We start from the raw sequence: 379,534 nt of genomic DNA on the forward strand, positions 1-379,534 counted from the left end.
AGTCCTCGAAGGCCACGGTATGCCCAACCCGGCCAACCGCTTTCACAGTTGGGTTTACCGTGGCCGGCCGGATGTGAACTGCATCATCCACACCCACCCGACCCACATCGCCGCGCTATCGATGCTGGAAGTGCCGCTGCAGGTTTCCCACATGGACCTCTGCCCGCTGTACGAAGATTGCGCGTTTCTTGAAGCCTGGCCCGGCGTGCCGGTGGGCAACGAAGAAGGCGAAATCATCACCACGGCGCTGAGGGACAAGCGCGCCATCCTGCTGTCCCATCACGGCCAATTGTCCACCGGTACAACCATCGAAGAGGCCTGCGTCATTGCGCAGTTGATCGAACGGGCGGCCAAGTTGCAGTTGCTGGCCATGGCCGCCGGCATCGTCAAGCCGATCCTGCCGGAACTGGGACGCGAAGCCCATGACTGGATCTCCAAGCCAAAGCGCCACGGTGCTGCGTTCAACTACTACGCTCGACAGAATCTGCGTCAACACGCCGACTGCCTGAACTGAAGCCCTTTTCGACCGGAAATTTTCCATGTCCAGCCCAACTATTCACGGCATCATCGGCTACACCATCACCCCGTTCAGCGCAGGCGGCGAGCGCATTGACCTCGACGCCCTGGGCCGCTCCATCGACCACTTAATTGACAGCGGCGTGCATGCCATCGCGCCGTTGGGCAGCACTGGCGAAGGCGCCTACTTGAGCGATGCAGAGTGGGATGAAGTCAGCGCCTACAGCATTCAAAAAGTCGCCAAACGGGTACCGACCATCGTCAGCGTCTCCGACCTGACCACCGCCAAGGCTGTGCGTCGTGTGCGCTTTGCCGAAAGTCATGGCGCCGATGTGGTGATGGTATTACCCGCCTCTCACTGGAAGCTCAGCGAAGCGGAAATCCTCGCCCACTACCAAGCCATCGGCGACAGCATCGGCGTGCCGATCATGCTCTACAACAACCCGGCCACCAGCGGCACCGATATGTCGGTGGAGTTGATCCTGCGCATCGTCAAGGCTGTCGACAATGTGACCATGGTCAAGGAAAGCACCGGTGATATTCAGCGCATGCACCAGTTGCAACGCCTCGGCAACGGCCAGGTGCCGTTCTACAACGGCTGCAATCCGCTGGCCCTGGAAGCCTTTGCGGCGGGTGCCAAAGGTTGGTGCACCGCCGCACCGAACCTGATCCCACAACTCAATCTCGATTTGTACCAAGCGGTACTGGCCAATGACCTGAGCAAGGCGCGGGAGCTGTTTTATCGGCAGTTGCCATTGCTGGACTTCATCCTCAAAGGTGGATTGCCGGCAACGATCAAGGCCGGGCTGCGGCTGACCGGGTTAGAAGCGGGTGACCCAAGGTTACCGGTATTTGCGTTGGGTGAAGCAGGTGTCGATCAGTTGCAGGGGTTGTTGGCAACGCTCAAGTAAACGAACGATCGTTCCTACGCTCTGCATGGGAGCGATCTTCTCAGGTGAGGCTATGTATTTTCCTGGAGACAAATAACAATAATTCTCGATATCATTCGCGACCTTGCTGCACTGCGCTTCGTCAAGAAGGATATCCATGCCTCGTCTCAAGCCCGACCCGTTGTCGGCCGATGCCTTTCGCGGGTTCTATGCAGACATCCTGCATTACCTGCGCAAACGCACGGACAACGCCAGCGACGCGGCAGACATGACCCAGGATGTCTTTACCCAATGGCTGGATTACCGCGACCGGGCCAAGGTCGAGCAGCCACGGGCATTTCTGTTTCAGATGGCACGCAATCTGCTGCGTGATCATTGGCGTAAACAGAAGGTGCGGCACATCGTTCACAACGAACAGACCGAACGGGACGCCGAGCCGGTCACTGACGAGCAAAACGACCCCATGGCCGCCGCCCAACGCACCCAACGCCTGGAACAGTTGAAAGAAGTCCTCGCCGAACTCTCGCCCCGCAGGCGAGAAGCCCTTATGCTGCACCGCTTCGAAGGCTTGAGCCAGGCGCAGATCGCCGAGCGCATGGGCGTTTCCGTCAGCATGGTGGAAAAGCACATCGCCTTTGCCCTGCTGCACTGCAAGCAACGACTTCAACGAGAATACGGCAAGGAGCAGCCAGAATGACCCGCTTGAGCGACATCGATAGCCGTGAAATTGACGAGCACGACTCCATCGATGCCCAGGCCGCCGGCTGGTTTGCGCGCAACCGCAACGGCGGCAGCCACGCCGACCGCAAGGCATTTGCCAGTTGGCAGGCGGTACCAGCCCATGCCCGTGCCTACACCGAGTTCGAACAGTTGTGGGCCGACCTTGCAGAGTTGCAACAGCTGAATAAACCCGTTGCCCTGCCCACCCCTAAACTCGCACCCTGGCGCCCGGCACTGGCCGTGGCGGCCGCGTTGGTCTGTGCCCTGCTGGCGAGCAATATCGGTGCACCGCGCGGGGTCTATCAGACAGCGGTCGCCGCCCAGGACAAAGGCATGCGTACGCTGAACTTGCCAGACGGCAGCACCTTGTACGTCAACGCCAGCACCCGGTTGCGGGTTGATTTCAACGCGCACCAGCGCATCGTCTACCTCGACCAGGGCCAGTTGTACCTGGAGGTAGCCGCCGATAAAGAGCGACCACTGTTCGTGCGCGCCGGTGATGCCAATGTACGGGTGGTGGGCACCGGGTTCGATGTACGGCGCAGTCAGCAACAATTGGTGGTCAGCGTCGCCCACGGTCAAGTCGCCTTTGAACCTGACAGCAAGGCGACCGCCACGTTGCTGGGTGCACAGCAGCGCGCCATCTACAGCTATGCCAAGGGCACCCTGCAACAACAAATCCTGGCCGCCGGTGAGGTTGCCGACTGGCGCAGCGGGCACTTGTCCTTTCGCAACCGCGAACTGGCCAGCCTGATTGACGAGTTGGGGCTCTATCGACCAAAAGCCGTGTTGCTGGCCGATGGCGCAGTGGCGCAATTGAAAGTCTCGGGCAATCTCGATGTGAATGACCCAGACGCACTGATCAACGCGCTACCGGCGCTGTTGCCAGTAAAAACCGTGGCCCTGACCGACGGAAAAATCAGGATCGAAGCGCGCAAGTAAGACAGCCTGCCACCATTTGAGAATATTTTGCATTCGCATGTGTGGATTTTTTTTCCTGCCGCGTCTTCCTCCGGTCTGCGTTTGATACGCATGCCTTTTGGCTACTTAGCCGCTCTGGGGGATTTCATGTTTCGCGCGCCTTGCCATGCTCAACACCTGTTTCTTCGACCGACACTGATCGCCACCTGCCTGGCCTTCAGCCTCACGGCCCAGGCCGAGTCGTTCAAACTGCAATTGCCGGCCCAATCCCTGGCCACGTCCCTGAGCCAAGTGGCGCAACAGGCGAAAATCCAGCTGCTGTTTGATGAAGACCGGTTGAAAAACATCCAGGCGCCAGCCATCAACGGCGATTTCACCCCAGAAGTGGCGATCCGCACCCTGCTGAAAAATGGCGAATTTACCCTGATCAAAGTGGGCAGCACCTATGTCGTGCGCCCCGAAGAAAGTAAGACCTCCAGCAGCAGCATCGTGCAACTGGACGCCTTGAGCGTGATCGGCACCGGCAATCAAGTCGACTCCAGCACAGTAGGCCGTTCCACCCTGACCCAGGCCGATATCGACCGTTACCAGCCCAACAACATTCCCAGCCTGTTGCAGACGCTGCCGGGTGTAAGCATGGGCGGCTCGATGAAGCCGGGCGGCCAGACCATCAACATTCGCGGCATGGGCGAAGCCGAAGACGTACCGATGACCGTCGATGGCGCGACCAAAAGTGGTTTCGAGCGCTATCAACAGGGCACGGTGTTTATCGAGCCTGAGCTGATCAAAAACATCGAGGTGGAAAAAGGCCCGCACTCGGCCTTCACCGGTAACGGCGGGTTTGGCGGTACAGTCAACATGATCACCAAGGATGCCCCCGACCTGCTCAAGGACGGTCGCAACAGCGGCGCCATGCTCAAGTACGGTTACTCCAGCAACGACCACGAACAGGTCTACAGCGGCGCCGTTTATGGCCGCACCGACGACGGCCGCTTCGATGCCCTGGCCTACCTGACCAAGCGCGACGGCGACGATATGAAGCTGGCAGATACCCGTCCCGATCCCAGCAATCGGTTTCCGATCAACCCCAAGCGCCTGCCGAACAGCGCCCAGGATGTCGACGGCAAACTGTTCAAGCTAAACATGCACCTCACTGACGAGCACAGCGTCGGCATGTCCTATTCCCGTGCCAACAGTCAGCGCTGGACGCCGTTCTCAGCCAAGAGTTACCCGGACCCGCCGAGCCAGGTCAACATCGACCGCTATGGCTACAAGGGCGCGCTGAAACGCTTTTTGGCCAGCCGCGATACCGTCGACACCACGTGGTCCGGCAAGTACGAATACCAGCCCCTGGACAACCCGCTGGTGGACATGAAGCTCAGCTACTCGGAGTCCAATACCGACCAGACCGACGAACGCGACGCCACGGCCTTCTTCGGCCTCTCCACCGGTGGGCGCAAGATGGATACCTCCTACAAGGACAAGATCCTCGAACTGCGCAACATCAGCCTGTTTGCCACCGGGCCGCTGGAGCATGCGCTGACCACCGGCGTACAGATCCGCAAGCACATCCGCGAAACCGAAAGCTGGATGCCAGGCGCAAACTACGACACCCCCAAATACAACTACGGGCATTTCCAGCCGGCCTTCATGCCCCATGGCAAGGTCGACACCAATGCGTTCTATATCCAGGACGCGGTAACTCTGGGCGACGTGACCATCACCCCGTCGCTGCGCTATGACCATGTGCGCAACCGCGGCGAAGAAAACGATGCGCCGTATTACAGCAGCACCGATCCGTCCTTCGGCCACGACTACAGCGACCGCACCTACACCGGCTGGTCGCCGCGCTTGGCGGCGTTCTGGAAAGTCACGCCGGATGTGGCGTTGTTCGCTAACTGGAGCCGCACCTGGCGCGCGCCAGTGATCGACGAACAGTACGAAGTTCAGGGCCTGGGCAGCCGCACCGCCACCAGCGTCGATCTCGACCCGGAACGCATTACTGCCATCACCGTGGGCAACATCACCGACTTCGCCAACGTCATCGCCAAAGGCGACAACCTGCAACTGCGCACCACGCTGTTCCATAACAAGATCGAAGACGAGATTTTCAAGGCCACCGGCGTGGGCTGTGAGAATCAGACAATTGTCGGTGGGACGATTTCCGAGTCGTGCAAGGGCATGCCGGCCATGTCCAACTACCGCAACGTCGGCAGCATGACCATCAAGGGCTTCGAGGTCGAAAGCTACTACGACTCAACCTTCCTGTTCGGCTCTCTGACCTACTCGTGGACCACCGGCAAACGGGAAAACCCTTACACCAACCCATGGGGCACCCACGTCTGGGCCCGTGATATTCCACCGGCCAAATGGGTCGCTGTGGTGGGCACCAAAATCCCGAGCTGGGACGCGAAAGTGGGCTGGCAAGGGCAGTTCGTGCGCAAGACCGACCGCCTGCCGAGTGACAAATACTCAGAAGGTATCGGTAGCTCCCTCGGTGACAGGTTCTATGACCAATACGCCAACGACAGCTACGATACCCAGGGCCTGTTCGCCAACTGGAAACCGCAACAGGCGTATCTCAAAGGCACCGAGGTCAACTTCACCGTCGACAACCTGTTCAACCGCAGCTACCTGCCGGCGTTGAGCGGTGACAGTGCCTACAGCGTAGGACGCAATGCCAAGATCAGCGTGACGCGGTTTTTCTGAAATACAGGACCGCGTCAACAGCCGTATCAGTTGACGAGTGGAACGAGGCTACGTAGCTGGATTTTACGAGGACTGCGTCCTCGAACGCGGCCTCGTTTCACTCGACCGCTGCTACGAGGGAATATCTGCACAAAAATCGCAGTTGTCGAGCCCCAGCGAGGCTACGTCGACCACACCACCGCCATCAGATCAGCCCCCAGCACCGAGGGACAGAGTATCTACGGGCCAGTGTGAAGACCGGCCCGTTGCCCAACTAAATCTTCAGTGCTTCGGATTTGGTGCTCACCAGGCTCAATCCCGGTATCTGGGCGCGCTGCTTGCTCAAATAGCGGGTACAACTCACCCGCAAAAACGAAGCAAAATTCACCACCTCCCCCCGGTAATCCATCACTTCTTCATACAGCTTGGTAATCAACTGATTGGTGGTCATGCCATCCACCGCGGCGATTTCGCCGAGGATGTCCCAGAACTGGTTTTCCAGGCGCAGGGTGGTCACTACCCCGCAGATGCGCAGGGAGCGCGAGCGGGATTCGTAGAGAATCGGGTCGGCCTTGACGTACAGCTCGCACATGGCGATGACCTCCGGTTTACAAGGTAATTTTCGTGCCCAGCAGGCCGAGGAAACCCGCCAGCCAGCTCGGATGCGCTGGCCAGGCCGGGGCCGTAACCAGATTGCCCTGGACATGACTGTCGGTCACCGGGATATCGATGAACGTAGCGCCCGCCAGTCGCACTTCCGGCGCGCACGCCGGGTAGGCGCTGCATTCGCGGCCTTCAAGAATACCCGCCGCCGCCAGCAACTGCGCACCGTGGCACACGGCCGCAATGGGCTTGCCAGCCTGGTCGAAAGCCTTCACCAGTTGCAGGACTTTTTCATTCAGGCGCAGGTATTCAGGAGCGCGACCGCCGGGCACCAGCAGCGCGTCGTAGTCGGCGGCGTCAACGTTGGCAAAGTCGGCATTCAAGGCAAACAGGTGGCCGGGTTTTTCGCTGTAGGTCTGGTCGCCTTCAAAATCATGGATCGCCGTGCGCACCGTCTGGCCGGCGCGCTTGTCCGGGCAGACGGCGTGGACGGTGTGACCGACCATCAGCAGCGCCTGGAACGGCACCATCACTTCATAGTCTTCGACGTAATCGCCGACCAGCATCAGGATTTTTTGCGCGGCCATGGGGGCATTCCTCCGGTTGAACGGTTGGGCAGACAGAAGTAGCCAAGATAGACCCCGGCGTTTGAGCCAGGTAATGACCCGCTACTACATCGCCCTTTGCATGAGCCAGCCCGCGCCTACAAAGGGGCGTGTTCAGTTCAAGTAACCATCCGCCCGCAGCAGGGTTTCCAGGCAGTGCTCAGTGATGTGGTAGAACGCCTTCAGCTCCTGGATTTTCACCAGCAACTGGGCATTGTCCACCGGCTCCGAGCGTTTGACGGCAAGGATCATCTTGTTCTTGTTGGTGTGTTCCAGGGAGATAAACTCGAAGACCTTGGTCTCGTAGCCGCAGGCTTCCAGGAACAGCGCCCGCAGGCTGTCGGTGACCATTTCCGCCTGCTGGCCCAGGTGCAGGCCGTATTGCAGCATCGGCTTGAGCAACACCGGGCTCTGGATTTGCAAGCGGATCTGTTTATGGCAGCACGGCGAGCACATGATGATCGACGCGCCGGAACGGATGCCGGTATGGATCGCGTAGTCGGTGGCGATGTCGCAGGCATGCAGGGCGATCATCACATCCAATTCGCTGGGCGCCACAGTGCGTACGTCACCGCACTTGAACACCAGCCCCGTGTGTTCCAGACGGGCAGCGGCGTTATTGCACAGCGTCACCATGTCTTCGCGCAACTCGACGCCGGTCACCTGGCCGTCGGCCTTGAGGGTGTTACGCAGATAGTCGTGAATGGCGAAGGTCAGGTAGCCCTTGCCCGAACCGAAATCTGCGACCCGCACTGGCTGATCCAGCTGCAACGGTGAGGTGGTCAGCGCATGGCTGAACACCTCGATGAACTTGTTGATCTGCTTCCACTTGCGCGACATCGCCGGGATCAGCTCGTGCTTGGCGTTGGTCACGCCCAGGTCGGCGAGGAACGGCCGGTTCAGGTCGAGGAAGCGGTTTTTCTCGCGGTTGTGCTCGGCGGACGGTGCTTCGCGCAGCTGTTGCGGTTTACTTTTGAACAGCGAGCTTTTGTTCTTCTTGCTGTATTCCAACTGGGCTTCGTCGGTGACCGACAGCAGGTGCGCGTTCTTGAACAAAGCCGGCAACAGCTCGGCAATCGTCGCTACGCCCTCTTCAAGGGAGAAGTTCTTGGTGATGTCGCGGGTCTTGTAGCGGTAGACGAAGGACAGGCAAGGCTGATCCTTGACCGTCAGTTGCTTGATGATCAGCCGTTGCAGCTCGGCTTCTTCACCAACGTACTTGGCCAGCACCAGCTTGATAAAGGCGTTTTGCTCAAGGCTCTCGGTCAGCAGTTCCAGGAACTGCGCATGATGATCCGGCGCGGGGCTGGCAGGTTTAGCGGTGACAGACATGAACAAAAACGCCTCGGGCTGGGAATACCGGGCATTTTAGGGGGGATAGCCCGCCAGGGCACGGAGTTATTTCCCCAACGGTAGGAGGCTGATCGCTATTCGAGCACCACCAACCGATTGGGCAACTCATTACGCGCCTGCGTCACTGGCACATGCACCTTGAGCAATTCCCCGCAGGCTTCAATACAGGCGATAAACCCGGCCAAGGTCTGGCCTTGTTTCACCTGTTGGGTAAAAGCGCTGACGATGGCGTCCCAACTGCTGTTATCCAGGCGTTTGGAAATGCCGTCATCCACCAGAATCTCTACATAACGCTCGGCCTCGCTGACAAAGATCAGCACGCCAGTGCGGCCCAGGGTGTGGTGCAGGTTCTGCTCCAGGAACTGCCGTCGCGCCAGGTTCGACGCTCGCCAATGACGCACCGAGCGTGGGATCAGCCGGGTGGTGATCTTCGGCAAGCGGAAGATCAGGCACAGCACGATGAACGTCGCCCATTGCGCCAGCAGCAAGGTGTGCATGGTCAGCCAGCCGGACAGGTAATGCACGATACCCGGCACCACCAACGCCACCAGGCTGGCCCACAACAGCGGGATATAGGCATAGTCGTCGGCGCGGGCCGCCAGTACGGTCACCAGCTCCGCGTCGGTCTGTTGCTCGACCTTGGCAATCGCTTCGGCGACCTGGCGTTGCTCATGTTCACTCAGTAATGCCATGGTTGTAGATGCTCTTTAGTTATTGTCATTACCAGCCGCCCGAGGCCCCGCCACCGCCGAAACCACCACCGCCGCCTCGGAACCCGCCGCCTCCGCCACCGCCGCCACGTCCACTGCTGCTGAGGATCGCCAGCAGGATCGCGCCTACCGGCAGCCCCATGCGATTGCACAGCCACAACACCACCAGCAGCATAATGAACAAGCCGATGGAGAACACCGGATTGTCCTTGGCAAAGTTGGCGTCCGCCACATGGGCCGGCACAGCCAGCGGGTCGCCGCCCACCACCTGCAGCATTGCCGCGACACCGTCACTGATGCCCTTGCTGAAGTTGCCGGTCTTGAACGCCGGAGCAATCACCTGATTAATGATTACCCAGGACTGCGCATCGGTGAGCACGCCTTCCAGGCCGTAGCCGACTTCAATGCGCAACTGGCGCTCATCCCGGGCAACGATCAACAGCGCGCCGTTGTCCTTGCCCTTCTGGCCGATACCCCAGTGGCGGCCCAATTGATAACCGTAGTCTTCAATAGGCACACCTTGCAGGTCGGGCACCGTGACGACCACGATCTGGTCGCCGCTGGTTTGCTCCAGCGCCTGCAATTGCTGGGTCAGTTGCTCGCGCACCGCCAGGTCGATCATCTGGGCGCTGTCCACCACCCGCCCGGTCAGCGCCGGAAACGTCAGCGCCGCCTGGGCGGTGGTCACACATGCCAGGAGCCACAGCGCCAGGCCTATCCTTAGTACACGCATCTACACCTCATTGAAGCCTGATCAGAACTTCACTTGCGGCGCTTTATCGGCATCGGCACTGGTAGCTTCGAAGTTCGCGCGAATCGGCAAGTCGCTGTACATCACGCTGTGCCACAGGCGACCGGGGAAGGTACGGATCTCGGTGTTGTAGGCCTGCACAGCAGCAATAAAGTCGCGACGGGCCACGCTGATGCGGTTTTCCGTGCCTTCAAGCTGCGATTGCAGGGCCAGGAAGTTCTGGTTGGCCTTCAGGTCCGGATAACGCTCGGACACCACCATCAAACGGCTGAGGGCGCCGCTCAAACCATCCTGGGCTTGCTGGAACTGCTTGAGTTTTTCCGGGTTGTCGAGGGTGCTGGCATCGACCTGGATCGAGGTGGCCTTGGCCCGCGCTTCAATCACGGCGGTGAGGGTGTCCTGCTCATGGGCGGCGTAGCCCTTGACCACTGCCACCAGGTTGGGGATCAGGTCAGCACGCCGTTGATACTGGTTCTGCACCTGGGCCCAGGCAGCCTTGGCCTGTTCGTCCAGAGTGGGAATCTTGTTGATGCCGCAACCGCTCAGCACCGTGCTGATCAGTAGCAATGCCGCGGCTTTCCAGCCCCATCGAAAACCTTGTGCTGCTTGCATGGTGTTTCTCCTGCCGACCCTATGGAATTTGACGACTAACCCTTTCATCACGCGCTTGGGGCATAATCCGCCACCACTGGATTGCATCGAGGCAATCAGCTAAAAGATGCCCAGCGCGAATAAGAGTTCAGAAGTGTGCTGCATTTATCTGAACAACACCCGAACAACAATAGACGCTCCCCACATTTTGGCCGAGCAGCGCTCCCAGTCAGTGCTGCATGCCCTTAATAAGAATGTGAGCCGGCAAAGGATATCCATGAAGAAGCTGTGTTTGCTCGGCCTTGTTGCCACTCTAGCCAGTCACCCCGTATTTGCCGAGACAAAGCCTGCTGCGCTCAAGGACAAGGACGCCTTCGTCAGCGACCTGATGAAACAGATGACCCTCGATGAAAAGATCGGCCAGTTGCGCCTGATCAGCATCGGCCCGGAAATGCCTCGGGAAATGATTCGCAAGGAAATCGCCGCGGGTAACATCGGTGGCACTTTCAATTCGATCACCCGTCCGGAAAACCGTCCGATGCAGGACGCGGCCATGCGCAGCCGCTTGAAGATCCCGATGTTCTTCGCCTATGACGTGATCCACGGCCACCGGACCATTTTCCCCATCAGCCTGGCCCTCGCTTCCAGCTGGGACATGGACGCTATTGGCCGCTCCGGGCGCGTTGCTGCCCAGGAAGCCGCTGCCGACAGCCTCGACATCACCTTCGCGCCGATGGTCGATATTTCCCGCGACCCGCGCTGGGGCCGAACTTCCGAAGGTTTTGGCGAAGACACCTACCTGGTGTCGCGCATTGCCGAGGTGATGGTCAAGGCCTTCCAGGGCACCAGCGCCGCCAAGGCCGACAGCATCATGGCCAGCGTCAAGCACTTCGCCCTGTACGGCGCGGTGGAAGGCGGTCGCGACTACAACGTGGTCGACATGAGCCCGGTGAAGATGTACCAGGATTACCTGCCGCCCTACCACGCAGCGATCAAGGCCGGTGCCGGCAGCGTGATGGTGGCCCTGAACTCCATCAACGGCGTGCCCGCCACCGCCAACACCTGGTTGATGAACGACCTGCTGCGCAAAGAGTGGGGCTTCAAGGGCCTGGCCGTGAGCGATCACGGCGCCATCTTCGAACTGATCAAGCACGGCGTGGCGAAAGACGGTCGCGAAGCGGCCAAACTGGCGATCAAGGCTGGTATCCACATGAGCATGAACGACCAGCTCTACGGCAAGGAATTGCCCGTTTTGCTGAAGTCCGGCGAGATCGAACAAAGCGACATCGACAACGCTGTGCGCGAAGTGCTCGGCGCCAAGTACGACATGGGCCTGTTCGCCGACCCGTACCTGCGTATCGGCAAGGCCGAGGATGACCCGGTCGACACCTACGCCGAAAGCCGCCTGCACCGCGCCGAAGCCCGTGACGTAGCGCGCCGCAGCCTGGTGTTGCTGAAAAATCAGAACGACACCCTGCCGCTGAAAAAATCCGCCACCATCGCCCTGGTGGGCCCGCTGGCCAAGGCGCCGATCGACATGATGGGCAGTTGGGCCGCTGCCGGTAAACCTGCGCAATCGGTGACCTTGCTGGACGGCATGAACGCCGTCATCGGCGAAAAAGGCAAGGTGATCTATGCCCGAGGCGCCAACATCACTGCTGAAAAAGCGGTGGTCGACTACCTGAACTTCCTCAACTTCGACGCCCCGGAAGTAGTAGACGACCCGCGTTCGGCGCAGGTGATGATCGACGAAGCGGTCAAGGCCGCCAAGCAGGCTGACGTTGTCGTTGCGGCCGTGGGCGAGTCCCGTGGCATGTCCCACGAATCGTCCAGTCGCACCGACCTGAACATCCCGCAAAGCCAGCGGGACCTGATCAAGGCCTTGAAAGCCACCGGCAAACCGCTGGTATTGGTGCTGATGAATGGCCGTCCTCTGTCGATTCTCGAAGAGAACCAACAGGCTGACGCGATCCTGGAAACCTGGTTCGCCGGTACCGAAGGCGGTAACGCCATTGCCGACGTGCTGTTCGGCGACTACAACCCGTCGGGCAAGCTGCCAATCACCTTCCCACGCTCGGTAGGGCAGATCCCTACCTACTACAACCACCTGAGCATTGGCCGGCCGTTTACGCCGGGCAAACCGGGCAACTACACCTCGCAGTACTTCGATGACACCACCGGGCCGCTGTTCCCGTTCGGTTATGGCCTGAGCTACACCAGCTTCAGCCTGTCGGACATGGCGCTGTCGTCCACCACCCTGAACAAGACCGGCAAGCTCGACGCCAGCGTGACGGTGCAAAACACCGGCAAGGTGGATGGCGAAACCGTGGTGCAGTTGTATATCCGGGACGTGGCCGGTTCGATGATTCGCCCGATCAAGGAGCTGAAAAGCTTCCAGAAGATCATGCTCAAGGCTGGGGAAGAGCGCGTTGTGCACTTCACCATCACCGAGGAAGACTTGAAGTTCTACAACACCCAGCTGAAATTCGCCGCAGAACCGGGCGAGTTCAATGTACAGATCGGGCTGGACTCCCAGGATGTGAAGCAGCAGAGCTTTGAATTGCTCTAACAGAGAAGAAGTGATGTGTTCCCTTATGGCGAGCGGGCTTGCCCGCTCGCCACAATAAGCCTTCTCGCTACAACAGCTTCTTAGCCTCTTCGGTCCAGCAAATTGACCACCAACCGGTCAATCCAACCCCACACCCGCTGTTTGACCCGTCGCCATAACGGCCGCGCCTTCCATACCTCCAGGCTCACCGCCTGGCTCTGGGCAAAGTCGCGCTCGAAACTGCCCGCCACCGCCAGCGTCAACGCAGGGTCCAGCGCTTCCAGGTTGGCTTCCAGGTTGAAGCGCAGGTTCCAGTGATCAAAGTTACACGAGCCGATACTCACCCAGTCATCCACCAGCACCATCTTCAGGTGCAGGAAGCACGGCTGATATTCGAAGATCTTCACCCCAGACCTGAGCAGACGCGGGTAGTAACGGTGCCCGGCGTAGCGCACCGACGGGTGATCGGTACGCGGCCCGGTGAGCAGCAAACGCACATCGACACCACGCCCCGCCGCCCGGCGCAGGGAACGACGCACGCTCCAGGTGGGCAGGAAGTACGGCGTGGCCAGCCAGATACGCTGCTGGCCGCTGTTCAGCGCGCGGATTAACGATTGCAGGATATCGCGATGTTGACGGGCGTCAGCGTAAGCCACCCGGCCCAGACCATCCCCGGTGGCCGGCACCTTGGGCAAACGCGGCAGGCCAAAGTTGGTCGCAGGCTTCCAGGCGGTGCGGTCATCGTTGGCCAGCCATTGCCGGTCGAACAACGCCTGCCAGTCCAGCACCAGGGGGCCGGTGATTTTCACCATCACCTCGTGCCAGTCACAGGTATCTTGCCCCGGCGTCCAAAATTCGTCGGTCACACCCGTACCGCCAACGACGGCGACGGTCTGGTCGATCAACAGCAGTTTGCGGTGATCGCGGTAGAAGTTGCGCACCCAACGGCGCCAGCTCAGGCGATTGTAGAAACGCAGCTCTACACCGGCATCGATCAAGCGCCGACGCAGGCTAAGGGTAAACGCCAGGCTGCCGTAATCATCGAACAGGCAACGCACTCGTACGCCGCGTTCTGCTGCCTGAACCAGTGCCTGGACCATGGCCTCGGCACAAGCGCCCGCCTCCACCAGGTACAGCTCCAGCTCCACCTGTTGTTCGGCGCGGGCAATACCCACCAGCATCTGCGGGAAAAAATTGGGGCCGTCGATCAACAACTCGAAACGGTTGGCGCTGCGCCACGGGAACACCGCGCCGCTCATGTCAGCGCGCCGTGAAAATCAGCACCGCACCCACCGGCACCGATAGGCTGATCGCTTCCAGGCCCGCCGCTTTACGCAAGGCGGCCACCCCTGGCAGCAGGTCGAAATCTTCGGCGTGGAGCACCAGCGGTTCCAGGGTCACCACCTGGAAACGCCGGTCATCGAGGCGGGTCGCCAGCAGTTCGCTGTCGTAGGTCTGGGTCTTGCCGTGCAACGTCACCGACAGTGGCAGGCGCAGCTCCAGTTGCGCGCCAGCGGCCAGGTCGTTGATCGGTTGCAGATTGATCTGGGCGCTGACCAACGCGTCGGGAAAGGTCTTGATCTCGAACAGCTCATTGCGCATGCGCTCGTCACGCAGGGGAATGCCGCTGTTAACCGACTCCAACTCAACCTCAAGCTGCGCCGCGCCTTTGCTGTCGACCTTGCCGTGCAACACCAGAAAGCGGTGGACTTCAGCGATGTTGGTGTTCTTGGTGGTGACAAACGACAGGCGTGAGGATTCGTTGTCCAGATACCAGTCAGCGTGGGCAGGCACGACGGCACCGGCCAGCAGCAAGAAAGCGAAGGGTTTGAACAGGACCGTGTTGAACATAAGGACTCATGGGGCGAAAAACCTGAGCGAACAGTAGCAAAGACCCCGTGTAGGCGCGAGGGGGACGCCTACAGGCAGAGCGCCTGCTGCACATCCCGAACCGTCGATGCCAGGCTGGCCAGGTGCAAACTCAACACCCGCTCCACCGGCGCCTGGTGCATCGGCCAGTGCAGCGCCATGCTGCCCACCAGCCGGCCATTGGCGCGCACCGGCAAGGCCACGGCGCGAATCAGGAACGGCAGGCGCACCGGGTATTCCCAATGACCTTCGGTGCGCTGGCCAAAGCCCTGATGCTGGGATTGCTCGCAAGCGCGGTACTGCTCATCCGCCGCCACCTGATCACGGCCAGCCAGGCGCTGCACTTCATCGTGTGACAGTTGCGCCAGGCACGCCTTGCCCATCGCCGAGTGAAACAGGCTGGCATGCTGGCCGACGATCTGGCAGTTGTTCGGATAGAGCTTGCGCAACACCGTGGGGATCGCGCTTTCCATCACCTCCAGGCGCTCGCCGTCAAAGCTAGACAAGTCCACCACCAGCCCGGTGCGCTCGCTGAGATCCAGCAGCCAGGGCGCCGCGCTTTCCACCAGGTGGCGCTTGAAGCGTTGCTGGGTATCACCAAATAGTCGCTGGGCGCTCAAGCGATAACGCCGGTCGCTCAAGCCACGGAAAATCCAGCCCTGTTCCTGCAAGGTCAGCAACATCCGCGACACCGTGGCCTTGGGTAAGTGAGTCAGGTAATGCAACTCTTCCAGCCCCAGCGCCTGATGCTCGCCGAGCAACTCGATGATTGCCAGCGCCCGCTCCACTGAACGCACGGTGCCCGTGTCGGCGTTGCTGCCCATAGGTCGATCTCCTTTAGCCTGCGGATGATCTTTTTTCACAGCAAGATACAGGCCCACTACGACTCAGCCGGTCGAGACCAGGCACGCTGGAGGACGCCGTTGCACCCAATGCGTCAGCTGTTCATGGGCATAAGCCAGCTGCAATACCGCCCGATCCGCCTGGGCGGGGCCGATGATTTGCAGGCCCATGGGCAGGCCCTGAGGGTTGAAGCCCACCGGGATGCTCATGCTCGGCAGACCGGCCAGGGTCGGGCCGATCACCACCTCCATCCAGCGGTGATAGGTATCCATTTCACGCCCGCCAACGATGCGCGGCCAAGGTTGTTGTGCATCGAAAGGGAACACTTGGGCGGTGGGCAACAGCAGGAAATCGTAACGTTCGAACAATTTGCCGAGGGCGCGGTACCAGTCGCTGCGATTGACCGACGCCTGGTACACCTGCGCCGCACTCAGGAGCAAGCCGCCCTCCACTTCCCATTGCGCTTCGGGCTTGAGTAAACGACGCTTTTGTGGATCAGCATAAGCGGCGCCCAGGCTGCCCTGCACCAGCCAGTGGCGATGCACCAGCCAGGTCTGCCACAGCCGTTGCATGGCAAAATCCGGCTGGCAGTTTTCGACAGCACAACCAAGCGCAGTGAAATCGCCAAGGGCCGACTCGCACAAATCCAGCACGCCATCTTCCATCGGCAAATAGCCGTTGTAGTCCCCCAGCCAGCCCAGGCGCGCGCCCTTGAAGTCGCGCTGCAAGGGTTGACCAAATATTGCCGGAGCATCCTTGAGGGACAGCGGCACCCGAGGGTCGTAGCCCGCCTGGGTGCTCAACAGCTGCGCCACGTCCGCCACGCTGCGGCCCATCGGGCCTTCAGTGGCCAGTTGTTGGACAAACAACTCTGGCGCCGGCCCATGGGGTACGCGGCCCTGGGATGGGCGCAAACCAAACACGTTATTGAACGCCGCTGGGTTGCGCAGCGATCCCATCATGTCGCTGCCATCGGCCACCGGCAGCATGCGCAGCGCCAGGGCGACTGCTGCCCCGCCGCTGCTGCCACCCGCCACAAGCGTCGGGTCGTAGGCGTTGCCGGTGGTGCCGAACAGCGTGTTGTAGGTCTGCGAACCCAGGCCGAACTCCGGGACATTGGTCTTGCCGATAATGATCGCGCCGCTGGCCCGCACCCGCGCCACGCTGATCGCATCTTCAGAGGGTACTTGGTCGGCAAACAGCGGCGAACCAAGGGTGGTGCGCAAGCCCTTGGTGGCCGCCAGGTCCTTGATCGCCTGGGGCATACCGTGCATCCAGCCACGGGATTGGCCCTTGTCCAGCTCCCGGTCGCAGGCCTGCGCTTCGGCCAGCACATCCTCGTGGGAACGCAATGAAACCAGCGCATTGACCGCCGGATTGAAGCGCTCGATCTGCGCCAGGTACGCTTGCATCACTTCATGGCAGGACACTTGCCGGGCATGGATCGCCCGTGACAGTTGCACGGCATCCAGTTCAACAATCTCAGGACTCAAGGTTTGACCTCACTGGATAATGGCACCGGTCTCGAAGCCCGTGGCGCCTCATGCATGCAGTAAGTACCCAGCAGTGTCAGGACGCAAGCGAACAGCACATAAAACGCCGGTGCCACCGGAGTGCCCAGGACCTTGCTTAGCCAAGTCACGATCAGCGGCGCAAAGCCACCAAACACCATCACGGCCACGTTGTAGGCCACCGACACGCCGGTGGAGCGCACTTCAATGGGAAACTGCTCGGCCAGGGCCGTCGGCGCCGGGCCGAAAAAGCCGCCAATGGCCGTGCACAGCATCACCTGCATCACCAGCAACCGTTCGATGGACGGCGCCGCCGCGACCCAGACATACAGCGGATAGACCATCACAAAAAACGCCAGGGTGAAGGCCATCAATACCGGTCGACGTCCGAGCCGATCCGAGAGCAGGCCGGACAACGGAATGACCACGGTCATCAGCGCCACCGCGAACATCTGCACCATCAGCACCTGATCCAGCGGCAGGCCAAGGTTCTTGTGGGCAAACGTCGGCATGTTCACCAGCACCACGTAGAACGACACCGTCGCCCCGCACGCCAGGCCCATGGACACCAGGATGCTGCGCCGGTGATCGCGGATGACTTGCATCAGCGTCGGCGCCGGGCCTCGGGCCTGTTTGCGCGCCTCGATAAATTCTTCGGGGTCTTCCATGTGCCGGCGAATCCACAAGCCCACCGGGCCAATCAGCAGACCAAAGATAAATGGCAGGCGCCAGCCCCACAGTTCGAGGGCTTCGGGAGAAAAGAAGTGGGTGACCAGCGCCACCATCGCCGCGCCGCCAAACACCGCCATGCACTGCCCCACCAACTGCCAGGAGCCATACAACCCCTTGCGATGGGCCGGTGCGCTTTCCACCAGGAACGCCGTGGCACTGGCGTATTCGCCGCCCGTGGCAAAACCCTGGAGCATGCGCGCCACGACGATCAGCAGCGGCGCCCCCATGCCGATAGCGGCGTAGTTGGGCGCAAAGGCAATCAACGCGATGGACACCGTCATCAGGCGGATGATCAGTTGCATCGCCGCCTTGCGACCTTTGCGGTCCGAATACATGCCCAGCAGAACCCCACCCACCGGGCGCATGAAGAAGCCGACGCCGAAGGTCGCCAGGGCCATCAATAACGACGCGTATTCATCGTCAGAGGGGAAAAACTGCCGAGCGATGATGCTGGCCAGAAAGCCGTAGACGATGAAGTCGTACCATTCCAGAGCGTTGCCGATCACCGCCGCGACCACTTGCCGGGTACGGGACACACTTTTTATTGAAGTCTGCATGAAAACACTCCATTCAACCTGTTGGGGAAAGGTCCAGCGGCAGAAAAAAATGTTTCGTCAGGCAGGCTTAAGCCAGCTCTCGGCCAGCGCGCCCCAGTAGGCGGCGCCGGTCAGCAGGATGTCGTCGTTGAAGTCATAGGCTGGGTTGTGAACCATCGGCCGCGACACGCCGTTGCCGATAAACAGGTAACTGCCGGGGCAGCGTTGCAGCATCCAGGCAAAGTCTTCGCTGCCCATCAGTTTGGGGGTGTTGGCGTCGACGGCGGCTTCGCCGAGCAAGGCGACGCCGACCTGGCGGGCGAATTCAGTTTCCTCGGGGTGGTTGACCAGCACCGGGTAGGCCGGGCGGTGTTCGATCTGTGCAGTACAGCCAAAACTGGCGGCCTGGGTCAGGATGATCGCCTTGACCCGTTCCAGCATCTGCTCGCGCACCGGCGCGTTAAGGGCCCGCAAGCTCAGGCGCAGCACCGCTTGCTGGGGAATCACGTTGGCTGCCTGGCCCGCTTGCAAGGCGCCAACCGTTACCACTGCAGCTTCCTGGGCATTGATATTGCGCGACACCACCGTCTGCAGGGCCATGACCATACTGGCCGCCGCCACCAGCGGGTCCACCGTCAGATGCGGCATGGAGCCATGGCCGCCGACGCCTTCGAGGGTCACGGTCAGCAGGTCCTGGGACGCCATCATCGGCCCGGCCCGCAGGCCCAGGTGGCCGGCGGGCAGGCCCGGCATGTTGTGCATGCCGAACAGCGCATCGCAGGGAAAACGCTCCAGCAAACCGTCGCCGAGCATCGCTTCGGCGCCGCCTTGGCCTTCTTCGGCGGGCTGGAAAATCAGGTTCAGGGTGCCGTCGAACTGACGGGTCGCGGCCAGGTAACGAGCGGCGCCCAGCAGCATGGTGGTGTGGCCGTCGTGACCGCAGGCGTGCATGCAACCGCTGTGTTGGCTGCTGTAGGCGACGCCGGTGTTTTCGATGATCGGCAGCGCATCCATGTCGGCGCGAATCCCCAGTTTTCGCGAGCTGCTACCGTTGCGCAGCACACCGACCACGCCGGTCTGGCCGATACCGGTGTGGACATCAAAGCCCCAGTCTCTAAGGGATTGCGCTACGAGGGCCGAGGTGCGGTTTTCTTCAAAGCCCAATTCGGGGTGCGCGTGGATGTCCTGGCGCACGGCGTGCAGGTCGCTGGCGACATCGCTCAGCCAATCCAGAATGTGCTGGTGTGGGCTCATGGTGATTCTCCTCGCAGGCGGGTGTTCCCGTTCTTTTTCGCGGCGCGCAGCAGCGCGTTCGTGGCACACCGTCAGATAACCGCGATGGGCACGCGAGGACAATCAAAGGTGGTTCCACCCTGTGGAACATCAGGGTGTCAGTCGGCAACCCTGGCGTTCGTCCAGCCATTGGGCGCTGTGGGTGCGGCCCAGTCCGCTGACGATGACCAAGCGCTTTTCGGTGTTATCGACGAAGGCGCTGGTGGGCACGTATTGCTTTACATAACCCTGGCAATACTCGGCCGGGTTGCCTTGCACATAACGGCAGGAGCAGTACTCCTTGGCGGTGTAGGCCGCAATGATGTCCGGGAAAGCTTGCAGGTTGGCCCGTTCGTGCCAAACCCAGCCCAACAGGGCCAGCATGAGCACGATCATCAGGCTACTGAACGGACGACGGCGGATCATGGTTGCACCTGTTGGGCCACGGCGGCGAGCACACGCTTGAGCAATTCGTTATGGCGATAGCTGCCGTCGCGGTCGTCGCCGTAGCGCACGATCACCAGGTGTTCGTCGGGCATCACGTACAGCGCCTGCCCCAAGTGACCCAGGGCCGCGAAGGTATCGGCGGGAGCATCTGGCCAAGGCCTCGCGGCGCCCTGGACTTCGCGATTGAGCCACCAATGACCACCAGGGACGGCTTCGTCCTGGCCGGGCGTGTACTTGTCAAAGGGCTGGCGGTTGAAGGCTACCCATTCCTGGGGCAGCAACTGGCGTTCACGCCAACGGCCGCCGCGCGCCATCAACAGGCCGATCCGCGCCAGGTCCCGTGCGGTGAGGTAGGCGTAGGACGAGGCGACAAAGGTTTCGTCAGCGTCGCTTTCCCAAGTGGCGTTGCGGATGCCCAAGGGATCGAACAGCGCGGTCCACGGGTAATCGACATAGGCTTTGTGGCCGAGCATGCCTTTTAATGCGGCGGACAGCAGGTTGCTGTCACCGCTGGAGTAACGGAAGGCCTGACCCGGCGCGCTGAAGGTACCGGTGTCGGCGGTGAACATCGCCATGTCGGCGCGGCCACGGGTGTAGAGCATCGCAACCACCGAGGATTTCAGCGGTGCGTACTCATAGTCTTCCTGCCAATTCAGGCCCGAGGCCCAGTGCAGCAGGTCGGCCATGGTCACAGCCGGATGCTGTTTCATCGGCGGGTAAAAACGCGCGGCCGGGTCGGTCAATTTGAAGCGGTTCTCGCCATAGGCCACGCCCAGCACTGTGGCCATCAGGCTTTTGCTGATGGACCAGGTCAGGTGCGGGGTCGTTGTCGTGGTGGGCGCTGCGTAACGTTCGTAGATCACTTCACCGTCACGAATGACCAGCAGCGCGTCGGTGCGGATGCCCTTGCGGGTGGTGTCGTCACGGGGAGGGAAGGCGTAGTCGTCGAGGGCCCGGGTGGCCGGGCCGGCAAGTTGTGGGCCTTGGGACCAGTCTTTGATAGGCCAGGTTTGGGCGTGAGCCGTGACGGCGAACAACAGGGCGGCGCACAACAGGCCTTTGAACATGGACGGGGACTCAGGGGGCATTCGAACCCGCGAGCCTAGCTGAGGTAAATGACGGTTTTGCGTCAGGCCGGGTGAGGGGTCCGTGTGTATATCCGTTGCTGCGGTAATGGCTGCCTAAGGTTGCGCTCTTACAGCGGCTCACTTTTAAAGAGCGCAAAAGTAAGCAAAAACGCTCTTGCCCCACCACTTGGTGCCTCGCTGTGGCTCGGCATGCCTTCACTCCGGCATTGCCATCGTGGTTAACGGGGCGCCTTAGATCAAGATCAAGATCAAAAGCAAAAGCACGGCGGCCTGGTAGCCGACCTGAGTGGCGAAAAGCAAAAACGGATCTACTGCCCCTTGTTAACAATGACACGGGCATTTTGAATCACCTCGGAGCCCTCAGGTTCTTTGCGAGCAAGCTCGCTCATAGAAAAGCAGAAAGGACGTAACCCCAAGTCGCCGTTGCTGCAGCAACGGATATGTACTCATTCACATAGATACCAATGCTCCCTGCAGCCCCCCATCAGAATCGTGGCCAGAGCCCTGTCATCTAAGCGTCACCGTAACTTCATGGAGATGACACCGGGGGTACATAGCCTGACTTTGCACAACAAAGTCGACTGGCCGCAACCCTGGCCGGCACCTGGAGACTCGCCATGACTCAGATCGCCCGCATCAGCGACACCGGCAATGAACGCCGTCTGCAAGCCGAACGCCTGATCGGCGCCCAGGCGTTGCAGGAAGCCCAGGCCTTGCGTTTCAACGTGTTCAGCGGCGAGTTCAATGCCAAGCTCAAAGGCGCTGAACTGGGTCTGGACATGGATGACTATGATGTTCACTGCAGCCACATCGGCGTGCGGGATTTGAACAGCGGTCGACTGGTGGCCACTACTCGCCTGCTGGATCACCAGGCCGCCAGCACCTTGGGCCGGTTCTACAGTGAAGAAGAGTTCAGCCTCCACGGCCTGCGCCACTTGCAGGGGCCGATCCTGGAAATCGGGCGCACGTGTGTCGACCCGGCCTACCGCAACGGCGGCACCATCGCCGTGCTCTGGGGCGAGTTGGCCGAAGTCCTCAACCAGGGCGGCTACAGCTACCTGATGGGCTGCGCGAGCATTGCGATGCAAGACGGCGGCATCCAGGCTCACGCGATCATGCAGCGCCTGCGCGAGCGCTATCTGTGCAACGAGCACCTGCGGGCCGAGCCGAAAAAACCGCTGCCAACCCTGGACTTACCGTCCAACGTCATCGCTGAAATGCCGCCATTGCTCAAGGCCTATATGCGCCTGGGAGCGAAGATTTGCGGCGAACCGTGCTGGGACGAGGACTTTCAGGTGGCCGACGTATTTATCCTGCTCAAGCGCGACGAGTTGTGCCCGCGTTATGCCCGCCACTTCAAGGCCGCCATGTGATGGGCCGGCTGCGGGTGTACGGGCGGATTGCCCGCGTGCTGCTGGTGGTGGCGCTGGGCTTGACGATGGCCAGCGTGTTTGGCCTGTTCGAGCGACTGGGGGTGGCCAACTCCATGGTTCGGCGTCAGCGCTGGTCGCGGTTTTTCATGGCGCGGCTGGGTAATGCCCTACCCTTTCGTGTCACCGTTCAGGGTGAGTTGCCGCAACAGCCGATGCTGTGGGTCAGCAACCATGTGTCCTGGACCGACATCCCGCTGCTGGGCATGGTGGCACCGCTGTCGTTCCTGTCCAAGGCCGAAGTGCGCACCTGGCCGGTGGCTGGTTGGCTGGCGGCAAAAGCGGGCAGCCTGTTTATCCGCCGTGGTTCAGGCGACAGCCAGTTGGTTCGTAAACAGATGACCCGGCATCTGGAGCAAAAGCACCCGCTGCTGATGTTCCCGGAAGGCACCACCACCGACGGCCGCGCCCTGCGCACCTTTCATGGGCGGCTGCTGGCCAGTGCCATTGATGCCGACGTGGCACTGCAGCCAGTGGCGATTCGTTATCTGCGCGATGGGCATATCGATCCACTCGCCCCCTTTATTGGCGACGATGATTTGCTGTCGCACCTGATGCGCCTGTTCGGCAATGACCAGGGCGATGTGGAAATTCATCTGCTCAAGCCGATTGCCTGTGCCGGCCAGGAACGGGCAGCGCTGGCGTTCCAGGCGCAGCAGGCGGTGCAGAAGGCGTTGTTTGGCGAGGTGGTACAACCGGCCAAACCACGGCGAGCGGGGGAGTTGGTCGCTGCCTAAACAATGTGCTCTGCGGCAAACACCTGCAACTGGGGATAAAACACCCGGAAGTCCTCACTCAACGGCTCATACAACAGCCGTAACTCCTGCATGGCATGGCCCAGTTCCTCGGGCCGTGTCAGGCGCCGGGAAATCCCCCGAAGCACCGGCTCCATCACCGCAAATTCGCGGTAGGAGCCCAACCAGTCATCCGCCGCCATATACGGTGCAATTTGCGCCAGCCGCCCCGGCAATTGTGGTTCGGCGGCCAGTACCCGGTAAACCTCGGTGGTAAAGCGTTCCAGGGGTTGATCGGCGTACAACGCCCAATCCCGCGCCAGGCAGTGATCAAAAAACACGTCAAGGACGATGCCGGCGTAGCGCCGCCGGGTCAGGCTGAAGCGCGACAGCGCCGCCCCTATCTGCGGATGACTGTCGGTAAACCGGTCAATGCTGCGATGCAGTGCAATGGCCGACTCGACTTGCGGGCTGAACTGACCTTGCAGGCGCCCTTTGACGAAGTCGCCATAGAGGCTGCCCAGCAGTTGCGCAGGAAGTTGGCCGCCAAGGTGCAGATGTGCGAGATAATTCATACTGCGCAGTTTAGCACTGTCATCAACATATCGTTATAACCCGATATATCGATTTGGTCGTCTGTAAGACCAAAATCATATTGGTATATCGCAATATAACGATTTAAAGTTCGCCTAATCGCGATATAACGTTTTACAAAACCCGAGCACTGCCATGTCCATTGACCTCGACGAAATAATAAAAGCCCTGGCGCACCCAGTACGGCGAGACATTCTCAACTGGCTGAAAGACCCGAAAGTGCAGTTCCCCGAACAACTGCACAACCACGAGTACGGCATTTGCGCCGGGCAAATCGACCAGCGTTGCGGCCTCTCTCAGTCCACCGTCTCGGCGCACCTGGCCACCCTGCAACGGGCAGGACTGATCTCCAGCCAGAAAGCCGGCCAGTGGCACTTTTTCCGACGTAATGAAGACGTGATTCAAGCCGTCATCCAAGCCATCACCGAAGAACTCAGCCCACCGCTGTAACAGGACCCGACAATGCCTCTCTCGCTACTCATACTGGCCTTAAGCGCCTTCGCCATTGGCACCACCGAGTTCGTCATCATGGGCCTGCTGCCTGATGTAGCGGCCGACTTGGGTGTGTCGATTCCCGGCGCCGGCTGGCTAGTGACCGGTTACGCCCTGGGCGTGGCCATCGGCGCACCTTTCATGGCACTGGCTACCGCCAAGTTGCCACGCAAAGCCGCGCTGGTAGCGTTGATGGGCATTTTCATCATCGGCAACCTGCTCTGCGCCCTGGCCAGTGATTACAACGTGCTGATGTTTGCCCGTGTCGTGACCGCACTGTGCCACGGCGCCTTCTTTGGTATCGGTTCTGTAGTAGCGGCCAACCTGGTGCCAGCCAACAAACGTGCCTCGGCCGTGGCCCTGATGTTCACCGGCCTGACCCTGGCCAACGTCCTCGGCGTGCCGCTGGGTACCGCACTGGGCCAGGAAGCTGGCTGGCGTTCGACCTTCTTCGCCGTAACGGTAATTGGTGTGATCGCGCTGATCGGCCTGATCCGCTTTCTGCCAGCCAAGCGTGACGAGGAAAAACTCGACATGCGTGCTGAACTCAAGGCCCTCAAGGGCGCTGGCATCTGGTTGTCCCTGGCCATGACCGCGCTGTTTTCGGCGTCGATGTTCACCCTCTTTACCTACGTCGCACCGCTGCTGGGTGATGTCACCGGGGTGTCACCCAAAGGCGTGACCTGGACCCTGCTGCTGATTGGCCTGGGGCTGACCGTGGGCAACATCATCGGCGGCAAGCTGGCGGACAAGCGCCTGGCAGCCACCCTGATCGGCGTGTTTATCAGCATGGCGGTGATCTCCACCGTACTGACCTGGACCAGCGTCGCGTTGATCCCGACTGAAATCACCCTGTTCCTCTGGGCCACCGCTTCGTTTGCCGCCGTGCCGGCGCTGCAGATCAACGTGGTGACCTTCGGCAAGGCCGCGCCAAACCTGGTATCGACCCTGAACATCGGCGCTTTCAACATCGGCAACGCCCTCGGCGCCTGGGTCGGCGGCAGCGTCATCGCCCATGGCTTTGGCCTGACCAGCGTGCCCTTGGCCGCAGCCGCCCTCGCGGTGCTGGCGCTGCTGGTAACGCTGATTACTTTCCGTCAGGGCGGCGATGCCGACCTGGCCCCTGCTACCAACTGATCACTAAAGAGAAGGGTGTATCCCATGACGACTATTTTCGATCCAATCAAACTGGGCGACCTGGAACTGTCCAACCGCATCATCATGGCGCCACTGACCCGCTGTCGTGCCGATGAAGGCCGCGTTCCCAATGCGCTGATGGCTGAATACTACGTACAACGGGCCTCCGCCGGGCTGATCCTCAGCGAAGCCACCTCGGTGACGCCGATGGGCGTGGGTTACCCGGACACGCCGGGTATCTGGTCCAACGACCAGGTTCGCGGCTGGTCCAATATCACCAAGGCCGTTCACGGCGCAGGCGGCAAGATATTCCTGCAACTGTGGCACGTCGGCCGGATCTCCCACGAGTCGTACCTGAACGGTGAAACACCGGTCGCGCCAAGTGCGATCAAGCCAGAAGGTCACGTCAGCCTGGTGCGTCCGCTGGCCGATTACCCGACGCCACGCGCCCTGGAAACCGCTGAAATTGCCGATATCGTCGACGCCTATCGCGTCGGTGCCGAAAACGCCAAGGCCGCTGGCTTTGATGGCGTGGAAGTCCACGGCGCCAACGGTTACCTGCTCGACCAGTTCCTGCAAAGCAGCACCAACCAGCGCACCGACAACTACGGCGGCTCCCTGGAAAACCGTGCACGGCTGATGCTGGAAGTGACTGACGCCGTGATTGAAGTCTGGGGCGCCGGCCGTGTGGGGGTGCATTTGGCACCGCGTGCCGATTCCCATGATATGGGCGACGAGAACCTGTCACAGACCTTCACCTACGTGGCGAAGGAACTGGGCAAACGCGGCATCGCATTTATCTGCTCCCGTGAAAAAGAAGCCGGCGACAGCCTGGGCCCACAACTGAAAGCAGCGTTCGGCGGCCCGTACATCGCCAACGAACGCTTCACCAAAGACAGCGCCAACGCTTGGCTGGCTTCGGGCAAGGCAGACGCGGTGGCTTTCGGCGTACCGTTTATCGCCAACCCGGACCTGCCGGCTCGCCTGAAGGCCGATGCACCGCTAAACGAAGCGCATCCGGAAACCTTCTACGCCAAGGGCCCGGTCGGCTACATCGACTACCCGACTTTGGCGCTCTGATCCGCTAAAGCGCAAAAGCCCCGGCTTGTGAGAACCGGGGCTTTTCTGCACGTCCGTTATCGTTAACGACCTTCGCGAGCAAGCTCGCTCACAGAGCGGCGGGAAACATTCCTTCACAGCCTTGCAACAATATCGCTACAAAATACTTAGTCGACTTCCTATCAACCCTGCGCCAGCCCATATATAAAGTCATTCCACAAAATCAGGCAAAGAGACGATTGACCCACCCTGATCTTTACTGTTGACACAACTGGACGCAATTACGCATTTTGTCTTAATCGCGCAGGCTAGGGCTCAAACGCAGCATGTCCAACGCGATGTCGACCCAACGCTCTGCCTCCTGGTGCAACTGAAAGCTGTCAGGCACCAGCAGCCACTGGCCAAGGATTCCGTCGATATAGGCATGCATGCACACCGCGGCGCGTACGGTGTCGAGATTCTCCGGAAGTTGCCCGCGATGGACCGCGTTACGCAGGGCCAGGCCGATGCACAGGTTGCACTCCAGGCTGGCCGTCTGACGCTGACGGCGCAGATCACACATTTCATCGGTGAATTCGCACTTATGAAACAAAATCTCATTAATGCGCCGGGTCTTCGGGTCCAGGGCTACTTGATGGAACAGATGAATCAACAACTTGCGCATACAGCCCAGCGGGTCGACTTCATCCTCGCTCTCGCTGGCCCTGGCCATTTCATCCAGCGGCTCATGCAGGGTATCGAGCATCGCCTGCACCAGGTCGGCCTTGTTGCTAAAGTGCCAGTAGATGGCACCACGCGTCACGCCTGCCAGCGCCGCGATATCCGCCAGCGTGGTTCGCGCAACCCCGCGCTCGTAAAAAGCCTGCTCGGCGGCCTCAAGTATCTGGCTGCGCGTTTCCTGAGCTTCCTCTTTGGTACGACGAACCATGGCAGTAAAACCTCAATCAGGACACTTGGGGTGGTCGACAACGACCATCTGAATAATTATGGGACAACACCGTCATGGGTGCCGAACGTACTAGAATCTAGGCTTTCAACGGAGAGTTGTGACGAATCCGGGAAACCTGTCAAGAGTTTACAAACAACCATGAACGTAAGTATATTGCGTAGCAAGCTACTTATCCACTCAGTGCCTGTTTTTTACCCTTCCACACTTCTTGTGCGCATCCTGCGTACCTGACCCGAGGATCTTCATGCAACTTAAGCCAGCTGTTACCGCCCTGGTCACTGCCGTCGCCCTGGCATCACTGCTCAGCGGATGTAAAAAGGAAGAGGCGGCTCCACCCGCTCAAACCCCTCAGGTCGGCGTGGTCACTATTCAACCGCAAGCCTTCACCCTGACGTCCGAACTACCGGGCCGCACCACGGCTTACCGCATCGCGGAAGTTCGGCCTCAGGTCAACGGCATCATTCTCAAGCGTCTGTTCAAGGAAGGCGGCGACGTCAAGGAAGGCCAGCAGCTCTATCAGATCGATCCGTCGGTCTATGAGGCCACCCTCAAAAGCGCCCAGGCCAGCCTGTCGCAGACCAAATCGATTGCCGACCGCTACAAGCTATTGGTCAACGAGCAGGCGGTCAGCCGCCAGGAGTACGACACTGCCGTTTCCAACCGCATGCAATCGGAAGCCAGCCTGCAAACGGCCCAGATCAACGTGCGCTACACCAAGGTATTTGCCCCGATCTCCGGGCGTATCGGTCGTTCTTCGGTCACCGAAGGCGCACTGGTCAGCAACGGCCAGACCGACGCCATGGCAGTGATCCAGCAACTGGACCCGATCTACGTCGACGTCACGCAATCCTCCACCGAACTGCTGAAACTGCGTCGCGACATGGAAAGCGGTCAGTTGGAGAAAGCCGGTGACAACGCTGCCAAGGTCAAGTTGACCCTGGAAGACGGCAGCAACTACGGCCTGGAAGGCAGACTGGAGTTCTCCGAAGTCTCGGTGGACGAAAGCACCGGTTCCGTGACCCTGCGCGCCGTGTTCCCCAACCCTGACCACACCCTGCTGCCGGGCATGTTTGTCCACGCACAACTGCAGGCCGGTGTGAACAGCAAGGCCATCCTGGCACCGCAGCAAGGCGTGACCCGTGACCTGCGGGGCATCCCGACCGCGCTGGTGGTCAACCAGGACAACAAGGTTGAACAGCGTGTACTGGTCGCCAACCGCACCACCGGCGCCTATTGGCTGGTGGAAAAAGGCTTGAATGCCGGTGACCGCGTGATCACCGAAGGCTTGCAGTTCATCAAGCCGGGCATCGAGGTCAAGGTCACGGACGCCAAAAACGCCACGGCCGCCGGTACTGCTGCTCCTGCTGCCGCTGCTGGCAAAGGGGAGTAATTCATGTCGAAATTTTTTATCGACCGCCCCATTTTCGCCTGGGTAATTGCCTTGGTGATCATGTTGGTCGGCGCTCTATCGATCCTCAAGCTGCCCATCAACCAGTACCCGGCCATCGCTCCAACAGCGATCGACATCCAGGTCACCTACCCAGGCGCTTCTGCACAAACCGTGCAGGACACCGTGGTGCAGGTCATCGAGCAACAGCTCAACGGTATCGACAACCTGCGCTATATCTCCTCGGACAGTAACTCCGACGGCAGCATGACCATCACCGCGACGTTCAACCAGGGTACCAACCCGGACATCGCCCAGGTTCAGGTGCAGAACAAGCTGAACCTGGCGACCCCATTGCTGCCACAAGAAGTGCAGCAACAGGGTATCCGCGTGACCAAGGCGGTGAAGAACTTCCTGATGATGATCGGTCTGGTGTCGGAAGACGGCAGCATGACCAAGGACGACCTCTCCAACTACATCGTTTCCAACATCCAGGACCCGATTTCCCGGACCTCTGGCGTGGGTGACTTCCAGGTCTTCGGCTCCCAGTACGCCATGCGTATCTGGCTGGACCCAGCCAAGCTGAACAACTTCAAGATGACTCCAGTGGATGTCAGCAACGCCGTCCAGGCGCAGAACGTACAGGTGGCCAGCGGTCAACTGGGCGGCCTGCCTGCCCTGCCAGGCACGCAACTGAACGCCACCATCATCGGCAAGACCCGTCTGCAAAGCGCCGAGCAGTTCGAAAAGATCCTGCTGCGCGTTAACTCCGACGGCTCCCAGGTTCGCCTGGGCGATGTTGCTCGTGTTGAACTGGGCGGCCAGAACTACAGCATCAGTGCGCAGTTCAACGGCAAGCCAGCTTCCGGCATAGCGATCAAACTGGCGTCCGGCGCTAACGCCCTGGACACCGCCAAGGCCATCCGCACCACGGTTGCATCCCTGGAACCGTTCTTCCCGCCAGGCATGAAAGCCGTGATCCCGTATGACACCACCCCAGTGGTGACCGAATCGATTTCCGGGGTAGTCAGTACCCTGGTCGAAGCGATCGTCCTGGTGTTCCTGGTGATGTTCCTGTTTCTGCAAAACTTCCGCGCCACCATCATCACCACGATGACGGTGCCGGTGGTATTGCTGGGTACCTTCGGGATCCTCGCGGCCTTCGGTTTCACCATCAACACCCTGACCATGTTCGGCATGATCCTGGCCATCGGTCTATTGGTGGACGATGCGATCGTGGTGGTGGAGAACGTTGAGCGGGTAATGGCCGAGGAGCACTTGTCGCCCAAGGAGGCGACGGTCAAGTCCATGGACCAGATCCAGGGCGCCCTGGTGGGTATTGCCCTGGTGCTGTCGGCGGTACTGCTGCCCATGGCCTTCTTTGGCGGCTCCACCGGTGTGATCTACAAACAGTTCTCCATCACCATTGTTTCGGCGATGGCGCTGTCGGTACTGGTTGCCCTGATCTTCACCCCGGCCCTGTGCGCCACCATGCTCAAGCCGATCGATCCGGAAAAACACGGTGAGCCCAAGAGCGGCTTCTTTGGCTGGTTCAACCGTACCTTCGACCGTGGCGTACTGAGCTACGAGCGCGGCGTCGGCAACATGATCAAGCACAAGTTTCCATCGTTTCTGGTCTACATTCTCATCCTCGCCGGCATGATCTGGCTGTTCACCCGTATTCCGAGCGCGTTCCTGCCCGAGGAAGACCAGGGTGTGATCTTTGCCCAGGTGCAGACGCCAGTCGGTTCTTCGGCCGAGCGTACCCAGACCGTCATCGACGACATGCGTGCCTACCTGTTGCTCGACAAGGAAGGCGAACCTGGCGAAGGCAAGGCCGTGAAGTCGGTGTTCACCGTAAACGGCTTCAACTTTGCCGGTCGTGGCCAAAGCTCGGGCCTGGCGTTCGTCATGCTCAAGCCATGGGATGAGCGCGACTCATCGATGTCGGTGTTCGAAGTGGCCAAGCGTGCCCAAGGCTACTTCTCCCAAACCTTCAAGGACGCCATGGTGTTTGCCATCGTGCCACCGTCGGTACTGGAGTTGGGTAACGCCACCGGTTTCGACGTATTCCTTCAGGATCAGGGCGGCGTCGGCCACGACAAGTTGATGGCGGCACGCAACCAGTTCCTCGGCCTGGCCTCGCAAAGCAAGATTCTTGCAGGCGTACGTCCCAACGGTGTAAACGATGAGCCGCAGTATGAGCTGACCGTTGACGACGAGAAGGCCAGCGCCCAGGGCATCAGCCTGGCGAGCATCAACCAGACCCTGTCGATTGCCCTGGGTGGCAGCTACATCAACGACTTCATCGACCGTGGTCGGGTGAAGAAGGTCTATATCCAGGGTGAGGCCGCTGGCCGTATGTCCCCTGAAGACCTGAACAAATGGTACGTGCGCAGCGACTCCGGGAAGATGGTGCCGTTGTCGGCCATTGCCTCGGGCCAATGGATTTTCGGCTCACCGAAACTCTCGCGCTATAACGGTGTAGCGGCGATGGAAATCCTCGGTACACCGGCACCGGGCTACAGTACCGGTGACGCGATGGCGGAAGTCGAACGTATCGCCAAGCAACTGCCGGCGGGTGTCGGCTATGCCTGGACCGGCCTGTCTTATGAAGAACGTCTATCCGGTTCCCAGGCGCCTGCGCTGTACGCCCTGTCGTTGCTGGTGGTGTTCCTCTGTCTGGCAGCACTGTACGAAAGTTGGTCGATCCCCATCGCAGTGGTGCTGGTAGTACCGCTGGGGGTTATCGGTGCACTGATGGCAACCAGCATGCGGGGGCTGTCCAACGACGTGTTCTTCCAGGTCGGACTATTGGTGACGGTGGGCCTGGCGGCGAAAAACGCCATCTTGATTGTCGAGTTTGCCAAAGAGCTCCACGAACAAGGCAAAGGCATCGTCGAGGCGGCTATCGAAGCCTCCCGGATGCGCCTGCGACCGATCATCATGACCTCCATGGCGTTCGTCCTCGGCGTACTGCCGCTGGCGATCTCCACGGGTGCCGGTTCAGGCAGCCAACACGCCATCGGTACCGGGGTAATTGGCGGTATGATCACCGCCACTGTCCTGGCGATCTTCTGGGTGCCACTGTTCTTCGTAACCGTGTCAGCCATCGGCAGTCGGAAAAAGACTGACACTACGCAAATTTCTAAAGAGGCTGGCCAATGAGCAAGTCGCTACTTTCCCTGGCAGTTACGGCATTCGTGCTCAGTGGCTGCTCGCTGATACCTGACTACCAGCGCCCCGAAGCGCCGGTGGCCGCACAGTTCCCGCAAGGGCCGGCGTATTCGTCGGCCCAGGCGCCGAGCCAGGCCGCTGCCGAACAGGGCTGGAAGCAGTTTTTCCATGATCCTGCCCTGCAACAGCTGATCCAGACCGCGCTGGTGAACAACCGTGACCTGCGTGTCGCGGCCCTGAACATCGACGCCTATGCCGCGCAGTACCGCATCCAACGCGCCGACCTGTTCCCGGCGGTTTCGGCCAATGGCAGCGGCAGCCGCCAGCGGGTTCCAGCACGGGCCTCGCAAACTGGCGAAGCGGGCATCACCAGTTCGTATTCGGCAACCCTGGGCATCAGTTCCTACGAGCTGGACCTGTTCGGTCGAGTTCGCAGCCTGAGCGAAGAAGCGCTGCAGAAGTACTTCGCCACCGAAGAAGCCCGTCGTACAACCCAGATCAGCCTGGTGGCCAGCGTGGCCAATGCCTACCTGACCTGGCAGGCCGACAAGGAACTGCTGAAACTGACCCAGGACACCCTGGGCGCGTTCGAGGAGAGCTACAAGCTCACCTCCCGCAGCAACGAAGTCGGTGTGGCTTCGGCCCTGGACCTGAGCCAGTCGCGCACCTCGGTGGAAAATGCCCGGGTACAACTGGCGCGCTACACCCGCCAGGTGGCTCAGGACGAAAATAGCCTGACCCTGCTGCTGGGCACCGGTCTGCCGGCGAACCTCGCCAGCAAGCCATTGGCTGACGACCTGTTGAGCGAAGTACCGGCAGGTCTGCCTTCTGACCTGCTGCAACGTCGTCCCGACATCCTGCAGGCCGAGTACAACCTCAAGGCCGCCAACGCCAACATCGGTGCGGCACGGGCTGCGTTCTTCCCGAGCATCAGCCTGACCGCTAATGCCGGCACCCTGAGCCCGGATCTCGGTGGCCTGTTCAAGGGCGGCTCGGGGACCTGGTCGTTCGCACCGCAGATCAACATTCCGATCTTCAACGCCGGCAGCCTGCGCGCCAGCCTGGACTACTCGAAAATCCAGAAAGAGATCAACGTCGCGAACTACGAGAAGTCGATCCAGACCGCGTTCCAGGAAGTCTCTGATGGCCTGGCGGCACGTGAAACCTACAACCAACAGTTGCAGGCCCAGCGTGACTTCGTCACCGCCAACCAGGACTACTACCGTCTGGCCGAGCGTCGCTACCGCATTGGTGTCGACAGCAACCTGACCTTCCTCGATGCCCAGCGCCAGCTGTTCAGTGCCCAGCAATCGCTGATCACCGACCGCCTGGCGCAGCTGACCAGCGAAGTGACGTTGTATAAGGCTCTCGGTGGCGGCTGGAGTGAACAAACGGCGAAGAGTGAGCCGTTGAAAGAAGAAGCGCCGAAGTTGAAGTTGTTCTGATAGCACCTAGCTAAAACGAAGCCCACCTTTTGGTGGGCTTTTTGCTTTGCGGTATGAAGCCATTGTGGACAAGCCACCCTAAAAACCATTCCAACGACTTCCGGTCGATCACCGCCCAAAACCCGCCCCTCCCGATTGAATCCCCCCACCGCTCCCCCGCACCATTGCCGGCACCTGCAAAACCAATAACAACAGATAGGCCACCATGACTGTCCGCTCCGGCTGATATCGCTCCACCGACTTTTCCCAGCGCGTTTTTTGTCTGCGACCCCAGGTTGCGGCGATGCCTTGCTTCATCCCTAACAATTAGAGAGACCCGACTTCATGAGCACCCTCCACGCCCGCAAACTACTGTTGGCCACCGCCGTCGCCAGCCTCGCCCTCCCGGCCCTGGCCGAAGAACACGGCTTTCTGGAAGACGCCAGCGCCAACCTCAACCTGCGTAATTTCTTCTTCAACCGTAACTTCACCAACCCGACCAAGGCCCAGGGCGGTGCGCAGGAGTGGACCCAGAGTTTCATCCTCGACGCCAAGTCCGGCTTCACCCAAGGCACCGTGGGTTTGGGCGTGGACGTGCTCGGTTTGTACTCGGTGAAGCTCGATGGCGGACGCGGCACCGGGGGCACGCAACTGTTGCCACTGGATCACGATGGGCGGCCCGCCGATGACTTCGGGCGCCTGGGCGTAGCATTCAAGGCGCGCATCTCGAAGACTGAGGTGAAGCTAGGCGAATGGATGCCGGTGCTGCCGATCCTGCGCTCGGATGACGGCCGCTCACTGCCGCAAACCTTGCGCGGAGGGCAGATCACCTCCAAAGAAATCGACGGTCTGGCCCTCTACGGCGGCCAGTTCCGCGCCAATAGCCCGCGTGACGACAGCAGCATGACCGACATGTCGATGTTCGGAAAAACCGCCTTCACCTCCCACCGGTTCAACTTCCAGGGAGGCGAATATGCCTTCAATGACAAACGCACGCAGGTCGGCGTGTGGAATGCCCAACTCAAGGATATCTACAGCCAGCAGTACCTCAATCTGATCCACAGCCAACCTCTGGGCGACTGGACCCTGGGGGCCAACCTCGGATTCTTCTACGGCAAGGAAGACGGCAGCGCCCGTGCCGGCAACCTCGACAACAAGACCTGGTCCGGGATGTTCTCGGCCAAGTACGGCGGCAACACCTTCTACGTCGGCCTGCAAAAACTCACCGGCGACAGCGCCTGGATGCGGGTCAATGGCACCAGCGGCGGCACCCTGGCCAACGACAGCTTCAACGCCAGCTACGACAACGCCCAGGAAAAATCCTGGCAGGTGCGCCACGACTACAACTTCGTCGCCCTTGGCGTGCCAGGCCTGACCGTGATGAACCGCTACATCAGCGGCAGCAATGTGCACACCGCCACCGTGACCGACGGCAAGGAATGGGGACGGGAAAGCGAACTGGCCTACACGGTGCAGAGCGGCACGTTGAAAAACCTCAATGTGCGCTGGCGCAATTCCAGCATGCGCCGGGACTACAGCAACAATAAGTTTGATGAAAACCGGTTGATCGTCAGCTATCCGCTAAGTCTGCTGTAAACACGCGACAACCTTGCTGTATGGTGCGCGCCTGCCGCGGCTGATCCAAATCAGCGGCGGCCTTCATTCGAGCGCGGTCCACACCATGAAATCCCTTGCCATCGCCTCAGCCGTACTTGCCCTGGCATTGAGCCTGGGCGGCTGCATCGGCCCTCCCATTGCCCTGACGCCGCAGACTGAACACAACCTGCGTGCCCAGGCGCCGATCCGCTTTTTGCTGACCTTCGATGACGGCCCCAGCGCCTCGGGCTTCGACAACCCGAGCCGTTCGGTGATCGCGGACCTGGCCAGCAACCCGGTACAACCGGGTATCAAGGCGATCTTCTTTTTGCAGACCGAGGCGTCTCGGTCCGGTGGCAGCCCGCGAGGTCGCAAGACCATGGAGCGTGAGCACGCGGGCGGGCATATCCTGGGCTTCCACACCGCCACTGCCTGGCACACCAATCACCGCCTCCTTGACTGCGAAGAACTAGAACAGACCCTCAGCCTGGGCGCGGCAACCATTGCGTCGATCACTGGGGCGCCGCCAACCCTGGTACGTCCGCCCTTCTGGAACTACGACAGCCGCACCTTCGCGGCTTATCAGAAACAGGGTTTGCACATCCTGCTGACGGACCTGAGCGCCAATGACGGCAAGATCTGGGGTTTCAATGGCAGCCCGCAGCGGCGGGCCAACCTGCTACGGCAACTGTCGCAAGTGCGCGAGCAGATCGCCCTGGGGCAGCTGCCGACAGTGGACGGTGTGATACCGGTGGTGGTGACCTTTCACGACATCAACCGCTACACCGCACGGCATCTGCAGGAATACCTGCAGATCCTGATGGACAGCGCCCGAGTCACAGGCCTTAGGACAGCTGCCGAGCCGTTCTACACGGATCGCCCGACACTGCAACGCGCCGCCATGGCTCGCACAGTGGGTGATGTCAACGACGCGGTGCATTTTCCAGGCGTGTGGAATTGGCTGTGGAACGCTGATTCCTTCTGATTTAAGCAATGGTGGCTAGCACAAGCCAGCGTAGGAGCTGTCGAGCTTTAGCGAGGCTGCGATGGCGTCAGCACAGCCAACATTGAGGGTGCCTGACCCACCGCTATCGCAGCCTCGCTAAAGCTCGACAGCTCCTACAGTTGCCGCGACTCAACGCCCAACTCATCCCACACCGACTCCGCCAGGTGAAAGGTCGCATTGGCCGCCGGAATCCCACAGTAGATCGCGCTCTGCATCAGCACCTCTTTGATCTCGGCACGGGTCACACCATTGCTGGCTGCCGCACGCAGGTGTAGTTTCAGTTCCTCACTGCGGTTCATGCCGATCAGCATGGCGATGGTGATCAGGCTGCGGGTGTGCCGAGGCAAGCCCGGACGGGTCCAGATATCACCCCAGGCGTGGCGGGTAATCATTTCCTGGAACTCCGAGTTGAACTCGGTCAGGGCATTCAGGCTGCGGTCGACGTGGGCGTCGCCGAGCACTTCGCGACGCACTTGCAGGCCGTCGGCATAGCGTTGTTTCTCGTCCACAAAAGACTCCTCAGTGGGCTAACAGAAATTCCAGCACCCGGTCGCTGAACGCGGCGCCAGCCTGCACATTGGACAGGTGCGCAGCATAGAACTCGGCGTATTCAGCGCCCTGTACATGAGCCTGGATAAAATGCCCACCGGCCGGCGGCGTAACGGCATCTTCAGTGCCGGCAATCACCAGGGTCGGCACCTTGATCGATGACAACTGCTCCCGAAAATCAGCATCACGCACCGCAGCACAGTTGGCCGCATAACCTTGCGGGGAGGTCGCCGCCAGCATGTCGGTAATCTGCTTGGCTTGATAAGGGTTGGCTTGGGCAAAATCGGCAGTGAACCAGCGGGAAATCGACGCATCACGCAAGGCAACCATCGCTGCCGCACCGTCGCGTAGGACCATTTCAATCCGTGGGTTCCACACTGCTGGCTCGCCGATCTTCGCCGCCGTATTGCACACCACCAGCCTGCGTAGGCGCTCGCCGGCGTTGATACCCAGCCACTGGCCGATCAGGCCGCCCATGGACAGCCCGCAGAAATGCGCGCGGTCAATGTGCAGTGAATCCAGCAGCGCCAACACGTCTCGCCCCAGTTGCTCGATGCTGTAAGGCCCTTCGGTGACCAGGGACTTGCCGTGCCCACGAGTATCGAAACGCAGCACTCGAAAATACTGGGTAAAGGCCGGCATCTGCGCATCCCACATATGCAGGTCAGTGCCCAGGGAGTTGGACAGCACCAGCACCGGTGCATCGTCGGGGCCATCGAGTTGGTAGTTCAGTTCGCCATCGGCGAGTTGTACAAATCCCACAGCAGCCTCCTCAGGCAGTCAATGCAACATGTTCGGCCACCGCGCGGTCGACCCAGGTGTGTGCCTGGCCCAGGTAGTGCGCCGGGTCCAGCAGGTGATCGAGTTCAGCGGCCGATAATTCGGTGGTAACTTGCGGCTCGTCAGCCAATACGGCCCGTAGATGGCGCTGTTCGGCGACGGCGCGTTTGCAGCATTGTTCCAACAAATGGTGGGCTGTTTCGCGGCCCAGGCGCTGGGCAAGGACGATGCTCACCGCTTCGGCCAGCACCAGCCCCTGGGTCAGGTCTAGGTTACGAGACATGCGCTCGGCGTCCACTTCAAGGCCTTCGCTGACCAGCAAGGCCTGATGCAAGGCGCCGGAGACCAACCGGCAAATCTCAGGCAAGGTTTCCCATTCGGCGTGCCACAGGCCCAAGCTGCGCTCGTGCTCCTGGGGCATGGCGCTGAACATCGTCGCCACCAGGCCGGGAACGCGGGTCGAGGCGCTGATCAGCACGGCCGCACCCACCGGATTGCGTTTGTGGGGCATGGTCGAGGAGCCGCCCTTGCCCTGCGCCGACGGTTCGAATACTTCCGCCGCTTCGGTCTGCATCAGCAGGCTGATATCACGGCCCAGTTTGCCGAGGCTACCGGCGATCAAGCCGAGCACGGCGGCAAATTCCACCAGGCGATCACGCTGGGTGTGCCAGGGCTGTTCCGGCAAGGTCAGCTGCAACTCGGCGGCCAGTGCCAACGCTACAGGCATGGCCTGGTCACCCAACGCCGCAAGGGTTCCGCAGGCGCCGCCAAATTGCAGCACCAGCAAACGCGGCTTGAGTTGCGTCAGTCGTTGTCGACTGCGGGTCACCGCGCCAAGCCAGCCGGCGATTTTCATGCCTAGGGTGACGGGCGTCGCGTGTTGCAACCAGGTGCGGCCCGCTAACGGTGTGGCGGCATATCGCTGGGCCTGCACGGCGAGGGTTTCCCCCAACCGTGCCAAATCGTTTTCGATCAGCTCCACGGCGCGGCGCAGTTGCAGCACCAGGCCGGTGTCCATCACATCCTGACTGGTGGCGCCCAAGTGCACATAACGCTCGGCACCAGCGTCGTCTTGAGCAATCTGCTTGCCCAAGGCCTTGACCAGTGGAATCGCCGAGTTACCCGCCGTGGCAATCGCCTCGCCCAGCGCCACCGTGTCGTAGAGAGATGCCAGGCAGGCCTGGGCAATAGGTGCGACCGCCGCTTGAGGGATCAACCCCACCAGGGCCTCGGCCCGGGCCAGCGCAGCTTCAAAGTCGAGCATGCCCTGCAGCCGGCCCTGATCACAGAACACCTCGGCCATGCTGCCTGCTGTGAAATAAGCGTCGAACAATTGATTGCTCGGGCGCGTCGTCATAAACCATCCCTAGGTCGCGCACGCCCGCAACGGGCGCGCGCCAACCGGTTACAGATCGTGGTGCAAATACGCCGCCTGTTTGGGCAGACGCAAGCTGAACAGGAACGCCACCGCCATCATGCCGGTAACGTACCAATAGAAGGTGTTTTCCAGGCCAATGGATTTCAGGCCCAAGGCGACGTATTCCGCCGAGCCGCCGAAGATCGCATTGGCCACCGCGTAAGCCAGGCCGACACCCAAGGCGCGCACTTGTGGCGGGAACATTTCCGCTTTCACCAGGCCGCTGATAGAGGTGTAGAAACTGACGATCGCCAGGGCGAGGGTGATCAGCACAAAAGCCAGGAACGGATTGGTAACGGTTTTCAGGGTCATCAGGATCGGCACCGTGCACAGCGTACCGAGGGCGCCGAACCACAGCATGGAATTACGCCGACCAATCTTGTCCGAGAGCATGCCGAACAAGGGCTGCATGCACATATAGAGGAACAATGCGCCGGTCATGATGTAGCTGGCGGTCTTGGCGTGCATGCCAGCGGTGTTCACCAGGTACTTCTGCATGTACGTGGTGAAGGTGTAGAAAATCAGCGAGCCGCCGGCGGTGTAGCCGAGCACGGTGATAAACGCCGCCTTGTGGTCACGGAACAGCGCGGCAATGCTGCCGGCGTCCTTGTTTTCCCGCATTTCCTTGCTGCTGGTTTCTTTCAGGGAGCGGCGCAGCAACAGCGAGATCACCGCCGCGATGGCACCGATCACGAACGGAATCCGCCAGCCCCAGGCCCGCAGTTCATCTTCGGTGAGCAGTTGTTGCAGGATCACCACCACCGACACTGCCAGCAGCTGCCCGCCGATCAGGGTCACGTACTGGAACGAGGCGAAGAAACCGCGCTGGCCCTTGAGGGCGACTTCGCTCATGTAGGTCGCGGTGGTGCCGTATTCGCCGCCCACCGACAGGCCCTGAAACAATCGCGCCGCCAACAGCAAGGCCGGTGCCCAGGCGCCGATGTCCTTGTAGGTTGGCAAAAAGGCGATGACCAGGGAGCCGGCGCACATCATCAGCACCGAGATCATCATCGAGTTCTTGCGCCCGTGCTTGTCGGCCACCCGGCCGAACAGCCAGCCACCGATCGGGCGCATCAGGAAGCCGGCGGCAAATACACCGGCGGTGTTGAGCAGTTGCACAGTGGGGTCGTCCGACGGGAAAAACGCCGGGGCGAAGTAGATGGCGCAGAAGGCATAGACGTAGAAGTCGAACCATTCGACCAGGTTGCCGGAGGAAGCCCCGACAATTGCAAAAATCCGTTTGCGGCGTTCTTCTCCGGTGTAGTGACTTGTCGTTGTTGTCATGTTTTTTTCACTCGTTGGGAACGGTTTGAAGTCTAGACATACTTTGCAACAAACTCGTTCCGCAAGTAAACGTTGGGGTATGGGTTGCCTGGATGGGTCTCATCGCGGGCTTGCCTGCGATAAATTTCAAACCCACTCAATAATCGAAGAACACCGTCTCTTCGTCTGTGCCCTGCAAAATCACATTCCACTGATACACACCCGAAGCATCAGCCTTGGCAATCAAGGTGCCCCGCCGCTCTTCTGGCACACAGGCCAGCAACGGATCGTCGCCATTAGCCGTCTCACCATCAAAGTAAATCCGCGTCAGCAAGTGCTTGACCAAGCCACGGGCAAACACCAACACCACCAGATGCGGCGCCTGTGTCGTACCCTTCAAACCCGGCACGCTGCCCGGCTTGATGGTGCTGAACCGAAAACGCCCTTGCGCATCCACCGGCACCCGGCCAAACCCTTCGAAATTGGCGTCCAGGGGCTTGTCCTGTTCATCTTCAGGGTGGTCATATTTTCCGGCGGCGTTGGCTTGCCATACTTCCAGCATGGCGTCGTTGACGACATCTCCGTTGCCATCCACCACACGCCCGGTGATCGCCACGCGCTCGCCCAGGGTTTGGGCATTGGCCAGGTCTTCGCGGTTCAGCCAGGTCAGGCCGATGTGGTAATAGGGCCCAACGGTGTGGGACGTGGTCGCATTGAGGGTCATCTCATTTCTCCATCGGCGTGGCGTCGCGGCCGCGCAGGACGATGTCCCAGCGGTAACCGAGGGCATAGGAAGGAATGGTTTTTTCCAGGTCAAAGCTGGCGATCAGGCGTTCCTTGGCAGACGTATCCGGGACGCAGTTGTAGATCGGGTCGTAGGCCAGCAATGGGTCGCCGGGGAAATACATCTGGGTCACCAGCCGCGTCAGCACACTGGGGCCGAACAACGAGAAGTGAATGTGCGCTGGGCGCCAGGCGTTGTGGTGGTTGCCCCACGGGTAGGCACCAGGCTTGATGGTCTGGAACTGGTACCAGCCATCGGCGTCGGTGACGGTGCGACCGGTGCCGGTGAAGTTCGGATCCAGGGGTGCGTCGTGTACGTCGCGCGTGTGGTTGTAGCGTCCGGCGGCATTGGCCTGCCAGATTTCCACGAGGATACCTGGCACCGGCAGGCCGTTTTCATCGAGCACTCGCCCGTGAATGATGATGCGCTCGCCCTGGGGTTCGCCAGCGTGCTGGGCGGTCAGGTCGTTGTCTTTCTCGTTAACGTGCTCGGCGCCGATGGTCGGGCCAGTAATTTCCGACAGGGAGTGGGGCAGAAACACCAACGGTTTGGACGGCGAACGCAGGTTCGTCGACTGGTAGGCCGGGTGCAGGTAATCAGGCTGAGTACCCGCTTGCGGGCGCCGGTAACCGGGCTTGTCACTCATGGAGCAATCCTCTTTATTGTTATTCAACGCGTTCGATGGCCAGGGCCAGGCCTTGGCCGACGCCGACACACATGGTCGCCAGGCCTTTGTAGCCGCCGGTTTTTTCCAGGTGATGGAGCGCCGTCAGTACCAGGCGCGCACCGCTCATGCCCAGCGGATGGCCGAGGGCGATGGCGCCGCCGTTGGGGTTGACCTGAGGCGCATCGTCCGCCAGGCCCAGCTCACGCAACACCGCCAGGCCTTGGCTGGCGAAGGCCTCGTTGAGTTCAATCACATCAAAGTCGCTGACAGCCAAACCCAGGCGTTCCACCAGTTTGCGGACCGCTGGCACCGGGCCGATGCCCATCACACGAGGAGCAACACCGGCGCTGGCCATGCCCAGCACGCGGGCGCGGGCGGTCAGGCCGTGTTTTTTCACCGCTTCGGCAGAAGCCAGGATCAGCGCGGCGGCGCCATCGTTGACACCCGACGCGTTGCCGGCAGTAACCGTTTTGTCCGGGCCATTGACCGGTTTTAGTTTGGTCAAGGCTTCCAGGGTGATATCGGCCCGTGGATGCTCGTCCTGCTCGACCACGGTTTCACCTTTTTTATGGGCGACGCGTACCGGGACAATTTCTTCAGCAAAGAACCCGGCGGCTTGAGCCGCTGCGGTACGTTGCTGGCTGCGCAGGGCGAAGGCGTCCTGGTCGGCACGAGAAACCTTATAGTCGTCGGCGACATTATCGGCGGTCTGCGGCATCGCATCGACGCCGTACTGAGCCTTCATCAACGGGTTGATAAAGCGCCAGCCAATGGTGGTGTCTTCCAGTTTCATGTTGCGCGAGAAGGCCGCATCAGCCTTGCCCATCACAAACGGTGCGCGGGACATCGACTCGACGCCGCCGGCAATCGCCAGCTCCATCTCGCCACTGGCAATGGCGCGAAACGCTGTGCCGATGGCGTCCATACCCGAAGCGCACAGGCGATTGAGGGTCACGCCGGGAATGCTCTCCGGCAGGCCGGCCAGCAACAAGGCCATGCGCGCCACGTTGCGGTTGTCTTCACCGGCCTGGTTCGCACAGCCGAAAAATACTTCGTCGACGGCGTTCCAATCCACGGACGGGTTGCGTTCCATCAGCGCCTTGATCGGCACCGCCGCTAGGTCATCGGCACGCACGGTGGACAGGCCGCCGCCAAAACGGCCGATGGGGGTACGAATGGCGTCACAGATAAATACGTCGCGCATCAGGCTTCTCCTGGGGTTTGGCCATGGGCGACGGCGGTGCGGGCTTCAAGATCACGCAGGGCGGTCAGTTCGATGTCGGTGGGCTCAGCGCTGGTACTGAGCTGCTCCGCAAAGCGAATCGCCCAACCCGTGGCCGCGACCACTTGCTCGCGGGTCACGCCGGGGTGCAGCGCGGTGACCACAAACTCGTGAGTGCCCTCCTCCGGCTCCATGATGCACAGGTCGGTAATAATCCCGACCGGACCCGCGCCTGGTAGACCGAGGCGTTTACGGGAATCGCCGCCCTCGCCGTGGCCCACCGAAGTGATGAAGTCCAGTTTGTCGACAAACGAACGCGCCGACTGCTTGAGGATGATCAGCACGCTCTTGGCGGAACCGGCAATCTCCGGCGCGCCGCCGGCACCCGGAAGGCGAACCTTGGGCTGGTGATAATCACCAACCACAGTGGTGTTGATGTTGCCGAAACGATCGACTTGGGCCGCACCGAGAAAGCCGACGTCGATGCGCCCGCCCTGCAGCCAGTAGCGAAAAATCTCACCAGTAGGCACGACGGTGTCGGCAGTTTCCGCCAGTTCACCGTCACCGATGGACAGTGGCAGCACCGACGGCTTGGCGCCAATCGGGCCAGATTCGTAGATCAGCACCACATCTGGCGAAGAGGTCAGGCGCGCCAGGTTGGCAGCCTTGGAGGGCAGGCCGATGCCGACGAAGCACACCGAACCGTTCTTCAGGCGGCGCGCGGCGGCAACGGTCATCATTTCGTTGGTCGAGTAAGCCATCACTTGGCCTCCTGCACGGTGGCCAGCTTGGCCTGGAATTCGCTGAAATCGGCAGTGCCGTGGATGTATTCGTCAATCCAGGCGGTAAAGGTCCCACGGTCCCGGGCGATTGGGTCCCAGGCTTGATAGAAACGGTTGTCGCGTTCGGTGTAACCGAGGGCGTAGGACGGATGCGCGCCGCCGGGCACGTGACAAACGGCAGTCAGGGCCCAGGTTGGCAGCACACAGGCGTTCATCGGCGCATTGAGGTCATCGACGATTTCTTCTACGGTGACAATGCAACGCTTGGCCGCCAGGGCCGCTTCTTTCTGCACCCCGAGAATGCCCCACAACAGCACGTTGCCCTTGCGATCAGCCTTTTGTGCGTGGATCACGGTGATGTCCGGGCGCACCGCCGGCACCGCCGCCAGCACTTCACCAGTAAACGGGCAGGTCACGGTCTTGATCAGCGGGTTGACCTTGGGCAGGTCAGAGCCTGCGTAGGCTCGCAGTACTGCGAACGGCAGGCCAGATGCTCCGGCGACGTAGGCATTGGCCAGGTCGGCGTGACTGTGTTCTTCGATCTCCAACGGCTGCGGCCACTGTTTTTCCACCGCGTCCCGCAGGCGATGCAGGGAACCCACGCCGGGATTGCCGCCCCAGGAGAAAATCAGCCTGCGCGCACAGCCGGCACCAATCAGTTGGTCGTAGATCAAGTCGGGCGTCATTCGCACCAGCGTCAGGTCTTTCTTGCCCTGACGAATGATTTCATGGCCTGCCGCTGTAGGGATCAGGTGGGTAAAGCCTTCGAGCGCGACAGTATCGCCGTCGTTGACGAACTGCTTCACCGCATCGTGCAGGGTGAGGATTTCAGCCATGGGGTTGGGCTCCCGGTGTTGATCGAAAAAGGCGCCGAGGGCGGCGCCGAAGTGCTTGAAGGTTAAGCCGGGGAAATGTGCCAAACAATCCGATAATCGACTGAGTGTTCGATTATCGAACAGATTGTTGTCTAGCTATCGGTTGCGTTCAGGTCGCATCCGCATGGCTGACCATGCCCTTGATCACCACCGCACTCGCGGCCAGCGCAGCCGGAATCACCAGTGCTGTCAGCACTTGTTCGAAGTTCCAGCCCAGGCCAAGCAATGTCGCGCCCATCCATGCACCGAGAATCGCGCCGAAGCGACCAATGCCCAGCATCCACGACACACCGGTGGCGCGCCCTTGGGTCGGGTAGAAGCGGGCGGCCAGGGATGGCATGGCAGACTGGGCACCGTTGACACACATCCCGGCGATCAACACCAGCGTCGCCAACACTGTGATATTGCCCAGGCTCTGCCCGACTGCGTAGGCAAATACCCCGGCCAACAGGTAGAAGATACCGATGACCTTGTGGGGATTGAACCGATCCATCGCCCAACCCACGCCCACAGCGCTGAGCACACCACCAAACTGGAACAAGGCACCGATAAACGCGGCCTGCTCCATGCTGGCGCCGCTGTCACGCATCAGAGTGGGCAACCAGCTGGTCAGCAGGTACACAATCACCAGGCCCATGAAGTACGTGAGCCACAGCAGCAAGGTGCCAGTGCTGTAAGTGCCTGAGAAAATCACTGCAAACACGTTGCGTGCCTTGACGGTTTTCTGCTCGGGGACGCTGAAGCTTGAGGCCTGGGCGACAATGGTCGGTTCGATGGGCGCCAGGGTCTTGCGCACCTTGTCGGTGCCACGATTGCGCACCACCAGATAACGCGCCGACTCCGGCAGCCACACCAGCAACACCACCACCAGAATCAACGGCAAGATGCCACCGATCAGCAACAGACTGTGCCAGCCGAACGCAGGGATCAGCTTGGCCGAGATAAACCCGCCACCGGCCATCCCCAGGTTGAAACCGCAGAACATGCTGGTCACCAGCAGCGACTTGTGGCGCTCCGGGGTGTATTCGGACAGCAAGGTCGTGGCATTCGGCATGCCGGCGCCCAGGCCAAGGCCGGTAAGGAATCGCAGCACCAGCAATTGATCGACGTTGGAGCTATAGGCCGACGCCAGGCTAAAGGCGCCAAACACCAACACTGCGCCGACCAGCACCACTTTGCGGCCAAAGCGGTCGGCCAAGGGTCCCGAACCCAGGGCGCCAAACACCATGCCGATCAACGCGGCACTCATCACCGGGCCGAGGCTGGCGCGGTCGATGCCCCAATCCTGGGACAACGCGGGGGCGATAAAACCCATGGCCGCGGTGTCGAGGCCGTCGAGAAACACAATCAGGAAACAAAGGATCACTACACGCCACTGATAGCGCGACAGCGGCTGGGAATTGATGAAGGACTGCACATCCAGGCAAGTCCCAACAGAAGACGAAGGCTGATTCATTATTTTTATTCCACACCTATGGGCGGGGGAACGAGGATTATCTCGTCATTATTATTGGGCGGCACAGGGACTTGGACGGCAGGCACCGTTGCGGTCAATTGCGCTGCCGCGACATTAATGAGCCAGGGGAAACACCGTCAATTCATCAAACCGGGACCTGTGCGGTCACCGAACAGCTTAAGCAAACAGCTGGGCACTCAACTCCTGGCTAGCGCTAAGCATGCTGGGCAGAAAACGTTGCTCCAGCTCACTGCGGCTGACCCGTGCGGCATGGGTGCTGACGTTGAGTGCAGCCAGCACCTGGCCTGAGGCGTCATACACCGGCACGGCGATGGAGCGCAGGCCCTGTTCCAGCTCCTGGTCGACGATGCACCAGCCCTGTTGCCGCACTTGTTGCAGGCATTCGAGCAACGCTTGGGGCGTGGCCAGGGTGCGACTGGTCTTGATTTGCAGGTCGGCATGATCCAGATAGTCCTGCAACGAGGCATCGTCGAGGGCCGCCAGCAGTATCCGGCCCATGGACGTGCAATAGGCCGGCAGACGCCCACCCACCGAAAGGTCCACGGAGATCAGGCGCTGGGTGGTGGCCGAACGGGCGATATAAAGGATGTCATCACCTTCCAGGGTGGCCATGTTGCAGGCTTCGTGGAGTTGCTCGCTCATACGGTCCAGGTACGGCTGGGCAGAAACCGCCAAGGGTGTGGACGACAAATAGGCATGGCCCAGGGTCAGGACCTTGGGCAGCAGTGAATAGGTACGCCCGTCGGTGGTGGCGTAGCCGAGCTTGATCAGGGTATGCAGGCAACGGCGCACGGCGGCGCGGGGAATTTCCGTGCGATGGCTAATCTGCGCGATGGTCAGGTGGCGCTTGCGCTCCTGGAATGCCTGCACCACCGCCAAGCCGCGAGCCAGGGAGGTCATGAAATCCGGATCACCGGTAAACGCCTGGATACGCTTGGCCGGTGACGCAACGATCGGCGGCGCCACTGATGCGAAGGAGTTGCGCAATTGATCGTTCATTTCTGGGCCCTTATCTTATTTTCAACCGCTATTACAAGCCGTCTGGCAACGGATACACAAGGCGAGGCCGGCAACATTGGGCGATTATCGGACAGGCATGCGATTATCGCAATTTCCCGGCCTGTTTGTGATGCTCCCTGTCCACCCGTTTGAATGAAGGGCACTGCATCGACTCATGGAATCCGCTATACGCCGAACAACATTTTGATCTCAACTCGCACTTGTAGAATATTTAGCAAGTGTGACGCCAAAAGTTCGGCACTACTCTCGAAAAAAAACCTACAGGCCAAGTTGACGATTTTTAACTTGTTGGCGATAGTGTTATTCAAATGCATCGCTATAATGAGCTATGTGAGGAGGTCGGCCAGCGTCAAGAACGATTTCAGATCTCACCGAGCCTCCCCTATGCTTTGCCTGTGCCTTGTCGCAAGTACCTGTCATCCATTTCAAATGCCTGCCAATTGCTTGTGACTTGAAAGAAAACTATTGCTACGGCAGCTGTTCTTCTCCGGTGCCGTGGCCGCATGCAATAAAGAAGTGGTTTATTGTGTATACCTTCAAAAACCGAGCAGTTTTATCGGTACCACTTGAAGGTAATGCGATGAACGTCTTCCACGCATCGCGCTTCACCGGAATTAAACTCAACTCAATTAGGTAACAATGTGACGAAAGACGAACTGCGCGCGGAACTTGAGCGCCAGGAGCAACGTTACAAGGATGTTTACGGCGGGGAAGTCACCACCTACGCCGCCCAGCCAGAACCTGAGCGCAAACCATGGCGCAAACGAGCAAGTCTGCTCGATCAGGCTTTTGCCCAGGAAATTCAAAAGATTGAAAAGGACCTCAAAGCCGAAGAGCCTTAAGCCGCTCGGGTTGAGTCGCCAAGGGTTGCCTGTGCCCTGCCAACGCACTGTTGGCAGGAGGCTCCCCGGTCCATGCCAGTGTATTTGACACCAATCACATACCTGCGCAAAGCCATCCTGGCGCCCCTTCTGCCTGCCTTACCGAAATTTCATACGATTGTTTCAGCCCCCCCGCCATCGTTGTCGCACCCCACCTCATCAGCCCTACGCTTTATAAATCAGTGACTTGCCATATCCCCGGAATGACTGGGATGCGCGCCCTTCCCACAAACTTTTTCGTTGAAGAATGTTACCGATGAGCAGCTAGTGCATCGATTACCAAGGTTTTCTGGCATAATCGCGCCCCCTTACGACCGGGTCAGAAAACCTTCATGATCGATTTATTCAGCGGACTGGATGCTTGGGTTCTTGTGAGCCTATTGCTCGCCCTGGCCTTTGTCCTCGCCTTCGAGTTCATCAATGGCTTTCATGACACCGCTAACGCGGTTGCCACAGTCATCTATACCAAAGCCATGCCGCCGCACCTGGCTGTGTTCTTTTCCGGGTTGTTCAACTTCCTCGGCGTGTTGCTCGGCGGGGTAGGCGTCGCCTATGCCATCGTGCACTTGCTGCCGGTGGAACTGCTGATCAATGTGAACACCGGCCATGGCCTGGCCATGGTGTTCTCCTTGTTGGCAGCGGCGATCACCTGGAACCTGGGTACCTGGTATTTCGGGATCCCTGCGTCCAGCTCCCACACTCTGATCGGTTCGATCCTCGGTGTCGGCCTGGCCAACGCCCTGATCAACGACATCCCACTGGCTGACGGGGTCAACTGGCAGAAGGCGATCGATATCGGCGCATCGCTGGTGGCCTCGCCCATAGCCGGCTTCCTGGTCGCAGCCCTTGTACTGATCATCCTGAAATGGTGGCGCCCGCTGTCCAAGATGCACAAGACGCCAGACCAGCGCCGCAAGATCGACGACAAGAAGCACCCGCCTTTCTGGAACCGCCTGGTGCTGGTAATTTCCGCCATGGCCGTGAGTTTCGTGCACGGCTCCAATGACGGTCAGAAGGGTATCGGCCTGATCATGCTGGTGCTGATTGGTATCGTGCCCGCGCAGTTCGTACTCGACCTGGGCAGCACCACCTACCAGATCGAGCGTACCCGCGACGCCACCCTGCACCTCAATCAGTTCTACCAGCGTAACCAGGAAACCCTCGGTGACTTCCTCGCCCTGGGCAAGAGCGTCAAAGACGACCTGCCTGGCAAGTTCCGTTGCAACCCACAGCAGACCGAACCAACCATCACCGCCCTTCTCGGCACATTGAAGGGTGTCTCTGACTACCATTCGCTGACCGCAGAGCACCGCATTGAGGTGCGTCGCTACCTGCTGTGCCTGGACGACACGGCGAAGAAAGTCGGCAAGCTGCCTGGCCTCAATCCCCGCGAGAAGTCCGATCTGGACAAACTGCGCAAAGACCTGACAGCCACCACCGAATACGCACCGTTCTGGGTGATCCTGGCAGTAGCCCTGGCCCTGGGCCTGGGCACCATGGTCGGCTGGAAACGTGTGGTGCTGACCATCGGTGAGAAGATCGGCAAGCAGGGCATGACCTATGCCCAAGGCATGTCGGCACAGATCACCACCGCGAGCATGATTGGCCTGGCCAACATCTTCAGCCTGCCGGTGTCCACCACTCACGTCCTGTCCTCGGGCGTAGCGGGCACCATGGTTGCCAACAAGAGCGGCCTGCAAAGCGGGACAGTGAAAACCATCCTGATGGCGTGGATACTGACCCTGCCTGCAACGGTGGGCTTGTCGGCCGGCCTGTTCTGGCTGGCGTCCAAGGCCCTCGGCAGCTGATAGTCGGCCGGTAATAAAAAAGGTGCGATCCGCAAGGTTCGCACCTTTTTTATGCCCGTGATCGACGCGACGCGGGGCCTGGGAATGATTATTTCAGGCGAAAAAAAAGGGCGACCGAAGTCGCCCAAAATGCCTTGCGTGCTCATGTAATCCAGAAAAACCTATGGTCTTTTACGCTTATTGGCGTCTTTCCAGATAAAAAATCCAAATCCTACGAAGAACAACACCATGAGGCCGACAGTCAGCACTCCGGCAAACACCACATTATCGAAAAACATGACTGGCCTCCTGCTCTTGCCCTGTTGCGATAGGGCTAAGTTAACCAAGAAGACGGGGGGATAAATTGACGAGGATCAATGTCGCCCGCAACGGGGCGTAAAGAAGGGAAATAACTGACCTACATCAATAGATGTAGGGCGCTTCAACGCTTTTTCGGTTTGTTTTTCTGCTTTTTCTTTGGTTTTGCCTTGCCCAGGAGCATCGGCATGGCCTGCTCGAAGGCCTGGCGCACTTCATTCAGGCGCTTGTCATTGAGGTCGTGGACACGTTTGGCCCGTTCGGCATTCAGGTCGATCAGCTTGTCGTCATCACTCATGGCTTGGCTTACGTGGTGGCTGGAAGGGTTCAATAATGCGTCCTGGCCCGCCTTGCGGCAAATACCGGCAAACAAAATATGTGTAGCTACGCGTTTAAACCTCGACATCCACCCACAACCCTTGCCGAGGCGCATCGTCGATCAGCGGCGCCACGGGCACGGTGTTATCGGCATTGAGTTCATCGCCAGGAATGGCCAAGTGCTGTTCGGGATTATCATCGGCCTCACGCCGGCGCTTTTGCTGTTCCTGCTGACGCCGCTGCTCTTCGCGCAGCAGCAGGGTCGACTGCTCCGCATCGCGTTTTTTCAGGTCGATAGTACTTTCGTTAGAGCCCGGCTGCACGGGTACTACCGGCGGAATATCGGGCTTTGGACGCACCGGATCGAGTTGCGATGTAACCGGCACAACACTCAAGGGCAAGATGGGTGGCAGCATAATTTTTGGTCTCCTGTCAGCAGACTGTCGGCTGCCGGGACGACGACTTGAATCTGGAGTCACCAGTGTGTGAACCAATCGTCATCTATCTGATAAACGCACCGCCCTTTTTCTTGCCGCTTGTAGCTTAAAGCGTGAAGCTGCTCCTATTCCTTTTGGTCTGGGAGCCTTGTTCCGTTAGAATAGTCGGCTTTTTCACGGTGGGAGTCAGGCAGCATGGCGCAGCAGTATCAACCGGGGCAACGCTGGATTAGTGACAGCGAAGCAGAGCTAGGGTTAGGCACCGTTCTGGCACAGGACGGTCGCTTGTTGACCGTGCTCTATCCGGCCACTGGCGAGACTCGCCAGTATGCGCTACGGAGTGCGCCCCTCACTCGCGTGAGGTTTTCGCCGGGTGACACCATCACCCATTTCGAAGACTGGAAAATGACCGTGCGCGAAGTCGACGACGTCGACGGCCTGCTGGTCTATCACGGCCTCAATGGGCAGAACGAAGTCGTTACCCTGCCAGAAACCCAACTGTCGAACTTTATCCAGTTTCGCCTGGCCAGCGACCGTCTGTTCGCCGGGCAGATCGACCCACTGGCCTGGTTCTCTCTGCGCTACAACACCCTGGAGCACACCAGTCGCCAGTTGCAATCCTCGCTCTGGGGCCTGGGCGGCGTGCGTGCGCAGCCGATTGCGCACCAACTGCACATTGCCCGCGAAGTGGCCGACCGTATCGCGCCGCGGGTTTTGCTGGCAGACGAAGTAGGTCTGGGCAAGACCATCGAAGCCGGCCTGGTGATCCATCGCCAGTTGCTGTCCGGTCGTGCCAATCGCGTGCTGATCCTGGTGCCGGAAAACCTGCAGCACCAGTGGCTGGTAGAAATGCGCCGCCGCTTCAACCTGCAAGTGGCGCTGTTCGACGAAGAACGCTTTATCGAAAGCGATGCCGCCAACCCGTTCGAAGACACCCAGCTCGCGCTGGTAGCCTTGGAATGGCTGGTAGATGACGAGAAAGCCCAGGACGCACTGTTCGCCGCCGGCTGGGACTTGCTGGTAGTCGACGAAGCCCACCACCTGGTCTGGCACGAAGAAAATGCCAGCCCTGAATACGTGCTGGTCGAACAACTCGCCGAAGTCATTCCTGGCGTACTGCTGCTCACCGCCACCCCGGAACAACTGGGTCAGGACAGTCACTTCGCCCGTCTGCGCCTGCTGGACCCAAACCGTTTCCACGACCTGCACGCTTTTCGCGCAGAGAGCGAAAATTATCGCCCTGTAGCCGAAGCCGTCCAGGAGCTGCTGGACAAGGGCCGTCTCTCGCCAACCGCGCACAAGACCATCCAGAACTTCCTCGGCAACGAAGGCGAAGCCCTGCTGACCGCCGTCAACGATGGCGATACCGAAGCCAGTGCCCGCCTGGTCCGCGAACTGCTGGACCGCCACGGCACCGGCCGCGTGCTGTTTCGCAACACTCGCGCTGCCGTGCAGGGTTTCCCGGAGCGCAAGCTGCATGCCTACCCGCTGCCATGCCCGGACGAATACCTCGAGCTGCCATTGAGCGAACATGCCGAGCTGTACCCGGAAGTCAGCTTCCAGGCCCTGCCGGACGTAGAGGAAGAACAACGCTGGTGGCGCTTCGACCCTCGGGTCGAGTGGCTGATCGACCAGTTGAAAATGCTCAAGCGCACCAAGGTCCTGGTGATCTGCGCCCACGCCGAAACCGCCATGGACCTGGAAGACGCCCTGCGCGTGCGCTCCGGCATCCCGGCCACGGTGTTCCACGAGGGCATGAACATCCTCGAGCGGGATCGTGCTGCTGCCTACTTTGCTGATGAAGAGTTCGGTGCCCAGGTGCTGATCTGTTCGGAAATCGGCAGTGAGGGCCGCAACTTCCAGTTCTCCCACCACCTGGTGCTCTTCGACCTGCCGTCCCACCCCGACCTGCTGGAACAGCGGATCGGCCGTCTGGACCGGATCGGCCAGAAGCATGTAATCGAGCTGCATGTCCCGTACCTGGAAACCAGCCCCCAACAGCGGCTGTTCCAGTGGTATCACGAAGCGCTAAACGCCTTCCTCAACACCTGCCCGACCGGCAACGCCTTGCAGCATCAGTTTGGCCCGCGCCTGCTGCCGCTGCTGGAAAACGCCGATGACGACGAGTGGCAAGGGCTGATCGACGAAGCCCGCACCGAGCGCGTGCGCCTGGAAGCTGAGCTGCACACCGGTCGCGACCGTTTGCTGGAGCTGAACTCCGGTGGCGCCGGCGAAGGTGATGCGCTGGTGGAAGACATCCTGGAACAGGACGACCAGTTCGCCCTGCCGATCTACATGGAAACCCTGTTCGACGCTTTCGGTATCGACAGCGAAGACCATTCGGAAAACGCGCTGATCCTCAAGCCCAGCGAAAAAATGCTCGACGCCAGCTTCCCCCTGGGCGACGACGAAGGCGTGACCATCACCTACGACCGCAACCAGGCGCTGTCGCGCGAAGACATGCAGTTCATCACCTGGGAACACCCGATGGTCCAGGGCGGCATGGACTTGGTACTGTCCGGTTCCATGGGCAATACCGCCGTGGCGATGATCAAGAACAAGGCCCTCAAGCCGGGCACCGTGCTGCTGGAACTGCTCTACGTCAGCGAAGTGGTTGCCCCGCGTTCGCTGCAACTGGGCCGCTACCTGCCACCGGCGGCGCTGCGCTGCCTGCTGGATGCCAACGGCAATGACCTGTCAGGCCGGGTGTCATTCGAGACCTTAAACGATCAGCTGGAAAGCGTGCCACGGGCCAGCGCCAACAAGTTCGTACAGGCCCAGCGCGATCAACTGACGCCACGGATCAATGCCGGTGAAGAGAAGATCGCCCCGCGTCACGCCGAGCGCGTAGCCGAGGCCCAGCGCCGTCTGGCCGCCGACACCGACGAAGAGCTGGCACGCCTGAGCGCCCTGCAAGCGGTCAACCCGACCGTACGCGACAGCGAACTGATTGCCCTGCGTCAGCAACGTGAGCAAGGCCTGGCCATGCTCGACAAGGCGGCGCTGCGACTGGAAGCGATTCGGGTGTTGGTAGCGGGTTGATTACCACCCTGCCCTGCTGAACAAAAAGGCCCGCGCAATGCGGGCCTTCTTTTAATCTGAGCTCATCAAGCCGTGACCGCCGGGCTCGCAACCTCCACCACTCCCAACCCATCCCTCATTCGCTGGGCATCCTTCACAAAACACCGCGATGCCTGAAAAAGAAACACCATAGTCAAAAATAGCGCGACCGGAATCAGGTACATGGCGTCGTGCAGGCCCACAGCTTTAAAGGCTTCGCTCATTTGCTCAGCACCCGCCGCGTACATCGCCGTATGGGCAAAGTGATCGGACAGACCACCCACCACCACCGGCCCCATGCCACCACCCAACAAATACAACCCGGCAAAAAACAGCGCCATGGCCGTGGCCCGCAGGCGCGGTTCCACCACGTCCTGAATCGCGGTGTAGACGCATGTGTAGAAGTTATAGGCAAACAGCCAGCCAACGCTGAACACAGCAACGAACACGCCAATCTCGATACGCCCCGCGTGCAGAGCCCACGCCGTACACACCGTCGAAATAATCAGGCTGAAGGCGGCGAACAACAGCCGCCCATTGGGGATACGTTGGTGAATCTTGTCGGCCACCCAACCACCCAGTGTCAGACCAAACAACCCGGTCACGCCGACAATCACCCCAGTGGCGACAGCCGCTTCCTGCAATGGCATCAGAAAGTAGCGCTGCAACATCGGCACCAGGAACGAGTTGCACGCGTAGGTGGCGAAGTTGAAGCACAGCCCGGCCAGTACCAGCCAGAGAAAGGTCGGTATCGCCAGCACCCGACGGATCGGCCGATCGACCTTTTCCTGGGAGACTTGCACGGCTTCCGCAGCGCCTCGCTTGGGTTCCTTGATGTAGAACATGAACACCGCGAGGATCAGCCCCGGCACGGCGGCAATAAAGAACGGCGCGCGCCAGCTGTCGAAAGCCTTGACCATCGCGCCGATGGTAAAGAACGCCAGCAACAGGCCCAACGGCAGGCCCAGCATGAAAATGCCCATGGCCCTCGCCCGGCGGTGCGGCGGAAACAAGTCGCCAATCAGCGAGTTGGCAGCCGGAGCGTAGCTGGCTTCACCAATGCCGATACCCATGCGCACCAGCAGGAAGGTCCAGAAACTGCCAACCATGCCATTGACCGCCGTTAGCCCGCTCCAGGCCGCCAGGCCCCAGCCCATCAGCTTGCTGCGCGAACCGGTGTCGGCCATGCGTCCCAGCGGCAGGCCCGCAATGGCGTAGACGATGGTGAACGCAGTACCGATGATGCCGAGTTGGAAGTCACTGAGGTGCCATTCCATGCGAATCGGTTCGATGATAATCGCCGGGATGGTGCGATCGAAGAAATTGAACAGGTTCGCCAGGAACAGCAGGAACAGAATGCGCCAGGCATTCGCCGCTTGGGTCGAGTTCTGCATGGGTCCGTCTCTTTATTGTTATATGAGCTGCGATGCCAGACGCATCCTGAGCCCGGAACCTGCAATCTAGTCAGCCTCGCCGGGATTGTCTGTAATGATTCGTAAGTCTGATATCACTCCATGGGGCTACCGTCCCGAGCGCCTCACGTCATCCCATTCATTTGGTTCTAGTTGCTTATAAACTCATCGCAAAAAGATCAGTATCATTTTGCCATTACGCCTTGCAACCCTCCCACTCTCTCTATACTCAAGTTCATTGTCAGGCAACGACTCTGTGACGGGACATGCTATGGAATGGCTTGGTTTGCATTTTTTTACCGACCTTCCAGAGAACGGGCGTTTATTACTCAATTGCAGTCATAACCCCTTTCTGGTGCTACTGGCTTACCTGGTCGCCTGCGCGGCGAGCTTCGGCACCCTGGACATGGCCGAACGCGTCGGCCACGTCGACAATCCCCTGTCCCAGCGACGCTGGCGTTGGGTTGGTGCCAGCTGCCTGGCGGGGGGAATCTGGTCGACCCACTTCATCAGCATGCTGGCCTTCCAGGCACCGATCACCATTCATTACGAATTGATCATGACCTTTGCCTCGTTGCTGATCGCAATGATCGCCTCGTTGTTCGCCATGCAAACCCTCAGTCATGCGCAACTGCATTTTCGCCAGTACCTGCGGGCGTCCGTGTGGATGGGGCTGGGCATTGCCTTGATGCATTACGTCGGCATATCGGCGATGCGCTCTGACGCACAGGTGTACTTTCAGTCTGGACTGTTTGTGTTATCAGTGATGGTCGCCATCAGCACCAGCCTCGCAGCATTGTTGTTGTCCCATTACCTGCGTAACAGCAGCGGGAGGTTTCACCAACTGCTTAAATATGGCGCCAGCCTGGTGCTCGGGGTGGGCATTATCAGCATGCATTTCACGGCCATGGCCGCCATGCAGTTGCTGGTACCCACGGGCGTTACACCGTCGCTGCCCATCGACAATAACCCGATGCAGTTGGGCCTGTCGGTCGCCGTCATCACACTGCTGGTGGTGGGCAGCAGCATCAGCGCCGCTCTGGCGGACAAGAAACTGGAACAGAAGGAACGCGACCTGCGCCGAGTCAATGCATTGCTCAGCGAACTGGACCAGGCACGGGTGTCCCTGCAGAAAGTAGCCCATTACGACGCCTTGACCAGCCTGCTCAACCGCCGTGGTTTCAACCAGATTTTCGCAGAGAAACTGGCGGAAAAAACCATGGACGAAGGCATGTTGGCGGTGATTTTCCTGGATATAGATCACTTCAAGCGCATCAACGACAGCCTCGGCCATGACGCCGGCGATCAATTGCTTACCGTGCTGGCCAGCCATATCAAAAGCTCGGTGCGCAGCCACAACGATGTGGTCGCCCGTTTCGGCGGTGACGAATTCTGCATCCTCATCAGCATTCACCATCGCGACGAAGCACGGCATATGGCCCAGCGCATCATGCAGAAAATGAAAGAGCCCATCGAGCTGGCCGGGCGGCGCATGGTCATGACCACCAGTATTGGCATCAGCATCTTCCCCGACGACGGCGCAACCAGCGAGGAGCTGCTGAAAACCGCCGACCTGGCGCTTTACCAATCCAAGGACGCAGGCCGTAACAGCCTGAACTTCTTCAGTTCCAACCTGAAAACCCGGGCCTTTCTTGAACTGCAACTGGAAGAAGAGTTGCGCAACGCCCTGCGTAACAGCAACGAACTGGCGCTGTATTACCAGCCCATTCTTGACCTGAAAAAAGGCCAGGTCACTCGGCTCGAAGCCCTGGTGCGCTGGCAACATCCGCAACATGGCCTGCTGCCTCCCGAGCGGTTTATCAGCATTGCCGAAAACAACGGGCTGATTGCCGAACTGGACAACTGGGTGTTGCGCCAGGCCTGTGCCGACTTGAGCTTGCTGTCTGAAAAGGGCTACCCCTACTTGACGATGGCGGTGAACTGTTCAGCACTGAACGTGGCCCGTGAAGAGCTGGCGGATGAAATCGAAAGTGCCCTGCGCAGCAGCGGCATTGCCGCCAATCGCCTTGAGCTGGAAGTGACCGAGAATGCGCTGATGGGCAACATCAGCAGCACCCTGGTGCTCCTGCGGCAAATCCGCGCGCTGGGGGTCTCGCTGTCCATCGACGACTTCGGCACCGGCTATTCATCCCTCGCCTACCTGAAACGCTTGCCCCTCAATACCTTGAAAATCGATCGTTCGTTTATTCAGGACATCCCAAAATCCAATGCGGACGTGGAAATCGTCCAGGCGATCATAGGCATGGCCCACACTCTGCATCTGCAAGTGATCACCGAAGGGGTCGAAACCCTGCAACAGTTGGAAGTATTGACCCAGCACGGCTGTGATTTCGTTCAGGGCTACCTGCTCAGCGCGGCAGTGCCGGCCAGTGAAATAGCCGCAGTGATCGCCGGTCTTGATCAACGCAACCTGCTCAACTCACTGAGTCTGATGGGCGGAAAAGAAGCCTCGGTACCGAAGGCTCCTGCTTCGGGATGTGCAGGGCCGCCCTCGGTTGTGAGGCCGATCCGCTGATATCCGCCATTTGGCAAATCGCCATCATTTGATTAAAGAAGTCCGACCAACGGCCGATCCATGAGAGTCCGGCGCGAGTTCCCCCTAGAGAATCTAAGGTTAAACCCTATCGCTCCGGCCCGTGACGCGCGGTAAAGTCGCGAACTCTCACTCAGTGATGGCTCTTTGATATTTGTCAGCCATCCGTCCAGGCATAATGGCGCACAATGACTTCTAAAAATAATCCTGCCACCGCGGTATCCGACGTGTCGCTGACAGCTCCTGCGGAAAAAACCTCAGGTCCAAAGTCATTGAGCAGTTCACGTGCGCTGGCCACTCAGCAATACCTGTATTTCACCGAAACCAACACCGACCGTATCCTCGACAACCTCGATGGACTGCGGGACATGGTGTTCCCGCGCCCTCCCCATCTGGAAGGTGACAGTGAGCTGCGCGGTGAGCAGGAGTTTCCTTCGGTCTGCCTGATCGGCCTGGGTCGTTGCGGTTCGAACATTGCACTGGACGTCGCGGAACTGGTGTACAACGCCCGCAAGTTTTACTTGAACGAGTTCAGCACTGAAGACAAGTCAGTGAATAAGGGCTATAGCCCGGCCCAGTGGCTTCGCAACAACTTGCGCCTGGGTTCCGGCAAAGCCAGTAAACCGGTATTCCTGGTAGAGCCGTTGGTGATGCTCGGCGACCTGGACAAAGATATCGCCGGGCGTATTCGCTTCTCACGCAAGGGTGAGAAAAGCGGCTTTTTGCGCGACTACAGTAAGATGAAAATCATGGACCTTTCGGAAGTCCATGCCGGTGGCGCCGGCAACGCGCCGATCCTCGGCCAGTACCTGGCCAAGATCATCCTCAATAAGGATACCCAGCGTTTTTCCAGCCCCGACTGGAAAATGATCCACTCGTACCTGATCGACTCCTGCGGCATCAAGGCCAACCAGTCGCGCCTGTACTTTTCGATCTTCAGCGCCGGCGGCGGTACCGGTTCGGGCATGGCCTCGGAATTCGGCCTGGCCCAGCAACACTCGTACATGAACAAGACGTTCGACACCAAGCCTGCCGACGAGCATGACAGCAAGAGCGGCCACGCTTTCGTCTTCGAACCGATCTTCACCAGCGGCATTTGCGTACTGCCGAACATCTCCGATCACCGCAGTGAGATGTCCGAGGCACTGCACATCAACGCCGGTCGGCTGCTGTGTAAATACCTGTCTGAAGAATGGGACTTTTCCTACAACTTCGACAACGAAGACAGCAGCGAAGCCAGCGTCAAGGGGCGCATTCGGCCGTGGAACGCGATGATGCTGATCTCCAACGACATCATGCGTTACGCCGAAGAAAGCGACGATGGCAACATCCAGAACATTGATGTCAATGCCATGGAAAAACACGCCAACCAGTACATATCACAGCAGATTTTCAATATCCTGACCGCCCAGGCGGTGACCACCGACTACGACCAGAACTACTTCCGTCGGGCCGGTATCGACATCGGCGAAACCATTCGCCTGGATGCCAACGACCTGTTTATGAGCCTGGCCGGCCCCGTGGCCATTGCGTACGCCGAATCAGTGGTACCGGAAACCCCGACGCCTTCGAGCGACAAGTTCAAGGTGTTCGAAAAAGAGCCTCAGCGCCTGAACATCGACGACCTGTTCTTCCGCTCCATCGACCTGCCGCACTTCAACAAGGTCACCCAGGCCATCGAAGGCATCAGCCTGCTGCCCATCGAGTCCAAGCGCTATAAGGCGTCCCTTGAGCAGTACAAGAACTCCGGCTATGACGCGGCGGCCCTGCACGACCTGCACTTCTTCAAGAACTGCTCGTCGGTGGTCTCGATCGTCTCGTTGCCCAAGGACTACAAGCTGTCCTATATGGACCTGAATCGGCTCAAGACCCATCTCAACAGCCTGTTTCCCAACACCACCCTCAAGCGCTATGCGCTGGTGATCGGCGCGTCGGCCAACCTCTCGCTGACCACCCTGATCGCCAAGAGCCCGTGCCTGTCGGACGACTTCCTGACGCTGATCGTGGCCTTTATCAAACGCTGCTTTGCGCGTAATCCGTATCGCTTCGACGACACGCTCGACAACTCGATCCTCGACTTCATCATCCACGAGGACTTCGACGAGGACCGTATCGACGAATTGCTCAACGAATTCGAAAACCCGGCGAAAATCCTCGATACCAACTGGTACGCGATCAAGCCGATGTATGAGAAGAAGTACCGCGAGCTGATCAACGACAAGGACAAGTTTGTCTCGATCAACGACATTCGTCTGTCGCGGGACTGCGTGAAGAAGGCCATCAAGTACTTGCGTGAGATTTACCGTCACCGGATTGGTAAGACCAAGGTTATTTCCTTGAATAACCATACGGGGAAGACGGCCTAAACCACGCCGCACTCATCGCAGGCAAGCCAGCCCCCATATTTGACCGTGTTGTAATGACGAACTCCGATCAAATATGGGGGCTGGCTTGCCTGCTATAGCGGTCTTTCAATTTTCAAATATCTACCGCCCTTGCCACACCCAGAAACAATTCCCCCGGCATTCCGCCACCGATAAAACTGTTCCCATGACGCGCACGTCACCCTCGGCTGTGACCTTTCTCTACGGCCAGATGCCATCACCGCGCCTGCGGTTACTCCGCTACACACTTCTTATCGAATAAAACACGCACTATTTTGGAGCGTCAGTTTTTGACGATGCTCTTTCCTGGATCAAAATCCACGGCGAAACCACCACCGCCCATACACCTGGATCACGCGCCACGAGGTCCAATGCCCGCGTCGCAGACACTTCGCCAAGACTCCCCGAGGCCAGCCAGGCAGCGACTTTCTCGTGATTATCTTCGGCCATCCCTTCGGCGGCCTCGATCAAATCCAGGCTGGCGTCGACCCACAATAGGGCACCCTTGGCAAAGAACGGCTCAAGCTCCTTCCAGAAAATTTCGGCGGTTTCGCCGAGCAGCTTGGCATAGAGGGTGCTAGGTTCTTGCGTCATGGGAGTTCACCTGAGGAAAAAATCGGCGCAATCATACCGTCGTGCCTTGGTCAGAAAAACCCAGTTGCAAATGAGTCATCGATTGAAAGTGTCAGCAAAGCCAAGGATTGCCCGAAACTCTGGCATTACCCCGCCGCTATTCTGTCTTTTTCTTTCATTTAAGCGACATACCCGGCATTTGTCCCCAGCAGCCAGCTTTTCAAGCGATCAACCGGCGCTCTACACTGTACCGGTACAGTTGCCAGGGTGCTGCCGGGGGGATATCCGAGATATCTGATCCGGTTCTGCAGCTCGCAAGGCCGCTAGAACTATAAAAAATACAACAGTAAGAGTGGAGCACTATGAATAAGGCTACTAAGCAGATTTCCAAACTGTTTGCCGCTATGGTCCTGGCCGGGGTTGCCAGCCATTCGTTCGCAGCTGACACCATCAAGATTGGCATCGCCGGCCCTAAAACCGGCCCGGTAGCCCAGTACGGCGACATGCAGTTCAGCGGCGCAAAAATGGCCATTGAACAAATCAACGCCAAGGGCGGCGTCAACGGCAAGCAGCTTCAAGCCGTTGAATACGATGATGCCTGCGATCCGAAACAAGCCGTGGCTGTGGCCAACAAAGTCGTCAACGACGGCATCAAGTTCGTGGTTGGTCACCTGTGCTCCAGCTCCACTCAACCGGCTTCGGACATCTACGAAGACGAAGGCGTGATCATGATCACCCCTGCCGCCACCAGCCCGGACATCACCTCCCGTGGCTACAAGATGATCTTCCGCACCATCGGCCTGGACAGCGCCCAGGGTCCTGCGGCCGGCAACTACATCGCCGACCACGTGAAGCCGAAAATCGTCGCGGTACTGCACGACAAGCAGCAGTACGGTGAAGGCATCGCCACCGCGGTGAAGAAAACCCTGGAAAGCAAAGGCGTGAAAGTTGCCGTGTTCGAAGGCATCAATGCCGGCGACAAGGACTTCTCCTCGATGATCGCCAAGCTCAAGCAAGCCAACGTCGACTTCGTCTACTACGGCGGCTATCACCCGGAGCTGGGTCTGATCCTGCGTCAATCCCAGGAAAAAGGCCTGAAAGCCAAGTTCATGGGGCCGGAAGGCGTGGGTAACGACTCCATTTCGCAGATCGCCAAGGACGCTTCCGAAGGCCTGCTGGTGACCCTGCCGAAATCCTTCGACCAGGACCCTGCCAACGTCGCCCTGAAGGCTGCGTTCGAAGCCAAGAAGGAAGATCCGAGCGGTCCGTTCGTGTTCCCGTCCTACTCCGCAGTTAAAGTGATCGCCGATGCAATCACCGAAGCCAAGAGCGAAGACTCGGCCAAAGTGGCTGAAGCCATCCACGCTGGTACCTTCAAGACCCCGACTGGCGACCTGAGCTTCGACGCCAAGGGCGACCTGAAAGACTTCAAGTTTGTGGTTTACGAGTGGCACTTCGGCAAACCTAAAACCGAAGCTTCCCCTCAGTAAGGTTCTTCATTACTGACTGCCAACAAAGCCCACGGTGCGCCGTGGGCTTTGTTTTACGAATGTAATGGGCCGCGCTTGCGTGATCCGCAAGTCTCCCCACCTGAAAATCTCAAAACCGTCATCAGCGGTTCGCTGGCAAACCTCATGTTCGAAGTGGATGCAGATCTACGGGGCTTGAGCGGGAAAATGACTCCACCAGTGAAATGCGTATCAGGTTTTTAGGAGCGCTGTAATGCCTGACATCTATCACTTCTTCCAGCAGTTGGTTAACGGCCTGACCGTTGGCAGCACGTATGCCCTGATCGCCATCGGCTATACGATGGTTTACGGCATCATTGGAATGATCAACTTCGCCCACGGCGAGGTGTACATGATTGGCTCTTACGTGGCGTTCATCGCCATCGCCGGGCTGACCATGATGGGACTCGACAGTGTCCCGCTCTTAATGACCGTGGGCTTTCTCGCGAGCATCGTCGTCTGCAGTGCCTACGGCTACAGTATCGAACGGATCGCTTATCGCCCCTTGCGTGGCAGTAACCGTCTTATCCCGCTGATCTCCGCCATCGGCATGTCGATTTTCCTGCAGAACACCGTTCTGCTGGCGCAAGACTCCAAGGACAAATCCATCCCCAACCTGATCCCCGGCAACATCTCCTTCGGGCCAGGTGGCGCACATGAAGTGCTGATTTCCTACATGCAGATCGTGGTGTTCGTGGTGACTCTGATCGCCATGCTCGGCCTGACCCTGTTCATCTCCCGTTCACGCCTGGGTCGCGCCTGCCGCGCCTGCGCCGAAGACATCAAGATGGCCAACCTGCTGGGTATCAACACCAACAACATCATTGCCCTGACCTTCGTCATCGGTGCCGCGCTGGCCGCCGTCGCGGCAGTGCTGCTGAGCATGCAATACGGCGTAATCAACCCCAACGCCGGCTTCCTGGTCGGACTCAAGGCCTTCACCGCTGCCGTTCTCGGTGGCATCGGCAGTATCCCCGGCGCGATGCTCGGCGGGCTGGTGCTGGGTGTGGCCGAAGCGTTCGGTGCCGACGTGTTCGGCGACCAATACAAGGACGTCGTCGCATTCGGCTTGCTGGTACTGGTGCTGCTGTTCCGGCCAACCGGCATCCTCGGCCGTCCGGAGGTTGAAAAGGTATGACACGCAATCTTAAATCGGCGCTGTTCAGCGCCTTGCTGGTGTGGGCCGTGGCCTATCCGGTTCTGGGTTTGAAACTGACCATCGTCGGTATCAACCTGGAAGTTCATAACACCAGCACTGCCACGCTGCTGACCATTGCCGTGTGCTCGCTGCTGATGTTCGTGCGGGTATTTTTCCATGCGCAAATCAGCGCAGCCTGGAAATCCTCGCCCAACATGCCGCTGATCCCGGCCAAGGCCAGCAACTTCCTGACCCTGCCAAGCACTCAGCGCTGGATCATCCTCGGCCTGGTGATGGTGGCATTGGTCTGGCCGTTCTTCGGCTCTCGCGGCGCGGTGGATATCGCCACGCTGATCCTGATCTACGTGATGCTCGGCCTTGGCCTGAACATCGTGGTAGGCCTGGCGGGCCTGCTGGACCTAGGTTATGTCGGCTTCTATGCCGTCGGCGCCTACAGCTACGCGTTGATGTCCCACTATTTCGGCTGGGGCTTCTGGATCTGCCTGCCACTCGCCGGGATGATGGCCGCCACCTTCGGCTTCCTGCTGGGCTTCCCGGTGTTGCGCTTGCGGGGCGACTATCTGGCCATCGTGACCCTGGGCTTCGGTGAAATCATCCGTCTGTTGCTGCGCAACATGACCGACCTCACTGGCGGCCCCAACGGCATCAGCAACATCGACAAGCCGACTTTCTTCGGCCTAACGTTTGAGCGCAAGGCTGCCGAGGGCATGCAGACCTTCCACGAATACTTCGGCCTGGAATACAACTCCATCAACAAGGTGATCTTCCTTTACCTGGTTGCGTTGTTGCTGGCCCTGCTGGCGCTGTTTGTGATCAACCGCCTGCTGCGCATGCCCATCGGGCGCGCCTGGGAAGCGCTGCGTGAAGATGAAATCGCCTGCCGTGCCCTGGGTCTGAATCCTACCGTGATCAAGCTCTCGGCCTTCACCCTAGGCGCCGCGTTCGCCGGTTTTGCCGGCAGCTTCTTTGCTGCTCGTCAGGGCCTGGTGACTCCGGAGTCGTTCACCTTCATCGAGTCGGCGATCATCCTCGCCATCGTCGTACTGGGTGGCATGGGCTCGCAGTTGGGCGTGATCCTGGCGGCCGTCGTGATGATCCTGCTGCCGGAAATGATGCGTGAGTTCAGTGAATACCGCATGTTGATGTTCGGCGCCATGATGGTGCTGATGATGATCTGGCGTCCTCAAGGCCTGCTGCCCATGCAACGTCCACACATGGAGTTGCGCAAATGAGCCGCGAGATCCTGAAAGTCGAAAACTTGAGCATGCGCTTCGGCGGCTTGCTGGCGGTCAACCGCGTGGCCCTGACCGTAAAGGAAAAACAGGTCGTGGCGTTGATCGGCCCTAACGGTGCCGGCAAGACCACGGTATTCAACTGCCTGACCGGCTTCTACAAGCCCAGCGGTGGCAGCATCCTGCTGGACGGCCAGCCCATTCAGGGCCTGGCCGGCCACGAGATCGCCCGCAAGGGCGTGGTGCGCACCTTCCAGAACGTGCGCTTGTTCAAGGACATGACGGCGGTCGAGAACCTGTTGATCGCCCAGCATCGTCACCTGAACACCAACTTTCTGGCGGGCCTGTTCCAGACCCCCGCGTTCCGCAAAAGCGAACGCGAGGCCATGGAATACGCCGCTTACTGGCTGGACAAGGTCAACCTCACCGAGTTTGCCAACCGTCCTGCCGGGACTCTTGCCTACGGTCAGCAACGTCGCCTGGAAATTGCCCGCTGCATGATGACCCGCCCGCGGATCCTCATGCTCGACGAACCCGCCGCCGGCCTGAACCCCAGGGAAACCGAAGACCTCAAGGCGCTGATCGGTGTGCTGCGTGAAGAAAACAACGCGACCGTGCTGCTGATCGAACACGATATGAAACTGGTCATGAGCATTTCCGACCACATCGTCGTGATCAACCAGGGCACGCCACTGGCCGACGGAACGCCGGAACAGATCCGCGACAATCCGGAAGTGATCAAAGCCTATTTGGGGGAAGCGTAAATGCTGCAATTCGAAAACGTTTCCACTTTCTACGGCAAAATCCAGGCCCTGCATGACGTCAACGTCGAAGTGCGCCAGGGTGAGATCGTCACCCTGATCGGCGCCAACGGTGCCGGCAAATCCACCCTGCTGATGACCTTGTGCGGTTCGCCCCAGGCTCACAGCGGTAGCATCCGCTACATGGGTGAAGAACTGGTGGGCCAGCATTCCTCGAACATCATGCGCAAGAGCATTGCCGTGGTGCCGGAAGGTCGTCGGGTGTTTGCCCGCCTGACAGTGGAAGAAAACCTGGCCATGGGCGGGTTCTTTACCGACAAGGGCGATTACCAGGAGCAGATGGACAAGGTGTTGCACCTCTTTCCACGGCTCAAGGAACGCTTCAGCCAGCGTGGCGGCACCATGTCCGGCGGCGAGCAGCAAATGCTCGCCATCGGTCGGGCACTGATGAGCAAGCCCAAGCTGTTGCTCCTGGACGAGCCGTCCCTGGGGCTCGCGCCGATCATCATCCAGCAGATCTTCGACATCATCGAACAACTGCGCAAGGACGGTGTAACGGTGTTCCTGGTGGAACAGAACGCCAACCAGGCGCTGAAAATCGCCGACCGCGCCTATGTGCTGGAAAACGGCCGGGTGGTGATGCAGGGCAGCGGTGAACAACTGCTGACCGATCCGAAGGTGCGTGAGGCGTATCTGGGCGGTTAACCAAGCACGGCATTACAAAAACGGCCTTCGGGTCGTTTTTTTGTTCCTGTCGCGGATCGTCCCCATCATTCTGGGTGGCCGGGTTTGAGTTATTTTCAAACGAGTTTGTAACGATCCCTACCCCCCTTTCTCTAGTGGTGTAAGCAAGCACAAACGCTTCCTTACTCAACCCACTGCTGGAGAAACACCATGACCACCACCACTCGCTCACTGTCCGCCGCCACCCTCGTCCTGGCCCTGGGTTCAGCCCTGAGCCTGAGCGCCCTGACCACCACCGCCCACGCAGCCGATGACATGGAAAAATGCTTCGGCGTCGCCTTAAAAGGCAAGAACGACTGCGCTGCGGGCAAAGGTACTTCCTGTGCCGGCACCTCGAAAATCGACTTCCAGGCCGATGCCTGGAATCTGGTTCCCACAGGCACCTGCACTACTTTGGAAAGCAAAACTTCGCCCACAGGTTTTGGCCAGATGGAAGCCTTCAAAGCCAAGTCCTGAAACCACGCAAGCCTGAGTACTGACGATGACGCTTTCATCTTTGCCCAGCATCTCCCAGGCTCAGGCGCCCGGCCTCCCTCTCCGGGCGGGCCTGGGGCTCAAGAGCGAGCACTTCACGCAAGTGCTCAAGACCTTGCCCGACATCGGTTTTTTTGAAGTCCACGCCGAAAACTACATGGTGGCCGGCGGGCCTTTTCATCACTACCTGAGGTTGATCCGCGAACAGTATCCGCTGTCACTGCACGGCGTCGGCCTGTCCATCGGCGGCGAAGGTGCGCTGAACCGCGAGCACCTCGCACGCCTGGCCACACTGATCGAACGCTATCAACCCCAATCCTTTTCCGAACACCTGGCCTGGTCCAGCCATGGCCCGGTGTTTCTCAATGACTTGTTGCCGTTGGCCTATGACAACGCCGCACTCGACCGAGTGTGTGAACACATTGATCAGGTACAAACCACCCTCAAGCGGCAAATGCTGCTGGAGAACCCGTCGACGTACCTGCAGTTTCGGCGCTCCACGCTGGACGAAACGGACTTCATCAGCGAAGTCGTTCGTCGCACCGGCTGCGGCCTCTTACTGGACGTCAACAATGTGTACGTTTCATGCATCAACCACCAGCGCGATCCCCTTGCCTACATCGATGCCTTGCCGCTGTATGCCGTAGGTGAGATTCATCTGGCAGGTTTTGCCGAAAACACCGACAGCCTCGGTGATCGCCTGCTTATCGATGATCACGGCGCGCCTATTGATAACGCCGTATGGCGCCTCTATCAGCACGTCCTTGAACGCATCGGGCCAGTTGCCACCCTGATCGAGCGAGACAACCAGGTGCCCGCATTTGCCGTGTTGCACGCCGAAGTGCACAAGGCCGACCAGTACCTGCAGGCCATCGAGGTGCGTTCATGAGCTGGCAGGACTCGTTTGCCAAGGCGCTGCTGGCGTCGGACCCGGTATGCCCTGAAGGCATTTTCAGCAGCAACGGCGCCGATCCGGCCAGTCGCTTTGCGGTCTATCGCAACAACGTCCACAGCTCCTTGATCAACGCGCTGGCAGATGGTTATCCGGTTATCCGGCAACTGGTGGGGGATGAGTTTTTTCAGGCCATGGCCGGAGTTTATGTCCAGGCATTCCCTCCCACTAGCCCGGTGCTCAACGAATACGGCAGTGATTTCGCAAGCTTCATCCAGGGTTTTGCACCCGCTTCCAGCCTGCCTTACCTGGCCGATATGGCGCGGCTGGAGTGCTTGCGGGTGAGGGCCTATCACGCGGCCGACACACCGGCACTGGATCAGCAAACCGTGATTGCGAATCTGCAGCATCAATCGTCTTTGGGAAATCTGTGCCTGCAATTACACCCGTCCCTCGCCACCTTGAACTCGGCCTACGCCGTAGTGGCGTTATGGGCTGCGCACCAGACGGAGTCATCCCTGTCCACCCTCAACCCCTTGCATGCACAAAGAGCCCTGGTCCTGCGCAACGGCCTGGAGGTCGAGGTCTTCAGCGTCGACATCGGTTCGGTGGCGTTTATCAACAGCCTGAACAACGGTTGGCCGCTGGAGATGGCCGTGGCTTGCGCCCTCGACGCAGCCGCCGAATTCGACCTGCACAAATGTCTGGCGCTGCTGATTGGCCACGGAGCCATTACTCACTTGCACACCGAAAAGAAGGTACAACCATGAACACCCATACACCGAGCCGGATCGCACGGGTCATCCAGTGCTTCGAGAAAATCCCCTACAGCTTGATCGCCTTTGTCGCACGTTTTTCCATTGCGGCAGTGTTCTGGAAATCCGGCCAGACCAAAGTCGAAGGCTTTGCCGTGGACCTGATCGACGGCGCGTTCAACCTGGGCGTCCCACGCTTGGCGAATTCCACCCTGCCGCTGTTTCGCAGTGAATATCAGGTGCCCCTGCTGTCGCCGGAAGTGGCGGCGCACATGGCGGCTTTCGCCGAGCACTTTTTCCCGATCATGATCCTGATAGGGTTCGCCACGCGCTTTTCGGCATTGGCACTGTTAGGCATGGCCCTGACTATTCAGTTGTTCGTCTACCCGGATGCCTACCCGACCCACGGCACCTGGATTGCCCTGCTGCTGCTATTGATGTCCAAGGGGCCAGGGCGCTTGTCCATTGATCAGTTGATTGCCCGGCGCTACCGCTAAAGTTGATCCAGGGCCTCGCCACTGCGTTTGAACCAGCCCACCAGGTAGTCCGCGAGCACCTGGGTGCGTCTCGGCAAGCCACCCTGATAGGGATGGACCAGATACATCGGCATGCTGCGAGTCTGATAGTCGCGCAAGAGCCAGCGCAGTCGGCCGTCAGCCAATTCCGCCTGCAATACGTATGACGGCAGACGCGCGATGCCGGCGCCCACCAGTGCCGCTTTTTTCAGCAGGTTGTAATGGTTGGAAGCGAAGGTCCCGGACACCCGAACACGCAACAGTTCATGTTGCTGGTGATACAACCACTCTTCGCGGCCACTGTAGTGGCTGTTGAGCAGACAGCTATGCCCGACCAGGTCCGCTGGGGTCGCCGGCTCGCCATGCTGTTCCAGATAGGCCGGGCTGGCGCAGGTCATCTCGTGCCAGGCCAGCAATGGCTTGGCCACCAGCCGCTCATCGTTGGCAACTTCTGAACGCACTGCCAGATCAAAGCCATCCCGCGCCAGGTCGCGATAACTGTTGTTGAGCTCCAACTCAATCTGCACCTGCGGGTACTGCCGGGAGAACTCCAGCAACAGGCCGTCGAAGAAGGTTTCGCCCAAAGAGACCGGAACCGTCATACGCACGGGACCGGCCAAATCGTCCTTAAGCCGGGCCAACGCCTGACGCGCCCGCTCGACCTGGACCACCAGTGCTTGGGCTTGAGGCAATAACGCCGCACCCGCCGCCGTCAGGCTAAGCCTGCGGGTGGTGCGATGCAGCAACACCACGCAAAACTGCGCCTCCAATTGGCTGATGCGCTTGGACAGCTGGCCTTTGCTGCAGCCCAATTGCTGGGCCGCCAAGGTAAAGCTGCCAGCTTCGATCAACACCGCAAACGCCGCCAGGTCATCCATTTCGCTCACTGGATTGTTTCCAATTGAAAACCAAAGGTTGCCCATTAGTGCGCTTATCAGCAGAAAAAACCACTCTAGACTGAAGGCTCACCTGAACAACTGGAGGAACGACACGATGAAAATCCTACTGATTGGCGCCAGCGGCACTATCGGCTCGGCGGTCAAGGCAGAACTGTCCCAGCGCCACGACGTGATCACCATCGGTCGCAAAAGCGGCGATTTCCAGGTCGATATCAGCGACAGCGCCTCGATCCGCACGTTGTTCCAGCAGACCGGCACGTTCGATGCTCTGGTCTGCGCTGCCGGCAACGTCAACTTCGTGCCCTTGGCGGACATGAGCGAAACCGACTTCGACCTGGGTTTGCAAGACAAGCTGATGGGCCAGGTCAACCTGCTGCTGATCGGCCGTGAGTTCGCCAACGACGGCGCATCGTTCACCTTTACCAGCGGCATTCTCAACCGCGACCCGATTCGCATGGGCGCCTCGGCAGCCCTGGTTAACGGCGCCCTTGATGCATTCGTAAAGGCCGCAGCAATTGAGTTGCCACGGGGACTGCGCATCAACTCGGTGAGCCCAAACGTGCTGCTGGAAGCCATGGACAGCTATGCCCCGTACTTTCGTGGCTTCAAGCCGGTGCCGGCGGCGGATGTGGCATTGGCCTACGCGAAAAGTGTGGAAGGCATGCAAACGGGGCAGACATACATCATTGGTTGAACTCAACGTGTGTCCCAGGCTTGTGATGCACCCTCAGCCTGCGTAACGTGGCGGCACTTATCAGGAGACCCGATAATGCGTGCCGCCCGTACCCTCATTCTTTTTGCCCTGCTACCGCTGTTCACCGCCTGCCAGATGTTCGACAGCGAGCCGGCCAAGCCCTCTCTCACGGGCCTGACCCGCATGCAGGGTGAGCTAACGGCCATCGGTGATAAACTGCTGTTCCAGCCCTGCCACGACCAACGTAACTACGTGGTCAATGACACTGGCGGCACCAGCATCCTCCAGGAAGCGGCCTCCCTGGCCGGCCAGCAAGGCGCGCTGTTCGCCGACCTACGGGGCAAGTTCTCCGGCGTCGCCACCGGTACCCAAGGCCAGGTCGACCTGCAACAACTCTATCGCGTCGAGCGTTCGACCTCGGCCTGTGACGACCCCGACTTCAAGCGCATGATCCTGCGCGCCAATGGCCACAAGCCAGCCTGGTCGCTGAGCGTCACCGCCAAGGGCATGGTGCTGATACGTGAAGGCCAGCCGCCGTTGCCGGTGCCTTATGTGGAAGAGCAGTTGGGTGATGGCCGTTTCAACCTTATGACCGAAGCCAACAACCAGCACATCGAACTGTGGGTCGCCCCACAGCGTTGTGTCGACAGCGTCAGCGGCAGCCTGCAACACATGAGCGCCGAGTTGCGGGTAAACGGCCAGGTGCAGCGTGGCTGCGCAGCGTTTGGTGGCTCACGGGACGACTGATTCGGCCCGGCGCTGTTTTAACATGACGGGAAACCGCCGTTGGGGCTTATAATCGCCGGTTTGCAAAACTGCCGGCCTCATCAAACGCCGCACACCGGATCCTGTCATGCTACGAATCACCGAACTCAAGCTCTCCATCGACCATCCCGAAGAAGACCTGCGGCCCGCCATCGTGCAGCGCCTGGGCATCGCCAGTGATGACCTGCTCGATTTCACCCTGTTCAAACGCAGCTACGACGCCCGCAAAAAAACGTCGGAGCTGTGCTTCATCTACACCGTCGATCTGGACGTCAAGGGCGAAGCCGCCCTGCTGCTCAAATTCGCCGATGACCGCAACATCAATCTGGCACCCGACGTCAGCTACAAAGTCGTGGGCCAGGCACCGCAAGGTCTGACCGAGCGGCCAATCGTCGTCGGCTTCGGCCCCTGCGGGATTTTTGCCGGGCTGTTGCTGGCGCAGATGGGCTTCAAGCCGATCATCCTCGAACGTGGCCGTGAAGTGCGCCAGCGCACCAAGGACACCTGGGGCCTGTGGCGAAAAGGCGTGCTCAACCCCGAATCCAACGTGCAATTCGGTGAAGGCGGCGCCGGGACCTTTTCCGACGGCAAGCTCTACAGCCAGATCAAGGACCCGAAATTCCACGGGCGCAAAGTCCTGCACGAGTTCGTCAAGGCCGGCGCTTCGGAAGAAATCCTCTACGTCAGCAAACCGCACATCGGTACGTTCCGGCTCACTGGCGTAGTGGAAAACATGCGCCATCAGATCATCGCCATGGGCGGTGAAGTGCGCTTTGAACAGCGCGTGACCGACGTGTTGATCGAAGACGGCCAGTTGAACGGCGTCGTCATCGATGGCGGCGAGCAGATTCTTTCGAAACACGTGATCCTCGCCCTGGGCCATAGCGCCCGCGACACCTTCCGCATGCTCCACGGTCGTGGCGTGCACATGGAAGCCAAGCCGTTCTCGGTGGGCTTTCGTATCGAGCACCCGCAGTCGCTGATCGACGCCGCACGCTTGGGCAAGTATGCCGGGCACCCGAAACTGGGCGCTGCCGACTACAAGTTGGTACACCACGCCAAGAACGGTCGTTCGGTCTACAGCTTCTGCATGTGCCCTGGCGGCACGGTAGTAGCAGCGACCTCCGAACCAAACCGTGTCGTGACCAACGGCATGAGCCAGTATTCGCGTAACGAACGCAATGCCAACTCCGGAATCGTGGTGGGTATAACCCCCGAAGTGGATTATCCGGGCGGCCCCCTGGCGGGCATCGAGTTGCAGGAGCGCCTGGAGTCCCACGCATTCATCCTCGGTGGCAGCAATTACGACGCCCCGGCGCAACTGGTGGGTGACTTCATCGCTGGCAAACCGTCCACGGTTATCGGCAGTGTCGAACCGTCCTACAAGCCAGGCGTGGCCCTAGGTGACTTGGCCCTGGCCTTGCCGGACTTCGCCATCGAGGCCATCCGCGAAGCCTTGCCCGCATTCGAGAAGCAGATCAAAGGCTACTCGTTACACGATGCGGTCCTGACCGGGATCGAGACCCGCACTTCATCGCCGCTGCGGATTACTCGCGACGAGTCGATGCAGAGTGTGAACGTGAAAGGCCTGTTTCCCGCCGGTGAAGGCGCGGGTTATGCCGGTGGGATTTTGTCGGCGGGTGTCGATGGGATTCGGATTGCCGAGGCGCTGGCCCAGGATATATTGGCCAGCCAGGGCTGAAGCTGCAAGCTGCAAGTTAGAAGCAGGTGCTGACCTGCTTTTTCTTGTAGCTTAAAGCCTGCCGCTGCCCCTCAAATATTGGCGCGCAACACGCTGTCCGGCAGCGCCTCTCCTCGCTCGACACTGGCCGCAACGGTTGCGATCAACCCCTCCAGTTCATACCCCTGCCCCGCCAGCCATGCCTGGTCGTAATAGGTGGTGCCATAACGCTCCCCGCCATCACACAAGATGGCCACGATCGACCCCGACTCCCCCGCCGCCTTCATCTGCTGCGCAGCAATCAACGCCCCAATCAAGTTGGTGCCGCTGGAACCACCTACCCGCCGCCCCAAACGCTGCGCCAAGTAGTGCATAGCTGCCAAGGACAAGGCGTCCGGCACCTTGACCATCGCGTCGATCACTTTTGGCAGGAACGACGCTTCCACCCGAGGCCGACCAATACCTTCGATCCGCGAACCGCAGTCCAAACGCAAGCTCGCATCCCCGGTCAGGTAATAGTCAAAGAACACCGAACGCTCGGCATCGGCGCACAACACACGGGTGCAATGCTGGCGATAACGCACATAACGCCCCAGCGTCGCCGTGGTGCCTCCGGTGCCAGGGCTGGAAATCAGCCAGCTCGGCTCTGGATGGCGCTCGAAACGCAGCTGCTGGAAGATCGACTCGGCAATGTTGTTGTTCGCTCGCCAGTCGGTGGCACGCTCGGCGTAGGTGAACTGGTCCATAAAGTGACCGCCACTTTCCTGGGCCAGACGCTCAGACTCGGCGTAGATTTGCGTGGGGTCCTGCACCAGATGGCTCTTGCCACCATAGAAGGCGATCTGAGCAATTTTTTCCTGGGAGGTGGTGGCCGGCATCACCGCGATAAACGGCAAGCCCAGCAAACGGGCAAAGTACGCTTCGGAAATGGCCGTGGAGCCACTGGACGCCTCGATCACCGGCGCGCCAGCCTTGAGCCAGCCATTACACAGGGCGTAGAGGAACAATGAACGAGCCAGCCGGTGTTTCAGGCTGCCGGTGGGGTGGCTGGACTCATCCTTGAAGTACAACTCGATACCCGGCAAGCCCGGCAGCGGCAGGGGAATCAGGTGAGTGTCGGCACTGCGCTGGAAGTCCGCCTCAATGATGCGAATGGCTTCGCGGGCCCACGGTCGGTTGTCGCTCATGATCGGTTTCTCTAAGGGTTTCAGCTTCGATCTTAGGATGTTTCCTACATTTCACACAGATACAGTCCAGACTCAACTGGACACATAACTGCTAGGCTTTGGCGCAATGTCGACCAAGCACCCGCCTTATAACAAAAAAGAATATAACTTTTGTTTTAACAACTAACGGTACGAGTTAGGGTACTCCCCTACTGAACCTTGATTGGAGAGCATCCCTTGCCTCTGCGTAGCACTTTCACCCGTTTCTTCCAGCTGGAAGCCGCCAGCGGTCTGCTTCTGATCGCTGCTGCCGCTTTGGCACTGATCATCAACAATTCGCCGTTGTCGCACTTTTACGCGAGCTTTCTCGACGTCCCGGTGGTCGCACAAATCGGCGCGCTGAACATCGCCAAGCCGGCGCTGTTGTGGATCAACGATGGCCTGATGGCCCTGTTCTTCCTGCTGATCGGCCTTGAGGTCAAACGCGAAGTGCTCGACGGCCAATTGTCCAAGCCCTCGCAAGTGGTACTGCCCGGTGCGGCAGCCATCGGCGGCATGGTCGTACCGGCACTGATCTACTGGGCGCTGAACAAGGACAACCCGGCAGCCCTAGGCGGCTGGGCGATTCCCATGGCCACCGACATTGCCTTCGCCCTGGGCGTATTGGCCCTGCTGGGCAAGCGCGTGCCGGTGTCGCTGAAGTTGTTCCTGATGACCCTGGCCATCATCGACGACCTTGGCGCGATCATCGTTATCGCGATATTCTACTCCACCGACCTGTCCGGGGCTTCATTGGCCGGTGCGGCGGCGTGCCTGATCGCCTTGATTGCGATGAACCGGCTCGGTGTCGTCAAGCTGGGGCCTTACATGATCGTCGGGCTGATCCTGTGGGTCTGCGTGCTCAAGAGTGGCGTGCACGCCACCCTGGCCGGTGTGACCTTGGCGTTCTGCATCCCGCTGCGCACCAAAAATGCCGAACCTTCGCCACTACTGACCCTGGAACACGCACTGCATCCCTGGGTGGCCTACGCGATCCTTCCGCTGTTCGCCTTTGCCAACGCCGGCGTCTCGCTGACCGGCGTCAACCTGGAAAGCTTCACCCACCACGTGCCAATGGGCATCGCCGCAGGCCTGCTGTTGGGCAAAACCGTCGGCGTGCTGGGCTTCACCTGGGTTGCGATAAAAACCGGCCTTGCCGTGCTGCCCAATGGCGCCAATTGGGGCCAGGTGTTGGGCGTGGCGATACTGTGCGGCATCGGCTTCACCATGAGCCTGTTTGTCGGCTCGCTGGCATTTGTGCCGGGCAGCAGTGAATACGCCGGTATGGACCGGATGGGCATCCTGACCGGTTCGATATTGGCGGCGTTGATTGGCTATGCGGTGACGGCGATGGCCAGTCGCAAGCAGGCACTCGTTCAAGCGTAATCTCTTCTGGAGCCGGCTTGCCGGCTCCAACCTGCTCTCGGCCCATTCGGCGCTATCTCACAGAACCGTCCTACATCCACCCTCCGCTGCTTGCAATAACGTCGTGCTCCCGGCTCCAACGCCGGACGTCGTTATGAGGCAAGCCTGGAGGGCTCGATGGCAAACAACAAGGATGTACCCCAGGTATGGCGGTCCTATGGGACCGGTACCGGTGGTTACCGACGCCTCGAACACATGAACGAGCGCGAACTGGCTGATCGTGAGGCCAGCCAACTTTCATACGAAGCGATGCTTGCCCGCCAGGAGGCCTACGAGGCTAGGCGCAAAGTGGAGCCGCCGCCAACGCCATTGCCCATGGTCGGTTGTGTATTCGCCAAGTCCTGCAACCTGCCGGACGCCCTCATCGACTACAACAATCCGTCCGGTTACATACCGCTTGATCGCATAGGGGACTATGGCGAACACGTGCTGCTCGGTGGCTGTGAGACAGACAGCGAGGGGCTGCTGCCGCTCAAGAAGATTAGCGGTAGCGCACTCCCGGCAGGACTAGGGACTCTGGCACTGAGAGGGTCCGCGGTTGGCGGGGCGTCCAGCGTTGCAGCCGGTGCAGGAGCAGTCGGCGCAGGCCTGATGCTTGGGATTGCAGCACTTATCTGGCCTTCCAGCCTAGGCGACAGCGCGCTCTACAACGACCGTCAACTGCGGTCAATGCCACGGGCACGCTCAAGGGATACGCCTTCTACACGGGGAAAAATCGTGAATGGGAGATGGTCGATGTTGTGAAGTTTGGCTTGCGCGGCACGCAGCAGGTCGCGGACTTGGGCGACGGGATTGAGCTGATCTGGACGCCTGCCATCGATCCCGCTGACACCCTTGGCATTCCTGCACTGGAAGCTGCGCCGCAGGCGCCGCAAATCTGGGTGTACCCGCCGACCGAGAAGGCCTCCAACATCATCGTTGACCCGATCTACCCGCCGAAATACAAGGATTTCATCCTGGTGTTTCCGGCGGATTCGGGGATTAGGCCGCTATATATCGTCGTAAACCTGAGGTATGTGGATGCTTCTTACCACGGAAAAAAAGATAACTCTATCAAAAGCAAAAAACCGACTAACGGCTTAGATGCTCTTAGTAACTCGGTAGAGCTGAATCCGCCAAATTCGCGTAGACGGATAGGGATTGACCCACATACAAATGAATTCGTCGTTATTGATCGAACCTCAGAAGGCGAATATCACGGTCATGTAAGGTTGTGGAGTGAGCTACGCCAGGAGATGAAAAACGCTTTAATAAAAGCGAACAAAACAAATCGGAAAGGAAAAATTCTGGGAGCTGAAAAATGAGTATGCGCTATCACGACCCGTCGTTGAGCCGCAATGAGGCTATTAGCTTTCTCGCAACCAAAGACCTGAACAAGGTAACGGAAGCACTAATATCCATCGGGCTTAACGAGACAGACGCTACTTGGGCACAAGAAACCTGTCTCCAGTATGTGAGCAATCCTGATGAGGATATCGCGTCAGCTGCCATCATTGCGATAGGCCACATTGCGCGCCGTTTCGGTGAGCTGAACATGGCGAAAGTTGCGCCAGCACTGCAACAAGCAAAAAGAAAATCACCTTTTCTGAGTGGTGCCGTACAAGACACGCTTGACGATATCCAGATGTTCACCTGATCCCCCAAGACTTACACCCAACAAAAAACCCCAACCAGCCACCCGGTTGGGGTTTTCTTTTACTGCTGCCTTACTCTTAACGAGTAACGCGGCTGGTGCCGTCAACCGTCATGATGCGCACACGATCGCCGATGCGGAAGATTTCATTTTCCTGAACGGCCTGGACATAGGCGCGCATGCTGCCGTCGTCTTCGCGAACGGTGATTTCAACGCCTTGGGTGCGGGTCAGGCCTTCTTCGGTGGCCGAACCCAGCAGGCCGCCAGCAACGGCGCCGATGACTGCGGTCACAATGCTGCCACGACCGCCGCCGATGGCGCTGCCGCCGACGCCGCCGATGACTGCACCAGCAGCACCGCCGATTGGAGTCTTGGTGCCTTCGATCTTCACTGGGCGCAGGGATTCGATGGTGCCCATGCGAACAGTCTGTACACGACGCGCTTCGTCACGGGAGTAGGAGTCGCCGGTCAGACTGGAGGCGCAGCCACCCAGCAGCAACGACATGGTGGTAAAGCAGGCAACCAGCAAAACAGACTTACGCATAGCATCAACTCCAAAGGACAGGTATTCATTAAACTCCGCAGCTTGACGCCTGTCACGGCATGGCCCGCAGAAAATTGCTTTCATTCAGCCCCAGTACAGACAGGCTGTATCGCAAACCTCGACGAACGGTAGCACCTTCGCCATCACAAGGATTTTCATGGACTACTTCATCATTGTAGCCACCACCGTTGCCGGCCTGTACTTCCACTGGTGGTTGTACGTCAGGATCAAGCGCTGGATGGACCGAGACCTGGCGTTGTCCCTGGCCGGAGATGATCCGCACAAGCGCACCTTCATGCTGCAACAGTTGGACCGCGCCAGAAACGAGAAGGTCAAACGCAAGAATTTGCCGCAATGGCTGCAAGACGCTGCGCAGCAGTACCCATCCAAAGCCTCTGAATAGAGGCTTGGGCCTTCTGCGCAACATTTAGATGGGGTAACGAAAGCTACTTTCAGGGTGCCAGCCGCTCACGGGTCCAGTCGGCACCCTGTAAGCGGAAGTTCAAGCGATCATGCAGGCGACTCGGGCGGCCCTGCCAGAATTCGATGCGCTCCGGCAACAGGCGATAGCCGCCCCAATGTTCAGGACAGTCAGGCTGCGTATCGCTGAAGCGTTGCTCGGTAGCCTTGAGCAAGTCCTGCAACTCTTCGCGATCACGAATGACTCGGCTTTGCGGTGATGCCCACGCCCCCAGGCGGCTGCCCAGCGGGCGAACCTGGTAGTAAGCATCCGACTCCTCGGGCGTCACCTTGAGCACCCGGCCCTCAATCCGAACCTGACGTTCCAGGGTTGGCCAGAAGAATGTCATGGCGGCAAAGGGACGAGCCGCCAGTTGCTCACCCTTGGCACTCTGATAATTGCTGAAAAAGGTAAAGCCCTGTGCATCCAGCCCTTTGAGCAGCAGGACCCGGCAATGAGGCCGACCGTCCTGGTCGACCGTCGCCAGGGTCATGGCGTTGGCTTCTACTGGTGGCTGCTCGGTCTTGACCGCCTCGCTGAACCACTGGTGGAACAAGGCAAACGGTTCATCCGGGGCCTGGGCCTCGGTCAAACCGTCCCGTGTGTAGTCACGGCGCATATCAGCCAAGGCTTGGGTCATGCGGCTTTCCTTCTCACTCAATCAGTTTTTTGCCTGGTCGCTGGAAGCAGCTTTCTTCGCTGGCGCTGCCGCCTTGGCCGGCGCTGCTTTTTTCGCAGCAGCTTTGACTGGCGCTTTTTTGGCGGCCGGCTTGGCAGCGGCTTTCTTGGCGGCTGGAGCTTTTTTCGCGGCAACGGCCTTTTTAGGGGCTGCAGCGGCAGGTGCCGGAACGTCCTGCACCGCGATCAGTTCAGGTTTCGGCGGGTTACCCGAGTTGTACTTGCTGAGCAAGGCCAACATGGTGGTGCGCTGGGTAAACATGATTTCCATGCGACGGTTCAGGGCACGGCCTTGGGTACTGTCGTTGGCTGCACGGGGCATCATGTCGCCCATGCCACGCAGCATCAGGCGGTCTTGCCTCAAGCCGCTGAGGCTGAAAATAGAAGCGATGGACTGTGCACGTTCCTTGGTCAGCGCCTGGCTCTGTGGCGCGGCACCAGTGGCATCGATATGGCCCAGGACCAGCACGGCGGTCTTTGGATCACCTTCAACAGCCTTGGCAACCCGAGTGAACGGGCCCAGGGTCACCGGCAGCAACATCGCCGGGCGCTTGGGGTTGTAGGAGCCGTCGACCGGGGCGATCACCACCAGGACGTTGTCGCGACGCTCAAGTTGCAGGTTGCTGTCCTTGATGGCAGCGCGCAGGCGCGGCTCATAGTCATCCAGCCAGGCTTGGGTGATTTTCGGGTCTGGCATCGGGACGTTGGTTACGTCGACCTTACTCAGGGGTTTTGGCTTGCTTTCAAACGGCCACCACCACTTGGTGCCGGTATCGGTCTTGGCGACGACGGGTGCACCAGTCGGTGCAGGCGTTGCAGCCTTGAGGTCGGCTTTGAGGTCAGCCTTGGCATCGGCAGCCTTGGCATCAGCGCTTTTCGAGGAGAAAGGCCACCAGCTGGAACCGGTGTCCGCCTTGGCAACTGGCGCAGGTGCCGCAGCTGGGGTTACAGGCGCATCAGCCTTGGCAGTCGCGGCAGGCTTGGCAGCCGGTTTGGCATCAGCCTGGGGAGCGGCGTCCTTGGTCGCGGCCTTGTCGGAACCCAGTGACCACCAATGCCCGCCTTCGGCATCATTTTGTGGAGTTTGTGCACAGCCAGTAATAGTGAGGCAGAGCGCCAGTGCCAAAGACTTGTTCGATAACATGAGATATCCACAAAATGAGAAAAAATCAGGGGCCTGAATGGCCCGTTAAACAGACGCGTCTAGAACAATAAAGTTACAACATTTCGCCCAGCGTCTTTTGGCCTAGCGTTTTATGTCAGCGTCTTTGTAACAAAAAAACGCCAAACAGCAAGCTATTTACAGACAACCGGCCAATATTCTTACCAACTTTTGCGCCCGTGGGTCCATAAGTACATAAGGCCCCAGTGTATTGGTCACAAAACCAAACGCTACATCATATTCCGGATCGGCAAACCCCACAGAACCACCGGCTCCAGGATGCCCAAAGGCACGTGGGCCAAGGCCAAACGTCGCATTAGGCACGTGTGGTTGATCCAACATGCAGCCCAGGCCAAACCGGGTTTTCGTCAATAAGGTTTTATCTTCACCGATACTGTGCTCGCGGGTGAGTTGCTCAAGCATGTCGGCTTCCAACAAACTACCGTCCAGCAGACCACTATAAAAACCCGCCAGGCTGCGGGCATTACCGTGACCATTTGCCGCCGGCTGCTGCATGCGCCGCCATTCAGGTTTGTTAGTGCTGGTCAGAATAGACGGTGGATTGGTAAATGCACGGGTCGTCATGGCCGTAGGTTCACGCATTGTTACTTGCAGTAAACGCTGGGCCGCTTCATCACCAACATTGCCTTTACCGCGGGCAATATGGGCAACCCGATAAAATTCTTCGTCCGCCAATCCGACGTGAAAGTCCAGGCCCAATGGGCGTGCAACCCTCGCCACGATGGACTCTCCCGGGCCACGGCCGTCAGCACGACGCAGCAACTCCCCCACCAGCCAGCCATAGGTGATGGCGGCGTAGCCATGGCCTTCTCCGGGCTTCCACCAGGGTGCTTCGGCGGCCAAGGCATCAGTCATCATTTGCCAGTCATACAGCGCTTCGGCCGGCAGCGTCTCGCGCAGCGCGGGCAAGCCGGCCTGATGGCAAAGTAATTGGCGCAAGGTGATGGATTCTTTGCCAGCAGCGGCAAATTGTGGCCAGTAGTTGGCAACGGGAGCATCCAGTTGCAATTTGCCTTCGGCAACCAGCTGCAGAGCCGTGACGGCGGTGAAGGTCTTGGTGCAAGAAAACAGGTTGGCGATCGTGTCGCTGTGCCAGGCCTCTGCACCGTCCTTGTCGGCAGTACCGGCCCACAGGTCCAGGACAGTTTCCCCGCCAACCTGGATGCACAGCGCCGCGCCGCGTTCCTGAGGGTCGTCGAACAGCGCGGCAAAGGCTTCACGCACTGCTTCGAACTGAAGTTCGTAATGACCCTGAATCTGCACCTAAATCCCCCTCGGAAAAGTCCTGCATAAAGTGGCGGACATTGTTCCAGCCATTAAGGAATTTGGGAACCCGTCGCCGTCATGATTGATGGGCTGGAGCGATCAGTGACCGTTCCCCGAATGCCCACCGGCATGACCGCTGCCCTGCCCGGCGGCCTTATCTTCATGTCCAGGTTTCCCACCCTCACCCACATGGGCTGCAGCCTTGGCTTTTTCCGCGTCCTTGCCCAATTGATCAATCGCCGCAAGGTTGCTTTTACGCACGCTGTCGACAAAACCCTGGAACGGCACGTCAGTGATCCCCACCAAACCGAAGTGGCCGTTTTCACCGTCCAGCAGGCGACCGGTGACCGGCTGGTCCAGATACTGGAACCAGTGCACGCCGACAATCGAGGGTTCAGCCATGGCCTGCTTGAGGAAGTTGGCGTAAGCCGGGCCACGGTCTTCTTCTTTTGCCAATTGCGTCACTCCGCCCCAGAGCGGGCCACGATCTGCGGAGCCAAAGTTGAACTCGGTGATCAACACCGGCTTGTCCAGTGTTCGCAAGGCCGCGAAGTCGTAACCGTCCTGGGGTTTGAGGGTGTACATGTTGAAGCTCAGCACATCGCAATACTGCGCGCAGGAGGCCACCGCTTCCGGAGTGCTGACGGCGTATCGGCCACCCAGCAGCAACTGGTTGGGCGCGTGCCATTTCAGCGCGTCGGAGATGGTCTTGAAGTAAGCATCGGCGAAGGTCTTTTGAAAGTATCTGAAGTCCGCTTCGATTTCCGGGTGTTCAGGATCGGGCATCGGCGGCACGAAGCCGGGGTCTTCCATCAGCTCCCAGGCCGGCAGGTCAATGCCCCAGGCTTTCGACAGGCCTGCCTGGTTACGGTACTTGTCTCGCAACTGCTTGAGAAACGCACGCTTGGCCGGCACGTCGGTGGTCATGCGCAGGGTGCCGTATGCCAGGGCATACCGAGATTTTGCGTCGTTACCGGGGCCGGCCCAGGCCAGTTCGTTGTCGGCAAAGAAGCCGATCAACCACGGATCGTCACGATGGTCGCGGGCGGCAATGGCCACGGCGCGTTCGGTGGCCATGGCAAAGCGCGGGTCGAACGGGTCGGGCATACCGCCCCACCAGTCGGTGCCGGTGCTGATGCTGGCGTAGTCGCCGACAATCGACAGCGCCAAGGTGTAGGGCACGCGGTCAGCCGTCCCCAGGTCGGAATCGCTCCAATTGCCCACCGTGTTGAAACCCCAGGCTTGCAAGCGATCCAGCGTGTGGCTAAGCCAGCGCTTTTGATCAAAACCTTCCGGCGTGCAAGGGGCAACAACAGGCCCGGTTTGCGCAGTATCGGCCTTGGCCGCCTGAGCTACACCAGCCTTGTCACTGGACGGCACGCAAGGTTGCCCGTAGGTGCGTTGCAGGTTCGCGCCATAGAAGTCATACCAGCGCCCGACATTGAAGCTGCGCCCTTGATCAGCGCCGTTGCCGCTGCGGTTATCGCCGCTGCCGTAGTATTTGTCGAAAGGCTCACCGGACTTGGGCAGTGCACCAAACATCCACTCGCGGCCGGCGACGTAGGTCTGACTGTTGTCCGGAGTCACGGTGTTGACGCCCAGAGAATAGAACGGATGGCCCAGCGGGGTCACCAGATACCAGCGCCCGTCGCGCTTTTCAGTGTGGAAAAAGCCGCTAGCCTCGAAGGCCGGGCCTTTGGTCCAGCCGCCGAATTTGTCCAGCGAGGAACGGTCGCGCTCAGCGAGCCAACCTTTGAGTTGTTGCTGCTCCTTGGCCGCGGCGGCCTTGAGTTGCTCGTCGCTGCTGACTTTCTCCGGCCAGCGGGCCCGGTTGGACTGCCCATAGGTGTCCACTAAATCACCGTAGGCGGCCTTGAACACCGGCTCGCTGTCCTGCACGCCAAAACGCTCCAGCAGAATACTTTGGGCAACATTGGGCTTGATCATCGACAACGTGACCGACACCACCTGGCTACGGTCGATCTCACCGTTGCTGCTGGCCAACAACACCCGCTGGCCGTCGACAGTGATCGGCATCGGCGGCCCGGCCTTCATGCCCTGGCTCAAGGGCGAGTTGGCTTGCAGGGGAATCAGTAGGGTTTGCGCAGGGCCAGCCAGCAAGTCGATGCGGCTGACCAGAGTCTTGCCGTCATTGCTCTGGACCTTGACGTAGAGGGTCAACGCCCAGTCCATCGCACTCTGGATACGCAAGCTCATGGCGCTGGACTGCGACCAGTCCCAGGCACCACTTTGCGGGCTGAGTACCAGGCTCGGCTCGGCCGCCGGATTGAAGGTAATACGGCGCAGCACTTCGCCTTCAGGGGTTTGCTCGGCATTGTATTGCGGCAGGCTGGCGTCCTGGGTCGCCACTTTGACCACGTCGGCAGGACGGACAAAGTTGAACAGCGTTTGTTGTCCGGCAGGTGCCGCCAGTAACGGCGCGGCGAACAGCAAGGCAAAAATGGCGGGCAGCGAGCGAATCATACGAACAAGGTTCTCCCAAACGGCCGGTAAATGGCCTGATGACGTGAGTCAGTGACAGTGAGATAGACCACGAAGTGGGCGATTCCGCCCACTGTGGTTCAAGATATTTCGCGCCTGAACGGCGGCAAGGCATTGAGGATTGCTTTGCCGTAGCGCTGGGTGACCAGGCGGCGGTCGAGCAAGGTGATGGTGCCCCGGTCTTCTTCGGTCCGCAGCAAGCGGCCGCAGGCCTGGACCAGCTTCAAGGAAGCGTCCGGCACCGAGATTTCCATGAACGGGTTGCCGCCCCGGGCTTCGATCCATTCGGCGAGCGCCGCTTCGACGGGATCATCCGGCACCGAGAACGGGATCTTGGCGATCACTACGTGCTCACAATACGCGCCGGGCAAATCCACGCCCTCGGCAAAACTGGCCAGGCCGAACAGCACGCTGGAATCCCCGCCATCGACCCGTGCCTTGTGCTTGTTCAGGGTTTCCTGTTTCGACAGGTTGCCCTGGATAAACACTTGCTTGCGCCAATCACGGTCCAGGCCATCGAACACGTCTTGCATCTGTTTACGCGACGAGAACAACACCAGGGTGCCACGGGAACCCTCCACCAGCGACGGCAGGTCACGGATGATCGCTGCCGTGTGGGCCGGCGCGTCCCGTGGGTCGGCCTTGAGGTCGGGCACCCGCAACACACCGGCATCGGCGTGATGGAACGGGCTCGGCACCACGGCCGTGACGGCCTTTTTCGGCAGGCCGGCGCGCATGCGGAAACGGTCGAAAGTGCCCAGGGCCGTCAGCGTCGCCGAGGTAACCAAGGCCCCATAGGCAACATTCCACAGATTGCGTCGCAGCATTTCCGCCGCGAGGATCGGGCTGGCATTGACCTCGATATCGAACAGCGCACCGCTTTCCGACAGGGTCAGCCAACGTGCCATGGGCGGGTTGTCTTCCGGGTCTTCGACGGTAAACGCGGTCCACAACTCCCAGTTGCCCTGGGAACGGGACAGCAAGCTGCCGAACAACGGATACCACTCTTCGGCCTGGTTGCTGGCGATGCCAATGTTGACCTCGCCGTCCATGCCTTCCTTGAGCAAGTCGGTGAGACGGGTAAACAGGTCAGTCAGGCGGGAAAAGCCCTTCTTCAATTCGATACCCATTTCGCGCATGTGCTCAGGAATCATCCCGCCGACGAAACGGTGACGCGGGCGCTCGCGGCCTTCGACGTCTTCGCCGGGTTTGAAGTCTGCCACCTGCTCGCAGGCGCTGAACATGAACTGTTGCTGGGTCTTGATCTCCCGCGCCAGCTCCGGAACCTGCTCGATCAACTTGCCTAGGTCACCGGGCAGAGGGTGCTGGGCCAGCAACTTGGTGAGGTTCTTCGCAGTGGTTTCCAGCCAGTCGGCGGTGGAGCGCAAGCGGGTGTAGTGGGCAAAGTGGCCGATGGCCTTGTCCGGTAGGTGATGGCCTTCGTCGAACACGTAGAGCGTGTCGCGCGGGTCCGGCAGCACGGCGCCGCCACCCAGGGCCAGGTCGGCAAGGACCATGTCGTGGTTGGTAACGATAACGTCAACCTTGCCCATGCCTTCTCGGGCCTTGTAGAAGGCGCACTGGCCGAAGTTGGGGCAATGGCGATTGGTGCATTGGCTGTGATCGGTGGTCAGGCGCGCCCAGTCGGCGTCTTCCAGGGCAGTGGGCCAGTTGTCACGGTCACCGTCCCATTTGTTGCCTGCCAGTTTCTCGATCATGCTGGTGAACAGCTTCTGGCTGGCCTCATCCACCTCGATCTTGAAGCCTTCTTCTTCGAACAGGGATGCCGTGGCGGTTTGCGCATGGCCTTCCTGCAACAGCACATCGAGCTTGGACAAGCACATATAGCGGCCACGGCCCTTGGCCAGGGCGAAGGTGAAGTTCAGGCCGCTGTTGCGCATCAGGTCCGGCAGGTCCTTGTAGACGATCTGCTCCTGCAGGGCCACGGTAGCGGTGGCAATCACCAGGCGCTTGCCGGCGGCCTTGGCGGTGGGGATCGCGGCCAGGCTATAGGCCACGGTCTTGCCGGTACCGGTGCCGGCTTCGACAGCCACCACCGCCGGGTCGCCACTGCGCCGGCCTTCATCGTCGGTGTCGATATCCCCGAGGACCTTGGCGATTTCAGCGATCATCAGGCGCTGGCCGTACCGCGGCTTCAAGCTCTTGGCTTCGAGAAAACGCGAGTAGGCGCCCTGGATCGTGGTTTTGAGTTCAGTGCTGATCATGGATAGTCGGGCGCAAAAACGCTGGATAAATTTTCAGTGGTTCGGATCGGCCGCTATCATACCCCGCTAATTAATCCCGCGCAGAACGGAGTACCTCAATGACCGTCTTTAGCCTTGCTTACACCCTGCATGTTCTGGCCGCCCTGGTCTGGGTCGGCGGCATGTTTTTCGCCTGGATGATCCTGCGCCCGGCCGCCATGGCCGCGCTTGATGGCCCTGCCCGGCTGAAATTGTGGGTGAATGTGTTTCAACGTTTTTTCGTGTGGGTCTGGGTGGCGGTGCTGCTGTTGCCGATCAGCGGTGTCGGCCTGTTGCAACTGCGCTTCAACGGTTTTGAGACCGCACCGCGCTATGTGCAGGTCATGATGGGCTTGTACGTGGTGATGACGGCACTGTTTATCCGCATCCAGGCGCTGCAATTGCCTGAACTGCGCACAGCAGTGGCCGCTGAGGATTGGCCGGCTGGAGCGGCTGCGTTGGGAAAAATCCGTAAATTGGTGGGGATCAATCTGATTGTCGGGTTGGTGCTGATGGCAGTGGCTTCGGCACGACCGATGTTTTAACAACAGTCACCCGTTTCAAGCCTCAAGCTGCAAGCCTTGTACTTTCAGCTTGAAACTTGTGGCTTGAAGCTGCCCTTCCCCTATAACCGCTGGACCGTTACGGAGCCCGCAGGCCCCTGAACACCCGGCTGCCCTTCGAGCCCCGGCCGGCCCTTATCGCCGCCATCAGCGCGGTACACCAGGCAACCCTTGGACTGCCCGCCCTTGCCAGGATTGCCAGCCAGGCCCGGCAAGCCGCCCGCGCCACCGTCAACCCACACCTTGATCTTGGTGCTTGGGAAATCCTGGGGCAGTTCGACCCTGACTACTGCACCCGCCGCGCCCGGTAGCCCGTCGCCACCGTTGTCACCATTGGCACCGCGTCCAGCCGAACCCCAGGTGCAACCGGGGTCTTCGCCATTGGCGCCGTCCAGTCCGGCATAGCCTTGGGATCCGGCGCCGCCACGGGCATCCACCGACAATTCGCCGGCATTCAGGGAATTGATACGCAAGCTCAGGTCACGCCCTGGCTTGGCAGGCTTCTCGTGAGTACCGGGCGCGCCGCGGGAGGTAATCTGGCTGCCATGCTCCAGTTGTGCATGACGCACCAGCAACTGAAGGCCAGATGCGCTGGGCACGATGGCGATCCGTGCCTCGCGGCCCAGGTGCAATTCATCGATGCTGACCTGAGAGATAGTGGCCGGAATTAACAATGTGCCGTAGTCGGCCACGTCCAGGCGCTCCAGTTGCAAAACACTAGTGCTGTTGGGCAGGCGCATCAACGAGTTGGTGTCGACGCTGACGCTCTGGGCCAGGGCGATGGGACTAACGAGCAGGGCCAGCAAAAAAACCTTACGCATGATTGGCCTCCTTGTTCACTTCATCGACAGGTGCAGGCGCTGAAAGGCTCTGCACATGGAACATACCCACCAGCAGAATCTGCAAGCGGTCACGCCAAGGATGGACACGATTTTTCACGTTGGCGCTGAATAACAGCAACTCCAGCAGATGGGTCAGCAACAACAGGCTGCCGGCCAGATTGACCAACAGGTGAAACGGATTGATCAGTGGTTTGAACAGGTTGACTACCACGACCACCCAAAACAGCAACGTCAAAAACTTCCCCAGCCCCCAAAACACCTTCATCCCGCACGCTCCCCTTGCACATTATTCTTTGGGGGCACAGTAACGACTTACGTGGGCGATTTGCCAGTGAAGGATTAAAAAACTTGATGAAGGGCCTGGTTTGGCCGCCAGTTCGACGAGGATCGCCAGCAATGCCCCTGTGGGCCTCACAGGGGCATATACGCTATCTAGCGGTTGATCTGGATTTCCACCCGACGGTTCAAGGCACGGCCGTCGACCGTTTTGTTGTCGGCCACCGGATGACTTTCACCGGAACCTGTCACCGACACGAAGTTGCTGCGCGGCACACCTGAGCTGACCAGGTAATCGGTCACCGAATGGGCGCGTTTTTCCGAGAGTCTCTGATTGTAGGCATCTTTGCCAACGCTGTCGGTATGGCCGCTGACTCGCAGTTGTGCGCTCGGGGCTTCCTGTTTCAGGCGCGTGGCGATGGTGTCGAGTTTGGTTTTGTCTGCCGCCGTGAGCTTGGCCGAGTCGAATTGGAAGTGAACGTCACGAATCACGATGGTTTCTTCCTTGACCACCACCACTTCCTCGACCACCGCTACCGGCACAGGTGGGCAACCATCGGCGTCGACCTGCACGCCTTTGGGGGTGCCTGGGCACTTGTCGCGGCTGTCCGGCACGCCGTCGCCGTCTTCGTCACCGTCGCCATGGACCCAGCAATAAGCGCCGGCCATGCCGCCGATCAACAACGCGCCACCGCCAGCCCATGAGGAGCTTTCGGTCGCGCCGAGAGCGGCACCGGTCACACCGCCGAGCGCAGCGCAGGTGGGCCAATCGGTTTTTTGCAAGCCTGCGCAACCTGTCAATACTCCGGTTAGCAGAACCAAAGGTAGAGCTGTCCGCATGATGCTCATCTGATTTCTCCTGAGGGGATCGACCGGGGGCCGATAGGTGGAGTAAAGACGGCTCCTTTAATCTGCGCCAGCATGCCATCCCCCCGTATTCATTGGCCGTAGATGCTTTCTCCTGACTAAATCCCGCCGCCCGCTCTAGGCCCGCACGCTCAGGCAGGCTAGTCTCTACGGTTCTGATTTGAGGATCTTCGATGAGCGCCGGTATTTCTTCCCGTACACCCCAGCAAGCCTTGGCCGCCTTGCTTGACCTTCATGGGCCAAAACGCCTGTTGCTGCTGGGTGCCAGCCAGTTTCCGGCGCTTGATGCGTTCAAGGAGGCGCACCCCAATACCGTCGTATCCTTTTCCGAGCCTGGACCTTTGCCGGCAGCACTCGCAGCACAGCGGTTTGACTTGGCGCTGGTGGTCGACTGCCTGGAGCACCTGTCAAAACGGGAGGGCCTGGAACTGCTGGGCGGCATCCGCAACTTGAACGCCAGCCGCATCGCCGTGCTCGCGGACTTGGGCGCCTGCGACTGGAAAGAGACCGACTTTTTCTCGCTGGCCCTGCAAGCCAGTGAGGGTTTCCAGCGCGACGACCAGATACTGACGCTGTTTACCTATGATCTGCTTGACTATAAACAGGTGCCGGACTGGCTCAATGCCCGCTTCTGGGCCAACCCGCAAAACTTCGGAAAGTATTGGTGGTAACCCGATGAGTACATCCATTTGCCCCTGCGGCAGTGGCAACCTGCTGGATGCCTGCTGCGGCCATTACCACGCCGGCCACCCCGCACCCTGTGCCACAGCGCTGATGCGCTCGCGCTACAGCGCCTATGTACTGGGCCTGGTGGACTATCTACTGGCGACCACTTTACCCGCGCAACAGAGCGGACTGGATCGCGAAGTAATCAGCGCCTGGAGCGCCCAAAGCACCTGGTTGGGGCTGGAGGTGGAAAGCTCGGAAGTGTTCGGCGGGCAGCCAGAGCACGCCTTCGTCACCTTCATCGCGCGCTGGCATGACAGCACCGGCGAACACAGCCACCGCGAAAGGTCTTCCTTCGTACAAAACGATGGGCGCTGGTACTTCATTGACCCGACGGTACAGGTCAAGGCTGGGCGCAATGACAACTGCCTGTGCGGCAGTGGGCAAAAATTCAAGAAGTGTTGCTACAATTACCTACCATAAAGATTTAGGTACGCGGCACCATGGGGAAGGTCTTCAGCTACATTCGCTTCAGCAGCAACGCCAGTCAGCAGGCGACAGTTACGCAAGGCAAGTGAAAGCTGCGAAGAAGTTTTGCGATGAGAACGACCTCGAGTTAGCCGATCCTCGTGAATATCTTTTCTTTGATGCAGGCCGTTCGGCATGCAAGGGCAAGCACCTCGACGATACTGGCGAGTTGGCCAGATTCCTGAGCTTCGTAGAAGACGGGACCATCCCACCGGGCAGCTATTTGGTAGTGGAGTCCCTAGACCGTCTTTCACGTGAAAAGGTGAGGGACGCCCTGCCCCGTTTCCTCGATCTTCTGGCGAAGTGAATCAACGTCTACACCAGCACTGACAGCCGCCTGTACACCAAGAACTACAACGAAATTGATCTAATCATCTCGATTATCTCGATGTCCCGTGCTCATGAAGAATCGGCACTCAAGGGCGGTCGGGTGTCTTCAGCGTGGCGTAATAAACAGAAGGATGCCCGCGAATATGGCAAGCCCCTTGGGAAGCTTTGAATCGCCCCGGATTCTCTAGACACCTTGCAAGCTCATTGCGTAACGCTTTTCAAACTCTACCGGTGACAGCTGATTGTTGAAACCATGGCGGCGTTTTACGTTGTAGAACATCTCGATGTAATCGAACACATCGCTACGAGCATCTTGCCGTGTTGTGTAGATTTTCCGCTTAATCCGTTTAGAAGCTGGAAAAAGCTCTCGGCTACGGCGTTGTCATCACAGTTGCCTCGGCGACTCATGCTGGCAACCAAATTGTTCGCCTTCAAAAAACTGCGCCAATCAGAACTGCTGTACTGGCTGCCTTGGTCAGATCAAGCGAGAAACGAAGGCAGCGTGACGCTGGTTGCTACACAGATACTTCTAATCAAGCTATTCGGGGCCACGTGCCCTATCTTATTTGTGGTTCCCTTTGGGCGTTTCTAGACAAGCCTACTGCTCGATGTTAAGCAGTACCCGAAAAACCATTAGGTTTATTTTGGAGCTCGAAAACTAAACGGTTATCGAGGTGCACCGGAAATTTTGGCGGGGGCCAGGAACTGGCTGGAACGATTACGGTGGAATCTCTGTCGCTCGCTCACACCTCCAGTTTTATCTCCATGCAGGATGACAGTCCTTTGGTGTGGGCGAGCTTCGTCTGTATTCTGATTGCTGGCTGTGATGTTCTCTGTCGCTACGCAACAACTCCAATAAACATATCAAGGTTGTCGGGCAGAGATTCCTCGACGACATCGGCGATCTGGCTAACCTGTTCACGGGTTAGTGGTAACTCCCCATCGGCCTCAGCGTCAAGGCTCTTCCAACCTAGAATATCCATTACTCTTTGTTCAAGCTCTGGTGCCACGTCCAGTTCGTACTTCAACGAGTTATCTTCAAAGCTGTCAGGCAAAAATCCTGTGATGCATAAGTACATAACTACCTCTCAATCTATTTAGGAGTGGTTCTTCCCGGTTTTGCGGGCTTGGTTTGCTCGCCTGTCTCTGGGTTGTACTCCCCCAAATGCTTGCCTTGTTTATCATACATTTCGACAGCCCCGTGTTGGCTGTCCCACTCGTAAATCCGCCCTTTAGAGTCTTTCCAGCGGGTACGTTTTTTACCACCACCTTGAACGCTGTTTTTTGATTTATCCCTCGCAGCATCAGGAAATGCCATCAGTCCTTTAGGCGCCGGGTGATAACTATGGTCACCTGATACGCTCAGTGAGATGTAAATCGGCTGAATGCCGGTGTTAGGAAACGTGATAATTGCGTCTTGGTAATCTGGCGGATGAACCGGATTGACCAGTATCTTATTGGCCTGTTCGGTTGGCGGATACACCCAGATAGGTGGCAACTGTGGGGCACCCTCAAGTGCAGGAATACCCATAACACTGTCTGGACTTGCCGCTGGCGTCCAAGTGAGGCCAATGCCGTTGCCAATATCAGCAACGTAGTTTTCGCCGTCTTTCTCTGCCTTGATGACCGGAACGTTTTCCCAGTCAGTTTTGCCACCAGTGTAGAAGCTGTAAGCGTTAACGGAGCCATCCGGCAAAGTCTTCACGTTGACACGAACACGAGTGCGGCCAGCATCAAGGGTGGCGTACTGATCATTCTCGTAGAAGGCGCTGTCAGGTGAAATGCTGGTGTTCGGAATCAGCAATGCAACAGTGCCCAATGCAGCGCCAGCAGCAACAATGCCTGATCCTTTCAGCAGGCCCAGTGATAGCGACCCGCCAAGACGTTGAGCAATTGCACTGCCGGTAGCAGACCCGCCCACCAGTTGCAGTGGGGTGCCTTGGGAGGTAATAGCTGCCCCGGTTCCAAGCACAGCCCACAGTCCGTAGTCGGCCAGTTTCTCAACAGGCACAAAACCGGAAGGGCTGGTGTGATTGATTACGCCGTCAGGGAGATTGCAACTCTTGGCGAAGACACATCCGGGTAGAATGACTTCCACCGGCTTCTTGATCGAATTCCTACGTGCGTCAGCTTCCCGCTCGTTCCTTGCATTCGCCGCCAGTGTTCTGTCCCAAGCTGCCTGCGCTTCCTCTGTCGCCTCGGCATGTCGCCTATTGCCATCTATCCCATTACATCCCAGAGTACTCGGGAAGATATTTTTAACCGCCATAACACTCCCTGTGCAAATTGACGATCCGTGTTCGCCGATTAAGTGCGACAGGACGCTACTTCACGGGTGTTTGGTTTTTCTGTAGGACAATTCTCAAAAATTATGAAAAGTCGTCTATCAGGTCTACAGATTGTGGGCGGAGGAGTAACCACTTTACTTTAATGCGGGTCTCCGAATGATGGCGATTGACCGCGCTACGGCAGGCGGGAACATTGCATATGCTTCTGCACCCACTAAGATAAATCCTAGAAGTTATAACCCGAGCGGAAAGCGCATCATTGGTAGGTTTTTGTAGCAATAAATGAAGAAGTGCTGTTCCAGCTATCTATAACAGCAGGCACCCCCCTCGCCCTACAGGGACAACGCATGGTTAACCACTTACGGACTTACAGCCTTCTGCTGACATTAACCCTCGGGCTGTCGGGCTGCGCGTCCTGGTTCGCCGACGATGCTCCCGCGCCGCAGGTGCACCTGGTCAAGGTCGAAGTGGTCCGGGCCAAGTTGTTGGAACAGAAATTCAAGCTGCACTTTCGCGTCGACAACCGTAACGACTCGGACCTGACAGTGCGCGGGCTGATCTACAAGATCACCCTGGACGATATTGTGCTGACCGAAGGCGAGTCCAATGAGTGGTTCACCGTGGCACCTCACAGCCGGGGGTTTTTCAAGATCTCTGTGCGCACCAACCTGTGGCCGCAAGTGCGTCAGGTGGTCGAGATGCTGAAAAACCCCGACCAACCCATCCCCTATCGGCTGGAAGGCGAACTGAAAACCGGATTATTCATCGGTAACGACGTGCACGTGCTGCGCAATGGCGAGATAATCCCCGGCGATTTTATTCCGGAGCGACATCAATGACTCAGCAACCCCATGTCCATGGTCCTGACTGCAACCACGATCATGATCACGATCACCATGATCACGACCACGGCCATGTCCACGGTCCGAACTGCGGCCACGCTCACCAGGAGCCAGTTCGCAACACCTTGAAGGACGTGGGTCGCAACGATCCTTGCCCGTGCGGCAGTGCAAAGAAATTCAAGAAGTGCCACGGCGCTTGATGCGAGTGTAGTAAGAGCGCGTTCTGTGGCGAGTGAGCTGACTCCCTCGCCACAAGGTCAGTGTTTACAACGCTAGTTAGTCAACACCTGCTTCGACGAAATAACCGTGGCGTATTCGCCATGCAGGTTACCCAAGGACATGGCATGCACCGTCTCAGCCGAGTGCATTTGCCCATAAAAGTCCGCCTTGTCGAAGGTGTAGCAGGCGTCTTCAACCACCCAAGTCTCAAACCCAAGGTTGCCGGAACTACGAGCAGTAGCTTCCACCGAGTTGTGGGTAGCTACGCCCACCAGCACCACTTGCCTGATTCCAGAGCCGCGCAATGTTGCCTCCAGCGCCGTACCGCAAAACGCATCCGGCACCTGCTTCTGGATCAATTGTTCGCCCGCCTGCGCAATAAACGCGTCCTGAAACTCCACCCCCGACTGCTCCGGCCAGAACACCGAGTCCGGCGAGTGGGACAAATGCTGAACATGGATCACCGGCCAACCGTTACTGCGCCACAGGGCCAGTAGCGCGAGCATGCGCTCCTCTGCGTCGGGATTATTGCGCCGCCCCAGTTTGGGATGATGAATGCCTTTTTGTTGATCAATCAGGATCAACGCTGCGCCGCGCCGGATTTCCATATCGATAGATCCAAATGTTTCATTGAATTTTCGCCACTTGAACATTACCTATTCCTACAGGCAAGTCATCGGGCGTAAAACAGTCCTCTCATCTGTTGGCTATCCGCTCAAGCATTACCACTCTTGGAGAGCTTCATGATCGACCTGTATTACTGGACCACCCCCAACGGTCACAAGGTGTCGTTGTTCCTGGAAGAAGCCGGTCTGCCTTACGAGGTGCATCCGATCAACATTGGCCAGGGCGACCAGTTCAAGCCTGACTTCCTGAAAATCGCTCCCAACAACCGTATACCGGCCATCGTCGATCAGCACCCGACCGACGGCGGCGCTCCCATTTCCCTCTTTGAATCCGGCGCCATCCTGCTGTACCTCGCAGAAAAAACCGGCCAGTTCATTCCCCAGGACCTGCGCGGTCGTCAGGAAGCCCTGCAGTGGCTGTTCTGGCAAATGGGTGGCTTGGGCCCGATGGCTGGGCAGAACCACCATTTCAGCCAGTTCGCCCCGGAAAAAATCCCTTACGCGATCAAACGCTATGTCGACGAAACCGCTCGACTGTATGGCGTGCTCGACCGCCGCCTGGCAGATCGCAAGTTTGTGGCGGGCGAGGAATACAGCATCGCCGACATGGCGATCTACCCGTGGATCGTTTCCCACAAATGGCAGAGCCAGAAGCTGGAAGACTTCCCCCATGTAGAGCGCTGGTTCAACCACATCAAGGAGCGTCCGGCGACGGTGCGGGCGTATGAGCTGGTGGCAAAGGTCAATCCGCCGAAGTCTTGAGTCCCCAGAGCACTCCCACGCCCTATGTGGGAGTGATCCCTTGAAAATAAGCACCTCCTCCCGCTTGCGTCGTTTCACCGCGCTCACTAACGTAGCGCCTTTACTGACGCTACCCCCCGCAGGAGCTTTGCCATGGCCTCGCCAGCCCTCTCACATTTTCTTCCCCGGTTCGGCGTTGCCGCGGCAGTGGCCAGTGTCTTGGGCCTGGCCGGTTGCCAGTCACTGAGCACCCAGGACACTTTGCCCCCCGTTTCCGGCGTGCAGCCCCTCAAGGGCCTGGCGCAAAACGTTTCCGTGCGCCGCAACAGCCAAGGCATGCCGCTGATCGAAAGCAACACCTTCCATGACGCGCTGTTTACCCTCGGCTATGTACACGCCAGCGACCGCATCAACCAGATGGTCACCCTGCGCCTGTTGGCCCAGGGCCGTCTGGCGGAAATGTCCGGGCCGGATGTGCTGGATGTCGACCGCTTCATGCGGGCAGTCAACCTGAAGAAAAGTGCCGGCGAGCTTTACAACGCTTCGTCGCCTCGGCTGAAGCGGTTCTTTGAAGTCTATGCCCGCGGGGTCAACGCCTACCTGTTCCGCTACCGTGACAAGCTGCCGGCAGACCTGGCCCAGACCGGCTACAAGCCTGAATACTGGAAGCCGGAAGACTCAGCGCTGCTGTTTTGCCTGCTGAATTTCAGCGAATCGGCCAACCTTCAGGAAGAATTGTCGGCCCTGGTGCTCGCGCAAAAAGTCGGTGCCGATAAGCTCGCCTGGCTGACACCGAGCTACCCGGATGAACCACTGCCGTCGGCTGAATCCGACAAGCTCAAGGGCGTCAACCTCAGCCAGATTCCTGGCTTGGCGGCGCTGAACAGCATCACCGAGCACCTGGGCACGCTCAATACCCTCGGGGTTTCCAGCTCCAGCAACTGGGCCATCGCCCCACAACGCAGCCGCAGTGGCAGAAGCTTGTTGGCCAATGACCTATCGACACCGCTGCAGGCGCCGTCGCTGTGGAACTACGTGCAAATCCGCGCACCAAAATACCAGGCCGCCGGTGTCTCGATTGCCGGTATCCCGACCTTGCTCTCCGGCTTCAACGGCAAGGTAGCCTGGAGCATGAGCCAGGTTTCTGGCGATACCCAGGACCTGTTCCTGGAAAAGGTCAAACGCCAGGGTAACGCGCTGTACTACGAGAACAATGGCAAATGGCTGCCAGCCATCGTGCGCAACGAAACTTTCTTCGCCAAAGGCCAGAAGCCACTTCGCGAAGCGGTGTACGAAACCCGCCACGGGCCGCTGCTCAACAGCACCCAATCCCTGAGCAGCGGTTATGGCCTGGCTTTACAAACTGCCGACTTCAAGGACGACAAGAGCCTGGACGCGTTCTTCGACCTATCCAGGGCGCAGAACGTAGAGAAAGCCTCGGACGCCAGCCGCGAGATTCGCGCCATCGCCCTGAACATGGTCTTTGCCGACGCCAGCAATATTGGTTGGCAAGTCACCGGCCGCTTCCCCAACCGCCGTGAAGGCGAAGGCCTGGTGCCATCGCCGGGTTGGGACGCACGTTTTGACTGGGACGGTTACGCCGACGCGATGCTGCACCCTTACGATCAAGACCCGCCACAAGGTTGGATCGGCACCGCCAACCAGCGCACCATCCCGCACGGTTATGGCATGCAACTGTCCAACTCCTGGGCTGCTCCGGAACGCAGCGAACGGCTTGCGCAACTGGCAGGCAGCGGCAAGCACGATAGCCGCAGCGTAATTGCCATGCAGTACGACCAAACCACCACCTTCGCCGCCAAACTGAAAACCATGTTCCTGGCGCCAGGCATGGCCCAGCCGCTAAAACAGGCCATTGACGCCCTGCCCGCCGCCGAACGAGCCAAGGCGCGGGAAGCCCTGGACCGCTTGATGGCATTCGACGGCCGCTTGGCACCGACGTCCACCGACGCGGCGATTTACGAGCTGTTCTTGCAGGAAAGCACCAAGCAGATCTTCCTCGACGAGCTGGGCCCGCAGACCAGCGCCACCTGGAAAGCCTTTGTCAGCAACGCCAACCTGTCCTACTCGGCCCAGGCCGATCACCTGTTGGGCCGCGAAGACAGCCCATTCTGGGATGATGCGCACACCCCGCAAAAAGAAGACAAACCGGCAATCCTCGCCCGCAGCCTGGCCGCCGCAATTACTGCGGGCGACAGCCTATTGGGCATCGATCACAAGGCCTGGCAGTGGGGCAAACTCCACAGCTACACCTGGAAAAACACCCGCGGCCAGACTGTTCGCGGCCCACTGGCGGCGGGCGGTGATCACAATACCCTGAACGCGGCACCCTACAGCTGGGGGCAAAATTTCGACACCACACAGGTGTCGGCGCTGCGCATGATCGTCGACTTCGGCCAGATGGAGCCGATGATGGGCCAAAGCGGCATCGGCCAATCCGGCAACCCCGCCAGCGCGAACTATGCCAACGGCATCGACGCGTGGCTCAAGGCGCAATACCTGAGCTTCCCGATGCAACCGCAGAACTTTGACAAGGTGTATGGCAAAACCAGATTGACCCTGGTGCCCGGCAAGTAATCCCCAACCTATCGTTCCCACGCCCGTGGGAACGATAACTAAACGTCAGCGCTGGACACGGCACCAAATAAGCGCGCCCACTTCCCAATGCCCGAAATCGGGCATTTCCTGCATCGCATCACCTGTAATCCCACCTTTTAAAACGACCATTCGGAACTATGGTGCAGAAATTGCTACTTGCGTTACGTCTGACACCGTTCAGTAACAGTCCTAAACGCGCCACATGCGCTTATCTTGATTCCCAGGGATTACATAATGAAAAAAGCATTGCTGACCCTTTCTGCACTGGCTCTGTGCATGGCCGCAGGTTCTGCCTTGGCCAAGGAATACAAGGAATTGCGTTTTGGTGTCGATCCCTCCTACGCACCGTTCGAATCCAAAGCGGCTGACGGCAGCCTGGTGGGCTTCGATATCGACCTGGGCAATGCCATCTGCGCGGAGCTTAAGGTCAAGTGCAAGTGGGTCGAGAGTGACTTCGACGGCATGATCCCAGGCCTGAAAGCCAACAAGTTCGACGGCGTGATTTCGTCCATGACCGTGACCCCGGCCCGCGAGAAGGTCATCGACTTCTCCAGCGAGCTGTTTTCCGGCCCGACGTCCTACGTGTTCAAGAAAGGTTCTGGCCTGAGCGAAGACATCACGTCCCTCAAGGGCAAGACCGTTGGTTACGAGCAAGGCACCATTCAGGAAGCGTACGCCAAGGCCGTGCTGGACAAGGCTGGTGTGAAAACCCAGGCCTATCAGAATCAGGATCAGGTCTACGCCGACTTGATGTCGGGCCGTCTTGACGCGTCAATCCAGGACATGCTGCAAGCCGAACTGGGCTTTTTGAAATCGCCACAAGGCGTTGACTACGAAGTCAGCAAGCCTGTGGATAGCGAATTGCTGCCGGCCAAGACCGCCGTCGGCATCTCCAAAGGTAACAAAGACCTGAAGGCACTTTTGGATAAAGGTATCAAAGCGTTACACGATGATGGCACCTACGCCACCATCCAGAAGAAACACTTTGGCGATCTGAACCTGTTCAGCGGCAAATAATGCCCGGGCGCCCATCTTCACGATGGGCGCTTTTTTACCTCGCCATAGGCCGTGATCGATGTTTGAAGACCTGTTGCAGACCCTCGGCCTGAGTGCTTTCAGTTTGAAGGGTTTCGGCCCGCTCTTGCTGCAAGGCACCTGGATGACCATCAAGTTATCGGTGCTGTCCCTGGCCGTCAGCGTATTGCTGGGCCTGCTCGGCGCCAGCGCTAAATTGTCCAGCCTGCGGCTCCTGCGCATCCCCGCCCAGCTCTACACCACGCTCATTCGTGGTGTGCCGGACCTGGTGCTGATGCTGCTGATTTTCTACAGCCTGCAAACCTGGCTGACCAGCTTCACCGACTTCATGGAATGGGAGTACATCGAGATCAACCCGTTCAGCGCCGGGGTTATCACCCTGGGCTTTATCTACGGCGCCTACTTTACCGAGACCTTTCGCGGGGCGATCCTCGCCGTGCCCCGTGGCCAGTTGGAAGCCGCCACCGCCTATGGCCTCAAGCGCGGGCAACGATTTCGCTACGTGACCTTCCCGCAGATGATGCGCTTTGCCCTGCCAGGCATCGGCAATAACTGGATGGTGATGCTCAAGGCTACGGCACTGGTGTCGATCATCGGCCTGGCCGACCTGGTAAAGGCCGCCCAGGATGCCGGCAAAAGCACCTATCAGTTGTTCTACTTCCTGGTGATCGCTGCGTTGATCTACCTGTTGATCACCAGCGCCTCCAACTTCGTCCTGCGCCGCCTGGAACGCCGCTACTCCGCAGGTTCCCGGGAGGCGCTACGATGATTGAGCTCCTGCAGGAATACTGGCGGCCCTTCCTTTACAGCGACGGCTACCACATCACTGGCCTGGCCATGACCATGTGGCTGCTCAGCGCCTCGATCTTCATCGGTTTCCTGGTGTCGATCCCGCTGTCTATCGCACGGGTTTCGCCGACGCGCTGGGTGCGCTGGCCAGTGCAGTTCTACACCTATCTGTTCCGGGGCACTCCGCTCTATATCCAACTGCTGATTTGCTACACCGGCATCTACAGCATCGCCGCGATTCGCGCGCAACCGGTGCTGGATACGTTTTTTCGCGATGCAATGAACTGCACCATCCTCGCCTTCGCCCTCAACACCTGCGCCTACACCACGGAAATTTTTGCCGGGGCGATCCGCAGCATGGCCCACGGCGAAGTCGAGGCGGCAAAAGCCTATGGCTTGAGCGGCTGGAAACTGTATGCCTACGTGATCATGCCCTCGGCACTGCGCCGTTCATTGCCGTACTACAGTAATGAGGTGATCCTTATGCTGCACTCGACGACGGTGGCCTTTACCGCGACGATCCCGGACGTGCTTAAAGTCGCCCGTGATGCCAACTCGGCAACCTTTCTCACCTTTCAATCATTTGGTATCGCTGCGCTGATCTACCTGACCGTAACCTTTGCCCTGGTCGGTCTGTTTCGTCTGGCGGAGCGTCGCTGGCTGGCCTTTCTCGGCCCCAGCCACTAGGAGACTGCATGCGTCATCTGATTCATGAACTATTGGCGCCGGTGCCAGGCACGGCGCGGCAGATTCACAGCTTCCACTTCGGGCCGCAGCAGGCTGAAGGCAAGGTCTACATTCAGTCTTCGCTGCACGCCGACGAGCTGCCCGGCATGCTGGTGGCCTGGCACCTGAAGGCCCGCCTGGCCGAACTAGCCGCCGCCGGGCGCCTACACAGTGAAATCGTGCTGGTGCCCATCGCCAACCCGGCGGGCCTGGAACAGGTGTTGATGGATATCCCCCTTGGCCGCTACGAGCTGGAGAGCGGGCAGAACTTCAATCGCCGGTTTGTCGACCTCAGTGAAGAAGTCGGCAATCAGGTCGAAGGCCTGCTGGGCAGTGATCCGCACCTCAACCGGGAGCTGATCCGCGACAGCCTGCGCCAGGCCCTTGCCCGGCAGGTGCCGGCCACCCAGCTACAATCCCAACGCCTGGTGCTGCAACGCCTGGCGTGTGATGCCGACATGGTGCTGGACCTGCATTGCGACTTCGAAGCCGTGGCCCACCTGTACACCACGCCCGATGCCTGGCCACAGGTCGAGCCGTTGGCCCGCTATATCGGCGCCGAAGCCTGCCTGCTGGCCACCGACTCCGGCGGCCAATCCTTCGATGAGTGTTTCACCCTGGCGTGGTGGCAGTTGCAGCAACGTTTTGGCGAGCGCTTCAACATTCCCATGGGCAGCTTTTCCGTGACTGTCGAGTTGCGCGGCCAAGGGGATGTGAACCACGGTTTGGCGAGCCTCGACTGCCAGGCAATCATCGATTACCTGATTCAGTTCGGCGCCATCGCCGGAGAGCCGGCAGCGTTGCCGGACTTGCCCTATCCCGCCACGCCGCTGGCCGCTGTTGAACCCGTGGCGACGCCTGTGGGTGGCTTGCTGGTATTCAGCGCGCTGCCTGGGGAATACCTCAAAGCCGGTCAGCTTATCGCCGAAATCATCGACCCCATTCACGACCGCGTAACGCCGATTCATTGCCGTAATGCCGGCCTGCTTTACGCCCGTTCGCTGCGCCGCATGGCCACCGCCGGGATGGTCATCGCCCATGTCGCAGGCACGCAAGCCTATCGCAGCGGCTATCTACTTTCGCCTTGAAGGATGCACGCCCCCATGTACAAATTGACCGTTGAAGGCCTGCACAAAAGCTATGGCGATAACGAAGTGCTCAAAGGTGTCTCGCTCAAGGCCAGGACCGGTGATGTGATCAGCCTGATCGGCGCCAGCGGTTCGGGCAAAAGCACCTTTTTACGCTGCATCAACTTTCTTGAACAACCCAATGACGGCGCCATGACCCTCGATGGCCAGCAAATTCGCATGGTCAGCGACCGCCACGGCATGCGCGTAGCCGACGATGCCGAGTTGCAGCGCTTGCGCACGCGACTGGCGATGGTGTTCCAGCACTTCAACCTGTGGAGCCACATGAGCGTCCTGGAAAACATCACCATGGCTCCGCGACGAGTGCTGGGCTGCAGCAAGAAAGATGCCGAAGACCGCGCCCGTCGCTATCTGGACAAGGTCGGCCTGTCGGCACGGGTCGCCGATCAATATCCGGCGTTTCTCTCCGGCGGCCAGCAACAACGGGTAGCAATCGCCCGCGCCCTGGCGATGGAGCCGGAGGTGATGTTGTTCGACGAGCCAACCTCGGCCCTGGACCCAGAACTGGTGGGCGAAGTGCTGAAGGTGATCCAGGGTCTGGCCGAAGAAGGCCGGACCATGATCATGGTGACCCACGAAATGAGCTTCGCCCGCAAGGTGTCGAGCCAAGTGTTGTTTCTACACAAGGGCCTGGTGGAAGAGGAAGGCACACCGGAAGAAGTGCTGGGGAGCCCCAAGAGCGAGCGCCTCCAACAGTTCCTGAGCGGCAATCTGAAATAACGGCCGCGGCCCCAAGGCTGGACGCACGCAACGCGCTCAGCGGGCCGTGAGAGACACGATGAGCACCTTCACGCAACTGGCGCGGGCGGCGGCTCGTCCGGAAGGGTAGGCTCACCAGGTTCAGTGGGCTGGGGGTAATCAGGATCGGGCTGGCCGGGGATACCGCCAGCGCTGATCGGGGGATGTGCCATCAGGGACCAGGCCAGAACGCCAATCTGATTGGGTTCAAGCCGGGCAAGTTCGGCGCTGATTCGCGGATCGATCTTCATAGGGGTACTCCTCAAGCGTGGCCCGGCGCGTTTTGCACGATCCGGGGCAGTACACCCAATAGAGTGCCTGCCCGCTGACAAATTCCCTTGGTATGTCAGACGATTCGATCAGGCTCGCGGCAGGGTGACGCCACGCTGGCCCTGGTACTTGCCACCACGGTCCTTGTAAGAGACTTCACACTCTTCGTCGGATTCGAAAAACAGCATCTGCGCCACACCTTCGTTGGCGTAGATCTTCGCCGGCAAGGTGGTGGTGTTGGAGAATTCCAGGGTTACGTGGCCTTCCCACTCTGGCTCAAGCGGGGTCACGTTGACGATGATGCCGCAGCGCGCATAGGTGCTCTTGCCCAGGCAAATGGTCAGAACGTTGCGCGGAATGCGGAAGAACTCGACGGTGCGGGCCAGGGCAAAGGAGTTTGGCGGAATGATGCACACATCGCTCTTGACGTCGACGAAGCTCTTTTCGTCGAAGTTTTTCGGATCAACGGTGGCCGAGTTGATGTTGGTGAACACCTTGAACTCATCGGCGCAGCGCACGTCGTAGCCGTAGCTGGAAACCCCGTACGAAATCACTCGGTCGGCGCCTTCGCCGCGCACCTGACGCTCTACGAAGGGCTCGATCATGCCGTGCTCTTGCGCCATGCGGCGAATCCACTTGTCCGATTTGATGCTCATGGCGGGTGTCCTGAATAGCGAGGTGGAAAAATTCTGTTGAGCATCTTACCGGGGCCAGCCTCGTGGTTCAAAGGGCCGAGGATTTTTCTTAGTAAGGCTGGCAGATTCCTGCCAGCCTTACACAGCGGGGCCGGGCCTTGAATTCAGGGGATCAACCCCTGCAGAGGGCGCCGTCAGTCACGAATTTAGAGAAACCTTCGGAAATACCATTGGCACGTTCCGGAAAAAGGGTTAAGGTGGCGCCACTGTGCTGCTTGTGTCACTGAGAATCTCTACACGATATGTTGAATTTCGATCCAACCATCTCCAAGAATTTTTCCTGCTCTTTGCACTCAGTCTCGGCCAGGGCTTTTCCTGAGTCGCAGTCAACTTTGTCCAAGGAGATACACCATGTCTAATCGCCAAACTGGTACCGTTAAGTGGTTCAACGATGAAAAAGGCTTCGGCTTCATCACTCCACAATCCGGTGACGACCTGTTCGTTCACTTCAAAGCTATCCAATCTGACGGCTTCAAAAGCCTGAAAGAAGGCCAACAGGTCTCTTTCGTCGCTACCCGCGGCCAGAAAGGCATGCAAGCTGAAGAAGTTCAAGTTATCTAACTTGTACTGATTTAGTCGAAAAGCCCCGCCCTTAAAAGCGGGGCTTTTTTGTGCCTGTCATTTGGCCCCACACCTACATTTCCATAGATGTCGAGCCCTGGCGAGACTGCGTCAGCCTCGCTAAAGCTTGACCGTGAACAAAGTATCTACGGCATACAAAGCAAAACGCCCGACGCATTCACATGCATAGGGCGTTTCATCGCTGCCAAGCATCGTCTCTATTGAAACAACGACTCACTCGACAAGCCATTCTTCTCAAGGATCTCACGCAAGCGCTTGAGGCCCTCCACCTGGATCTGCCGCACCCGCTCACGGGTCAGGCCGATCTCCAGGCCAACATCCTCCAGGGTGCTGCTTTCGTGGCCGCGCAACCCGAAGCGGCGTATCACCACCTCGCGTTGCTTGTCCGTCAGCTCCGAAAGCCACTGGTCAATGCTTTGAGAAAGATCATCATCCTGCAACAGTTCACAAGGATCCGTAGGACGATCATCGGTCAGGGTGTCCAGCAGGGTTTTATCCGAGTCAGGACCCAGCGAGACATCAACCGAAGAGACCCGCTCATTGAGACCCAGCATACGCTTGACCTCTCCTACCGGTTTTTCCAGCAGGTTGGCGATTTCTTCAGGCGAAGGTTCATGATCGAGTTTTTGTGTCAGCTCACGCGCCGCCCGCAGGTAGACGTTGAGCTCCTTGACCACATGGATCGGCAACCGGATGGTCCGGGTCTGATTCATGATCGCTCGTTCGATGGTCTGACGAATCCACCACGTGGCGTAGGTCGAAAAGCGGAAACCCCGCTCAGGGTCGAACTTCTCCACCGCCCGGATCAAGCCGAGGTTGCCCTCTTCGATCAGGTCCAACAGGGAAAGCCCACGATTGACGTAGCGTCGGGCGATTTTCACCACCAGGCGCAGGTTGCTTTCAATCATGCGTTTGCGCCCAGCCGGATCGCCCTTTTGCGACAACCGCGCAAAATGGACTTCTTCTTCGGGGGTGAGCAAGGGGGAAAAGCCGATTTCATTGAGATACAACTGGGTTGCATCGAGCGCCCGAGTGTAATCAATGTATTTATGCTGTTTTAACGCTGAGGAGTTTTTGGATTTGGCACGAACCGAAGGTACAGCAGACCTCTCGTTCGACATCGAATCCGTACCGACATCAGTCTCCATAAGGAGAACCTCATCGTCGATGTCAAACTCCGGCGCTTCTTTACTGAGAGCCATTGTTATAGTCCTTTGGTGAGTTCGACCTCAAGCTCAAGCGACGCCTTTATCCTTGGCAACGCTGGAGCCTGTTCCTTCTACGTGAGGAAACAGGCTGGCACCACATCAACGACGGGGAAGGAATTGCAGTGGATCAACAGGCTTACCTTGGCGGCGAATCTCAAAATGCAGTTTCACCCGGTCCGTTCCAGTCGACCCCATTTCGGCAATTGTCTGTCCGACTTTGACCTGCTGCCCCTCCCGAACCAACAGCCTGCGGTTATGACCGTAGGCACTCACGTAGGTATCGCTGTGTTTGATGATGACAAGTTCACCGTAGCCCCGTAAACCACTCCCGGCGTACACCACAGTCCCATCTGACGCAGCTAAAACAGGCTGTCCCAAATCCCCGGCGATATCAATGCCTTTATTCAAACTACCGTTTGAGGAAAATTTCCCAATAAGAATGCCATTTGAAGGCCATCCCCAACCAGTCGGCGCAGGCCCTGCAGGAGGCAACGGCGCGAGTACCTGCTTGCTCGCCACCGTAGGCGTGGCGGTGCCTGCAGGCCGAGTGATGACTGTCGTCCTGCTGGAAGATGACGGCGATGAGCCGGATTTTGTGACAACTGCAGTCGGTGTTGAACCGGTACGCCCGTCGAAACGAATGGTCTGACCTGGATGTATCGTATAGGGCACAGGAATATTGTTACGGGCTGCGAGAGCCTTGTAATCCCAGCCATAACGGAAGGCAATCGAGAACATCGTATCGCCCTTGCGCACGACATATTGCCCGGTGGTGACCGTCGGCTTTTGTGGCACTGCATTATTGCGATCAACGACCCGCGCCCCGCCGCCTGGCGTACTGGAGCAGGCAGCCAATAAGGAACTCAAGACAAGGCCAATCACCAGTCGCTGAAAACTTGTTTTACTCATACGCTGCGCAATGACCGTGAGACTCACCCGCCGCTCCCTTTGTGGTGGCTGAATATGAACGCCTGTATCAGGCTTGAAATATGACGCAAGTATAACTGGCTGCTGAGCTTTAACCGGCAACAAGACAGAAACGAAAAAATCATCCTGTTTAATACGCTGCATCGATTATGTTGACTCAATAGACCCCGCTGTAAGACACATACCCGGCAATAGAATTCAGTATGTACAGGTAAATGATCAGGCCAGCGGGCCATTAAGTAGCGGGACAAAACGTACCGCCCCCAGCACATGCCGGGAAAAGCCCTCTTCCTCGCGAATGATCAACATCAATTGCTGCACTTCGCCAGACCCCACGGGAATGACCAGCCGCCCGCCTGGAGCCAACTGGTCCAGCAATGCCTGGGGCACATCGGTCGCAACCGCCGTCACGATTATGCCGTTGTAAGGCGCCAGCGCCGGCCAGCCTTCCCAGCCATCGCCCCAGCGAAAGACTACGTTGCGCAGATTCAATTCCATCAGGCGTTCCTTGGCCCGATCCTGCAACACCTTGATCCGCTCGACGGAGAATACCCGCTCCACCAACTGCGACAGAACGGCGGTCTGGTAACCGGAGCCGGTACCGATCTCCAGCACCTTGTCCAGAGGACCCGCCGCCAACAGCAGTTCACTCATCCGCGCAACCATGTACGGCTGGGAGATGGTCTGGTTGTGGCCAATGGGCAGCGCGGTGTCTTCATAAGCTCGGTGTGCCAGGGCTTCATCGACGAATAAATGCCGTGGAGTACGACGGATGACTTCCAGCACCTGGGCATTGGACAAGCCCTCTTCGTAAAGCCGCTGGATCAACCGCTCGCGGGTGCGCTGGGAGGTCATGCCGATACCCCTACGCAGCAGGTCGTCTTGTTCACGAGCCATTAGCGCAACCCCTCCAGCCAGCCATCGAGACTACTGAAGGCATCACTGAAGGTGCGATCGAGTTGCAATGGAGTAATCGAAACATAACCCTGCATCACCGCATGAAAGTCAGTGCCCGGTCCGCCGTCCTCGGCATCACCCGCTGCAGCGATCCAATAGCCTTCCTTGCCACGAGGATCGGTCACCTTCAGCGGTGCTGCCGCTCGGGCACGATGGCCCAGGCGGGTCAGTTGGATACCGCGAATATGGTCCAGGGGCAGGTTGGGAATATTGACGTTAAGCACCGTGCGCGGCGGCAGATCCAGGGAGTCATGGGCCTCCACCAGCTTGCGGGCGAAATAGGCAGCCGTGGGCAGGTTGTCCAACTGGCGAGATGCCAACGAGAAGGCAAACGAGGCCCGCCCCAGGAACCGCCCTTCAAGGGCAGCCGCCACTGTGCCGGAATACAACACGTCATCGCCGAGGTTGGCACCCAGGTTGATCCCGGAAACCACGAGGTCCGGCTCACGATCCAGCAGACTATTAATTGCCAGGTGCACGCAATCGGTGGGGGTTCCGTTCAGGCTGATAAAGCCGTTGGCTAACGTTTGCGGGTGCAACGGACGGTCGAGCGTCAGCGAGCTGCTGGCACCACTTTTGTCCTGGTCCGGGGCAACCACCACGCACTCAGCGTAGTCCGCCAGCGCAGCATGAAGCGCGGCAAGGCCGGGTGCTGTGACCCCGTCGTCGTTAGATATCAGAATACGCATGGGCTGTCCGTCTGCCCCACCGGCACCAGATCAACAAGCTCGCGCACCAAGACAGTGGCGAAGCATCCGGCCGGCAGGACGAATTCCAATTGCAGAATGTCCAGCGAGGGATAATGCCACGTCAACCCGCCAATGGGCAGTCGCAGAATGCGACGTTCCTGGCTCATGCCGGCATTGACCAGCCAATCGCGCAGGTCCGCTTCGCTGGCGGCCACCGCCTGCTCCAAGTCATGAGTGGCACCGGTAGCCGGCGAATCGCCTTCACCCCATTGCGGGCCGGTGGGATGCAAATCAAGGATGGCCAGGCGCGGATCGCTACACTCCGCCTCCCCCGCCGGGAAAAAGCTGCGGCTATCGGTGAACGCCAGTAAGTCGCCGACCTGGGCGCGCTGCCAGGAGCCGTCGGCTACCCGCGCCGCCAGCACTTTATTGAACAGAAAACTACGGGCGGTGGAAAGCAGGCGTGAACGCACGTTGCGCTGTTCCGGCAAGGCCTTGCGGGCAGCCCAATCGCGGGCATCCGCCACGTTGCCACCGTTATGGCCGAAGCGCTGAGCGCCAAAATAATTGGGGATGCCTTGCTGGACGATCAGTTGCAGGCGCGCATCGATCGCGGCGGCATCGCCGACGAACTGAGTCAGCCGCAGCGTGAAGCCGTTGGCCGAATGAGCGCCGCGTTGCAGCTTGCGCTTGTGGCGGGCGATCTTCAGGATCTTCAGCGTGTCGTTTTCCGCCGCAGTCAGGTCCGGATCGGCCTTGCCCGGCAGTTGCACGCTGAACCACTGGCGGGTCAGCGCCTGGCGATCCTTGAGGCCTGCATAGCTGACGGTGCGCAACGGCACACCTGCCGCCTTGGCAATGCGCCGCGCCGCCTCTTCGGTATTCAGGCCGCGCTTCTCCACCCATAACCACAGGTGTTCGCCTTCGCCGGTCAGCGGAATATCCAGTACTTCATCCACCTGGAAGTCTTCGGCCGTGGCCTTCAGTACTGCGCTGCCCAGGGCATCGCCATAGGCTCGCGGACCCAGCAGTTGTAGATCATTCATGCGTGTTGCAACAAGGCAACGGCGTGCACGGCAATGCCCTCTTCGCGACCGGCAAACCCGAGTTTTTCGGTGGTGGTGGCTTTTACGTTCACTTGATCCAACTCAACTTGAAGATCCGCGGCAATCAGCGCGCGCATCGATTCGATATGCGGGGCCATTTTCGGCGCCTGGGCAATGATGGTGTTGTCGACATTGGCGACCTTCCAGCCCTTGGCATGGAGCAGGCCGACCACGTGGCGCAGCAGCACACGGCTGTCCGCCCCCTTGAATTGCGGGTCGGTGTCCGGGAAGTGCTTGCCAATATCCCCCAGCGCAGCGGCGCCGAGTAAGGCATCGCTCAAGGCGTGCAGGACAACGTCGCCGTCGGAATGAGCCAGCAACCCGTGGTGGTGCGCGATCCGCACGCCACCCAGGGTGATGAAGTCGCCTTCGGCGAAACGGTGCACATCATAGCCGTGGCCAATACGCATAAAAAAACGCCCCGATTTAATTCAGGGCGTGATTCTACCTACTTTTGCCCGACATTAACCGAGCAAAGCGCGTCCATGATGTCGCAAATGGTCTTCGATGAAGCTGGCGATAAAGAAGTAGCTGTGGTCATAGCCCGGTTGCAGCCGCAGCTTGAGCGGATGGTTGGCCGCCCTGGCGGCTTGCTGCAAGGCTTCGGGCTTGAGTTGCACCTCAAGAAAATCATCGCGATCGCCCTGGTCTACCAGCAACGGCAGCTTTTGCGTAGCTTCGCTGATCAACACACAGGCATCCCACTCACGCCACTTCGAACGCTCATCCCCCAAGTAGCGGGAGAAGGCCTTCTGGCCCCACGGGCAATCCATCGGATTGTTGATCGGCGAGAACGCCGACACCGATTGATAACGACCCGGATTGCGCAAGGCACAGACCAGCGCGCCGTGACCACCCATGGAGTGACCGCTGATGCCGCGCTTGCTGGAGGCAGGGAAATGCGCCTCGACCAGTTCCGGCAATTCCTGCACCACGTAGTCATGCATCCGATAGTGCTTGGCCCAAGGCTCCTGGGTGGCATTCAGATAAAACCCGGCACCCAGACCGAAATCCCAGGCACCGTCCGGATCCCCAGGCACACCGGACCCACGCGGACTGGTATCTGGCGCAACGATGATCAGCCCCAACTCGGCCGCAACACGCATCGCACCCGCCTTCTGCATGAAGTTTTCATCGGTGCAAGTCAGTCCCGACAGCCAGTACAGCACCGGCAATTTGCCGCCCTGCTCCGCTTGCGGCGGCAGGTAGACGGCGAACGTCATGTCACAGCCCAGTACGCGGGAGCTGTGTTTGTAACGTTTATGCCAACCGCCAAAACTCTTCTGGCAGGAAATATTTTCCAGGGTCATGGGAGTGCTCCCAGCTTCAAGTCACAAGCCTCAAACTGCAAGAGAGTCGCCCCCCTTGCCGCTTATAGCTTGCAACTTGCCGCTGCTCTTCAGAAATGAATGACGGTACGGATGCTTTTGCCTTCATGCATCAGGTCGAATGCCTTGTTGATATCTTCCAGGCCCATGGTGTGAGTAATGAAGGTATCCAAAGGAATTTCACCGGTCTGGGCCATTTCCACATAGCTTGGCAGCTCGCTGCGACCGCGCACGCCACCGAACGCCGAACCGCGCCAGACGCGACCAGTCACCAACTGGAACGGACGAGTGGATATCTCCTGGCCAGCACCGGCCACACCGATGATCACCGACTCGCCCCAGCCTTTGTGGCAGCATTCAAGGGCCGCACGCATCAGCTGGACATTGCCGATGCATTCGAAGGAAAAGTCCACGCCGCCGTCGGTCAAATCAACAATCACGTCCTGGATCGGGCGGTCATAGTCTTTCGGGTTGATGCAGTCGGTGGCACCCAGCTGCTTGGCAATCTCGAACTTGGCCGGGTTGATGTCGATGGCAATGATGCGTGCGGCCTTGGCCTTGACCGCACCAATGACCGCCGAAAGACCAATACCGCCCAGACCGAAGATGGCCACGGTGTCACCCGGCTTGACCTTGGCGGTGTTGATCACCGCACCGATGCCAGTGGTGACGCCGCAGCCCAGCAGGCAGACTTTTTCCAGGGGCGCATCCTTGGGGATCTTGGCCACGGAGATTTCCGGCAACACGGTGTACTCAGAGAAAGTCGAGGTGCCCATGTAGTGGAAAATCGGCTGGCCCTTGTAGGAAAAGCGCGAAGTGCCATCAGGCATCAAACCCTTGCCCTGAGTGGCACGAATCGCCTGGCACAGGTTGGTCTTGCCACTCAGGCAGAATTTGCACTTGCCACATTCCGGGGTGTACAGCGGGATCACGTGGTCGCCCACCGCCACCGATGTCACTCCTTCGCCAATGGCTTCGACTATCGCGCCGCCTTCATGGCCGAGGATCGACGGGAAGATGCCTTCCGGATCGGCGCCCGACAAAGTGAAAGCATCAGTATGGCAAACACCGGAGGCGACCACGCGCAACAGCACTTCACCCGCCTTGGGCATGGCGACATCAACTTCAACGATCTCAAGGGGTTTCTTGGCCTCGAAGGCTACGGCAGCGCGGGACTTGATCATCCGGGTTCTCCATGGAGTTATAAAGCAAGACCAACAGTGTAAAACATTGCCTACTGATTAATAATCCAGGCAAAAGCAAAACATTATTGCTGCACAGGGATAATCACCATGCTGGAAAACCGCTGGGAAGGCATCGATGAGTTCGTTGCCGTGGCCGAGTGCAGCCAATTTACGGCGGCCGCCGAACGTCTTGGGGTGTCCTCGTCCCATATCAGCCGCCAGGTGGCGCGCCTGGAAGAACGCCTGCAAACCCGCCTGCTGTACCGAAGCACCCGACGGGTAACGCTGACCGAGGCCGGCCAGACTTTTCTGCAACATTGCCAACGTCTGCAGGATGGCCGCGAGGAAGCCCTACGGGCAGTGGGTGACCTGGCCAGCGAACCCAAGGGCATGTTGCGCATGACCTGCGCCGTGGCCTATGGCGAACGCTTTATCGTGCCACTGGTGACGCGGTTCATGGGGCTTTACCCACAACTGCGGGTAGATATCGAGCTGAGCAACCGCCAACTGGACCTGGTCCACGAAGGGCTGGACCTGGCGATTCGCCTTGGACGCCTGCAAGACTCAAGGATGGTCGCAAGCCGCCTGGCGCCACGGCGCATGTACCTCTGCGCGTCTCCCTCCTACCTTGAGCGGTATGGACGGCCACACAGCTTGTCGGAATTGAGTCGGCATAACTGTCTGATCGGCAGTTCGGATATCTGGCAGTTGGCACAAGACGGGCGGGAGTTTTCCCAGCGGGTGCATGGAAACTGGCGCTGCAACAGTGGGCAGGCGGTTTTAGATGCAGCGCTGCAAGGGGTGGGCTTGTGTCAGTTGCCGGACTATTACGTGCTGAAACACTTGCACAGCGGCGCACTGGTGTCGTTGCTTGAGGGTCATCAACCGCCCAATACGGCGGTATGGGCGCTGTATCCGCAGCAACGGCATTTGTCGCCGAAGGTGCGCAAGCTGGTGGACTTTTTGAAAGAGGGGTTGGCTGGAAGGCCGGAGTACAGCGACTGAAAAGTAGCACCTGCTGGGTCATGCCACATTTATCTGCGATTCGACCATCGTAGCCGCAGCCACTCCAAGTCTTCAGGCCGGGTCACTTTGATATTGTCCGAGCGCCCTTCGATCAAGCGCGGCGCCTGGCCGGACCATTCCATGGCCGAAGCTTCATCGGTGATCACGGCATCGGCCACCAGGCTGTCAGCCAAAGCCCGATGCAAGGCGCCCAGGCGAAACATCTGCGGCGTATAGGCTTGCCAGATCAGGCTGCGATCAACGGTCTCTACCACTCGCCCGTGCTTATCGACACGTTTGAGGGTGTCGCGAGCAGGTACCGCCAGCAAACCGCCTACAGGATCATTCGCCAGTTCCGACAATAGTTTGTCCAGGTCATCGCGACTCAAATTCGGCCGTGCCGCATCGTGCACCAACACCCAATCGTCATCACCGGCACCCTGGGCATGTAGGTGCAGCAACGCGTTAAGCACCGAACCCGAACGCTCTTCGCCGCCATCCACCCGCGCAATACGCGGATCACCGGCACACGGCAGAGCCGGCCAATAAGGATCATCAACAGCGAGACTGACCACCAGCCCCTTAAGGTCAGGATGATCGAGAAAACAGCCGAGGCTGTGTTCGAGAATAGTGCGCCCGCCCAGTTGCAAGTATTGCTTGGGACGGTCCGCGGCCATACGGGCACCAACGCCCGCGGCAGGAATCACGGCCCAGAAGGCCGGTAAACAGTGGTTCATTGGGCCAACTGGTAGAGGGTTTCGCCCTCCTTGACCATGCCCAATTCATGACGAGCCCGTTCTTCTACGGTCTCCATGCCTTTTTTCAACTCAAGCACTTCGGCATCGAGCACACGGTTGCGCTCCAGCAACACCTCGTTTTCGGCGTGCTGTGCGGCAATTTGCTGGGTCAGGTCGGTTACCTGCGCCAGGCTGCCATTCCCCACCCATAGGCGGTACTGCAGGCCAGCCAGGAGCAAGAGCAAGACGAGGAACAACCAATTGGGACTGCGCATCGAATATCGGGTTTCCAGTGAAAAAAGACAGCCATGCAAAAACTTTTGAAGTAACTGATAGCACGAAGCCTGGAAAAACCAGGCTTACGCTTGATAGCCATGAGATTAGCGTCGAAATTCACGCTGTCGTGATTTTTCCGACGCAATCTGCTGACTTTTTACCATTTAACAATCAGCCGCGAAACTCGCTACGACCGTTGTACTTGGCTTTGGCGCCCAACTGCTCTTCGATACGAAGCAATTGGTTGTACTTGGAAACGCGATCGGAACGGCACAGGGAACCGGTCTTGATCTGGCCCGCCGAGGTACCCACGGCCAGGTCGGCAATGGTCGAGTCCTCAGTTTCGCCGGAGCGGTGGGAGATCACAGCAGTGTAACCAGCCGCCTTGGCCATCTGGATGGCTTCCAGGGTTTCGGTCAAGGTGCCGATCTGGTTGAACTTGATCAGGATCGAGTTCGCGATCTTTTTGTCGATGCCTTCTTTCAGTATCTTGGTGTTGGTCACGAACAAGTCGTCGCCCACCAGTTGGACTTTCTCGCCGATCTTGTCGGTGAGGATTTTCCAGCCGTCCCAATCGGACTCGTCCAGGCCATCTTCAATGGAGATGATCGGGTAGCGTTCGCTCAAGCCTTTGAGGTAGTCAGCAAAACCTTCGGAGTTGAACACCTGGCCTTCGCCGGACAGGTTGTACTTGCCGTCTTCGTAGAATTCGCTGGCAGCGCAGTCCAAGGCCAAGGTCACGTCGGTGCCCAGCTTGTAGCCGGCGTTGGCCACGGCTTCGGAGATCACTTTCAGTGCATCTTCGTTGGATGCCAGGTTCGGCGCGAAACCACCTTCGTCACCAACAGCAGTGCTCAGGCCACGAGCCTTCAGCACAGCCTTGAGGTGATGAAAAATCTCGGTACCCATGCGCAGGCCTTCGGAGAAGGTCTTGGCGCCAACCGGCTGCACCATGAATTCCTGGATGTCGACGTTGTTATCGGCGTGCTCGCCACCGTTGATGATGTTCATCATCGGTACCGGCATCGAGTAGACGCCCGGTGTACCGTTGAGGTTGGCGATGTGCGCGTACAGCGGCAGGTCCTGATCCTGTGCAGCGGCCTTGGCAGCAGCCAGGGATACGGCGAGGATCGCGTTAGCGCCCAGACTGCCTTTGTTTTCGGTACCGTCGAGCTTGATCATCGCGTGATCGAGGGCTTTCTGGTCCAGCGGGTCCTTGCCCAGCAACAGGTCACGGATCGGACCGTTGATGTTGGCTACAGCCTTGAGTACACCCTTGCCCAGGTAACGGCTCTTGTCGCCATCACGCAGTTCCAGTGCTTCACGGGAACCGGTGGAAGCACCGGACGGCGCGCAGGCGCTGCCGATGATGCCGTTATCGAGAAGCACGTCGGCTTCGACGGTGGGGTTGCCACGGGAGTCGAGAACTTCACGACCTTTGATGTCGACGATTTTTGCCATTGTTGTAAACACTCCAAAGTTGACGAAAACGACGCAGCGGAAGGAAATCTTTTGACCGACCGCAAGGGTGGAACAACGGGGCAGACTTGCAGACGACAAGACTCAGGCCCGAGGGCCTGAGCATTTAGCGTGGGATACTTTACCGGAGAAATCGGCTTTACGCGGTCTCTACCGTCGGAAAACTCTTGACCAGTTCGTCCAACTGCTTGAGCTGGGCCAGAAATGGCTCCAGTTTGTCCAGGCGCAGGGCACACGGACCATCGCACTTGGCGTTGTCCGGGTCCGGGTGGGCTTCCAGGAACAGACCAGCCAGGGACTGGCTGATGCCGGCCTTGGCCAGATCCAATACCTGGGCACGACGCCCGCCAGCGGAATCGGAGCGACCGCCGGGCATTTGCAGCGCGTGGGTCACGTCGAAGAACACTGGGTATTCGAACTGTTTCATGATGCCAAAACCGAGCATGTCCACCACGAGGTTGTTGTAGCCGAAGCTGGAACCGCGCTCGCAGAGGATCAACTGGTCATTACCCGCTTCCACGCACTTGCTCAGGATGTGTTTCATTTCTTGGGGCGCGAGGAACTGGGCTTTCTTGATATTGATCACAGCGCCAGTCTTGGCCATCGCGACCACGAGGTCGGTCTGGCGCGACAGGAAGGCCGGCAACTGGATGATGTCGCACACCTCGGCGACCACGGCGGCCTGTTCAGACTCGTGGACGTCGGTGATGATCGGCACGCCGAAAGCTTGCTTGATGTCCTGGAAGATCCGCATGCCTTCTTCAAGGCCAGGGCCGCGATAGGAGGTCACAGACGAACGGTTGGCCTTGTCGAAGCTGGCCTTGAACACGTAAGGGATACCCAGTTTCTGGGTGACCTTGACGTACTCTTCACAGACCTTCATCGCCATATCGCGGCTTTCCAGCACGTTCATGCCGCCGAACAGCACCATTGGCTTGTCGTTGGCAATCTCGATGTCGCCTACGCGAATGATCTTCTGGGCCATCAGGTTTACGCCTTCTTCTGATGTTGCGTCAGTGCAGCTTTGACGAAGCCGCTGAACAACGGGTGACCGTCACGAGGTGTCGAGGTGAACTCTGGGTGGAACTGGCAAGCGACGAACCATGGATGATCTGGCGCTTCGACCACTTCAACCAATGCGCCATCACCGGAGCGACCGGAAACTTTCAGGCCAGCGTCCAGGATCTGTGGCAGCAGCTTGTTGTTCACTTCGTAACGGTGACGGTGACGCTCGACGATCACGTCCTTGCCGTAGCAATCGTGCACCAGCGAGCCTGATTCCAGCAGGCAATCCTGCGCGCCAAGGCGCATGGTGCCGCCCATGTCGGAGGTTTCGGTACGGGTCTCAACAGCGCCGGTGGCATCTTCCCATTCGGTGATCAAACCGACGACCGGGTGGCCGCTGGCGCGATCGAACTCGGTGGAGTTGGCGTCTTTCCAGCCCATCACGTTACGGGCGAACTCAATGACCGCCACTTGCATGCCCAGGCAGATACCCAGGTAAGGCACCTTGTTTTCCCGAGCGTATTGAACGGCAGTGATCTTGCCTTCCACGCCACGCAGACCGAAGCCGCCCGGCACCAGGATAGCATCGACGCCTTCCAGCAACGCGGTGCCCTGGTTCTCGATGTCTTCGGAATCGATATAGCGCAGGTTGACCTTGGTGCGGTTGCTGATGCCTGCATGGCTCATCGCTTCGATCAGCGACTTGTAGGCATCCAGCAGTTCCATGTACTTGCCGACCATGGCAATGGTGACTTCATGCTCAGGGTTGAGCTTGGCGTCAACCACGGCTTCCCACTCGGACAGATCGGCGCCGCCACATTGCAGGCCGAAACGTTCGACGACAAAATCATCCAGGCCCTGAGCGTGCAGGATGCCCGGGATCTTGTAGATGGTGTCGGCGTCTTCCAGGGCAATCACCGCACGCTCTTCAACGTTGGTGAACTGGGCGATCTTGCGACGCGAAGCGATATCGATCGCGTGGTCGGAGCGGCACACCAGCACATCTGGCTGCAGGCCGATGGAACGCAGTTCCTTGACCGAGTGCTGGGTAGGCTTGGTTTTGGTTTCGCCGGCGGTGGCGATATACGGCACCAGGGTCAGGTGCATCAGCATCGCGCGCTTGGCGCCGACTTCGAAACGCAACTGGCGGATGGCTTCAAGGAACGGTTGGGACTCGATGTCGCCCACGGTGCCGCCGATCTCGACCATGGCCACGTCGGCATCGCCAGCGCCCTTGATGATGCGGCGCTTGATTTCGTCGGTGATGTGCGGGATCACCTGGATGGTTGCACCCAGGTAGTCACCACGGCGCTCCTTGCGCAGCACGTGCTCGTAGACACGGCCGGTGGTGAAGTTGTTGTTCTGGGTCATAGTCGTGCGGATGAACCGCTCGTAGTGACCCAGGTCCAGGTCGGTCTCGGCGCCGTCGTGGGTGACGAACACTTCACCGTGCTGGAACGGGCTCATGGTGCCCGGATCGACGTTAATGTACGGGTCCAGCTTGAGCATGGTGACCTTAAGTCCCCGCGCCTCCAGGATGGCCGCCAATGAAGCGGAGGCAATGCCTTTCCCCAATGAAGAAACAACACCGCCCGTGACGAATATGTAGCGCGTCATGAAAAACCCTAGAAGTCTGCGTTAAAGCGGTCCGAGCCGCCGGGGAAAGCGAAGGAAGGCCGAAGCCCCCGATCACCTGCATTAATCACAGTGCATCTTTCAAAAAAACCGCCGCGTTATGACAGACCGGCAATGGAACACCGGTACGTTGATCGCTACACATTTTTTGGAATCGCCCAGCAAAGACTGCTTGGTAATCGGCAACTGCTGCGATTCAGGCGAATCCACAGAAGTTGTATCAAGAAGGGAGCGTAGTCTACCGGAAAGGGGCTATCAGCTCAAACCTTGATCGCGTGTTGCAGGTATCCAATGTAATTCCCAGTCGCCACGGGCACTTGCCGCCAGTCCAGGCAGGTTCGGCAGGGCCAATAATTGCTCGTCGCGGTACAGCAGCGGCAATCTGCCACGGACAAAGCCCGGCACCCCGCTTTCGTTAAGCAAACGCTTAAGGTCGCGGTGACCTCGACCTGGCACTTCCATGACTTCGCCGCCCTGGCGGTAGCGTATGTGCAGTGGGCCTTTGGGCGCAGTGCCGCTAAAATACAGATGACCATTACCGGGTAACTGTAGTGGATTTTCAGGGTGTGACCAGCTCGCCGGAGCGTCAGAAAAATCCGACCAGCCGGCAGGCAACCACCAGATACGCCCGCCAGCCCGATGCAACTGGCCGTCTGCCAGGCGCCACAGAGGCTGGGCGTCTGCCGCAGCATCACGCAACGCACTCCAGCCAGCCCAGTGATCACTGTCGGGCAAACGGCTCAGCGGTGTCAGCCAGTGTCGCAAGGCGTTGCGCTGACGGGCCTCGGAAAGCATGGTAAGCGGTTCAAGGGCCAGGGATGGCAGTGCCAGCCAGGGGAATATCGAGGGCTGGCTGGCGGCCTGTAAGTCCATCAGTGCCAATTCATCGAGCAAACCCTGGGCCTCGCTCAGATGCTCGGCGCTGCGGGCCATAGTGCTGACAGCCTTAGGCCAGCGCTCGGTCAGCAGCGGGAGCACGTGATGGCGCAGGTAGTTGCGCGAGAAGCTCGGGTCGGCGTTGGTCGGGTCTTCGACCCAGGTTAACTGCTGCTCGTGAGCGTAGGCTTCCAATTCGATGCGCGACGTATCTAGCAGCGGCCGCAGCAGGTAGCCATCACCCAACGGACGCTGCACAGGCATAGCCGCCAGCCCGCGCACGCCCGCCCCACGCAATAATCGAAACAACAGGGTTTCGGCCTGATCGTTGCGGTGTTGGCCCGTGAGCAGCAGCTCTCCTGCCCTGGTCACTTGGCCGAGCGCCTGATACCGCGCCTCACGGGCCGCACGCTCCAGACTTGCGCCAGGCTGCACTTTTACGCGGATGACCTGCAGTGGCACGCCCAGCGTGTCGCACAAGGCCTGGCAATGAGCCGGCCAAGCATCGGCCGCAGCTTGCAGCCCATGATGGACATGGATAGCACTGAGTGGCGGGAGGTTTTCGGTCTTGGCCAGCGTAGCCAGAAGGTGCAGCAGGACGGTGGAGTCGAGGCCACCGGAGAAAGCGATGTGCCAAGCCGGGGCATTGCGCCAGGGGGCTAGTGCTTGCAGGAGCTTGGCGGGAAGATCCGGCTTGAAAGGTTTCATCGAGTACCGTCCGAGCAGAATCACCCTCGAAACTTATAGCGATCAAATGTGGGAGCCAGGCAAGTCCGGCTCCCACATTAGTTCTTCATTGTCTGTCAGATCGGTGATCGATCAGAGACCGTAGCTCATCAGTCGCTCGTAACGGCGGGCCAGCAGTGCGTCATTGTCGAACTTCTTGAGCATCGACAGCTGTGCGCTCAGTTCGGCACGGATCGAAGCGGCCACGGCCGCCGGATCGCGATGGGCGCCGCCCAATGGCTCGGTGATGACTTTATCAACGATACCCAGACCTTTCAGGCGCTCGGCGGTGATACCCATCGCTTCCGCGGCATCCGGCGCTTTCTCGGCGGTTTTCCACAGGATCGAGGCACAACCTTCCGGCGAAATCACCGCGTAGGTCGAATATTGCAGCATGTTCAGTTGATCGCACACGCCAATGGCCAGTGCACCGCCGGAACCACCTTCACCGATCACGGTGGCGATGATCGGGGTTTTCAGTCGTGCCATGACCCGAAGGTTCCAGGCAATCGCTTCGCTCTGGTTGCGCTCTTCGGCGTCGATGCCTGGGTAGGCACCTGGGGTGTCGATAAAGGTCAGGATCGGCATTTTGAAGCGTTCTGCCATTTCCATCAGGCGGCAGGCCTTGCGGTAGCCTTCCGGGCGGGGCATGCCGAAGTTGCGGCGAACCTTCTCGCGCACTTCACGGCCTTTCTGGTGACCAATCACCATCACTGGCTGGTCGTCCAGGCGAGCGATACCGCCAACAATGGCAGCGTCGTCAGAGAAGTGACGATCGCCATGCAGCTCATCGAACTCGGTGAAGATGTGGTCGATGTAGTCCAGGGTGTACGGACGGCGCGGGTGCCGGGCCAGGCGCGCGATCTGCCAACTAGTCAGCTTGCCGAAGATGTCTTCGGTGAGCGTGTTGCTCTTGTCTTGCAGGCGGGAGATTTCATCGCCTATGTTCAGCGAATTGTCATTGCCGACCAGGCGCAGTTCTTCGATCTTGGCTTGCAGGTCAGCGATCGGCTGTTCGAAATCAAGAAAATTCGGGTTCATAAGCGTCCGTCTTGGGTCGACGGCCAAGGGGTGCCTGGCCAGCCGATTGTCTATTCGCGCCCTACCTTAAGGGAGAGGCGCGTTTAGGTCGAGATTAAATATTGGGTCGAGGTCAGGGCGCTTGCTCTTCATGGCAAAGAAGCCCCATGACCGTCAACGGTATTGGAGGAAGACGTTGTCACGCCCAAACTGGTCACGCAATGCTTGAATCAAGCCGTCTGCCGGGTCAATTCGCCAGGTCTCGCCAAACTGCAGCATGGCCTTTGCATCGCTGCCGGTGTACTCCATGGTCACTGGGCATGCGCCACGATGACGCTTGAGCAAGTCCCCCAACCAGCGTAGTTGATCACCTTTAAGCGCTTCAGTCCGCACTTTCAGGCGCAGGCTTTCGGCCAGGTTGGTGCGCGCATCTTCCATGCTCATCACCCGCTTGATCCGCAGGCGCAAGCCACCGGAAAAGTCATCGTTGCTGACCTCCCCTTCCACCACCACCATGGCGTCGGTCTGCAACAGCGATTGGGCAGAGTGGAATGCGTCGGCAAACAAGGAAGCCTCGATTCGGCCAGAACGGTCGTCGAGGGTGATAAAGCCCATCTTGTCACCCTTTTTGTTCTTCATCACCCGCAGGGCGATGATCATCCCCGCGACGGTCTGGGTATCCCGCGCAGGCTTCAGGTCGATGATGCGCTGGCGAGCGAAACGGCGAATTTCCCCTTCGTACTCGTCAATCGGGTGACCGGTAAGGTACAGGCCCAGGGTGTCCTTCTCGCCCTTGAGGCGCTCCTTGAGGGTCAGGTCCTTGGCTTTGCGGTGATTGACATAGACATCGGCGTCTTCTTCGACGAACAGGCCGCCAAACAGGTCGGCATGGCCACTGTCGTGGGTGCGGGCGGTTTGTTCGGCGGCCTTGATCGCCTCTTCCATTGCGGTCAGCAAGACTGCACGGTTGCGGTCGATATTGGCCTGGTAAGCCTTCGGCTCGTCATGAAAGTAAGGACCGAGACGATCCAGCGCACCACTACGAATCAAACCGTCGAGGGTGCGCTTGTTGATCCGCTTGAGGTCGACCCGCGCGCAGAAGTCGAACAGGTCCTTGAACGGCCCATCCTGACGCGCTTCAGTAATCGCCTCCACCGGGCCTTCGCCCACACCCTTGATCGCGCCAAGGCCATAAATGATGCGGCCTTCGTCATTTACCGTGAACTTGAACTCGGAGGTGTTCACGTCCGGCGCATCGAGGCGCAGCTTCATGCTCCGCACTTCCTCGATCAAGGTCACGACCTTGTCGGTGTTGTGCATATCGGCAGACAGTACTGCCGCCATGAACGGCGCCGGATAGTGAGTTTTCAGCCAGGCGGTCTGGTACGAGACCAGACCGTAAGCCGCGGAGTGGGATTTGTTGAAGCCGTAACCGGCGAATTTCTCCACCAGGTCGAAGATGTTACCGGCCAGCTCAGCCTCAATGTTGTTGGCCGTGCAACCTTCAATGAACCCGCCGCGCTGCTTGGCCATTTCCTCGGGCTTTTTCTTACCCATGGCACGACGCAGCATGTCGGCGCCGCCGAGTGTGTAGCCGGCCATGACCTGAGCAATCTGCATCACCTGTTCCTGATACAGGATAATGCCGTAGGTTGGCGCCAATACTGGTTTGAGGCCTTCGTACTGGTAATCGGAGTGCGGGTAGGCGAGTTCGGCGCGACCGTGCTTACGGTTGATGAAGTCATCCACCATGCCTGATTGCAGCGGGCCCGGACGGAATAGGGCCACCAGTGCGATCAAGTCTTCCAGGCAGTCGGGCTTGAGCTTTTTGATCAGCTCCTTCATGCCGCGTGATTCCAGCTGGAACACCGCCGTGGTTTCGGCCTTTTGCAGCAACTGGTAGGTCGGCTTGTCGTCCAGCGGAATAAAGGCAATATCCAGCGGCGGCTCGTCGATCTTGGCGCGCTCGCGGTTGATGGTCTTCAGCGCCCAATCGATGATCGTCAAGGTCCGCAGGCCGAGGAAGTCGAACTTCACCAGGCCGGCCGCCTCCACGTCATCCTTGTCGAACTGGGTGACCAGGCCGCCGCCTTCTTCATCGCAATAGATCGGCGAAAAGTCGGTCAACTTGGTCGGCGCGATCACCACACCGCCGGCGTGTTTACCGACGTTACGCACCACACCTTCGAGCTTGCGGGCCATGTCCCAGATTTCCGCCGCTTCTTCATCGATCTTGATGAAGTCCCGCAGGATTTCCTCCTGCTCGTAGGCTTTTTCCAGGGTCATGCCGACTTCGAAAGGGATCATCTTCGACAGGCGGTCAGCCAGGCCGTAGGACTTGCCCTGCACCCGAGCCACGTCACGGATTACCGCTTTCGCCGCCATGGAACCGAAGGTGATGATCTGGCTTACGGCGTTGCGGCCATACTTCTCGGCCACGTACTCGATGACCCGGTCGCGACCGTCCATGCAGAAGTCGACGTCGAAGTCGGGCATCGATACCCGTTCCGGGTTCAGGAACCGTTCGAACAGCAGGTCATATTCCAGCGGGTCAAGGTCGGTGATCTTCTGCACATAGGCCACCAGCGACCCGGCACCCGACCCACGACCTGGGCCAACCGGGACGCCATTGCTTTTGGCCCACTGGATAAAGTCCATTACGATCAGGAAGTAACCGGGGAATCCCATCTGGATAATGATATCCAGCTCGAAATTCAGTCGATCGACATAGACCTGGCGCTTGGCCTCGTAGTCTTCGGTGGTGTCCCTGGGCATCAGAACGCTCAGACGATCTTCCAGCCCGTCGAAAGAAACCTTGCGGAAGTACTCGTCGATGGTCAGGCCATCGGGAATCGGAAAGTTGGGCAGGAAGTGCTTGCCCAGCTTCACTTCAATATTGCAGCGCTTGGCGATCTCGACGGAGTTTTCCAGCGCCTCGGGCAAGTCGCTGAACAGCTCGGCCATTTCATCGGCGCTTTTGAGGTACTGCTCTTCGCTGTAGTTTTTCGAGCGGCGCGGATCGTCCAGCGCACGGCCTTCACCGATGCAGACGCGGGTTTCGTGAGCCTCGTAGTCTTCCTTCTTGATAAAGCGCACGTCGTTGGTCGCTACCAGCGGCGCGCCGATTTTCTCGGCCAGGGCCACGGCGGCGTGCAACTGTTCCTCATCGTTGGGGCGGTTGGTGCGCTGGATTTCCAGGTAGAAGCGGTTGGGAAAAACCTCCATCCACTCACGGGCGAGGACTTCAGCCTCGTGAGGATTGCCGCCCAAGAGGGCGATGCCGATTTCACCCTCTTTGGCTGCCGAGAGCATGATTAGCCCTTCGCTGGCTTCGGCCACCCACTCGCGCTCGATGATGATCGAGCCGTTGCGCTGCCCATCGATAAAGCCACGGGAAATCAGCTCAGTAAGGTTGCGATAACCGACGCCGTTCATCGCCAACAGGCTGATGCGGCTCAGGGGGTTATCCGGATCTTTGTTGGACAGCCACAGGTCAGCACCGCAGATCGGCTTGATGCCGGCGCCCATGGCGGCCTTGTAGAACTTGACCAGGGAACACATGTTGTTCTGATCGGTAACCGCAACAGCCGGCATGTTCATGCCCACCAGGGTTTTGACCAGCGGTTTGATCCGTACCAGGCCGTCGACCAGGGAGTATTCAGTGTGCAGGCGTAGGTGAACGAATGAAGCCGGCATAGTGATCCTGTACAAAGCGTGAAAACAACAAGGCCCGGAAATCCGGCATTTAAAGCTACTGCGCTTGGTACGCTTTAAAGGCCGGATTGTACCGGGCCTTGGCAAAAACATCAGCCTGCTGCTAGATCTCGATCAGGCTTTCCCGCGCCGCATAAGCCTGGCGCACCGGGGCAAACGAGCGACGGTGAATCGGGGTCGGACCCAGACGAGCCAAAGCTTCCAGATGAACGGGCGTCGGGTAGCCTTTGTGCCCGCCAATGCCGTAGCCGGGGTAGATCAATTCGAAAGCAGCCATTTCACGGTCGCGGCTGACCTTGGCCAGGATCGATGCAGCGGCAATTGCCGGGACCTTGCTATCGCCCTTGACCACGGCCTCGGCCGGCATCGACAGTTTCGGGCAGCGGTTGCCGTCGATCTTCGCCAGCTTTGGCGCGATGTGCAGCCCTTCTACGGCGCGCTGCATGGCGAGCATCGTAGCGTGGAGGATGTTCAGTTCATCGATTTCTTCGACTTCGGCCCGGGCGATATGCCAGCTCAGGGCTTTCTCGCAAATCTCGTCGTAGAGTTTTTCACGACGGGCTTCGGTGAGCTTCTTCGAATCGTTGAGGCCGATAATCGGCCGGGTCGGGTCGAGAATCACCGCAGCCGTGACAACTGCACCACAGAGGGGGCCGCGACCGACCTCATCGACACCGGCCACCAATTCATGAGCTTCGGCGACCAGGCTGAAATCCAGGCCAATTTGCGTCTTCATAGGGCTTCCTGTGTGTGGCCGATCAAGGTCAGGACCGCATCGGCGGCCTGGTTTGACGCATCACGGCGCAAGGTCCGGTGAATCTCGTCAAAACCACGGGTTTGCTCTTCGCCGCCGTCAATCAAAGGGAGCAACGTCTGCGCCAAGGCTTCAGCCGTTGCATCGTCCTGCAACAACTCGGGCACCAGCAGACGCTGGGCCAGCAAGTTGGGCAAGGAGATATACGGGCTTTTGACCATGCGCTTGAGAATCCAATAAGTCAGCGGCGCCAGGCGATAAGCCACAACCATGGGGCGCTTGTAGAGCAAGGCCTCCAGGGTGGCGGTGCCGGAAGCGATCAACACGGCATCGCAAGCGGCCAAGGCCAGGTGCGAACCGCCGTCGAGCAGGCTCAACGGCAAGTTGCGCCCCACCAGCAATTCTTCAATTTGCGCACGACGCTCAGGGCTGGCGCACGGCAATACGAACCGCACACCCGGCTTCAAGGCTTGCAGACGTTCGGCGGCATCAAAAAACAGCGCACCAAGGCGGCCGACTTCACCACCGCGGCTACCCGGCATCAAGGCCACCAGCGGACCCTCCGGCAAGCCCAGTTCGGCGCGGGCGGCGGCACGGTCAGCCTGAAGCGGGATGGTGTCGGCCAGGGTATGACCGACGAAACGCACCGGCACGCCCTTCTCTTCGTAGAACCTGGCCTCGAACGGCAGCAGGGTCAGCATCAGGTCGCAGCCTTCGCGGATCTTCAGCACGCGCTTCTGCCGCCATGCCCACACAGACGGGCTGACGTAGTGCACAGTCTTGATCCCGGCCTGACGCAACTTGAGTTCGATATTGAGGGTGAAGTCCGGTGCATCGATGCCGATAAAGACGTCGGGGTTTTCTTCGATCAGGGTCTGGATCAGCTTTTTACGGCGAGCCAGTAGCTCACGCAAACGTCCCAGCACCTCTACCAGCCCCATCACCGAAAGGCGTTCCATGGGGAAATAGGAGGTTAGCCCTTCGGCCTGCATCAGTGGGCCGCCGACGCCCAGAAATTCAACCGCCGGATGCTGGGCCTTGAGGGCCCGCATTAGACCTGCACCGAGAATATCGCCGGAAGCTTCTCCGGCGACCAGCGCTATACGCAACTTGGCCATGATTAACGGGTGATGCCGCGAGTCGATGCCTGAATCGAATCACGGAACACCGCGACTTCAGGAAACAGCGATGCCGGTTCAACCAATTCGGCCAAGGCCTGATCAACCGTCAACCCCTGGCGGTAGACCACCTTGTAGGCGCGGCGCAGGGCATGGATAGCCTCTTCGCTGAAGCCACGACGACGCAAGCCCTCGAAGTTCATGCTGCGGGCCTCGGCAGGGTTGCCGAATACCGTGACAAAAGCCGGAACGTCCTTGCCGATGGCGGTGCCCATGCCGGAAAAGCTGTGGGCACCGATATGGCAATACTGATGAACAAGAGTGAAGCCCGACAGGATCGCCCAGTCATCAACATGCACATGGCCGGCCAACGCGGTGTTGTTGACCAGAATACAGTGGTTGCCGATGACGCTGTCATGCCCAATATGAGCGTAAGCCATCACCAGGTTGTGATCACCCAGGGTGGTCTCGGCACGATCCTGGACAGTGCCACGGTGAATGGTCACGCCTTCACGGATGATGTTGTGATCACCGATTACCAGGCGGGTCTCTTCACCCTTGTACTTCATGTCAGGCGTGTCTTCGCCTATCGATGAAAACTGGTAGATGCGATTGTGTTTGCCAATCCGGGTCGGACCTTTGAGGATCACATGTGGCCCGATGACTGTCCCCTCGCCGATTTCCACACCTGCGCCGATGATCGACCAGGGGCCGACCTCAACGTCGGCGGCCAGGACGGCCGTCGGATCGATGATTGCGCGAGGGTCAATCAAACTCATAGTTTGCGTTCCGCACAGATGATTTCAGCAGAGCACACAGGCTTGCCGTCAACCGACGCCTGGCACTGGAATTTCCAGATTTGACGCTTGCAGCTCAGGAACGTAGCCTCAAGGATCAACTGGTCGCCCGGAGTGACTGGCTGGCGAAAGCGCAGCTTGTCGGAACCCACGAAATAGTAAAGCGTGCCATCAGCAGGCTTCAGGTCGAGCATTTTGAAACCAAGGATACCAGCCGCCTGGGCCATCGCTTCAATGATCAATACACCCGGCATGATTGGATGCGCAGGGAAGTGACCGTTGAAGAAAGGCTCGTTGATGCTGACATTCTTGTAGGCACGAATGTACTTGCGCTCAACATCCAACTCCGCGACACGATCCACCAGCAGGAACGGGTAACGGTGAGGCAGGTATTCGCGAATCTCGTTGATGTCCATCATTTCGGGGGGAAGCCTGTAATAAAGATTGGAAGCGCGCGGACTAAGGCGCGCCCCTCTAGCAAATCAAGGAGGCAGTCTAGCGGCTGTGCACACTTGATATGGAAATGGTCTCAGCCATCTGATGAAGCATTACCGCCAGGGGTCACGTCCCCAACACGCTTTTCCAAATGTTTCAGGCGTCGAGCAATGTCGTCGAGTTGCCTCAGTCGGGCCGCACTCTTGCGCCATTCGGCAGCAGGTTGCATGGCCGTACCGGAAGAATAGGACCCAGGCTCAGTAATCGAATGGGTCACCATGGTCATGCCGGTGATGAATACGTTGTCGCAGATTTCGATATGACCCACCAACCCGACGCCGCCAGCCAGCATGCAATGCTTGCCGATCTTGGTGCTGCCGGAAATCCCCACGCAGGCGGCCATGGCCGTGTGATCGCCAATCTGCACGTTGTGAGCGATCTGAATCTGGTTGTCCAACTTCACGCCGTTACCAATCACGGTATCGGCCAGAGCCCCGCGATCAATAGCGGTGTTGACGCCAATTTCTACGTCGTCGCCGATCAATACGCCGCCAACCTGAGCGATCTTCTGCCAAACGCCTTTTTCATTGGCGAAGCCGAAGCCCTCGCCGCCGATCACGGCGCCCGACTGAATCACCACACGCTGGCCAATACGCACATCGTGGTACAGGGTCACGCGCGGCGCGAGCCAGCCACCGGCACCAATTTCACTGCAGGCACCGATAAAGCACTGGGCCCCTACCGTCACACCGGCACCAATGCGGGCGCCACTCTCGATCACCACAAAAGCGCCAATGCTCGCCGCAGGATCAACCTGGGCGTCATCAGCAATCACTGCCGAGGGATGAATACCGGCAGCAGCCTTGGGTTTTGGATCGAACAGGTGGGACACCCGTGCGTACGACAGGTACGGGTCGGCAACAACGAGCGCGTCCCCGGTAAACCCTTCGGCATCAGCGGCCTTCAGCAACACGGCTGCGGCCTGGGTATCGCCCAGGTATTTACGGTATTGGGGGTTTGCCAGAAAGCTCAACTGAGCTGGGCCAGCCTCCTGCAAGGTGGCTAGCCCAGTGATTTCCTTCTCCGGGGAGCCATGTAAGGTGGCCCCCAGGAACTCGGCCAACTGGCCAAGTTTTATAGTCGCGGTCATGGTTTACTTCAGCTGGTTCATGCGCTCGATCACCTGGCGGGTGATGTCGTACTGAGGTTTGACATCAATCACCGCGCCACGCTCGAAGACCAGGTCAAAGGCACCCTTCTTGATGACTTCTTCCACGGCGCTGTCGAGTTTTGGCTTGAGTTGCTTGAGCATTTCACGGTCAGCAACAGCCTTGGCTTCGTTCAGTTCCTTGGATTGGAACTGATAGTCACGGGCCTTTTGCTTGAATTCAAGCTCCAGACGCTCGCGCTCGCCTTGCTGCATTTTGTCGCCACCGGCGACCAGACGATCCTGAATACCTTTGGCGCTACTTTCCAGAGTCTTGAGCTTGGTCAGTTGCGGACCGAATTTCTTCTCGGCATCCACGGCGTATTTCTTGGCCGCATCGGATTCCAGCAGAGCCATCTGATAGTTCAGGACAGCGATTTTCATTTCGGCAAAGGCCGGGGTTGCTACCAGGACAGTCGCCAGGAGAACCAATTGAGTCAACTTACGCACGATGCACTCCTACAGAATCCGTTGTCGTTATCTTGGGTCAGACGCTTAGAACGTCTGGCCGAGGGAGAATTGGAAAATCTGGGTTTCAGCGTTATCCGGTTTCTTGATCGGCATGGCCAGAGCAAAGCTCAATGGGCCCAAGGCCGTAATCCAGGTCACGCCAACACCCACAGAGCTTGCCAGGTTGCTGAGACTGACGTCGTTGCACTGGGTATCGGACTTCAAACCACTAGGGTTCTTGATCTGCTCGCACTTGGAGTCGAACACGTTACCCACATCCCAGAAGACCGAGGTACGCAGGGAGCGTTGATCCTTGACGAATGGCAGCGGGAATAGAATCTCCGCACCACCTTGAATCAGCACGTTACCACCGAATGGCAGCGGATCGTTGTCCGAGTCAGCAACAGTCCCCACGTTACCCGTCTTGTCGAAGCCACGGCTCGGGGTACCACGAGGGCCCAGGGTGCTGTCCTTGAAGCCACGTACCGAGTTGAAACCACCCGCGTAGTAGTTCTCGTAGAACGGCAGGCCATTGGTCGAACCGTAACCGTCACCGTAGCCCAGTTCAGTGTGCAGGCGCATGGTGTAGTTGTCGCTCAGCGGCGTGAACAACTGGCCGCGGTAATCAAGCTTGAAGAACGACAGGTCGCTGCCTGGAGTAGTGCTTTCCAGTGTCAGGCTCTGGGAGTGACCGCGTGTCGCCAGCACCCCTTTGTTCAGGGTCGATTCCGACCAACCGGCCGAGGCCTTGAAGTTGAGGAACTTGTCACCCTCGGTACGCACGAAGTCGAAGATCTCATCCACGGTGTAGACACCAGTCTTGATCTCATCCTGTTGCGCGGTCAGGCCGAAGGTCAGGCGCGAGGTCTCGCTGATTGGATAGCCAACATTGACACCGGCACCCAGGCTGTCGATTGCATAGCTTGCAACGTCGACGTCGAGGTCTTTGTAGTCGGTGGTGCGATAGAAGGCGTTGTAGCCCAGGCTCACGCCGTCAGCTGTCCAGTAGGGGTCGACATAACCGAAGTTATAGCGGCTCTGGTATTCGCTTCGGGTCAGGCCGATGCTGACCTTGTTACCGGTACCCAGGAAGTTGTTCTGGGTGATGGAGCCACCAAGGATCAGGCCGGCACTTTGTGCGAAACCGACGCTGGCGGTGATCGAACCGGACGCTTGCTCTTCTACTGCATAGTTCACGTCAACCTGGTCATCCACGCCCGGCACGGCCGGGGTTTCGACGTTGACTTCCTTGAAGAAGCCCAGGCGCTCAAGACGGGTCTTGGACTGGTCGATCAGGTAGGTCGAAGCCCAACCACCTTCCATCTGGCGCATTTCACGACGCAGCACTTCGTCTTCGGACTTGGTGTTGCCACGGAAGTTGATGCGGTTTACATAGGCACGCTTGCCAGGATCGACGACAAAGGTGATGTCCACAGTGTGGTCATCATCGTGCGGGGTGGGCACGCCGTTGACGTTGGCGAAGGTGTAGCCCTCGTTACCCAGGCGGCGGGTGATCAGTTCGGACGTGGTGGTCATCAGCTTGCGCGAGAACACCTGGTCCTTCTGCACCAGCAACAGGGACTTGACCTGGTCTTCAGGCACTTTCAAGTCGCCGCTGAGCTTCACGTCACGAACGCGATACTTTTCGCCTTCGTTGACGTTGACGGTGATGTAGACATGCTTCTTGTCCGGGGTGATAGACACCTGGGTCGAAGCGATATCCATGTTGATATAGCCACGGTCCAGGTAATAGGAACGCAGACGCTCCAGGTCACCGGAAAGCTTTTCACGGGCGTACTTGTCATCGTTCTTGAAGAACGACAGCCAGTTGGTGGTCTTGAGCTCGAACAGGCCGATCAGATCTTCGTCAGCGAACTTGGTGTTACCCACCACGTTGATGTGCTGGATGGCCGCCACGGTACCTTCGTTGATGTTGACCTTGAGGCCAACACGGTTACGCGGCTGCGGCACCACCTCGGTATCCACCGAGGCGGAATAACGACCCTGGGCAACATATTGACGTTGCAGCTCGTTACGTACGCCTTCGAGGGTGGCACGCTGGAAGATCTCGCCTTCGGCAAGGCCCGATTGCTTGAGACCTTTCATCAAGTCTTCAGTGGAGATCGCCTTGTTGCCTTCGATCTCGATACTGGCGACGGACGGTCGCTCGACGACAGTGATGACAAGGACGTTGCCTTCGCGCCCCAATTGGATGTCTTGAAAGAAACCGGTTTTGAACAGCGCACGAGTGGATTCCACCAGGCGACGATCATCAGCCTGTTCCCCGACGTTCAACGGCAAGGCGCCAAAGACGCTACCCGCGGAAACCCGCTGGAGGCCGTTGACGCGAATATCGGAGATGGTGAAGGACTCGGCGTGAACTTCGGCGATCATCAATACGGTGAGAACCGCAGTTAGCAGCAGACGTTTCATGAAGTCCTTTCTTATTCCAACTGGCAATAAACAAACTGCCGCAAAATGCGGCAGATTCGCAATTCAGCGAAGCGTTACAGTCGTCCCAGATCGTTGACCAAGGCTAACAACATCACCCCGACCACCAAACTGATACCGATCTGTATCCCCCAACCCTGCACCCGATCCGACAAGGGGCGACCACGCACCCACTCGACCAGATAAAACAACAGATGCCCCCCATCCAATACTGGAATGGGCAACAAATTCAGAACCCCGAGGCTAATACTCAGATAAGCCAGGAAATTCAGGAAATCAGCCATGCCCGACTGGGCAGAAGCGCCCGCCACTTTAGCAATGGTTATCGGTCCACTCAAGTTTTTTACCGAGAGCTCGCCGAACAACATTTTCTTGAGGGAATCGAGGGTCAACACACTCATGGTCCAAGTGCGTCGCGCACCCTCGCCAATTGCGGCCAACGGCCCGAAACTTATCTCACGCACCATCGAAGGTGGCCACTCGACACCTTTCACCCCGGCGCCTAGATAACCCCCGGCTGCCTTGGCTTCCCCGCGCACCGCCAGGGTGACAGGGACGTCGATTTGAGCACCGTCGCGCTCAACTTTCAGCACAATTTTGGTATCAGGGCGTACACGCACCAGATCGACCACTTGCTGCCAGTCACCCAGTGCCTGGCCATCAAGGGCCAACAGGCGGTCGCCGGTTTTCAGCCCTGCAGCTTGCGCAGGGCCTTTGGGATCCAGCTCTGCCAGCACCGGTGGCAAGGAGGGCCGCCATGGACGAATCCCCAGAGAGTTGATCGGATCAGGCTCGTCGGCGCCCTTGAGCCAGTTGTCGAGGGCCAGCTCCCGCGGCGTTTCGGCCGTGGAATCCTGCTCGCGCACCACCAGCTTCACGGTGCCGCTTTCACCCAGGCGGCGCACCAACTGCAAATTGACCGCGCCCCAACCGGTAGTAGGCTCGCCATCAATGGCAACAATTTCCTGCCCTGCGATCAGCCCGGCCTTGGCCGCGATACTGCCCGCCTCCACCGCACCGATAACCGGACGCACCTGCTGGCTGCCCAACATCGCCAGCACCCAGAAGAACACCATGGCCAGCAAAAAGTTGGCGATAGGCCCGGCAGCAACGATGGCAATGCGCTGACGAACGGTCTTGCGATTGAAGGATTGGTCCAACTGATCAGCGGGCACTTCGCCTTCGCGCTCGTCGAGCATCTTGACGTAGCCGCCCAAGGGAATGGCAGCAATCACGAACTCGGTGCCTTGACGGTCATGCCAGCGCAGCAACGGCATCCCGAAACCGACGGAAAAACGCAGAACCTTGACGCCGCAACGACGCGCCACCCAGAAGTGGCCGAATTCGTGGAAGGTGACCAGCACACCCAGAGCAACCAGGGTGCCGACAATCATGTAGAGCGCACTCATCTAATTTCTCCGCATTCCAATCCAGTGCCTACAGGCTCAAGCGCGCCCAAAAAGGTTAACGCGCATTGCGGCTCAACCATTGCTCGGTCAGGGCCCGGGCCTTTGTATCAGCCTCGAAGACCGCGCCCAAGTCATCAACGGCGACCACAGGTTCAAGGCTCAGAACGTCCTCGATGATACTCGCGATCTCCGGGAAACGGATGCGTCGTTCGAGAAACGCCGCCACAGCCACTTCATTGGCCGCATTGAGCATCGCCGGCGCGCTGTTACCTGCCTCGGCAGCTTGACGCGCCAGACGCAGGCACGGGAAGCGCTGCTCGTCGGGGGCCTGGAAATCCAGCCGGGCGATGGCAAACAGGTCCAGAGGAGCAACACCCGAATCAATGCGCTCGGGCCAGGCCAAGGCGTTGGCGATCGGCGTACGCATGTCCGGATTACCCAACTGGGCCAACACCGAGCCGTCCACGTAGTCGACCAGGGAATGAATCACGCTTTGCGGGTGAATCACCACCTCGACCTGATCCGGCCGCGCATCGAACAACCAGCACGCCTCAATCAGTTCGAGACCTTTGTTCATCATGCTGGCCGAATCCACCGAGATCTTGCGGCCCATCGACCAGTTGGGATGGGCACAGGCTTGTTCAGGGGAGACATGCTCCAGCTCAGCCAGCGGCGTCTGTCGGAACGGGCCGCCGGACGCAGTCAGCAAAATACGGCGCACACCCACCTGGCTCAGACCACGAGCAAAATCGCCGGGCATACACTGGAAAATCGCGTTGTGCTCGCTGTCCAGCGGTAGCAGTACGGCGCCGCTCTTGCGCACCGCCTGCATAAAGAGTGCGCCGGACATCACCAGCGCCTCCTTGTTAGCCAGCAAAATCTTCTTGCCGGCGTCAACGGCGGCCAGGGTTGGACGCAGGCCAGCCGCACCGACAATAGCGGCGACAACGGTATCGACATCAGGATCGGCGGATACCTGACACAACCCCTCCTCCCCCACCAGCACTTGAGTCGACAGCCCCGCCGCCCGCAGATCATCCTGCAAACCGCGCGCAGCCACCGCCTCAGGCACTACCGCAAATTGCGGCACGTGACGAACACACAGCGCCAACAGCTCGCTCAAGCGGCTAAAGCCAGTCAGGGCGAAGACTTGATAACGCTCCGGATGACGGGCAATCACATCCAGCGTGCTCAACCCTACCGAGCCGGTGGCTCCCAGCACGGTAATCTGCTGCAGACGGCTCACGAGGCCATCATCCACAACAGTACGGCAAAGATCGGCAACGCTGCCGTCAGGCTGTCGATACGGTCCAGCACGCCGCCGTGACCCGGAAGCAGATTGCTGCTGTCCTTGACCCCAGCCTGGCGCTTGAACATGCTCTCGGTCAGATCTCCGACCACCGAGATCAGCACGACCACCGCAGCACCCACCAGGGCCAGGAGTATTTCCTTGACGGTCCAGCCACGCACAACACCAACGACAGCAGTAATCACCAGCGTCAGTAACAAACCACCGTATACACCTTCCCAGCTCTTGCCAGGACTTACCGCCGGCGCCAGCTTGCGCTTGCCGAAGGCCCGGCCGGAAAAGTAAGCGCCAATATCAGCACCCCAGACCAGCACCATCACCGCCATGATCAGCCAGTTGCCCAAGGGCATGTGCTTGATATAGACCAGGCCTTGCCAGGCCGGCAGCAGAATCAACAGGCCTATCACCAGCTTGCAGGCGACACTGGACCAATGGCCGCTGGTTTGCGGATAAGTCAGCACCAGGAAGGTCGCCAGCGTCCACCACAGCACCGCAGCGCCAAGTACCCAAGGCGCCATATCCGGCAGGATGTACATCAGGAACAACATCAGCGCCACGACGACGGCGTACACCACACGATGCCGCTGCGCGGTGAAACCGGCCAGGCGCGCCCATTCCCAAGAGCCCAAGGTCACAACCAGGCCGATGAACAGCGCAAAGCCGGCACCTTCGAGCAGGAAAAACCCGCACAAGGCAATCGGCAGCAGGATCAGTGCCGTGATGATTCGTTGTTTAAGCATTAAACCCGGGCTCCAGCTTCGATCTGCTCGCTCGTTTTACCGAAGCGACGCTGACGGGAAGCGAAATCGGCCAGCGCATTGCGCATGGCATCGTGTTTGAAGTCCGGCCAGAACAGGTCGGAGAAGTACAGCTCGGTATAGGCCAACTGCCACAACAGGAAGTTGCTGATGCGGTGTTCGCCACCGGTACGGATACACAAGTCCGGCAACGGCAGATCGCCGGTTACCAGGCAGGTTTGCAACAGTTCAGGCGTGATGTCTTCGGGTCGCAGATGACCGGCCTGCACTTCGCGCGCCAGACGCTGCGCGGCTTGGGCGATATCCCACTGGCCGCCATAGTTGGCTGCGATTTGCAGTACGAACCGATTACTGCCGACAGTAATCGCCTCGGCTTCGCGCATGGCCGCCTGCAACTCCGGACGGAAGCGCGAGCGATCCCCGATGATGCGCAGGCTGATGTTGTTGTCGTTCAGGCGCTTGGCCTCACGACGCAGCGCCTTGAAGAACAGGTCCATCAAGGCACTGACCTCCTCGGCCGGGCGCTGCCAGTTTTCACTGGAGAAGGCAAACAAGGTCAGCACCTCGACCTTGGCCTCGGCGCACACTTCGATCACAGCCCGTACCGCATCGACACCCGCTTTATGCCCGGCGACACCCGGCATAAAGCGTTTTTTCGCCCAGCGATTATTCCCGTCCATGATGATCGCGACATGGCGCGGCACCACGGCGGGCACAGTCTGCTTGGTCTTTTCCATGAAAACGTCCTGACCCTTATACAGCCATCAAGTCCGCTTCTTTTTGCTTGGTGGCCGCGTCGATATCAGACTCAGCCTTATCGGTCAGCTTCTGGATATCCGCAGCAGCACGGCGCTCTTCGTCTTCACTGATTTCCTTGTCCTTAACCAGCTTTTTCAGGTCACCCAAGGCATCGCGACGAATGTTGCGCACGGCAACACGAGCATCTTCCGCAGCACTACGCGCCTGTTTGGTAAAGCCCTTACGGGTTTCTTCGGTCAGGGCAGGCATGGAGATCAACAACAACTCGCCCAGGTTGGTCGGATTGAGGTTCAGACCAGCACTCTGGATTGCCTTGTCGACTGCCCCGAGCATATTGCGCTCAAAGGCCACGACTTGCAGGGTGCGCGAGTCTTTTACGGTGATGTTGGCCACTTGGGTGATGGAAGTGTCTGCGCCGTAGTACGGCACCATCACGCTACCCAGGATGCTCGGGTGTGCCTTGCCGGTACGAATCTGGCCAAATGCATGGGCCAGAGACTCCAGGGATTTGTGCATACGCTCTTGAGCGTCTTTCTTGATTTCGTTGATCATTGTTGAGCCTCCTCGATCAGAGTCCCTTCTGCGCCGCCGTGTACGATGTTCAGCAGGGCGCCGGGCTTGTTCATGTTAAATACGCGAAGCGGCATCTTGTGGTCGCGACACAGGCAAATAGCTGTCAGATCCATCACACCCAGCTTGCGATCCAGCACTTCATCATAAGTCAGATGATCGAACTTCTCGGCATGCGGGTCTTTAAACGGGTCAGCAGTGTAAACGCCATCAACCTTGGTTGCCTTAAGTACCACGTCCGCATTGATTTCAATGCCACGCAAGCAGGCTGCCGAGTCGGTGGTGAAGAAGGGATTGCCGGTACCAGCAGCAAAAATCACCACGTCCTTGGCATCCAGGTGACGCATGGCTTTGCGCCGGTCATAGTGATCGGTTACACCGACCATGGAAATAGCAGACATCACGATCGCCGTGATGTTGGCCCGCTCCAGAGCATCGCGCATGGCCAGGGCATTCATCACAGTGGCCAGCATGCCCATGTGGTCGCCGGTTACCCGATCCATGCCAGCAGCGCTGAGTGCCGCACCGCGGAACAGGTTGCCGCCGCCTATCACCAGGCCGACCTGGACACCGATACCGACCAGTTGGCCGACTTCCAGCGCCATGCGGTCGAGTACCTTGGGATCGATCCCGAACTCTTCCGAGCCCATCAGGGCCTCGCCGCTAAGCTTGAGTAGAATGCGTTTATAGCGAGCCTGATAACCACTGCCCTGCTGAGCCATTGCGAATCTCTCCTGCGGCGTATTTTTAAAAATTCTTGGCAAACCGTTTACGGCCTGCGTTCACTCTAGCTGGACGCTGTCACAGCGCCATCGGAACACGGCTTTGTAAGCCAGTTCCGCAGGGAAACCAAATAAAATCGGTCACCCCATTTGAAAAGAGGCTGCGCGCGTAAGCGGGCAGCCTCCTTTTGGGCGACAGTTGAAAACTGTCTTACTTCTTGCTGGCAGCCAGTTGGGCAGCAACTTCTTCAGCGAAGTTGTCGACCGGCTTCTCGATGCCGTCACCTACTTTGTAGTAGGTGAAGGAAACGATTTCAGCGCCGCCTTTCTTGGCCAGTTCACCGATCTTGATTTCAGGGTTCTTGACGAACGCCTGCTCAACCAGGCTAGCTTCGGCGAGGAACTTGCTGATACGACCAGAAACCATTTTCTCGACGATTTCAGCAGGCTTGCCTTTGATCTTGTCTTCGTTGAGGCTCATGAACACGGCTTTTTCGCGCTCGATGGCTTCAGCGGAAACTTGCGACGGCAGCAGGAACTCAGGGTTGCTGGCAGCTACGTGCATCGCAATGTCTTTGGCCAGTTCAACGTTGCCGCCGTTCAGAGCCACGACTACACCGATCTTGTTGCCGTGCAGGTAAGCACCCACAACGTCACCTTCGATACGGGCCAGACGACGGATATTGACGTTTTCGCCTACTTTAGCAATCAGTGCTTCACGCGCCGGCTCTTGAGCGGCGATCAGTGGAGCAGCGTCAGTCAGTTTGTCAGCGAAGGCTTTTTCAACGCTGGCAGCGACGAAGTTCTTGAAGTCGTCTTGCAGGGCCAGGAAGTCGGTCTGCGAGTTGACTTCAATGATAACGGCAACCTTGCCGTCTTCCTTGATAGCAATCGCGCCTTCAGCAGCAATGTTGCCTGCTTTCTTGGCAGCCTTAATGGCGCCCGAAGCACGCATGTCATCAATGGCTTTTTCGATGTCGCCGTCAGCCTTGGTCAAGGCCTTCTTGCAATCCATCATGCCTTCGCCAGTACGCTCACGCAGTTCTTTGACCAACGCTGCAGTAATCTCTGCCATTTTCAAAATCCTCTTGGATAGGTCTTCAACCATTCCACCCGATCGAACGGGCGATCAATTCTTCCCGAACAACCCTTGTAGGCCGCTGCACGTTACAAGCGCAATAGATGCGCTGCCACAAGTGGGCGCCGACAAATGGTTTTCGAGGTGGCAAAAAGGGGGCCAAGCCCCCTTTTTGCTTACTGAGTCAACGCCAAGGCGTCAGTTACTCAGCAGCAGCTACCGGAGCTTCTTCAACAAACTGCTCGGCACCGCCAGCAACGTGGTTGCGGCCACGGATAACAGCGTCAGCCATCGAACCCATGTACAGCTGGATAGCGCGGATTGCGTCATCGTTGCCTGGGATGATGTAGTCAACGCCGTCCGGGCTGCTGTTGGTATCGACTACGCCGATAACCGGGATACCCAGCTTATTGGCTTCGGTGATCGCGATACGCTCGTGATCAACGTCGATAACGAACAGTGCGTCAGGCAGACCGCCCATGTCCTTGATACCACCCAGGGAACGATCGAGCTTCTGAAGATCGCGAGTGCGCATCAGCGCCTCTTTCTTGGTCAGCTTGGTGAAAGTCCCATCTTCGGCTTGCACTTCAAGGTCACGCAGACGCTTGATGGAAGCACGGATGGTTTTGAAGTTGGTCAGCATGCCGCCCAACCAGCGGTGATCGACGTACGGCGAACCGCAACGTGCTGCTTCTTCAGCAACGATCTTGCCAGCGGAACGCTTGGTGCCGACGAACAGAATCTTGTTTTTGCCCTGGGCCAGGCGCTCTACGAAAGTCAGAGCTTCGTTGAACATTGGCAGGGTTTTTTCAAGGTTGATGATGTGAATCTTGTTACGTGCGCCGAAAATGTATTTACCCATTTTCGGGTTCCAGTAACGGGTTTGGTGACCGAAGTGGACACCGGCCTTCAGCATATCGCGCATGTTGACTTGGGACATGATAGTTCCTTAGTAAGTCGGGTTTGGCCTCCACGTATCCCAATGACCAACCAGCGGCTTTAAGCCTCCGGCACCCAGGTCATCGTGTCGACACGTGTGTGGATTTAAGCTTTGCAGGGTATCCCCGGAAAGCGGCGCATTTTATACCACACAGAGGGGAAAAACGAAACCCGCAATCACATTTGCTGCCAGTCGCTTTTGCGCAAGCCTTTGAATAGAGCCAGAATGCCCACACCTAATAGATAGAAGCGATACCCATACGCTCATGGTTTGCACCCCGCGTCTGGTAGAATCACGTTTTTTAGGCTTGTGCGAATGCTGCAACCTTTTGTCGCACACCTGTAAACCGTATTGATTTCAGCGCTATGCGCTAGAGAGAGCCTGTATGACCGTCACCCTCAAAACCGCCGAAGATATTGCTGGAATGCGCGTTGCCGGAAAACTGGCTGCCGACGTACTGGAAATGATTGCCGAACACGTCAAGCCCGGCGTCACCACCGAAACACTGGACCGCATCTGCCATGACTATATTGTCGACGTGCAGAAAGCCATCCCTGCCCCGCTGAACTACAAGGGTTTCCCCAAGTCGATCTGCACCTCGATCAACCACGTGGTCTGCCACGGGATCCCGGGCGACAAACCGTTGAAAGACGGCGATACCCTGAACATCGATGTCACCGTGATCAAGGACGGCTACCACGGCGACACCAGCCGCATGTTCCACGTCGGCACTGTTCCCGTATGGGCCGAACGCCTGTCGCAGATCACCCAGGAATGCATGTACAAAGCCATCGAGATCGTCAAGCCCGGCTGCCGCCTGGGGGATATCGGTGAAGTGATCCAGAAGCACGCGGAAAAGAACGGTTTCTCGGTGGTTCGCGAATTCTGCGGCCATGGCATCGGCAAGGTGTTCCACGAAGAGCCGCAAATCCTGCACTACGGCCGCGCGGGCACCGGCATGGAACTCAAAGCAGGCATGACCTTCACCATCGAACCGATGATCAACCAGGGCAAGGCCGACACCAAGGTGCTGGGCGACGGCTGGACCGCCATCACCAAGGACCGCAAGCTTTCGGCCCAGTGGGAGCACACCCTATTGGTCACCGAAACCGGCTACGAGATCTTCACCCTGCGCGCCGACGACACAATCCCCCGCGTTTCGGCCTGAGGCTTGCACCGGTTTTTCGCACACAGCTGTTGTGACTTATAGATAGAAAGGAAAGCCGATCAATGCCCCAGGTGGATCCCGAACTCTTCGATCGTGGCCAGTTCCAGGCAGAACTGGCCCTGAAGGCAAGCCCTATCGCCGCCTTCAAGAAGGCCATCCGCCAGGCCCGGGATGTGCTCGATGAGCGCTTTCGCAGTGGCCGGGATATCCGTCGGCTGATCGAGGACCGCGCCTGGTTCGTCGACAATATCCTGCAAAAGGCCTGGGAACAGTTCACCTGGAGTGAAGACGCCGACATCGCCCTGGTGGCGGTGGGCGGCTACGGTCGCGGCGAACTGCACCCCTACTCCGACATCGACCTGCTGATTCTACTGGACAGCGCCGACCACGAAATTTTCCGCGATTCCATCGAGCGTTTTCTGACGTTGTTGTGGGACATCGGCCTGGAAGTCGGGCAAAGCGTGCGCTCGGTGGATGAGTGCGCCCAGGAAGCCCGCGCCGACCTTACTGTGGTCACTAACCTGATGGAAAGCCGCACCATCAGCGGCCCCGAGCGCCTGCGCATACGCATGCTGGAAGTTACCAGCACCGAGCGCATGTGGCCGAGCAAGGACTTCTTCCTGGCCAAGCGTGCCGAGCAGAAAGCCCGTCATCACAAGTACAACGACACTGAATACAACCTGGAACCCAACGTCAAAGGCTCCCCTGGTGGCCTGCGGGATATCCAGACCATTTTGTGGGTGGCTCGTCGCCAGTACGGCACCCTGAACCTGCGCGCACTGGCCGGCGAAGGCTTCTTGGTGGAGAGCGAAAACGCTTTATTGGCCTCGTCCCAGGAGTTCCTGTGGAAGGTACGCTACGCCCTACACATGCTCGCGGGGCGCTCCGAAGACCGTCTGCTGTTCGATCACCAGCGCTCCATCGCCACCCTGCTGGGCTTTGAAGGCGAAGACGCCAAGACCAGCATCGAAAGCTTCATGCAGCAGTACTACCGGGTGGTCATGAGCATTGCCCAGCTCAGCGACCTGATCATTCAGCACTTCGAAGAAGTGATCCTCGCTCCGGAAGACGAAGCGCCGCCACAACCCATCAACGCCCGCTTCCAACTGCATGACGGTTACATCGAGGCCCGCAACGACAACGTGTTCAACCGCACGCCGTTCGCCATGCTGGAAATCTTCGTATTGATGGCCCAACAGCCGGAAATCAAAGGTGTACGCGCCGATACCATTCGTCTATTGCGGGAAAATCGTCACCTGATCGACGATAATTTCCGCAATGACATCCGCAACACCAGCCTGTTTATCGAACTGTTCAAGTGCAAATTCGGCATCCACCGCAACCTGCGCCGGATGAACCGCTACGGCATTCTCGGGCGCTACCTGCCGGAGTTCGGCTTTATCGTCGGGCAAATGCAGCACGACCTGTTCCATATCTATACGGTCGATGCCCACACCCTGAACCTGATCAAGCACCTGCGTAAGTTGCAGTACACCCAGGTATCAGAGAAATTCCCGCTGGCCAGCAAGCTTATGGCCAAGCTACCCAAGCCGGAACTGATCTACCTCGCCGGTCTGTATCACGACATCGGCAAGGGTCGTCACGGCGATCACTCGGAAATCGGCGCGGTGGACGCCAAGGCATTCTGCCAGCGCCACCAACTGCCGCTGTGGGATAGCAGCCTGATTGTCTGGCTGGTGCAAAACCACCTGGTGATGTCCACCACGGCCCAGCGCAAGGACTTGTCCGACCCGCAGGTGATCCATGACTTCGCCCAGGCCGTCGGTGACGAAACCCATCTCGATTACCTGTACGTGCTGACCGTCTCCGACATCAACGCCACCAACCCGACGCTGTGGAATTCCTGGCGCGCCAGCCTGTTGCGCCAGCTCTACACCGAGACCAAGCGCGCGCTACGTCGCGGCCTGGAGAACCCGGTGGACCGCGAAGAACAGATCCGGCGCACCCAAAGTGCCGCCCTGGACATCCTGGTGCGCGGCGGCAACGACCCAGACGATGTCGAGCAACTCTGGTCGCAACTGGGTGACGACTACTTCCTGCGCCACACTGCTGGCGACGTGGCCTGGCACAGCGACGCGATCCTGCAGCAACCGGCCGATGGCGGCCCACTGGTGCTGATCAAGGAAACCACCCAGCGCGAGTTCGAAGGCGGCACGCAAATCTTCATCTATGCACCGGACCAGCATGACTTCTTCGCCGTGACCGTGGCGGCGATGGACCAGCTCAACCTGAACATTCACGACGCTCGGGTCATCACCTCCAGCAGCCAGTTCACCCTCGACACCTACATCGTGCTCGACACCGAAGGTGAGTCCATCGGCGACAACCCGGTGCGGGTAAAAAAGATTCGCGAAGGCCTCACCGAAGCACTGCGCAACCCTGACGATTACCCGACCATCATCCAGCGTCGGGTGCCGCGCCAACTCAAACACTTCGCCTTTGCACCCCAGGTGACCATCCACAACGACGCCCAGCGCCCGGTGACGGTACTGGAACTCAGCGCCCCGGATCGCCCGGGCCTGCTCGCGCGGATCGGCACGATTTTCCTGGAGTTCGACCTGTCGTTGCAAAACGCCAAGATTGCGACCCTGGGCGAACGAGTGGAAGACGTGTTCTTTATTACCGATGCTGACAATCAGCCTCTTTCCGACCCTGAACTTTGCCGTCGCTTGCAGGATGCAATCGTCGAGCAGTTAAGCGTGAGCCAGGAACCTGGGGTTGAGTTGTCGCGATTGAGTATTTGACTGACGGGGGCGATCTCACTGCCTCCTCTTATCCAGCGTTCACCGCCTTGCACGAGATCCACCGATGAACAACGCCCTGAACCAGTTGCAGCCCTATCCGTTCGAGAAATTGCGCGCCCTGCTGGGGAGCGTCACGCCGAACCCGGACAAACGCCCGATTGCCCTGTCCATCGGCGAACCCAAGCACAAATCCCCGACGTTCGTCGCCGAGGCCCTGGCCAACAACCTCGATCAGATGGCGGTGTACCCGAGTACCCTGGGCATTGCGGCGTTACGCGAAGCCATTGGCACCTGGTGCGAACGCCGCTTCAGCGTACCCGAGGGCTGGCTGGACCCTGCGCGCAACATCCTGCCCGTCAACGGTACCCGTGAAGCGCTGTTCGCCTTCACCCAGACCGTGGTCAACCGGGGCGACGACGCGCTGGTGGTCAGCCCGAACCCGTTCTACCAAATCTACGAAGGTGCAGCGTTTCTCGCCGGGGCCAAGCCACATTACCTGCCGTGCCTGGTCGAAAACGGCTTCAACCCTGATTTCGATGCGGTCTCGGCCGACGTCTGGAAACGCTGCCAGATTCTGTTCCTATGCTCGCCAGGCAATCCGACCGGCGCCTTGATTCCGGTCGACACCCTGAAAAAACTGATCGCCCTGGCCGACGAGTACGACTTCGTGATCGCCGCCGACGAGTGCTACAGCGAGCTGTACTTCGACGAACAAACCCCGCCGCCGGGCCTGCTCAGTGCCTGCGTCGAACTGGGCCGCCAGGATTTCAAACGCTGCGTGGTGTTCCACAGCCTGTCCAAGCGTTCCAACCTGCCGGGCTTGCGCTCAGGCTTTGTCGCCGGTGACGCCGAAATCCTCAAAGCCTTCCTGCTGTACCGCACCTACCACGGCTGCGCGATGCCGGTACAAACCCAGTTGGCGAGCATTGCCGCCTGGCAGGATGAGGCCCATGTGCAAGCCAACCGCGACCTGTACCGGGAAAAGTTCGCCGCTGTGCTGGCTATTCTCAAGCCGGTGCTGGACGTGCAAAACCCGGATGGCGGTTTCTACCTGTGGCCAAATATCGAAGGCGATGATGCGGCCTTCTGCCGGGATTTGTTCGTGGAAGAACATGTGACCGTGGTGCCAGGTTCTTACCTGTCCCGGGAAGTCGACGGTTTCAACCCCGGCGCCGGGCGCGTGCGCATGGCGCTGGTTGCGCCACTGGCCGAGTGCGTGGAAGCGGCGGAGCGGATTCGCGACTTTATCCAGCGTCGTCGGTAAGACTCGATATCCGGGTCATTTGATATGGCCCAGATTCGCCTCACTCATATCCAGGTCCGCCAACACCTCCCGCAGTACGTCATCACCAACCTGGTGATGGCGACTCAGGCTATATAACTCCAGGCGCTGTGCCCGCAAGGCCTTGAGTCGCAACTTACGCTCCAGTTGATCCATGTGTAACGCCAGGGCCTGGGCTTCGGCCGAGTCGTTGAACACTTCCAGTTGATGGCGATACTCCGACATGATCCGCGCCTTGAGCTCAGTGGCCAGCGCAGCCTGGGCGGCGTCCTGGGGCGCAGCTTCTGCTGCTTCCTCGGTCTCCAGGGCGTGAATCGCCGCTTCGGCGGTTTTCTTCCAGGCGTCACGCACCTCACCGCGACGCTTGTCATCCGGGCTCTTTTCGATACCCCTCAGCAACAACGGCAAGGCGATGCAAGCGGCGACCAGAGAAAGCAAAATCACCCCAGCAGCGATGAATATCAACAGGTCACGCTCCGGGAAGGCCACGCCGGGTGCCAGCAGCAACGGCACCGACATCACACCTGCCAGGGTCACCGCCCCACGCACTCCGCCCACCGTCAACAGCCAGCAGGAACGGGCTTTCGGCACCAACGTCAGTTCGCTTTTACCCCGCAAGCGCCGTAGCAATCCCGACAGTCGCCAGATGCTTTGCACCCAGATAAACCGCAGCACCAGCAACACCAGAAAAATCGCGATCACGTCCAGGCAGCGATACAGTAAGGTCGGCCACAAGGTAGCTTCGTGGCTGGTTACCGCCTTGATGATGTCCGGCAGTTGCAGGCCCAGCAACAGGAAGATCAGGCCGTTAAAGGCAAACTCCAGCAGCGACCAGACGCTGCGATTGAGCAAACGCGTGCTGGTCTGACGCGGCAGCAAGTCCAGCCAGCTCTGCATCATCCCGGCCGCCACCGCCGACAAAATCCCCGAAGCGCCCAAACGCTCAGCCAATACATAGGCGGCAAATGGCAGCAGCAACATGAACACCACGTGGGTTGCCGGATCGTCCCAGCCTCGGGCAACCATCCAGGCCCGCAGGCGGCCCACCAGCCAGCTCAAGGCCACACCAATGGCCAGCCCGCCAAGCGCCACCAGCACGAATGTCAGGCTGGCATTGGCCAAGGAGAACACACCGGTCACCGCCGCCACCAGGGCAAACTTGAAGGTCACCAGGCCCGATGCATCGTTCATCAGCGCTTCGCCCTGAAGCATGTGCATCAAGGGTGTTGGCAAGCGATTCTGGGAAATAGCCGATACCGCCACGGCATCTGTCGGCGACAACACCGCCGCGAGGGCGAAGGCCACCGGCAAGGGGATGGTCGGCAGCAGCCAATGGATGAAATACCCAGCGCCCACCACCGTGAACAGCACCAACCCCACTGCAAGCGTCAGGATCGGCCCGCGCAGGCGCCACAATTCGCGCTTGGGCATACGCCAGCCATCCGAGAACAGCAGCGGCGGTAAAAACAGGAAAAGAAACAATTCCGGGTCCAATGCCACGTGCAGCCCCAGGGTCGGCCAGGCGAGCAGAGCCCCGGCGGCGATCTGCACCAGCGGCAACGGCAGCGGGATCACACGCCCGACAAGACGCGAAACACTGACCAGCATCAGCAGAATAAGGACGGTGTAAGCAGTTTGCATAACGCGAAATTCCCAGCCAATCGATTTACTACGACACACATCAGGCAACGCGTCGCCGTTGAAGTGCCATATTAGCTGCTTATGCTGCCGACGGGCCGTTGAACAAAAGTCGCACACCCTGACACGAGGTGGTGACGAGCGGCACCGAAATGCTCTGGCCGTGGCATAATCCGTGACCTTTCGTTTCCAGCAGCCCAAAGGGGGGCAATTCCTTGACCGATTCAAGTAAAACGTTGCACCTTTTCGGCATCAAAGCCTGCGACACCATGAAAAAGGCGCGCACCTGGCTCGATGAACACGCTGTCAGCTATGAGTTTCATGACTACAAAACGGCCGGTATCGACCGCGAACACTTGACCCAATGGTGCAATGAGCACGGTTGGCAGGTGGTTTTGAACCGTGCAGGCACTACCTTTCGCAAACTCGAAGACGAACGCAAAGCCGATCTCGACCAGGCGAAAGCGATTGAACTGATGCTCGCACAACCCTCGATGATCAAGCGCCCGGTGCTTGATCTGGGTGACAGAACCCTGATTGGCTTCAAGCCAGATGTTTATTCGGCGGCCCTCAAGTAGGCCAGCCCATACCAATTGTGTAGAGGTAACAGCATGTCCAATTCCCTGTTCAGCCTAGGCTTCGGCGTCGGCACTCAGAACCGCCAAGGTGCTTGGCTGGAAGTGTTTTACGCACAGCCAGTGATCAATCCATCGGCAGAGATCCTTGCTGCTATCGCGCCGATCCTCGGTTACAGCGAAGGCAACCAGGCCATCGCCCTGAGTATCGCCCAGGCCTCACAACTGGCTGACGCACTGAAAAATGTAGATGCCACCCAAGCAGCCCTGCTGACTCGCCTGGCCGAAAGCCATAACCCGCTGGTCGCCACCCTGCTGGCCGAAGACGCGGCGCTGACCTCCACGCCTGAGGCCTACCTCAAGCTGCATTTGCTGTCTCATCGCCTGGTCAAGCCTCACGGCCTGAACCTGACTGGGGTTTTCCCGCTGCTGCCAAACGTGGCCTGGACCAGCCAGGGCGCCATCGACCAGTCGGAACTGGCCGGACGCCAACTGGAAGCGCGCCTGCGTGGCGAGCTGCTGGAAGTGTTCTCGGTGGACAAGTTCCCGAAAATGACCGACTACGTGGTGCCGAGCGGCGTGCGCATCGCTGACGCCGCGCGGATTCGCCTGGGCGCCTACATCGGCGAAGGCACCACCGTGATGCACGAAGGTTTCGTCAACTTCAACGCTGGCACTGAAGGCCCGGGCATGATCGAAGGCCGCGTGTCGGCTGGCGTGTTCGTCGGCAAGGGCTCGGACCTGGGCGGCGGTTGCTCCACCATGGGCACCCTGTCGGGCGGTGGCAACATCGTGATCAAGGTTGGCGAAGGCTGCCTGATCGGCGCCAACGCCGGTATTGGTATCCCGCTGGGCGACCGCAACACCGTGGAGTCAGGCCTGTACGTGACCGCCGGCACCAAGGTGGCGCTGCTCGACGAGCAGAACCAACTGGTCAAGGTGGTCAAGGCTCGCGAACTGGCGGGTCAACCTGACCTGCTGTTTCGCCGCAATTCCGAGACCGGTGCCGTGGAATGCAAAACCCACAAATCGGCCATCGAACTGAACGCAGCGCTGCACGCTCACAACTAAGCAGCGACTCGATGCCACTGGAGCAGGTCGTACCTTCGGGTACGGCTCGCTCATACGAGTCTTGAACACCATGCTTGTGCCCTCTCCCTGGCGCGCCGACTTTCCGGCCATCGCCACCCTGCAACGGCAAGGCCAGACCTACCTGGACAACGCCGCCACCACGCAAAAGCCTCAAGCCCTGCTGGACGCGACCATCCATTACTACGCCAATGGCGCAGCCAATGTGCACCGTGCCCAGCATTTGCCGGGCGCCCATGCGACCCAAGCCTTCGAGGACAGTCGCAGCAAGGTGGCGCAGTGGCTCAATGTTGGCGAGGATGGGCAAATCATCTTCACCCACGGCGCGACATCAGCGCTGAACCTCTTGGCTTACGGCCTTGAGCATCTTTTTACTCCTGGCGATGAGATTGTCATCAGCGCCCTGGAACACCACGCCAACCTGCTGCCCTGGCAGCAACTGGCCAAACGCCGCGAGCTTGATCTGGTGGTGCTACCCCTGGGCGATGATGGCTTGATCGACCTGCAAGCCGCCGCCCAATTAATCGGCCCGCGCACTCGACTGCTGGCGGTGAGCCAACTGTCCAATGTGCTTGGCACCTGGCAACCCTTGCCAGCGTTGTTGGCGATGGCCAAGGCTCAGGACGCGTTGACCGTGGTCGATGGCGCACAAGGCATCGTCCACGGCCGTCACGACGTCCAGGCCCTGGGCTGCGACTTCTATGTATTTTCCAGCCACAAACTCTACGGCCCGGATGGCGTCGGCGTGCTCTACAGCCGCAACGAAGCCTTACACCACCTGCGCCATTGGCAGTTTGGCGGCGAGATGGTGCAGCAGGCCGACTATCACAGTGCCAGCTTTCGCCAGGCGCCCCTGGGTTTTGAGGCGGGCACACCGCCGATTGCCGGGGTGATTGGCCTGGGGGCGACTCTGGACTACCTGATTTCACTGGATCAGCAAGCGGTGATGACCCACGAAGCTGCGCTGCATGACTATCTATTGCGCGGCTTGCGGACGCGTAATGGCGTACGGCTGCTGGGCCCACCGCAAGTGGCCTTGGCCAGCTTTGTGGTGGAGGGTGTGCATAACGCCGACCTCGCCCACCTGCTGACAGAACAAGGCATTGCCGTACGCGCGGGCCATCATTGCGCGATGCCGTTGCTCAAGCACATGGGGCTGTCGGGCGCGATCCGGGTTTCCCTGGCGCTGTACAACGATTCCGATGACCTAGAGCGCTTCTTCGAGGCGCTGGATCAGGCTTTGGACATGTTGCTATGAGTTTGCCAGCGCAGGCAGTGGCTGCTCTGGAAGCGTTTCAGGCAGTTGGCAGTTGGGAGCAACGTGCCCGACTGTTGATGCAATGGGGCGAGCGGCTACCGGCACTGCCTGATGCGGACAAGGTCGATGCCAACCTGGTGCAGGGCTGCGAAAGCCTGGTGTGGTTGGTGGGGCACTTGCAGGATGGGCATTGGCAGTTTGCCGCCAGCAGCGAAGCCCGGTTAATTCGTGGGCTGGTGGCGTTGCTGCTGGCTCGGGTTAACGGCTTGTCGGCGGTTGAATTGCAAGCTGTCGATCTGCCTGGCTGGTTTGAACAGCTGGGCTTGTCGCGGCAGTTGTCGCCTTCGCGTAGTAATGGGTTGAATGCGGTGCTGCAGAGGATGCGGGCGCTGAGTTTGTACTCAGAAAACCGACCGTAATCTACGTAATCTTGACCCGATCAGAAGGCCTGCGCACCCCGGCCACAATCTTATCCACCGCCTTGGTCGCCGCCACCATGCCAAACGTCGCGGTCACCATCATCACCGCACCAAACCCACCAGCACAGTCCAGCTTCACCCCATCCCCAACAAAACTCTTCTGCAGGCAAATGCTGCCATCAGGCTTGGGATAACGCAGTTGCTCCGTAGAAAACACACACGGCACGCTGTAATGCCGGGTCACGGTGCGGGAAAAACCGTAATCGCGGCGCAAGGTCGAGCGCACTTTCGATGCCAATGGATCGTTGAACGTACGGTTCAAATCGCACACCTGAATCAACGTCGGATCAATCTGCCCGCCCGCGCCGCCGGTGGTGATGATCTGGATCTTGCGCCGCTTGCACCAGGCGATCAGCGCCGCCTTGGCGTTGACGCTGTCGATACAGTCGATCACGCAGTCGATGTTGGGGGTGATGTACTCGGCCATGGTCTCGCGGGTGACGAAATCCGCCACTGCATGCACGGTGCAATCCGGGTTGATCCCGCGCAGGCGCTCGGCCATGACCTCGACCTTGGCTTGACCCACGGTGCTGTCCAGCGCGTGCAACTGGCGGTTGCTGTTGCTGACGCAGACGTCGTCCAGGTCGAACAGCGAGATCTCGCCCACGCCGCAGCGGGCGATAGCTTCTGCCGCCCAGGAGCCGACACCGCCGACGCCGACAATGGCCACATGGGCCGCTTTCAAGCGTTCCAGGCCTTCAATGCCATACAAACGGGCGATGCCAGCAAACCGTGGATCTTCTGTACTCATGACCATTACCCCAAAAACCGGCGCGCATTATAGGGCTACGCAGCGACAAGTTTTAAGCTACAAGCTACAAGTTAAGAACTTAGATGAACTTTCGCTGCCCAATGTCCGGTTTTTCTCGGCTTGCTGTACGGTAAGTCGAAGGCCAGTGTAGGATGCGCGCCGTTCGGCGCAGGCCGACACCTCTTTTCGTTCCACACCCTTTGGAACCCGAAATAGCTATGTCATCGCGTAAATTTGGACTCAACCTGGTGGTGGTGCTGGCGATTGCCGCGCTGTTCAGCGGCTTCTGGGCGTTGATCAACCGCCCGGTCACTACCCCCAACTGGCCTGAACAGATCTCCGGTTTTTCCTACTCGCCATTCCAGCAAGGCCAGTACCCGCAGAAAGACCAGTACCCCACCGACGAACAAATGCGCCGTGATCTGGAGATCATGAGCAAACTGACGGACAACATCCGTACCTATTCGGTCGACGCCACCCTGGGGGATATTCCCAAACTGGCGGAAGAATTCGGCCTGCGGGTAACCCTGGGGATCTGGATCAGCCCGGACCTTGAGCGCAACGAGCGCGAGATCCTGCGCGCCATCGAGATCGCCAACAGCTCGCGCAGTGTCGTGCGGGTCGTGGTGGGCAACGAAGCCCTGTTCCGCAAGGAAATCACCCCCGAAGCACTGATCGTCCTGCTGGACCGGGTCCGCGCTGCCGTGAAAGTGCCGGTGACTACCTCCGAGCAGTGGCACATTTGGGAAGACAACCCGCAACTGGGCAAGCACGTCGACCTGATTGCCGCGCATATCCTGCCATACTGGGAGCATATCCCGGTGGATAAGGCCGGCCAGTTCGTACTCGACCGTGCACGGGATCTGAAGAAGACTTTCCCGAAAAAGCCGTTGTTGCTATCGGAGGTTGGCTGGCCGAGCAATGGCCGGATGCGTGGCGGTTCAGATGCGTCCCCTGCCGACCAGGCAATTTATCTGCGCACGCTGGTGAACAAACTCAACCGTCAGGGCTACAACTACTTTGTGATCGAAGCCTTCGATCAGCCGTGGAAGGCCAGTGATGAAGGTTCGGTGGGCGCCTATTGGGGTGTGTTCAACGCCGCGCGCCAGCAGAAATTCAACTTTGAAGGCCCCGTTGTGGCGATCCCGCAATGGCGCGTGCTGGCCATCGGGTCGGTGGTGTTGGCGCTGCTGTCCCTGACCCTGCTGATGATCGACGGCTCGGCCCTGCGCCAGCGCGGTCGTACCTTTCTGACCTTTATCGCGTTCCTGTGCGGGTCGGTGCTGGTGTGGATCGGCTACGACTACAGCCAGCAATACAGCACCTGGTTCAGTCTGACGGTGGGTTTCCTGCTGGCACTCGGCGCCCTGGGCGTGTTTATCGTGTTGCTGACCGAGGCCCATGAACTGGCGGAAGCGGTCTGGACCCACAAGCGTCGGCGTGAATTCCTGCCGGTGACCGGGGATTCGGACTACCGCCCGAAAGTCTCTATCCATGTGCCCTGCTACAACGAGCCACCGGAGATGGTCAAACAGACCCTCGACGCCCTGGCCGCCCTCGACTATCCGGACTACGAAGTCCTGATCATCGACAACAACACCAAGGACCCAGCTGTGTGGGAGCCGGTGCGCGACTACTGTGAAACCCTCGGCCCGCGCTTCAAGTTCTTCCATGTCTCGCCCCTGGCCGGTTTCAAGGGCGGCGCGCTGAACTACCTGATCCCGCATACCGCCAAGGACGCCGAAGTGATCGCGGTGATTGACTCGGACTACTGCGTCGACCCGAACTGGCTCAAGCACATGGTGCCGCACTTCGCCGACCCGAAAATCGCCGTGGTGCAATCGCCCCAGGATTATCGCGACCAGAACGAAAGTACCTTCAAGAAGCTCTGCTACGCCGAATATAAAGGCTTCTTCCATATCGGCATGGTGACGCGAAACGACCGTGACGCGATCATCCAGCACGGCACCATGACCATGACCCGCCGTTCGGTACTGGAGGAACTGGGCTGGGCCGACTGGTGCATCTGCGAGGATGCCGAGCTGGGCCTGCGAGTCTTTGAAAAAGGCCTGTCGGCGGCGTATTACCACGAAAGCTACGGCAAGGGCCTGATGCCCGATACCTTTATCGACTTCAAGAAACAGCGCTTTCGCTGGGCCTACGGGGCGATTCAGATCATCAAGCGGCACACCGCCAGCCTGTTGCGCGGCAAGGGCACCGAACTGACCCGTGGCCAGCGCTACCACTTCCTCGCGGGCTGGTTGCCGTGGGTGGCAGACGGCATGAACATCTTCTTCACCGTCGGCGCCCTGTTGTGGTCGGCAGCGATGATCATCGTGCCGACGCGGGTCGACCCGCCACTGCTGATCTTCGCGATCCCGCCGTTGGCGCTGTTCGTGTTCAAGGTCGGCAAGATCATCTTCCTCTACCGTCGCGCCGTTGGCGTGAACCTCAAGGATGCGTTCTGCGCAGCGCTGGCCGGGTTGGCGTTGTCCCACACCATCGCCAAGGCGGTGCTGTACGGCTTTTTCACCACCAGTATTCCGTTCTTTCGCACACCGAAAAACGCCGATAACCACGGTTTCTGGGTAGCTATTTCTGAAGCCCGGGAAGAATTGTTCATCATGCTGCTGTTGTGGGGCGCGGCGCTGGGGATCTACCTGGTGCAGGGCCTGCCGAGTAATGACATGCGCTTCTGGGTGGTGATGCTGCTGGTGCAGTCGTTACCTTACCTGGCGGCGTTGATCATGGCGTTCCTGTCTTCGCTGCCGAAACCGGCCGCGGCGCCTGAACCTGTGCCAGCTTCGTAAAATCTTGTGCAATGCACTAAACGGCGGCCTCTGGCCGCCGTTTTGCTTTAAGATATCCGCCATTTTGCGCGCCTTGCCTGCTCATCTATAAAAGCTTCCGGAGTTCCCCATGACGGCCCACGCCGACCTTTCGCCGACCCTCCAACTCGCTATCGACCTGATCCGTCGCCCGTCGGTGACGCCAATCGATGCCGATTGCCAGAAGCTGATGATGCAGCGCCTGGGCGACGCCGGTTTCCAGCTTGAGCCAATGCGCATCGAGGATGTGGATAACTTCTGGGCCACCCACGGCAAGCATGAAGGCCCGGTGCTGTGCTTTGCAGGTCACACCGACGTGGTGCCCACCGGTCCGGTGCAAGCCTGGCAGAACGATCCGTTCGACGCCTTGATCGACGAAAACGGCATGCTCTGCGGCCGTGGCGCGGCGGACATGAAAGGTAGCCTGGCAGCCATGCTGGTGGCCGCCGAGCGCTTTGTCAGCGACTACCCGGACCACAAGGGTTCGGTGGCTTTCTTGATCACCAGCGATGAAGAAGGCCCGGCGCACCACGGCACCAAGGCCGTGATCGAGCGCCTGGCGGCCCGCAAGGAGCGCCTGGACTGGTGCATCGTTGGCGAACCGTCGAGCACCACGCTGGTGGGCGATGTAGTGAAGAACGGTCGTCGCGGCTCGCTCGGCGCCACCCTGACTGTACGCGGCGTGCAAGGCCATGTGGCCTACCCGCATCTGGCGAAGAATCCAATCCACCTGGCCGCTGCGGCTCTGGCTGAACTGGCCGCAGAGCATTGGGACGATGGCAACACCTTCTTCCCGCCGACCAGCTTCCAGATTTCCAACCTCAATTCCGGCACCGGCGCGACCAACGTGATCCCCGGTGATCTAGTAGCGGTGTTCAACTTCCGCTTCTCCACCGAGTCGACGGTCGAAGGCCTGCAACAACGAGTCGCGGTGATTCTCGACAAGCATGGCCTGGACTGGCATGTGGAGTGGGCGCTGTCGGGCCTGCCGTTCCTTACCGAACCGGGCGCGCTGCTCGACGCCGTCTCGGCCAGCATCAAGGCGATTACCGGTCGCGAGACCAAGGCCTCCACCAGCGGCGGCACGTCTGACGGGCGCTTCATCGCGACCCTCGGCACCCAGGTGGTTGAGCTGGGCCCGGTCAACGCAACAATCCATCAGGTCAACGAGCGCATCCTCGCCAGCGACCTCGATGTGCTGACCGAAATCTATTACCAAACCCTGATTAAGTTGCTCGCCTGATGCTCGCTTGCCCCATTTGCAGCGCACCGCTGAACGCGGTGGACAATGGCGTGGCCTGCCCGGTCGGGCACCGCTTCGACCGGGCGCGCCAGGGTTATCTGAACCTGTTGCCGGTACAGCACAAGAACAGCCGTGACCCGGGCGACAACCTGGCCATGGTTGAAGCACGCCGCGATTTTCTCAACGCGGGCCATTACGCGCCAGTGGCCAAGCGCCTGGCCGAACTGGCCGCTGAGCAATCGCCCCAGCGCTGGCTGGACATCGGTTGTGGCGAGGGTTATTACACCGCGCAAATCGCCGATGCCCTGCCCCGCGCCGAGGGTTATGCCCTGGATATTTCCCGGGAGGCGGTCAAACGCGCCTGTAAACGCAACCCAGCGCTGACTTGGTTGATCGCCAGCATGGCCCGGGTGCCGCTGGCCGATGCCAGCTGCCAGTTTCTCGCCAGTGTATTCAGCCCGCTGGATTGGCTAGAGGCCAAGCGCCTGCTCAGCCCTGGCGGCGGCCTGATGAAAGTCGGCCCTACCAGCGGCCACCTGATGGAGCTGCGCGAACGCCTGTACGACGAAGTACGCGAGTACACCGACGACAAGCACTTGGCGCTGGTGCCGCAAGGCATGAGCTTGCAACACAGCGAAACCCTGGAGTTCAAGCTTAGCCTGGCGGACCCCAAGGACCGCGCCAACCTGCTGGCCATGACGCCCCACGGCTGGCGTGCTAGCGCCGAGCGCCGGGCCCAGGTGATTGAGCACCCTGAACCGCTGCTGGTCACCGTGTCGATGCGTTACGACTATTTCGTGCTTCAATAACCCCCTATTTGGGCTTTCGAGCCCGTCCTGAATCCGCGAATGGATTTTCGAAACCCGCAGTGAGGAACATCCATGCGCCAACCCGATATCGAGATTTACCTCAAGGACGCCGACGTCGACTACAAGGCCATTGCCTCCTGGCTCGGCGAAGCCCTGGGGCCATGCACCGACTGGGTCCAGAAAGGCCAGACCTACAAATGCAAGGCCGGCAGCGTACCTGTTACATGGCTGCCGAAGGCCGTAGGCAAGTGGAACAGCCTGCACCTGGAAAGCGATCAGACGCCGTGGGAAGACGACATCGCCTGCGCCCGTGCAGCCTTTGCCGCGCTCAACGTCGAAGTACGTTGCGCGCCGGGAAGCTGGGTTGAGGAAGAAGGCGAAGAAACCGCCGACCGCTGGATGCGGATCAGCGTGGATGGTGAAGAAGAGATCATCTGGAAAACAGCCTGATCCTGAAGGAGCGAGCTTGCTCGCGATGGCCTTAAGGGCACCGCGTTCATTCAGGATGCACGCGTTATCGTTAACGACTATCGCGAGCAAGCCCGCTCCTGCACAAGCATGGCCTTACAGGCCGACCACATCCTCCGCCTGCAAGCCCTTCTCGCCGGTCACCACGGCGTACTCCACCTGTTGGCCCTCGGCCAGGGAACGATGCCCGTCACCACGAATGGCGCGGTAGTGTACAAACACATCCTTGCCGTCTTCACGCTGGATAAAGCCGTAGCCCTTGGCGTCGTTGAACCACTTCACATTGCCTGTCTCGCGCGTTGCCATCTGTTTGCCCCCACCTGCTTTTATTGTTGAGTTTTATGGTTGAGTCAGTCGCATTGAACTGCCGAGTATATGACAGGCTCAAGAACTCTCAACTCAAGTTTACATCGGCGCTTTTTTGCCGATTTTCGATGAATACGGCACACTAGCGGCCCGAGCATCTGCTCGGTTTTTTCCACTCAAAGCAGCACACCTATGACCCGCTCCCCGTTCCGCCGTCTGGTATTTGGCACCTTGCGCCGACTGTTGTACCTCTGGGTTCGCTCGGAGACGATCAACCAGTCGTCCCTCACCCTGAACCTGGACCGCAGCCGACCGGTGTTTTACGTCCTGCAATCGCCCTCACTCACCGAATTGGCCGTGGTCGATACCGAGTGCACCAAGGCCGGCCTGCCGCGCCCGGTGCTGCCGGTGTCGGTCGGCTCTTTGCTGGAGCCAGCGGCGTTCTTCTACCTGACGCCCGACCCGGATTGGCTTGGCCGTCAGGACAAGCGCGGCGCGCCGCCCACCCTGACCCGCTTGGTCAGTACCCTTGCCGAACACGCCGAAGAAAATGCGCAGATCATTCCGGTCAGCGTGTTCTGGGGCCAGTCGCCGGCAAGCGAGTCGAGCCCCTGGAAACTGCTGTTTGCCGACAGCTGGGCCGTTACCGGCCGCCTGCGCCGACTGCTGAGCATCCTGATCCTCGGCCGCAAGACCCGAGTGCAATTCTCTGCGCCAATTAATCTGCGCGAATTGATCGAGCACAATAAAGGCCACGAACGCACCGTGCGCATGGCCCAACGTATCCTGCGGGTGCATTTTCGTAACCTGAAAACCGCGGTGATCGGCCCCGACCTGTCTCACCGACGCAACCTGGTGAAAGGTCTGGTCAACATGCCACTGGTGCGCCAGGCGATCCTCGACGAGGCCGAACGGGAAAAGATCACCCCGGAAAAGGCCAAGGCCCAGGCCCTGCGCTATGGCAACGAAATCGCCTCGGACTACACCTACACCGCCATCCGGTTCATGGAAGTGGTGCTGAGCTGGTTCTGGAACAAGATCTACGACGGTGTGAAGGTCAATAACATCGATGGTGTGCAAAAGGTCGCCCAGGGTTACGAAATCATCTACGTGCCATGTCACCGCAGCCATATCGACTATCTGCTGTTGTCGTACCTGCTGTTCAAGAACGGCCTGACCCCGCCGCACATCGCCGCGGGGATCAACCTGAACATGCCGCTGATCGGCAGCCTGTTGCGCCGCGGCGGGGCGTTTTTCATGCGCCGCACCTTCAAGGGCAACCCGCTGTACACCTCGGTGTTCAACGAATACCTGCACACCCTGTTCACCAAGGGCTTCCCGGTGGAGTACTTCGTCGAAGGCGGACGCTCCCGCACCGGGCGCATGCTGCAACCAAAAACCGGGATGCTGGCAATTACCCTGCGCAGTTTCCTGCGCTCCTCGCGCATGCCCATCGTGTTTGTGCCGGTGTACATCGGTTACGAACGGGTGCTGGAAGGCCGCACCTACCTCGGCGAACTGCGCGGCGCGACTAAAAAGAAAGAGTCGATTTTCGATATATTCAAGGTTCTCGGTGCCCTCAAGCAGCGCTTTGGCCAAGTTGCGGTCAACTTCGGCGAACCGATCAAACTGGCTGAGTTCCTTGATCAGGAACAACCCGACTGGCGCGCCCAGGAACTGGGCCCGAACTACAAGCCCGCCTGGCTTAACGAAACCACCAACCGACTCGGCGAGCGGGTGGCGCGGCACTTGAACGAAGCCGCAGCGATCAATCCGGTGAACCTGGTGGCCTTGGCGCTGCTGTCCACCACCCGCCTGGCCCTGGACGATCAGGCCATGGCGCGGATGCTGGACCTGTATCTTGCGCTGCTGCGCCGGGTGCCCTACTCGCCCCACACCACCTTGCCCGAAGGCGATGGCCAGGCGCTGATCAAGCACGTCAAGGACATGGACCTGCTCTCGGAGCAGAGCGATGCCCTGGGCAAGATTCTTTACCTGGACGAGCAAAATGCCGTCCTGATGACCTACTACCGCAACAACGTGCTGCACATCTTCGCCCTGCCTGCGCTGCTGGCCAGTTTCTTCCAGAGCAGCTCGCGGATGAGCCGCGAACAGATCCTGCGCTACACCCGCGCACTCTATCCGTACCTGCAATCGGAGCTGTTTATCCGCTGGTCCCTTGAAGAGTTGGACGCGGTGGTCGATCAGTGGCTCCAAGCGTTCGTCGAACAAGGCCTGCTGCGCTTCGAGAACGACGTCTACCTGCGCCCGGCACCGAGCTCGCGGAACTTTGTGCTGCTGACCCTGCTGTCCAAGAGCATTGCCCAGACTCTGCAACGCTTCTACATGGCCATCTCGCTGTTGCTCAACAGTGGCCAGAACAGCATCAGCGCCGAAGAACTGGAAGACCTCTGCACCGTCATGGCTCAGCGCCTGTCGATCCTCCATGGTCTCAACGCCCCGGAGTTCTTCGACAAGAGCCTTTTCCGACATTTCATCCAGACGCTTCTGAAGCAGGATGTGCTGCGCCGCGACGAAGCCGGCAAGCTGAGTTATCACCCGCTGCTGGGCGAACTGGCCGAAGGCGCGGCCAAGCGCGTGTTGCCGGCGGAGATTCGCCTGTCAATTCGCCAGGTAGCGTTGCATCGCAGTGATGAGGCGGCTGACAAGCCCGTCGAACCTGAAGAAACCCGCTAGGTTTAATGAGGCGCCAGGGTGTTTCTGGCGCCACTGACAAGGAGTTCCACCATGAAAAAAATCATCCTCCTGGGCCTGACTGCCCTTCTGGGAGCCTGCCAAACCATGCACCCCGCTCCCAAGGCCAACCTCGACGGTGAAGTGTTCTACCTACAACGCATCGCTCTGCCACCCAGCGCCACCTTGAGTGTCAGCCTGCTGGACGTGTCCCTGGCCGATGCACCATCGGTGACCCTGGCCGAGCAGAAAGGCCCGGTCAACGGCCAGGTGCCCCTGCCATTTCACTTGAGCTACGACCCGGCCCAGGTCAAGCCTGGCCACAGTTACTCGGTCAGTGCTCGCATCGAGCTGGATGGCAAGCTACTGTTTATCACCACCGAACGGCATTCGGTGCAGTTGAACGGCCAGGACCCACAGCCGTTGCGCCTGCGCGTCGATGCCGTCGCCCATTGATTGAATCGAATAGAAGGAAGTGCTCATGCTCCGTAACTCCTTGCGCCTCACCGCCCTGTGTGCCGGCCTGCTGCTCGGCGCCAACGCCATGGCCCTGTCCTTGGGCGACCTGTCCCAGGGCGACGCCACCGGCGGCCTCAAGGACGCTCTGACCCAGGGCGCGCAGATTGCCGTAAAGCAACTGGGCGCGCCCGGTGGTTTCAGCAATAACCCCGAGGTAAAAATCGGCTTGCCAGGCAAGTTGGACAAAGCCGCCGGCGCGCTGAAAATGCTCGGCATGGGCGACCAACTCACGCAACTTGAAACCAGCATGAACAAGGCGGCCGAATCAGCCGTGACCCAGGCCCAGCCTATTCTGGTGAATGCTGTGAAAAACATGAGCGTGAGCGATGCCAAGGGCATCCTCAGCGGCGGCCAGGATTCAGCCACCCAGTACCTGGACAAAAGTAGCCGCGAGCAGATCCGCGCCAAGTTCCTGCCCATCGTCAAGCAATCCACTGACAAGGTCGGCGTAGCCCAGCAGTACAACGCCCTCGCCAAAAAAGCCCCAATGGGCTTGCTCGGCGACAAGAGCGCCAGCATCGAAAACTACGTGACCGAGCAAGCCCTGGACGGGTTGTTCAAGATGATTGCCCAGCAGGAAGAAACCATTCGCCAGAATCCGGCGGCGGCGGCCACCAGCTTGGCCAAGAAGGTGTTCGGGGCGCTGTAACCAAACAGCAAAAAGAACACTTCAATCAAAAAACAGAGCATAAATACAAACGCCCCGAATATTCGGGGCGTTTGTGTAAGTGAGCAATGGTTCCTTCCTTCAGTGATCTCCTTCCTGCAAACCTGAGAGCCCGTTGTCAGTGAATAACCGAATCAGCCAGCCGTCCAATCATGATGGAGGCAAAACAACAGATGGCAACGGACGTCGCCCGGTTGATCTTCAGGGGCGTCAACCACGTTTGCTGCAGGCCTTCGAATCGCGCACCCAATAATATCCAGGCAAAACCTACCGGAATGATCACCAACACGAGGGTCGCCATAAAGGCCAGGTAGCCTTGCAGCTCGGCGAATGCATTAATCGGCGCTATAAACGAAACGATCAGCAAGCCTTTCGGATTCATGACCGTAAGCAAAAAGAAATACAGCCCACCAAAGCGGTCACCTGTCGGGGCAGTGACGCTGTTTTTGCGCTGCCACAACTTATAGGACAGATACAGCAAATAACAGGCTGCGCCCAACTGTGTGGCCCGCATGGCCCAAGGCGAATACGCCGAAATATAGAGTAACGCTGCGCCCCACAGCGAGACCTGAAGCAGATAGGCCAGGCACTCGACAAAGGCGAGCCGCCAAGAAGCACCGAAGCCAAACAACACACCTGCACGAAATAACAGGGTATTAGTTGGCCCAGGCGCCAGCAGCAACAACATTAGGGCAGAAACGGTAGCCAGCATGATTACACAACGTCCTTCCTGACTCGGAACCACGCAGCATACAGCGCAGGCAGGAACAATAGCGTCAACGCCGTCGCCACAATCAACCCACCCATGATTGCCACGGCCATCGGCCCGAAGAACACGCTACGTGACAGCGGGATCATCGCCAATACCGCCGCCAGGGCGGTCAGTACGATGGGACGGAAACGTCGCACCGTCGCCTCGATAATTGCCTGCCAGGGCGCCAACCCAGCCTTGATGTCCTGCTCGATCTGGTCCACCAGGATCACCGAGTTGCGCATGATCATCCCCGACAACGCGATGGTCCCTAGCATCGCCACGAAGCCAAAGGGCTGGCGGAACACCAGCAAGAACAGCGTCACGCCGATCAACCCCAGTGGCGCGGTCAGAAACACCATCGCCGTGCGTGAGAAGCTGCGCAGTTGCAGCATCAGTAAAGTCAGCACCACCACGATAAACAGTGGCACGCCCGCCTTGACCGAGTTTTGCCCGCGAGCGGAATCTTCCACGGTACCGCCGACTTCCAGCAGGTAACCGTCCGGCAATTCGGCGCGTACGCCTTCCAGAGTCGGCAAGATTTGCTGGACCAGGCTCGCCGGTTGTTCCTTGCCGTAGATATCGGCGCGAATGGTCACCGTTGGCAGGCGATTGCGGTGCCAGATGATGCCTTCTTCGAAGCCGTACTCCAGGGTGGCAATCTGCGACAAGGCGACACTTTTGCCGTTATCGGTCGGCACCGCCAGGCTCGGCAACAACGACAACTCGGTACGTTCATGGACAGTGCCGCGCAGGAGAATTTCGATCAACTCGTTATCTTCGCGGTACTGGCTGACACTGGAGCCGGTCAAGGAACTCTGGAGAAATTTCGACAGGTTGGCGGTGCTCACACCCAAGGCACGAGCGCGGTCCTGGTCGATATTGAGATAGACAACCTTGCTCGGCTCTTCCCAGTCCAGGTGCACGTTGACCACATGGGTATTTTCGCGAACCTTGGCCGCCACTTTGCGCGCCAGGGCCCGCACCTCTTCGATATGTTCACCCGTGACTCGGAACTGCACCGGGTAGCCAACAGGTGGCCCGTTCTCCAGGCGCGTGACCCGCGAGCGCAAGGCCGGGAATTGTTCATTGAGGGTCTCGATCAGCCAGATGCGCAAGCTTTCCCGCTCCTCGATAGTCTTGGCGAGTACGACAAACTGGGCAAAGCTGGCCGCCGGCAATTGCTGGTCCAGGGGCAGGTAGAAACGCGGCGAGCCGGTGCCAACATAGGCCACGTAGTTGTCGATACCGGCGTGTTCCTTGAGCAGCGACTCCAGACGCTTGACCTGATCGGCGGTGTTGCTCAGCGACGCGCCTTCGGCCAGCTTCAGATCAACCATCAACTCCAGCCGCCCGGAAGCCGGGAAAAACTGCTGGGGCACGAAGCGGAACAGCGCCACCGAGCCGATAAACAGCAGCAAGGTCAACACAATCACCGTCTTGCGTCGACTTACGCACCATTCCACCAAGCGTCTTACTCGCTGATAGAACGGCGTGCCGTAGGGATCAGGACCATCGGCACCATGCTTATCCGCGTGAATTTTCGCCAGGTCCGGCAGGAGTTTCTCCCCCAGGTACGGCACGAACACCACGGCGGCAACCCAGGAAGCCAGCAATGCAATGGTCACCACCTGGAAGATCGAACGGGTGTATTCGCCGGTACTCGATTGCGCGGTGGCAATCGGCAAGAAGCCCGCGGCGGTGATCAGTGTGCCGGTGAGCATCGGAAAGGCGGTGCTGGTCCAGGCGAAACTGGCGGCCCTGAGCCGGTCGTAACCCTGCTCCATTTTGATCGCCATCATTTCCACGGCAATAATCGCGTCGTCCACCAGCAAGCCGAGGGCAAGCACCAGGGCGCCGAGGGAAATCTTGTGCAGGCCAATCCCCAGGTAGTACATGGCAGCGAAAGTCATCGCCAACACCAGCGGAATCGCCAGGGCGACCACCATGCCGGTGCGCACGCCGAGGGAGAAGAAACTCACCAGCAACACGATCGCCAGCGCTTCAGCCAGGACCTGGACAAATTCGCCGACACTGGTCTTCACCGCCGCCGGTTGGTCGGAGACCTTGCGCAACTCCATGCCGGCCGGAAGGTTCTTCTGCAGGCGAGCGAACTGGCCTTCAAGGGCCTTGCCCAGCACCAGGATGTCACCGCCATCGCGCATGGCTACTGCCAGGCCGATGGCGTCGTCACCCATGTAGCGCATGCGTGGCGCCGGTGGATCGTTGAAGCCCCGGTGGATCTCAGCCACATCGCCGATGCGAAAGGTGCGATCACCGACGCGAATCGGGAAGTCACGAATTTCTTCTACCGTCTTGAAGTTGCCGGAGACCCGCAGTTGTATGCGCTCGCTGGGTGTTTCAAAGAAGCCTGCGGTGGAGACGGCGTTCTGTTCTTGCAAGGCCTGCTGAACCGCTACCAGCGGTAAACCGAGGGTGGCGAGTTTGAGGTTGGACAGTTCGATCCAGATCTTCTCGTCCTGCAAACCCAGCAGCTCGACCTTGCCCACATCCGGCACCCGCTGCAGCTGGATCTGGATGCGGTCGGCGTAGTCCTTGAGCACGGCGTAGTCGAAACCCTCACCGGTCAGGGCGTAGATGTTGCCGAAGGTAGTGCCAAATTCATCGTTGAAAAACGGGCCCTGGATGTCCGGCGGCAATGTCTGGCGAATGTCGCTGATCTTCTTGCGCACCTGGTACCAGAGGTCGGGGATCTGCTTTGAATACATCGAGTCCCGGGCGATGAAGGTGACCTGGGATTCGCCGGGGCGCGAGAAGGAAACGATGCGTTCGTAGTCACCGGTCTCCATCAATTTCTTTTCAATGCGCTCGGTAACCTGGCGCGAGACTTCCTGGGCCGTGGCCCCCGGCCAGTTGGTCTTGATGACCATGGCCTTGAAGGTAAACGGCGGGTCTTCGCTTTGCCCCAGCTTGGTGTAGGACAAAGTACCGACCACTGCCAGCAACAGCATCAGGAACAGTACGATCTGGCGATTGCGCAACGCCCATTCGGAAAGATTGAAACCCATCGGGGACTACTCCTTGTTGGCCGTCAGATTCACCGCCCGATTGGAGCGATCCACCGGGCGCACTTGCTGACCCTCATGGAGCACATGGACACCGGCGGCGATTACCCAGTCCGTGGGGTTCAGGCCTTCCAGCACCGGTACGCTTTTCTCGCCAAAGGCCCCGATTCGTACCGGCACTCGCTTGAGCGTGTTATCGGACTGCACCAGCCAGACGTAGGACGCGCCGCTCTCCGCGCTTAAGGCCGACAGCGGCACAGACAACGTAATAACACCGTCGGCTTGTATGAATACTCGCGCACTCTGGCCCAGCTCTGCCGGGACTTTACCGCTGGCGAACGCAATACGGGCAGCGAAAGTGCGCGACTTGGGGTCTGCCGCTGGCGACAGCTCGCGAATGCGCCCAGTGAAGCGTTGGTCCGGCTGGCTCCACAACTCAACGGATACAGGCTGGCCGATCTTGAAGCGGCCAAAGCTTTGTTCCGGCAGGCTGATCAGCACTTCGCGCTCGCCATCAGTGGCCAGGGTGAACACAGTCTGGCCGGCGGACACCACCTGGCCAACTTCCACAGAGCGCTTGGCGACCACCCCATCCTGGGGCGCACGCAGCACGGCGTAGCCAGCCTGGTTGTTGGCAACGTCGAATTCAGCCTTGATCTGCTTGAGGCGTGCGTCCCCGGAACGGTACATGTTTTCGGAATTGTCGTACTGGGAGCGGCTGACCATCTGACGGTCCATCAGGGTCTTGTAACGGTCACGCTCGGCGCGTACCAGGCTCAGGTTCGCCTCGGCGGCGGCAACCTGGGCGCGGGTGGCTTCCAGTTGCAAGCGCACGTCCTGGGGGTCGAGTTCGGCCAGGGGCTGGTTGGCCTTGACCCTTTCGCCCTCCTCTACCAGTCGTCGACTGACTTTGCCGCCAATGCGAAAGGCCAGGTCCGGCTCATAGCGGGCGCGAACCTCACCCGGATAGCTGTCGGACGTCGCTGCCGAAGGCTGTGGCTGCACCACCATGGCCGGGCGGAGGGTGGTTTTCACCGCATCTTCATGGCCGCAGGCAGCCAACAGAAATACCAGGCTGACAGGCAACGCAAGGGGCAGAACAAAGCGACGCATGCTGAAGGACCTTTCGCTAATGGTGCTTGGAATAATTATACTGGCCGGTATGTTATTAATACCAAACTCACCAGTCCAGTATTAAAGTGAAAATGTCCGACAATCTCGTAAACACCAATAGCCCCGGGCGCCCCAAGGACATGGCAAAACGCCAGGCGATCCTTGAAGCCGCCAAAGTCCTGTTCTTGAGCAATGGCTACGCCAATACCAGCATGGATGCGGTGGCCCTTGAGGCGGGCGTATCAAAATTGACCGTCTACAGCCATTTTACCGACAAGGAGACGCTGTTCTCCGCTGCCGTCATCGCCAAGTGCGAAGAGCAGTTGCCGGTGATGTATTTCGAATTGCCTGACGGTGTGTGCGTCGAGAAGGTGTTGCTGAATATCGCCCGTGGTTTTCATGTGCTGGTCAACAGCGACGAATCGGTGAACCTGCATCGCCTGATGATGACCTCGGGCAGCCAGGACCCGAAACTCTCTCAGATCTTTTTCGAAGCAGGCCCCATGCGCATGCTGCAAGGCATGGAGCGCTTGCTGAGCAAGATTGCTCAGAGCGGCGCCCTGAGCATCGATAAGCCGCTTACCGCCGCCGAACACTTTTTCTGCCTGCTCAAGGGCACGGCGAATTTCCGGCTGTTATATGGCTGTGGCGGGCAGTTGAGCCCTGAGGCTGCCGAGGAACATGTACAGGACGTGGTGGGCTTATTTATGCGGGCGTACAGGGTTTAGCCCGGCTCCCTCGGGCGGGGAGCCTGGTTTCAGGACTTCAGCGCCTTCTTCGGATAGATATCATAGCGGCTGGACTTGCCATCCAGCGCATGGCTTGGCTTGGGCCCCTCAATGCAAGGCGCCTTGCGCGGGCGCTTGACCACCACCCGGTGGCTGGCCAGGGCCAACGCTGCTGCCAGCAAGGCCGGTGCATCCGGATCATCCCCCACCAGCGGGCGGAACAGGCGCATTTCTTTCTTCACCAGGGCGGTTTTCTCACGATGGGGAAACATTGGGTCGAGGTAGATGACCTGGGGCGGCTCGCCTTCCCAATTGCGCATCACCTCGATGGAATTGCCCTTGAGCAAGGTCATCCGCGCGACAATCGGCGCCACCTCGAAATCATCCGCGCCCCTAGCGATGCCGTCTTCCAGCAAGGCGCCAATCAGCGGCTGACGCTCGATCAGGCTCATCTCGCAACCCAGGCTGGCCAGCACGAACGCATCCTTGCCCAGCCCAGCCGTGGCGTCCAGCACCCGCGGGCGCACACCCTGGGCGATGCCCACGGCCTTGGCGATCATCTGCCCGCTGCCACCTCCGTATAAACGACGATGGGCCGCGCCGCCTTCGACAAAATCCACCCGCACCGGCCCAGGCGCGTCCGGCCCCAGCTGTTGCAACTGCAGGCCGTGCTCACCCACCTGCAAGGCAAAATCCGCCTCCTCCAACTGCAAAGGCAGCCCAAGCTGCTCGGCCCAGTGCTTGGCACGGGCTTGAAAGCCTTCGGCCAGGGCCTCGACCCGGATGCGGCTGGCCGCTGGTTGTTCGCTCATCTGTCGCCACGCTCAAAAATATTAAGGATCGGCAAAAAACGGCCGATAAAAAAATGATCAGGCATTTTGCCAGAGCTGAGCGTCGACCGAGAGAAATGTCAGACATTCCTTCCCAATTCACCGGTGTACTGCCGACCCACAACCACTACGGCCTGCGCAATTCCCAAGCGCTGGCCGGCGTCAGTCATGTGTGGCAGGACTTCTTCGCCCGAGCGCTCGCCGAGCAGCTCGGCGAAGAGCCGAGTGCGCTCGCCGCCAAGGAAGCGGTGCCGGTGGATGCCTCGGTGGAACCCAGCGCCGGCAGCGACCTGCTGACGCAAATCGTCACCCAGCGCCACTGCAATGTGCAGGACACCAAAATCGCCCCGCCTGAGCCGCTGTTCCTGCCGATTGCCGAATTCGAAATGCAATTACTGCCACCGGCCGCCGTCCCGTTCCCCGAGGAAGAGATCGTCGCCCAGCAGCGCCAGCAAAACTTTGAAAGCGGTTGGGTGCGTCCTATCGTACTGACCGCAGGCCTGCCACTGCCCGAGCCTGGCCCGGCACCGCAACCCCGGCCGCTGTTCCTGCCGATTGCCGAGTTCGAAATGGAGCTGCTACCCCCGGCCGCCGAACCCTTCCCGGCAGAAGAACTGGTGGAACAACAGAAACAACTGGACTTCGACTGCGGCTGGGCACGCCCGCTGATCCTCCACAATCTGCGCCTGGCTGCCTAATCCTCAGCGACACACCCACCAACGCCCCATGTCCAGGTGAAAATGGTTACGGTGGGCGGCGTTGTAGTCCGGGCTCAACACCACATTGAAATCATTGCAGGCGCTGTCACGCACCTGACGCAAAAAACGCGCACTCGCGCCCTCGCCCGGCCAATCCTTAAGCACATTGATACTGCGCCCGTCCGCCAGGCGAAACCCGGCAATATCCAGGGCGTTGGCCGAGGCGTGTTGGCTCAGTCGTCCTTCGGTACGGTTATACATATTGCGACAGGCAAAACTGCCCAGGTGATCGACCCGCGTTACCGCCTGGCCAAACACCGCCTGTGCCGCCGGTTGCAGGCTGTGGCGCTCGAACAGGGCAAAGGCTACGGCCAGCGGGCAACTGGCGAGAAAGCTGCTGCTCAGGCCCACATCGCCACCTTGGACGCGCAAGGTATTGCGCAGTGGGCACGCGGCGTCGGCGGGGCTGTCCGCTTGATGAGTGACTCGCAAACCGGAGGTTTTCAGCACCTGATCGCACAACGCCGGATCATCCTGCAAACGCCCCAGCTTGAACCGGGTCAACAGGTTCGGTGATCCGCGCACGTCCAGCGGCGCCCAGGGATTCCACTCATCAGGCAGCGGCACCCAGCCGCGCCACAGCGCCACGGCCAGCCCAACGGCCAAAACCAGCAGCATGCCCAGCACTTTGAAAAAGCGCACGGCTCAACCCTTGAACAGCTGATTGGCCTGACTGAACGGCATCGAACGTTCGGTAAACGTGAACGTCCCCAGCTCATGAACCTCCCGCGCAGCCCTGAAGAACTCACCGTAGGCCGCCAGGGCCATCGCCGAACCGACGCTGATGCGCTTGACGCCCATCTCGCTCAACTGCGCCACCGTGAGCCTGAGGCCGCCGGACATCAACACATTCACCGGCTTGGGCGCCACAGCCCGGACCACCGCCAGCACTTCTTCGGCGCTGCGCAGGCCCGGTGCATACAGCACATCGGCCCCCGCTTCGGCATAAGCCTGCAGACGGCGGATGGTGTCGGGCAAATCCAGTTTGCCATGCAGGAGATTTTCCGCACGGGCCGTCAGCATGAACGGAAACGGCAGGCTGCGAGCGGCAGCAACGGCAGCTTCAACACGCTCAACGGAAAGATCAAAGGGGTAGATAGGGTCGATGGCGATACCCGTGGCGTCTTCGATGGAGCCGCCGACGATTCCCGTGGCCGCAGCCCGCAGAATAGTCTCGGCGCAACCTTCAGGACTGTCGCTGAAGCCGTTTTCTAGATCGGCAGCTACCGGCAGCATCGTTGCCTGGGCGATCATCCCGGCATTGGCCAAGGTATCTTCAAGGGACAACGCGCCTTCGGCATCCGGGCGTCCAAGGCTGAAGGCAAAGCCGGCACTGGTGGTGGCCAGCGCTTCGTAGCCCAGGCTGGCGAGCATCTTGGCGGAGCCTGGGTCCCACGGATTAGGCATTACGAATGCGCGGTCGCGCTCATGCAAAGCCTTGAAGGTTTCGGCGCGAAGGGTTTGCGGGTCCATTGCTGACTCCTGGCGGGAAGAGGAGCTTTAGAGTAACCCCAGTTGCTGCGCTGCGGGCTCTCGATGTAGCTCAGGCAAGGCCGGCAGGCCAGGCAAGCGCACCATCAGTTTTTCATGGAAGCGCTGGGCCAGTTGCGCGGCCAAGCGGTTGTCGCTGGTGTGCAGGAACATGTACGGCGTGCGGCCTTCTTCGATCCAGCCGGCGACTTTTTCAACCCATGGCACCAGGAACGGATCATTGGCTTCCAGTTCTGGGTGGCCGATAAACCGCACCTGGGGAAACTGGGTCAGCGCCGCCGGACGAGTTGGCACCTTGGGCTTTTTCGACTGGGCGTGGAGCACCGCAGCTGAGGTCGAGGTGCAACTGAACAACGCGCGGGGGTCCAGGCAGATGCGCTCCACACCACGATCACGTAGCAAACGGTTGAGCATGCGTTCGGCATCGCCCTTGGCGAAGAATTCAGGGTGGCGCACTTCCACGGCCAGCGGCGGCTCCAATCCATCGATAAAGCCGGCCAGTTCCCCCAGGCGATGAGGCGCGAAACTGGCAGGCAGTTGCAGCCACAAGGGTGAGACTCGTTGCCCCAAAGGGCTCATCAGCCCAAGAAAACTCTGCGCCGCCGGCAATTGCTCACGCAAGTCGCCGCCATGACTGATATCACCCGGAAACTTGGCGGTAAAGCGAAAATGCTTGGGCATGATCTCCGACCAGCGCTGCACGGTGGCCACCGAAGGACGGGCGTAGAAAGTGGTGTTGCCTTCAACGGCGTTGAACACTTGAGAATAGAGCTCGAGGTAGTCGCTGGCGCGAGCGTCTTGCGGATACAGGTACTCGCGCCAGGCGTTTTCGCTCCAGGACGGGCAACCGAGGTAGTAAGGCAGCAGCATCAGATGTGTATATCGAGGCCCAGCACTTCCATATCCCATTCGACAAAGCCGGCAGTGGTCAGGTAGCTGGCCAGGGCGTTGGCAACGCTTTTGCTCATGGAGCGCGGGAAAACTATGTCTTGCTGGCGGGCAGGAACGCCGCTGATACGGGCACTGGAGGCACCCTGGGAGCGGGCGGAGACAGCAGAGCCTGAGGGCGTTTCTGGCTGGATTTCAACAAAGTCGGGCGAATCCTCGACGGACTCGTCTACCGTCACGTTAGCCTTGCGCGGCTTACGCTTGAGGGGGTAGGACTGGGATGAAAAGCCGTCTATACGCATGCATGCAGACTCGATATCAATGATGGCAATTTAGCGGCACTTTTCATGGTGCGCAAATGCTCTGGTGATAACTAGAACACATTAATTCGCAAAGGTTTAAAAGCAGGGGTGATTTCTGACGATTGGTGGTGTTTTTACTGACGTTCTGCCTTGGTCTTCGCCACTTTATCGCGCAGGTAAACCGGCTGTGCCTGATCAGCGGGAATGGCCTCGCCCCGAGCCCAGGCAAAACGCGCCAGGGTCAACAAGTCTTCGGCATGGGGCAACATTGCGGCGTCCTGGCCGTTGAGCGGGACTGCGATGCGCTCGGCATACCCCCAACCGGTACCGGCACCGAACCATTCACCGCTGGCATCCTCTGGCAAGGCGGCCACTTCGGGCGGCTGCACGACTTCAACACCGACAAGGCGCATCTCGCCAGCGGTTTCTCGGTAGCAACCCCAATAGACCTCATCCATCCGCGCATCGATGGCCGCCGCGACCTGGCGTGCGCCATGTTCGCGAAACGCTCGCTGGGCCAGCACGGCGAGATTGGAAACTGGCAGCACCGGCCGTTCCAGGGCAAATGCCAGCCCCTGGACCACGCCAACGGCAATCCGCACGCCGGTGAACGCACCGGGGCCACGCCCGAAGGCGATGGCATCCACCGCCGACAAGGTGGTGCCCGCATCGATCAGCAACTGCTTGATCATCGGCAACAGCTTTTGCGCATGCAGGCGCGGGATCACCTCGTAGTGGCTCGTTACCTTGCCATCGTGCAGCAAGGCAACAGAGCAAGCTTCAGTCGCGGTGTCCAGGGCCAGCAAGGTGCTCATTGGTATTTGCGTCCACATTGAAAAAGTGCGCCAGTATAAACAACAACGGCCCGCAAGCGGGCCGTTGAACATCAAGCTAATCGACTTATCAGCTCAGTGCTTCCAACACCTTGCCGGTGATGGCTTCAACCGAACCGACACCCGCGATGTGGCTGTACTTCGGCTTGCCATGGGCATCAGCCAGTTTTTGGTAGAAATCCACCAGCGGCTTGGTCTGGGAATGGTAGACCGACAGGCGATGACGCACGGTTTCTTCGGTGTCGTCCTTGCGCTGCACCAGCTCTTCGCCGGTGATGTCGTCCTTGCCTGCCACTTTTGGCGGGTTGTAGACGGTGTGGTAGATGCGGCCCGAGGCTTCGTGAACGCGACGACCGGCAATGCGCTGGACGATTTCTTCGTCGTCAACGGCGATTTCGACCACGTTGTCCAACTCCACGCCAGCCTTCACCAGCGCTTCAGCCTGGGGGATGGTGCGCGGGAAGCCATCGAACAGGAAGCCGTTCTTGCAGTCATCCTGGCTGATGCGTTCCTTGACCAGGTTGATGATCAGGTCATCGGATACCAGGCCGCCGCTGTCCATTACGCTTTTGGCGATCAGGCCCAGCTCGGTGCCAGCCTTGACGGCCGCACGCAGCATGTCGCCGGTGGATATTTGTGGAATGCCGAATTTTTCAGTGATGAACTTTGCCTGAGTACCTTTACCGGCCCCGGGAGCTCCCAGAAGAATGACGCGCATCGATGTGCTCCTCAATTTTTTTATAGAGATAACGCTCGGATTCGCCGCATGGGGCCAATCTCGGAAATATGGGTCTAGGCCGCCCAAACGGCCAAAGGCTGATCAAGATACACAGCAGGCCCTAACCACACAAGCCGCCAAAAGTCGGAGGAACCCGCGCTGAACAAGCCTTTTAGTCGAGGTATCCCCTGGTGCAACCCCAGCATAAAAACGCCAGCACCCCCTTTCGAGGCAGCCGGCGATTTTATCTGCAAGCGCTTGAGAACACGCCAAAAATGTTAGCCGGTATTGCGCAAACCGGCGGCAATACCGGCCACAGACACCAGCAGCGCCTGTTCCAGAGGGCTGTCCTGGGCCACTTCCTGTTGGCGAGAACGGGCCAGCAGTTCGGCCTGCAACAGATGCAGCGGGTCGAGGTAGGTGTTGCGCAGGCGGATGAACTCCAGGGTGTCTGGGCTATGAGCGAGCAACTGCGACTGACCGGTCAGGCCAAGCACCACACCGCACGCCTGCGACAATAGGTCGCGTAAATGCGCACCCAATGGCAGCAGGTCAGGCTGCACCAAGCGCTCGTCATACAACCGGGCGATATCGGCATCGGCCTTTGCCAGGACCATTTCCAGCATATCGATGCGGGTACGGAAGAACGGCCACTGCTCGCGCATCTGCCCCAGCAACTCGCCTTCACCGCGTTCCAGAGCCTTGCTCAAGGCGGCTTCCCAACCGAGCCAGGCCGGCAGCATCAGGCGGGTTTGGGTCCAGCCGAAGATCCATGGGATAGCCCGCAGGCTTTCTATACCGCCGGCACGACGCTTGGCCGGGCGACTGCCCAAAGGCAAGCGACCCAGCTCCTGCTCCGGGGTGGACTGGCGAAAATACTCGACGAACTGCGGGTTTTCCCGGACCACGGCACGATAGGCGCTGACACCGTCGGCGGCCAATTCATCCATCAAGTGACGCCAGGCGGGCTCGGGCGGTGGTGGCGGCAGCAAGGTCGCTTCCAGCACGGCGGCCAAATACAAGTTGAGGTTTTGCTCAGCGATATCCGGAAGGCCGAATTTAAAGCGGATCATTTCCCCTTGCTCGGTGGTACGGAAACGCCCGGCCACCGAACCCGGTGGCTGCGACAGAATCGCCGCGTGGGCCGGGCCGCCGCCACGGCCGACGGTGCCGCCACGACCATGGAACAACAGCAGTTCCACCTGCTGCTCGCGGCAGATGTCCACCAAGCGTTCCTGGGCTCGATATTGCGCCCAGGCTGCAGCGGTGGTGCCGGCATCCTTGGCCGAATCCGAATAGCCGATCATCACTTCCTGCGGGCCCTGCAACCGTGCGCGATAACCCGGCAGCAGCAATAGGCGCTCAATCACCGGGCCGGCGTTATCCAGGTCGGCGAGGGTTTCGAACAACGGCACCACGCGCATCGGCCGCTGCACGCCGGACTCTTTCAACAACAACTGCACCGCCAAGACATCCGACGCAGCACCGGCCATGGAGATGACGTAGGAACCCAAGGACGCCGCTGGCGCAGCGGCAATTTCCTTGCAGGTATTGAGCACCTCGGCGGTGTCGGCCGAGGGTTTGAAATAGCTCGGTAACAAGGGCCGACGGTTGGTCAATTCACGCATCAGGAAGCTGATGCGCGCGTCTTCGTCCCAGTCCTCATAACGACCCAGGCCCAGGTAGTCGGTGATTTCGGTCATGGCCGCCGAGTGGCGACTTGAGTCCTGGCGCACATCCAAACGCACCAGGAACAGGCCGAACGTGACCGCCCGACGCAGGCAATCGAGCAGCGGGCCGTCGGCAATCACGCCCATGCCGCAGGCGTGCAGGGACTGATAGCACAGCTCCAGCGGCTCCAACAGGTCGCGGTTGTTTTGCAGCACATCGGCGGGTGCCGGAGTGCTGGCCGTCAACGACGCGTGGGCCCAATTGCGGGTCGCCCGCAGGCGCTCGCGCAGTTGCTTGAGCAGCGCCCGGTAAGGTTCGCCGCTGTCGCCGACCTTGGCCTGCAACTCAGGGCTGGCCTGTTGCATCGACAGCTCGGACGCCAAGTGATCGATGTCGCGCAAGTACAGGTCAGCAGCCATCCAGCGGGCCAACAATAAAACTTCGCGGGTAACCGGCGCGGTGACGTTGGGATTGCCGTCGCGGTCGCCGCCCATCCATGAAGCGAAGCGAATCGGCGCCGCCTCCAACGGCAAATGCAGGCCCGTGGCAGCATGCAACGCGTGGTCAGCCTTGCGCAGGTAATGGGGGATGGCATGCCACAGGGAATGCTCTATCACCGCAAAGCCCCACTTGGCTTCGTCCACCGGGGTCGGCCGGGTACGGCGGATTTCTTCAGTGTGCCAGGCTTCGGCAATCAGCCGTTGCAGGCGCAGGCGAATCTGTTCGCGTTCGGCAGTCGTGAGGTCGCGGTGATCCTGCAGCGCCAGTTGCGCGGCGATGGCGTCGTATTTCTGGATCAGGGTGCGCCGGGCGACTTCGGTGGGGTGGGCGGTGAGGACCAGTTCAATATCCAGGCGACCCAGTTGGCGGGCCAGAGATTCAGCGCTATGGCCTTCACTCAGCAAACGCGCCAATAACTCTGGTAATACCCGTGACTCGAAAGGTGCCGGCTGCGATTCATCGCGGCGGTGAATCAGTTGATATTGCTCGGCGATATTGGCCAGGTTGAGGAACTGGTTGAAGGCCCGCGCCACTGGCAGCAGTTCATCTTCCTTCAGTTGATTGAGACTGGCGCTCAGCTCTTCACCTGCCGCCTGTTCCGAGGCAGCACCCCGGCGATCAGCCTTGGCGCCTTTGCGAATCTGCTCGATCTTGTCGAGAAACTCATCACCGTACTGCTCTCGAATCGTATTGCCCAACAGTTCACCCAGCAGGTGAACATCCTCACGCAAGCGTGCATCGATATCGCTCATCAGCCAATCTCCAGCCAGAAATCCGGGACGCTTTGATCTTCAAGAGTGCCGCCCGCGCCGGCTTCTTACAAGAGCCAGGACAATCGACTTTAAACCTTGAGACTTGCAGCTAGTCTCAATAGTGGGTCGCCGTATTATCCATGCGCTGACTGGTCACTCATCACCGCCCTCTGACCGTGGGTTCCATTGAGGTTGCCATGAAAATCCGAGAACTGGCCCAGCATTGGGAAGAAAACGCCAAGGGTCGCCTGACCAAGACTGAATACGCGATCCATTTGGATGTAGAGACCGCCGCCAGACTGGCGGCCATTTGTGAGATGTACCCCAAACGTAATACCGAAGAATTGCTCGGCGAACTGATCGGTGCCGCCCTTGAAGAGCTGGAAACCAGCTTCCCTTACATCAAGGGTCAGCATGTGATTACCACCGATGAAGAGGGCGACCCACTGTACGAGGACGTCGGCCCTACGCCACGCTTTCTGACGCTGTCACGGCGTTACCTACACGACTTGTCAGCCCTGCCCGACAAGCAAAAACACTGATAAACATTCGTTAAAAAACTTGCCACCCCATCTATTCCGGGCCTCTCAGAGGCCAGGAATACCTCTGCGCAGTGCAAAAGTTCCAACATTTAAATGCTGACAGTCCCGCCAAATAGTTTTTTAGGCAAATCGCCATCTTCTCTGAACTATTCAAAAAAGCCTCAGGTCACAACCAGTAAGCCATCACTTGGAACAGCCGTTTGAAAGGTGTTCTGAGCTTTACCGCCAGACCACACGCGCTGCCCACCGAAGATGGATTTGATGTTTTTCAGGAGGTATCCAATGGAGTTGAAGACCATGAAGACCAGCATTGCCAAATCCTCGTTTAACCACCTGCGCGGGCTCAAGTTGGCCACGCTGGCAATCGGTACCAGCTTCGTACTGGCCGGTTGCGCCGGCAACCCGCCAACCGAGCAGTACGCCGTGACCCAATCGGCGGTGAACAGCGCAGTCAGCGCTGGCGCTACCGAGTTCGCAGCAGTGGAAATGAGGTCCGCCCAGGACAAGCTCAAGCAAGCCGAAATTGCCATGCACGACAAGAAGTATGACGAAGCTCGTCGCCTGGCCGAACAAGCCGAATGGGACGCTCGCGTAGCAGAGCGCAAAGCCCAGGCTGCCAAGGCTGACCAGGCGGTGAAGGACTCCCAGAAGGCTGTTCAGGAGCTGCGTAACGAAGGTATGCGCCCCGCTGCTACTCAGCAGCAGTAAGCCAGCACCCGTGATCGCATTGCACCCGAAATCGAATTGAAAGGACGACACCACTATGCGTAAACAATTGATGATCCCTGCCCTGCTGGCGATGAGCGTTGCTCTGGCGGCTTGCTCCACCCCGCCGAACGCGAACCTGGAAAATGCACGGACCAACTACTCGGCCCTGCAATCCAACCCGCAAGCGACCAAAATCGCCGCCCTTGAAACCAAGGACGCCAGCGAATGGCTGGACAAGGCTGACAAAGCCTACCGCGACAAGGAAGACGAAAAGAAAGTCGATCAACTGGCCTACCTGACCAACCAGCGCGTTGAAGTGGCCAAGGACACCATCGCCCTGCGCGAATCCGAAGCCAAGCTGAAAGGCGCCGGCGACGAACGTGCCCGCGCCCTGCTGGAGGCCCGTGATGCGCAGATCAAGCAGCTGCAAAACAGCTTGAACGCCAAGCAGACCGAACGTGGCACCCTGGTGACCTTCGGTGACGTGCTGTTCGCCACCAACAAGGCCGACCTGAAATCCAGCGGTCTGGTAAACATCAACAAACTGGCGCAGTTCCTCCAGGAAAACCCGGATCGCCAGGTAATCGTTGAAGGCTACACCGACAGCACCGGTGCCGATGCCTACAACCAGAGCCTGTCCGAGCGCCGTGCCACTTCGGTCCAGGTTGCACTGATCAAGATGGGCGTTGACCCGCGCCGCATCGTGACCACGGGTTACGGCAAGGAATACCCGGTTGCCGATAACGGCAGCGTTTCGGGCCGCGCCATGAACCGCCGTGTTGAAGTAACCATCTCCAACGACAACCAGCCGGTCAAACCACGTTCATCGGTTCAATAACCGATCGACTGTCGCTGGACTAAAAAGCCCCCTTCAATGCAAGGGGGCTTCCTTTTGCCTATCCGAAGCTGATATTCCGACCACTGTCATTACCTGGCATCATGGCCTGCATGCCCTGCTGGCCGTGCATCATCCGCTTCATTTTTTCCAATATGTCGGCTTGATCACCGCCTACGGCGCCGCCGCCCTGGCTACCACCGCCGCCTTGAGCGCCGCCCGCACCACCCAGCATTTTCATGAGTATTTCGAGCAACTTCTGCTGATCCATTCCCCCTGGCTGGCCAACCTGCTGTCCGCCACCCATCCCTTGCATGCCTGCGCCCGCCATGCTCCCAATGCCACCAATTCCCATACCCATATCCGCACTCCAACATTAACTATTCGTAAGTTATCTATCAGCGGCGCTGACAATCCGTTCAGTGGTTTCTTATGGGAAATGGTTCCAGGCGCTGGCTTTTTCTGAAAGTGGATGTCATGCGCGGGCAGAGAAAACTCATCTGGGTAGGCGCAGTGAATGCTCAGGCGGAGGGTTGGGGGGTGGGGGGTACAAGCGGTTAGCCGAGTGTTCGATTTCGTAGGAGCGTCCCGTGGGCAGGAGCACAACACGCTCCTGCCCACGTGCAACCGCTTTTACTGCTGCAACTGCGGCGTTTCCTGGCCAATGCAGCGCACAGCCTGCTTTTTACTGTTCACCAATACACCGCTGAGGCCTTTCTGTTCCGTATCGAACATCACCAGCACGCCGTCAACGCACTGGGCCACCTGGGCAGCCGGCGTCAGAGAGATCTTGTAATCCTCGCCTGGAACAGTCTTGAGCATGGTGAAGTCACTGAGCAGCAAGGCATCCTCGGGTTTGGCAAAGTGCAGGTAGCCGTAATACCACAGGCAGCCAACGGTACCGATGATAGTGCCGATACCGGTGAGAATCAGGGGGATTGCGTTGCGTTCTTCGCTCATTGCGGGCTCTCTGATGATTCATCTTTTGGATTCGGGGCGGGCCGGTAATTGGGGATTTCCCCCAGGCGGCGCAAGCCATCGAAATGCTGCGGGTCGTCAAGATAGCGCAGCATCACGGTTTGCCAGGTCTTGTCGGCGAAGGTCTGCACATGACCTCCACGGGTCAGTTGCAGCACCCTCGGCGGGGGGGCAGCTTGATACAGACGGATGCCGTTGGAAAGGGGCACGATCGGATCATCCATACTGTGGAACAGCAGTTTCGGCACACCGGTCAGTTGCGCCATGGCGTTGATTGCACTGTCGGCATCCGGCACCAGCCAGGACAATGGTACCTGGAACGGCCATGTTAACCAGGACGTGCTCAGGGCGAATTGCCCTACATCACGATAACTGGCCGGAACGCCATCCAACACCAGGGCCTTGAGCTGGCGCTGACGCTCAGGATGCTCCACCAGGTAATGCACCGCCAGCGCGCCGCCCAAGCTCTGGCCGAGAATGATCAGCGGTTGGCCCTGGGTTTCTGGCGCCTTGTCGATCCAGCTGAAAGCTGCGTCCAGGTCCTGGTAAATCGCCGGCAGCGAGGGTTTGCCTTCGGACAAGCCGTAGCCGCGATAGTCCAGCAGCAGCACTTGATAGCCCTGCTCCGGCAACCACCAACTGCCACCCAGGTGCCAGGCCAGGTTGCCGCCGTTTCCGTGCAGGTGCAGCACCGTGCCCTTGAGCGGCACACCGGCCTTGGCTGGCAACCACCAAGCGTGCAGCTTGACGCCGTCGGCGGTGGTGAGGGTGATGTCGCGGTATTGCAGGTGAGCTTTTTCCGGGGTGAACGGCAGGCCCGGCTCTGGGTAAAACAGCAGGGAGCTGCAGCCGTTCAGGGTCAGTAGCAGGCAAAGAATACCGAAGACTCTCATCCGTTGAAGCCTCTGTAGTGAGCGGGCATGTCGGATCGCCGCAGGCGATCAGAGGATATTGGAGTAATCCGCTTCGATCCGGTCCAGGCTCAAGTGGTTGAGGAAGTTGGAGAAGCACATCCACGCCGCCAACGCGTTCATGTCGCGAAACTGCTCCGGTAGATACTTGGGCGGCACCACCAGGCCTTCATCCACCAATTGGCGCAAGGTACGCATGTCTTCCAGGGTGGTCTTGCCGCAAAACAGCAGCGGCACTTGCTCCAGCTTGCCTTTACGCACAGCCAACTGAATGTAGTTGTAAACCATGATAAAGCCCTTGAGGTAGGACAAATCCTTGGTAAACGGCAGACCCGTAGGCGTCGATCCACGGAAAACCCGGCTGGCATTGCCGTAGCTTTCGGCCATTTCAAAGCCCTGTTCACGGAAGAACTCGTAGACCTGCAAGAAGTCAGCGCCCTCTTCCACCATATGAATGGCGCGGGTGCGGTTAGTCAGTTTGCGCAGGCGGCTGGGGTAGGAGGCAAAGGTGATGATCTCCATCAGAATCGCCAGGCCTTCCTGGGTCACGGTAGACGAGGGCGGGCCCTTGGACAGGAACGTGCAGATCGGCTGATTCTGGCCATTGAGGGTAGTGCCGACATGCACCAGCCCTTCATGGACTTCCAGGGCACGCACGTCGCGCTCGTTGAACATCGCATCGGCGCGGATCTTGATGTAGTCGGCACCTGCCGCCGCATCGGCGACGATGCCGTCGGATTCAAATACGCGGATGGTTTCTTGCGCCTCGCCAAACACCTTGTTCAGGCGGCTTTGTAGCAGGCTGACGGCGTCCTTGGCGGTCAAGGTCTTGGCTTCGTCCTTGAGATCACCACGGCCATCAATGTTATTCAGGTAATCGGAGAGCATCAGGCCGAGGTCGGCCAGGGTCGGGTCACCGGCATGGAACGCATCGGAGGCGGCGCCATACAGCTCCTGGGAAATCAGGCCGAAATCTTCGGTGCCACGGGCTTCGAGCATGCGCACCACCATGCGGTATTCCTTGCACATGCGCCGCATGATCTGCCCAACCGGATTGAACTGGCCGAGCTGGCGGGTGATGTCGCGCTCGATGTTCTGGAACTCCAGTTTCACCGCACTGGAATCGAACGACAGCGGCCGGCTCAGGTAATAGTCGCGGTCTACGGCCGGCATTTCCTTGCCTTTGCCCTTGAGGAACCCCTTGCGGATGTTGTCATCCCACTTTACGGCGTCGAGGACGCGAATCGGTGTTTGCGCCAGCACAATGCGATCAGACAAGGTGCGTATCGTCTGCTGGTAATCGTCCACCCGGTGCTTCCTCTCTAAACGTTATTTGCCTGCACGCTGATAGCGTACGGCTTCGACGAACACGTCGGCATTGGCCGGATCATCCAGGTAGGCAAACACCTGGCTCATGGGACTGTCGATCAGTACACCATCACCCTCCACGGTTTCTACCGCAGCACCGCTCAAGGCTTTCTGCCCGATAGCCTGGTTGATCTGCTCAAGGTCGAGGTTGTAGACCACCAGTTCGTGCTTTTCATCGAACTCAAACCCCGCCAGGATGAAGTGCCCGCCAAACTTGTCGGGCAATGACGCCGACAGGTACCAGCGGTTGCCATGAAGGGACACGCTGAACAGGTATTCATCACGCTCCCCTGGCTTGGCTTTAGGGTAGCTCACAGCTGTATAGCGATTTTCGCCAGCGCGGCTGATTTGCAGATTGAGCGGCTCACCCCAGGCGTTCTTGCTCGTCCACTTGCCAAGCAAGGCATCAGGCGCCGCCTCGCTGGCCGGCAGGGGGTCCTTGAAGGTCACCAGGCAACCGCTGAGCAACAGGAACGACACGGCGATCACGACCACACGCCAGGCTTTCATTGAGTACTCCTACAAGGGTTATACCGAAGCCAACACCAGATGCATGTAACGCTTGAGTATCTCAAGCATCTCGTCGCTGGTCAGAGGCTCTAATCCGCCCAGCAGGCCCTGATACTCCATCCGACCGATAATCGCCGTCAACACTTTGGCATCCTGTTGCGGCTCGCGAGAGCCCAACACCTGAAAAAACTGGCAAGTGCCCTGCAACAGGATTTGCTGGTGAGAGCGTACCAGTTCGGCCAGGCGCGGGTTCAGCAGCGCTTCCTGGCGAAATGCCTGCTCGGCCATCAAGTGCTCGCGACGGGTCAGCAACTGGCGATGGACATAATCGGCAGTCAGCCGCGCAATATCATCGGCCAACTGCGAACGGGACTGCGCACTGCCATCACCGTAGGCAACCATTTCCCGCAGCAGGCCTTCGTTGCGCACCCACAGCTTGCCCATGAACGCCGCGCTGCGCTCCACGTACTGGGCGAAGGTGTCGGTGAGCAGGTCATCGATGTCCTTGAAGTAATAGGTGGTGGCCGACAACGGCACACCCGCCTCTGCCGCCACAGCCCGGTGACGCACGGCGCGGACACCATCACGCACAACGATGCGCATGGCCGCATCGAGAATGTCTTGCCGGCGCTGCTCGCTGCCCTGTCGGCTGGCCTTGCGGCCCTGGTACTGAACACTTTCAGCCACGGCAGCGGCGATGCCGGCGGCGCCTTCTTGAGCCATTACGCGGTTCACCACACACATCCTCGATACAGGTTAAAAGCCTGGCGCTTGTGCAGGCCCCATAAAAAAGCCGCCTTATAAAAGGCGGCTTCAGATTTCGCTACAGTTATGCTTCTGGCCGCATGTGCGGGAACAGGATCACGTCGCGGATCGACGGTGAGTTGGTCAACAACATCACCAACCGGTCGATGCCGATGCCTTCACCGGCGGTCGGCGGCATGCCGTACTCCAGGGCACGCACAAAGTCGGCGTCGTAGTGCATGGCTTCGTCGTCGCCGGCGTCCTTGTCGGCCACCTGGGCCATGAAACGCTCGGCCTGGTCCTCAGCATCGTTGAGCTCGGAGTAGGCGTTGGCGATTTCGCGGCCGCCGATGAACAACTCGAAACGGTCGGTGACGTTCGGGTTGTCATCATTACGACGGGCCAGCGGCGAGACTTCGAACGGGTACTCGGTAATGAAGTGCGGCTGTTCCAGCTTGTGCTCCACCAACTCTTCGAAAATCATCACCAGCAGCTTGCCCAGGCCTTCGAAGCCCAGCACCTTGGCGCCGGCTTTCTTAGCGATGGCACGGGCCTTGTCGATGTCGGTCAGGTCGGCTTCGGTCAGCTCAGGGTTGTACTTGAGGATCGAATCAAACACCGACAGGCGCACAAACGGTTCGCCGAAGTGGAACACCTTGTCGCCGTACGGCACGTCGGTGCTGCCCAGGACCAACTGCGCCAATTCGCGGAACAGCTCTTCGGTCAGGTCCATGTTGTCTTCGTAGTCGGCGTAGGCCTGGTAGAACTCCAACATGGTGAATTCAGGGTTGTGACGAGTCGAAACGCCTTCGTTACGGAAGTTGCGGTTGATCTCAAACACTTTTTCAAACCCGCCAACAACGAGCCGCTTGAGGTACAGCTCAGGCGCGATGCGCAGGAACATTCCCATGTCCAGCGCGTTGTGGTGCGTTTCAAAAGGCTTGGCTGCGGCACCACCGGGGATGGTTTGCAGCATCGGCGTTTCCACTTCGAGGAAGTCACGCTGCATCAGAAAAGCACGTGTGTGGGCAATCACTTGCGAACGCACGCGGAACGTATGGCGCACATCTTCGTTAACGATCAGGTCAACGTAACGCTGGCGGTAGCGCTGCTCGGTGTCGGACAGACCGTGGTGCTTGTCTGGCAGTGGGCGCAGGGATTTGGTCAGCAGGCGCACGCTGGTCATTTCAACGTACAGGTCGCCCTTGCCGGAACGGGCCAGGGTGCCTTCGGCTGCGATGATGTCGCCCAGGTCCCAGGTTTTCACCGCGGCCAGGGTTTCTTCGGACAGGGTCTTACGGTTGACGTAGACCTGAATCCGCCCAGACATGTCCTGGATTACCATGAACGAGCCACGGTTGAGCATGATGCGACCTGCCACCTTGACCGGGATAGCAGCCTCTGCCAGCTCTTCCTTGGTCTTGTCCGCGTACTGTTTCTGCAAGTTTTCGCAGTAGGCGTCGCGACGGAAGTCGTTGGGGAAGGCATTGCCCTTGGCGCGCTCAGCAGCAAGCTTTTCCTTGCGCAGGGCGATCAGGGAGTTTTCTTCCTGTTGCAGGGCTTGCGGGTCGAGTTGTTGGTCGCTCATGTCTTTTGAAATTCCATCACAGGTTCGTTGTCCCCAGCCTTCGGCTGGGGATCGCCGGCAAACCGGCTCCTACAGTGCCTTACAGGCCTTGTTTCAGACTGGCTACCAGGTACTCGTCGATGTCGCCGTCGAGGACTTTATCGCAGTCACTGCGTTCGATGTTGGTGCGCAGGTCCTTGATTCGCGACGCGTCAAGCACGTAGGAGCGAATCTGATGACCCCAGCCGATGTCGGACTTGGTGTCTTCCAGGGCCTGGGAGGCGGCGTTGCGCTTCTGCACTTCCTGCTCATACAAACGGGCCCGCAACATTTTCATCGCGGTGTCTTTGTTCGCATGCTGGGAACGTTCGTTCTGGCAGCAGACCACGGTGTTACTCGGTACGTGGGTGATACGTACGGCCGAGTCAGTGGTGTTTACGTGCTGACCACCGGCACCCGAGGAACGGTAGGTATCGATGCGCAGGTCCGACGGGTTGATGTCGATTTCGATGTTGTCATCGATTTCCGGCGACACAAACACGGCCGAGAACGAGGTGTGGCGACGGTTGCCGGAGTCGAATGGACTCTTGCGTACCAGGCGGTGTACGCCGATCTCGGTACGCAACCAACCAAAGGCGTATTCACCCTTGATATGGATGGTCGCGCCCTTGATCCCGGCAACTTCACCGGCAGACAGTTCCATGATGGTCGCGTCGAAACCGCGTTTGTCAGCCCAGCGCAGGTACATGCGCAGCAGGATGTTGGCCCAGTCCTGGGCCTCGGTACCACCGGAACCGGCCTGGATATCCAGGTAGGCGTTGTTGGCATCCATCTCACCGCTGAACATCCGGCGAAATTCGAGTTTTTCCAGGGACTCGCGCAGGCGCTCGACTTCAGCGGCGACGTCATCGACGGCAGCCTGGTCTTCTTCCTCGGCGGACATCAGCAGCAGGTCCTTGGCATCGGCCAGGCCTGAGTGCATCTCGTCAAGGGTGTCTACGATCTGCGCCAGCAGGGAGCGCTCGCGCCCCAGTTCCTGGGCATAGGCAGGGTTGTTCCAGACACTAGGATCTTCAAGCTCGCGATTGACTTCAGTCAGACGCTCATGCTTTTGATCGTAGTCAAAGATACCCCCGAATAGTTTCGGAGCGCTCGGACAGGTCCTTGATACTGTTAAGGATCGGGTTGATTTCCATGGCGGGCAGCACTCGTTGGCGAACTTTTGAAAGCCGAAGAGTATAACGGCAAACGCCTGAAAACGGCAGCCCGCTTGGTCGATTCTGGCTAGGGGGCGCTGCCCCCTGGCCTATTTACTCGATGCCCACCTGATTGCGCCCGTTGTGCTTGGCCAAATACAACCCCTTGTCCGCCGCCGAGATCAACTGCCGGCAATCCGTGCCCTGCACTGGCGTCATGGTCGCCAAACCAATGCTGATGGTCAGGCTCGCGCCTTCAGCCGGGGCTATATGAGGGATTTCCAGGGCTGCTACGGCTTGCCGCAGCTTTTCGGCCACCAATCGCGCACCGCCAGGTGAGGTGCCGGGCAGCACCAGGGCAAACTCTTCACCGCCGTAACGGGCCGGCAGGTCCGAGGGGCGGCTGCTGGAGTCGCGAATGGTCGCGGCCACCTTGCGCAGGGCTTCGTCACCTTCCAGGTGGCCGAAGCTATCGTTGTAGGACTTGAAGAAGTCCACGTCGATCATCAGCAGCGACAACTGAGTCTGGTCGCGCATGGCGCGGCGCCATTCCAGCTCCAGGTACTCGTCGAAGTGCCGACGGTTCGACAGCCCGGTCAAACCGTCGGAGTTCATCAGCCGTTGCAACACCAGGTTGGTGTCCAGCAGTTGCTGCTGGCTGACCCGCAGCGCTCGATACGCCGCGTCCCGCTGCAACAGGGTCATATAGGAGCGCGAGTGGTAGCGAATGCGGGCCACCAGTTCGATATTATCCGGCAGCTTGACCAGGTAATCATTGGCCCCGGCCGCAAACGCCGCGCTCTTGATCAGCGGGTCTTCCTTGGTCGAGAGGACGATAATCGGAATATTCTGCGTGGCCGGGTGGTTACGGTATTCACGCACCAACGTCAGGCCGTCGAGGCCCGGCATCACCAAATCCTGGAGAATGACCGTCGGTTTGATGCGGATCGCCTGGGCGATGGCCTGGTGCGGATCAGCGCAAAAGTGGAAGTCGATATTGTCTTCATGGGCCAGGCCACGCCGCACGGCTTCGCCAATCATCGCCTGGTCGTCGACCAGCAACACCATGGCGGCGTTTTCGTCGGTCTTGAAGTCGTCGAGCTGTAAATTATTCATGTGCAGTCACCTGAATTACTACCTGCAGGCCAGGACAGCGAGTGATATCGGTCATTTTGCGAATACCTCCAGCAATCGTGGCGCGATTCTGTCCAATGGGCGAATTTCAACAGCCGCGTCTATCGCTGCTGCCGCTTTGGGCATGCCATAAACCGCACAGCTTTGCTGATCCTGAGCGATGGTTAGGTAGCCTTGCTGACGCATCAATTTGAGCCCCTGGGCCCCGTCGCGCCCCATGCCGGTCAGCAATACACCGACGGCATCGCCGTTCCAGTGGCTGGCAACACTCTCGAAAAACACGTCGATGGACGGCCGGTAAATTTCGTTCACCGGCTCGGCGGTGTAGGCCAACGTGCCGTTTTTCAACAGCCGAATATGATGATTGGTACCGGCCAGCAGCACCACGCCACTTTGCGGCGGCTCGCTTTCACATGCCAGGCGCACCGGCAAGCCCGAAGCGCTGCTCAGCCATTCGGCCATGCCAGCGGCAAATACCTGGTCCACATGCTGCACCAGCACGATGGCCGCCGAAAAATCCCGTGGCAAGCCCTTGAGCAATATTTCCAGGGCAGCCGGACCGCCGGCAGACGAGCCGATGGCCACCAGGCTCTGGCGTTTTCCCATGGTCCGTTGGGGCACCGACTCGGCACGCACGCGGCTGCCGCGCTGACCGATCAGCCAGCCAATATTGAGGATCTTGCGCAGCAGCGGAGCCGCCGCGTCCTTGGCGTTGCCCACACCCAGCGCCGGGGTATCCACCACGTCCAGGGCGCCATGGCCCATGGCCTCGAAGACGCGGCTGACATTGGCCTCGCGGTCCACGGTGACGATGACAATGGCGCATGGGGTCTCGGCCATGATTTGCCGGGTCGCCTCCACGCCGTCCATCACCGGCATGATCAGGTCCATCAGGATCAAGTCCGGCGTCAATTCGGCACAGCGCTGCACCGCCTCCAGGCCGTTGCTGGCCACCCACACCACCTGATGGGCCGGCTCAAAGTTCAACGCACGGCGCAATGCCTCTACCGCCATGGGCATGTCATTGACGATAGCAATCCTCATGCCCGGGCGCCTCCGATCAGCTCCACCACCGCATCCAGCAGTGCGTCGTCATGGAAGCTGGCCTTGGCTAGATAGTAGTCAGCGCCGGCGTCCAGTCCACGGCGCCGGTCCTCTTCCCGATCCTTGTAAGAAACCACCATCACCGGCAGCGATTGCAGGCGAGTATCACGGCGCAAGAGTGTGACCAATTCAATACCGTCCATGCGAGGCATATCAATGTCAGTAATCAGCAGGTCGAAGTCTTCGGAGCGCAAGGCGTTCCAGCCATCCATACCATCAACGGCGACCGCCACGTCATACCCACGGTTAAGTAATAGCTTGCGCTGCAATTCGCGCACGGTGAGCGAATCATCCACCACCAGAATACGCTTGCGCGCCACTTCGGCAGCCTGCTGAGTGCGCCGGGCGATGCGCTCCAGTCGGCCGGTATTCAATAGTTTGTCTACCGAGCGCAGCATGTCCTCGACATCGACGATCAACACCACCGAGCCATCATCGAGCAAGGCGCCGGCAGAGATATCCTGAACCTTGCCCAGGCGATCATCCAGCGGCAATACCACCAGCGTGCGTTCGCCGATAAAACGCTCCACGGCAATACCGTACACCGCATCCCGCTCGCGGATAACCACCACCTTAAGGGTTTCCTCGTTGCTCTGACCCGGCGGGCGTTGCAGCAACTGGCTGGCGGCCACCAGGCCGACATGCCGGCCCTCGTGCCAGAAATGCTGGCGGCCTTCCAGTTGCACAATCTCGTCGGGCTCCAGGTTGCACATACGTTCGATATGGGCCAGGGGAAAGGCGTAGGCCTCTTCGCCGACTTCCACCACCAGGCTGCGCACCACCGACAAGGTCAGCGGCACTTCCAGATGGAAGCGGCTGCCCTGCCCCGCCGTCTGCTCCAGCACCACCGCGCCACGCAGTTGGCGGACCATATGCTGCACCGCATCCAGGCCGACCCCGCGCCCGGAGACTTCGGTGACCTTGTCCCGCAGGCTGAAGCCCGGCAGGAACAGGAAGGTCAGCAGCTCCTCTTCACTCAGGCGCAGGGCAGTTTCCAGCGGCGACAAATGCCGGTCGACGATAGTGCCGCGCAAGCGCTCAAGGTCAACGCCGTTGCCGTCGTCACTCAGCTCCAGCACCAGCAGACCCGCCTGGTGAGAGGCTCGCAGGCGGATCAAGCCTTCAGTCGGCTTGCCCGCCAGCAGCCGCTGCTCGGGCATTTCGATGCCGTGGTCGACGGCATTGCGTAATAAATGGGTCAACGGGGCTTCGAGCTTTTCCAGAACATCGCGGTCAACCTGGGTCTTCTCGCCTTCGACTTCCAGGCGTACTTGCTTGCCCAGACTGCGGCCCAAGTCGCGGACCATCCGCACCTGCCCGGCCAGCACATCGGCAAACGGGCGCATGCGACAGGCCAGCGCCGTGTCATAGAGCACCTGGGCGCGCTGCCCGGCATGCCAGCCGAACTCATCCAGCTCGGCGGTTTTTTCCGCCAGCAGCAACTGCGCTTCACTCAACAGACGGCGAGTGTCGGCAAGTGCTTCCTGGGCTTCCAGGCTCAGCTCGACGGCCTTGAGCTGGCCGTCAAGGTTATCCAGGGCGCGAGCACTGTTGCTCTGAATACGCTTGAGACGTTGCAGGCTGGCCAGGTAAGGCTTGAGACGCTGGGTTTCCACCAGGGATTTGCTGGACAGGTCCAGCAGGCTGTTCAAGCGCTCAGCGGTGACCCGCAGCACGCGCTCACCGCCTTCGGTCATGGGCTTGCTCTGCCGTGGTAAGTCGGTGCTGACCAGTGGTGCAGGCTCAGGTTGCGCAGGCACGGGCGGCTCAGGCAGCGGCGGCGGTGCGGGCGGTACGATCTTGGCAGACAGCTGCGACGGATCGAGCAAACGCTCCATCAGCGCGACATAAGCTTCGATGTCTGCCGGGCCGACCGTGTTGCCGGGGGTGGCAATGCGCATGAGCAAGTCCGTGCCTTGCAACAACGCATCAATATGTTCGGGCTGCAGGTACAAACGCCCTTCCTGGGCGCTGACCAAACAATCTTCCATGACATGGGCCACGCTGACGCCAGCATCCACCCCGACAATCCGTGCCGCGCCCTTGAGGGAATGGGCGGCGCGCATGCAGGCTTCGAGCTGGTCGGCCTGGGTAGGGTTGCGTTCCAGGGCCAGCAGGCCGGCGCTGAGCACTTGGGTCTGTGCGTCGGCTTCCAGGCTGAACAACTCCAGCAGCGAGGCATCGCGCATCTGGTCGGGGGTCATGTGAGACTCCGGGTCACTGCGGACAACAATTGTTCTTCGTCCAGCCAACGCAGGCTGCGACCTTTGAACTGCAACACGCCTTGGGTAAAGCGGGCGCTGGCCTGGGTACCGGAGGCCGAGGCCGCTTTCAAGATGCGCTCGTCGATGGCATGGATACCGTCCACTTCATCCACCGGCACCACCACCGGCCCGTCAAGCGCTGCGATGATCAACATGCGCGGCATGATCCGCCCGCCGCTCGGGCCGTTGCTGGTGCTGTCCAGCCCCAGCAACTCCACCAGCGACAGGCAGGCCACCAGGGCGCCGCGCACGTTGGCGACGCCGAGCAACGCCCGGGAGCGCTGGTGGGGCAAGGAATGAATCGGCTGCAACGGCGCCACTTCCACCAGGCAGCGCGTGGCGATGCCCAGCCATTCCTCGCCGAGGCGAAACATCAGCAGCGAACGGGTGACGACATCGCCGTGCGCCTCCACAGCCGCAACCGGACGATGGTCGTCCTGTTGCAAGGCATAGCGGTCCAACAACCGGGTAGCGGCGGCGGAATACACTGCACAGTTGCGGCAGTGAATGTGTTCGACCAACAACGGGCAGGATCTGTCGCCATGGATGCCTATGCGATTCCAGCAGTCGTCGATGGCCTGGGTGTCGGCCAGGGTCAAATTCAGGCCCGTGTCCAGGGAGGTAGGGCTGCTCATTGTTTACCCTCACTGTCAGCGGCTCGCTCGCTGCGCGCCGCTCGGGCCTGCAAGCGGCGGGCACCCGCCGTGTCGCCCTGGGATTGGAGCAAGGCGGCCAAATGCATCAAGGCCTGCGGGTGCTGGGGTTCTAGGTACAAGGCTTTTCGATAGTACCCCTGGGCTTCCAGGGCGCTGCCGACCACGTCGCTGAGCAGCCCCAACCAATAGAACACCTGCGCCGCCGGCGGATGGCTCTGTAGATAACGCTCACAGGCGGAACGGGCGTCAAGGCTTTTGCCTTCATTGGCCAGGGTCGCGATCTGGCTGAGCAGATCGGCTGCGTCCGACTGTACGGGTGCAGCCTTGATTGGCACCACCTGCGCAGGGGCTGAAGTGAAAGGCCGGGGCTTGACCGGAATCGGCGCTGCGCTGCGTTGGGGCACGGGTGCCGCCATCGGCACAAAAAACGGCTCCGGCGCAGGCTCAACATGGCGGCTGAAGGCAAAGGACTGCGGCACACCAATCGAGCGCATGCCCAAGCGGCCCAGCAGACTGCCTTCGGCGGGGCCGATAAACAGCACGCCGTCGACATGGGTCAGGCCTTTAAGCACCTCGAACACCTGCTTCTGGGTCGGCTGATCGAAGTAGATCAGCAGGTTGCGGCAAAACACGAAGTCATAGGTCGGTTCATTGGCCAGCAACTGCGGGTCCAGCAGGTTGCCCACTTGCAGGCGCACTTGCTCGCGCACCCGGTCGGCGATGCGATAGCCGTCATGCTCGGCGCTGAAGTGGCGCTCGCGAAAATCGAGGTCCTGGCCACGAAAGGAATTCTTGCCATACACCCCGTGCCGCGCCCGCTCTACCGACAACGGGCTGACGTCCATGCCCTGGACCTTGAACTGATAGGGCGCCAGCCCGGCATCGAGCAAGGCCATCGCGATCGAATAGGGTTCTTCGCCGGTGGAACACGGCAGGCTGAGGATGCGCAGGGCACGCATCTGCTTGATCTCGGCCAGGCGCGCGACGGCGAGCCGGGCCAGGGTGGCGAAGGATTCGGGGTAACGAAAAAACCAGGTCTCGGGGACGATCACCGCTTCGATCAGTGCCTGCTGTTCCTCGCTGCACGTCTGCAGGCGCTGCCAGTATTGATCGGCCGTCAGCCCCTGCAACACCAGGCTGCGCTGGCGCACGGCGCGTTCGATGATGGCTTCGCCCACCGAGGCGACATCCAGGCCAATGCGTTCTTTAAGGAAGTCGAAAAAGCGTTGGTCACTGCTCATCACACACCCCAGGGGTCATGTCGGGGGCGAACAGCAAGGCGCGCACCTCGGCCGTCAGCAGGTCGGCGACACCAATCCACTGCATCAAGCCTCGTTCGTCTTCGCGCACCGGCCCCAGGTAGGGTGCCTGGCGATTGTCCAGGCCGTAGGGCTGGAAGTCGGCCGGGTCGCAGCGCAGGGTGTCGGTTGCCTGTTCAAGGATCAACCCCAGCCAGCATGCATCCATCCAGGGTTCGGGCCGATAGTTGACCAGCACCAGCCGCGTGCTGGTGCGGGCCTGGGCCACTGTGCCGAAGGTCAAGGCGCTGAGGTCGATAACCGGCACCATCACCCCGCGATGGACGAAGATCCCGGCCACCCACGCGGGTGCATGGGCGATGGGCTTCAACGGCAGGCGCGGCAGTACCTCGGCCACTTCCGTGGCTTTGAGGGCATAACGCTCAGTACCGATGTAGAACACCAGGAACAATGCTTTTTTCGCTGCCGACACAGCACCGCCTTTAGCCGCCAGATCGCTCATCAGACTTTGAAACGCGACACGCCACTGCGCAGGCCGACCGCGACCTGGCTCAGCTCATCAATCGCAAAGCTGGCCTGGCGCAAGGACTCCACAGTCTGGCTGCTGGCATCGCCCAATTGCACCAGCGCATGGTTGATCTGCTCGGCGCCGGTGGCCTGGGCCTGCATGCCTTCGTTGACCATCAACACCCGCGGCGCCAAGGCCTGGACCTGATGGATGATCTGCGACAACTGCTCGCCCACCTGTTGCACTTCGGACATGCCACGGCGCACTTCTTCAGAGAATTTATCCATGCCCATCACCCCGGCCGAGACCGCCGACTGGATCTCACGGACCATCTGCTCGATGTCGTAGGTGGCCACAGCCGTCTGGTCCGCCAGGCGTCGCACTTCGGTGGCGACCACGGCAAAACCGCGGCCGTATTCGCCGGCCTTCTCGGCCTCGATGGCAGCGTTGAGCGAGAGCAGGTTGGTCTGGTCGGCGACCTTGACGATGGTCACCACCACCTGATTGATGTTGCCGGCCTTCTCGTTGAGGATCGCCAGCTTGGCGTTGACCAGGTCGGCGGCGCCCATCACCGAATGCATGGTTTCTTCCATGCGCGCCAGGCCTTGCTGGCCGGAGCCGGCGGCCACCGAGGCCTGATCGGCGGCGGTGGACACTTCGGTCATGGTGCGGACCAGGTCCTTGGAGGTCGCGGCGATCTCCCGGGACGTGGCGCCGATTTCGGTGGTGGTGGCGGCCGTTTCGGTAGCCGTGGCCTGTTGTTGCTTGGAGGTGGCGGCGATCTCTGTGACCGACGTAGTGACCTGCACCGACGAGCGCTGGGCCTGGGACACCAGGGCGGTCAGCTCGGTCATCATGTCGTTGAAACCGGTCTCCACGGCACCGAATTCGTCCTTGCGCTCCAAGTTCAGGCGCTTGCTCAGGTCGCCGGTACGCATGGTTTCGAGGATGTCAACGATGCGCTTCATCGGCGCCATGATCGCGCGCATGAGCAGCAGGCCGCAGAGGCCGGCGGCGAGGATCGCCAGAATCAGCGAGATGCCCATGCTGATTTTTGCTGCCTCCACGGAATCGTAGATGGCGTTGGTGGCGCGATCGGCCACGCCTTTGTTTTGGGTGATGATGTCATTGAGCTTCATGCGACCTTCGGTCCAGGTCGGCGTCAATTGCTCGTCGAACAGCACGCGAGCGGCCTGCAGGTCATTGCTCTGGACCTGCTCCAGCACCGCCGCCAGTATCCTGTTGTAGTTGATGTGCGCCGCATTGAAGTTATCGAACTCCATGCGATCTTCTTGGCCATTGATGGTTTTTTCGTAGCTGGCCATCTGCTGTTCAATACGGGTTTCGAACGACTTGAACTCCGCCTTGTCGGTGTCGGTAAGCGCTTTTTCTTCCCGCAACCCAATGATATCGAGGGTATGCAAATAGCTATCAACCCAGGCACCGCGAATCATCGAGCTTAAATAGACCCCAGGGACTGCATCGTCACGGACCAACTTTTCGCTGACCTCGATCTTCAGCAACCGTGAATACGAGACCACCACCATCAACAACATGATCGCGATAATGACCGCAAAGCTCGCCAAAATCCTTTGGCGCAAGGTCCAGTTCTTCACAGTAATTCCTCGTGGGCCATTCAAATGGAGAGGAGTATAGCTGAGCAGGTGACATCATTATCAAAGGGTTGCGGGACAAGTCTCACGGAATACAAAAACACCCCGGAGCAGTAATGCAGCCGGGGTGTTTGGGATGTGGACTGTGGAGTCAGACCGTTGCTTGGCGCACCTGCTTTTCCAGCTCGGCCTTGAGACCTGGCTCCAGTTTCAGTTGGCGAGCCAATTCATCGAGGTAGGACTTTTCCATGAAATTCTCCTCATCCACCAGCATTAAGCTGGCGATGTACATCTCGGCCGCCATTTCCGGGGTGCTGGCGGCACGGGCGACGTCGGCGGGGTCCAGGGGCTTGTTGAGTTCGGCGTGCAGCCAGTGTTGCAACTCCTGGTCATTGTCCAGTTTGGTGAACTCGCCTTCGATCAGCGCCCGCTCGCGTTCGTCGACATGACCATCGGCCTTCGCCGCAGCGACCAACGCCTTGAGAATCGCCTGGCTGTGCTGTTCAACCTGGGCCGGCGGCAAGCGATCAATGGTTTGCGGCTCACCTTGTGGCGCGCTGGCCTGTTGCGCCTGCCAGTTGCCGTAGGCTTTGTAGGCAATCACACCCAACGCCGCGAGGCCGCCGTAGGTCAGGGCCTTGCCGCCAAAGTTGCGGGCTTTTTTGTTGCCCAGCAACAGGCCCATGGCCCCGGCCGCCAAGGCACCACCTCCCGCCCCACCCAGCAGGCTGCCGAGCCCGCCACCGCCGAGCAAACCGCCCAGGGCACCTTTGTCAGCACCTTTGTGCTGGCTGCCAGCCTTGTTTTTCAGCATGTCCTGGCCGGACTTGAGCAACTGATCGAGCAATCCACGGGTATTCATTCGTAGCCTCCAGACACTAGGGTTCATAGGACCAATAGGCCCCCAGCGTAAAACTAAGTGCCAAAAAGCCCCGATCTAGAGTGCTTCTAGATGTAACGCGCTCTTGCAGCTTAAAGCTTGCAGCTGCCCTTCTCTAAAACCGATATACACTCGAGCAAATCTATAAAAACACTCCACTGGTAATTCCAGCATGATGACCTTGCGTCAGATCCGTCACTTCATCGCCGTGGCCGAGACCGGCTCGATCTCCGCCGCCGCCCAAACCGCGTTCATTTCCCAGTCCACGCTGACCCTGGCAATCCAGCAACTGGAACAGGAAATCGGCGTCAACCTGTTCAACCGCCACGCCAAGGGCATGACCCTGACCCACCAGGGCCATCAGTTCCTGCGCCAGGCGCACTTGATCCTCGCCACCGTCGACAATGCCAAGCGCAGCCTGCAACAGAGTACCGACCAGGTGGCCGGGCAACTGATCATCGGGGTGACCAGCCTGGTGGCCGGCTATTATTTGGCCGATTTGCTGACCCGCTTCCAGCGCGCCTACCCCAACGTCGAGCTTCGGGTGATGGAAGATGAACGCCCGTATATCGAGCATTTGCTGGTCAGCGGCGAAATCGATGTCGGCGTGCTAATAGTCTCCAACCTCGAAGATCGTCATGCCTTGCAGACCGAAGTCCTCACGCACTCGCCCCACCGCCTGTGGCTACCAGCCCAACACCCGCTGCTGGAACACGACAGCATCAACCTCGCCGACGTGACCCGCGAGCCGCTGATTCAATTGAACGTCGACGAAATGGACCACAACGCCCAACGTATGTGGGCCGGTGCCGGGCTGCAACCCCGCGTCACCTTGCGCACCGCCTCCACCGAAGCGGTTCGAAGCCTGGTGGCAGCAGGCTTGGGCGTGTCGATCCAACCCGACATGACCTACCGGCCCTGGTCGCTTGAAGGCGACATCATTGAGGCACGGCCAATTGCCGACCTCAGCCAAACCCTCGACGTCGGCCTGGCCTGGCGCCGGGGCACGGCCCGCCCGGCGTTGGTGGACCCGTTCCTCACCGTAGCCCGTGAACAACCTCACCCGCGCAAGCCATCTATTTAATCGAATGCTGCTTTCAGTATTTAGTATTTGTTGACCTCGCGCCTGACCTCTAGTCTCTGCTCATCCATAAGAGAAGGTCAGGCGCCTTGCAAGAGACCGCCCATGACCACACAAGAAAAGAGATCGCGAAAAATGTCTGGCGCGCCCACACCGCTGCTCACCGCGTTGCTGATCGACGGCGAACTGGTCCCAGGCCAGGGTTTCGTCGAACCGATCGTCAACCCGGCCACCGGTGAAATCCTCACCCATATCGCCGAAGCCAGCACCGAGCAGGTCGAATCCGCCATCCTCGCCGCCCACCGCGCTTTTGCCGGCTGGTCGCGAACCACGCCACAGCAGCGTTCGAACATTCTTCTGGGCATCGCCGATGCCATCGAAAAACAAGCTGACTATCTGGCCCGCCTGGAATCGTTGAACTGCGGAAAGCCGTTGCACCTGGCGCGCCAGGACGATTTGAGCGCCACCGTCGATGTGTTCCGCTTCTTCGCTGGAGCCGTGCGTTGCCAGACCGGGCAACTGAGCGGCGAATACCTGCCGGGCTACACCAGCATGGTGCGCCGCGACCCTATCGGGGTCGTCGCTTCGATTGCGCCGTGGAACTACCCGCTGATGATGGCCGCCTGGAAAATCGCCCCGGCCCTGGCCGCCGGCAATACCCTGGTATTCAAGCCATCGGAACACACGCCGCTGTCGATCCTCGCCCTGGCGCCCGCGCTGAACCAATTGCTACCGCGTGGGGTGATCAACATTCTGTGTGGCGGCGGTGAAGGTGTTGGCAGTCATCTGGTCAGCCACCCAAAAGTGCGCATGGTGTCGCTGACCGGCGATATCGTCACCGGGCAAAAAATTCTGCAAGCCGCGTCCAAGACACTGAAACGCACCCACCTGGAACTGGGTGGCAAGGCGCCAGTGATCGTCTGCAACGACGCCGACCTGGCGGCCGTGGTCGAGGGCGTACGCGCCTACGGTTATTACAACGCCGGCCAGGACTGCACCGCTGCGTGCCGCATTTATGCCCAGGCGGGAATTCACGACAAGCTGGTGGCCGATCTCGGCGCGGCAGTCAGCAGCCTGCGCTTTGCCGGCAAGCGCGACGCCGACAACGAACTCGGCCCGCTGATCAGCACCCGCCAGCGCGACCGTGTGGCCAGCTTCGTCGAGCGCGCCCTCGGCCAACCCCATATCGAACGCGTGACCGGCGCGGCCGTGCATTCCGGCGCTGGCTTCTATTACCAGCCGACCTTACTGGCTGGCTGTAAGCAGAACGATGAAATCGTCCAGCGCGAAGTGTTCGGCCCAGTAGTCACCGTGACCCGCTTCGACGAACTGGAGCAGGCGGTGGATTGGGCCAACGACTCGGAATACGGACTGGCTTCATCGGTGTGGACGCAGAACCTGGACAAGGCCATGCAAGTGGCGGCGCGGCTGCAGTACGGCTGCACCTGGATCAACAGCCATTTCATGCTGGTCAGCGAAATGCCCCACGGCGGCTTGAAGCGCTCGGGGTATGGCAAAGACCTGTCCAGTGATTCGCTACAGGACTACAGCGTGGTGCGCCATATCATGGCGCGCCATGGCCAGCATCTTTAAAACAACAACATAAGCTCACGCATCACCTGCTGCAAAAACTGCCCCGACCATAATTAAAGAAGAGGGAATCCCCATGTCTGCGCACAAGACCGCACTGCTAAGTGCCCTGACCACCGCGCTGCTGGCCAGCGTCAGTATCCAGGCCGCCGAACCGCTCAAGGCGGTCGGGGCCGGTGAAGGCCAGTTAGATATCGTCGCTTGGCCCGGCTACATCGAGCGTGGCGAAAGTGACAAGAACTACGACTGGGTCACCGGTTTCGAGAAGGAAACCGGCTGCAAGGTCAACGTCAAGACCGCCGCCACCTCCGATGAGATGGTCAGCCTGATGGCCAAGGGTGGCTACGACCTGGTCACAGCCTCGGGCGATGCCTCGTTGCGACTGATCGGCGGCAAGCGTGTGCAGCCGATCAACACCTCGCTGATCCCCAACTGGAAGAACATCGACCCGCGCCTCAAAGATGCGCCGTGGTACGTGGTTGGCCAGCAAACCTACGGCACCCCGTACCAGTGGGGCCCGAACGTGTTGATGTACAACACCAACGTGTTCAAGACCGCACCTACCAGCTGGAACGTGCTGTTCGAGGCGCAGAACCTGCCGGACGGCAAGCCGAACAAAGGTCGCGTGCAGGCCTATGACGGCCCGATCTACATCGCCGACGCGGCGCTGTACCTCAAGAGCACCCAGCCGGAACTGGGCATCCAGAGCCCGTATGAGCTGACCGAAACCCAGTACAAGGCCGCGCTCGATCTGTTGCGTGCTCAGCAACCGTTGATCCACCGCTACTGGCACGACACCACCGTGCAAATGAGTGACTTCAAGAACGAAGGCGTGGTGGCGTCCAGCGCCTGGCCGTATCAGGTCAACGGCCTGATCAACGAGAAGCAGCCGATTGCCTCGACCATCCCTCAGGAAGGCGCAACCGGCTGGGCCGATACCACCATGTTGCACTCCGAAGCCAAACACCCGAACTGTGCCTACAAGTGGATGGACTGGTCGCTGCAGCCAAAAGTCCAGGGTGATGTCGCGGCGTGGTTCGGCTCCTTGCCAGCGGTACCGGCTGCCTGCCAGGGCAGTGAACTACTCGGCGCCGAGGGTTGCAAGACCAACGGTTTCGACCAGTTCGAGAAGATCGCCTTCTGGAAAACCCCGCAGGCTGAAGGCGGCAAGTTCGTGCCGTACAGCCGCTGGACCCAGGATTACATTGCGATCATGGGCGGTCGCTAAACGCTCGTTGTGGCAAGAAGCATTGTGTGGCGAGCGGGCTTGCCCGCGCTGGACGGCGAAGCCGTCCCAATAAGACAGCCGCGGTTTTTCTGAAAGACCGTGTTGGCTGATCTCAGGGCTGCTACGCAGCCCAACGCGGGCAAGCCCGCTCGCCACATAAGCCTGACTATCACAGATAAACATCGATTCAGTTTTTTCAGAAGTCCAGGCCGGGCCGCTGCGACGATCTACGCCTTTTTGGAGCACCGCACCATGACGCTTGCAGTCCAATTCACCCACGTTTCCCGTCAGTTCGGCGAAGTGAAAGCCGTTGACCGGGTTTCCATCGATATCCAGGACGGCGAGTTCTTTTCCATGCTCGGCCCTTCCGGCTCGGGCAAGACCACCTGCCTGCGCCTGATTGCCGGTTTCGAGCAGCCAAGCGCCGGCTCCATCCGCATTCACGGTAAAGAAGCCGCCGGGTTGCCGCCCTATCAGCGGGACGTCAACACCGTGTTTCAGGATTACGCGCTGTTCCCCCACATGAACGTGCGGGACAACGTCGCCTACGGCCTGAAAGTCAAAGGCGTGGGCAAGACCGAACGCCTCAATCGCGCCGAAGAAACGCTGGCCATGGTTGCCCTCGGCGGTTATGGCGAGCGCAAGCCGGTGCAACTGTCCGGTGGCCAACGCCAGCGGGTAGCCCTGGCTCGCGCCTTGGTCAATCGCCCTCGCGTGCTGCTGCTCGATGAGCCCTTGGGTGCCCTCGACCTGAAGCTGCGCGAGCAAATGCAAAGCGAGCTGAAAAAGCTGCAACGCCAGCTCGGCATCACCTTCATCTTCGTCACCCACGACCAGACTGAAGCGCTGTCGATGTCTGATCGGGTTGCGGTCTTCAACAAGGGCCGCATCGAACAGGTCGACACCCCGCGCAACCTGTACATGAAACCGGCCACCACCTTCGTCGCCGAATTCGTCGGCACCTCCAACGTGATTCGTGGCGACCTGGCGCAGCGCTTGAGCGGCAGCCCGCAGCCGTTCTCGATCCGCCCGGAACATGTGCGTTTCGCCGAAGGCCCGCTAGGCAATGGCGAAGTGGAAGTCAGCGGCGTGCTGCATGACATCCAGTACCAGGGCAGCGCCACCCGCTATGAATTGAAACTGGAAAACGGCCAGGCGCTGAACATCAGCCAGGCCAACAACCAGTGGCTGGACATCAGCGTCGGCCACCAGACCGGCCAGCCGATCACCGCCCGCTGGGCGCGGGAAGCCATGACCCCGCTGACCGACTTCGCAGGCGAGGTGTGACATGAGCCTGGCCCTGACTCAATCGCCGATGCGCAGGTTTTCCAACCTGCTGTACAGCAAGCCCAACCTGTACCTGTCGCTGCTGCTGATACCGCCGCTGATCTGGTTCGGTGCGATCTACCTGGGTTCGTTGCTGACTTTGCTGTGGCAAGGGTTCTACACCTTCGACGACTTCACCATGGCGGTGACGCCGGACCTGACCCTGGCCAACTTCGCCGCGCTGTTCCAGCCGTCGAACTTCGACATCATCCTGCGCACCTTGAGCATGGCGATTGTGGTGTCTATCGCCAGCGCTATCGTCGCGTTCCCCATCGCCTACTACATGGCGCGCTACACCACGGGCAAGACCAAAGCATTTTTCTACATTGCGGTGATGATGCCGATGTGGGCCAGCTACATCGTCAAGGCTTATGCCTGGACTCTGCTGCTGGCCAAGGGTGGCGTGGCACAGTGGTTCGTCCAGCACCTGGGGCTGGAGCCGGTGCTGCAGTTCATCATGGGGATTCCCGGTGTCGGCGGCAGCACCTTGTCCACCTCACATCTGGGGCGGTTCATGGTGTTTGTCTACATCTGGCTGCCGTTCATGATCCTGCCAATCCAGGCGTCCCTGGAACGCTTGCCGCCATCGTTGCTGCAAGCTTCGGCGGACCTGGGCGCCAAGCCGCGCCAGACCTTCATGCAGGTGATTCTGCCGCTGTCGGTGCCAGGAATTGCTGCCGGTTCCATCTTTACCTTTTCGCTGACCCTGGGCGACTTCATCGTGCCGCAACTGGTAGGCCCGCCGGGCTACTTCGTCGGCGGCATGGTCTACGCCCAGCAAGGCGCCATCGGCAATATGCCCATGGCGGCGGCGTTCACCCTGGTGCCCATCGTATTGATCGCGGTTTACCTGTCTATCGTCAAACGCCTGGGGGCCTTCGATGCACTCTGAAAAAGCTTCGTGGAGTCTAAAAGTTGCGGCTTGGGGCGGATTGGTCTTTCTGCACTTCCCTATCCTGATCATCTTCCTCTACGCCTTCAACACCGAAGAAGCGGCGTTCAGCTTTCCGCCCCAGGGCTTCACCCTGAAGTGGTTCAGCGTCGCCTTCTCAAGGCCCGACGTGCTGGAAGCGATCAAGTTGTCCCTGCAAATCGCCGCCATCGCCACGCTGATTGCGATGGTGCTCGGCACCCTGGCCTCGGCCGCGCTGTATCGCCGGGAGTTCTTCGGCAAGCAAGGCATCTCGCTGATGCTGATCCTGCCGATTGCCCTGCCGGGGATCATCACCGGTATTGCGTTGCTGGCGACCTTCAAGACGCTGGGGATTGAGCCGGGGATGTTCACCATCATCGTCGGCCACGCAACCTTCTGTGTGGTGATCGTCTACAACAACGTTATCGCCCGTTTGCGCCGCACCTCCCACAGCCTGATCGAAGCGTCGATGGATTTAGGCGCTGACGGCTGGCAGACCTTTCGCTACATCATCATGCCCAACCTCGGTTCGGCGTTGCTGGCCGGCGGCATGTTGGCGTTCGCCTTGTCGTTCGACGAAATCATCGTCACCACCTTCACCGCCGGCCACGAGCGCACCTTGCCGCTGTGGCTGCTCAACCAATTGAGCCGACCACGAGATGTGCCGGTGACCAACGTGGTGGCGATGCTGGTGATGATCGTGACGATGTTTCCGATTCTCGGTGCCTATTACCTGACCCGCGGCGGTGAAAGCGTGGCCGGTAGCGGCGGTAAATAATTGTTTGAAGAGGACACTCATATGCAAACCAAACTGCTGATCAACGGCCATCTGGTCGAAGGTGAAGGCCCGGCGCAGCCGGTGTTCAACCCGGCGCTGGGCCGTGTGCTGGTGGAGATCAAGGAAGCCAGTGAAGCGCAGGTCGACGCTGCGGTGCGTGCCGCCGATGCCGCCTTTGAAGGCTGGTCGCAGACGCCGCCCAAAGACCGCTCCTTGCTGTTGCTGAAACTGGCCGATGCTATCGAAGCCCATGGCGAAGAACTGGCCAAGCTTGAGTCGGACAACTGCGGCAAACCCTACAGCGCTGCGCTGAACGACGAGATCCCGGCGGTTGCCGATGTGTTCCGCTTCTTCGCTGGCGCCAGCCGCTGCATGAGCGGTTCGGCGGGCGGTGAATATCTGCCTGGTCACACCTCGATGATCCGCCGCGACCCGGTGGGCGTCATCGCCTCCATCGCGCCGTGGAACTACCCGCTGATGATGGTCGCCTGGAAAATTGCCCCGGCCCTCGCCGCCGGTAATACCGTGGTACTCAAGCCGTCGGAACAAACCCCGCTGACCGCCCTGCGCCTGGTGGAACTGGCCGCTGAAATTTTCCCGGCCGGTGTGCTCAACCTGGTGTTTGGCCGTGGGCCGAGTGTCGGTAGCCCATTGGTGAATCATCCGAAAGTGCGCATGGTTTCGCTGACCGGCTCCATCGCCACAGGTGCCAATATCATTTCCAGCACCGCCGACAGCGTTAAACGCATGCACATGGAGCTGGGCGGCAAGGCACCGGTGATCATCTTCAATGACGCCGATATCGATGCGGCTGTAGAGGGCATTCGTACCTTCGGTTTCTACAACGCCGGGCAGGATTGCACCGCCGCGTGCCGGATTTACGCGCAAGCGGATATCTACGATGCCTTCGTCGAGAAGCTGGGCGCGGCCGTCGCCAGCATCAAATATGGTTTGCAGGATGATCCGGACACCGAACTGGGTCCGCTGATCACCGCGCAACACCGTGACCGCGTGGCCGGTTTTGTCGAGCGTGCGATGGCGCAATCCCACATTCGGTTGATCACCGGCGGCAAGGCGGTTGAAGGCAATGGCTTCTTCTTTGAGCCTACGGTGCTCGCAGATGCGCAGCAGGACGATGAGATCGTGCGGCGCGAGGTGTTCGGGCCGGTGGTGTCGGTAACCAAGTTCACCGATGAGGCACAGGTTTTGGCCTGGGCCAACGATTCGGATTACGGCCTGGCATCTTCAGTGTGGACCGCCGATGTCGGTCGTGCGCATCGTTTGGCAGCACGCTTGCAGTACGGCTGCACCTGGGTAAACACCCACTTCATGCTGGTCAGCGAAATGCCTCACGGCGGTCAGAAACTGTCCGGCTATGGCAAGGACATGTCCATGTACGGGCTGGAGGACTACACCACGGTTCGCCATGTGATGTTCAAGCACTGACCTCGTTCCTACAGTAAAAGCACCTCATAACAATAAATACTTTCAGGACCCTTCATGGACATTACCCGCCGCGACTTCCTCAACGGCGTCGCCATCACCATTGCCGCCGGCATGACGCCGCTGCAAATCCTCCAGGCCGCCCCCGATGGCCGTTACTACCCGCCGGCCCTCACGGGCCTTCGGGGCAGCCACGTCGGCTCGTTCGAAATTGCCCACCAGATGGGCTGGGAGAAAAAGGTCTTCGACACCGAAAAACTGCCGATCACTGAAGACTACGACCTGGTGGTGGTCGGTGGTGGCCTGAGCGGCTTGTCAGCGGCCTGGTTCTACCGCGAAAAGCATCCGAAGGCGAAGATCCTGATCCTGGAAAACCACGATGACTTCGGCGGCCATGCCAAGCGCAACGAGTTCCAGGCCGGGGGCCGGATGATCATCGGTTATGGCGGCAGCGAGGCGTTCCAGTCGCCCAATCATCTGTACAGCCAGGAAGTGAACGGCCTGCTGAAAAAACTCGGGGTGAATATCAAGCGCTTCGAGACCGCCTTCGACCGTCAGTTCTATCCAGGGTTGGGCCTGTCACGCGGGGTGTTCTTCGATAAGGAAAACTTCGGTGAAGACAAACTGGTCACCGGCGACCCGACGCCGATGGTGGCCGACGATATCGCCCCGGATCAGTTGCATGCCCGCTCCATCAGCGACTTCATCAACGACTTCCCGCTACCCGAAGCCGACCGCCAGGCACTGATCGCCCTGCACGTCGCGCCCAAGGACTACCTGCCAGGCAAGACTACCGAGGAAAAGGCCGACTACCTGACCGTCACCAGCTATCGCAACTTCCTGCTCAAGGACGTGGGATTGTCTGAAGGTGCGGTGAAGTATTTCCAGAGTCGTACCAATGACTTCATGGCCCTGAGCATTGATGCTGTTGCATCGTCCGATGCCTACAACGTGGGTTTCCCCGGCTTCGGCGGGATGAACCTGGCGCCCATCAGCGAAGAAGCTGCGGCGGAAATGGAAGAGCCCTACATCTACCACTTCCCCGATGGCAACGCGTCCCTGGCACGCCTGATGGTGCGCAGCTTGATTCCGGCCGTGGCGCCGGGGCACACCATGGATGACGTGGTGCTGGCAGCGTTTGACTACGCCAAGCTTGATCAGCCCAAGGCACCGGTGCGGATACGCTTGAACAGCACCGCAGTCAGCGTGCGCAACGTTGGCGACGGCGTGCATATCGGCTACAGCCGTGGCGGCAAGCTCGCCCAGGTACGCGGCAAACGCTGCATCCTGGCCTGCTACAACATGATGATTCCGTACCTGCTGCGTGACCTCCCGGCGGAACAGGCCTACGCCCTGAGCCAGAATGTAAAGTTCCCGCTGGTGTACACCAAGGTGGTGATCCGCAACTGGCAGTCATTCCAGAAGCTCGGTGTGCATGAGATTTACGCGGCCACCCAGCCCTACAGCCGGATCAAGCTGGACTACCCGGTGAGCATGGGCGGCTACGATCACCCTCGCGATCCGACGCAGCCGATTGGTTTGCACATGGTCTACGTGCCCACCAGCCCCAACAGCGGCATGAACGCCCGCGACCAGGCCCGCGCCGGACGCGGTCGGTTGTATGGGCAGACCTTCGAAGTGCTTGAGGCGCAACTGCGCGATCAGTTGCAACGCATGCTCGGCCCAGGCGGGTTCAACCATGAGACGGACATCCTGGCGATCACGATCAATCGCTGGACCCATGGTTATGCGTACTTTTCCAACAGCCTGTTTGATGATGCCGACGAAAGCGAAAAGCTGATGAACCTGGCGCGCAAGCCCGTGGGGCATGTAAGCATCGCCAACTCGGATGCGGCGTGGAGCGCTTATGCCCATGCGGCGATTGATGAGGCGTGGCGGGCGGTAGGAGAAGTGGGCTAACCAGCATTTCGGAGCGAGCAAGCTCGCTCCTACATATTTTGTTTCACATCCGACGCCATTACCTCGCTATCAATCATTTTTTATCCGCCACCGAACGGCTTAAGCTATTTGGCATCTGTTTAATGTCCGTTGCGTTTGGCCGAAGGCATGTCCGAACCGTTATTTCTGATCCAGCACGTGCCAGGAACGGCGCGGGATTGTCCACGACAGGTTGTCTCTATGCACCGCAGGAATTTGCTCAAAGCGTCCATGGCCATTGCGGCTTACACCGGTCTATCGGCCAGCGGCCTCTTGGCTGCACAGGCCGGGGCGGGTAATCGCACCGCTGATGGCGAGGCCCAGGCGTTCGACTTCGACGCGCTGAAGATCCAGGCCAAGCAATTGGCCGGCAAGCGCTACCTGGACACCAAGCAGGTGCTGCCGCCGACCCTGGCGACCATGACCCCGCAGAACTTCAATGCCATCGGCTACGACGGCAAGCATTCGTTGTGGAAAGAGGTGAACGGCCAATTGGACGTGCAGTTTTTCCATGTCGGCATGGGCTTCAAGACGCCAGTGCGCATGCATAGCGTCGACCCAAAAACCCGCCAGGCTCGCGAGGTGCATTTTCGACCGGAGCTGTTCAACTACGAAAAAACCACGGTGGACACCAAACAGCTCACAGGTGACCTGGGTTTTTCCGGGTTCAAGCTGTTCAAGGCCCCAGAACTGGATCGGCACGACGTGTTGTCTTTCCTCGGCGCCAGCTATTTCCGCGCGGTGGATGCCACTGGTCAGTACGGTCTCTCTGCCCGCGGCCTGGCAATCGACACCTACGCGAAAAAACGCGAGGAATTCCCCGATTTCACCCAGTTCTGGTTCGAGACCCCGGACAAGGACAGCACCCGTTTCGTGGTCTACGCCTTGCTGGACTCGCCGAGCGCCACGGGTGCCTACCGTTTCGACATCGACTGCCAGGCCAACCAGGTCGTCATGGCCATCGATGCCCATATCAACGCCCGCACCACCATTGAACAACTGGGCATCGCACCGATGACCAGCATGTTCAGCTGTGGCACCCATGAACGGCGGATGTGCGACACCATCCACCCGCAAATCCACGACTCGGATCGCCTGGCGATGTGGCGCGGCAACGGCGAGTGGATCTGCCGCCCGCTGAACAACCCGGCGACCTTGCAGTTCAACGCCTTCGCCGACAAAGACCCGAAAGGTTTCGGCCTGGTGCAGACCGACCATGAGTTCGCCAGCTATCAGGACACGGTCGACTGGTACAGCAAGCGTCCAAGCCTGTGGGTAGAACCGACAACCGCGTGGGGCGAAGGCTCTATCGACCTGTTGGAAATTCCTACTACCGGTGAAACCATGGACAACATCGTGGCTTTCTGGACGCCGAAAAAACCAGTGGCCGCTGGCGACTCGTTGAACTACGGCTACAAGCTGTACTGGAGCGCATTACCGCCGGTCAGCACACCGCTGGCGCAGGTCGACGCCACCCGTTCGGGCATGGGTGGTTTCACTGAAGGTTGGGCACCGGGCGAGCATTACCCACCCGTCTGGGCACGACGTTTTGCCGTGGACTTCAAAGGGGGTGGCCTGGACCGCTTGCCAGAGGGCACGGGGATCGAGCCGGTAGTCACCTGCTCCCATGGCGAACTGAAGGACTTCAGCGTGCTGGTGCTGGATGCCATCAAGGGCTATCGAATCCTGTTCGACTGGTATCCGACCAGTGACAGTGTGGAGCCCGTGGAACTGCGACTGTTCATCCGCACCAATGACCGGACCCTGAGTGAAACCTGGTTGTACCAGTACTTCCCGCCAGCACTGGACAAGCGCAAATACACGTAACGCACGATCAATCCCGCAGGTCAGACTCATGAATAGGCTGATCCCGATGGGTCGCCCGCTGATACTGCGCCGGCCAGATGGCCTTGCGTCCGCCCAGGTCATCGTCGGCATGCAGCGGCCAGTACGGATCACGCAACAGCTCACGGGCTAGGAAGATGATGTCTGCCTGGCAGGTGCGCAGGATGTGCTCGGCTTGAGCAGGCTCGGTAATCATTCCCACGGTGCCGGTGGCCATACCGGATTCCTTGCGCACGCGCTCGGCGAAGCGGGTCTGGTAACCGGGGCCTATAGGGATTTCCGCATTGGCGGCGGTGCCGCCGGACGACACGTCAATCAGGTCGACGCCCAGGTCTTTCAGGCGCCGGGCCAGCTCCACAGTTTCGTCCGGGTTCCAGCCATCTTCAACCCAGTCGGTGGCCGACACCCGCACAAACAGCGGCAGTTCTTGCGGCCAGACCTCACGCACCGCCTCGGTGACTTGCAGCACCAGGCGGATGCGATTTTCGAAGGAGCCGCCGTATTGATCCTGACGCTGATTGCTCAGGGGCGAGAGAAATTGATGCAACAAATAGCCATGGGCGGCATGAATTTCCACCACGCTGAAACCAGCGCTCAAGGCGCGCTTGGCGGCGGCGACAAAATCAGCAATCACGCTCTGGATTTGCTCTTCGTCCAACTGTTTCGGTACGGTGTGCTGCGGGTCAAAGGCAATCGGTGATGGCCCGATCGGAACCCAGCCGCCGTCTTCGGGCTTGACGCTGCCGTGCTTGCCGATCCACGGCCGATGGGTGCTCGCCTTGCGCCCGGCGTGGGCCAATTGAATCCCCGCCACCGAGCCTTGGGCGCTGATGAAGCGGGTGATGCGTTGCAGCGGTTCGATCTGTTCGTCGTTCCAAAGCCCCAGGTCCTGGGCGGTGATCCGACCATCGGCCGTCACGGCGGTGGCTTCGGTAAAAATCAGCCCGGCGCCACCGACGGCACGGCTGCCGAGGTGCACCAGGTGCCAGTCATTGGCCAGGCCGTCAACGGCGCTGTACTGGCACATTGGCGACACGGCAATGCGGTTGAGCAGGGTCAATTGGCGCAAAGTGTAGGGTTCTAGCAGCAGACTCATGGGGCACCTCTTTTATGCAGTGGGCAGGCTCCAGGGTTCTGTTTGAAAGGTCGACGAAAAACCCGTCCCCGGCGGGCTGAAAAAAGACAAGGTCACAAGACCAATCACACAGTACTTAGAGATTAGTCGACAACGGGGGATTGCACAGGGTTCAGCGCGGCTCGATGTGGGCAATCATCAACTGTACGGTTTCCTGGCCACGGAATTCATTGACGTCTAGTTTGTAGGCCAACTCCACCCAGCGAATGTTCGGGTTTGGCCAAATCTCGCGGTCGACGCCAAAGGCGATGCCGTCCAGTTTCACCGAGCCACATTCACTCTTGAGTACCACTTTAAGGTGCCGCTCGCCCACCACACGCTGTTCCACCAACTGGAACACACCGTGAAACAACGGCTCGGGAAAATGCTGGCCCCACGGCCCGGCGTTGCGCAGGGCGCGGGCCAGTTCCAGATGGAATTCCTCGACCGCCAGGGTGCCATCAGACAGCAGGCGCCCGGTGAGGTCTTCTTCGCGCAGCTGCCGACGTACTTCGGTGTCGAAGGCTTCGGCGAACAGCGGGAAATTGGCTTCAGGCAAGGTCAGGCCGGCCGCCATGGCGTGGCCCCCGTACTTGGCGATCAGGTTCGGGTGCTGGCTAGCCACCACCGCCAGGGCATCGCGAATATGAAAGCCCGGCACCGAACGCCCCGACCCCTTGAGCAGTCCGTCGCCGGCATCGGCAAAGGCGATGGTCGGGCGGAAGTAACGCTCTTTCATCCGCGACGCCAGAATCCCGATGACGCCCTGGTGCCACTCCGGATCGAACAGGCACAGGCCGAACGGCATGGACTCCACCGGCAAGTCCTTGAGTTGGGCCAGGGCTTCGCGCTGCATGCCCTGCTCGATGGACTTGCGGTCCTGGTTCATGCCGTCCAGTTGCGCGGCCATTTCCCGGGCAGCGGCGAAGTCGCTGGTGAGCAGGCATTCGATGCCCAGGCTCATGTCATCCAGACGGCCGGCGGCGTTGAGCCTTGGGCCAAGGATAAAACCCAGGTCGGTGGACGTGATGCGCGCGTGGTCACGCTTGGCCACTTCGAGGATCGCCTTGATCCCCGGCCGGGCGCGACCGGCGCGAATGCGTTCCAGGCCTTGATAGACCAGGATGCGGTTGTTGGCATCCAGGGGCACCACGTCGGCCACGCTGCCCAGGGCCACCAGGTCCAACAGCTCGCCGATGTTCGGCTGGGGTTTGCTCTCGTACCAGCCAAGGCTGCGCAAACGGGCACGCAAGGCCATCAGCACGTAGAAGATCACGCCAACACCGGCCAGGGCTTTGCTGGGGAACTCGCAGCCTGGCTGGTTCGGGTTGACGATGGCATCAGCCGCCGGCAGTTCGTCGCCAGGCAAGTGGTGGTCGGTAACCAGCACCTTGAGCCCCGCCGCTTTCGCCGCTGCCACGCCTTCGACACTGGAGATGCCGTTGTCCACGGTGATCAGCAACTGCGGCTCACGCTGCAGGGCCACGGCGACGATTTCCGGGGTCAGGCCATAGCCGAACTCAAAACGGTTGGGCACCAGGTAGTCGACGTGAGCGGCACCGAGCAAGCGCAGGCCAAGCATGCCCACGGTGCTGGCGGTGGCGCCGTCGGCATCGAAGTCACCGACGATCAGGATCCGCTGGCGCTGCTCCAGGGCGATCACCAGCAAATCCACTGCGGCATCGATACCCTTGAGCTGCTGATACGGGATCAACCGTGCCAGGCTTTTATCCAGCTCGGCTTCCGACTCCACCCCGCGTGCGGCGTAGAGACGGGTCAGCAGCGGTGGCAGTTCACCGAGAAATGGCAGGACGGCGGGCAGCGGGCGAGGTTCGATACGCATGGGGTGACGGGGGCTTCTCTTAAATTGTAGGAGCGAGCTTGCTCGCGATGGTCGTTAACGATGACGCGTGTTGCCTGAATAAACGCGCTGTCCTCAGGTTCATCGCGAGCAAGCTCGCTCCTACAGGAGGCCGCATAAAACCAATGCCTAGCCGCGCTCGCCAACCAGCCATTCAAGCTGGACTTCATGCTGGCCACGGTCATCGGTCACAAAGATCGTACCTTCGCTGATCATCACGTCCCACTTGATCACCCGTGGCATGTCTTTGGCCAGGGTTTCGAGAATCTCCTGGGGCACGGCAGCGATGTGCACGTTTTTCAGGTTTTTCGCCACGGGAATCACCTTGCCTTCCCAGACCCGCAGGCTGCCGTATGCCAGTAAGCTGGTGCGTTCGGTACGACGCGAGCACCAGGTCAAGCGGTCGGCATCGGGCTGGCCGACTTCGATCCAGTGCAAAACTCGATCATCCAGGCTTTTTTCCCACAGGGCTGGCTCGTCTACATCTGACAGACCACGACCAAACGACAACTGCTCGTTGTACCAAAAGGCATAGGCCAGCAACCGCACGGTCATGCGCTCTTCGGTTTCCGACGGGTGGCGGGCGATGGTCCGCTTGATGCTCTCGTACACCGAACGATCGAGGTCGGTGAGGTTGAGTTCAAATTTGTAGGTCGTGGACGGCTGGGCCATGAACGGGCTTCTAGAGACTGGGAAAGGCGGCAAGTCTAACCGATGGAGGGGGCATTCAACGAATCCTGCGCTACATCATCCTTATCCCTGCACCGCTCGCCTATGTTAAAAGGCATCACAAACACGCCCCGCGCCTGAGAGGATCCTCATGTCGTTTACCGCCAAACCGCTTGCCGGCCTGAAAGTCATCGAACTCGGCACCCTGATCGCCGGCCCTTTCGCGTCCCGCATCTGCGCCGAGTTCGGTGCCGAGGTGATCAAGGTCGAATCCCCGGATGGCGGCGACCCTCTGCGCAAATGGCGCAAGCTGTATGAAGGCACGTCCTTGTGGTGGTTCGTCCAGGCGCGCAACAAACAGTCGCTGACCCTGAACCTCAAACATCCGGACGGCCTGGCGATCCTCAAGCAATTGCTGGCAGATGCGGACATTCTGATCGAGAACTTTCGCCCTGGGGTGCTGGAAAAGCTCGGCCTTGGCTGGGAAACCTTGCACGCGCTGAACCCTAAACTGGTGATGGTACGCCTTTCGGGCTTCGGCCAGACCGGGCCGATGAAGAATCAACCGGGGTTCGGCGCGGTGGGCGAGTCCATGGGTGGCCTGCGCTATATCACTGGTTTCGAGGACCGTGCACCGGTACGAACCGGGATTTCCATCGGCGATTCGATTGCCGCCTTGTGGGCGGTGATCGGCGCGCTGATGGCTTTGCGTCATCGCGAGGTCAACGGTGGCCTGGGCCAGGTGGTGGATGTGGCGTTGTATGAAGCCATCTTCGCCATGATGGAAAGCATGATTCCGGAGTTCGACGTGTTCGGTTTTATCCGCGAGCGCACTGGCAATATCATGCCAGGGATTACGCCCTCGTCGATCCACACCAGCGCCGACGGCAAGCATGTGCAGATCGGCGCCAATGGCGATGCGATCTTCAAGCGTTTCATGCTGGTCATTGGGCGCGAGGATTTGGCCAATGACCCGCAACTTGCCAGCAACGATGGCCGTGACAGCCGGCGCGACGAGCTGTATGGGGTGATTGATCGCTGGGTCAATTCGTTGCCACTGGAGCAAGTGGTAGAGCAGTTGAACCAGGCGGAGGTACCCGCCAGCCGGATCTACAGCGCTGAAGACATGCTCGGCGATCCGCAATTTCTCGCCCGCGAGATGTTCCTCCAGGCGAAGCTGCCAGGGGGCAAGGACTTCAAGATGCCCGGCATCGTGCCCAAACTCTCGGACACCCCCGGCAGCTGCGAGTGGGTCGGCCCGCAGTTGGGAGAGCACAACGCTGTGGTGCTCAACTCACTGGGCTACGACGACGCGGCCATTACCCGTTTGCGTAAAGATGGCGCTATCTGATGCGGTTTTCAGGAGAACACTCAAGATAATGGCCTGTCGCCTCAAGAGACGCTTCCTTCGCCTGTTTTTCATTACTTCGCTGCTCGGGGCGCTGCCGCTATCGAGCCAGGCCGAGGAAACCTTGACGTGGCTGGTGCGCGACCTGCCGCCGATGACCATTTTCGAAGGCCCGCAAAAGGGTCAGGGCACCGTCGACCAATTTCTGCCGATACTCATTGAACACTTGCCGGAATACCGGCACCAGATCCTCCACGTCAACCGTGCCCGAGGCATGCAAATGCTGCTGGCGCCCTCCTTCACCTGCGATCTGTCCTTGTTGTGGACGCCGGCACGAGCAAAGTCGATTGTATTTTCCACCCCAGCCTTCGCGGTGCTAAGCAATGGCGTAGCGATCCGCCGATCCCAACAGGACGCGCTGGCGCCTTTCGTCGTTGACGGCAAGGTCGACCTGGAAAAGCTGTTGGACGCCAGGGACGCGCGCCTTGGGGTAGTCGCCGAGCGCAGCTATGGCCCTTTCATTGATGAGCGATTGCAACACACTGACCCGCACAAACTGACGCCGCATTACGGCAACGATGCACTGGGAAGCCTGCTGCAAATGCAGCGCCTGGGGCGACTAGAGGCAGTGCTGGGCTACTGGACAGAAATTCGTTATCAGGCCCGGCAACAGGGTATTGATCCCAACGACTTGATCTTCTATCCGATCACCGGCACCGCGCTTTATCAGCGAATCCATATCGGTTGCTCCGACACCGCCCAGGGTCGACAAGCCATTGAACACATCGACCAAGTGTTGCAAAGCATCCCCCAGGAGCCACTGCTACAGTCCTACGCCTCATGGCTCGACCCGGTGCTGCGCGAACAATACCTGAAAGACAACCCGCAGTTTTTCGAAGACTCTCCAGGCCAATGACAAATCCCGGGCAAAAAGAAACCCCGAGAAGTGGGGAGACGACTCGGGGTTAAACGTGGCCTATAAAGACCAGTACAACAAGCTACAAGCACCGGAGCACAATGCTTGATCTTGCTGTTACAAAATCTGACTCGCCCTACCGTAGGAAGGTTCCAAATAAAAATAATTCTTCATGCCACCGCGCCGGTACGGGTCAGGGCCGCATTGCGCAACGCCGCGATAACCGAGGGTTCCAGGCGCCCTTCGGCGATCATCAAGTCGCGGTGCAGACAGTCCACTACGTCCACCAGTGAGCGCTTGTCGGTCAATTGCGCCCGGTCGACTTCACGCTCGACAACAATCGCACCGACTGGGTTCTTCACGGTCACCAGGCATTCGCCCTGCACACCAGAGGTGGTCAGCGTAACCTGATAAGGGCTCAGTGCTTCACCGAGCAATAGGCTGATACTTTCCATCTCGATCACCACTCAATAGTTCGAAAACAATCGTGTAAACGGGAGCTGCATCTACCCTTAGTGACTACTTGTGACGTAGGAAAGTTCGCCTTTTCGTCTTTGGGGCCTGTAGGGGAATGACTTCAAGAGCATGCGCTTGCAATATGACAACGAAAAAACGGTCGCTCATAACTGCTTATTTAATAACCTGAAATCAGACGACTCTTGGGCCATTGACGTTATTGGCCAGACCTATAAAGGAGGGAAAGCGGCATTTTTTGAGCATCGCTGCGCACCGCCTTCAGCTCACTTCCCCGCTAACAGGCTAGAATCCCCGGATTATCCCGGGAGCCCGCCTTGAGAGCGTCTGAAAAGCCATTGCGCATCGTCCTCGCCGACGACCATCCGATTTTTCTCATCGGTTTGCGGGCGGTACTGGAGCACGACGAACGGCTGAGCATCGTCGGTGAAGCCAACTCCCCCCAAGCCCTTACCGAGCTGCTGCAACACTGCCCCTGCGATGTGCTGGTCACCGACTTCATGATGCCCGCCGAGCCCCAGGCAGATGGCTTGCGCCTGATTGAACAGCTACGTCGCCATTACCCGACCCTGCCCATCGTGGTGGTGACCATGCTCAATAACGCCGGGTTGTTTCACGCCATCCTGGAACTGGGCGTCATGGGCCTGCTGAGCAAGGCCAGCCTAGCGAATGAACTGCCTGAAGCGATCAGGCAGGCACGGCACCAACGACCCTATGTGGCACACACCATTCGTCAGGCGCTGAGCCTGGCAGGCCCTGATCGACTGTATTCCCAGGATCAACTGTCACCCCGTGAACTGGAAGTGATCCGCCTGCTGGCCGCCGGATTGACGGTGGGCGAAATCGCGGCGAACCTCCATCGCAGCAAACAGACCGTCAGTGCGCAAAAAGTCGGTGCCATGCGCAAGCTCGGACTGACCAGCGATGCAGCGCTGTTCATTTACGTGCAAGAACACGGTCTAACCTAGGCTGCAAACCCTGGGCACTGCGCGATCCATCTCTTTAGCGCTTGAGCGCACATGGGAGGAGCGATAAAGCAGCCTTGCAACCAGGCAGATCCCAACTCACACACGGCGTCACGGTCGGCAGCGGTTTCAATGCCGGTGACCACCACACCCACGCCCAGATGCCCAGCCATACCCATAGCTCCGGCGACCACCGCAGCTTTGCGTTCATCGCCCGCCATCCCGCAGGCGAAGGCAGGCGGGATTTTCAGTTCAGTGAAGGGCAGCTCCAGCAGGCGCTGCAAACTGGTGCCACCCACGCCGAAGTCACCGATGGACAGCTTGCAGCCGATCATCCGCAAGCGGAGCAAACCGGTGACATGGGCGCTGTCCGTCTTTAAACGAGAGGTTTCGACCAGTTCCAGGGTCAGGCTGTTGGCAGGTACGGCGTAGCGTTGCAACAACCCTTGCAGCATCTGGGGAAAATGTGGATGTTCCAGCATCCGGCCCGCCAGGTTGACCGCCACCGGCAGTACCTTGCCTGTCTCCCGTAATACCTGAGTGGCAATGCCTAGCGCCTCTTCCAGCATATGCCAGGTAAACGCCTCTTCCATGCCTGCAAACTCCAGCGCCGGAAGAAATTCCTCGGGCAACAGCAATTCACCCTCAGGCTGCTGCCACCGGGCCAGCGCCTCAACCCCTTGCAACTCTCCCGCCTGACTGACGATAGGCTGAAACCAGGCACTGGCGCAGCGCGCGATGGCGGCCTGACCGACATCCGGCGAGGGTGGCAGCGTCTCTACTTCACTCAAGCCCAGCAACTGACGCACCAGTTCCCAAGACATGACGGGTGGCCCTGGACGCAAGCGCTGCTGGCAAGCCGTCAACAATTGCCCGATCAACTTGGCCGACGCTGGCTTGGGAAAGCAACCCAGCACATTGAGCCCGACCTGGCGCGTCATGTTCGCGACGCCCTCCAGGACGTCCGGCTCGGCACTGCTCAACAGAATCAGCACTTGAGCCAGCTGGCGCTCGGCCAACTCACGGATTAGTTCCAGACCATCGCCCTGCTCCAGGTACAGATCGCAAATAGCGATGTCCACCGGCCCCTTGCTCTCCAGTGACTGGCGGGCGGCCTCGACACTTTCGGCCGTCAGCACGTTGAACACACCGTTGGCATTGAGCATCTGGTGCAGAGCCATCAGCTGGAACGGGTTATCTTCAAGGATCAGGACGTTAAGGGAGCGCATGGGAAACTCTACCGGGGGGACGCGAGACCGCCCAGACTAGCCAAAAACCCGGTGATACCCCATAGGACGAGTCTTATTTTCCCTCATCCAGATAAGGTTCAAGGTCACTGCGCAACTCAATCAGCGCTTGGCACAGCGTCAGCCATTGCGCCTCGATCTCGTCGCCACGCTGCTCTCGGACACAGGTTTCAAGCGCCACGCAGGCCTTAGCCAGCGGCAACGCATCCACCAGGCAACAAATGCCCTTGAGGCGATGCAGCGAGGCGGTCAGTCGCGCCAGGTCTTGATCCGCCAAGGCCGCGGCCATCACTTCCTGTTCGTGCTCAAGGCTCTTCGCCAGCTCCTGCAACATCCGCTGCAGGACCGGCCCGTCGGCCTGAGTCATGGTGCGCAGGGTATGAATATCAAAGGAGCGCAAAGGCGCCACGCGGGCGAGCACCTGGTTCCAGTGCTCCAGGGTGATGGGCTTGACCAGCAGCTCGTCCATTCCCGCCTCCTGGCAACGCTGCTGCTCGTCATCCAGGGCATTGGCCGTGCAGCCCACCAGCGCGCTGCGCGGTCTTTGCTCCTGCGCCTCAATCCGGCGGATGGCCTCGCTCAAGGCATAGCCGGACATGCCCGGCATGTTGCAATCGGTCACCAGCACGTCAAACACCTCGTTGCGCCAACGCTGCAAGGCCGCCTCGGCCGAATCAAGGGCCACCACCTGATGACCGAGAAACTGCAGCTGCTGAGCCAGCACCAGACGGTTGGCCGGCAGGTCATCCACGATCAGCACCGACAGGCTGCGGCCGGCAGCCGGCAACGGTACAACAGGCGCCGCCGGCACATCGTCACTGCTGACCCGGTCCAGGTACAGGTCGATGCACACCACTGTGCCCTCCCCCACGACACTTTTCAGGGTGATAGTGCCGCCCATCAACTCCACCAGTTGCTGGCAGATGCTCAAGCCCAGGCCCGTCCCGCCGTGTTCGGCCGCCGTCAGCGAGCTGACCTGGATAAACGGCTTGAACACCCGCGCCTGTTGCTCGATACCGATACCCGGCCCGCTGTCCTCGACACACAAGTGCAGGTAGTGGGCACCCACCTCATCCAGCTTGCAGGCGACACTGACGCGAACCTCTCCGCGCTCGGTAAATTTGAGCGCATTGCCCAACAGGTTATGCATCACCTGGCGCAGGCGAAGCGGGTCGAACCAGTAATACCCTTGCGCCGCCGGATCAAAGGCCAGGGTCAAGTGCAGGCCCTTTTTCTGGGCCATGGCTTCAAACAGCCGCTGAATACCTACGAAAAAGCCTTTCAGGTCGGTGGTTTGCGGCACCAGTTGTAAATGACCCGCTTCGATCTTGGCCAGATCCAGGCTGTCGCCCATCAGCGCGATCAGCTCCCGCGCCGAGCGATGGGCCACACGCAGCCCTTCGGACACGGGCTTGCCTTCGGCCAAGGCTCGCTCCTGTTCCAGCTCAAGCAAACCGATGATGGCGGTCATCGGTGTGCGAATCTCGTGGCTCAGGGTCGAGAGGAAGGCACTTTTCGCATAGTTCGCCTCATCGGCGGCCTGGCGTGCGTCCATCAACTGGTTTTCCAGGACCTTGCGCTCGTTGATGTCGATCCAGCCACCGAGCAAGCCCTGCAATTGGCCCTGAGCGTCAAAAAACGGCACCGTCCATTGATAGACGTGAAAGGTCCCACCGTTGAACTCCAGTTGCCGATCGACAAACAGCGACTGTTGCGTCGCCAGTTGCTCCATGTGACCGGCGTGCAGGCGCGCGGCTGTCGCCTCGGGCATCAGGCCGCTTTCCATCAGCGTCAGGCCTTGAATCTGTTCACGCCGGGTGGCCAGTTGCTGCTCATAGCTGGTGTTACAAGTCACCAAGCGGCCGGCCAGATCACGCACAAACACCGGGTTGGGCATGCCATCGAGCAGAGCGCTCTTGAAGGCCAACTGATCGTTGAGCCGATGCTCAGCCTCAAGCCGCTGGCGGATCTGGCGCTTGAGCCGGCTGTTCCAGGCCAGGGACACCAGCACAAAAAGGATCGCCATGGCGACCGTCCAATAAGCCCAAGGTGGCACACGCTGCCAGGCCGGCACAGGGATCGGCACGGCGCCCAGCCAGCGCAGGCGCAAAGCGCTCAACTCGGCTACGGGCAGCGCCTCCAGCGCCTTGTTCAAAATGCTCAGCAGCTCGGGTTGGTCCTTGCGCACCGACAGGCTGTTAACCGACCACTTGCCCTCGACACTGCGACCGACGCGCAACTCATCGGCCGGGTAACTCTGCACCTCCACTTCGCTCTGTATGGTCGCCGCCGCGTTACCCCGGATCACCAGCTCACGGGCCTGGGCATAGTTATCCACCGACCGCAGCTCAATCTCGGGATGCTCACGGCGAATGTAACTTTCCAGAACATGGCGTGCCGGCAGCGAAAGCACCTTGCCGGAAAGCTCGCTCAAACCGGTCAATGGCGGTGCGTCGACGCGCTGGATAAACACCCATCCGGAGCCACCAAAACCATGACTGAAATTGAGAAATCCCTTGCGCTCCTGACTCTCGACCAAGGTGGTGTTCATATCCGCCCTGCCCGTCTCCAGCAACGCCAGGGTTTGCGTGGTGGAAAACACTTCCTCCAGGACGAACTGCACGCCGGTCATGCGAGAAATCCGGTTGAGCAGGTCGACATTCAGGCCCACCCACTGGCCCTCCTTGTCCTTGAATACATACGGCGACAGTTGCTGGGACGCCACCACCACATGAGGATGCCGAAGCACCCACGCCCGCTCCGAGGCCGACAAGGCTATGCGTTCCGCCGCAATGCCGACGCCCAGACCGGTGGTCCAGCGCGCCAGTATTTCCCGCTGCACCGACTCATCGATACTCGACAGCGCCCGGTCCATCATCGTCCCCAATAGCGGGTCGGCCTCACGCGTGGCAAAGGCAAAGCCAATGGGCGCAAGCCTGCTCTCCACCTTGATCTGCAAGCCCAGGTAGGGACGCAGCGACTTGTAGGCCCGCACGATCACTTCGTTGCCGATAAACGCATCGGCATCGCCTTGCTTGAGCGCTTCAAGGCCACTGTAGAGATTGGGCGCCAGCATGATATGACTGGTGGGATACGCCCTATGGACGTTATTGACGTTGGCGTAGCCGTCGAGCAATACCACCCTCTTGTCCTTGAGGTCGTCGTTCTGGGTGGTGTCGTCCCGGCGCACGACCACCACCGAGCGATCCGGCATGTAGTCACGGGTAAATCGCAGCCCGGGCACGTCGCGCTCGTAGCCGTTGGCGCTGGTGAGAATATCGATAGCTCCGGTACGCAAGGCCTCTACCGCCTGTGCTCGTTCGGCGAAGCCCAGTACTTGCATCGGCGCATCGAGACGCGCACCGATCAGGCTCAGGTAATCGGCACTGATGCCCTGGTAGCGATTGTGGTCGCGGGTGATATCAATCGGCTGGTAGTCATCAATGGAGATGCCCACCTTCAAGGTCCGATGGGCCGCCATCCATTGCTGCTCGGCGGGGGTCAGGGGCAAAGGCTCCAGCGGGATAAACGCCGGCACCAGCTTGAAGGGCAGACTGACGGCGGCCAGGCTTGCAGGCCCATGGCCGAGCAACAGCACACACACCAGCCATACGTACCCTCGGGTCGATAAACACACCGTGTTGGTTCCTTGATTGTTCTTGTCAGTCGCCTACGCAAGTATGACTCGCCACAATGAAAAAGCCCGTCACGAAGACGGGCTTGATCAACCACGTAAAGCCTTGGGATCAGAGCGGCTTGCCACGATTACCATGCTGGCTGACAAACGCCTGCACTGCTTTCAGGTCATTAGCCAATACCGTGCAACGCTCCTCACGCTCAAACAGGTCCGCCAGGTGTGGCGGAAGTTCCAGCGCCTTGCCGATACCAGCCTTTTCCACCGCTTCCGGAAACTTGACCGGGTGGGCGGTGCCGAGGATCACCATCGGAATGTCCAGGCTGCGACGGCATTCCCGCGCGGCCTTGACGCCGATGGCGGTGTGCGGGTCCAGCAACTCGCCGGTCTGGGCGTAGACTTCGGCGATGGTTTCGCAGGTCTGGGCGTCGTCCACGGCCAGGGAGTCGAACAGCTTGCGGGTTTCGGTCCAGCGCTCTTGCTCGACGCTGAAGCCGCCACCTTGCTTGAAGCTGTCCATCAGGCCAGCCAGGGCCGCACCATTACGACCGTGCATGTCAAACAGCAGGCGTTCGAAGTTGGACGAAACCATGATGTCCATCGACGGCGACAGTGTGGCGTGCAGGGTTTCCTTGACGTACTGGTTGCCGCTCATGAAGCGGTGCAGGATGTCGTTGCGATTGGTGGCGACGATCAGTTGGTTGATCGGCAGGCCCATGTTGCGCGCCAGGTAGCCGGCAAAGATGTCGCCGAAGTTGCCGGTCGGCACCGAGAACGACACCGAACGCGCCGGGCCGCCCAACTGCAGGGCTGCATGGAAGTAGTAGACGATCTGGGCCATGATCCGCGCCCAGTTGATCGAGTTCACCGCCACCAGGCGCGTGCCCTTGAGGAAGCTCTGGTCAGCAAAGCTGGCCTTGACCATTTCCTGGCAGTCATCGAAGTTGCCTTCGATGGCGATGTTATGGATGTTGTCGCCGAAGAGCGTGGTCATCTGCCGGCGCTGCACTTCCGATACACGGTTGTGCGGATGCAGGATGAAGATGTCGACGTTTTCGCAGTGTTTGCAACCTTCGATGGCCGCCGAGCCGGTATCACCGGAGGTAGCACCAATGATCACCACGCGCTCGCCGCGCTTTTCCAGCACGTAGTCGAGCAGGCGACCCAGCAATTGCAGGGCGAAATCCTTGAACGCCAGGGTGGGGCCGTGGAACAACTCCAGGACCCATTCGTTACCATTCAGCTGACGCAATGGGGCGATGGCGCTGTGGGAAAACACGCCATACGTCTCTTCCAGAATCTTCTTGAAATCGGCATCCGGAATACTGCCGGTGACGAACGGGCGCATGACCCGAAACGCCAGCTCGTGGTACGGCAGGCCGGCCCAGGAGGCGATTTCTTCCTGGGTGAAGCGTGGCAGGTTTTCCGGCACGTACAGGCCGCCGTCAGTAGCCAAACCGGCCAGCAGGACGTCTTCAAAATTCAGGGCCGGTGCCTGGCCGCGGGTGCTGATGTAGCGCATGACTGGCTCCTCTAAAGCGTTCTCGAACAAGGGCCGCCGAACGCGCGGGGCCCTTGGAACAAAGCGGTTAGTTCAAGTGTTCGACGCGAATCCGCACCACCGACCCAACCACGCCCTGCAGGGCTTCCAGCGCGGTAATGGCATCGTTCATGTGCTGTTCCAGCACACGGTGGGTCAGCAGAATCATGGGCACCAGGCCGTCGTGTTCTTCGACTTCCTTCTGCATGATCGATTCAATGTTGATGCCGCGTTCCGACAAGATACTGGCCACTTGGGCCAACACGCCCGGATGGTCCTTGGCCTGGATGCGCAGGTAGTAGGAGCTTTCGCAGGCTTCGATCGGCAGGATCGGGTGAGCCGACAGCGAGTCAGGCTGGAAGGCCAGGTGCGGCACGCGGTTTTCCGGGTCGCTGGTCATGGCGCGAACCACGTCCACCAGGTCGGCGATCACCGACGAAGCCGTCGGCTCCATGCCGGCGCCGGCACCGTAGAACAAGGTCGAGCCGGCAGCGTCACCGTTGACCATCACGGCGTTCATCACGCCATTGACGTTGGCGATCAGGCGATCGGCCGGAATCAGCGTCGGGTGTACACGCAACTCGATACCGGCCGCAGTGCTGCGCGCTACCCCCAGGTGCTTGATGCGGTAGCCCAGGGCTTCGGCGTAGTTCACGTCAGCGGTGGTCAGCTTGGTGATGCCTTCGGTGTAGGCCTTGTCGAACTGCAGCGGGATACCAAAGGCGATGGACGCCAGGATGGTCAATTTGTGGGCGGCGTCGATGCCTTCGACGTCGAAGGTCGGATCGGCTTCGGCATAACCCAGTGCCTGGGCTTCGGCCAGCACGTCTTCGAAGGTACGGCCCTTCTCGCGCATTTCGGTAAGGATGAAGTTACCGGTGCCGTTGATGATCCCGGCGACCCAGTTGATGCGGTTAGCCGACAGGCCTTCACGGATGGCCTTGATCACCGGGATACCGCCAGCGACTGCTGCTTCGAAGGCCACGATCACACCCTTCTCGCGGGCCTTGGCGAAGATCTCGTTGCCGTGCACGGCGATCAGCGCCTTGTTGGCGGTGACCACGTGCTTACCGTTTTCGATGGCCTTGAGCACCAGTTCACGGGCAATGGTGTAACCGCCCACCAGCTCGATGACGATATCGATTTCTGGGTTGGTGGCGACTTCAAAGACATCGTTGGTAATCGCAATACCGGTCGTTTGGAACTGGGGCTTTGGCGTACGCATGGCAATTTGCGCCACTTCAATCCCACGCCCTGCACGGCGGGAAATTTCCTCGGCGTTACGCTGAAGTACGTTCAAGGTGCCGCCACCGACGGTCCCTAACCCACAGATGCCTACTTTGACCGGTTTCACTGAAGAACTCCCCATGAAACGGCCGACTCAAGGTCGGCCGTGAAAAACAGCCGCACAACTGCGGCTCTCTATTAATGCCCCGTCGATCTGTCGGCGGGGCATGATCGTCAAAGGCTCGACGATACTGTTTATTTTGCACCCAGCGCCAGTTTGGCGATTTGTGGTGCAGGCTGGTAGCCCGGAATGACCTGGCCGTCAGCCAAAACGATGGCCGGCGTACCGTTCACGCCAATGGACTGGCCCAGGGCAAACTGTTTGGAAACCGGGTTGGCGCACTTGGCGGACTTGATTTCCTTGCCGTCGACCATTTTGTCCATGGCCGCTTTCTTGTCAGCCGCACACCAGACCGCTTGCAACTGCTCATCGCCTGGCGAGCCTAGGCCCTGGCGCGGGAACGCTACGTAACGCACTTCCACACCCAGCTTGTTCAGCTCAGACACTTCGGCGTGCAGCTTGTGGCAGTACGGGCAGGTGGTGTCGGTAAAGACGGTGATGTGAGTCTTGGTCTCGCCGATGGCCGGGTAGACCACGGTTTCCGCTACCGGGATGGCGTTGATCAACTTGGACACACCCAGGCGCTCGGCTTTCTCGGTCAGGTTGACCGGCTTGCCGTCTTTCAACTGGAACAGGTAACCCTGGACGATGTATTGGCCGTCGCCACTGGCGTACAGCACGCGGCTGCCCTTGAGCTTGACTTCATACAGGCCAGCCATGGGGCTGGCGCTAATGCTTTCCACCGGGGTTTCGAGCTGGAGGCTTTCCAGACTCTTACGGATCGCCTTCTCGGCGGCGTCATCGGCGACGGCAAAGGTTGATACCAACGCAATGGCTGCGGCGGCAAAAATCTGGGTCAAACGCATGGGAACTCCTGAAGGCAGATGCAGGGACGGGAGCAAGAATACCGATCTAAAAACACGGGTTTGGGCCGTCCCCTTTGCGAACCGGCAAAGCCTACCACAGTTGGGCCGGGGGGCAGACTGTCGCAGGTAAATTGGTCTTTTTCGCAAGCTATTTCACCCGCGAGGATGGTGCTTGGCGTGCATATCCTGCAAGCGCGCCCGGGCCACATGGGTGTAGATCTGGGTTGTGGATAAATCGCTATGCCCCAGCAGCATCTGTACCACCCGCAAATCCGCGCCGTGGTTGAGCAAATGGGTAGCGAAAGCATGGCGCAAGGTGTGGGGCGACAACGACTTACTGATGCCGGCGACCTTGGCCTGATGCTTGATGCGATACCAGAAAGTCTGGCGGGTCATCTGCTCGCCACGCTGGCTTGGGAACAGCACATCACTGGGACGCCCACCGAGCAGTTCGCTGCGGGCATCGCGCATGTAGCGCTCGATCCACACGATGGCTTCTTCGCCCATGGGCACCAACCGCTCCTTGCTACCCTTGCCCATCACCCGCAGTACGCCCTGGCGCAAATTAACCTGCTCCAGGGTCAGGCTGATCAATTCGGTAACTCGCAGACCGCAGGCATACAGCACCTCCAGCATGGCTCGATCACGCTGGCCGATGGTTTCGCTCAGGTCGGGGGCCGCCAGCAGGGCTTCGACGTCAGCTTCTGATAGGGACTTGGGCAAAGGCCTACCCAGTTGCGGCATATCAACTTGCAGGGTTGGGTCGACGGCAATCAACTTTTCCCGCAACAAATAACGATAAAAGCCACGCACACCGGAGAGGAATCGCGCGGTGGAACGCGGCTTGTAGTTCTGTTCCAAGCGCCAGGACAGATGGTCGAGGATCAGCTCACGACCGGCATTGATCAACTCCAGGTTTTTCTCCTGCAGCCAGCCGTTGAACAAGGCCAGATCGCTGCGGTAGGCCTGACGGGTGTTGTCCGACAGGCCTTTTTCCAGCCAGAGGGCATCGAGGAAACGGTCTATCAGGGGATGATCAATGGCGGGCATGAGGGCTCGGTGGGGATTCATGTGATGTGGTAGATCCTATCGCGCCCAGCGTAGCAGTTGCCCGGATTTTTCCCCAAGGCTGGGTTCAAATCGCGGGCACAAAAAAGCAGCCCGAAGGCTGCTTTTTTCTGCATCGGGAAGCTGGACTTAAGCCAGTTTTTCCTTGATGCGAGCTGCTTTACCGGACAGGTCACGCAGGTAGTACAGCTTGGCTTTACGTACGTCACCGCGACGTTTAACGGCCATGCTGTCGATTTGCGGGCTGTAGGTCTGGAAAGTACGCTCTACGCCAACACCGTTGGAGATTTTACGAACAGTGAAAGCACTGTTCACACCACGGTTACGCTTGGCAATTACCACGCCTTCGAACGCTTGCAGACGCGAACGGTCGCCTTCCTTCACTTTCACCTGAACGACAACAGTGTCGCCCGGGGCAAAGGTAGGGATCTCTTTGGTCATCTGCTCTGCTTCGAGTGCAAGGATGATTTTGTTAGTCATGCTGTGCTCCTAAGGTAGATCGTCGGATCTACCATCGATACGTTGTTAACTATCGTCCCGCCCGAGGATGTATTCCTCGAGCAGCTTCTTCTCTTCTCCAGAAAGCGAGCGGCTTTCCAGAAGATCGGCGCGTCGTTCATAGGTCCGCCCGAGGGACTGCTGTAAACGCCAACGCCGGATGTGTGCGTGATTGCCACTTAGCAATACGTCGGGAACACGCTGATCCGCATACACCTCCGGTCGGGTGTAGTGCGGGCAATCCAGCAAACCATCCGTGAAGGAATCTTCCTCCGCGGAGTCCGCATGCCCTAAAGCTCCAGGCAGCAGTCGTGTAACCGCATCTATCAGGACCATCGCCGGCAGCTCGCCACCAGACAAGACATAGTCTCCAATCGACCACTCTTCATCGACATGAGCTTCAATAAAACGCTCGTCAATGCCTTCATAGCGACCGGCAATCAGGATTAAGCTTGCCTGATTCGCCAACTCGCGTACCGCCGACTGATTCAGCTGACGGCCTTGAGGGGACAGGTAAATTACCTTCGCCTTCTCCCCGGCTGCTGCCTTGGCCTGAACCAGAGCATCTTCCAGGGGCTTGATCTTCATCACCATGCCCGGACCACCGCCAAATGGGCGATCGTCCACAGTGTGATGTCGATCCGTCGTGTAGTCTCGCGGGTTCCAACAGGTGAGCTGCAAGAGCCCCTGTTTCACCGCCCGACTGGTGATGCCGTACTCGCTGATGGCGGAAAACATCTCGGGAAACAAACTGATCACTTCTACGCGCAAATTAGCCACGCTTAGAAGTCCGCGTCCCATTCCACCTTCATCTCGCCCGCTGCTAGGTCGACGCTCAACACGCATTGCTCGGTATAGGGCAACAGGCGTTCGCGATCATCCAGGCTGCCAGCGCAAGGCTTGACCACCACTACATCATTGGCGCCGGTTTCCAGAAGATGATCAATCTTCCCGAGCAATTGCCCGAGTTGGTCGATGACCTTCAGACCTTCCAGCTGGTACCAGTAGTACTCGCCGTCGGTCAATTCAGGGAACAGGTTGCGCGGCACACAGATCTCGTAACCGGCCAGAAGACGAGCTTCTTCACGATCATCAAGATCCTTGAGCTTTGCGACCAGGAACTTGTCGTTCCCACGTCCGCTGACCAGCTCAACCTGCTTAACGCTACCTTCGCGCTTGAGCGTCCAGGTTTTGTATTGCAACAGGTTTTCAGTCGGATCAGTAAAGGAGTACACCTTTACTTCGCCGCGAACGCCGTGAACAGAGTAAATCTTGCCGATAACGATCAAATCATCAGCAACAACAGGCGTCGCGTTCATATTGCTCAGGCCGCAGCCTTAGCCGAATCCTTCAGCAACTGAGCAACACGCTCAGAAGGCTGTGCACCAACGCTCAGCCAGTAGGCTACGCGCTCTTGGTTCACGGACAGACGGACTTCTTGACCACGAGCGATCGGGTTGAAGAAACCAACCTGTTCCTTGTGCGAACCGTCGCGCGGGTTGCGGCTGTCGGTTACGGTCAAGTGGTAAAACGGGCGCTTTTTAGAGCCGCCGAGGGCAAGACGGATTGTTAGCATGTGAAGATCGTTCCTGTAGTCGGTGCTGCAAAACTAAATGCACAGCGGGCATAGGTGCCCGAAAGGCCGCATATTCTAAGGAATATCCGGACTTTTGCAAATGTCTTTTTCTGGCGCCTAGTCGGCGTGCCATTCAGATCTGCAATGGAGCCGTCGTTAAAAACGGCCAGTCAGCTCCCGCACGTGCGGGTTTGCTGGAGATCCCACATCCCTGTGGGTCGGAGCAAGAGCAAGCTCTTGCGCGAATTCTTTACATTTTTGGCATGCCGCGACCAGGCATCATTCCGCCCATGCCGCGCATCATTTTGGCCATTCCGCCCTTGGCGGAGAATTTCTTCATCATCTTCTGCATCTGCTTGTGCTGCTTGATCAAGCGACCGATGTCCTGCACCTGGGTGCCGGAACCCATGGAGATCCGACGCTTGCGCGAACCGCTGATCAGCTCAGGGTCGCGGCGCTCGGCCGGGGTCATGGAATTGATGATGGCTTCCATCTGTTTAAATTGCTTCTCTGCCGCGCCCTGGGCGTTGCCCATTTGCGCCAGATTGACTCCACCGATATTCGGCAGCTTGTCCATGAGGCCGCCGAGGCCACCCATGTTCTTCATCTGTTGCAACTGATCGCGGAAGTCTTCGAGGTCGAAGCCCTTACCCTTCTTCAGTTTCTTGGCCAGTTTGTCGGCCTTGTCCTTGTCGAGGGTCTGTTCGGCCTGCTCGATCAGGCTGAGCACGTCGCCCATGCCGAGGATACGTGAGGCAATCCGCTCAGGGTGAAATGGTTCGAGCGCTTCGCTCTTCTCGCCCATACCGATGAACTTGATCGGTTTGCCGGTGATGGCACGCACCGACAGCGCGGCACCGCCACGGGCATCGCCGTCGACCTTGGTCAGGATCACGCCGGTCAGCGGCAGTGCATCACCGAAGGCCTTGGCGGTGTTGGCCGCGTCCTGGCCGGTCATGGCGTCGACCACGAACAGGGTTTCCACCGGGTTGATCGCGGCATGCAGCGCCTTGATCTCGCCCATCATCTCTTCATCAATGTGCAGGCGACCGGCGGTATCGACGATAACCACGTCGATGAATTTCAGCCTGGCTTCGTTAATAGCCGCCTGGGCGATATCAACCGGCTTCTGGCTTAGGTCGGACGGGAAGAAGGTCACGCCTACTTCGCCGGCGAGCATTTCCAGTTGCTTGATGGCTGCCGGACGGTAAACGTCGGCCGACACCAGCATCACCGTCTTTTTCTTGCGTTCTTTAAGGAAGCGCGCGAGTTTAGCGGCGGTGGTGGTTTTACCCGCACCTTGCAAACCGGCCATCAGCACAACGGCCGGTGGCACGGCACTGAGGTTCAAATCTTCGTTGGCCACGCCCATCAAGCTTTCGAGCTCGGCCTGGACGACCTTCACAAAGGCCTGGCCCGGCGTCAGGCTGCGGGACACTTCAGTGCCGACCGCACGTTCCTTGACTGCGTTGACGAAGTCCTTGACCACAGGCAAGGCGACGTCGGCTTCCAGCAACGCCATGCGTACTTCACGCAGGGTGTCTTTAATATTGTCTTCGGTCAGCTTGGCCTTGCCGGTGACATGGCGCAGCGTCTGCGAGAGACGGTCAGTCAAGTTTTCAAACATGCGCGATCCTTTCAGGCCCTATGGTAGACCGAGGTAATGGCGGCCCAGGCTGTGATAAATCGCTATTAAAAACAGCGCTAGGCGAGCCTGCGGCGTGGGCAGGTCGCGGATTATAGCGAAGACTGTCGTCATGCACACCCGCTGTCTGGCCCAGGAGCCTTTCGTGGAACGCAGGTGTATGCCAAACTCGGCGTCTTTCGGGCTTGCCTAACAGGATTTATGCTCCCCTTGTCACCCAGTTTACTACCCAGTCTCGCCGCCGCTATCTTGTATGCCGCTGCGACCATCTATCAGGGCACTCGTCTGGCCCAAGGCTCCAAGGCAGACAAACGCCTGCTCGTAGGCCTTGGCGTCCTCGCCCTGCTGGCCCACGCTGCCAGCCTGTTCACCCACCTGCTGACGCCGGTTGGCCTGGGCCTGGATTTTTTCAGTGCCGCCAGTCTGATCGGCGCCGCAGTGATCGGCCTGACCCTGTTGGCCTGCGCGCGGATACCGGTGGAAAACCTGCTGTTGCTGCTCTTTCCCCTGGGGATGTTGACGGTGCTGCTGGCTCAGTTCGCCCCCACCGGCACGGTGCAGGTGATCGACGAGGAGCCGGGTATCCTCGCGCATATCCTGCTGTCGATCCTCGCCTACGGCATGTTCACCATTGCAGTGTTCCAGGCCTTGTTGCTGCTGTTGCAGGATCACCAACTCAAGCACAAGAACCCTTCCGGGCTGATCAAGAACTTCCCGCCGCTGCAAACCATGGAAAGCCTGCTGTTCGGCTTCCTTTGGGCCGGCTGGACCTTGCTGTCACTGTCACTGATCTCCGGCTGGCTGTTCGTCGAAAACCTGTTTGCCCAGCATCTGGTGCACAAAACCCTACTGGCGTGCCTGGCCTGGGTGGTGTTCAGCGTGCTGCTGTGGGGCCGCAACCGCCTCGGCTGGCGCGGGCACAAGGCGATCCGCTGGACCCTGGCCGGTTTCTGCCTGCTGATGCTGGCGTATTTCGGCAGCAAGCTGGTCCGCGAATTCATCCTGCATATCTGACGGGCAGCCAACATGGACAACTTGCCCCTAGGGCCGATGCTCGCGGTAGTGACCCTGCTGATTTTATGGTCGGCGCTGTTTACCGCCATCGAGGCCGCGCAACACCACTTGCTGGCCCAGCGCCCCGGCACTCGCCAGGGTGACAAGGCCGCAGCCCGGCTGAACTTCCCGCGCAACAGCCTGATTCTCTGCAATACCCTGTGCCGCACCGTGATGGTGATCCTCTGTACCCTGTTGGCGATCTATGCCTGGGCCGATAACGGCCCCTGGCTCGGCTGGCTGATCTCCAGCGCCGCGTTGCTGGTGCTGGCCGACTACTTGCCTCGCGCCCTGGCCACCCGTTATCCGCAAGCGGTGCTGGGTTTTGGCAATACGCTGTTGGGCGTGCCGCTGAAAATCCTCTATCCACTGGCCTGGCTGCTCAACGGCGTCAGCCTGTTGCTGCTCAAGCCCTTCGCTCGCAAGTCTGGCGTAGTCAAGAAAAGCGACGAGCCACAACCAGATAACGATGACGAGCAGGAACCGCAAGTACCCAATGGCCGTACGCCGGGCCTTTCGGGCATCCACGCGCTGGACAGCATCACAGTCAATGACATCCTTGTGCCCCGCAGTGAAGTGGACGGCATCAACCTGGATGACCCCATCGAAGACATCATCGAACAGCTGCGCAGCTCCCAGCGCACCCGGCTGCCGATATTCCACAGCGACATCAATCAGGTCGAGGCGGTGCTCAACACCCGCCAGATCCAGCACCTGCTGCCGGACGCCAGCCTGACCAAGGAGGCGTTGCTGGCCGCTTGTCATGAGCCCTACTTCGTCCCGGAAAGCACGCCCCTGCAACTGCAACTGCTGAATTTCCACAAACAGCAGCGCCGCCTGGGCATGGTGGTGGACGAATACGGCGAAGTGCTGGGGATTGTCACCCTGGAAGATATTCTTGAAGAAATCGTCGGCGAATTCGAAAGCGAGCACAGTGTGGATAACCCGCACATCCAGCCACAGCTGGACGGCCGCTACGTGATCGACGGCGCCGCCTCGATCCGCGAATTGAACAAAAGCCTGGGCTGGCACCTGCCCAGCGACGGGCCGAAGACCCTCAGTGGGCTGGTGACTGAAGCGCTGGAGACCATTCCTGATTGCTCGGTATGCCTGAAAATTGGCCGCTATCGCCTGGAAACCCTGGAGACCGAGGACAACCGGGTGAGCAAGGTACTGATCTGGCATACCGGCTTGGTGCCGATGGCGGCTTCACTTCCCTGAAGAAACGCGGTCGATGTGGGAGTTGGCTTGCCTGCGATAGCCATAGGTATCGACACATCTGTTGAGGTTGCTGATGGCTGGGTTCTAGGGGGGCTATTGAGTACATATCCGTTGTTGCGGTAACGGCTGCTGGCGGTTTCGCTCTTACAGCGACTCACTTTCGAAAAGCCGGAATGCCGGCCCAGACGAAAGTAAGCAAAGCGCTCCTGCCCTACCTATCGGCGCCTCGCTGTGGCTCAGGGTGCCCTCAACTCCGGCATTGCTCCGTGGGTCGCCGCGATGGGCCATCCCTGGCCCAGCGCGGCTAAACCGGCATCCTTGCCGCTTTAGCCACTGCGCAATACCTACGTTCGGCCTCTAGTTTTATGGGCAGGCAGATCAAGAGCCAGATCAAAAACAGAGCAACGCCAGTACCAATCCGCTTTTCTGTAGGAGCGAGGGGGACGCCTAGTTCTTGCTCGCGAAGAACCTGAGGGCACCGCGGTGATTCAGGATGCCAGCGTCATCGTTAACGACCATCGCGAGCAAGCTCGCTCCTACAGTGGGCAGTGGGCAGTAAATCCGCTTTTGCTTTTCACCACTCAGGTCGGCTACCAGGCCGCCGTGCTTTTGCTTTTGATCTAAGGCGCCCCATTAACCACGATGGCTGAACGCAGGTATTGATACGTGGGTAAACCGGCAGGACGCCGGTTTAGCCGCGCTGGGCCAAGGATGGCCCATCGCGGCGGCCCACGGAGCAATGCCGGAGTGAAGGCATGCCGAGCCTAAGCGAGGCACCAAGTGGTGGGGCAAGAGCGCTTTGGTTACTTTCGTCTGGGCCGGCATTCCGGCTTTTCGAAAGTGACACGCCGTAAGGGCGTAACCCTAATCCGCCCTGACCAAAATAACGGATCTGCACCCCATCCTCTGTCCACAACAATGTGTAGATACCCACACGGCAATAGCGGAGTGCCAGTCCCAAAGATGTGAGCTGACAGACCACCATCGCAGGCAAGCCAGCCCCCACATTAGATCTGCTTAACCTTCCAGACCGCACTTCAGCGCTTGTTTACGCCGCACCCCCCTTCCTATAATCGAACCGGCTTACCCAAGCCCCAGCCCGACCGCGTGCTACCCGCACTCAACGCGTCCGAGCACTGCATTATCGTGTCTGACCGATGCTTGCTCCCATCCCGAGCCGCGGCCGCGCACTGCCCTGATCCATGGGTGCAATACCAATAATAATCCGCGTCAAAACGCGCAATGACCGTCAGGGATACCTCAATGAGCACCACCTATAACGAGGCGGCGACCGCCGCCCCGACCAACTCGACCGCCCGAGTCGCTACCGCGAGTATCGTCGGCACTGCCATCGAGTTCTACGACTTCTATATCTATGCCACCGCCGCTGCGCTGGTGATCGGCCCGGTATTCTTCCCGCAGACGTCCGGCACGGCGCAGATGCTTGCGTCATTTCTGACCTTCGGCATTGCCTTTATCGCCCGGCCATTGGGTTCGGCGCTGTTCGGCCACTTTGGTGATCGCATTGGCCGCAAGTCGACGCTGGTCGCTTCCTTGCTGTTGATGGGGGTTTGCACCACGCTGATCGGCTTGTTGCCCGGCTACGACTCCATCGGCGCCTGGGCACCGATACTGCTCTGCGTGCTGCGTTTCGGTCAGGGCCTGGGGCTTGGCGGGGAATGGGGTGGGGCGGCACTGCTGGCCACCGAGAATGCACCGAAGGGCAAACGCGCCTGGTTCGGCATGTTCCCGCAACTGGGGCCCTCCATTGGTTTCCTGGCGGCCAACGGCTTGTTCCTGATCCTGGCCATGAACCTGAACGACGAGCAGTTCCGCAGCTGGGGCTGGCGTATTCCGTTCCTGCTCAGCGCGGCGCTGGTCATGGTTGGCCTGTATGCGCGCCTGAAACTGCATGAAACGCCGGTCTTCGCCAACGCCGTGGCCAAAGAGGCGCCGGTAAAAATGCCGCTGGTGGAACTGTTCAGCCAACACGGGATGCCGGTATTTCTGGGCGCTGCGTCGATGGTGGTGTGTTATGCGCTGTTCTACATCACTACGGCGTTTTCCCTGAGTTACGGTGTAACCACGCTGGGTTACAGCCGCGAAACCTTCCTCGGCCTGCTGTGCTTTGCCGTGCTGTTCATGGGCGCGGCGACCCCACTGGCCGCCTGGGCCAGTGACCGTTATGGGCGCAAGCCGGTACTGATCGTCGGCGCAGTGCTGACCATCCTGTCGGGCTTCACCATGGAACCCCTGCTGACTCACGGCTCAACCTGGGCCGTGGCGCTGTTTCTGTGCCTGGAGCTGTTTCTGATGGGTGTGACTTTCGCACCGATGGGGGCAATGTTGCCGGAACTGTTTCCGACCCGAGTGCGTTATACCGGTGCTTCGGCGGCATATAACCTGGGAGGGATTGTCGGTGCTTCGGCGGCACCGTTCTTCGCCCAGAAGCTGGTAGCAATGGGTGGCTTGAGCTATGTCGGCGGGTATGTGTCGGCAGCGGCGGTGATCAGCTTGATTGCTGTGCTGTGCCTGAAGGAGACGCGCAATAACGATTTAAATCGGGTCGGCTAATAGATCGTTATCGCGGGCAAGCCCGCTCCCACACTTTGATCGCTGCCCTACATGGCAATGCGGTCAAATGTGGGAGCCGGGCTTGCCCGCGATGGGTGCGCCGCAGTTACAGCTCTACAACAACAGCCTGTGACGCTCGGGTCGCCTTGGCCCGAGCAGCCTCGATCGACTCATCCCGCGCCAACGCCACACCCATGCGACGCTGACCATTAACCTCTGGTTTGCCGAACAGACGCAGCGCGGTATCCGGCTCACTCAGCGCAGCACCCAGGTTGGAGAATGCCGTCTGGGTCGACTGCCCTTCCACCAGAATCACCGCCGAAGCCGAAGGCCCAAACTGACGAATCAACGGGATCGGCAAGCCGAGGATTGCCCGCGCATGCAGGGCAAACTGCGACAAGTCCTGGGAAATCAACGTCACCAAGCCGGTGTCGTGCGGGCGCGGTGACACTTCGCTGAACCACACCTGATCACCCTTGATGAACAACTCAACACCAAACAGACCACGTCCACCCAAGGCGTCAGTGACGGCTTTAGCGACACGCTCGGATTCGGCCAGGGCAATCGGGCTCATGGCCTGGGGCTGCCAGGATTCCTGGTAATCGCCCTTCTCCTGGCGGTGACCAACTGGCGCACAGAAGGTGGTGCCGCCGACGTGACGCACGGTCAGCAGGGTAATTTCGTAGTCGAAGTCGATAAAGCCTTCGATGATCACCCGACCTTTGCCGGCACGGCCACCTTCCTGGGCGTAGTCCCAGGCTTTGTGCACGTCATCGGCACTGCGCAGCAGGCTCTGGCCTTTACCCGACGAACTCATCACCGGCTTCACCACGCATGGGAAGCCGAGGTCTTCGACGGCCTTGCGGTAGTCTTCTACAGTGTCAGCAAAGTGGTAAGGCGAAGTCGGCAGGTCCAGTTCTTCAGCGGCCAGGCGACGGATACCTTCACGGTTCATGGTCAGCAGCGCCGCACGTGCGGTGGGGATCACGGTGAAGCCTTCAGCTTCCAGTTCCACCAGGGTGGCGGTGGCGATGGCCTCGATTTCCGGCACGATGAAATGCGGCTTTTCCGCTTCGATCACTGCGCGCAGGGCCGCGCCGTCGAGCATATTGATGACGTGGCTGCGATGGGCAACCTGCATCGCCGGCGCATTGGCGTAGCGATCCACGGCAATCACTTCAACGCCCAGGCGTTGCAGTTCGATTACCACTTCCTTGCCCAGCTCACCGCAGCCACACAGCAAAACGCGGGTCGCGGTTGGCGACAATGGAGTTCCGATTCGGGTCATCTCAGGTCCTCAGGGGAGCGGATCATGGGGGAAAGGCCGGCATTTTACATGAACTGTAAAGATTGGCCTCAGTTGGCGATGCGCTGGCGGCGCAAGCGCCAGGCCATGGCCAGCCAGACTACGGTCACTCCGGCAAATTTCGAGGCCAGAGCGGTCCCCACCACGGCGGGCGTCAGCGCGCCGATCAGGCCGAAAAAGATAAAGGTATCGAGGGGAATGCTCAGCGCCGAACTTATCCACAGGCGATCGTGGAGCGGGCGCTTGGTGATGCTGAACACCAGCCAGTCGATGCACTCGGACACCGCGAACGCCGTGGCACTGGCCAGGGCGATGGACGGATCGGAAGTGATGTAAGACAGCACCAACGCCGCCAGCATGGCGATGATCGCGCCGTGACCGAAACGGGTTTGCACCATGTCGCGCAGGACAAACACCAACCCGCCCCAGGCGGACCAGATGACGTCCAGGTGGGGAGCGGTGGAAAAGGCGTAGTTGATCAGCACGACGCTGCTGATATAGGCGATCAGGAAGAGCATGGGGCGAGAGACCTGTGGACAAGGCGACAGGGTACTGCACAACGAAGCAATGTGGCGAGGGAGCTTGCCCGCGTTGGGCCGCGAAGCGGCCATAAAACCAATCACTGCGGTCTTTCTGATAGATCACAGCGACCGGCCAGGGAGTGCTGCGCACTCCAACGCGGGCAAGCCCGCTCGCCACAAGATCAGGCGCCAGATTTTCCAGGAATCATCCACACCAACCCACTCACCTTCGCCCGCTCGTGACACAACCCCAGCACCACCCGCCGCGCGGCATTGTCCATGCGGCTCCAGCGGGTGATTTCGTCCACGGTACGCTGGCAGCCGGTGCAGATATCATCGTTATCCAGCGCACAAATATTCACACAGGGCGAGGCCACCGGTCGTTCAGGGGCGTTCATTCTTCTTGCTCGACCAGATCACGGGCATAACGCTGAGCGTTATGCACATAGTGCGCAGCGCTGGCTTCAAGCATCTTCTTCTGCGCCTCGGTCAGTTCCCGCACTACTTTGCCGGGCGAGCCCATCACCAGCGAGCCATCGGGAATTTCCTTGCCTTCGCCGATCAGCGAATTGGCGCCGATGATGCAATTTTTGCCGATCTTCGCCCCGTTGAGAATCACCGCATTAATGCCGATCAGGCTGTAATCGCCGACGGTACAGCCGTGCAGCATGGCGTTATGGCCGATGGTCACGCCGGTGCCCAGGGTCAGCGGGTAGCCCATGTCGGTGTGCATTACCGTGCCGTCCTGGACGTTGCTGTTCTTGCCGATCAGGATCAATTCGTTATCACCGCGCAACACCGCGTTGAACCAGACGTTGGCACCCTCTTCCAGCTTGACCTTGCCCACCAGCGTGGCATTGGGGGCCACCCAGCTTTGGGGATGGGTCTCGACGTGGGCGTCGCCCAGGCGGTATTTCATGGTGTGGTCCTCAAGGCTTGCCATACGAAACGATGGCTTAGGTATTGATGAAGCTTTTCGGTGGACGATGCAGGCTGATGTCGGCATCGTCATAGATCAGGTTGATCAGCTCGACGATCATGATCGCCGTAAGGCCCCAGATCTTGTATTCGCCAAAACGATAACTGGGCACGTACCAACTGCGGCCCTGGTAATCGATGCGGTGGGTGTGTTCGCGTGGGTCCTGGCGGAAGAACTCCAGGGGCACGCTGAACACGGCAGCAATCTCGGCGTCGTTGGCCAGGTACTCGACGTAATCGGGGATGACCCCGACATAAGGCGTGACGCGGATACCGTGCAGGGAGATCAAGGGACTCAAGGGGCCGATCACTTCCACCAGTCCCGGTGGCAGGCCGATTTCTTCTTCGGCCTCACGCAGGGCGGTGAACACCAGGTCCGGGTCTTCCGGGTCGCGGCGGCCGCCGGGAAAAGCCACTTCGCCACCGTGGGTCGACAGGCCGCTGGCCCGCAGGGTCAGGATCAGTTCGGGTTCGTCACTGCGGGTAATCGGCACCAGCACCGCGGCTTCCGGGAAACGAGCGTCGGTCTCCAGCGTGCGTGGCGTATGATTGCTTACCCGGCGAAGTAGCTCGTCCAGCATGAGTCATCTCGATCTGTTGGCTACCTTGCATCATGCACCAAAGCGTGCGGGCGCCCAACCCCAAAACCTGGACCGTGTCGCTAAACGACAACTTGCAGGCAGGCACGCCGCCACGCCAAGATAGGCGCACTCTCCAGGAACCCCAGCATGAACTTCTGCAGCCAGTGCGGTAAACCGGTCACCCAGCGCATTCCCGAAGGCGACGCGCGCCTGCGTTATGTCTGTGATCACTGTCAGACCATTCACTATCAGAACCCCAATATCGTCGCCGGCACCGTGCCGGTCTGGGGCGATCAGGTGCTGCTGTGCCGTCGCGCCATCGAACCGCGCCAGGGCTATTGGACGCTGCCCGCTGGGTTTATGGAAAACGGCGAGACCGTCGAACAGGCGGCCATGCGCGAAACCATGGAAGAAGCCTGTGCCAAGGTGCGCAACCTGAGCATCTACACGCTGATCGACGTGCCGCACATCAGCCAGGTGCATATTTTCTATCGCGCCGAGCTGATCGACCTGGACTTCTGCGCAGGGCCCGAAAGCCTGGAAGTGAAGCTTTTCAATGAAGCCGACATCCCTTGGTCCGAGCTGGCTTTCCGCACGGTGGGGCGTACCTTAGAATGCTTTTTCGCCGACCGTCGGCTACAGCTGTTCCCGGTGCGCAGCGAGTCCGTGCCGCCACTGGCCCAGTTGGCAAAATAACAATCCAGGCAGCACCTGAAGGGATACCGTTTTAATGCGTTGGTTGCTTGCTCTGCTCTGCCTGTCGTTCGCCACGCTGTCGTCAGCCTCCACCCTGGAAACCCTGGGCGGCAAACCTGTCGAGAAAATCCTGGTCCTCAAGTCCGCCCATCAGTTGCAGTTGATCAACGACGGCAAGCCCCTTAAGACCTACCGCATTTCACTGGGCAAAAACCCCAAGGGCCACAAGCTCGTGGAAGGCGACCGCAAGACCCCGGAAGGCCTCTATTGGATCGACTGGCGCAAGACCAGCGACCGTTTCAACCTGTCCATGCACATCTCCTACCCGAACATCAGCGACGCCGCCCGCTCGCGCCGTGAAGGTGTGCGGGCGGGCAGCATGATCATGATCCACGGCACCCCCGACGCCGAGGATTACCCCGAGGAGTGGTTCCACACTCTGGACTGGACCGACGGCTGCATCGGTATGCGCAATGTCGACATGCGCGAAGTCTGGAACCTGGTCAAGGACGGCACGATGATCGAGATTCGTCCGTAGTTTTCAACCGTCCGTAAAATAAATCCAAATAAATTTCTGCCCTCGGCAGCGCCTGCCGGTGAATACCATTTCACCCCCGCAGGCTGCGCACTTCTGCGCCAAATAAAGACCTCTCTAATACCACTTGCTCAAGCGCACTATAAAGGCGCCCGTAAACACTTGCCCGCACCATTTAGGCAGCATTGACATGGTATTTAAGTGGTATTAATTTCCAGCCACTACCGGGCGACAACACTCCAATAACGCATCGGAAACCCTACAGATGAATCCCATCCTGGCCCTGCGCCCCGACGGTAAACAATCCACGCCGCTGTACCTGCAACTGGCCCGCAAGCTGGAAGCGGCGATTCATGCTGGCCAGTGGAAATCCGAGCAGGCGTTGCCGTCGGAACGCACCCTCAGCGAACTGTTGAGCATTTCCCGAGTAACCGCCCGCAAGGCATTGGAAGTGCTGTTCGAACAAGGCCTGATCCGTCGCAGCCAAGGCTCCGGAACCTTCATTACCCCGCGCCTGGAACAGCCGTTGTCACGCCTTTCGGGGTTCAGCGAGATGTTGCGGCTCAAGGGTTTTGTCCCAAGCTCCCAATGGCTGGAGCGGGAAATCACCCCGCCCACCCACGAAGAACTGATCCGCCTGTGCCTATCGCCCACTGACAAGGTGGTGCGGCTCAAGCGCCTGCGTAAGGCCGATGACACGGTGATGGCTATCGAAATGAGCGCACTGCCCGCCTCGATCATCCCCAACCCGCAGGCCATTGGCAGTTCCCTCTACGAATACCTGGAGGGCATCGGCAAGCCCATCGTTCGCGCGCTGCAGCACATCCAGGCAATCAACGCCTCGGACGAGTTCGCCGCACTGGTGGGCATCGCCCCCGGCACCGCCATGCTGCTGATGACCCGAGTCGGCTACATCGAAGACAACACTCCGATCGAAATCACCGATACCTACTGCCGCAACGACTACTACGACTTTGTCGCAGAGCTGCGCCGCTATGACTTTGCCGCTGAATTGCGGCCTTAGAGAACTGCCCATGTCCGAAGACAATATCCTCACGCCTCAAGGCTGGATTCGCGGCCGCCTGGTGCACCAGCACGGCAAAGTCAGCGCCGTTGAAGGCAGCCCGTGCGACCCTGGCGACAACGACCTGCCGTACCTGCTGCCGGGCTTTATCGACTTGCACGTTCACGGCGGCGGCGGCAAGGACATCATGGAAGGCGCCAGCGCCTTCGAGACCATCACCCGCACCCACGTGCGCTTTGGCACCACCTCGCTGCTGGCCACGACCATGACCGCGCCGGTGGACGAAATCTCCAGCGTGCTCGACGCCCTCGGCCGCTTCTGCGAAAACCGCCCGGCGGGCAGCGCCCGCGTGCTTGGTGTGCACCTGGAAGGCCCTTATATCAACCCCGGAAAACTCGGCGCACAACCGAACTTCGCCCACACCGCGCTGATGAGCGAAGTTGAGGAATACCTGCGCCTGGCGCCGATCCGGGTGATCACCATTGCCCCGGAAATCGCTGGCCACGACGGTCTGATCCGCGCCCTCAGCGGACGCGGCGTGCGCATGCAGATCGGCCATACCCTGGGCAGCTACGAAGAAGGCGTCGCCGCCCTCGCTGCCGGTGCCACCAGTTTTACCCACCTCTACAACGCCATGAGCCCGCTGCATCACCGCGAGCCGGGCATCGTTGGCGCTGCATTGGCCCACGCCAAATACGCCGAGCTGATCCCCGACTTGCTGCACGTTCACCCCGGTGCCATGCGCGTGGCCTTGCGGGCGATTCCGTGCCTGTACTGCGTCACCGATTCCACCGCTGCCGCTGGCATGCCCGACGGCGAATACAAGCTGGGCAGCCACACCGTGACCAAATGCCTGGGCGGCGTGCGCCTGGCCGACGGCACCTTGGCCGGCAGCACGCTGACCATGGATCAGGCGCTGCGCAACCTGGTGAAAATCGGCCTGCCCATCAGCGAAGCCTCACAACGCCTGTCGCAATTTCCCGCCGATTACCTGGGGCTTACAGAACGCGGCCGCCTGCAACCCGGCAGTTTTGCCGACTGCGTGCGCCTGGATCGCTCCCTGAACCTCACCGACGTAATGGTCGAAGGAGAAACCATTGACTTCAAAAATGCTTGAAGAGGCCCTGGCCTCCTGCGACGCCGTCGAGGCTCAACTGCAACGCCTGGAACCAATGCTGGTGGAGGTTACCGGACGCTTGCGTCGCCAGCCGCCGCAAGTGGTGTTGACCATCGCCCGTGGCAGCTCGGATCACGCCGCCAGCTACTTTGCCTACCTAACCATGCAGCACCTGGGGATTCCCGTGGCGTCGTTGCCGATGTCGGTGGTGACCATGTTGCAATCGCCGCTCAAGGTCAGTGGCCAGGTGGCCTTCGGTTTCTCCCAGTCGGGGCAAAGCCCGGACCTGGTCAACAGCCTGCGCCTGCTGCGCAAGCGTGGCGCCTTGAGCATTTCGCTGGTCAATGCCGAGGACTCACCACTGGAAGCAGCCTGCGAATTCCATGTGCCGCTGTGTGCCGGGCCCGAACGCAGCGTCGCCGCCACCAAAAGCTTTATCGCCACCTTGAGCGCCAGCGCCCAACTGATCGGTCACTGGAACCAGGAAACCGAACTGCTGCAAGCCTGCAAAGCCCTGCCCGACGGCTTGCGTGAAGCCGCCAAACAGGACTGGAGCCTGGCCATCGACGCCCTGCGCGACTGCCAGCAGTTGATGGTCATCGGCCGTGGCGCCGGTTTTGCTATCGCTCAGGAAGCCGCGCTCAAACTCAAGGAAACCTCGGCGATCCAGGCCGAAGCCTTCAGCAGCGCCGAAGTACGCCACGGGCCGATGGCCTTGATCGGTGACAACTACCCGCTGCTGGTGTTCGCCCCACGCGGTGCCGAACAGGCCGGTTTGCTGAGCCTGGCCGCCGATATGCGCCAACGCGGCGCCCGCGTGTTGCTGGCCGCACCCGATGACATCGCCGAACGTGACCTGACCTTGAGCCGCGCCGAACACCCGGCCCTTGATCCGATTCTTGCCATCCAGAGCTTCTACGTGATGGCCGCAGGCCTGGCCGAAGCCCGAGGCATGGACCCGGACCAGCCGCGTCACCTGAGCAAAGTGACCCGTACCCACTGAGTTGATTTTTGCGCATTCCTGATGAGTACCGTGCCCATGTCCCACAATAATAATGACCTCACCCTCAGCGCCCCCCTCAGCGGGCCGGTACTGACCCTGGGCAGCGTTCCCGACGAAGTGTTCGCCAGCGGCGCCATGGGCGATGGCATCGCCATCGACCCGATTAATGATTGCCTGCATGCGCCCTGCGATGGGGTCATCATTCATGTCGCCCGTACCGGGCATGCGCTGACGATTCGCGCCGATAACGGCGCCGAACTGCTGCTGCACGTGGGCATCGACACCGTGGAGTTGAACGGCGAAGGTTTTGAGCTGTTGGTCGAACAAGGCGCGCGGGTCCGTAATGGCCAGCCGCTGGTGCGCTTCGAACTGGATCGCATCGCCCGCCAGTGCAAAAGTCTTATCAGCCTGATCATTCTCACCAACAGTGATCAATTTGCGCTGCGACCGCTTGCATTGAACGCGGTGAACGTCGGGGAACCGCTGTTGCAGGTGGTCGCACACGGTTCTTCGCCAGCGCAACAGCAGGCGGTCGATGACTCAATCGCGCAAGCCAGCGCCAGCATTCGCATCACTCACCGTGGCGGTTTGCATGCCCGCCCCGCAGCCTTGATCCGCAAAACGGCGCAGGGTTTCAGCAGCCAGGCGCAGTTGCATTTCGCCGGCAAGTCGGCGTCCTGCGACAGCCTGATCGGCTTGATGGGCCTGGGTATCGGTGAACAGGACGACGTTCAGGTCACTTGCCGTGGCAAGGATTGCGACGCGGCGCTGCAAGCGCTGATCGCCGCCTTGTCGGTGGCGGTCCATGCACAAACCCATGCGCCGGTGGCCGTCGCTACTCGTCGCGCCAACAGTGAACCCGGCGTGCTGCAAGGTGTATGCGCCGCGCCTGGATTGGTGTGTGGGCCACTGTTTCGACTCAATGGCATTGAGCTGCCGAAAGACACCGGCAACCACGTCGCCGAGGAGCAACTGCGTTTGCTCGACAACGCCCTGGAACAAGTGCGCAACGATATCCGCGACACACTGGCCCAAGCCCGGCGGCACAAAGACATTGAAGAAGAGGAAATCTTCGCCGCCCACCTGGCGCTGCTGGAAGACCCGGCGCTGCTGGTGGCCGCCGGTGTCGCCATCGCTCAGGGCCGCGCCGCTACCCACGCCTGGCGCGATGCGATCCAGGCCCAGTGCGCCGTACTGCTGGCATTGGGCAAACCCTTATTGGCCGAGCGCTCCAATGACTTGCGGGATTTGCAGCAGCGCGTGCTGCGGGTGCTGCTGGGTGAAGCCTGGCACTTCGAATTGCCCGCCGGCGCCATTGTTGCGGCCCATGAATTGACACCGTCGGACCTGCTGCAACTGAGCGCACAAAACGCCGCCGGTATCTGCATGGCCGAAGGCGGCGCGACCTCCCATGTGGCGATTCTGGCACGGGGCAAAGGCTTGCCTTGCGTGGTCGCACTGGGCTCGGCCGTATTGGATGCGCCCCAAGGCCAACGGGTTGTGCTCGACGCCATCAACGGTCGCCTGGAGTTGGCCCCCGATGACGCGCGCCACGCACAAGTCCATCAGATACGCGAGGCACAAAAACTCCGCCGCCAGCAGCAACAAACCCAAGCCCAGGCGCCCGCCCGCACCCTGGATGGCGTAAGTATCGAGGTGGCCGCCAATGTCGCCTCCAGCGCTGAAGCGCAGATGGCCCATGAAAACGGCGCCGACGGCGTCGGCCTGTTGCGCACCGAATTCCTCTTTGTCGACCGCCGCACCGCGCCCGATGAACAAGAGCAGCGCCAGGCCTATCAAGCCGTACTGGATGCCATGGGCGACAAGTCGGTGATCATCCGCACCATCGACGTCGGCGGCGACAAACAACTGGACTACCTGCCGCTGCCCGCCGAAGCCAACCCGGTGTTGGGCCTGCGGGGCATACGCCTGGCCCAGGTCCGCCCGGAACTGCTGGACCAGCAACTGCGCGCCCTGCTCCAGGTCAGCCCGTTGCAGCGCTGCCGCATCCTGTTGCCGATGATCAGCGAAGTGGACGAGTTGCTGCACATCCGCCAACGCCTGGATGAGCTGTGCATTGAGCTGAAACTGACCCAACGCCCGGAGCTGGGGGTAATGATCGAAGTACCGGCCGCCGCCTTGATGGCCGAGCAACTGGCCGAGCATGCGGACTTCCTGTCCATCGGCACCAATGACCTGTCCCAGTACACCCTGGCCATGGACCGCGACCACGCCGGCCTCGCCGCCAGGGTCGACGCCCTGCACCCGGCGTTGCTACGCCTGATCGCCCAGACCTGCGCCGGGGCGGCCAAACACGGCCGTTGGGTCGGCGTATGCGGCGCCCTGGCGTCCGACCCGCTGGCCACACCGGTGCTGATCGGCCTGGGCATCAACGAGCTGTCGGTAAGCCCGCTGCAAATCGGAGAAATCAAGGACCGCGTCCGCCACCTGGACGCGGCGCAATGCCGGCAATTGAGCCAAGGCCTGCTTAACCTGAGCAGCGCCAAAGCCGTTCGCCAAGCCTGTCAACACCACTGGCCGCTGAGCTGACAACAACAAGAAAAGGGAGACACGCCATGTACCAATATTTCATCGAAGGGTTGCAACGCCTGGGCCGCGCGCTGATGCTGCCGATCGCGATCCTGCCGATCGCCGGCCTGCTGCTGCGCCTGGGCGACACCGACCTGCTGAACATCGCCGTGATGCACGACGCAGGGCAAGCGATCTTCGCCAACCTGGCGTTGATCTTCTCCATCGGTATCGCCGTGGGGTTTGCCCGAGACAACAACGGCACCGCAGGCTTGGCCGGGGCCATTGGCTACCTGGTGATGATCTCTACCCTCAAGGTGATGGACGCCAGCATCAATATGGGCATGCTCGCCGGGATCGTCAGCGGGCTGATGGCCGGCGCGCTGTATAACCGTTTCAAGGACATTAAGCTGCCCGAATACCTGGCGTTCTTCGGTGGGCGGCGGTTTGTGCCGATTGTCACCGGTTTCTCGGCGGTCGGCCTGGGCGTGGTGTTCGGCCTGATCTGGCCGCCGATCCAGCATGGCATCAACAGCTTCGGCGTATTGCTGCTGGAAAGTGGCAGCTTCGGCGCATTCATCTTCGGCGTATTCAACCGCCTGCTGATCGTCACTGGCCTGCACCATATCCTCAACAACATGGCCTGGTTTGTGTTTGGCAGCTTCACCGACCCGGTGACCGGCGCGGTGGTCACTGGCGATTTGACCCGCTATTTTGCCGGCGACCCCAAGGGCGGCCAGTTCATGACCGGTATGTTCCCGGTGATGCTGTTCGGCCTGCCCGCAGCCTGCCTGGCGATGTACCGCAATGCCTTGCCGGAGCGGCGCAAGATCATGGGCGGGATCTTCCTGTCGATGGCATTGACCTCGTTCCTCACCGGCGTCACCGAGCCCATCGAGTTCGCCTTCATGTTCCTCGCGCCGCTGCTGTATCTGCTGCATGCGCTATTAACCGGCCTGTCGATGGGCATCACTAACCTGCTGAACATCCACTTGGGCTTTACCTTTTCCGGTGGTTTTATCGACATGGTCCTCGGCTGGGGCAAGTCCACCAATGGCTGGCTGGTGGTGCCGGTGGGCCTGGCCTACGCGGTGGTCTACTACACGGTGTTTGATTTCTGCATCCGTCGCTTCAACTTGAAGACACCGGGGCGCGAAGACATACAGGTCGTGCGCACCGAAGCCATGACCGACAACCAGCGTGCCGGTGCCTACATTCGTGCGCTGGGCGGGGCTGACAATCTGCTCAGCGTGGGTGCCTGCACTACGCGTCTGCGCCTGGACATGGTGGACCGCAACAAGGTGGTGGACGCCGAGCTCAAGGCATTGGGTGCGATGGCCGTGGTTCGTCCCGGCAACGGCGGCAGCTTGCAGGTGGTGGTAGGGCCGATGGCCGACAGCATTGCTGACGAGATTCGCCTGGCCATGCCGTCGTTTGTCGGAACGGCACCAGTGATTGCTGCGCCTGTTGAAAAGAGCGCACAGGTCAATGTTCACGAGGCCGAGAAATGGCTGAATGCCCTGGGCGGTCGGGCCAATGTGCTGCAACTGAATACCGTAGCCATGACGCGGTTGCGGGTGGAATTAGGGGATGGTTCGGTGTTGTCGCAATCCCAGCTCAGGGCGCTTGGCTGCCAGGGTGTAAGCCAGCTGGAAAGCGGCATTTGGCACTTGCTGATTGGTGACAAGGCATCGGGGTTGGGTGAGGCCCTGGAGCGGTTGGTCCGTGACCGTGAAATAGGGGCCAGAGCCTAAATCTCTACTGGCCCGCGATGAGGCCCTCACAGCCAACAAAAAACCCGCTGACCATTCAGGCCCAGCGGGTTTCTTGTTTTTACAGCCAGCGAATCAAAAATCCGCCAACTGCCACACCTCATAAGCCGGCGTCTCATAGGGATGGCTAAGCTTCAACGCAGCCACAACGGCCTTGATCAACTCATCCGCCGCCACCAACTCAACCTTCCATTCCTCAACCACTTCAACCTGCCCCACCTGGCCGATAAACGGCTGGCTGCCGTCCATCGGGCGGAACTGGCCGCGGCCCAGCACTTGCCAGGCGCAGCTGTCGTAGTGGCCGATGCGCCCGCCGCCAGCTGCGAAGACGGCGGTTTTCACCGTGTCCACGTGACTGTCGGGCACAAAGAAGCTGAGCTTGTACACGGCCTTAGTTCACCCACACACGAGCGTTGCGGAACATGCGCATCCACGCGCCGTCTTCGTTCCACTCTTCCGGGCGCCAGGAGTTCTGCACGGCACGGAAGACACGCTCCGGGTGCGGCATCATGATGGTGACGCGACCGTCGCGGCTGGTCAGCCCGGTGATCCCGCGCGGCGAGCCGTTCGGGTTGGCCGGGTAGCCTTCGGTGACCTTGCCGTGGTTGTCGACGAAACGCATGGCCACACAACCGGACAAGTCAGCTTCCAGCAACGCTTCTTCGCTTTCGAACTCGGCATGGCCTTCACCGTGGGCGATGGCGATTGGCATGCGCGAACCGGCCATGCCACGCAGGAAGATCGAGTTCGATTCCTGCACCTGGACCATGGCCACACGGGCTTCGAACTGCTCGGAACGGTTGCGCACAAAGTGCGGCCAGAACTCGCTGCCTGGGATCAGTTCGCTGAGGTTGGACATCATCTGGCAACCGTTGCACACACCCAGGGTGAAGCTGTCGTTGCGCTCGAAGAAGCCCTGGAACGCATCGCGGGCGCGGCTGTTAAACAGCGCCGACTTAGCCCAGCCTTCACCGGCACCCAACACATCGCCGTAGGAGAAACCGCCGCAGGCCACCAGGCCTTTGAACTCGTTGAGATCAACGCGACCGGCGAGGATGTCGCTCATGTGCACGTCAATCGCATTGAAGCCGGCACGGTCGAACGCGGCCGCCATTTCCACCTGGCCGTTGACGCCCTGCTCACGCAGTACGGCAACCTGTGGGCGAATGCCTTTCTTGATGTACGGCGCAGCGATGTCCTGGTTGACGTCGAAGCTGAGCTTGGTGCTCAGGCCCGGGTTATCTTCTTCCAGGATCACGGCGAATTCCTGCTCGGCGCAGTCGACGTTGTCCCGCAGGCGCTGGATCTGGTAGCTGGTCTCGGCCCACTGGCGTTGCAGCAGACGGCGCTGGCCTTCAAAGACGGTTTCGCCGTTGAAGACGATGTTGATTTCGCCGTTGTTGATCGGCTGGCCAACCACTGCCACGCAGTCGCCCAGGCCGGCCGCGCTGAATTGCGCGAGCACGTCCGGGGTGGCGTCCTGGCGAACCTGGATTACGGCGCCCAGTTCTTCGTTGAACAGAATCGCGGCGATGTCCGCAGATGTTTCCGCCAGGCCGTCGAGGTTCAGGCTCAGGCCGCAGTGACCGGCGAAGGCCATTTCCACGGCGCTGGTCAGCAGACCACCGTCGGAACGGTCGTGGTAAGCCAGCAGGTGACCGTCGGCGTTCAGGCCCTGGATCACGGCGAAGAAGGCTTTCAGGTCTTCGGCGTCGTCAACGTCCGGCGCGTGCTTGCCGAGTTTGCCGTGAACCTGGGCAAGGATCGAGGCGCCCATGCGGTTCTGGCCACGGCCCAGATCGATGAGGATCAGGTCAGTGGTGCCCTTGTCCATGCGCAGTTGCGGGGTCAGGGTCTGACGAATATCGGTGACCGGCGCAAAGCCGGTAACGATCAGCGACAGCGGCGAGGTGACGCTCTTGTCCACGCCGTCATCGTTCCAGCGAGTGGCCATGGACATGGAGTCCTTGCCCACCGGGATGGTGATGCCCAGCTCAGGGCACAGCTCCATGCCGACGGCTTTAACGGTGTCGTACAGACGGGCGTCTTCACCTGGGTGACCGGCAGCGGACATCCAGTTGGCCGACAGCTTGATGTCAGAGATCTTGCCGATGCGCGAAGCGCAGATGTTGGTCAGGGTTTCACCGATGGCCATGCGGCCCGACGCTGGAGCGTCCAGCAGGGCCAGCGGCGTGCGCTCCCCCATGGCCATGGCTTCACCGGTGTAGACGTCGAAGCTGGTGGCGGTGACGGCAACGTCGGCCACAGGAACCTGCCACGGGCCGACCATCTGATCACGGGCAACTAGACCGGTGATGGTGCGGTCGCCAATGGTGATCAGGAAGCTTTTGCTGGCAACAGCCGGGTGGTGCAGGACGCGCTCCACGCAATCGGTGATGGCCAGTGTCGACGGATCGAAGTCGTCGCCCAGTTCGATTTCGCGGACCGCCGAACGGTGCATGCGCGGGGCCTTGCCCAGCAGCACTTCCAGGGGCATGTCCACCGGGCTGTTGCCGAAGTGGCTGTCGGTGACCGTCAATTGCGGCTCGGCAGTGGCTTCGCCGACCACGGCAAACGGGCAACGCTCACGTTCGCAGATCGCCTGGAAACGCTCGAAGTCCGCAGGGCCAACGGCCAATACGTAGCGTTCCTGAGATTCGTTGCTCCAGATTTCGTGCGGGGCCATGCCCGGCTCGTCGTTTGGAATGTTGCGCAGTTCGAAGCGGCCGCCACGGTCGCCATCGTTGACCAGTTCCGGGAAGGCGTTGGACAAACCGCCTGCGCCGACGTCGTGGATGAAGCTGATTGGGTTCTTGTCACCCAACTGCCAGCAACGGTCGATGACTTCCTGGCAGCGACGCTCCATCTCTGGGTTTTCGCGCTGTACGGAAGCGAAGTCCAGGTCCGCCGAGCTGGTGCCGGTGGCCATGGAGGAAGCGGCGCCACCGCCCAGGCCAATCAGCATCGCTGGGCCGCCGAGGACGATCAGCTTGGAGCCGACGATGATTTCGCCTTTCTGTACGTGTTCGGCGCGGATGTTGCCCAGGCCGCCGGCCAGCATGATCGGCTTGTGGTAACCGCGCACTTCATCACCGTGAGGGGTGGTGATGGACTGCTCGAAGGTACGGAAGTAACCCGTCAGGGCCGGACGACCGAATTCGTTGTTGAACGCGGCGCCGCCCAGCGGGCCTTCGATCATGATGTCCAGTGCGGTGACGATGCGCTCAGGCTTGCCGTACGGCACTTCCCACGGCTGTTCAAAGCCCGGGATCTGCAGGTTGGACACGGTGAAGCCGGTGAGGCCAGCCTTTGGCTTGGCGCCACGACCGGTGGCACCTTCGTCGCGAATCTCACCACCAGAACCGGTGGCTGCGCCCGGGAACGGGGCAATCGCGGTCGGATGGTTGTGGGTCTCGACTTTCATCAGGATGTGCACCGGCTCCTGCACCGCGCCGTACTGGCGGGTTTCAGGGTCCGGGAAGAAACGGCCGGCAACACTGCCGACGATGACCGAGGCGTTGTCTTTATAAGCCGACAGAACGCCTTCGCTGTGCATCACGTAGGTGTTCTTGATCATGCCGAACAGACTTTTTTCCTGGCTCTGGCCGTCAATGTCCCAACTGGCGTTGAAGATCTTGTGGCGGCAGTGCTCGGAGTTGGCCTGGGCGAACATCATCAATTCGATGTCGTGGGGGTTGCGCGCAAGACCTGTGAAGGCATCGACTAGGTAGTCGATTTCGTCTTCAGCCAGGGCCAGGCCCAGTTCGGTGTTGGCTTTTTCCAGGGCGCGGCGACCGCCGCCGAGCACGTCAATCGCGGTTAGCGGCTTGGGCTCGGCGTGGCTGAACAGGCCGGCGGCCTGTTCCAACTGGCTGACGATAATCTGGGTCATGCGGTCATGCAGGCTGCTGGCGATCAGCTCGGCCTCGGCATCGCTGAACTGGCCGGCGACATAGAAGGCGATCCCGCGTTCCAGACGCTGGATTTTTTCCAGGCCGCAGTTGCGGGCGATATCGCTGGCCTTGCTCGCCCAGGGCGAGATAGTGCCGAACCGTGGCAGGACCAGGAACAAGCGACCGGTGGGCTCTTGAACGGGAACGCTGGGGCCGTACTTCAGAAGACGCGCCAGCACTTGCTGTTCGTCGGCGGTCAAGACGCCGGTAACGTCGGCGAAGTGAGCAAATTCAGCATACAAGCCACTGACAGCCGGGACTTTCTGGCTCAGTTGCTCAAGGAGTTTGCTGTGGCGAAAGGCAGAAAGGGCAGGAGCGCCGCGCAGGATCAACATCTTCGGGACAGCCTCGGGAAGGGGTGTGCTTTGAGGCCGTGCATTCTAGCGTAAACCGCCGCCAACGGCACCCGAAACGCTACCTGTGGCCGCTGCCGGACGTCAGTTGGCCCGACTGCACGGCTGCCAGGACGCCATCCCGGTCATTTCAGGCAGTTATTTTAACCGTCACAATCGCGCGCCAAGGCCCATTTCTGCGGGCTGCAGCTTAGGTTTTCGGGCGCTAGCAGACAACAGCCACGCTGTCGATATATGGCGCCGGGGGTCCTTTGCGTATACTGCGCAGATGTTCTCCCCAACTGCTTTATGCCCGCGTTGCGCCAAATGGCTCTTCGCAATCGGACTCTTCCTGATGCTCAGCGCCTGTGTTGATAACCCCAGCGCGCTAGAGCGGATCAAGGAGGATGGCGTATTGCGGGTGATCACCCGAAACAGCCCGGCCACCTATTTCCAGGACCGCAACGGCGAAACCGGTTTCGAATACGAACTGGTCAAGCGCTTTGCCGAAGACCTGGGGGTGAAGCTGGAGATAGAAACGGCTGACAACCTCGACGACCTGTTCGGTCAGCTTGGCAAACCCAACGGCCCGGTACTGGCCGCCGCCGGCCTGGTCAGCAGCGAGCAGCGCCGCCAACTGGTGCGCTTCTCCCACCCTTACCTGGAAGTCACCCCGCAGATCATCTACCGCAACGGCCAGTCCCGCCCTACCAACGCGACGGACCTGGTGGGCAAGAAGATCATGGTGCTCAAGGGCAGCACCCACGCCGAACAACTGGCCGAGCTGAAGCAGAAAAATCCCGCCATTGAATACGAAGAATCCGACGCCGTTGAGGTGGTCGACCTTTTGCGCATGGTCGACGAAGGCCAGATCGACCTGACTCTGGTGGACTCCAACGAAGTGGCAATGAACCAGGTGTACTTCCCCAACGTACGGGTCGCCTTCGACCTGGGCGACGCCCGCAACCAAAGCTGGGCCGTGGCCGCCGGTGAAGACAACAGCCTACTCAACGAGGTCAACAGCTTTCTGGACAAGGTGGAGAAGAACGGCACCCTGCAGCGTCTAAAAGATCGCTATTACGGGCACGTCGATGTCCTTGGCTATGTCGGCGCATACACCTTCGCCCAGCATTTGCAGCAGCGCCTGCCCAAGTACGAGAAACACTTCAAGGCTTCGGCCAAGGAAGAAAAAGTCGATTGGCGGCTGTTGGCGGCCATCGGTTATCAGGAATCCCTATGGCAACCGACGGTCACCTCCAAGACCGGCGTGCGCGGTTTGATGATGCTGACCCAGAACACCGCCCAGGCGATGGGCGTGTCCAACCGCCTGGACGCCAAGCAAAGTATCAAGGGTGGCGCCAAGTACCTGGCCATGATCAAGGGTGAATTGGACGACAAGATCCAGGAACCGGACCGCACCTGGTTTGCCCTGGCAGCCTACAACGTGGGCGGCGGCCATTTGGACGACGCCCGCAAGCTGGCCGAGAAAGAAGGCCTGAACCCGAACAAGTGGCTGGACGTGAAGAAAATGCTGCCGCGCCTGGCGCAGAAGCAGTGGTACAGCAAGACCCGCTACGGCTACGCCCGGGGCGGCGAGCCAGTGCACTTTGTGGCCAACATCCGGCGCTATTACGACATCCTGACCTGGGTGACGCAGCCGCAGCTGGAGGGGAACCAGGTGGTTGAAGGCAACCTGCATGTGCCGGGTGTAGACAAGACAAAACCGGCCGAAGAAACCCCGCAACTATAAAAATGCGGCCCCTCAAACAATGTAAAAGTCTGTGGAAGCCAGGCTTTGTGGCGAGCGGGCTCGCCATTTGATTTGAACGTTAAAGTCCCGTAATCAAATGCACCACCCCACCCGCCAATACCATCACCCCTGGTACTCCCGCCGCTCGTAATGCCACCTCATCCAAGCTCTCCGAATTTAGTAACTGCACCCGCACCCGAGTCAGCGCCACCCGCTGTTGCGACTTGAGGTTGTCAGCCCCCCCCAACGCACTCAATACGCCCGGCGACAACGGCGTTTCGCCCACAGGTGCAACCACTGCCTGTGGCGTCTCTGCAATCAAATCCGGCGTCAGGGCCTTCCAGAACGCCCGCTGCATTTTCTCGAACATACTCAGTTCTCCACAACCAATGAGGTTTCGACGGTGGCCGCGTGGTATTGGCGCATGGCCTCACGTACCTGGACGGCCTCTTCCAGGCCCAGCACCTGGCGGGCGATCAACTGGCAGTCCGCCAGGTCCAGCTCGCGCACGGCGGCCTTGATGGTCGGGATCAGCGGCACGCTGACCGACAACTCATCCACTCCCAGCCCAATCAACACCGGCACCGCCAGCGCCTCCGACGCCAGCGCGCCGCAAACACCCACCCATTTGCCATGGGCATGGGCGGCCTTGACGGTGCTGGCGATCAGGCGCAGTACCGCCGGGTGAAGGCTGTCGGCCTGGCTGGCCAGGCGCGGATGATCGCGGTCCATGGCCAGGGTGTATTGGGTCAGGTCGTTGGTGCCGATGGAGAAGAAATCCACCTCGGGCGCAAACAGGTCGGCCATCAACGCCGCCGACGGCACTTCAATCATGATCCCCAGCTTAGGCAGTTGCGTAAGCCCCATGGCCAAGGCTTCCTCCTCAAGGATCTGCCGCGCCAGGCGCAGCTCCGAGAGCAGGCTGACCATCGGCAACATGATGTGCAGACGAGCAAAACCGGCACTGGCGAGGATCGCCCGGAACTGTTCGCGCAGCAGTTCCGGACGCTCCAGGCACAGTCGAATGCCCCGCAGGCCAAGGAACGGATTGGTCTCACTGTCCATCGGCACATAGGCCAGGGGCTTGTCCCCACCGACGTCGAGGGTGCGCACCACCAGGTTGCGCTCCGGCCCCAGGGCCCGGGCGATGGCGCTGTAGGTGCCGGCCTGCTCATCGGGGCTGGGCGCGCGGTTGCGATCCAGGTAGAGGAATTCCGAGCGCAGCAAGCCAACACCTTCGCCGCCCAGGGCCAGGGCTTGCTCCACCTCTTGCAGCGAGGCGACGTTGGCGGTGACTTCGACGCGATGACCGTCGCGGGTGATGGCGGCCAGTGAGGCCTGCGCCACCTCCTGCTGACGACGCAGAACCTGCTGTTGGCGGGCGACCTGCAGTTGCTCGATCTCGGCCAGGTCCGGCTCCAGGTGCAATTCACCCTTGTCGGCATCCAGCAGGACTTGCTTACCGTTGCTCAGGCTCAGCACCTGGGCCGGCACGCCGCAAATGGCGGGCAACCCCAGGGCACGGGCGAGGATTGCGACGTGGCTGGTGGCGCCGCCACCGACGGTGACAAAACCCAGCACCTTGCGGGTGTCGAGGCTGGCGGTTTGTGACGGCGTCAGTTGTTCGGCGATGAGGATTGCCTGCTCCGGCAGGTCCCAGGCGCTGTCCTTGATCCCAAGGATCAGTTTCAGGACACGTTGGCCGACGTCTGCCAGGTCGGCGGCGCGCTCGGCAAGCAACGTGTCACCCGACCCCTGGAACAGGCTGGCAGTCGCTTCAGTGGCGCCGTTCCAGGCGAAGGCGGCGCTTTTGCCTTGCGCCAACAGTGCATCGGCTTGCTCCAGCAGGGTTGGGTCTTCCAGCAACTCCTGGTGGGCACGAAAAATTTCCGCCTGGGCGCTGCCGATGGCCTTGGCCTGCAAGCCTTGCAGCGCCTCGGTCGCGTGAAGCAGGCCACGATCCAGCGCGACGCGCTCAGCCGCTTCGCCAGTACCGGCTTCAGTGATGTTCAATTCAGGCTCGGCGACTTGCACCACTTGGCCGAACGCAGAACCAGGCGATGCACACACGCCCCGCAGCAAGGTCGCCGAGCCAAGCGGTGCCACTGGTTCGGCAATCTCGACGTGGGCAATTACCGTTTCCCCGCATCCTTCAGCCAGCAACACCACCAGGGCCTTGATGGCCGCATCGGCATCCTCCCCCGCCGCACTCACCTGCAAGGTATCGCCCCGTACGGTCTGCAACGCCATGATCGCCACCAACGACTTGGCATTCGCGCTTTGGGTTTGCTTGTGCAGGTAAATGCTCGCCTTGAAGCCCTTCGCCGCCTGGGCAAAAATCGCCGCCGGACGGGCGTGCAGGCCATTGGCGTTGGGCAGTATCAGGGGTTTGGAGAACAGGACGTCGCCCTCTTCTTCCACGGTTTCATCCGTGCAGCCTTCAGAGCTCACGCGCAACAAGGGTTGCCCAAGCACCACCAGGCCGCTGCCCGGTGTCAGCAGCGTGAAGGTCTCGCCGCTGACCACCAACATCAGGGTCAGCAAACTACGGGCGTTGAGCGCAACAAAATCGGCATCGAATTCAATCAACGGCTGGCCGGCCTCAACACGCTGACCTTCCTTGACCAGTCGGGTAAAACCCTTGCCTGCCAGGTTCACTGTGTCCAGGCCAATGTGTATCAGCACCTGGACTCCGTGATCATTGGTAACGCTCACCGCATGACCACTGTCCTGGATATTACTGATCACCCCGGCAAGGGGAGCGCAGAGAGTCTGCGAGGTCGGATCGATGCACAGGCCGTCGCCAATCAGGCGACTTGAGAACACTGGATCGGGCACCTGATCCAGGGCCACAAGCACCCCGGACAAGGGCGCCAGCAGTTCCAGGAGTTGGGTTGTGGTCATGATTTCACCTGTTGTTTTGTTCTGTAAAAATCATTGATCGGAAAACTGTTACTTCCACCAATACTCAACCTGCACACCAAAGTTGGAACCATGCCGCGCCGCGCCATAGCTGCCGGTGTCGGACAGTGCCGAGCCCGCCGCCAGTTCATTGGCCGCACGCTTGGCTGCTTCGTTCCAGGTAGCGTAGGTGTAATACAAACGCACCTCCGGCCTTGCCCAGAAATCCGGGCCTTTAGGCGACCAGGTCGGGGCGAAGGTAAATTTGCTCAGCTTGCGGGTGCCGCCGGTGGCGTCCACTTGATCATGGCCCAACTCGGTGACCAGCTTGAACTGTTCAGTGATCGCATAGGCCGGGCGCACACCAAGGGAAATCCAGGTCTGGTCCTGGCTGCCGGGGCGAATGTCTTTCTGGTAGACCGCCTCGATCTGGCCGCCAAACCGTGGTGTCACCTGCCAGTCGAAAAACTCCACCGCACGGTAGCTTTTGCTGCTGTTGTCCAGGGCAGTATTACCGGTGTAGCCCAAGCCCGTGCCGGGACCTTCGCCGTACTGCAGGGCGAACTTGTTCTTGCCGCCAAGAAACGGCGTCTGCACATGCTGGGCAGTCAGCGCCCAACCGCTGTTGGCTTCGCGGCCGCCGGCTTTTTCGATGTAGCTCAAGCCCAGCTCCAGCTCGCCGCCAGGGTTGGTCTTGAAGCCTGCGACGTTGAAGTCGTGACGGGTGGCGTATTCCTTCTGGTACAGGTTGTCCTTGCGGGAAATGGCGTAGCTGTATTTCAGATCGCCGATCAGCACGTCTTCGATACCGCCGCCTGTCGCGCTCTGGTTCCAGTAGTAGAAGTCGGAAATATGGATGTCATTACGTTTGTAGTAACGCCGACCGGCCCACAGCGAACCACCGTTGAGGCTGGGCATATTCGACCACTGCGCATACATCTGCGGCATGCGCGCCGAGCCGTTGTTTTCACCCTGGAACTTCAGCTCGCGATCGTACTTGTTGTACAGCGAAGCCATGGCGTCGACGCTGAGCACCGAGCCGTCATCAAGGGTGAACAGGTCCTGGCGCAACTCCAGCTCGGCATACTGTTCGCATTCGTTGCCCAGACGGTATTTCGATTGCGCACCGGGCAGTTGGAAACACTGCTGTGGACCGCTGCCCGTTGAAGTCCCCGCGCCGCTACGCAAGTAGCCTGCAAACTCCAAAGCCTGGGCCGCCAATGGCAACGTTAGACAGGATGCAACGAGGCCCAGCTTTATTGTTGTTCTCATGAAGCACTCCATTATTTTTATTGTGTTTTTTTGAAGCATTCCCTGCGCTCCCACGCCGGGGGTAATGCGATGTCTCAATCCTTCAGGTGCAGCACGAAGGATTCATACGGGCGCAGCGATATCTGGCCCGTACGCATCGGGCAATCGTCGTAGTTGCTGATCAGCACGCGTTGCTGGCTCGCGACGTTGATCACGCCGTCCGGCAATTGGATCTGGCACGGCGTACCGTAGAAGTTGTTGAGCACCAGCAAACGCTCGCCCTGGCCTTCGCGCAGGTACGCCCAAACCTGGGTGTGCTCCAGCAGCAGTTGGCGATACACGCCTTCCTGGATCAGCGGCTCAACGCGGCGCAGGGCAATCAGCGCACGGTAGTGATGCAGCACCGATTCAGGGTCGTCGAGCTGGCTTTCAACGTTGATCTGCGCCGCATTGGCGGGGATGCCGATCCACGGTTCGCCGCTGCTGAAACCAGCGTTCGCCTGGGTATTCCACTGCATCGGCGTGCGGCCGTTATCGCGGGACTTCTGCATGATCGCCGCCATGCTGTCGGCCTCGGACTCACCGGCTTCGCGCTTGAGTCGATAGATGTTCAGGGTCTCGACGTCGCGGTACTGCTCGATTGTGTCGAAGCCCGGATTGGTCATACCCAACTCTTCGCCCTGGTAGACAAAAGGCGTGCCCTGCAAAAGGTGCAGCGCGGTGCCGAGCATCTTGGCCGAGACCACCCGGTGCTCGCCGTCATCGCCAAAGCGCGAGACCACCCGTGGCTGGTCGTGGTTACACCAGAACAGCGCGTTCCAGCCGCCGCCGGCCTGCATACCCAGTTGCCAGTCGGAAAGAATCTGCTTGAGTTGAAGGAAGTCGAAGTCAGCCCGCACCCACTTTTGCAGGTTCGGATAATCCACTTTCAGGTGATGAAAATTGAAGGTCATCGACAGCTCTTTCGACTCAGGACTCGAATAGCGAATGCAGTGCTCAAGACTGGTGGAGGACATCTCGCCGACGTTGATCAGGTCATGGCCTTCGAAGACTTCGCGGTGCATTTCCTGCAGGTACTCGTGCACGTTCGGGCCGTCGGTGTAGAAGCGCCGACCGTCGCTGTTGTCTTCAGGAAAGTCCGCTGGTTTGGAGATCAGGTTGATCACGTCCAGGCGGAAACCGCCGACGCCCTTGTCGCGCCAAAAGCGCATCAGTTTGAACACCTCGGCGCGCACGTTGGGGTTTTCCCAATTGAGATCGGCCTGGGTGTGGTCGAACAGGTGCAGGAAGTACTGGCCGGTTTGCGCCTCGTATTCCCAGGCCGAGCCGCCGAACTTGGATTCCCAGTTGTTCGGCTGGTCGCGCCAGATGTAGAAATCGCGGTACGGGTTGTCGAGGCTGCTGCGGGCCTGCTGGAACCACTCGTGCTCGATGGAGGTGTGGTTGACCACGATGTCCAGCATCAGCTTGATGCCGCGCTTGGCCGCTTCGCTGATCAGCAAATCGCAGTCGGCCATGGTTCCGTAGCTGGGGTCGATGGCGTAGTAGTCGCTGATGTCGTAGCCGTTGTCGCGCTGGGGCGAACGCAGGAACGGAGTGATCCACAGGCAATCGACGCCCAGCCACTTGAGGTAATCGAGCTTGTCCACGACGCCCAGCAGGTCACCGGTGGCATTACCCGCGTGGCTATGGAAGCTTTTTGGGTAGATCTGGTAGATCACCGAGTGTTGCCAGTCTTGCATGGTGGGTTCCTCAATTTGGATAAACGCAACCTCGCGTAGGAGCTGTCGAGTGCAACGAGGCTGCGATAGCGGTCGATCAAGCGACGCGATAACCGGGCCGAACAATTTTCATGCTCAACGCGCAGGTCAAAACAAACGGCACGACAATCGCGACAGCCATGCCAATGACAAACACCGGGATGTACTGCGGCATGATCGAAATAAATCCAGGCAAGCCGCCAACACCGATGGCCGTGGCCTGGACCTTGTTCAGCGACAGGAAAATGCTGCCCAGCGCCGACCCAAGCAAGGCGGCATAAAACGGGAATTTGAAGCGCAGGTTGACGCCAAACATCGCCGGCTCAGTGATGCCGAAATAAGCCGAAATCGCCGAGGTCGACGCCATGCTTTTGTCGCGGGCATTGCGGCTCATGTAGAACACGCCCAGCGCCGCGCTGCCCTGGGCCAGGTTGGACATGACGATCATTGGCCAGATAAAGGTGCCGCCTTGGGTGGAGATCAGTTGCAGGTCCACGGCGAGGAACATGTGGTGCATGCCGGTGACCACCAGCGGCGCATACAACAGGCCGAAAATCGCTCCGCCCACCATCGGCGCCAGGTCAAACAGGGTGACCACGCCTTCGGTGATCAGGATGCCCAGGTGACGGGTCACCGGGCCAATGATCGCCAGCGCCAGCACGCCGGTAACGACAATGGTAGTGATGGGGACGACCAACAGTTGAATCGCGTTGGGCACCCGCGCCCGTAGCCATTTCTCAATGACGCTCATGACGTAGGCAGCCATCAGGATCGGCAGGATTTGCCCCTGATAACCGACTTTCTCGATCTGGAACCAGCCGAGAATATCGAAGTACGGCAGGCTCTGGCCGTCGAGGCCGGCCACCGCCTTGCCGTAGTTCCAGGCGTTGAGCAAATCGGGATGAACCAGCATCAGGCCCAGGACGATGCCGAGGATTTCACTGCCGCCAAAGCGCTTGGCCGCCGACCAGCCCACCAGCGCGGGCAAGAATACGAACGAGGTATTGGCCATCAGGTTGATCAGGCTCCACAGGCCATCCAGGTTCGGATAGGCCTCCAGCAGCGTCTTGCCCTCGATGAACATGCCCTTGGCGCCCATCAGGTTGTTCACGCCCATCAACAGACCGGCAATGATCAGCGCGGGCAGGATCGGCATGAACACGTCGGAAAACACCCGCACCAGGCGTTGCATCGGGTTGATTTTTTCAGAGCCCTTCTGCTTCACGTCGGCGATGGTCGAGGCGCCAAGACCAGTCTGTTCCCGCAGGGCGGCGTAGACCTTTTCCACTTCACCGGGGCCGATGACGATCTGGAACAGGCCGCCAGTGAAGAACGAACCCTTGACCAGATCGATCTGGTTCAACTCGCCGCTATTGGCCAGGCTCGGGTCTTTAAGGGCCAGGCGCAGGCGGGTCACGCAGTGGGCAGCTTGCTCAAGGTTGTCGCTGCCACCGAGGCCTTGCAGAATCTCGCGGGCAATATTGGGGTAGTCGTGGCTCATGCTTGGTATCCACTTTGATTTTTTGTTATTGGGGGCAGTCATTGGCAGCACGCCCAGGAGAAAAGTACTCGTACAGACGAGTTAAAGCAATAACTCGTCTGTACGAGTTACAAATTATAAACTTCCTGTAGGAGCGAGCTTGCTCGCGAAGCAACGTTAACGATAACGCGTGCATCCTGGATAAACGCGGTGCCCTTGAGTTCTTCGCGAGCAAGCTCGCGCCTACAGAGGGCGCAAATATCCATGGGCCCGATGGACAAACCGCACCTCTGCCTCTAAGGTTCCTGCCTTAAACGCAAACGCGGCACAGAGCCCTACCCATGAGCAAATACAACCAGATCTATACCGATCTGCTTGCCAACATCACCACCGAACGCCTGCAACGCGGCACGCGCCTCCCCTCCGAAGCCGAATTAATGGACACCTACCAGGCGAGCCGTGGCACGGTGCGTCGGGCTATAGAGCAGTTGCAGGAGCGCGGCTTTGCGCAAAAAATTCACGGCAAGGGCACCTTCGTGCTGTCGCCCAACCCCATCGAATTTCAGTTGGGCGGAATTGTCAGCTTTCGCGAAACCCATGCAGACCTGGGAGATGACGTCAGCACCGAGGTCGTCGAGTTCAGCCAATTCCCCCTGGAAGGCTCGCTGCTGCAACACATCGAAGCCGCAGCCGGCAGCCTGATCACCCGAATCAAGCGGGTACGGCGCATCGACGGCAAGCGGGTGATCCTGGACATCAACCACTTCGTCGCCGACCTGATCCCTGGGCTGGACCGGGCCATTGCCGAGCAGTCGATCTACGCCTTTATCGAACAGACCCTGCAACTGCACATCAGCTACGCCCAGCGCACCATCGAAGCACTGCCGAGGGGCAAGGACGACCAACTGCACCTGGACCTCGACGGCCAGAGCCATGTGATCGTGGTGAGTAACCAGACGTTTTTGCAGGATGGGCGGCAGTTTGAGTACACCGAGTCGCGGCATACGCTGGACAAGTTTTACTTTTCGGATATTGCGCGGCGCTGATACCCAATACATTTCCCAGAAACACAAAACCCCAGCCAAGGCTGGGGTTTTGTTGTGTAGCCAGCGCCTGGCTCAGCAGGCGCTAACGCAGGATCACTCCCACTCAATGGTCGCCGGCGGCTTGCTCGACACATCATAAGTAACGCGGGAGATGCCTTCGATTTCATTGATGATACGGCCGCTGACGGTTTCCAGCAGTTCGTACGGCAGGTGTGCCCAACGGGCGGTCATGAAGTCGATGGTTTCCACCGCTCGCAGGGCCACAACCCAGGCGTAACGACGGGCGTCACCGACCACGCCGACCGATTTCACCGGCTGGAACACCACGAACGCTTGGCTGACCTTGTGGTACCAGTCGGCCTTACGCAGTTCTTCGATGAAGATATGGTCGGCGCGACGCAGCAGGTCGGCGTATTCCTTCTTCACTTCACCGAGAATCCGCACGCCCAGGCCTGGGCCTGGGAATGGGTGACGGTAGACCATGTCGTACGGCAGGCCCAGTTCCAGACCCAGACGACGGACTTCGTCCTTGAACAACTCACGCAGCGGCTCTACCAGCTTGAGGTTCATTTCATCAGGCAGGCCACCGACGTTGTGGTGGGACTTGATCACATGGGCCTTGCCGCTCTTGGCGCCCGCCGACTCGATCACGTCAGGGTAGATGGTGCCCTGGGCGAGGTACTTGATGTTGTCCAGGCTGTTGGACTGGGCATCAAACACGTCTATGAAGGTGCGCCCAATGATCTTGCGCTTCTTCTCCGGGTCCGACTCGCCGGCCAGATTGTTGAGGAACTGCTCCTCGGCGTTGGCGCGGATCACCTTGACGCCCATGTTCTCAGCGAACATGGCCATCACTTGCTCGCCTTCGTGCAGACGCAGCAGGCCGTTGTCGACGAAGACGCAGGTCAGTTGGTCGCCAATGGCCTTGTGCAGCAGCGCAGCAACTACCGAAGAGTCAACGCCGCCGGACAGGCCCAGCAGGACGTTGTCGGTGCCAACCTGGGCACGGATGTTGGCGATGGCGTCTTCAGCGATTTTCGACGGGGTCCACAGCGCTTCGCAGCCGCAGATGTCGAGGATGAAGCGCGAGAGGATGCGACCGCCCTGCTTGGTGTGGGTCACTTCCGGGTGGAACTGCACGCCGTAGTAGCCACGCTCGTCGTTGAACATGCCGGCAATCGGGCAGCTCGGGGTGCTGGCGAGGATGTGGAAATCCTCTGGCATTTTGGTGACCTTGTCACCATGGCTCATCCACACGTCGAGGCCGAACAGGCCGTCGGCGTCGATGTGGTCTTCGATGCCGTCCAGCAGGCGGCTCTTGCCGACCACATCGACACGGGCATAACCGAATTCACGCAGCTCGGAACCTGCGACCTTGCCGCCCAGTTGCTCGGCCATGGTCTGCATGCCGTAACAAATACCGAAAACCGGCACGCCCAGGTCAAACACGGCTTGCGGGCAACGCGGGCTGTTGGCTTCGTGCACGGACTCAGGACCGCCGGCGAGAATGACGCCTTTTGGAGCGAACTCGCGAATCGCTTCGTCGTCCATGTCGAACGGATGCAGTTCGCAGTACACACCGATTTCACGCACGCGGCGGGCGATCAGTTGGGTGTACTGGGAACCGAAGTCGAGGATCAGGATGCGGTGGGCGTGAATGTCGAGGGCCATGGAGTCAGTCTCGTCTATGGAATTCAGAAACAACTCGGGGCTGAATAAAACAGCCCCGGTTACTTAACGTTTTTCTGGAAGCATCAACCTACGCGGTAGTTCGGCGCTTCTTTGGTGATCTGTACGTCGTGGACGTGGGATTCGGCCATGCCAGCACCGGTGATCCGCACGAACTCTGGCTTGGTGCGCATTTCTTCGATGTCGGCACTGCCGGTGTAGCCCATCGAGGAACGCAGGCCGCCCATCAGTTGATGGATGATAGCGCCCAGGGTGCCCTTGTACGGAACACGCCCTTCAATGCCTTCCGGTACCAGCTTCTCGGCGCCCGCGGAGGAGTCCTGGAAGTAACGGTCGGAAGAACCTTGCGCCTGGGACATTGCTCCCAGGGAGCCCATGCCACGGTAAGCCTTGTAGGAACGGCCCTGGTACAGTTCGATCTCGCCGGGTGCTTCTTCAGTACCCGCAAACATCGAGCCCATCATCACGCAGGAAGCACCGGCAACGATGGCCTTGGACAGATCACCGGAGTAACGGATACCGCCGTCGGCAATCAACGGCACGCCGGTGCCTTCAAGGGCCTCGGCGACATTGGCGATGGCGCTGATTTGCGGTACGCCGACACCGGCGACGATACGGGTGGTGCAGATCGAGCCAGGGCCGATACCGACCTTGACTGCGTCAGCGCCCGCTTCAACCAATGCCTTGGCAGCAGCGCCGGTAGCAATGTTGCCGCCGATCACTTGTACTTCAGGGAAATTCTCTTTGACCCAGCGAACGCGGTCGATCACGCCTTTGGAGTGACCGTGGGCAGTGTCGACCACCACCACGTCAACACCGGCAGCCACCAAGGCCGAGACGCGCTCGCCGGTGTCTTTACCCGTGCCGACCGCAGCCCCTACACGCAGACGACCTTGATCGTCCTTGCTGGCCAGCGGGTACGCCTTGGCTTTTTCGATGTCGTTGACAGTCATCATGCCTTTGAGGGCGAATTTGTCGTCGACGATCAGCACGCGCTCGATGCGGTGCTTGTGCAGCAATTCGCGAGCGTCGTTCTTGTCGGCGCCTTCCTTGACCGTGACCAGTCGTTCTTTAGGCGTCATCACTTCGCGGACAGTGGCTTCCAGACGGTTTTCGAAACGCACGTCACGGGAAGTGACAATGCCAACGAGGTCGCCATTATGAAGCACCGGAACACCGGAGATGTTATGCAGGCTGGTCAGTTCGAACAGTTCACGAACGGTGGCGTCGGCCTCGATGGTGATCGGGTCCTTGACCACACCGGCTTCGTAACGCTTGACCTTGCGCACTTCGGCAGCTTGCTGCTCGATGGTCATGTTCTTGTGGATGATGCCGATGCCGCCTTCCTGAGCCATGGCGATGGCCAGACGGGCTTCAGTGACGGTGTCCATGGCAGCGGAAACCAGGGGGATATTCAGCTCGATGCCACGGGTTAGGCGGGTCTTGAGACTGACTTCGTTAGGAAGCACCTCGGAATAACCGGGCACTAGGAGAATGTCGTCGAATGTCAGAGCTTCTTGGCTGATACGCAGCATCGCGGGGGCTCCCGAGCGGGAAAATGGAAGCGCGCCATTATACTCAGAGACCTACCAGGGCTCAATGTAAAACTCTGACATTATTGGTAATACTGATAGAAGGAGAAAATATTGGTTTAAAGCTCGACTTTGACCCAGCTCATCTTCTGGTCGAGCCAGTCGGCAAATTCGTCGATAAAACTCTGCTTGAACCCCGCCTCCGCCCAGTTGTTGAAGATGAAGCCCAGGTTGGAAAAGCCACATTCCTGCAGGAATAGGAAACCGTTGATGTCGTCTTCATGGCCACACAACGGGCAAGTGAAGTTATCGGTGTGACCGGGCATCCAGTCTTCCAGGCTGTCGAACAGCGCTTCGCCGACTTCCTTGAGGCATTCCGGGCAGCCAGCTTCTTCGAGAAAACCCTTGGCCGGGGTGTAGATACAGCGCTTGTAGATAATCTCCAGGCCATTGACCGGTTCGTTGAACGGCAGCGCTTCGGGGTGCAGCACCACGGCGCGGGCACCGTCGGCGATGGCGTAGGCCATACGGCTGCCAGTGCGACCGCAGGTGGTGAGTTCTTCCTTGACGATGTTCTTGCGCACCAGCCAGCGCACAATCGCCCGGGCCCGTGGTTCGTGGACGGGCAATGTGGATATTTTCGGGACTAGGATGCTTTGGGAATTCATGAGGCCTGGATGTCCTGCGGTGTGGCTTCTGGCCGAAAGGACGGCAGCTTAATCCCTGACACCCACAGGTCAAGTACTCAAGTAACGGGCAATCAAGGCAATACCGCTGGCCAGCACCAGCCAGGTCACCAACCGCACGAACGCCTCACGGGACATGCGCAGGGTCAGCCGCCGACTAGCCCACAACCCCAGCGCCATTGCCGGTAACAGGCACACTGCCAACATCAACAAGGATAGCTCGGCATACACTCCCGCGATCAAAAACAGACTCAGGCGCACCACCGTGCTGCAACTGATCAACGCACTCTGGGTCGCCCGCGCCGCTTCCTTGGGTAGGCGGCTGTTGAGGTAGATCGCATATAAAAAGCCGCCACTGCCAAACAACGCGCCAAACAGCCCACCGACGGTGCCCATGGGAATCGCCCAGCCGACAGCGAGCTGCCTGGGCTTGGCCTTCACCGCCAGGCTATAGATCGCATAGGCGCTGATAAACAGCCCCATCAGCAGCAGCAATAGATCCGATTGAAGGTTGAGCAAAAAGATCACCCCGAGGGTGCAGCCAATCGCCATGCACGGCAGCAACCTCAACAGTTCCGGCTTCGCCACATCTCGCCGTGATTGTAGGAGGTTGCCAAAGGCCGCGACAAAATCCAGCAACACCAGCAACGGGATGATCTTCGACAGCGGCATGAACAGGATCAGAATCGGCCCCGCCACCAGCGCCGTGCCAAAGCCGGCAATGCCGAACACTATGTAGGCCACGACGACTCCCAAGCCAATCACCAGCCAGTCAACGCCACCAAAGGACCAACTACTCATCAGTTCGACTGGGCTCATGCCGTATTCCTTAATGAAGATGGCCATCACTTTAGCCATTGGCGAGGGTTGCGACTAATATCTTCAAAGGCCACTACCCATCTCGAAAAGGCATGACTTGTGATTTCCACCCGGCAACTGCGTTACTTCGTCGAGATCGCCGAGAGCGGCAGCTTCAGCGCCGCCGCCGAGCGGCTGTTTGTCGCGCAATCGGCCCTTAGCCGGCAGATCAAGGAGCTTGAATCTCAACTGCAAACCCCATTATTCGAACGCACCGCCCGCCAGCCACGGCTAACCGCAGCGGGCGAAGCGTTTTATCCACGAGCCCGCAACCTGCTGGGCGAGTTGCACAAGGCCAGTGAAATGGCCACGCAAGTGGGCAACGGTCAACTAGGAACTCTACGCTTGAGTCATTCCAGCACGGTGCCGATGAGCGGTCGACTGCTACAAGGGATCAGCGCCTACCTGCAACAGTGCCCTGACGTGTCGATGGACATCGTCAAACTGTCCTCCGAAGCGCAACTGGAAGAAATCGCCGAGGGGCGGCTGGAGGTTGGGCTATTGCGCTTGCCGGTATTGCGCCAGCGCGAGGGGGTGCGAATCGTGCCTTTATATAGCGAGCGATTGTTGTTGGCGGTGCCGCCCGACCACCCGCTGGCGCTCAACAAGACGGCTATCGACTTGGCCCAGCTCAAGGACGAGGCCTTTATCTCGATCCCTCACCCACAGCGCGGCGGGCTGAGTTACCTGTCGGCCGAGTTGTGCATGCGTGCCGGATTTTTCCCCAAGGCGGCGCGGGTAATGTCACGCAAGACCACGCAATTGCAGTTGATTCAGGCCGGGTTTGGCATCGCCCTGTTGCCTGAGTCGATGCAGGACATCGCCCCGGCCAATATCCACTTCCTGCCGTTGGCTGATCCTGATTGCCTAAGCACCATCGCCCTCGCCTTCCGGCAAGCGCCAACTGCGCTGGTGGAGCAATTCTGTCAAACACTGGGCGAATGCCTATAAACTGCCGCCCATGATTAAAGATCCCTTTGCCCGTCTGGGCCTGGACCGCGAAGTCCTGACTGTCAGCCAGCTCAACGGCCGCGCGCGGGTGTTGCTTGAAGACGTGTTCACCAATATCTGGGTTGAAGGCGAAATCTCCAACCTTGCCCGCCCGGCTTCCGGCCACGTGTATTTCACCCTCAAGGACAGCGGTGCCCAGGTGCGCTGCGCGCTGTTCCGGCAGAACGCCGCACGGGTACGCCAAGCCTTGAAGGATGGCCTGGCTGTCAAGGTGCGGGGCAAGGTCTCGCTGTTTGAAGGCCGTGGCGACTATCAACTGATTCTCGACACCGTGGAGCCTGCCGGTGACGGCGCCCTTCGCCTAGCCTTCGATGCGCTGAAGGAAAAGCTCAGCGCCGAAGGTTTGTTCAGCGCCGAACGCAAGGTGCCGCTGCCGGCCCATCCGCAGCGCATCGGCATTATCAGTTCGCCCACTGGCGCAGTGATCCGCGACATCATCAGTGTGTTCCGCCGCCGTGCGCCGCAAGTGCAATTGACGTTGATCCCTACGGCGGTTCAAGGCCGTGAAGCGATAACGCAGATCGTCCGCGCCTTGAAGCTGGCCGACGCTCGTGGCTTCGACGCGTTGATCCTGGCCCGTGGCGGCGGCTCCCTGGAAGACCTTTGGTGTTTCAACGAAGAAGCCGTAGCCCGCGCCGTGGATGCCTGCGTGACGCCAATTGTCAGCGCCATCGGCCATGAAACTGATGTATCCATCAGTGATTTCGTCGCCGACGTACGCGCGCCAACGCCTTCTGCTGCCGCCGAACTCCTCGCCCCCGATTCCAGCGATCTGGTGCGCCAGGTCGAAAGCCTGCACCGGCGCCTGGTGATGCGCATACGCAACCGGTTGATGCATGACCGCCTGCGCCTGGAAGGCATGGCCCGCCGCCTGCGTCATCCGGGTGAACGTCTGCGCCAGCAAGCCCAACGCCTGGACGATCTGGATATGCGCCTGCGCCGCGCCTTCGAGCGCAGCCTCAATACCCGTCGTGAACGTTTGATCCGCCTGGAAACCCGCCTCGCCGGCCAACATCCAGGCCGCCAACTGGCGCTGCTGCGCCAACGCCTGGACAGCCTCGCCGAACGCCTGCCCAGGGCTATGCGCGAAGGCCTCAAGGCGCGGCGCCTCCAGCTACAAAGCCAGGTGCAGACGCTGCAAGTGGTCAGCCCGCTGGCAACACTGGGCCGTGGCTACAGTATTTTGCTGGACGAGCGCGGCCAGGCAATTCGCAACGCCGCGCAAACCCACACCGGCCAGCGCCTTAGCGCGAGACTCGGTGAAGGTCAATTGCAGGTTCGGGTGGAAGACAACCACCTCACGCCCGTCACTCTCTCGTTACTGGATTGATTCATGCCACGTTTTCTTAGCTTGTTGATGCTGTTGTGCCTGACCTTCAATGCCCATGCCGACAGCTACATCACTCGGGTGCTGAACAAGCCTGTTCCCGGTGGTGTCGCGGTGATTGACCTGGGCGCCTCAGCGGTGGCACCTAAAGCCAGCTACCAAGGTAAACCGGTGCTGGTGGTCAAGGAGCAGGAGAACTGGCGGGCAATTGTCGGCATCCCGCTAACCGTCAAACCCGGCAGCCAGCAAATCAGCAGTGGCAGCCGCAATCTGGCGTTCACCGTGGGCAACAAGAAATACCCGGAACAACACATCACCTTGAAGAACAAAAGCCAGGTGAACCCGGACCCTGCACAACTCAAACGTATCGAAGGCGAACTGGCGGTTCAGCTTAAGGCTTACCGCAGTTTCAGTCCGAACACGCCGAGCAACCTGGTGCTGGACAAGCCGGTCAACGGGCCGCTGTCGAGCAAGTTTGGTGTGCGACGGTTCTTTAATGGCGAGGAGCGTAACCCTCATTCGGGCCTCGATTTTGCCGTGGGCGCCGGTACGCCGATCAAGACCCCGGCGGGTGGCAAGGTAATTTTGACCGGCAACTACTTTTTCAATGGCAACACCGTATTCGTCGACCATGGCCAGGGTTTTATCAGCATGTTTTGCCATATGTCCAAGATCGATGTGAGCGTGGGCCAGCAACTGGCTCGCGGTGCGGTAGTGGGCAAGGTGGGCTCCACCGGACGGGCGACCGGGCCGCATATGCACTGGAATATCAGCTTGAATGATGCGCGGGTAGATCCGGCGATATTTATTGGGTCGTTTCAGCCTTGACGTAAAGGGTGATTCTTTTGGGGCTGCTGCGCAGCCCAACGCGGCGGGGCGGCGATCCGATAAGCCCGCTCGCCACAACCGGCAACCTCAATTGCGCACCTTACAAAGCTCGCGCAAATAAAATCACTCGCAAAACAATTCTCAACCATAAAATCTCGTTTATTACGCCAATAACAGAACTTCTCTCAATTTTTTCCGACTGCTTGCCATCTTTCACCCCTACGGTTAGGGTTGAACCTATGAAAACCTCTCACACCCTCATTCAGCTTCGCCAGCACCTCAGCCTGTGCCTTGTCAGCGCACGACTACCAAGCTGAATCGAACTGCCTCGTCCCAAGCTTTATCCCCAACAATAGATTTCTGGCAGGCCGCCTCTTCTCGGCCCTACAACAAGGATTCTCCCGATGAGCATGCTCAAAGACCCGTCTTCGAAATACCGCGCGTTCCCGACCATTGATATCCCGGACCGTACCTGGCCGTCGAAGACCATCACCGCCGCGCCGATCTGGTGCAGTTCCGACTTGCGCGACGGCAACCAGTCGCTGATCGAACCGATGGACGCGGTGAAAAAGCTGCGCTTCTGGAAAACCCTGGTATCGGTCGGAGTAAAGGAAATCGAGGCCTCGTTCCCGGCCGCTTCGCAAACCGACTTCGACTTCGTCCGTACCCTGATCGAAGACAACCACATCCCCGAGGACACCACCATCCAGGTGCTGACCCAGGGCCGTGAAGACTTGATCGCCCGTACTTTCGAATCTCTGCGCGGGGCGAAAAAAGCCATCGTTCACTTGTACAACGCCACTTCGCCGTCGTTCCGCCGCATTGTCTTCAATCAGGACAAGGACGGGGTCAAGGCCATCGCTGTCAACGCGGCCAAGCTGTTCGTCAAATACGCCGCCCAGCAGCCGGATACCCAGTGGACCTTCGAATACTCGCCAGAGACCTTCAGCGCCACTGAGCTGGAGTTCGCCAAGGAAGTCTGTGACGCGGTGATCGAGGTGTGGAACCCGACACCTGAGCACAAGGTGATCCTCAACCTGCCCGCCACCGTTGAATGCGCCACGCCGAACATCTATGCCGACCAGATCGAGTGGTTCGGTCGTCATATCAACCGTCGTGACAGCGTGATCATCAGCCTGCACACCCATAACGACCGTGGCACTGGCGTAGCCGCCACCGAGTTGGGCCTGATGGCCGGTGCCGACCGTGTCGAAGGCTGCCTGTTCGGCAATGGCGAGCGCACCGGCAACGTCGATCTGGTGACCGTGGCGTTGAATCTCTACACCCAGGGCATACACCCTGAGCTGGACTTCTCCGACATCGACGGCGTACGCAAGGTCGTGGAAGAGTGCAACCAGATTCCGGTGCACCCGCGTCACCCGTATGTCGGTGATCTGGTTCACACCGCCTTCTCCGGCTCCCACCAGGACGCGATCCGCAAGGGCTTTGCCCAGCAAAAACCGGATGCCTTGTGGGAAGTGCCGTACTTGCCGATCGACCCGGCCGACATCGGCCGCAGCTACGAGGCGGTGATTCGCGTCAATAGCCAGTCGGGCAAGGGCGGCATCGCCTACCTGCTGGAGCAGGAATACGGCATCAGCTTGCCACGCCGCATGCAGATCGAATTCAGCCAGGTGGTACAAGCGGAAACCGACCGCGTGGGCCTGGAGATGACGGCCTCGCAGATTCACAGCTTGTTGCAGCGTGAATACTTGCAAGCCAACACTCCATACGCGCTGGTCAGCCATCGCCTGCAGGAAGAAAACGGCAACAGCTCGGTAGAAGTTGAAGTCTCCGGCAAGGGCCAGGGCGAAACCAACCTGCGCTGGCAGGGCAAGGGCAACGGCGCGCTGGAAGCGCTGGTGGCCGGCCTCCCGATTCCGGTGGAGATCATGGATTACAACGAACACGCCATCGGTGCGGGGACCAATGCCAAGGCGGCGGCCTACATTGAACTGCGGGTCAATGGTGGGCGCGCGGTGCACGGCGTGGGCATTGATGAAAACATCACCACTGCCAGCTTCAAGGCGTTGTTCAGTGCGCTGAACCGCTCCCTGAGCCAGACGGAAGCGAAAGCGGCGTAAGCCTTCGCAGAAAGACAAAAGGCCCCTGGGTGAGAATCCAGGGGCCTTTTTGTTTTGGCCGCAGCTGCGTCAGGTGCAACTCGGTATTGCGCGGTGAGGTTCCAGACGGTATCTACGGGAAAGTTAGCGTCAGATAAACTGGAAGCTGTCGGCATCCAGGTTCGCCGGAAACCGTGTGCGATACGCCACCAACTCCGCAGCATCCAAACACACCTGAAACACCCCGTCCGCCTCCCCTGCACTCAGCAGGCTTTCGCCCTGAAAGTCCAGGACCTGGCTGTCACCGGTGTAGGCAAAGCCCTTGCCGTCAGTGCCCACCCGATTCACCGCCGCCACGTAGCAGAGGTTTTCGATAGCCCGCGCCGGCAGCAGGCGGTTCCAGTGCTGACGCCGCGCGCCAGGCCAGTTGGCGGTGTACAGCAGCAGGTCAGTGTCCTGGGCATCGCGGCTCCACACCGGAAAACGCAGGTCATAGCAAATCAACGGACGAATCCGCCAGCCCTTGAGTTCGAATTGCACCTGGCGCTCGCCAGGGGTGTAGTGGTCGTGCTCACCGGCCATGCGGAACAGATGGCGCTTGTCGTAATGCAGCACCTCACCATCAGGCCGCGCCCACAACAGGCGGTTACGGTGGCTGCCGTCAGCAGCCAGGATGATCACGCTGCCAGTGATCACCGCGTCGTGTTTCTTCGCCTGGGCCTTGAGCCATTCATGGGTTGGACCATTTTCCACTTCGGCGAGGGTTTGCGACGCCATGGAAAAGCCGGTGGTGAACATCTCCGGCAGCACAATCAGGTCCGCCCCCTTGGTCTGGTCCAGCAGCGGCTCAAAATGCTCCAGGTTGGCCTGGCGGTCGTGCCAGACAAGGGTGGTCTGCACCAGGGCGATATTCAGGTTGGGCAACGCACTCAGATCACGCATAATTTTTCTGCTGCTTGGCGCAGCGTCTCCTCGCGCTTGGCAAAACACAGGCGCACCAGGCGCTGGCCTTGGGGTGGGCTCTGGTAGAACACCGAGACCGGGATGGTTGCCACGCCGTGCTCGCGGGTCATCCACAGCGACATCTCGACGTCATTGAGGTCGGGGCGAATCCGCGAGTAATCCACCAACTGGAAGTAAGTACCGGTCACTCGGGTAAAACTGAAACGCGACGGCGCCAGCAAGTCGCAGAACAGGTCGCGCTTGGCCTGATAAAAGGCCGGCAGCTCTTCGACGTGTTCCGGGTGTTCGGCCATGAAATCCGCCAGCGCGTACTGCAAAGGAGTCACGCCGCAGAAGCTGACGTATTGATGCACCTTGCGCAGTTCGGCAGTCAGGGCCGGGGGCGCGACCACGTAGCCGGTTTTCCAGCCGGTAACGTGGTAGGTTTTGCCAAAAGAGCTGACCACAAATGAACGTTGATACAGCTCCTCATGGGCCAACACGCTGACGTGGGGCACACCATCGAACACCAAGTGTTCGTAAACCTCGTCGCTGACCAGGTAGATATCGCGGTCGCGGATCAGTTCGGCCAACTGGTCCAGCTCGGCCCGATTGATCAAGGCACCGCTGGGGTTATGCGGGGTGTTGAGAATGATCATGCGGGTGCGCGGCGACAGTGCAGCCTTGATCTTCTCGAAATCCAGGGTGAAGTCATGCAGGCCCAACTGTACATGCACGCAACGACCGCCAGCCAGCTCCACCGAGGGCTCGTAGCTGTCGTAACAAGGGTCAAATACGATGACTTCATCACCGCTGCGGATCACCGTCTGGATCGCGCAGAAGATTGCCTGGGTAGCGCCGGGGGTGATGGTCACTTCGCTGTCGGCGCTCACCGTGGAGCCGTAGCTGCGGGCGATCTTGGCCGCCACCTGCTGACGCAACGCAGGGAGGCCGGTCATGGGGGCGTATTGGTTATGGCCGCTGGCGATGTGTTTGCCCACCGCGTCGAGCAAGGCTTGGGGGCCATTGAAATCGGGAAAGCCCTGGGACAGGTTAAGCGCGCCGGTTTCGGCGGCGAGCTGGGACATGGTAGTGAAAATGGTGGTGCCGACATTCGGCAGTTTACTGGTGATCATCGGTGAGTCCCTGCTGAACACCCGGCTCTACGGCGGCACGGGAAGGACCGAGGATAGCCCATACGGCGCGCATAAAAAAAGGGCGCCAGAGGCGCCCTTTCGGCTGATCGAGATCAGCGTTTATCTTTACGCTTTTTATCAGCCTTCTTGTTGTGACTCATCAAGCGACGCTTCTTGTTCACTTGGCGGTCAGTCAGGCTGTTCTTGTTGCCTTCGTATGGGTTTTCGCCACCCTTGAACTCGATACGGATCGGCGTGCCGACCAGTTTCAAGACACGGCGGTAGGTGTTTTCCAGGTAACGGACGTAGGACTTGGGCACCTTCTCGATCTGATTACCGTGGATCACGATAATCGGCGGGTTGGCACCACCCAAGTGGGCGTAACGCAGCTTGATCCGGCGGTTGTTGACCATCGGCGGTGCGTGGTCGCCAACTGCGTCTTCGAGGATCTGGGTCAGGCGGTTGGTCGGCCAGCGGGTCACAGCGGACTTGAACGAGTTCTGAACCGAAGCGTAGAGGTTACCCACGCCGGTGCCGTGCAATGCCGAGATAAAGTGGATATCGGCAAAGTCGACGAAGAACAGACGACGCTGCAGCTCGACCTTGACGAAGTCACGCTCGCTCGGCGTCATGCCATCCCACTTATTGATCGCAATCACCAAGGCCCGACCGGCTTCCAGGGCAAAGCCCAGAAGGTTGAGGTCGTGGTCGACCACGCCTTCGCGGGCGTCCATGACGAAGATCACCACGTTGGCGTCTTTGATCGCCTGCAGGGTTTTGACCACGGAGAACTTTTCAACTTCCTCGTGGATCTTGCCGCGCTTGCGCACGCCGGCGGTGTCGATCAGCGTGTACTTCTCGTCGTTACGCTCGAACGGGATGTAGATACTGTCGCGGGTGGTACCGGGTTCGTCATAGACGATAACCCGGTCTTCGCCCAGCATACGGTTGACCAGAGTCGACTTGCCGACGTTCGGCCGGCCGATGATGGCGATCTTGATGCCGTCTTTCTCGCTCGGACCAGGAATGCGCTTGGCTTCCTCGCCTTCAGCAACGATCTCGCCTTCGCCCTCTTCTTCCTCGACGTCATCGCGAGGGAAGTCGCGCAGGCAGATTTCCAGCATCTGGGTGATGCCGCGACCGTGTGCACCGGCGATCGGGATCGCGTCACCCAGGCCCATCGGGCTGAATTCGGCGCGGGCCATTTCCGGATCGATGTTATCGATCTTGTTGGCCACCACGTAGGAACGCTTGTTGCGCTTGCGCAGGTGCTCGCCAATCATCTGGTCAGCAGCGGTGTAGCCCGCGCGGGCATCCACCAGGAACAGCACGACATCGGCTTCTTCAATGGCCAGCAGCGACTGCTCGGCCATCTTTTCGTCCATGCCATGTTCGTCACCGGAGATACCGCCGGTGTCGACAAGAATGTAGGAGCGCCCTTGCCACTTTGCCTCACCGTATTGGCGATCACGGGTCAGACCGGACAAGTCGCCGACGATGGCGTCGCGAGTCCTGGTCAGGCGGTTAAACAAGGTGGACTTGCCGACGTTTGGTCGGCCCACCAGGGCGATTACGGGAACCATGAGGCTCTCCAGTTCGTTATTTCAGAAAATACAAAAGCCGCTGCAAGGCAGCGGCTGGTGCTCGACTGTAGGAGCGAGCTTGCTCAAAAACGCAAAGGCAACGCGTTTATTCAGAATACACGCGTCATCGTTGACGTCCATTGCGAGCAAACTCGCTCCTACAGGTGAAGCTGCCTGGAGGCGACCTCCAAGCATAGTCAAAGCTTTACTTGATGGTCAGGGCTTCCAGCTTGCCACTGTTGCCAAACACGTAAATCATGTCACCTACCACCAGCGGACGGGCACGCAGGCCATCGCTGTCGATACGTTCGCGACCGACAAAGCGACCGTCAACCTGGCTCAGCAGGTGCAGGTAACCTTCCAGGTCACCGACCGCCACGTAGCTGGAGAACACTTCCGGTGCCGACAATTGACGGCGAGCCAGGGAGTCGTTGCTCCACAGTGCAGTGGTGGAACGCTCGTCGACACTTTCAACAGTGCCGGATGCGAGGCTTACGTAGACGCTGCCAAACCCTTGGGCGACACCGGCGTAGCTGGAAGCATCACGCTGCCAAAGTACGCGGCCGCTTTGCAGGTCCAGTGCCGCTACACGGCCCTGGTAAGTGGCGACATAGAGGGTTTCACCCGACAGCAGCAAGCCACCGTCGATGTCCACTACGCGATCCAGTTCCGAACGACCCTGAGGAATCGCAACCCGTGATTCCCAGGCCGGCACGCCGTTCTGGGTGTCGAGGGCGACCACTTTACCGGTGGACAGGCCTGCCAGTGCCAGACGATTGGTCACAACCGGACCACTGGTACCGCGCAAGGTCAGGACTGCAGGGGTGCTGTCATACAACCAGCGCTGCTCGCCAGTGCTGGCGTCAAGGCCAATCACACGGTCATCCTGGGTCTGCACGACAACGATGTCGCCGTTGGTGGCCGGCGGTGCGAGGACTTCACTGGTCACGCGAGCGCGCCATTTCTCTTCACCGTTGCTCGAATCCAGGGCCACAACTTCGCCTTTCAGCGTGCCAATCAGCACCATGCCGTAACCCACGCCAACGGCGCCGGATACTGGCAGTTCGAGGTCTTTCTTCCACTTGACGTCGCCGTTCATGCGATCCATGGAGATCACCACGCCGGTCACGTCAGCGGCCACAATGTTGTCACCGTCGATTGCCGGTACCAGCATGTTGTAGGTGTCGCCCTGGCCGTCACCGATAGAGCGGCTCCACTGCTTTTGCAGGACCACTTCTTCCTTGAAGCTGGTCAGCTCGGCCGGAGGCAGTTCTTTTTTGCTGTTGCTGCTGCAACCCGCGGCCAAAACGGCCAGAGCCAGCAATGCTGCATGTTTCCAACGGATCACGTCACGCATCCCCTTTGGCCAAGTCGTCCAGCTTGATTTGTAAACCACCGACCGCCGCTTCATCAGACAGCGCAGCCTTGGCTTTTTGGTACGCAGCATTGGCTTCGTCGGTACGACCCAATTGGACCAGCAGGTCGCCCTTGAGCTCTTCGCGAGTAGCCAGGAATGCCTTGTCAGCATCGCCGTCGAGCAATTTCAGTGCTTCGTCAGCCTTGTTCTGTGCCGCCAGTACCTGAGCCAGACGCTGACGCGCGATTTCACCCAGGGTCGGGTTGGTCGGTTTGTCGGTGATGGCTTTCAGCTCGGAGGCTGCGTCATCCAGCCTGCCAGTGTCGACCGCGACCTTGGCGACGAACAGACTGCCGTATTGGGCGTAGGCGCTACCGCCAAATTCGCTTTTCAGTTTGCCGGCCAAGCCTGCAACCTGGGCAGGATCAGGCTTGCCGTCAGGCGTCAGCGTGGTTTCCAGCAGTTGCTGATAGAGTATCGAGGCGCCTTGCGACTGATTGCCCTGATACTTCTGCCAGGCCTGCCAGCCGAACACCACTACTAAAGCCAGCAAGCCGCCAGTGACCAGGGGTTTGCCGTTACGCTGCCACCAGTCTTTGAACTCGGCCAGCTGATCATCATCAGAACTCGACACCCCAATACTCCTTAATCGCTAAATTCGGCTGTTTGACAGCTTCAACCCTGCACGATGCAGGTGGCCAAGTGCGCAGCAAGCGCATCAAAGGCAATACTTTGTTGTTCGCCCTGGCCACGCAGGGGTTTGAAACCTACCACTTGCTGGGCCAACTCGTCATCGCCCAGGATCAGTGCAAACAGCGCACCGCTCTTGTCGGCTTTCTTGAACTGGCTTTTAAAACTACCGGCACCGGCATTGATTTGCAGGCGCAGGTTCGGCAACTGGTCGCGAACCTTCTCGCTCAAGGTCAGGGCCGCCAGTTCGGCAGCCTCGCCAAAGGCACAGAGGTACACGTCCACCTGACGGGAAATTTCTTCGGGGACCTGCTCCAGGGTTTCCAGCAGCAGGATCAGCCGCTCGATGCCCATGGCAAAACCTACACCGGTGGTCGGCTTGCCGCCCATTTGCTCCACCAGGCCGTCGTACCGACCGCCGGCGCACACGGTGCCCTGGGCGCCAAGTTTGTCGGTGACCCACTCGAATACGGTCTTGCTGTAGTAATCGAGGCCGCGCACCAACTTGGGGTTGATGATGTAGGGAATGCCAGCTGCATCCAGGCGAGCCTTAAGGCCCTCAAAGTGTGTACGTGACTCATCATCCAGGTAGTCGGCCATTTTCGGCGCGTCTACGAGTACCGCTTGGGTATCGGCGTTCTTGGTGTCCAGCACCCGCAGCGGGTTGGTCTTCAGACGGCGCTGGCTGTCTTCGTCCAGCTTGTCCAAATGAGCGGACAGGAATTCCACCAGGGCTTCGCGGTAGCGGCCCCGGGACTCGCTGGTGCCCAGGCTGTTCAGTTCAAGCGTGACCGCATCGCGGATACCCAGCATGCCCCACAGCCGCCAGGTCAGCACGATCAGCTCGGCGTCAATGTCCGGACCGTCGAGGTTAAAGACTTCCAGGCCGATCTGGTGGAACTGGCGATAACGGCCTTTCTGCGGACGCTCATGGCGAAACATCGGGCCGATGTACCACAATTTCTGCGGCTGGCCACCACCGGTGAGGCCATGTTCCAGCACGGCGCGCACGCACGCGGCGGTGCCTTCCGGACGCAGGGTCAGGGAGTCGCCGTTGCGGTCTTCGAAGGTGTACATCTCTTTTTCGACGATGTCGGTCACTTCACCGATGGAGCGTTTGAACAGCTCGGTGAATTCGACGATCGGCATGCGGATCTGCTTGTAACCGTAGTTATCCAGCAGGCGTGCGACAGTGCTCTCGAAGTAGCGCCACAAGGGCGTCTGCTCAGGCAGGATATCGTTCATGCCACGAATGGCTTGCAGAGACTTGCTCACTAAAAATCCTTAAATTCGTTCGATCAGCCGCGTGCGATAACCGCTGCGTCAGCTTCGACCTTCTCGGCCGCTCTCTGGCGGATCAGCCGTTCTAGCTCATCCACCAGATTATCATTCGTCAATTTCTGCGACGGCTTGCCGTCGATGTAAATCAGGTTTGGCGTACCACCGGTCAAGCCCACATGAGCCTCTTTGGCCTCACCTGGCCCGTTGACCACGCAACCGATGACCGCGACATCCAGCGGAACCAACAGGTCTTCGAGGCGCACTTCCAGTTCGTTCATGGTTTTCACCACGTCGAAGTTCTGCCGCGAGCAGCTCGGGCAGGCAATGAAGTTGATGCCACGGGAGCGTAAATGCAGGGATTTGAGAATGTCGTAGCCGACTTTCACTTCCTCTACCGGGTCTGCCGCCAGGGAGATGCGAATAGTATCGCCAATCCCGTCGGCCAGCAGCATACCGAGACCCACCGCAGATTTCACTGTGCCTGAACGCAAACCGCCCGCTTCGGTAATCCCCAGGTGCAGCGGCTGGACGATTTCCTTGGCGAGCAGGCGGTAGGCTTCTACCGCCATGAACACGTCGGAAGCTTTTACGCTGACCTTGAAGTCCTGGAAATTCAGGCGTTCGAGGTGTTCAACGTGACGCAATGCAGACTCGACCAGCGCCGCAGGAGTGGGCTCACCGTACTTTTTTTGCAGGTCTTTTTCCAGGGATCCGGCGTTGACGCCAATACGGATCGGGATGCCACGATCACGGGCAGCATTCACCACGGCTCGTACCCGGTCTTCGCGACCGATGTTGCCCGGGTTGATCCGCAGGCAATCGACGCCCAGTTCGGCGACGCGCAAGGCGATCTTGTAGTCGAAGTGAATGTCGGCGACCAGCGGCACCTTGACCAGTTGCTTGATACGGCCGAACGCTTCAGCCGCGTCCATGTCCGGAACGGAAATTCGCACGATATCGACGCCAGCCGCTTCCAAACGGTTGATCTGGGCGACAGTGGCCGCGACGTCGTTGGTGTCGCTGTTGGTCATGCTCTGTACCGCGATGGGGGCATCGCCACCCACCGGCACCGAGCCGACCCAGATTTTGCGCGATACGCGACGTTTGATTGGAGATTCGCCGTGCATGACTTTATTGTCCCAACTTCAGGCGAGCAGTCTCGCCACTGGTGAACGGTGCCAGGTCCACAGGCTGGCCGTTGTAGGCCACTTGCGCACCACGGGCAAAGCCCAGGCGCAGCGTCAAGGGAGGCTTGCCGCCTTGGTCAAAAGTATCTCCCTTACGCTTGAGACCGCTAAACAGTACTTTGCCATTGCCATCGGTGACTTGCGTCCAGCAGTCAGAGAGGTAGGTAATCTGTACACGTCCATCACCCGCCACAAGAGCAGGCGCTGTTGGCGCTGCAACCGTCGGTGCTACCGGTGCAACCGGAGCCGTTGTGGCTGGGGCCTGGACCGGGGCCGCTGGGGTATGCGTCGGTGCCGGTGAAGTAGCAGGCGCAGCTGGGGCTGGCGCAGCAGCGATAGCGGCTGGGTCAGCGCTGGCTTCGGCAGCCGACTGGCCAGCCTGCAGATCCAGGTTGGCCTGGCCTTCAGGCGCTGTCTGGCCCTGGACTACGGCCTGGTCTTCAGGCTCGTCCAACGGGTGAATCTGAGTGGTGCCGTCGGCGCTTTCGACTTCGACGTGCTCCATGGCGTTGCTGACTACGTCCTTGCTGCGCAGGGAGGTCTGATCCTGCCACCAGACGAAGCCACCGCCGATCACGGCGATCAACAGCAACAAGCTGACAATTCGCAAAATAGTGTGGGAGACCCGCACCGGCTCTTCGATGCGACCCAGGCCGTGGACATTGCTGCCCTGGGAGTCGGTGCCGGTGAACTGGTCGAATTCCTGGACCAACACGGTCTGGTCAATGCCCAGCAACTTGGCGTAGGCGCGAATATAGCCGCGGGCAAAGGTATGCCCTGGCAGCTTGTCGAACGCGCCGGTTTCCAGGTTGCCCAGTGACGTGACGGTTAAATTAAGCTTTAGGGCCACGTCTGCCAGCGACCAACCATTGCTTTCGCGGGCCTGTCGCAAGGTCTCGCCTGGGTTTACGCGATTAGCTGCTACAACTTCCGGGTGCGCCGCTTTCATCATTGCTCCGACAGGTATTGCTGATATTCCGGCGAGCCGGGATAGAGTCGTTCTAATTGCTGGCCAAAACGTGCGGCCTTGTCGCGTTCTTCATGAACCGTCGCCAGACGCACGCCAAGCAATAGACTACGTGCATTTTGCCCGCTGAGCAGGCTAAACCGTTCGTAATAGTCACGTGCCGGCACATAATGCCTGTCTTCGAAGGACAACTCAGCCATTTCCAGCAATGCCCGTGACTGGTGACGGTTCAGGTGCAGGGCTTTTTCCAGTTGCTGGCGAGCGGTATCGCGCTGCCCGAGAAGAATGGAGGTCACCCCCAGGTTCTCAAAAACCCGCGAACGCTCAGGATAGAGGGTATCGGCCGCCGCTTGCTGGAAATAATCGGACGCTTCGGCATAACGATTTTGCTGAAACAGGAAGCTGCCGTAGTTATTGAGCAGACGCGGATCATTGGAGCGCGCCGCCAGTGCCTTGTGGAAATACTGGTCGGCCAACTCTGGTTCATCCTGAGCCTGGAACACCAGGGCCAACGCAGCATTGGCGTCGGCATCGCGGCTGTCGAGGACCAGGGCCTTTTGCAACGGCACCTTGGCCTGTTCGCTCAACCCCTGGCGCAGGTAACCCAACCCCAGCTGCACATAAGCAGCACGCGCTTCGTCGCGGCCCTTACTGGTTTGCAAAGGGCTGTCATGGCCCGATGAAACACAGCCAACCGTGAGGCTGGCAACAAGCAAAAGCAGCGCAAGGCGCAAGGGCATAGAGGTCCTCTCTCAGGTTCAGGTCGCGGTTGGCATATCGTTGTCGGCGCTCAATTCGCGCACGGCGATATAACGTTCGCTGCGACGGGTGCGATCCAGCACCTGCCCTACCAATTGGCCACATGCCGCATCGATGTCTTCACCGCGAGTGGTGCGTACGGTGACATTGAAGCCTGCATGGTGCAGTTGATCCTGGAAACGGCGGATGGCGTTGTTGCTCGGCCGCTCGTAGCCAGAATGGGGAAACGGGTTGAACGGAATCAGGTTGATCTTGCACGGGACGTTCTTGAGCAACTCAATCATCTCGACGGCGTGTTCGACCTTGTCGTTGATGTCCTTGAGCATGGTGTACTCAATGGTCAACACACGCTTCTCGCCCAAGGTCGCCATGTAACGCTGGCAAGATTCGAGCAGCATCTTAAGCGGATACTTCTTGTTGATCGGCACCAATTGGTTACGCAATGCGTCATTGGGTGCGTGCAGGGACAACGCCAGAGAGACGTCGATGTGCTTGGCCAGCTCATCGATCATCGGTACCACGCCGGAGGTCGACAGGGTCACACGGCGCTTGGAGATGCCGTAACCCAGGTCGTCCATCATCAAGTGCATGGCCGCGACGACGTTGTCGAAGTTCAGCAGCGGCTCGCCCATGCCCATCATCACCACGTTGGTGATGGCACGGTCGGCGGTCGCCGGAATGCTGCCAAACGATTTATTGGCAATCCATACCTGGCCGATGACTTCGGCGGCGGTGAGGTTGCTATTGAAGCCTTGCTTGCCGGTGGAGCAGAAACTGCAATCCAGGGCACAGCCTGCCTGGGACGAAACGCACAAGGTGCCGCGCTTGCCCTGGGGAATGTAGACGGTCTCGACGCAGCTGCCGGACTCCACGCGCACCACCCACTTACGGGTGCCGTCAGTGGAGATGTCCTCGCTGACAACTTCGGGACCACGAACTTCGGCAATGACCTTGAGCTTGTCGCGCAGGGCCTTGCTGACGTTCGTCATGACGTCGAAATCATCGACGCCAAGATGGTGAATCCATTTCATTACCTGACTGGCACGGAAACGCTTCTCCCCGATTGAGTCGAAGAATTTTTCCATTTCCGGCTGAGTCAGACCCAGCAGGTTGGTTTTTGCAGTCGATGTAGTCATGGATTCACCTTCACTCTTCAAGCCAATGCTTAGCGAGTGGTTACTTCAGTAGCAGCGAAAAAGTAAGCGATTTCGCGAGCAGCGGCGGCTTCGGAGTCCGAACCGTGAACAGCGTTGGCATCGATGGATTCAGCGAAGTCAGCGCGGATGGTGCCGGCAGCCGCTTCTTTAGGGTTGGTAGCACCCATCAGTTCGCGGTTCAGAGCGATGGCGTTTTCGCCTTCCAGAACCTGAACAACAACAGGACCGGAGATCATGAAAGCAACCAGCTCGCCGAAGAAACCACGGGCGCTGTGCTCAGCGTAGAAGCCTTCAGCTTCGGCTTTGGACAGTTGCTTCAGTTTCGAAGCTACAACCTTCAGGCCGGCTTTTTCGAAACGGGTGACGATCTCGCCGATAACGTTTTTTGCAACAGCGTCAGGCTTGATGATGGAGAAGGTACGTTGAACAGCCATGGTGTAACTCCAGAAACGGTAATTTGCGAAAAATTAAACCCGCGAATTATACGCGGGTTCTTGGGTATTGCCTAACCTGCGTAAGGGGGGCTCAGTCTGCTTCTTCGATCCAGGCGGCCTGAATGGCTTCAAGCACCTTCTCGCCACCACGACTATGATCGTCATCAAACTCCGGCAACGCCACAACCCAGTTGTGAAGATCGACGAAGCGCACATAGCGCGGATCCACATCAGGCTTGGTTTCAGCCAGTTGAATCGAGATTTCCAGCACATCAACCCATTTCAGACTCATGACAACAACCCCTTGAATCAGTGCGGCGCTTCAGCCGCATGGTTGAGCGAATATTTCGGTATTTCGACGGTGATATCTTCCGTGCCGACGATCGCCTGGCAGGTCAAGCGCGAAGTCGGTTCCAGACCCCAGGCCCTATCAAGATAGTCTTCTTCCAGCTCATCGGCTTCATTCAGCGAATCGAAACCCTCGCGAATCACACAGTGACAGGTGGTACAGGCGTTGACGCCGCCGCAGGCACTTTCGATCTCAATGTGGTTGTCATGAGCGACTTCGAGAAGGGACTTGCCGGTCTCAGCCTCCACGACCATACCGTCCGGGCAATGCTCGGCGTGTGGCAGAAAAATGATCTGCGGCATCAGTTATTCCTCAAGTTCATTCAAGTTGCGACCCGCCAGGGCGGTTTTCACCGTCAAGTCCATTCGGCGGGCAGCAAAGGCATCGGTCACTTGCGACAGACGCTTGGTCTGCTGCTCGATGGCGTAACCATCGGTGCCTTTCATCAATTCGGACAGCGCCTGCATTTGCAGATCGATCACCATGCGCTCTTCAGCGTCCAGCAAACGCTCGCCGTCGGTATCAAGGGCTCCCTGCACCGCTTCGAGCAGGCGCTGGGCGTCGACTTGCTGCTCACGCAATACACGGGCGACCTTGTCGTCACTGGCATGCTGGAACGAGTCCTTGAGCATCTTGGCGATTTCGCCGTCGGTCAGGCCGTAGGACGGTTTGACCTGGATACTGGCTTCAACGCCCGAACCGAGCTCACGAGCGGCAACACTGAGCAGGCCATCGGCGTCGACCTGAAAGGTCACACGAATCTTTGCGGCGCCAGCAACCATGGCCGGAATGCCGCGCAATTCGAAGCGCGCCAGGGAGCGGCAATCGCTGATCAGCTCACGCTCGCCCTGCAGCACATGAATCATCATGGCCGACTGGCCATCTTTATAGGTAGTGAAGTCCTGAGCACGGGCGACGGGGATGGTCGTATTGCGTGGAATCACCTTCTCCATCAGGCCGCCCATGGTTTCCAGCCCCAAGGACAACGGAATCACGTCGAGCAACAGCAGTTCGCCACCATCACGCTTGTTACCCGCGAGTGTGTCGGCCTGGATCGCCGCCCCGATAGCCACCACTTGATCCGGATCGATTTCGGTCAGCGGCTGACGACCAAAAGCCTCGGCAACGGCGTCGCGAACGCGCGGCACACGAGTAGAACCACCGACCATGACCACGGCAGCCACGTCTTCCAGTTCGATACCGGAATCACGCACGGCGCGGCGGCAGGCTTTCAGGCTGCGAGCGACCATGGGCTCGATCAGCGCATCAAAGGCGTCACGGGTCAGTTGGGCCGACCAGTTGCCGTAGGCAACCTCGACGGATGCAGTATCAGTCAGCGCTTCTTTAGCGGCACAGGCGGTTTGCAGCAGGCTACGTTGCGCACCCGGATCAAGGTCAGCCGACAAACTGGCGCTCTCGATGATCCAGCCGGCAATGGCGTGATCGAAGTCATCGCCGCCCAGGGCAGTGTCGCCACCGGTTGCCAGGACCTCAAAGACACCGCCGGTCAGACGCAGAATCGAAATATCAAAAGTACCGCCACCCAAGTCATAAATGGCGACCAGGCCTTCTGCGTGCTGATCCAGACCGTAAGCCACCGCCGCAGCAGTAGGCTCGTTGAGCAGGCGCAGCACGTTCAGGCCGGCGAGTTTTGCCGCGTCCTTAGTGGCCTGGCGCTGAGCGTCATCGAAATACGCAGGAACGGTAATCACCGCGCCAACCAACTCGCCGCCCAAGGTAGTTTCCGCGCGCTGGCGCAGGACCTTGAGGATATCGGCCGACACTTCCACCGGGCTTTTCGGGCCCTGGACAGTGTCGATGAACGGCATATGGGATTCACCGCCGACAAAGCGGTACGGCAACTGATCGCCCAATTGCTTGACGTCGGACAGACCACGACCCATCAAGCGCTTGACCGACAGCACGGTATTCAGGGGATCGGTGGATGCGGCCAGCTTGGCCGACTCGCCCACTTCGGTGCGATCGGCGTGGTAACGCACGGCGGACGGCAGGATGACCTGGCCATCGGCGTCGGGCAGCGGCTCGCTAAGACCGCTGCGCAACGCAGCGACCAGCGAATTGGTAGTGCCCAAGTCGATCCCAACCGCCAGACGACGCTGGTGCGGTTGAGGACTTTGGCCGGGTTCGGCGATCTGCAGTAGGGCCATGGTAATCAGGACTTATCTGTATATCAGGCGTGCAACCGGGGCAGCACTGGGTTAATCGTCGAGGCGCTCTTCTAACTGGCGCACTTCGTAGGTGAGCTTGTCGAGGAACTGCATGCGTCGCATCAGGCGTTCGGCCTGTTCGCGTTGCGCCGCATCATCCCAACAGGCTGCGAAGCTTTCGTTAAGCTCATCCTGGGCCACTTTCAGACGGCGCTTGAAGACTGCGATTCCAGCCAGATCGGCCTCGTCCTGCAGGTCTTCGAGCTCTTCGCGCCATTGCATCTGCTGCATCAGGAAATCAGGGTCCTGGACCGTGACTTCAAGTGGCAACTCGCGACCACCCATCGCGAGCAGGTAGCGCGCGCGTTTGGGAGGGGTTTTAAGCGTCTGATAGGCTTCGTTGAGGCTGGCTGATTGCTCCAGCGCCAGGCGTTGCTCACGCTCGGAAGCGTCAGCGAAGCGATCCGGATGCACCCCACGCGCCAATTCACGGTAGCGCGCGGCAAGCTGCTCGAGGTCCAAGCGAAAACTCGGCTGAAGCTCGAATAAAGCGAAATGACAAGGAGTACCCACAATCAGCCTCAGATGTTGAAGCTTTCGCCGCAGCCACATTCACCGCGTACGTTGGGGTTGTTGAACTTGAAGCCTTCGTTCAACCCTTCCTTGACGAAATCGAGTTCGGTGCCGTCCAGGTAGGTCAGGCTTTTCGGGTCGATAATCACTTTCTCGCCGTGACTTTCGAACACCTGATCTTCCGAAACCACCTCGTCGACAAACTCCAGCACATAGGCAAGACCGGAACAGCCCGTGGTGCGAACACCCAGACGAATCCCCTCACCTTTGCCGCGCCCATCAAGGGAGCGTCGCACGTGTTTAGCCGCCGCTTCTGTCATGCTGATAGCCATCGTGACTCCTTACTCGTCGCCAAATGCTTAGATCAAGCCTTTCTTCTGCTTGTAGTCGCGAACAGCCGCCTTGATGGCGTCTTCTGCGAGTACCGAGCAGTGAATTTTCACTGGTGGCAAGGCCAGTTCTTCGGCCAACTGGGTATTGCTGATGGTGACAGCCTCATCCAGGGTTTTGCCTTTCATCCATTCGGTCGCCAGGGAGCTGGAGGCGATGGCCGAACCGCAACCATAGGTCTTGAACTTGGCATCTTCGATGACGCCCTGGTCGTTGACCTTGATCTGCAGACGCATGACGTCGCCGCACGCCGGGGCGCCGACCATGCCAGTGCCGACATCAGGGTCTTCCGCGTTCATCTTGCCGACGTTGCGCGGGTTTTCGTAGTGGTCGATGACCTTTTCGCTGTAAGCCATGGTACTGAATCCTCACTCATCAGGGCCGCTCTGGAACCCTGTAAATACGCCTGCGTTTTCCGCCACGTACTTACAGAACCCTTGGGTGGCGGCTTCTATAGTTAGTGTGCCGCCCACTCGATCTTGGAAATATCGATACCGTCTTTGTACATGTCCCACAGCGGCGACAAGGTACGCAGCTTGGTGACGGCCTCGCAGACTTTCTGCGCGGCGTAATCGACTTCTTCTTCAGTGGTGAAACGGCCGAACGTGAAACGGATTGAGCTGTGCGCCAATTCGTCGTTGCGGCCCAGGGCGCGCAGGACGTAGGACGGTTCAAGGGAAGCCGAGGTACAGGCCGAACCGGACGAAACCGCCAGGTCCTTGAGCGCCATGATCAGCGACTCGCCTTCGACGTAGTTGAAGCTCAAATTCAGGTTGTGCGGTACGCGGGCAGTCATGCTGCCGTTGATGTACAGCTCTTCAAGGTTTTCGACCTGCTTGTAGAAGCGGTCGCTCAACGCCTTGATACGCACGTTTTCGGCAGCCATGTCTTCCTTGGCCACACGGAAGGCTTCGCCCATGCCAACGATCTGGTGGGTCGCCAGGGTGCCAGAACGCATGCCACGCTCGTGACCGCCACCATGCATGGTCGCTTCGATGCGCACGCGAGGCTTGCGACTCACGTAGAGGGCGCCGATGCCTTTAGGGCCATAAGTCTTGTGGGCAGAGAACGACATCAGGTCGACTTTCAGCTTCGACAGGTCGATATCGACCTTACCGGTGGACTGAGCGGCGTCGACGTGCAGCAACACGCCCCTGGAGCGGGTCAGCTCACCGATCGCGGCGATGTCGTTGATGGTGCCGATTTCGTTGTTCACGTGGATGATGGAAACCAGGATGGTGTCTTCACGCATCGCGGCTTCGATCATCGCAGGAGTCACCAGGCCTTCAGTAGTAGGCTCGATGTAGGTAACTTCAAACCCTTCACGCTCCAGTTGGCGCATGGTGTCGAGGACAGCCTTATGCTCAATCTTGGTGGTGATCAGGTGTTTGCCCTTGGTGGCGTAGAAATGCGCTGCGCCCTTGATCGCCAGGTTGTCGGACTCGGTGGCACCGGAGGTCCAGACGATCTCACGCGGGTCGGCATTGACCAGGTCAGCGACCTGGCGACGAGCGTTTTCCACGGACTCTTCGGCTTTCCAGCCGAAAACGTGGGAACGGGACGCCGGGTTGCCGAAGTTTCCGTCAACCAGCAGGCACTCACTCATCTTTTGCGCGACACGCGGATCAACCGGGGTGGTCGCTGAGTAATCAAGGTAAATCGGCAATTTCATGGACTTTCTCCTAAATCAGGCTGGCTGGCGTGCCGTTAGCTCTTCGGCTGTCACTCGACGGCGGACGCTTCAATCTTGTCCAGACGCGGCGCCCTGGTGTTACAGCGGCGCTGGTCCTGACGCTGGGCTACTTCTTGCACCTCACGGCGAGTCACAAGATCAGCCAAGCTGATACCACTCAAAAATTCATGGATCTGCAGGCTCAGATCGCACCACAAGTGGTGCGTCAGGCAGGTGTCGCCGGCATGGCAATCACCCAACCCCTGGCATTTGGTAGCATCGACGGATTCGTTGACCGCATCGATCACCTGGGCCACCTGGATGCCCTGCATGTCGCGGGACAACTGATAACCACCACCTGGCCCACGAACACTGGAAACCAGATTGCTGCGGCGCAATTTGGCGAACAACTGTTCGAGGTAAGACAGGGAAATGCCTTGGCGCTCAGAGATATCGGCCAGGGACACCGGCCCATTTTGCGCGTGCAGGGCCAAGTCAAGCATGGCGGTCACTGCGTATCGGCCTTTTGTAGTCAGTCTCATGGACAAGTACCAAGGTGTTTCAGAATAGGAGCAAGTATGCAATTCCCGAGTATTTAAGTCAACTATAAGACCTAGTACCTTAGTCGGGAATACCCGCAAAACGGGCGCGCGAATAATAGCAGGGCGAGATGGCATCGAACAGCGGAGCTGAAGCCACGCCGATCAAATGTAGGAGCGCGCTTGCTCGCGATGGACGCGAGCGATTACGCGGGGTGTCTGGATGCCCGCGTCGCTCTCAAGCTTTTCGCGAGCAAGCTCGCACCTACAGATGGGAGGGGATTAGCCCGCCTTGCTGGCGCCTTCGTCCTTGATCTCGGCGAAGTCTTCTTCGCGCAGTTCCGGCAGGTCCTTGGCGCAGTAGCTGCTGCCCAGCTCCTTCAACGCGCCGCACATGCCATCCAGCTTGCCGTCCACCGCTTGCAGATGATCAAGCAACTGGCCGATGGCTCGGGCCACTGGGTCGGGCATGTCTTCGCTAACGCCATAGGCATCGAAACCAATCTTTTCCGCCATAGCTTTGCGCTTGGCTTCCTGCTCGCCACTCGCCTCAGCCTTGACGATGATCCGACCCGGAATGCCGACGACCGTTGCACCGGGCGGCACAGCCTTGGTGACCACGGCATTGGAGCCAACCTTGGCACCGGCGCCGACAGTAAACGGCCCGAGCACCTTGGCGCCTGCCCCGACTACAACGCCATCTTCCAGCGTCGGGTGGCGCTTACCCTTGTTCCAGGTGGTCCCACCGAGGGTCACACCCTGGTACAGCGTCACGTCATCACCAATCTCGGCGGTCTCGCCAATCACAATACCCATGCCGTGGTCGATAAAGAACCGACGACCGACCTTTGCGCCAGGGTGAATCTCGATGCCGGTCAACCAGCGGCCAAAGTTGGAGACCACCCGCGCCAGCCACTTCCAACCCATATTCCACAGAGCACCGGACAATCGGTGAATCCAGATCGCATGCATGCCCGGATAGCAGGTCAGCACTTCAAAGGCGTTACGCGCCGCCGGATCACGATGAAAAACACTCTGGATATCTTCTCGCAAACGCTCGAACATTTTTAATCCTTCCGCTTAAGAAGCTCGCCACGGGCCGCTTTCTGGGTTTCCGTGAGGATGCCACGCAATATATTCATTTCTGCCCGACTGACCGAGCTGCGTCCGTACAACCGGCGCAGGCGAGCCATCAAGTGCCGTGGTTTTTCCGGATCGAGGAATTCGATGGCTACCAGGGTTTGCTCCAGGTGCTCATAGAATCGCTCCAATTCGTCCATGGTGGCCAACTCGCCACTTTTGGTCGACGCTACCTCGTCCTTCTCCACTTTACTCGGCTGACCTTGAACCGCCAGCCAGGACATGCGCACTTCATAACTCAACACCTGCACCGCTGCCCCGAGATTCAGCGAGCTGAATTCGGGGTCTGATGGGATATGCACGTGATAATGACATCGCTGCAGCTCGTCATTGGTCAGGCCGGAATCTTCACGACCGAATACCAAGGCGATTTCGGCGCCGCCAGCGGCTTCCTCGACGACTTTTGTGCCGCACTCACGAGGATCAAGCAGTGGCCAGGGGATGCGGCGGTCGCGAGCACTGGTGCCGAGCACCAGATTGCAGCCCACCAGGGCGTCTTCCAGCGTGGCGACCACTTGGGCACTTGCGAGGACGTCATTGGCGCCGGAGGCACGGGCATCCGCCTCGTGGTGCGGAAACAGGCGCGGTTCGACCAGCACCAGGCGCGTTAGCCCCATGTTCTTCATGGCTCGCGCCACCCCGCCGATATTGCCGGGATGACTGGTATTGACGAGGACGACACGAATGTTTTGCAGCAAGGGAGGCGCTCTCGGACACAGGAAAGGGGGGCAAATCTTACAGAACAGCCCAAGGTTATGCCATGAAAGCTAACGTCGCCCTCCACCTGAAGAAAGTTTCTGCTAGAATGCCCGGCTTTCTTTAACAACCTTAGGTGACACATCCATGCAGCCCATGCTGAATATCGCGCTGCGCGCCGCCCGCAGCGCCAGTGAATTGATCTTCCGCTCCATCGAGCGCCTGGATACCATCAAGGTCGACGAAAAAGACGCCAAGGATTACGTATCCGAGATCGATCGCGCGGCCGAGCAGAAAATCATCGACGCTCTGCGCAAGGCCTACCCTACCCACGGCATCCTCGGTGAAGAAACCGGCCTGCACAAAGGTAGCGGCGAAGGCGAAGAGTACCTGTGGATCATCGACCCACTGGACGGCACCACCAACTTCCTGCGCGGCATCCCGCACTTTGCCGTGAGCATTGCCTGCAAATACCGTGGCCGCCTGGAACACGCCGTTGTTCTGGACCCGGTTCGCCAGGAAGAATTCACCGCCAGCCGTGGCCGTGGCGCCCAGCTGAACGGTCGTCGCCTGCGCGTCAGCGGTCGTACCAGCCTGGATGGCGCCCTGCTGGGTACCGGCTTCCCGTTCCGTGATGACCAGATGGACAACCTGGAAAACTACCTGGGCATGTTCCGCGCCCTGGTAGGCCAGACCGCTGGCATCCGTCGCGCTGGCTCGGCAAGCCTGGACCTGGCTTATGTGGCCGCTGGTCGTTTTGATGCGTTCTGGGAGTCGGGCCTGTCCGAGTGGGACATGGCTGCAGGCGCGCTGCTGATTCAAGAAGCAGGCGGCCTGGTGAGCGACTTCACCGGCGGTCACGACTTCCTGGAGAAGGGTCACGTGGTAGCTGGCAACACCAAATGCTTCAAGGCAGTACTGACGGCGATCCAGCCGCACCTGCCGGCTTCGCTAAAGCGTTAAGCGAACGAGCACAAAAAAGCACCCCTAGGGGTGCTTTTTTTATACCTGGCGTTCTACCTGAACGGCTGGCTTACTGCTGGTTCTGACCGATAACCAGATGCCCTTCCTTGTCGACCGGAATCTGGCCGCCTGGATCACGCTCCATGCGCACGGAGCCTTCCTTACCATCCAGCAGATACCGCACGTCATAACCCACTACCTTGTCACTGATGTCATTCACAGTGTTGCAACGGGTCTGGGTGGTTGTGTAGGTATCGCGATTTTGCATGCCTTCCTGAACCTTGTTACCGGCATAACCGCCACCGACCGCACCGGCTACAGTGGCGATCTTCTTGCCATTGCCGCCACCGATCTGGTTACCCAGCAAGCCACCGGCCACGGCACCTACGACACTGCCGATGATCTGATGCTGATCCTGCACCGGCTTCTGCCGGGTCACAGCAACGTCCTTGCAGACCTCACGAGGGGTTTTGATCTGGGTTTTCACCGGCTGCACTGCCAGCACTTGCGCATACTCAGGGCCGCTTTTTACCAGGCTGTAGGTGGCAACAGCACCCCCGGCAGTCACACCGACAGCACCCAATACCGCACCAACCAGTAACGACTTGTTCACTTGAACCTCCTGACCATCACAAACGGACTGAAACGTCCGCGCTATACCCAGCCTTGGAGCAAAAAAAAAGGCGCGAGTTCAATACTCGCGCCTTCTTTGTAACAGCGGACCAACAATCGCCCATCAAGGACGGTCGTCAACCTCCTTGTCAGTGCTAACTGGAGGGATCAAGTCTTCGCTGCTGAGGTTCAGCCAGATCAACACCACGTTAGCGATGTAGATCGACGAGTAGGTACCCGCCAGAACGCCGATAAACAGCGCCAGGGAGAAGCCCCACAGGTTGTCGCCACCGAACACCATCAGTGCGGTAATTGCCAGCAAGGTGGAGATCGAAGTCGCCATCGTGCGCAACAGGGTCTGGGTGGTGGAGATATTGATATTGTCGATCAACGTCGCCTTGCGCAGCACCCGAAAGTTCTCGCGAACCCGGTCAAATACCACGATGGTGTCGTTGAGGGAGTAACCAATGATCGCCAGCACCGCCGCCAATACCGTCAGATCGAAGGTGATCTGGAAGTAAGCCAGGATACCCACGGTCACGATCACGTCGTGGATTAGCGACACAATAGCGCCGACCCCGAACTTCCACTGAAAGCGGAAAGCCAGGTAAATCATGATGCCGACCAGAGCCATCAGCATGCCGAGGCCGCCCTGGTCGCGCAGCTCTTCACCCACTTGCGGACCTACGAACTCAACGCGCTTGACCGAGGCCGGGTTGTCGCCACCCACCTTGAGCAAGGCTTCAGCTACCTGGTGACCCAATTGTGGATCTTCGCCCGGCATCCGCACCAGCAGGTCTGTGGTCGCACCAAAACTCTGCACGATGGCGTCGTGATAGCCAGACTCGACCAACTGAGTCCGCACCTTGGCGACATCGGCCGGCTTCTCGTAGGTCAGCTCAATGAGCGTACCGCCAGTGAAGTCCAGACCGTAGTTCAGGCCCTTATGGAACCAGCTGAACAACGCCAGAACGGTAAGGAGCACAGTGATGCCGAACGCAACGTTGCGAACGCCCATGAAGTTGATTGTACGTAACATGGCAGCCCCTTAAATCCACAACTTCTTGAAGTCACGTCCGCCAAAGATCAGGTTGACCATTGCGCGGGTCACCATGATGGCCGTGAACATCGAGGTAAAGATCCCGAGGGACATGGTCACCGCAAAGCCTTTGACTGGGCCTGTGCCCATAGCAAAGAGAATCCCGCCGACCAGCAAGGTGGTCAAGTTGGAGTCAAGAATCGCGGTAAATGCCCGGCCGAAGCCTTCGCTGATTGCCCTTTGCACCGTCATACCAGCGGCGATCTCTTCACGAATCCGCGAGAAGATCAACACGTTGGCATCCACCGCCATACCCATGGTCAATACGATACCGGCGATGCCTGGCAGGGTCAGCGTAGCCCCCAGCAGCGACATCAGGGCCAGCAGCAGCACCATGTTCACACTCAGCGCAACCGTGGCGATGATGCCGAAGAAGCGATAGATGGCGATGATGAACAGCGACACGAACAGCATGCCCCACAAGGAAGCGTCGATACCTTTAGTGATGTTGTCGGCACCCAGGCTCGGGCCAATGGTGCGCTCTTCAGCAAAGTACATTGGCGCCGCCAGGCCACCGGCACGTAGCAGCAGCGCCAGCTCAGACGATTCGCCCTGGCCGTTCAGGCCGGTGATACGAAATTGAGCACCCAGCGGCGACTGAATGGTCGCCAGGCTGATGATCTTCTTCTCTTCCTTGAAGGTCTGCACCGCCACGTCTTTCTCGACACCGTTGACCATTTGTTTGGTGTAGGTGGTGACTGGACGCTGTTCGATGAAGATAACCGCCATGCTGCGCCCGACGTTGCTGCGGGTTGCGCGGCTCATCAGTTCGCCACCGTGACCATCCAGACGGATGTTCACTTCAGGCGTGCCTTGCTCACCGAAACCAGCCTTGGCGTCGGTAACCTGGTCACCGGTGATGATCAGGCTACGCTCGATCTGCGCCGGTGGACGATTGCCTTCACGAAACTCGAAGGTCTCGGAAGTGGCTTTGGAAGCACCCGGCTCGGCGGCCAGGCGGAACTCAAGGTTGGCTGTCTTGCCGAGGATCCGCTTGGCTTCAGCGGTGTCCTGCACACCTGGCAGCTCAACCACGATGCGGTTGGCACCCTGGCGTTGAACCAGTGGCTCGGCCACACCCAGCTCGTTGACGCGGTTACGTACCGTGGTCAAGTTCTGCTTGATGGAGTATTCGCGGATTTCCGCCAGCTTGGCCGGGGTCATCGCCAGACGCAGCACCGCTTGACCATTGAGGTCGGCAGGTACGATATCGAAATCGGTAAAGCTCTTGCGGATCAGGGCACGGGCCTGTTCGCGGGTGGCTTCGTCAGCAAAACCCAGCTGGATGGCACCGTTGAGCTGCGGCAGGCTGCGATAACGCAGGCGCTCTTTGCGCAGCAGGCTCTTCACGTCGCCCTCGTAGACTTTCAGGCGAGCATCGAGAGCTTTGTCCATGTCCACTTCAAGCAGGAAGTGCACACCACCGGACAAGTCCAGACCCAGCTTCATCGGGTGCGCGCCAATGCTGCGCAACCAGGCTGGCGTGGTCTGTGCCAGGTTCAGCGCGACAACGTAGTCATCACCCATGACCTTGCGCACAACGTCTTTAGCCGGCAATTGGTCTTCTTGCTTGGTCAGGCGCAACAAGCCGCCCTTCGCGTCAGCCGCCAAAGTGGCTGCTTTAACCTGGATACCCGCAGCAGTGAGCGCTTTGCTCGTGCGGTCCAGATCAGCCTGAGTGACCTGCAACGCAGTGCTGGCGCCAGTAATCTGGATCGCCGGATCATCAGGATAAAGATTGGGAGCGGAATAAATAAAACCGATCGCCAGCACCGCCAGGATCAGTACGTATTTCCACAGAGGGTATTTGTTCAGCATCACGCCGCCCGCTTATAACGCGGGGCGCCTTGCGCGCCCCGTCGATTGGTAAAGGTAGGAACTTAGATCGCTTTGAGCGTGCCTTTTGGCAGCGTGGCGGCGATGGCGCCTTTCTGGAACTTCATTTCAACGGTGTCGGAGACTTCCAGGACCACGAAAGCGTCGGAAACCTTGATGATCTTGCCAGCGATGCCGCCAGTGGTCACAACTTCGTCACCTTTCTGCAAGCTGCCCAGCAGGTTCTTCTGCTCTTTGGCGCGCTTGGCCTGTGGACGCCAGATCATCAGGTAGAAGATGACCAGGAAGCCGACCAGGAAAATCCACTCAAAACCACCACCCAAAGGGCCGGCAGCGGCCGGTGCAGCGGCATCAGCCATGGCATTAGAGATAAAAAAGCTCATTTAGCACTCCAGTTGCAAATAGTGAATCTTAGGGTCGGGAAAATCAGTCCAAGGGCGGCACAGGCAGCCCGCGCTTGGCATAGAAGGCATCGACAAAGGCGGCCAATGTACCCTGTTGAATAGCCTCGCGCAAACCAGCCATCAGGACTTGGTAGTGACGCAAATTGTGGATGGTATTCAACATGCTACCCAGCATTTCCCCGCATTTGTCCAGATGGTGCAGATAAGCACGGGAGAAGTTCTGGCAGGTGTAGCAATCACAGGTGGGATCCAGCGGCGAATCATCATGGCGATGGAACGCGTTACGGATCTTCAGCACGCCTGTATCAATGAACAGATGCCCATTGCGGGCATTACGGGTTGGCATCACGCAATCGAACATGTCCACACCGCGGCGCACACCCTCTACGAGATCTTCCGGTTTGCCAACGCCCATAAGGTAACGAGGTTTGTCAGCCGGCATCAGACCCGGCAGGTAATCCAGCACCTTGATCATCTCGTGCTTGGGCTCGCCCACCGACAGACCGCCGATAGCCAGACCGTCAAAGCCAATCTTGTCGAGGCCTTCCAGGGAGCGCTCGCGCAAACCCTGGTGCATGCCGCCCTGGACGATACCGAACAGCGCGGCGGTGTTATCGCCATGGGCATTCTTCGAACGCTGGGCCCAGCGCAACGACAGCTCCATCGACACCCGCGCCACTTCTTCATCGGCCGGGTAAGGCGTGCATTCGTCGAAAATCATCACGACGTCGGAGCCTAGGTCGCGCTGGACCTGCATCGACTCTTCCGGCCCCATGAACACCTTGGCGCCGTCCACCGGCGAGGCGAAGGTCACGCCCTCCTCCTTGATCTTGCGCATGGCGCCCAGGCTGAACACCTGGAAACCGCCGGAGTCGGTAAGAATCGGGCCTTTCCACTGCATGAAGTCATGCAGGTCGCCGTGCTTCTTGATCACTTCCGTGCCCGGGCGCAGCCACAGGTGGAAGGTGTTGCCGAGGATCATCTCGGCGCCGGTGGCGACGATATCCCGTGGCAGCATGCCTTTTACGGTGCCATAGGTGCCGACCGGCATAAATGCTGGGGTCTCGACGGTGCCACGCGGGAAAGTCAGGCGACCGCGACGGGCCTTGCCGTCAGTGGCCAACAATTCAAACGACATACGACTCATGCTTGTTCCTCTGGGCCCGATTCTTTAGGGGCAGTCGGCGCCGGATTGCGGGTGATAAACATCGCATCACCGTAGCTGAAAAAACGGTATCCATGCTCGATGGCCGCTTTATAGGCGGCCATGGCTTCGGGATAACCAGCGAACGCCGACACCAGCATCAACAGCGTGGATTCCGGCAAATGGAAATTGGTCACCAGGGCATCGACCACATGAAACGGCCGGCCTGGGAAGATAAAGATATCGGTGTCGCCACTGAAGGGCTTAAGCACGCCATCACGGGCGGCACTTTCCAGGGAACGCACGCTGGTGGTGCCGACCGCCACCACACGACCACCGCGAGCCTTGCACGCATTGACTGCGTCCACGACGTCCTGGCTGACTTCCAGCCATTCGCTGTGCATATGGTGGTCTTCGATGTTATCCACACGCACCGGTTGAAACGTCCCGGCCCCCACGTGCAGGGTCACAAATGCAGACTCGACGCCCTTGGCGGCAATCGAGTCCAACAACGGCTGATCAAAATGCAGCCCCGCCGTCGGCGCTGCCACCGCGCCCAGGCGCTCGGAATACACCGTCTGATAACGCTCACGGTCCGACTCTTCGTCCGGGCGATCTATATAAGGAGGCAACGGCATATGCCCGACCCGCTCCAGCAGCGGCAGTACTTCCTCGGCAAACCCCAACTCGAACAACGCATCATGACGCGCCAGCATCTCGGCTTCGCCACCGCCGTCGATGAGAATCTTCGACCCCGGTTTCGGCGACTTGCTGGAGCGCACATGGGCCAGCACGCGATGACTGTCCAGCACCCGCTCCACCAGAATCTCCAGCTTGCCGCCGGAAGCCTTCTGGCCAAACAGCCGCGCCGGAATCACCCGGGTATTGTTAAACACCATCAAATCGCCTGGGCGCAAATGCTCAAGCAAATCAGTGAATTGACGGTGTGCAAGGGCACCGCTGACCCCGTCCAGGGTCAACAGTCGACTGGCGCGACGCTCGGCCAAAGGGTGGCGAGCGATCAGCGAATCAGGGAGTTCAAAAGTAAAGTCAGCAACGCGCATGATGGGGTTCGTCTAGCAGGGCCGGGAAGTCTAGCGGAAATAGTGAAAATTGACCATGAAACGTGATTGACCAACGGTAATCTCATCTCTATACTTCGCCGCCATTGAGCCCTGATGGCGGAATTGGTAGACGCGGCGGATTCAAAATCCGTTTTCGCAAGAAGTGGGAGTTCGAGTCTCCCTCGGGGCACCATAATTTTCCTTGTAAATCAAGGACTTAGAAAAGGGGTAGAAAGAAATTTCTACCCCTTTTTCTATCCAAAAAATCTACCCTTCTCATACCCTTTTCTTGGGAAAAACCGCCTCCCGGTGGCGTCCGCTTCGGCTTCGCTCTGCACACCTGAAACGGTGTATTGAAGCTATCCTTCTTATCCAGACCGTTTGACGTGCTGCGGCTCTGCAGCAGTGCGGGAAAGGGTCAACCATGGATCGAATGTGTCTCATACTCAGGTGAGGATTAGCCTAAGAATGATTATCAGACCATTTACTATTTAGATTGCCACTAAGCTCTGCAAAAATCTCTACATAAAAAGCGACAAAAAGCATGATGGCAAAATGACACGCCATGGGTTAGTGTTTGTGTTATTTCGCTGGGTTCATCGGTGTAGGTAACTAATATGTTTGGGCACTATAAAAATAGACAGAAGCATTACGAAATAGTCAAACAGATATTATGGCAAGACTATAAAGTTGATAACGAGTTGAATCCAAATTTTATTTCGCTATCCGATTATAAAAGCATAGTTGATGAAGCTGTTCGTGATGAGATAAATGATGAAGAGGTCGCATTAAAAGTTGTGACCAGATATTGTGTTAACTTGGCAGCCAATGGCCATATACAAGATGCAAAACAATTAGCTCCAAGAGTTCTATTTGCTGCTGAGTATTTTTTAGATCGCGGCTTAATATCAAAAAAAATCTGGAATTACGTGAATACAGGGCTATCAAGTTATGTTCTGCCTACCAAAGACTGAATACAACATATTGGCCTGCTAGGTCGTTTTTAGCGGTTGAAGTTGTTCAAGCTTGAAAAATTACCAGATGAACGCGGTGGATGGTCATTTCATATTCTGTGAAATTTAAAGAATATGGTTGACCTCTATTTGATAATTAAGGTCCCACCTTAAATATATTTTCGGTTTTCTATTGACAACGTTTTTCATTGATTTTAAGCCAAAAAACGACTATCCAAGAAAATTGAAACTCAAAAAACCGACAAAAAACGTAGAAAAAACTCAATGCACTTTTCTAGTGCGTCAACAGAAACAAGCTAAAAACGGCGTGTTTTAATTCCCGGTATTACCATACGCACAAGATGGTAAATCGTCTAAAAACGGCAATTTCAAAGGTTTTGATTTTTGAAAGTTTTGCTACTCAAAATTTATTGAATATAAAAATTTGAGTTCTACGCTTTTGATTTTGATATGCGAACTTTGTTCGCAATACCCAGATGCTTTTCGCCTGTTAGGGCGGGCTTTTGCTTTTGCTCTTCTTGGATAACTCTTAAATAAGTGTCGCAAGTTGATTTTATAGGTTTTTTTGACCGTTTTTGATTTTTAAAAAAATCAGCTTTTTTACAGGTTAGAAAGTAAAAATATTTATTTATTTGACAACCATGCACGGCATGGTATTTGTATTAGTAACGAACAATAATAACTTTCATGATATTTATTCCACAACGCATAATCCTTAAAAATCTTACTCCTGAATTTTTCTTTGCAGAATGTGAAAGGCAGTATTTTTTTGAGCGAGCCATCGAAAAAAAGATGATTGCAAAGGAATGTCTTGAAAATAAGTTAAATAACTCATCAAAAAGAAAGCGTGAAAACATAGCCAAAGAAATAAGAAACCTCAAAAATAAATTCACTTGGGTTGCCACTTGCAGTGAATATAGATGCTGGAAGATACGACATAAATACATTCTAGCTGGCGATTTGGACGAAATCGTCAAAAATATCACGTTTGTTTTCGAGAGAATTCAAGAGCAACTAATAATAAAGCAGAGAAACCTCGACAACGATGACTCCGGCGAGAGTATTTTTTCACGCATAAAGAATGATTGGGATATCGGTTATGGTATCAAAATAAAGGACATTAAAGGGTCAACTATAAAAGACAAGCTCATCAACATTGCTGATGAGAAAAGACTTAAATCACAAATAAAAAGAATACAAAAACAAAGAAGCGAACTTTTAAAGCTGCACTCAGGTTTGATTGGTTCCGGTCGAGCATTTGAGATTTGTAGTGATGAAGTTGTTCGCAATAGAGAAGCTGACGAAGCCAGCCAGCTTGATTACATAATGAAGAAATCTCTTGTTAATGAAAACAACAAGAAAATCCCACTATGGAAAGTAGCAAGCACTGAAAAGCAAAGATTTGCTGAGATATTTATCCAAGTCTCATCGTTGGACGCCTATGCCAAACAACTTAACTATAAGCCTCTTTTCATAACTTTTACCGCTCCGGCAAGATTTCATCCAAAGCCGTCGAAAGGCGTTAGTTCTTGGGACGGTTCAACCCCAAAGGATAGCAATGATTACTTGAAAGGCTTATGGAATGCTTTTAGAAAAGACATCCATAGACATAAGATTGAGATGAATGGTTTCTGGGCAGTCGAACCTCACAAAGACCAGTGCTTTCATAAGCACGCTTTAATGTATGTTAATAAGAAACATTATGACGAATTAGTAATCTTGATTAACAAGCATTTTAGACACTCGGAAAACGCCGTAAGAATTGAAGAAATTGACGCAAAGAAAAGCAAGGCAACATCATACGTGATGAAGTATCTAACTAAGTCATTCAATTTGGAATTCGAGTTAAAAGGCGGCGTCCTAAATGTAGATAAGTTGGAAATCTCAAATCACAAAAAAGTTAGAGCAGTTCAAGCACTGTGGTCTGTGCGTAGATATGCAATGTTCGGCGTTAAGAATACGCTTTCATTGTGGAGAGAGCTGAAAAGAAAATCATTCTTGAAAGGCAAGAATGACGTTATTGATAAGGCGTTCGCATTTGTGGACAAGAACGATTTCATTGGGTTCTCTATATTTGTAAATGGAAACCTAAAAATAATGAGGCTATACAGCAAAATACAAGTATTTAAGAATGACCTGCTCGGTGATGTTTTCGGAAAAAGACTAATAGGTAAATACATAATTGATTTGAGCACAAAAGAAATGATTGATATAAAAGCAAATTACAAAATTGTTGATACTGCATTGCTTGATGCTGCCGAGTTGCAATAAATAAATACTTATCTATTGATTATTTATAATCGCATGTTATATTGTTATCAAGAACAGGAGATTATGAGCATGCAACTAATAAGGGTAACTAGCAAAAGAAAAGAAATCTTAAAATATACAAAAAAACTAGGTCTTTATGGTTTATATAAAGATGTTAAGAATGCACATGACAAAAGTGTTTGTCATTTGATTTTTGACCCATTAGATTACACATTCAAGGTGCTGGTAGACCAAAGTAGAGTTCCTTACGAATATCAAGACGAATGTATAAGGGACTTATAACAAAGCCAGCTAATGCTGGTTTTTTTGTGCCTGAATTTTGTCAAGAAAAATATGTATTTATTTGACTTTGCTTTTATTTGTGCTCTAATAAATATATATAAATAAGAAAGGGACACTAATGAAAAAACCAAAAGCAAAAGCAAATCTTAAAGTTTGCACCATCACACTCGACGCTGAAACACATAATCAATTTAGAGAAATTGCCAATACTCACAAATTTCCGTTGTCACGCTTTATAAATGATTGTATGAAAGAATACTTAAATGTAAGCAAAGTTAACGGGTTCAACAAAGATGTAACGCTACAAGTTGGAATTAGAAACTTTCAAATCCAAGACAAATAAAAAGCCCTGATAGGGCTATTTTGTTAACTGTGGTTTTAAGTCAAACGTAACCGCTCTTTTGTTTGCCATCTGTGCTTTAAAAGCTTGTTCAAGCTGTTTTGCGGCTGACGGGTCTCTTTCTTTAATTTCATCAAATAGATTATATAATTTCTGTCTTAATTCATATTGACGCTTAACCTCTCCAGTTTTTATGCCATTACGATTGTCTGGAATGTTGTCCATTTCTCTATGCCCCGCGATGTCTCGTGTGCTGTTGCCCGGAAATAAACTTTTCGTTAGTCTCGGTTGCAACCATTCAAATTCTTCAACAATTTCATCATTCGAATATGTTGAATAGTCGCCATCAATCTTATGGTTTTCAGGCTCTGGAATCGGCTCCGGTGTCATCGGTGCGTAAATGTCATCTACGGCAGGCTCTACTGGTGTAGGTGTCTCTAAGGCCTTTGTAGGAGCTTCTGCGACAGGTGTAGGGTTGGATGGCTCAAACTCTTTCATCAAGTCATCAATCAAGTCATCGTTGGTAGGTGCTACCTGTTCTTGTTCAACCTGCTTTGTAGGCTCTGGTGGCTTCTCAGGAGCTTTTTGAAGAGGTATAGGCATGACAGGCTCAACTGGTTTAGGTGCTTCTACGGCCACCGTAGGGGCTTCTGGTGCTGGTTGCGGTTTAGGATCGGCCTTCTTATTCATCGAAGCATATTGCTCCTGAATTTTCTTCAATTCGTCTAAATCTGCTGGGGTAGGTTTGTAGCCTTCAAGCTTGAAGCCTTTGGCTTCCAATCCCATTAGCTGAAATTCGAGCCATACATTCTTCTTGAAGTAATCAGGGCCATTCACTGTAAATGATTGTGGTGGTTTGGCGTCGGCAACAAGTCTTTGAATGCCAGCCTTTGCTGACTGTCTTGATAAATCATGGAATGAAACTTTTGATGGGTCTTTGTAATACTCGAATGATTTCTTGCTACTGGCTGAATTATAGAAATATTCAACCTTGTCACTATGCTGAATAAACTTGAACTTAGTAGCAAGCACTGAGTTTGGTTTAATCTTTTTCATGTAGTCGGGTTCTGCTTCGGTTGAAGCGATTGAACAATTTTCGTATTCCTTTACGTTGTGCTTATTTTTTAAAGTCTGCTCAAAGCCAGTGTCATCACCTAGTTTCGCTTTAAGTGTTTTGTAAGATAGGCCAAGCTCGGATGCTTTGAATATCTGGTCTTCATGTTGAATGGAGAAAGATGATTTGCCATTGTGAATGACATTGAAACCATTCTCGGTTATCTGGTTGATGAAGTCGGATGGGCTGGAAGCATTGTTAAGGAAATCACTCAAAGCGTCTTTCATTTGTTTCTTGTTAGAAATAACGCCACGAACGTCAAGCATTCTTTCTTTTGTTGATGGATGCTTGTCTTTGTATTTCTTGTTGATAATGTCTTTCTTATCTTGCAGTGTTAGCTCTTTTATTTTGTCGAGTTCATCCATGTCTCTTGAAATTCGATTTTCGGGAACTATTAGATTGTATTTTTGTTCAAGCTTTTCACATTCTCTTTCAATAACACGGTAGTCATTGCTGACGTTGTAACACTTGCCATTAAAATCTTTTAAAGCCCACACAATATGAACATGAACCTCATCTGTATCAATGTGAACACCCAACGCATACTTTCTATTTGAAAGGTTGTGCGTTTGTTCATAGAGTTCTTTTACTATCTGCTTCGCTTGTTCAGGGGTAACGTTATCATTGGTATGAAAGCTGACCATATCGTGCTGACTTCTAACTGATTGCTTTCTGCCCTTTGTTCTAACAGCAACATCATTTTCGATGGATGTTGCAATAGCATTCGCAATTTGTCTTTTGGATGAGTTCATAGGTGTGTAGATGTTGCTTTCGAACAATACACATCCCTCATCTTTGTGAAAGTATTTAGAAGCCTTATATACTCCTGACCTGCTTTTCTGGGTGCTCAATCTTTTCCTTATCATATATCGCCTTTGATTGTTATTTTCTCCTTTTTCAAACTTTCAAGTCTATTTGTCAATACGCCCATGTTCTTATCTAATTTGCTCAGAACATCTAAAATGTCTTGGTTTGGCTGCTTCCCTGAATTCAACGCTGCTGCTATTTGATTAAGGTTATTGCCAATCTGACTGAATATTTTTTCAATGGTGACTATATCCTCTCTTAACTTTGGACTACATACTTCTATGACTTCATTTATTCCATTATTTATAATATGGGAAATAAATTTTACCTGTGTCATCTTTAATGCTGCTCTTTGTGTTTCGAGTAGCTGAATATCATCTTTTGGAAGTCTAAAATTTAACTGATTACTTTTTCTTTCTTTATCACTCATACAATCCTCCATATTGATTGCTATACATTTTTCAAACGTAGTGCGAAAAATCGAGCGTAAATGTTAGTAAGTGAACGAAGTGAACTTGCTATACATTTACATTGCTCGCCTGTAATGTTTTCGAACTACTAATATCAAGTTAACATATATTAAAATGTTTTCAAGTTGTATAGCTTTCAATAAGCCAGATAACAAAGAATGAAAGTGTATAGCAACGTATAGCAACGTATAGCAGGCATTAAAAAGGCCACCTAATTAGGTAGCCTCATGAATGATGACAACAATAAAAAATTATACTGAGAATTTATATTGTAGGTGTTTAACAGCATCCATTTTAGATGCTGGGGTTGGGCCTTCCGAATATCTATCGAAAGTCATTCTTAGCAGTCCATCAGCTTTGTGGCCAACCAACGAAATGATGACAAGGTTCTTAACATCAGCACGCTCTAATGTAGTGATTACAGTTTTGCGAATGCTATGGAAAACACATTTTTTATCAAAACCTAAATCTGTCTTGAAGATTGAAAATTGATTACCTAAACCTTTCGATTTGGTTTCATACTTCCCACCTTTGCTTGTCTTCAACAAATACCCATCGTCCGATGAACTAACAAGCCGTTTGACCGTTTCCATGAGAACCGGATGAATTGGCACAAAACGAACGGATGCTTGTGTTTTACCTTCTGTAATATGAAAACAATCCACACCATCCTCTTTAACAACTGACGATGTTTTTAAACGGCATATTTCTTCAATGCGTGCTCCCGTATAGGCCGCTATCTTAATCAAATCGGCTAATTGACGCTTTCCTTTTTCAACTGCTTTACTATGCAAGGTTTCAACCTCTTCCGCCGTAAAAGCACGTCTTTCATCTTTTTTGAGTGTTCCACGTCTAACTTGGCTCAATTCATGACTTTTGAAAGGATTGATTGGATAACGTTCTTTGAATGGTGGTTCTTTTTTAATCAAGAAATTATAGAAGGCATTAAACGAAAACAAATATTGTTTCTTTGTCTTCGATTCCAGATTTTTTGAAATCAAGAATGAAGCAACTGCCTCATAATCCAGCAATAAGTCCTCAGCTTTCAAAAAGGCATCAAGTGCTTTAATTCTCTTTATATGTCTATCAACTGTATTCAAGTCTACTTTTCGTTGATTTAATTCATAGTTATAGAAACCATCAAGGCGACTTTTGAAAAATGGGGTTTTTGGTGAGTAGTCCGAACGACCTGCTGCAATATCAATTGCTTCATTAACAAGGTCGATGCTTAACTTCTTATCTTGTGTATATTGGATTACTTCAAAACCCATTTTTGTTTCATTGTTTGCGGGTTTCCCCTTAATTTTATCTTGGTTTATGGCCCTTTGATGCTTTTCAACTATTTGAAGAACATCATCACGGAAATTGCCGATTTCACCCCTACGGGCTTTTTCGATTTCGGTTTTCCACTGCTGCAACCATCGTAGTTTGAAAATATGGGCTTCCGAACGATTGCCAGTTTTGAGGCTTTTAGTCAAAACCTTACGCCCGGAAAAGGCTTCCCGTGCGTCTTCTGGAACGTCCAGACGGACGTAGTAGGTGCCGGATTTCAGGACTAAAAAATCGGTCATAGCAAAAGCCTTCGCTAGTCATTTCTACCCAAAATTCTACCCAAAATTTCTACCCAAAGCCACTGAAAGCCTTTAAACTCGCGGCATTGCTGGGTCTTATGATGTTTTTGAGGGAGTTCGAGTCTCCCTCGGGGCACCATCTTAAAAAAGACCTTGAAATTCAAGGTCTTTTTTTTCGCCTGTAGAAAAGTGATTGTTGGCAGACGCACACGACTGTAGAGGAACCTGGACCATGGAATTGACGCTGGAGACGGTTGCGCTTTTCGCCCTCAAGTTGGCTTATGAGATAGACGGTGGCAGCCCGATTTTGCGGGACGATCTGGTCATGAGTGAGTATGAGAGGGAGGTTTTTGGGTTGCTCGTGCGTCAGGGTGATATCGACGCTATCCAATCTAAGGTCTCGGAGTGCGCAGGATTGGCACTGGTGGCTTTAGGCGGCACGGATAAGCCGCTCGGTCGCGAGCTGCAGCGGCTGGCCGCTGAAGTCAGCCAGGCGCAGACACTTGAGAAACTGAACGCCCCGCTGCTCACACTCAAGGACTACTTGAAAGACATCCAGTGAACAAGCCCCATGAAAGACGGGACACTTACACCCCCCACCCCGACGCCCACTGAATACATGACTAGATTACCCGTCATAAAAATAGACTTGAGCAGTATCAAGGACTCCCAAGAACTCCACTCCACCCTGAGCAATGTTCTCGGCTTCCCGGACTGGTACGGCCAAAACTGGGATGCATTCTGGGATGCCATTACCGGGCTGGTAGAAATGCCCATCACGCTGCAACTCTCAGGCTGGGATATCTTCTCCGAACACTTGCCCCAAGACGCGAGGCTGCTACAGCAATGCCTCACCGACATGACGCTCAACTACCCGGACCTGGCGCCAGAGGTTCACTACATGAGCACAAGCAATATCCTGCCGCCGACTCACCAGTAGCGCATTGATCGCTGAAGTTCTTGGCGCCGCTGGTTCTACACGGAGCGACGTCTCCAAAAATTCGCAGGCGGTTTTTCCATAGTGCTGGGATTTAGCATCCATTGATAAACTGACTTTTCCCACACACACCATCGAACAATGAGAATTTCAGGTTCTCGCCCGCTCTCATAGGCTCACTTCCTCGCACAGGGAAGTGAGCCAGCCATGCCAGAACGCGCCTATCCAATCAGTGAAGAAGAACTTCTTCGACGACGAATCCTGACCCCGCAACCTTCCCGGGCACCTTATTCACCGTCCATTGATTTAATCAACACAACGCCTGTCCCAGCACCTGAGCCCGCCAAGATTCCCGGCTACATATTCGCCAAGTCGTGCCAACTGCCAAACGGCATCATCAGCTACAACAACCCCACCGGTTACGTGCCGCTGGAACTGGTCAAGGAGTACGGCCACTTCGCACTATTGGGTGGGCGTGCGGCCGATGGTGACGGCGTTCCTCTCAGCAAAATCAGTGGCAATGCCCTGCCCGCAGGCCTCGGGCAATTGGTACTCGGCGGGTCGGCACTGCAAACCGCTACAGCGGCGGTCGGTACCGTGGCAAGCGGACTGCTGACAGGGCTGGTGGCTTTGGCTTGGTCGTCGGAGCTGGGTGACAGCGCCCTTTATAGCGAAGAACAGCTGCGTTCGATGCAACAAGCCCGCTCGCGCATGCGCCTGCACATCGAGCAGCAGGCGGACGGCACGCTCAAAGGGTATGGCTTCTACACCGGCAACAATGCCGATTGGCAGATGATCGACGTGGTTCAGTTCCAAAGCCGCGACAGTCAATTCGTGGCAGAGCTCGGCGAGGGCGTGGAGCTGATTTGGACACCCGCCATTGATCCTGGCGACACCCTTGGCATTCCGGCATTGGAAGCTGCGCCGCAAGCGCCGGTGATGTGGATCTATCCGCCGACAGAGGTAGCCAGGCAGATTCTGGTCAACCCGATTTATCCGCCGGAGTATCGGGATTTTATTCTGGTGTTTCCGGCGGACTCAGGAGTTCGGCCGCTGTATGTGGTGGTGAGTGTTCGGACGGGGAATCACAAGTACCACCTCGCCCCCGATACAAACGAAATCGTCGGCTTTCCGGATTTGATATCGGTGACACCTAAAACCCCCAAGCAAGGCGGTGCCGGACTCAGGGAACGGTGGAACGATAAAAAGGGAAGACGAGTTTACGAGTGGGACTCTCAGCACGGCGAGCTTGAAGTTTATAGAGCCAGCGACGGGAGCCATTTGGGCGCTTTCAGCCACGTTACTGGTCAGCGGCTGAAAAAAATGAAGAAGAAACGCAATATCAAAAAGTATTTGTGAGGACGTATGGGATTGAAACTAAGGCTGCAATGGTTCGATGAAACCACAGAGCGTGGTATCGGCATGGAACGTTCGACAGATATTGGAGACGATGATGCTGTGGTGACGGCGCTAGGACTGTCAGTTCAAGAGGACGTTAACAACGGTGTCTTCGAGCTACGTGAAGAATGGCTGACAACAATCCAGCCGTACTTCTTACATAAAATCATCTTTCCTGAAAGTGACTACTTCCTGGCTTTAGATTACAGAGAGTCTTGGTAATCAATCATGAGAATCCGATTGTGATCGGTACGACAAGCACGGTGAATACTTGAAAGCGGATGAGTTCTCAGCAAATTTTCATGCTGACGACAGCATTTTCATTGCGCTCGGGCTCCTTTGATCCCTATACCGGCGAACGCCGGGGCCCAGCAAAAGATGAACGCCGTATAAACAAATAAGTGGAGACTTCTTCATGAGTATGAAAGTCAGATTGGCATGGTATGACAAGCGCACCGAAAACTTAGAGGCCGATGAATACTCAGCAAACTTTGAGGACAACGAAAGCATCCTTACCGCGCTCGGATTAGACGAAGAGCCCCAAATCTATGCTGGCGGATTCGACGTCCTCCCAAGTTGGATAGCGATCCTCCAACCTCATTTCCAGCACCTAATTGAACCCGCCAATTTCTACTACCAAATATCTTTCCGTTATCAAGGTACATGGCCGCCCCAACCCTCCAAGCAGCCATAAAGGAACCCAATGGCAAGCCCCCTCTCTATCGCTCAGTCAACACCCGGACACACAATGAGCCCCACGCACGGGGAGAAATGCCACACGGGTCGTAATACGGCTCCGGGTCAGCCGCCTTGCAAAGCGGGGGCTGAATCCGGTTTAAAAAACTGTGTACTCACTCCTTGTCTGCGGCTCATTTCAGCAACCCTGCGCCCTTGAGCAAATCGTAAAGCCCTTCGGGAACCAGCGGCGAGTCAGCGCTGAAACTTGAACTGTCCTGCCAGCTCACCTTGAACGCAGCACCATTGCTTTCCTCACCGTCGATATGCGGCAGCTCGTACAGACGCTGGTCCTCGAATTGCCCATCGTAGACCTGGACAATCTCGTGTCCCGGATTGCCGGCGTAAATGAAGATACTTTCGAGGGTGCCCAACAGTCGCAGGCTGTGGATGGGTTGTTCCAGTTCTTCCTGGACCTCCCGCACGATGGCCTCGGCGCTGGTTTCACCAAATTCGATGCCGCCACCGATGGGGCGATAGAGGTGGTGGTGTTTGGTGGAGTCGTAGAACTGATGGACGAGGATTTGTCCATTGCGGTGAAAGATGCAGAGCGCGAGCGCCCGGATACGAGGTGCAGCCATGTGGTGAAGTCCTTTTCGATGTCGTATGCGACCCGTTACTTATGGTGTTTGAAACGTCTCAAGATAAGCCAACAGGTTTGCAATCTTTTCCTGATCGCTGATGCCCCAGAAAATCATGCGGGTGCCGCTGATCACTTTTTTCGGTGCCTCGATATACGCGGCCAGCTTCTCCCGGGTCCATACCACGCCGGAGTTTTTCATCGCGTCGGAATACTGATAGTCCGTGGTGGTCCCGGCAAGCCGCCCGATCACGCCGTTGAGTTGCGGCCCGAACGAACCGCGCGCGTTCAACCCGACGCTATGGCAACCGCCACAGGTTTTGCTGAACAGCTTGGCGCCGGCCTCGGCATCGCCCGCCGCTGCCGCCGGAGCGCTGAACAGGCCGGCGTTGAGGACTAAGACGAGGGTCAGTAAAGCGGCGTGCGTCATTGAGGGCTCCAGATCAGGTGTCGTGGTCAATTATGCCTGCTGAAGCGGCCTTTCCCCCAGCCGTTCCACCAAACGCACCAGGTAACCGTCCGGGTCCTGAACCAGGAATTGCCTTTGCCCCGCCTCCACCTCATCCGCCCGGTACCAGGCATCTTCAACGTCACGGAAAAGCGGCCAGCCAATGGCGTTCAAACGCTGCAGGACCGGCGCTACGGCGGGAACATCGATCTGCAGGTTAATGCCTCGGCCCAAGGGTGCTTCCAAAGGCCCGGTGAGCCACTGCCCGACCTGGGGCTCGTATTGTTCCAGCATGATTTGCGCGCCCTGCAGATCAAGGTAGGCAAAACCTTCTTCGGGGCGCTGGTAGGCGATGTCGAAGCCCATCTGGGTGACCCAGAAGTCGAGGCTGGTGGTGAGGTCAGTGACCACCAGTTCAGGGACCAGGGGATTGCGGATAAACATGGTGCTCCTTGATTAGCGAGAGGTGACAGAGGGCGGGCTTGCCGGCGATATTGGATGAGCGCTTTTAGGTCTGGCTCACGAACGCATACCCCTCCAGCTGCCCGCTGTAGATACAGGGAGCGCCATGCTCGCCCACATGGCGAGCGTATGACACAGCGCAACCCAAAGGCTACCAAATGACCACCCATCGCAAGTAACACATCAAATCGAACCTATCCAACCACCACCCACTCCACCTTACTTAACCCTGATGGAGGAGTAGTGATCATGGCTCAGCCATCGATTTTGGTGCTGGAGGACGACGAGATCATTCGCTCGCTGATGATCGTCGTGCTGGAGGAGTTCGGCGCGGTGGTCACCTCTTTTCCCTCTGCGGACGAAGGGATGATTTTTCTGGAGCGGGCCGATGATCCGGTGGATTTGATTGTCAGCGATATCCATATGCCCGGCCTGCTTAATGGCTATGACTTGAGCAAGGTGGTCGCCCATCGCTGGCCGTCGGTGTCGGTGGTGCTGACCTCAGGCGACACAGTGATGGCGGAGCAGTTGGGCAGCACGGTGCGGTTCCTGCCCAAGCCGTGGAGTACCCAAAGGCTGCTCGATTGTGTGCAGGCTGCCTTGGACAAGGGTGCATCCATGTATTGATCACCTACCTGCGGACTGCCATTACACCGGCAACACCACCACCGCCTCCAGCCCACCACCCTGGCGATTGACCAGGGTTAGCGTGCCGCCGTGCTCCAACACAATCGCCCGTGCGGTGGAGAGCCCCAAGCCGACGCCGCCAGTACTTTTGTTGCGCGAGCCTTCCAGGCGAAAAAACGGCAGGAATACCTGTTCGTGCTGGTCGACGGGAATCCCCGGCCCACGGTCCAGCACGCGAATGGTCACCTGGCCCGGCCGTTGTTGCAGTTCAATTTCCGGCGCCAGGCCATAGTGGATGGCGTTGTCCATCAGGTTGGTCATCACCCGCTTGAGGCCCAGGGGCCGACCGAAGTAAACCAGGCGCGGCGGGCCGTCAAAGCTGATGTCGATGGCCTGGTCACGGTAGTCGTCGATCAGGGTTTGCAGCAGTTCCGCCAGGTCCAACTGGGTAGCCTGTTCCAGCCGGGCGTCGTCGCGAAAGAACTCCAGGGCCGTACTGATCATTGCCTGCATCTCGTCGACGTCGCGGAACAGCCGCTGTTGCTGGTCGGCATCCTCGATAAACTCGCCCCGCAGGCGCAGGCGGGTCAAGGGCGCGCGCAGGTCGTGGGAAATCGCCGCGAGCATCTGGGTTCGATCCTGGATGAAGTGTTGCAACTGCGCCTGCATGCCGTTGAAGGCGAGGATTGCCTGGCGAATCTCATGGGGGCCGACAGGGTCGATGGGCGGGGCGCGGAAGTCGGCACCGAAACGTCGGGCGCCCTGGGCGAAATGTTGCAGCGGCCTGGCCAGTCGCCGGGTGGCGATCAACGTGACCAGCGCGGTGGAAATCAGCACCAGCACCAACACCACCAGACTGCGTGGCCCCTCCGATAACCCCCAACTGCGCGACTCAGAGCTGAACATCAGCCAGGTATGGTCCGCCAGTTCAACCAGCAAGGCATAGCGCCCGCCGGGGCCTGGCCAGTCGGACGGCTCATAACCCTCCATCCGGCGTTGCGGTCCCTTGAGCAGGTGCTTGAACGTCTCCTCGGCCTCGGTAGAGTGAAAACCGGGGTCGTCCAAAACAGGCAAATCAATCCCCTCTCGACTGACCGCCCAACTGACACTGAAACTTTCATCACCGACTGCCTGGGCCAGATGTGAGCGCTGCGACGGCTCTGCGGCCTCAATCACCCGCACGATAACGGCAACCTTGTCCAACAAACCGGTCTCGGTCAGGGGCGGCCTGGCCCAGACGCCCGCCAGTTGGGCAAACAGTGCGTTAAACGCCAGGGCCGTGAGCATGGCAATCAAGATGGTGAGGGCGATCCAGCGGGCCACCGTATTTTTCATGAGCGGCTCACGCTGACGGTGAACTGGTAGCCGCCATTGCGCACGGTGCGAATCATCGCCGGGCGCTTGGTGTCGAACTCCAGCTTGCGTCGCAGGCGGCTGACCTGAACGTCGATGCTGCGGTCGAACGCATCATGGCTGTGGCCCCGCGCCAGGTTCAGCAACTGCTCGCGGGTCAGTACACGCTGGGGATGCTCGACGAACACCAGCAGCAGGTCGAACTCCCCGGACGACAGCGGGATCATCACTTGGTCCGGCGAGCGCAGTTCCCGGCGAGTCAGGTCCAGCTGCCAGCCGGCGAAGCGGATCAACGGTCGCGAAACATCGCCCGACGGCGCCCCGCTTTCACCGGCGCGGCGCAACACGGCACGCACCCGGGCCAGCAGTTCGCGGGCATCAAAGGGTTTACTGAGGTAGTCATCGGCGCCCATTTCCAGGCCCACTACGCGATCGCTGAGCTCGCCCATGGCGGTCAGCATGATCACCGGCGTCGCGTATTGCTGACGCAGGCGCTGGCACAGCAGCAGGCCGTTATCTCCCGGCAGCATCAGGTCGAGAATGATCAGGTCGGCGGCCTGTTGCTCCATGGCCGCCCACAGGTCTGCGCCATTGGCGGCGGTCTGCACCGTATAGCCATGTTGCAGGAAAAATTTCTTCAGCAGCGCGAGGACCTCAAGGTCATCGTCCACGATCAAAAGATGGCTCACCGGTGGGCATCACTTGAGTTTGTCGAGGCAACATCTAAAACCATTCGGCGCAGCCCGTCATATATTTCAATCGTGCAATAAAGCAGACATCTTTGCGCAAAACCCGAATGCCAGCATCCGCCTCCCTTTTCCGGAGACTGTGCTTATGCACTCGCTGACGTACCCCCAGCACCTGGCTCGCCAGGCCGTACTGCTGTTGACCGTGTCTTACCTCACAGGCTGTGCGAGCCCGGCACCGGTGGCGAGTACCACAAGCTGCGCGCAAGTTTCCTACCCGGTATACGACCCCGCCGAACCGATCAACCGTGGGGTGTTCGCCTTCAACCGCACCGTCGATGACTATGCCCTGGCGCCTGTAGCCCATGGCTATAAATACCTGCCGGAGTTTTTCCAGCAGGGTGTGCATAACTTTTCCAGCAACTTCAGCGAGCCCAAGGTGTTTATCAACGATGTGCTGCAGGGCAACCCGCGTCGCTCAGTCAATACCCTGGGACGCTTTGCCGTGAACACCACGGTGGGAATTGTCGGCCTGCTGGATGTTTCAGATTCGCTGGGTATTCCCCGCCACACCGCCGACTTCGGCCAGACCTTTGGCGTGTGGGGCATCGGCAACGGGCCGATCGTCGAACTGCCCTTGTTGGGCACCGGCAACAGCCGCGACGCCGCAGGCAAAGTGTTGAGCTTCCTGGTGGCCCCTTTGGGGGACAGCGACACGGTGCAGACTCTTGAAACCATCAACATGGTGGGCGGTACGGTGGATACTCGCGCCTCATTGCTGCCACTTACCGACAGCCTGCAGCAGTTGCCGGATTATTACAGCGCACTGCGTAATGTGGTGGCCGAACACCGTGCCGCCTACGTGCGGGAAGGCAAGGAAGGGGCCACCACACCGCCGGCCAATCGATGCGCAGAGGGTGGCCGCGATGACTTCTGAGTCCAGCTCGTTACTGCTGCATCATCAGGTCCGCAAACGCGGCGCCAACACGCTGATCTGCCGGGAAACTCGCTTGCAGATGTCATCTGACCAGGGTCAGCTCGTGCTCAGCCGGTATATCGAACAATACAGCCCGCAAGGAGTGCGCTGGGTCGAGTGCAAGCACAGCGTGGCGATGGACGATGTGCTGCGCTGGCTGATTAGCCAGGGTGAACGTTCGGCCACGACGTCATAATTTGAGGCCGTGTGCATTAACAAAACGCTGACATCCACTGCGCTATCCTTTGTGACCCGATCCTGCACAGAGCCGTGTTTCATGCCTCAAGCCGACACATTGCCCGCCGTCCTCGCTGGCCCCCTGCTGCGCCGCCTCGAACCGGGGCGCCTGGTGTTGTGGCTGGTGGGCAGCCGAGCCCTTGCGTTGACCCTGAGGTTGCAGTTCACCCAGGACGAGCGCGAGCACACCCTCGATATCAATCTGGACGCGACACTCTGCCAGGTCGTCCCCGTGGGACGTCACGCGTTTATCCACCTGATCGACGTGCCGCTGAGCAACGCCCTGCCCCAGGACGTGACCATCGGCTATGACCTGCTGATCAACGAGACCGGCGCTCATCCCAGCGGCATCGCCGAATGGGCGCCCCACCTGCTCCATGCCAACGCACGCACCCCGGACTTCGTCCTGCACAGCCGTATCCAGCAACTGATGCACGGTTCTTGCCGCAAACCCCACCACTACGCCGATGAAGGCCTGCTGTGTGTCGATCGTTTGCTGGCCGAAGGCCGCAGCCCGGCACAACGCCCGGCTCTGTTGATGATGAGCGGCGATCAGGTCTACGCCGACGATGTGGCCGGGCCTATGTTGCGGGCCATTCATGCACTGATCACCCGCCTGGGCCTGTTCGAGGAACACCTGGACGGCGCCGTGGTGGACGACAGCGCCATGCTCTACGGCCATCCAGCCAGTTACTACCATCGCGCCGACCTGTTGCCGGCCCTGGAGAGCAACGAAACACTGCGCGAGCGGTTTTTCGGTGGCGTGAAGAAGCCGATTTTCACCACCAGCACCGCCGACAATCACCTAGTGACCTTCGCCGAAGTGCTGGCGATGTACCTGTTGGTGTGGTCGCCCACTCCCTGGACGCTGATCGCCCCGCAACCGCCGCAGCTGAAGGCCGAAGAACAGAAACGCTATGCCCACGAACAACTGCAGGTGGATAAGTTTCGCGACGGCCTGGGCGGCGTGGCCAGGGTGTTTGCGCATATCTCATGCCTGATGATTTTTGATGATCACGACATTACCGACGATTGGAACCTCAGCGCCCAATGGGAAGAAACCGCCTACGGCAACCCGTTCTCCAAGCGCATCATCGGCAATGCCTTGCTGGTCTATATGCTCTGCCAGGGCTGGGGTAATAATCCTGATGCGTTTGAACAGCTGCTGGGCAAGACCCTGGCACTCACCACGCAAGCCCCGGCGCACGACCACTATCTGGACGCGCCAGCCCAGGACGAACTGGTGGATGAACTGTTGAAGTTCCAGCAGTGGCACTACGTCTTGCCCACCACCCCCGCCCTGGTGGTGATCGACACCCGTACCCGGCGCTGGCGCAGCGAATTCACCCTCAAGCAACCGTCCGGCCTGCTGGACTGGGAAGCCTTGAGTGAGCTGCAACAGGAACTGCTCGATCACCCGTCGGCCATCATCGTTTCACCGGCGCCAATCTTTGGCGTAAAGCTGATCGAGACCGTACAGAAAGTCTTCAGCTGGTGCGGCTACCCGCTGTTGGTGGACGCGGAAAACTGGATGGCCCATCGCGGCGCGGCGCAGGTGATCCTGAATATCTTCCGTCACTCGCGCACGCCGGGTAACTACGTGATCCTGTCGGGAGACGTACATTACTCATTCGTTTACGAAGTGCTGATTCGCCACCGCAACGCCGGGCCAAAAATCTGGCAGATCACCAGCAGCGGCATCAAGAACGAATTCCCCAGGGGCCTGCTGGAATGGTTCGACCGTCTCAACCGCTGGCTCTATTCACCCCGCTCACCCCTGAACTGGCTGACCCGGCGGCGCACCATGCAAGTGGTACCGCATATCCCGGAACATGCCGAGGCTGGCGAGCGGCTGTGGAACTCGGCAGGCATCGGCCAAGTGTTCTTCAACGAACAAGGCCAGCCTGAGGCGATTTACCAGCACAACGCCAATGGCTCGCCGCGTACGAAGATGAGGGCACCGCGGTAAACGTTTCGCACGCATCCGTTGGCTTTATCGAACCGGCGGCGCGTACTGGATGCCGCCGTTGTTCCACAAGGCATTGAGGCCACGCTTGATCTTCAACACGCTGCCCTGGCCGATGTTGCGTTCGAACACCTCGCCATAGTTGCCCACTTGCTTGACGATCTGCACCACCCAATCCTTGCGCAGCTTCAGGTCCTTGCCGTACTCACCGTCGGCACCCAGCAGGCGGGCAACATCCGGGTTCTTGGTGGTCTTGGCCTGATCTTCGACGTTCTGCGAAGTGATGCCCATTTCTTCGGCATTGAGCATGGCGAACAGCGTCCACTTGACGATGCTGAACCACTCTTCATCGCCCTTGCGCACCAACGGGCCCAAGGGTTCCTTGGAGATCACCTCCGGCAACACGATGAATTCGTCCGGGTGGACCATCTTGATGCGCTGGGCGTACAGGCCCGATTGGTCGGTGGTCAGCACGTCGCAACGACCGGCTTCCAGGCCCTTGGCGCTTTCATCGGCTGTATCAAAGGTGATGGGGGTGTACTTCATGCCGCTGGCGCGGAAGTAGTCGGAGACGTTCAACTCGGTGGTGGTGCCGGCCTGGATGCAAATGGTCGCGCCGTCCAGCTCCTTGGCGTGGGCGACTCCGAGTTTGTTGTTCACCAGAAAACCGATGCCGTCATAGTAGGTGACGCCGGTAAATACCAGGCCCATGCCGGCGTCCCGGGAACTGGTCCAGGTGGTGTTGCGCGAAATCAGGTCGATTTCCCCGGACTGCAGGGCGGTGAAACGCTCCTTGGCGGTCAACTGGCTGAACTTCACTTTCGAGGCATCACCAAACAGTGCGGCGGCGACGGCATGGCAGACGTCAACGTCGATGCCAGTCATCTTGCCCTGAGCGTCCGGCACGCCGAAGCCCGGCAAACCATCGCTGACGCCACACTGGATAAAACCTTTCTTCTGGATCGCGTCCAGGGTTGCGCCCGCGTGCGCAGCGCCCGTCATGCTCAGTACAGCAGCGGCGGTGAGTGCGGCCAAAGTGGTTTTCAGGTTCTTCATGCAAGGCTCTCCCTGTTGATCTTTATTATTCGGCGCCCCAAACCCGCGCCGGTTTATAGTGATTGAAGAGTATCAACGGCTTTACGCCTCGGCCACAAACGACATTCAGGCAAGGGCTCCTTCCGATTTGGAATGAACTCCCCCAAGAGACCCGTCAGGTAATCCCGTGATTTCAAAACGTTTAACCCCTTCGATGACCGCCTTGCAGTGCTTCGAAGCCGCCGCCCGCCACCTCAGCTTCACCCGAGCCGCCGAAGAACTGCACTTGACCCAGAGCGCGGTGAGCAAGCAGGTGGCGCAACTCGAAGAGATGCTCTGCCACAACCTGTTCCAGCGGGTGCGCCAGCGTTTGTACCTGTCGCCAGCGGGCTCGCTGTACCTGGCGCAAGTGCACAAAATCCTCACTCAGGTGGACATTTCCAGTCGCTACATCCTGACCTACGGCGGCGAAACCGAGGTGCTGCGCATCGCCACCCAACCGACCTTCGGTGATCGCTGGCTGGTGCCCAAGCTCAGGGATTTCGCCGCGCTGCACCCTAATATCCACCTGGACATTCGCAACGAGCTGGAGCCCTTCGACGTGCTGCAGGCCAAGGCCGATATCGCGTTTTTCTTCGGCCAGGGTTCGTGGCCTGGGGCGACCTGCATTGAACTGTTTCGCGAAGCCGTGGTGCCAGTGTGTGCGCCAGGCTTTGTCGCCGAAGGTAGCGATGCTTCGTCCCGCCATACCCTGCTGCAATGCACCTCGCGGCCAGAGGCTTGGCACGAATGGTTTCTGGAACAGGGCCTGCATTCGCAAAACAGCTACCACGGGCCGCGTTTCGATACGTTCTACATGTGCATCCGCGCAGCGCAATCGGGGTACGGCGTGGCGTTGGTGCCACAGTATCTGGTGGCCGAGGAATTGGCCCTGGGCAGTTTGATGATCCCGTGGGATTACGCGATGCCCAGTGCCGGCGCGCACTTTATCGCCCATGCCGAACATGCCGGGGAGATTCCCAAGGTGAAGGCATTTCTGGCCTGGATGGTGGGGTACATCACCCCACATCCCGACTTTTAATAATGACTCGGCGACTTTATTTCGTTTGCAGGGCAATGCGTCCCGCGGCTTAGATAAAAGCAAGCACCCCTTGCCGAGTCCGAGATCCATGAGCCGCGAAACCATCAGCCAGTCGATTTCCATCGTCCACCCCATCAGCCTCAGCCATGGCAAAAATGCCGAAGTCTGGGACACCGAGGGCAAGCGCTACATCGACTTTGTCGGCGGTATCGGCGTACTCAACCTGGGCCATTGCCATCCGGCGGTGGTGGAGGCGATTCGCGAGCAAGCGACCAAGCTCATCCACTACGCCTTCAACGCCGCCCCCCACGCGCCCTATATCAAACTGATGGATCGCCTCACCGCCTTCATCCCGGTGGGTTACCCGGTCAGCGGCATGCTTACCAACAGCGGCGCAGAAGCGGCTGAGAACGCACTGAAAATCGTCCGTGGCGCCACCGGCCGCACGGCGGTTATCGCCTTTGATGGCGCTTTCCACGGCCGTACCCTGGCCACTCTCAATCTCAACGGCAAGGTCGCGCCCTACAAACAAAAAGTCGGTGTACTGCCCGGCCCCGTGTACCACCTGCCCTATCCCAGCCAGGACAACGGCGTCACCTGCAGCGATGCGCTGAAGGCTATGGACCGCTTGTTCAGCGTGGAAATCGACGTCGACGACGTGGCCTGTTTCATCATCGAGCCGGTGCAGGGCGAAGCCGGCTTCCTGACCCTCGACGTGGAGTTCGCCCAGGCACTGCGACGCTTGTGCGATGAGAAAAACATCCTGTTGATCGCCGATGAAATCCAGTCCGGCTTTGGTCGCACCGGCCAGCGTTTCGCCTTCTCGCGGCTGGGCATCGAGCCGGACCTGATCCTGCTGGGTAAAAGTATTGCCGGCGGTGTGCCGCTGGGGGCGGTGGTGGGTCGTAAATCGTTGCTCGACACCTTGCCCAAAGGCGGCCTGGGCGGCACCTATTCCGGCAACCCCATCGCCTGCGCGGCGGCATTGGCCACCTTGGACGTGATGACGGATGAACACCTGCACACCTGGGGGGCACAGCAGGAAGAGGCAATTGTCAGCCGGTATCAGTCGTGGCGCGCCAACCAGCTTTCACCCTACCTGGGGCGCCTGACCGGTGTCGGTGCCATGCGCGGTATCGAACTGGCCAACGCCGACGGCACACCGGCCTCCAAACAGTTGAGCCAGTTGCTGGCCCTGTCCCGTGACGCCGGTTTGCTGCTGATGCCCAGCGGCAAATCCCGCCACATCATCCGCCTGCTCGCACCGCTGACCATCGAGGCAAAGGTACTGGAGGAAGGCCTGGATATCCTTGGGGCATGCCTGGCCAGACTGGACTGATTCACTGCTCCCTGAGGCCATCACCAGGATGACCTCAGGGACTGACATAACGAATTATGGTCGCTTGTCGTGGGCAATTTCGCCCGGCAATACTGGTCAACACCCCTTTATCTGACGAGATCATTACCACTGACAAGCCAGAGGCATCCATGTATCACGACAATATAATTTATAAGAAAAAGTCCAACGATCCTCGATTCCTGCTCGGCGTAGCGGTGGTGCTGTTCCTCGGCGCGTACCTGATGAACCTGGGTAACAGCGCCATCAGCCATTTTTTGCAGCCAGTGCTGGGCAACGCTCCAGACAGCCTGGCGGCGCGCAACATCGCCATCGGCCTGGCGATTGCCGTGCTCGGCACACTGAACTTTCATGTCCTCGGGCGCTTGAAACTCAAGGTGCAGACCACCGTGGTCTGGATCGAGTTGCTGATTCTGTTCCTGGCATTCTTCGACACCTTCAACCTCTCCTACAGCTTTATCCTCGACAAGGTCGGTTTCCTGATCATCCAGGGCGCAGCCACCACTTTGTACATCTCCGCCATCGCCATCGTGATTGCCTTCGTCCTGGCCCTTATTGGCGCAGTCGCCAAGCTGTCGAACAACGGCATCGCCAACGCCCTGGCCTCGTTCTACACCTCATTCTTTCGCGGCGTGCCGCTGCTGATCCAGATCTACCTGATTTACCTGGGGTTGCCGCAACTGGGCTATGTGGTCGATGCGGTGCCGGCCGGCATCCTGGCGTTGTCGCTGTGCTACGGCGCCTACATGACCGAGATTTTCCGCGCAGGTATCCAGAGTATTCCGGTGGGCCAGTGGGAAGCTTCGCGCGCCCTGGGCATCAGCCCGTTCAAAACCCTGAGCCGGGTGATCATGCCCCAGGCCTTGCGGGTAATCATCCCGCCCACCGGCAACCAGTTCATCGCCATGCTCAAGGACAGCTCCCTGGTGTCGGTGATCGGCGTCTGGGAACTGATGTACCTGGCCAAGACCCAAGGCCGCGCCGACTTCCGCCACCTGGAAATGCTGATCACCGCCGCGATGATTTACTGGGCGCTGTCGTTCATCCTTGAACGGGTGCAGGCGCGGATCGAAAAACGGGTCAACCGATCCACAGCGAGGGGTTGAGCCATGACCAGTCACGTTCCTATCAGCGAACAAGCGGCAGTCGCCCCGTCGATGATTGCCATCAGCGGCCTGAACAAGTGGTATGGCAATTTCCATGCCTTGCGCGATGTCGACCTGAGTGTCGTCGCCGGCGAAATCCTGGTGGTGTGCGGGCCGTCCGGCTCGGGCAAGTCGACGATGATTCGCTGCATAAATCACCTGGAAAACTTCCAGAAAGGCCAGATCCAGGTCAACGGTATCCACCTCACCAGCGAAGCGGAAAGTGTCAGTGCCGTGCGCCGGGAAATCGGCATGGTGTTCCAGAGTTTCAACCTATTCCCGCACCTCAGCGTGCTGGACAACCTGACCCTGGCCCCGCAACTGGTGCAAGGCGTGTCCTCGGCAGAGGCAAAAAAACGTGCCCAGGTTTACCTCGAACGAGTGCGCATCGCCGAGCATGCCCACAAGTACCCTTCCCAGTTGTCGGGCGGCCAACAGCAACGGGTGGCGATTGCCCGTGCGCTGTGCATGAAACCCAAGGTGATGCTGTTCGACGAGCCCACCTCGGCCCTGGACCCGGAGATGGTCCACGAAGTGCTGGAGGTAATGGGCGAGTTGGCCACCGATGGCATGACCATGATCTGCGTGACCCACGAGATGGGCTTTGCCAGCAAGGTCGCCGACCGCGTGCTGTTTATGGATCAGGGCCAGGTCATCGAACAAGCCACCCCCGCCGAGTTTTTCAACAACCCCCAGACCGAGCGAGCGCAGAAATTTCTCTCGCAAATCATCGGTCACTGAGTGCCGCTTTACCCATAACAATAACCAGACGTGGAGATGGACATGCTCAGCAAACAACGCGTAATCACCCTGGCCGCAACCCTGTCGCTGCTGTTCGTCGGCACGGCCAACGCCGGTGCCGTCCTCGACAAAATCCAAAGCAGCAAAACCATGACCGTGGCGACGTCGGCCATCTGGCCACCCCAGGGTTTTATCAACGACAAGAATGAGATCGACGGTTTCGACATCGACGTCTCCAAGGAGATCGCCAAGCGCCTGGGGGTTGAGGTCAAGTTCATCACCCCAGACTGGGACGTGATCACTGCCGGCAAGTGGAACGGGCGCTGGGACATGTCGGTGGGTTCCATGACCGCCACCAAAAGCCGCGCGCGGATTCTCGACTTCCCGGCCACTTACTACTACGTGCCCTATGTATTCGCGGTGCACAACAAATCGACCGTCACCGACCGCAAGGCCCTCAACGGCAAGAAGATTGGCGTGGAAGGCGGCACCACCTCCGAGGACTGCCTGAACCAGGCGCTGGCGATCGAAACCAGCGACATCCCGCCCGCCTCCTGCGACATCAAGGCCGGCGAACTGCGCACTTACGCCGGCTCCCTGGCGCCTCTGGACGACCTGCGTTTGGGGGACGGTGTGCGTCTGGACGCGATCCTCACCCAGCGCAGCACCCTGGAAGCAGCCATCAAGAAAAACTACCCGCTCAAGGCTATCGACGGCGTGGTGTTCTACGAGCCGCTGGCGATTGCCACCGACAAGGGTGACCCGGAGCTTACTGCCAAGCTCGCCGAAGTCATTGGGGCGATGCATACGGACGGCACACTGACCAAGCTGTCGACCAAGTGGTATGGCGTCGATTACTCCACCGTCAAATAACACCTGCCGAACCCCTGTGGCGAGCGGGCGGTTGTTGTGGCGAGCGGGCAAGCCCGCTCGCCACAGAGATCGGTGTTCACAGAAAGAGACTTTCAAGGATTGGCCATGCCCACCACCTGGTATTCACAAACCTCGCTCCCACGCACCACCCGCCCCAGCCTGGGCGCCGATGAAACCTGCGACGTGTGCATCATTGGCGCCGGTATCGCCGGGCTCACCGCTGCGCTGGAGCTGACCCGGCGCGGTAAACGAGTGATCCTTCTCGACGCCCATCACATCGCCTGGGGCGCGTCCGGGCGCAATGGTGGTGTGGTCTCGCCGGGCTGGGCCGAAGGTTCGGCGGCGATCGGCAAAAAACTCGGGCTGCAACAAGCCAAAGCCTTGTTCAACCTCTCGGTGGAAGGCGTCGAGATCGTGCGCGACAACATCGCCAACCTGGCGCTCCCCGGTTGCGATCCTGCGCCCGGCACCATTCGAGTCAAGCGCTACGACGACAGCGCGGGCGTGAAAAACCATATCGAAAGCATGCGTCGGGATTTCAACTACGAACTCAACTACCTCGACACCCGCCAGGTGCGTGAACGGGCCCACACCCAACGTTATTTCCAGGGCATTGAAGACCCCAAGGCCCTGCATTTTCATCCGTTGAATTATTGCCTGGGCCTGGCCCAAGCTATCGAAACAGCCGGCGGGCGCATCTTCGAACAATCAAAAATGCTCGCCTGGCACCGCGAAGGCAGCGACCGCATCGTGCAGACCGCCGAGGGCACGGTGTGCTGCAAGGACCTGGTGTTCTGCGCCGGCGGCTACGGCGGCCCGGAGTTGCAAAAACTCAACCGCGCCTACCTGCCCATCGCCACCTATGTGGTGCTGACGGAGCACTTGGGCGACAGCATCAAAAACGTCCTCGACTCCAGCGCCGCGTTCTCCGACGACCGGCGCGCCTCGGACTATTACCGCGTCGTCGAAGGCGACCGCCTGCTGTGGGGCGGGCGTATTACCACCCGCAACGAACAGAACGAAAAAGCCCTGGCGACCATGCTCAAGGCCGACATGGTCTCGGTTTATCCACAATTGGCAGCGGTAAAGATCGAACTGGCCTGGTCAGGCCTGATGGGCTACGCCACCCACAAAATGCCCAACCTGGGGCTGCTGGAACCCGGTGTGTGGGCCTGCACCTCGTTTGGTGGCCATGGCCTGAACACCGGCTCCATCGGCGGGCGAGTGATCGCCGAAGCAGTGTGCGGCGAAAGCACCCGCCATGAGCTGTTCAAACCCTACCTGCTGGACTGGAACGGCGGGCCGTTTGGGCTGCTCGCGGCGAATGCCATCTACCGGTCGTTGAAGGTGATGGATTTTGTGCAGGAGAAGTTGCGCAATGCCTCGCAGCCGCTCAGCAAGGAATGATATTTGGCCTACGAAGCAGCCCCACATTTAATCGTCACCGATTTGTGCAAGGCGCTCGCCTTAAGTAAAAGCCTCTAGTACCTCGCATCCACCGGCTTGCCGCCGTTCGGCCAGTCTTTCACCTTGTCCGGGAAGTCCGGGCGCGGTTGGCCGGAGAAGTACGCCGCGACATCCACCGCTTCCTGATCCGACAAACCGCCCTGCCCCAACGGGAATTTCTCGTGGAAGCCAATCGGCATGTTGCGTTTGACGAACGCCGCCGCGGTGTAAGTGCGGGCCATGCCGGCGCCGATGTTGAAGGATTGATCACCCCACAATGGCGGGTACACCAAGGTGCCGTCGGCACGGGCCAGGCCTTCGCCGTTATCGCCGTGGCATACCGCGCATTGCTTGGCGTAGACCTGCTTGCCATTGGCCAGGTCCGGTTTGATGGCCGGGTCAATCTTGCCGACGCCGCGCCCGGCGACTTTGTCTTCGGGGCGGGTGTTGTTTTTCATCCAGTCAAAGTAGGCAACCATCGCCTGCATATCCGCCGATTGCGGCGGCACGGGCTTGCCATTCATCGAGCGGCGCAAGCAGCCATTGATGCGCTCTTCCAGGCTCACCACCTTACCGGCACGCGGCGCGTAGCCGGGGAAAAACGCCGAGACGCCGACAAAGGGCGAACCGTCCGCCACGGTGCCGACGTTGAGATGGCAACTGGTGCAGTTCAGCGAGTTACCGACGTTGTCCGGCAGCAGCTCCTTGGTTTGCAGGTGCAGGCGCATGCCTCGCACCACTTGGTCGGCGTTCGGCGCCGCCAGCAGGGTGGCCAGGCGCGGGGTTTCAAAGGTCGAGGAATCGGTGCTGACCGGGTTAAGTTGGTCGCGCATTGTCTTGACCTGGGCGGCGCTGATCAGCGAGCCCTCGTTACCCCAGCGGGTGCGCACGAAGCTGAGGATTTCAGCGATTTCCTCGTCGGCCAAACGGGCAAAACCCGGCATGGTGTAGACCCGTGGATGGGTCGCGGTTTCAGCCGTTTCCCAACCGGTAAGAGTGATGTGCAACAGCGAGGTCGGGTTGCTGGAGGCCACGCTCGGGTTGCCGGCCAGGGGCGGGAACAAGCCCTTCACACCGCCGCCGTCACTGCGGTGGCAATCACTGCAAAACTGCATGTAGCCCAGGCCACCGCGACTGGTGAACAGGTCTTGGGGCGGTACGGCGGGCGCCTGCGCTACGGTAGGCATCGGCAGGTCGTCTTTGCCCGGTGGCAGAGATTTGAGGTAGGTAGCAATTGCCGTCAGGTCAGCGTCGCTGAAATGCTGGGTGCTGTGGTGAATCACATCGGCCATGTTGCCGGAGACGGTAGCAAAGCGGTTCTGCCCGGTCTTGAGCAGTTGCACAGTGTCTTCCACGGTCCACAGGTTGCGCAGGCTTAGGGCACGCCAATGCTCGACGGTTTCCCCGGCCAGGTAATGCTGGCCGCTGCGGCCGGCATCGCTCATGGCTTTTTCCTGGAAGGCGATGCCGCGCGGAGTGTGGCACGAGCCGCAATGCCCCAGGCCCTGGACCAGGTAGGCGCCACGGTTAAGCACTTCATCCTGGGCCGGATTGGCTTCAAACGGCTGGCTGTCGAGAAAGACCAAATTCCACAACGCCAGGCCCCAGCGCTGGTTGAACGGGAAGCCCATCTCGGCGTCCAGGTTGGCCTGGCGCACCGGTTTCACGTCCTGCATCAGGTAGGCGAACAAGGCGCGCATGTCACCTTCGCTCATCTTCGCGTAGGACGGGTATGGCATTGCCGGGTACAGGTTCATGCCGGCCGGGGTCACGCCTTCGCGCATGACCCGGTCGAATTGTTCGAAAGAATATTGACCGATCCCGGTCTCGCGGTCCGGGGTGATATTGCTGGAGTAAATCGTGCCCATCGGCGTGCTCAGCTCCAGACCGCCGGCCATCACCGCACCTTGTTTGGCGGTGTGGCAGGCGATGCAGTCGCCCAGTTGCGCGACGTATTTGCCGTGTTCGATCAGAGCGGTATCAGGTTCGTTGGCGTATAGGGGAAGAGCCAGACAAAACGTCGCCCCCATCAGGGCCAGACGTGAGAGGGAAAGGGCCATCGCATTATTCCTTTAATAACCTGGCCTGGGGGTTTGCCCCTGGGTACAGGTCTGCAATCGTTTTTATGAGGTCATCAGGCCGATAACCGGGGCATGGTCAGCCCCAGCTTTGTTGTAGCGGATTTTTCGAGGAAGCCCTTTGATGTGGATCAGGGCCGAGAGAAAGGATAAAAATCCTGATGTGCCGCTTTTTCCCTTCAGCATCCTGCCTTGACCTGATCCCCCTCCCCCCTGAAAATGCCCGACGTTTTTCCCGTCTCCCCGTTTACTGAAGTAGTGAAATTTCAATGTCTGATTCCCGTACCGAAGAATCCGTAGTCACCTTGCAGTCCAAAGCTGAATACGAAAACGCCATCAATCTTTCACAGCACCTGCCGGCAGCCAAGAGCATCAGTGAAATGGTGCTGGACGCGTTCCACACCTCCAAGGAAAGCGACCAGATCCGCGAGTTGCGCGTTGCCATCCGTCAGGCTCAAGATGCCTTCGACGATGACAAGGCCTACGACCTGATGGGTGAACTCAAGCAGCTCAAGGATGCCGAGGCCGCCGACAACGCCGCCCTGGAAGACCTGAACAGTAAGTTTTCCATCAGCCGCATCCTGTCCAGCTTCAAGGACGACCCCGAGTTTCAGGAGCTGGTCTACGGCCTGGCCCTCAAGGTGCTGAACCAGACCCACCAGGCCATCAGTAACCCGAGCGCCGGCAAAGGCAAAGCCGCACGGGCGAAGAAGGAAGTCGAAGTGTTCGCCATCAGCAAGGACGGCATCAGCGTCACCTTGCCACTGCGCTCGCCGCGCTCCAAGCCGAATGTCGACCGCGAGGCGTTTGAGTTCCTGGGGTTCACCTTTGTCGGTGAAGGCGATGAAGCAGAGCTGGACGTTGAGACCTTTGTGGATAACGCCGGTGCCGAGCAGCCATTGACCCGTAAAAGTATCATCACCGCGCTGCAGCAGCAGACGGCGTTTGATGGGTACAGCATCGCCGCGCAGTAACTCCGGGCCTGCTCCCATGGAGCAAGCTTGCTCGCGAAAAACGTCAACGATAACGCAGCGTGCCTGGTTTAACGCGGCGTTCTCAGGTTTTTCGCGAGCAAGCTCGCGCCTACAAAAAACTCACCTGCGCCGCAAACGCTTCCCGAAATCGCTGCATCTCACCGGCGTTGCCCACGGTCACCCGCACCCAATTCGGCCAGGTGCTAAAGACCCGGCCAATCATGACGTTTTGCGCGGACAGCCGCTCGATGACCTGCTCAGCTGGGCGACCCACGTCGATCATGAAGCAATTGCTGTGGGACGCCGTGCACGTGAATCCTCGAGCCTTCAGCCAGGCCACGGTCTCATCGCGCACAAGGGTGTTGAGCGCCTTGCGTTCGGGCACCAACGAGGGTTCTTCGAGGCTGGCACGGCCGCCCAGTAGGCTGGAGGCCGCCGGGACGTTGTGGCCGCCAAAAGCTTCCAACTGCTCCAGCAGCACCGGCTGCCCAAGCGCCAGGCCCAGGCGCGCACCGGCCATGCCGTAGATTTTCGAGAAGGTGCGCAGCACCAGCAGATCGTCGTGGTCCTTGACCCAGGACACACAGCTGGGCGCGTCGCAGAAATCGATGTAAGCCTCGTCCACCACCAGGATGCTGCCCTTGGGTTTGCTCGCCAACGCGTGCTCGATGGCCTTGGTCGGCGTCAGTGTGCCGGTGGGATTGTTGGGGTTGCAGAGGTAGATCACACCGGGCTTCGGGTCGGCGGCGAGCATGCCGGGAATGTCATGGGCATGGTCGGCCGTCAGCGGCACTTCATGGACCGGTGCCTTGCGCGCTTCGGCAGCCTGGCGCGGTACTTCATAGGAAGGCGTCGCCATCACCACGCCGCGGGTTTCGCTGGTAAACGCCAGTACCGCGTAGCGCAAAGCAGCCATGGACCCGGCACAAACCATCACGTGCTCGTCTAAAATACCGTGCTGATTGGCAAACACTTCGGCCAACGCGTACAGATCCTTGTAGGGATAACGACCCGACGCACCAACCCCAAGCTGCATCGCCGCGCGCGCGGCCGGCGATGGGCCATAGGGGCTTTCGTTGTAGTTGAGCAGCACCTTGTCGGACGTCGGGACCGGTGGGCTCGCCAAGGCCCAATCCAGCCGCCCCAGCAACGGCAGGGCCGCGCCCAGCGCGATCAGTGAACGACGACTCACGTTGACCATGGTGACTACTCCTTGCCAGCTCGCGGGTTCAGGTGCGCGATTCACAACAGCTTATACAGTTGGGTATGACGAGAAAAAAGCCGGGGGATTTACCCAGTCAACAAAAAGCCCCGCTCTTCATACAGAAGGCGGGGCTTTTTTCCAGCCTTGAATTTCAGCTCACTTGGAATGAAAACGCCGATTCAAGGCGATCCGCTTGGCTTCCACATCCCGCAGGTGTTTGCGGTGACGCTGCCACAGCACCAGCGCAATGATCAGCAGCAACACCACCCACCCACCGCCCCACAACAGATAGGGCATGGCCGTGATCAACAACGGCGCATCCCCACCGCGACGCAGGCTCGCCACTTCATCGTAACTGACGCTCAGCGCCGGGTTGCCGAAGGTTTGCAGGCTGTAGTTGGCGATAGCGGCAATTTGCGCATCGTTCAGGTCGCCGCCCAATGCGGGCATGCTAACCGCGGCATCGGCGCCTTTGCGGTCGATACCCGCGATGATCGCCATCACCAGGTTGTTGGCCTGGTTGCCGTTCAGTGCGTTGTTGAGGCTTAGGGACGGATAGAACGTGTCAGCCGTGCCCTGGCCATCGCGGCCGTGGCAACTGGAGCAGGCCGAGTTGTAGAGACGCGCGCCATCCAGGCTACTGGCATCGGACAGTGACGCTTGATCGCCCTGGCCGGTTTCCAGGGTGCTCATGTCTACTGGCTTGACCTCACGAACCACGCGCTCACTCTGCTGCGGATCGCGGATCGGCGGGACCGTGTGCAGGTAGGCGGCCATGGCGTGCAGGTCGCTGTCGCTGAGGTAGCGGAAACTGTTTTCCACCGCCTCGGCCATGCCACCGCCTGCCTGGACCTTGTCGGCCAGGTGGCCGTTTTTCAGGAAGTCGACCAGGTCATCCTCGCTCCAGTCACCCAGGCCGCTGACATTGTCCGAGGTGATATTGGGCGCAACCCAACCCCCCAGTTTCGCCCCGCCCAGGTATTGGCTGTTGTCCTCGGCCATCAAGACGTTGCGCGGGGTGTGGCAGGCGCCGCAGTGAGCCAGGTTGTCCACCAGGTATTGGCCACGGTTGACCTGTTCGGTGGCGCCGGGCTTGGGCACAAAACCCTGGCTATCGAGGAGCACCAGGTTCCAGCCGAACATCAACTGGCGGATGTTGAAGGGAAATGCCAGTCGCGTTTCCGGCACCGGCTGGTCCACCGGTTTCACGCCCTGTTGCAGGTACACGTACAAGGCATGGATGTCTTGCTCGCTCATGCCCTGATACGAGGTGTAAGGCATCGCCGGGTACAGGTGCTGGCCCTTGGCGTTGACGCCTTTGCGCAAGGCATCGGCCAGTTGCTGCTCGGTGTAGTTACCGATCCCGTAGGTCTTGGACGGAGTGATGTTGCTGGAGATGATCTTGCCCATGGGCGAGTCGATCACATAGCCGCCGGCCAACGGCGCGCCGCCATTTTCGGCGGTGCGGTGACAGGCCTCGCAGTCTCCAGCACGGGCGACATAGGCGCCCTGCTGGATCAGCGCGGCATTATCTTCAGCGGCAAATGCCGGCAACGCGGCCAGTAGCAGTGCCAACAGGGGAAGCTTCAGTAAACCCATGACCTAGACCTCCCGCGCAATGATGTCGGCCATGCGAATACTCAGCGCCACGCCAGCCAGGGTCGGGTTAATGGTGCCAGACGCCGGGATCACCCCGGTGGTGGCGAGGAACAGGTTGGCGTGGTCGTGGGTGCGGCACTCGTGGTTGACCACCGAGTCCTTGGGATTGGCGCCCATGATCACGGTACCCATCAGATGGTCGCGGTTCTGGTAGCCGGTATTGTTTTCCACCACTTTGCCGCCCATCAGCTGCACAAAGTGCGCGTAGTCCTCGTCGACGCCGGCCTTGGCCGCCTTGACGTAATCGCCCACCTCGTAATTGACCACCAGCATCGGAATGCCCAGGGCGTCCTTGCGGGTGCGGCTCGGGCGCACTGTATTGGTCTGCAATGGCAGGGTTTCATAGACAGTGGACACATCGACCCAACGCGCCGCGTCGTGGCGGATGCGTTCGTCCAATTCCTTGCCGTAGACGCCCTCGGCAATCAGCCTTTTGGCCACGGCGATGTTCGGCACGTTGTTGGAGATCGAGTGTTTGACCGAGGCCCGTTCCTTGCGGAACTCACCGTCGCGGCGATTGAAAATCCCGCCTTGCTGTACCGCCCCGCGTCCTGGCCACAAGGGCTCATCCGCCAAAAACTGCAGGCCCTGGCCGGTGTGGTCCATCAGGTTGCGACCGACCTGGTCGGACGAGTTGGCGACGTCGGAAATCAGCAGCAGCTTGGGGGTTTCCAGGCCATGGGCAGCGACCACGAAGTACTTGGCGGTGAGTCGCACATCGGCGCCGGTGGAGCTGCGGTAGTGGATGGCAACGATCTTGTCGTCCGCACCTTTTTCCAGCTTGTAGGCCGTGGCGTCCGTGATCAGCTTGGCGCCGGCCTGCTGCGCGTGGCGAGCGTGGACGTCGCCACTGTACATGGCACCGATGGGGCAGACCGGCATGCAATTGTTATTGCCGCTGCACGCTGGGCGCCCGTCGTAGGGTTCAGTGGCTCGGCCATTGGGCTCATGGATAAAGTGATAACCGGCCGGGGCCATGCGCTCGCGCAGGCGCTGGAACAGGTAGGTATCGCCTTCCGGAGCCATCGGATAAGGGCTGGAGCGCGGAGGGAAAGCGCCGCCGCCCTGCCCGCTCTGATCCTGGGTGTCATTGCCGCACACGCCCAGGGCAATTTCCGCCCGCACGTAATAGGGTTCCAACTCGCTGTACTCCAGCGGCCAGTCGCGACCTACGCCATACAGGGTGTTGAGCTTCATATCGTTAGGCAGATAACGCCAGCACGCTGCCGCCCAGTGCCAAGTGGTACCGCCCACCAGTTTCAACATGCCTGGACGAAACTCGAAAGAACCGGTGTTCTCGATGTATTGCTCATCATAAGAATGATGGGCCCAGGGTTCATTGGGATAGGGCGAGTTGTAATTGCCCTTGTTCGAGGAATTACGGAAGTTCTCAACTATCTTCCAGCGAGGAATATGTTCACCCGCTTCCAGAATAATCACTGACTTGCCGAGTTTGGCTAATTCAAACGCCGCGTTGCTGCCTAAAGCGCCGGAGCCAACCACAATGACATCGGCGTCATAATCCTGATTCATAAAAGTGCCTTGTCTTAGTCGTTGGCCAGCGTGGCCGGAGGATTAACCCAGTAATTGGTTTTTCCTCGGGAGTACGTCGGGATCACTGTGGCGTCCGTGGTTGGCTCGTAGGCCAGGGCCCCGGTGAACGTGACCAGGCGCGTGCCGTCAGTAGCGCGCAGGGAGACCGGTGTGCCGGTGTAACCCAGGTACCAGGCCGAGACGATTTTTTGCACGGTGTCTTTCATTACCGAGTCACGGTAGAACGGGCTGCCGGACAACTGGCTGACGCTGCGCAAGTGATGCTGGCCGACCTTGCTCCACAAGGCTTTCATCTTGTCCGGGAACTGTGGGTCGCTCTGCGTGCACTGGGCCAGGATGCGCAAGGACAATGTGGCATCCAGGGTCTGGCGTTCGAGGAGGAACATCGACAATTGGCGCAAGGATTCAATATCGTCGCTGGCAGCGCTGTTGACGTCCTGCGCCAGCGCAGAGCTCGCCCACAGTGGGGCGAACAGGCCGGCACCGGTCAAGGCCGCGCCTGAATATAGGAGTTTTCTTCGGGTTATCACGGGGATATCTCCTCATGAGTCGAGCAACTATCGGCGCAGGGCCAATTTCGACTTCACGGCAAAAGGCTGAGTACTTCGTTCACTGAAGTTGAACGGACTTTAAGAGCCCTTTTTATAACTGCCAAGAGAACGCCAAGCTGTCGTGCAGCTTGTTAATAATAGGAATGGAGAATAGCGCTAACGTTTAGAACGGTGGGTTAAACACCGTACAGCAATTTTTCCGGTAACAACATGAAACATCCCGGTAGCTAGTAATTTATCGAGCCAGATAGGAACGATTGTTATATGGGGTTTATGAGCTTCAACATACGGTATTGCAGATTGGTTAAGCGGGACTGGAGCCTGGAGTGCATATCCGTTATGCGCAGCAATGGATATGTACACCCCCCACCCAATAAAAAGCCCCGATCTTCTCTCAAAGGCGGGGCTTTTTCACAGCAATACCACTCAGTGCGCGTAAGTCAGCAACAACTCTTTAGGCACCTGAAAATCCAGGGACATCATCACGCTCAACGCAGTGATGGTAAAGATCGAGAAGACGAACAGCTTGCGCGCCCAGACGGTGTCGTCCACCGCCTTGTAGCCGGTCCAGGCCATGTACAACCAGTACATGCCCATCGCGGCGGCCACGGCGAGGTAGCTCATGCCGGCGTAGCCACTGAAGGTCAACATCAAGGTCGCCACGAGGAAGGCCAGGATGTAGAGCAGGATGTGTTTCTTCGCTACGCGGATGCCACGCTTGACCGGCAATACCGGAATCGAGGCCGCCCGGTAGTCGTTGAAGCGGAAGATCGCGATGGCATAAGAGTGCGGCATCTGCCACAGGCTGAACATCACCAGCAGCACCAGCGCGGCCATGTCGAAGCTATTGGTCACAGCCACATAACCAATCACCGGCGGCATCGCCCCCGACAGACTGCCCACCAGCGTGCCGTGAACCGACTTGCGCTTGAAGTACAGGCTGTAGAAGCCGACGTAGATGACAAAGCCGATCACGGCAAACAGCGCCGCCAGCGGATTGGCCACCGTGGACAACAACACCACACCGGCAATGCCCAGGACGGTCGCGAAGATCAGTGCCAGTTTCAGGGAGATAAGGCCCTGGACCAGCACGCGATTCTTGGTGCGTTCCATCTTCAGGTCGATGTCGCGGTCGATGCAGTTGTTGAACACGCAACCGGATGCAACCACCAGGGAGGTGCCGATCATTGCCGCCAGGAAAATGGCCAGATCGACATGCCCCTTGGAGGCCAGGAAAAAGCCGCCTGCCACAGAAAGCACGTTACCGAAAATGATCCCCGGTTTGGTGATTTGGATAAAGTGCTTAAGCGACATCGGGTCTTACCTCACTTCGCCATCATGTAGGTGTGGATGCTGAACATGATCCACAACGACAGGCCAACCAGCAGGACGATCACCATGGCTGCGAAGACAAACGCAATCACGTTGCTACGCTGGGCCTCGGAACGGTCCAGGTGCAGGAAGTACACCAGGTGAACCACAACCTGAATCACCGCAAATGCCAGGACGATCATCAGGGTTATGGATTTCGGCAGGGTTGGGTACATCACCAGGCCGAACGGGATGATCGTCAGGATCACCGACAGGATGAAGCCAATGGTGTACGACTTTACGCTGCCGTGGCCAGCATCATGGCTGTTCTGGGCATCATGAGAGTGAGCATTAGCCATTACAGAGCCCCCATCAGGTAGACAACGGTGAAGACGCAGATCCAGACCACGTCCAGGAAGTGCCAGAACAGGCTCAGGCAGGTCAGGCGGGTCTTATTGGTGGTGGTCAGGCCGTTTTTCTGCACCTGATACATCATGATCGCCATCCAGATCAGACCGCTGGTCACGTGCAGACCGTGGGTACCGACCAGGGTGAAGAACGCGGACAGGAAGCCTGAGCGGCTAGGGCCGTAGCCTTCGGAGATCAGCAGGTGGAACTCGTTGATCTCCATGCCGATGAAGCCCAGGCCGAGCAGGAAGGTCAGGCCCAGCCAGACCAGGACCTGCTTCTTGTTGCCCCGGAAGAACGCCAGCATGGCGAAGCCGTAGGTGATCGAGCTGAACAACAGCAAGGCGGTTTCGCCCAGCACGTAAGGCAGTTCGAAGATGTCGTGGCCCGACGGGCCACCCGCTACGTTGTTTACCAGTACCGCGTACACCGCGAAGATCGACGCAAACAAAATGCAGTCGGTCATCAGGTAGAGCCAGAAACCAAAGACGGTTGTCTCGCTCGAATCGTGGTGGTGGTCATCATGCCCATGGTCATCGACATGGGCGTGTCCAGCATTGGTCACTAAGTTCGACATGATTTAAGCCTGTTCCAGCGAGGTTTCAACACGGTTGGCCGGGATCTTCTTCTCGGCTACCAGGCGAGCGTGCTGCTCGGCTTCGATGCGTTCGATCACCTCGACCGGCACCATGTAGCCTTGATCATCACGGGCAGCGTGGATCACGAAGTAGCCAATGGTTGCGACCAGGCTAATGATCGCCAGCCACCAGATGTGCCAGATCATCGCGAAACCAAACACCGTCAACAGTGCGCCCATGACCACACCGGTCGCGGTGTTGTTAGGCATGTGGATCGGCTCGTAGCGAGCAGGTTTCTGGTATGCGGTACCGTCTTCCTTGGCTTCGGTGAACGGGTCGATGCCTTCAGCTTTCGGCAGCACGGCGAAGTTGTAGAACGGCGGTGGCGACGAGGTCGACCATTCCAGGGTGTGGCCGTTCCATGGATCGCCGGAGTCGCAGGCGTTCTGCTTGCGGTCACGGATACTGACATACAGCTGGATCAACTGGCAGGCGATACCAAAAGCGATCATCACCGCACCGAACATGGCGACGTACAGGTACGGCACCCAATCAGGGTTGGTGGTGGCGTTCAGACGACGAGTCATGCCCATGAAGCCCAGTGCATAGAGCGGCATGAATGCGACGAAGAAGCCGGTGATCCAGAACCAGAATGCAGCCTTGCCCCAACCTTCGTGCAGCGTGAAGCCGAACGCTTTCGGGAAGTAGTAGCTGAAACCAGCGATGTAACCGAATACAGCACCGCCGATGATCACGTTGTGGAAGTGAGCGATCACGAACAGGCTGTTGTGCAGCACGAAGTCAGCACCCGGGATGGCCAGCAGTACGCCGGTCATGCCGCCGATGGCGAAGGTCACCATAAAGCCCAGGGTCCACAGAACCTGGCTGGTGATACGCAAACGGCCGTGATAAATGGTGAATAGCCAGTTAAATAGCTTCACCCCCGTCGGGATCGAAATCAGCATCGTCGCCAGGCCGAAGAAGGCGTTGACGCTTGCCCCCGAACCCATGGTGAAGAAGTGGTGCAGCCAAACCATGAAGCCCAGTACCGAGATCGCGCCAGAGGCGTAGATCATCGAGTGGTGGCCGAACAGACGCTTGCCGGAGAAGGTCGAGATGACTTCGGAGAAGATCCCGAACGCCGGCAGAATCAGGATGTACACCTCGGGGTGACCCCAGGCCCAGAACAGGTTGACGTACATCATTGGATTGCCACCAAGTTCATTGGTGAAAATGTGGAAATCCATGTAACGGTCAAGCGTCAGCAGTGCCAGGGTAGCGGTGAGGATCGGGAACGAAGCCACGATCAACACGTTGGCCCAGGTGCAGGTCCAGGTGAAGATCGGCATGTCCATCAGCTTCATGCCAGGGGTACGCATTTTCAAGACGGTGGCCAGGAAGTTGACCCCCGTCAGTGTCGTCCCAAGTCCTGATAGCTGTAGCGCCCAGATGTAGTAGTCCATCCCCACGCCCGGACTGTATTGCAGCCCCGACAACGGCGGATAGGCAACCCAACCGGTCTTGGCGAATTCGCCGACGCCCAGGGACAAGTTGACCAGTACCACGCCGGATACCAGCAGCCAGAAGCTCAGGGAGTTCAGGAACGGGTAGGCAACGTCACGGGCACCAATCTGCAGCGGCACTGCCAGGTTCATCAGGCCGGTGAAGAATGGCATCGCCATGAAGATGATCATGATCACACCGTGGGCGGTGAAGATCTGGTCATAGTGTTCAGGCGGCAGGTAGCCAGGCGAACCCTCGGTGGCCATGGCCAGCTGGGTACGCATCATGATGGCGTCGGCAAAACCGCGCAGCAGCATGACCATGGCGACGATGATGTACATCACGCCGATTTTCTTGTGGTCGACCGACGTCAGCCACTCGGTCCACAAATAGGTCCACTTCTTGAAGTAGGTGAGTGCCGCAAACAGCGCCAGACCACCCAGCGCGATCATGGCAATGGTCACCATCACAATCGGCTCGTGGAACGGGACCGCTTCCCAACTTAATTTACCAAACATTGTTTACTCCTCTGCCCCGGCGGCTGAATGCGAGCTCGTGCCCATCACTTCTGTAGCAGCCACTTCTTTCTTCTCATGCTTGACCGGCTTGCCTGGTTTCATCCCTTCATACTTATTGATGATGTTCTGGAACAGGTCCGGCGTGAACGAGGAGTACAGCTCTACAGGGTTGTTCTGGCTTTGTTTGGCAAGAGCTTCGTACTCAGCTTTTTCAAGCTGTTTAGGTGAGCTTTTGACTTCAGCGACCCAGGCGTTGAAATCAGCCTCGGACGTTGCAATCGCTTTGAATTTCATGCCGGTAAAACCCGCGCCACTGTAGTTGGCGGAGATACCTTCAAGCTCGGTGTTCTCGTTGGCAATCAGGTGCAGTTTGGTCTGCATGCCGGCCATCGCGTAGATCTGGCCACCCAGGCCCGGGATGAAGAACGAGTTCATCACCGAATCGGAGGTCACTTTGAAGTTGATTGGCGTATTGGCCGGGAAGACGATCTTGTTGACCGTGGCGATCCCTTGCTCTGGATAGATGAACAGCCACTTCCAATCCAGCGCGACCACTTCAATGGTGATTGGCTTGACGTCGGATTCCAGCGGACGGTACGGGTCCAGGGCGTGGGTCGACGTGTAGGTGATGTAACCCAGGGCAATGATGATGAGTACCGGAACAGCCCACACCGCGATTTCAATCTTGGTGGAGTGCGACCACTTCGGCGCGTAGGTGGCCTTGGTGTTGGACGCGCGGTATTTCCAGGCAAACGCGAAGGTCATCACGATCACCGGTACCACGACCAGCAGCATCAGCAAGGTGGCGGTGATGATCAGGTTGCGTTGTTCCAGACCGACCTGGCCCTTGGGATCGAGCAAAGTCCACTTGCAGCCTCCCAGCAATAACATGCCGGCCAGCGGCAATAAGCCTAGTAATCGGGTGTACCTGTTTTTACTCATCTCACGACCTCTAAAGCAGCTTGCGCAATGCAGTTGGGTTTTGATCGCCAACACTTCACCCTGCCAAGGGTTGGCATTTCTCTTCGATTGAATAAGGGCCTGCCCGGCGCAGCTATGGGTTTGACACGTCCAGGACTAGCGGTGAGTTCTTATTCGAATTCGTGGTCAAAGGCCTTTGCAGACCAATTCCATTTGGTGCGGATAGTAGAAAGGTTGCCGGCACCTGGGGTCGCATGAAGCAAAAACCGCTCCTCGACCGCCCTTATGTGCTCAGGGATGAGCAGCACCGGACATTCAGTGCGGGCGATTGTAGTTAGCTAGCGATGTATAAACCATGTCTTATCCAGAAATTATTTTTATCATTTCCAGCAATAATCTTGCACCATTGTTGCCAAGGTTCGGGATCGTATCGCGTTTAATTCTCAACAAAAACCACAAAAAGTGCCGTGTTATTGGCCATCCTGTCGCATCCCGCGCTCTTTGATGGATGCGTAAAACCCATCCAAGCCCGCTAAAAACAAGGCATTCAGACATCACGCAATCTCGTGGACGGCAGATGGAACGCGGCGTTGCCCGAACGATGAACTGACAGGCCCATTTGTCAAATCGGCCGTCATTTAAGGGGCTGCCCAAGGGATAGAAAAGGTCCTGTGGCAGTCTCAGTGTGACAACATGTCGCACATGATGGCCGCCTAACCTTGTCCGAGGTCACGGCACTTTCACAAAAATGACCGCATACAAAAACGCCCCGACCTTCTCTGGAGAAGATCGGGGCGTTTTGGGTAACGACTTAGTTAGGCTTTGCTCTGGCGATTGCGGTAGATGCCCAGCGGCACCAGGATCGCCGTCAGCACAAAGGCCACCAGCGCCCATTGGGGCAGGGACAGGCCGAGAATAGGCGGGTACGGCGTGCCGCAAAAGCCGTCGACCTGGAAGCCCAGGGGGAAGATCGTCGCCAGGGGCAAGCTGTCGACAATCGGTTGCAGCACATCGATGCCGCAACTGACCGCCGGGTAGAACTGGGTGTACACATGATGCCCGGCTGCGGCGACGCCACCGAGGGCGCTGATGACCACCAGCACTTCAAACACCGTAACGCTGGAGGTGGTGCGCATGGCGGCACCGATAAAAGCAAAGATCGCAATCAACAAAAAGGCATAGCGCTGCAGGATGCACAGCGGGCACGGCGCCTCGCCCAGCACCACCTGCATGTACAGCGCCCCGCCGATCAGCGCCAGGCAGATAATGCCCAGCAACACCAGAGCGCGCCGCTCACGCGCCAATCGCATTTCGTCACTCATCCCCGTTTCCCTTTGCCTAATGATGGTTATGCCAATGGCCGCAAGTTTACACGCAGGACGTGAAAGTTGAGCGGCTAGGCGTCAGGAGGTTAAACAGAAAGGAGTTAACGGCGGATTAATAAGGCCTCTGCAAGAACGAGCAAGCTCGCTCTTGCAAGGGAGTGTGGATTACTCCAGCGCCGACGCCGGCCCGAAGAACTCATACCGGCTCTGTTTCTCTGGCACACCCAACGCTTTGAGGTGGCCCTTGATCGCCGCCATAAAGCCTTTTGGACCCAGGAAGTAAGCATCCACATCCCGCTGCTCAGGCAACCATGCTGCCAGTTGCTCCTGGCTGAGCATCCCGACCTTGTCCGCTGCCGGGCTCACGCCGTCGTCCTCGGCGTAGCAATAGAAGCGCTTGAGTTGCGGATGACGCGCGGCGAGCGCATCAACCCAGTCACGAAATGCATGCACGCCGCCATTTCGCGCGCAGTGGATAAAGTGCACCGGGCGCTCGGTTGCCAGCGCGGCTTCCAGCATCGGCAAGGTTGGCGTAATACCAACGCCACCGCTGATCAGCACCAGCGGCTTGTCACTGGCCACCAGGGTGAACTCACCCGCTGGCACAAACAGCTCGATCGCGGCACCGACCTGAAACTGGTCGTGCAAGTAGTTGGAGACTCGGCCACCCGCTTCGCGCTTGACGCTGATGCGGTACTGACCCGAGTCGGTGCCGGCTGACAGCGAGTAGTTACGTCGAACTTCCTCACCCTCCAGCGCCAGCTTCATGCCGATGTATTGCCCAGGCTCGGCGGCTAGAATCGGACCTTTATCCATAGGTGCGAAATAGAAGGAGGTGATTTCACTGCTCTCCTCCACGCGGTTTACCAGGGTAAACGAGCGCGCACCGCGCCAGCCGCCGGGGGCCAGGGCCTTCTCTTCGTAGATTGCGGCTTCGGCACCGATCAGGATGTCTGCCAGTTGGCCGTAAGCGGCGCCCCAGGCACTCATCACTTCAGGCGTGGCAATCTCGTCACCCAACACTTCAGAAATCGCCCGCAGCAGGCAACTGCCGACAATCGGGTAATGTTCCGGGAGGATTTGCAGGGCCACGTGCTTGTTGATGATCTTCGCCACCAGATCGCCCAATTGGTCCAACTGGTCGATATGCCGGGCGTACATCAGCACACCGTTAGCCAGGGCACGAGGCTGGTCGCCGCTGACCTGGTGGGCCTGGTTGAACAACGGACGAACTTCGGGATACTCCGACAACATCATCCGGTAGAAATGGGTGATCAGGGCTTCGCCACCACTTTCCAGCAACGGCACAGTGGATTTGACGATGGCGCGGTCTTGAACGCTAAGCATGAGAAACTCCTGAGCTTTTTCGGCTTCTGACTGATTACCCTGTACTACTCAGTATTCGTGCCAACTAATAAATCGTTAAATATCAACTAGTTAAATTATTTGTGGTCAGTATGACTCTCAACACTCTATAGTCATTAGGACTACAAGGAGTCATTATGACTGCGAAATCTCTGCTCACCACTCTGCTGCCCCTGGTCGCCGATCTGTCCCGCGAACTGCCCGAAGGTGAACGCTATCGCCGCCTGCTGCAAGCCATGCGCGCCCTGCTGCCGTGCGACGCCGCCGCCCTGCTGCGCCTGGACGGTGAATCGCTGGTGCCGCTGGCGGTGGACGGCTTGAGCGCCGACACCTTGGGGCGACGATTCAAGGTCAGTGAACACCCGCGCTTTGAAGTGCTGTTGAGCAGCCCAGGCCCGACCCGCTTCGACAGCGACAGCGAGCTGCCCGACCCCTACGACGGTCTGGTGGATGGCCTGCACGGGCACTTGGAAGTCCACGATTGCATGGGCTGTCCGCTGTTTATCGATGACCAGCCCTGGGGCCTATTGACCCTCGACGCCTTGGACATGTCGCGTTTCGAGCGGGTCGACCTCGACGCCCTGCAAGCCTTCGCCAGCCTCGCCGCTGCTACGGTCAGCGCCGCCGAACGCATCGAACGCCTGGCCTTGCGCGCCGAAGACGAGCACCAGCGCGCCGAGATCTACCGCCAGGCCAGCGGCCAGCAGCACAAGGAAATGATCGGCCAGAGCAAGACCCACAAGCGCCTGGTAGAGGAAATCAAACTGGTGGGTGGAAGTGACCTGACGGTGCTGATCACCGGTGAAACCGGCGTCGGCAAGGAGCTGGTGGCCCAGGCCATCCACGCTGCGTCCTCGCGATCAGAGAAGCCACTGATCAGCCTCAACTGCGCGGCATTGCCGGAGACACTGGTGGAAAGCGAGCTGTTTGGCCACGTACGCGGCGCCTTTACCGGCGCGCTGAACGAACGACGGGGCAAGTTCGAACTGGCCAATGGCGGCACGCTGTTTCTCGATGAAGTGGGCGAATTATCGCTGGCGGTTCAGGCCAAGCTGCTGCGGGTGCTGCAAAGCGGCCAGTTGCAACGCCTGGGCTCGGACAAGGAGCATCAGGTGGATGTGCGCCTGATCGCCGCCACCAACCGCGACCTTGCCGAAGAGGTGCGCAACGGTCGTTACCGTGCCGATTTCTACCACCGTTTGAGCGTGTACCCGCTGCAAGTCCCCGCCCTGCGCGAGCGTGGTCGTGATGTGCTGCTGCTGGCCGGTTTTTTCCTTGAGCAGAACCGCTCACGCATGGGCCTGGGCAGCCTGCGCCTGACCAGCGATGCCCAGGCGGCGCTGGTCGCCTATGCCTGGCCGGGCAATGTGCGCGAGCTGGAACACCTGATCGGCCGCAGCGCCTTGAAGGCCTTGGGCAATTGCCGGGAACGGCCGAAAATTCTCAGCCTGAGCGCGGCGGACCTGGACTTGCCGAACGTGTCTGCACCGCTGATCGAAGAACAACCAGAGGTGCCGCACGTCACCGGTGACCTGCGCCTGGCCACCGAAAACTACCAACGCCAGGTCATCAGCGCCTGCCTGGAACGCCACCAGCACAACTGGGCCAGCACCGCCCGTGAACTGGGGCTGGACCGGGCGAACCTGGGACGGATGGCCAAGCGGTTGGGGATGAAATAAAACGCGTATTGCCGATGCTACCTTTGTGGCGAGGGCGCTGGTCGGATCGCCACAACAAGTCCGGTCTATGCTGCCGCCCTGGTTACAATCACCGCCGGCTTTGGCTTACGAAACACCAATACATTGCCCAACATCACCAGCACCAACCCGGCCAGCGCCGGGGCCGTCCACTGGTAGCCTTCAACAAAGGCCGAGACATTCAGCGCCACCACCGGGAACAGCACCGTGCAATAGGCCGCGCGCTCCGGCCCCATGCGGCCGACCAGGGTCAGGTAGGCGGTGAAGCCGATCACCGAGCCCGGAATCACCAGATACAGCAGCGAACCGACATAACGGGCGTTCCATTCCATATCAAAGGGAATGCCCTGGACCACGCAATACATCGCCAGCATTGAAGCGCCATAAGCCATGCCCCAGGCGTTGGTGGTCAGCGGCTTGAGCCCGGCCTTCTGTTGCAGGCTCGACAACATGTTGCCCGCCGAGAAACACATCGTCCCCAACAACGCCAACCCCAAGCCAAGCAAGGTTTGCGGGCTGGCGGTGTGCTCCACCAGTTCCGGCCAGAACAGCAGCCCCAGCCCCAGCAAACCAAGACCACCCCCCATCAACACATTGCGGGCGACTTTCTGGCCGAAAAACACCCGGGAATTCAGCGCGTTCCACAGGGTCGCCGTGGAGAACACCACCGCTACCAGACCGCTGGGAATCCATTGGCTGGCTGTCAGGAAGCACATGAAGTTGACGCAAAACAGGCACAACCCCTGGGCCAGGCAAATCAAGTGCCCGCGCCGGTTCATGACCTGCAGCTTGCGACTGAGCAGCAACATCACAAACAACACCAGCGCCGCCAGGCCGAAGCGATAGACGATGGACACGGGAATGGCCACCACGCCCAGTTGCAGCTTGAGGGCGATCCAGGTCGTACCCCAGATCAGCACGGTGAGTAAATACAGGGAAAGGTTCATGACGGGCTCCGGTGGTTGAGCCACAGTGTCGCCCTGCGCGTACCTGCGGCTCTTGCACATTCTTGCGCTTTTGTCGGCTGACGGGATCACAGCGCCAGCTGCCGGGAGTAGGATGCGAGTCGTCAGAGAGTACGAATATGCCACCACTGGAAACCCTGCAAGTCTTTCAAGCCCTGAACCGCTCGCCCAATGCTCGCCTTGAGCTGAGCGCCGAGCTCGGTGACGGCTTGTCTGCGGCTTTGTGGAGCAACCACCACGACTCCCAGAACTATGAAGCCCCCAGCCATCACACCTTGTCCTGCTATGTGGGTGGTGGCACCGGGACCTTTCGCCGCGACCAGCCCGGCACCAAGGGCGGCCCCGACAAGCTGTGCATTCTGCCCGCCGAACACCAGTCGGCCTGGGTGATCAATGGCGAGATTCGCCTGGCCCATGTGTATTTCAGCACCGAGCAATTTGCCTTGGGCTGCGTCACCCTGCTGGACCGCGACCCCCGCGAACTGCAACTGCGCGAAAGCACCTTTCTTGAAGATGCCCGCCAGGCTCAGCGCTTTCACCAGTTGATCAACCTGAACTGGCAGGAACCCGCCGAACGCCTGCTGACCAGCAGCCTGGCCCATGAAATGCTCAGCCACACCTTGCTCAGCCAGGTAGGCCTGCGGGATGGGTTGCGTTTAAAAGGTGGGCTGGCCGCCCATCAGCGTCGACAGTTGGTCGAGTACATCGAGCACCAACTGGCAGAGCCCATCAGCCTGGGGCAATTGGCGGGGTTATGCGCGCTGTCGGAATACCACTTTGCACGGATGTTTCGCGCAAGCTTTGGCTTACCGCCCCATCAGTACCTGCTGGCCCGCCGCGTGAGCCGTGCCCGCGAGCTACTGCGCAGCAGTTCACTGGCGTTGGGTGAAATTGCCCTGGCCTGCGGGTTCTCCAGTGCCAGTCACTTTACCAATCGGTTTCGCCAGGCAATGGCGGCTACGCCGGGGGAATATCGCCAGGCGTTCAATCCGACCACTGCGCCAGCGCGACGGCCAGTCGATCTTCCAACGCCTTGATGCGCGCGCCATCGACCACATAATTGTTGGTCACCATTGAAAACACCAACCGCCGCCCTTCTACATCAGTGATGTAGCCGGTCAACGACGACACTGCGCCCATCGAGCCGGTCTTGGCGTGCAGGTTGTTGTGCGCCGCAGTGCCCCGCAAGCGATAACGCAGGCTGCCGCCGGTCATACGATCCTGGCTGCCGGCGATGGGCAGCGCGTTGTACCAGGCGTCGAACCACGGCTGTTTGCCCATGGCCAGCAACAGGTCGGTAAGGTTCTGCGACGACACCAGATTGCGCCGGGACAGGCCCGAACCGTCGACCTGATTCAACGTCGTCGGGTCCAGCCCCTGACGTTTCAGGAAGCCCGCCACCGCCGCCACACCCGCAGCCGCCGAGCCAACATTGGCAGTCTTGCGGCCCATGGCCTTAAGCAGTGCTTCGGACATGCTGTTGTTGGAAAGCTTGAGCAATGGCCTGATCAGTTCCTGCAACGGCGCCGAGTCATGCACCGCCAAAACGGTAGCCGTCGTCGGGCTGCCAGCGCCTATCACGCGCTTGCCCTGGACCGTGATCCCCTGCTCCGCCAACGCCCGTTCAAACAGATTGGCCACCAACTGCGTCGGCTCCCAGACGCTGACCCATTGCCGACTTTGTTTACCTGGCGCCAGTGCGCCACCAAGACGTAGCAGGTTGGTGCCGTGCTGGCGATTGAGGCCATAGCTGTTACCCGATCCGCTGACCGCAAGGTTGTTGATCTGCACGTAATCGGTAGACGGGCTGATAGCGACGGTCACTGGTTGGCCGAGCGCTATCGGCGCCTTGGCTGTGACGATCAAGGTACCCGCATCAAAATCAGCATTGGGCGACACTGTCAGCGCCGAAATCTGCGCGCCGTAGTACTTGCCTTCATCGTCATTGGCCCAATCGGTGCCCAGGCGCTCGGCGTCGAACCAGGTGTCATCGAACACCAGATCACCTTGGATCTGCTTGATGCCCTGCCCGGCCAGGCTGGCGGCCAAGGCCTGGTAATCAGCCCACTGAATGGTTGGGTCGCCGAGGCCGCGCAGGTAGAGATTGCCGATCAAGCGCTGGCCCTGTTGGTTACCATCGCTCAGCAGCTGTGTGGAAAACCGATACTGCGGGCCGAGAACATCCATCGCCGCAGCCGTAGTCAGCAGTTTGAGGCTGGAGGCCGGGGTCAGCCGGCTGCGAGGGTTGTGCTGATACAGCGTGCTGCCGCTGCGGGCATCGCGCACCATCAGCGAGACAGTGGCACCGTTGAGCGCTGGATCGGCCAACAGCTGCTCAAGCGTCTCTTCAGTGGAAAGTTTCGACACCGTGGCGCAACCGCCCAGCAGCAAGCTCAATCCAACCAGCATGCCGCTGGCGTGCATCCATCGTCCCAACTGCATTAGTGTTTCCCGACAATCATCAAAAACGGCCACGCTAGCAGCTCAACAACCTTGTGGCGAGCGGGCTTGCCCGCGTTGGGGCGCGAAGCGGCCCTAAAACAAACAACTGCGGTCTTTCTGATAGATCGCAGTGACCTTATTGGGGCTGCTGCGCAGCCCAACGCGGGCAAGCCCGCTCGCCACAGGCTTGCACTGGTCTTAGAACTCTAGGGTGCTGGACACCGATACCTGCCGCGCATCGCCCATGGACACGAACAAGCGGCTGACCGCCGAGGTGTAGTAAGTGCGGTCGAAGATGTTCTTCACGTTGAGCTGGAACTTGACCTTCTGCCCTTCGACCTTGGTGTCGTAGGTGGCGAAGGCATCGGCCACGGTGTAGCCCGGCAGGTCGAAGCTGTTGAGGGCATCGCCGGCTCGCTCGCCGACATAGCGGGCACCGGCGCCGACCCGCAGTTGGTCGCCGCCGAAGAGGGTGCCGAAGTCATACACCGCGGATACAGAGCCGGTATTTTTCGCCACGTTCTGCAGGCGTTTGCCTTGGTAGGTCGGGTCTTCGGTCACCTCGGCATCCGTGTAGGCGTAGCTGCCGATCAGGCTCCACTGGTCGGTCAACTGGCCGCTCAGGTCCATTTCCAGGCCACGGGAGCGCACCTTGCCGGCGACGCTGTAGATTGAGGTCGCGCCTTCGCCGATGGACACCAGCACGTTGCGCTTGTCGATATCAAACAATGCCGCGCTGGCGGTGATGCGACCCGGCATATCGAGCTTGGCGCCCAGCTCCCAGGACTTGGACTCTTCCGGGGCGATGCTGCCGTCGATCACGGTCTTGTTGCCCAGCGGGGCGATGGTCGAGTTGGGTTTGAACGACTCGGTGTAGCTGCCGTAGAACGACAATTGGTCGGTGTAGCGATACACCAGCCCGGCGCGAGGCACCCATTTCTGGCCGTTGCTGTCGGTGTTGGCGGTGAATGGGCGACCTTTGCCAGCGTATTGGTCGTACTCCTGGAAGCGCACCCCGCCCACCAGAATCCACTGCTCGGTGAGGTGGATGGCGTCCTGGAAGAATACCGAGTCACTGCGCAACAGATCGGTCTGGTTGCTGTCCGGCGCACTGACGGTGCTGCCGGCGACTTCACGACCATAGACCGGGTCGGTGTAGCTGAAGGTGCTGCGGCTGGCCTGGCGAATTAGGTCGGCGCGGTAGATCTTGCGGTACTCGTCGTCCAGCCCGAATACCAAGTCATGGCGCATGCCCAACACGTCGACCTTGCCTTCGAGGCTGGCGGTGGTGAAGCGGTCAGTGGTCAGCGCGCCCTGGGTGCCGTCCATGCTGCGGGTCAGGGTGCCGTTGGCGTTGACCTTGCTCACGCGCACCTGGCTGGCGTCGTAAGTTTCGCGGTTCCAGCTGTAGCCGAAGTGGGCTTTCCAGTCGTCGTTCAAATCGTGATCAGCTTCGAAGCGGTACAGGTCGGAGCGGCCTTCCATGTTGTTGAACGGCTCATCCAGGCGGCGAGTCGCCGGGATGTCCAACGGATGGTTGGTGTTGGGGTCAATGGCAGTGCCACGGTCGAACGGCGAGAGAAATTCGCGGTGCTCGTAGGCCAGCAGCAGCTTGGTGCTGTCGCCGTACCAGGCCAGGGACGGCGCGACCAGGCTTTCGCGGTGGGTGCCGTAGTTGCGCCAGTAGTCTTCGTCTTCATGGTCGACGATCAAACGGTAGGCCAGGCCAGTGTCGCCGATAGGGCCGGTGGTATCGAGGTTGCCACCGCTGCCATTCTTGCCGTCGCCGAAGGTCGAGCCGCGCACGGTCAGGGCCGTGGATTGAGTGAGTTCAGGCTTCTTGCTGACAATATTGACCACGCCGCCGGGGTCTTGGATGCCGTACAACAACGAGGCCGGCCCCTTGAGCACTTCCACGCGTTCGGCGGTTTCATTCAGGGCACGCCCCTGCACCACGGGCATGCCGTCGCGCATGATCGAGCCGTTACGGTTGTCGCCAAAGCCGCGCAACATCACCGAGTCCTGGGTACTGCCCAAGGTGTTGGATTGGGTGATGCCGCTGATGTTGGTCAAGGCATCGTCGAGGTTGCGCGGCAGCTGGTCGCGCATCACCTGGGCCGGTACCACGTTGACGGTTTGCGGGGTTTCCAGCAACAGCCCGCGGGAGCGCATCACCGAACTGGTGGGCGGCGGCTGATAACTGGTAGTGGCTTGCTGCTGGCTGGCACCGCTGATGGTGGTGGCACCCAGGTTCACTGCACCTTCGGTGGGCAGCGGTTCGAGGGCCAGGGTGCGGGCGTCGATCTGTCGGAAGGTAAACCCCGAGTTGCCCAGCAAACGCTGCATGGCCTGGATTGCGCTCATCCGGCCACTGACTGCCGGGGCTTTGAGGCCGTAGGGTGCTTCGTCGGTATAGACCACGCTGATGCCGGTGATGCGACTGAAATCGCTCAAGGCCTGGGGCAAAGGCTTGGCCGCCAAAGCAAAGCTGAACAGCGCGCTCTGCTGCTCAGCGTCCGCCGCCTGCGCCACGCTCAAGGGCAACAACGCCAACCCCGAAACCGCCAATATCGAGGCTCCCAGCCATTGTTTAACCGAACCGCGTGTCGTCGACTTTGCCCTGGACTTCATGGTGAGAACCCGTGTGTAAAAACGCTGTTAATGCGAATTAATCGCAGTTTCAAGCACTACACGAATGGGCGGTGGGTTTACCTCACGGGAATCTGAAAATAATTTCAAAACCCTCAGCGCAGCACAACCACCCGCCCCAACACATTGTGCTGCTCAAACCCAAGCACCGCTTGCAACGCATTGAGCACCGCCTGGGGGTCTTTGCTCGGGAAGCTGCCGCTGACCCGTCGGGCGCCGAGCTCGTCGTTGAGCAACAGGATTCGGCCTGGGTAATAGCGCGCCAGATCCTTCACCACATCGGCCATGGGCGTCTTGTAATAGTTGAGCCAGCCGTCGCGCCAGGCCAGGCGCGACTCGCTGTCAACGGCATGCAGCTCATCGGCGATACCATCGGCGTAGGCCACTTGCTGGCCTGCGGTGAGCATTTGTTGGGTGCCTGTCTTGGATGGCGCAACACCAACGCGACCGGACAACACCGTCACCTCGGCGCCCGCCGGTTGCAAGCGTACTTCAAATTGCGTGCCCAAGACCCGCGCTTCGCCGCTACCCGCTTCGACCACGAAGGATTTCCCGGTGTGGGTCACGTTGAAAAAACCGGCGCCACGGCGCAGCTGAATATGACGCTCTCCGTGACTGAAATCCACGGCAATGGCGCTGTCGGCATCGAGGGTGACTTGGGTTTGATCCGCCAGGGTGACGGTTTTGACTTCGCCGGGAGCCGTGACGTAATCGGCGCCAAAGTCGTCGACCCAGCGCCCAGGCTGCCAACCGGCGCCAATGGAGACCATCAACAACAGGCACGCGGCCATGGCCAACGCCCCAGACCAGCGGCGCCCGCTTGAGCGCTTCGCACGGTTCATCGCATTCAGATAACCCTGCAACGCCAGGGCCTCTTCATCCGCCAGTTTGCTGGCCGGCACTTCACTCAATTCCCACAGCACCTGGGCCTGGGAGTAGGCCTCGACGTGGGCCGAATCGGCACGCAGCCAGCGGCTAAACGTAGCTTGGTCGCCACTGCTGGGCTGATCATGCAGCAGGCTCAGCCAAGCGAGTGCGGCCTGTTCCTGGTCGGGTGTCGGGGTGACGCGGGCAGTGCTGATCACGGTGCTTTCCCTGGCAAGCGCGCAGGCGACGATTCGCGCAGGCTGGCTTTGCAGGCGTCGAGGGCACGCATCATATGTTTTTCCACTGCACTTTGGGACAGGCCCATAGCCTTGGCAATTTCGGCGTACTTGCGACCGTGGATGCGGTTAAGCAAAAAGATCTGTCGCGTGCGCGCAGGCAAACTGCGCAAGGCGGCTTCGACCTGACGCAGGTCGTTGCCAGCTTCCAGGGCAGCCTGGGGCTCGCTACCGTGATGGTCTGGTTGCTCCGGCAACCAGCCTTCATTGCCGCGCACCCGCGCGCCTTCGCTGCGTAAATGGTCGATGGCGATGTTGCCGGCGCAGCGCAGCAGGTAGGTGCTGAGTTCTTCGACCTGCACCAGCGGCCGGCGCCAGAAGCGCAGGAACAAATCCTGCACCAGGTCCGCTGCCGTCGCCCGGCATCCGACGCGACGGCTGACCAACGCTTCCATCTGCGAGCGCTGGGACAGGAATACCTGCAGAAAATGTGCGCGCCCGCCGGTCGACTCAGCGTGCTGACGATCCTGGGCTTCGGGCGGCGTGGTGATCATCATAAGTTGCTCAGAGCGCCGCGAAGGCTGCGACGGGACTGGCCAGCAGACCAACACCCGCGAGGGTCAAGGCCAGCCTTGGCCGATACGGCAACAGCAACACCAGCAGCAATGCACTGAGCATCAGCACTGCGCACCACTCCACCAAGCCCTGGCCCCAACCAGCCACCTGCACCGCTGGCCAGATTGACACGATCAATAGCAACCAGCCGCCGACTCGTAGACACAAGCGCCGACGGGGCGAGGGTTTACTGTGCAGCAACTCGCCGTGGTGACGATCCGTGGACAAGCACAACACGGTAAAACCGGCGTAACACAGCAACAGTGCCAGCAGCATCAGTTCACCTCGCCCTTGAGGGTCAACGGGCGGGCGCGCTGGGCTTTGGGCTGGGCGACCGTGCGCCGCTGCATTTTCCAGGCGGCCCAGGCGAGGAACACGCCACTGCCCAGGCACGTCAAGTCAAAACCGGCCATGGCCCAATCGCCCTTGACCAGGGACACGCCCAAGTGCTCGGTGGTAGTCAGCGCGTTGAGCAACGGCACGGCGATAAACAGCAAGGCGGCCAAGCCCAATTGCTCGACCCAGGCCCGGCGACCGCGACGCACGATTGCGTGCAACAGCGTCAGGCCCCAGGCGATAAAGAAACTCTGCACTTCCCAGTCCGAACGCTCGGCGAAGCTTACCGGCAGCAAGCGGTTGGCCCAGAAAAAGGCGGCGATGGCGATCATCAGCCCAGACATGCTGGCAATGTTCAGCACTTCAACCAGGCGCAATTCAAACGGCATCACACCGGTATTGGCGTGCTTGAGCTGGCGCTTGCCCAGCCATAGTACCAGCCCGGTGCCGATCATCGCCGTGCCCGCCAGGCCAAAAACAAAGTACAACCAGCGCAACACCGGGCCGGCGAAATGGCCCATGTGCAGGCCATAGAAACTGCCGCCAATGGCCATGGGCAGGGATTGTTCTGCGCTGACCTTGAGCATCTCGCCAGTCACGCCATTGAAGGACACAGTGCTGCCGAAGTCATGCACCACCCGGTCGGAACCGGCACGAAATACATTGACCGAAGCATTCACATCACTCGGATTGTTCACCCCCAGCCGCCCAACATGTCCACCCGCCCACTGCGCCCGCGCCTGCTCCACCATCGGCCCCAAGGGCAGCAATTGAGCCGGTTGGCCGAGGGCCGGGGCGTTGTTGATGGCCGGGAATACATCATTGAAAAATGCCCGGGTGTCATTGCCGTAGGAGGCGACGATGCTCGCCGGCATGACCATGCTCATGAAAATCACCAGGCTGCTGTAGGTGATCATCAGGTGGAACGGCAGCACCAACACGCCCACCGCGTTATGCCCGTCGAGCCAGGAACGCTGGCCCTTGCGCGGGCGGAAGGTGAAGAAGTCCTTGAAGATTTTCTTGTGGGTGATGATCCCGCTGATCAGCGCGACAAACATCACCATCGCGGCAATCGTCGACAGCCAGCGGCCCCAGGGATGTGGCATCTGCAACTGGAAGTGGAAGCGGTAGAAGAACTCGCCGCCCATGCTTTCCCGTGCCTGGATTTGATTGCCTGTAACCGGATCGAGGAGTTTTTCGATGAAGTTGCCGCGCCTGCTGGGGTCGACCTTGTCTTGCCACCTCACCGACAGGCCTGGCTCGCGACTAGTGGGCAAGTTGATAAACCAACGGGCGGCGGTGGGCGCCTGTTGTTGCAGGTAGTTTTGCGCCAAGGCCAGGCTGCGGGCGTCATCAATGGCGTGCGCCTGCACTTCCGGTTGCATCCAGTGGGTAATTTCATCCTTGAAATAGGCCAGGGTGCCGGTCAGGAAAATCGCGAACAGCAGCCAGCCGAAAATCAACCCGCTCCAGGTGTGCAACCAGGCCATGGCCTGACGAAATCCCTCTTTCATGGTCGGGCCATCCAGTACGCCAGGCCCGCCAGGGTAGCCAACACCGCACTGGGCACCAACACACCAAACCAGGCGTGGGCGACTCTGCGGCAGGCAAAACACCAGATCACCACCAGCAGGTAGAACACGAACGAACTCAGCATCCCGCTGACCACCGCATCGGCCCGGGACAGTGGCAGCCACAAGGTCATGCAGACGCTGGCCAGGGATGCCAGCAGGTAACCACCCACGACAGCCGCCAGCAACCGCGACGTCACGCCGAGACGGTAAGAAAGAGGGAGTGATGCTTTGCTTTTCATGCCTGGAGCGCCTGATTCGTCAGGGCGCGAGTTTAATGATAAATATTCTCATAAGCAAAAGAGAACGGATGAAGCGACGGTATACGTGCAGACGTCGGTGGCGTTTTAAAACGCCAGAACGAAAACGGGCCTGCATTGGCAGGCCCGTTTTCATTGGGGTTGAAAAAAGTGTCAGCTATCAGCTGTTAAGCGTAGCTTGTTCGTTTTCCAGGAATTCCTCTTCAAGCGCGGTCTCATTGACCGCTTTATCCGGCGCGCTCTTGGCACGCGGTTTACCCTGCAGCTTGCCGAACAGATGGTCCAGCGCACGTTCCAGCTTGACGGCTGCCCCATCGATCGCCTGTTCCAGCGTATCGGCTTTATGGGAGACCGAAAGCGGTTGATGGCCCTTTGGTCGTGCTTCCAGTTGGCAACTCAAATCGTGTGGACCGGGCTTGTCGCCGTTCTCATCGCGCAGGTAAACCTCGACGCGGGTCAGGTCCTCTTCATAACGTTCGAGCGTGCTCTCAATGGTAGTACGTACCCACTCCTCCAGTCGGATGCTGCTTTCAATATGGTTATCGCTATTGACTAGGATTTGCATAGTTTTTCCCTTATTTCAGCTAGCTCGCGAGAGATCACAAATTGCAACACCGGGGCGGTGAAACCATGACCTCTTGATTACACAATTGAGCAGACCGAGGAACAATTCAAGCCCTTGGCAAAGATAAATTCCACATTACAAATTAAGTCTGACAACAACCAAAAGCACTGTTAGGGTGGGGAGTTGCTTACATCTTCTTACGTTCCCATTTCCTTACAGTTGCCCCTCACTCAAGGGGTTCAATGCACAAAAAATCCCCGCCTCCTCCACCAACCAGTCATGCATCTCACGTACGCCTGGATGGCTCAGCGCGCCCGGCGCATACAGCAGCATGTAACGTTTGTGATTAGGCACGGCGATGCCGAACGGTACGATCAAGGTGCCGCGCTCCAGTTCATCATTGAGCAAGGTTCGCCGGGCAATTGCCACGCCCATGCCCGCGATGGCGGCTTCGATGGTCAGGTGGTTGCGGTTGAAGGTATGCCCGCGCCGGGCATCAGCCGCGTCATGGCCAATAGCATTCAGGTAAAACTCCCACTCCGCATATTCATAACTCCCACGCCAGGCAGTGATGTCGTGCAGCAGCGGGAAATGCACCAGGTCTGCCGGGCCGTGCAGCGGCGGCCGACCCCGCAACAGGCTCGGCGCGCACACCGGAAAAATCTGCTCATCCAGCAGGGGTGTGGATAACAAACCGGGATAGCTGCCGTCATTGAGATCGATGGCCAGGTCGAAGTCGCCCTCGTGCAGGGCAATGCTGCTGTCTTCGGCCACCATGCGCAGTTGAATATCCGGGAAGCGCTGCTGCAAACGCGGCAGCCTTGGGGTCAGCCACTTGCCAAGAAACGACGGAATCGAGCGCAGGCGCAAGGTGCCGCTGATCATCCCGGCGTCCAGGCGCTGCAGTTCGGCATCGATGTTGCCGTAAGCCTCGCCCACGGTAATCGCCAGTCGCCGCCCTTCGGTCGTTAATTCAACACCGCGTGCCCGTCGATGAAACAGGCGAAAGCCCAAACGCTCCTCCAACTGGCGAATCTGCTGGCTGACCGCACCCGGCGTGATGTGCAGCTCTTCGGCACAGCGGGTGAACGACAAATGCCGGGCTGCGCAGGAAAACACATGCAGCCAAACGTAAGTCTGGGCATGCAGGGGACGGCTCATAGGGTTTAGTCCTGCTAAAGGGTGTCTTAGGATAAGTCGTTGGTCAGTGCCGGGCTAGAGGGACAGTATCGCGCCAATTCCGCTCGTCCTACAAAACATGGCAGCGATTACTACTCCATTTATTGTAAGGCTTTAGCATGGCTATCAGCGTTTTCGACCTGTTCAAGGTGGGTATCGGCCCGTCCAGCTCTCATACTGTCGGTCCGATGCGGGCAGCGGCGTCCTTCGCCCAGGCTCTGGTTGACCAACAATTGCTGAATGAAACCCGACGGGTGGAGATCCGCTTGTATGGCTCGCTCTCTGCCACTGGCATTGGCCACGCCACCGACCGCGCGTGCGTGATGGGACTGATGGGCGAATGGCCCGACAGCATCGACCCCACCTCGATTAGTCCACGCATCCGGCAGTTGCGCGAGTCTGGTCAATTGCAGCTCGCCGGCAAAACGTCGATTGCCTTCAACTGGCAACACGACCTCCTGCTGCTGGATGAAAGCCTGCCCTACCACCCCAACGCCATGTCCCTGCACGCCTATGGGGAAAACGGCTTGTTGAGCGAGCAGACGTACTACTCGATAGGCGGCGGTTTCATTATCGAAGCGCAGGAAGCTGAATCAGGTATTGCGCCCACCAGCGAGGTGGAGTTGCCCTACGATTTCTCCAGCGCCGTCGAACTGCTGGCCTTGTGCAAAAAGCACGGCCTGCGGGTTTCCGAACTGATGATGGCCAACGAACGGGCCTGGCGCAGTGATGCCGATATTCGCAGCGGCCTATTGCATATCTGGTCGGTGATGCGCGAGTGCGTCGAGCAGGGATTGCGTCACGAAGGCATCTTGCCTGGCGGCCTGGACGTGCCACGGCGCGCGGCGAAACTGCACCGCAGCCTGCTGGAAATCGGCAAACCCAATGTCATCACTTCGACGTTATCGGCGATGGAGTGGGTCAACCTGTTCGCCCTCGCCGTCAACGAAGAAAACGCCGCCGGCGGGCGCATGGTCACCGCGCCCACCAATGGCGCGGCCGGAATCATTCCGGCGGTGCTGCATTACTACATGAAATTCAACGCCGAAGCCTCTGACGACGACGTGGTCAATTTCTTCCTGGCAGCGGCGGCCGTCGGCATTCTCTGCAAGAAAAACGCCTCGATTTCCGGCGCCGAAGTCGGCTGCCAGGGCGAAGTCGGCTCGGCCTGTGCGATGGCCGCCGCCGGCCTGGCAGACATACTCGGCGCATCCCCCGAACAACTGGAAAACGCCGCCGAAATCGGCCTGGAACACAACCTCGGCCTGACCTGCGACCCGGTTGGCGGCCTTGTCCAGGTGCCATGCATCGAGCGCAACGCCATCGCTGCCGTCAAAGCCATCAACGCCACCCAAATGGCCCTGCGCGGCGACGGCAAACACTTCATTTCCCTGGACCGGGTGATCCGCACCATGCGCGACACCGGCGCCGACATGCACGACAAATACAAAGAAACTTCACGGGGCGGCTTGGCCGTGAGCTGGGTGGAGTGCTGAGGAGCATTCCCTGACCGCCCCACGTGAGCCCGTGTAAAAACAATAACGAGGCAATAACGATGACCGATGTACGTACACCTGCTGTCGAAAATCCCGCTGTAGACCTGACACCGACCACCGTTACAACAGGCTGGAACAAACACGACACTACCTGGATGCTCGGCCTGTACGGCACCGCCATCGGTGCTGGCACCTTGTTCCTGCCCATCAACGCCGGAGTCGGCGGCTTCTGGCCGTTGATGGTGCTGGCATTGCTGGCTTTTCCGATGACCTTCTTCGCCCACCGTGGGCTGACGCGCTTTGTGTTGTCGGGTAAATCCGGCGACATCACCGACGTGGTGGAAGAACACTTCGGCATCGGCGCCGGCAAGCTGATCACCCTGCTGTACTTCTTCGCGATCTTCCCGATCCTGCTGGTGTACAGCGTGGCGCTGACCAACACCCTCAGCAGTTTCATGGAACACCAACTGCACATGACGCCGCCGCCCCGGGCGATCCTGTCGCTGGTGTTGATCCTTGGCCTGATGGCCATCGTGCGTTGCGGCCAGGGTGTGATCGTCAAGGCCATGAGCGTGTTGGTCTACCCATTCGTCGCCGCCTTGCTGTTACTGGGCCTGAGCCTGATCCCCAACTGGAACGGCGCATTTTTCGCCTCCGCCAGCGAAGGCATGCCATTGCCGCTGTTCTTCAAGACCCTGTGGCTGGCGATCCCGGTGATGGTGTTTTCCTTCAACCACTCGCCGATCATCTCCGCCTTTGCTGTCGACCAGAAGCGCGTTTACGGCCCTCAAGCCGAGCGTAAAAGCAGCGGCATCCTGGCCATCGCCCACTGCATGATGGTGCTGACGGTGATGTTCTTCTGCTTCAGTTGCGTACTGGCGCTGTCACCGGCCGACCTGGCAGCGGCGAAAGCCCAGAACATTTCGATCCTGTCCTACCTGGCGAACCACTTCCAGACCCCGCTCATTGCCTACGCCGCGCCGTTGATCGCACTGGTGGCGATCACCAAATCCTTCCTGGGCCACTACATCGGCGCCAGCGAAGGCTTCCAGGGCCTGATCGTCAAATCCCTGCGCAGCCGTAATAAAACCCTGTCTGCCCGTTGGCTGGAACGCTGCACCGCGCTGTTCATGATCCTGACCTGCTGGGCTGTGGCGACCTTCAACCCGAGCATCCTGGGCATGATCGAAACCCTGGGCGGGCCGATCATCGCCTGCCTGCTGTTCCTGATGCCGATGTACGCGATCCGTCGAGTGCCATCTTTGCGCCAGTATTCGGGCCAGGTATCTAACGTGTTCGTGGTGGTGATCGGGCTGATTGCGCTGTCTGCGATCGTTTTCTCGTTTACGCCCTGAAACGGATCACCTCTGAAAAGGCGGGCCTCAGGGCTCTCCTTTTTTATGCCGCAATGTCGAGGCGGCGCCTTATACGGCACGCACCTTGCTGTACAGCACTGAGGAAAACGGACGTTGTGAAAACCTCAGCGAGTGAATGGCCGGTGGTCAGGTAGCACGAACTAATCCCGACACCGGCCCTCAATGACTGCATGTTCTTATCAGGCGGTAACGCATAATGGACAATCCTTTTCAGGTCATCACTGACACGTTCGCGCCCAAATACCGGGTCAACCTGAGCATCCAGCGCCTGGACGGCAGCATTATGCTGACCCTCTCCGACGATGACGGCGTGGTCGCCAAACGCATGATCAGCGCCGCACAACGCAACGACCCGCAACGACTCAAGCGGCTGGTGCAAAGTGTGCAGTTCGGTATTGCCATCGAACAGGGGCATAGCGCCATGGAGATTCTGGCGGTGATGACGGATGGGGATAATCACAAGGTGTTGCAACGACCGCCCAACCGCCAGCCGCCGCTGGCTGCCGGGATTTAACTCACTGCTCCGACTTATCCTTTACAGACGGGTATCGGGACGATGCAAAACGCACCACCAGGATGGCAAAAGCCAACAGCAGAATACCGCCGCACAGGTAGATGATCCCCAGGTCCGGGGCGTTATGGTGCGAAACATCGCCGATCAACAGCCGCGTCAATGCGGTAATGGCCACGTAAAGCAGAAACCTGATGGGCATATGGTTGGTCTTGAAATAGATACCGACCATCGCCCCCAATTCCAGATAGATAAACAGCAGCAAAATGTCATCAACCTTGATGCTGCCCTTGGACAGCATCTCGATAAAGGTCAGAACCGCTGCATAGGCAGTGATCGCGCCAATACCGAAAAGCGCCAGATAGTGAAACGCCTCTACCGCCAGATTGCCCAGCGAATCCGCGTTCGCATGTAAACCTTTGCGCAGTTTTTCAGCCCATTTCAACTCTGTCATTGCTCACCACCACCGTACAAAAATTAACCAACCGCAAGCCGATGCCCACGCCACGCTTCCTGCAAATCGCCCCGACCGGATAATGACGGGGGGATATGACGATTTCTCTGCATGCAGAAAAAAGGCCAGAGACCGCAAAATGAGAGAGTGGCGGGATGATATGAGGCATTTATATTGCTGTCACGGTGCATCGATGCGGCAATCAGGCAGCTGACAAATGTCATTTCCCGACTACATTAAAAAGCTGCTATCCAAACCCCGTGGATTGGCTTATCCTTTTCGCTGTATATAAATACAGTAGTCGCAATAGACAACTATCGTGAAGGCATGTGAGGTGGTGAATGGCCGTCGAAGTGGTATACCGCAGCAGCCGAGATCTGGAGCGTTTGTATATCGTTTTGCGGACTAGCGGACTGCCTAGATAGGCCATTGGTCGGGGTAGCTGCATCTAAAACTGTCGTAGTATCAGCAGCTTAAGTATCCAGATGGAGAAATATTGTCCTTCGAAACCAATTATCCTGCCTAGTTTTCGCTTTTGCCACCCTGCCTAGTTAGCTCGTAGGGCTTTAGCGCAACAGTTCGCAAGATTCATCGGCCAGCATTTGATTTGAACAAATGCTTTCTCATACACGCTGGACAGACAGACGACGAGGCCAAAATGGCAGTTGAGACTCTTTATCGCAGTACCCGAGACCTGGAGACTACTTTTGTGGATCGCAAACTCGCTGATGCGCATGATCAAATGCTTGAGCTGGCGGAGCTGCTGACGGACACACTGATGAAGCATGTACCGGGGCTATCTGAGAAACACGCAGAGGATGTGAGCATCTACATGGCTAAAAATCGCTCAGTGTTTGCAGCAGCTTTCAAAAACAATGTGGGCGCTTTGAGCGAGCTTTCTGAAGCCACTGGTACTGAAGGATGAAATAGGTCAGAGCCTTCGAACGTGATTGACCGTTTAGTAAGCGTTTGGAGCTTATGCAAACTAAGCTCCAGCGTAATGGGAATGTTTGGAATATTTTTAAAATTACAACCCCCTCGGGAGTGTTTGGTCGCTTATCGCTTCAGCCAATAACGGTCGACTGTGGCGCGACTGACACCCAGTCTACGAACGATCTCCATTTTTGCTAATCCTTCGGTTTGCAAAGTCTGGATGGCCAAACGATTATCTTCTGCCCGCTTTCCACGTACCCCGCGGCTCGCACCATGATTGATAACACTACTCAGCAGGCCAGCTCCGACAAGTCGGTTTAAATCACGTTCTTGCTGATGCCGATAGGCTTCAAGGTCGATACCAACCATGCGCGCCTCCACAGCCATAAGCACAAGGCTGAGGGAGATGCCTAGGCATTCGCATAAAGAATAGAGTTTGAGAACAGAAATGGCCAGGCGTCCTTGTTCGACCTTGGCAAGATGATCTCGATTTAGGACTTGTGCACAGCCCTCTCGACTGAGCCCAGCAGCAACCCGGACTTCCCTTATGACCTGCCCCAAAGCCTCCAAATAATCCATCTCTCTTCCGTGTACTCACAAAAGAGAGAATAAAGCCATGCTTTGACGCATCACATCGTGGGGGTATAAAATGCATATATAGCGCGTAAGCTTGGAATCCTCATCCTTCCAGGAACGTTCTACAAATCCTCAAACACTCACAACGCAGTCGAGATGAGTCCTGCGATACCGAATATTTTTCCACTGTGAGTGTACGAGCGGCACGGACTGAATCGGGAATGGGTTGGCAATTGATATACATACTTGACCCTGCAGAACGTAAAGTTTTCACTAGGACACACTGTGAACTAGAGGGGGTGGGATTTCTTATCACCATTACCTCAGCCCAGACAGAGATGAGTGATCGCGCTGCGATGGTCAGCTGTGCGTATGAACTTCAGTACTATATGAATGCTGCTCCTGACGTTGTCATCAGTCACGTGCAGATGCTGTGCCCACCAGCCCTGACCCGTTCCGGCAGATGGAGTTTGGAGGACCTGGACCAAATTATTTGCTTCCAAGGCATAGCAACTCAAGAAAGTGCTGTTGTATATCGCACCTCTCGCGGTGTTTACAAAATGGGAGAGCTGGACCTTCGCAAAAAAAAGACATCACAGGTGTGGTTCTCGAAAAAGCGCTTGGAAAATCACCGCCCTAGGATATCAGTGCCGGCTCCCAAATCAGCCAGTCACCAGATGTACGCTCCCCTCTACCTGAGGCGCAAGTCGACGATCAGACCCAAGTTCGCTTAAGTCTCGTGGCTCCTTACCGAGGAGCTTTCTGATGTCAGATTTCAAACGTGCCGCCGAAGCTCTGTCGGATGCCCGCGAAATTGTCGTATGTTGGCGCCGATTGAAAACTGACCCAATGGGTCAGTTTTCGGTCAGCGGCAACAGATTAGGTTGGATTTTACTTTCCTGGACGCGCCTATTGTCTAGTCGCGGACTCGACAGTGGTTGTTATGGCGGCCTCCTCCCGCCAGTCAAAGTTTGTTGTTAGAAGAGGATTTTCTCCTACTTTGGTTAACGCTTTATGTGGTATCCACGATAGCAAAAGGGTCAAAATAAGGCCCAAGGATGGGCTGATGTTAGACACTTTTTTGTTTGAAAAAGGATTGGTTATCTGGTTCGCACCGCACGCCACTGGTCTTCCTCTAGATGATTCGCAGATGCAGTGACATCGGGTATGCGGAAGAAGGCCCCCGATAGGTAGAGCACCTAATTATAAAGCTCAGCAGCTTAGCGTATGTTTAGGATGTCAATGTTTTATTATTAACAGAAGCCATTTATCATTCTGGAAATATCGATATTCAGAATATTCGAATTTCTTGACTTCGGATATGCCTAAGAGTGAATCTTCATTCGCTGTTATCCGTAAACAGGCTGAACAGGCGAAAAACTATAAGGATTTTGTCTTTGGGTAATTAGTCGGAATAGGCGGCAATTTAATATCAATGACTAATTTTCGAAAACGCTCTATTGACGAGTTTGATATTATAAGCAAGGCTTTTGAGAGGCTGGTAAACAACGTGCCCCGTAATCATAAAAATTTAGAAATGCAGCGCAAAGCCAAGGTAGAATTCACGTTGTCCGCCGTAGACGACGAGACTGGTAGGTCTCGATCCCTCATAGCTCGATCAAATACTAAATATTATTAAGTGAGGGATATAGTTTTAAAAAATGGAAAAAGAAAATTGCCTCAACGTGGTGAGGCTGCCAAAAAAATTGAAGAGATAAAACAAGAAAACATTGATCTTAAGAAGCGCTTTGAGTTAGCACTTGAGTCTCACGCCCAGATGCTGTTCGAGAGAACAAGAGCTGAGCGGGAGGCCGGGAAGTGGCTGAAGGCTTACAGGTCTTTACAAGACCAACAACAAGGCGGCAGTAAGATTTTCTCTGCAGTATTCGACAAGTAATTGCCCTATGGCGGCGCCATTTCGATGATGTCAATCTCAAAGTAGTAAATCTGCGGAGCGCCACTTGGGAGCATGAATTTGGCGACATATTAAAATTTAAGGCTTTCCTGACTGCTCTGCTAAAAACACCCTCCTGAACGAACACTTTTAATAGTCTGAATTTGAGCGCTTTATATTGCTACCAAAGATTTTGAACGGGGCATTATTTGAAGGCATCAAATATTATTCGCACGTTCATTATTTTTAATAATGTAAATCTAGCGTTTTTCTAGAACATATCCCACGCCTCTAAGTGTGTGAATTAACTTACTCTCAAAAGGGTCGTCCATCTTGGCTCTAAGTCTTCTTATGGAAACCTCAACGACATTAGTGTCGCAGTCAAAATTCATATCCCACACTTGGGATATGATTTGTGTGCGGCTCAGAACAATGCCCGTATTCCGCATTAGATAGTGCAGCAGAGCAAACTCCTTTGTTGTTAAGTCTATACGCTGACCATCTCTGAACGCTCTGTGGCGGCTTTGATCCAACTCAAGGTCAGCTACGCGAATGATTTCTACAGATGCAGCACTATCCGACCTACGCATCAATGCGCGAACTCGAGCAAGCAATTCGGGGAATTCGAAGGGTTTAATTAGGTAGTCATCAGCTCCATTCTCCAAACCTCTGACTTTATCGATTAGTCGGCTGCGGGCAGTGAGCATCATAATACGCGAAGAGCAATCTTTCCGTCGTAATAGTTCTAGAACTTGCCAGCCATCCATCTCTGGAAGATTGATATCTAGAATAATGAGTTCGTACATGTGCTGCTTGGCCAGAAATAGCCCGTCAGAGCCGGTATGTACGCAATCCACTACATATCCGCACTCAGTGAGGCCCTGGCGTACATATTCAGCAGTTTTTACTTCATCCTCAATTACCAGAATTCGCATTGGATTTTGTCTCGATATTACTCAGCAGTTTTAACCACGCAAGTGCGCAGTCATCATTGGGGGGAATGGTAAATCAAAACTAACTGTCCGTGGCTTAAATAACGGACTTGTAATTGTTAAGCAATACGCTTGATAACCTCGCAGTTTAATGTGTCGCCATCTGGGTTTGTCAATTGCGGACCCTCCCCCATTAGGTGAATTTACCTTATGAAATATTGGGTTGTTCTATTTGTCGTGGTCGCTCTGTTCCGTTCAGATGATGGGGTCGACTCTCACGTTGAGGACGTGGGCCACTGGTGCAGCCATGAACTCCATCGGGATGCCATGCACATCCTTGAACAGGTATTGGAATTTTAGTAAAAAAAAACGCCCCGAAGGGCGTAAAATATTCACCTTTTACCAAAGGAGCATTTAAGCAACTCAAGGTGAATTCGTTGAACTAGCGATTTGCTTTTCAGAAGTTTCGGCTGGAGGAGTAGCAGAGCAACGCAATAGCTTATAGTACCGAAAGTGGGTATTCAACGATCAGGCGCACTTCATCCAAATCCGATTCGAAAGCAGTTGCTCGTGTATTTGCTTGGCGCAATCTCAAAGAAAGGTCTTTGGCAGCTCCTGTTTGCACTACGTATTTAACCTCAATGTCACGCTCCCAACGTTTTTGATTGGTGAGCGGATTGCCATTGTCATCGGTACGCATGTAAAACTGATTGGCATTAGAGTAGTCCGCGCCAGAGCCTTTGGCATAGCGAGTCATGAACGAAAGGCCTGGAATACCGTAGTCGGTCATGTTTAGGTCGTAGCGCAGCATCCAAGAGCGTTCTTTTGGCGAGTTGAAATCGCTGTACTGAATTGAGTTGTCGACGAATATCGAGTCTGATTGACGTAAATAGTCGAAATCGTCATCGCCATTGTTACGCTGATGCGACAGTGCGAGGGTGTGTGCACCATACCTGACGCCGAGCTTGGCGCTCCAGATATTATTATCGAACTCACCCAAACGCTTCTTGCCTTCGTCAACAGCTTTATAGTAATTAAAGCCGCTGATCAGGGTCAAATCATTGCTAAGCGGGTAGGAGACGCTTGTCCCGGCGTAGTATTGATTCCATACATCTTTTAGCTGGCTGGCATAGAGACTTACAGTAACACTGTCGTTGACCTTGTAATCGCCGCCACCGTAACCGATCCAAGGCGAGTTGACTGGGCCGCCATAGAAGGTCACGAAGTTATCGTTCAGGTCGCTGGATACTGGTTGGCTCATCGCGTGTAGTCTGCCACCCTGCAGGGTGAGGCCTTGCATGCTGGTGTTTTCAACCGTTACACCGCGGAAGCTTTCTGGCAGTAGACGTGCGTCTCCTGATGCAACGACTGGTGTCGCTGGGAAGACATCACCCAATTTCACTACGGTATCGAACAGGCGGACTTTGGCAGCCCCCCCAACCTTCGTGTATTCATCACGGGCCTGGCCCTTTCCATCAACTGGCAACACATCGAAGGAGCTTCGGCCGCCGTTACGGCCATCGCCTGTATCGAGCTTGAGGCCGATCATAGCGAAGGCATCTAAACCAAAGCCGACGGTGCCTTGGGTGAAGCCCGAGTTGAATTTAGAAATTATCGCATGCGCCCAAGCTTCAGAATATCCGTTGGTGTTTCCCTTGCCGCTATTGAACGTTGGCGCAGAAGAGCTGCGATTATCACGATTGAAATAGAAGTTTCGGTTTAAAACAGTGAGGCTGCTACCGTCAATAAAACCTTCTGATGACTTATCTTCCGCGTTTGCTATAGCTGTATAGCTTATGGAAAAAGCAGAAGCTGCCAACACACACAACGGTACTTTAATTTTCATTTGATGCCCCTTTGATTACGGCAGCTTTTATTTTGATTTACCGACACGGCTATATTTTTTTTGTGGCCCGGCCGGGCACCTGCGTAGGACCTGACATGATAGTTGCAGATCAAAGATAACGGATTGGTGATAGAAAAATTACAATTTGGCAATCTAATTGTTATCTGTCGTATTTAAGGACGTTTTGTAGCTGCGGACTGATTTACTCAATAGCTTGTCCCGCGCGCAACTGGGCGGGAAATTTTAATGTCGAACGTACTTTCTAACGAAATTGTAATTTTACAGCCACCCCACTGATAGCGATCGCTGATTAGAGTGCCATCACCTGATCCAGTGGAGCTTGGCGGCTGTAAATACGTTCTCGCCAAGCTTTATCAAAGTTTGTGCACGAGGACCATAAAGTGCCCTGGTATAATCACAACGTTTTATCTAAAACCTCTGTCTTTGTCTTTCCCTTGAGAGCCATTGCATTCTGTACGCTCCTTTCAGGAGCGATCGTGCCAGCCGCATTTGCTCAGAGTATTAGCCTGGCCGAAGCGCTTTCCACTGCAATGGATGCTAACCCCGATCTTGCAGCTGCGCGTCAGGAAATCGGCATCTCGGAAGGAGTTCGCAAGCAAGCGGGACTCATCCCTAATCCTGAAATTTCGTATGACGTGGAAGACACCCGTCGTAATACAAGCACGACCACAGTCACCCTTAGTCAGCCTTTAGAGTTGGGTGGCAAACGAAGTGCTCGTATCGAAGTTGCCACCTACGGTCAAACCGTCGCGCAGCTAGAGCTGGACCGACGAGTCAATAGTCTTCGTGCGGATGTTGTCCAGTTTTTCTACGCCGCCTTAAGGGCTCAGACAGGCTTGAACCTGGCAAAACAATCTTTGGAGCTCACCGAACGCGGTCTGCGCATAGTCGATGGTCGGGTGCGCGCCGGTAAGTCCTCACCGGTGGAGGCTACGCGCGCCCAGGTGCAGTTGGCTGAAGCCAAGTTACAGGTAAGGCGCGCTGAAACAGCGAAGTCAACGGCTTACCAGCAATTGGCCCAGGTAATAGGCAGCTCGGCTACTGCATTTGATCGTCTGGACTCGCCAAACCTATCTCCCGGCATTCCGCCGCAGGCCGCAGAATTATTGGCGAAGCTTGATCAAACTGCAGAGATGCGACAGGCGCTTGCTCAAATAGACAAGAGCGATGCCTCACTCGGGTCGGAAAAGGCCCAACGTATCCCGAATCTCACTGTGAGTGTGGGTAGCCAATATGACCGGTCTGTTCGCGAGCGGGTCAACCTCGTGGGGCTGTCGATGCCTTTGCCGCTCTTTGATCGTAATCAGGGCAACATTCTTTCCGCTTCTCGCCGCGCAGATCAGGCCCGAGACCAACGAAACGCTGTAGAGCTAAGGCTACGCTCCGAAACCCAAACCGCAGTTAACCAGTGGGCTACCGCCATGCAAGAGGTCGAGTCTTACGACAAGACGATTCTGCCTTCAGCTCAACTGGCCGTGGATACCGCAACGCGTGGATTTGAGATGGGCAAATTCGGCTTCATCGAAGTGCTGGATGCGCAGCGCACCTTGATAGTCGCTCGTGGCCAGTACCTCGACTCGTTGGCGGCTGCAACCAATGCGCGTGCGCAGGTGGAAAGGGTTTATGGCGACGTCGGATCGAATGCCAGTTTTCGCTGAACGCCTAGACATTTTCCTCGGTACGCGTCTTTGAATAAGCCGCTACCTACGATCAGCAGGAGTAACAATGGACAACAAACGTAAGATCGCACTGGCGGTAGCCGCTGTGGCAGCCCTTGGATTTGGCAGCTTCGCCTGGAACTCTAGTTCTGAGCAGCCGCCAGCCAGTAATGCCGAACACGGCGCTGAGGACGGCCATGAGCATAAGAAGATTGCCGCAGCACCCGCTGAAGAGGGGGGGGATGATGGCCACGGTGAGGAGGGCCACAGCGACAGCGAAAAGGGAGAGGAGGAAGAAGGCAAGATGACGCTTAGCGCTGAGCAGATCAAGGCTGCCGGTGTCGTCCTCGAAGCTGCGGCTCCCCGTGAACTTAGCACTGTCGTGACTTTTCCTGGCGAGATACGGTTTGACGAGGACCATACAGCGCATGTCGTGCCTCGCGTACCTGGCGTTGTAGAAAGCGTTCAGGCCAACCTCGGAGAGTCGGTTAAGAAGGGGCAAGTCCTTGCGGTGATTGCGAGTCAACAGATCTCCGATCTACGCAGTGAGCAACAAGCCGCTCAACGACGTGTAGAACTGGCACGTTTGACCTTTGACCGCGAGAAACAGTTGTGGCAGGACAAAATCTCCGCCGAACAGGATTACCTCCAGGCTCGTCAAGGGTTGCAAGAGGCAGATATATCCTTGGCCAATGCTAAGCAAAAGGTCGGAGCTATCGGGGCATCGGTCAATTCTGCCGGCGGTAACCGCTACGAGCTTCGCGCGCCCTTCGACGCAGTTGTCGTGGAGAAGCACCTGACCGTCGGTGAGGTTGTCAGCGAGGCAACCAACGCTTTCATTCTTTCAGACCTCAATCAGGTGTGGGCAACCTTCGCAGTTCCTCCGGGCGATTTGGGGAAGGTTGTGACAGGCCGTGCGGTAAAGGTTTCTTCGCCTGACATGAAGGCTGAGGTGGACGGCAAGGTTGGTTATGTAGGCAGCCTCCTGGGTGAGCAGAACCGTGCAGCGACCGTTCGCGTCACGCTGACCAATCCTAATGGAGCCTGGCGACCAGGCCTTTTCGTAAGCATCGCGGTCACTTCACAGACTGATCGGGTGGCCGTAGCCGTTCCAGAATCCGCAGTGCAGACCGTTGAGGAAAAGCCTGCGGTATTCGTCAGGACCACTGAGGGATTTGACACTCGCACGGTAACGCTTGGTCGCCGTGCAGGTGGCTATGTGGAAATAACCGAAGGCCTCCAATCCGGCGCCCAAGTGGCAGCCAGTGGCAGCTTCACGCTCAAGTCCGAGCTCGGCAAGGCTAGTGCCGAGCACAGTCACTGATGCGAACTGACAGGATCATTCCACATGTTTGAACGTCTCATAAGATTCGCCATTGAGCAGCGCATCGTTGTAATGATAGCCGTGCTGATCATGGCCGGTATCGGTGTCTACAGCTATCAAAAGCTGCCTATTGATGCAGTACCAGATATTACCAACGTACAGGTTCAGGTCAACACTGCTGCTCCTGGTTACTCTCCGTTGGAAACCGAACAGCGAATTACCTTTCCAGTTGAAACGGCAATGGCTGGCTTGCCGGGCCTTCAGCAGACTCGTTCCCTTTCTCGCTCTGGACTATCTCAGGTCACCGTCATTTTTGAAGACGGCACCGACATCTTCTTCGCTAGGCAACAGGTCAACGAGCGACTGCAGGTAGCGAAGGAGCAGTTGCCGGATGGCGTAGACGCAGTGATGGGGCCTGTATCAACGGGTCTCGGCGAGATCTTCCTGTGGACTGTCGAGACTGAGAAAGGCGCTGTCAAAGAGGATGGTACGGCCTATACACCAACTGATTTGCGCGTGATCCAGGATTGGATAATCAAGCCACAATTGCGCAACGTCCGGGGTGTGGCCGAGATCAACACCATTGGTGGCTATGCCAAGCAGTACCTGATTGCTCCGGATCCGAAACGTCTGGCCACTTACAAGCTGACTCTTAATGATCTGGTCGCTGCGTTGGAAAGCAACAACGCCAACGTTGGCGCCGGTTACGTCGAGCGCAGCGGTGAGCAGTTGCTCATCCGCGCACCCGGCCAGGTAGGCAGTATCGAAGATATCGCCAATATTGTGATTACCAGTGTCGATGGCGTGCCGATTCGAGTCAGCAATGTCGCTGAAGTCAGCATCGGGAAAGAGCTGCGCTCTGGAGCTGCTACTGAGAACGGTCGAGAGGTTGTATTGGGTACGGTGTTCATGCTGATCGGCGAAAACAGCCGGACAGTATCTCAAGCTGTTGCAGCCAAACTGGCTGACATTAACCGTACCCTACCCAAGGGCGTTGTTGCCGTTACCGTCTACGACCGTACCAATTTGGTTGAAAAAGCCATATCGACAGTGAAGAGGAACCTGATTGAAGGGGCGATTCTTGTAATCGTTATCTTGTTCCTGTTCCTCGGTAACATCCGTGCGGCACTGATCACTGCCATGGTGATCCCGTTGTCCATGTTGTTCACGTTTACAGGCATGTTCAACAACAAGGTCAGTGCCAACTTGATGAGCCTTGGCGCACTCGACTTTGGCATCATTGTTGATGGGGCGGTAGTGATTGTCGAGAACGCAATCAGGCGGCTGGCTCATGCACAAAACAAGCATGGGCGGATGCTCACCAAAGCCGAGCGCTTTCACGAGGTTTTTGCAGCTGCACGGGAAGCTCGCCGCCCCTTGATCTTCGGTCAGCTGATTATCATGGTTGTGTATTTGCCGATCTTTGCACTCACCGGTGTCGAAGGAAAAATGTTCCACCCCATGGCATTTACCGTGGTGATGGCACTTGTCGGCGCGATGATTCTCTCCGTAACCTTTGTTCCTGCGGCAATTGCCATGTTCGTCACAGGCAAGGTCAAGGAAGAAGAGGGGATGGTGATGCGTATTGCACGGCAGCGTTACGCTCCCGTTCTGCAGTGGGTGCTTAAGCATAGAAGCATCGCATTTTCCGCCGCCCTAGCCTTGGTCGTTCTAAGTGGTGTGCTCGCGAGCCGAATGGGCAGTGAGTTCATTCCGAGTCTGAGTGAAGGGGATTTTGCGCTGCAGGCTTTACGAGTACCGGGGACTAGCTTGACTCAGTCCGTAGACATGCAGCAGCGCTTGGAAAAAGCCGTCATTGAGCAGGTGCCTGAGGTCGAGCGAATGTTTGCCCGTACCGGCACAGCGGAAATTGCTTCCGATCCAATGCCGCCGAATATCTCAGACGCTTACGTGATGCTGAAGCCGAAAGACCAGTGGCCAGATCCCAATCGATCGCGTGAAGAGCTAATTGCTGAAGTTCAGAAAGCTGCAGCAAGTGTGCCTGGCAGCAACTATGAGTTGTCCCAACCTATTCAACTGCGCTTCAACGAACTCATTTCGGGTGTCCGCAGTGACGTGGCCGTCAAGGTGTTCGGCGATGACATGGACGTTCTAAATCGAACAGCAGCGAAGATAGCCACTGCATTAAAGGGTGTCCAGGGGTCTTCGGAGGTGAAGGTAGAGCAGACTACAGGCCTGCCTGTACTTACCATCAATATTGATCGGGAGAAGGCAGCACGTTACAGCCTGAACATCGGCGCAGTGCAAGATGCGATTGCAATCGCAGTAGGTGGTCGTCAGGCCGGCACGCTTTATGAGGGCGATCGCCGCTTCGATATGGTGGTACGTCTATCTGAAACACTGCGTACAGATGTAGCGGGGTTGTCCGGCTTGCTGATTCCCGTGCCGCCGAATGCGGCACAAGGGGCGAATCAAATCGGCTTCATTCCGCTGTCCCAAGTGGCTAGCCTGGATCTGCAGCTAGGTCCGAACCAGATAAGCCGAGAGAACGGTAAGCGTGTTGTTGTGGTCAGCGCAAACGTTCGGGGGCGTGACCTGGGTTCGTTTGTTGAAGAAGCGAGCAGTGCTCTGGCAACCGGCGTGGAGATTCCCGCTGGCTACTGGACCACGTGGGGTGGTCAGTTCGAGCAACTGCAGTCAGCAGCCAAACGTCTGCAGGTAGTTGTTCCGGTAGCTTTGCTGTTGGTCATGACGTTGTTGTTCTTGATGTTCAACAACCTCAAGGATGGCATGCTGGTCTTCACCGGGATCCCATTCGCACTCACGGGTGGCGTAGTCGCGCTTTGGCTGCGGGATATCCCGCTGTCGATCTCGGCAGGGGTCGGATTCATTGCGCTTTCCGGTGTAGCTGTGTTGAACGGTTTGGTAATGATTTCCTTTATCCGCGGACTACGTGAGGAAGGGCGTACCCTACGTCACGCAGTTGATGAAGGCGCATTGACTCGATTACGGCCAGTGCTGATGACTGCCCTTGTTGCATCCCTGGGATTCATACCTATGGCACTGGCAACCGGTACCGGTGCAGAGGTTCAGCGGCCGCTGGCTACAGTGGTGATCGGCGGTATCTTGTCCTCCACCGCACTTACCTTGCTGGTGTTGCCTGCTCTGTATCAATGGGCACACCGCAAGGATGATGACGGCGATGAAGCAGAAAGCTGATAGCCGATAAACAAAAGCCCACAACAACAGTTGTGGGCTTTTTCGTTTTTATAGGGTCGATATTTCACCTTTCAAAATTGTAAGTTTTCCGTCATGCCGGTGATGCCTATGAATTGATAAGGTTGCTTCCAGTGACATTGATATCGAGAGAAACTTATGAAAAAGCTTATTGTTGCAGCTGCACTTGTTTTTTGCTCTATGACTTCGCAAGCCACTACTTTTTCCGAGAAGAAGCAGATGGAATACATCCAGGAGCACCAAAGTGCCGTGGCTGCCTACGCGAAAAAAAATAACAAGCCTATGCCAGAGATTGTCGACTATAAATACGGTATGAAGATTGATGTAGAGAAATTCGTACGTCAATCCCAGGACCCTCGTACTTGCCAGATTTATTCACGATTGATGAGCTACGAAGACCCCCAGGGTGAACTCAAGACGATTCGCTATTCTGTATTCTCGCAATGCCCGAATAACAAAAGCTGAATTTTTTGAATGGCTAGGCATTTAATAAGCGCCAGGCAATGCCTGGCGTTTTTTAAGGCGCCTGGAGTGGTACTAGGCAAACATTGTTGCACCGATGGTGCTACTCGCCCTCAAGCCTTAATACGTTATAGCCAATATACTTGGTTGGAACACCTGCATTCAGAACGATCGAGCTCATAACATCTGGTTGACCCTCCTGATGGCTCAGCAATAGTAACTTTCCCTAGGTTAACCTGATCGCAGCTTGCTCAGAGTGAGCTTTTGGTACTTAACCTGTTGAATATTTTGATATTAAGACGGCTAAAATTGGCGAGGCCGAATGATTGGGGCAGTGTATTTCTAAGACTTCGACCTGTGGAGTAAATTGGAAGCTTGTGGTATGTGGGAAAGCCTAGAAGCGTACAATTGTGATTCCCAGTCTCTCTGCACTAAATAATCTCTGCGACAGACAAACTTACTATGTGGTCACCCATTCAACTCGCAGCAGGGTAATGTGGGGTATCTATACTTGTGATATGGATTGTCCGTTTTTTTCAAAATTGTAATTTTCGAGTCATGTTGAAGTTATTCAGCTCTGAAATCACATGTAATTTTCACTTTTTTTTCACTTTGAACTCCTTAAGCTTCGCAGATGGAAAATAAAAACTTGCCTATTGTAGCGTTATTTATTCGTTATCTAGGGGTCGGATCTATTGCAACGGGAGTGCATTACTCTGTTTTCCTTGCACTGGTCGCGAGCGGGTTTGCTGATCCAGTGTTGGCCAGCGTTAGCGGAGGCGTCTTAGGCGCGTTTGTTAGCTATGTTGGTAATAAAAGGCTCTGCTTTATAGCGAAGGGAGATTGTAAGCTTCAACCCATTAGGTTTTTGCTGATTTCGTTGGCGACAAACCTCGGTAATGGAATGGGCATGTGGGTCTTAATTAAAATTGACCTGTCACCGTTTATATCCCAGATATTGGTGACGTTAATCCTAACTGCGCTCGGATTCATCGCACACCGTTTCTGGACATTCAATCATGCAGACATTACATCGGCTTTCCGAACGCCCTGATCCTTTGTTAACCATTGTGGTGCCCTGCTTTCAAGAAGAGCAAACCATTCCCGAATTTCACAAGCGCATCACCCGCGTCGTAAGGTGTTTGCCTGTCTCGTGCGAGATTCTTTATATCGACGACGGAAGCAATGACCGTACTGCAGACTTACTTCGCCACTATCAGGATGGATCTGATGTACGCTGCCTGTTCCTGAGCCGAAACTTCGGCAAAGAGGCTGCGTTAAGTGCAGGCATCGACCACGCGCGCGGTAGCGCATTGATCTTTATTGACGTGGACCTGCAGGACCCGCCTGAACTCATTACGAGCATGGTGCACCACTGGCAGATGGGTTACGACGTTGTGAACATGCAACGCGACTTGCGAACCGGCGATTCCTTGCTAAAGCGCATGAGTGCGCGCAGTTACTACTGGATCATGCAGCGACTGGTGGAGAAAGTTGATCTCCCGGCGGATGTCAGTGACTTCCGTCTGATTGGCCCTGCGCCATTGGCTGCATTGAGAGCGCTAGACGAACGCTCCAGAATTCTTAAGAGCCTGATCGGCTGGGTGGGTTTTCGTACCATAGAGCTACCCTACAATCGCACTTTTCGTCATGCGGGTAATACCAAATGGAACGCCGCTGGGCTGTTCAATCTAGCCATTGAAAGTGTTCTCAGTTTCTCTCGAAAGCCGCTGCGTATATTCAGCCTCATTAGCTTCGGCTTCTTCGTCTCCAGTATCTGTTTCCTGCTCGCAGCGCTCGTGGCAGGCTCCTTCGACATCCATCACTTGCTGCTCGGAATGACTTCATTTATGTGCTTGGGGGTTGCCATGGTGGGCGAGTACTTGGGTGTGACGCTCGCGGAAGTCAAACGCCGACCGCTTTATTTTTTGAAGAGCAATAACAAAGCAACCCCCGTGACTATTCACCCTCCGGTTTCCTCGATCGAGAGTAAGAAATGCTGAACTTGAAAAACGAGCGGATACTTCTGTGGATCCTAATCTCGATTCTGCTTTTACGTCTTCTGGGGCTGGGAGCATATCCCCTGATGGATACGTCCGAAGCACGCTATGCCGAAATGGCACGCAAGATGGTCGAACTGAATGACTGGATTACCCCAATGTTCGATTATGGAGTACCGTTTTGGGGTAAGCCGCCACTGTCTTTCTGGACTCAGGCAGCGAGCATGAAGTTATTCGGTATCAACGAATTCGCTGCCCGATTTCCAGCTTGGCTACTTCACCTAGCAAGCTGCTTTATCATCATTAAGCTCGCGACCCAGGAGATGTCGCGCAGGGCTGGCATTTGGGGAGCCATCATCTTCTCAAGCACAACACTGGGCCTGGTATCCAGTGGTGTTGTACTGACTGACCCTGTTCTGTCGTTCTCTATACTGCTTGCTAGCTATGGTTTTTGGCGTTGGATGAAGTGTGCAGGCAAAGCGGATGCCTATCTGATGTTCTTAGGTCTGGGCTTGGGCTTACTCGCTAAGGGACCACTGACACTGGTGTTGATGGGCATGCCGGCATTCGCCTGGATCGTCATCCACAAAGAATGGAATCGGATGATGATGCTTCCGTGGGTAACCGGGATTATTCTCATGCTCGGTATTTCTGTGCCTTGGTATGTCGCGGCCGAAATAAAGACGCCTGGGTTCATGGAATATTTTTTTGTTGGTGAACACTGGAGCCGATATGTAATTAGTGATTGGGCTGGGGACCTATATGGCAGTGCACATGCCAAGCCATATGGCACCATCTGGATCCAGCTCGGTCTGTCGCTGTTGCCTTGGGCATTTTTCCTGCCTCTAATGATTCGCAGAAGAGCATCGATGCGGCGTTTCGAGGCTTATATGTGGCTCTGGGCATTGGCCACGCCTCTCTTCTTCACGTTCTCTGGCAACATTCTCTGGACCTATCTGCTCCCGGCTCTACCCGCCTGGGCGCTGCTTCTTGCAGGGCGAATCAGTGAAGTCGGCCTTTATACCAGCCGGGCTGCTGCAGCGAGCGCTTTCCTGCTGCCAATTGTGGGCGCAGGTATCATTTACGCTGGAGTACTAGACGAACGCCCTCAAAACCAGCGAGATGTGGTTGACGCCTGGTTCAAAGCACAGTCGGCTCAATCGGGTGCCCTGATCTATCCTGGCCGTCGTTCGTATTCTTCTGAGTTTTATAGTAGGGGAATGTCCGAAAACATCAAAGATCCTGATGAGTGGCCTCGCAACAGCTTTTTCTATCTTTCCAGGCGTTTGCGCGACAGCAATGCTGATCTGCCTACAGGCCTAGGTTGCGTAAGAGTTACCGAAACGAACGCAAGCCTACTGCTTCTTTGTCGTTGGGAGAATACTGGGCCAAGATAGTGAAGATTTTGCAGCAGATGGCGTAGCGGGCTCTAATCGAAAATGATCATCCGATGAAGGACATACTCAAAGCGTGACGTTATTTCAGATTTATAAGAACAATAAGTCTTAGAGATGATCTCTGTATCTGAGTAGTTCCGTCTATCACCGCTGGAATAGCTAACACTAAATGTAAGAAAAAGCCAGATATTAATCTGGCTTTTCGTCGATACAAATCGTCATTTTACATCTAACCGCCTATTAGTTGTCGGCTTGCTCCTGACGCTCTTCCTGCTTTTCTTGAGCAACTTTCTGTTTACCTTGCTCCGAGGAGTCAGGGCCCCACAAGCGAGCCTGTTCGGCTCGGAAGTTTTCCTTGAACTGCTTAGTTCGCTCGAAACCATCTTCAGCAAACGCGAAACCTGTAAGCCCAATTAGCAGGCTGCCAATAGAGAAGTATTTTACGAATTTCATTGAAGCCTCGATATTCACTAGGTCTGCCTTGATAGCATCCTTTGTTGGTTACTAGTCTAGGATTACGAAGCTAACGGCAAGATGAGTTAATAATTACAATTTCGTAATTTTACGCTTGGCGAGAAGGTTTAAGTCTTCCAGGCGATAACAAAAGACGATGAAGAGCTGGGGCTTTTATTAATTTTCAATTTTGATATCCGGTGCATTAACACTGGAGGCTTTTCTTGCTTGCCAAGGAGCTAATCATGTTCGTTTTAGAGCCCTGAGTGGCAGAAGTCTTTGATTTTCGCCCATGCATCAAGACTCAATTTACAGCTAAGTGAGCTTTCATTTTACATTAGGGCGCGCGACGCGGTCGCGGGGGAGATCAATTGATTTTTTTCGATGAATTTACGATCTCCGCCGCATATTCCGGGGGAAGGTGCAAGAGAGAAGGTGCGGCCTCATGCCGTCGAGATCGACTTACAGTTCGAAGCATTTCAAATTCTGCAGAGTGTAGCGGGGTCTCTGATCGTTGAGCGCTATGCAAAAGCAACGGTTGCGAATTATTCGGTCTGAAGTTCAGAGACCCGCCGGTTTTCTACGCGCCATGTGAGGATTCTGGCGATAGAGTTTTTTCTCGCATAACGTCAGTGAGTCCTTGAGCACCCACGCGTCGGCTACGTCTCAGGCATTCGCGCCTGCACCTAGAGCGAAGGGGGCCCATCTATAACCGGGCCTTCTTCGTTACACGGAGCTAAGCTGGCTTCATTTCTTGTTGTTTCATTTGAACTTCGGGGAAGTTAAGGTGAAACCAAGTGAAATTCTGATCCGTAACTTCCACGCTTGCCGAACCCTGATGCAAAATCATGATTGACTGAACGATAGCTAAGCCAAGACCGGTGCCACCCTCGCTTCGTGCTCGACTTTTGTCCACCCGGTAAAATCGCTCGAACAAATGCGCGTGGTGTTCCTTGGCGATCCCACGTCCCGGATTGCCAACACTCAATGTAGCGCCGTCAGCACCACGTTGAACCTTCACGTAAACCGTCCGACCACGAGGGCAGTAGCGGATCGCGTTCGAGACCAGGTTCGAGACGGCTCGCTGAATCATTATCTGATTACCATGCACCACGTCTCCACTTCCTGCGATCTGGAGCTGTATCTCACCTTCTTCGGCCGAAATGCTGAACAGATCGCAGACCCGCTGAGTTTCGTCGATTAGAGATACGCTTTCGAACTCTACCATTGACGCTGGGTGGCTGACTTGGGCTAGGAATAGCATGTCGGAAACCATCCGGCTCATGCGATGTAGCTCTTCAGTGCACGACTCTAGGACCTCTCTATACTCAGGGAGGGATCGTTCCCGAGTTAACGCGACCTGAGCTTTACCCATCAGGTTAGACAGTGGTGCCCGCAGTTCGTGAGCAAGGTCGTCAGAGAACTGCGAAAGCTGCTGAACTCCGTCGTCTAAACGCATCAGCATGATGTTAATTCCATCGGCGAGATTCTTAAGTTCTGCCGGCATCCCCTTTGTTGGAAGGCGATGCTCAAGGCTCTCGGTGGAAATCCTTGAGGCGACCTTCAGGAACTTGGTGAGGGGGAGCAGTCCTCTGCGTACAGTCCACCACCCAATTGCCAAGATCAGCATGAGAATAAGAGGCGACACCATTAATGCCCAGGTGAGCAACGCATCAAGAAGGGCATGGTTAGATGACTGGTCCATGGTCATGAATACACTAACTTCGGTTCCATCGCCTAAGCGCATGACTCGTGAGGCGCTCATTAGCGGGCGGCCCGTCGAGTCGCGCCACTCTCGCTGCTCCGCCTGTTCGGTAGGCTGGAATTTGTGCACTTCCATGTTGACTTGCTTCGAGCCTATCGAGAGCAATGGAGTTAGAGTTTGTGTCGATTCGAAGATGCTGACGTAAAGATTGTTATGCCCCATGACCAAGTCAACAAGCTGGTGGGCGTCTGCATTTACACCAGAAATAGCAGTGATTGCGGAAAGGTTGTGAGCCATGCCTGCCATTTTCACTTCGAGGTCGGTTCGGGCGTTTCTCTCAAGAGCTTGGCTCACCATCAGATAACCGAAGGTGGCGAAAAGAAGCAGCAACGCCGCACTCATCAGTCCAACTTTGAATCCCACCTTCACAGCGAGGCTGAAAGGCCTCATGTACGCTCCTCCAACACGTATCCGACGCCTCGAAGTGTGTGTATGAGCTTGGTCTCAAATGGATCATCAATTTTTGAGCGCAATCTCCGGATGGCGACATCAATGACGTTAGTATCGCAGTCAAAATTTACGTCCCAGACCAACGAGATTATTTGCGAACGGGCAAGCGCTTCGCCTGTTCTGCTCATTAGTAGGTGCAGGAGAGCAAATTCCTTTGTGGTGAGATCAATGCGTGTCGCTCCTCGGCATACTCTATGGCGCAAGGAATCCAATTCCAAATCCGCAACTATAAGTGTGCTCTTCTCGACAAGCTCATCGCCACGCCTTTGCAGTGACCGGATGCGAGCAAGCAATTCGGGGAACTCAAAGGGCTTGACGAGATAATCATCTGCACCACCATCCAAGCCCCTAAGCTTGTCATTAATGCGTCCGCGGGCAGTCAGCATGATGATGCGAACCCGGCTAGTTTTTCTGATAGTTTCCAAGAGGTCCCAACCATCGATGCCCGGGAGGTTCACATCTAGGAGTACGAGCGAATAAACAATCGTATTGAACAAGTGAAGAGCATCAACACCATTGTGTACAATGTCTACGACGTACCCGCTTTCGGATAGACCCTGCTGAATATATTCCGCGGTTTTAATCTCGTCTTCCACAACTAGTACGCGCATAACTTATCTCAAGGTGTGAGTAAGGAGGGGGCCGAGCTCTCCCTGATCGTGATTTAAGGCCAGTTTAAAGTTTCTCTGCGTGCTTGGCATGTGGTGATTTCTACCTATATCAATACGCCGTGATCAACTCAGGATGCTCGAATATTAACGCGAAATAGTGGGTTTTGGCGAAAAATTACAAATTTTTAATTTGATCGCAAGGCCACTGAAAGTTGTGGCGATTTAAATTATTGGTGCAGCATAGCTTTGATGAATCAGGTAGTTGAGCACTGCCACGACTGGCGGATGCACCAGACTATTCTGCTCGAGAGCCGCTGGATATTTTTTTGGTCAGTTCCATTGTGATTTGGCATCAATCGATCCGAGTAAAAATTATATTCCTGGTTAACGTGCCAATATTTTAGTTTTGTAACCTTCAGCTGGTGGCATTGTTGCTAACGCAACGTGACAATAAAATAATTTTTAATTGACCTGTCTCTCGACGCTAAGTAATGAGCCAAAATTAATCTAAATTTTTGGTGCTGACGCCTTCAATATTAATCCTACGATTTAATTTTTCTAGGTTGACTAGTGTGGAGGAATTGGAGTGTCCTTATGGAAGTCCGTATTCTCCATTTGAATTGTGCAATGGTGAATGTCGAACGCATGACTTACCGCATTGATTACATCTGCTAGCGCAGCATCTCGATCTACTGAGTCGCGAACTACAACGTGCGACGTCAGTACGTTGCGACCGCTACTTACAGCCCAAACATGTAGATCATGAACGTCTGTGACACCATCGACACGTAGAATCGTCGACTCGATCTCCTTAATGTTGAGGCCGCCAGGAACCCCTTCCATAAGGATTCCCAAACTCTCGCGCATTAGCTGCCAAGTGCGCGGCAGCACCCATACTCCGATCGCTACGGCGACGACCGTATCGATCCAACTCCAACCCGTAAACCGGATTATAAGTGCGGCAATTATCACGCCCAATGACCCAAGCATGTCGCTCCAAACTTCGAGATAGGCTCCCTTGACATTCAGACTTTCATTACTCGCTGAGGAGAGCAAGCGCATCGATATCAGATTTACAACAAGGCCCCCAATAGCGATCCACATCATCGCGCCGGTTGCGATCTCAGAAGGTATTAGGAAGCGTTGATAAGCTTCGTACAAAATGTAAATAGCCACCATGAAGAGCAATAGGGCGTTGAATGTAGATGCTAAAATTTCCAGGCGAGCATAGCCAAAAGTTCGTTTCTGATCTGCTGGCCGCTTGGCTATTTGAAGCGCAATCAACGAAATCATCAGGGCGGCAGTATCTGTAAGCATATGCGACGCGTCGGACAGCAATGCTAAGCTGCCAGTAATCCATGCTCCGATCACTTCAGCAATCATGAAGCTGCCTGTCAAGGCCAGTGCCATGACTAGCTTTTTCTGGTGACCTTCACTTAGCGCTGCAGCGCCATGAGAGTGATTAGATGCCACATACTTCTCCTTCCGTAACGTAGAGGACGCACACTTGCCCTGCTATGGAGCTACGTGTTTCCTAAATATAGCTTAATTAAGTATTCTGTTCGCCGACTTTTAGAAAAAATCATATTTTGGTCAGGTATAGGATAAAATAACGACTTTACGAATGCTGAGTTTTAAGCGCCATGCTAAACGGTGGCTACGTTTCAAGTGGTAGATTGCTACTGATTTTGATCATAAGGCGACTCAGGCGAAATCAAAAGGTCTAGGCGGGATTCTGTCGGGATTGTAATTACGCGGTCATCGTGTCGTTATGAGTGAATCGCCCCGGGTTTCCTAGACACTCTCCAGGCTCGCTGCGTAACGCTTTTCAAACTCTACCGGTGACAGCTGATTGTTGAAACTGTGGCGTCGTTTTGGGTTGTAAAACATCTCGATGTAATCGAACACATCATCCCGAGCATCCTGGCGTGTAGTGTAGATTTTACGCTTGATCCGTTCCCGCTTTAGCAACTGGAAAAAGCTCTCCGCCACAGCATTGTCGTGGCAGTTACCTCGACGACTCATGCTGGCTACCAGGTTGTTAGCTTTCAAGAAGCTTCGCCAGTCTGAGCTACTGTACTGACTTCCTTGATCCGAGTGGATCATCACCTCTTGCTTCGGCTTGCGTCTCCAAACCGCCATCAGCAGTGCATCAATGGCGACGTCGCTGGTCATCTGCGACTTCATTGACCAACCAATGATCTGGCGTGAAAACAGATCGAGCACCACGGCCAAATACAGCCAGCCTTCATATGTTCGGATGTAGGTAATGTCTGTGACCCAGACTTTGTTGGGTTCTCTGACATCGAATTGGCGCTTCAGTAAGTTCGGTGAGGCAACGGCTGGTTTACCGCCATATTTCCCCGGCCTTCGTCGATACCCAGTCTGAGAACGTAGCCCTTCAAGGCGCATCAACCTAGCCACCCGGTGACGGCCACAGCTCTCTCCAACCTCTCGCAGGTCATCATGGATCTTGCGATAGCCATAAACACCACCGCTTTCCAGCCAGGAGTGTTTGATCAACCCAAGCAGTCGCTGATCGTCCTTGGCCCGCGCAGATTTTGGTTCTGATAGCCACGCGTAATAGCCGCTGGGATGAACCTTGAGTGTCAGGCAAAGGCGTCGAATCGCGTAATGACCCGCTTGCTGCTTAATAAAGGCGTACTTCAGCCGCACTCCTTGGCAAAGTACGCGGCGGCCTTTTTTAAGATGTCTCGCTCCTCCGTCACCCGTTTCAGCTCGGCACGTAGACGACGAACCTCAGCGCTCTGATCATCCTCCTCGACGCGCTGTTCCTGGGGCTTGGTGTAGCGCTTAACCCAGGCATAGAGGCTGTGCACGGACACACCCAATCGTGCAGCCACCTCCGAGACAGGAAGCTGCTTTTCGGTCACTTGCTTGACCGCCTGGATTTTGAATTCTTCGGGATAACGCTGGTTGCTCATGGCACCTCCTAATGGGCCTCATTTTAAGGCTTGGAGGTGTCTACGAAACTAGGGGCGATTCAGTCCGACATAAATTGCAATAACTTAGAACTTGCTTTTTTTAGGCAATCAGACCCAGAAAAACACTGCGACAAATCGTCGCCATAAGGGCTATGAGCTTGGTATTTATCGAGAAAAGCTTGACCCTGTAGCTACTACAGCGTTGAGAATACTCTGAGATGAACGGACTGTGAAAACTAATTCAAATAGCGCATATATATGAAAATAACAGCGTATTTAAGTAACCGACATTAAGACGGGAATCAATGATATGCGAATCCTTGTTGTAGAGGACGAGCCGAAAACTGCCGAGTACATGCACCAAGGTTTAACGGAGAGCGGCTATATTGTCGATATTGCAAACACGGGTCTAGATGGGCTACACCTGGCACAACATCAAGCATATGACATTGTGATACTGGATGTTAACTTGCCCGAAATGGAGGGCTGGGAAGTACTGTCACAACTCCGGAAGACCAATAATACGAGAGTGATGATGGTCACCGCCAGAGGTCGCCTTGATGAGAAAGTTAGGGGATTGGAGATGGGCGCAGACGATTATCTGGTAAAGCCTTTTGAGTTTCCTGAGCTCCTTGCACGGGTTCGCACCCTCATGCGCCGCAGTGAGCAAACTGGCTTACCAGAAGTGTTACGCGTCGGCGATCTTGAGTTGGATCAGGGGCGCCATAGAGCCTTTCGAGGCACCCAACGAATCGATCTGACGACGAAGGAATTTGCTCTCCTTCACCTGCTGATGCGTCATAGCGGAGAGGTAATGTCGCGTACCCAAATCATCTCACTTGTGTGGGACATGAATTTCGATTGCGACACCAATGTGGTTGAGGTTTCGATTCGACGGCTTCGCGCAAAGATTGACGACCCCTTCGAGCACAAGCTGATCCACACCCTACGTGGTGTCGGCTATGTACTGGAAGCTCGCGAATGAGGCCGACACGCCTGTCCATGAGGTTAGGGTTAACGGTCACGGCAATGAGCGCTTTCTTGGTGCTGGTAATGGCGGCGTTTGCCTATGCCACCATCGCACATCAGCTTGATCTACGCGCGAAGGACGGGCTAGGGGAAAAGCTTCAGCAGATCGAACACAGCTTGGCTGAGAGTTCGATCACTGCAGCCGATATCGTGCTGCATCCACATAATCTTCGCGATCAGATCATCGGGCACGATAACTTTACCCTGACTATCCTGGATTCAAGCGTTCCTCGAAGGCGTTTATTGAACCTTGGAAACAACGAAAACCTGGAGCTTCCACGGGTCATAGCGAGCTTAGGTTCTCCTGATTTTGAGCAATTCAAATCGCCCGAGGGGTTTGAGGTTTTGATGGCTCATAAACTGGTAAGGCTTAAAAACGATCAAACCGTCCTGGTCATGCTGTCGCTTGATAGAAAGAGCGATGCCGCACTCCTCAACGCTTACGTCAAATCCACGATCATCGCGTTACCTTTTATCCTGCTGCTGGTGGGCGGGTGCGCTTGGTTAATTGTCCATCGTGGATTAAAACCACTCCGAGCTTTTCGCAAGGTGGCTGAGCGCGTATCCGCGAGGGATCTTTCCCATCGAATGAAAGTGACCAATCTGCCGGATGAGTTGCGGGACTTGGCCCATGCCGTCAATTTCATGCTTCACCGGCTGGATGGAGATGTGCAACAGCTCGCCCAGTTTTCAGACGACTTGGCCCACGAACTTCGATCTCCAATGAACAACCTCATGGGCAAAGCGCAAGTCACCTTATCTAGGGAGCGCCCGCCAGCAGAGTACAAACGGGTTCTTGAATCCTGTACAGAAGAACTTGAGCGACTGTCGCGCATGGTGTCTCAGATGCTTTTCCTCGCAAGTGTCAGCCAACCGCAGGCACCGATTGCCTTTACCACCATTGATTTGAAAGAAGAGGCCGAAAAGGTTGCTGAACTGTTCTCACTGGCAGCCGACGAGAAAGATATGGAGTTATTGGTTGAGGGCACAGCACAGACCCAAGGAGATCGGCTCATGATTCAGCGAGCCATCTCAAACTTGCTGTCCAACGCCATTAGACACGGCGTCCCCGGCAGCGCCATCACTATTTCCCTGGACATGCGCGGGGACGAAGTGTGCCTTGACGTACGCAATTTAGGTGAGGGCATTGAAGCAGTTCACCTGCCTCGCGTTTTTGATCGTTTCTACCGGGTTCATGCCAGCCGTGCTCGTCAGCAAGGGGGGACAGGGTTGGGACTCGCGATCGTCCGCTCGATCATGAGCCTGCATGGGGGGCGTGTCGCGGTTGAAAGCATGCTAGGAACCATCACGACGTTCAGCCTTATTTTTCCTAAGACGGTCTGGCCAAAGCGGGCACGTGCGGCTCCCTGAAATTTCAGGACAAAGGATGAATACGTTGTAAAATCTTAGGTTAGACCCCTTTATATCTAGTTACATACTAGATTTGCAGTGACATCTGATTTTTGCCAACGTCACCGCCAAAGCTTTTAAAAATGCCCTTCACCTCCCCAAGAGTCACAATCGCCATGCCCCTCAACCTCTTCAAAAATGCCGGCCTTGCTGCATCGATTGCTATGGCGATAGGTTTCTCTGCCGAACTGCGGGCCGATGCCGGAAAATCGATAGATGTGTATCGAGATCCGAACTGTAGTTGCTGCACCAAGTGGATTTCTTATTTAAAGGATAAAGGTTACACCGTGAGGGATCATGAAGAAGAAAACATGAGTGCCGTGAAAGAAAAACTGGGTGTACCTGCCAACCTCGGGTCATGCCACACAGGTGTGGTAAACGGCAGGTTTGTTGACGGTCACGTGCCAGTGGAGCAGATTGCAGAACTCACCAAACGCTCGGATCTGATCGGCGCTGCTGCGCCCGGAATGCCTGTGGGGTCGCCGGGAATGGAATCAGGCGGACGTCGAAGCGCCTATCAAATCATGGGCCTGAAGAAATCTGGAGATGAAGTCGTTCTGGCGGATTACCCATCACAATGACAATGTTTCCGCATCGTAGCAGCGATAACAGCTTCTCCGCCAGGTGATTTGGCTGACCGGTTACATTGGGAAGATTCAAGACTCTCTTCCCCTACATCCTCTGCATTAAGGCACCCCATGAGCCTCGACAAGACGAAAAATTGACAAGTATCCGCAGTGAGGGAAACGCATACCTCATTCACCCGGTGAGTGGACGCTTTTGCTCAAAGCTGATCGCCAGCAAGGAGCTTGCCAATGGTTCTATCAGTTCGGATAGCAGCGCGAAGGCGAGCCTATAGAACTCTCCGTTGGTAGTGTTCAAGGTGGCCCTAACCGTTGTGATAGAAAAGTTAGCAGCTAAGTCTCGATCAGACGCAGCCCGGCAAATGGACTCGACTACATTTGAAAGAAGTCTTATAAAAACCAGCGATTGCATTTCATTTGACCAACTATCTGCATCCGATCTGACCAGTTGCACGCCCGTTGACCATCCGAGACTCGTGCAGGAATTTCCTAATTGCGTTTAGGCTTTTTACCCCGCTGCATCGATTCTCCTTTTAATTCGATGACGTGAGACTTGTGGACGATTCGGTCAAGAATCGCATCGGCAATCGTTGGGTCGTAGAACAAGTCGTACCACTTCTCTTTTGGATACTGGCTAGTGATCAACAATGATCCGTTTTGTGACTGCTGGTCGATTACGTCCAGGAGAAACGGGCCTAACTGATCATCGATGCCCCCGATACCTAGATCATCGATAATCAGCAACTCCGCGCGTATCAATTGTCGGCGCAGCTTCGGCATGGTGTGGTCGGCATAAGAAAACGATATTTCTTCAAAAAGCTTGGTGGCGGTGCGATACAGCGTTGGTCGTCCGAGACGACAAGCCTGGTTGCCAAGTGCGCAGGCGAGCCAGGTTTTTCCCGTTCCTGTAGCGCCGGTGATGATCTCGTTCTGACGTCGCGCTAGCCATTCGCACTCTCCTAAGGTCATGACGGTGTTTCGGTCTATTCCACGAGACGCTTTGAATTCAATGCTACCCCAGTTCTCTCCACAGCGCGCTTCCACCCACCATCAGGCCATACCGATGCTTGAGGTCGAGCTCTAACTCGGACGCTAGGATTTGGATCTGGTCGGGTTCACGCATCGCACTTAATGTCCGGTTCGGTCACAGTTAATAGTAATAAACCGTCTCCTTGCGCTCCAGCCGTAAGACTTCTACATTTTTTACGGTACAGAAGTCAGCCAAGGATTTTCAAATGTCTGATTTTAAAAGAATTGAACAAATCTATTCGGACTTCGCAGATAGCTTGCGCGAGGACATTCCGGAAAATAGTAATCCCAGGAGCAATACCGTCGAAATGCTCTCTCTCAGTTATTGGTTTGAAGGGTTGAGGCAGAGAACAGGGCTCAAAACTTCCTACGCTCTAGAGCTTCATTTTGAACCAGAGTCATTTCGAAGAAATACCAACGGCACGATCCGGCATTACCGAAGCAAGTGGTCGAGGTATGAACAAAATCTAATTACGCCCAAGGCCAAGACCTTGAACAGGGTTGAGCTATTGGCACCAGGATCGACACGGGATTTGCATCATCCGCTGTGGGCGTTGATGAGGCAGGTCATCAAGAAAGAAAGAATTGATTGCGACGACTACTTCAGGTCGCTAAGCACAGAGATCCAGCTGGTACTGTTCGGCGATGGCAGCGACATTTTTTGGGACAGTCCACGACGCGAACCAACTACTCAGCTTTTGCTCGAAAAACTCGAACGTAGAGCGAGTCTTGATTCCCTGTCAGCACTGATGGCTTTGGTAATAGAAGCGGATCATCTGGGTAAGCGAGCCTTCGCGATGAAAGCGACGAGCTCTCTGCACAGAGTCCTTCTAATGCTAGCGATGGAGCTACAGGCACGAGGTGTTGCCGTCGGCCTGATCGATTGGCTTGCTATGAACGTGCTACCTCTGGGAGCGCCTGGTCACTTGCAGGTATGTATGACTAGCACTGACTACATCCACGCGTCAGCCCATCTAAACACGATGGTTTACCAGCATCCGCAACGGCGCGGTAAATGCCTGCCGTGGAAGCCACGCGCAAAAGTCATGCTCAAACTGCTTGGCGGGGATATGGGGGTGGACGTTATGCATGCTATGCGCCCGCAATTTGCGCTGAGGACGGATGTTGGTGACATCACGGTTGACCTGATTGAAGAGTTCAAGAAGATGTCCGCGCTCAGGACATGGGGTTGGAAGTGCATACTCGACGGCACGCGACAGGTAATGCCGCCCGTAAAGTTGTTTTAAATGATCTCAGGCTGGGCATTCCGACAATCGACCGACTATTTCATACCCCCCTTAACACCGATGCGTACCTACAGTCTGATAGAAGCTTTTGGTCAAGTCCAATGCAAACGGCTGGTCACATCCAATGCAAACGACTGGTCAGTGCTGATGCAAACAGGTGGTCAGGTACGGTGCAATTCCCCAATAGACACTCAAATGAAGGAGAAATATCAATGCATAGCTTCCCTGCGCTATTAGAGCATTTGGCGCTTTTCCTGAGGGTCGTAGTAAGCGTTTTTAGGAGACGCAAAGGCCTATGAATAGGATCGTTTGAATTTCTGGCGCTTTATTTCACCTTTCGCATACGACCGGTGACCGACTCCAATGACCTCGACCATACCCCCCTCCACTTACTCTACCGAAAGCCTTTTAGCTCATGCTGCCCAACGTCTAAGCATTGCTATCAAAACAGCAAAGATGAGTTTTGGGCAGCGTTTCAGGGTGATGCACCATCAAAAGGGGCTCCGTTGCCTTTCCCGATTGGATCAACCGTTGTAGTGGTCTAATGAAACCGGACACCCTTTTAGGCGAGAATGCTCGCCAGATCGAGGTGTCAGATGACCAAACAAC

General features: G+C 58.4%; 346 protein-coding genes, 1 tRNA gene and 5 pseudogenes (1 of these 352 only partly in view). 141 read left to right on the plus strand and 211 right to left on the minus strand.

Translation table 11 applies throughout. From position 1 onward, the window contains the following. From AAEZ06_RS06345 to AAEZ06_RS06365, 5 genes are all read left to right on the plus strand, one after another. Window positions 1-514, plus strand: partial view of an aldolase gene (locus tag AAEZ06_RS06345; RefSeq protein WP_350613504.1) — the 3' portion only. The gene continues 212 nt to the left of window position 1, outside the view; only the last 514 of its 726 coding nucleotides appear in the window; the start codon falls outside the window, past its left edge; the stop codon is at window positions 512-514. Window positions 515-539: 25 nt separating this feature from the next. Continuing rightward, window positions 540-1,427, plus strand: a complete 888-nt coding sequence (locus AAEZ06_RS06350) for a dihydrodipicolinate synthase family protein (RefSeq protein WP_350613506.1) — start codon at window positions 540-542, stop codon at window positions 1,425-1,427. Between the two features lie 136 nt (window positions 1,428-1,563). After that, on the plus strand, window positions 1,564-2,103 hold the full coding sequence (locus AAEZ06_RS06355; RefSeq protein WP_350613508.1) for an RNA polymerase sigma factor: 540 nt from the start codon (window positions 1,564-1,566) through the stop codon (window positions 2,101-2,103). Beyond that, entirely contained in the window at window positions 2,100-3,068 is a 969-nt protein-coding gene (locus AAEZ06_RS06360) for a FecR family protein (RefSeq protein WP_350613510.1), read from the plus strand. The genes AAEZ06_RS06355 and AAEZ06_RS06360 overlap by 4 nt, the downstream gene beginning before the upstream one ends. A gap of 126 nt (window positions 3,069-3,194) precedes the next feature. Then, window positions 3,195-5,756: a TonB-dependent receptor gene (locus AAEZ06_RS06365; protein WP_350613512.1), complete on the plus strand. Its 2,562-nt coding sequence runs from the start codon at window positions 3,195-3,197 to the stop codon at window positions 5,754-5,756. 253 nt (window positions 5,757-6,009) lie between these two features. Here the strand turns inward: AAEZ06_RS06365 and AAEZ06_RS06370 are convergent, their stop codons facing one another. The 6 genes from AAEZ06_RS06370 to AAEZ06_RS06395 all read right to left on the minus strand — a co-directional run bounded on the left by AAEZ06_RS06370 (window position 6,010) and on the right by AAEZ06_RS06395 (window position 10,369). Further along, window positions 6,010-6,327 (minus strand): ribbon-helix-helix domain-containing protein, encoded by a 318-nt coding sequence (locus AAEZ06_RS06370; RefSeq protein WP_149414288.1) that lies wholly within the window; start codon window positions 6,325-6,327, stop codon window positions 6,010-6,012. A gap of 16 nt (window positions 6,328-6,343) precedes the next feature. Then, on the minus strand, window positions 6,344-6,925 hold the full coding sequence (locus tag AAEZ06_RS06375; RefSeq protein WP_350613515.1) for a DJ-1/PfpI family protein: 582 nt from the start codon (window positions 6,923-6,925) through the stop codon (window positions 6,344-6,346). 132 nt (window positions 6,926-7,057) lie between these two features. Then, a complete protein-coding gene (locus AAEZ06_RS06380) occupies window positions 7,058-8,275 on the minus strand; it encodes a class I SAM-dependent methyltransferase (RefSeq protein ID WP_149414286.1) in 1,218 nt (405 codons plus the stop codon). Between the two features lie 95 nt (window positions 8,276-8,370). Further along, window positions 8,371-8,988: a TPM domain-containing protein gene (locus tag AAEZ06_RS06385; protein ID WP_149414285.1), complete on the minus strand. Its 618-nt coding sequence runs from the start codon at window positions 8,986-8,988 to the stop codon at window positions 8,371-8,373. Between the two features lie 28 nt (window positions 8,989-9,016). Then, window positions 9,017-9,739 carry a TPM domain-containing protein gene (locus AAEZ06_RS06390; RefSeq protein ID WP_149414284.1) on the minus strand — a complete coding sequence of 241 codons (723 nt, stop codon included), beginning with the start codon at window positions 9,737-9,739 and terminating at the stop codon, window positions 9,017-9,019. Between the two features lie 21 nt (window positions 9,740-9,760). Then, window positions 9,761-10,369, minus strand: a complete 609-nt coding sequence (locus tag AAEZ06_RS06395) for a LemA family protein (RefSeq protein ID WP_133099310.1) — start codon at window positions 10,367-10,369, stop codon at window positions 9,761-9,763. 256 nt (window positions 10,370-10,625) lie between these two features. On the opposite strand from AAEZ06_RS06395, the gene bglX reads away from it, so the two are divergent. Beyond that, window positions 10,626-12,917 (plus strand): beta-glucosidase BglX, encoded by a 2,292-nt coding sequence (gene bglX / locus AAEZ06_RS06400; protein ID WP_350613518.1) that lies wholly within the window; start codon window positions 10,626-10,628, stop codon window positions 12,915-12,917. An 80-nt stretch (window positions 12,918-12,997) separates the two neighbouring features. Here the strand turns inward: bglX and AAEZ06_RS06405 are convergent, their stop codons facing one another. From AAEZ06_RS06405 to AAEZ06_RS06440, 8 genes are all read right to left on the minus strand, one after another. Continuing rightward, a complete protein-coding gene (locus AAEZ06_RS06405) occupies window positions 12,998-14,155 on the minus strand; it encodes a phospholipase D-like domain-containing protein (protein WP_149414282.1) in 1,158 nt (385 codons plus the stop codon). Window position 14,156: 1 nt separating this feature from the next. Beyond that, window positions 14,157-14,747: a YceI family protein gene (locus AAEZ06_RS06410; RefSeq protein ID WP_149414281.1), complete on the minus strand. Its 591-nt coding sequence runs from the start codon at window positions 14,745-14,747 to the stop codon at window positions 14,157-14,159. 68 nt (window positions 14,748-14,815) lie between these two features. Continuing rightward, the gene (locus AAEZ06_RS06415; RefSeq protein ID WP_149414280.1) at window positions 14,816-15,589 is read right to left on the minus strand and encodes an IclR family transcriptional regulator; all 774 of its coding nucleotides are present in this window, start codon (window positions 15,587-15,589) and stop codon (window positions 14,816-14,818) included. A 63-nt stretch (window positions 15,590-15,652) separates the two neighbouring features. Next, window positions 15,653-17,101 (minus strand): amidase, encoded by a 1,449-nt coding sequence (locus AAEZ06_RS06420; RefSeq protein ID WP_149414279.1) that lies wholly within the window; start codon window positions 17,099-17,101, stop codon window positions 15,653-15,655. Then, entirely contained in the window at window positions 17,098-18,408 is a 1,311-nt protein-coding gene (locus tag AAEZ06_RS06425) for a citrate-proton symporter (RefSeq protein WP_350613521.1), read from the minus strand. The genes AAEZ06_RS06420 and AAEZ06_RS06425 overlap by 4 nt, the downstream gene beginning before the upstream one ends. Window positions 18,409-18,465: 57 nt before the next feature. After that, on the minus strand, window positions 18,466-19,641 hold the full coding sequence (locus tag AAEZ06_RS06430) for a M20 aminoacylase family protein (RefSeq protein ID WP_350613523.1): 1,176 nt from the start codon (window positions 19,639-19,641) through the stop codon (window positions 18,466-18,468). Between the two features lie 129 nt (window positions 19,642-19,770). Continuing rightward, window positions 19,771-20,085, minus strand: a complete 315-nt coding sequence (locus tag AAEZ06_RS06435; protein ID WP_149414277.1) for an amidase — start codon at window positions 20,083-20,085, stop codon at window positions 19,771-19,773. Then, window positions 20,082-21,173: a serine hydrolase domain-containing protein gene (locus tag AAEZ06_RS06440; protein ID WP_350613772.1), complete on the minus strand. Its 1,092-nt coding sequence runs from the start codon at window positions 21,171-21,173 to the stop codon at window positions 20,082-20,084. The genes AAEZ06_RS06435 and AAEZ06_RS06440 overlap by 4 nt, the downstream gene beginning before the upstream one ends. 638 nt (window positions 21,174-21,811) lie before the next feature. Between AAEZ06_RS06440 and olsB the strand changes: the two genes are divergently transcribed. Both olsB and AAEZ06_RS06450 read left to right on the plus strand, forming a co-directional pair. Next, the gene (gene olsB, locus AAEZ06_RS06445; RefSeq protein WP_149414275.1) at window positions 21,812-22,567 is read left to right on the plus strand and encodes an L-ornithine N(alpha)-acyltransferase; all 756 of its coding nucleotides are present in this window, start codon (window positions 21,812-21,814) and stop codon (window positions 22,565-22,567) included. After that, window positions 22,567-23,361, plus strand: coding sequence for a lysophospholipid acyltransferase family protein (locus AAEZ06_RS06450; RefSeq protein ID WP_149414274.1), 795 nt, complete (start codon window positions 22,567-22,569; stop codon window positions 23,359-23,361). The genes olsB and AAEZ06_RS06450 overlap by 1 nt, the downstream gene beginning before the upstream one ends. On the opposite strand, the gene AAEZ06_RS06455 is transcribed toward AAEZ06_RS06450, so the two are convergent. Next, a complete protein-coding gene (locus AAEZ06_RS06455) occupies window positions 23,358-23,933 on the minus strand; it encodes an acyl carrier protein phosphodiesterase (protein ID WP_350613526.1) in 576 nt (191 codons plus the stop codon). The genes AAEZ06_RS06450 and AAEZ06_RS06455 overlap by 4 nt on opposite strands. Before the next feature lie 154 nt (window positions 23,934-24,087). On the opposite strand from AAEZ06_RS06455, the gene AAEZ06_RS06460 reads away from it, so the two are divergent. The 3 genes from AAEZ06_RS06460 to AAEZ06_RS06470 are packed head-to-tail and all read left to right on the plus strand — an operon-like array spanning window position 24,088 to window position 26,661. Beyond that, a complete protein-coding gene (locus AAEZ06_RS06460; RefSeq protein ID WP_133099323.1) occupies window positions 24,088-24,402 on the plus strand; it encodes an ArsR/SmtB family transcription factor in 315 nt (104 codons plus the stop codon). Between the two features lie 12 nt (window positions 24,403-24,414). Beyond that, entirely contained in the window at window positions 24,415-25,581 is a 1,167-nt protein-coding gene (locus AAEZ06_RS06465) for an MFS transporter (protein ID WP_350613528.1), read from the plus strand. Window positions 25,582-25,605: 24 nt separating this feature from the next. Then, the gene (locus tag AAEZ06_RS06470) at window positions 25,606-26,661 is read left to right on the plus strand and encodes an alkene reductase (protein WP_350613530.1); all 1,056 of its coding nucleotides are present in this window, start codon (window positions 25,606-25,608) and stop codon (window positions 26,659-26,661) included. 274 nt (window positions 26,662-26,935) lie between these two features. On the opposite strand, the gene emhR is transcribed toward AAEZ06_RS06470, so the two are convergent. Next, a complete protein-coding gene (emhR, locus tag AAEZ06_RS06475; protein ID WP_149414270.1) occupies window positions 26,936-27,568 on the minus strand; it encodes an efflux system transcriptional repressor EmhR in 633 nt (210 codons plus the stop codon). Window positions 27,569-27,833: 265 nt separating this feature from the next. On the opposite strand from emhR, the gene AAEZ06_RS06480 reads away from it, so the two are divergent. The 5 genes from AAEZ06_RS06480 (at window position 27,834) to AAEZ06_RS06500 (ending at window position 36,158) form a co-directional block, all read left to right on the plus strand. Then, window positions 27,834-28,979 carry an efflux RND transporter periplasmic adaptor subunit gene (locus tag AAEZ06_RS06480; RefSeq protein ID WP_350613533.1) on the plus strand — a complete coding sequence of 382 codons (1,146 nt, stop codon included), beginning with the start codon at window positions 27,834-27,836 and terminating at the stop codon, window positions 28,977-28,979. 3 nt (window positions 28,980-28,982) lie between these two features. After that, window positions 28,983-32,144 (plus strand): efflux RND transporter permease subunit, encoded by a 3,162-nt coding sequence (locus AAEZ06_RS06485; protein WP_350613535.1) that lies wholly within the window; start codon window positions 28,983-28,985, stop codon window positions 32,142-32,144. Continuing rightward, window positions 32,141-33,598 (plus strand): efflux RND transporter outer membrane subunit EmhC, encoded by a 1,458-nt coding sequence (gene emhC / locus AAEZ06_RS06490; protein ID WP_149414267.1) that lies wholly within the window; start codon window positions 32,141-32,143, stop codon window positions 33,596-33,598. Before AAEZ06_RS06485 ends, emhC begins: the two co-directional genes overlap by 4 nt. A gap of 324 nt (window positions 33,599-33,922) precedes the next feature. Further along, window positions 33,923-35,173 (plus strand): OprD family porin, encoded by a 1,251-nt coding sequence (locus AAEZ06_RS06495; protein WP_350613537.1) that lies wholly within the window; start codon window positions 33,923-33,925, stop codon window positions 35,171-35,173. Between the two features lie 85 nt (window positions 35,174-35,258). Next, the gene (locus AAEZ06_RS06500; RefSeq protein ID WP_350613539.1) at window positions 35,259-36,158 is read left to right on the plus strand and encodes a polysaccharide deacetylase family protein; all 900 of its coding nucleotides are present in this window, start codon (window positions 35,259-35,261) and stop codon (window positions 36,156-36,158) included. A 134-nt stretch (window positions 36,159-36,292) separates the two neighbouring features. Here the strand turns inward: AAEZ06_RS06500 and pcaC are convergent, their stop codons facing one another. From pcaC to pcaR, 11 genes are all read right to left on the minus strand, one after another. Beyond that, the gene (pcaC, locus tag AAEZ06_RS06505) at window positions 36,293-36,688 is read right to left on the minus strand and encodes a 4-carboxymuconolactone decarboxylase (RefSeq protein WP_149413070.1); all 396 of its coding nucleotides are present in this window, start codon (window positions 36,686-36,688) and stop codon (window positions 36,293-36,295) included. Between the two features lie 10 nt (window positions 36,689-36,698). Continuing rightward, on the minus strand, window positions 36,699-37,490 hold the full coding sequence (gene pcaD, locus AAEZ06_RS06510) for a 3-oxoadipate enol-lactonase (protein WP_149413069.1): 792 nt from the start codon (window positions 37,488-37,490) through the stop codon (window positions 36,699-36,701). A gap of 10 nt (window positions 37,491-37,500) precedes the next feature. Continuing rightward, the gene (locus tag AAEZ06_RS06515) at window positions 37,501-38,865 is read right to left on the minus strand and encodes a 3-carboxy-cis,cis-muconate cycloisomerase (protein WP_149413068.1); all 1,365 of its coding nucleotides are present in this window, start codon (window positions 38,863-38,865) and stop codon (window positions 37,501-37,503) included. Window positions 38,866-38,913: 48 nt separating this feature from the next. After that, complete coding sequence (locus AAEZ06_RS06520; RefSeq protein WP_133099335.1) at window positions 38,914-40,209, minus strand: MFS family transporter; 1,296 nt, start codon at window positions 40,207-40,209, stop codon at window positions 38,914-38,916. 136 nt (window positions 40,210-40,345) lie between these two features. Next, window positions 40,346-40,912: a protocatechuate 3,4-dioxygenase subunit alpha gene (gene pcaG / locus AAEZ06_RS06525; protein ID WP_149413067.1), complete on the minus strand. Its 567-nt coding sequence runs from the start codon at window positions 40,910-40,912 to the stop codon at window positions 40,346-40,348. Between the two features lies 1 nt (window position 40,913). Then, a complete protein-coding gene (gene pcaH / locus AAEZ06_RS06530; protein ID WP_149413066.1) occupies window positions 40,914-41,618 on the minus strand; it encodes a protocatechuate 3,4-dioxygenase subunit beta in 705 nt (234 codons plus the stop codon). Between the two features lie 19 nt (window positions 41,619-41,637). After that, window positions 41,638-42,846, minus strand: coding sequence for a 3-oxoadipyl-CoA thiolase (pcaF, locus tag AAEZ06_RS06535; RefSeq protein WP_178114488.1), 1,209 nt, complete (start codon window positions 42,844-42,846; stop codon window positions 41,638-41,640). After that, a complete protein-coding gene (locus AAEZ06_RS06540) occupies window positions 42,843-43,625 on the minus strand; it encodes a CoA-transferase subunit beta (protein ID WP_178114485.1) in 783 nt (260 codons plus the stop codon). The genes pcaF and AAEZ06_RS06540 overlap by 4 nt, the downstream gene beginning before the upstream one ends. Then, the gene (locus AAEZ06_RS06545) at window positions 43,622-44,479 is read right to left on the minus strand and encodes a CoA transferase subunit A (RefSeq protein WP_149413063.1); all 858 of its coding nucleotides are present in this window, start codon (window positions 44,477-44,479) and stop codon (window positions 43,622-43,624) included. Before AAEZ06_RS06545 ends, AAEZ06_RS06540 begins: the two co-directional genes overlap by 4 nt. 148 nt (window positions 44,480-44,627) lie before the next feature. Beyond that, a complete protein-coding gene (gene pcaK / locus AAEZ06_RS06550; RefSeq protein WP_149413062.1) occupies window positions 44,628-45,974 on the minus strand; it encodes a 4-hydroxybenzoate transporter PcaK in 1,347 nt (448 codons plus the stop codon). Between the two features lie 177 nt (window positions 45,975-46,151). Then, window positions 46,152-46,994: a pca regulon transcriptional regulator PcaR gene (gene pcaR, locus AAEZ06_RS06555; protein WP_149413061.1), complete on the minus strand. Its 843-nt coding sequence runs from the start codon at window positions 46,992-46,994 to the stop codon at window positions 46,152-46,154. A 662-nt stretch (window positions 46,995-47,656) separates the two neighbouring features. Between pcaR and AAEZ06_RS06560 the strand changes: the two genes are divergently transcribed. Together AAEZ06_RS06560 and AAEZ06_RS06565 are read left to right on the plus strand one after the other, a co-directional pair. Next, a complete protein-coding gene (locus AAEZ06_RS06560; protein ID WP_029297082.1) occupies window positions 47,657-47,857 on the plus strand; it encodes a hypothetical protein in 201 nt (66 codons plus the stop codon). A gap of 371 nt (window positions 47,858-48,228) precedes the next feature. After that, complete coding sequence (locus AAEZ06_RS06565; RefSeq protein ID WP_149413060.1) at window positions 48,229-49,704, plus strand: inorganic phosphate transporter; 1,476 nt, start codon at window positions 48,229-48,231, stop codon at window positions 49,702-49,704. A gap of 161 nt (window positions 49,705-49,865) precedes the next feature. Here the strand turns inward: AAEZ06_RS06565 and ccoM are convergent, their stop codons facing one another. From ccoM to AAEZ06_RS06580, 3 genes are all read right to left on the minus strand, one after another. Further along, a complete protein-coding gene (gene ccoM, locus AAEZ06_RS06570) occupies window positions 49,866-49,982 on the minus strand; it encodes a cytochrome c oxidase subunit CcoM (RefSeq protein WP_306108728.1) in 117 nt (38 codons plus the stop codon). Between the two features lie 143 nt (window positions 49,983-50,125). Continuing rightward, window positions 50,126-50,332, minus strand: coding sequence for a hypothetical protein (locus tag AAEZ06_RS06575; protein ID WP_149413059.1), 207 nt, complete (start codon window positions 50,330-50,332; stop codon window positions 50,126-50,128). Window positions 50,333-50,393: 61 nt separating this feature from the next. Further along, window positions 50,394-50,735 carry an aspartate-semialdehyde dehydrogenase gene (locus tag AAEZ06_RS06580; RefSeq protein WP_350613546.1) on the minus strand — a complete coding sequence of 114 codons (342 nt, stop codon included), beginning with the start codon at window positions 50,733-50,735 and terminating at the stop codon, window positions 50,394-50,396. Window positions 50,736-50,951: 216 nt separating this feature from the next. On the opposite strand from AAEZ06_RS06580, the gene rapA reads away from it, so the two are divergent. Continuing rightward, on the plus strand, window positions 50,952-53,798 hold the full coding sequence (gene rapA, locus AAEZ06_RS06585; protein WP_149413057.1) for an RNA polymerase-associated protein RapA: 2,847 nt from the start codon (window positions 50,952-50,954) through the stop codon (window positions 53,796-53,798). A gap of 65 nt (window positions 53,799-53,863) precedes the next feature. Here the strand turns inward: rapA and AAEZ06_RS06590 are convergent, their stop codons facing one another. Then, window positions 53,864-55,210, minus strand: coding sequence for a spinster family MFS transporter (locus AAEZ06_RS06590; protein ID WP_149413056.1), 1,347 nt, complete (start codon window positions 55,208-55,210; stop codon window positions 53,864-53,866). Window positions 55,211-55,499: 289 nt separating this feature from the next. On the opposite strand from AAEZ06_RS06590, the gene AAEZ06_RS06595 reads away from it, so the two are divergent. Together AAEZ06_RS06595 and AAEZ06_RS06600 are read left to right on the plus strand one after the other, a co-directional pair. Next, the gene (locus AAEZ06_RS06595; protein WP_350613549.1) at window positions 55,500-57,764 is read left to right on the plus strand and encodes a putative bifunctional diguanylate cyclase/phosphodiesterase; all 2,265 of its coding nucleotides are present in this window, start codon (window positions 55,500-55,502) and stop codon (window positions 57,762-57,764) included. Window positions 57,765-57,970: 206 nt separating this feature from the next. Beyond that, a complete protein-coding gene (locus AAEZ06_RS06600; RefSeq protein WP_149413054.1) occupies window positions 57,971-60,148 on the plus strand; it encodes a hypothetical protein in 2,178 nt (725 codons plus the stop codon). Between the two features lie 288 nt (window positions 60,149-60,436). Here AAEZ06_RS06600 and AAEZ06_RS06605 read toward each other — a convergent pair whose 3' ends face one another. Next, window positions 60,437-60,760: a DUF2288 domain-containing protein gene (locus AAEZ06_RS06605; RefSeq protein ID WP_149413053.1), complete on the minus strand. Its 324-nt coding sequence runs from the start codon at window positions 60,758-60,760 to the stop codon at window positions 60,437-60,439. Window positions 60,761-61,101: 341 nt separating this feature from the next. On the opposite strand from AAEZ06_RS06605, the gene AAEZ06_RS06610 reads away from it, so the two are divergent. From AAEZ06_RS06610 to AAEZ06_RS06650, 9 genes are all read left to right on the plus strand, one after another. Beyond that, on the plus strand, window positions 61,102-62,229 hold the full coding sequence (locus tag AAEZ06_RS06610) for a branched-chain amino acid ABC transporter substrate-binding protein (RefSeq protein ID WP_133099351.1): 1,128 nt from the start codon (window positions 61,102-61,104) through the stop codon (window positions 62,227-62,229). Between the two features lie 232 nt (window positions 62,230-62,461). After that, window positions 62,462-63,385, plus strand: a complete 924-nt coding sequence (gene livH / locus AAEZ06_RS06615) for a high-affinity branched-chain amino acid ABC transporter permease LivH (protein ID WP_149413051.1) — start codon at window positions 62,462-62,464, stop codon at window positions 63,383-63,385. After that, complete coding sequence (locus AAEZ06_RS06620; RefSeq protein ID WP_149413050.1) at window positions 63,382-64,638, plus strand: high-affinity branched-chain amino acid ABC transporter permease LivM; 1,257 nt, start codon at window positions 63,382-63,384, stop codon at window positions 64,636-64,638. The genes livH and AAEZ06_RS06620 overlap by 4 nt, the downstream gene beginning before the upstream one ends. Continuing rightward, on the plus strand, window positions 64,635-65,402 hold the full coding sequence (gene livG / locus AAEZ06_RS06625; protein WP_149413049.1) for a high-affinity branched-chain amino acid ABC transporter ATP-binding protein LivG: 768 nt from the start codon (window positions 64,635-64,637) through the stop codon (window positions 65,400-65,402). The genes AAEZ06_RS06620 and livG overlap by 4 nt, the downstream gene beginning before the upstream one ends. After that, window positions 65,403-66,104, plus strand: a complete 702-nt coding sequence (locus AAEZ06_RS06630; RefSeq protein WP_133099355.1) for an ABC transporter ATP-binding protein — start codon at window positions 65,403-65,405, stop codon at window positions 66,102-66,104. 189 nt (window positions 66,105-66,293) lie between these two features. After that, window positions 66,294-66,599: a BufA1 family periplasmic bufferin-type metallophore gene (locus tag AAEZ06_RS06635; RefSeq protein WP_149413048.1), complete on the plus strand. Its 306-nt coding sequence runs from the start codon at window positions 66,294-66,296 to the stop codon at window positions 66,597-66,599. A 25-nt stretch (window positions 66,600-66,624) separates the two neighbouring features. Continuing rightward, a complete protein-coding gene (bufB, locus tag AAEZ06_RS06640; RefSeq protein ID WP_149413047.1) occupies window positions 66,625-67,506 on the plus strand; it encodes an MNIO family bufferin maturase in 882 nt (293 codons plus the stop codon). Beyond that, window positions 67,503-68,279, plus strand: a complete 777-nt coding sequence (locus AAEZ06_RS06645; RefSeq protein ID WP_350613554.1) for an HvfC/BufC N-terminal domain-containing protein — start codon at window positions 67,503-67,505, stop codon at window positions 68,277-68,279. Before bufB ends, AAEZ06_RS06645 begins: the two co-directional genes overlap by 4 nt. Then, window positions 68,276-68,761: a DoxX family protein gene (locus AAEZ06_RS06650; protein WP_149413045.1), complete on the plus strand. Its 486-nt coding sequence runs from the start codon at window positions 68,276-68,278 to the stop codon at window positions 68,759-68,761. The genes AAEZ06_RS06645 and AAEZ06_RS06650 overlap by 4 nt, the downstream gene beginning before the upstream one ends. Here the strand turns inward: AAEZ06_RS06650 and AAEZ06_RS06655 are convergent. Then, entirely contained in the window at window positions 68,758-69,666 is a 909-nt protein-coding gene (locus tag AAEZ06_RS06655; RefSeq protein WP_350613557.1) for a LysR family transcriptional regulator, read from the minus strand. The two genes, AAEZ06_RS06650 and AAEZ06_RS06655, sit on opposite strands and share 4 nt — an antisense overlap. Window positions 69,667-69,772: 106 nt before the next feature. On the opposite strand from AAEZ06_RS06655, the gene AAEZ06_RS06660 reads away from it, so the two are divergent. From AAEZ06_RS06660 to AAEZ06_RS06670, 3 genes are all read left to right on the plus strand, one after another. Beyond that, window positions 69,773-70,372, plus strand: a complete 600-nt coding sequence (locus tag AAEZ06_RS06660) for a short chain dehydrogenase (protein WP_350613559.1) — start codon at window positions 69,773-69,775, stop codon at window positions 70,370-70,372. Between the two features lie 75 nt (window positions 70,373-70,447). After that, window positions 70,448-71,119: a COG3650 family protein gene (locus tag AAEZ06_RS06665; protein ID WP_149413042.1), complete on the plus strand. Its 672-nt coding sequence runs from the start codon at window positions 70,448-70,450 to the stop codon at window positions 71,117-71,119. Window positions 71,120-71,225: 106 nt separating this feature from the next. Beyond that, window positions 71,226-72,839, plus strand: a complete 1,614-nt coding sequence (locus AAEZ06_RS06670; RefSeq protein WP_149413041.1) for an NAD(P)/FAD-dependent oxidoreductase — start codon at window positions 71,226-71,228, stop codon at window positions 72,837-72,839. 71 nt (window positions 72,840-72,910) lie between these two features. Here AAEZ06_RS06670 and AAEZ06_RS06675 read toward each other — a convergent pair whose 3' ends face one another. Continuing rightward, window positions 72,911-74,005, minus strand: a complete 1,095-nt coding sequence (locus tag AAEZ06_RS06675) for a PLP-dependent cysteine synthase family protein (RefSeq protein ID WP_502948024.1) — start codon at window positions 74,003-74,005, stop codon at window positions 72,911-72,913. Between the two features lie 216 nt (window positions 74,006-74,221). Between AAEZ06_RS06675 and nhaA the strand changes: the two genes are divergently transcribed. The 3 genes and pseudogenes from nhaA (at window position 74,222) to AAEZ06_RS06690 (ending at window position 77,084) form a co-directional block, all read left to right on the plus strand. Next, window positions 74,222-75,409, plus strand: a complete 1,188-nt coding sequence (gene nhaA / locus AAEZ06_RS06680) for a Na+/H+ antiporter NhaA (RefSeq protein ID WP_149413039.1) — start codon at window positions 74,222-74,224, stop codon at window positions 75,407-75,409. A 156-nt stretch (window positions 75,410-75,565) separates the two neighbouring features. Continuing rightward, window positions 75,566-76,752 (plus strand): annotated as a pseudogene (locus AAEZ06_RS06685) (S-type pyocin domain-containing protein). After that, a complete protein-coding gene (locus AAEZ06_RS06690) occupies window positions 76,749-77,084 on the plus strand; it encodes a hypothetical protein (protein WP_149413038.1) in 336 nt (111 codons plus the stop codon). Before AAEZ06_RS06685 ends, AAEZ06_RS06690 begins: the two are co-directional and overlap by 4 nt. Before the next feature lie 76 nt (window positions 77,085-77,160). Here the strand turns inward: AAEZ06_RS06690 and AAEZ06_RS06695 are convergent, their stop codons facing one another. Next, on the minus strand, window positions 77,161-77,625 hold the full coding sequence (locus AAEZ06_RS06695) for an outer membrane lipoprotein (RefSeq protein WP_133099368.1): 465 nt from the start codon (window positions 77,623-77,625) through the stop codon (window positions 77,161-77,163). A 157-nt stretch (window positions 77,626-77,782) separates the two neighbouring features. Between AAEZ06_RS06695 and AAEZ06_RS06700 the strand changes: the two genes are divergently transcribed. After that, the gene (locus AAEZ06_RS06700) at window positions 77,783-78,028 is read left to right on the plus strand and encodes a hypothetical protein (RefSeq protein ID WP_133099369.1); all 246 of its coding nucleotides are present in this window, start codon (window positions 77,783-77,785) and stop codon (window positions 78,026-78,028) included. A 49-nt stretch (window positions 78,029-78,077) separates the two neighbouring features. On the opposite strand, the gene pdxH is transcribed toward AAEZ06_RS06700, so the two are convergent. From pdxH to dinG, 5 genes are all read right to left on the minus strand, one after another. After that, a complete protein-coding gene (gene pdxH / locus AAEZ06_RS06705) occupies window positions 78,078-78,725 on the minus strand; it encodes a pyridoxamine 5'-phosphate oxidase (RefSeq protein ID WP_149413036.1) in 648 nt (215 codons plus the stop codon). A gap of 21 nt (window positions 78,726-78,746) precedes the next feature. Beyond that, on the minus strand, window positions 78,747-79,907 hold the full coding sequence (locus tag AAEZ06_RS06710; protein WP_149413035.1) for an OmpA family protein: 1,161 nt from the start codon (window positions 79,905-79,907) through the stop codon (window positions 78,747-78,749). A 156-nt stretch (window positions 79,908-80,063) separates the two neighbouring features. Next, window positions 80,064-81,209 (minus strand): serine hydrolase domain-containing protein, encoded by a 1,146-nt coding sequence (locus AAEZ06_RS06715; RefSeq protein ID WP_149413034.1) that lies wholly within the window; start codon window positions 81,207-81,209, stop codon window positions 80,064-80,066. Between the two features lie 102 nt (window positions 81,210-81,311). Continuing rightward, window positions 81,312-83,696, minus strand: a complete 2,385-nt coding sequence (locus tag AAEZ06_RS06720) for a beta-galactosidase (RefSeq protein ID WP_350613564.1) — start codon at window positions 83,694-83,696, stop codon at window positions 81,312-81,314. A 98-nt stretch (window positions 83,697-83,794) separates the two neighbouring features. Next, window positions 83,795-85,939 carry an ATP-dependent DNA helicase DinG gene (gene dinG, locus AAEZ06_RS06725; protein ID WP_133099374.1) on the minus strand — a complete coding sequence of 715 codons (2,145 nt, stop codon included), beginning with the start codon at window positions 85,937-85,939 and terminating at the stop codon, window positions 83,795-83,797. A gap of 98 nt (window positions 85,940-86,037) precedes the next feature. Between dinG and AAEZ06_RS06730 the strand changes: the two genes are divergently transcribed. Further along, the gene (locus tag AAEZ06_RS06730) at window positions 86,038-86,502 is read left to right on the plus strand and encodes a CopD family protein (RefSeq protein ID WP_149413032.1); all 465 of its coding nucleotides are present in this window, start codon (window positions 86,038-86,040) and stop codon (window positions 86,500-86,502) included. Window positions 86,503-86,582: 80 nt separating this feature from the next. On the opposite strand, the gene AAEZ06_RS06735 is transcribed toward AAEZ06_RS06730, so the two are convergent. From AAEZ06_RS06735 to AAEZ06_RS06745, 3 genes are all read right to left on the minus strand, one after another. Continuing rightward, window positions 86,583-87,341 carry a collagen-like protein gene (locus AAEZ06_RS06735; RefSeq protein ID WP_149413031.1) on the minus strand — a complete coding sequence of 253 codons (759 nt, stop codon included), beginning with the start codon at window positions 87,339-87,341 and terminating at the stop codon, window positions 86,583-86,585. After that, complete coding sequence (locus tag AAEZ06_RS06740) at window positions 87,334-87,627, minus strand: DUF1145 domain-containing protein (protein ID WP_149413030.1); 294 nt, start codon at window positions 87,625-87,627, stop codon at window positions 87,334-87,336. Before AAEZ06_RS06740 ends, AAEZ06_RS06735 begins: the two co-directional genes overlap by 8 nt. A gap of 167 nt (window positions 87,628-87,794) precedes the next feature. Then, window positions 87,795-88,487 carry a PA1041 family peptidoglycan-binding anchor lipoprotein gene (locus AAEZ06_RS06745; protein WP_149413029.1) on the minus strand — a complete coding sequence of 231 codons (693 nt, stop codon included), beginning with the start codon at window positions 88,485-88,487 and terminating at the stop codon, window positions 87,795-87,797. A gap of 191 nt (window positions 88,488-88,678) precedes the next feature. On the opposite strand from AAEZ06_RS06745, the gene AAEZ06_RS06750 reads away from it, so the two are divergent. The 3 genes from AAEZ06_RS06750 to AAEZ06_RS06760 all read left to right on the plus strand — a co-directional run bounded on the left by AAEZ06_RS06750 (window position 88,679) and on the right by AAEZ06_RS06760 (window position 90,006). Then, on the plus strand, window positions 88,679-89,176 hold the full coding sequence (locus AAEZ06_RS06750; protein ID WP_149413028.1) for a DUF6231 family protein: 498 nt from the start codon (window positions 88,679-88,681) through the stop codon (window positions 89,174-89,176). Window positions 89,177-89,180: 4 nt separating this feature from the next. Next, window positions 89,181-89,654: a YchJ family protein gene (locus AAEZ06_RS06755; protein ID WP_350613568.1), complete on the plus strand. Its 474-nt coding sequence runs from the start codon at window positions 89,181-89,183 to the stop codon at window positions 89,652-89,654. Between the two features lie 91 nt (window positions 89,655-89,745). Further along, the gene (locus AAEZ06_RS06760) at window positions 89,746-90,006 is read left to right on the plus strand and encodes a recombinase family protein (RefSeq protein ID WP_350613570.1); all 261 of its coding nucleotides are present in this window, start codon (window positions 89,746-89,748) and stop codon (window positions 90,004-90,006) included. A gap of 207 nt (window positions 90,007-90,213) precedes the next feature. Here the strand turns inward: AAEZ06_RS06760 and AAEZ06_RS06765 are convergent. From AAEZ06_RS06765 to AAEZ06_RS06775, 3 genes and pseudogenes are all read right to left on the minus strand, one after another. Next, window positions 90,214-90,509: pseudogene (locus AAEZ06_RS06765) on the minus strand (IS3 family transposase); the annotation flags it as partial. A gap of 359 nt (window positions 90,510-90,868) precedes the next feature. Beyond that, window positions 90,869-91,108, minus strand: coding sequence for a pyocin S6 family toxin immunity protein (locus AAEZ06_RS06770; RefSeq protein WP_149413026.1), 240 nt, complete (start codon window positions 91,106-91,108; stop codon window positions 90,869-90,871). 14 nt (window positions 91,109-91,122) lie between these two features. Continuing rightward, on the minus strand, window positions 91,123-92,298 hold the full coding sequence (locus tag AAEZ06_RS06775) for a colicin E3/pyocin S6 family cytotoxin (protein WP_256666186.1): 1,176 nt from the start codon (window positions 92,296-92,298) through the stop codon (window positions 91,123-91,125). 366 nt (window positions 92,299-92,664) lie between these two features. Between AAEZ06_RS06775 and AAEZ06_RS06780 the strand changes: the two genes are divergently transcribed. Both AAEZ06_RS06780 and AAEZ06_RS06785 read left to right on the plus strand, forming a co-directional pair. Beyond that, window positions 92,665-93,156: an LEA/WHy family protein gene (locus tag AAEZ06_RS06780; RefSeq protein WP_149413025.1), complete on the plus strand. Its 492-nt coding sequence runs from the start codon at window positions 92,665-92,667 to the stop codon at window positions 93,154-93,156. Next, a complete protein-coding gene (locus AAEZ06_RS06785; RefSeq protein WP_214994708.1) occupies window positions 93,153-93,359 on the plus strand; it encodes an SEC-C metal-binding domain-containing protein in 207 nt (68 codons plus the stop codon). The genes AAEZ06_RS06780 and AAEZ06_RS06785 overlap by 4 nt, the downstream gene beginning before the upstream one ends. Window positions 93,360-93,431: 72 nt before the next feature. On the opposite strand, the gene AAEZ06_RS06790 is transcribed toward AAEZ06_RS06785, so the two are convergent. Further along, window positions 93,432-93,986: a cysteine hydrolase family protein gene (locus AAEZ06_RS06790; RefSeq protein ID WP_149413073.1), complete on the minus strand. Its 555-nt coding sequence runs from the start codon at window positions 93,984-93,986 to the stop codon at window positions 93,432-93,434. Window positions 93,987-94,121: 135 nt separating this feature from the next. On the opposite strand from AAEZ06_RS06790, the gene AAEZ06_RS06795 reads away from it, so the two are divergent. The 7 genes from AAEZ06_RS06795 to AAEZ06_RS06825 all read left to right on the plus strand — a co-directional run bounded on the left by AAEZ06_RS06795 (window position 94,122) and on the right by AAEZ06_RS06825 (window position 101,779). Continuing rightward, on the plus strand, window positions 94,122-94,766 hold the full coding sequence (locus AAEZ06_RS06795; protein ID WP_149413023.1) for a glutathione binding-like protein: 645 nt from the start codon (window positions 94,122-94,124) through the stop codon (window positions 94,764-94,766). Window positions 94,767-94,898: 132 nt separating this feature from the next. Next, complete coding sequence (locus tag AAEZ06_RS06800; RefSeq protein ID WP_350613574.1) at window positions 94,899-97,340, plus strand: penicillin acylase family protein; 2,442 nt, start codon at window positions 94,899-94,901, stop codon at window positions 97,338-97,340. Window positions 97,341-97,595: 255 nt separating this feature from the next. Next, window positions 97,596-98,378, plus strand: a complete 783-nt coding sequence (locus tag AAEZ06_RS06805) for a transporter substrate-binding domain-containing protein (protein WP_350613576.1) — start codon at window positions 97,596-97,598, stop codon at window positions 98,376-98,378. 58 nt (window positions 98,379-98,436) lie between these two features. Continuing rightward, the gene (locus AAEZ06_RS06810; protein WP_149413020.1) at window positions 98,437-99,165 is read left to right on the plus strand and encodes an ABC transporter permease; all 729 of its coding nucleotides are present in this window, start codon (window positions 98,437-98,439) and stop codon (window positions 99,163-99,165) included. After that, window positions 99,162-99,872, plus strand: a complete 711-nt coding sequence (locus AAEZ06_RS06815) for an ABC transporter permease (protein WP_350613578.1) — start codon at window positions 99,162-99,164, stop codon at window positions 99,870-99,872. Before AAEZ06_RS06810 ends, AAEZ06_RS06815 begins: the two co-directional genes overlap by 4 nt. A gap of 8 nt (window positions 99,873-99,880) precedes the next feature. Beyond that, complete coding sequence (locus AAEZ06_RS06820) at window positions 99,881-100,999, plus strand: succinylglutamate desuccinylase/aspartoacylase family protein (protein ID WP_149413019.1); 1,119 nt, start codon at window positions 99,881-99,883, stop codon at window positions 100,997-100,999. 15 nt (window positions 101,000-101,014) lie between these two features. Further along, window positions 101,015-101,779: an ABC transporter ATP-binding protein gene (locus tag AAEZ06_RS06825; protein ID WP_350613580.1), complete on the plus strand. Its 765-nt coding sequence runs from the start codon at window positions 101,015-101,017 to the stop codon at window positions 101,777-101,779. Between the two features lie 68 nt (window positions 101,780-101,847). Here the strand turns inward: AAEZ06_RS06825 and AAEZ06_RS06830 are convergent, their stop codons facing one another. Continuing rightward, a complete protein-coding gene (locus tag AAEZ06_RS06830; protein WP_133099391.1) occupies window positions 101,848-102,048 on the minus strand; it encodes a hypothetical protein in 201 nt (66 codons plus the stop codon). Window positions 102,049-102,156: 108 nt separating this feature from the next. Further along, complete coding sequence (gene dcd, locus AAEZ06_RS06835) at window positions 102,157-102,723, minus strand: dCTP deaminase (protein ID WP_133099392.1); 567 nt, start codon at window positions 102,721-102,723, stop codon at window positions 102,157-102,159. Between the two features lie 390 nt (window positions 102,724-103,113). Between dcd and AAEZ06_RS06840 the strand changes: the two genes are divergently transcribed. After that, window positions 103,114-103,323, plus strand: coding sequence for a cold-shock protein (locus AAEZ06_RS06840; protein ID WP_014336857.1), 210 nt, complete (start codon window positions 103,114-103,116; stop codon window positions 103,321-103,323). A gap of 218 nt (window positions 103,324-103,541) precedes the next feature. On the opposite strand, the gene rpoS is transcribed toward AAEZ06_RS06840, so the two are convergent. The 8 genes from rpoS to AAEZ06_RS06880 all read right to left on the minus strand — a co-directional run bounded on the left by rpoS (window position 103,542) and on the right by AAEZ06_RS06880 (window position 110,743). Then, complete coding sequence (gene rpoS / locus AAEZ06_RS06845) at window positions 103,542-104,546, minus strand: RNA polymerase sigma factor RpoS (RefSeq protein ID WP_149413017.1); 1,005 nt, start codon at window positions 104,544-104,546, stop codon at window positions 103,542-103,544. A 105-nt stretch (window positions 104,547-104,651) separates the two neighbouring features. Next, window positions 104,652-105,488 (minus strand): peptidoglycan DD-metalloendopeptidase family protein, encoded by an 837-nt coding sequence (locus tag AAEZ06_RS06850; RefSeq protein WP_149413072.1) that lies wholly within the window; start codon window positions 105,486-105,488, stop codon window positions 104,652-104,654. Between the two features lie 210 nt (window positions 105,489-105,698). Next, window positions 105,699-106,334: a protein-L-isoaspartate(D-aspartate) O-methyltransferase gene (locus tag AAEZ06_RS06855; protein WP_178114486.1), complete on the minus strand. Its 636-nt coding sequence runs from the start codon at window positions 106,332-106,334 to the stop codon at window positions 105,699-105,701. Window positions 106,335-106,375: 41 nt separating this feature from the next. After that, window positions 106,376-107,125, minus strand: a complete 750-nt coding sequence (surE, locus tag AAEZ06_RS06860) for a 5'/3'-nucleotidase SurE (RefSeq protein WP_350613584.1) — start codon at window positions 107,123-107,125, stop codon at window positions 106,376-106,378. Then, entirely contained in the window at window positions 107,113-108,171 is a 1,059-nt protein-coding gene (gene truD, locus AAEZ06_RS06865; protein ID WP_149413014.1) for a tRNA pseudouridine(13) synthase TruD, read from the minus strand. The genes surE and truD overlap by 13 nt, the downstream gene beginning before the upstream one ends. Next, the gene (gene ispF / locus AAEZ06_RS06870; RefSeq protein WP_350613586.1) at window positions 108,168-108,641 is read right to left on the minus strand and encodes a 2-C-methyl-D-erythritol 2,4-cyclodiphosphate synthase; all 474 of its coding nucleotides are present in this window, start codon (window positions 108,639-108,641) and stop codon (window positions 108,168-108,170) included. The genes truD and ispF overlap by 4 nt, the downstream gene beginning before the upstream one ends. 54 nt (window positions 108,642-108,695) lie before the next feature. Beyond that, window positions 108,696-109,541 carry an S-formylglutathione hydrolase gene (fghA, locus tag AAEZ06_RS06875; protein WP_149413013.1) on the minus strand — a complete coding sequence of 282 codons (846 nt, stop codon included), beginning with the start codon at window positions 109,539-109,541 and terminating at the stop codon, window positions 108,696-108,698. An 89-nt stretch (window positions 109,542-109,630) separates the two neighbouring features. Then, window positions 109,631-110,743, minus strand: a complete 1,113-nt coding sequence (locus tag AAEZ06_RS06880; protein ID WP_149413012.1) for an S-(hydroxymethyl)glutathione dehydrogenase/class III alcohol dehydrogenase — start codon at window positions 110,741-110,743, stop codon at window positions 109,631-109,633. A 108-nt stretch (window positions 110,744-110,851) separates the two neighbouring features. On the opposite strand from AAEZ06_RS06880, the gene AAEZ06_RS06885 reads away from it, so the two are divergent. Continuing rightward, complete coding sequence (locus tag AAEZ06_RS06885; RefSeq protein WP_149413011.1) at window positions 110,852-111,748, plus strand: LysR substrate-binding domain-containing protein; 897 nt, start codon at window positions 110,852-110,854, stop codon at window positions 111,746-111,748. Between the two features lie 29 nt (window positions 111,749-111,777). Here AAEZ06_RS06885 and ispD read toward each other — a convergent pair whose 3' ends face one another. The 23 genes from ispD to rpsB form a co-directional block, all read right to left on the minus strand. Continuing rightward, window positions 111,778-112,485 carry a 2-C-methyl-D-erythritol 4-phosphate cytidylyltransferase gene (gene ispD / locus AAEZ06_RS06890; RefSeq protein ID WP_149413010.1) on the minus strand — a complete coding sequence of 236 codons (708 nt, stop codon included), beginning with the start codon at window positions 112,483-112,485 and terminating at the stop codon, window positions 111,778-111,780. Further along, complete coding sequence (gene ftsB / locus AAEZ06_RS06895; RefSeq protein WP_029297251.1) at window positions 112,482-112,760, minus strand: cell division protein FtsB; 279 nt, start codon at window positions 112,758-112,760, stop codon at window positions 112,482-112,484. The genes ispD and ftsB overlap by 4 nt, the downstream gene beginning before the upstream one ends. A gap of 172 nt (window positions 112,761-112,932) precedes the next feature. Next, window positions 112,933-114,222, minus strand: coding sequence for a phosphopyruvate hydratase (gene eno / locus AAEZ06_RS06900; protein ID WP_149413009.1), 1,290 nt, complete (start codon window positions 114,220-114,222; stop codon window positions 112,933-112,935). A gap of 157 nt (window positions 114,223-114,379) precedes the next feature. Beyond that, window positions 114,380-115,225: a 3-deoxy-8-phosphooctulonate synthase gene (kdsA, locus tag AAEZ06_RS06905; protein WP_133099403.1), complete on the minus strand. Its 846-nt coding sequence runs from the start codon at window positions 115,223-115,225 to the stop codon at window positions 114,380-114,382. 5 nt (window positions 115,226-115,230) lie between these two features. After that, a complete protein-coding gene (gene pyrG / locus AAEZ06_RS06910) occupies window positions 115,231-116,862 on the minus strand; it encodes a CTP synthase (RefSeq protein ID WP_149413008.1) in 1,632 nt (543 codons plus the stop codon). Between the two features lie 273 nt (window positions 116,863-117,135). Beyond that, window positions 117,136-118,464, minus strand: a complete 1,329-nt coding sequence (gene tilS, locus AAEZ06_RS06915) for a tRNA lysidine(34) synthetase TilS (protein WP_149413007.1) — start codon at window positions 118,462-118,464, stop codon at window positions 117,136-117,138. A gap of 111 nt (window positions 118,465-118,575) precedes the next feature. Beyond that, entirely contained in the window at window positions 118,576-119,523 is a 948-nt protein-coding gene (locus AAEZ06_RS06920) for an acetyl-CoA carboxylase carboxyltransferase subunit alpha (RefSeq protein WP_149413006.1), read from the minus strand. 153 nt (window positions 119,524-119,676) lie between these two features. Then, entirely contained in the window at window positions 119,677-123,198 is a 3,522-nt protein-coding gene (gene dnaE / locus AAEZ06_RS06925) for a DNA polymerase III subunit alpha (RefSeq protein ID WP_350613591.1), read from the minus strand. Between the two features lie 121 nt (window positions 123,199-123,319). Then, on the minus strand, window positions 123,320-123,952 hold the full coding sequence (rnhB, locus tag AAEZ06_RS06930; RefSeq protein ID WP_350613593.1) for a ribonuclease HII: 633 nt from the start codon (window positions 123,950-123,952) through the stop codon (window positions 123,320-123,322). Beyond that, entirely contained in the window at window positions 123,949-125,088 is a 1,140-nt protein-coding gene (lpxB, locus tag AAEZ06_RS06935; RefSeq protein WP_149413003.1) for a lipid-A-disaccharide synthase, read from the minus strand. The genes rnhB and lpxB overlap by 4 nt, the downstream gene beginning before the upstream one ends. A gap of 2 nt (window positions 125,089-125,090) precedes the next feature. Beyond that, window positions 125,091-125,867, minus strand: a complete 777-nt coding sequence (lpxA, locus tag AAEZ06_RS06940) for an acyl-ACP--UDP-N-acetylglucosamine O-acyltransferase (protein ID WP_133099410.1) — start codon at window positions 125,865-125,867, stop codon at window positions 125,091-125,093. Beyond that, complete coding sequence (fabZ, locus tag AAEZ06_RS06945; RefSeq protein ID WP_133099411.1) at window positions 125,864-126,304, minus strand: 3-hydroxyacyl-ACP dehydratase FabZ; 441 nt, start codon at window positions 126,302-126,304, stop codon at window positions 125,864-125,866. The genes lpxA and fabZ overlap by 4 nt, the downstream gene beginning before the upstream one ends. Before the next feature lie 110 nt (window positions 126,305-126,414). After that, on the minus strand, window positions 126,415-127,470 hold the full coding sequence (gene lpxD, locus AAEZ06_RS06950) for a UDP-3-O-(3-hydroxymyristoyl)glucosamine N-acyltransferase (protein WP_149413002.1): 1,056 nt from the start codon (window positions 127,468-127,470) through the stop codon (window positions 126,415-126,417). A 3-nt stretch (window positions 127,471-127,473) separates the two neighbouring features. Then, window positions 127,474-127,977: an OmpH/Skp family outer membrane protein gene (locus tag AAEZ06_RS06955; RefSeq protein ID WP_003219314.1), complete on the minus strand. Its 504-nt coding sequence runs from the start codon at window positions 127,975-127,977 to the stop codon at window positions 127,474-127,476. A 45-nt stretch (window positions 127,978-128,022) separates the two neighbouring features. Continuing rightward, window positions 128,023-130,410 carry an outer membrane protein assembly factor BamA gene (gene bamA / locus AAEZ06_RS06960; RefSeq protein ID WP_149413001.1) on the minus strand — a complete coding sequence of 796 codons (2,388 nt, stop codon included), beginning with the start codon at window positions 130,408-130,410 and terminating at the stop codon, window positions 128,023-128,025. A 74-nt stretch (window positions 130,411-130,484) separates the two neighbouring features. Beyond that, complete coding sequence (rseP, locus tag AAEZ06_RS06965; protein WP_149413000.1) at window positions 130,485-131,837, minus strand: sigma E protease regulator RseP; 1,353 nt, start codon at window positions 131,835-131,837, stop codon at window positions 130,485-130,487. Window positions 131,838-131,892: 55 nt separating this feature from the next. After that, the gene (gene ispC, locus AAEZ06_RS06970; protein WP_149412999.1) at window positions 131,893-133,083 is read right to left on the minus strand and encodes a 1-deoxy-D-xylulose-5-phosphate reductoisomerase; all 1,191 of its coding nucleotides are present in this window, start codon (window positions 133,081-133,083) and stop codon (window positions 131,893-131,895) included. Continuing rightward, a complete protein-coding gene (locus AAEZ06_RS06975) occupies window positions 133,080-133,886 on the minus strand; it encodes a phosphatidate cytidylyltransferase (protein ID WP_149494039.1) in 807 nt (268 codons plus the stop codon). The genes ispC and AAEZ06_RS06975 overlap by 4 nt, the downstream gene beginning before the upstream one ends. Then, on the minus strand, window positions 133,886-134,641 hold the full coding sequence (gene uppS / locus AAEZ06_RS06980; RefSeq protein ID WP_149412997.1) for a polyprenyl diphosphate synthase: 756 nt from the start codon (window positions 134,639-134,641) through the stop codon (window positions 133,886-133,888). The genes AAEZ06_RS06975 and uppS overlap by 1 nt, the downstream gene beginning before the upstream one ends. Before the next feature lie 16 nt (window positions 134,642-134,657). After that, window positions 134,658-135,215, minus strand: a complete 558-nt coding sequence (gene frr / locus AAEZ06_RS06985) for a ribosome recycling factor (RefSeq protein ID WP_133099418.1) — start codon at window positions 135,213-135,215, stop codon at window positions 134,658-134,660. Beyond that, window positions 135,212-135,955, minus strand: coding sequence for a UMP kinase (pyrH, locus tag AAEZ06_RS06990; protein WP_149412996.1), 744 nt, complete (start codon window positions 135,953-135,955; stop codon window positions 135,212-135,214). Before pyrH ends, frr begins: the two co-directional genes overlap by 4 nt. Before the next feature lie 211 nt (window positions 135,956-136,166). After that, on the minus strand, window positions 136,167-137,030 hold the full coding sequence (tsf, locus tag AAEZ06_RS06995; protein WP_149412995.1) for a translation elongation factor Ts: 864 nt from the start codon (window positions 137,028-137,030) through the stop codon (window positions 136,167-136,169). A 205-nt stretch (window positions 137,031-137,235) separates the two neighbouring features. Further along, window positions 137,236-137,973 (minus strand): 30S ribosomal protein S2, encoded by a 738-nt coding sequence (gene rpsB / locus AAEZ06_RS07000; protein WP_149412994.1) that lies wholly within the window; start codon window positions 137,971-137,973, stop codon window positions 137,236-137,238. A 385-nt stretch (window positions 137,974-138,358) separates the two neighbouring features. On the opposite strand from rpsB, the gene map reads away from it, so the two are divergent. The 3 genes from map (at window position 138,359) to dapC (ending at window position 143,170) form a co-directional block, all read left to right on the plus strand. Next, window positions 138,359-139,141: a type I methionyl aminopeptidase gene (map, locus tag AAEZ06_RS07005; RefSeq protein ID WP_350613600.1), complete on the plus strand. Its 783-nt coding sequence runs from the start codon at window positions 138,359-138,361 to the stop codon at window positions 139,139-139,141. A 62-nt stretch (window positions 139,142-139,203) separates the two neighbouring features. Then, window positions 139,204-141,906 (plus strand): [protein-PII] uridylyltransferase, encoded by a 2,703-nt coding sequence (locus tag AAEZ06_RS07010; protein ID WP_350613602.1) that lies wholly within the window; start codon window positions 139,204-139,206, stop codon window positions 141,904-141,906. A 64-nt stretch (window positions 141,907-141,970) separates the two neighbouring features. After that, the gene (gene dapC, locus AAEZ06_RS07015; RefSeq protein ID WP_350613604.1) at window positions 141,971-143,170 is read left to right on the plus strand and encodes a succinyldiaminopimelate transaminase; all 1,200 of its coding nucleotides are present in this window, start codon (window positions 141,971-141,973) and stop codon (window positions 143,168-143,170) included. A 15-nt stretch (window positions 143,171-143,185) separates the two neighbouring features. Here the strand turns inward: dapC and AAEZ06_RS07020 are convergent, their stop codons facing one another. Beyond that, a complete protein-coding gene (locus tag AAEZ06_RS07020) occupies window positions 143,186-144,829 on the minus strand; it encodes a Na+/H+ antiporter (RefSeq protein ID WP_149412990.1) in 1,644 nt (547 codons plus the stop codon). A gap of 212 nt (window positions 144,830-145,041) precedes the next feature. Here AAEZ06_RS07020 and AAEZ06_RS07025 point away from each other — a divergent pair, with 212 nt between their 5' ends. The 4 genes from AAEZ06_RS07025 (at window position 145,042) to AAEZ06_RS07040 (ending at window position 148,167) form a co-directional block, all read left to right on the plus strand. Then, a complete protein-coding gene (locus tag AAEZ06_RS07025; protein ID WP_149412989.1) occupies window positions 145,042-145,404 on the plus strand; it encodes an ArsC family reductase in 363 nt (120 codons plus the stop codon). A 33-nt stretch (window positions 145,405-145,437) separates the two neighbouring features. Continuing rightward, the gene (dapD, locus tag AAEZ06_RS07030; RefSeq protein WP_350613607.1) at window positions 145,438-146,472 is read left to right on the plus strand and encodes a 2,3,4,5-tetrahydropyridine-2,6-dicarboxylate N-succinyltransferase; all 1,035 of its coding nucleotides are present in this window, start codon (window positions 145,438-145,440) and stop codon (window positions 146,470-146,472) included. Between the two features lie 70 nt (window positions 146,473-146,542). Further along, window positions 146,543-147,748: an aminotransferase class V-fold PLP-dependent enzyme gene (locus AAEZ06_RS07035; protein ID WP_350613609.1), complete on the plus strand. Its 1,206-nt coding sequence runs from the start codon at window positions 146,543-146,545 to the stop codon at window positions 147,746-147,748. Then, window positions 147,745-148,167 (plus strand): SufE family protein, encoded by a 423-nt coding sequence (locus tag AAEZ06_RS07040; protein ID WP_350613611.1) that lies wholly within the window; start codon window positions 147,745-147,747, stop codon window positions 148,165-148,167. The genes AAEZ06_RS07035 and AAEZ06_RS07040 overlap by 4 nt, the downstream gene beginning before the upstream one ends. 1 nt (window position 148,168) lies before the next feature. On the opposite strand, the gene tcdA is transcribed toward AAEZ06_RS07040, so the two are convergent. Further along, window positions 148,169-148,978 carry a tRNA cyclic N6-threonylcarbamoyladenosine(37) synthase TcdA gene (gene tcdA, locus AAEZ06_RS07045; protein WP_178114484.1) on the minus strand — a complete coding sequence of 270 codons (810 nt, stop codon included), beginning with the start codon at window positions 148,976-148,978 and terminating at the stop codon, window positions 148,169-148,171. 218 nt (window positions 148,979-149,196) lie between these two features. On the opposite strand from tcdA, the gene AAEZ06_RS07050 reads away from it, so the two are divergent. The 4 genes from AAEZ06_RS07050 (at window position 149,197) to AAEZ06_RS07065 (ending at window position 154,308) form a co-directional block, all read left to right on the plus strand. Next, window positions 149,197-151,788: a glycosyltransferase gene (locus AAEZ06_RS07050; protein ID WP_149412984.1), complete on the plus strand. Its 2,592-nt coding sequence runs from the start codon at window positions 149,197-149,199 to the stop codon at window positions 151,786-151,788. A 109-nt stretch (window positions 151,789-151,897) separates the two neighbouring features. Beyond that, window positions 151,898-153,049, plus strand: coding sequence for a succinyl-diaminopimelate desuccinylase (gene dapE / locus AAEZ06_RS07055; RefSeq protein WP_350613614.1), 1,152 nt, complete (start codon window positions 151,898-151,900; stop codon window positions 153,047-153,049). After that, window positions 153,049-153,858 carry a putative RNA methyltransferase gene (locus AAEZ06_RS07060; protein ID WP_149412982.1) on the plus strand — a complete coding sequence of 270 codons (810 nt, stop codon included), beginning with the start codon at window positions 153,049-153,051 and terminating at the stop codon, window positions 153,856-153,858. The genes dapE and AAEZ06_RS07060 overlap by 1 nt, the downstream gene beginning before the upstream one ends. 72 nt (window positions 153,859-153,930) lie before the next feature. Then, on the plus strand, window positions 153,931-154,308 hold the full coding sequence (locus AAEZ06_RS07065; RefSeq protein ID WP_133102190.1) for a hypothetical protein: 378 nt from the start codon (window positions 153,931-153,933) through the stop codon (window positions 154,306-154,308). A 114-nt stretch (window positions 154,309-154,422) separates the two neighbouring features. Here the strand turns inward: AAEZ06_RS07065 and AAEZ06_RS07070 are convergent, their stop codons facing one another. Next, the gene (locus AAEZ06_RS07070) at window positions 154,423-154,632 is read right to left on the minus strand and encodes a cold-shock protein (protein WP_032891681.1); all 210 of its coding nucleotides are present in this window, start codon (window positions 154,630-154,632) and stop codon (window positions 154,423-154,425) included. Window positions 154,633-154,824: 192 nt separating this feature from the next. Between AAEZ06_RS07070 and plsB the strand changes: the two genes are divergently transcribed. The 3 genes from plsB to AAEZ06_RS07085 are packed head-to-tail and all read left to right on the plus strand — an operon-like array spanning window position 154,825 to window position 158,494. Next, window positions 154,825-157,329, plus strand: coding sequence for a glycerol-3-phosphate 1-O-acyltransferase PlsB (plsB, locus tag AAEZ06_RS07075; RefSeq protein WP_350613617.1), 2,505 nt, complete (start codon window positions 154,825-154,827; stop codon window positions 157,327-157,329). 51 nt (window positions 157,330-157,380) lie between these two features. Further along, window positions 157,381-157,782: a YbaY family lipoprotein gene (locus AAEZ06_RS07080; RefSeq protein ID WP_350613619.1), complete on the plus strand. Its 402-nt coding sequence runs from the start codon at window positions 157,381-157,383 to the stop codon at window positions 157,780-157,782. 25 nt (window positions 157,783-157,807) lie between these two features. Then, window positions 157,808-158,494: a DUF4197 domain-containing protein gene (locus tag AAEZ06_RS07085; RefSeq protein WP_133102187.1), complete on the plus strand. Its 687-nt coding sequence runs from the start codon at window positions 157,808-157,810 to the stop codon at window positions 158,492-158,494. Between the two features lie 136 nt (window positions 158,495-158,630). On the opposite strand, the gene AAEZ06_RS07090 is transcribed toward AAEZ06_RS07085, so the two are convergent. Genes AAEZ06_RS07090 through AAEZ06_RS07100 form a run of 3 tightly spaced genes read right to left on the minus strand, consistent with a single transcriptional unit; the run spans window position 158,631 to window position 163,402 of the window. Next, the gene (locus AAEZ06_RS07090; protein ID WP_149412978.1) at window positions 158,631-159,224 is read right to left on the minus strand and encodes a LysE family translocator; all 594 of its coding nucleotides are present in this window, start codon (window positions 159,222-159,224) and stop codon (window positions 158,631-158,633) included. Window positions 159,225-159,226: 2 nt separating this feature from the next. Further along, the gene (locus tag AAEZ06_RS07095; RefSeq protein WP_350613621.1) at window positions 159,227-162,292 is read right to left on the minus strand and encodes an efflux RND transporter permease subunit; all 3,066 of its coding nucleotides are present in this window, start codon (window positions 162,290-162,292) and stop codon (window positions 159,227-159,229) included. Between the two features lie 6 nt (window positions 162,293-162,298). After that, window positions 162,299-163,402: an efflux RND transporter periplasmic adaptor subunit gene (locus AAEZ06_RS07100; protein WP_149412976.1), complete on the minus strand. Its 1,104-nt coding sequence runs from the start codon at window positions 163,400-163,402 to the stop codon at window positions 162,299-162,301. A 92-nt stretch (window positions 163,403-163,494) separates the two neighbouring features. On the opposite strand from AAEZ06_RS07100, the gene AAEZ06_RS07105 reads away from it, so the two are divergent. Further along, window positions 163,495-164,130, plus strand: a complete 636-nt coding sequence (locus AAEZ06_RS07105) for a TetR/AcrR family transcriptional regulator (RefSeq protein ID WP_149412975.1) — start codon at window positions 163,495-163,497, stop codon at window positions 164,128-164,130. 29 nt (window positions 164,131-164,159) lie between these two features. On the opposite strand, the gene AAEZ06_RS07110 is transcribed toward AAEZ06_RS07105, so the two are convergent. Continuing rightward, the gene (locus AAEZ06_RS07110; protein ID WP_350613624.1) at window positions 164,160-164,942 is read right to left on the minus strand and encodes a class I SAM-dependent methyltransferase; all 783 of its coding nucleotides are present in this window, start codon (window positions 164,940-164,942) and stop codon (window positions 164,160-164,162) included. Between the two features lie 95 nt (window positions 164,943-165,037). On the opposite strand from AAEZ06_RS07110, the gene AAEZ06_RS07115 reads away from it, so the two are divergent. Further along, on the plus strand, window positions 165,038-165,658 hold the full coding sequence (locus AAEZ06_RS07115) for an energy transducer TonB (protein WP_149412973.1): 621 nt from the start codon (window positions 165,038-165,040) through the stop codon (window positions 165,656-165,658). Window positions 165,659-165,661: 3 nt separating this feature from the next. On the opposite strand, the gene AAEZ06_RS07120 is transcribed toward AAEZ06_RS07115, so the two are convergent. The 7 genes from AAEZ06_RS07120 to ppc all read right to left on the minus strand — a co-directional run bounded on the left by AAEZ06_RS07120 (window position 165,662) and on the right by ppc (window position 172,874). Beyond that, window positions 165,662-166,360 carry an extensin-like domain-containing protein gene (locus AAEZ06_RS07120; protein WP_350613626.1) on the minus strand — a complete coding sequence of 233 codons (699 nt, stop codon included), beginning with the start codon at window positions 166,358-166,360 and terminating at the stop codon, window positions 165,662-165,664. Between the two features lie 3 nt (window positions 166,361-166,363). Beyond that, the gene (locus AAEZ06_RS07125; protein ID WP_350613628.1) at window positions 166,364-167,191 is read right to left on the minus strand and encodes an isocitrate lyase/PEP mutase family protein; all 828 of its coding nucleotides are present in this window, start codon (window positions 167,189-167,191) and stop codon (window positions 166,364-166,366) included. A 27-nt stretch (window positions 167,192-167,218) separates the two neighbouring features. Beyond that, window positions 167,219-168,079: a DUF72 domain-containing protein gene (locus AAEZ06_RS07130; protein WP_149412970.1), complete on the minus strand. Its 861-nt coding sequence runs from the start codon at window positions 168,077-168,079 to the stop codon at window positions 167,219-167,221. Further along, window positions 168,079-168,399, minus strand: coding sequence for a hypothetical protein (locus AAEZ06_RS07135; protein WP_149412969.1), 321 nt, complete (start codon window positions 168,397-168,399; stop codon window positions 168,079-168,081). The genes AAEZ06_RS07130 and AAEZ06_RS07135 overlap by 1 nt, the downstream gene beginning before the upstream one ends. 134 nt (window positions 168,400-168,533) lie before the next feature. Beyond that, window positions 168,534-169,214 (minus strand): tRNA (adenosine(37)-N6)-threonylcarbamoyltransferase complex dimerization subunit type 1 TsaB, encoded by a 681-nt coding sequence (gene tsaB / locus AAEZ06_RS07140; RefSeq protein ID WP_350613631.1) that lies wholly within the window; start codon window positions 169,212-169,214, stop codon window positions 168,534-168,536. An 88-nt stretch (window positions 169,215-169,302) separates the two neighbouring features. Beyond that, window positions 169,303-169,950 (minus strand): adenylate kinase, encoded by a 648-nt coding sequence (adk, locus tag AAEZ06_RS07145; protein ID WP_149412967.1) that lies wholly within the window; start codon window positions 169,948-169,950, stop codon window positions 169,303-169,305. Window positions 169,951-170,228: 278 nt separating this feature from the next. Beyond that, window positions 170,229-172,874: a phosphoenolpyruvate carboxylase gene (gene ppc / locus AAEZ06_RS07150; protein WP_149412966.1), complete on the minus strand. Its 2,646-nt coding sequence runs from the start codon at window positions 172,872-172,874 to the stop codon at window positions 170,229-170,231. Between the two features lie 197 nt (window positions 172,875-173,071). On the opposite strand from ppc, the gene AAEZ06_RS07155 reads away from it, so the two are divergent. Continuing rightward, complete coding sequence (locus AAEZ06_RS07155; protein WP_350613634.1) at window positions 173,072-173,416, plus strand: pilin assembly protein; 345 nt, start codon at window positions 173,072-173,074, stop codon at window positions 173,414-173,416. 161 nt (window positions 173,417-173,577) lie between these two features. Here AAEZ06_RS07155 and AAEZ06_RS07160 read toward each other — a convergent pair whose 3' ends face one another. Further along, complete coding sequence (locus AAEZ06_RS07160) at window positions 173,578-173,727, minus strand: hypothetical protein (protein ID WP_178114430.1); 150 nt, start codon at window positions 173,725-173,727, stop codon at window positions 173,578-173,580. Between AAEZ06_RS07160 and AAEZ06_RS07165 the strand changes: the two genes are divergently transcribed. The 3 genes from AAEZ06_RS07165 to AAEZ06_RS07175 all read left to right on the plus strand — a co-directional run bounded on the left by AAEZ06_RS07165 (window position 173,699) and on the right by AAEZ06_RS07175 (window position 175,425). Further along, window positions 173,699-174,124: a DUF4398 domain-containing protein gene (locus tag AAEZ06_RS07165; RefSeq protein WP_149412486.1), complete on the plus strand. Its 426-nt coding sequence runs from the start codon at window positions 173,699-173,701 to the stop codon at window positions 174,122-174,124. The genes AAEZ06_RS07160 and AAEZ06_RS07165 overlap by 29 nt on opposite strands. Before the next feature lie 55 nt (window positions 174,125-174,179). Continuing rightward, window positions 174,180-174,962 carry a lipotoxin F family OmpA-related lipoprotein LptF gene (lptF, locus tag AAEZ06_RS07170; protein ID WP_133102171.1) on the plus strand — a complete coding sequence of 261 codons (783 nt, stop codon included), beginning with the start codon at window positions 174,180-174,182 and terminating at the stop codon, window positions 174,960-174,962. A 160-nt stretch (window positions 174,963-175,122) separates the two neighbouring features. Next, entirely contained in the window at window positions 175,123-175,425 is a 303-nt protein-coding gene (locus AAEZ06_RS07175) for a hypothetical protein (protein ID WP_149412485.1), read from the plus strand. A 167-nt stretch (window positions 175,426-175,592) separates the two neighbouring features. Here the strand turns inward: AAEZ06_RS07175 and AAEZ06_RS07180 are convergent, their stop codons facing one another. The 15 genes from AAEZ06_RS07180 to AAEZ06_RS07250 all read right to left on the minus strand — a co-directional run bounded on the left by AAEZ06_RS07180 (window position 175,593) and on the right by AAEZ06_RS07250 (window position 191,633). Then, on the minus strand, window positions 175,593-175,919 hold the full coding sequence (locus AAEZ06_RS07180; RefSeq protein ID WP_149412484.1) for a PA3694 family proteiin: 327 nt from the start codon (window positions 175,917-175,919) through the stop codon (window positions 175,593-175,595). Next, window positions 175,916-176,830, minus strand: coding sequence for an alpha/beta hydrolase (locus AAEZ06_RS07185; RefSeq protein WP_149412483.1), 915 nt, complete (start codon window positions 176,828-176,830; stop codon window positions 175,916-175,918). The genes AAEZ06_RS07180 and AAEZ06_RS07185 overlap by 4 nt, the downstream gene beginning before the upstream one ends. Before the next feature lie 48 nt (window positions 176,831-176,878). After that, the gene (locus tag AAEZ06_RS07190) at window positions 176,879-178,156 is read right to left on the minus strand and encodes a flavohemoglobin expression-modulating QEGLA motif protein (RefSeq protein WP_149412482.1); all 1,278 of its coding nucleotides are present in this window, start codon (window positions 178,154-178,156) and stop codon (window positions 176,879-176,881) included. Between the two features lie 21 nt (window positions 178,157-178,177). Further along, entirely contained in the window at window positions 178,178-178,726 is a 549-nt protein-coding gene (locus AAEZ06_RS07195; RefSeq protein WP_350613637.1) for a hypothetical protein, read from the minus strand. Between the two features lie 18 nt (window positions 178,727-178,744). Next, on the minus strand, window positions 178,745-179,461 hold the full coding sequence (locus tag AAEZ06_RS07200; RefSeq protein ID WP_133102165.1) for a TetR/AcrR family transcriptional regulator: 717 nt from the start codon (window positions 179,459-179,461) through the stop codon (window positions 178,745-178,747). A 94-nt stretch (window positions 179,462-179,555) separates the two neighbouring features. Further along, entirely contained in the window at window positions 179,556-181,058 is a 1,503-nt protein-coding gene (lysS, locus tag AAEZ06_RS07205; RefSeq protein WP_133102164.1) for a lysine--tRNA ligase, read from the minus strand. Between the two features lie 79 nt (window positions 181,059-181,137). Further along, a protein-coding gene (gene prfB, locus AAEZ06_RS07210) for a peptide chain release factor 2 (protein WP_133102163.1) occupies window positions 181,138-182,233 on the minus strand; the annotation gives its coding sequence in 2 pieces (ribosomal slippage) (window positions 181,138-182,160 and window positions 182,162-182,233; 1,095 coding nt in all). 114 nt (window positions 182,234-182,347) lie between these two features. Next, window positions 182,348-183,349 (minus strand): response regulator, encoded by a 1,002-nt coding sequence (locus tag AAEZ06_RS07215; RefSeq protein ID WP_149412480.1) that lies wholly within the window; start codon window positions 183,347-183,349, stop codon window positions 182,348-182,350. Between the two features lie 51 nt (window positions 183,350-183,400). Then, window positions 183,401-184,411, minus strand: coding sequence for a chemotaxis response regulator protein-glutamate methylesterase (locus tag AAEZ06_RS07220; protein WP_149412479.1), 1,011 nt, complete (start codon window positions 184,409-184,411; stop codon window positions 183,401-183,403). Further along, window positions 184,408-186,675 carry a hybrid sensor histidine kinase/response regulator gene (locus tag AAEZ06_RS07225; protein WP_350613641.1) on the minus strand — a complete coding sequence of 756 codons (2,268 nt, stop codon included), beginning with the start codon at window positions 186,673-186,675 and terminating at the stop codon, window positions 184,408-184,410. Before AAEZ06_RS07225 ends, AAEZ06_RS07220 begins: the two co-directional genes overlap by 4 nt. Next, complete coding sequence (locus AAEZ06_RS07230) at window positions 186,672-187,370, minus strand: chemotaxis protein CheW (protein ID WP_350613643.1); 699 nt, start codon at window positions 187,368-187,370, stop codon at window positions 186,672-186,674. The genes AAEZ06_RS07225 and AAEZ06_RS07230 overlap by 4 nt, the downstream gene beginning before the upstream one ends. Next, entirely contained in the window at window positions 187,367-188,632 is a 1,266-nt protein-coding gene (locus AAEZ06_RS07235) for a CheR family methyltransferase (RefSeq protein ID WP_350613645.1), read from the minus strand. Before AAEZ06_RS07235 ends, AAEZ06_RS07230 begins: the two co-directional genes overlap by 4 nt. Next, complete coding sequence (locus tag AAEZ06_RS07240) at window positions 188,622-189,152, minus strand: chemotaxis protein CheW (RefSeq protein ID WP_149412475.1); 531 nt, start codon at window positions 189,150-189,152, stop codon at window positions 188,622-188,624. Before AAEZ06_RS07240 ends, AAEZ06_RS07235 begins: the two co-directional genes overlap by 11 nt. Beyond that, window positions 189,152-190,774 (minus strand): methyl-accepting chemotaxis protein, encoded by a 1,623-nt coding sequence (locus AAEZ06_RS07245; RefSeq protein WP_149412474.1) that lies wholly within the window; start codon window positions 190,772-190,774, stop codon window positions 189,152-189,154. Before AAEZ06_RS07245 ends, AAEZ06_RS07240 begins: the two co-directional genes overlap by 1 nt. Before the next feature lie 148 nt (window positions 190,775-190,922). Beyond that, window positions 190,923-191,633: a tellurite resistance TerB family protein gene (locus AAEZ06_RS07250; protein WP_350613648.1), complete on the minus strand. Its 711-nt coding sequence runs from the start codon at window positions 191,631-191,633 to the stop codon at window positions 190,923-190,925. Between the two features lie 190 nt (window positions 191,634-191,823). Between AAEZ06_RS07250 and AAEZ06_RS07255 the strand changes: the two genes are divergently transcribed. The 9 genes from AAEZ06_RS07255 to AAEZ06_RS07295 all read left to right on the plus strand — a co-directional run bounded on the left by AAEZ06_RS07255 (window position 191,824) and on the right by AAEZ06_RS07295 (window position 203,775). Continuing rightward, the gene (locus AAEZ06_RS07255) at window positions 191,824-192,735 is read left to right on the plus strand and encodes a LysR family transcriptional regulator (protein ID WP_149412472.1); all 912 of its coding nucleotides are present in this window, start codon (window positions 191,824-191,826) and stop codon (window positions 192,733-192,735) included. A 132-nt stretch (window positions 192,736-192,867) separates the two neighbouring features. Next, window positions 192,868-194,325 carry a gamma-aminobutyraldehyde dehydrogenase gene (locus tag AAEZ06_RS07260; RefSeq protein WP_178114436.1) on the plus strand — a complete coding sequence of 486 codons (1,458 nt, stop codon included), beginning with the start codon at window positions 192,868-192,870 and terminating at the stop codon, window positions 194,323-194,325. A 73-nt stretch (window positions 194,326-194,398) separates the two neighbouring features. Next, window positions 194,399-195,550, plus strand: a complete 1,152-nt coding sequence (ydcS, locus tag AAEZ06_RS07265) for a putative ABC transporter substrate-binding protein YdcS (protein WP_149412470.1) — start codon at window positions 194,399-194,401, stop codon at window positions 195,548-195,550. Between the two features lie 252 nt (window positions 195,551-195,802). Further along, complete coding sequence (locus tag AAEZ06_RS07270; protein ID WP_149412469.1) at window positions 195,803-196,837, plus strand: ABC transporter ATP-binding protein; 1,035 nt, start codon at window positions 195,803-195,805, stop codon at window positions 196,835-196,837. Between the two features lies 1 nt (window position 196,838). After that, the gene (locus tag AAEZ06_RS07275) at window positions 196,839-197,768 is read left to right on the plus strand and encodes an ABC transporter permease (protein ID WP_350613652.1); all 930 of its coding nucleotides are present in this window, start codon (window positions 196,839-196,841) and stop codon (window positions 197,766-197,768) included. Beyond that, a complete protein-coding gene (locus AAEZ06_RS07280) occupies window positions 197,758-198,567 on the plus strand; it encodes an ABC transporter permease (RefSeq protein ID WP_149412467.1) in 810 nt (269 codons plus the stop codon). Before AAEZ06_RS07275 ends, AAEZ06_RS07280 begins: the two co-directional genes overlap by 11 nt. Before the next feature lie 21 nt (window positions 198,568-198,588). Next, complete coding sequence (locus AAEZ06_RS07285; protein ID WP_149412466.1) at window positions 198,589-200,013, plus strand: gamma-aminobutyraldehyde dehydrogenase; 1,425 nt, start codon at window positions 198,589-198,591, stop codon at window positions 200,011-200,013. A 54-nt stretch (window positions 200,014-200,067) separates the two neighbouring features. Continuing rightward, on the plus strand, window positions 200,068-201,930 hold the full coding sequence (locus tag AAEZ06_RS07290) for an NAD(P)-binding protein (protein WP_350613655.1): 1,863 nt from the start codon (window positions 200,068-200,070) through the stop codon (window positions 201,928-201,930). A 219-nt stretch (window positions 201,931-202,149) separates the two neighbouring features. Further along, a complete protein-coding gene (locus tag AAEZ06_RS07295; protein ID WP_350613657.1) occupies window positions 202,150-203,775 on the plus strand; it encodes a glucan biosynthesis protein D in 1,626 nt (541 codons plus the stop codon). A gap of 7 nt (window positions 203,776-203,782) precedes the next feature. On the opposite strand, the gene AAEZ06_RS07300 is transcribed toward AAEZ06_RS07295, so the two are convergent. From AAEZ06_RS07300 to AAEZ06_RS07310, 3 genes are all read right to left on the minus strand, one after another. Beyond that, window positions 203,783-204,889: an NADH:flavin oxidoreductase/NADH oxidase gene (locus AAEZ06_RS07300; RefSeq protein ID WP_149412464.1), complete on the minus strand. Its 1,107-nt coding sequence runs from the start codon at window positions 204,887-204,889 to the stop codon at window positions 203,783-203,785. Between the two features lie 151 nt (window positions 204,890-205,040). Beyond that, entirely contained in the window at window positions 205,041-206,750 is a 1,710-nt protein-coding gene (gene recJ, locus AAEZ06_RS07305; protein WP_149412463.1) for a single-stranded-DNA-specific exonuclease RecJ, read from the minus strand. 147 nt (window positions 206,751-206,897) lie between these two features. Next, window positions 206,898-207,440 (minus strand): YaeQ family protein, encoded by a 543-nt coding sequence (locus AAEZ06_RS07310; protein WP_149412461.1) that lies wholly within the window; start codon window positions 207,438-207,440, stop codon window positions 206,898-206,900. 148 nt (window positions 207,441-207,588) lie between these two features. Between AAEZ06_RS07310 and AAEZ06_RS07315 the strand changes: the two genes are divergently transcribed. After that, window positions 207,589-208,788: a CaiB/BaiF CoA transferase family protein gene (locus AAEZ06_RS07315; RefSeq protein WP_149412460.1), complete on the plus strand. Its 1,200-nt coding sequence runs from the start codon at window positions 207,589-207,591 to the stop codon at window positions 208,786-208,788. Window positions 208,789-208,816: 28 nt separating this feature from the next. Beyond that, entirely contained in the window at window positions 208,817-209,701 is an 885-nt protein-coding gene (locus tag AAEZ06_RS07320; protein WP_350613661.1) for a TIGR02285 family protein, read from the plus strand. Between the two features lie 170 nt (window positions 209,702-209,871). Here the strand turns inward: AAEZ06_RS07320 and AAEZ06_RS07325 are convergent, their stop codons facing one another. Continuing rightward, window positions 209,872-210,156 (minus strand): DUF3509 domain-containing protein, encoded by a 285-nt coding sequence (locus tag AAEZ06_RS07325; RefSeq protein WP_350613663.1) that lies wholly within the window; start codon window positions 210,154-210,156, stop codon window positions 209,872-209,874. Window positions 210,157-210,513: 357 nt separating this feature from the next. Between AAEZ06_RS07325 and AAEZ06_RS07330 the strand changes: the two genes are divergently transcribed. Continuing rightward, entirely contained in the window at window positions 210,514-211,143 is a 630-nt protein-coding gene (locus AAEZ06_RS07330; RefSeq protein WP_502948026.1) for a response regulator, read from the plus strand. Here AAEZ06_RS07330 and AAEZ06_RS07335 read toward each other — a convergent pair. The 11 genes from AAEZ06_RS07335 to ffh form a co-directional block, all read right to left on the minus strand. Next, window positions 211,140-212,369 (minus strand): EAL domain-containing response regulator, encoded by a 1,230-nt coding sequence (locus AAEZ06_RS07335; RefSeq protein ID WP_350613668.1) that lies wholly within the window; start codon window positions 212,367-212,369, stop codon window positions 211,140-211,142. The two genes, AAEZ06_RS07330 and AAEZ06_RS07335, sit on opposite strands and share 4 nt — an antisense overlap. 73 nt (window positions 212,370-212,442) lie before the next feature. Further along, entirely contained in the window at window positions 212,443-216,024 is a 3,582-nt protein-coding gene (locus tag AAEZ06_RS07340; protein ID WP_350613670.1) for a transporter substrate-binding domain-containing protein, read from the minus strand. A 109-nt stretch (window positions 216,025-216,133) separates the two neighbouring features. Continuing rightward, complete coding sequence (thrC, locus tag AAEZ06_RS07345) at window positions 216,134-217,543, minus strand: threonine synthase (protein WP_350613672.1); 1,410 nt, start codon at window positions 217,541-217,543, stop codon at window positions 216,134-216,136. A 67-nt stretch (window positions 217,544-217,610) separates the two neighbouring features. Continuing rightward, window positions 217,611-218,915: a homoserine dehydrogenase gene (locus AAEZ06_RS07350; protein ID WP_149412453.1), complete on the minus strand. Its 1,305-nt coding sequence runs from the start codon at window positions 218,913-218,915 to the stop codon at window positions 217,611-217,613. Window positions 218,916-219,043: 128 nt separating this feature from the next. Continuing rightward, entirely contained in the window at window positions 219,044-219,775 is a 732-nt protein-coding gene (gene dsbC / locus AAEZ06_RS07355; RefSeq protein ID WP_350613674.1) for a bifunctional protein-disulfide isomerase/oxidoreductase DsbC, read from the minus strand. A gap of 153 nt (window positions 219,776-219,928) precedes the next feature. Then, window positions 219,929-220,825 (minus strand): site-specific tyrosine recombinase XerD, encoded by an 897-nt coding sequence (xerD, locus tag AAEZ06_RS07360; protein ID WP_149412451.1) that lies wholly within the window; start codon window positions 220,823-220,825, stop codon window positions 219,929-219,931. Between the two features lie 147 nt (window positions 220,826-220,972). Further along, window positions 220,973-221,323, minus strand: a complete 351-nt coding sequence (gene rplS, locus AAEZ06_RS07365; RefSeq protein WP_063322826.1) for a 50S ribosomal protein L19 — start codon at window positions 221,321-221,323, stop codon at window positions 220,973-220,975. A gap of 45 nt (window positions 221,324-221,368) precedes the next feature. Next, complete coding sequence (trmD, locus tag AAEZ06_RS07370; RefSeq protein ID WP_178114431.1) at window positions 221,369-222,142, minus strand: tRNA (guanosine(37)-N1)-methyltransferase TrmD; 774 nt, start codon at window positions 222,140-222,142, stop codon at window positions 221,369-221,371. After that, on the minus strand, window positions 222,124-222,660 hold the full coding sequence (gene rimM / locus AAEZ06_RS07375; protein ID WP_133102130.1) for a ribosome maturation factor RimM: 537 nt from the start codon (window positions 222,658-222,660) through the stop codon (window positions 222,124-222,126). Before rimM ends, trmD begins: the two co-directional genes overlap by 19 nt. Before the next feature lie 5 nt (window positions 222,661-222,665). Continuing rightward, window positions 222,666-222,917, minus strand: coding sequence for a 30S ribosomal protein S16 (gene rpsP, locus AAEZ06_RS07380; protein ID WP_025854836.1), 252 nt, complete (start codon window positions 222,915-222,917; stop codon window positions 222,666-222,668). A 250-nt stretch (window positions 222,918-223,167) separates the two neighbouring features. Beyond that, window positions 223,168-224,544, minus strand: coding sequence for a signal recognition particle protein (gene ffh / locus AAEZ06_RS07385; protein ID WP_149412449.1), 1,377 nt, complete (start codon window positions 224,542-224,544; stop codon window positions 223,168-223,170). Window positions 224,545-224,763: 219 nt separating this feature from the next. On the opposite strand from ffh, the gene AAEZ06_RS07390 reads away from it, so the two are divergent. Both AAEZ06_RS07390 and AAEZ06_RS07395 read left to right on the plus strand, forming a co-directional pair. Beyond that, on the plus strand, window positions 224,764-225,576 hold the full coding sequence (locus AAEZ06_RS07390) for a cytochrome C assembly family protein (protein WP_149412448.1): 813 nt from the start codon (window positions 224,764-224,766) through the stop codon (window positions 225,574-225,576). A gap of 12 nt (window positions 225,577-225,588) precedes the next feature. Then, the gene (locus AAEZ06_RS07395; RefSeq protein WP_149412447.1) at window positions 225,589-226,836 is read left to right on the plus strand and encodes a transporter associated domain-containing protein; all 1,248 of its coding nucleotides are present in this window, start codon (window positions 225,589-225,591) and stop codon (window positions 226,834-226,836) included. 453 nt (window positions 226,837-227,289) lie between these two features. On the opposite strand, the pseudogene AAEZ06_RS07400 reads toward AAEZ06_RS07395, so the two are convergent. Beyond that, a pseudogene (locus AAEZ06_RS07400) lies at window positions 227,290-227,397 on the minus strand (outer membrane lipoprotein carrier protein LolA); the annotation flags it as partial. A 702-nt stretch (window positions 227,398-228,099) separates the two neighbouring features. Between AAEZ06_RS07400 and AAEZ06_RS07405 the strand changes: the two are divergent. Further along, entirely contained in the window at window positions 228,100-229,410 is a 1,311-nt protein-coding gene (locus tag AAEZ06_RS07405; RefSeq protein WP_149411602.1) for an MFS transporter, read from the plus strand. A 106-nt stretch (window positions 229,411-229,516) separates the two neighbouring features. Here AAEZ06_RS07405 and purT read toward each other — a convergent pair whose 3' ends face one another. From purT to AAEZ06_RS07430, 5 genes are all read right to left on the minus strand, one after another. Then, window positions 229,517-230,698 (minus strand): formate-dependent phosphoribosylglycinamide formyltransferase, encoded by a 1,182-nt coding sequence (gene purT / locus AAEZ06_RS07410; RefSeq protein ID WP_149411603.1) that lies wholly within the window; start codon window positions 230,696-230,698, stop codon window positions 229,517-229,519. Window positions 230,699-230,766: 68 nt separating this feature from the next. After that, a complete protein-coding gene (locus AAEZ06_RS07415) occupies window positions 230,767-231,234 on the minus strand; it encodes a VUT family protein (RefSeq protein ID WP_149411604.1) in 468 nt (155 codons plus the stop codon). Between the two features lie 185 nt (window positions 231,235-231,419). Beyond that, window positions 231,420-231,635 carry a DUF1289 domain-containing protein gene (locus AAEZ06_RS07420; RefSeq protein WP_149411605.1) on the minus strand — a complete coding sequence of 72 codons (216 nt, stop codon included), beginning with the start codon at window positions 231,633-231,635 and terminating at the stop codon, window positions 231,420-231,422. Continuing rightward, a complete protein-coding gene (locus tag AAEZ06_RS07425) occupies window positions 231,632-232,156 on the minus strand; it encodes a gamma carbonic anhydrase family protein (protein ID WP_350613681.1) in 525 nt (174 codons plus the stop codon). Before AAEZ06_RS07425 ends, AAEZ06_RS07420 begins: the two co-directional genes overlap by 4 nt. Before the next feature lie 37 nt (window positions 232,157-232,193). Beyond that, window positions 232,194-232,796: a CoA pyrophosphatase gene (locus AAEZ06_RS07430; protein WP_133102120.1), complete on the minus strand. Its 603-nt coding sequence runs from the start codon at window positions 232,794-232,796 to the stop codon at window positions 232,194-232,196. Window positions 232,797-232,943: 147 nt separating this feature from the next. Between AAEZ06_RS07430 and AAEZ06_RS07435 the strand changes: the two genes are divergently transcribed. From AAEZ06_RS07435 to nagE, 7 genes are all read left to right on the plus strand, one after another. After that, window positions 232,944-233,492, plus strand: coding sequence for an NUDIX hydrolase (locus AAEZ06_RS07435; RefSeq protein WP_350613683.1), 549 nt, complete (start codon window positions 232,944-232,946; stop codon window positions 233,490-233,492). Between the two features lie 34 nt (window positions 233,493-233,526). Beyond that, window positions 233,527-234,030: a L,D-transpeptidase family protein gene (locus AAEZ06_RS07440; protein ID WP_149411609.1), complete on the plus strand. Its 504-nt coding sequence runs from the start codon at window positions 233,527-233,529 to the stop codon at window positions 234,028-234,030. 262 nt (window positions 234,031-234,292) lie between these two features. Continuing rightward, window positions 234,293-235,051 carry a GntR family transcriptional regulator gene (locus tag AAEZ06_RS07445; protein ID WP_350613685.1) on the plus strand — a complete coding sequence of 253 codons (759 nt, stop codon included), beginning with the start codon at window positions 234,293-234,295 and terminating at the stop codon, window positions 235,049-235,051. Between the two features lie 10 nt (window positions 235,052-235,061). Further along, window positions 235,062-236,168 (plus strand): N-acetylglucosamine-6-phosphate deacetylase, encoded by a 1,107-nt coding sequence (gene nagA, locus AAEZ06_RS07450; RefSeq protein ID WP_149411611.1) that lies wholly within the window; start codon window positions 235,062-235,064, stop codon window positions 236,166-236,168. Next, on the plus strand, window positions 236,161-237,171 hold the full coding sequence (locus AAEZ06_RS07455) for an SIS domain-containing protein (protein ID WP_371923874.1): 1,011 nt from the start codon (window positions 236,161-236,163) through the stop codon (window positions 237,169-237,171). The genes nagA and AAEZ06_RS07455 overlap by 8 nt, the downstream gene beginning before the upstream one ends. A 36-nt stretch (window positions 237,172-237,207) precedes the next feature. Further along, the gene (ptsP, locus tag AAEZ06_RS07460) at window positions 237,208-239,721 is read left to right on the plus strand and encodes a phosphoenolpyruvate--protein phosphotransferase (RefSeq protein WP_350613688.1); all 2,514 of its coding nucleotides are present in this window, start codon (window positions 237,208-237,210) and stop codon (window positions 239,719-239,721) included. Between the two features lie 26 nt (window positions 239,722-239,747). Continuing rightward, window positions 239,748-241,454, plus strand: a complete 1,707-nt coding sequence (gene nagE, locus AAEZ06_RS07465) for an N-acetylglucosamine-specific PTS transporter subunit IIBC (protein WP_350613689.1) — start codon at window positions 239,748-239,750, stop codon at window positions 241,452-241,454. A 93-nt stretch (window positions 241,455-241,547) separates the two neighbouring features. On the opposite strand, the gene AAEZ06_RS07470 is transcribed toward nagE, so the two are convergent. Both AAEZ06_RS07470 and purL read right to left on the minus strand, forming a co-directional pair. Further along, window positions 241,548-241,859, minus strand: a complete 312-nt coding sequence (locus AAEZ06_RS07470) for a YqfO family protein (RefSeq protein ID WP_350613690.1) — start codon at window positions 241,857-241,859, stop codon at window positions 241,548-241,550. Between the two features lie 4 nt (window positions 241,860-241,863). After that, on the minus strand, window positions 241,864-245,760 hold the full coding sequence (gene purL / locus AAEZ06_RS07475; RefSeq protein ID WP_149411615.1) for a phosphoribosylformylglycinamidine synthase: 3,897 nt from the start codon (window positions 245,758-245,760) through the stop codon (window positions 241,864-241,866). Between the two features lie 286 nt (window positions 245,761-246,046). On the opposite strand from purL, the gene mltF reads away from it, so the two are divergent. Continuing rightward, a complete protein-coding gene (gene mltF / locus AAEZ06_RS07480) occupies window positions 246,047-247,507 on the plus strand; it encodes a membrane-bound lytic murein transglycosylase MltF (protein WP_149411616.1) in 1,461 nt (486 codons plus the stop codon). Between the two features lie 79 nt (window positions 247,508-247,586). Here mltF and AAEZ06_RS07485 read toward each other — a convergent pair whose 3' ends face one another. The 5 genes from AAEZ06_RS07485 to treP form a co-directional block, all read right to left on the minus strand. Then, window positions 247,587-247,877: a PTS sugar transporter subunit IIB gene (locus AAEZ06_RS07485; protein WP_350613691.1), complete on the minus strand. Its 291-nt coding sequence runs from the start codon at window positions 247,875-247,877 to the stop codon at window positions 247,587-247,589. Window positions 247,878-247,879: 2 nt separating this feature from the next. Next, window positions 247,880-250,411 (minus strand): phosphoenolpyruvate--protein phosphotransferase, encoded by a 2,532-nt coding sequence (gene ptsP / locus AAEZ06_RS07490; protein WP_350613692.1) that lies wholly within the window; start codon window positions 250,409-250,411, stop codon window positions 247,880-247,882. A 48-nt stretch (window positions 250,412-250,459) separates the two neighbouring features. Beyond that, entirely contained in the window at window positions 250,460-251,680 is a 1,221-nt protein-coding gene (locus AAEZ06_RS07495) for a maltoporin (RefSeq protein ID WP_350613694.1), read from the minus strand. Between the two features lie 74 nt (window positions 251,681-251,754). Then, window positions 251,755-253,401, minus strand: coding sequence for an alpha,alpha-phosphotrehalase (gene treC, locus AAEZ06_RS07500; protein ID WP_350613696.1), 1,647 nt, complete (start codon window positions 253,399-253,401; stop codon window positions 251,755-251,757). A gap of 76 nt (window positions 253,402-253,477) precedes the next feature. Beyond that, on the minus strand, window positions 253,478-254,920 hold the full coding sequence (treP, locus tag AAEZ06_RS07505; protein WP_149411621.1) for a PTS system trehalose-specific EIIBC component: 1,443 nt from the start codon (window positions 254,918-254,920) through the stop codon (window positions 253,478-253,480). 320 nt (window positions 254,921-255,240) lie between these two features. Between treP and treR the strand changes: the two genes are divergently transcribed. Next, window positions 255,241-255,945, plus strand: coding sequence for a trehalose operon repressor (treR, locus tag AAEZ06_RS07510; protein WP_149411622.1), 705 nt, complete (start codon window positions 255,241-255,243; stop codon window positions 255,943-255,945). Window positions 255,946-256,038: 93 nt separating this feature from the next. On the opposite strand, the gene guaA is transcribed toward treR, so the two are convergent. The 4 genes from guaA to AAEZ06_RS07530 form a co-directional block, all read right to left on the minus strand. Then, window positions 256,039-257,616, minus strand: coding sequence for a glutamine-hydrolyzing GMP synthase (guaA, locus tag AAEZ06_RS07515; RefSeq protein WP_133102103.1), 1,578 nt, complete (start codon window positions 257,614-257,616; stop codon window positions 256,039-256,041). Window positions 257,617-257,699: 83 nt separating this feature from the next. Next, on the minus strand, window positions 257,700-259,169 hold the full coding sequence (gene guaB, locus AAEZ06_RS07520; protein ID WP_133102102.1) for an IMP dehydrogenase: 1,470 nt from the start codon (window positions 259,167-259,169) through the stop codon (window positions 257,700-257,702). A gap of 116 nt (window positions 259,170-259,285) precedes the next feature. Then, the gene (locus AAEZ06_RS07525) at window positions 259,286-259,834 is read right to left on the minus strand and encodes a sugar ABC transporter ATPase (protein ID WP_133102101.1); all 549 of its coding nucleotides are present in this window, start codon (window positions 259,832-259,834) and stop codon (window positions 259,286-259,288) included. A 69-nt stretch (window positions 259,835-259,903) separates the two neighbouring features. Beyond that, window positions 259,904-260,671 carry a sulfite exporter TauE/SafE family protein gene (locus AAEZ06_RS07530; protein WP_350613699.1) on the minus strand — a complete coding sequence of 256 codons (768 nt, stop codon included), beginning with the start codon at window positions 260,669-260,671 and terminating at the stop codon, window positions 259,904-259,906. A 99-nt stretch (window positions 260,672-260,770) separates the two neighbouring features. On the opposite strand from AAEZ06_RS07530, the gene AAEZ06_RS07535 reads away from it, so the two are divergent. The 4 genes from AAEZ06_RS07535 to leuA all read left to right on the plus strand — a co-directional run bounded on the left by AAEZ06_RS07535 (window position 260,771) and on the right by leuA (window position 265,960). Further along, on the plus strand, window positions 260,771-261,661 hold the full coding sequence (locus AAEZ06_RS07535) for a LysR family transcriptional regulator (protein ID WP_350613701.1): 891 nt from the start codon (window positions 260,771-260,773) through the stop codon (window positions 261,659-261,661). A gap of 10 nt (window positions 261,662-261,671) precedes the next feature. Then, window positions 261,672-263,051: an exodeoxyribonuclease VII large subunit gene (xseA, locus tag AAEZ06_RS07540; protein WP_149411625.1), complete on the plus strand. Its 1,380-nt coding sequence runs from the start codon at window positions 261,672-261,674 to the stop codon at window positions 263,049-263,051. 3 nt (window positions 263,052-263,054) lie between these two features. Next, window positions 263,055-263,876: a peptidoglycan DD-metalloendopeptidase family protein gene (locus tag AAEZ06_RS07545; protein WP_149411626.1), complete on the plus strand. Its 822-nt coding sequence runs from the start codon at window positions 263,055-263,057 to the stop codon at window positions 263,874-263,876. A 404-nt stretch (window positions 263,877-264,280) separates the two neighbouring features. Beyond that, a complete protein-coding gene (leuA, locus tag AAEZ06_RS07550; RefSeq protein WP_149411627.1) occupies window positions 264,281-265,960 on the plus strand; it encodes a 2-isopropylmalate synthase in 1,680 nt (559 codons plus the stop codon). Window positions 265,961-266,089: 129 nt separating this feature from the next. On the opposite strand, the gene AAEZ06_RS07555 is transcribed toward leuA, so the two are convergent. The 21 genes from AAEZ06_RS07555 to trmJ form a co-directional block, all read right to left on the minus strand. Next, window positions 266,090-266,881, minus strand: a complete 792-nt coding sequence (locus tag AAEZ06_RS07555) for an amidohydrolase (protein ID WP_149411628.1) — start codon at window positions 266,879-266,881, stop codon at window positions 266,090-266,092. Continuing rightward, window positions 266,869-268,017 (minus strand): pyridoxal phosphate-dependent aminotransferase, encoded by a 1,149-nt coding sequence (locus tag AAEZ06_RS07560; protein ID WP_149411629.1) that lies wholly within the window; start codon window positions 268,015-268,017, stop codon window positions 266,869-266,871. Before AAEZ06_RS07560 ends, AAEZ06_RS07555 begins: the two co-directional genes overlap by 13 nt. 113 nt (window positions 268,018-268,130) lie before the next feature. Then, window positions 268,131-269,600 (minus strand): ribosome biogenesis GTPase Der, encoded by a 1,470-nt coding sequence (gene der, locus AAEZ06_RS07565; protein ID WP_149411630.1) that lies wholly within the window; start codon window positions 269,598-269,600, stop codon window positions 268,131-268,133. Window positions 269,601-269,805: 205 nt separating this feature from the next. Continuing rightward, complete coding sequence (gene bamB, locus AAEZ06_RS07570; RefSeq protein ID WP_149411631.1) at window positions 269,806-270,957, minus strand: outer membrane protein assembly factor BamB; 1,152 nt, start codon at window positions 270,955-270,957, stop codon at window positions 269,806-269,808. Then, window positions 270,950-271,591, minus strand: coding sequence for a YfgM family protein (locus tag AAEZ06_RS07575; protein ID WP_149411632.1), 642 nt, complete (start codon window positions 271,589-271,591; stop codon window positions 270,950-270,952). The genes bamB and AAEZ06_RS07575 overlap by 8 nt, the downstream gene beginning before the upstream one ends. A 41-nt stretch (window positions 271,592-271,632) precedes the next feature. Beyond that, complete coding sequence (gene hisS, locus AAEZ06_RS07580) at window positions 271,633-272,922, minus strand: histidine--tRNA ligase (RefSeq protein WP_149411633.1); 1,290 nt, start codon at window positions 272,920-272,922, stop codon at window positions 271,633-271,635. Between the two features lie 23 nt (window positions 272,923-272,945). Continuing rightward, window positions 272,946-274,055, minus strand: coding sequence for a flavodoxin-dependent (E)-4-hydroxy-3-methylbut-2-enyl-diphosphate synthase (ispG, locus tag AAEZ06_RS07585; RefSeq protein WP_149411634.1), 1,110 nt, complete (start codon window positions 274,053-274,055; stop codon window positions 272,946-272,948). 4 nt (window positions 274,056-274,059) lie between these two features. Continuing rightward, entirely contained in the window at window positions 274,060-275,064 is a 1,005-nt protein-coding gene (locus tag AAEZ06_RS07590; RefSeq protein ID WP_149411635.1) for a RodZ domain-containing protein, read from the minus strand. Beyond that, a complete protein-coding gene (pilW, locus tag AAEZ06_RS07595; protein WP_149411636.1) occupies window positions 275,064-275,822 on the minus strand; it encodes a type IV pilus biogenesis/stability protein PilW in 759 nt (252 codons plus the stop codon). Before pilW ends, AAEZ06_RS07590 begins: the two co-directional genes overlap by 1 nt. Before the next feature lie 18 nt (window positions 275,823-275,840). Beyond that, window positions 275,841-276,977, minus strand: coding sequence for a dual-specificity RNA methyltransferase RlmN (rlmN, locus tag AAEZ06_RS07600; protein ID WP_149411637.1), 1,137 nt, complete (start codon window positions 276,975-276,977; stop codon window positions 275,841-275,843). Between the two features lie 29 nt (window positions 276,978-277,006). After that, complete coding sequence (gene ndk / locus AAEZ06_RS07605; protein ID WP_133102085.1) at window positions 277,007-277,432, minus strand: nucleoside-diphosphate kinase; 426 nt, start codon at window positions 277,430-277,432, stop codon at window positions 277,007-277,009. Between the two features lie 91 nt (window positions 277,433-277,523). After that, window positions 277,524-277,724, minus strand: coding sequence for a Fe-S cluster assembly protein IscX (gene iscX, locus AAEZ06_RS07610; protein WP_133102084.1), 201 nt, complete (start codon window positions 277,722-277,724; stop codon window positions 277,524-277,526). A 17-nt stretch (window positions 277,725-277,741) separates the two neighbouring features. After that, on the minus strand, window positions 277,742-278,083 hold the full coding sequence (fdx, locus tag AAEZ06_RS07615) for an ISC system 2Fe-2S type ferredoxin (RefSeq protein WP_133102083.1): 342 nt from the start codon (window positions 278,081-278,083) through the stop codon (window positions 277,742-277,744). 3 nt (window positions 278,084-278,086) lie between these two features. Further along, window positions 278,087-279,949 carry a Fe-S protein assembly chaperone HscA gene (hscA, locus tag AAEZ06_RS07620; protein WP_149411638.1) on the minus strand — a complete coding sequence of 621 codons (1,863 nt, stop codon included), beginning with the start codon at window positions 279,947-279,949 and terminating at the stop codon, window positions 278,087-278,089. 51 nt (window positions 279,950-280,000) lie between these two features. Next, the gene (gene hscB / locus AAEZ06_RS07625; protein WP_149411794.1) at window positions 280,001-280,522 is read right to left on the minus strand and encodes a co-chaperone HscB; all 522 of its coding nucleotides are present in this window, start codon (window positions 280,520-280,522) and stop codon (window positions 280,001-280,003) included. Window positions 280,523-280,530: 8 nt separating this feature from the next. Then, a complete protein-coding gene (iscA, locus tag AAEZ06_RS07630; protein WP_149411639.1) occupies window positions 280,531-280,854 on the minus strand; it encodes an iron-sulfur cluster assembly protein IscA in 324 nt (107 codons plus the stop codon). Between the two features lie 27 nt (window positions 280,855-280,881). After that, on the minus strand, window positions 280,882-281,268 hold the full coding sequence (iscU, locus tag AAEZ06_RS07635) for a Fe-S cluster assembly scaffold IscU (RefSeq protein WP_133102079.1): 387 nt from the start codon (window positions 281,266-281,268) through the stop codon (window positions 280,882-280,884). Between the two features lie 101 nt (window positions 281,269-281,369). Then, entirely contained in the window at window positions 281,370-282,584 is a 1,215-nt protein-coding gene (locus AAEZ06_RS07640; protein ID WP_149411640.1) for an IscS subfamily cysteine desulfurase, read from the minus strand. 50 nt (window positions 282,585-282,634) lie between these two features. Beyond that, a complete protein-coding gene (iscR, locus tag AAEZ06_RS07645) occupies window positions 282,635-283,126 on the minus strand; it encodes a Fe-S cluster assembly transcriptional regulator IscR (protein WP_133102077.1) in 492 nt (163 codons plus the stop codon). Window positions 283,127-283,405: 279 nt separating this feature from the next. After that, complete coding sequence (cysE, locus tag AAEZ06_RS07650) at window positions 283,406-284,188, minus strand: serine O-acetyltransferase (protein WP_149411641.1); 783 nt, start codon at window positions 284,186-284,188, stop codon at window positions 283,406-283,408. 2 nt (window positions 284,189-284,190) lie between these two features. Then, complete coding sequence (gene trmJ, locus AAEZ06_RS07655; protein ID WP_350613712.1) at window positions 284,191-284,961, minus strand: tRNA (cytosine(32)/uridine(32)-2'-O)-methyltransferase TrmJ; 771 nt, start codon at window positions 284,959-284,961, stop codon at window positions 284,191-284,193. 145 nt (window positions 284,962-285,106) lie between these two features. Here trmJ and suhB point away from each other — a divergent pair, with 145 nt between their 5' ends. Beyond that, on the plus strand, window positions 285,107-285,922 hold the full coding sequence (gene suhB, locus AAEZ06_RS07660; protein WP_149411643.1) for a type III secretion system regulator SuhB: 816 nt from the start codon (window positions 285,107-285,109) through the stop codon (window positions 285,920-285,922). 70 nt (window positions 285,923-285,992) lie between these two features. On the opposite strand, the gene AAEZ06_RS07665 is transcribed toward suhB, so the two are convergent. The 6 genes from AAEZ06_RS07665 to queA all read right to left on the minus strand — a co-directional run bounded on the left by AAEZ06_RS07665 (window position 285,993) and on the right by queA (window position 292,081). Continuing rightward, the gene (locus AAEZ06_RS07665; RefSeq protein WP_133102073.1) at window positions 285,993-286,535 is read right to left on the minus strand and encodes a glycine zipper 2TM domain-containing protein; all 543 of its coding nucleotides are present in this window, start codon (window positions 286,533-286,535) and stop codon (window positions 285,993-285,995) included. Between the two features lie 123 nt (window positions 286,536-286,658). Continuing rightward, complete coding sequence (gene secF / locus AAEZ06_RS07670) at window positions 286,659-287,573, minus strand: protein translocase subunit SecF (RefSeq protein WP_149411644.1); 915 nt, start codon at window positions 287,571-287,573, stop codon at window positions 286,659-286,661. A gap of 9 nt (window positions 287,574-287,582) precedes the next feature. After that, on the minus strand, window positions 287,583-289,451 hold the full coding sequence (gene secD, locus AAEZ06_RS07675) for a protein translocase subunit SecD (protein WP_350613716.1): 1,869 nt from the start codon (window positions 289,449-289,451) through the stop codon (window positions 287,583-287,585). 62 nt (window positions 289,452-289,513) lie between these two features. Further along, a complete protein-coding gene (yajC, locus tag AAEZ06_RS07680; protein ID WP_133102070.1) occupies window positions 289,514-289,852 on the minus strand; it encodes a preprotein translocase subunit YajC in 339 nt (112 codons plus the stop codon). A gap of 43 nt (window positions 289,853-289,895) precedes the next feature. Next, window positions 289,896-291,011 carry a tRNA guanosine(34) transglycosylase Tgt gene (gene tgt, locus AAEZ06_RS07685; RefSeq protein WP_178114438.1) on the minus strand — a complete coding sequence of 372 codons (1,116 nt, stop codon included), beginning with the start codon at window positions 291,009-291,011 and terminating at the stop codon, window positions 289,896-289,898. A 5-nt stretch (window positions 291,012-291,016) separates the two neighbouring features. Beyond that, window positions 291,017-292,081 (minus strand): tRNA preQ1(34) S-adenosylmethionine ribosyltransferase-isomerase QueA, encoded by a 1,065-nt coding sequence (gene queA / locus AAEZ06_RS07690; RefSeq protein ID WP_149411646.1) that lies wholly within the window; start codon window positions 292,079-292,081, stop codon window positions 291,017-291,019. Window positions 292,082-292,189: 108 nt separating this feature from the next. Here queA and AAEZ06_RS07695 point away from each other — a divergent pair. The 4 genes from AAEZ06_RS07695 to AAEZ06_RS07710 all read left to right on the plus strand — a co-directional run bounded on the left by AAEZ06_RS07695 (window position 292,190) and on the right by AAEZ06_RS07710 (window position 295,951). After that, a tRNA-Leu gene (locus AAEZ06_RS07695) sits at window positions 292,190-292,274 on the plus strand. Between the two features lie 424 nt (window positions 292,275-292,698). Continuing rightward, window positions 292,699-293,055, plus strand: coding sequence for a hypothetical protein (locus tag AAEZ06_RS07700; RefSeq protein ID WP_143129379.1), 357 nt, complete (start codon window positions 292,699-292,701; stop codon window positions 293,053-293,055). Between the two features lie 687 nt (window positions 293,056-293,742). After that, complete coding sequence (locus tag AAEZ06_RS07705; protein WP_028624199.1) at window positions 293,743-295,326, plus strand: replication endonuclease; 1,584 nt, start codon at window positions 293,743-293,745, stop codon at window positions 295,324-295,326. A gap of 400 nt (window positions 295,327-295,726) precedes the next feature. Continuing rightward, on the plus strand, window positions 295,727-295,951 hold the full coding sequence (locus AAEZ06_RS07710) for a hypothetical protein (protein ID WP_143129380.1): 225 nt from the start codon (window positions 295,727-295,729) through the stop codon (window positions 295,949-295,951). 15 nt (window positions 295,952-295,966) lie between these two features. Here the strand turns inward: AAEZ06_RS07710 and AAEZ06_RS07715 are convergent, their stop codons facing one another. The 3 genes from AAEZ06_RS07715 to AAEZ06_RS07725 all read right to left on the minus strand — a co-directional run bounded on the left by AAEZ06_RS07715 (window position 295,967) and on the right by AAEZ06_RS07725 (window position 299,910). Continuing rightward, complete coding sequence (locus tag AAEZ06_RS07715; RefSeq protein WP_161781308.1) at window positions 295,967-297,913, minus strand: relaxase/mobilization nuclease domain-containing protein; 1,947 nt, start codon at window positions 297,911-297,913, stop codon at window positions 295,967-295,969. Window positions 297,914-297,924: 11 nt separating this feature from the next. Beyond that, window positions 297,925-298,299, minus strand: coding sequence for a plasmid mobilization relaxosome protein MobC (gene mobC, locus AAEZ06_RS07720; protein WP_033050921.1), 375 nt, complete (start codon window positions 298,297-298,299; stop codon window positions 297,925-297,927). Window positions 298,300-298,590: 291 nt separating this feature from the next. Further along, complete coding sequence (locus AAEZ06_RS07725; RefSeq protein ID WP_028624202.1) at window positions 298,591-299,910, minus strand: DUF6538 domain-containing protein; 1,320 nt, start codon at window positions 299,908-299,910, stop codon at window positions 298,591-298,593. Between the two features lie 232 nt (window positions 299,911-300,142). Between AAEZ06_RS07725 and AAEZ06_RS07730 the strand changes: the two genes are divergently transcribed. The 5 genes from AAEZ06_RS07730 (at window position 300,143) to AAEZ06_RS07750 (ending at window position 302,939) form a co-directional block, all read left to right on the plus strand. Further along, entirely contained in the window at window positions 300,143-300,472 is a 330-nt protein-coding gene (locus tag AAEZ06_RS07730) for a hypothetical protein (RefSeq protein WP_149411654.1), read from the plus strand. A gap of 57 nt (window positions 300,473-300,529) precedes the next feature. Then, window positions 300,530-300,850, plus strand: a complete 321-nt coding sequence (locus AAEZ06_RS07735; RefSeq protein ID WP_149411655.1) for a barstar family protein — start codon at window positions 300,530-300,532, stop codon at window positions 300,848-300,850. Window positions 300,851-301,054: 204 nt separating this feature from the next. Beyond that, entirely contained in the window at window positions 301,055-302,206 is a 1,152-nt protein-coding gene (locus tag AAEZ06_RS07740; RefSeq protein WP_350613722.1) for an S-type pyocin domain-containing protein, read from the plus strand. Window positions 302,207-302,212: 6 nt separating this feature from the next. Then, window positions 302,213-302,467 carry a colicin E3-like toxin immunity protein gene (locus tag AAEZ06_RS07745; RefSeq protein ID WP_350613724.1) on the plus strand — a complete coding sequence of 85 codons (255 nt, stop codon included), beginning with the start codon at window positions 302,213-302,215 and terminating at the stop codon, window positions 302,465-302,467. 193 nt (window positions 302,468-302,660) lie between these two features. Further along, a complete protein-coding gene (locus tag AAEZ06_RS07750) occupies window positions 302,661-302,939 on the plus strand; it encodes a colicin E3-like toxin immunity protein (RefSeq protein ID WP_149411657.1) in 279 nt (92 codons plus the stop codon). A 175-nt stretch (window positions 302,940-303,114) separates the two neighbouring features. On the opposite strand, the gene AAEZ06_RS07755 is transcribed toward AAEZ06_RS07750, so the two are convergent. From AAEZ06_RS07755 to AAEZ06_RS07765, 3 genes are read right to left on the minus strand one after another with little or no spacing between them, the layout of a single operon-like run. Next, on the minus strand, window positions 303,115-303,561 hold the full coding sequence (locus AAEZ06_RS07755; protein ID WP_149411658.1) for an NUDIX hydrolase: 447 nt from the start codon (window positions 303,559-303,561) through the stop codon (window positions 303,115-303,117). A 39-nt stretch (window positions 303,562-303,600) separates the two neighbouring features. Then, the gene (locus AAEZ06_RS07760) at window positions 303,601-303,990 is read right to left on the minus strand and encodes a c-type cytochrome (RefSeq protein WP_149411659.1); all 390 of its coding nucleotides are present in this window, start codon (window positions 303,988-303,990) and stop codon (window positions 303,601-303,603) included. Between the two features lie 30 nt (window positions 303,991-304,020). Further along, window positions 304,021-304,452: a bleomycin resistance protein gene (locus tag AAEZ06_RS07765; protein ID WP_149411660.1), complete on the minus strand. Its 432-nt coding sequence runs from the start codon at window positions 304,450-304,452 to the stop codon at window positions 304,021-304,023. A gap of 267 nt (window positions 304,453-304,719) precedes the next feature. Between AAEZ06_RS07765 and AAEZ06_RS07770 the strand changes: the two genes are divergently transcribed. Further along, the gene (locus AAEZ06_RS07770; RefSeq protein WP_149411661.1) at window positions 304,720-305,097 is read left to right on the plus strand and encodes a response regulator; all 378 of its coding nucleotides are present in this window, start codon (window positions 304,720-304,722) and stop codon (window positions 305,095-305,097) included. A 21-nt stretch (window positions 305,098-305,118) separates the two neighbouring features. Here the strand turns inward: AAEZ06_RS07770 and AAEZ06_RS07775 are convergent, their stop codons facing one another. After that, window positions 305,119-306,432: a sensor histidine kinase gene (locus tag AAEZ06_RS07775; protein ID WP_149411662.1), complete on the minus strand. Its 1,314-nt coding sequence runs from the start codon at window positions 306,430-306,432 to the stop codon at window positions 305,119-305,121. Further along, window positions 306,429-307,139 (minus strand): response regulator, encoded by a 711-nt coding sequence (locus AAEZ06_RS07780; RefSeq protein WP_149411663.1) that lies wholly within the window; start codon window positions 307,137-307,139, stop codon window positions 306,429-306,431. The genes AAEZ06_RS07775 and AAEZ06_RS07780 overlap by 4 nt, the downstream gene beginning before the upstream one ends. Window positions 307,140-307,284: 145 nt before the next feature. On the opposite strand from AAEZ06_RS07780, the gene AAEZ06_RS07785 reads away from it, so the two are divergent. The 3 genes from AAEZ06_RS07785 to AAEZ06_RS07795 all read left to right on the plus strand — a co-directional run bounded on the left by AAEZ06_RS07785 (window position 307,285) and on the right by AAEZ06_RS07795 (window position 310,318). Further along, on the plus strand, window positions 307,285-308,073 hold the full coding sequence (locus AAEZ06_RS07785) for an MlaA family lipoprotein (RefSeq protein WP_149411664.1): 789 nt from the start codon (window positions 307,285-307,287) through the stop codon (window positions 308,071-308,073). After that, the gene (locus AAEZ06_RS07790) at window positions 308,063-308,308 is read left to right on the plus strand and encodes a hypothetical protein (protein WP_149411665.1); all 246 of its coding nucleotides are present in this window, start codon (window positions 308,063-308,065) and stop codon (window positions 308,306-308,308) included. The genes AAEZ06_RS07785 and AAEZ06_RS07790 overlap by 11 nt, the downstream gene beginning before the upstream one ends. 81 nt (window positions 308,309-308,389) lie before the next feature. Further along, window positions 308,390-310,318 (plus strand): alkaline phosphatase D family protein, encoded by a 1,929-nt coding sequence (locus AAEZ06_RS07795; RefSeq protein WP_350613729.1) that lies wholly within the window; start codon window positions 308,390-308,392, stop codon window positions 310,316-310,318. Window positions 310,319-310,342: 24 nt separating this feature from the next. Here AAEZ06_RS07795 and AAEZ06_RS07800 read toward each other — a convergent pair whose 3' ends face one another. Next, window positions 310,343-311,371 carry an amino acid ABC transporter substrate-binding protein gene (locus AAEZ06_RS07800; protein ID WP_350613731.1) on the minus strand — a complete coding sequence of 343 codons (1,029 nt, stop codon included), beginning with the start codon at window positions 311,369-311,371 and terminating at the stop codon, window positions 310,343-310,345. Window positions 311,372-311,540: 169 nt separating this feature from the next. On the opposite strand from AAEZ06_RS07800, the gene AAEZ06_RS07805 reads away from it, so the two are divergent. The 6 genes from AAEZ06_RS07805 (at window position 311,541) to AAEZ06_RS07830 (ending at window position 317,954) form a co-directional block, all read left to right on the plus strand. Further along, complete coding sequence (locus AAEZ06_RS07805) at window positions 311,541-312,431, plus strand: LysR substrate-binding domain-containing protein (RefSeq protein WP_178114439.1); 891 nt, start codon at window positions 311,541-311,543, stop codon at window positions 312,429-312,431. A gap of 88 nt (window positions 312,432-312,519) precedes the next feature. Then, on the plus strand, window positions 312,520-313,770 hold the full coding sequence (locus AAEZ06_RS07810; protein WP_149411669.1) for a 2-aminoadipate transaminase: 1,251 nt from the start codon (window positions 312,520-312,522) through the stop codon (window positions 313,768-313,770). Between the two features lie 149 nt (window positions 313,771-313,919). Further along, window positions 313,920-314,894, plus strand: a complete 975-nt coding sequence (locus AAEZ06_RS07815; RefSeq protein ID WP_149411670.1) for an amino acid ABC transporter permease — start codon at window positions 313,920-313,922, stop codon at window positions 314,892-314,894. 3 nt (window positions 314,895-314,897) lie between these two features. After that, entirely contained in the window at window positions 314,898-315,674 is a 777-nt protein-coding gene (locus AAEZ06_RS07820) for an amino acid ABC transporter ATP-binding protein (protein ID WP_350613734.1), read from the plus strand. Between the two features lie 42 nt (window positions 315,675-315,716). Next, window positions 315,717-316,547, plus strand: a complete 831-nt coding sequence (locus AAEZ06_RS07825) for a transporter substrate-binding domain-containing protein (protein WP_350613736.1) — start codon at window positions 315,717-315,719, stop codon at window positions 316,545-316,547. A gap of 99 nt (window positions 316,548-316,646) precedes the next feature. After that, window positions 316,647-317,954 carry an NAD(P)/FAD-dependent oxidoreductase gene (locus AAEZ06_RS07830; protein WP_502948025.1) on the plus strand — a complete coding sequence of 436 codons (1,308 nt, stop codon included), beginning with the start codon at window positions 316,647-316,649 and terminating at the stop codon, window positions 317,952-317,954. A 74-nt stretch (window positions 317,955-318,028) separates the two neighbouring features. On the opposite strand, the gene AAEZ06_RS07835 is transcribed toward AAEZ06_RS07830, so the two are convergent. Together AAEZ06_RS07835 and AAEZ06_RS07840 are read right to left on the minus strand one after the other, a co-directional pair. Continuing rightward, window positions 318,029-320,053, minus strand: coding sequence for a c-type cytochrome (locus AAEZ06_RS07835; RefSeq protein ID WP_350613740.1), 2,025 nt, complete (start codon window positions 320,051-320,053; stop codon window positions 318,029-318,031). A gap of 63 nt (window positions 320,054-320,116) precedes the next feature. After that, window positions 320,117-320,341, minus strand: a complete 225-nt coding sequence (locus AAEZ06_RS07840; RefSeq protein WP_149411673.1) for a hypothetical protein — start codon at window positions 320,339-320,341, stop codon at window positions 320,117-320,119. Here AAEZ06_RS07840 and AAEZ06_RS07845 point away from each other — a divergent pair. Continuing rightward, window positions 320,341-321,045 (plus strand): hypothetical protein, encoded by a 705-nt coding sequence (locus tag AAEZ06_RS07845; RefSeq protein WP_350613742.1) that lies wholly within the window; start codon window positions 320,341-320,343, stop codon window positions 321,043-321,045. The two genes, AAEZ06_RS07840 and AAEZ06_RS07845, sit on opposite strands and share 1 nt — an antisense overlap. 109 nt (window positions 321,046-321,154) lie before the next feature. On the opposite strand, the gene ptaA is transcribed toward AAEZ06_RS07845, so the two are convergent. The 9 genes from ptaA to cyoA all read right to left on the minus strand — a co-directional run bounded on the left by ptaA (window position 321,155) and on the right by cyoA (window position 331,273). Beyond that, window positions 321,155-322,246 (minus strand): pyoverdine biosynthesis transaminase PtaA, encoded by a 1,092-nt coding sequence (ptaA, locus tag AAEZ06_RS07850; RefSeq protein ID WP_149411675.1) that lies wholly within the window; start codon window positions 322,244-322,246, stop codon window positions 321,155-321,157. Window positions 322,247-322,405: 159 nt separating this feature from the next. Beyond that, window positions 322,406-323,848: a c-type cytochrome gene (locus AAEZ06_RS07855; protein ID WP_149411676.1), complete on the minus strand. Its 1,443-nt coding sequence runs from the start codon at window positions 323,846-323,848 to the stop codon at window positions 322,406-322,408. A 3-nt stretch (window positions 323,849-323,851) separates the two neighbouring features. Then, on the minus strand, window positions 323,852-325,441 hold the full coding sequence (locus tag AAEZ06_RS07860; protein WP_149411677.1) for a GMC family oxidoreductase: 1,590 nt from the start codon (window positions 325,439-325,441) through the stop codon (window positions 323,852-323,854). A 14-nt stretch (window positions 325,442-325,455) separates the two neighbouring features. After that, window positions 325,456-325,992, minus strand: a complete 537-nt coding sequence (locus tag AAEZ06_RS07865; protein WP_256666150.1) for a sugar dehydrogenase complex small subunit — start codon at window positions 325,990-325,992, stop codon at window positions 325,456-325,458. A 447-nt stretch (window positions 325,993-326,439) separates the two neighbouring features. Further along, window positions 326,440-327,327 (minus strand): heme o synthase, encoded by an 888-nt coding sequence (cyoE, locus tag AAEZ06_RS07870; RefSeq protein ID WP_149411678.1) that lies wholly within the window; start codon window positions 327,325-327,327, stop codon window positions 326,440-326,442. Between the two features lie 11 nt (window positions 327,328-327,338). Next, the gene (cyoD, locus tag AAEZ06_RS07875; protein ID WP_149411679.1) at window positions 327,339-327,683 is read right to left on the minus strand and encodes a cytochrome o ubiquinol oxidase subunit IV; all 345 of its coding nucleotides are present in this window, start codon (window positions 327,681-327,683) and stop codon (window positions 327,339-327,341) included. Beyond that, on the minus strand, window positions 327,683-328,309 hold the full coding sequence (locus AAEZ06_RS07880; RefSeq protein ID WP_149411680.1) for a cytochrome o ubiquinol oxidase subunit III: 627 nt from the start codon (window positions 328,307-328,309) through the stop codon (window positions 327,683-327,685). The genes cyoD and AAEZ06_RS07880 overlap by 1 nt, the downstream gene beginning before the upstream one ends. 3 nt (window positions 328,310-328,312) lie before the next feature. Continuing rightward, complete coding sequence (gene cyoB / locus AAEZ06_RS07885) at window positions 328,313-330,331, minus strand: cytochrome o ubiquinol oxidase subunit I (RefSeq protein WP_149411681.1); 2,019 nt, start codon at window positions 330,329-330,331, stop codon at window positions 328,313-328,315. A 3-nt stretch (window positions 330,332-330,334) separates the two neighbouring features. Next, the gene (cyoA, locus tag AAEZ06_RS07890; RefSeq protein WP_149411682.1) at window positions 330,335-331,273 is read right to left on the minus strand and encodes a ubiquinol oxidase subunit II; all 939 of its coding nucleotides are present in this window, start codon (window positions 331,271-331,273) and stop codon (window positions 330,335-330,337) included. Window positions 331,274-331,300: 27 nt separating this feature from the next. Here cyoA and AAEZ06_RS07895 point away from each other — a divergent pair. Next, window positions 331,301-331,510, plus strand: a pseudogene (locus AAEZ06_RS07895) (hypothetical protein). A 557-nt stretch (window positions 331,511-332,067) separates the two neighbouring features. Here AAEZ06_RS07895 and AAEZ06_RS07900 read toward each other — a convergent pair. Further along, entirely contained in the window at window positions 332,068-332,574 is a 507-nt protein-coding gene (locus AAEZ06_RS07900; protein ID WP_149411683.1) for a disulfide bond formation protein B, read from the minus strand. Window positions 332,575-332,742: 168 nt separating this feature from the next. Then, on the minus strand, window positions 332,743-333,924 hold the full coding sequence (gene hmpA / locus AAEZ06_RS07905; RefSeq protein WP_149411684.1) for an NO-inducible flavohemoprotein: 1,182 nt from the start codon (window positions 333,922-333,924) through the stop codon (window positions 332,743-332,745). A 155-nt stretch (window positions 333,925-334,079) separates the two neighbouring features. On the opposite strand from hmpA, the gene norR reads away from it, so the two are divergent. Next, window positions 334,080-335,621, plus strand: coding sequence for a nitric oxide reductase transcriptional regulator NorR (gene norR, locus AAEZ06_RS07910; protein WP_149411685.1), 1,542 nt, complete (start codon window positions 334,080-334,082; stop codon window positions 335,619-335,621). 65 nt (window positions 335,622-335,686) lie between these two features. Here norR and AAEZ06_RS07915 read toward each other — a convergent pair whose 3' ends face one another. Continuing rightward, the gene (locus tag AAEZ06_RS07915) at window positions 335,687-336,586 is read right to left on the minus strand and encodes a DMT family transporter (RefSeq protein WP_149411686.1); all 900 of its coding nucleotides are present in this window, start codon (window positions 336,584-336,586) and stop codon (window positions 335,687-335,689) included. A gap of 137 nt (window positions 336,587-336,723) precedes the next feature. Between AAEZ06_RS07915 and AAEZ06_RS07920 the strand changes: the two genes are divergently transcribed. Continuing rightward, window positions 336,724-337,641 carry a helix-turn-helix domain-containing protein gene (locus AAEZ06_RS07920; RefSeq protein WP_149411687.1) on the plus strand — a complete coding sequence of 306 codons (918 nt, stop codon included), beginning with the start codon at window positions 336,724-336,726 and terminating at the stop codon, window positions 337,639-337,641. Here AAEZ06_RS07920 and dacB read toward each other — a convergent pair. The 9 genes from dacB to AAEZ06_RS07965 form a co-directional block, all read right to left on the minus strand. Next, a complete protein-coding gene (gene dacB / locus AAEZ06_RS07925; protein ID WP_350613750.1) occupies window positions 337,589-339,046 on the minus strand; it encodes a D-alanyl-D-alanine carboxypeptidase/D-alanyl-D-alanine endopeptidase in 1,458 nt (485 codons plus the stop codon). The genes AAEZ06_RS07920 and dacB overlap by 53 nt on opposite strands. A 198-nt stretch (window positions 339,047-339,244) precedes the next feature. Further along, complete coding sequence (locus tag AAEZ06_RS07930; protein ID WP_350613752.1) at window positions 339,245-341,677, minus strand: TonB-dependent siderophore receptor; 2,433 nt, start codon at window positions 341,675-341,677, stop codon at window positions 339,245-339,247. A 113-nt stretch (window positions 341,678-341,790) separates the two neighbouring features. Next, complete coding sequence (locus AAEZ06_RS07935) at window positions 341,791-342,780, minus strand: FecR family protein (protein ID WP_149411690.1); 990 nt, start codon at window positions 342,778-342,780, stop codon at window positions 341,791-341,793. Next, the gene (locus AAEZ06_RS07940) at window positions 342,777-343,355 is read right to left on the minus strand and encodes an RNA polymerase sigma factor (RefSeq protein WP_371923873.1); all 579 of its coding nucleotides are present in this window, start codon (window positions 343,353-343,355) and stop codon (window positions 342,777-342,779) included. The genes AAEZ06_RS07935 and AAEZ06_RS07940 overlap by 4 nt, the downstream gene beginning before the upstream one ends. Before the next feature lie 7 nt (window positions 343,356-343,362). Further along, window positions 343,363-343,689 (minus strand): DUF3325 domain-containing protein, encoded by a 327-nt coding sequence (locus AAEZ06_RS07945; RefSeq protein WP_350613755.1) that lies wholly within the window; start codon window positions 343,687-343,689, stop codon window positions 343,363-343,365. Further along, the gene (locus AAEZ06_RS07950) at window positions 343,689-345,263 is read right to left on the minus strand and encodes a PepSY-associated TM helix domain-containing protein (RefSeq protein ID WP_350613757.1); all 1,575 of its coding nucleotides are present in this window, start codon (window positions 345,261-345,263) and stop codon (window positions 343,689-343,691) included. Before AAEZ06_RS07950 ends, AAEZ06_RS07945 begins: the two co-directional genes overlap by 1 nt. After that, window positions 345,260-345,562, minus strand: a complete 303-nt coding sequence (locus tag AAEZ06_RS07955) for a DUF3649 domain-containing protein (RefSeq protein WP_149411693.1) — start codon at window positions 345,560-345,562, stop codon at window positions 345,260-345,262. Before AAEZ06_RS07955 ends, AAEZ06_RS07950 begins: the two co-directional genes overlap by 4 nt. Before the next feature lie 178 nt (window positions 345,563-345,740). Beyond that, window positions 345,741-346,145 (minus strand): HPF/RaiA family ribosome-associated protein, encoded by a 405-nt coding sequence (locus AAEZ06_RS07960; RefSeq protein WP_133102016.1) that lies wholly within the window; start codon window positions 346,143-346,145, stop codon window positions 345,741-345,743. A 213-nt stretch (window positions 346,146-346,358) separates the two neighbouring features. Next, on the minus strand, window positions 346,359-347,306 hold the full coding sequence (locus AAEZ06_RS07965) for a LysR substrate-binding domain-containing protein (protein ID WP_149411694.1): 948 nt from the start codon (window positions 347,304-347,306) through the stop codon (window positions 346,359-346,361). A gap of 137 nt (window positions 347,307-347,443) precedes the next feature. Here AAEZ06_RS07965 and AAEZ06_RS07970 point away from each other — a divergent pair, with 137 nt between their 5' ends. The 3 genes from AAEZ06_RS07970 (at window position 347,444) to AAEZ06_RS07980 (ending at window position 350,710) form a co-directional block, all read left to right on the plus strand. Then, window positions 347,444-348,820 carry an L-serine ammonia-lyase gene (locus AAEZ06_RS07970; RefSeq protein ID WP_149411695.1) on the plus strand — a complete coding sequence of 459 codons (1,377 nt, stop codon included), beginning with the start codon at window positions 347,444-347,446 and terminating at the stop codon, window positions 348,818-348,820. A 59-nt stretch (window positions 348,821-348,879) separates the two neighbouring features. After that, window positions 348,880-350,175 (plus strand): serine/threonine transporter, encoded by a 1,296-nt coding sequence (locus AAEZ06_RS07975; protein WP_149411696.1) that lies wholly within the window; start codon window positions 348,880-348,882, stop codon window positions 350,173-350,175. A 217-nt stretch (window positions 350,176-350,392) separates the two neighbouring features. Beyond that, the gene (locus AAEZ06_RS07980) at window positions 350,393-350,710 is read left to right on the plus strand and encodes a DUF3509 domain-containing protein (RefSeq protein ID WP_149411697.1); all 318 of its coding nucleotides are present in this window, start codon (window positions 350,393-350,395) and stop codon (window positions 350,708-350,710) included. 1 nt (window position 350,711) lies between these two features. Here the strand turns inward: AAEZ06_RS07980 and AAEZ06_RS07985 are convergent, their stop codons facing one another. Then, entirely contained in the window at window positions 350,712-351,161 is a 450-nt protein-coding gene (locus AAEZ06_RS07985; RefSeq protein ID WP_133102011.1) for a phosphate-starvation-inducible protein PsiE, read from the minus strand. Between the two features lie 658 nt (window positions 351,162-351,819). On the opposite strand from AAEZ06_RS07985, the gene AAEZ06_RS07990 reads away from it, so the two are divergent. Further along, window positions 351,820-352,086, plus strand: a complete 267-nt coding sequence (locus AAEZ06_RS07990; protein WP_026136726.1) for a YebG family protein — start codon at window positions 351,820-351,822, stop codon at window positions 352,084-352,086. A gap of 131 nt (window positions 352,087-352,217) precedes the next feature. Here the strand turns inward: AAEZ06_RS07990 and AAEZ06_RS07995 are convergent, their stop codons facing one another. After that, window positions 352,218-352,673 carry a helix-turn-helix domain-containing protein gene (locus AAEZ06_RS07995; protein ID WP_017736196.1) on the minus strand — a complete coding sequence of 152 codons (456 nt, stop codon included), beginning with the start codon at window positions 352,671-352,673 and terminating at the stop codon, window positions 352,218-352,220. Between the two features lie 335 nt (window positions 352,674-353,008). Here AAEZ06_RS07995 and AAEZ06_RS08000 point away from each other — a divergent pair, with 335 nt between their 5' ends. Both AAEZ06_RS08000 and AAEZ06_RS08005 read left to right on the plus strand, forming a co-directional pair. Then, window positions 353,009-353,404: a hypothetical protein gene (locus AAEZ06_RS08000; protein ID WP_233099368.1), complete on the plus strand. Its 396-nt coding sequence runs from the start codon at window positions 353,009-353,011 to the stop codon at window positions 353,402-353,404. Between the two features lie 941 nt (window positions 353,405-354,345). Further along, complete coding sequence (locus AAEZ06_RS08005) at window positions 354,346-354,567, plus strand: hypothetical protein (protein ID WP_153326457.1); 222 nt, start codon at window positions 354,346-354,348, stop codon at window positions 354,565-354,567. Window positions 354,568-354,824: 257 nt separating this feature from the next. Here the strand turns inward: AAEZ06_RS08005 and AAEZ06_RS08010 are convergent, their stop codons facing one another. Next, the gene (locus tag AAEZ06_RS08010; protein ID WP_017736199.1) at window positions 354,825-355,499 is read right to left on the minus strand and encodes a heavy metal response regulator transcription factor; all 675 of its coding nucleotides are present in this window, start codon (window positions 355,497-355,499) and stop codon (window positions 354,825-354,827) included. Window positions 355,500-355,995: 496 nt separating this feature from the next. Continuing rightward, window positions 355,996-357,342 (minus strand): OprD family porin, encoded by a 1,347-nt coding sequence (locus AAEZ06_RS08015; protein ID WP_026136728.1) that lies wholly within the window; start codon window positions 357,340-357,342, stop codon window positions 355,996-355,998. Between the two features lie 401 nt (window positions 357,343-357,743). Here AAEZ06_RS08015 and AAEZ06_RS08020 point away from each other — a divergent pair, with 401 nt between their 5' ends. From AAEZ06_RS08020 to AAEZ06_RS08050, 7 genes are all read left to right on the plus strand, one after another. Next, window positions 357,744-359,021 (plus strand): TolC family protein, encoded by a 1,278-nt coding sequence (locus tag AAEZ06_RS08020; protein ID WP_090409082.1) that lies wholly within the window; start codon window positions 357,744-357,746, stop codon window positions 359,019-359,021. Between the two features lie 67 nt (window positions 359,022-359,088). Further along, entirely contained in the window at window positions 359,089-360,345 is a 1,257-nt protein-coding gene (locus AAEZ06_RS08025; protein WP_090409085.1) for an efflux RND transporter periplasmic adaptor subunit, read from the plus strand. Window positions 360,346-360,369: 24 nt separating this feature from the next. After that, on the plus strand, window positions 360,370-363,525 hold the full coding sequence (locus tag AAEZ06_RS08030; RefSeq protein ID WP_153326455.1) for a CusA/CzcA family heavy metal efflux RND transporter: 3,156 nt from the start codon (window positions 360,370-360,372) through the stop codon (window positions 363,523-363,525). 156 nt (window positions 363,526-363,681) lie between these two features. Next, window positions 363,682-364,008 (plus strand): DUF2790 domain-containing protein, encoded by a 327-nt coding sequence (locus tag AAEZ06_RS08035; RefSeq protein ID WP_017736204.1) that lies wholly within the window; start codon window positions 363,682-363,684, stop codon window positions 364,006-364,008. A gap of 631 nt (window positions 364,009-364,639) precedes the next feature. After that, window positions 364,640-365,059, plus strand: coding sequence for a GtrA family protein (locus AAEZ06_RS08040; protein ID WP_090409089.1), 420 nt, complete (start codon window positions 364,640-364,642; stop codon window positions 365,057-365,059). Beyond that, a complete protein-coding gene (locus AAEZ06_RS08045) occupies window positions 365,025-366,008 on the plus strand; it encodes a glycosyltransferase family 2 protein (RefSeq protein ID WP_090409093.1) in 984 nt (327 codons plus the stop codon). Before AAEZ06_RS08040 ends, AAEZ06_RS08045 begins: the two co-directional genes overlap by 35 nt. Next, a complete protein-coding gene (locus AAEZ06_RS08050) occupies window positions 366,002-367,402 on the plus strand; it encodes an ArnT family glycosyltransferase (protein WP_153326453.1) in 1,401 nt (466 codons plus the stop codon). The genes AAEZ06_RS08045 and AAEZ06_RS08050 overlap by 7 nt, the downstream gene beginning before the upstream one ends. 240 nt (window positions 367,403-367,642) lie before the next feature. Here AAEZ06_RS08050 and AAEZ06_RS08055 read toward each other — a convergent pair whose 3' ends face one another. The 5 genes from AAEZ06_RS08055 to AAEZ06_RS08075 form a co-directional block, all read right to left on the minus strand. Next, window positions 367,643-367,855 carry a hypothetical protein gene (locus AAEZ06_RS08055; RefSeq protein WP_322234660.1) on the minus strand — a complete coding sequence of 71 codons (213 nt, stop codon included), beginning with the start codon at window positions 367,853-367,855 and terminating at the stop codon, window positions 367,643-367,645. Between the two features lie 736 nt (window positions 367,856-368,591). Beyond that, window positions 368,592-370,010: a heavy metal sensor histidine kinase gene (locus AAEZ06_RS08060; protein ID WP_090409099.1), complete on the minus strand. Its 1,419-nt coding sequence runs from the start codon at window positions 370,008-370,010 to the stop codon at window positions 368,592-368,594. After that, window positions 370,007-370,681, minus strand: a complete 675-nt coding sequence (locus tag AAEZ06_RS08065) for a heavy metal response regulator transcription factor (protein WP_017736210.1) — start codon at window positions 370,679-370,681, stop codon at window positions 370,007-370,009. The genes AAEZ06_RS08060 and AAEZ06_RS08065 overlap by 4 nt, the downstream gene beginning before the upstream one ends. A gap of 567 nt (window positions 370,682-371,248) precedes the next feature. Continuing rightward, window positions 371,249-372,154: a cation diffusion facilitator family transporter gene (locus tag AAEZ06_RS08070; protein ID WP_026136732.1), complete on the minus strand. Its 906-nt coding sequence runs from the start codon at window positions 372,152-372,154 to the stop codon at window positions 371,249-371,251. A gap of 321 nt (window positions 372,155-372,475) precedes the next feature. Then, window positions 372,476-373,626, minus strand: a protein-coding gene (locus tag AAEZ06_RS08075) for an IS3 family transposase (RefSeq protein ID WP_104502081.1) whose coding sequence is annotated in 2 segments (ribosomal slippage) — window positions 372,476-373,392 and window positions 373,392-373,626 — 1,152 coding nt in all. Because the reading frame shifts where the segments join, the coding sequence is not laid out codon by codon here. 310 nt (window positions 373,627-373,936) lie between these two features. Here AAEZ06_RS08075 and AAEZ06_RS08080 point away from each other — a divergent pair. The 3 genes from AAEZ06_RS08080 to AAEZ06_RS08090 all read left to right on the plus strand — a co-directional run bounded on the left by AAEZ06_RS08080 (window position 373,937) and on the right by AAEZ06_RS08090 (window position 376,646). Further along, window positions 373,937-374,611 (plus strand): heavy metal response regulator transcription factor, encoded by a 675-nt coding sequence (locus tag AAEZ06_RS08080; protein WP_153326421.1) that lies wholly within the window; start codon window positions 373,937-373,939, stop codon window positions 374,609-374,611. After that, window positions 374,608-376,026 (plus strand): heavy metal sensor histidine kinase, encoded by a 1,419-nt coding sequence (locus tag AAEZ06_RS08085; protein WP_153326419.1) that lies wholly within the window; start codon window positions 374,608-374,610, stop codon window positions 376,024-376,026. The genes AAEZ06_RS08080 and AAEZ06_RS08085 overlap by 4 nt, the downstream gene beginning before the upstream one ends. Window positions 376,027-376,181: 155 nt before the next feature. After that, window positions 376,182-376,646 (plus strand): DUF411 domain-containing protein, encoded by a 465-nt coding sequence (locus AAEZ06_RS08090; protein WP_153326417.1) that lies wholly within the window; start codon window positions 376,182-376,184, stop codon window positions 376,644-376,646. A gap of 492 nt (window positions 376,647-377,138) precedes the next feature. Here AAEZ06_RS08090 and AAEZ06_RS08095 read toward each other — a convergent pair. Continuing rightward, window positions 377,139-377,663: pseudogene (locus AAEZ06_RS08095) on the minus strand (ATP-binding protein); the annotation flags it as partial. A gap of 221 nt (window positions 377,664-377,884) precedes the next feature. Between AAEZ06_RS08095 and AAEZ06_RS08100 the strand changes: the two are divergent. Continuing rightward, entirely contained in the window at window positions 377,885-378,925 is a 1,041-nt protein-coding gene (locus AAEZ06_RS08100) for a hypothetical protein (protein ID WP_198822264.1), read from the plus strand. The last annotated feature ends 609 nt before the right edge of the window (window positions 378,926-379,534 follow it).

It is taken from the genome of Pseudomonas sp. HY7a-MNA-CIBAN-0227, assembly GCF_040310325.1.
Taxonomy (GTDB): domain Bacteria; phylum Pseudomonadota; class Gammaproteobacteria; order Pseudomonadales; family Pseudomonadaceae; genus Aquipseudomonas.

Bases quoted from the DNA above. Each gene is read 5' to 3' on its own strand.
- AAEZ06_RS06350 (WP_350613506.1), top strand. From the start codon at position 540: ATGTCCAGCCCAACTATTCACGGCATCATCGGCTACACCATCACCCCG.
- AAEZ06_RS06355 (WP_350613508.1), top strand. From the start codon at position 1,564: ATGCCTCGTCTCAAGCCCGACCCGTTGTCGGCCGATGCCTTTCGCGGG.
- AAEZ06_RS06360 (WP_350613510.1), top strand. From the start codon at position 2,100: ATGACCCGCTTGAGCGACATCGATAGCCGTGAAATTGACGAGCACGAC.
- AAEZ06_RS06365 (WP_350613512.1), top strand. From the start codon at position 3,195: ATGTTTCGCGCGCCTTGCCATGCTCAACACCTGTTTCTTCGACCGACA.
- AAEZ06_RS06370 (WP_149414288.1), bottom strand. From the start codon at position 6,327: ATGTGCGAGCTGTACGTCAAGGCCGACCCGATTCTCTACGAATCCCGC.
- AAEZ06_RS06375 (WP_350613515.1), bottom strand. From the start codon at position 6,925: ATGGCCGCGCAAAAAATCCTGATGCTGGTCGGCGATTACGTCGAAGAC.
- AAEZ06_RS06380 (WP_149414286.1), bottom strand. From the start codon at position 8,275: ATGTCTGTCACCGCTAAACCTGCCAGCCCCGCGCCGGATCATCATGCG.
- AAEZ06_RS06385 (WP_149414285.1), bottom strand. From the start codon at position 8,988: ATGGCATTACTGAGTGAACATGAGCAACGCCAGGTCGCCGAAGCGATT.
- AAEZ06_RS06390 (WP_149414284.1), bottom strand. From the start codon at position 9,739: ATGCGTGTACTAAGGATAGGCCTGGCGCTGTGGCTCCTGGCATGTGTG.
- AAEZ06_RS06395 (WP_133099310.1), bottom strand. From the start codon at position 10,369: ATGCAAGCAGCACAAGGTTTTCGATGGGGCTGGAAAGCCGCGGCATTG.
- bglX (WP_350613518.1), top strand. From the start codon at position 10,626: ATGAAGAAGCTGTGTTTGCTCGGCCTTGTTGCCACTCTAGCCAGTCAC.
- AAEZ06_RS06405 (WP_149414282.1), bottom strand. From the start codon at position 14,155: ATGAGCGGCGCGGTGTTCCCGTGGCGCAGCGCCAACCGTTTCGAGTTG.
- AAEZ06_RS06410 (WP_149414281.1), bottom strand. From the start codon at position 14,747: ATGTTCAACACGGTCCTGTTCAAACCCTTCGCTTTCTTGCTGCTGGCC.
- AAEZ06_RS06415 (WP_149414280.1), bottom strand. From the start codon at position 15,589: ATGGGCAGCAACGCCGACACGGGCACCGTGCGTTCAGTGGAGCGGGCG.
- AAEZ06_RS06425 (WP_350613521.1), bottom strand. From the start codon at position 18,408: ATGCAGACTTCAATAAAAAGTGTGTCCCGTACCCGGCAAGTGGTCGCG.
- AAEZ06_RS06430 (WP_350613523.1), bottom strand. From the start codon at position 19,641: ATGAGCCCACACCAGCACATTCTGGATTGGCTGAGCGATGTCGCCAGC.
- AAEZ06_RS06435 (WP_149414277.1), bottom strand. From the start codon at position 20,085: ATGATCCGCCGTCGTCCGTTCAGTAGCCTGATGATCGTGCTCATGCTG.
- AAEZ06_RS06440 (WP_350613772.1), bottom strand. From the start codon at position 21,173: ATGTTCAAAGGCCTGTTGTGCGCCGCCCTGTTGTTCGCCGTCACGGCT.
- olsB (WP_149414275.1), top strand. From the start codon at position 21,812: ATGACTCAGATCGCCCGCATCAGCGACACCGGCAATGAACGCCGTCTG.
- AAEZ06_RS06450 (WP_149414274.1), top strand. From the start codon at position 22,567: ATGGGCCGGCTGCGGGTGTACGGGCGGATTGCCCGCGTGCTGCTGGTG.
- AAEZ06_RS06455 (WP_350613526.1), bottom strand. From the start codon at position 23,933: ATGAATTATCTCGCACATCTGCACCTTGGCGGCCAACTTCCTGCGCAA.
- AAEZ06_RS06460 (WP_133099323.1), top strand. From the start codon at position 24,088: ATGTCCATTGACCTCGACGAAATAATAAAAGCCCTGGCGCACCCAGTA.
- AAEZ06_RS06465 (WP_350613528.1), top strand. From the start codon at position 24,415: ATGCCTCTCTCGCTACTCATACTGGCCTTAAGCGCCTTCGCCATTGGC.
- AAEZ06_RS06470 (WP_350613530.1), top strand. From the start codon at position 25,606: ATGACGACTATTTTCGATCCAATCAAACTGGGCGACCTGGAACTGTCC.
- emhR (WP_149414270.1), bottom strand. From the start codon at position 27,568: ATGGTTCGTCGTACCAAAGAGGAAGCTCAGGAAACGCGCAGCCAGATA.
- AAEZ06_RS06480 (WP_350613533.1), top strand. From the start codon at position 27,834: ATGCAACTTAAGCCAGCTGTTACCGCCCTGGTCACTGCCGTCGCCCTG.
- AAEZ06_RS06485 (WP_350613535.1), top strand. From the start codon at position 28,983: ATGTCGAAATTTTTTATCGACCGCCCCATTTTCGCCTGGGTAATTGCC.
- emhC (WP_149414267.1), top strand. From the start codon at position 32,141: ATGAGCAAGTCGCTACTTTCCCTGGCAGTTACGGCATTCGTGCTCAGT.
- AAEZ06_RS06495 (WP_350613537.1), top strand. From the start codon at position 33,923: ATGAGCACCCTCCACGCCCGCAAACTACTGTTGGCCACCGCCGTCGCC.
- AAEZ06_RS06500 (WP_350613539.1), top strand. From the start codon at position 35,259: ATGAAATCCCTTGCCATCGCCTCAGCCGTACTTGCCCTGGCATTGAGC.
- AAEZ06_RS06515 (WP_149413068.1), bottom strand. From the start codon at position 38,865: ATGACGACGCGCCCGAGCAATCAATTGTTCGACGCTTATTTCACAGCA.
- AAEZ06_RS06520 (WP_133099335.1), bottom strand. From the start codon at position 40,209: ATGACAACAACGACAAGTCACTACACCGGAGAAGAACGCCGCAAACGG.
- pcaG (WP_149413067.1), bottom strand. From the start codon at position 40,912: ATGACCCTCAATGCGACCACGTCCCACACCGTTGGGCCCTATTACCAC.
- pcaH (WP_149413066.1), bottom strand. From the start codon at position 41,618: ATGAGTGACAAGCCCGGTTACCGGCGCCCGCAAGCGGGTACTCAGCCT.
- AAEZ06_RS06545 (WP_149413063.1), bottom strand. From the start codon at position 44,479: ATGGCTGAAATCCTCACCCTGCACGATGCGGTGAAGCAGTTCGTCAAC.
- pcaK (WP_149413062.1), bottom strand. From the start codon at position 45,974: ATGAATCAGCCTTCGTCTTCTGTTGGGACTTGCCTGGATGTGCAGTCC.
- pcaR (WP_149413061.1), bottom strand. From the start codon at position 46,994: ATGAACGATCAATTGCGCAACTCCTTCGCATCAGTGGCGCCGCCGATC.
- AAEZ06_RS06565 (WP_149413060.1), top strand. From the start codon at position 48,229: ATGATCGATTTATTCAGCGGACTGGATGCTTGGGTTCTTGTGAGCCTA.
- ccoM (WP_306108728.1), bottom strand. From the start codon at position 49,982: ATGTTTTTCGATAATGTGGTGTTTGCCGGAGTGCTGACTGTCGGCCTC.
- AAEZ06_RS06580 (WP_350613546.1), bottom strand. From the start codon at position 50,735: ATGCTGCCACCCATCTTGCCCTTGAGTGTTGTGCCGGTTACATCGCAA.
- rapA (WP_149413057.1), top strand. From the start codon at position 50,952: ATGGCGCAGCAGTATCAACCGGGGCAACGCTGGATTAGTGACAGCGAA.
- AAEZ06_RS06590 (WP_149413056.1), bottom strand. From the start codon at position 55,210: ATGCAGAACTCGACCCAAGCGGCGAATGCCTGGCGCATTCTGTTCCTG.
- AAEZ06_RS06595 (WP_350613549.1), top strand. From the start codon at position 55,500: ATGGAATGGCTTGGTTTGCATTTTTTTACCGACCTTCCAGAGAACGGG.
- AAEZ06_RS06600 (WP_149413054.1), top strand. From the start codon at position 57,971: ATGACTTCTAAAAATAATCCTGCCACCGCGGTATCCGACGTGTCGCTG.
- AAEZ06_RS06605 (WP_149413053.1), bottom strand. From the start codon at position 60,760: ATGACGCAAGAACCTAGCACCCTCTATGCCAAGCTGCTCGGCGAAACC.
- AAEZ06_RS06610 (WP_133099351.1), top strand. From the start codon at position 61,102: ATGAATAAGGCTACTAAGCAGATTTCCAAACTGTTTGCCGCTATGGTC.
- livH (WP_149413051.1), top strand. From the start codon at position 62,462: ATGCCTGACATCTATCACTTCTTCCAGCAGTTGGTTAACGGCCTGACC.
- AAEZ06_RS06620 (WP_149413050.1), top strand. From the start codon at position 63,382: ATGACACGCAATCTTAAATCGGCGCTGTTCAGCGCCTTGCTGGTGTGG.
- livG (WP_149413049.1), top strand. From the start codon at position 64,635: ATGAGCCGCGAGATCCTGAAAGTCGAAAACTTGAGCATGCGCTTCGGC.
- AAEZ06_RS06630 (WP_133099355.1), top strand. From the start codon at position 65,403: ATGCTGCAATTCGAAAACGTTTCCACTTTCTACGGCAAAATCCAGGCC.
- AAEZ06_RS06635 (WP_149413048.1), top strand. From the start codon at position 66,294: ATGACCACCACCACTCGCTCACTGTCCGCCGCCACCCTCGTCCTGGCC.
- bufB (WP_149413047.1), top strand. From the start codon at position 66,625: ATGACGCTTTCATCTTTGCCCAGCATCTCCCAGGCTCAGGCGCCCGGC.
- AAEZ06_RS06645 (WP_350613554.1), top strand. From the start codon at position 67,503: ATGAGCTGGCAGGACTCGTTTGCCAAGGCGCTGCTGGCGTCGGACCCG.
- AAEZ06_RS06650 (WP_149413045.1), top strand. From the start codon at position 68,276: ATGAACACCCATACACCGAGCCGGATCGCACGGGTCATCCAGTGCTTC.
- AAEZ06_RS06660 (WP_350613559.1), top strand. From the start codon at position 69,773: ATGAAAATCCTACTGATTGGCGCCAGCGGCACTATCGGCTCGGCGGTC.
- AAEZ06_RS06665 (WP_149413042.1), top strand. From the start codon at position 70,448: ATGCGTGCCGCCCGTACCCTCATTCTTTTTGCCCTGCTACCGCTGTTC.
- AAEZ06_RS06670 (WP_149413041.1), top strand. From the start codon at position 71,226: ATGCTACGAATCACCGAACTCAAGCTCTCCATCGACCATCCCGAAGAA.
- AAEZ06_RS06675 (WP_502948024.1), bottom strand. From the start codon at position 74,005: ATGAGCGACAACCGACCGTGGGCCCGCGAAGCCATTCGCATCATTGAG.
- AAEZ06_RS06690 (WP_149413038.1), top strand. From the start codon at position 76,749: ATGAGTATGCGCTATCACGACCCGTCGTTGAGCCGCAATGAGGCTATT.
- AAEZ06_RS06695 (WP_133099368.1), bottom strand. From the start codon at position 77,625: ATGCGTAAGTCTGTTTTGCTGGTTGCCTGCTTTACCACCATGTCGTTG.
- AAEZ06_RS06700 (WP_133099369.1), top strand. From the start codon at position 77,783: ATGGACTACTTCATCATTGTAGCCACCACCGTTGCCGGCCTGTACTTC.
- pdxH (WP_149413036.1), bottom strand. From the start codon at position 78,725: ATGACCCAAGCCTTGGCTGATATGCGCCGTGACTACACACGGGACGGT.
- AAEZ06_RS06710 (WP_149413035.1), bottom strand. From the start codon at position 79,907: ATGTTATCGAACAAGTCTTTGGCACTGGCGCTCTGCCTCACTATTACT.
- AAEZ06_RS06720 (WP_350613564.1), bottom strand. From the start codon at position 83,696: ATGATTCGCTCGCTGCCCGCCATTTTTGCCTTGCTGTTCGCCGCGCCG.
- dinG (WP_133099374.1), bottom strand. From the start codon at position 85,939: ATGATCAGCACTGAACTCAAAACCACGATCCAGGGCGCCTACTCGCGT.
- AAEZ06_RS06730 (WP_149413032.1), top strand. From the start codon at position 86,038: ATGACCGTCTTTAGCCTTGCTTACACCCTGCATGTTCTGGCCGCCCTG.
- AAEZ06_RS06735 (WP_149413031.1), bottom strand. From the start codon at position 87,341: ATGCGTAAGGTTTTTTTGCTGGCCCTGCTCGTTAGTCCCATCGCCCTG.
- AAEZ06_RS06740 (WP_149413030.1), bottom strand. From the start codon at position 87,627: ATGAAGGTGTTTTGGGGGCTGGGGAAGTTTTTGACGTTGCTGTTTTGG.
- AAEZ06_RS06745 (WP_149413029.1), bottom strand. From the start codon at position 88,487: ATGAGCATCATGCGGACAGCTCTACCTTTGGTTCTGCTAACCGGAGTA.
- AAEZ06_RS06750 (WP_149413028.1), top strand. From the start codon at position 88,679: ATGAGCGCCGGTATTTCTTCCCGTACACCCCAGCAAGCCTTGGCCGCC.
- AAEZ06_RS06755 (WP_350613568.1), top strand. From the start codon at position 89,181: ATGAGTACATCCATTTGCCCCTGCGGCAGTGGCAACCTGCTGGATGCC.
- AAEZ06_RS06770 (WP_149413026.1), bottom strand. From the start codon at position 91,108: ATGTACTTATGCATCACAGGATTTTTGCCTGACAGCTTTGAAGATAAC.
- AAEZ06_RS06775 (WP_256666186.1), bottom strand. From the start codon at position 92,298: ATGGCGGTTAAAAATATCTTCCCGAGTACTCTGGGATGTAATGGGATA.
- AAEZ06_RS06780 (WP_149413025.1), top strand. From the start codon at position 92,665: ATGGTTAACCACTTACGGACTTACAGCCTTCTGCTGACATTAACCCTC.
- AAEZ06_RS06785 (WP_214994708.1), top strand. From the start codon at position 93,153: ATGACTCAGCAACCCCATGTCCATGGTCCTGACTGCAACCACGATCAT.
- AAEZ06_RS06790 (WP_149413073.1), bottom strand. From the start codon at position 93,986: ATGGAAATCCGGCGCGGCGCAGCGTTGATCCTGATTGATCAACAAAAA.
- AAEZ06_RS06795 (WP_149413023.1), top strand. From the start codon at position 94,122: ATGATCGACCTGTATTACTGGACCACCCCCAACGGTCACAAGGTGTCG.
- AAEZ06_RS06800 (WP_350613574.1), top strand. From the start codon at position 94,899: ATGGCCTCGCCAGCCCTCTCACATTTTCTTCCCCGGTTCGGCGTTGCC.
- AAEZ06_RS06805 (WP_350613576.1), top strand. From the start codon at position 97,596: ATGAAAAAAGCATTGCTGACCCTTTCTGCACTGGCTCTGTGCATGGCC.
- AAEZ06_RS06810 (WP_149413020.1), top strand. From the start codon at position 98,437: ATGTTTGAAGACCTGTTGCAGACCCTCGGCCTGAGTGCTTTCAGTTTG.
- AAEZ06_RS06815 (WP_350613578.1), top strand. From the start codon at position 99,162: ATGATTGAGCTCCTGCAGGAATACTGGCGGCCCTTCCTTTACAGCGAC.
- AAEZ06_RS06820 (WP_149413019.1), top strand. From the start codon at position 99,881: ATGCGTCATCTGATTCATGAACTATTGGCGCCGGTGCCAGGCACGGCG.
- AAEZ06_RS06825 (WP_350613580.1), top strand. From the start codon at position 101,015: ATGTACAAATTGACCGTTGAAGGCCTGCACAAAAGCTATGGCGATAAC.
- AAEZ06_RS06830 (WP_133099391.1), bottom strand. From the start codon at position 102,048: ATGAAGATCGATCCGCGAATCAGCGCCGAACTTGCCCGGCTTGAACCC.
- dcd (WP_133099392.1), bottom strand. From the start codon at position 102,723: ATGAGCATCAAATCGGACAAGTGGATTCGCCGCATGGCGCAAGAGCAC.
- AAEZ06_RS06840 (WP_014336857.1), top strand. From the start codon at position 103,114: ATGTCTAATCGCCAAACTGGTACCGTTAAGTGGTTCAACGATGAAAAA.
- rpoS (WP_149413017.1), bottom strand. From the start codon at position 104,546: ATGGCTCTCAGTAAAGAAGCGCCGGAGTTTGACATCGACGATGAGGTT.
- AAEZ06_RS06855 (WP_178114486.1), bottom strand. From the start codon at position 106,334: ATGACCTCCCAGCGCACCCGCGAGCGGTTGATCCAGCGGCTTTACGAA.
- surE (WP_350613584.1), bottom strand. From the start codon at position 107,125: ATGCGTATTCTGATATCTAACGACGACGGGGTCACAGCACCCGGCCTT.
- truD (WP_149413014.1), bottom strand. From the start codon at position 108,171: ATGAATGATCTACAACTGCTGGGTCCGCGAGCCTATGGCGATGCCCTG.
- ispF (WP_350613586.1), bottom strand. From the start codon at position 108,641: ATGCGTATTGGCCACGGCTATGATGTGCACCGTTTCGCCGAAGGCGAC.
- fghA (WP_149413013.1), bottom strand. From the start codon at position 109,541: ATGACCCTGGAAAATATTTCCTGCCAGAAGAGTTTTGGCGGTTGGCAT.
- AAEZ06_RS06880 (WP_149413012.1), bottom strand. From the start codon at position 110,743: ATGATCAAGTCCCGCGCTGCCGTAGCCTTCGAGGCCAAGAAACCCCTT.
- AAEZ06_RS06885 (WP_149413011.1), top strand. From the start codon at position 110,852: ATGCTGGAAAACCGCTGGGAAGGCATCGATGAGTTCGTTGCCGTGGCC.
- ispD (WP_149413010.1), bottom strand. From the start codon at position 112,485: ATGAACCACTGTTTACCGGCCTTCTGGGCCGTGATTCCTGCCGCGGGC.
- ftsB (WP_029297251.1), bottom strand. From the start codon at position 112,760: ATGCGCAGTCCCAATTGGTTGTTCCTCGTCTTGCTCTTGCTCCTGGCT.
- eno (WP_149413009.1), bottom strand. From the start codon at position 114,222: ATGGCAAAAATCGTCGACATCAAAGGTCGTGAAGTTCTCGACTCCCGT.
- kdsA (WP_133099403.1), bottom strand. From the start codon at position 115,225: ATGGCCCAGAAGATCATTCGCGTAGGCGACATCGAGATTGCCAACGAC.
- pyrG (WP_149413008.1), bottom strand. From the start codon at position 116,862: ATGACGCGCTACATATTCGTCACGGGCGGTGTTGTTTCTTCATTGGGG.
- tilS (WP_149413007.1), bottom strand. From the start codon at position 118,464: ATGAAACCTTTCAAGCCGGATCTTCCCGCCAAGCTCCTGCAAGCACTA.
- AAEZ06_RS06920 (WP_149413006.1), bottom strand. From the start codon at position 119,523: ATGAACCCGAATTTTCTTGATTTCGAACAGCCGATCGCTGACCTGCAA.
- dnaE (WP_350613591.1), bottom strand. From the start codon at position 123,198: ATGCCGGCTTCATTCGTTCACCTACGCCTGCACACTGAATACTCCCTG.
- rnhB (WP_350613593.1), bottom strand. From the start codon at position 123,952: ATGAAGACGCAAATTGGCCTGGATTTCAGCCTGGTCGCCGAAGCTCAT.
- lpxB (WP_149413003.1), bottom strand. From the start codon at position 125,088: ATGGCCAAGTTGCGTATAGCGCTGGTCGCCGGAGAAGCTTCCGGCGAT.
- lpxA (WP_133099410.1), bottom strand. From the start codon at position 125,867: ATGAGTTTGATTGACCCTCGCGCAATCATCGATCCGACGGCCGTCCTG.
- fabZ (WP_133099411.1), bottom strand. From the start codon at position 126,304: ATGATGGACATCAACGAGATTCGCGAATACCTGCCTCACCGTTACCCG.
- lpxD (WP_149413002.1), bottom strand. From the start codon at position 127,470: ATGACCGCGACTATAAAACTTGGCCAGTTGGCCGAGTTCCTGGGGGCC.
- bamA (WP_149413001.1), bottom strand. From the start codon at position 130,410: ATGAAACGTCTGCTGCTAACTGCGGTTCTCACCGTATTGATGATCGCC.
- rseP (WP_149413000.1), bottom strand. From the start codon at position 131,837: ATGAGTGCGCTCTACATGATTGTCGGCACCCTGGTTGCTCTGGGTGTG.
- AAEZ06_RS06975 (WP_149494039.1), bottom strand. From the start codon at position 133,886: ATGCTTAAACAACGAATCATCACGGCACTGATCCTGCTGCCGATTGCC.
- uppS (WP_149412997.1), bottom strand. From the start codon at position 134,641: ATGGAAAAGACCAAGCAGACTGTGCCCGCCGTGGTGCCGCGCCATGTC.
- frr (WP_133099418.1), bottom strand. From the start codon at position 135,215: ATGATCAACGAAATCAAGAAAGACGCTCAAGAGCGTATGCACAAATCC.
- pyrH (WP_149412996.1), bottom strand. From the start codon at position 135,955: ATGGCTCAGCAGGGCAGTGGTTATCAGGCTCGCTATAAACGCATTCTA.
- tsf (WP_149412995.1), bottom strand. From the start codon at position 137,030: ATGGCAGAGATTACTGCAGCGTTGGTCAAAGAACTGCGTGAGCGTACT.
- rpsB (WP_149412994.1), bottom strand. From the start codon at position 137,973: ATGTCCCAAGTCAACATGCGCGATATGCTGAAGGCCGGTGTCCACTTC.
- map (WP_350613600.1), top strand. From the start codon at position 138,359: ATGACCGTCACCCTCAAAACCGCCGAAGATATTGCTGGAATGCGCGTT.
- AAEZ06_RS07010 (WP_350613602.1), top strand. From the start codon at position 139,204: ATGCCCCAGGTGGATCCCGAACTCTTCGATCGTGGCCAGTTCCAGGCA.
- dapC (WP_350613604.1), top strand. From the start codon at position 141,971: ATGAACAACGCCCTGAACCAGTTGCAGCCCTATCCGTTCGAGAAATTG.
- AAEZ06_RS07020 (WP_149412990.1), bottom strand. From the start codon at position 144,829: ATGCAAACTGCTTACACCGTCCTTATTCTGCTGATGCTGGTCAGTGTT.
- dapD (WP_350613607.1), top strand. From the start codon at position 145,438: ATGTCCAATTCCCTGTTCAGCCTAGGCTTCGGCGTCGGCACTCAGAAC.
- AAEZ06_RS07035 (WP_350613609.1), top strand. From the start codon at position 146,543: ATGCTTGTGCCCTCTCCCTGGCGCGCCGACTTTCCGGCCATCGCCACC.
- AAEZ06_RS07040 (WP_350613611.1), top strand. From the start codon at position 147,745: ATGAGTTTGCCAGCGCAGGCAGTGGCTGCTCTGGAAGCGTTTCAGGCA.
- tcdA (WP_178114484.1), bottom strand. From the start codon at position 148,978: ATGAGTACAGAAGATCCACGGTTTGCTGGCATCGCCCGTTTGTATGGC.
- AAEZ06_RS07050 (WP_149412984.1), top strand. From the start codon at position 149,197: ATGTCATCGCGTAAATTTGGACTCAACCTGGTGGTGGTGCTGGCGATT.
- dapE (WP_350613614.1), top strand. From the start codon at position 151,898: ATGACGGCCCACGCCGACCTTTCGCCGACCCTCCAACTCGCTATCGAC.
- AAEZ06_RS07060 (WP_149412982.1), top strand. From the start codon at position 153,049: ATGCTCGCTTGCCCCATTTGCAGCGCACCGCTGAACGCGGTGGACAAT.
- AAEZ06_RS07065 (WP_133102190.1), top strand. From the start codon at position 153,931: ATGCGCCAACCCGATATCGAGATTTACCTCAAGGACGCCGACGTCGAC.
- AAEZ06_RS07070 (WP_032891681.1), bottom strand. From the start codon at position 154,632: ATGGCAACGCGCGAGACAGGCAATGTGAAGTGGTTCAACGACGCCAAG.
- plsB (WP_350613617.1), top strand. From the start codon at position 154,825: ATGACCCGCTCCCCGTTCCGCCGTCTGGTATTTGGCACCTTGCGCCGA.
- AAEZ06_RS07080 (WP_350613619.1), top strand. From the start codon at position 157,381: ATGAAAAAAATCATCCTCCTGGGCCTGACTGCCCTTCTGGGAGCCTGC.
- AAEZ06_RS07085 (WP_133102187.1), top strand. From the start codon at position 157,808: ATGCTCCGTAACTCCTTGCGCCTCACCGCCCTGTGTGCCGGCCTGCTG.
- AAEZ06_RS07090 (WP_149412978.1), bottom strand. From the start codon at position 159,224: ATGCTGGCTACCGTTTCTGCCCTAATGTTGTTGCTGCTGGCGCCTGGG.
- AAEZ06_RS07095 (WP_350613621.1), bottom strand. From the start codon at position 162,292: ATGGGTTTCAATCTTTCCGAATGGGCGTTGCGCAATCGCCAGATCGTA.
- AAEZ06_RS07100 (WP_149412976.1), bottom strand. From the start codon at position 163,402: ATGCGTCGCTTTGTTCTGCCCCTTGCGTTGCCTGTCAGCCTGGTATTT.
- AAEZ06_RS07105 (WP_149412975.1), top strand. From the start codon at position 163,495: ATGTCCGACAATCTCGTAAACACCAATAGCCCCGGGCGCCCCAAGGAC.
- AAEZ06_RS07110 (WP_350613624.1), bottom strand. From the start codon at position 164,942: ATGAGCGAACAACCAGCGGCCAGCCGCATCCGGGTCGAGGCCCTGGCC.
- AAEZ06_RS07115 (WP_149412973.1), top strand. From the start codon at position 165,038: ATGTCAGACATTCCTTCCCAATTCACCGGTGTACTGCCGACCCACAAC.
- AAEZ06_RS07125 (WP_350613628.1), bottom strand. From the start codon at position 167,191: ATGGACCCGCAAACCCTTCGCGCCGAAACCTTCAAGGCTTTGCATGAG.
- AAEZ06_RS07130 (WP_149412970.1), bottom strand. From the start codon at position 168,079: ATGCTGCTGCCTTACTACCTCGGTTGCCCGTCCTGGAGCGAAAACGCC.
- AAEZ06_RS07135 (WP_149412969.1), bottom strand. From the start codon at position 168,399: ATGCGTATAGACGGCTTTTCATCCCAGTCCTACCCCCTCAAGCGTAAG.
- tsaB (WP_350613631.1), bottom strand. From the start codon at position 169,214: ATGAGCACCTTGCTGGCCCTGGACACCGCGACTGAAGCTTGCTCTGTT.
- adk (WP_149412967.1), bottom strand. From the start codon at position 169,950: ATGCGCGTCATTCTTCTGGGAGCTCCCGGGGCCGGTAAAGGTACTCAG.
- ppc (WP_149412966.1), bottom strand. From the start codon at position 172,874: ATGAGCGATATCGATGCACGCTTGCGTGAGGATGTTCACCTGCTGGGT.
- AAEZ06_RS07155 (WP_350613634.1), top strand. From the start codon at position 173,072: ATGAAAATCCGAGAACTGGCCCAGCATTGGGAAGAAAACGCCAAGGGT.
- AAEZ06_RS07165 (WP_149412486.1), top strand. From the start codon at position 173,699: ATGGAGTTGAAGACCATGAAGACCAGCATTGCCAAATCCTCGTTTAAC.
- AAEZ06_RS07160 (WP_178114430.1), bottom strand. From the start codon at position 173,727: ATGCTGGTCTTCATGGTCTTCAACTCCATTGGATACCTCCTGAAAAAC.
- lptF (WP_133102171.1), top strand. From the start codon at position 174,180: ATGCGTAAACAATTGATGATCCCTGCCCTGCTGGCGATGAGCGTTGCT.
- AAEZ06_RS07180 (WP_149412484.1), bottom strand. From the start codon at position 175,919: ATGAGCGAAGAACGCAACGCAATCCCCCTGATTCTCACCGGTATCGGC.
- AAEZ06_RS07185 (WP_149412483.1), bottom strand. From the start codon at position 176,830: ATGAGAGTCTTCGGTATTCTTTGCCTGCTACTGACCCTGAACGGCTGC.
- AAEZ06_RS07195 (WP_350613637.1), bottom strand. From the start codon at position 178,726: ATGAAAGCCTGGCGTGTGGTCGTGATCGCCGTGTCGTTCCTGTTGCTC.
- lysS (WP_133102164.1), bottom strand. From the start codon at position 181,058: ATGAGCGACCAACAACTCGACCCGCAAGCCCTGCAACAGGAAGAAAAC.
- AAEZ06_RS07215 (WP_149412480.1), bottom strand. From the start codon at position 183,349: ATGAATAATTTACAGCTCGACGACTTCAAGACCGACGAAAACGCCGCC.
- AAEZ06_RS07220 (WP_149412479.1), bottom strand. From the start codon at position 184,411: ATGAGGATTGCTATCGTCAATGACATGCCCATGGCGGTAGAGGCATTG.
- AAEZ06_RS07225 (WP_350613641.1), bottom strand. From the start codon at position 186,675: ATGACCCCCGACCAGATGCGCGATGCCTCGCTGCTGGAGTTGTTCAGC.
- AAEZ06_RS07230 (WP_350613643.1), bottom strand. From the start codon at position 187,370: ATGAGCAGCCCTACCTCCCTGGACACGGGCCTGAATTTGACCCTGGCC.
- AAEZ06_RS07235 (WP_350613645.1), bottom strand. From the start codon at position 188,632: ATGAGCAGTGACCAACGCTTTTTCGACTTCCTTAAAGAACGCATTGGC.
- AAEZ06_RS07240 (WP_149412475.1), bottom strand. From the start codon at position 189,152: ATGAGCGATCTGGCGGCTAAAGGCGGTGCTGTGTCGGCAGCGAAAAAA.
- AAEZ06_RS07250 (WP_350613648.1), bottom strand. From the start codon at position 191,633: ATGAATACCCGTGGATTGCTCGATCAGTTGCTCAAGTCCGGCCAGGAC.
- AAEZ06_RS07255 (WP_149412472.1), top strand. From the start codon at position 191,824: ATGATGACCTTGCGTCAGATCCGTCACTTCATCGCCGTGGCCGAGACC.
- AAEZ06_RS07260 (WP_178114436.1), top strand. From the start codon at position 192,868: ATGTCTGGCGCGCCCACACCGCTGCTCACCGCGTTGCTGATCGACGGC.
- ydcS (WP_149412470.1), top strand. From the start codon at position 194,399: ATGTCTGCGCACAAGACCGCACTGCTAAGTGCCCTGACCACCGCGCTG.
- AAEZ06_RS07270 (WP_149412469.1), top strand. From the start codon at position 195,803: ATGACGCTTGCAGTCCAATTCACCCACGTTTCCCGTCAGTTCGGCGAA.
- AAEZ06_RS07275 (WP_350613652.1), top strand. From the start codon at position 196,839: ATGAGCCTGGCCCTGACTCAATCGCCGATGCGCAGGTTTTCCAACCTG.
- AAEZ06_RS07280 (WP_149412467.1), top strand. From the start codon at position 197,758: ATGCACTCTGAAAAAGCTTCGTGGAGTCTAAAAGTTGCGGCTTGGGGC.
- AAEZ06_RS07285 (WP_149412466.1), top strand. From the start codon at position 198,589: ATGCAAACCAAACTGCTGATCAACGGCCATCTGGTCGAAGGTGAAGGC.
- AAEZ06_RS07290 (WP_350613655.1), top strand. From the start codon at position 200,068: ATGGACATTACCCGCCGCGACTTCCTCAACGGCGTCGCCATCACCATT.
- AAEZ06_RS07295 (WP_350613657.1), top strand. From the start codon at position 202,150: ATGCACCGCAGGAATTTGCTCAAAGCGTCCATGGCCATTGCGGCTTAC.
- AAEZ06_RS07300 (WP_149412464.1), bottom strand. From the start codon at position 204,889: ATGAGTCTGCTGCTAGAACCCTACACTTTGCGCCAATTGACCCTGCTC.
- recJ (WP_149412463.1), bottom strand. From the start codon at position 206,750: ATGCGTATCGAACCTCGCCCGCTGCCCGCCGTCCTGCCATTTCTCGGT.
- AAEZ06_RS07310 (WP_149412461.1), bottom strand. From the start codon at position 207,440: ATGGCCCAGCCGTCCACGACCTACAAATTTGAACTCAACCTCACCGAC.
- AAEZ06_RS07315 (WP_149412460.1), top strand. From the start codon at position 207,589: ATGTCGTTTACCGCCAAACCGCTTGCCGGCCTGAAAGTCATCGAACTC.
- AAEZ06_RS07320 (WP_350613661.1), top strand. From the start codon at position 208,817: ATGGCCTGTCGCCTCAAGAGACGCTTCCTTCGCCTGTTTTTCATTACT.
- AAEZ06_RS07325 (WP_350613663.1), bottom strand. From the start codon at position 210,156: ATGGAAAGTATCAGCCTATTGCTCGGTGAAGCACTGAGCCCTTATCAG.
- AAEZ06_RS07335 (WP_350613668.1), bottom strand. From the start codon at position 212,369: ATGCGCTCCCTTAACGTCCTGATCCTTGAAGATAACCCGTTCCAGCTG.
- thrC (WP_350613672.1), bottom strand. From the start codon at position 217,543: ATGCGCTACATCAGCACCCGCGGCCAGGCACCGGCCCTGAATTTTGAA.
- dsbC (WP_350613674.1), bottom strand. From the start codon at position 219,775: ATGCGTTTGACCCAGATTTTTGCCGCCGCAGCCATTGCGTTGGTATCA.
- xerD (WP_149412451.1), bottom strand. From the start codon at position 220,825: ATGCCCGCCATTGATCATCCCCTGATAGACCGTTTCCTCGATGCCCTC.
- rplS (WP_063322826.1), bottom strand. From the start codon at position 221,323: ATGACTAACAAAATCATCCTTGCACTCGAAGCAGAGCAGATGACCAAA.
- trmD (WP_178114431.1), bottom strand. From the start codon at position 222,142: ATGGGACGCGGACTTCTAAGCGTGGCTAATTTGCGCGTAGAAGTGATC.
- rimM (WP_133102130.1), bottom strand. From the start codon at position 222,660: ATGAACGCGACGCCTGTTGTTGCTGATGATTTGATCGTTATCGGCAAG.
- rpsP (WP_025854836.1), bottom strand. From the start codon at position 222,917: ATGCTAACAATCCGTCTTGCCCTCGGCGGCTCTAAAAAGCGCCCGTTT.
- ffh (WP_149412449.1), bottom strand. From the start codon at position 224,544: ATGTTTGAAAACTTGACTGACCGTCTCTCGCAGACGCTGCGCCATGTC.
- AAEZ06_RS07390 (WP_149412448.1), top strand. From the start codon at position 224,764: ATGCTCCCCTTGTCACCCAGTTTACTACCCAGTCTCGCCGCCGCTATC.
- AAEZ06_RS07395 (WP_149412447.1), top strand. From the start codon at position 225,589: ATGGACAACTTGCCCCTAGGGCCGATGCTCGCGGTAGTGACCCTGCTG.
- AAEZ06_RS07405 (WP_149411602.1), top strand. From the start codon at position 228,100: ATGAGCACCACCTATAACGAGGCGGCGACCGCCGCCCCGACCAACTCG.
- purT (WP_149411603.1), bottom strand. From the start codon at position 230,698: ATGACCCGAATCGGAACTCCATTGTCGCCAACCGCGACCCGCGTTTTG.
- AAEZ06_RS07415 (WP_149411604.1), bottom strand. From the start codon at position 231,234: ATGCTCTTCCTGATCGCCTATATCAGCAGCGTCGTGCTGATCAACTAC.
- AAEZ06_RS07420 (WP_149411605.1), bottom strand. From the start codon at position 231,635: ATGAACGCCCCTGAACGACCGGTGGCCTCGCCCTGTGTGAATATTTGT.
- AAEZ06_RS07425 (WP_350613681.1), bottom strand. From the start codon at position 232,156: ATGAAATACCGCCTGGGCGACGCCCACGTCGAGACCCATCCCCAAAGC.
- AAEZ06_RS07430 (WP_133102120.1), bottom strand. From the start codon at position 232,796: ATGCTGGACGAGCTACTTCGCCGGGTAAGCAATCATACGCCACGCACG.
- AAEZ06_RS07435 (WP_350613683.1), top strand. From the start codon at position 232,944: ATGAACTTCTGCAGCCAGTGCGGTAAACCGGTCACCCAGCGCATTCCC.
- AAEZ06_RS07440 (WP_149411609.1), top strand. From the start codon at position 233,527: ATGCGTTGGTTGCTTGCTCTGCTCTGCCTGTCGTTCGCCACGCTGTCG.
- AAEZ06_RS07445 (WP_350613685.1), top strand. From the start codon at position 234,293: ATGAATCCCATCCTGGCCCTGCGCCCCGACGGTAAACAATCCACGCCG.
- nagA (WP_149411611.1), top strand. From the start codon at position 235,062: ATGTCCGAAGACAATATCCTCACGCCTCAAGGCTGGATTCGCGGCCGC.
- AAEZ06_RS07455 (WP_371923874.1), top strand. From the start codon at position 236,161: ATGCTTGAAGAGGCCCTGGCCTCCTGCGACGCCGTCGAGGCTCAACTG.
- ptsP (WP_350613688.1), top strand. From the start codon at position 237,208: ATGTCCCACAATAATAATGACCTCACCCTCAGCGCCCCCCTCAGCGGG.
- nagE (WP_350613689.1), top strand. From the start codon at position 239,748: ATGTACCAATATTTCATCGAAGGGTTGCAACGCCTGGGCCGCGCGCTG.
- purL (WP_149411615.1), bottom strand. From the start codon at position 245,760: ATGTTGATCCTGCGCGGCGCTCCTGCCCTTTCTGCCTTTCGCCACAGC.
- mltF (WP_149411616.1), top strand. From the start codon at position 246,047: ATGTTCTCCCCAACTGCTTTATGCCCGCGTTGCGCCAAATGGCTCTTC.
- AAEZ06_RS07485 (WP_350613691.1), bottom strand. From the start codon at position 247,877: ATGTTCGAGAAAATGCAGCGGGCGTTCTGGAAGGCCCTGACGCCGGAT.
- ptsP (WP_350613692.1), bottom strand. From the start codon at position 250,411: ATGACCACAACCCAACTCCTGGAACTGCTGGCGCCCTTGTCCGGGGTG.
- AAEZ06_RS07495 (WP_350613694.1), bottom strand. From the start codon at position 251,680: ATGAGAACAACAATAAAGCTGGGCCTCGTTGCATCCTGTCTAACGTTG.
- treC (WP_350613696.1), bottom strand. From the start codon at position 253,401: ATGCAAGACTGGCAACACTCGGTGATCTACCAGATCTACCCAAAAAGC.
- treP (WP_149411621.1), bottom strand. From the start codon at position 254,920: ATGAGCCACGACTACCCCAATATTGCCCGCGAGATTCTGCAAGGCCTC.
- treR (WP_149411622.1), top strand. From the start codon at position 255,241: ATGAGCAAATACAACCAGATCTATACCGATCTGCTTGCCAACATCACC.
- guaA (WP_133102103.1), bottom strand. From the start codon at position 257,616: ATGGCCCTCGACATTCACGCCCACCGCATCCTGATCCTCGACTTCGGT.
- guaB (WP_133102102.1), bottom strand. From the start codon at position 259,169: ATGCTGCGTATCAGCCAAGAAGCTCTGACATTCGACGACATTCTCCTA.
- AAEZ06_RS07525 (WP_133102101.1), bottom strand. From the start codon at position 259,834: ATGAATTCCCAAAGCATCCTAGTCCCGAAAATATCCACATTGCCCGTC.
- AAEZ06_RS07530 (WP_350613699.1), bottom strand. From the start codon at position 260,671: ATGAGCCCAGTCGAACTGATGAGTAGTTGGTCCTTTGGTGGCGTTGAC.
- xseA (WP_149411625.1), top strand. From the start codon at position 261,672: ATGATTAAAGATCCCTTTGCCCGTCTGGGCCTGGACCGCGAAGTCCTG.
- AAEZ06_RS07545 (WP_149411626.1), top strand. From the start codon at position 263,055: ATGCCACGTTTTCTTAGCTTGTTGATGCTGTTGTGCCTGACCTTCAAT.
- leuA (WP_149411627.1), top strand. From the start codon at position 264,281: ATGAGCATGCTCAAAGACCCGTCTTCGAAATACCGCGCGTTCCCGACC.
- AAEZ06_RS07555 (WP_149411628.1), bottom strand. From the start codon at position 266,881: ATGCGTGATCTGAGTGCGTTGCCCAACCTGAATATCGCCCTGGTGCAG.
- AAEZ06_RS07560 (WP_149411629.1), bottom strand. From the start codon at position 268,017: ATGATCACCAGTAAACTGCCGAATGTCGGCACCACCATTTTCACTACC.
- der (WP_149411630.1), bottom strand. From the start codon at position 269,600: ATGGTTCCCGTAATCGCCCTGGTGGGCCGACCAAACGTCGGCAAGTCC.
- bamB (WP_149411631.1), bottom strand. From the start codon at position 270,957: ATGCGTGACGTGATCCGTTGGAAACATGCAGCATTGCTGGCTCTGGCC.
- ispG (WP_149411634.1), bottom strand. From the start codon at position 274,055: ATGCACGGCGAATCTCCAATCAAACGTCGCGTATCGCGCAAAATCTGG.
- AAEZ06_RS07590 (WP_149411635.1), bottom strand. From the start codon at position 275,064: ATGAAAGCGGCGCACCCGGAAGTTGTAGCAGCTAATCGCGTAAACCCA.
- pilW (WP_149411636.1), bottom strand. From the start codon at position 275,822: ATGCCCTTGCGCCTTGCGCTGCTTTTGCTTGTTGCCAGCCTCACGGTT.
- rlmN (WP_149411637.1), bottom strand. From the start codon at position 276,977: ATGACTACATCGACTGCAAAAACCAACCTGCTGGGTCTGACTCAGCCG.
- ndk (WP_133102085.1), bottom strand. From the start codon at position 277,432: ATGGCTGTTCAACGTACCTTCTCCATCATCAAGCCTGACGCTGTTGCA.
- iscX (WP_133102084.1), bottom strand. From the start codon at position 277,724: ATGAGTCTGAAATGGGTTGATGTGCTGGAAATCTCGATTCAACTGGCT.
- fdx (WP_133102083.1), bottom strand. From the start codon at position 278,083: ATGCCGCAGATCATTTTTCTGCCACACGCCGAGCATTGCCCGGACGGT.
- hscA (WP_149411638.1), bottom strand. From the start codon at position 279,949: ATGGCCCTACTGCAGATCGCCGAACCCGGCCAAAGTCCTCAACCGCAC.
- iscA (WP_149411639.1), bottom strand. From the start codon at position 280,854: ATGGCTATCAGCATGACAGAAGCGGCGGCTAAACACGTGCGACGCTCC.
- iscU (WP_133102079.1), bottom strand. From the start codon at position 281,268: ATGGCTTACAGCGAAAAGGTCATCGACCACTACGAAAACCCGCGCAAC.
- AAEZ06_RS07640 (WP_149411640.1), bottom strand. From the start codon at position 282,584: ATGAAATTGCCGATTTACCTTGATTACTCAGCGACCACCCCGGTTGAT.
- iscR (WP_133102077.1), bottom strand. From the start codon at position 283,126: ATGAGACTGACTACAAAAGGCCGATACGCAGTGACCGCCATGCTTGAC.
- cysE (WP_149411641.1), bottom strand. From the start codon at position 284,188: ATGTTCGAGCGTTTGCGAGAAGATATCCAGAGTGTTTTTCATCGTGAT.
- suhB (WP_149411643.1), top strand. From the start codon at position 285,107: ATGCAGCCCATGCTGAATATCGCGCTGCGCGCCGCCCGCAGCGCCAGT.
- secF (WP_149411644.1), bottom strand. From the start codon at position 287,573: ATGTTACGTACAATCAACTTCATGGGCGTTCGCAACGTTGCGTTCGGC.
- secD (WP_350613716.1), bottom strand. From the start codon at position 289,451: ATGCTGAACAAATACCCTCTGTGGAAATACGTACTGATCCTGGCGGTG.
- yajC (WP_133102070.1), bottom strand. From the start codon at position 289,852: ATGAGCTTTTTTATCTCTAATGCCATGGCTGATGCCGCTGCACCGGCC.
- tgt (WP_178114438.1), bottom strand. From the start codon at position 291,011: ATGTCGTTTGAATTGTTGGCCACTGACGGCAAGGCCCGTCGCGGTCGC.
- queA (WP_149411646.1), bottom strand. From the start codon at position 292,081: ATGCGCGTTGCTGACTTTACTTTTGAACTCCCTGATTCGCTGATCGCT.
- AAEZ06_RS07700 (WP_143129379.1), top strand. From the start codon at position 292,699: ATGTTTGGGCACTATAAAAATAGACAGAAGCATTACGAAATAGTCAAA.
- AAEZ06_RS07705 (WP_028624199.1), top strand. From the start codon at position 293,743: ATGATATTTATTCCACAACGCATAATCCTTAAAAATCTTACTCCTGAA.
- AAEZ06_RS07710 (WP_143129380.1), top strand. From the start codon at position 295,727: ATGAAAAAACCAAAAGCAAAAGCAAATCTTAAAGTTTGCACCATCACA.
- mobC (WP_033050921.1), bottom strand. From the start codon at position 298,299: ATGAGTGATAAAGAAAGAAAAAGTAATCAGTTAAATTTTAGACTTCCA.
- AAEZ06_RS07725 (WP_028624202.1), bottom strand. From the start codon at position 299,910: ATGACCGATTTTTTAGTCCTGAAATCCGGCACCTACTACGTCCGTCTG.
- AAEZ06_RS07730 (WP_149411654.1), top strand. From the start codon at position 300,143: ATGGAATTGACGCTGGAGACGGTTGCGCTTTTCGCCCTCAAGTTGGCT.
- AAEZ06_RS07735 (WP_149411655.1), top strand. From the start codon at position 300,530: ATGACTAGATTACCCGTCATAAAAATAGACTTGAGCAGTATCAAGGAC.
- AAEZ06_RS07740 (WP_350613722.1), top strand. From the start codon at position 301,055: ATGCCAGAACGCGCCTATCCAATCAGTGAAGAAGAACTTCTTCGACGA.
- AAEZ06_RS07745 (WP_350613724.1), top strand. From the start codon at position 302,213: ATGGGATTGAAACTAAGGCTGCAATGGTTCGATGAAACCACAGAGCGT.
- AAEZ06_RS07750 (WP_149411657.1), top strand. From the start codon at position 302,661: ATGAGTATGAAAGTCAGATTGGCATGGTATGACAAGCGCACCGAAAAC.
- AAEZ06_RS07755 (WP_149411658.1), bottom strand. From the start codon at position 303,561: ATGGCTGCACCTCGTATCCGGGCGCTCGCGCTCTGCATCTTTCACCGC.
- AAEZ06_RS07760 (WP_149411659.1), bottom strand. From the start codon at position 303,990: ATGACGCACGCCGCTTTACTGACCCTCGTCTTAGTCCTCAACGCCGGC.
- AAEZ06_RS07765 (WP_149411660.1), bottom strand. From the start codon at position 304,452: ATGTTTATCCGCAATCCCCTGGTCCCTGAACTGGTGGTCACTGACCTC.
- AAEZ06_RS07770 (WP_149411661.1), top strand. From the start codon at position 304,720: ATGGCTCAGCCATCGATTTTGGTGCTGGAGGACGACGAGATCATTCGC.
- AAEZ06_RS07775 (WP_149411662.1), bottom strand. From the start codon at position 306,432: ATGAAAAATACGGTGGCCCGCTGGATCGCCCTCACCATCTTGATTGCC.
- AAEZ06_RS07785 (WP_149411664.1), top strand. From the start codon at position 307,285: ATGCACTCGCTGACGTACCCCCAGCACCTGGCTCGCCAGGCCGTACTG.
- AAEZ06_RS07790 (WP_149411665.1), top strand. From the start codon at position 308,063: ATGACTTCTGAGTCCAGCTCGTTACTGCTGCATCATCAGGTCCGCAAA.
- AAEZ06_RS07795 (WP_350613729.1), top strand. From the start codon at position 308,390: ATGCCTCAAGCCGACACATTGCCCGCCGTCCTCGCTGGCCCCCTGCTG.
- AAEZ06_RS07800 (WP_350613731.1), bottom strand. From the start codon at position 311,371: ATGAAGAACCTGAAAACCACTTTGGCCGCACTCACCGCCGCTGCTGTA.
- AAEZ06_RS07810 (WP_149411669.1), top strand. From the start codon at position 312,520: ATGAGCCGCGAAACCATCAGCCAGTCGATTTCCATCGTCCACCCCATC.
- AAEZ06_RS07815 (WP_149411670.1), top strand. From the start codon at position 313,920: ATGTATCACGACAATATAATTTATAAGAAAAAGTCCAACGATCCTCGA.
- AAEZ06_RS07820 (WP_350613734.1), top strand. From the start codon at position 314,898: ATGACCAGTCACGTTCCTATCAGCGAACAAGCGGCAGTCGCCCCGTCG.
- AAEZ06_RS07825 (WP_350613736.1), top strand. From the start codon at position 315,717: ATGCTCAGCAAACAACGCGTAATCACCCTGGCCGCAACCCTGTCGCTG.
- AAEZ06_RS07835 (WP_350613740.1), bottom strand. From the start codon at position 320,053: ATGGCCCTTTCCCTCTCACGTCTGGCCCTGATGGGGGCGACGTTTTGT.
- AAEZ06_RS07845 (WP_350613742.1), top strand. From the start codon at position 320,341: ATGTCTGATTCCCGTACCGAAGAATCCGTAGTCACCTTGCAGTCCAAA.
- ptaA (WP_149411675.1), bottom strand. From the start codon at position 322,246: ATGGTCAACGTGAGTCGTCGTTCACTGATCGCGCTGGGCGCGGCCCTG.
- AAEZ06_RS07855 (WP_149411676.1), bottom strand. From the start codon at position 323,848: ATGGGTTTACTGAAGCTTCCCCTGTTGGCACTGCTACTGGCCGCGTTG.
- AAEZ06_RS07860 (WP_149411677.1), bottom strand. From the start codon at position 325,441: ATGAATCAGGATTATGACGCCGATGTCATTGTGGTTGGCTCCGGCGCT.
- cyoE (WP_149411678.1), bottom strand. From the start codon at position 327,327: ATGTCGCTTAAGCACTTTATCCAAATCACCAAACCGGGGATCATTTTC.
- cyoD (WP_149411679.1), bottom strand. From the start codon at position 327,683: ATGGCTAATGCTCACTCTCATGATGCCCAGAACAGCCATGATGCTGGC.
- AAEZ06_RS07880 (WP_149411680.1), bottom strand. From the start codon at position 328,309: ATGTCGAACTTAGTGACCAATGCTGGACACGCCCATGTCGATGACCAT.
- cyoB (WP_149411681.1), bottom strand. From the start codon at position 330,331: ATGTTTGGTAAATTAAGTTGGGAAGCGGTCCCGTTCCACGAGCCGATT.
- cyoA (WP_149411682.1), bottom strand. From the start codon at position 331,273: ATGAGTAAAAACAGGTACACCCGATTACTAGGCTTATTGCCGCTGGCC.
- AAEZ06_RS07900 (WP_149411683.1), bottom strand. From the start codon at position 332,574: ATGAGTGACGAAATGCGATTGGCGCGTGAGCGGCGCGCTCTGGTGTTG.
- hmpA (WP_149411684.1), bottom strand. From the start codon at position 333,924: ATGCTTAGCGTTCAAGACCGCGCCATCGTCAAATCCACTGTGCCGTTG.
- norR (WP_149411685.1), top strand. From the start codon at position 334,080: ATGACTGCGAAATCTCTGCTCACCACTCTGCTGCCCCTGGTCGCCGAT.
- AAEZ06_RS07915 (WP_149411686.1), bottom strand. From the start codon at position 336,586: ATGAACCTTTCCCTGTATTTACTCACCGTGCTGATCTGGGGTACGACC.
- AAEZ06_RS07920 (WP_149411687.1), top strand. From the start codon at position 336,724: ATGCCACCACTGGAAACCCTGCAAGTCTTTCAAGCCCTGAACCGCTCG.
- dacB (WP_350613750.1), bottom strand. From the start codon at position 339,046: ATGCAGTTGGGACGATGGATGCACGCCAGCGGCATGCTGGTTGGATTG.
- AAEZ06_RS07930 (WP_350613752.1), bottom strand. From the start codon at position 341,677: ATGAAGTCCAGGGCAAAGTCGACGACACGCGGTTCGGTTAAACAATGG.
- AAEZ06_RS07940 (WP_371923873.1), bottom strand. From the start codon at position 343,355: ATGATGATCACCACGCCGCCCGAAGCCCAGGATCGTCAGCACGCTGAG.
- AAEZ06_RS07945 (WP_350613755.1), bottom strand. From the start codon at position 343,689: ATGCTGCTGGCACTGTTGCTGTGTTACGCCGGTTTTACCGTGTTGTGC.
- AAEZ06_RS07950 (WP_350613757.1), bottom strand. From the start codon at position 345,263: ATGAAAGAGGGATTTCGTCAGGCCATGGCCTGGTTGCACACCTGGAGC.
- AAEZ06_RS07955 (WP_149411693.1), bottom strand. From the start codon at position 345,562: ATGAAAAGCAAAGCATCACTCCCTCTTTCTTACCGTCTCGGCGTGACG.
- AAEZ06_RS07960 (WP_133102016.1), bottom strand. From the start codon at position 346,145: ATGCAAATCCTAGTCAATAGCGATAACCATATTGAAAGCAGCATCCGA.
- AAEZ06_RS07965 (WP_149411694.1), bottom strand. From the start codon at position 347,306: ATGAGCCGTCCCCTGCATGCCCAGACTTACGTTTGGCTGCATGTGTTT.
- AAEZ06_RS07970 (WP_149411695.1), top strand. From the start codon at position 347,444: ATGGCTATCAGCGTTTTCGACCTGTTCAAGGTGGGTATCGGCCCGTCC.
- AAEZ06_RS07975 (WP_149411696.1), top strand. From the start codon at position 348,880: ATGACCGATGTACGTACACCTGCTGTCGAAAATCCCGCTGTAGACCTG.
- AAEZ06_RS07980 (WP_149411697.1), top strand. From the start codon at position 350,393: ATGGACAATCCTTTTCAGGTCATCACTGACACGTTCGCGCCCAAATAC.
- AAEZ06_RS07985 (WP_133102011.1), bottom strand. From the start codon at position 351,161: ATGACAGAGTTGAAATGGGCTGAAAAACTGCGCAAAGGTTTACATGCG.
- AAEZ06_RS07990 (WP_026136726.1), top strand. From the start codon at position 351,820: ATGGCAGTTGAGACTCTTTATCGCAGTACCCGAGACCTGGAGACTACT.
- AAEZ06_RS07995 (WP_017736196.1), bottom strand. From the start codon at position 352,673: ATGGATTATTTGGAGGCTTTGGGGCAGGTCATAAGGGAAGTCCGGGTT.
- AAEZ06_RS08000 (WP_233099368.1), top strand. From the start codon at position 353,009: ATGAGTGATCGCGCTGCGATGGTCAGCTGTGCGTATGAACTTCAGTAC.
- AAEZ06_RS08010 (WP_017736199.1), bottom strand. From the start codon at position 355,499: ATGCGAATTCTGGTAATTGAGGATGAAGTAAAAACTGCTGAATATGTA.
- AAEZ06_RS08015 (WP_026136728.1), bottom strand. From the start codon at position 357,342: ATGAAAATTAAAGTACCGTTGTGTGTGTTGGCAGCTTCTGCTTTTTCC.
- AAEZ06_RS08025 (WP_090409085.1), top strand. From the start codon at position 359,089: ATGGACAACAAACGTAAGATCGCACTGGCGGTAGCCGCTGTGGCAGCC.
- AAEZ06_RS08030 (WP_153326455.1), top strand. From the start codon at position 360,370: ATGTTTGAACGTCTCATAAGATTCGCCATTGAGCAGCGCATCGTTGTA.
- AAEZ06_RS08035 (WP_017736204.1), top strand. From the start codon at position 363,682: ATGAAAAAGCTTATTGTTGCAGCTGCACTTGTTTTTTGCTCTATGACT.
- AAEZ06_RS08040 (WP_090409089.1), top strand. From the start codon at position 364,640: ATGGAAAATAAAAACTTGCCTATTGTAGCGTTATTTATTCGTTATCTA.
- AAEZ06_RS08045 (WP_090409093.1), top strand. From the start codon at position 365,025: ATGCAGACATTACATCGGCTTTCCGAACGCCCTGATCCTTTGTTAACC.
- AAEZ06_RS08050 (WP_153326453.1), top strand. From the start codon at position 366,002: ATGCTGAACTTGAAAAACGAGCGGATACTTCTGTGGATCCTAATCTCG.
- AAEZ06_RS08055 (WP_322234660.1), bottom strand. From the start codon at position 367,855: ATGAAATTCGTAAAATACTTCTCTATTGGCAGCCTGCTAATTGGGCTT.
- AAEZ06_RS08060 (WP_090409099.1), bottom strand. From the start codon at position 370,010: ATGAGGCCTTTCAGCCTCGCTGTGAAGGTGGGATTCAAAGTTGGACTG.
- AAEZ06_RS08065 (WP_017736210.1), bottom strand. From the start codon at position 370,681: ATGCGCGTACTAGTTGTGGAAGACGAGATTAAAACCGCGGAATATATT.
- AAEZ06_RS08080 (WP_153326421.1), top strand. From the start codon at position 373,937: ATGCGAATCCTTGTTGTAGAGGACGAGCCGAAAACTGCCGAGTACATG.
- AAEZ06_RS08085 (WP_153326419.1), top strand. From the start codon at position 374,608: ATGAGGCCGACACGCCTGTCCATGAGGTTAGGGTTAACGGTCACGGCA.
- AAEZ06_RS08090 (WP_153326417.1), top strand. From the start codon at position 376,182: ATGCCCCTCAACCTCTTCAAAAATGCCGGCCTTGCTGCATCGATTGCT.
- AAEZ06_RS08100 (WP_198822264.1), top strand. From the start codon at position 377,885: ATGTCTGATTTTAAAAGAATTGAACAAATCTATTCGGACTTCGCAGAT.